Here is a 444,882-nt window from a genome sequence, read left to right on the forward strand (position 1 = left end):
CACCACGGCCGGCATTCGCATGATCGGCGATGTGATTGATCGCATCGACAACAGCATGGAAGAAGCGGGCACCTGCCCAGCCGCCTGAATTCTGATCGGGGCTGTTGTCCCGATTGACTTACCAAACGTCAGGGGCGTTTCTCTCTATTCAGTCAGGCCGCCATCAGAGCGGGCCAAACGGAGGAACGCCCATGACCCACGATCTTGTCATTCGCAATGGTTTCGTCATCGACGGAACGGGAGCGCCCGGCCGGGAAGCGGACATTGCCATTGATGCTGGCCGGATCACCAGCGTCGGGAACGTTTCAGCCAAAGGCCGCGAAGAGATCGACGCGAAGGGCGAAATCGTCACACCCGGTTTTGTCGATGTGCACACCCACTATGACGGGCAGGTCACCTGGGGCGACACGCTGACGCCGTCTTCCATTCACGGCGTCACCACTGCGATCATGGGTAATTGCGGCGTCGGGTTCGCGCCCTGCCGCGAACAGGATCACGACCGCCTCATCCGCCTCATGGAAGGTGTTGAGGACATCCCGTTCCCGGTCCTTTCCACCGGCCTTCCATGGGACTGGGAGAGCTTTCCTGAATATCTCTCCAGCCTGTCGGACAAGAATTTCGACATCGACTTCGGCGCCCAGCTCCCACACGCGGCGCTTCGCGTCTTCGTCATGGGCGAGCGCGGGGCCAATCGCGAGGAAGCGACTGCCGACGATATCGCCGCCATGGCGAAGCTCGCCCGCGAAGCGGTTGAGGCTGGCGCACTCGGCTTTTCCACGTCCCGCACGCTGAACCATCGCACCTCTGACGGCCAGCCGACCCCGACGCTGACCGCCAGCGAAGAAGAGCTGACCGGCATCGGCATGGCGCTGAAGGAAGCTGGCAAAGGCGTGCTTCAATTCGTGTCGGACTTCGATGACCCGAAGAAGGAAGCGGCCATGCTGCGCCGGATTGTGGAGCGGACAGGCCGCCCCCTTTCCGTCTCGCTCGCGCAATCTGATGTCGCGCCAGAGGGCTGGCGGGTCCTGCTGGGCGCCATCGAAGATGCGGTCGATGACGGCCTGCCAATGCGGGCGCAGGTCTGCGGTCGCCCTGTTGGTGTGCTCCTCGGCCTCGACCTCACCATGAACCCGTTCACGGCCCATCCGGTCTATCAGCAGATCAAGGACAAGACGCTTCAGGAGAAAGTCGCCGCCCTGCGCGATCCGGATTTCCGCGCGCGGCTGCTGGCGTCGAAGCCGGACCCGAACAACCCGTTCGTGAAAAGCCTCCTGCGCAATTTCGGCAAGCTCTTCACCCTCGACGCCGTGCCGGATTATGAACCCGGGGCCGACCGCACCGTCGAAGCGATCGCGAAGGCGCGTGGCATCACGAATGAGGAAGCCACGCTCGATATCCTGCTCGAGGATGACGGGCGGGGCATGCTTTACCTGCCCTTCCTCAACTATGCGAACGGCTCGCTCGACCCGTCCTATGAAATGCTCAGCAGCAAGGCGACCATTCCGGGGCTTTCCGATGGCGGCGCCCATGTCGGCATGATCTGCGACGGCTCTTTCCCGACCAGCATGCTCACCCACTGGACGCGCGACCGCTCACGCGGGCCGAAATTCTCGCTGGAATGGACGGTCAAACGCCAGACCGCCGACACAGCGCATTGGATCGGCCTGCATGATCGCGGGTTGATCGCACCGGGGTATCGCGCTGATCTCAATGTTATCGATTATGACAATCTGACCCTTCATCGCCCGGTCATTCTGCGGGACCTGCCTGCCAATGGCCGACGCCTCATGCAGCGGGCGACCGGCTATACCGCGACGATTGTAGCGGGCCAGACGATCTACCGGGACGGTGACCCGACAGGGGCAAAACCCGGACGGTTGGTGCGCGGCGCGCAAAGCGTCCCGGCGCAGGCGAAAGTTGCCGCGGAATAGACGATCAGACGCTGGCTGGCGGCTTTTCGCTGACGGCCTGCTCCTCGATCTTCTCGAACCGGTCCGCGCGGGCGAGATCGGGGAAAAGCCGCGTCCAGATAAGCGCCGTAGCAATCGCTGCGCAGCCGCCAAACACCACCGCACCAACAGGGCCGAGAAGCCGTGCGGCTACTCCGCTTTCAAACTCTCCGAGCTCATTCGAGGCGGATATGAAGATGAAGGAGACCGAGGACACGCGGCCTTTCATCTCATCCGGCGTCGCCAACTGGATCAGCGAGGCGCGGACATAGACAGAAATCTCATCGGCCGCGCCGGTGACGATGAGCGCCGCCATGGAGAGGAAGAAGTAGGGCGACAGGCCAAAGACCAGCGTCGCGACACCATAGATGCAGACGGCCCACATCATCCATGGCCCGGTATGGCGGGTAAGTGGGCGGGTCGCGAGGATGAACGCAACCGTCGCCGCGCCTATGGCGGGCGATGCGGCAAGAATACCGAGGCCTTCCTGTCCGACATGCAGGATATCACGCGCAAAGACAGGCAGCAGCGCCTTCGCTCCCCCGAAGAAAACGACGACGAGGTCCAGCGAGATCGCGCCGAGCACGATTTTGTTGCGCTGGATATAGCCGAGCCCTTCGAACACCATCGACCAGCCGCGCACGTTGAGAACCTTCTCATGCGGCGGTGTTTTTGCCGTCGCGATCGCTAGAATGGCGAAGGAGGCGAGAATGATGGCGACCGTGTACACCGTGGCTGCACCAAAGAAGCCGTAAATCAGCCCGCCAATGGCGGGTCCGACGATGACCGCAGTCTGGAAGCCGAGTGAGTTCCAGGCGATCGCGTTTGGCAGTTCCTTGCGCGGCACAAGGCGGGGGAAGAGCGAGTTTGCGGCAGCGGGCGTAAATGCGTTGACGCAGCCGAGCAGGATCGCAACGCCGAAAATGATCGGCAGGGCGTTTGATGCGGGCAGGAAGACCGACGCGAGCAGGCCGAAGGAGAGCAGCACCCGCACCGTGTTCGACACGATGAGGATCATCTTCCTGTTGAGCCGGTCTGCGGCCTGACCCCCGACAAGCGAGAGCAGAAGCACAGGCACGAACTGCGCCAGCCCGACCAAGCCCAACAGGAAGGCCGATTCCTCAATGCTCCAGCCAAGCCCGCCTGTTTCCGCGGGTCTGCGAGCGAGGTCATAAACCTGGTAGCCGATGGTGATCGCTTCCATCTGGCGCGCCGCCGCGATCGATACCCGCATCAGCCAGAAGTGCAGGTATGCGCGGTGCCTGAAGACGTGAAGGGACGGAGCGAGCGCCATGGGTGGGCTTTCCTATACCGGGCTCCAAGCTTCGGAAAGCGGAATTTTGTCAAGGACACTTGACTGACAAGCTTCCTTGTCATAGTGTCAAGGAAGCACGACAACACGATCCTGTCAGAGTTCGGTTGACGAGTTGAGGTACGCTAGAGCATCGGAGATTAGGAATGGCCCATCAAGTTGGATTTAATACGGCTAAGAGACGTTATCAGCGCCTCTACTGGCCAGCAGTCGTCGCCTATGTGACGGCCTGCATTGGCGGGGCCATACTGGTCGACAAGGACACGTCCCCGGTCTGGATGACATCGATCCTGTCGGTCCTGACGAGTGCGCCGCTCGTCTTTATCATGTGGCTCATGCTGCGACACTCAGACGAGACCGATGAGTATACGCGGATGCGACAGCTTCAGGCTTTCGCCAAAGGTGGGGCGATCACGATGAGCGCCATTTGGGTCGTCGGGAGCTTCCAGCTCTGGGACGTGATACCCGGCCTCAACGTCTTCTGGTTCGGACCTTTCTTTTTCCTCGCCTATGGGCTGACCTATTGCTGGGACAGCCTGACCGGAAAAACGGTCTGAAGGGGCGGTTGATGGAGAATATCATCCGCACCCTTCGCGCTGAACAGGGCTGGAGCCAGGCGGCGCTAGCCGAACAGCTGGACGTCTCTCGTCAGTCCGTGAACGCCATCGAGACAGGCAAGTATGACCCGTCTTTGCCACTGGCCTTTGCTATTGCCCGCCTGTTCGGCAAGTCGATCGAAGAGGTCTTTCAGGACCCGGCGGCGCCGGTCTCAAAAGCGGCTGAATAGGCCGCTCAGGCTGAACAGCTTGCCCCGCCCAGCACGCAAAAGGTGGCGCACCATGGGTGGTTGAGCTGTACCGGGTCTTCAGTTGCGGCGGCCAGTGTGTCGCCAAGCTCAAACTCGGGCGAATAGGCCAACAGGGTGCAGGCCGTCACAGTGGCGCGGCCTGCGCCTTTGCGCCGGATGACCATGCGCTGGCTGGCGCACATCATGTCGCCCGGGTCGACGTCAAGAATACCCCAGCAAGCGGTCGTAATTTCCGGTGGACTGTCGCCCTCGATCATTTCAGGGAACAGGACGAGCGCCCTGGCGTCCGCAGGATCAATACGCAAACCGAGCTGTTCGATGAGCGCACCATATCCACCGCGCGCTTCGTCCTCGCTCTCAGCTAGATCCTGTCGACCCGCAATGGCGACCGCAAACCCGTTCGCGGCGAGCCAGGCAAGTCCCTCGCAGGCGATGTCGAAACTGCTCGCCCCGCGCTCGGCGTCGTGAAGTGTCTTGGAATGATGGTCCATTGAGACACGCATCGTGATCTGTGCGCCATACATCTCGCTGAGCGAGAGCAGTCCTTCGCGGATTTTCGGGCGCATCATTGGCCGCATGGCATTCGTCAGCACGAGAAGCGTGTGCCCGCGAGCCAGCACCGCTTCCATGATGCGTAGAATGTCGGGGCACATGAAGGGTTCGCCCCCCGTAATGCCGATTTCCTTTGCGCCTTCGCCCAGTGCATCGATCTCATCCAGAAACGGCACGACGTCGGCAAGGGTCAGATAGACGAGATCGTCATTCTTAGGAGAGCTTTTGATGTAGCAGTTGCGGCATTCGATGTTGCAGAGCGTGCCGGTATTCAGCCAGAGCGTTTTCAGCCCACGCCAGTCGACAGACCCGCGCGTTTCGCCCTTCGCAGTGACAAAGGGATCACGAAATTTCTGCTCTATCAATGTCGTATGCGCCATGAGCAGAAGCTTAGTCTTGCTCACCGGCATGACAAGCAGCGGGGCTCATGCGCTCGCGCAGATGTGAAGTCATCCGTCGCTGGTTTGCTAAAGGACGAGGCTGAACAGGCCTGCAACGACGACAGTATAAAGCAGAACTGCGCCGAGGATCAGGAATATCTGATAGGCACCACCAATGGTCGATTTGGTCAGAGTAACCGCTTGGTTGACCAGGTCCGGCCAAGTGTAGGAGACGAAGTCGCCCTGCGTCATGATCGCTGTCAGCTTGCCGTGCTCGTCGACAATTGGGAGCCTGCGGAACCGCTCATTCGACATTATCCGCAGCCAGTCGATGAGATTGTCATCTTCTTTTGCGACCCGGACCTCAGTGGTCATGATATCGGACACTTTGGTGTCGAGGGGGCTCTTTTCACCCGCAACGAGCTTTCTCAGAACGTCCCGCTCAGTCACGAGTCCGAGTACCGATCGCTGCGAATCGGTCACGACAATCGCGCCGTAATTTCGCTCCGACATCATCTTGACGGCTGAAAGCACGGATTCGTCACGCCCGCAGACAAGTGGGTCCGGCTTTGTTGCATATTCTACGCGCTCACGAATTTTCATTGGACTTGTCCTGCTTGCTAAACCGCAGTCAGAAACCTGTGCCAAACATCTAGCGTTTCAAGAAATTCGCTATATTCCGGAATTGTCGCGTGAGTTCTTCTGAAAACTTGGCGCAACATGCGGGTGTAGCTCAATGGTAGAGCAGAAGCTTCCCAAGCTTAAGACGAGGGTTCGATTCCCTTCACCCGCTCCAGTGCCTGTCGCCCTGCCTGAATACGAGCCAATTTAACAAATTCGTCGCTTCGGTTTTGCCGACCTTAACCGGTTGGCTGTTAAGCTTACTGTATGGGCACACGCGTGGACTATCTAGATTTTGCTGAACTGACAGAGGCAGACCGGCTGGCCTGGTCATCCTTTCAGGCGGCTGATCCATGCCTGTGGAGCCCCTATTTTTCCCATTCCTATGTTGCTGCTGCCGAGATCGCCCGCCCCGGCGTAAAAGTGTTGAAGTTCCATGACGAAGACGAGCCGGTCGCATTCTGGCCTGTCAGGCCCGGCCCGCTCGGTACGGCGCGTCCTGTCGGTGGCCCGATGGATGATCTTCACGGAATCGTCGCGTCCCCCGATACGGTATTGGATCTTCAGCAACGAAGCGTTGCGCGTCATGTCGGCGGATATGCATTCACGGCCACGCCATCCAATCAGCGGCGCCACGGCCTCAACGGCCAGATGGGCGACGGCAATCAAGTCATGGACCTGTCGGCTGGCTATGAGGCCTGGCTGAACGAGCGCCAGACAGCATCATCCAATTTCAGACGTGAGCATCGCAAGGTAGAAGCGCTTCTGGATGCGCCCGGCACAGTCGTCGCGCATGATGTAACTGATCCTGCAGCCTTCGACCGGCTGCTGGACCTCAAGCAGCTTGCCTACCACCAGTCAGGCCACTTCCCACTCTTCTCGCTGGACTGGCCGCGCCGACTTCTCGAAACGCTGGCTGAGCGGAAAGCCAGCGATGCGCGGGGGGTGCTATCGACTCTGCACATTGATGGACAACTCACGGCCATGTCCTACTGCATGCGCTCAGAGCAGGTGATGCATTACTGGTTTCCAGCCTATGAGGACGCGTATTCGAAGCTGAAGCCCGGCCTCGCGCTCCTGTTCAGCCTTGCGCAATGGAGCGCGGCCAAGGGGATCAAGGAGCTTCATCTCGGTCTCGGCGATACCCGCTATAAGCGCCAGATGGCGACCTATATGGCACCGGTTCGGGCTGGCACCCTGGCCCTGTCTGGACCCCAAAAGCTCGCGACCTCTGCGGCGATGCTGGCAACGCAGCTGGAGGGGCGCCACCGTATTTTAAACATCCCGGCAAAGTTTGCCCGCAAATACCACCGGGTCATGCTGGCCGGGGCATTGCGGGCTTGAACTTGCTTGGATAACCAGACCGCGTGCTGGAACTGCCGCGCGCCTTAAGACAATTTGCCAGTCACTCTTGAAAGTGGCGCCAGCGGTTCTTCCACCCGGCGGTGAGCAATGTGCTCAGGGCGTTCGGATCTTGCGCCGAAGGGTGCTTTCAGACGGTTTGACCAAGCGTTGAACACGAAGAAGGCGTTCATCCGCTCAAACGGTGTTATGTTACCGTTCGAAGCGTGCAGCGTATTGCAGTCGAAGATCACGACCGAACCTGCCTTTGGCGCCGGGGCGACGATGCCGCCCTTGTCGACCAGCTCTGCGATGGAATCTGCATCCGGGATGCCAGTTTCCTGACGCTTCAGCGAAGACTTGTAATTGTCATCCGGCGTTTCACCGACGCACGAAATGAACGTCTCATGGCTACCCGGGACAAACATGACCGGACCAGCCTGCGGGTGGTTGTCGGTCAGCATCACGGACATGGAAAGCGCGCGCATATTCGGCATGCCGTCCTCTGCGTGCCAGGTTTCAAAGTCAGAGTGCCAGTAGAATTCCTTACCCTTGAAGGCCGGCTTATAGTTGAGGCGCGACTGATGGATGTAGACCTCATCATCGAGGATGTAGCGTGCAACGTCCGCCAGTCGTGGGTCGCGGGCAACGACATCGAAGTCACTGGTCTGGCGGTGAATGGCGAAAACGGACCGCACCGCGCCGCTATCCCGCTCTGAAATCACCGTTTCGTCGGCCAGGCTGTCTGGGTAGTCGCGCATCTCATTCGCGGTACCGCGCATGCGGGCAACTTCCTTTGGGGAGAATACGTCCTCCAGTACGATGAAACCGTCACGCTCGAAATCACGGATGAGGGACGGGTCGATCGGTGGATTGGTCTTGCCGTCGGCGTAGACGACCTTGTCGCGGCGAGCGATCTGCTCAGGTTTCGTGCTCAGCCTAGTGGTGTATTTGTCCTCGTGTACCTGTTGCATGGCTAATCGTTCTGACCTCTTGTTTCGCGGGCGCTTTCTGCACCGGTTCTCGATCTGGATGGCGGTTCATGCCGCTCATCTGGTCGCACCTACGCAGGGCCACACTCATAGGTTGCAAGAAAATTCCACGATTAATCCTAATCTTAATCGAGGTTATGCAGACACGCCGCTCCATGCGCGCAACCGTGCGATGTACGCCCCCATGCAGGCAAGACGCTGGACGCGCGGGCGCTTCTCCGTCAAAAGGCGCCCGATGAGCCCAGAGATCCTCACCGCATTTGCCGACCGGTTCGGCGTGTTTGTCTTCGCCATTTCTGGCGGCGTGCTTGCCGTGCGCAAGGAAATGGACCTGCTTGGCGTTATCGTCCTGGCGTTTCTGCCCGCGATCGGCGGCGGTACGATGCGTGACCTGTTGCTTGGTGCGCCGGTCTTCTGGCTATCTGATACGCTCACCCTGGTGCTGGCGATTGCGGGCGGGCTGACCGCCTTCCTGTTCTACCGCTTTGTAAGCCAGTTTCGTGCGCTTCGATGGCCTGACGCGGTGGGCATGTCCCTCTTTGCCGTGACGGGCGCGGCCAAAGCCATGTCGCTCGGCCACGGCTTCATCGTCGTCGTTATCATGGGAGCCATCACGGCGAGCGCGGGCGGCCTGCTGCGAGATGTGATCGCGAATGAAGAGCCGCTGGTGCTGAAGGAAGGGGAGCTCTATGCGACCTGCGCGCTGGCTGGCTCTGCGGTCTATTTCGGCGCGATTTCGCTGGGCGCACCGGAGGCGATTGCCTTCGCTGCCGGCATGGCGACAGCTTTCATCTCCCGGGCCATGGCCATCATATTCGGCATCAAGCTCCCCCGCGCCAAGGGCAAGCTCTGAACGGCCCCACCAGGGTTGATGTGTTCCAGTTCAAGCCGACCCGTCACGCGATCGGGGCAGATCTAGCTTAAAGGAAGTCCTGCAGCGTCTCGATGAAGAGGTCGAACTGGTCATGGTGCAGCCAGTGGCCTGCTTCGGGGAACATCTTCACATCGGCACGTTTGAAATGCTGGATGCGGCCATCTTCTGCCGGGTTCGACGCCCAACTTTTCTCGCCATAGAGCAGGAGCGTCGGACAGCTGATATTCGACCAAAGCTCGGCGACCTGCTCATGCGTGATGTCGACCGATTCCCACACGCGCAGGTAGTTATCGAATTTCCAGGAATAGGTGCCGTCCTCATTACGTGCGATGCCATTGATTGTGAGGTGGCGCGCCTGTTCCGCGGTGAGGAAGCTGTTTTCTTCCTTCATGCGGGCATAGGCCTGCTCGAGTGAGTCGTAGCGCTTTGGCTGGCGTCCGGCGAGGCCGCGCTTGTCATCAATCATCTTGCGAAAGTGGTCCTGCCAGGGCGTTTTCCGGCGCTCTTCCAGACGGCTCGGGCTTGGCCCCAACCCTTCGATCGCGACGATCTTGCGAACATTCTCCGGATAAAGGCCGGTATAACGCAAGCAAATATTCCCGCCGAGCGAATGCGAAACGATGGTGACAGGCGCAAGCTTCAACTGGTGAATCAGCTGAGCAAGGTCGTAGATATACGCCTGCATGTTGTAATTGCCTTCAGGCGACCAGGCACTGTCGCCATGGCCGCGAAGGTCCGGCGCGATGACGTGCCAGTCCTTGCGGAGCGCCTCTGCCGTCCAGTCCCAGCTGCGGCAATGGTCGCGCCCGCCATGCACCAGGAGAAGCGGCGGCGCATCTTCATTGCCCCAGTCGGCATAGTGCAGCTTGAGGCGTTGCGAGAAATAGGTGTGCGAGGTCGGGCCGAGAAGAGTCATCAGAGCTGTTTTGACCGCATCGCTTCATAGAAGGCAATGGCTGCCGCATTGGAAACGTTGAGGCTTTCCATGCCGGGCACCATCGGGATGCGTGCCAGCGTTGCGCACGCCTTCGCCACCGCCGGGCGGAGACCTGATCCTTCGGCCCCCATCACGAAAGCGACCTTGCCTGCGCCGCTGACAGAAGCGGAAAGCTGTTCCATCCCCTCACCAGCAAGACCCACCGTATGATACCCCGCCGCGCCCAGGGCATCGAGCGCGCGGGCAATATTCACGACGCGGATTTCCTCGATCGTCTCGATGGCACCTGCCGCAGATTTGGCGACCACACCGGTTAGCGGGGGCGTATGGCGGGTCTGCAGCACGAGACCGCCCACACCGAATGCGGCCGCCGACCGGAAGATAGCGCCGAGATTATGCGGATCCGAAATCTGGTCGAGAACACAGAGCGTGTCAGGGGCGTCAGGACGATTAATCACGTCTTCGAGTGCAGATGGTTCGGCCGGTTCAACCTTTATGGCGATACCCTGATGGACCGCGCCGGGCGGCAGCAATTTGCTGAGCGTCTTCTGGTCCATGACCTCAAAGCCCGTAAGCCCCGTCCGCTTGGCCGCATTCTCTGTCGCGACCCAGCGCAGAATGACCCTGTTCTTGTTGGAAATTGCGGCTTCGACGGCATGCTGACCCCAGAGCCAGAGCGGCTCATTTGGGTCTGGTGCAGATCGCGCTGCAAATCGCCGTTTCTCATGGTTGCGTGGAATGGGCTTCATCCCTATAAAGCGCGCTTCGGAGCGGCCGGGTTGTCGATGACAGCCTTTTGACGCTCCGATCCGGCAGCGTCAATTACCGACGCTGCAAGGCAATCCCTGGAGGGGTGGCCGAGTGGTTAAAGGCAGCAGACTGTAAATCTGCCCGCATAGCGTACACAGGTTCGAATCCTGTCCCCTCCACCATTTCCCTTTCCAAGATTTTGGGTATGCGATTCCGACCGAGCACGGGTTGGCGCATGGAAAAAGTCCTCACCTAAAACAGGATATAGCGCATTTCACGGGATCGCTTCCGACTGAAATTGCGCTCATTCCATCTGAGCGGCTTTTGCGCCCGTTGGTAAGACTGTTGGTATCCGGGCGCCGAAACCTGAAGGATACCGTGGCGCCGCGTTGCACGCTTCGACCTACGCACCAAACCCAAAAGGGATTTTCAAGCTGATTGTTCTGCCGCTTGAGCTTGAAGGGATTTCCGAAGTGTTTCGGCGAAATCGCTTAGCTCATCGTATGTCAGGATGGTCACGCGGGAACTTTGCGCAAGCTGCTGAGCCGATATAGTATAACCTACCTTGCAGACCACGAGCGCCATATCGGCACCGTAAAAGGTTTTCGCTGCATGAACCTCTTGGACAGCCTTATTGCCGACTTTGCCCGCGTAGAGCTTGCATTGCACGACCACCTTAAGCTGTTTGTATTGCGCAATAACATCAGCACCTTGATCACCCGATCCTTGAGTTGTCCAAGCCGCCCATCCCTGTTTCTTGAAAGCTGATGCACACAGAACTTCAAAATCCAGAGGAGTAATGCCTTCTGGAACGTTCCGCGAAATATCGCGCTTTGCGCCGTGCTCCGCTACGCGGTCGTCCAACAACCTCTTCATAACATCGCTCACGTTGGCCTTGGCTACGGCCTTAGTTTCTTGCGCGGAAAGTTTCGGGAGAACCACTTTGTCGAAAAAATGCTGTACTTCGCGGTTCCAATCCTTTGCATCTACAACGCCATAGCGATCTTGCCGGACTAGCGTATGGCGCCGATCGGCCAAAGTGTCGATGTGATCGTTGACCGTACTGGCGATCAGTCGCTCTGCGCTTGCCAAAGCTTTCTCCTGGCGAGCCTCAAGCGCTCGGCCTTCAGCCGATTTCCACGCCAAGCGGATTGCCAGGGCAATGGCGGCGCCGAGAAAGATAAATATCCCCCCTCCCCTCGTTCCGTCGAACAACGTCAGAATGAGGCCCCCAATCATAGCCGCAGCAAATTTTGCTATGATTTCACTCTCGGACTCTTTCGCCATAGAAGCCTCTCTGCGCGATCACCAAAGCATCCCATTCGGGAGGACGTTGTGCGCATTCGATCTGCAATGTCTATTGCAGAACAAACTTGAGAAAGAGAAGAGAGACCTTCCTTTCGATTGCCATGAATGCGGTCTTTTCTAACTACCTTTATCGCATTGGCGGGCCGTCTGGCTTTGGCTTCCTCTGGGCCGGTGCGCCTCGCGGGGGTTGGCGCTGAGCCCCGGTATTCGACCGTTTTCGCTGAAATTCGGCTGAGACGATTTGCGCTCGAACCGGTGAAACCCGCTCGTCACATGAAGCACGCTCAAGGCTGCGCGCCTCTTCGGTTTTTCCGTATCGCGGCTCTGCCACTCACATGGATCGCGCTCAGGGCTGCGGGTCAGCATTTGCCCCCGAAGCCACACAGGACGCATTCGGGCCCCACTGCCATCCGCGTGCCTCTTCACTTGCATCGCGCCGCGCCCCGAAGTATCTCGTGGCCTTCTGGCGCGCGGATATAGCACAATGGTAGTGCAGCAGCCTTCCAAGCTGAGGATGCGGGTTCGATTCCCGCTATCCGCTCCAGATGCCCCACCGACAATTTGAAAGAATGGCGCACCTAACAGGATTCGAACCTGTGACCTCTGCCTTCGGAGGGCAGCGCTCTATCCAGCTGAGCTATAGGTGCGTTGCCACACCCTCTATGCGAAGCGGGCCAGAGGTGCAATCTTTGCGAAACACGCCAAATCAGCTTTGTAGCGGTGGCGACTGGCATATAAGCAGGCCCGCCACCCAGATCGCAGGCCGCCCTTCGGAGGAGAGAACCCGTATGAGCCGCAGCTTCCATTTCGTTTCAGGCCTCAGCGCCGTTGCCCTTGCCGCACTCGCGGCCTGCAGTCCGTCAGGCAGTGACGACACTGATACCGCTGAAGAGCCGGCCGTTGTCGAAACCGGCACGGGCGCTGAAGACGCAAGCCCCGAAAGCTCTGCTGAGTATCGATCACGAGATGAGTTGCTGGCAGAGTTCGATGAAGCCCTCCAGCGCGCACAGGCGACGAATGGCGACGGCTCGCCCGCGATCTGGACCATGTCGGACGATGACACCACGGTTCATATCTTCGGCACTGTTCACCTGATGCGCCCGGACCTTGAATGGCGCACGGACGAGTTCACCGAAAAGTTCAACGAGGCCGATATTCTGGTCCTCGAACTCGACATGGTCAGCGAGGAAGGCCAGCAGGCCGTGGCCCGCGACTTCCTCTCACGCGGTTTTTATGGGGATGGACGCACCCTCAGCAATGAGTTGCCAGCCCCGGTGCTGGCTGCATTTGAGAGCGCGCTGTCCGGCCTCAGCCTTCCTGTCTCCGCTTTCGACCCGATGGAGCCCTGGATGGCGGCGGTGAACCTTTCGGTGTTGCAGCTTCAGTCTGACGGCTTCGACCCGAATGCCGGCATTGAGCAGATCCTGATTGCCGACGCGGAAGCGGCCGGTAAGGAATTCGCCTTCCTTGAAACCGCCGCCGATCAGGCCGCGATCTTTGATGAGCTGCCCGAGGACACGCAGGCGGCCTATCTCTACGAGACGTCAATCACACTGGTCGACACCAGCCGCACTCTCGACCAGGTCGTCGATGAGTGGCGGGACGGCGATGTCGAGGGCCTCGGCGTACTGGTCGCCAATCCGGATACGGGCGGCGGCGACGGCATCTATGACGCCCTGTTCGTTGAGCGGAACGAAAACTGGGTGCCTCAGATCGAAGGCTTCCTTGATGATGTCGAGGGCACCGTTTTCGTTGCGGTTGGCGCCGGCCACCTTGCAGGGCCTGACAGCGTCATCACCCTTCTGCGCGACAAGGGTTATGAGATCGAAGGGCCTTAAGCTCTCGTTGAAATTTGGCACCTGCCGGACCGGCAATCAGTCCGGCGGGTTGCCGTCCCAGTCGATGATCCAGTCGATCTGGTCTTCCTCGAAGACGGTCTCCTCGCTCACAGTCTGGCCCATGATCGACTTGCCCACTTCGTGGATGCGCTGACGGTCGCCGCAGACAAGATGATGCCAGTCTTCCAGCCCACGCCCCTCATGCACACGGCGATAGGCACAGCTTTTCGGCATCCATTTTAGTTCTGAGACCGACTTCGGCGTCAGGATCACACAGTCCGGCACCTTGGCCTTACGGTTGGGGTAATCAGAGCAGCGACACAGATGAGCGTCGAGCAGTTTGCAGTGCAGCCGCGTATAGGCGACGTCGCCGCTATCTTCGTCCTCGAGTTTGAGAAGGCAGCATTTGGCGCAGCCATCGCAAAGCGACTCCCACTCCTGCGGGCTCATCTCTGTCAGGCTTTTGGTTTCCCAGAATGGCTTGCTCATAACTGACTTAATGGATCAGGCGAGCACATCCTTCCAGTCCGGATGCCTGTCGATCTGCGTTCGAGCAAAACCGCATATGGGCACGAGCTTGAAGTTTTCTGCGCGCGCTTTCTCGACCAGCTTACCGACCAGCTTGGTGCCGAGTCCGCGCCCACCGAGCGCCGAGGGCACACCGACAAAGTCGACGCGCATCACATCATCGCTCTGCCAGTCATAGCGAATGACCAGCTCATGGCCCTCGACATCGGTGGTCAGCTGCCTGCCATCATCATGAAGTGTGAGGTCGCTCATCGAAGGACGTCCTTCCAGTCAGGGTGTTTGTCGAACTGCGCTTTGGCGAACGGGCAGAGCGGCATGATTTTTATGCCGCGTTCGCGAGCATGCGCGATCCCGGCCTCAACCAGCTTCTGGCCAACGCCTTGGCCGCCAAGCGCTTCGGGAACGCCGGTATGATCGATAATGATCACGGTTGTACCGGCTGTAGAATAGGTCATTTCGGCCCTGTGGCCGTCAATGATCGTGTAGAACACGCCGCCGCTTCCACTCTCCGCATGCTTGATTTCGAGATCAGCCATCGAGTTTCAGACCTTCCGCAATTTCCAGTGCATCAGGACAGATGGGATCTGCTTGCGGAGTTTGAAGAAACCTTTTTTTGCGTGCGGCCAGAAGCGCTCATCCCAGTCGCGCCTCATCTGGTGTATGTGAAAGCCATCTGTTTGGAGATCTGTCAGCAGCGGTGCGATCGCTTCGCGGGTCCATCCTGCAGGTAGGTATGGGACAACGATATGCTTTGTGTTCAGCTGCGCGGCCCAGTCCCGAAGCGCCCTCCGCTTGTCTGCTGTGTCCGACAGGTTCTCAGCCGCGGCGCCGAAATGGTTGCTCGCCCGCGACAGGCCGTCCTGCAACGCGCCGCGGGTGAACGACATCGCCTTGTCTGAAACATCGCCAGTGCACCGGCCGCCTGCACTCTCCAGACCGGCAATTGCCTCTACGGGCAAATGTTCGTCGAGCCAGGTTTCAACGCTGAGGTCGTCTTCAGTCAACAAAAGGGCAAAGCGCTCCTCTGGCATGCCATCGCTCACCGGGAGCTGCTGCGGCTGCGGGTTTTCCGATCCCGGAACCTGGTGCGCGCTCTGAGCAAGATTGTCTGGCGAAAACCGGCCATCACTACAGGTTTCGATAGCTTCCTTTTTAGCGAGATAGGTCTTTCCCGATGTGTGAAGTCCCGCGACCCAGCGCCAGGAAAGTGTGTTCGAAGCAGGATCACCGTCGAGGAGATGGCGCAGGAAAAAGTCTGCACCGAGCGCCCATGGCAGCTTCAGCGTGAACAGCCAAATCGAGGCGAAAGACATCCGGGCGTGGTTATGGAGATAGCCTGTTTCAGCGAGCTCCTTTGCCCAATGGTCGAAGCCTTCGATTCCGGCACGCCCCTCTATCGCGGCTTCATAATCGGCTCGTAGACCCTTGTCTTTCTCCAGCGTCTGAAATTGCGTGTCGCGGTCGAGGATATAGTCTGACCAGACGGCCGGGTGATGTTCCAGCCAGCCTTTGAAATAGGTTCGCCAACAAATTTCCTGAATGTATTTCGTGGCTTGTTCGCCGCCATTCACGATGATGGCAGCAGTGGCAGCCTCCTCTTCGCTGATGAGCCTGTGACGAAGAAAAGGCGAGAGCTGCGAGACGTTGGGGCGGGCGTCTTCGCCCGGATCGATGTTGCGGCGGTGCGCATACTGCGCCCCCATCAGGGGCGCAAATTCGTTCAGTCTTTCAAGGCCTGTGTGCCTTGCAGGGGTCTCGTGGTGCAAAATCATGGAAGAGGAATTAGGCGCCGCGAGGACCCTGCCCAGCAAATAGCCACCCTATTGAGCGTTCTTTTTCTCTTCTGATTTCAGGGCGTCCTTGGCTTCCCCGACCATTTCCTGGCCCTTACCTTCAACCTGCTCAGCCTTGCCTTCGGCTTCGAGCTTGCGGTTGTTGGTGGCGACGCCGGCGACTTCCTTTGCCTTGCCAGAAGCTTTCTTGCCGAGGCCTTCTGCTTGATCTTTTCCCATGGAAGGTGTCTCCTTTTGCGTGTGTAGACTGCATGAACAACAAGCGATCTGGCCCTGCCGTTCCCGGGATGGAATATTAAATTCCCGTGCTAGATGAGCCGCAGATGAGCCGACTACCGCCCCGCCCTGAGCTTGACTGGAAAGATGATGGCACGCCGCAGGATGTGCGGGTGGATGATATCTATTTCTCCCGCCAGAGCGGGCTGGAGGAAACCCGGCTTGTTTTCCTGAAAGGGTGCGGCCTTCCAGATCGCTGGAAGGGCAGAGGCAGCTTCACGATTGGCGAACTTGGCTTTGGAACGGGGCTGAATTTCCTCGCCGCCTGGCAACTCTGGCGCGAGACGCGTCCCTCAGGCAAAGCGTGGCTGCACTTCGTTTCCTTTGAAGGGTTTCCACTCGACCGCGAGGATGCTGCGCGCGCTCTTTCCGCATGGCCAGAGATCAGCGCGTTTTCGGACAAGCTCATCGAGCGCTGGCCGGAACGCGCACTCGGCGTCCAACGGATCGTCTGGCCGGATGACGGCGTGATGCTGACGCTTCATACCGGGGAAATCAGTGAAACCTTGCCCGCCTCACGCTTCGCGGCTGATGCGTGGTTCCTTGACGGATTTTCCCCGGCAAAGAATCCGCAAATGTGGGACAAATCCCTCTGGCCGATGGTGCAGCAGCGGTGCAGTGACGGTGTTTCTCTCAGTACATTCACGGTGGCCGGTTTCGTGCGTCGCGGCCTTGCTGAGGCTGGCTTCTATGTCGCCAAGGTCGAAGGGTTCGGACGCAAGCGAGAGCGGCTTGAAGTCAGCCTTTCGGAGGCCCCAAAACGCGCACCCGACATCTACGGGCTTCGCGCGCCTGAAACCCTTCCAAAGAAGGTTCGCATTCTCGGCGCAGGTATAGCCGGGGCGTGCCTTGCGCGGACATTTCTGGATCGCGGGCTCGAGGTCGAGGTGGTCGATGCGGCTGACGGCCCAGCGCAGCAGGCAAGCGGCAACCCGCTGGCGCTGATCATGCCGCGGCTTGATGCGGGCGATACGGTTCAGGCGCGGCTGCTGATCGATGCCTATCTGCGTGCGCGCCAATTCTATGCAGGCAGGCCGGGCGTCACTGAGACAGATGTCCTTCAACGCCCGAAGGATGAGCGTGAGGCTGAGCGGATTGCCAAAGTACTGGCTGACCCGCCTCTGGGGCTCGAGAATCTTGAAGCTGCCGCGCTCGGCCAGCTTCACAAGAGAGCGCTGATACTGGAGCCGGAAAAACTGATTGCGCACCTTCTCGATGGCGCCTCTACCCGGTTTGGCGAGACGCTGGATCTCTCGGGCCTCGACCCCGATGTGCCGACCATCATTGCGGCCGGTCAGGGCGCGCGCGCCCTGGTGCCATGGCTGAGGCTGACCGGGCGGCTTGGGCAAGTGGAGTTCGCGAATGTCGCCGTGGATGCGCCCCCTTCAGCAATTGCGAGCGGGCATTACGCGCTGGCCCTTGGTCAGACACGCCTCTGGGGCGCGACGTTCGACGCTTGGGATGGCACCGGACCGGAGACGTCCGAGGCGGCGCGGGCTGAGAATATCTCGGCGTTGGAAGTGCTGGACCCGTATTGGAGACAGGCCGCGAAAGCTGCAGAGCTTCAGAGCCGTGCGGGGGTGCGCGCGACGACGCCGGACCGCCTGCCGTTGATCGGAGCGGTGCCTGATGAGGCAGCAGCACGAGAGGTTTTCGAAGGGGCGAAACATGGTCAGACCATCGAAACGGACGCGCCGCTTGTCGATGGCCTGTTCATAGCAGGTGGGTTTGGATCGCGCGGCTTCACCTGGGGCCCATGGGCGGGAGAAATACTGGCCAGTCAGATCCTTCGCGAACCCGCCCCGGCGACTGGCCCCGCTCTTGAGGCGGTGTCGCCGATGCGGCTCATTCTTCGCGCCCTGAAGCGCGGGGGCTGACGGGCGCTTAGCCCTGGCTCGTAGCGGCGAAGACCAGCTGCAGACCACGCTCTGCCGAAGCTTCAAGCGTCAACTGGACGCCGCCAGCTTCGATGTGCAGTCCGCCGAGCATGCTGGCAGCGACGGCAGACGCGAGGATGAAGGTTGCACCGGCAAGTGCGAGCCATCCGCTGGTCTGGAGATTGCGTGTCATTTGAGGAGCCCCCTTGGCTTCAGTCGGTTGAGGTGCCGGCTCTATCCAGTGATACCGGTTTGGCAGGGAGAGGAGTTGAGCCGACATGTTCAGTTCTTTTCGAGATTGCGGAATTCGCGGCGCAGACGCCATTCATCCGAGGTGACACTGGCTTCGAGGTTCTGGAGACGGTCCTCCAGGTCCATGAAGGTGTATTTGAGACCGGAATAGGTCGTTTTCGGCCGGTCGGAGACGCCGCGCCAGAAAGCCTCTTCTTCAGGGGCGAGGTGCCCATAGGACTTTGGGGCTTTCGGCACGATCAACCACATGACGATGTAGGCGAGCAGCATCAGCGGTCCGGCGAGGAAGAAGAAAGCCGCGACGGTAAGCAGGCGCACCACAAGCGGGTCCCAACCATACCGTTCGCCGATGCCGCCGCAGACGCCTGCGAGGATCCGCTCATTGCGTGAGCGATAGAGGCGCTTTGGATTCGGCGAGCGAAACATCTCGTCTTCGTATCTGCGATGACGGTCGCGCCCGGAATGAGGGTGACGGTCAGAGTGGGTCATTAAACTGGTTCCTTATTGGTCGTAGGAGGAGCGCGGCTGGCGACTTGCTGGCGCGGCATCTTCCGGGTTGGCGTCTACGAGCTTCTCGAGGGTCTCGATGCGGCGCTCCATGCGTTTGGCGGAGCGCCAGAGGTCTTCGAGCATGCGCTCATCGTCAGGCTCGAGCGTCTTCTGTTTTCTCCAGAGCGTGATGTAGTGAAACACCATACCGGGGAAGACGATGAAGAGAGAGACGATCGCGATGAGGGCGATCAGAAATTCCTGATCCATGACTATCCTTTCTGGGCCCCGCCCCTTTCATCCATGGACTGGATGACAAGGCCGGGCACGATGATGACGGAGAGGATGATGCCGAGAACGAAGAGGGATGTCAGCATGACTTAGCCCTCGCTCTGGGTGGATTGCGTGGAAGACTGGCCGCGCGACTTCTTGAGCGCCTCGAGCTCTTTCTCGACAGCTTCGTCACGCTCAAGCGCGGCGAACTCGTCTTCGAGGCTCGGTTCACGGCCCTGGATGGTGTCGGCATAGGCTTCCATCTCGTCGACCTTGCGCTCAACATTGGCGTAACGCGCCAGCGCATCATCGACACGACCATCATAGGTCTGCGAACGCATGCGGATGCGTTGCTCAGCGGCTTCGCGTCGCATCATCAGCGCACGGTGCTTTGCCTTGGCTTCGTCGAGCTTTGCCTGAAGCTTGCCGAGATCGGACTGGTGCTTCTCGAAAGCGTCTTCGGCAGCCTGCATGGCATGCTCGCGGCGGTCGATTTCGCCGGCAGCTTTCTGCTTTGCGGTCAGTGCGCCGCGGGCAAGATCTTCACGGCCCTTGTCGATAGCAACGCCGGCTTTCTTTTCCCAATCGTCGCGGACGTTGGTGTAGTAGGCGATCTCACGTTCCATTTCCTTCTTGTCGGCCATGGCGCGGGCGGCCGCTGTGCGGACCTCAACCAGCGTGTCTTCCATTTCCTGGATGATCAGGCGTGCGATCTTTTCTGGGTTTTCGGCACTGTCCAGCATCGCGTTGATGTTGGAGTTGATGATGTCGCCGAGGCGGGAAAAAAGTCCCATGATTTTTTATCCTTTCAAATTCTCGTCGGTCGTCTGGGAGGAGACGAGATGCTTTTTACGGGTGGCTAGAAGAACAGGCCGCCAAGGAAGACGCCTGCTGCAAAGAACATCCAGCACTCGGCTGGACGGCTTGCGAGCCAGCGGCCGAAGCGGCCACCTTCTTCGCGGCCTTGCCGGTAGCGGGTCTCGTAGGAGCGGTCGGTCATTCTTCTGGTCCTTTCGGTTTAGGCGACGCCCATCGCCTGACTTGCCATACTCATTTCAAGGACCGTGCCAGTTCTTCGCTAACCACCTAAAACATTGTTTTTAATGGGAATAAGATCTTCGCACCGCCAATGACGTCATTGAATTTAGCTTTTTATACTAAATCTTTTAGTTGTTTTGACCGTATATTTAGCTAATTTGACTGCATGATTGGCGATACACCCCAGATAATCGGCGAGGCGCCGGAGTGGCTTTCCGCCCTGGAGCACGTCTCGCGGCTGGCGCCACTGGACCGGCCAGCACTCGTCATCGGTGAACGCGGCACCGGCAAGGAGCTGATCGCAGAGCGTTTGCACTTCCTCTCGAAGCGTTGGGATGGACCCTACATCAAGGTGAACTGTGCAGCGCTTTCTGACGACCTTCTCGACTCTGAGCTGTTCGGCCATGAGCGCGGCGCTTTTACCGGCGCGACAGAGCGGCGGACCGGGCGGTTCGAACTCGCCAATGGCGGCACGATCTTCCTTGATGAGATTGCAACGGCAACGCAGCGCGTGCAGGAAAAGCTGCTGCGTGTCATCGAATATGGCCAGTTCCAGCGTCTCGGCGGAGAGAAGGTGCTGGAGACGAATGTCCGCGTCGTTGCCGCAACCAATATCGACCTGCCTTCAGCCGTAGAGGCCGGCAAGTTCCGCGCCGACCTTCTGGACCGGCTGGCCTTTGATGTCGTGACCCTTCCGCCGCTCAGGGCCCGCAAGGGCGACGCCTCATTGCTGGCAGACTTCTTTGCGCGGCGCATGGCGCGCGAGATGATGGAGGATTTTCCCGGCTTTGCCCCATCGGCCATTGAGGCAATCGAAGCGCATGACTGGCCGGGTAATGTGCGTGAACTCAGGAACTTCGCACAGCGTATCACCGCGCGTGCCCTGGTGGTGCCCACAATTGAGCCCGTGCGCTTTGACCATGAAGCGCTGGACCCGTTCGCATCGCCTTTCAGGCCGCCATCGGTCTTGAAAGGGACGACAGACTCCCCACCTCCCGCGTCTCAATCCCGTCAACCTGACTTGCCGAAACCACAACTCGGAGCCCCTTTCGACGTCCAGACAAGGGTATTTGAAACCGCTTTGATCGATGCGGCCCTGGCAGCCCATGACGGGCACCAGGGAAAGGCCGCTGAAACGCTGGGTCTGACCTATCACCAGTTTCGCGGGCTTTTGCGCAAACATGATTATGGAAAGAAGCCGGGTAAGCCCGACACCGAGACAAGCGACTGAAACCCCGGTAAATTCATAAGAGCCGCAAGTTCGGCTCTGCCTGCCAAGGAGACACCATGCAGGGTTCCACCACATCACCGTCAACAGGCGCTGCGCCATCGGGCGCTAAGACGCCTGAGCCGGTCACTTTTCTTGGCCTTGAGTTCCAGCCGCGCACGGCCCGCCAAGCGGCGCGTTCTATTGCTGCAAGGGCGCTTGGTGCTGACAGCTTCTGGTATGTCGTGACACCGAATGTCGATCACATGGTCCGCCTCCAGCGTGAGGAAGCGCTGCGCACTCTTTATGATGAGGCAGACCTGATCCTGAACGACAGCCGTATCCTGGAACTTCTGGCCCGCGTCGAAGGCATCGACCTGCCCGCCTCTCCTGGTGCAGACATCGTGCAGCAACTTTTCGAGCGCGAAGTCGACTCTGATGAGCCTGTCGTCGTGATCGGGTGTACGGCAAGTGAGATTTCGGCACTGAAGGCCCGGTTTGGTCTTTCCGATGTGCGCTGGCACGATCCGCCAATGGGCCTGCGCAACAAGCCGGAAGCGGTCAAGGCCGCCGCCGAATTCATGGCGCGCAATCCTTCGCGGTTTCATTTCCTCTGTGTCGGCTCACCTCAGCAGGAAATGGTGGCGCTGGCGGCCAAGCAGCTTGGCAACGTACAGGGCGTCGGTCTTTGTTGCGGGGCAAGCCTCGATTTCCTGACAGGCCGCACGAAGCGGGCCCCGGAATGGATGCGCCGGTTCAGGCTGGAGTGGCTGCACAGACTGACCAGCGAGCCGCAACGCATGTTCAAGCGCTACCTGATCGATGGACCAAAGATTTTCGGGATCTGGAGACAGGACCGCAAACGGCGCAGGCAGGCGGCCTGAAGCCGCGCACGCCTTACTGGCCGGTGTCGAACTTGCCACCCTTGAGGATGAAACGGCGGTCGCAATAGCCGCATTCGACCATGTCGTCGTCGCCCATTTCGTACCAGACGATTGGGTGGCCAAGGGGGCCGTTGCCGCCGTCGCAGGCGACGCGGTGCTCATCGGTGAAGATCGTTTCCGGGGCTTCCGGCAGGTTCTGAGTGGCCATAGTTGAGCTTCCCCAATGTCAGCATTGCCCGTCAGGCGGTACGGCGCATAGGTAGTCCGTCATGAATGGCGGCGTCAATTGGATGAGACACCGCACCTTTGACCGGGAGGCCAGCCGATGAAACCGACACTCTATCACTGCCGCAATGCGCGTTCATTCAGGCCGCTCTGGGCGCTGGAGGAACTGGGCATCGATTATGACCTCGTCGTCCTGCCCTTCCCGCCGCGCGTTCACTACAAGCCGTACATGGACATCAACCCGCTCGGCACCATCCCGTTCTTTACCGACGGCAAGGCGAAGATGACCGAGTCGACCGGCATCTGCCATTACCTTGCCGAGACACATGGGCCGACAGACCTTGCCGTCCGGCCCGACGAAGCGGGCTATGGTGAGTATCTCAACTGGATGTATTTCTCCGACGCGACGCTGACCTTCCCGCAGACGCTGGTGCTTCGCTATGAGATGCTGGAGCATAAATCGCGCCGCCAGCCGCAGGTCGCTGATGACTATCGCATGTGGTTTTCAGGCCGCCTGCGCGTTGTCGACCAAAAGCTGGAGCATTCGAGGTTCATGGTTGCGGACCGGTTCACCATGGCGGATATCGCCATCGGGTATGGCCTGCTGCTGGCCAGCGTCCTGCCGCCGCTTGAGCCGTGCCTGACAGAGACCTGCAAGGAATATCTCGGCCGGATGAAAGACCGCCCTGCTTTCAAACGCGCACAGGAACGACAAAAACAGGCGCTGGTGGTAGAGGTCGAGGGCGACAGTCCTATATAGACGCTTCGAGCAAAACACGGAGAGCAGATGTCCGCCCCTGATTATGCCATCGAGGTCGAGAACCTTGAAAAGGTCTACGCTGCCTCTGGTAAGATGCCGGAAAAGCGCGCCCTCCAGTCCATCAGCCTGAAAATCCCGCGCGGCAGCATCTTTGGCCTGCTCGGCCCGAATGGTGCGGGCAAGTCGACCTTCATCAACATCCTGGCTGGCCTCGTGACCAAGACATCCGGCACGGCGCGTATCTGGGACATGGATATCGACCAGCATCCGCGCGCGAGCCGCGCCGCGATCGGTGTCGTGAACCAGGAAATCACCATGGACCCCTTCTTCACGCCGGAAGAGGCGCTGGAGCTACAGGCCGGTTTCTATGGCGTCCCGAAGAAGTCTCGCCGGACGGCAGAAATTCTTGAGGCTGTCGGGCTATCCGACAAGGCTGACGCTTATGTCCGCCAGCTGTCCGGCGGCATGAAGCGGCGCCTGATGATCGCGAAGGCACTCGTACACCGCCCGCCTGTCCTTATCCTCGATGAGCCGACGGCTGGCGTCGATGTCGAGCTTCGCCGCTCACTCTGGCAATATGTTCGCCGCCTGCACGATGAAGGCACGACCATCATCCTGACGACGCACTATCTGGAAGAGGCTGAAGAGCTCTGCGACGAGATCGCCATCGTCAATCATGGCGAGATCATCGCCTGCGAGCCGACGCCGAAACTGCTGGCGCGCATGGACCAGCGCATCCTGAAGATCCAGCCGCGTGAGCCGCTGAGCGCGGTGCCGGAGAGCCTGGAGCATCTCGATATACGCTTGCTCAAATCTGGCGAGCTCGAGATTGCCTATCGCAACAGCGAGACCGGGATTGGCCGCCTGCTGGAGAAAGTGCGTGAAGCAGGGATCAGCGTCGCCGACCTCTCCACCGACCAGCCGAAACTGGAAGATGTCTTCGTCGCGATGACGACTGAGGCGGCTTAAGTCTGACGGCTAGCCGAGGCGGCGCACCATGAAACCGGTGCGCGGGAAGTGCAGGTTCAGGGTTTCGGCCTGTTCGTCATGGCGGTGGATGATGATGCGGTCGGCAGTCGCGATCACGATCTCGCCTTCGACCCAGTCGCGGCCGTAATCGTCTGCAGCGACGGCGACGCGCTGGCCCGGCTCGAATGCCTGAAGCTCACCCTCTGTCTTGGCCGCCTTGAGGCGCGGGGCCGCGTTAAGCGCGATTTCAAGCGCCTCTTCACCGGTGATATCTTCCGGCGTCTGGCCTTCGATTTCTTTCATGCGCGCATACCAGTCTGCGGTGCGCGGAAAGGATTTGAAGCACTCGGTCAGGAAGTCCGGCAGTGCGCTCTCGATAAACCACGGATTCATGAAGGCGTGGACGTCGACGAGCCCTGGCTTCGTGCTGACCAGCCAGTTGCCAGCGCCGGCCCCCTGCCCACCAGCAAGACGCTGTTCCAGCCATGCCATCTGTGCGCGCCACTGGTCCTTCATCATCGGCACGACCGCCTTCATGGCGTCAGTATCGAACGGGCGGCCTGAAAGCTGCTCACGGTCTTTCTTGAAGGCTTCGGGCACCTGATCGCCAATCGAACCGAAGATGATGGCGACGCTGGTCTGAAACCACTTCCCGTCGGCCCAGGACCCAACGACATTGGAGAGGCCTTCATGGCCCGGGAGGTCCAGCTGGGGAATTTCGAACCGCTCTTCCAGTGCGCGAATGATCATTGCGCTGTCGAGGAAGATGTCCGCGCCGATCTGCATGACGGGCGTCTTGCGATAGCCACCCGTCAGCGGCATCAGCAGCGGCTTCGGCATCATGTTCGGAATCTCTACGGACGCCCAGGCGAGGTTCTTCATCCGCAGCGCGAGCCTGACTTTCTCCGAGAAGGGAGAGGTCTGGTAGTGGTGAAGAATAATCGTTTGCGCGCTCGCCATCTGCTTTCCTTTTCGCCGTCTGGCAGGCACCCTATTCCATCTGAGGGCTTGCCCGCCGCGTCCAAAGCGATTTCAAGCGGTAACGAAAAAGACGCAAAGCTCAAGAGGAAGTCCAGAAGATGCTCGATCCCGTCCTGATGCCGCACCTTGCCGATATTCCGCGTGTGCAATCGGAGAAGCTCGCCGACAAGCCCGCGATCTGGTTTGAGGGTAAGACCACGACATTCGCCGGCCTCGAAAAGAATGCGAACAGGGTTGCCAACGGCCTGCTCGCCGCCGGTGTGCAGCCGGGCGACCGGGTTGCCTATCTCGGCAAGAATATGGGCTGTTACTATGAGCAGCTTTTCGGCTGCGCCAAGTCGCGTTCGACCATGACCGGCATCAATAACCGCCTCGCGCCGCCGGAGATGAAATTCATCCTGTCCGACAGCAAGTCGAAAGTCCTGTTTGTTGCCGAGGAATTCTATGAGGCCGCTGGAAAAATTGCGCCTGAATGCCCTGAACTGAAAACAATCATCGCCATCGATGGCGGCCATAAGGAATGGCCATCTTATGATGAATGGATGGCGAGCCAGAGCGACAAGGCGCCCGGCCTCAAGACCGAAGATGATGACGATGTCATCCAGCTCTACACCTCCGGCACGACGGGCCTGCCAAAGGGCGTCATGCTGACCAATGCGAACTATCGTGCCGTCTTTATCGAGGCTGCCAAGCTTGACTGGGCCGCCTATGATGAAGGCGATGTCGTAATGAACGCCATGCCGCTTTTCCACGTGGCCGGCTGCAATATGGGCGTTCTTGCCAGCGCGCAGGGTGCGATGACGCTGATCCTGCGTGAGATCGACCCGGGCAAGATTCTCGACCTCGTCGAGCAGCACAAAGTCAATCATGCCTTCTGGGTGCCAGCTGTCATCCTGATGCTGTCCCAGATGCCGGGCGTCGATGACCGAAACTTCTCTTCGCTGAAGACAATTTCCTATGGTGCATCGCCAATCGCGGAAGACCTGCTAAAGCGCGCGGTCGACCTGTTCGGCGCAAAGTTCACCCAGCTTTACGGCCTGACCGAGACTGTTGGCCTTGGCACCTATCTGCCGCCAGAGGCGCACGACCCGAGCTGGGGCAAGCTGCGCTCCTGCGGTGTGCCTTATCCAACCTCCATCGTTCGCGTGGTGGACCCGGAGGACAATCCAGTTCCACAGGGCGAAGTTGGCGAGATTGTTATCGGCGCAGACTTCGTCATGAAGGGCTACTGGAACCGCGAGGAGGCCACCGAAGAAGCGCTTCGCGGCGGCCTCTTCCATACGGGCGATGCTGGCTATTTCGACGAGGATGGCTTCCTCTTCATCCATGACCGGATCAAGGACATGATCGTGTCGGGCGGTGAGAACGTTTACCCGGCTGAAGTTGAGAACGCCCTATTCAGCCACCCGGATGTCGCCGACGTCGCCGTCATCGGCATTCCGAGTGAGAAATGGGGCGAAGCCGTCAAGGCGATCATCGTCCTGAAGGAAGGCGCGACCCCGGACAAGGACGCCATCATCGCGTTCACGAAAGAGAAGATTGCTGGCTACAAGTGCCCGAAATCGGTCGACTTCGTGAAAGTGCTGCCGCGCAACCCGTCCGGCAAGATCCTCCGCAAGGATCTGCGCGAGCCTTACTGGAAGGATACCGACCGCCGGGTTGGCTAAAGCGTAAACCTCAACACGCTCATCTTTCGACCCCTGCCTTCGCTGGGGCATGCTTCGCTCTGGAGCAGTCCAGTGTATGACTAGAACCGGACGTTCGAGACAGGAGACCACTCGATGGAAGACGAACCGCACGGTGTGCATGACTTTGTCTATGATCCGCGAAATGCGGATGTGCTGATCTCGGTCAATGAAGACCTTAAGCACCGCGATGAAGCGACCGTTTCGGTGTTCGACAGTGGCTACCTGCTGGGTGACGGGGTGTGGGAAGGCCTACGCGTCAAGAATGGCGGTGTGGCCTTTCTCGATGAGCACCTGAAGCGGCTCTATGCGGGCGCAAAAACCATCGACATGGATATCGGGCTTTCGAAAGAAGAGCTCACCCAGCGTCTGTTCGACTGCCTGAAGGCGCAGGACATGAGCGACGGAGTGCATATCCGGCTGATGGTGACGCGCGGCATCAAGAAGACGCCTTATCAGGGCCCGCGCTTTACCATCACCAAGCCGACCGTCGTCATCATTCCGGAGTATAAGGCACCCGTGCCGGAAGTGATCGAGAAGGGACTGTCGCTTTTCACCGTTCATGTGCGGCGGACAGGGCCTGCCGAGCAGGACCAGAAGCTCAACTCGCACTCAAAGCTCAATTGCATTCTCGCCTGCATACAGGCTGACAAGGCGGGCGCGGATGAGGGGCTGATGCTGGATGCCGACGGATTCGTCGCGACCTGTAACTCGACCCATTTCTTCATCGTGCGCGATGGCGAGGTCTGGACGTCGCCGCCCGATTACTGCCTTGGCGGGATCACGCGCGGCAACATTATCCGTGTCTGTGAGGAGGCCGGGATTACGGTCCGTGAGAAGCGCTTCTCCCTGTTCGATGTTTATTCGGCCAATGAGGCCTTTGTGACGGGCACCTTTGCAGGCGTAACGCCGGTGCGCGAGGTGGACGGGCGCAGTATTGAGCATGTCGGCGGGCCGATGGCGAAGCGGATTACAGGGCTTTACCAGGATCTCGTCTCGCGCAGTCTGACGCCGATCAGATGAGTGAGCCTGTCCGCATCGCCATGTGGTCTGGCCCGCGCAATCTCTCGACCACGATGATGCGCAGCTTCGGCGCGCGGCCTGATACGGCCTGCGTCGATGAACCATTCTATGCGGCCTATCTCATTTCCACGGGCACGGTGCACCCCATGCAGGCAGAAATCCTGGAGGCGCAGGCGCATGATGGTGCCGTCGTCGCGAGGGAGCTGACCGAAGCGCCTGTGCCCGGCGGAAAGCCTGTCTTCTACCAGAAGCATATGACCCATCATATGGCGCCCGCCCTGCCCCGGCACTGGATGCACCGGGTGACGAATGCCTTCCTGATCCGCGATCCGGCCCGGGTGCTCGCCTCCTATGCGCGCAAGATGGAGACGGTGAACCTCGAAGCGATCGGTATCCCGCAGCAGGCCGAGCTGTTCGACCGGGTCTGCCAGATCAGGGGCGAAGCGCCGCCTGTGATCGACTCCGATGATATTCTGGCCGACCCGCCGGGGATGTTGCGTGCCCTCTGCGCCGCGCTTGGTATCGACTACACCGATGCAATGCTGTCATGGGAAGCAGGGCCGAAACCGGAAGACGGCGTCTGGGCGCCGCACTGGTATGACGCGGTGTGGAAGTCGACAGGGTTCGGCGCGCCGCGAAGTGAAAATCCGACGCTGCCTGAGGCGCTGCGCAGGCTGGCAGATGAAGCGCGGGAGAGCCATGAGGCGATTGCGCGGTATCGGCTGAAGCCGAAGTCCGCCTAAGACGTCTTCAATACCGCTTCCGCATCGCAAGGTGGTGTTCATGGCGGCTAGAAGGTGGTGTCTCGACCGCCATGGGTCCCAGCTTTCGCTGGGATGGCGGAAAGTGAGGCTTGGGCCGCATCTACTTCCAATACCCCGCCATCAGCGCTTTCGACCATTCCGGCTCGCGGATGTCGCCGCGTGGCAGAAAGCCTTCCATGACAGGTTTGATGTCGAGGACCGGGGTGCCGTCAATGGCGTCGAGACCTTCGAGGTAGAGCTTCAAGCCCTCCACTTTGAGGACGCGGCAGACGGTGACGCCTATCCGGTTGGGCCGGTTCTTGCCGCGCTGGGCGAAGATGCCGGTCAGCGGCCAGTCCTTATTGCCGCGCGGATGGCGCGCACCGCGCTCGATCTTCTCGTCAGGTACCTGGTCAAAAACGAAAATGACCTCTGCATGAGAGAAGGTATCAAGGCCGAAAAGCGCTTCGGGCGTGAACTGTTCGGCGTCGAGGTCGATGTGCGCGGGGATGGCATCCCAGCCATCATCGACAGGTTCAATGCGCTCAGACCTGACGGTTCCGATAGGGTGAAGGCCTATTTTACGTAGGGTCATGAGCGGCTTTCTCTTGGCAGGAATTCGCCTGTGTATAGACTGGTCTGGCTATACAAAAAACTGAAATTCAAGGGAGACCACCATGGCTGACGGTCAGGCATTGCCGCCATTTCGCCCCCTGCCGCAAAAAGAGCCGGACATCGAAATGGTCCGCAAGGATGACGGCACCATCTATCTGACGCCCCGCCAGTCGCCCGGCGATCGGCCGAAGACGATCCCGCACTGCCTTGATGAGCGCGCCGCTCAGCATCCGGACCGCCCGTGGCTGAAGCAGCGCGATCCGGAAACGGATCAGTGGCGGACTGTTACCTACGCGCAAGGCAAGAAGAAGGTCGATGCGCTGGCGCAGGCTTTCCTGAACATGGGCGCAGGGCCGGACGCGCCGGTCATGATCCTGTCGGGCAATTCAATCGAAAGCGCTCTGGTCATCATGGCAGCGCAGAAGATCGGCGCACCTGCGGCCCCGATCTCGGTTCCCTATTCAACCATGTCGACCGATTTCAACAAGCTGAAACATTGTTTCGGCGCTGTGCAGCCGAAGGCGATCTTCGTGCAGGATGCGGCGACATTTAAGAATGCGCTCGGCGCGCTGGGCGACCATGGCTGCACGGTCTTTGCCAAGACCGGTACGACGAATGAAATCCAGTCTTTTGACACGCTGGCAGAGACCAAGCCGACCCCGGCGGTCGATGAGGCCATGTCTAAGCTGAACGATGACAGCATCGGCAAATACCTCTTCACCTCCGGCTCAACCGGCATGCCGAAGCCAGTGCCGACCACGCAGGGGGCCATGTGTTCAATGCTCGCGGGACAGGAAGGCCTCCGCGATGATGAGCGCGACCCCGATTATGATCCGGACGAGGTCAACCAGGTGCTCGACTGGCTGCCATGGAACCACATTTCCGGGTCCAATGTGAACTTTAATGGCGCGCTTTGGAATGGCGCGACCTTCTGGATCGATGGCGGCAAGCCGACGCCGGACCTGTTCGGTGAAACGATCCGCAATATCCGTGAAGTCAGCCCGACAACTTTCGGTACAGCGCCGATTGCCCTGTCCATGCTGGCCGATGCGATGGAGCAGGATGACGACCTGCTGGAAGCCTTCTTCAAGAATATGCGGAGCATCGGCTATGGCGGCGCGACGCTTTCGGATGACCTCTATGACAGGCTGCAAGCGCTCGCCATCAAGGCGACTGGCAAGCGCATCCCAATCGTGACCATGTATGGCGCGACCGAGACGCAGGGCATCACTGTGGTGCACTGGGTGGTCGAGCGGGTTGGCCTGATCGGCCTGCCGCTGCCGGGCATGACGCTGAAACTGGTGCCAAACGGAGCAAAGCTGGAAGTGCGCGTGAAGGGCCCCAGCGTAATGCCTGGCTATCTCAATATGCCCGACAAGAATGCGGAAGTGTTCGACGATGAAGGCTTCTACAAGCTCGGCGACGCCGCAATCATGGTCGACGAGGATGACCCCAATAAGGGCATTGTCTTTGATGGCCGCGTCGGTGAGGATTTCAAGCTTTCGACCGGCACATGGGTGTCGGTTGGCACGCTGCGACCCGACCTGGTGGCAGCCTGCTCTCCGCTTGTCTTCGATGCGGTGATTGCCGGGCAGGACAAGGATTTTGCCGCCGCGCTCTTCTGGCCGGCACAGGCGACATTCATGTCCTATGTGAAAAAGGCTGAAGGCGACGCGCCAAAGGCCCTCGCGCAGCTGACCGCAGACCTCACCGAAAAGGTGAAGGCGTTCAATGCCGGTGAGAAAGGCTCCTCGCGCAAGGTCCGGCGTTTTACCGTGATGACCGAGCCGCCATCCATCGATGCGGGCGAGATCACCGACAAGGGCTATGTGAACCAGCGCTGCGTCATCGACCGGCGCGACGATCTGGTGCGCGGCCTCTATAGTGATCCGCCCGGGCCGGGCGTCATCACCGTTTAGGCGTGAGCGGCGAACCAGACAGACCGGACGGGGGCAAAGGCAAGACGATGTCGGGTGGCAACTGGATTGTGGCCGCCGCCTTCATCCTTGCCCTTGTTATTACGGCTGTGCTGTTCGCCTGGCCCTCTCTGACGGGCGGACAGATCAGGGACGAAGTTACCAGTCAGTCAGAGGCCGAGGCCGCGCTTGATGAGCTTGGCGAAGCCCCTCTGACACGCGCCTATTTCAGGAAACTCGACAGCGCCTTCCCGGCAGAGGCCCGGCAGCTGCGCGAGACGCTGCTGGTCGCACTCGAACGCGGTGTTCCTGAAGGCGAGATTGGCGTCTTGCTCCTGCAGGCCGGGAGCGAGCCTCTGATGCAGAGCCTTCAACGGCTTTCCAAGGCCGATATCCGCTATGCAAACGATGTAATGGGTCTGACCCGCGCGCGGCTGGAAAACCTGTCAACATCCGGGGCGCCCTACTGCATGGGCACCGACCTCGTCGCCTATGCGGAACTTGCCGAGCAGGAGGCTTACCTGCTCTTGCAATCCTATCTTGCGCCCGGCGAGCCGCTTTACGATTATTCGGTCGAAACACTCACCATACTGCTTGATGCTGTGATCGATGCGCGGATACGCCCACAGAACAGGGGCTACCCATCGCGCGCCGATATGAGCGCTTTGCAGACGCTGGGCACCGGCGCGCTTTTCGATAGCGACCTAACCTTGCTGCTGACAACAGAAGGCAAGAGCCGGCGGGAGATGAATGCAGCGCTGGAGACGGTGAATTTCTGCGATCTTGGTGTGCGCATGATCCAGCGTGTGGAGAATTTGCCAGAAGCGACAAAGGCGCGACTTTGGACGACCGGGCTCGATTATCTGGACCGTTACGGCATCCGGCGGATCATCTGGATGATGTCGACCTATTAGGGCCACCCATAAAAAACCCGGGCGGTGCGCGAAAAGGTGCTTCAAATTCGCGAACGACACGTCATTTTAAGATGATGGCCCTAGACGAAACCCTGCGCACCTTTCTGGACCGCTTCAAGCTTCCCGATTTTTCCAAGCTGGATCTGGTCCAGTCGACGGACAGACTGCGCAACAGCTTTTACCGGGCAAGCAGGTCGGTGGAGCGCGATGCGCCGGAACTTGCCGACATTTCCACCCTGGCAGTCGATGGCGCAGACGGACCGCTCAAGGCACGGCTCTATACCCCTCTTGGCGCCGGCATCGGCCCGGGGCCGGGCATCCTGTTTTTCCATGGCGGCGGCTTCGTGCTCGGTGACCTCGACAGCCATGACATGATCTGCCGGAGGCTGGCGGCAGGCTCGCGGTGCCGCGTGCTGTCCGTTCACTACCGGCTGGCACCGGAGCACCCCTTTCCAGCGGCGCACGAAGACGCGATGGCGATCTGGAACTGGGCCACGCAGCGCACGGACTTGTTGAAAATGGATCCCGAGCGACTGTGCGTGGCAGGCGATAGCGCAGGTGGCAACTTGGCGGCCTATCTCTGTCAGGAACTGAACCGGCAGGGAGAACCCGCGCCTTCGTTTCAGCTTCTGCTTTACCCGCTTGTCCAGTTCGTCGACATCAGAACCAAGAAACTGACCTTTCAGGAAGGCTTCTTCCTTTCAGAGCGGCTGTTTGACTATTTCCGCGACGCCTACATTCAGGCCGAAAGCGACCGGATGGACAGGAAAGTCTCTCCGCTATTTGCGCCGGACGATGATTTCTACGGTCTGCCACCTGCGCATGTCGTTCTGTGTGGCTGGGACCCTCTGAAGGACGAGGGGCGCGCCTATGCCAGCAAGCTGGCGGCCCATGGCGTACCGGTCACGATCCGCGAACACCCCGGCATGGTCCATGGCTTCATGAACCTCACCGCCGTTTCGCCGCCAGCGCGTGATGCCATCCACGAAGCAGGCGAAACGGTGGGGCGGGCACTCGGCGCGATTTAGATCAAACCGCTCGCCATTCGGCTCGATTCACTTTATTTGCGTCCTTCATATGAAGACTCCGTGGTCCAATTCGTCCCGGCCGCTAACCGTGCTGACACTGGCAATATTTGCCGGCACGCCCCTGCTTTCGGCATGCGACCGGCAACAAGAGCACCTCGACCGCGTTCAGGATATTGCTGAAGGTGTCAGCGAACAGGTGAACAGCCTTCAGGCTGACGACGAAGAGGAGAGTGCAGAAGATGGCAACGACAACTGAGCGCACTGCACGGCGCCACCACGGCGGACAGATTGGACTCTTCGTACTCCTCTCAGTCATTACCGCGTCCAGCGCGCTGGCTCTCATTCAGGTTCTGGGTCTCTAGTCTTCGGCAAACGACTTTTCGTTTCGCATGCGGAATAAACGCACAATCTGCCGTGGGCGGATCAAGGTTTATGTGTTAACAAAACCTTAATCCAAAAAGCTGCAGCATTTGATCAGTACGCGCTGCAGCGAGCCACGACCGGATCAGCGCCCGCATGAACAACGTCGAAAAGCTTCCAGTAAAAGCCCGCGAAGACGGGCTTGCTGTAACGCTGATCGGAACGGACCTGCCGGACTCCTATCTCGAAGAAGCCGAACCGTCGCCGCTGATGCAAACGGCGGAATGGTGGTGGGGCCGCGGCATCAAAGCCTTGAAGGTACTGGGCCTTCTGGCGATTGCCGCTTTCTATCCGACGCTTGTTGCAGGCTCGCATGACATCAAGGATGAGCCCGTCGTCCTGTCAGCCGAACGCCCCTGGACCTCTCCAGAAACCGGCATCATCATTACGATGATTGGCCGCGAAATCGCTGGGCCGGGCTGGGCCAATGACCGGCCGGGCTGGCATCCGCAGGCCCGTCTGACGGGGCTTCCCGCCTGGCAGGAGGCGTTATCCTCTTCAATGAGTGAATATACGCGGCTGATGTCGATGCAGGCGAAGACGCCGCGCGGGACAGCAGACCCCGACCTTTCGGCCGCCGCACGTTTGCTTGTCGTCGATCCGCAACTTGAACAGACGCCGCGACTTGCCGCAGCTGCGGAGGCCCTTGCGCGTTATGAAGGCCGACTGGAGCGCGACCTCGCATCCGACGCGACCGGTTTTGAAAACCTTCTCGACAAGCTCGGCCTGATGGCGAGCTGGTCCGACATTTCGGTGGCAGAACTTGGTGAGCAGTCGAATTTGCGCGATGGCTGGCCCGCATCCGAAGCAGACGTCCAGGCATTCTATGCCGCTCGCGCCCGCGCACAGCTTGCCAGCCAACTGATCACGGCAAGCCTTAACGCCGAACCGGACACACTCGTCAGCGAAGCGGTCCAATCGCGGATCGACAGGCTCGTTGCAGCTTGGCGTAAAGCCGCAACACTCGACCCTCTACTTGTGTCGAACCAGTCTGGCGATGCGCGCCTTATGGCAGATCATCTCGCGATGATGGCGTTCTATATCAGTGAAGCGGGACGGGCGACACGTGACCTTGGGGGCGCAATTATCATTGACGCTGAAGAACGCGCTGAAGCTGCGCGAACGGGTGCGCCAGCCGCGCAATAGTCTCTGACGCGCCGTATAGCGCACGGTGCTACACGGCTTGAAACAGGCGGCATGGACGTCCATCTCATTGGCGTTAGCAGACAAGAGAGTGCCGGACCTTCGATGTTCATACAGACTGAGCCCACGCCAAACCCCGACACGATCAAATTCATTCCCGGCGAGACCGTTGCCGGCCCTGTCGGTCCCTTCGATTTCGCCAGCGTTGAAGAAGCAGGTTCGAGCCCGCTCGCGCAGACTGTTTTCAATGTCGATGGTGTGACCCGCGTCTTTCTGGGCCCCGACTTCCTGTCTGTCTCGAAGGCCGAAGACTCTGACTGGAAACATCTTCGACCGATGGTCCTGGCGGCTATCATGGACCATTATGTCGCCGGCCTTCCTGTATTGAGCGATGGCGGCGCTGCGCCACAAGTCGACGCCAATGCGACCACAGCAGACGATTATGAAGGCGAAACTGCTGAGATTGTCGGCGAGATCCTCGAACTGATCGAGACGCGTGTTCGCCCTGCTGTTGCCCAGGATGGCGGCGACATTACCTTTCAGCGCTTCGACGCCGATACCGGCATCGTCCATCTTGCCATGCGGGGCGCCTGTGCAGGCTGCCCATCGTCTACGATGACGCTGAAGCAGGGTATCGAGAACATGCTGAAGGCCTATGTGCCTGAAGTGAATGCGGCCGAAGCCGCGCTGTAGACTTTCACGATCAAGGAGTTTCCCCACCATGTCTGACCCGGTCAATGATTACGCACTGGACCTTATCTGGCGGGAGGGGCGATCCTATAATGGTTGGCACGACAAGGATGTCCCGGAGACGCTGATCCGCGCCGTTTATGACCTTGCAAAGATGGGCGCCACCAGCGCCAATTGCTGCCCGTCCCGTTTCGTTTTCATTCGCACCGAAGAGGCCAAGGCGCGCCTCAAGCCGCACCTCATGGAAGGCAATGTCGACAAGACGCTGAGTGCCCCGTGGGTGTGTATCGTTGCGAACGACTTCATGTTCCATGAGAAGATCCCGCAGCTTTTCCCGCATAATCCCGGCGCAAAGGACTGGTTTTCCGATGCGCATGCGCGAGAGGAACATGCCATGCGCAATGGCTCCCTCCAGGGCGCCTATCTCATGATGGCCGCACGTGCGCTCGGTCTCGACTGTGCGCCAATGTCTGGCTTTAACCAGGACGGCGTCGATCTCGAATTTTTCGCCGACAAGGATGAGACCCATCACTGGCGCTCAAACTTTCTCTGTGCCATCGGCCACGGTGATGACAGCACCATCTTTGACCGCAGTCCGCGCCTCAGCTTTGATGAGGCCTGCAAGATCCTCTAGGCGGGGCATTTTTCCATGCTGACGCTCGGCATCAACACGTCAGGCCCGGCTTGCGACGTCGCGGTTTTGAGAGATGGGGCGTGCCTCTCGGAACGGCATGAGGAGATGGTGCGCGGACAGGATGCGCGTCTGCCTGCTATCGTGGCTGCATGCCTGGATGATGCTGGCTGCACGCTTCAGGACGTGGACCGGATTGGTGTCGTCACCGGCCCCGGCAGCTTTACCGGCATTCGCGTTGGAGTCGCCTTTGCGCGCGGGCTCTCATTGGCGCTGAAAGTGCCGTGTATTGGCGTGACGGCACTGGAAGCGGCACTGCCGGCCGGGCAGCAAGGCTCTGCAATTGTGGCGCTCCCCGCCAAGAGACGCCCGCCTGATCTTTCATACTGGGTACAGCGGTTCCGCACGGGCGCGGCGACGGGGGCGCCTGAAGAACTTGGCCTTGACGAGCTTAAAGCCGAGCTCAACGCCCATCCACACTTCGTCTATGGCGAGACCGATGGCCCGCTGGGCGGGGCGCTTGAAGGGATTGAAATCCACAAGGCGCACCCGAGTGCGCGTCGCACGGCCGAGTTTGCCGCTGATGCCAACAATGCCTCAACCATCGCACGCCCCATCTATGTGAGAGCGCCGGACGCCGCCCTGCCGGGCGGGCGCAAGCCCTGATGGCCGCCAGCGGCGCCATCACGATCCTGAACGAAGAAGATTCAGCGCGCGCGGCCATGCTGCATGCCCTCTGTTTCGACGCGGCTGGCCAATGGAGTGCCCGGTCAATGCGCGAGACATTAAGCGCGCAGACGACGCTTGCACTTGGGCATGGAGATGGGGATCAGTTGAACGGGCTGCTCCTCATTCAGCGCATCCCGCCCGACGCAGAAATCCTGACCATCTGCGTGCACCCGAACAAACGCCGGGATGGCATCGCGCAGAAGCTCTTCAATCATTCAGCCACACTACTTGGTCCCTATGGCATCGACCGGCTGATGCTTGATGTTGCTGACGACAATCTTCCCGCTATCTCTTTCTATGAACGCAATGAATTCCGGCGTGATGGTCGTCGCAAGGCCTATTACCGGCGCGAAGACGGCGCTGCTGCAGATGCGGTGCTAATGTCGCGCCCACTCGCTGGACACACGAACAAATCGGGGGCATGAACAGGCCATGGATCGTCTCGAAAAGCTTTGCACCGAAAAAGGGCTCCGGATGACCGAGCAGCGCCGCACGATCGCGCGCGTACTGTCCTCGTCCGATGACCATCCCGATGCAGAAGAGCTGCATCGCCGGGCCAACGCGCTCGACAATTCCATTTCGCTGGCGACCGTCTACCGAACAGTGAAGCTGTTTGAGGAAAGCGGCATCATCGAGCGTCACGAGTTCCGTGACGGGCGTGCCCGTTTCGAGGAAGTCCCCGAAGAGCATCACGATCACCTGATTGATGTGAAGAGCGGTGACGTTGTCGAGTTTCACTCTGAAGAGATCGAACGCCTTCAGGTCGAGATTGCTGAGCGCCTTGGCTACAGGCTGGTCGATCACCGGCTGGAGCTCTATGGCGTGCCGCTGAAAACAGACCAGTCCAACTAACTCCCGAGGCTGGCCCCAACGCCTGTTTTGTTGCATAAGCCCGCGGATGACCACCCCAACTTTGCGCCCAGAGCCCAAGCGTCTCTTCATCAAGACGTATGGTTGCCAGATGAATGTTTATGACAGCGAGCGTATGCGCGATGTGCTGCGCCCGCTTGGCTATCAGCCTGTCGACGGTCCGGAGACTGCTGACCTCGTTGTGCTGAACACCTGCCATATTCGTGAGAAGGCGACCGAAAAGGTCTATTCCGAGCTTGGCCAGATCAAGAAGATGAAAGAGGCCTCCGGCGGCAAGATGACCATCGCTGTCGCAGGGTGTGTCGCCCAGGCCGAAGGCGCTGAGATCATGCGCCGCCAGCCAGCTGTGGACCTGGTGCTTGGTCCGCAGGCCTATCACAAACTGCCTGAAATGGTCGCCCGCGCCAGCCGCGCGACAGGCGACCGGCTGGAAACTGAATTCGAGACGCTTGAGAAGTTCGACGCCTTGCCAAAGCAGCGTGAGGCGGATGGCCCTGCTGCGTTCCTGTCTGTGCAGGAAGGCTGCGACAAGTTCTGCACCTTCTGTGTCGTACCCTATACACGCGGCGCAGAGCTTTCGCGGCCCGTGGATGACATCGTCGTGGAAGCGCGCAGCCTTGCCGCCCAGGGCGTTCGTGACATTTCGCTGCTCGGCCAGAACGTGAATGCCTGGCATGGCGCGGCGCCAAAGCTGGAGGGCGGCGGCGAATGGGGCCTTGGCCAGCTTGCGCGCCACCTGTCGAAGATCGGCGGTATTGACCGTATTCGCTACACGACCAGCCACCCGCGCGACATGGATGACGATCTGATCGCCGCCCATGGCGAAGTGCCAGAACTGATGCCCTTTCTGCACCTGCCCGTGCAGTCCGGCTCTGACCGTATCCTGAAAGCCATGAACCGCGGCCACACGGCCGAGCATTATCTCGATATCATGCGCCGTATGCGCGATGCCCGCCCTGACATGGCGCTTGCGTCTGACTTCATCGTCGGCTTCCCCGGCGAGTCCGATCAGGACTTTGAAGACACGATGAATCTTGTCCGCGAAGTTGGGTACGCGATAGCCTATTCATTCAAATATTCACCGCGCCCGGGCACACCGGCAGCTGACATGTTCAGCCATGTGCCCGAAGAGGTGAAGGACGAACGCCTGCAGCGGCTGCAAACCCTGCTGAAGCAGCAGCAAACCGAGTTCAACGCATCCAAGGTTGGCGAAACGCTGCCCGTGCTTGTAACCGGCAAGGGCAAGATGGAAGGGCAGGCACATGGCCGCTCCCCGTGGATGCAGGCGGTTCACTTCGATGCGCCGGAAAGCCTTGTCGGGCAGATCGTGGATGTAAAGATCGTTGGTTCGACGATGAGCTCACTAACGGGTGAATACGCCCACGTGGTGGAGGCCGCCTGAGTTGAAAGGCACCGTCACCCGCCTCTACACCCCGGACAATCCAACGCTTCTTCCAGCGATCTGCGGGCCGCAGCATCGCAATCTGATGAAGCTGGAAATGGCGCTTATCGATGGGAAGTTAAAAGCTGACAGCCAGGGCGGCAGCATCCGGCTGACTGGCACGCAGGCCGCTGTCGCGGATGGAGAAGCGGCGCTGGCGGCGTTCGAGCGTATGCTAAAGAGCGACCCGTCTGCTGGCGAAGATGCCTTTGAAGGCGCCATCGATCAGGCCCGCGCCCCGGCTGAAAGCTATGGCTCGCTGACCGGTCTTCGCGTGCCGGTGATGCCCCAGACGCGCACGCAGGCCCAGTATATTGACCATCTCACCCGCGAAGGCCGCGACCTTGTCTTCGGCGTCGGCCCTGCCGGTACCGGCAAGACCTATCTTGCTGTCGCGGCGGGCGCCGCCGAGCTTCGCAAGAAGACCAAGGAGCGCCTCATCATTACGCGCCCTGCCGTTGAAGCTGGCGAGAATCTTGGCTTCCTGCCAGGCGACCTTGAAGAGAAGGTCGAGCCCTATCTCCGCCCGATCTGGGACGCGCTGAACGAAGTCCTCGGCGCCGACCATGTCGAGCGGATGCGTGAGAAGAAGATCATCGAAGTGGCGCCGCTCGCCTTTATGCGCGGGCGCACGCTGAAAAATGCCTTTGTCATCATGGATGAAGCGCAAAACGCCACCGTCGGGCAGACCAAGATGGTACTGACGCGGCTAGGCCGCGACTCGCGCATGGTCGTGACGGGTGATCCGGGACAGGTGGACCTACCGCCTAAAACGCAATCAGGCCTCGCCCATGCGCTGCGTATCCTCGAAGGCGTCGAAGGGACGGGTATCGTGCATTTCTCTGCATCGGATGTGCGTCGCCATGCGCTCGTCTCACGCATCATACGCGCCTATGACAAGGATGCTGCCCCCATCGACGCAAAGACGTCAGGGGCTGGATCGTGAGCATCGCGCTGGACCTGCGCATAAAGGACGCAGGCTGGACTGATGAGATGGAAGATCCCGAAACGGTCTGCCAACGCGCGCTAAAGGCAGCGCTCGCCCTTACAGGGATTGAAGGAGAGGTCGCGCTTCTCCTGACCGATGACAACGAGATGCATACGCTGAACCGGGACTGGCGCGGCAAGGACAAACCGACCGATGTCCTGTCCTTCCCGGCTGATGAGATGGACGCGCCATTTCTTGGTGACATCGCTGTTGGACTTGGTGTTTCGCGTGGCGATGCAGTCACACGCGGCATCAAATTGACCGATCACCTTAGCCACCTCGTCATTCACGGCTATCTTCACCTGCTTGGCTATGATCATATGAGCGAGGAAGAGGCCCGCGAGATGGAGGCGCTCGAAATCAAGGCCCTGTCCGGCCTTGGAATTGGCGACCCCTATGGCAGAGACCTCTGAGCTGGAATGAGATGACTGACACAACTGACCGAGAGAGACGGCGCCGCCCGCGACTTTTCAGATTCAGCCGGCGGCGCGAAAACGAAAAGCAGCAAGCAGAAGCTGTTACGGTGCAGAACGCACATCACACGCCTGCCCAGCTTCGACTGCGGCTTGCCGAGTTTGAACAGGGCCGTGTAGCAAATGTCATGGTGCCGCGAGCAGAAATTGTCGGCGTGGAACTCTCGACTGACCTTCCGACCCTGATCCAGCTCTACGCCGAAGAATCTCATTCGCGCCTGCCAGTCTATCGAGAAACGCTCGACGACCCGATCGGCCTCGTTCACATCAAGGACGTAGTTGGCGAAATTGCGCGCGGCGGCGAGGGGCTCGACAGGCCTCTGGAACGTTTGCGCCGCGATATCCTCTATGTCCCGCCTTCGATGAAGCTTGCTGACCTTCTGGTGAAGATGCAGACCAGCCGCATTCATATGGCGCTCGTCGTTGATGAATATGGCGGTACGGACGGCCTTGTTTCGCTAGAGGATCTCATGGAGGAGATTGTCGGCGATATCGAAGATGAGCACGATGAAGAACCTGCAATGGTCGTGCGGCGTGGACGCCACGCATGGGAAGTCGACGCCCGCATGGAAATCTCGGACTTCCTCGAAAAGACCGGAATGGATCTGGATCTCGGCAATCAGGACGTTGAGGTCGACACGCTAGGCGGCGTTGCCTTCGCGCTCGCCGGGAAAGTCCCCTTACGAGGCGAAGTGCTACGCCACCCTGTCGGCGCTGACATAGAAATCATGGATGGTGACGCCCGGCGAATTGAGCGCCTCGTCATCCGGCGTGCGACTGTTGAGGCTGGAGCTTGAGTGCTCGAGAGCAGAGCTACGGGCTGACAGCCCTCGCGCCCCTGCATCAGGGTGTCTCCGGTATTTCGGGTCTGCTCGCATTCCTGCTCTGTGTTGTTCTTGGTGCCGTCGCGGCGCTTGGCTTTGCGCCCTTCCATATCGCGCTTGCACTTATCGTCTGCGTGACACTGCTGATCTGGATGATGGACGGTGCCCGTAAGAAGGCACGCTGGGGCCGCGCCCTTTTCATGCGCGGCTGGGCTTTTGGCTATGGCTTCTTCCTCGTCAGCATGTACTGGACGGTGTCGCCATTCCTCGTCGATCCAGCACAGCATGCTGCCTATATCTGGATGCCGCTTGTCCTGCTGCCTGGCGGCATGGCGCTTATATGGGGTGCAGCTTTCTCCCTTGCGGGTGCTTTCTGGTCGGCATCGCCGTCGCGCATCTTTATTTTCACCGTCTTCATGGGGCTCGCTGAACTTCTTCGCGGCTATCTGTTCGGCGGCTTTCCCTGGAATATTTTCGGCACGACCTGGACCCCGGGAAGCTCATTGTCGCAGGCGGCCTCGCTGGGCGGGGTTTACTGGCTGACGCTTCTGACGCTGTTCGTTAGCGCCGCCCCCGCCGCCCTCGTCGATACGCGCGAGGTGCGGGGCTTGTTCGAGCGCGCCTTGCCCATCACCGCGGCCGTGATCCTTGCCAGCGTAGGCTGGGCGTGGGGCGCGCAACGTCTCGCAGAACCGTCCCAGATGACAGAGCAGCACGTCGTCCTGATGGACCCAGGCGTACCGCAGGCGGAAAAGTACAATGGTGGGTCTGACCGGCTGTTTCGCCGTTATCTCAACTTCCTGAAGCAGGTTGAGAGCGCAGATGATGATATCGTCGTCTGGCCGGAAGGTGCCCTGCCCTTCTACCTGCTGACCAACACATATGCGATCGACACAATCTCAACCTATCTCGGCAACCGCACGCTCATTGTTGGCTCAACCCGCCGCAGCCTTGAGGAAGACGACACGGTCTTTTTCAACAGCCTTGCGGTACTGGCAGCCGAGAACGGTCAGTCCGAACTTATCGGGCTTTATGACAAGCACCGACTGGTGCCCTTTGGCGAACTGGCCGCGACGGACATAATTCCTTTCGGCGACATGATGGCGGGCTTTCTTCCTGGCGCGATGCAGGAGCTTGCGTCCGCAGGGTTCACGCCGGGCGCCGAGCCGACTGTCGTTTTCCCACGCGATGTTCCCCCCTTCGTGGCACTCATCTGTTACGAAGCACTGTTTCCAGAGATTACCCGCAACGCAAGGCCACAGCGCGAAGCGGCCCGATGGATTGTAACCATTTCCAACGATGCGTGGTTCGGTCGAGGACTCGGGCCTGCGCAGCATTATGCCCAGAACCGCTACCGCTCCATCGAAAGCGGGCTGCCTATGGCGCGTGTCGCCAGCCGCGGTGCAACCGCGGTAATAGACGGCTTCGGCCGCGAAACTGCGCGAGGTCAGCGCATGCCAGGTGACCCCGAAGGCTGGGTCTCGTCTGTCGTGCGCGCGCCGCTACCAGAACCACTTGCGACGACGGCCTATCAACGGTTTGGCGCCGCGCTCTTCTGGCTCACACTCGCTGGTTTCACGGTTCTGGCCTTCTTCACCTGGCGGCGCTAGAAGCCAGCCAGAACCGACATCAAATCCGCCCCCTCAAGAAGCGATTATATGCCCGAGAGTAAATTACCCAACAGGATCGACGAACTGGTCGGTCAGCGTATCCGCTGGCGCCGCAAGGAACTTAAATGGACCCAGGAACAGTTGAGCGAAAAGCTCGGCCTGACCTTCCAGCAGGTCCAGAAATACGAGAAGGGCGTGAACCGTATATCGGCCGGGCGTCTTTACGAACTGGCCTGCGTACTCGATGTGGAGATCGGCTATTTCTTTGAAGGCGCCAAGGAATACCTCTCCCTGCCCCAGCAGTTTCAGGAAGAGACCGCAGAAGCGGCGCCGCTCCCTCAATTCGATCATGAGGCCATGGATCTGGTTTCCCATTTCCAGCAGATCCGGAATGAAGAGTTGCGCAAGGCACTGCTCGCCACCGTCAAGGCTGCGGGCGTGACGGATGACGAGGATAGTTGAAAAGCCTAGCCTCAACAAAGCGAAGCCTATAACAGGGCTAGATCGACCACTTTTAAAGCCGGAATAGAATTTTGACCGATCCAGTATTTCTTTTTACCAGCGAGAGCGTCTCTGAAGGGCACCCGGACAAGGTTTGTGACCGTGTTTCCGATGAGGTGGTGGACCTGTATTTCCGTGAAGCTATCAAGGCAGGCTACGACACGTCGCGCGTGCGGGTGGCTTGTGAAACAGCCGCGACCACGAACCAGATCGCCCTTCTAGGTGAGATGCGCGGACCGGACACGATCACGTCCGATATGATCGAAGACGTCGTTCGCGCCGCCGTAAAGGATATCGGTTACGAACAGGATGGCTTTCACTGGGAGAATCTGAAGCTCAGCAACTGGCTGCACGGCCAGTCTGAAGACATCGCCGCTGGTGTTGATGAAGGTACGGGTACCTACACCGAAGAGGGTGCTGGCGATCAGGGCATCATGTTCGGCTATGCGAGCGACGAAACCGATGAGCTGATGCCGGCTCCGATCTCTTACTCGCACCGCATCCTGAAGCAGATGGCCGAGTTGCGCCATTCCGGCGAGCGCCCGGAATTCGAACCAGACGCCAAGAGCCAGGTCACCATGCTATATAGCAATGGCAAGCCTATCGGCGTCGATGCGGTGGTTGTTTCCACTCAGCATCAGGATGGTCTGTCCGCAGCCGATGTGCGCGAACTCGTTCGTCCGGTGGTCAAGGACATCCTGCCAGACGGCTGGTTCCCGGAAGAAGACAAGTTCTATGTGAACCCAACTGGCAAGTTCGTCATCGGCGGCCCCGATGGCGATGCCGGCCTGACAGGCCGCAAGATCATCGTTGACACCTATGGTGGTTCGGCCCCGCACGGCGGCGGCGCGTTCTCTGGCAAGGACCCGACGAAGGTCGACCGCTCGGCGGCCTATGCGGCACGTTATCTGGCGAAGAACGTTGTTGCGGCAGGCCTTGCCCAGCGTTGCACGCTGCAGCTTTCATACGCAATCGGCGTGGCTCGTCCGCTCTCTATCAATGTCAATCTGCACGACACGGCAAATACGGATGAGCGCAAACTTGAAAAGCGCCTGATGGAAGTGATGGACCTGTCCCCACGCGGCATCCGCACGGCATTGGGCCTGAACAAGCCGATCTTCGCGCGCACCGCAGCTTATGGCCATTTCGGCCGCAAGCCGGACTCCGATGGCGGCTTCTCATGGGAAAAGACGGATCTGGTCGACCAGCTGAAAGACCTGGTGGGATAGAGTATGCCCTGCCAAGTTGCCGGGCAGATCTTCCAGTAAACGCCCGGCGTATCGAACGATGACCTGATACGCGCACAACTCTGAGTATTTACAGCAATATTTTCGATCTGCTCGAGACGGCGGACGGTTTCTGAAAAGGAACCTTCCGCCGTTTCCGTTATGACGACATAAAGTTCAGTGTACGGATCGCGAACAAGTTCACGTATCCGGCTGCGATATCCTTCGAGGGCTGGCGCGCTCCAATCCTGCGGAACGAGATGCGTTAGACGCGCAGATTCCGGAAAGAAGGGCGACAGGAACGCCCCTGGATAGCCGCCTGCAAAAGCGATAACGGCATTGGAATAAGCGTCCTCGTCTGGAAGCTCGGCGGCCACATAAGGGGCGCTCCAGTTTGCTGGCCACGGCGCACGACGCAGGAGTGAGGGCTGCGTCATCACTGACAGCCCCACCGCGCATGCAAGCCCAACAAGCGCGGCGCGACTACCTGCCAACCAGCCGGGCCTCCATAACGCAATGAGAAGCACAGCCATGAGCGGACCAATCATCCACGCCGCAATGATGTAGCGGGCGATAGAGAAAACGAAGGTCCACCCGATCACCATGACGATGAAACCGCCAGCGAGCGCGCAGGCTTCGCGCACACCCGGTTTCGTATTAACTCGGCGCCACGCGAAAGCAGGGATCAAGAGCGCAAGGCTGGCGAGATAGCCTAGCTGAAGGCGCGGATCGAAGAAGTCGTGCTCATTAATCATCTCGCCGTCGAACAGGAAAGCGAATGGTCTGATGAGCGCGCCGAAGAAGCCATTGGGCAAGTAGCGCGTGTCGCGAAAGGCTTCCTCTGGGCCTAAGGGCGAATCGAACACTCCGTTGAGCAACGGAAAGATCGGATTGCCATATGTTTCGTACAGATAGAATGCCGAACTGCCGCCGGTGAGCGCGATACCGATCAAGGCAAATACTGCGCAGACAAGTGTGCCAGATATCCGCTCGCGCCAGCCCTGCATGAGGATAAGCGCGGTCGTTGCGAAGAAGAGGGCATATACCGCATTGGTAAGCTTCAGACCGATACAAAGGCCGAGCAGACCGCTCGCAGCGGCGAGCCTTTTCCAGTTCAGTCGCTCATCAAGGCGAGGAAAGAGCAGCACGAGCGAGGCGAAGAATACCACGGTGAAGACGGCATCGTTGCGCAGTGAGCCGAACAGGCCAAACTGTGCCTCCGCTAGAAAACCTGCGACCGCTATCGACAGGACGAGGAGCAGGCTTGGTTTTGCGCCGGTGCGAGCGAGAACGCGGCGCGAAAGTGCGTAGAGCGCCGGCAGACCGAGCCCCTGCAGTATGCCAAGCAGGAAAGCGACGGCCCTGCCGGGCAGCCATTCAATCAGCAACCAGATAAAAACCTGCCAGCCGGGACTGGCGAAACTGTGCATTTCGGCAGGCGCGAGATCATGACCATCCCGCCCATTGAGAGCTGCCCAGCCATTGTACAGGTGATAATGGGCGACATCGAAACTTGCATCACGAGGCACCATCATGGAGAACGCGCCGAAACAGGCCAGCCACACTGCCCACCAACGCCACGAAATCTCGCTGGCAGGAAGGTCGGTCACTGACTGGCGCCCCGCTATCGGAGCTTGTCGTGAAACCGTCTGAACACTCACCCATTCGCTCCTTCGGCCGAAAGGGCGGTCGCCCCCTGTCCGGCAGACAACAGAGTTTGGTTGATAATCTCTTGCCCCGCCTGAGGCTCCCGCGCGATGCGGCCGCGCTCGATACGCCATTGCACCTCTTTGACGCAGAGGTCAGCAAGCTCTGGCTGGAGATTGGTTTTGGCGGCGGCGAACATGTGAGCTCACAGGCCAAGGCCAGCCCGGATGCCGGAATCATGGCGAGTGAGGTCTTCATTGAAGGCATCGCGAAATGCCTGTCTGATATCGATGAAATGGAGCTTCCCAATGTGCGCCTCTGGGATGAGGATGCCCGCGATCTGGTCGACCTGCTGCCGGATGCCTGCCTCGACCGCGTCTTCATCCTGTTCCCCGACCCTTGGCCGAAGAAGCGCCATCAGAAGCGTCGCATCATCCAGCCGGATTTCCTGAGAGAATTGACGCGGGTCATGAAACCGGGGGCGCGCCTGAGGTTCGCGACTGATGTACGCTCCTACGCTGATGAGGCGCTTACCATCTTCCTCGCCGAGCCGCGCATTGAATGGCTCGCCGCGGCTGCCGATGACTGGCGCAAGCCGCCGGCAGACCACTTCCGGACACGCTACGAAACCAAGAATCTTGGAGACATCGCACCGGTCTTTTATGATTTTGAGCGCAAATGTTCCTAGCCTCAGGTTGATCTCGCAACATTCGACCGTAGGGTGATCGCGGGTCTGAAGGGGAGAGTAGCCGTGCTCAGGACAATCGTCATATCTGCAATAGTCACTACAGGTGCGCTTTCCGCATCTGGCCAAGCCGGTGACATCAATGATGTGATATCCGCCTATAATGAAGCCGCATCTACGGGTAGCGCGGCGGAGCGCTCTGCGGCTGCGCGCGCACTTGGTGTGGCGGCGATGGAGAATCCGGATCATCAGGACGCGGGCCTGCTCGCCTATGAAGCCGGTCAGTCTCTCTGCGTCTATGATGGGTGCGAAGGCGCCTCCCAGCTTGCCGCATTCGCAACCTCTGCTGAGGTACCGGCAAATGCGGTACCACCCGCACACATCGAAATCCTTCGCACCTATGCAGACTGGAAAAGCCAACCGAATGGACAGACCCGCAGCGCACTTGATGGCGCGCTCGAAGCAGGGGTCGATACCGGCGTCTCCCTTCTCACGCTGACAGCCTATCAGGCCCGCTATCTGTATGAGTTTGAAAAGTCGGACTATCGCGAGGCAGAGATCAATGCCCGCCTGGCCTCCGCTCACTTCGCGCCTTTCAAGGACATGATCGGCAAGAACTGGAGCGATGCGGCGATTGCGGGCATCATCGCTGGCTTCAGCCGCAATCCGGATACGCAGGATGTTGTCGAGATGGCTGAGCACCGGGTCGCGCTTGCCAAGCTATCGTCTGAAACCAGCGATACGCCGGACTGGCTCGACCGTCACCGGCACCTTGCCCATGCGTGGCAACTCGCCATGTATGCCTACTACGAGTCCGGCGGTGGGCGGCGCCAGACCGGAAGCCGCCTTCAGGGTCCCGACCCTGACCAGCTGAAGACGGTTATTAGAGACAGTGAGCGCAGGATGCGAGATTATCCGAAGATCAGGACGCGCATCGTCTCGGCCGAGGAGTATGAAGCCGACGAGAGCAAGCTGCCCTTCTGCTCAGGCGAGCTCGATATGACGCCGCAGCTGCGCTATCCGATGCGAGCGAGCCAGCGAGGTATGTACGGCGCTGTCCTGGCCCGGCTCAAGATCAACGACCTCAAAGTATCAGACGTCGAGATTCTGGCGGCCGTGCCGCACTCGACATTCGAGGAGCGGGCGAAGAACACCATCATGAAATGGCGCTGGAACGTCAGCTCAGGCACGCCAGGCGAAACTTGCCGGACGAACCACGACAATATCTTCATTCCGCTCATCTTCGCGATGGAATCCTAGCCCCGCAGCTTTCATGCAAAGCTGATTGCGAAACGCGCGGTTTTCGGGCATAAAGACGCCATCGAATATACGGTCGGTCTGAATTTATAAGACCCCGTCGGACCGACGGCCTTGCTTCACTTCCCCCGTTTTTTCGAGAACCTTCGTGACCACCCGCACGGTGTGGGTCCGGCACGGGGAGAAGACTGGAGTAGCCATCATGGCAACCGGAAAAGTTAAATGGTTCAACGACCAGAAGGGCTATGGATTCATCAAGCCTGACGCTGGTGGTGCGGATATCTTTGTTCATATCTCTGCGGTCGAAAAGTCCGGCATGCGCACGCTCGCCGAGGACGCGCCGATCGAGTATGAGCTCCACACCGACGAGCGTCGCGGCAAGACCTCGGCCGTTGACCTGAAACTTCTCTAGACATTCGGCGCTTCGGCCATTATCCTAATGGCTAAGTCGAAAAATATCGGCGGCGGGTCCGGCAACGGGTCCGCCGCTTTCTTTTGTCCCGGAGACAGTTGAATCGTGATCGCGCTTTCGCAGCAGGAAAAGACCATTCTGAGCCTTATCGAGCCCTTGGCCGATGGCCTCGGCCTGGAGATCGTGCGCGTACGCCTCATGGGTGGCAAGCGTCCAATTCTTCAGATCATGACTGAGAAAGCGGGCGGCGCGCCGACCAATGTCGAAGATTGCGCCGACCTTTCTCATGCCATCTCTCCCGTACTGGAGGCTGCTGATCCGGTGTCAGATCCATACCGGCTCGAAGTCTCGACGCCGGGCATTGACCGTCCGCTGACCCGCAAGGGCGATTTCGGACGCTGGACGGGCCACCTCGCCAAGATCGAGCTGGCCATGCCGATCAGCGGCCGTCGCCGCTTCCAGGGCATCATCACGCGAGAAGATGACCGCGGCGTCGCCATAGAACTTGATGACGAAAGTGAACTCGTCGCGCAGGTCGATGAAATGTCGAAGGCAAGCCTCGTGCTTACCGACGAACTGATTGACGCCGCCCGAAAGGCAGGCGGGCTGCCGCCTCAGCCAGACGATGAAGATTTTTCCGGCCTCGACGTCGATGACGCTGAGGACGATGACAGTGAAGACAATAAAGAAGAAAGTGGAGCTAACAGATGAGTACAGTCGGCGTTTCAGCCAACCGGCTCGAAATTCTTCAGATCGCAAAAGCCGTCGCGGAAGAGAAATCCATCGACCGCAGCATCGTCATTGGCGCGATGCAGGAAGCGATCGAGAAGGCCGCGAAGTCCCGCTATGGTCAGGAGCACGACATTCGTGCGGTGATCGACGCAGACACCGGTGAGCAAACTCTCTGGCGCGTCCAGACCGTCGTCGCTGACGACGAAGTCGAGGACCCTGCCCAGCAGCTCGCACTTTCAGAAGCAAAGAAGATCGATGCCAGCTATGAAGTTGGCACCGAAATCAAGGAAGAGCTTCCGCCATTCGACTTTGGCCGCGTTGCTGCACAGACCGCCAAGCAGGTCATCATGCAGAAGGTGCGCGATGCCGAGCGTGAGCGTCAGTATGACGAATACAAGGACCGTGTTGGCGAGATCATTAACGGCATCGTCAAGCGCGTCGAGTATGGCCACGTCATCGTCGACCTTGGCCGCGCCGAAGGCATCATCCGCCGCAATGACGGCATCCCGCGTGAGAACTTCCAGCCGAACGACCGCGTTCGCGCCTATCTCTACAAGGTAAGCCGCGAGACCAAGGGGCCGCAGATCTTCCTGTCACGCGCCCACCCTGACTTCATGGTCAAGCTGTTCGCCCAGGAAGTGCCGGAAGTCTATGACGGCGTCATCGAGCTTCGCGCCTGCGCCCGTGACGCAGGTTCGCGTGCCAAGATCGGCGTAATCTCCAATGACAGCTCGATCGATCCGGTGGGCGCCTGTGTCGGTATGCGCGGTGCACGCGTTCAGGCCGTCGTTGGCGAACTGTCCGGCGAGAAGATCGATATCATCCCGTGGAACTATGACGCCGCGACGTTCATCGTGAACGCGCTTCAGCCGGCCGAAGTCTCCAAGGTTGTTCTCGACGAGGATGAGCAGCGTGTCGAAGTTGTGGTGGCTGACGATCAGTTCCCGCTGGCGATTGGTCGCCGCGGCCAGAACGTCCGTCTTGCGTCGCAGTTGACCGGCTGGCAAATCGATCTTGTCACTGAGACCGCTGACTCCGAGCGTTATCAGAAAGACTTCCAGGCTCGTACCGACCTCTTCATGAAGGCGCTCGACGCCGACGAGACGCTGGCACAGCTGCTGGCCTCTGAAGGCTTTGAGAGCGTCGAGGAAATCGCCTACGTCGCCCCAGAAGACTTCATCTCCATCGATGGCTTCGACCTTGAAGTCGCGAACGAGATCCAGGAACGCGCCCGCGAATACCTTGAGAACCTTGCCGCTGAGCAGGACGCCAAGCGCAAGGAGCTTGGGGTCGAAGACAGCGTCATGGAACTTGAGGGCATGACCGTCGCCTTCGCTGTGAAGTTTGGCGAAAACGACGTCAAAGACCTCGAGGATATCGCAGGCCTGGTGCCTGACGACATTACCGGCTGGCGCGAGCCTGGTCCGGACGGCAAGCCTGTCTTCCAGGAGGGCATCCTGAAGAAGGGCGAAATGCGCAAGGATGAGGCCCAGATCTTCATCATGCGGGCCCGTGTTGCCGCTGGCTGGGTTGAGCCGGAAGCGCTTGAGCAGCTCGAAGCCGACATGGCTGCCGAGGCTGAAGGCGAAATGGCAGACCTTTCCGAGGAAGAGCGCGCCCTGCTTGCTCTTGGTGATATCGGCAAGGGTGGCGAAGAAGCTGGCGAGGAACTCGCAGAAGAAGAGCTGATCTTCGACCTCGACGCACTGGCCGCCGAAGATGCTGGCGATGAAGGCGCAGAGGACGGCGATGATGCCGACTCCAAGGAATGATCGCGCAAAACGCCTGAAGGCGTCCGACAATCTGGAAACCGGCACTGACGGCCCGGTCCGTCAGTGCGCGGTCACCCGCGAGTCCTGGGCACAGGACTGCCTGATCAGGTTTGTCCGCTCTCCGGATGGCATTGCCGTGCCCGACGTGGCGGGCAAGCTGCCCGGTCGCGGCGCCTGGGTGAAGGCGGACCGCGAAACTGTCGATGCTGCGGTCAAGCAGGGCGTCTTTGCGCGCGCTTTCAAACAGAAAACGACCGCTGAAGCCGGCCTTTCAGGCCTCGTCGAACGTCAATTGTTGCAGAGATGCATCAATTATCTCGGTATGTCGCGGAAGGCGGGCGATGTGGTCATTGGATTCGACCAGGTTCGTGCCTATCTTAGGAACGAAGCGCCCGGCATCCTTCTGGAAGCAAGCGATGGCAGCGAAGATGGCCGCAACAAGGTTCATTTTCTCGCCAAGGCCATATATGAAACGCCACAGACAGCAGGTGCTCTCACTTCTGCTGAATTGGGCATGGCCTTTGGCAGGCCGCATGTGATACACGCGCTGCTTCAGCAGGGGGCGCTGTGCGAAGCCTTCAAGGACGCATACTGGCGTCTAACGGGATTTCGCCCGGCACCGGAGCGAGACTGGTTTTCTGGTCTTAAACGGTAAGATGATTACGGCAGGACCTTCCTGCCGGTTAATACGCAGGTATATGGAGTCGCATGAGCGATACGAACGACAAAGGCAATAATGGTGGACGCAAGCCCCTGACGGTGTCCCGCGGATCAAGCGGCACGGTCAAGCAGAGCTTTAGTCATGGCCGTTCCAAACAGGTCATCGTCCAGACGAAGAAGCGGCGGGTCGTTGGCCCCGGCGCCGGACAATCCGGCAGCGGGGGCGGCGCGAATGCGCCTGCTTCAAAGCCTTCGTCCCAATCTGGCAGCAAACAGCCGTCAAAGCTGGCTGAAGCCGCCAAGAAGCTCGGCATCACCGAACAGGAGCTGATTGCACGCCAGAAAGTCCTGCTGCAGCGCCGTGAAGCTGAGCAGAAGCAGAAGGTCGAGAAAGAGCGCCAGGAAGCTGCGCGTGAGCGCCTTCTGTCTGAACAGGAACGCAAGGTCCAGGAAGACAAGGAACGCGTCGAAGCCGAGGCACGCCGCAAGGCCGAAGAAGAAGAACGCAAGGCCCGCGAAGAAGCTGAAGCCCGCAAGAAAAAGGCTGACGTCAAGCCACGCGGCGCTCAGGCTGGTGCAGCTGCACCAAGCCCTGACATGCCGATCCCGGAGCCTGTTCAAGGCCGCAACAAGAAGTCCCGCAAGGGTGGCAGCGAACGCGATTTTGCTTACGACAGCAATTCACGCAGCCGCGGCGGCGGAAACAAGCGCCGTAAAGGCAAGCTGACTATCGCCAGCGCACTTGGCGATGACGGCGACCGTCAGCGCTCGCTTGCTTCGGTGAAGCGCGCCCGCGAACGTGAACGTGAACGCCGTCAGGGCGGTGACCAGCAGGAGAAAGTCTCCCGCGAGGTTACGCTGCCTGAGACGATCACGTTGCAGGATCTTGCCCAGCGCATGAATGAGCGCGTGGCTGACGTGGTCAAATACATGATGCGCCAGGGCGACATGATGCGTGCGAACGACATTATTGATGCCGACACCGCCGAACTGATCGCCGAGGACTTCGGTCACACGGTCAAACGTGTCTCTGAATCCGACGTCGAAATCGGTCTTGGCGACGATACCGATGACGATAAGGACCTGAAGCCACGCGCACCGGTCGTGACCATTATGGGCCACGTCGACCACGGCAAGACGTCGCTCCTGGACGCACTTCGCTCCACCGACGTGGTGGCTGGCGAAGCTGGCGGCATCACCCAGCATATCGGTGCCTATCAGGTACAGCTTGAGGGCGGCGACAAGATCACCTTCCTCGACACGCCGGGTCACGCAGCCTTCTCGGCAATGCGTGCGCGCGGTGCCAACGTTACTGACGTCGTTATTCTCGTCGTGGCCGCTGATGATGGCGTCATGCCGCAGACAATTGAGGCTATTAAGCACGCCAAGGCGGCTGAAGTGCCGATCATTGTTGCGGTCAACAAGTGCGACAAGCCGGACGCAAACCCGGACAGTGTGCTCACTGAACTTCTTCAGCACGACATCCAGGTCGAGGCTATGGGCGGCGACGTTCAGGCGATCAAGGTTTCGGCGCTTAACAGGACCGGGCTTGATGAACTGACCGAAGCCATCACGCTTCAGGCAGAACTGCTTGAACTGAAGGCCAACCCCGATCGCGAGGCGGACGGTATCGTGGTCGAATCCCAGCTTGACAAGGGCCGCGGTCCTGTTGCAACCGTGCTGATCAATCGCGGTACGCTCCAGCGCGGCGAGATTGTCGTCGCCGGCAAGCAGTGGGGCAAGGTTCGTGCCCTCGTCAATGAGCGTGGCCAGCAACTGAAGGATGCAGGTCCAGGCGTCCCGGTAGAGATCCTTGGTCTCGACGGTGCACCAGAGCCTGGCGACATGTTCAACGTCGTCGATAGCGAAGCGCGTGCCCGCGAAGTCACCGAGTATCGCCAGCGCGCAGAACGCCAGAAGCAGGGCGTGGCCTCGGGTCGTGCCTCACTGGAATCGCTGATGAACTCGATGAACGCTGCGGAGGTTTCCGAGCTTCCAGTCGTGGTCAAGGGCGATGTCCAGGGTTCTGTCGAAGCCATCCGCCACTCGCTGGAAGGTCTGTCGACCGAAGAAGTCCGCGCGAATGTCGTCTACGGTGCCGCAGGCGGTATCTCGGAGAGCGATATCCTGCTGGCAAAGTCATCCGGCGCGCCTGTCTTTGCGTTCAACGTGCGTGCGAACAAGCAGGCCCGTGAACTCGCTGAGAAGGAAGACGTGGAGATCCGCTACTATTCGGTGATCTACAACCTGATCGACGATGTGAAAGACACGCTTTCGGGCATGCTCGCACCAGAGAAGCGCGAAACCTTCATCGGCTACGCCGACATTCTGGAAGTCTTCAACATCACGAAAGTCGGTAAAGTTGCTGGCTGTAAGGTGTCCGAAGGCACGGTTAAACGCGGCTGCGGTGTCCGTCTCCTGCGTGACGATGTCGTTATCCACGAAGGCAAGCTGAAGACGCTGAAACGCTTCAAGGACGAAGTTGCCGAAGTCACCTCCGGTATGGAGTGTGGTATGGCGTTTGAGAAATACGAAGACATTCGCGAAGGCGACAAGATCGAGTGTTTCGAAGTGGAAATGATCGAGCGCCGGCTCGACTAGGTTCGTTGCCTGAAATTGACATGAAGTTGAGAAAGCCGGGAGATTTCCCGGCTTTTTCCATAAGCGGTTAAACAAGATGTGGTTTGTGGCGACCATGCCATCGCTCGCCGCCGCGCCTCTCTATTCAACCGATGCCGACACGATCAGCATCACGGGTGCTCCGAGCGATCGGGACATGAAGCGGCTGGTTTCCCAGACACGATCTTCGAATATCGGACCGACCGCGCTCTATTATGCTGGTGTGACGGCCCCCGTGATTTCAGCAGGTACTGCCTTCGTCACACGCGAGATGCTCTCAGGGACAGGCTTTACGGATTACTGGATCCTGCTGACCTCTTCGCTGCTTGCAGCGATGGCCGGTATCAGCTGGTATCTCATCTTCATGCGTTGGTCGTACCGCCACAATCACGGACGTGCTGCAGAGCTCGACAGCGAAACCGCCATTGACCTTACGCCCACGGGCCTCCACATCCGTCGCGGCGATGTTGAGACACGCATCGCCTGGCGCGCGCTCCGGTCTGTCCGCGAGAGCCGCCGTGATACACTTATCACCTTCAGGGGCGCAGATCCGCTGCTCGTCCCCGACAAGTGGTTTGGCCGCGACAAGCAGGCAGCGCAAGCATTCCGCGCTCGTCTGAGAGAAGGATTGCACGATGGCGAAGAAAAGAAGATCGCAGGCACCCGCCGCAAATGAACCGTCCCAGCGCCAGCTGCGCGCTGGGGAGCTGGTCCGCCACGCCCTGACAGATATCATGATGCGTGAGGAGTTCCGCGACCCGGACCTTCAGGGTATCAACGTCACGATTGGCGAGGTCCGCACCTCGCCGGACCTGAAGCACGCACACGTCTTCTGCTCACCGCTGGGCGAAACGGACGAAACCGCGCAGAACACGCTCGCCAAGGCGCTAAATCGCGCTGCGCCGTATATCCGCGGCCGGCTCGGCAAACATATTGACATGAAGTTCACGCCGCAGCTGCACTTCATCGCCGACCACTCCTATGATGAAGGCGCCTATATGGAGTCAGTCTTCAACAGCCCGCAGGTCAAACGTGACCTCGCAGGGGACGAAGAAGAAGACGACAACTAGGCTTTGCGGAGCCGACAGGACTGGGGCCGTGCTCAGGCCCCTGTGGGGCTGCGACAGATTTTCTCCATCGCTTTCCCTTTGGCCAGCTCGTCGATGAGTTTGTCGAGATAGCGGATTTCCCGCATCGTCTCTTCTTCGACTTCCTCGACCCGCACACCGCAGACGACACCCTTGATCAGACCCCGATCCGGATTGAGGGCAGGTGCCGTTTCAAAGAATGTCTCGATATCGGTTCCATCTTCCAGTACCCGGGCTAGGCTCACTTCGTCATGTCCTGTTAGCCAGAAGATAATCTCATCTACCTCAGCCTTCGTCCGGCCCTTTTTCTCGGCCTTTGCGAGATAGGCTGGATACACTTTGGCAAATGCCATTGTGTAAATACGATGCTTGGTCATGGCGGCGACTTTCAGGCAGCTTGAGAGAAGTTTACGCACAAACTCGAAGCGGAGCCAGCCTTACCACGTTTACGGTCTGAGCCGTTTCGACCGTCGCTCGCGCTATTCCACCGGTCGGCCATTATCGAGCAGGTCCTTCTCCCCAGTCTGCGCGCGTTCCTCGTCAACCTTTTCGGCAATGTGGTCATCAGGCCTCGTATCAAGGACGCTGGCTTCGGCGCTCTTGGCATCAGGTGTGGCCGCAGCCTTTGACTTGGCTGGCGGAGCGGCGGACGCCTGTCCTTCAGACACCGTCACGCCAGTCCCGGCCTTCACCTGCACCGGCGCGCCATCGAAGCGCAGGCGATAGATCGGCTCTGGCAAGGTGAAGCCTGCTTCCTCCACCGCGTCCTTGGCCGCGCGGATAGCGAGGCTGCGCGCTTTGCCGAAATTGGTCTCGGACTGGTTCACCCAACCCATGAAGCGAATGACGATATTGCTGTCGCCCACTGACATGATGATTGCGTCCGGCTTTGGTTCACCAAGTACAAAACCGAGACCAGAGATCGCCGCGATCCCCGTTGCCATGGCCGCGACCGGGTCGTCTTCAGCGTCGACGCCAAGCTCGAACTCAAAGCGGCGCTCGGGATTGCGTGTATAGTTCAGGATAACCGCCTTGAAGACAGTGGAATTCGGCACACGCAAATGATTGCCATCAAGCGTCATCAGCACTGTTGCGCGGGAAGTCAGGCGCACGACCCGGCCTTCATGATCATCGATAAGCACATGGTCATTGGCCCGGAAAGGCTGGCGCAGGCTTAGCATGATGGAGGCGATGTAGTTCTCCACCGTGTCGCGAACCGCAAAGCCGATAGCGAGACCGATAACGCCTGCACCACCAAGGATTGCGCCCATTAGAGCGGTCGCGCCGACGAGGTTGAGCGCCATGACGAGGCCGACAATGACGGCAACAATCCGCACAGCCTGGGAGACAATTTCTGCAAGAAACGGGTTCGGCGTCAGGCGTTGCCAAAGCGCTGACCAACTGGCCAGCAGATGGCCGATAATCAGGATGACAAGGAAAACCCCGATGGCGAGCCCGACAAGAGGAAGCGCTTCCCATCCACGCCGCAGACTGTTCTCAAGGCTCGCGATCGCCGGAGACAGAGAGCGGTCGACAGAAAGGTCCCGTTCGATGCTCTGCTCGACTGTCACAACACCCTGAAACCGGCTCGCGATCGAGACGGCGCGGTCGATGTCGGTCTGATCCGCCACCGTGCCACCGAGCGAGACAACCCCTTCATTCACCTCCGCAGAAACAGCGTTGAGCGCGCCGATTTCGGCGAAGATGGCATTGATCCGCGACTCTATCGCGCCGTCATCGCTGCTGGAGACCGAAATCTCCTCTGTCGACTCTGTGATGGTCGGTGCCTGTGCACTGACCTGAAAGGCGGTGCCCGATAACAGGAAGGCGGTCAGGACGATGAGAAGATGCAAGGTGCGCGTCAGCATTGAGGTCATAACATGATCAGTTAGGCCGGCGTTCCCGGCGGACGATGTGAAATGCGCCGGTTCGTCACAAGACCACAATACGCAGACTTCCTCTTGCACGGAGAATAAACGCACGCAAAGAGAACGCATGTCGGGGACATTTACACTTATCGCTCTCGCCTTCGGGCTTTCCGTTGATGCCTTCGCAGCGGCACTGGGCAAAGGCACTGGGGAGCGCACATCGACGTTTTCCAGCGCCCTTCGCATCGGTTTCGTATTTGCGGCGATGGAAGCTATTATGCCTGTGGTTGGCTATCTGATCGGGATGGCGCTATCGGCATGGGTCGCTGGCGTCGATCACTGGATTGCGTTCGTCCTGCTTTCCCTCGTCGGCCTTCACATGATCTGGCAGGCCTTCAAGGAAGAGCCTGAAACGATCGAGGACCATGCAGAAACGGCGGCAAACGGGCCGATAAGGGGCCCACGCTGGATCCATCTCGGGCTCGCCGCAGTTGCAACCAGCATTGATGCAACTGTTGTAGGTGTCAGCCTCGCAATGGTCGGCACAAACCTGGTTCTCGCCTGCTTTATCATCTTTGTTGTGACGCTTGTCATGTGCACGATGGGCGCCCTGATCGGGCGCAAGGCTGGCGACTGGCTCGGCCATTGGGCAGAGGTTGCAGGCGGTATCGTCCTGATCATTATCGGGGCGCTTATTCTGACGCAGCACCTCAGCCAGGGCATCTAGCTGGTTGACGCCGCGCACAGCGCCGACTAGCTCGCCTGCTCAAACGACATGTCAGACCCCGCGCCCGCGTTCGATCCGCGTGCGCCCTGGGAAGAATGGAGATACTTCGTGGGACGCAATCGCAAGAAAAAAGGCCTGCCGGTGCATGGCTGGCTCAATGTCGACAAACCGTCGGACGTGACATCGACACAGGTGGTCGGCATTCTGAAACGCCTTCTCAATGCGCAGAAAGTCGGCCATGGCGGCACGCTCGATCCTTTGGCCGATGGCATCCTTCCGATTGCTTTTGGCGAAGCGACCAAAACCGTCCAGTGGGCGATGGATGCTGACAAGGAATACGTCTTCACCATTCGCTGGGGCAGATCCACCGACACTCTGGACGCCGAAGGTGAAGTCATCTCATCGTCCGACACGCGTCCGGACCGCGACACCATCGAGACCGCGCTTGAGAGCTTCGAAGGCGAGATCGATCAGATTCCGCCCAAATACTCCGCAATCAAGGTCGATGGTGAACGCGCCTACGATCTCGCCCGCGATGGGGAAGAGTTCGAGATCCCGTCCCGCACCGTTCTCGTCCATGAAGCGCGCCTCGTCGAGACCCCGGATAGTAACCACGCGGTCTTCCATGTTCGCTCCGGCAAGGGCTTCTATGTACGTGCACTCGCCCGCGACCTCGCCGGCGCGCTCGGCTGCGATGGACACATTTCGCAGCTACGCCGCATCCGCGTCGGCGTCATGCATGAAGGCGCAGCCTTCAAGCTCGCCGATCTGGAAGCCATCGAAAGCCGCGATGAACTGCTGCGGACGCTCGCCCCGATCGAAGCGGTGCTGGACGATGTGCCGGACGTCGAAATCAGCGCGGAAGATGCCGCCGACATCCGCCAGGGGCGCGAAGTCATGCTCATGCCGCATGTGACTGAACGCTGGCGGCTTGAAAAGAACCCGGACCCGGAAGACCGCCTTGCACTCGCCATGTGCAATGACGAAGCCGTCGCAATGGGCGAAATCCGCGCCGGGCGCTTTCAGCCGATGCGGGTGTTCCAGGTCTGATAGACCTCCATCAGGCGTAACCGAAGAGCACTGCATACTGCTTGACTCAATTCGACAATTAGCTAATTGTCTATTTATGAGCTCAGTCTTCAAAGCCCTGTCCGATCCGACGCGCCGCAGGGTGCTGGAAATGCTCAGGGATGGCCCAAAATCCGCCGGTGAACTGGCAGGCGCCTTCGACGTGTCCAAACCAACCATGTCGGCGCACTTCGCCGTCCTGCGCGACGCTGGGCTAGTTGCCAGCGAGAAGGACGGCAAATCAGTCTTCTACCACCTTCAGATGTCGGTGCTGGAGGACGCGTTGTTTGGCTTCGCGCAGACATTCGGCTGGGAACGCCGGGAAGACATCTCGACAACTGGTCGCCCTGTCCTGAAGGAGGGAAAAGCATGACCCAAGCAGTTGAGCCGCGCCGCGCCATCATTCCGTTGGCCGTCGGTGTCTGCACCATCGTCGGCGCGATGCTCGCCTTCGGCATCACGAAGAAAACCGGCATACTCGACCCGGATCTTGCCCGGCGGGGTGCGGCTGCGATGCTTGGCCTGATGCTCGTCGTGATGGGAAACTACACCCCCAAACTTCGTCTCTTCCAGCCGGCAGGCGAACATACTGGCGCCAGCGCCGTCGACCGCTTTGCCGGCTGGACCTTTGTTGTCGCGGGGCTGGCCTTCGTCGCCATCTGGCTGTTTGCGCCCATCGACAAGGCGATGCTCGCTTCTCCGATGATCGGGGTTGCCGGTTTCCTTGTCGTGTTGGCGCGCTGGCTGGCCTGGGGTGAGCGGGCTGGTGGCACGGCAAGTGTCCTGCCTCGTCCGACACCGGTGCGCACCGCCGTATTCATATTACTAGTCTCACTACTGTGGACCTTTGCCATCTTCTTTGCGGATACCATCTGGGGCGACCGCGTGGCGCAATGGATGGCGATGGGCTTGATCATTGTTATAGCCGCAGTCGCGCCGTTCATCGCCGTCGCAATGCGTCGTGCTTCAAACCCCTAGCCCGCCTTCCGGGCAAGGTAGACCGTCTGGGTGAACGGCTTGTCCTGGAGCGGATTGTGGAATGTGACCGGCTCTGCCCAGGCTGTGCTGAACACAGATTTCATTCGCTCAATAAAGGCTTCATCCGTTCGGGCATCGGACCACAAGCCCATCACGCCGCCAGGCTTGAGGTGGCGGGCGAGCTGGCTTAGCCCCTCAACCGAGTAGAAACTGCCGCTCCTCGCATCGAGCAGCCAGTCTGGCGTGTGGTCGATATCAATCAGGATCGCATCCTGCGCGCGCCCGAAGCCCTCATCTGAAGCAGCCATTGCAAAGAAGTCACCGCGACGCACGGTGCACCGCGCATCAGCTGACAGCGGCGGCTCCAGCGGAACGAGCCCCTCCTCATGCCATTCGATGACAGGGGCCAGCAGCTCGACCACCTCAAGGCGTCCCACACCCTCATGTTCCAGCGCAGTCGCGGCCGTATAGCCCAGACCGAGCCCGCCGATGATGATGTCCCATCCCCCCTGAGGCGGCTCACCCAGGGCAGTAAGACCCAGCCTTGCAAGCGCGACCTCGGACGCCGTGAACAGACTGGACATCAGATGCTCCTCACCGAGAAGCACTTCCCAGACGTCCTGATCGAGCGAGAGAATGCGCCTGCGGCGCAAACTGACAGCACCGATTTCTGTGACCTGATAGTCGAGTTCTTCGAAAAGGCGGCTCATGATATCTCCTTGGCATAAGCCGTAATGGTCATGCCCCGAGGTGCAAGGCTAAGGGGAAAGATCGCACCGATCCCCTTCCATTTGCGGGCATTATGTGCCATGTGCGCGCCTTGAGGCGAGCTTTCGGGGCTCACAACTGGCTGGACGACATCCTGGCTGGTTCCCCGGGCACCCCCCAAACACCACCCTTACATTGAAGGGTATAGCTGAAACGGCCTCAATCGCAGGCCAGAACGAAGAGAGTATTCACGATGTCGATCACGGCAGAAAAGAAATCTGAGCTGATCAAGAAATTCGCCCAAAATGATGGCGATACCGGGTCTCCGGAAGTACAGGTTGCGATCCTTACCGAGCGTATCTCGAACCTGACCGAGCACTTCCAGACCAACAAGAAAGACCACCATTCGCGCCGCGGCCTGCTCAACCTGGTCGCCACGCGCCGGAAACTCCTCGACTATCTGAAGAGGAAAAATGAGGGCCGCTACCAGGTCCTGATCCAAGAGCTGGGTATTCGCCGCTAGGCACTGGCTCACAAATAGCCCGCCAGGACATGGGGTCCCGGCGGGCTTTTCGCATGAAGAGAAAGAAAACGCATGTTTGATAAGCAAACCGTGTCGCTGGAATGGGCCGGCCGCACGTTGACGATCGAGACGGGCCGTGTCGCTCGTCAGGCTGACGGGGCCGTCCTCGTCACATACGGGGACACCACTGTCCTCGCGACCGCAACCTTCCGCAAGGAAGCCAAGCCAGGGCAGGACTTCTTCCCCCTGACGGTCAACTACCAGGAAAAATACTACGCATCGGGCCGCATCCCAGGCGGTTTCTTCAAGCGTGAAGGCCGCCCGACTGAGAAAGAGACGCTGACGTCTCGCCTCATCGACCGTCCGATCCGTCCGCTTTTCGTCGATGGCTTCAAGAACGAAGTCCAGGTCGTCTTGACCGCGATTTCCTATGACCTCGAAAACGATCCGGACATTATCGGCATGATTGGCGCGTCCGCTGCGCTGGTTCTGTCCGGTGCCCCGTTCATGGGCCCGATTGGCGCAGCGCGCGTCGGCTACAAGGACGGCGACTATCTGATCAACCCGACGGCTGACGACCTTGAGGAGTCCGACCTGGACCTCGTTGTCGCTGGTACGACCGACGCAGTCATGATGGTCGAGTCCGAAGCCAAAGAGCTTCCGGAAGACGTGATGCTCGGCGCCGTTATGGCCGGGCACGAAGCCATGCAGCCGGTGATCGACGCGATCATCAAGCTGGCTGAAAAGTCCGCCAAGGAGCCGTTCGACTTTGAAGCCGAAGACCTTTCGGCCGAGCTGAAGCAGATCCAGGACCTCGTGGGTTCGGATCTGTCGGCTGCCTATCAGATCACCGACAAGCTCAGCCGTCAGGAAGCTGTCGGCGGTGCCCGCGAAAAAGCGGCCGAAGCGCTGGTTGCGACCGAAGACAAGCCAGAAGGCATGTCCGAAGGCGTCTTCAAGTCAGCTTTCAAGAAAGCCGAAGCGTCTGTCGTTCGTGGTGACATCATCAAGACGGGCAAGCGCATCGATGGCCGTTCGCTCGATCAGGTTCGCCCGATCGTTGCCGAAGCTGGCTTCCTGCCACGCACACATGGCTCTGCCCTGTTCACGCGCGGTGAGACACAATCGATCTGTGTCGCGACACTCGGCACGTCCGACGATGAGCAATTCATCGACGGCCTGGGTGGCACGCACAAAGAAAAGTTCATGCTGCACTACAATTTCCCGCCCTATTCGGTCGGCGAAACAGGCCGCATGGGCGGTGCAGGTCGCCGGGAAATCGGTCACGGCAAACTGGCATGGCGTGCCCTTCGCGCGGTTCTGCCAAAGCCGGAAGAATTCCCGTACACGATCCGTCTCGTTTCCGAGATCACCGAGTCCAATGGCTCGTCCTCGATGGCGACTGTTTGTGGCGGCGCTCTGGCGATGATGGATGCGGGTGTCCCAATCACGCGTCCAGTGTCCGGCATTGCAATGGGTCTCATCAAGGAAGAGAACGGCGTTGCTGTCCTCTCTGACATTCTTGGAGACGAAGACCATCTCGGCGACATGGACTTCAAGGTCGCTGGTACCGAGAAGGGCGTCACCTCGCTGCAGATGGACATCAAGATCGCAGGCATCACCCGCGACATCATGCAGACCGCTCTCGACCAGGCAAAGGGCGGTCGCGCCCACATCCTGGAAGAGATGAACAAGGCGCTTGCTGAATCGCGCGGCGAACTGTCGGCAAATGCACCGCAGATGGAAATTGTGAACATTCCGGTCGACAAGATCCGTGATGTGATCGGCTCGGGCGGCAAGACCATTCGCGATATCGTCGACACAACGGGCGCAAAGCTCAATGTCGAAGACGATGGCACGATCCAGATCTCTGCCCTCGACCGCGAGTCCATCGATGCGGCCAAGAAGCGTATTCGTGAGCTGACGGCAGAGCCGGAAGCTGGCGAAATCTATGAAGGCAAAGTCGTCTCCATCAAGGATTTCGGCGCCTTTGTGAACTTCTTCGGCCCGAAAGATGGTCTGGTCCATGTTTCTCAGATGGCTGATGAGCGCATCAACCACCCCAAGGACCTCGTCAAGGAAGGCGACACGATCTGGGTCAAGCTGATGGGCTTTGATGACCGCGGCAAGGTTCGCCTGTCGATGAAAGCCGTCGATCAGGAAACCGGCAAGGACAAGGAAAGTGCTGAGGGCGGCGACGCCGAATAAGGCCCCCGTCCAGTAGTCTGAAACATCTCAGACCCGGCACAAATTACCCTAATTGAGAAGGCCGCCAGAAATGGCGGCCTTTTTTTATTGCGTCTCATGCATAAGAACCCCCGGAAATTCCAAATGAAATCGGGCTTCACCTGGGCTCCGTCATGAAATATCGACCGGATGCCGTCTTTTTTTGATTGACATATAACTGTCACAAACCGTTCATGACCGTTATGTTACAAAAATATGACGTTCCTCGCGCCCTTGCGCTGCTGGCCGTGGCGGCATCGTCAGGCGCACTCATGACCCTTCCGGCTGACGCCCAGTCCGCCTGCACACTCGATAATGGCTATGCAGGTGGCCTCGTCAGTTACGTCACCGAGGTCGAATCCTGCCTCGCTGTGAATAGAAATTTCGAGGCAGGCGCGGAATCGGACCTGTTCGCTGCCACTAACAGCCATCGCACCACCGCTGGCATGTCCGCGCTTAACCGCCGTGCAACTCTTGACCGCGCCGCACGAGCTCATGCTCTGGACATGGCTGCTCGCGGCTATGCGGGCCATGATGACCTCGAAGGCCGTGGACACACTTATCGCATGCGAGCCCTGGACCGACAGGTTCTCGCCGGCGCGACAGGTGCAAACGTTGCGGTCCTTTCTGCAAACGCGACGCCTGCTGAGATATTCGAAGCGATCTCAGCCGATAGCGCGAACCAGCGAAATCTTCTGCATGAGGGCTTCACTGACACCGGCCTCGGCATCGCAGAGGCTGATGGTCGCCTCTATGTCGTGCAGATGCTGACCACGGTGGACGGCGAACTCGAAAGCCCGCTACCGCTTCAGGTTGTTGGTGCCACGACTATTACGCCGCGTGTGAAGCAGAATTATTTCCGCACGGCTGGCTGGAAACTCAGCGATGCTGCCGGCAATCGCCTTGCTGGCGGCACGATGATGCGCATGCACGACGCAGCCATCGACAGTCGGGATACCGGCTATCTCGATGTCCTCGTACAGCTCGACGCCGACACTTATGTCCTTAAGGGACCGATAGTTACGCGCCAGTAGGCTGTACGATCCAGACTAGCACGGGCGCATTTCCTGCACCGGAGAGCGCCCGTTCTTGTAGAAGAACAGCGCGCGTGCGAGGCGCGTGTTTCCTTTCTCGCGACGATGCGGTTACAAGCGCGCCCATGACCTTGTCTCCCTTTCTCGTCGCCATGTCGGGCGGTTCCGGCTCTGGCAAGTCCACGCTCGCCGACGCACTTATCGAGCGTCTCGGACCTGGACGCGCAGTCATTTTCCACGAAGACGGCTATTATTGGCCAATGCGCCATTACGGCCCATGCGATACGACCGAACAGCGTGCCACGATCATCGAGCAGGCCAATTATGATGATCCAGCCTCCAAAGACACCGCTCACCTCGTCAATGACATCCGGGCTCTGAAGCGCGGACAGGTCATTGAACAGCCCGTCTATGACTTCGATCGCCATGACCGCGACGAGAATCGCACGCTTCGCATCGAGCCTGCGCCTGTCATCATTCTCGAAGGCATACACGCCCTGTCAGTCAAGGCACTGCGCCCGCTGATCGATCTGTCCATATATGTCGATACGCCCGATGACCTCAGGTTGGCCCGCCGCATCCGCCGCGACGTGGTCGAACGCGAGCGCACCGTCCAGAATGTCCTCGAGCATTATCTGAAGACCGTCCGCGCGGCGCACTACCGATTCACCCACCCCGCCAAGTTCGAAGCCGAGCTTGTTATTGCGGATGAGGGCCTACCCGCCTATGGTAAAGTCTATCCTGGCGAAGACGCGATCGACAGAATGTTGGCCCCAGTCGTCTCGAGGCTCCAATTAATGGGTGTCTTATAAACTTTTTTGCCGTATAGTGGCAAAAATGAGGGGAATTATTGTTTTATTAACCATTTTCGTGGGTGTTTTCGCCTCACAGGCGAGAGCGGAGTGTCGTATTTCGTTTTCTGAGCGAGCTCGCGACCTGCCAACTTACGTCCAGAATGGTCAGGCATGCCTCCAGACGATCCCTTCGGGCTTTACTTTCGACGAAGAACTGGAGGCCCGCTTCGCCGAGCGCATTAACCAGACACGCCGCGAACATGGTCTCCCTACTCTCGTCTACCGCACAGAACTTCGTAATGCCGCGCGCTGGCACAGCCTCGACATGGCGGCGAACGACTTCTTCAATCACCAGGGCCTCGACAAGACGATGCCGAAGGACCGGATCAACGCGCTCGACCGTACGCTACTGACCAGCCTGCTACTGGAGAACATCGCGTCGATTACCGGCAATTTCGACTGGGACACGGTTGTTGATCGCCTCCACACCGGACTCATGAATTCACCCAGCCACCGTGACGCCATCTTGCGTGATGGCATCACGCACTTTGCCATGGGTGTTGTCACAACCGAACGCGGCGTCTGGCTTACAGAGCTGTTCGTGCGCGAAGACGGCACGTTCGACCGCCCGGTGCCTCTGCGCTTCGAAGCCGGGACCATCATTCGCCAACCCGCTACACTCCGCCGCTGGGCCATGAGCGGTCTTGCCATGATGTATGGCAACGATGCTGACGCCTTCGACCTGAAGGAAGAAGGCTGGGCGATGGGACGCATCCCGGCGCAGATCCGCGGCAAGATCGACTTGACCGTTCGCGGTGAAAAGGCCGGTCCACAGCCGAACCAGACCGTCTATATTCACTTTCACGGTCCCACAGTCGAAGTTCAGCCCTCGCGATCATCCTGACCGAAGGGTTTCGACCTCATGAAAAGCTGCAGATATCGCCGAGCGCTTTCTTCTTGAGCGCGTGTTTCGGTACCTTGGCCCCCTCGGCTGGATGCCCCACGGCGAGGATCAGATAGGGTTTCTCCGTATCAGGACGGTCGCAAAGGCGATTGAGGAAACTCATTGGATTTGGGGTGTGCACCAATGTTGCCAGCCCGGCCTCATGACAGGCCGCAATCAATAGCCCTGTGGCGATACCAACGCTCTCATGAATGTAGTAATTCTTGCGATTATCGCCCACCTCAGCGCCGCCGCGGCGCTGCGCAAAGATACAGATGAGCCAGGGCGCGGTTTCCATATAAGGCTTCTGCGCATCAGTCCCGATGGGCGCGAGTGCGTCGAGCCATTCCTCGCCCGCCTTGCCAGAATAAAAGGCGCGCTCTTCAGCCTCCGCCGCCAGCCTGATCTCACGCTTCTTCTCAGGCGAGCCGACGCACGCAAAAAACCAGGGCTGGTGATTGGCGCCAGAAGGCGCTGTCCCGGCAGCCGCTACGCAGGCTTCGATCACCGCCCGGTCGACCGGGGTCGGTGCAAAATCGCGCACTGACCGCCTTGTGCTGAGGTGCCGGTGTAGAGCTTCTGCCCGCCCCAATTGCTCGTGCGGGGCGCGTTCGACATATCCCTGTAGCGGAACATGAGTTCGTGGATCGGATTTCATGGAAGGATTATTCACCCAGTAATGAGACGCCAGCAAGTCATGCCTTGGCAGGCCGCCGCGCAATAGCTTTACCTCGAACTGCCGCCTTACGCTTCCATGCTTCGATTTTTGCCGGCTTCGCTGTCTTCACTGGCCCGAACTGGAAGGTCCGACGCGGCTTGACGCCTGAGAAATTCAGAACAGTCTTCTCAACCTGCTTTTTCGCGGCGCGGCCATACGACAGGGAATCAAAGATCACCGGCGCATCCGACGTCATGAAAATGTCAGCTGATCGACCTTCGAGCAACCGATCCCACCACGGCCCATTATCATGATAGGCCATGGCAAACCCCGGTAGGAAGCAGCGATCTACAACCCCCTTCATCTTGGCCGGCATACCACCCCACCATTGCGGGTAGATCCATACGAGATGGTCGGCCCAGACTGTATTTTTGCGCCAGTCTTCCAGGCAGGGCTCAAGCGTCTTACGGGCATGATAACCCTCTGTAAGGTCGGCATCGAATGTCATGTCGTGTAGGTTCATGCGGCGGGTTTCAGCGCCCTCGGCCTTTGCTGCTTGCTCGTAGGCATCGGCTAGGCCGTGCGAAAGCGACGTCTCCCGTGGATGCCCCACCCAGATAAAAACACGCTTGGCCATGATCGCCCCAATAAACAATGAACATATTCGTAATCGTTCATTGCCGCTCATGCAACGACTTTCAACGCCGCATCAGTTTTGGAAGGCGACCGGCTCTAGACGCGTCGCAAACCGGAAACTGCGACATCCACGGGCACATCACCATCGGTCAGCTCGAAGATGTCCTGCCGGATCTCAGGCGTGTCGATCAGTTCAGCGACGAAGGCGGCGACGTTACCGCGAGCAACATCGCCATAAGTCAGCGCACGCCCGGCCGCGATCTGGCCGTTGCCGTCTTCACTCTGGAGCGTACCTGGCCGGATGATGACATAGTCGAGCCCGCTGGCAGCGAGCGCCGCGTCAGCCTTCTTCTTCTCGCGCATATAATGCTCGAAACCTTCACCGATATCGCGGTCGCGGCCAGCATCCGGAAAGACAGACACGAGATAGACCCGCTTCACGCCAGTAGCGCGCGCTGCCTCAATCAGTTTAACGGGGCCCTGGCCGTCGATCATGCTCGTCCGTTCAGCGCCGCTGCCCGCCGCGCCAGCCGAGAAAACGACCGCGTCTGCGCCCTTTATAATTGCGGCGAAGTCATCGGCGCTCATCTCCATGAGGTCGCCTCGTGCCGGTGTTGCGCCCGCATCCTTCAGGTCACTGGCCTGCTCATCCTTGCGGTGGAGCCCTGTGACGCTGTGACCGCGTCGGATCAGCATGGGGATGAGCCGGCTACCCACACCGCCTGTCGCGCCGATGATAACGATATCTGCCATCTGGAATTCTCCTTCAATCTTCTTTGCAACAGGCCCCAGCCAACGAAGTTCCAGCCGGTTTCCCACCCGTCACCACTAGCGCGATGGCCGCCCACCCCTAGGATGCGCCAAAACATAAGGGAGGAGACTGAGATGAAAGATTTCAGCGGAAAGATCGCCATCGTTACCGGCGGCGGAAACGGGATGGGCCGGGAGCTCACCAAACAGCTTGCTGAAGCGGGCTGCAGCGTCGCGATCTGCGACATCTCGGAAGAGGACATGGCCGAAACCGTAAGCGCCGCTGAGGCGCTCGCCCCGCAAGGTGTCCGGGTTACGCATTTCCGCGCCGATGTTGGCAAGGAAGAAGACGTCCACGCCTTCGCAGACCATGTCCGTACCGCCCACGAGACCGACCACATCCACCTACTGATAAATAATGCAGGCATTGGCGGCGGGGGCAGCTTCGTTGACGGCCCGCGTGAGAATTGGGAGCGGACGTTCAATGTCTGCTGGTACGGCGTCTACAACAATGCGCGTGCCTTCATGCCCATGCTGGTCGCCGCCGATGAAGCGCATATCGTCAATGTAAGCTCGGTAAACGGCTTCTGGGCCAGCATCGGCCCCGATACCCCGCACACTGCCTATTCTGCCGCAAAATTCGCGGTGAAGGGTTTTACCGAGGCGCTCATCACCGATCTTCGGCTTAACGCGCCGCACGTGAAGGCAAGCGTTGTGATGCCAGGCCATATCGGCACCCAGATCGCCCTCAACACGCTGCGCGAGTTTGGCAACGACTCTGCCATCGGTGGCGGCAATGAAGAATATGAGGCCGCCAAGGCGCGCGGAGAGCAATTCCGCGATAATGCCATCACCACAGCCGAAGACGCTGCGCGCATCATTCTCGACGGTGTCCGCGCCGATGACTGGCGCATCCTCATTGGACCTGATGCCGAAGCCATCGATGAAGCGGTCCGCAAGACACCAAAAGCTGCCTATGAAGGTGACTTCGGCCTCAGCATCTTCGCAAGGTTGCGCGAAGCCATCGCGCCGGGGTGACAGCAGGCGCCCCCTCCCATCCTGGAATGGGTAGCGGCGTGCCTATCAGCCTTATTCCTCGCCCATGTCCGGCACACCGACGACATGGAAGCCTGCATCGACGTGCAGCACCTCACCGGCCACCGAATGGCCGATGTCGGAGAGGAGATAGAGCGCCGCGCCGGCGACGCCTTCCATGCGCGTGTCTTCCTTGAGCAGGGACATGTCGCGGCCGGTCCCCATAAGTGACTTGCCGCCCTTGATGCCTGCCAGTGACAACGTGCGCATCGCGCCCGCAGAAATGGCGTTCACGCGGATGCCTTGCGGGCCGAGATCGCGAGCTGCATAGCGGGTCGAGGCCTCAAGCGCCGCCTTGGCAACGCCCATAACATTGTACGACGGCACAACGCGCTCTGCGCCAAGATAGGTCATGCAGATGATCGAGCCGCCATCGGGCATGATTTCAGAGGCGCGGCGTGCGCAGTCGATGAAGCTGTAGACAGAGATGTCCATCGCCCGGCGAAAGCCTTCACGCGTCGTATTGGCGACCATTGAACCTTGCAGCTCATCCTTGCCCGCAAAGGCGATGGAATGGACCAGGAAGTCGATCTTGCCCCACTTCTCCTTCACCTGCGCGAAGGCGGCATCCATGCTCGCATCATCCGTGACGTCAGCGGGGATCATCGTGTCCATACCGATCGACTCGACCAGTGGGCGCACCCTGCGTTCCAGGCTGTCACCCTGATAGGTGAAGGCGATCTCGGCGCCCTGCGCGGCGAGCTGTTTGGAGATACCCCATGCAATGGAGTTCTGGTTGGCGACACCCATAACGATGCCGCGCTTGCCCTTCATGAGATTGCCTTCCGGCATATTCCAGTCGTCAGCCATGAGCGTTCACTCCCTGCGAATATCTATGTCTGTGGTCCGGGCTAGGCGCGCCGAAGGAAAGCGTCAAGCGCCCGGAATACCGGTATCGCCGCCGAGCACGTTCTTAAGGCCGACCTTCATGTCGAGCGCCGTGTAGACGTGTTCGTCGTCGACATAGACACGGCCATTGGCGATGCCGAGATTCAGCCTGCCACGGCGCACGCGCTTGATGTCGATGACATATTTCACGAGCTTCTTGTCCGGCGTGATCTCGCCGGTGAACTTCACTTCGCCAACACCGAGCGCGCGTCCCTTGCCCGGTGAGCCAGACCAGCCGAGCCAATAGCCGACGGCCTGCCACATGGCATCGAGGCCAAGACAGCCCGGCATCACTGGGTCGCCCGGGAAGTGGCACTGGAAGAACCAGAGATCGGGCTTCACATCATACTCGCCGATGACGTGGCCTTTGCCGAACTCGCCGCCATCAAGACTGATCTCGGTGATACGGTCCATCATCAGCATCGGCGGTATAGGCAATTGTGCGTTACCGGGGCCGAAAAGCTGGCCCTGCCCTGATATCAGGAGATCTTCCTTCGTATAGGAGGATTGGGGCGTGTGAAAATCGTGTGGTCCGCTCATGCAATGCCTCTACTTGCCGTCAATTGCGATCAGGGCATGAGCCTGCCCCAATCCGCCTTGTCAAGCAAACGAGCAGGTTACAGGCCAGCTGTGTCTGTGTTCAGACCCCAGAGCGATGGCTTGTCGATCCAGCCAGTATAGGCCCCAGCGCTGATCTCGCACCACCTGTCATTGCAGCTATGCAGCTCCGCAAGAACACCCGGCTCAATCGTCGCGCGGGCAGGCGATGCCGATTGTGGTTTGCGGCGGAGCGCGACCTCCCGGGTCACGATAACGTGGTCAGGCTCGCTCAACTGGCCAACATGCATCCAGACCTCGTCGCCCTCGAAATCGCGTACCCGCGCCCAATCGGTGGTTTCCTTGACGATCAGGACAGGCATGCCTGCGCGCTCATACTCGAAGGCGACCTGATGGTCCGTCGACGGCCCGATACGTCCATTGACCCGCGCATAGCGCAGTGAGGCAAAGCGCGGCACCGGCTTTCCCGAGAACTGACTGATCTTCACCGACTGTGCAGAAGCAGACGGCGTTGCCAACTGACAGGCAGTCAGGATAAGGCAGGCAGATAGAAAAAGACGGAAAAATCCCAGCATGTGGCTATCTAGTCGGGGCTTGGTGAATCGGTCGTAAAGGCCGATGCGTCTGTTGCAGCAATTGGCGCAAGCGGTTCGCTCTGCTATGCGCTGACGGCAAGGAAAGGAAACGCGTATGACCGCAAAACGGCTGAAGGTTATCGTGACACGGCGCCTGCCGGACCCGGTGGAGCTCCGTCTGAAAGAGCTGTTCGACACCGAGCTCAACGAAACTGACACACCGTTTGACGACGCAAAACTTGTCGATGCGGTCAAACGTGCCGACGTACTGGTGCCAACCGTGACCGACGCGATCGATGCGCGCCTCCTTGCGCAGGCTGGCCCCCAGCTACGCCACATTGCCCAGTTTGGCGCAGGCGTTGACAATCTCGACATTGAAAGCGCCGTCCAGCGCGGGATCACCGTCACCAACACACCAGGCGTGCTTACGGATGATACCGCTGACGTCACCATGGCCCTGATCCTTGCGGTGCCGCGCCGCCTGCATGAAGGCATCAAGCTTCTTGAAGCAGGCAAGTTCGATGGCTGGGCGCCGACCTGGATGCTCGGCAAGCGGCTTGCCGGCAAACGCCTCGGCATCATCGGCATGGGCCGTATTGGACAGGCTGTCGCCCGCCGTGCAAAAGCCTTTGGCCTGCAGATCCACTACCACAACCGCAAGCCGGTGAACCGTCAGGTGACCGAAGAACTGGACGCGACGTACTGGGAAAGCCTCGACCAGATGCTGGCCCGTATGGATATCATCTCGGTGAACTGCCCGCACACGCCGGCAACTTTCCACCTTCTTTCCGCCCGCCGCCTCGATCTCGTTCGCAAGGACGCCTACATCGTCAATACGGCGCGCGGCGAAGTGATCGACGAAGCTGCCCTCGCCCGCGCCCTCAAGGCCGGCAAGATTGCTGGCGCCGGCCTCGACGTGTTCGAACGTGAGCCTGCCGTGAACCCTGAACTGCTCGGCCTCTCCAATGTGATGCTTTTGCCTCATATGGGATCTGCGACTGAAGAAGGCCGGATCGAGATGGGCGAGAAGGTCATTATCAACATTAAAACCTTTGCCGATGGCCACAGGCCACCAGACCGCGTCATTCCGGCCATTCTCTAGCCTCTGGCTTGACGCATCGGCTCGCCTGCTCTCAACTCAAGATCGAGTTGAGAGGGCAGGGTTTTGAAAAGATTACTGATTATACTGGCATGCCTCTGGCTACCATTCTGGACTTCGGCTCAGGGCGGCTATGGGGACGCGCTGCGAAACAGCACCACATTTCATGATTATCTACGTGCGCCAGCGCTGAGCAGCGTTGAACTCTCGCCGAACGGGCGCTGGCTCACGGGTGTGAAGCGGAACCATGAAGGTATCTTCGTCTTCGTCAGTGATCTCGACAATCCGCAAGCTCAGACGGTTGATCTGCCATTCGACGAATCGACTTTTGTGAACTGGGTCGAATGGGCGAACGACGACTGGCTGATCACGTCAGTAACCGTCTACGGCACTTTCGACGGCCAGATTTATACGCGCGCGGGTCTCAACTATTATACCTTCTCCGGTTTCGAGACGATGCCAATCCCGGTGACCCGGCTATACCTCCTGCGCCGGGACGGATCAGGCGTTCAGCGGGTCTTTGAAGGCGTGAAGTCTCTCGAAAAGCGCAATCTCAACCTTGGCCGGATTGTCAGCTTCCTGCCGAATGATCCTGATCATTTCCTCGTTGCGGCCACGTTGCGCGGCGATCTTGATCTATTCCGGGTCCAGGTTTCGACCGGCGCGCATGAACGCATTGGTGTGGGTAAGAAGGGCACCATTGGCTGGTACGCCGACATTAATGGCGAACCTGCCTTGCGGGTGGACGCAAACCGCCGGGGCACGCGCTACACATATTATGGGCGGCAGGATCGGCCGAATGGCAGGACATCCTGGAAGCGTCTGAAATCGGTTCGTGCAGATGAGCGCGCCGAAACCATCAAACAGAGCACGGAATTTCGTCCGCTCTCCCCTGGCGCGGTGACAGGCACTTATTATGTTGCCGCACGCCCTGCGGGTGAGCCCACGACCGGCATTCATCTCTATGATTTTACTACCGACACCTATGTGCGCCCGATCCGGGTCGACCCGGACCGCGATATCGAAGACGCGCTCATCAATCCGGAGTCCTATGAGTACCTTGGCAGCCGCTACTATGAAGACCTGTTGAAGACCGAATTCACCGACCAGACCATGCAGGCTCACATGGATGGTCTGTCGGGCATGTTCGAGACCGCGGTAAATATCGACTGGACCGACAGCAGCCGCGACGGGAAACGCTGGCTGGTCTATGCAAGCGGGCCGCAGGAGCCGGGCACATATTACGTCTATGACGTCGAGAACGCCCATATCCGCAATTATGGAAGCGCGTTTCCAAACCTTTCACCTTACAGGCTGTCGCCCGTCGAAATCGTGAAATACCGGGCGCGCGACGGACTGGAGATCACCGGCTATCTGACGATGCCGAAGGGCGTCGGAGACGGCGTGATCCCTCCGGTCGTCGTCATGCCTCATGGCGGGCCGGAAATGCGGGACACAATCACATTCGACCCGCTTGCGCAGATCCTCGCCGGCAACGGATATGCCGTCTTCCAGCCGAATTTCCGGGGGTCCTCTGGCTACGGGCTGGAGTTTGCCGATGCCGGAAGGCGCCAATGGGGCAAGGCCATGCAGCATGATATCGAAGACGGGTTCGCTCACCTCATTGCCGCAGGAAAGGCCGACCCGTCGAATGCCTGTATCTTCGGCTATTCCTATGGCGGCTATGCCGCCCTCGCGGCCGCGACAATGACCCCGGATCTATTTAAATGCGTCATTGCAGCGTCCGGGCCGAGCGATCTTCTGGAAATGCTGAACTGGGTGCGCGACGAGGATGGGAGTCGGTCAGACGAGTATGAGTACTGGACCCGGCACATCGGTGATCCGCGCCGCGACCGCGATGAACTTGCGGCGCATTCGCCCGCGCGTCTTGCTCAGTACGTGAAGGCGCCCGTCCTGATGATTCACGGGCATGAAGATGCGGTCGTGCCGGTCGAGCAGTCATCGCTCATGGTCGAAGCACTTAACGAAGCTGGCAAAAGCGTAGAGTTCGTCGAGCTTTATCGGTCGGGGCATTCGCATCGCATGGCCGGCGATCAGCGCAAGGAAATGGAGGCCATTATCGGCTTTCTCGACAGCCATCTTGCCGTTGATCCGCAGATCTGGTCGTTCAGCGGCGAGTGATCGTGATGGCTCGCAACAGGCAATAAAAAAGCCCGGCATCTCGCCGGGCTTTTCCTTGTTCATCTGAAAAGGCGCCTAGTGGACGCTAACAGGCTGCATCTCATAGGCACGGGCTGCGGCAAACGCAGCGTCACGGCCCTCTACGATGGCCAGTTGCTCACCCTCACCATTCGCAACCACGAACAGGGAGGTGCGATCATTGACGGCTTCCAGCGCCTCATCAGGCAGGCCGCTCAGTTCGTCGTCCGCAATCTGGCGTACATAAACCAGATCCTTCGCGGTGAAGAGCTTTGCAGCTTGATGTTCAAGGTCTGTCGTCATGGCATGCTCCTTCCTTCAAAGACAGGACCACGACACATGAGAACCCCGGCCAGGCGCCCCGCTAGGCGGCAGCACCGGATGTTGCCGGATCTTTCCGTGTCATAACTGAATCTGGGGGCTGATTATGCCGCGTTCAAGCCGCAATCGCGGCGATATGCGGGCAATCCGGCTTCTGCCAACCCCCGTCTGAACATCTGTTCAGATCAGTCGAAGAACTCCTCAATGATGATGTCTTCTTCGGCCACACCAATCTCTTTCAGCGCGCCGGCAATGTCTTCGACCATACCATCTGGGCCGCAGATATAGCATTTGCCCTTGCCCGGCTCGACACGTTCTTCGAGCAGCGCCCGGTCGATCTTTCTAGTGTGAACATCCGCATCGGCTTCGTCCGTGACGGTGAAATAAGTCTTGAGACCCTCCATGCGCTCGAACTCATCGCGATAGATGATATCTTCCTGCTTGCTGTTGGAGAAGATAAGCTCACAACCCTCAAGCGTTCCTTTGTCTTCGAGGCGCTTACGAAGGATCGCAATCATTGGCGTCACACCAGCGCCGCCCGCGATGAACCAGCCCTTGCCCTCATCCTCGATGGCACCCCATGGCTCGTCGACAAGTACGCGGTCACCTGGCTGCAACTTGGCGATCTGTTCGGTCACACCATCATGCTCCGGATAGGATTTGATGGTGAATTCGAGATATCCATCGGATGGCAAACTGGTCGGCGTGAACGGTCGTTTTTCCCCGCGCCAGTCATCCTTGTCGATAGCAAGGTCTACTGCCTGCCCTGGCTGAACGCCCAGTCCCGCAGGCTTGTCGAAGCGCAGCTTGAAGACGTCAGGTGTGACGGGCTCAATCGATTGTAGTGTAAGCGCGTAGCTCATCTCTTCTATCTCCGTGTCTTTTTCCAAAGTCACTGGAAAAACGGAATGTTCAGAAGGTGTGTTCCCGGTCGCAGAGTCGCAGGGCAACTATAGGATCGGCGACGTGGCAGAGCCTGCAGCCCTGAGCGCGTTCCAACGCGAAACAAAGTGAAGCCGGAATGTAAGGAAATGGTGGAGCCTAGCGGGATCGAACCGCTGACCTCCTGCATGCCATGCAGGCGCTCTCCCAGCTGAGCTAAGGCCCCGTACCAGTCGGAGACGCGTGAGTTATAGCCTCACGCGCCGCCGATCAAGTCCAATTGTCAGGACGATTTCGTGTCATCCTCATCGTCGCCGCCAACCTCGTCGGCGTCGTCATCTCCATCATCGTCATCCAGGTCGTCATCGTCGAGATCGATATCGTCGTCGAGGTCGAAGTCTTCCTCCTCCTCATCGTCGAGAGGGATGTCTTCGTCGTCGTCATCATCGTCGAGTTCGTCTTCGGAGAAGCCGGTCGGCACCTTGCCGGGGGCTGCTTCCTCATCTTCGTCCTCGTCATTGCCTTCCAGGACGACTTCATCAGCTTCCGAACCGAGTTCACGGGAGGCTACATCATCCTCCTCGTCCTCGTCTTCTTCGTCCTCTTCGACTTCTTCCTCATCGTCGATGTCGTCATCATCGGCGTCGCGGACGGCCGCCTTTTTCTTCTTTTTCTTTTTCGTCTCTTCTTCAAGATCGTCCTCGTCCTCATCGACAGGGACAGAGCTCTTGGCGCGCTTGGCCTTCAGCTTTGCGCTCGTCGTGCGTACCTCATCGTCTTCTGGATCGAATTCGGTCTTGCACTTCGGGCAAACGGCGGGGCGCTTGTTGAGATCGTAGAATTTAGCTTCGCAGCTCGGACAGATCTGCTTTGTGCCAAGATCAGGATCAGCCATTGGTAAGGAACTCCGGGCTCGATTTAATAATTGCCGGGGCGCTTGCCAGAAACCCCCGCCCCTGTCAAAGCGCTTTTGGCGTCGATCTGCAAAGGAGAAATCATTGGCATGGACTTCGTTCCCGGTTGATCGGTTTCAGGGCGCGATCCGTGCGCCCGGCGACAAGTCATGTTCTCACCGCGCGCTGATGCTCGCTGGCGCCGCCGCTGGCGTGTCTGAAATCTCCGGTCTGCTGGAAGGCGAGGACGTCATAAATACGGCCCGGGCCATGCAGGCACTGGGCGCCGACGTAGAACAGACCGCACCGGGACGCTGGCGCATAGAGGGCACCGGCAAGGCAGGTTTGCGCGCGCCCACTTCGCCGCTCGACTTCGGCAATTCCGGCACGGGGTCTCGCTTGATGATGGGGCTCATGGCCGGCTACCCCCTCACTGCAGAACTGACGGGCGACAAGAGCCTGTCCTCACGCCCCATGGCCCGCATAACCGATCCGCTGAAACTGATGGGTGCGAAGTTCGCGCCTGAAAGCCGCGACAAACTTCCCCTCACGCTAAGTGGACGCGCTGATCTCACCCCGATCTCCTACGCACCAAAGCAGGCTTCGGCACAGGTGAAATCTGCCATTCTTCTGGCCGGCCTCAATGCCGATGGCTTCACCGAAGTGACCGAACTCCACGCCACGCGCGACCATACCGAACGCATGTTGCGCAGCTTCGGTGTCGAGGTGGCGGTGCGCGCCGGCGAGGGCAGTCAGAATGTGGTCACGATTGAAGGCGGCCAGTCCCTGCAGGCCGTAGAGACGAGCATACCCGGCGACCCATCATCGGCTGCCTTCCTGATCGCAGGCGCGCTTATCTCGCCGTCCGGCGGCGTCGTCGTTGAGCACATCATGTCGAATGAAACGCGCGACGGCTTCTTCCAGGCAGCAGAGCGCATGGGCGCAGGTCTTGGTGCTGAAGAAATTGGCGACGGCGCGGGTGAACGTCTTGTCGACCTGCAGGCCGCAACGAGCGACCTGAGAGGCTGCGAGATTCCGGAATTCCTGGTCGCCGCCATGATTGACGAGTTTCCCATTCTTGCCGTCATCGCCGCCTTTGCCAAAGGTGAAACGCGGGTGCGTGGCGCCGAGGAACTGCGCGTCAAGGAAAGCGACCGCATCAGCGCCATCGTCGCAATGCTTCGCGTGAACGGGGTCGAGGTTGAGGAGCATGAGGACGGCTTCACTGTCATGGGCTGCGATGGCCCGCCACCCGGCGGCGGCCTTGTAGAGACCCGCCACGACCACCGCATAGCCATGAGCGCCCTCGTTATGGGTACGGCCAGCCAGAAACCTGTCGCCGTCGATGACATCGCGATGATCGCAACCTCCTATCCGGACTTCCTGGACCATATGCGTACACTCGGCGCCGACATCCGCGAAACCTGACTGGCGACCACCGAATTTATTTTCCCGGCCAGCTTGCAAACACCGCCATCCATGTATATCGTTTTTCGATAACATATATGGATGGAGGGTACATCATGAAACGCACACTTGTGAGCGTCAGCGCCATTGCGCTGTCAGGCGCCTGGCTTGCGGGCTGTTCGCCGGAAACCTTGAAATCGGCAGAAGCTCAGGAGAGCGCCCAGACCGATACGGAAGCCGTCGCCAGCGATCTTGCTTCCTACGACCTGATCGAGCGGGCCGCGATCTTCGGCAATCCTGAGAAAGCCCAGGGGCGCATCAGCCCGAATGGCGAGTATGTAAGCTGGATCGCCCCTGTCGACGGCGTCATGAACATCTGGGTTGCGCCTGCCGATGATCCGGATGCCGCTGAAGCGATTACCAATGACACCTATCGCGGCCTCAATGGTCACTTCTGGTCACCGGACTCCGCCTATGTCTATTACACACAGGACGATGGCGGGAATGAGAACTTCCACGTCTATGCCTCGAACGCGGAAACAGGTGAGACGCGAGACCTGACGCCTGTTGCCGACGGCGTGCGCGCTGTGATCCAGGGCGTCTCGAAAGAACAGCCCGGCAAGGTGCTGATCGGCCTCAATGACCGCAACCCGCAGCTTTTCGATCTCTATCTCGTCGATGTCGCGACGGGTGAGATGGAGCTCGCGGCCGAGAATCCAGGCTATGCCGGCTGGCTGATCGACAATACACTCACGCCGCGCTTTGGCCTTGTCCAGACGCCAGGTGGCGGCGCCTCGATCGTCGACATGGAAGGCAATGAGCTGACCTCCATCCCGGCTGAAGACTTCCTCACCACCAATCCGTTTGGTTTCAACGCGGCGAATGACGCCTTCTACGCAGTCGACAGCCGCAACCGTGACACCGCTGCGCTCGTCAAGATCAGCACCGAAGACGGGTCTGCCGAAGTCATCGCGGAGAATGACCGCGCCGATATCAGCGATGTTCTGCTTCATCCAGAAACCTATGAGCCGATGGCCTACGCCGCAGAGTATCTGCGCAATGAGTGGCAGCCGCTCACAGACGAGGCCGGGGCCGACCTCGACTTCCTTCAGTCTGAGCTAGAAGGCGATATCCAGATCGTCGCCGCCACCGATGACCTTTCCCGCATGGTCGTCTATTCAGGCTCTGCGACCCTGCCGGGCGTCTATTATGTCTATGACCGCAGCGCACAGACGCTGACGGAAATGTTCAAGACCCGGCCAGACCTCGCATCTTCGCCGCTTCAGCCGATGCACCCGGTTGAAATTGCATCACGCGACGGTCTGACGCTTGTCTCTTACCTGACACTGCCACCCGGCTCTGATGCCGATGGTGATGGCCGACCTGAGCAGCCTGTTCCGATGGTGCTCAACGTCCATGGCGGCCCATGGGCGCGTGATTCCTATGGCTACAATTCATGGCACCAGTGGCTCTCCAATCGCGGCTATGGCGTCCTGTCAGTCAATTATCGCGGCTCTACCGGCTTCGGTAAGGAATTCGTCAACGCCGCCGTCAAGGAATTCTCCGGCAAGATGCATGATGACCTGATCGACGCCGTCGAATGGGCCATTGAGGAAGACATCGCCATTGAAGACCAGGTCGCCATCGCAGGCGGCTCCTATGGCGGCTATGCGACACTTATCGGCGTGACCTTTACGCCGGATACCTTTGCCTGCGGCGTGGATATTGTCGGCCCGTCCAGCCTTGTGACGCTGGTCGAAAGCTTCCCGGACTACTGGAAGCCTTTCCTGGAGGGCACCTGGTTCAAATATGTCGGCGACCCGGCCAATCCTGTGGACCGCGAAGACATGCTGGCGCGCTCCGCAATCAGCCGTGTGGACGACATTTCCGTGCCGCTCCTCATCGGTCAGGGCGAGAACGATCCGCGCGTGACCAAGCTGGAATCCGATCAGCTCGTCGAGACGATGAACGAAAAGGGCCTTCCGGTTACTTATGTGAACTTCCCGGACGAAGGACACGGCTTTGCTCGTCCTGAAAACCGCCTCGCCTTCTACTCGGTGATGGAAGGCTTCCTCGGTGAATGTCTTGGCGGACGCGCAGAGGATTTCGGCGCAGCTTTCGAAGGCTCGACTATCCAGGTGCTGGCGGGCGCCGAATATGTCGATGGGCTCGAAGAAGCCGTCGCGACATCGGCCCCGACCGATGAAGCAGAAACCGAGGACGGCGAATAGAACACCGCGCCAAAAGCAAGAAGATGACAGGCCGCCGCCCCCGCCAGAAGGGGCGGCGGCTTTTCTTTTGGCACTTGACCCCGCCATTCTGCGTTGGGCTTTCACAAACGACAGGGAGCCGACATGAAAGGCCGCATCCATCTCTATCAAGGCAATATTCTCGACGTAGACTGCGAGGTAATCGTGAACGCTGCGAACAGCTCACTAATGGGCGGCGGCGGCGTGGACGGTGCGATCCACCGTGCAGCCGGCCGGGACCTCAAGGACGCCTGCAAACCGCTTGCCCCATGTCCGACCGGAGAGGTTCGCGTCACCGAAGGCTTTGGCCTTTCCCCGCGTCTCATCTTCCACACGGTTGGCCCGGTCTGGCGCGGCGGCGATCAAGGCGAGGCAGAATTGCTGAAGGCCTGCTATCGCCACTGCCTTGAGGAACTTGTTCGGCGCGACCTGACCTCCATCGCCTTTCCGGCAATCTCGACAGGTGTTTATGGTTATCCTGCTAATGAGGCCGCGGGCATAGCCGTAAACACCTGCCGCGAATTTGCGAGAGATCACGAGGTGAAGGTCATCCTCACTGCCTTCGAAGACAGAATGGCGACAGCCTTCGAAGGCGCGCTCGATCAGCCCTGACGGGTGAGTGCGTCAATCGCCTCAAGATGAGGTGCAAGATGGAGATCCTGCGCGGCAAGCCAGTCTGGATTGTAGTAGGTGTCGAGATAGCGTTCACCACCGTCGCAGATGAGCGTGGCGACACTGCCGTCTCGTCCTGCAGCGCGCATTTCGGCCATCAGGTGTAGCGCCGCCCAGACATTGGTGCCGGTCGACCCGCCGCACTTCCTGCCTAGTACCGTTTCAAGCCAGTGTATTGTCGCCAGGGACGCCGCGTCCGGGACCTGCACCATCCGGTCGATCACCCGCGGCTGGAACGACGCTTCTACCCGTGGCCGCCCGATCCCCTCAATCCGTGAGCGCGTCTGCAAACGCACGTCGCGGTCACCAGAATTGTAATAGTCGTAGAAAACGGAGTTTTCAGGGTCGGCCACACAAAGCTGCGTCTTGCCGGAAAGATCGCCGCGATAGCGGATAAACCGCCCGATCGTGGCCGACGTGCCCCCCGTCCCTGCGCTCATGACTACCCAGTCCGGAATAGCGTGTTCTTCCAGCTCAAGCTGCGCAAAAAGGCTCTCGGCGATATTGTTATTGCCGCGCCAGTCCGTGGCCCGCTCTGCATAGGTGAACTGGTCCATATAATGGCCGCCCGTTTCGTGCGCGATCCGCTCAGCTTCGGCATAGATTTGCGAGGCAGGCACCGCACGGGTCTCTGCGCCATAGAAATTGATCTGGTCGATCTTCTTCTGGGCAGTCCCTTCCGGAACGACAGCGATAAAGCGCAAGCCCAGAAGCTTGGCGAAGTACGCTTCTGAAACGGCGGTTGAGCCTGACGAGCTTTCCACCACAACCGTGTCCGGGCCGATCGCGCCATTGCAGATGCCGTAGAGATAGAGCGAGCGCGCCAGCCGGTGCTTCAGACTGCCGGACGGGTGGATGGACTCGTCTTTCAGATAGAGTTGCTGGCCCGAAAAACCCGGCAGGTCGACCCGGATGAGATGCGTGTCGGAGGAGCGATTGAAGTCGGCGTTGAGACGACGCACCGCCTCGCACACCCAGTTGCGTTGTGCACATAGACCACTCATCAGCCAGTCATCCTTGTATCTCCGCCTGCCATGAAGCCCGAATTGACAGGTGACTGCACCGCAATGCAAGGCTGGTTGACCCTTCCGGCTACATGGCGCATCTGTCCGCGCCATGATTATTGCCATTGATGGAACGCTCGCCTCCGGAAAGGGGACGATTGCCCGCCGCTTGTCGGACCTGTTCGCATTGCCGCACATGGACACAGGCCGTCTTTATCGCGCGACAGGCGTCGCCGCCATGAATGCCGGCGCTGACCTCAGCGATGCTGCCGCGGTTGCGGAAATCGCCTCGAAGCTGGAACCGTCGCTCTTCACCGAAGCCGAACTTCGCACCGCAGATGCCGGCCTTGCGGCGTCAAAGGTTGCTGTCCTGCCTGAGGTGCGGGCCGCCCTGCTAGAGCTGCAGCGCAACTTCGCGAACCAACCGACCGGTGCCATCCTTGATGGTCGTGACATAGGCACGGTCGTCTGCCCGGAAGCAGATGTGAAACTCTGGGTCGATGCCGATGTCGAAGTGCGCGCCAGGCGCCGCCACGCTGAGCTGGAAGCTGCTGGCGACACGATCACGCTCGATGAGCTGACGGCCCAGCTGCGAGAGCGCGATGAGCGCGACCGCAACCGCAAGGACGCGCCGATGGTCGCTGCCGCAGATGCGATCTTGATCGATACGACTGATCTGACTATAGACGCGGCTGTGAACAAGGCGCGGGCCGCCGTCGAAAAGGCGAACTCCCGTACCGGCTAGCAGGTTCTGGCGCATCTGGCGTCAAATCCAAAAACCTCTGCCCGCCTCGTTCAAGACCCTGACCCTGCGATTACGCCAGCAATTCCGCTTGCGCGTCATAAACCCGTTTGGGTCGGACCTGGAGTTTACATGTCTACTGAAACAATGAATCCGAGCACCGACGACTTCGCCTCTATGTTCGAAGACTCGGCGGCTGCTTCTACTCTGCAGGAAGGCCGTGTGGTCCCTGCAACGGTCGTTGCCATCACCGGCGACAACCTGATCCTCGATGTCGGCTTGAAAGTCGAAGGCCGCGTCGCCCTTAAAGAATTCATGCTCGAAGAAGAGCAGCCGAAACCGGGCGACATTGTCGAGGTCTTCCTCGAGCGTATCGAAAACCTGATGGGCGAAGCCGTTCTCTCGCGCGACAAGGCGCGCCGCGAAGAGAGCTGGATCAAGCTGGAAGACAGCTACAACAAGGACGAGCCGGTCAAAGGCGCGATCTCTGGCCGTGTCAAAGGCGGTTTCACCGTCGATCTCGGCGGCGTCAATGCGTTCCTTCCTGGTTCGCAGGTCGACATTCGCCCGGTGCGCGACGTTGGCCCGCTGATGGGCGAAGTTCAGCCTTTCGCAATCCTCAAGCTCGACCGCGCCCGTGGCAACATTGTTGTCTCGCGCCGTGCGATCCTTGAAGAGAGCCGCGCCGAACAGCGTGCAGAAATCGTCGAAGCGATGAACGAAGGCGATGTCCGCGACGGCGTCGTCAAGAACATCACCGATTACGGTGCGTTCGTTGATCTCGGCGGCATCGACGGCCTCCTTCACGTCACCGACATGAGCTGGAAGCGGATCAACCACCCAAGCCAGGTCGTCAATGTTGGCGACACGGTGAAGGTCCAGATCATCAAGGTGAACGAAGAAACCCAGCGTATTTCGCTCGGCATGAAACAGCTCGAGGCCGATCCTTGGGAAGGCATCGAGAGCAAGTACCTCATCGGCACCCGTCTTCCAGGCGTTGTCACGAACATCACCGATTACGGTGCGTTCGTTGAGCTTGAAGATGGCGTCGAAGGCCTGATCCACGTCTCTGAAATGAGCTGGACCAAGAAGAACGTCCATCCTGGCAAGATCGTGTCGACCACTCAGGAAGTCCTCGTCGAAGTGCTCGACGTCGATTCCGAAAAGCGTCGTATCTCGCTTGGCCTCAAGCAGACCCAGGACAATCCTTGGTCGGCATTCCTCGGCGACCACCCTCCGGGCACGGAAGTCGAAGGCGAAGTTCGCGGCATTACCGAGTTCGGTCTCTTCATTGGTCTCGGCCCAGAGCTCGACGGCATGGTCCATATCAACGACATTTCGTGGGATGTGCCAGGTGAGCAGGCGATCGCCAACTTCAACAAGGGCGATCAGGTCCGCGCCAAGGTGCTCGACGTCGACACCGAAAAAGAGCGTATCTCGCTCGGCATCAAGCAGCTTTCGGGCGATCCGATGTCCGATCTCGACGTTCGCCGCGGCGACACGGTCACCTGTACGGTCAGCGAAGTCACCTCCGGTGGCATCGAGGTTCAGTTCGGCGATCCGGCCATGACGGCCTTCGTCCGCCGTTCAGACCTGTCCCGCGACCGTTCCGAGCAACGCCCAGAGCGTTTCTCTGTCGGCGACAAGATCGACGCCAAGGTCACGCAGATGGACAAGGCTTCGCGCCGCGTCTCCGTTTCGATCAAGGCGCTCGAAATCTCCGAGGAGCAGGAAGCCGTCAAGCAGTATGGTTCTGCTGACAGCGGTGCCTCGCTCGGCGACATTCTTGGTGCCGCGCTCGCATCGGGCGACGACAAGGAGACCTCCGACAAGGTCACCGAGACCCCGGATGAGATCGACGAAGACGATAACTAGGCCTGTTTAACGGCTTAATTATTGGTAATTCCGGTCGATTCGGAAGAAACCTGACATAGTTTGGGGCGGAGCCACTGGTTTCCGCCCCAAATTTCATTTACATTCAACGTTATGCTCAGGTCAGAACTGATTGCCCGTCTGGCAGAAGAATATTCGCATCTCCGGCACGATGATCTGGAAAAGATCGTCGCGGTGATCCTTGATGAAATCGCTGATGCGCTGGCCGACGGTAACCGCGTCGAGTTACGCGGCTTCGGTGCCTTTTCGGTCAGGGAACGAAAACCGCGCACCGGCAGGAACCCCCGCACTGGCGAGACCGTCGAAGTGAAGGCCAAACGCGTGCCTTTCTTCCGGCCCGGCAAGGAATTGCGCGCGCGCGTCAATGGCGGCGACGATCCCGAAGCGCGATAGTTTCGAGCTATTGTACGGCCGTCATTCTCTCACAACTGGTTGACGCTAGGTCCAAAGCTGGGAATATCGGGTTTGCCGTAGGGGCGGCATGCTCAGGGAGACATTCTAATGTTCAAGGAATTCAAAGAGTTCGCAATGAAAGGAAACCTGGTCGATCTGGCCGTTGGTTTCATTCTTGGCGGTGCGTTCTCGACCATCGTGAAGTCGCTCGTAAACGACATCATCATGCCGCCGCTCGGCCTGGTCCTCGGCGGTGTCGACTTCGCCGATCTTCACCACCCGCTGGATGGCGGCACGTATGAGTCGCTCGAGGCCGCGAACGAAGCTGGGGCGCCGGTCATCGCGTACGGCCTCTTCATCAACAACGTGATCTCCTTTGTGATCATGGCGCTTGCCCTGTTCTTTGTCGTAAAGGGCATCAACAACATGAAGCGCAAGCAGGAAGAAGCCCCGGCAGAGGCGCCTCCGCCGCCGCGCGAGGAAGTCCTTCTGGAAGAGATCCGCAACCTGCTCGCTAAGCAGCAGAGCTAAGGCAAGACTTCCTTCGCAAGAACAAGAAAGGGCGGCTCCGATGGGGCCGCCCTTTTCGCATCTTCGATCGCCGAAACCGACCTAGTATTCGTAGATTTCCCAGCCGGTCATCTCGATCGTATAGGCTGCGTCGGCCAGCTCTGTATCCTGCCGGGCCGTGCGGATGGTTCCCTCGATCCAGACCGCCTGCGACAGGTCGCGAAGCTTGATCTTGTCTTCGGTCTCGACAAACACCGTCTGGTTTGGCGGCGGCGGCGGGGCATGCAGACAGGCGCCGTAATACGGCACCAGAAGGAATTCGGAGATTTCCGCCTCAGACCCGTAATCAAACGGCACCGTGTATCCGGGCAGGCGTATCTTCATGCCATCAAGGTCGTCGACGACATTGAATGTGCCGATCTGGATGGCCTGGTCGGCGGCGGAGCCTTCGGCAATGCCGCCGCCAGAATATAGCCGCGCCATTTGCGCCTGATACATTTCGGCGATGCGTTCTTCCTCGCCCTCCGGCATCAGTTCTTCCCAACCGATTTCGGTCACACCGCGTGCTTCCAGCTCAGCGTCACGCTGGGCCTGTTGCGCCAGAGACGAACTTTCAGGTTCCGGCACCGGATCGCCAATTTCAGGCTCGCTCGCGGAAGACTGGCCGGTAGGTTCAGTCACTTCCGGCGTATCAGGTTGCGGCTGGGCCGCTTCACTGGTCTCGCCGCCACAGGCTGCGATGACCAACAGACTGGCGGCGGAGAGTAGAGGGTGAAAATGTTTCATGCGTTCAAAATAGTGCGTCCCAGAGCCCGCTGCTACAGGCAAGTTCAGGATTAGCGCCCATCCTCTTATGGCTAGAGTTTCACTGTCAGTCCGTCAGCCAGCGACCGGCGGAGCGCCATGACCGCCGGGATCGTCCCGATCAGGGTTGCCGCGCCGAACACTGCGAGAACCGTCCAGCCATCAATGGCCGAAATACCAAGCCCGCCAATGGAGATGCCATAGGCGGACGACAGCATTGGCCCCGCGATAAGCAGGCCAAGCTGCACAAGCATAACGCCGGAAATTGCGCCGCAAAGGCCCAAAAGGGCCGCTTCGGCCACCATCAGGAAAAAGATATGTCCGGGCCGCGCGCCCGTCGCCCGCAGGATCGCCATTTCCCGGCGTCGTTCGTTGAGGCTCGTCAGGATGCTGGTCAGCACAGAAACGAGGCCAACTGCGATCACGAAGACCGACACCGCGATGAGTGCACGCTCGACAATCCCCGTTACCTGCCACAATTCGCCAAGCGCCACGCCGGGAATGATTGCCAGCAATGGCTCACCGCCTTGCGTGTTCAGCGCCCGCTGCGTGCGCAGCAGGCTGCCGCGTTGTTCCAGTCCGACGAATACGGCCGTGACTGACTTGGGCGTCAGGTCGAAGCCCCGGATCATATCCTCACTGATCGTATCGGCGAACGGGCTACGCGTGCCGCTCTCCCAGCCGACATGTATTGCGGTAATTCCCTCAAGCGGCACATGGATAGACCGGTCTACGGGGGTCCCGGTCGGCGACAGAATGCCTGTGACGATAAACGGTTTGTCCTCATGGTCGGTCAAGCCACCAGCGCCGAGGCCATGCGTCAGGACCAGCTCGCTGCCGATCGAATAGTCCAGCTCTTCGGCGACATCCGCGCCGATGACCGTTTCGTAAATATCGCTGAAAAGCCTGCCTTCCGAAACGCGAAGCTGATTGCCACCGCCATGACGGTAGTGTTCGAAATAGGACTCATTCGTGCCGACCACGCGGAAGCCACGATGATTGTCGCCAAGCGATAGTGGGATCGTCCATGCAACGTCATCGCGCCCATCAATCGATTCATACGTGTCCCAACTAATTTCAGCGGTCGCGCTCCCCAGTCGGAAAACCGAATAGAGCAGCAAATTTATCTGACCTGTAGGCGCGCCGACAATCAGGTCGGTCCCCGAAATCGTATTGTCGAAGCCGGCCCGCGCGCCATTTCGAACCTTGTCGACGCCCAGGAAGAGCGCGACGGACAAGGCCACGGCGAGAATTGTCAGCAGCGCCGATCCTCGCCGGTTCATCAGGCTGCGCCAGGCAAGGCCCAGAATGGATAAGCCCATCAGATGCCTCCCTTCGCGCGGTTGATCTCTGACAGGTCCACGCTGCGGTCAAAATGCCCTGCGAGCGACGCATCGTGGCTAACGAAAAGAAGGGCTGAACCAGAGCGGCTCGCTTCCTCATTCAACAGCTCAATGAAGCGATCACGTGCATCAGCATCGAGCGCAGACGTCGGCTCGTCAGCAATGATAAGATCCGGACCCCCAATAAGCGCGCGGGCAACCGCGACGCGCTGCTGCTGGCCGACTGAAAGTTCTGTTACAGGACGGGCGAGCAGACGCTCGCCGCTGAGGCCGAGGCGTGAGAGCAGCCTCACCGCCTCCTCGTGCAACTGCCCTTCCCCGCCTGCCGCCTGCCGACGGGGCGACGAAAACCTGCAGGGCAAGGTCACATTCTGGACAAGCGACAGGTACGGCACGAGGTTGAACATCTGGAAGATGACACCCAGCCGGTCCGCCCGCAACGCATCTCGCTTCGGCCCGCTCAGCGCCATCATGTCATGGCCCAGCACTTCTACCTTGCCGGATTGCGGCTCAAGCACGCCAGCAATCAGGCCAAGCAAGGTGGATTTTCCAGAGCCGCTGGGCCCACGCAGGAACACACGTTCTCCGGCCTCTACCCTGAAGCCGGGAATGTCGAGCAGGGTCGGACCATCCTGCCAGGCGAAGCGTAAATCAATGAGATCGATGACAGGCGGTGTCGTCACGATAGGTCTAGTTGATCCTGAGTTCCGGGTTCGAACGTGTAAGCTCTGCACTCGTCTGCGTCACATCCGAAACATAGACTGTCTCGACCTCTGACAAGGTCGGATACGCATTGAACGCCACGACGCGGATAGCCTTGAGCGCGCCAACATCCGCGCAGTCATAATCTGCTGATGCCTGAAGTTCGCCGTGGCCGTTCGCGAGACGCGTCGACATGGACCGGGAAACCAGATCGCATCCGACATCGCCAACAAGATTCACAATATTCGTCTCGTCTCGCAGCGTTTCCTGTACCGCTTCAATCTTGGCCTGATCTTCATCGGTCTGCGGGCTCTCGGGCGCGCCGACGGAAGCGAGTGGTGCATCGAAGGAAATCGAAATTGTGCTGTTCTGCACAGTGACCGCAAGCATCGCATAGCCATGCTGATGGCTACCTAGCCGCACGGCAGGTTCATCTGCCGATTGATCGCGGTCATGGTCGTTGTGATCACCTTCGGCTGAAGCGCGCTCTACATGAGCGTGATCTTCGGTTTCGATGACCATTTCGTCCGTCTCGCCATCGACCATGTCAATTTCGGTCGTTTCCTCTTCGACATTTATCTCGGTCTCGGTCGTTTCCTGCGGTTCAGACGCATCGGAGCCCGCCTCGACACCACAGGCGGCCAGCATGGCGGCTGAAGCCAATACGACAAAGCTTGCACTGCAATACTTCATGATACTCCCTTTCGCGCGCCACCATCGGGGTGTATGGGCTCGCAATCCATAAATGAGATACTATAACGTCTCAATCAGCAATCGTGCATTAATGCAAGTTCGCCCGCTCGCGGACATAAAGAGCAAGTCAGGCAATCCAAGTCCATGCTGTCTTACCTGCAAGCGCCTTTGCTATTTGGACTCATTGCCGCTTCCGTCACGACGGTCGGCCTGGTGATCGTGGCCCGCCGCGCGACATGGACAGAAAGAAACGCGTCGATTTTCGGGCTTGCCGCTGCCGGCATGCTCGCAACGCTCGCCTTCCTTCACATCATTCCAGAAGCTTTTCATCTTTCGCAGCAGGCGCCTGTCTGGCTTGCGGCAGGCTTTTTCGGGGGCCTCCTTCTTCACAATGCTGTTGCGCTCCTCTTTCCCGAACGGCCCGGGCGCAAGCCCGTGAACATCGCCTTCACCCCGATTATCGCCATCGCCTCTCACTCCTTCATCGACGGCATCATCTATGCGGTCACATTTGCGAACAGCTTCGAGTCCGGCCTCTATGCCTCCCTTGGCCTCATCCTCCATGAGTTCCCGGAAGGCGTGATCGCCTTTGCGATCATGAAGCGGGCCGGGGTCAGCAACATGAAGGCGTTCTGGATCGCCTTTCTGGCCGCCGCGGCCACGACGCCTGCAGGGGCGCTTGTCTCAGCGCCCATCATGTTCATGCTGGAGCCGGAATTGCTCGGCGCTCTGTTCGCAATGTCGGCGGGGCTTCTTCTGTTCGTCGCGACCGGCCCCCTCATGGCCCCGCTCAAGGAAACCAGACCCGCACGGGGCCTCGGCGCTATTGCCGCAGGAGTTGTCGCGGCAATGGTGATCTTCCTCGCCCCCATCCATGGTGGGCACCATCATGATATGAATACCGTCCACGATGATGATCACGACCACGCCCCTGGCATGGACCAGCCTGATTTCTCACGGATGTAAGCGGGCTCAGCTCGCGCTTTGGCGCTGACGACTATCGTTTTCTGGAGACGCCTTCGAAAAACACCGCCAGTACACCGCCACTGCACCATCACTGCACCGCTCCGGCACCACATTTGCAACGGTTACCAAAAGGTTACCGGAGCGCGGATGAATGCGGGACAAAATCGGAAGATACACCAGTGCGCTGATCGTATCGCTCGTCTCCATGTATTGCGGCGCCAGCCGCTACGCGTTCGCCGAAACGCCCGCCTCCCCGGCCTGCGGCCTCAACGATGCCCTTGCCTGGCAGATGCAGCTCGACGCGCCGGACGAGGAGGGAACGCCCGCCTATATCCGCCGTGTCACCGAGGACTTCATTACCCGCTGTCCGAACCGCCCGGAAGTACCAAGTGCCCATCAGGTTGCCGGTATGGCCGCAGGCTGGGAAGGGCTTCCAGAGGTCTCCGTCCAACACTTTCGCAAGGCCGGCGCCATGCGCGAGAGCGATGCCCTCTTCATGGCGGCGGCGGGCGAACTTCATACCGGAAACAGCGACGTTGCCTGGGCCCTGCGCGACAGGGCCATCGCCCTCTGGATCCGGCGCCTCGAACATCGCGGCGCGGATGTGGGCACTTTCAGGGTCCGCAGTGGGACAATTCACGCGATCCGCTTTACGCGGCAGCGCGCGTCGACGGGAGCCACTCATATCTGGCTGGCGCAACCTGATGGCCCCGGCTGGCCCGGCGTGCTGACCTTGCAGTCGAGCGAGCAGCTCAACGCCCTCCATCAGCTAACCGCTGGCGAGGACGCAAAACCCATCTCACATCTTCGCTTTGTCAGGTGCCAGTCGCGCCGCCTTCTCGCGCGCACGGAGGACGCCTTTACCGAGGAAGAACTGGAGGAACTCGCTGAACAATCGCTGACGGCCTACCTCGCAGACCCGGACAGGGAAGGCGAAAAGGAATATTCCACCTGCATCCTCACCCGTCAGATGCTGGCTGAGCCTCAGGATCCCGCGCTGCTATTGACCCAATAGGTCAATCTGGCACTGCTGTGACCGTCAAACTTTCAGACGGCAGAGGCAGGGGGCCTTTCACCGATGCCAAAGGCACTTTCCATCCCTTTGATGCTGTCAGGCCTCCTTCTGGTCTGCGCCCCCTTTATTATCTACGCACTCGATTCGCTGATCGGGCTCGGCAGGCTTGATCCGCTGACACTTTCCACCCTGATCGGGACGCTGGGCGCAGGCCTTCTCGCTTTCAGCCAGGGTGACCGCTGGCCGCGCTTTTTCCTCGCCTTAGGCGCTGGATTGGGTGTTCTTGCCCTGCAGATTTACGGAATTGTTTTCCTCGTGCTGGCCTCAAGCGGGCTCTAGCTCGTGCGGAATGCAAATTTTCCATACCCGGCAAATGACGCGAGCGTGCAGATGAGTGTCGCGATAGCCGTGGCCAGTACCGGCGGGCATGAAGGCACGATCACGAGCAGGCCCGCATAGAGCAGATAGTTGAGGGCTGCGACGCTCGCTGCCACGGAAAAGTACCGTCCCGCTTCAGAAATCGGGCTGCCGCTACTGGCGCCAAATGTGAAGGCGCGGTTGAGTCGCCAGGTCACGAACATGGCAAACAGGATGGAAACGACACGCGCGACAAAAGGGCCAACGCCGCCTGAAATCAGGAGGAAAAGTGTTCCAGCATCCGCGACGAAGCCAAGCCCGCCGACCAGAACGAAACGTACGAATCTGGCCTTCAGGACCTGATGGATCAGGACTTCCATTCGGGCGCAGGATAGCTGAGGAAGACGGAGCGTTTTGCCTCGACGCGCGCGCGCGCAAGACTGTCGAGGATGAGGCCGCAAACCGCCGTCACCGTCGCAACAATAACGAGGCCCATGGAGAGGACCGCCGTCGGGAAACGCGGCACGAGGCCGGTCTGAAGATAGGTCAGAGCGAGCGGCGCCGCGAGACAGAGCGCGGCCAGGGTCAACGCAAGGCCAATCGCGCCAAAGAAAGCTGCCGGACGCGTTTCCTTGGCCAGCACCATGAACATGCCGAGAATGCGGAAACCGTCCCGGAATGTCTTGAGTTTGGAAGTCGAGTCCTCGGGACGCACGCCGTATGGCGTTGGACGTTCCAGCGTCGGAATGCCGATCTGGCAGGAATGAACCGACATCTCTGTCTCAATCTCGAAGCCGCCAGAAACTGCCGGAAACGATTTCACGAACCGGCGGGAAAATACACGGTAGCCAGAGAAGATGTCGCTGAACTGGCGACCGAACAGCCGATTGAACAGCATGTTGAAAATGCGGTTGCCAAAGGCATGACCGCCGCGGCCAGCATCCTTGGTCACATTAGCCCGCGTGCCGACAACCATGTCGACATGGTTCTTCTTCATCAGCTCAACCAGCGTTGGCGCGAGCGAGGCATCATAGGTGCCGTCACCGTCGGCCATAACGTAGATGTCCGCCTCAATGTCCGCGAAGATACGGCGCACGACATGACCTTTGCCCTGCCGGATTTCGGTGCGGACGATTGCGCCAGCTTCCCGCGCAATCTGCGCCGTCGCATCGGTGGAATTGTTGTCGAAAACATAGATGTCGGCGCCGGGGAGCGCGCTGCGAAAATCTTCGATAACCTGGGCGATGGTGGCAGCTTCATTATAGCAGGGCAGCGTCACGGCGATGCGTGCTTCTGCCGGGTCAGCGGCTGGACGGGGATTAAAAGTTTCAACAGCCGCGCGCTTCATCGCGTCACCTTTCTGTAACCACATTCGTCGTTTAACAGGGCCAGGTGAACAGCTGGTTACGCCTGCCAGCCCTGAAGATGAGCGCGCATGCAGAGCGAAAAGCCTTCCCCCCTGGCCTCGAAATGGGTGCTGATTGCCTTCGGTCTCGTCGCTGTTGGCCTCGTCGCCCTACAGGCTGGCCCTACGCTCGGCGGCGACCTCCGCGGCAATGACGACATGATGCGCATGCAGCAGGTTCGTGACCTGCTATCGGGCGAGCGGGGCTGGTATGACGTCAGCCAGAGGCGGCTTCTGACGCCCGAAGGCGGCGAAATGCACTGGTCTCGCCTGCCGGACCTTTTCATTGCCGCCATTATCTTCCTGCTTCAGCCATTGATCGGCACACGTATGGCAGAAGGCGTGGCGGCAACGCTTTGGCCGATGATGCAGCTTGGCTGGGTGCTGGCCATGGTTGCTGTCTGCCTGAAGCGGCTTGGCGCGACTCTCAGCGGCCAGCTTGCAGGCATGTTCTTCCTTGCCACCTCATTTGCGCTATTCAACCTGCTCCCCGGCCGGGTCGACCATCACGGCCTCGGGCTCGTGCTCACGCTGACAGGGTTCGCGGCGCTTCTCTCGCCGATAAGGAATGCGCGATCAGCTTTGATCGGCGGGGCGTGCGTCCCCGTCATGCTGAGCGTCGCAATCGAGAACTTGCCGGCGGCTGCCTTCCTGATCGCAGGCTTCTCGATCGCCTGGGTCGTGCGCGGCGGCATAGAAGTGGGGCGCTTGCGGATTTTTGGTGCAACGCTGGTCGTCGCAGCGCTTCTTACATACGTCTTCGATGCGCCGGGGGCACAAGGTGTGCGCGCCGTTTGCGATGCCTACGGACAATCGCACTTTGTTGCGCTCCTCGTCGGGGGTGCCGGACTTTTCGTGATCGCGACTGCCGCCCCATCTGCGGACACGTGGCGCCTGCGCCTTGCTCTGATAACCGTGGCTGGCGCCGTCGCGCTCGCGACGTTCATTGCCGTCAATCCGTCCTGCCTCGGCAACCCGTATGCAGGCGTCCTTGATGATGTGCGCACTGGCTGGCTGTCAGGCGTCGGGGAGGCCCGCAACGCCGCCGCGGTATTTGTCGACGATGCAACCCAGGCAATGTTCTATTTCGGATTTGGCGTGGCTGGCGTCATCGCTGCGATAGTCTGCCTGCTGCGAGCGCCGGACGGCCTGCGTCTTGCGCGCAGCTTCCTGCTCGCCTTCTGCCTTCTTGGCTTTGTGATCTCTCTCTGGCAGCTGCGCGCGGCCATGATGTCCCATGCCTTCGCTGCTATCGCCGGAGGCTTGCTGACCGGCGTTGCGTTCCAGCACTGGAGGAACAGACGCGGCGGTAAAGCGGCGCTCATCCTCGTACTGGTGGCATTGCTCGCATCGCCTGCGGGATGGCGCCTGCCGGGACTTCTTCTGACTGACGCTGATGAAGAAACTGACACAGCAGACTTTGACTGTACTTCTGCCGCGGCGCTGGCGCAGGTCGCCGCTGCGCCGAGCATGGTGGTCTTCACACCGATCGATCTTGGTGCGCCGTTGATCTACCATACGCCGCATTATGCAACGGCCGCCCCCTACCACCGCAATGTACATGCGCTGTCGCGGACGCTGAACATTTATACCGGCCCGGTTTCGAGAGCCCGCGAAAAAATGTCCCGCTCAGGCGCCACCCACCTTCTCTATTGCCCCGGCCTGAATGAGATGGCTGCCTATGCAGAGCGCGCGCCGAACGGTTTCGCAGCCGCGCTGGAAAGCGGCAACCTGCCGAACTGGCTGGTCCCGACGACGTCCCAAGATAACAGGACCGGCGACCCTGTCCTTTACAGCATCGTCTTCGACCGCAATTGACGCAGCGGAGGCTTTGCGGCAACGGAAAGCATGTCAAAACTCGATACGCCCGAAAAAGTCGTCGATGCGCTTGAGGCCGTCTATTCGAACGCCGTCAATGCGCTCACCTCCAGCCTTGAAACCTATCTGCACGAAGGCAAGGCGCCGCCTGTAGACACGCGCACCGCGCGAACCTTCTGTTACCCCGCATTGATCATACGCTATGATCCCGAAGGTCCTCCGCCGCCGATTTCGCGCGCATTCGGCAAGATGTCGGAACCCGGCACCTATATGTCGACCATTACCCGGCCCGACTATTATCGCCCTTACCTGCTGGAGCAGCTTCGCCCCCTGATGCGCGACTACCCGGTAGAGGTTGAGGTGAAGCCGTCCGGGTCTGAGATTCCGTACGCCTATGTCTGGGATCAGGCCGAAGCGCAGGGGCTGGATGAGGTAAACCCTGCAGAGCTTGCCCGCTGGTTCCCCTCCCCGACCCTGTCCGCAATCGGCGACGAAGTGGCTGATGGTGAGCTTTACGAAGCCGGCTCCACGCGCCCGCTTGCGCTGTTTGACGGGCCCCGCACCGATTATTCGCTGAAGCGCCTTGCGCACTATACCGGGACGCCTGTCGAGCACATGCAGCGCTATGTGCTGTTCACCAACTATCACCGGTACGTCGACGCCTTCTGTGACTGGGGCGTTCAGCAGCTGGAGCAGGGATCGCGCTATACCGGCCTGTCTGTCGCTGGCGGCCTTATCGTCGACGGCAAGACGCCTGACGCCAAATCAGCCATTGATGCGGCACCCTGGCGACGTTTCCAGATGCCGGCTTATCACCTGATGGCTGAAGACCGGACTGGCATCACATTGGTAAATATCGGTGTTGGTCCGTCCAATGCGAAAACGATCACCGACCACCTTGCAGTCCTGCGTCCCGAATGCTGGCTGATGGTCGGCCATTGCGGCGGCCTTCGGCATAGCCAGCAGATCGGCGACTATGTGCTGGCCCACGCCTATCTGCGCGATGATCATGTCCTTGATGGCGTCCTGCCGCCAGACATCCCGGTCCCACCGATTGCAGAGGTGCAGATCGCCCTTCAGCAGGCGGCCGCCGATGTTACAGGCGAACAGGGCGACGCCCTGAAAAAGCGCCTTCGCACCGGGACGGTCGTGACGACCGATGACCGTAACTGGGAGCTGCGCTTCACCGAAACGGCCCGCCGCTTCAACCAGTCCCGCGCGATCGGCATCGACATGGAAAGCGCGACCATCGCTGCGAACGGCTACCGGCTGCGGGTGCCGTATGGCGTCCTGCTATGCGTGTCCGACAAGCCGCTGCATGGTGAAATCAAGCTGCCCGGGGCGGCGAACCGCTTTTATGAGCGGGCCATCGGAGAGCATATCCGCATCGGTATCGAGACGCTGGAGCGGCTTGCCCGCGATGGCGGGGCCGCGCTCCATTCGCGCAAGCTACGTGCCTTCGACGAGCCGCCTTTCCGCTAGGGCGCGGGTGGACGCCTGTGGGCGTTCATCCTAGCTCACCCTGCAGAATTGATGGCAAGAGGCAGATGATATGGACGACCGGGTGAAGCCGCTCGAAGGCGTGCGGAATTTTCGTGACTTTGGTGGATATGAGGGCGTCGATGGCGCGCGCATAAGATCTGGCAAGCTCTACCGGTCCGGTCATTTCGGCGAAGCGTCGGACAATGACCTGACCGCAATCGACCTGTTCAACATCACCCTACAGGCGGACCTGCGCAGACCCGACGAGCGCGAGCGCCATGGCGACAAGTGGCCGGTGCAAGGTGTTCACCGGCTCTATTCAGACCTTGGCCGCGAAACCGATGCGCCGCACGTCAATTTCCTGCGTCAGGTGGCTATTGATGCCGACAGCTCGCGCGGCTGGATGCGCGATTATTACGTCAACGCACCTTACCGGCCCGCCCTGGTGGAAACCTATACCGCCTGGTTCGATCGCCTCGCGAATATGGACGATGATACCGCAGCGCTCGTGAACTGCGCGGCTGGCAAGGACCGTACCGGCATTCTCTGTGCCCTTACCCATCACGCACTCGGCGTCTCCATGGACGATATCTTCGTCGATTATGAGCTCACCAATTCTGCGGCAAATGTCGAAGAACGGCTTCCGGAAGCAGCGGCCTATTTCAATGACATGCTGTCGAAAAATTTCGATAATGCTGTCTATCAGCCCTTTGTTGGCGTGGACCGCGAATTCCTCGAAGCGGCGATTGCCGCGATCAAAGACCAGTCAGGCGACATAGATACCTATCTGGTGACAGCGCTTGGCGTCGATAATGCCAAGCGGGAGGCGATCCGCGAGAAGCTTCTGGCCTAGATCGCCTGACGCGGCGGCATGGGCACGTAGGCACTTTTCAACTTCCTGTTTTTGGCAGACGCTGGTCCCAGAGCTCCGAAAAGGTGCCATGGGAGGAATGAGAAATGAGCAGCCAGGCCACGCCGCCACCGGCAGAAACGCTTGTCGCTGAACCACGGCTCGATCTTGGGGGCGCACTGGACAGGCGAGGCTTTGCCTGGGCGATCTTCGAATGGGCACGTAACCCCTACTACATCCTTGTCATCATCTATCTGTTCGCGCCTTATTTTGCGGGCATTATCGGCGCGAACCTGATTGCAAGCGGCGCGGTTGATGGCCTCGACGGCCCGGCTCAACGCGCCGCAGCCAACGCCGAAGGTCAGGCGACCATCTCCTCGCTGGTCAAATATGCCGGCTTTATTGCTGCCTTTACCGCGCCTTTCCTTGGCGCGGCGCTGGACCGCGGTGGCCGCCGCAAGCCGCTGCTCGTCGTCTTTCTCGGCCTGATTGCTGTCATGTCGTTTTCACTCTGGTGGGTGAAACCTGATGGCAGCGGCATGCCGATCTGGATGGGGATGAGCGCACTCGTCCTCGCGGCGCTTGGCTATACCTATTCGGAAGTCACCCACAATTCGATGCTGAACGTGAATGGCCGGGCCAGCGCGTTGCCGGCGATTTCCGGGCTTGGTCTCGCGCTGGGCAATCTCGCCGGCGCGATCCTGATGCTGTTCATCGTGCTGTCTTTCGCCATGCCTGCGCTGGTTGGCTGGCCCTTCGACGCGCCGCTCTTCGGCATCAACGTCGCCAATGGCGAGCATCAGCGCCTCGTCGGGCCGATCTGCGCGATCTGGCTGGTTATCTTCTCTATTCCCTTCTTCCTCTATTCTGACGATGGCGGCACGCGCGGCGCCAACTGGACCAAGGCTGCAAAGAACGGTGCGGCAGGCATCTTCCGGACGATGCGCAATGCTTCGGACAATAAGGAAATCCTGAAATATCTTGCCGCGCGGATGCTCTATGCCGACGGCATGCAGGCCCTTCTCGCGCTCGGCGGCGTCTTCATCGGGCTGTATCTCGAGTGGAATGTCGTTGAGCTGTCCGCCTATGCCATCCTCGCCTCCTTCTTTGCCTTTGGCGGCGGGATTGTCGGGGGCTGGCTGGACGGGCTGGTTGGTCCGAAACGGGCCCTGATGATCGAGATCACCGGTATGATCGCGACCCTGGCCTTTCAGCTCTCGATCACACCAAACTCTATTCTCTATGGTCTGGTACCGGGTTTCGAGATCTGGGACGGTCCGATCTTCAACACGCTGTCTGATGTCGTCTATCTCAGCACGGCTGTCTTTATTGCCGTGACGGCGACGGCCAGCATCTCGTCCAGCCGGTCCATGCTGGTGCATCTCGCACCAAGCGACAGGGTGGGTGAGTTTTTCGGGCTCTATGCGATTGCAGGCACGGTGACGGTCTGGCTCGGCCCGCTTCTGGTCGAGCTTTTCACCAAATGGTCAGGCGACCAGCGTGTCGGCATGAGCGCGATTGGTCTGCTCTTCGTGCTGGGCCTCATGGTGCTGACGACGGTGCACTCACCGCACCATCCAGCCGTCGACAAGGACAGCTAGCTGGTTTCGCGGGCGACCCGGTCGGTACGGCGTGGGCGCAGGTAGAACTCGTCCGACAGCGTCTTCGACGTGGTGAAGAAATAGCCGAGCGTCGAGTTGTAGTCGTACTCGACCTCGGCGAACACCACTGACCCGTCCTCGGGTACGATGCCATCTGGCACGGTGATCGTCGAGTCTACGGTGAACGGCGTCATGTTGCGACCCTCGCTCCAGGCAACCTTGATCGTGCCCTCATCGTCATAGAGGCTCGAGATCCGCATGCGCGCATCAGAGATCGGGTTCGGCTGGAAGATCATCCGCGTCGCTTCGAAGATGTCGTCCATTTCATCGTCATTGATGGTCGCAGCGCGGGCGACAAGGTCCCCCAGCGCGGACGCAGAGCTGGTCACCTTGCGGTCCAGCACCATCATGAAAGAGAGCTCGATACAGGCGAAATAGATCAGGATCATGACCGGCGCGATAAGCGCAAACTCAATGGCGGACACGCCCTTGTTTTCTGCCCGCAGGCAACGGATGGCATTCATCAAACGGTGCATCTGCTAGTCTCCGAACGGTTCATTGCGGAAGACGACGGTGGCCTGAAGCAGCCGGCGGTTTTCACTGAGATTGGCAAGCGGTGCGCTCAGGACGGGCGTCATGAGCTCCCACTCATAGAAGGCGCGAACCACGACTATGTCGTTCGCCCCGCCCGGATTGAAGTCAAAGTCCTCGGTATCGAGATTGCCTTCATCATCAATGGCTGACGGGTTCGAGGTCGATGCAAAGTCGCTATAGGTTTTGACGTCGAGCTCGATTGCGCCTTCGCACTGGAACAGGTCGAAAATCTCGGCGCAGATGATCTCCTCGAACGCGTCGCGGTCAAAGCTGCCACCACTCTGAAGCTGGCCTGTGCGGATACCGCGGGCCGCTTCATTGAGGCCGTGCTCCAGCACGGAAGACATGATGAAGATCACGCAGATCTCCAGCAGACCGAAAATCAGAAAGAAGAACGGCGCGGCGATCATGGCGAACTCGACCGCGGCAACGCCGCGGCGGTCGCCGGCCCAGTCGCGCAGCTTCTCCAGAAGCCTTGGCGCCATGATACCTGGAAACACAGGTGGAAACATACGGATACTACCCTGATGCGGCGGAGCGAGCGCCTCTATCGACCCGTAGAGTGCTAGCAGCTCGTAGTTTCGGCCGGGTTCAGCCGGTATATGAAATTTCATCTATCCAGTGGCTCTCGCACCTGCCCTGTCGGCGCCTGAGTCATCACGGCGCCTTTACCTCGCCATCATGATTGCCCACATAGGCTTGAAATTCTGCTCGCATCGAGGTGAAGCGATGAGCCACAATCCCATCAGGCCCTGGCGCTCTATCGAGCGGCGCAAATCGCGCAAAATCCGCGTCGGCAGTGTCGAGGTGGGCGGTGATGCGCCGATCGCCGTGCAGACAATGACCAACACGCCGACCGAGGACGCCGCCGCGACCATCGCGCAGATCGAGCGCTGCGCTGAAGCGGGCGCCGACATCGTTCGCGTCTCCTGCCCAACGGTGGAATCGACGGCGGCCATGCCGGAAATCTGCAGGAACAGCCCGGTACCGATCGTAGCGGACATTCACTTTCACTATAAGCGCGGCGTTGAAGCGGCAGATGCAGGCGCCGCCTGCCTGCGTATCAATCCAGGCAATATCGGCAGCCCGGACCGAGTGAAAGAAGTCGTGAACGCAGCCCGCGCCAATGGTTGTTCTATCCGCATCGGTGTAAATGGAGGCTCACTGGAGCGCCACCTTCTGGAAAAGTATGGAGAGCCATGCCCGGACGCGATGGTGGAAAGCGCGCTCGACCATGCACGCATTCTCGATGATCTTGGCTTTCATGACTACAAGATATCGGTCAAAGCCTCCGACATGTTCCTCACTGTGGCTGCCTACCAGCAGCTGGCGGAAGTGACCGACGCGCCGCTCCACCTCGGCATCACAGAGGCGGGCGGACTTCGCACAGGGACAGTCAAATCCTCCATCGGCATGGGCAATCTGCTCTGGATGGGGATTGGCGACACGATCCGTGTGTCGCTGTCGGCTGACCCGGTCGAAGAAGTGAAAGTCGGCTTCGACATGCTGAAGTCGCTAGGTCTGCGCACCCGCGGCGTGAACATCATCGCCTGCCCTAGCTGTGCGCGCCAGGGCTTTGACGTCATCAAGACTGTCGAAACTCTGGAAGACCGGCTGGCTCATATTTCCGAGCCAATTTCGCTCTCCATCATTGGCTGCGTTGTGAACGGTCCCGGCGAAGCCGCAATGACCGATCTCGGATTTACCGGCGGCGGCAAGGAGAGTGGCAAGATGTATATCTCCGGTCGCCCCGACCATAACGTCTCCAATGCCGACATGGTCGAGCACATCGTCGAGCTGGTCGAGCAGAAGGCCGAACGTCTCAAAGCTCAGCGCGAAGAAGGCGACACCATTGCGGCCGAGTAGGCCACAGCTTTAGTCGTAGAAGCACTTCTCCGTGCCGTTGCCCTGATCGTAGCAGCGTGGCTCATTTGACGATGGCGGACGATAGGTCGGCTTGGGAACGGTGCCCTCATAGCCTGCATTGTAGCCGCGATCCTGATCTGAATAGGTCCCATTGAAGGTCTGGGTGGTGCCGCCTGTATAGGGATTGCGCCCTGAATTCAGATAGGTCCATTCAGCCACGAGGCCGCATTCATAGCTGGACGAGCCGAATTTGCGGCAGAGCTCGAACGCATCTGCGGTCCGCCGCATTTCAAAGTTCTTGCGCCACCACTGGTAAAACTGATCGCCGCCCGCCTGACGCGCGGCATCATAGCCCACCCATTTCGGGTCTGGCGCCGCTTGCTGCTGAACAGCTGGTGCGGGTTCGGATGTGGTGCAGCCGAGCACGCCTTCAGCCCATCGAAGCATACTGTCATCAGGGAATGGCGCGCTTATCGGAACACGCGGCTCCGAAGTGGCTCTTCCATTTCTGAACGCATACACAGCGTCTTGATAATCCACCAATTGCTCAAAGCGCGTGCCGGACAGGTCATCCGGAAGACCGCAATTTCCTTTCGGATAGCTGCAGCCCTTGATGACACCAAGTAGGTTCACGTCCTCGTAGATCTCATAAGTCGCGCGCTTCCAGTATATGATCGCATAGGCCTTGGTCTTGTTGGGATCGCCCGGAATGGCGTTAGCCGCACTGACCAGCGTGTTCACGAGTTCCCGCCCCTTGAGACAGGTGCCCTGCGCCTGCGCCGGAAGCGCAATCGCCAACAGTCCGACGAGACTGGCAAGTACGAATTTAATCATGGTTTTCATCACAGTGTCCCCTCTCGCGGAAAGATATCCCCGAGGCACACATCTTCGCAAGCGCGGTCGGCGACCTGATCCAGGCTAATTGCTGGTCTGCGCGCTCCAGACGTTCGCAGGTCGATTGCTCGACCAGCGCTGTGACGGCTTTATGGGTAGCTTCATCCGGAGCACCCCTGCGGATTCGAGTCAGCCCCGACCTCGGCATCGTAAGCGTTTTTGTCCTGATCCGTTCGCGTCTCGCCGCCGGGGCGACCATCGGGGTGGGTTGCAAGCGGTGGCCTGGGCTTGAGCCCGAAGAATGGTCTCAACACCCCGGTCCGCCGGATCACGAACTCATGCAGCAGGGCACACCCCCCGATCGTAAGCAGCACCAGCGCGCCAAATTCACTCCAGACGCCGAGCGACTGGCGCGTCAGCCAGAAGCCAGCCATGACAATCAGGGTCTGGTGAAGGATGTACCAGGGGAAGACCGCTTCCGTCAGATAGCGAAGGAGGGGCCCCGGCCTGTTGAGGTATCGTTGTGCGAGCCCCAATAGGGACAGAATGGCTATCCAGGCGTAGAGGAGGCGGAACATGCGGGCCGGCCAGATCGCAAGCTGCCAGGAGGCATCCAGAGACAGCTCTTCCCAGTTCGCCCACAACAGGGACAGTCCTGCGCCAAGCATCATGACCAGTAAGATGGCGGGCACCGTGGCGCGGCGTACCGCACTCCAGAATGCGGCATCACGTGCGAGCAGAAATCCGGTGAGCAGCATGGTCAGGCTATGGGCGTGATTGGCCCAGTCCTCCACGAGATTGTGCGTGGTTGGAAAATATGGGTCGAGCGCAAGCCGGAAGATCATGTGCGGAAATGCTGGCAGGAAGAGCACGGCAAGGACCCCCGAGCGTCCAGCAAACAGCTTTGCTGTCAGCGTCGCACCAGTTCCCTGCATCCACCTCGTGATTAGGCCTGCCACAGGCGCCAGCAGTAGCGAGTAGGCCAGCAAATAGACGATGTACCAGAGATGGTTCCAGGTCGGCGTGATGATCGAGAAGTTGGAGTCTGGCTCAATGTAATGCGGGTAGAAAGCCAGAAAGCCTCCGTCGAATTCTCCCTTCTCGACAAGCTCCAGCCAGCTTTGCGGCGCAACGATCAGGACGATACCTGCCAGTATTGGCAGCCCCATCCGCAGCACGCGGTCCCGTGCGAGCCGCCCGGCACCCAGCTTCATGTAAAGAAAGTGCAGGGCCAGACCGGAAATAAAGAAGAGGAGCGACAACCGCCAGGGGTTCAGCAGCAGCATCAATGGTTCTGCACCCTCACCGGAATGCACGCTTTTCACATGCCAGTCCCAAGGCACGTAAAACATGCCGATATGATAGAAAATGAGCAACAGAAAGGCGATCACCCTCAACCAGTCCAGATCGTATCGCCGTGTCTCAAGATGCTGCATGTCTCGTCTCCTTCCGGGCTTTGAAGGGAGCATGGCAGAGCCTTGCTGACGAAGCGGCCACGGTGACGCGAATCACGGGCCGCGGGGACGAATTGCGCGAAGCTGGGACGAGCGGCGGTGTGATGGGATGAGGCGCATAGGCAGGGTTCGCGGCGGGCCGCGCCTGTGGCAGACGAACATGATGGACAAGCCAACCCGCCACCCCGAAATCGAGGCTGACCGCCGGGCTGACCGGCGCACATATCTCTATTTTGTCTGCTTCCTGTTCGCCTCCTATATCGTTCTGTCCCTCTCGGACCAGCATGACCTGACCCGTGCGGGCTCGGAGAACCCCAACCTGCCCTGGCTGTCGCAGGCGACATCACACCTCGTGATACTCGTCATGACACCGTTCATCACCTTCATGCTCAGCCGGTTTCCGCTTTCCGCCTGGCGCCGTAACCTGCCGGTTCACATTGCAGGCGTCGTGGTTTTCTCATTGGTCCATGTCCTCGCCATGGTGGCACTTCGGAAACTTTTGACGCCGCTCATATTTGGCGTGCCATATGATTTCGGCCTCAGCGACCCATCAATGTGGCTTTACGAATTTCGCAAAGACGCCCTCTCTTATTCGCTTATCGCGGCGATTTTTGCGATGAACCGGCTGGCAGAGCAGCGCGGCCTTGAAGCCAGGGCCGCGCGGCGCGAAGCAAGCGAACGCCATCGGGTCACGCTGAAGTCGGGCGGCCGCACCTATTTCGTCGACGCAGGCGATGTGGTCTGGGCGCGCGCCGCCTCCAATTATGTAGAGGTGGTCACACCCGGACGGACCTATCTTGCCCGCTCGACACTCAGCGAGCTGGAGAAACTTCTCCAGGCTGCTGGCGGCAGGCATGTGCGGGTCCATCGCTCACATGTTGTCAATCTGGACAAGGTCTCCGAAATCACACCGACGGGCGAAGGCGATGTTACGCTGACACTGGAGACCGGTGAAACCGTACCCGGTTCGCGGCGCTATCGGGATGCGTTCAGTCCGGCAAAATAGTACCCGCGTGGACAGCTGACAGGCGTGGGAGTTCCACGGCGTGTCAGCACCTGCTAAAGCTTCTAAAAGGCTGGAGGAATACATGGCTCTGATCTTCAAGGGGCTAAGCTGGACCCTGCGCCTTGTCGTCGGGGCCGTCCTTCTGGTCCTGATGACCAATTGCACCATGCTGGGCCTCAACTATGCGAGCCTTGAGGTCGACAGCAAGCCGGATGCTCGGCCTGAGATTACGGCGACCGCTCTCTCCGAATGGGAGGACGGGCGCAACGCGCTGATCGAAACGTTTGAGACCTTCGTCTATGGGCCCTGGCCAGAAGGACAGGCGGTGAGGCTGGTGAGCCGGACCATGATTGATGACGGTTTCGCTGGCGGCCGTGGCTCGCTCGAAGAACTCGTCATTGAAGTCGGCTCGGATGACGGTGCACGCCGGTTTCATGTCGCGCTTGCCCTGCCGGAGAGCGAAACACCTGTACCGCTGATTATCAGCCAGACCTTTTCCAGCAATTGCGGCGCATTTCCGGGAGCGACCCTGACCGCACCGGGCGGCGGCGACTGCGCCGATCATGAAACCGTCCCCGGCTTTGTCGAGGCGATCTTCGGGGAATTTATCGCGCTGGTGCCAATCGAACAGTATTTCGACCGTGGCTATGGCTATGCGACATGGCAGGCCGGTGAGTTCATCCCGGACCGGCAGGGTGAAGCGCAAGCGGTCATGGACGCCATGGCCGGCGACGGTGTCGCTGCTCCAACCGGTACGCTGGCTGGCTGGGGGTATGGCTTCTCTGCCATCATCGACGCGCTCGAGGGCGATCCAGCGATCAATGCAGACGCGGTCGCCGTCATGGGACATTCGCGCCACGCAAAATCTGCCATGGTCGCGGCGGTCTACGACAGGCGGATCTCGGCCGTGGTTTCTCACCAGTCCGGCTTTGGCGGCGCGGCCTCGTCGAGGTCTGAGACAGGCGAGACGGTCGAACGCATGGTGGATGGCGCGCGCGCGCTGGGCGTCCTCAGCATGGAGGGCTATCCGCACTGGTTTGCACCGGCGTTCGCCGACTATGCCAGCCATACAGAAGACCTGCCGGTCGACCAGCATCAGTTCATCGCGCTTGTCGCGCCCACCCCGATGCTGCTGGGGAATGGGCGCCGCGATGTCTGGTCCGATCCCAACTCGACCTATCGCATGGCCGAAGCCGCGGACCCGGTTTACGAACTCTATGGGACGCAGGGCCTCGATCAGGACGGTATGCGCGATTACAATCCGGAGGCGGCCTTGAGCTATTATCTGCGTCCAGGCGGACATGCGATCACGCAGCGCGACATCAGCACCTTTCTCGATATGCTGGATGCCGCCATGCCCCAAGGGAATCGGGTGCCAGATACCGCAAATGGGGATAGCCTCACCTCACAATAATTATGAGGGAGGGCACCCATGCCATTTCAAACTGAAGATCTGCTTCCCGTCCTGGCGCTGGTCGTCTGGACGCTCATCATGTTCATCTGGATGTACCTGACGCGCATCCCTGCCTTCCAGAAGGCCGGAATCGATCCGAATGAGGCGCGCCATCCAGACGCCGGTTACAATGCCAAAATCCCGGCAAGTGTCCGTTCGATTGCAGACAATTACAATCATCTGCACGAACAGCCGACCATCTTCTACGCACTGGTCTTCTTCGCCGCGCTGACCGGCGGGGCCGATAATATCTTCATGTATCTTGCCTGGGCCTATGTAATCCTGCGGGTGCTCCACTCCTTCATCCAGGTCCTGTCTTCACAGGTCGCCCAGCGCTTCCTGGTCTTCGCGCTAAGCACGCTGGTGCTCATCGTCATGGCCGCCAAAGAAGTGTTGCGCCTGTTCCTCTAGGCGCGCGGGACGCCAGGTGCGGGGAAGCGGCGCAAGGTGCTTCCCCCGCTCCGCAATAAGGGATAGATGCGGGACTATGGCATCTATCCCGAACACCCGACTTGAGCAGGTTGTCGACAGGTTCGACGAAGTCGAAGCCCGCATGGGCGCGACAACAGATAGCGACGAGATCGTCGCCCTGTCCAAAGAACACGCTGACCTGAAACCCGTTGCTGACCAGGCAAAGCTCCTGCTCGACCTTCGCGCTGAGCTGAAAGACGCCGAAGCCATGATGAATGGCGCAGACAAGGACATGGCAGAGCTCGCGGCAGATGAGTTCTATGAGATCAAGGAACGTCTGCCCGCGCTGGAAAAAGAGGTCCAGCTTCTCCTCATCCCGAAGGATGTCGACGACAAGGCTGACATCGTACTCGAAGTGCGTGCCGGCACGGGCGGTGACGAGGCAGCCCTGTTCGCTGGCGACCTTTTCCGCATGTATTCGCGTTACGCCCAGCTCCAGGGCTGGAAGGTGGAGGTTATCTCAATTTCCGAAGGTGATGTGGGCGGCTACAAGGAAATCATCGCGACCATTTCTGGCGATGGCGTTTTCGGCAGGCTGAAATGGGAAAGCGGCGTTCACCGCGTCCAGCGCGTGCCGGAAACTGAGAGCGGTGGCCGCATCCATACATCGGCCGCGACCGTTGCTGTTCTGCCAGCCCCTGAAAACATCGAGATTGAGGTGCGCCAGGAAGATATCCGTATCGATACGATGCGCTCTTCCGGTGCAGGTGGCCAGCACGTCAACACGACCGACTCCGCCGTTCGCATCACCCACCTTCCGACCGGCATCGTCACCACAAGCTCTGAGAAATCCCAGCACGTGAACCGTGATAAGGCGATGGAGCAGCTTAAGATCCGCCTCTATGAGCGTGAACGCGAAGAGAAAGACTCTGCGCGCGCCGAGGCCCGCAAGGACCAGATCGGCTCCGGCGACCGTTCTCAGAAAGTGCGGACCTACAACTTTCCGGAAAACCGCGTCTCCGACCACCGGATCAACCTGACTCTCTACGCGCTCGACAAGATCATTGCCGGAGACAAGCTGGAAGAGGTGATTACTTCGCTCATCGCTGAGGATCAGGCCCGCAAGCTTGCCGCGATGGACGAGAATGCATGAAGTGCGCACCTACAAGGAGCAGCTCGGCATTGCGTCCACGCGGCTGAAGTCTGCGGGCATCGACAGACCGGCACGCGAAGCGCGTCATCTGATGCAACATGTCTGTAGCTTCAGCGCGACCGACCTCATCAACCGTGAAACCGACCTGATGCCCAAGGTTGAGACCGAGGCCTTCTTTGACCTCATCGAACGCAGGTCACTTGGTGAGCCGTATGAATACCTCACAGGCGAGGCGTGGTTCTATGGACTTCAGTTCGCCTGTTCACCCGATACTCTAATTCCACGCCCGGATAGCGAAATCGCCGTCGACGAAGCGCTGGCTCGCCTGCCGCTTGGCCGGGTCTCGAGGGTTGCCGATCTCGGAACCGGCACAGGCTGCCTGCTGATCGCTCTGCTCAAACAGGAGCCACGTCTGACAGGCGTCGGCATCGACCTTTCAAGCGCCGCTATTGATGTTGCGCAGCGCAATGTCGATGCGCATGGCCTCGGCGACCGGGCAGACATGCGCCCTATCGGCTGGCGGGACTGGGATGGATGGGGTGAAGCTGACCTCATCATTTCCAATCCACCCTATATTCGCAGCGAGGTTATCGACACCCTCGATAACAGTGTCCGGGCCTTTGAGCCACATAGCGCCCTCGACGGTGGGACGAGCGGTCTCGATGCCTATCGTGAGATCATTGCGCTCGCGGCCAAGGGTATGAAGGCGGGCGCGTGGATCGTGTTCGAGATCGGCTTCGATCAGGCAGACCAGGTGCGCTTCCTACTTGAAACGGCCGGTTTTTCGTCCATTTCAGTAGCGACAGACACAGGTCAGCGCGACCGGGTCGTCTCCGCCCGCCTCTGATAGACAGTTCGGGGGCTTGGCGAAGCACCAAATGCGCGCTAAGGCTTGTGTCGGGCAGGCGGCTGATGATGAACACTCAGCCCTGTCACGAGCAAGCAAGACATCACCGAGAATACCCAATCCGGGATGCAGCGCACAGGGTCTGGACAACGGACATAACGGGATCAGGAATTTAGCGTATGCAACGCAAGCGCGGACGCGGCCGCCGTTCAGGTGGCAATAACAATAATCCGAACCGGCATTATGAGAGCACCGGCCCGGACGTGAAAATCCGTGGGTCTGCCCAGCAGATTCTGGACAAGTACCAGCAGTACGCCCGCGATGCGATGACGGCTGGCGACCGCGTGAAGGCCGAAGCTCACTACCAGCACGCTGAACACTATGCGCGCATCGTGGCGAGCTTCCAGAAAGACACCAAGCAGCGCAGCCGCAACGACGATAACGATTCCGATGATAATGACGACAATGACAACTCGTCTGATCATCGCAATGAGCAAGGGTCTGACCGTCAGGATGACCAGCGCTCCAATCGCAATCAGAACCGCAGGTCGGACAACGACCAGCAGGATGATAGCGACAATCGTCAGGACGAAAACAAGAGCGAAAACAGCGAGCCGAAGAAGCCGCGCCGGGGCCGCAAGCCGAAATCGTCTGAGGACGACCCGATGAAGGTCATCGATTCCGACAAGGGCGAGGAGGCTTCCGCATCTGAAGAAGCGGCACCCGCAAAGCCGAAGCGCCGCACTTACCGCAAGAAAGCTGAAGCGAGCGATGACACGTCTGGTGTCATGTCTACCCTTTCGCGCGGTCGCGGCGATGATGCCGACGAAGAAGAAAAAGACACGCGACCGGCAAACGCTGCCGAATAAGGCGCTGACATTCCAAGGATCGCCGGTCCTCAAACCAGCTTTCCGCCCATGAAAAAACCGCCACCCTGAGGGTGGCGGTTCTTTTTTGCGCGGAGATCAGTGAGCCGCGTTAGCCGGCCAGAACCTTGCTGCGCTGCTTGTCGAACATGGACCAGACACCATCGTCGCCATGCCAGTCACCCTTCGTGGCGCCCTTGGAATATTCAGTGGCGCGCGCTTCGAAGAAGTTCGCATGCTCAACGCCATTAAGAATTTCCGTGAGCCACGGGATCGGGTGCTTCTCAACACCGTAGATCGGGTCAAGCTTCAGCTGGCCCATGCGCCAGTCGGCGATGTAGCGGATATAATTCTTGATGTCCTGTGGGGTCATGCCCTGCACTTCACCGGCTTCGAAAGCGAGATCGATGAACTTGTCTTCGAGCTTCACAACCGTCTGACAGCAATCAGCAATATCGTCCTTGACCGATTTCGTCAGGGCGCCGGTCTCTTCGGCGAAGGTGTGAAACATCTTCATCATGCCTTCGCAGTGCAGCGACTCGTCGCGCACCGACCAGGACACGATCTGCCCCATGCCCTTCATCTTGTTGAAGCGGGGGAAGTTCATCAGCATGGCAAAGGAAGCGAACAGCTGCAGACCTTCGGTGAAGCCGCCAAACACCGCCATCGAGGTCAGGATGTCCTTCTCGGTCTCACAACCGAACTGGCCGAGATAATCATGCTTGGCCGCCATCTGCTCGTATTCCATGAAGGCGCCGAATTCAGAATCCGGCATACCAATCGTCTCGAGCAGGAGTGCATAGGCAGCGATATGCACCGTTTCCATGTTCGAGAAGGAGGCGAGCATCATGCGCACTTCAACCGGTTTGAAGAGCGGCATGTAGTTTTCCATGTAGTTGGCGCCGACTTCGACATCCGACTGCGTGAAAAAGCGGAAGATCTGTGTCAGCAGATTACGCTCTTTATCGGTGAGCTTGTTGGTCCAGTCCTTACAGTCCTCGCCCAGCGGAACCTCTTCCGGCAGCCAGTGAACCTGTTGCTGGATTTTCCAGAAGTCATACGCCCATGGGTACCGGAAAGGCTTGTAGGCCTTGCTCGGCGTAAGAAGCCCTGGAATCTGAATGATGCCGTCTGCCATAGGTCTGCCCCTTAATATCCTGCAACACTATATATAGTGCCAAATCACGCATTCTCTCGCAAGATATATACCTGAGGGGCCGGTGATTTTCCACAGCGAATGGCAAACTGTGGACAATTGCCGCGCCGACCTCGTAACGCCTTAATAGGCAACGGAAATTGAGACTGCACCAAACCTTTGCGGGCCAGCCTGGCGCCGAAATTCTTCAGTTCTGTGCACATAGGTGAAGGCGAACTGCACATTTTCAACGTGAATAGCCGCGCCGGCCTGAGCATCGGCGACCAGTTTGTTGCGGTCTGATACGCGCGGGCTGTCACGCCACGCATTCCCGTCAAGAAACATGTCCCGCAACACGAAACGTCCTTCAACCCCGGCAAACAGGTAGGCACCGAAGCTCTGTTGGGGCGAAAACGTACCGGCCCCCGCAAGCGCCGGGCGGATGCGTGGCGGTCCGAAATCCGAACCGAGGTCCCATCCGATTCGCCCGGTCAGGCCGGTGGCCGCATAGGTGCGCACATTTCCAAGCGCACCGCCTGCGTGAAGACCGTAATCGGTCTCGAGCCCGAGTGGCAGGCGGGAGCCTTCATACAGAGCCATGCGCTGGACAATGAGTTCGAACCCCGGCTCATTTCGAAGCTGGTAATCCCAACCCCTTGGTTTGTCCTCTTCGATAAGGTCATGCCAATTGGTCTGGACGAACTTGCCGAGCGCTGCAGGTCCGACAACGCCGAGGTTCAGCTGAAGGACGTCCTGGATATTGTCGTCACTGGCCACCACGGTGCCTGAAACGTACAGCCAGCCGGCATAGGGACGGTCATCGGGGTCGGGTTCCGATATGGATATATCGCTTGGCGTAAAGATCGCGTGCGAGACCGCGAGGCCCTGGCGCAGCTTGCGCCTGCGGAGGTCGAGCACCGGCACTCGGCTAGCTGCCCAGTCTAGGATGGGCAGCACCCTGTCCTCTGGGGACACGCGTTCTAAGCGGATCCCGTTGGTATAGTCGCGGTCTGTACCGCCGAAGAGATCATTCTCGGACGTGAGCGACCACACGCCGCGTGCACCTGATGTATCGGGCTGCGCGTCATCGCGCACCTCTGCCTCTGCCGGTCGCAGCGCGCAAAAGACGACAATCGAAAGAAGTAGCAACGCAGCGCGCATTCAAGACAGGACCAGATAGCCAGTAGTCGCCGCGCCAATAGCGCAGCTCGTCCCGTCTCGTCAGCTTAAATTCTGGAAACGACTGCGCTTGAAGCCTAACGGCGGAGGGTAAAGCTCACACCAGCAAAGTCTTCTGCGGCGCGCTGGCCCTGAAGGCCGCGCTCGTTATACTCCACCTCGCGGTGAATATAGCTCAGGGAGAGCTGACCGTTGCCGCGCGTGAAGGACACGCCGGCCTGCATGTCACCGACGGTAACCTGGTCACGAAGGGCCATGCGATTGGTGAAATTGCGATCGCCGTCGGGCTCATATACCAGCGCTTCGCCGTCAGCACCTGCAAACAGATACCAGCTATCGGGCGCTATATTCTCGCCACGCTGGTCGAAATTCTGACCGATACGGATTTCGCCGCCGACGCTGCGCTGTTCGAAATCGCCATCCCGGCTAAGACTGATCCGCGGCACAACGCCCACATCAAAACCAAGACCCGTGCGCTCCATCGGAGCAGAGATCGCGACCTCCGCGTCGAAATCACTGACCTGCCGCACGGGCCGGGTCAGATTCTCGGCACTTCGGCGGCCTTGATAACCGACGACGCCAGCAGAGTTCGAAATCCGCAGGCTGTTCACACTAGGCGGACGGCTTGCATCAACGCCAATCGGACGCGTCCGGCGGATGCCAAGCACGGGTGCGATTGCAATTTCAGAGGTCGCCGAGGTTTGCGCCTGGCTGAAAGAAAAGTTCGAAGCGGCGCGGATTGTGGCGTCCGTCTGTTCGTCCGTTGTCTCGACGAGCCGGTAATCAACCTCAGTAGCGGCACCCCTGACAGTCGCAGCAGCGGAGGCTTGCGCCGGGGAACATCCCTGACAGCCTGCGGCGATCATTGAGGCCAAAACCAATAACATTCGTCCACTCCAGCCAACCCTAAACCATAGGGTTACGACGTTTCGCCCCTCTTGTAGCACAGACAATCGTGCTGTCACAGGGGTATTCCGATTGCAGTATCAACGAATCCTTACAATTCCTCCATTGAATTGTTGTTCCACAAAATGCGAATTTTCTAGGATCTACCGATACGTTTGGTTAACATATTCTCGCAGACGAGTGTGTAATTGGTCGGACACGGCTCTCAGAAAAGACGCCATCGCACAAAGACTATTGAGCGCCAACGCGTTTTTGTTACATGGTAACGACTGTGACAACGCCCCGCTCATCTTTCGCCATAAAGGCCTTGCTTGTCGCCCTCCTCCTCTGGGTTCAGGGCGCGGCGCTCCATGATGCGGCGGCTCATGGCGACGAACCGCATGAACATTACGGCCTGACATGCGATCTTGAGCATGTCGTCGCACCGCAGATCGCCGCGCTTCCGACCACGCCGACGCTACCAACGCCGCCGCGCGGGGTCGAACTGACTGATGGGCCTGCCTCTGATTACAGACCATGGTCGCGCCCCCCTGGCCGAGCACCACCACCACGAAGTCCCCCTACCCCCAATCAGTAGTACTGACGCCGCCTGATCATACCGGCATCGAGACCGGACGTGGGCGACCTACCTGTTGATTGAGGGGAATACCCAGCCATGACTTCCAGAATTTTCCGCCGCACGCTTGCGGCAACCCTGCTCGTGGGCGCCAGCCCGCTTGCAATCGCCCAGAACGTAGATAGCGCACCCGCCAACGAGAGCACGGAACGTCTCTCCACCGTCATCGTCTCCGGTGTCGGCCCGCAGCGCGAAACCGATGAGATGATCGGAAATGCCAGCGCCGTTACTCGAGGCGAGATCGTCGAACGCCTTCAGGCCTCGCTCGGCAATACGCTCGATAGCGAACCGGGCGTCTCGACCACCCATTTCGGCCAGGCCGCCAGCCGTCCCGTCCTTCGCGGACTGGGCGCGGAACGCGTTCTCGTCCTGACCAATGGCATTGGCGTGATCGACGCCTCCGCCGCGTCGCCTGACCACCAGGTCGCAGGCGACGGTATCGATGCGGAGAAGATTGAAATCCTGCGCGGCCCTGCTGCGCTGGCCTATGGCGGCCAGGCGATTGGCGGCGTCGTAAACGTCATCGACGGCCTTATCGTTGAGTACCTTCCTGAAGAGCCTGTCTCCGGCGAAGCCTATGGCGCCTATAACAGCGTCAATGAAGGCCAGGAAAGCGCCATCAAGGGCCGTTTCACCACTGGGCCGTTCGTGCTGTCTCTGTCTGCTTCCGCACGCGACTTCGACAATTACGATATTCCCGGCTTTGCCGAATCCTCACGCCTGCGCGCCCTGGAAGCGCTTGAAGGCGACGATCACCACGATGAGGACGAGCATGACGAGGAGGAAGATCATGATGAGCATGATCACGAGGAGCACGAAGACGAGGAAGTTCGCGATACGCTGGAAAACTCCTTCGTAGAGACTGAATCCTTTGCAGGGGGTCTTTCCTGGGTCGGTGATGGCGCCTTTGCAGGTATCGCCGTTCGTCGTCAGACGTCCTTCTACGGCCTGCCCGGTCATAGCCACGCACATGAGCATGATCACGAAGACGAGCATGATCATGAAGAGGGCGATGATCATGATGAAGATCATGACGAGGAGCACGAGGAAGGCGAAGAGAACCCGTTCATCGACCTCGAGCAGACCCGGTATGATTTCCGCGCTGGTGCCGACCTGAATGTCGGTCCGTTCACCCGCATCGCTGGCAACATCTCGATCGCTGACTATGAGCATACAGAGTTCGAAGCGCCGGGAGAGCCGGGCACCAAATATGAAAGCGACGGCGCTGAAGGCCGCGTCGAACTCGGAACCGGTTTTGGTGACTGGGAAGGCGCTGTTGGCGTTCAGATCCTAGACAAGTCACTGGACGCATTCGGTGACGAAGCTTTCATCACCAAGACCGACACCATGTCGTCTGGCGTGTTCCTCTATCAGACGAGGGAATGGGCCAACGGCTTCGGTGTCGAAGGTGGACTACGCTATGACTCGACCGAGCTGAAGAATATCGTGGGGGGCGCACGCGAATATGACCTCTTCTCCGGATCGTTCGGCGCGCACCAGCACTGGGAGAATGGCTGGTTCGTCGGTGGCCAGATCAGCCTGACCGAGCGCGCGCCAAATGAAAGCGAACTTTTCGCTGACGGCGCCCACCTTGCGACCGAGCAGTATGAAGTCGGCGACAACACGCTGGAGAAGGAACGCGGCCTGAACCTTGAGGGCACGGTCCGCTGGCGCGGCGACACAGGCTTTGGCTTCGGCGCAAACCTGTTCCACACCGAGTTTGATGGCTTCATCTACCTGACCCCGGGCCTGACGCTGGACGAAGATGGTGATCTCGTCGGCGAGATCGATGAGTTGCCTGTTTACCTTTTCGTCCAGGAAGACACGAGCTTCACGGGCGGCGAAGTCTATGTCGACTACGTCCTCTCTGACGGCCCGCTCGGTGCAGACTGGCGCGCTGAAGCCAACGTCGACTTTGTCAGCTCCGACATCGACGATGGCGGTAACGTACCGCTGCTCCCGCCTACAACCTTCAACGCCTCGCTTGATGGCGATTGGGGCCTCTGGAAAGCCGGGGCAAGCGTGACCGTTGCAGCCGATCAGGACGACACTGGCGTCGGCGAGCTACAGACGGATGGGTATACGACGCTCGACCTGCGCGCGGCGCTATCGCTGGCGGAGCTTGGCGTAGGCCGTGAAGGCACCGAATTCTTCCTCGAGGCGCGCAACGTCACCGATGAAGAGGTCCGCTACGCCACCTCCGTGCTGAAGGACACCGTCCCAGCGCCCGGCCGCAACTTCCGCGGCGGTGTAAGGATCGTGTTCTAGGCCGGCGGTTCGAGGCAACCCCAACGCCCTCGTCCTTCGACTTCGCGCAGGATGAGGGCGTTAAATTTCTGCTGCAGCAACAGCGCTTATGCTGAGCAACGCATGTGCCTGCGGAGGCAGGCATCGAAGCACGAGCGCTCAGCGGGTACAATTCAGGCAAACAAAAACCCCGGCTCATCGCTGAGCCGGGGTTTTCTTCATCCTGTCAGATGGCGACGAGTGCGGTGCCTACTGGCAGGCGAGACATTCGTCATAGTCGGTGTTGGGCACATCCATGCCGGTCGCCTTCTCCTTGTCAGCGGAGCCTGCAAAGCCAGCGCGCTGGACCGATTTGGAGCGGCAGTAATAGAGCGACTTCAGGCCCTTCTCCCATGCCGTCCAGTGCAGCATGTGGAGGTCCCACTTGTTGATGTCGGCAGGCAGGAAGACGTTAAGCGACTGGCTCTGGCAGATATATGGGGTGCGGTCTGCGGCCAGCTCGATGATCCAGCGCTGGTCGAGCTCAAATGCCGTCTTGAACACGCCCTTCTCATGCTCGTCGAGACAATCGAGATGCTGTACGGAACCCTCATTCTCGAGGATCGAATTCCACGTCTCCTCGGTATTGGCGCCTTTTTGCTCAAGCACGCGCTCCAATTGCTGGTTCTTCACAGTGAAAGAGCCTGACAGCGTTTTGTGCGTGTAGACGTTTGCCGGGATCGGCTCGATGCCAGCAGACGTGCCACCGCAGATGATCGAGATCGATGCGGTCGGCGCAACTGCCATCTTGTGGCTGAAGCGGGCCATCATGCCTGCTTCACGCGCGTCTTCACACGGCCCACGTTCCTTGGCGAGCTTGACCGATGCCTGATCTGCGCCAGCGCGGATGTGCTTGAACATCTTCTCGTTCCAGACTTTCGACATCGCGCTTTCAATCGGCACGTTCATCGTCTGCAGGAAGGAGTGGAAGCCCATCAGGCCGAGGCCGACAGAGCGCTCACGCTTGGCCGAATAGACGGCGCGGGCCATCTCGTTCGGCGCACGCTGGATGAAGTCTTCCAGCACATTGTCAAGGAAGCGGAAGATGTCTTCCAAGAAGTTCTCGTCCTTGGACCATTCGAGGAACTTCTCGGCATTGACCGAAGACAAGCAGCAGACAGCCGTGCGGTCTTCGCCGTTCTGGTCGACGCCCGTCGGAAGGGTGATTTCCGAGCAGAGGTTCGACTGGTGAACCTTGAGGCCGAGCTTGCGCTGGTGCGCCGGCATCGCATTGTTCACCGTGTCGGTGAAGAGAAGGTATGGCTCACCGGTCTGGATGCGCAGCTCAAGGATCTTCTGCCAGATCTTGCGCGCATTCACGGTGCGTAGCACTTCGCCGGACTTCGGCGAACGCAGGCCGAACTCTTCATCCTTGCGGACCGCCTCCATGAACTCATCAGTGATGTTGATGCCATGGTGCAGGTTGAGGGACTTGCGGTTGAAGTCACCCGACGCTTTGCGGATTTCCAGGAATTCTTCGATTTCCGGGTGGTGTACATCAAGATAGCAGGCTGCCGAGCCGCGGCGCAGCGAGCCCTGGCTGATCGCGAGCGTCAGGCTGTCCATCACACGGATGAAAGGAATGATGCCGGAAGTCTGCCCGTTCTGGCCGACTTTCTCCCCGATGGAGCGGACATGCCCCCAATAGGTACCGATACCGCCGCCATTCGAAGCGAGCCAGACATTCTCGGTCCAGGTCTCGACGATATCGTCGAGCGAGTCGCCGACCTGGTTGAGGAAGCAGGAAATTGGAAGGCCGCGATCAGCGCCGCCATTGGAGAGGACAGGCGTCGCTGGCATGAACCAGAGGCGTGACATGTAGTCATAGATACGCTGGGCGTGATCCTGGTCGTCAGCGAAGGCTTTCGCGACGCGGGCGAACATCTCCTGATAGCTTTCTCCGGTGAGGAGGTAGCGGTCTTCGAGCGTCTTCTTGCCGAACTCGGTCAGTAGCGCATCGCGCGACTCGTCGATCGTGATCTCGATATCGTTAACGACCTTGAGATCCGGACGCGGTGTCTGGCCCTTCGGCTTGCCCCGGCGAAGCGCGGCGGATGTTTTGGTCGCAACAGTGCTCGCAGACATGGTGTCTTTCCTCTCAATCGGCCCGTCAAATATAGGGATTTGGCCCCAGAAGCGCCATATGCGGTGCCTCTACCCCGTCCCAATACTAGATATAGTGTTCCCAAGGTTAAGGCTTGGTCAATGGGGACTCTGCCGAATTTACGACGGTTGCCGTGGAATTCTCGCCGTCTTCGGTGGGATTCCTGCCCGCAACGCCCGTCACTAAAAGCGATAAACAAATTGCAGGAAATTTCATTTCGGATGCGGAAAGATCTAAGGCTTTGGCGCTCAAACGCGCACCGCCTGAAACTCTTTTCCGCAAGACGATAAACACCTTTCAATATGCAGGCGATCTTTCCTCGAATCACCCCTCGCCCTCTGCCGATGAGACCTCCTGGTTGGGCACGTCCGGAAAGAGCCGGGCTACCGACTGATTCCACTCATAAAGCCTCGGCCAATTGTCGCCACCATTCGGCATCAGGCCGAGCCTGACGATGACCAGATCTTTTGAGGGGACGATCCAGATGGTCTGGCCTTCATGGCCCTGCGCCGAGAACGCATCGAAAGGCGGCGTTGTCGCCGCCTGCCCCGCTGGCTCGGGCGCAGGGTCTGCGCCGAGCCACCACCCTGCGCCATAGACATTAACCTTGGTGGACACAGGGTTGCGGCGGGAGAAGTCCACCCAGCCTTCAGGCAACAGCCGCTCACCCTCCCAGACGCCATCACGCAAATAGAGATAACCGAACTTCGCAAAATCGCGCGCAGAGGCCCAGACGAGCGAGCCACCAAGGAAGGTGCCGGCTGCATCGAATTCGGGCTGCGCGTCCATGCCTATTTGGTCGAAGAGTAAATAGGCATGGAGATCGCGAGCCCACGCTTTCCGCTCGTACAGTCCCATCGCTTCAGCGCACTCGCCGTGTGGGAGATGACTGCAATGAAGTGTGTCTTCGTGGAGCTTCTGAAGTGCCCAAGAGATAAGATGAAACCCCGCCGTCGAGTAATTCCACACCGCGCCAGGGTCGTGCGCCAGCTCGAACTCGTCCACTATATGTTGTGCCACGTCGAAACGGCCGGGACCGTACATCATCTGGACGACATCATTGTCGGCAAGTCCTGTTGAGCCGATTTCGAGATAATCGAGCCCATCGGTCATCGTCAGCCATTGGCGCCAAGTGATCTCACCGCGCGGGTCGCCCTCTGGAAATGGGGTCGGCATCACATAGTCGATATCTTCGATCAGGCCGATTTCGACCGCCCGGCCAACGAGCGCCGAAGTGATCGATTTCGCCATTGACCATGAAACCTGTTTCGTGTCCGGCCCGAACCCGTCGGCATAGGACTCGGAGATCAGACGTCCCTCATGGATAATGATGATCGCGCGCGTCTGGCCCATCGGCTCTGTTACGCTCGTCGCCATCGCATCGCGGACAAGAAGCGAAAGCTCTTCATCGATCCCGGCAGGCACCTCGCCCTCGGGCCAGCTTTCAGTGGGCCAGGCAACGCCGTCAGGCTGCGGCGGCAGCGGGACGAGGCCCTGCGCACTGGCCTGCAAGCCGACAGCGCAGGCGGCTGCGATGAGGAGAGACTTGAACAACATCGACGCGCTCCGTAACGATTGTCACAGCACATCTAGAGGCAGAGCATGAAACTCGTCAAAGCCGCAATCGTCATCGTGATCATGTTGGGCGTTGCAGCACTTCTCGCCTGGCAATTCATGATCAAGGACCAGATCGATCTTGCCCGTGTCGCGACGCCTTACGGCGCCAAGATGGTCTGCTCCTGCCGCTTCGTCGCTGAACGGCCGATGGATAGCTGCCTTGCCGATTTCACCGAAGATGTAAGTGCCGTCAGCTTTAGCGAACAGGACAACGCCATACGGGCAACAGTGCTCGGCGGCGTGGTCAGCGCCACTGCTGTCCATGAGAAAGGTCTTGGATGTTCGCTGGTTGAACAGGAGCAGTAAAACCGCTCAGGGCGCGGGCGCGCTCTCCAGGACCTCCGCGTCAGTATCGAACAGGTCACCATATCTCGGCGCGAGCTCATCGACGAAGACCGAAGCGGACACTGCAATCTCATACGGCCCTTCGGCATAGGCACCGACCGTGTAAGGCTGAAAATGATAGATGAGCCCGGCTGGTGCTTCACTGTCCATCCCGCGCGCAATGGTGAAGTTCTCGAAGATCGCCTCATTATTGTCGAACGCCGCCCGCAGCCAGCTATCCATCAGCTGCTCGTCGCTAAGGCTTTGATCATTCATACGCTCGCGCTTTGCGGCGATCAGGGCCGCCTGCAACGCATCCCCCATGATGGATCGGGCTGCCTCGTCATCCTCAAAAAGATCCTCGAAGCTGATTTCCTCGCCAAGGCCCTCATCCCAGTTCAGCACATCGAACTGGAAGTTGGGGTGAGCGCCGCCGGCATAGGCTGCATAGGAGCCGAGGAAGGATCGGAGCGTTCCTTCACGGGGGCCAACTTCATCCCAGCTGACGGTCAGCGAGTGGGGCCGGAATGCGTAGCCTTCATTCTCTGCATCAGCACGGTCATTCTGCGCGGCCGCCAGGAAGGCTTCCTGGCCATCAGCCGCACGCTGACGGATCAAAGCTGCCAGTTCCGGATCAATCTCGTCTATGCGCGCCGGAAGCCGGATATCGATGGAGGCCGCTTCGGTCCCGCTGACGATGGCGATGCCACCGTTCGGATCAGCGAACCCGTTGCTAGAAGGCTGCTCAGGACGCGGTAGCTGTGAGACGCGAACGTTCTCAGACTGATCTGCCCGCTCTGCGCCGCATGCCACGAGGAAAATGGCACCCATCAGGAACACGCTGGTCTGCTTCATGGGCCTCGCCCCCAAACGAAACGGAATCGGAGGGTTATAGGCTCAACAATTCCGGATCACCACCCTGGGCCGTGATATCCACCGTAACCACGCGCTCGCTTGCGAAGCGCAGCATATAGTGTGGGCCGCCTGCCTTGGGCCCGGTGCCGGAAAGACCCTCGCCGCCGAAAGGCTGCACACCCACCACTGCGCCAGTCATCGAGCGGTTGATATAGGTGTTGCCCGCCTTGACAGCGGCGCGGACCTTGGCCGCAAAGCTTTCAAGGCGCGAGTGAACACCAAGCGTCAGACCGTAGCCTTTAGCCTCCAGCGCCGCTCCGACTTCAGCGATATTGTCAGGTTTGTAGCGCACGATATGGAGCACCGGCCCGAAGGTCTCTTTCTCGATCTGGTCGAGCGAATTCAGCTCGATAATCGATGGGCCGAAAAAGTGTCCGCCTTCCGGCGTGTCCAGCGTCTTGATGACAGACGCCTCTGTCTCCATGCGCGCCATATAGGCCTGCAGCATCTCACGGGCTTCGCTATCGATGACTGGTCCGACATCGGTATCGGCGCGCCCCGGGTCACCAATCTTCAACTCATCCATTGCGCCCTTGAGACCCTCCAAAATGAAATCCGCCGTCGCATCAGGCAGGAAGAGGAGCCGCAGGGCGGAACACCGCTGCCCCGCAGACCCGAAGGCCGACCCCAGGACATCGTCAATCACCTGCTCACGAAGGGCCGTTGTGTCGACAAACATGCCATTCAGACCGCCCGTCTCGGCAATTAGCGGAATGATGGGTCCTTGCCTGTCTGCCAGTGTCTTGTTGATCAGGCGCGCGGTATCGGTACCGCCCGTAAAACAGACGCCGCTGACACGAAGGTCTTTGGTGAGTTTTGCGCCCACGGTCTCACCGCGCCCTGGAACAAGGTGAAGTGCACCAACCGGAAGCCCTGCCTTCTGGAAGATGCGCACAGCCTCGAAAGCGATGATCGGTGCCTGCTCTGCAGGTTTGGCGACCACCGTATTGCCTGCACCCAGCGCAGCCGTGATCTGGCCCGTGAAGATCGCCAGCGGGAAATTCCATGGCGAGATACAGGCAAACACGCCGCGGCCATGCAGCGAGATATGGTTGGTCTCACCCGCCGGTCCCGGCAGGCGTGTGCGGCCTTCGAACTTCTCTTCAGCCTGCACCGCGTAATAGCGGCAAAAGTCGACAGCCTCGCGCACTTCTGCGATGCCGTCACCAAACGTCTTGCCAGCCTCTTCAGCCATCAGCGCGACAAGCCGGTCCATATTGGCCTCGAGCGCATCGCCCATATCAGAGAGGATCCTGGCCCGCCTCGCTCCGCCAAGCGCGTCCCATTCAGGCTGGAAGGCGGTTGCCGCATCAAGCGCGGCATCGACATCTGCGTCAGACGCTTCGCGCACCGTGCCGAGACGGCGTGATGTATCGGACGGTGCGACCACTTCCGCGCCGCCCTCGCTCAGCACCTTGCCAGATATGATCGGCCCCGCGACCAGCGCCTTGCCTCCACGCAGCTGGTCGACATGGTCTTCCAGAACCTTGCGCTCGCTCGCCTGCGAGAGGTCCACACCGATGGAGTTTTTTCGCATCGGGCCATAGAGACGCGGCGGCGTCGGAATGCGCGGATGACGACGCGGACCAGCCTCGACCTTGGCAATCGGGTCATCGACAACTTTTTCGACATCCACGTCCGGGTCGAGAAAGGAGTGGACGAAGCTAGTATTCGCGCCGTTTTCCAGAAGGCGGCGCACGAGATAGGGCAACAGGTCCTTGTGCGCGCCAACTGGCGCATAGACGCGAACCTTGTCGCCTTTTTCGGCCGCGCCATAGAGCGGCTCACCCATGCCATGCAGGCGCTGGAACTCGTAATTCGTCACGCCTTCTGACTCCGCCATCATCAGGATGGTGGCCAGCGAATGCGCATTGTGCGTGGCAAATTGGGCATAGATGCGCGGGCTCGCCTGCAGCAGCGCGTGCGCGCAGGCGAGGTAGTTGATGTCGGTGCCATGCTTCGTCGTGAACACGGGAAAGTTCACCATGCCGTCTTCATGGGCATGCTTGATTTCGGTGTCCCAATAGGCGCCCTTCACCAGACGCACCATGAGCCGCATGCCGGTCTCTCCAGCAAGTTCAGACAGACGCTGGATGACTTCCTGCGCGCGCTTCTGATAGGCTTGGACAGCAAGACCAAGCCCGCTCCAGCCCTTCAGGGAAGGCTCACGCATGAGCCGCTCCAGCAGCTGAAGCGAGATTACAAGCCGGTCGGCTTCCTCAGCGTCCAGACAGAGATTGATATTTGCCTTGGCCGCATCCTCGCAGAGGGCGAGCAGGCGCGGATACAGCTCGGCATGTACGCGGACCTCGTTCACCGCTTCATAGCGCGGATGGAGCGCGGAGAGCTTCACCGAAATGCCATTCTTGTCTTCTGGCGAAAGGGACGCGTCGCCATCTGACCCCACCGCCTTGATGGCTTCCCGGTAGGACTGGAAATAGCGCTCGGCATCGTCATATGTGCGCGCGCCTTCGCCCAACATGTCGAAGCTGAAATTCGCCGCTTCCCCGGCTTTCACCTTCTTGCGCCCACGCTTGAGCGCTTCATCGATGGTACGGCCGAGCACGAACTGCTCGCCCATGATCCGCATGGCTTGCATCATGGCGGCGCGGATGACCGGCTCGCCGCTTTCGCGCACGAGATTTGATACGAAAGTAGAGGGGCCGCGCTTCGCATCACTTGGCGCGCCAATGACGCGTCCGGTCAGCATCAACCCCCATGTCGAGGCATTGACCAGCCAGCTGTCTGACTGGCCTGAATGTGCGCCCCAGTCACCAGAGCGGATTTTCTCAGCGATGAGATCGTCGCGCGTACCGGCATCCGGAACGCGAAGGAGCGCTTCGGCAAGACACATCAGCGCGAGGCCTTCAGAGTTGGAAAGCCCGAACTCCTCGAGGAAACTTTCCATCATGCCTTTTGGACGACCGGCGGCACGGGCGATCCGAACAAGTTCGCGGCCGCGGCGAACCGCAGCGGTGCGCGCGCGTTCATCCAGCGGTAGCGATTTAAGGATGTCAGCGACCAGCGCTTCCTCATCGGCGAATTTCGTCTTGTCGAGCGCGTCCCAGTTCTTGGTCATGGGCGTCAGCGTATCGGGCATAGTGTACTCCGTCGTCGGCCGGTCCTGCACGATCATCCTATCGCAAACCGCAAGGCGGGTTTACGCCGGACTGCATGTCTCTAAAAGTGGGACCACGCAGCCGTGCGGCAAGGAGTATCGATGCGCATCATGCTTATCACAGACGCCTGGGAACCACAGGTGAATGGCGTCGTCCGGACCATGAAACGTGTCATCGCTGAATGCGAGGAAATGGGCCACGAATGGGAAGTGGTCTCGCCGGCCGATGACTTTCTGACCATGCCGCTGCCAACCTATAGCGAAATCCAGCTCGCGCTTTTCGCGCGCAACAAAGTTTTCGAACGCTTCGAAAGCTTTCAGCCGGACGCGGTCCATATCGCAACCGAAGGCACACTCGGCCTTGCTGGCCGCGCCATGTGCCTGAGGGAGAAGCACCCCTTCTCAACCTCATATCATACCCGCTTTCCGGAATATGTGTCGGCCCGTTTCCCAGTGCCGACTTCCTGGGGCTACAGCTATGTGCGCTGGTTTCACAAATACTCCGGCAAGGTCATGGTGGCGACGCCGTCCATGCGCGAAGAGCTTGAGGAACACGGCTTCAACAATGTCGTATCCTGGACACGCGGCGTTGACGTCGACCTTTTCCACCCCTCGCGGCGCATCCAAGAGGGCCAGCCCGGTGACCCGTTTGAGGGCCTGCCTCGTCCGATCTTCCTCAATGTCGGGCGCGTCGCCGTTGAAAAGAATATCGAGGCTTTTGCAGAACTGGACCTTCCCGGCACCAAGGTCATCGTAGGTGAAGGACCACAACTCCAGGAACTGAAGCGCCGCTATCCGGAAGTGAAATTCCTCGGCGCACGGTTCAACGAAGAGCTTGCCACCTGTTTCGCAAGCGCCGATGTCTTCTGCTTTCCAAGCCTCACTGACACGTTCGGCCTCGTCATCCTCGAGGCCATGGCCTCGGGTACGCCTGTTGCTGCCTACAACGCCCCCGGACCGCGTGACATCATACCGGGTTCAAACGCCGGAATCATCAATGAAGATCTTGGAAAGGCCTGCAATGCCTGCCTTGATCTCGACCGGCAGGCTACGCGCACTTATGCCGAAGGCTATAGCTGGCGCGCCTGCGCAGAGGCTTTCATCGAAAATCTCGACCCGCTTCCAGTGCCTGAGCGGAAGCGCTTCTGGCAGAAGATCAGGCTTCGCCGGCGCAAGAAGAAATTTCCACCAGACGCAAAAGCCGGGTGAGTACGCCGCCTGACATAGACACGCTGAAACGCATTGTGGGCGAGTCCGTGCCGGATCTCGCCGATAAAACCTATTCGCGTATTCGTAGTGGTGGCACCGATAATTCCATTTACCGGGTTGGCGACGGCCACGCGCTCCGTGTAGCGCGCCGCCATGAAGCAATTCCTTCACTCGCCTACCGCGAACCTGTTGCGATGCGCAGTCTCAAGGATCTACCGCTGGAGACACCGAAGCTTGTCGCCAACGGACTTACGGACGCACCCGAAGAATGGCCCTGGCTGGTTTGTAGCTGGCTGGAGGGCGAAAGCGCAGAGGCGAGCGGCCACGTACTGACGGAAACAGATGCCAGACGTCTTGCCCTCTTCCTGCTCGACCTGCAGGGCCAGAGGCGTGACTTTGCCGCCGAACCGAATATCGACAATCACTGGCGCGGTTGCGCTCTGGCTCAACGTGATGAGCCGACACGGGGCGCCATTACTGATGTAGCCGAAGACTTTGATGCCATTGCGCTCGCCGCCATCTGGAAAGCGGCGCTCGACACCTCCGCGTGCCCCGAACAGGACAGGACCTGGATACATGGCGACCTACATGCCGCCAATCTGCTGATCAAGGACGGCGCGCTTTCCGGCGTCATAGACTGGGGCCTGTCGGGGCTCGGCGACCCGGCTTCCGACTATATGGCAGGCTTCACCCTTTTTGAGGGCGCAGCTCAGGACACCTTCTGGAAAGCCTCCGGCATCACCGAATCGGTGTGGCGACGCGCCCGCGGCTGGGCGCTTTCGACCAGCGTTATCGCCTACGCCTTTTATCGCGGGACGAAAACACCGATAGAAAAGCGCAGCCGTAAACTGCTCGATGACCTTTCATTCAGCGTCTAGCTCTCTGCGGCGTCCATTGTCTGGAGTTCGAGCGCCTTCTCGCGCACGGCTGTGCGTTCGGCTTCCTGAAGCGGGATCAGGCCCTTCTCGACGAGGTAGCCTGTCGGCCCCCAGGCATCTTCCTGCGTAAACTCGGAAATGAAATCAGTAAGGCCTGGTACCAGGTTCACATTCTGCTTCTTCACATAGAAGAACATGGAACGTGAGATGCCATAATCGCCGCTCGCAATATTTTCAAAGCTTGGCTCAAGCCCTCCAATGCTCGCGCCTTTGAGACGGTCGAGGTTCTGTTCGAGGAAAGAAAAGCCCATGATTCCGATACTGTCGGGGTTTTTCATCAGGGTCTGGACAATCGCCGTGTCATTCTCGCCGGAGTCGATCCATTTCCCATCCATGCGGATCGTCGTTGCACGCCGCCCGAATTCGTCACGATTGCTTTCCTTGAGTGCAGCAACCTCTGGCACTTCTTCAGCGCCGCCCTCCATGGCAAGTTCGGCGAACGCATCGCGCGTACCTGAAGTTGGCGGTGGACCGGAAACGAGGATCGGCATGTCGGGCAAGTGATCTGCCACATCCTGCCAGGTCTCGTTCGGATTGTCCTGCCAGCCACCATTCCCGTCCGGCAATTCCTCAGCCAGCGCGCGGTAAATCTCTTCCTTTGTGATATCCATCGTCGGCGAACCTTTTGCGTTCGCGAGGACGATCCCGTCATAGCCGATCTTGACCTCAACAATCTCGGTAACGCCCTGGCGCTCACAAAGCGCAAGCTCCGACGCCTTTACCGGGCGAGAAGCATTGCTGATCGAGGGCTCTTTCGGACCGATGCCCTGACAGAAGGCCTGGAAGCCGCCGCCCGTGCCTGTTGTTTCAACGATTGGCGTAGGAAATTCCGAAACCGCACCGAACTGCTCTGCGACCGTGGTCGAGAATGGCGAGACCGTTGATGATCCAACGATCCGGATTTTTTCATCGGGCGAAGCCGCGAAGACCTGTAGCTCGCCAGAGCTGGCATCGATTTCAGACAGGTCGGTCTTGGGCGCACAGGCGCTTGCAAGCAAGGCTGCGGACAGGGCCAGGAAGATCGTACGCATGGGGCAGTCCTAAAGTTTGCGATAGTCTCGTCGGCTACCGTTTATATGGCTTTTGTGACAGCCACATGCCTGCTGCTGTTATCTTTCTGCTGTTAGCAGTACGGGCGGACCGACGCGTTCAAATCCAAAGCGCGCACATACTTTTACAAGCCGGGCATGATCACTGCCTTCATCTGTGATGAACAGCCGGCCGCCTGCTTTTTCAGCCCGCTCGGCCAGTGCTGTATTTCCAAGGACCCGCAGGGTCTGACGCGCGATTGCAGCGCCTGAATCGATGAATGTCACACCGACAGGCGCCGCCGCTGCTAGCTGCGCGCGCACGAGCGGGAAATGGGTGCAGGCCAGCACAATTGTGTCGACGGTGTCGCCATCCCTGGCATCGAAAATTGGCGCAAGCGCGGCAGCAAAGCCTCGCGCGTCGTATGCTTCGTCCGCCGCGAAAGCTTCCGCCAAACGAACAAGATCGACGCTGCCATGAAGGATAACTGTGACGTCGCCTGCAAATTCCTCAATCAGCCTGGCGGTATAGGCGCGCCGTATTGTGCCTGGCGTCGCAAGCAGCCCGATCACGCCTGTACGGGTCAATGATGCAGCGGGCTTGATCGCCGGCACGGTGCCGACCACCGGTATATCGAGGCGCGCTCTTACGTCATCCAGCGCAAGCGTGCTGGCCGTATTGCAGGCGATCACGAACACATCCGGTCGCGCTTCGCGGACAAGGGCCGCTGCGACCTCCGGCAAGCGCGCCCTCAAAGCCTCATCGCTCTTGTCGCCATAAGGGAAGAATCCGGTGTCAGCGGCGTAATCAACCTGCAGCGCGGGGGCGATCTGCCTGATTTCGCGCGCCACGGTGAGCCCGCCCATACCAGAATCGAAAACGAGCACCCGCCCCTGCGCGTCCAACATCTGCTGCGTCATGGGGTCGTCTGAATTCGTCATCCTGTCTCCCGTCGACCTTCCTTATCGCGCTCCAGCGCCTGCGTGAACATCCGGGCATAAAAGCAGGGTATTGCGGTGTTAGAACCAGTCGCTTGAAAAAAGATGAAAACCCACGTATGTTGCACCGCAGCATAGGGGGATAATCATGACCACAGAGACGACACGGCAGAACCCGCTTGAGCTCTGGTCGGAATCCTTTTCCGCCTGGCGCGACCTCAGCCAGAGCGCAAGCGCCGCCTGGATGGATGCGATGATGGCGATGAAACCAGGCGTCGGCGAAGCTGCCCCGGAAGCTGCGACCCGCGACCTCTTCCGCAAGCTCGCCGATCTTAATCTCCAGCACTGGGAACATGCCGCAAAGCTGATTGAGGCGATGCCAGCCTGGATGCGTTGGCCGCAAACGGTGCCCGGCGACATGATGACGGACTGGTTCGACAGTCTGCGGCGTGAGACAAGCGTGCCATATGTCCAAAGCGCGCACGCCGCCCCGGCCACGGCAGCGAGACCCGCTGAGACCTCAGAGGCTGCTTACCGCCAGCCTACAGCGCTGACGGCGCCCGAAGGCGAGGCCGATGACCTCACCCGCATTAAAGGTATTGGCCCGAAACTATCGAAGACACTGAATGAGCTTGGCATCTTCCATTTCAAACAGATTGCAAATTGGGAAATGGGCGAAGCAGGCTGGATTGATGAGTTCCTGTCCTTCAAGGGCCGCGTGGCGCGCGAGCAGTGGATTGAGCAGGCCCAGAAATTCTCTTCCAATGGCGCGCTTCATTAAGGCCCGCGCATCAGTCTGACCCAAAATCGCCGGGCAGCTCTGCATCATCGCGAGAGTCCGGCTTCGGCAGCCCGATTTCTTGGCAGATCTGCTTCAACGCCGTCTTCAGGCCTTCCTCCAGTGTTGGATGGTAGAACGGCTTGTTGAGCAGGTCGCTGGCTTTCGATCCATTCTCGATTTCCCAGCACAATAGATGGGCGAGGTGTTCAGCATCGGGGCCCACCAGTGTCGCGCCGGTTAGCGCGCCGCATTTAGCCTTCGCGTAAATCTCGCAGACGCCCTGATTGACGCCCATGGCCCGTGCCCGGCCCTGGTCAGCAAAGTCGACCCTGCCGACAATCGTATCTTCGTCCGGATCAGCCCCTACCTTCGCCATGTTCGGCTCGGTGAACATCACTTGCAGGCGGGTGAAGCGTTCGAAGGATTTGATATCGGGATAGGACGCGGCGTTGGCGCCCGCTATCGTTCCTTCGGTCGACGCCTCATGCAGGATGGGCCGAGCGCCATTCGCGTCGCCGACGATGAAAACCGGTGACTGGCCGCACTGAAGCGTTCCTTTATCGAAAGCCGGTGCGCCATTGTCATCCAGCTGCAGGCCAGACTTTTCCAGATCAAGCCCTTCGAGATTTGCGGCGCGGCCCGTTGCGACCATCAGCTTTTCGAAGTGCGCTTGCCGCGCCTCGCCATTCTCCGTCCAGCTTACGGTTACGCTCCCATCATCATTGCGTCGCGCTTCGGGCTCGACCTCAAGGTGGAAGCCAAGTTCAGCCTTCAGGGCGCGGCGCAGCGATGTTTCCGGCTCGCCTTCATCCAGACCCGCAAGCTGGGCGCTTCTGTCAAACACCTCTACCTGTACACCGAGCCGGGCCAGCGTCTGCGCCAGTTCCAGTCCGAGTGGCCCAGCCCCGATCACGCCGATGGATTGCGGCAGGTCTTCCAGCTCAAACAGGGTCTCATTTGTGATGACAACGTCGCCAAGATCTTCAAACGGTGCCGGGATCACAGGCGAGGAGCCCGCCGCGATTATGATCGCTTTGGCGAGCACCTGCGTGCCGTCATCAAGAGACAGCTCAGTTGGGGACACAAACCGGGCGGTTGCCTTGACCGTCACGCCATCGGGAAGGTCGGCGATCTGTTTTTTTACGCCTGAGACGAAATCGTCCCTGAGCCGCCTCACGCGGGCCATGACCTTTGGCCCATCGATCCTCGGTTCTCCAGTCTCGACCCCGAACTCGCCAGCCTTACGAACATTATGAGCGGCATTGCCTGCCGCGATCAGGAGTTTTGATGGCATACACCCGACAGACGCGCACGTCGTTCCGGCAAAGTAGGGATCGATCAGCAGCGTTCGGGCCCCTTCGGCGCGCGCTTTTCTTTCTGCCGCAAGCCCCGCAGTGCCCGCCCCAATAATCGCAACGTCTACATGTATCTCAGCCAGAATCTGCTCCGTTAGGTTCGACCAGCCCTAACAGGTGAGGCCTTGAATGGGTTCCAGTTGCGGCGCTTTGGTCTCGCGCCTTCCCGCGGCCCTGCTGCGACAGCGGCACGTATGAAGGCCAGTTTGTCTCGAACGGCCGGCGCGATGACGAAGGGGTAGATGTCGAACAAGCCCATGGACCGGTTCACATGATTGAACGCGATACCAAGATTGGCACCGGCGCTGATGACGGCATCGCCGTCGCTTGTTCGGTAAGGGTCTGGCACGCTCGTGCTGGACTGACGAAGGCCCGTAGCGTTGGCGCTGTCGATCATATCGGTGAGGTGAACGAGGTGCGCGAAAGTCTCGGCCCAGTCTTCATGCGGATGGCTGGAGGCGTATTCCGTGATGTGATTGTCCTGCCACCCTTGCGGCGGCCCATTATCGTAGTGCTGGGATAGCGCGGCCCCATAGTCGGCCCGCTCATCGCCGAACCGGTTGCGGAACGCGGTCGCGAAACGCTCATCCTCGACGAGCCGCTGAAAGACATAGTGGCCGAGTTCATGGCGGAAGTGACCTGTCAGCGTACGATAGCGCTCGCTCAGCTTCTCACGCCGCGCGACACGTTGGGCCGGGTCAGCCTCTGTCACATTGATTGTGATCAGGCCGTCAGCATGCCCCATAGTGACAGGCGCAGGCCCTGATGAGGTGACTTCGGACAGCAGGTGAAAGCGCGGCCATGGCCCTTTGTCGCCAGCCTTGAGCCAGCCCCACTGCCCCAGATTGACCAACACCCAGCGCTTTGCCGCCTCTGTATCTGCCCAAAGTGGGACATTCTTGTTCACCATGGAGTCCGGGACGACTTCCGTCATGGCGCAGGCCCGGCAGAGAGAGCCCTGCCCGGATGCGGCCTTCCAGTTACAGCCTATCTGTTCGCGATTGGCGCATGCAGCGTCCAGAACCTCGAACTTTTCAGCTTCCGGGTCGAAGGCGACCTGCGTGCCGCAACTGCAGGCACGATTATTGAAATAGAGAGTCCCTTTGCAGCGAGGGCACTTAAAAAGTTTCATGTGAGGACATCCAGATTGGCAGGCATTGCCAGACATTGTAACGCCGGTACGAGCATCGGCGTTCCGCGCCGGGCAAGCGTAGAAGCGAGTATAGACAGTTGGGTATGAGGGCGCTGCTCCCTGCCATTCTAGGCGGCGCAGCAATTCTTCTTTTCGTCGGGCCAGCCGCATGGCTGCAGGCAGGCTATCTCAGCATGGCCCTTGGCGCAGCCTTGCCCGATATTCCCTTCGCATCGCGGCTTTCTGAACTCTCATCCATGCTGCACGTCCTGCCGGTTTTCGCTGGACTTGTTGCGCTGGCTTATCTCTGGCTTGTCATCATCCCGCTATTGACCTGCGCCATCAGGCACCCGTCAAGAGGGTTTGCCTTTCTCGCACTGACACTGGGCGTCAGCCTGCTTTGCCTGATTGCGGCGCCCTCTTTCATGATCGACCGGGCCCTGGAAGGCGACACGACGAACGCCATTTTACTTGCCGCCTTCGCCTTCTTCGCCGCCGCGCTGAGCTTCTATCTCGTCGGTGAGAGCCCGTTCGTCTCCTTCGCCTATGTCAGCTGGGCCCTTATCGCGCTTTTCGCCGCGCTCCACCTGTCAGACAGGCTCTCTGAAGACCCATCATTGCAGGACACGTGGATGGCCGCCGCCCGACTTCACGCTGCAGGCGTCTCTATCCTGCTATCGGCACTTGGTCTGCTGGAAAGCCGCGCTCTCGCGCTTGGCGCGAGAGGCTCCGGCATACTCAGTGCCTTGCTCGCCATCAGCATCTGCATCGCGGCTGCCGTGATGGTCATCTACCAGTATCAGCTCGGTATGGCCGGCCTGGCACCAGAAACCATTCCACGCTTTGCAGAACAACAGAGCGCGTTGATGCGCAGCTCGATCGCGGCCCTGGTCTTGCTTGCCGGTCTGGTGATCGCGATTTTGCGCCACGCCATTCTGACACGACATGGCCGCCAGACGGCGCTTGCGCCGGAAGATCAGCCGAGCACGTCGTAGAACTCGGTCCGGCGGTCGCGGAAGAAGCCCCAGGCAGCGCGGTGGCGGTCGAGGAAATCGAGGTCGAACTCAGCCATGATCACGCCTTCCTCATTGCGCCCCAGCTCGTCGACAATCTCGCCAGCATGGTCTGCAATGAAGCTGGTGCCATAGAAGATCTGGCCTTCTTCATCACCGGTCCGGTTCGCCGCAACAACCGGAATGACGTTTGAAACCGCATGCCCCTGCATGGCGCGGCGCCAGCGCGCGGCAGTGTCGAGGCTATCATCATGCGGCTCAGAACCGATCGCCGTCGGATAGAAGAGGACATCAGCCCCCATCAGCGCCATGGCGCGGGCAGCTTCCGGGAACCACTGGTCCCAGCAGATACCGACGCCAATACGCCCCTTCATCGTATCCCAGACGCGGAAGCCGGTATTGCCGGGGCGGAAGTAGAACTTCTCCATGTATCCCGGCCCGTCCGGGATATGGGACTTGCGATAGACGCCCAGCGGCGTGCCATCAGCATCAATGATGACAATGGAATTGTAATACTCCGGCCCGTCCTTCTCATAGATCGAGACCGGGATGACGACGCCAAGTTCCTTGGCGAGCTCTGCGAGCTGCTCCACCGCCGGATGTTCCGCCCATGGGTAGGCGGTAGCGAAGAACTTCTCGTCCTGCACCTTGCAGAAATAATGATCGCAGAAGAGCTCTGAAGGCAGGATGATCTCTGCGCCCTTGGCAGCAGCGTCCCGCACCAGCTCTTTCACCTTGTCGATATTGGTCTGCATGTCCTTGCTGAACGAGGCCTGTAAGGCCGCGACTTTCACCGTTCGGCTCATGTCGGAAGACCTCCGTCTGTTTGGGGGACCTGCTGGGTCATGCAGTGAAAACTTCCGCCGCCCGACAGGATATGGCGCGATGGCAGGGCGATGACTTCATGTTCTGGCATCAGCGCCTGCAGCTCTGTTTCAGCGAGCTTTGCGTGCTCATCCTCATAGACAGGCAAGATCACCCGGCCATTGGAAATGAGAAAGTTCATGTGGCTCGCGGGCATGATCTCTCCATCCTCGTCCAGGATCCGCCCCGGCGACGGAATGGTCGACACCTGAAGCTCTGCGGCGCGCAGCGTGTCCTCAATCTCGCGCAGGACGTCGGCGTTCGGGTCATCCGTGCCCGATGGCGTCTGGCAGACGACATGGCCGGGCGCGATGAAGCGGGCAATATTGTCCACATGGCCGTCGGTATGGTCACCCAACAGGCCGTCGCCCAGCCAGACGATACGCTCTGCATTGAAGGCGAGCTTCAAATTCTCTTCAGCCTTCTCCTGGGTCCAGCCAGGATTACGGTTCGGGTTCAGCACGCACTGCCGCGTTGTAATCAGCACGCCCGCGCCATCCTGCTCGACGGCCCCGCCCTCCAGAACGAAAGGCAGGCGCTTCAGCGGATGGCCTTCAAGCCGGGCAATCGCAGCCGCCGTCTCGCTGTCACCTTCAAGCTCATACTTGCCGCCCCAGCCATTGAACTCAAAACCGAGCCCTTCGAGGCGGTTGAGGTATTTCACGAAGACGGGGCCGATATCGCGCAGCCAGATGTCCCCCATCGGCGCATCGAACATCTCGGCTTTCCCGCCAACCAGGTCTGCCGCCTCCGCGCGGGACGCCGGGTCGCCAATCACGAGCTTCACGCGCACGACAGGTGCCAGCGCTGCGACCAGCGCGGCAATCTCCCGCTGTGCGCCCTCATAATCTTCGGCCCAAGCATCCTTCAGATGTGGCCAGCCCGCCCATATCGCAGACTGGGGCGCCCATTCGGCCGGGGTGAAAGCAATCGTCGTGTCGGTCATGGGCCGCGATTTGCCACAGCTTGCGCCAAAGAAAAAGGGCGGCCCGCATGGAGCCGCCCTCTTCAATTGTAATCGTTTCGGAGCGCTTAGAATTCGTAGCGCAGGCCGAAGCGGATTTCGTAGCGCGAAGCGTCGCCGATACGGCTCTCGCAACGCTCGGTCGGCTGACCGGAGACATCGACGGTGCACTGGGCCGGGAAGCCGCGCTGACGCAGGACGCCCCATTCGTCGTTGAGCAGGTTGGTGAAGTTGTCGATGACAACAAAACCGGATGCGACGTGGTCGTTGAAGAGTGCGAACTCTTGCTCGACCTTGATGTCGACCTTGCCCCACCAGGAACCATCCTCGCCGTTACGCTCTTGGCCAGCCGCAAGGAACGGATTGCCTTCGAGGAACGGGTCGAAACGGGTGAAGCTGTTCGGGTCCTCATTGATTGTCAGAGAGTAAGGAAGGCCGGAATTGGCCTGACCGAACGCCGAGAAGCGCGTGATGTTGTCGCCGAAGAAGGCATGCTCATAGTTCACGAGAGCCGTGAAGCGGTGCTCGATATTGTAGTCCGAGCGAGCTGCCGAAACATCCTGCGGGTCGCCGAATGCGCGGTTGTTGTAGTTCGAAAACGCAACCGACGACGTCATCGGGTGAACATCCTCGGAGTCGGAGTAGGCGTAGCCGAACGACCAGTCGAGACCGAAGTCATACTCTTTCGCGATGGAACCGGAAAGAAGCAGCGACCTAGGCGAGGATTCGGAGTTGGTCAGCACGAAGGCTCTCTCGCGAACGCTTGCATAGGTCGGGTACTGACGGCCATCCGGGCCAGTGGTGAAGCCGGTTTGATCCAGGTCGCCGCGGATCCAGACTGCGCGCTCTTCGCCTTGGGTGAAGAGGATGTCGCCAGAGACAACATACTCACCGCCGAGGGCTGGAACGTTCAGATACTTGGTCGCGCCGAAAGCCCACTTCCACTCGTAAGGGATTTCGAAGTTAGGATCGAGGTAGTTGATCTCGAAGTTCGAACCCTGACCAGTGGCGACAGCGTCTGCCATGGCTTGTGGCACACAGTAACCTGGGCCGGTTGGAACGCCAGCTTCACACATGGTGTAAGGGATGGTGAAGATGGACGGGCCACCGTTCTGCTCCAGACCGAATGCATCGCCGTCTGCACCGAACTGGAGAACATTGTTCGCCGAGTAGGTGTTGGACAGCCAGACGTTCGGGTTACCGCCGGAATAGATGCCAACGCCGCCGCGAAGGTCGAGCGTCTCATCAACATCAAAGGTGAAGCCGAGACGTGGCTGCAGGAGGCCTTTGCCATCGAGGTTCTGGTCGTTCTTGAAACCGTAGCTCGTAAAGAAGTCGAGGTTGGTTTCAGGACGATCGTCGGTCGCGTACCAGTCGTAGCGAAGACCGCCGGTCAGGACCAGGCCGTTACCGAAGTCGTACTCGTCCTGTGCATACAGAGTGTGGACTTCGTAGCCCCAGTCAGCAGCCGCATCTTCCGGGTTACCGGATGGCGCGTTGTTGTAGTTGATGTTGTCGGCAAAACCGGCACGGAAGTTCTCGATCGCTGGGTCGAACGCGGTCGGCAGGGTGCCGGCATCGGCAGCGCCGCTGCGTCCATCGAAGTCGATCTCGGTTTCGGTGTGCTGGACGAACAGGTTGAACACGTCGAGTGCTTCCTGCTCATAGCCGAATGAGAAATTGTGGTTGCCGAGGGTGTAGAAACCTTTGAGCGCGAGGGTCAGGGTTTCGTAGTTCAGCTCGTTCGACTGACGCGAGTCATCGCCGCCGATATAGACGTCGACATCGTCGGTCTCGATCGTGATTTCACCGAAATCGGTGCCGCCGAGCGAGTTCTGACGAGCTTGAAGCTCGGAGTAGCCGACGCGGATCTCGGTCGAGAAGTTCGGCGTCCAGTCAGAGTAAAGCGAACCAACATAAGCTTCGAGCTCCGAGCCACGCTCGTAGAGGTGGTTGGAGAATTCGAGCTCGGAAAGGTCACCATCGGAAGGAACGATGTTGAAACCGTCATTCCAGTTATAGGTGAACGATGCGCGGTGGTTCTGGTTGATGTTCCAGTCCAGCTTGACGAGGATCTTCTCGTCTTCGTTGTCGAAGCTGGATGGGATCTCGCCTGGATCGTAGCCGTAGATGTTCTGGGCGATCGCGCGGATCTCGTCGATTTCTGCTTGCGTGATCTGGACTTCGTTGACAGCGCCAGAGCCGATCGGGCCACGGTCGAAGAGGTTCACACCTTCGAGCTTCTCGTAAGCTGCGAAGAAGAAGAGACGATCCTGAAGGATCGGGCCGCCGATGCCGAAACCGTAGCGGTATTCGTCATACTCACCGGTGGTGATGTCGTCGCCTTCGAGGCTGTCGCCGCGCAGACCGTCATTGGTGTAGTCGCCGAACGCGTAGCCGTGGAAGTCGTTGCTACCGGACTTGGTCACGGCGTTGATGTTACAGGCGGAGAAGCCGCCATACTGAACATCAAATGGTGCCAGTTCGATGGAGACCTGATCGATCGCATCGTAGGAGAACGGGATACGCTCGGTTGGGTAACCGTTCGAGTTCAGGCCGAAATTGTCGTTCAGGCGAACGCCGTCAACGGTAAGCGAGTTGAAGCGGGAGTTCTTGCCGCCACACTGAACGCCATTGATGTCGCCGCGGGACTCATCGACGTAAACGCGCGGATCGAGGCGCAGGATGTCGGTGATGTTACGGTTGATCGCTGGAGCGTTGTTCAGGACTTCCGTGCCGAAGGTGGCCGAAGGACCGATCGCGACTTGCGCGAGGTTAGCGCTGGACGCGGTCACAACGACCGTGTCCATCGTGCGGTTACCTTCGTCGAGGGTGAAGTTCACTTCAGCCTGGTCGCCGAGCGAAAGAGAGACGTTCTCGACAGCGCGGCCCTGGAAGTCGGTCGCGAGGATCTCGACAGTGTAGGACTGGCCAACCGGCAGGTTGCGCAGAACATACGCGCCCGTGCTGGTCGTCGAGGTCGTGCGGACAAGACCCGTTTCAGGATCGCGAACGATCACGTCGGCGCCAACGATCGGCGAGCCCGATGCGTCGGTGACTTGGCCGCGGACGCCAGACGTTGTCACCTGCGCTTCGGCAGGTGCGACAATCGCCGCGGTGAAAAGTGTAGCCGCTGCCACACCTGACATTAGTTTCCAGTTGGACATTGAAGAAACCCCTCTTCAGTTGCTCGGTTTGACCAAATTCCACCGAGGGAACGGGATCAAAGCTCAATTGCCCGCGCCTCTATTCCTGCTATGTAAACCTTTCGTGACAGTCCACGGACTCTGCTGTGCGCTGCAACATTCCGTTTCGGAAGCGTGCAAAAAAGACACACATCATCTCCGGCGCTGGCCTTGGCGCTAACTCCGCGTTAGCAGCAGTTCCAGATGACCCATATCGACGCGCACCAGATTGACTATGCCAGACGCACTGTCCTGATTTTAATAGGGCTTCTCGGCATACGCATGCTGAGTGTGCTTCTGACCCCGCTGGAACTCTATGCGGATGAAGCCCAATACTGGCGCTGGGGACAGACGCTGGACTGGGGTTATTACTCCAAACCACCGCTGGTCGCGTGGACCATCCATTCCAGCACCGCCATCTTCGGAGATTTTGCCTGGGCAGTGAGGTTGCCGGCAGCCTTCCTTCATACGATTGCGGCCTGGTGCATCTTTCTGCTGGGGCGCCGCATGGCGGGGCCGCGAACGGGTTTCATGGCCGGGGTCGGCTATGCGCTTATGCCAGCGGTCTGGCTCTCGTCTTTCGTTCTGTCGACTGATGGCGTCCTGATGCCGATCTGGGCCTGCGCCCTCTATCTCCTCTGGCGTGTGCGCGAAGGCGAAGCTGGCTGGGCGGGCTTTATCGGCCTCGGCCTCGCGGTCGGCGCAGGCTTCCTTGCCAAATATGCGATGATCTATTTCGCGATCGGCATTGCGCTGACTGCGGTTTTCGATGCGCCGACCCGCCGCGGTCTCTTATCGGTCAAAGGACTGGGCGCGCTGGCAGCCACTCTCGCCGTGATCTCACCTCATCTGGTCTGGAATGCGGCCAATGACTTCGCGACTGTTAGCCATACGGTTGATAACGCAAATCTTGGCGGCGACCTCCTCAACCCTGAAAACGCCCTGAAATTCCTCGCAGACCAGATGGGCGTCTTCGGACCGGTCAGCTTCCTCGGCCTGATCGCAGCGCTGTTCTTCCTGCGCGCCAGCAGACGGCCAGAAACAGGGCGGCAGGAATTGTGGCTCGGCGCCTTCATCGTCCCGGTCCTGACAATCATCCTCTTTCAGTCGGTTCTGTCTCGCGCCCACGCGAACTGGGCGGCGACGGCTTATCCTGCCGCCTCTATCCTGATCGCCATCTTTTTTATCCGCGCCCGCGCCAATCGCTGGCTCTGGTGGGCCATCGCCGCCTTATCTGCGGTCGGCTTCCTGCTAGCGCCAGACTTTACCCTGACGGCGCGGCTCGGCGTCGGTCTTGCCGTTGCTGCCGGCATTGTCGGCTTCGCCTTTTTCTTCCGCTTCCGACCGGAAGGGCTCTTCTGGGCAGGCCTCACCCTCCACGGCGTGCTCGGCCTCGTGATGATGATTGCCCTCATCCTCCCCAACGTGATTTCCGGTCCGCTTGATCTCGACAATGCACTCAAGCGCACGCGGGGCTGGGATGCCCTTTCTGACCAGCTTGTCGCTTTCACTGATGCGAACGGCACGCCAAGCGCGCTCGTCACAGATGAACGGGAAGTCTGGCACGGCCTCGACTTTTACCTTCGTGGCCGGGTCGATGCGCCGCTCATCCTGTGGCGCTATAATGAAGGCGCTCACAGTTTCGCGGAGCAACAGCCCCTCACCGCCGCCATTGATGGCGATGTCCTCATCGCCAGCTACCGCCCGAACCGCCGGCCCGCCATCGCCGCCGACTTTCAGACTTTCGAACGGGTTGGCGCTGTCAGCGTTGACCTCGGTGAGCGTTCCAATGGCTGCCCGATCCAGAGAGAGCTTGTGCTCTACCGCGCCTCGGGCTTTGATCCCCTGCCACGCTCAGGTGACTGGGTGGAACGGTTTGAGGACGAAACCATGGATGCGCCGCCGCCTTGTCCCGCGCAGAATTAAGCGCACCTTCGCTTGAACCCTCTCTCCCTTTTCTGGCAGTTGCACTGACATGGGCACCCTGAAGGCCGTCCTCGGCCCGACCAATACCGGCAAGACGCACTACGCCATTGAGCGTATGGTGGGCCACGCAAGCGGCATGATCGGCCTGCCGCTGCGCCTGCTTGCACGCGAAGTCTATGACCGGGTCGTCAAGGCAAAGGGCGAACGCGCCGTCGCGCTCATCACGGGCGAAGAGCGCATTGAGCCGCCCACCGCGCGCTACTGGATCTGTACCGTAGAATCCATGCCGGTTCACAAGCGGGTCGAATTTCTCGCTGTCGACGAGATACAGCTCGCAGGCGACGAGGATCGCGGTCATGTCTTCACTGACCGCATCCTCCATGCGCGTGGCACGCAGGAAACACTGCTCCTTGGCGCCGAAACCATGCGCGGCGTCTTGCGAGACCTCGATCTAGACGTTGACAGCAATACGAGAGAGCGCTTCTCGCAGCTTCATTATGCGGGTCCAACCAAAATCACCAAGCTGCCCAAGCGCTCTGCCGTCGTCGCCTTCTCGACAGAGCAGGTCTACGCCATCGGCGAGCTGCTGAAGCGTCAGAAAGGCGGGGCCGCGATCGTGATGGGCGCGCTTAGCCCGCGCACTCGCAATGCGCAGGTCGCGCTCTATCAATCCGGCGAAGTGGACTATCTCGTTGCGACAGACGCAATCGGCATGGGCCTCAATCTCGATGTGGAGCGGATCGCCTTTGCCGCGCGCTCAAAGTTCGATGGTCGGCGCAATCGCTGGCTATCGGCCGCAGAAGCCGGACAGATCGCCGGGCGCGCCGGGCGCTTTCGCACCGATGGCGAGTTTGGCGAGACCGGCGATTGCCCGCCTTTCGAGGAAGAGCTGGTCCACGCCATCGAGACGAACCAGTTCGAACCGGTGGACGACCTTCAGTGGCGCAACTCCAAACTCGACTATCGCTCCATCAAGACGCTGATTGCCAGTCTCGCGCGGCCGTCCGGTCATCCAGTGCTGCGCCAGAACCCCCATGCACTCGACGAATGGGTGCTGCGCCGTATGGCAGAGGACGAAGCGATTGGCCCGGAGATCCGCGGCGAGCGGAAGGTGCGCCGCCTCTGGGATCTCGCCCGCCTTCCAGACTTCAGGAAATCAGGTCATGAGGGCCATGGGCGCCTGGTCCTCGGCCTCGCTGAAACCCTCGCAGACCCCGATGCACGGCTCGGCGATGTCGCCATGGAAAAGCGCCTCGACAATCTCGAAGCCAATGTGCCGGACATCTCAAGCCTTCAGCACAGGCTTGCCATGATCCGGACGTGGACCTATGCCGCCCATCGTGAAGACTGGCTGGAAAACCCGGCCTATTGGCGAGAGAAGACGCGGGAAATAGAAGATAGGCTGTCGGATGCACTTCACGCTGCGTTGACATTGCGCTTTGTAGACAGGCGCACCACGGCCCTGCTTGCCGGACTGAAAAGGGAAGATCTGCTTTTGACTGAACTGTCTGACACCGGAGAAGTCACCGTCGAAGGTCATGTTGTTGGCCGTCTCGTCGGTCTCCACTTCGAACCTGCCTCCACGGCAAAGACGCTGGAAGGCAAGGCTGTGCGCTCTGCCGCGATTACGGCGCTCGGTCCGATCCTCGCCGAAAGACTGGGGCAGATCGCGGGTGCCCCCGGCGAAGCCTTCGCCCTCTCCGACACGGGCACAATTACCTGGAAAGGTGAGGAGATTGCCCGCCTGAAGCCGGGGCCCGACTGGCTTTCACCGCGCCTTGAACTCATTGGCGCTGAAGATGCCGAGGCCCACCGCCGTGAAGCGGCGCTTAAGCGCGCCGATGAATGGCTCGGTGAAGAGTTGAAGCGGGTCCTGCCCACGCACGCAAAGCTCAAGCTTGGCGAGACGGGTACCGAATTACAGGGGATGGCGCGCGGCCTTGCCTTCCGCCTTCTCGAAAGCGGCGCCGCGATCGACCTTCGTGAAGAGTCGCCCCCGCCCCACGTTTCCAAGGAAGAGCGCGAAGCACTTAAAGCCGCCGGTCTTCGTACCGGTCGCGTCGCTGCCCATGTGCCCGACGCCCAGAAACCTGCGGCACAGCGCATGATCGCTATCCTTCAGGCCAGTCAAAGCGACAAAGGCCAGCGTGTGGCACCAGAAGGCGCTGGTTCGTTCGAACTCGATGGCGCGTGGGACGATGCCGAATTGCATGCGCAAGGCTATCTGCGCTTTGGCAAGCGCGCGGTACGCGCCGACCTCGCAGAGCGCCTTGGCTGGGAAATCTCCAAGCGACGCAAGGAAGCCGACAAACCTGCCTTTGAGCTCCCTGCAGAGCTGGCATCGGTCATCTCCTGCCCGGGCGAAGAATTTCCAGCGGTCGTGAAAGGCTTTGGCCTCGCTCCGGCGGAGAAGGACCCTGAAACCGGCGCGGTCACCCTCTGGCGCTACCTTTCCCGTAATCGGCAGGATGGTCCGCCACGAGGAAAGCGCCCGCAATCTGGGCCGAAGGGCAAAGATGGTCCGCCGAAACACGCCAAATCTGGTAATTCTAAGGGCCGCCCGCAAAGAGGTGGCGGTCGCCCCGCGCCGCGCCAGCCAGACCCGGATAGCCCGTTCGCCGCGCTCGCCAGCCTGCTGCCGCCACCGCCACCTGCTCCCAAGCCGAAGAAGAAAAAGCCTAAAAAGGCCAAGACCGAAGGCGCTGCCAGCCAACAGACAGGCAAACAGGACAACCCGCCAGCAGCTGATACTGCGGCGGACAGACCCGCTTCTCCGTCACCCGAGGCCGGAACAGACACGCCGGAGAGCAAGTCATAAGCGACGAAGTCCGCCTTGACGTCTGGCTATGGAGAGCGCGCTTCTTCAAGACGCGCGCACTGGCCACAGCTCATATCTCGGGTAAAGGTGTGCGCCTGTCGCGTCATGAGCAGTTGCGCAAGGTGACCAAACCCGGCTTTCGTATCCTGCCCGGAGATATTGTAAGTTTTCCAAGAGGTGGCCAAATAGTCAGCGTCCGCGTGCTCGATCATGGAGAGCGCAGGGGACCTGCCAGCGAGGCTCGCGAGCTCTATGAGGATCTCGCCGTAAACGATCAGGAGCGCCACGATGCTTGATGCGCTGAAAAACTTGTTTTCGAGGCGAGAGCCTACCCAGTCGCAGGAGATCGACCCCGAAGTCGCGACCGCTGCCTTGCTGGTTGAAGTGGCGCTTGTCGACGGTGTCTACGCCAATCTCGAAAGCGACCAGATCGCGGAAATCCTGCTCGACAGCCTCGGCCTTGATGCTGAACGCGTTGACGATGTGATGGAGCAAGGTGAGGACCTGGCCGAGAAATCCATCGGGTCTCACCAGTTCACCAAGCACGTGAAGAAGCTCCCCCTGCTCAAACGCGTAAAAGTGGTCGAAGGGCTTTATCTCGTCTCATTGGCCGATGGCGCGGCCTGCAAATTCGAGGAAGCCTTCATCCGACAGGTCGCCAGCCTGCTGCATGTCGATGATGTCCGCCGCAATCAGGCGCGCCGCCGGGCTGAGACGCGTCACCTCTGACGATTGACTTAAGGCGTCTTCATCGCCAAATGCCCGCATACCCAAAGCCAGGAAGACTATATCTCCATGACATATATCGTCGTCGATGCCTGCATCCGCTGCAAGTATATGGACTGTGTCGAGGTCTGCCCCGTCGACTGCTTCTATGAAGGCGAGAACATGCTCGTCATTCACCCTGATGAATGCATCGATTGCGGCGTCTGTGAGCCGGAATGCCCTGTCGAGGCTATCAAGCCGGACACGGAGGATGACCCGGATTCCAAGTGGCTGAAACTGAATACCGACTACGCAAAAGTCTGGCCCAACATTACGCGCATGAAAGAGCCTCCCGAAGACCGGGAAAAGTTCGCGCAGGAAACAGACAAACTTGAAAAATACTTCAGCCCGCAGCCGGGCGACGGTGACTAGTTCGCACCTGCGAAATACTCACAGTTGTAAAATAGTCTTTTTTCTGATACATAAATATCAGCTTAATTTCAGGGAGCCTCCATCAATCTCCGGTCTGACTATGAAATCGTCACCGGGGGATGAAGGCTCATGTTGCGTAGAAAGGCTATCAGCACATGTCCAAAGAAACACAGGGTGATGTCCAGGAACTCGCTTTTGAGGTCGGCCAGTCGGTCGTCTATCCGGCACACGGTGTCGGTCAGATCACGAAGATCGAAAAGCAGACCGTCGCTGGCATGTCACTCGAAGTGTATGTGGTGTCGTTCGACCAGGACAAGATGATCCTGCGTGTGCCGACCAACCGCGCCGAAGCTTCGGGCATGCGTGCCCTTGCTGGCTCCAAGCTCGTTGACGACGCCCTGAAGACCCTCGGCGGCAAGGCCCGCATCAAGCGTACCATGTGGTCGCGCCGGGCGCAGGAATACGAAGCGAAGATCAATTCCGGTGATCTGATCTCCATCGCGGAAGTTGTGCGCGACCTGCACCGCGGCGAAGATCAGCCGGAGCAGTCCTACTCCGAACGCCAGCTTTATGAGAACGCCCTTGACCGTATGGCGCGTGAACTTGCGGCGGTGGAAAACACCGACCACGACACCGCCATGGAGCGTCTTGCGAAGTCGCTCGCGAAAAAGAAAGCCGCCTGATCGCGCCTTTACTTTCGGCAAGAATTCCAAAGCCCCGCCCTTATCGGCGGGGCTTTTTCTTTGCGGAGATGAACAGGAGCTGAACTTTTTTGCCCACCGGGTGAACCAATACTCGTCATACGCGTATGAACATGTAGGGACCGTCCGTTACAATCAGATGAGGAGCCGCGCCATGGCCGTTCGTTCAACAACAGATACAGCAGATCGCCGTTTTGTTAGAACCGCCATGAACAAACCCATGCTCAGCCAGGAACACGAGGTGGACCTTGCTGTGCGTTGGCGCGATCATCAGGACGAAGATGCCCTGCATGAGCTGACCAGCGCCTATATGCGCCTTGTCATCTCCATGGCTTCGAAATTTCGCCATTACGGCCTGCCGCTCTCCGACCTCGTGCAGGAAGGCAATGTTGGCCTCATGCTGGCTGCCGCCCGTTTCGATCCGGAACGCGAAGTGCGCTTCTCCACCTACGCCTCGTGGTGGATCCGCTCGTCCATACAGGACTTTGTCCTGCGCAACTGGTCGATCGTCCGTACCGGCACGACGGCCGCCCAGAAATCACTTTTCTTCAATCTGAAGCGGCTGCGCGCAAAGATCGACGACACTGGCGACGGCATCATGACTCCGCAGAACAAGTCATGGATCGCCACGCATCTCGGCGTACCAGAGCGTGATGTTGAGAATATGGCGTCGCGCCTCTCAGCGTCTGACCGGTCACTTAATGCACCGCTCGCCACCGACAGCGAAGCCCAATGGCAGGACCTTCTCGAGGACGAGAACGAAGTCACCGAAACGCGTGTGATGGAAATGCATGACAGCGAACGCCGCCGTCGCTGGATCCTCGAAGCGCTGAAAACGCTGTCAGATCGCGAAAACCTCATTATCCGCGAGCGCCGTTTCACAGAAGACACCGTCACGCTCGAAGTGCTTGGCAAGCGACTTGGTATTTCCAAGGAGCGTGTGCGCCAGATTGAGCATCAGGCACTCGGCAAACTCCGCAAGGCCCTCGTTTCCATGGTCGGTGATCCAGAAGAAACCGGCCTCATGCCCACCCGTTAGGCGACTCCTCTTCCCGTAAAACCTCAAAGGCCGCAGGCTCAAGCTTGCGGCCTATTTCTTTGCTCCCCATATCCCTTTTGAAGCCAATGGTCGCTGCTGAGCGGGACCAGAAGCGGACCCGTGGTTCTGCCGGATGCAGCGTGAAGCTGATCCAGCATAGCCGCTTTAAAAATTCTGCCTTTGAAAGGGGATAGATATGAATTTCGAAACGTACACAGAGCGTGCGCGAAGTGTGATCCAGTCGGCCCAGACGGCCGCACTTGCCGCAGGACATCAGCTGTTCCTGCCAGAGCACATCCTGAAAACGATGCTTGAGGACCGCGACCAGCTTGCGGTGAACCTGATCCGTGCGGCTGGTGGTAATCCGGAAATCGTCGAGCAGAAAACCGAAGAAGCCTTGCGCGCCCAGCCAAGCGTTTCTGGCGGGGATGCGGGCCTGCGCCTTGACCAGAAGACGGCGAAACTTTTCGCAGACGCCGATGCGGGCGCGAAGAAGGCCGGCGACAGCTTTGTCACCGTCGAACGCCTGCTTATCGCGCTTGCCGGCCTTTCAGGCTCTAAGGCCGCCGCAGCCATCGAGGCAGGCGGCGTGAAATCCGGCGCGCTCGAAGCTGCCGTGGCCAAGCTACGCCAGGGCCGCACGGCAGACACTGAGAATGCCGAACAGGGCTATGAGGCTCTGAAGAAATATACGCGTGACCTTACCGCCGATGCGCGCTCGGGTAAGCTCGACCCGGTCATTGGCCGGGACGAAGAAATCCGCCGCACGATCCAGGTGCTGTCCCGCCGGTCCAAGAACAATCCAGTGCTGATCGGTGAGCCGGGCGTCGGCAAGACAGCCATCGCCGAAGGCCTCGCGCTTCGCATCATCAATGGCGACGTCCCCGAAAGCCTGAAAGAAAAGCGCCTGCTTGCCCTCGACATGGGCGCGCTGATCGCTGGCGCGAAGTTCCGCGGTGAGTTTGAGGAACGCCTCAAGGCCGTCATCAAGGAGATCGAGCAAGCCGAGGGCGGCGTGATCCTCTTCATCGATGAGATGCATACCCTTGTTGGCGCGGGCAAGACGGATGGCGCAATGGACGCCTCCAACCTGCTCAAACCCGCCCTGGCACGCGGCGAACTGCACTGCGTTGGTGCCACCACGCTCGATGAGTACCGCAAATATGTGGAGGGCGACGCCGCCCTCGCCCGTCGCTTTATGGCTGTCTACGTCGATGAGCCAACGGTTGAGGACACGGTCTCTATCCTTCGCGGCCTGAAAGGCCGATACGAAGCCCATCACGGCGTTCGCGTCTCCGATGCGGCAATTGTCTCGGCGGCCAGCCTGTCGAACCGCTACATCACGGACCGTTTTCTGCCAGACAAGGCTATCGACCTCATGGACGAGGCCGCTTCGCGTCTTCGCATGCAGGTCGACTCCAAGCCTGAAGCGCTCGATGAGATCGACCGGCGCCTGCTCCAGCTCAAGATTGAGGCTGAAGCCCTCAAGAAAGAGAAAGATCAGGCCTCGAAAGACAGGCTGGAAGCCATTGAGGACCAGATTGCAGAACTGCAGTCTGAATCCGATGAGCTGACCACCGCCTGGGCCGCCGAGAAGGACAAGCTGAAGGGGGCCGCCTCTGCCAAGGAAGAGCTAGACCGTGCCAACTCCGAAATGGCTGAAGCTCAGCGCCGCGGCGACCTCTCCCGTGCGTCAGAGCTGAAGTACGCCGTCATTCCTGAACTGGAGGCCCGTATCTCAGCGGTTGAGCGCGCCGAAGCCGAAGACAAGGACGATGGCGGGCTCGTTTCCGAAGTCGTGCGTCCAGAGCACATCGCCGCAGTCGTCTCTAAATGGACGGGCATCCCCGTCGACAAGATGATGGAAGGCGAGCGCGAGAAGCTTCTTCGTATGGAAGAGGCGCTGATGAGGCGCGTCGTCGGTCAGGAAGACGCGCTAGCCGCCGTTTCCAACGCTGTCCGGCGTGCCCGCGCTGGCTTGCAGGACCCCAACCGGCCTATCGGCTCGTTCTTGTTCATCGGCCCGACTGGCGTCGGTAAGACAGAGCTGACCAAGGCGCTCGCCGAATTCATGTTCGACGACGACTCAGCCGTCCTGCGCCTCGACATGTCGGAATTCCAGGAGAAGCATTCAGTCGCAAGGTTGATTGGTGCGCCTCCCGGCTATGTCGGCTATGAGGAAGGCGGCGTTCTGACTGAAGCGGTCCGCCGCAGGCCCTATCAGGTCGTCCTGTTCGACGAGGTGGAGAAGGCCCATCCGGACCTCTTCAACACGCTGCTGCAGGTGCTCGATGACGGACGCCTCACCGATGGCCACGGCCGCACGGTGGACTTCCGCAATACCATCATCATCATGACCTCGAACCTTGGCGCCGATGCCCTTGCCAGCGGTGACGCCGGTGAGATCAATGACGCCCAGCGCGACGCGGTGATGACGGCGGTCCGGGCGCACTTCAGGCCTGAATTCATCAACCGGATCGATGAGATCGTCTTCTTCAAACGGCTTGGCCGGGCAGAGATCGACCACGTCGTGGATATCCAGATGGCGCGCCTGTCGAAGCTGTTGGCTGATCGCAAGATCAAGGTCGACCTGACCGAAGCAGCTCGCACATGGCTCGCTGATCGCGGCTATGATCCGGTCTTTGGCGCGCGCCCTCTCAAGCGCGTGATCCAGAAAGAGCTGCAGGACCCGCTGGCCCGGCTCATTCTTGAGGGCAAGGTTGCAGACAATTCGACCGTAAAAGTCGATGTTGAAGGCGATGCCCTCTCGATCAATGGCGTACCGAACGACTTCGCCAAGGGCGCCGCTGCCCTGAACTGATCAGGCAGCGACAGACCTGACATCCTCACCCGGCCCCTTAGCGGGCCGGGTGATTTTCATTCAGAAACGCAAACGTCTCACGGAGCACCTGCGCGCGCACATCCGAGCCGCCGATATAGTGGTCAGCTTCACCCAGGCTGACGGATCTAAAGCCCGGCTTCCCATCAAGCGCACTCGCCATCAGCCGCGCCTGCCCTGTGCGCACAACAAGGTCATTCTCGGCATGGAGGATCAGGATCGGCTGGTCGTACTCGCCTGCCCGCGCCGCCGGAGAGATCACCGCGCGCTCGGCCTCTGAATCAAACCGGTTCAGTCCAAGATAGCGCTCCCAGTACTGGCCTGTCTCGGACTCAAGCTCGAACGCCCCGACATGGGCGAAGGGCTGGGTGACACCGTTCACGGAAACGAGGCAGCGCGAGCGCGCCTTGTCCTTCAGCCCCATCATCAGCGCGGCATAGCCGCCATAGCTCGCCCCGGCGATACAGTAAGCATCTTCTGCGACAAGGCCCTGGCTCACCGCCCATCCGCCTGCATCGGCGATGTCATCGATCATCTTGCCGCCAAACTCACCAAAGCCCGCATTGCGGAAATCCTGACCATAGCCGCTGGACCCGCGAAAGTTGGGCTGGATGACGAGGTATCCTTCAGCCGCAAGTGCCTGCGCCCCAAGACAGGCTCGGCCATTTCACCCCATCGGCGCGCCCATACAGGTCTGCCGTATCGGCAAACGCAGGCAATGCTGCTGTAAATATTACGCAAAGCGCCCCGATCAGCTTTCTCATGGATCAGCTCCTCCCTCTTCAACCTCAAGGCCGGGGAGAGGGGCCTTAGTAAGCAACCGTGCGACAGCTACAGCTGGCTATGAATTTTGGGTGATTTGTTTCTACGCCGCGCAGAACCCCTCGGATCTGCGCAAATATGCATGGGTGCGCTGCACAAATACCCCTTCTAATTTATGCTGCATGGGCGAAGTTTCTTTTGTGCACCTGCGAAATGCAGGGCCTCCAAGGGCAACGACCCAGCAATTCAAATCGAAAAAGGGCTCGATTATGAAAAAGCGTATTTCCTCCTTCCTCTTCGCAATGTCCATCTTTGGCGGCGTTGCTCACGCAGAAACCGAATACAAAGCTGTCTCCGCGACGCTGACCTATGACGAGGCAGCACTCACGACCGAAGCCGGTGCCGCTGAAGTGCTCGAAAGCCTCGAGCTGCAGGCAGAGCGCGCTTGCCGCAAGGTTTCGCTCGTCACCATCGGCCTCGCCGTCGACGAAGTCTGCGCAGAAGACCTGATGTATCAGGCTGTCGACAGCATCGGCGACCGCAACCTGTCGATGCAGTACGCCGACTCCACCTACTTCACGCCAGCCCCATCGGCCCGCATTCAGCTCGCCGCACGCTAAGCGTAAGTCTCGCCTCTTTCTTCTGAGGCGACACGAGAAAATGAACCCCGGCACGGGTCTCCCGGCCGGGGTTTTTTCGTACCTGACTTTCGAAGGACAGGTTCATAAACTTCGCCTGGCTGCGCCCGGAAACGAAAAAGCCCACGCTCATCGACTGAGCGTGGGCCTTCAGGACTTGAACCGTTCAGAATGCGCTGCCGCCTTAAGGCGCTGGCGGGACCTCATTGGAGGCCATCATCACGCCGCCGCCATTCGGGGTCGGCGCAGTGCGGCGCATCTGGTCGATCTCGTCGCGGCGTGCAACGAATTCCTCGAACGTGGCCGGGCTGTCGGCCAGTTTGCGGCCGGTCGGCATGTCGAGCGTCATTGCATTGATGTGGGAGCCATTGCGCAGGACTTCATAGTGAAGGTGCGGGCCGGTCGAAGCACCGGTGGAGCCGACATAGCCGATCACATCGCCCTGCTGGACGCGGCTACCGGCGCGCATGCCGCTCGCAAAGCGGGACATGTGGGCATAGGCCGTCTGGAAGCCATTGGCGTGCTTGATGCGGATATAGTTCCCGTAGCCGCCATAGCGGTTTGCGCGCTCAATCGTGCCGTGGCCGGCTGCATAGATCGGCGTGCCGCTCGGGGCCGCGAAGTCGGTGCCCTTGTGCAGCTTGTTGTAACCGGAAATCGGGTGACGGCGATAACCGAAATTCGAGGAGAGACGCGCGCCATTGATCGGCGTCTTCATCAGGAATTTCGTGGCGCTTTCACCATCGAAATTGAAGTAATCCGTCGCGCCATCATCTTCTGGCGTGAAGCGGTAATAAGACTTGTCGACGCGGCGGCCATTGAAGGCTGCATAAAGAACATTGCCGGAGCTGACGCGGTTGCCGCGCTCATCGACCATCTCTTCATAGACGATCTCGAACTCATCGCCTGGCTGGACGTCGCGCTGGAAGTCGAGGTCATAGCCAAAGATCTTGGCGAAATCGACGACCTGCTGGTCATGCGCGCCCTGGGAAAGGGCCGTCTGGTAGATGCTGCCATCGATGCGGCCGGAAACCCGACGCTCGACCGGCTGGGTGTGTGGCTGGAGAACCATTGGCATGAATTCGCCATCGCTCATCCGCTTGGAGAGGATCTGGCCGCCATTGTCACGGCTGAGCGACAGGGAGACGAGCTCAGCGGTGTCTGGCGTGTCGCCGCGGAACTGTGCCGACACATTGAGACCCGGGCGCACGCGGCGCGGATCGACAAGTTCAGCATCATAAATCGCCTGGAGCGAACGCGACGCATCAGAACCACCGACACCGAGCTCAGTTACCAGTTCAATCAGCGTCTCGCGCGGCTGAAGCGTGCCGTCGCGGGTGATGACTTCGGTTTCGGGATCGAACCCGTCAGCCGTCAGAAGCGTTGAAGCAAGCGGCATGGCAAGCTGCACGGTCGCCGGGATCTGTGCCTCGGCGGTGCGTGACTGGCCGATCGAGTGGAAAACACCAAGAGATGTCCCAACAGCGGCAACGCCAAGCATTGAAAGGGTAACTGTACTACGCGATAGATTCATGTCGAGAAACGGGCCTCCCTGGTCCCAGCGTGCAAGACGCGTGCAGACGGTTCAAGTCTATGCCCCTGTGAGTTGAATTCCTTACCTCGCAATTAAGGTAAACGGATTTATCAACCTGCCCCGGTAAGCTAGCTATCGTAGGGACGGGGGCTTCTGCAAGCAGGTGTTCCATTACATCTGCATTAGTCGCTGCGACGCAGCATCTGGATACGGAATGATCAGGCGTTTGATTAAAAATCGTCCATGGGTGACTACCAGCTGTGCTGTAGTGGGACTGATCCTGCTTGCGGTCGGCACGGCATGGCTGCTGCGCCAGTCAATCGCGCGCCATTACACAGAGCGCTGGTGCGCCTCGAATGAGCTGACCTGCCGCTTCGAGATCGACCGTCTCAACTTTTCCGGCGTCATCCTCAGCGATATTTCCGTGGCCAACCAGACCGGCAAGGTCCCGCTCGAAGCTGGCAATCTGGAAGTCGCTCTCGACTGGCCGGGCCTCTTTTCGCCGAGCATCCAGCTCGTTGACGTCGAAGACCCCGTGATCCGTCTCGATTACAATTCAGATGGCAGCGTGACACTTGGCGGCCTTGAAGACATCGCCGCCAGTGACAGCTCGGCCGACACCCCGCTCGATATTCCTGCCATCCGACTGCGCAATGCCCGCTTGGAAATCGCAACTCCCGCTGGCGAAATTGAGATGTATGGCGACGTGAATGCGCAGCTTCCGCTTCAGGCCGAGATCCACGCGCGCGCAGAACCCGCTGACCTGCGCACAGAGCAGGGACGCCTGAAGATCAAAGAGGGCCGCCTTGACCTCTCCATCATCGGTGCGGCCGTTCAAGGCAGTGCCCGCTTTCAGCTCGATGAAGCGCGCTTCGATGCCTATCGGGGCCGCGGCATACTTCTGGATGCGAGCCTCAGCCCTTCACTTCGCCCGTCGCTGGAATTCACACTCGAAGCCGAAGAGAGCGCTGCACAGGACTTCGCGGCGAGAGACCTTCGCCTGACCGGGACCGCCGGCCTCAATCCGGGCAAGCTGGATACAGACGAACACGGCGCCATCGGTTTTCTGCGCTCGCTTGCCATTTCAGCGGACGCTGCGACCCTCCGTTTTAAAATGCATGAGATGACATCGCCAACACTGACGCTGGATGCCGGCCGCGCGCGCTCCGGCCCGCTTGAAGGCACGCTCGCAATCGACACAGAGGCAGCCATGCTTGCAGGCATATCTCTGGGTCGCTCCACCCTGACCGGAGAGGGCGAGGTGGGAGATCGGTTAGAGAAAGTTGAGCTTGCAGGCGACCTGACAATTGCTGACGCCTCCCTTCCAGCAGCAATGAGCCGCGACATCCTCTCTCCGCTTCGCTCCGGCCCGCCCTTCACCGCCCATGGCACTTCACTTCGCAGCGGCCTTGCAGCTGCGATGGCCCAATTCAGGCTCGGCACGTCCTATCGCTTCGGGTTCGAACAGGGCGACGGCTGGACGCTGGAAACCAGCGACAAGATCACCGCCACAGCGGCAAACGGGGCGCAGTTTTCTCTATCGCCCGCTGAGACTGAACGTGTGCTGACAACTTCAAACGGGCGCGCAGAGCTGAGCGGCGTGGCCTCCCTGAAAGGCCCATCGCTTCCATCTGTGGACGCCTATGTAAAACAGGCGAACATTTCTGCTGGTGGCGTCCTGTTGGAAACAGGCAGGCTACGGATAGCGCCTTGGCGCGCCGATGGTCTGACCCTGTCGACCAATCTCGAACAGCTTGTCCTGAACACGCAAGCTGCCGAGCCAGGCCTTCAGGCCGTTGGTACGGCGAACATCTCAGGGCAAATGTTCGGCCTCGATTTCGCGGACACCAGCGTCTTTGGCGGGGTCGATGCCCGTCTGTCGGAGCCACTACGCGTACAATCCTTCCGCACACGCTGCATTGGTTTGAAATCCGATGGCTTCACCTCGCCGGACACACTGCGCGTTGGCGCGTTCATGACAGAGCTCTGCCCACAGGACGGTCGCCTCCTGCGCCGTGCGAACGGCGCCATATCCGGCCAGCTCGGTGTCGCCTCGCTCGAACTTCCTTTTGAAAGCGAAAGCACCTCGGGAACGCTTGCCCTGACCGATGGCGTGCTGGACTGGCGCGCCGCCAGCACGGCAAGGCTCAACCTGACTGGTCGCCAGATGATGGCCGACCTCAAAATTGGTGAGAACACGCTGGTCATCGCCGCCGCACGCCCCGAACTCGGCTTCGAGACAGGCCGGCCGCTCTCCATTTCGGCACGCACACGCCGCACGGAACTGACCGGCTCTCTCATTCCAGCGCTGATCGACATCGAAACACTCACGCTGGACGCCACCCTGCCTGAAACCGGTATTGCCGGGTCGGGCAGTGCAGGCACCGTCATCATCCGCGACAAGAATGAAGACCCGTTCTACGAACCCCTGCAAACCGATCTGAGCGCCGAATTTGCCAACGGCATCATGCAGCTGAGCGGGCCGCTTCGCACGCGTTACAGCCAGCGCGAGATTGCGGACCTTCAGGTCACACTCGACATTGTGGAGCTGGATGGTGAAGCATCGCTGCGCTCTCGCGATCTTGTTTTTGAAGCTGGCGGTTTCCAGCCAACAGCGCTGAGCGAGCGCGTGCGGGGCCTTCTCTCAAACGCGCGCGGCCGCCTGAATGCAGGTGCCTCACTTCTGATTGATGGCGGCACGCTCAGCGGGACGGGCTTTTTTGAGGTCCGCGACTTTGGCTTCGACACGTTACGCGTCGGCGCCGTCAACAACATCAATGGCCGGATCGAGTTTGACGAGTTGCTCGAACTTCATACGCCGCCCGGCCAGACCGTGACCGTCGGCGAGATCAATCCCGGCCTGCCCCTGCGGAACGGTGAGATTGGCTTTCAGATCCTGGGCCCCGACACGGCAATTATCGAGCACGCTTCCTGGCCATTCGCTGGCGGCACACTTCTTCTCGGTCAGTCACAATGGACGATCGCAGGCACCAGCGACATCGTCGAGATCACGGCCCAGAACATTGAATTGTCGCGCCTCATTGAGGTCTTCAGCCTGCCTGACATTGAAGCGAATGGCACCGTCTCCGGCACTTTCCCGGTGGAACTTCAAGGCGCCAATGTCTTCATCCGGGACGCCATTCTTCGCGCCGATGAGGAAGGCGGGAAAATCGCTTATACTGGCAGCGTCGCTGATGCTGCTTCACAGGCCGATGAGCGCGTTGATATGGCCTTCCGTGCACTTCGCAATTTTGAATTCTCCGTTCTGGAAGTTGGCGCAAACGGTAATCTGACAGGAAACATGATGATCACGCTGGAACTGGTCGGCACCTCGCCTGACGTTCTGGGCGGCGCCCCCTTCGCCTTCAATATCGGCGTCGATTCAGAACTTTCGAAACTCATCCGGAGCAGCCAGAGCGTCACCGGAACAGACTGGCTCGCTGAAGTGAGGAACGGCTCGCTTACCGGCGACAGTACCTCAGATGATGACGGCGATAAAAACGCCGCTGCTGGTGACAAGCCGTCTGACCCATGAGCAAACACCTGTTCAAATCAGGTTCAGACACTATGCTGTAAAGCGATTGCCTATGAGAGCTGTGAACATGAAAAAAGCTGCCATTCTGGCCCCAGGCCTTGTCGCCATTGTTGCTGCATGCACGCCAACTGTACGCGTGCAGGCGCCGACAGAGCCGATCACCATCAATCTCAATGTGAAAGTTGAGCAGGAAATCCGCGTCAAGCTCGAGAGAGAAGTCGAGGACCTGATCGCTTCCAATCCGGATATCTTCTAGGTCAAAGGACCAAGGTTTCAGACATGGCCAATATTTTCCGCATCGCCCTCTCCGCGCTCTTCATTGCCGGCTCGGCCCTCACCCTCTCAGCGCCCGCCGCTGCGGCCAATCCAGAACTGGAAGCGGCCAAAGATCAGGGTGTGGTTGGTGAACGTATCGATGGCTATCTCGGCATCGTCGATGGCAGTGCAGACCCGTCGGTCGTCCGTCTCGTGCAGGACATCAATAACCGCCGCCGCGCCGCCTATGGCGAAACGGCCGAGCGCACCGGCACTACGCCGCAACAGGTCGCCCGCGTGACGGGTGAGGCGCTCATCGAAAAAGCCCAACCCGGCGAATACATCATGGATGACAGCGGGGCCTGGTCGCAGAAATAAATTTCTGCGCTACCTGACAGTCCATGACCCGAACTACGATACTTTTCATTCTCGGCGCAATCGGCGTTCTCATTCTCGCTGGCGTTGGCGTCGGGATGATGTGGGCCGAACTCGGCGTCACGATGAGCCTGCATGGCTGGATCGCCTATGGCCTTGGCGCAATTGCGAGTATTGCGCTCTCCGTTGGCCTCTTCTGGCTCAGCTTTCATAGCGCACGCAGCGGACATGACGACATCGAGCGACCGGAAGACCTCGATAGCTGACGATAACGCTGCCACATGGGGCGTCATAAGCGGCCGAATCAGCTAGATTCGCACTCTTTGCGGACACTCAGAGGCCATCATGCAAGCTACCATCGACCCCGCGCACCTGTCGGCCTACATCGCCTCGCGTATCTGCCACGACCTGGTCTCATCCGTGTCCTCGATCACCAATGCGCTCGACTTCATGAACGAGCCGCAGGATTCCGAGATGCGGGTCCAGGCTGAAAAGCTCCTCTATGACGGGGCTGAAAGCGCGGCCTGCAAACTGAAATTCCTGCGCTACGCATTTGGCTCTGTCGGCCTCTCGAACGGCGCGGCAGACATTCATGATGCCAAGCAGATCACTGAAAGCTTCGTATCTCACCACAACAAGAAGCCTGAACTCGAATGGGACATCGAGACAGAGCATCTCAGCTTTTCCCATGCCCGCCTCATCATGAACATGGTCATGCTGGCCATGGACTGCTTGCCGCGCGGTGGCTCGATTGTGGTCAAGGTCCGTAATGAAGTCGAAGGGATGGGCATCGTGGTCAGCGCCGCCGGCAAACGCTGCAAGCTGCGTGACGACACCGCCTCTGCCATCGCCGGAGACAAGCCAGAAGAAGGTTGGTCGGCTCGCACGGTCCAGCCTCTCTTCACCCGCATCATCGCCGAAGGTCTTGGCGGCGATCTCAGCGTTGAGACTGAGGAAGAGCAAATCACGCTTAAGGCGACCAGTCTCAATGCAGAAGGCTAAACTGCTCGTTAACCGGACTATGTACATGCTGAGTCGTTCTGCGCGCATTAGCTAGGGGGCTCGCGACATGAAATCCTGCCTGATCGTCGATGACTCCCGGGTCGTGCGCAAGGTCGCGGGCCGTATCGTTCAGGATCTCAAGTTCGAGACCCGCGAAGCCAGCGATGGCGCCGAAGCGCTTGATGCTTGCCGCCAACAGATGCCTGACGCGATCCTGCTCGACTGGAGCATGCCGATCATGAACGGGCTGGATTTTGTTCGCGCGCTCCGCCGCGAACATGAGGGCAGCAAGCCTGTCGTCGTCTTCTGCTCGACTGAGAATGACGCCGAACATATCGGCGAAGCCCTTCGCTCTGGCGCGAACGAGTTCATAATGAAGCCTTTCGATGCGGATATCATCGAAAGCAAATTTGCAGAGGTGGGCCTCATCTGATGCGAAGGGCGCTGTAAGGCGCTCGACAGGATCAGCGGCTCACCTGTACGAGATCGGACCGGACTGGATATGGAAGAGACCGTCTTTCGTGAAATTGCAGAGCTCGCCCGCAAAGGGTCGGGTCAGCACATCCCGCCGACGAAGTCCTATCTGGTCGATGCCCGCCTCTCCTCTATCCTGCGCCGGGAGGGCCTCTCCAGCGTCGATGACCTGGTCGCTATCCTGAATGCGCGCCCTGACAGCAAGCTCAGCACGGAAATCGCAGCCGCCCTGACCGCCAAGCGCACCCGGTTCTTTTCGGAACGCGGGACGCTGGAGCGGATCGTAAAGCTCGTCTTGCCCGAATGCGCCAAACGCGCCCGCGACGGCCGCATCCGTATCTGGTGTGCTGGCGGCTCGACAGGCCAGGAAGCCCTTTCGCTCGCCATCCTGATCCATGAGATGGGCAGAAAGGCTTTTGAAGACGTCCAGATTGAAATCGTCACCACCGATATCTGCGAGCGCACAAGCGCTTCAGCCCGCTCTGGCATCTTCGGTCATTTCGACATCCAGAAAGGCCTCTCGGCCCGCCGGATGCTTGCTCACTTCACGCGGCTCGACACAAGCGAGTGGCAGGTCTCCCACGCCCTCGCCAGCCAGATCGGCGTGCGCACGCATAATCTGATGCAGTCGGCTGAAGGCCTTGGCATGTTCGATGTCATCCTTTGCCGGAATGTCATCACTGACATGACGAAAGAGGCCCGCATCCGGGCACTTCTGAACGCCGCGCGCCAACTCTCGGAGCACGGCTTTCTCTTCCTCGGCGAGACAGAATCTGCCGCCGGGCTCATCGCCGGACTCGAACCCTCGCGAGCTATCCGTGGCGGCTACAATCGGAATGTCGACGTGGGCGATCTGACTGTCGCGGCCTGATTTTTAGCGACACCAGCAGAAACACCGCCAGTACACCGCCACTGCACCGTGAAAACACGGGGACTGCGGCCCCGTTTCCGCCGCGCTTTCCCCATGCGCGCTGGCATTCCATCCAACATGCCGAGCAAAGGCTTGACGAGCTAGTTATGACCCACTACTTTGTATTTCAAAGTTATTGGAGACTAAGATGACTAAGACTGCTAACGACGATCTCGCCTATGTCCGCTCGCTTGCTGAGGCGGGTGCCGCAGCCCCCCTTCTGGGCGGGCGGTTTCTGGTCTGGTGGGGCGGCCTCGTCACAGCCGCCTATATCGGTCATTATCTCATAGCGACGGGCAAACTCGGCCTTGGCATGGAAGCGCTCGGCATCATGTGGGGTGGCTTCATTGTCCTGGGACTTGGCGGCTATTTCCTGCTGGCAAAGGCCTTTCCAACGAACAAGCCGGGCCAATCTTCCGAGGGAAACCGCGTCTCCGAGACCGTCTGGATGGCCGCAGGTTTCGTGCTTGGCAGTTTCTTTATCGGCGTCTCCATCAAATCATTCCTGATTGGCGCCGCCTCCAGTGGCTATATGTGGTCCATTCCGCTTGTGCTCGGCGTCTATGGCATCGCTCAACTTGTCAGTGGCGAAATCGCGCGGGTCGGCTGGCTGAAGCTTGCAGGCTTTATCGCCATCATCTTTGTGGGCCTGACCGTTCTCATTATCGACACAGCTGAACTCTACCTAGCCGCCGCCTTCGCCGCCGCTTGCAGCGTCCTGATACCGGGCATTCTCATGCTGCGCGACGAACCATCTGGCGTCGTGTAAGGCGGATCATCATGGAGACTGAAAACCCCTTTGATCACAGTCAGATAGACGATGTCATCCATGGCCGCCTGCGGCTCGGTGTGATGGCATATCTCTCCTCGGCGAGCCCCGCCATCTTCGGCGAGCTTCGCGACAAGGTTGGCGCCACTGATGGCAATCTCTCGACCCATCTGAAGAAGCTCGAAGAGGCAGGTTATGTCCGCCAGGAGAAGCGTTTCGTGGGCAAGAAGCCCCAGACCCGCATCTTCCTGACCGATGCAGGCCGCAAGGCCTGGCTCGACTGGATCGACCAGATGCGCGGCCTGATGGACGCATCCGACTAGGCCCAGCTGGAACACAGAAAGGCGTCCAGCATTTGTCTGAAGACCCGGTTGTCAGAGGTTCAGCCGGGTCTTGCTAGTTTTTGCGGGAAAGACAGATCTGGAGACCGGACATGATCCCTCTTAAGAAACTCGCCCTCGGTTTTGCCGCCCTGACGGCCTTCACTCTGCCCGCGATGGCGCAATACGGCCCAAGCGGGCATGGCTACAACAATCGCGCAGCTGGCACTGCAGTGATCTACCAGCACGCCGATTTTCGCGGACAGTCATTGCGCGTGACCGGCCCGATCGCCCATCTCAGCGAGTACCGCTTCAACGACAAGGCATCCTCCATCCGCATCCATAGCGGCAGCTGGGAAGTGTGCGTCGATCCGAACTTCCGCGGTCGTTGCGAGATCCTCACCTATCGCGAAGATCAGCTCAACGAGTTCCGCCTGAACGACAAGATCAGCTCCATTCGCCCGGTCGCAGACCGTTGGGGCCGCAATGATCGCCGCCATGACCGCGGCGGGCGCTACGACCGTGACGACCGCCATGACGGCCGACGCGACCATGATCGTGGTCGCCGCGGCCACGGCAACGCGCCGATGATCCTGTTCGCGGATCCGCAATTTCGTGGCAGCGCCCTGCCCGTTAACGGCGCCATCCCGCACCTCAATCAGCTGCGTTTCAACGACAAGGTCTCTTCCATCGTCATCAATAGCGGCGTCTGGGAAGTCTGCACCGACCCCAATTATCGTGGGCGCTGTGAGATTATCGACCGCTCTGTCGATGAGACCGGCTATTATCGGCTGAACGACAATATCACCTCGGTCCGTCCGGCAGGCTATAATCGCCGCCCAGGCTACAACCGCCCATTCTAGGCTGCTCGAAGGGCTTCCAGCTTTTCCGTTTGGGAAGTAGGAAGCCCTTCATGTCTGACCGATCCAACCCTGAGAGGCTTGTCGTCGTGGGCGCGCTTTCCGGCGCGCACGGCGTTCGCGGCGATGTCCGCGTTCGCAGTTTCACTGGCGAACCTGAAGCCATTTTCGATTTCGACCAGCTTCTCGACGAAAAGGGCAAACCGCTTCTCAGCGTCAAATCCTACAAATCCGCCAGCGATCACTTCATCGTCACGCCAAAAACGTCCCGCCAGAAGGAAGAATGGGATGCGATGAAGGGCTTGAAGCTGCATGTCAGCCGCGCCGACCTGCCCACTGCCGATGAGGATGAGTTCTACATTGAAGATCTCGTCGGCCTGAAGACCTGCTCGCCGGATGGCACTGTCTTTGGACGCGTGAAATCGGTCCAGAATTTCGGGGCAGGCGATCTTCTGGAAGTGGCCCCCGACACAGCCGGCGAACCTGCCTATTTCGTGCCATTCACCCTGAAAGATATTCCTGACATCGATTTCACCGCGCGCACCGTCACGATTGCCGATGCGCAGATGTGGGCGGACCAGTCCGACCCGCGCAAGAAATCAGAGGTCTGAGGCCTGCATCGTGCCCGCCTTCACCGCGAGGTCGATGAGGTAGGATTCCAGCTTCCGGCTCTGCGTCTGCAGGTTGAAGCTTTCCATGGCGAAGGCACGGCCAGCCTCGCCCATTCGCGCAGTCCGCTCACGGTCGCTCAGCATGCGGGCGAGCCGGTCTGCAAGCGCTGCATCGTCGCCCTCGTCGACAAGATAGCCGGTCTCGCCATCCTTCACGCATTCCGGGATGCCGGCATGGCGCGTCGCCGCCAGCGCGCAGCCCGACAGCATCGCTTCGATGCAGACTAGTGGCAGGCCCTCTGCATCGCCTGACTTTGCGCGTTTTGATGGCACAACAGCGATACGCGCTTCGGCCCAGTGTTTCGGCATCTCGTCGGCAGGCACCCAGCCTGGAAGTTCTGCTTTCACGCCCGCCGCTTCGAGCCGGGCGACGAGTTCTTCCTTGAGGTCGCCGTCGCCGATCAGCCGGATCGTCCAGCCCTTCAGTTCATCGCCGAGGCGCGCCAGCGCGGCAATCAGCGTATCGATGCCTTTTTTCTCGGTCCAGCGCCCGGCAAAGACAAGAAGGTCCTTCTTCTCACCCGGTTCGAAACGCGACGGGTCGGCTGTATTGTGGTGGACCACCATCTTGTCGGTCGGAGCGCCCTTGCCGGCAAGCTCATCGCGGATGAATTTCGAGCAGGGCAGGATAAGGTCCGCCTCACGCCATAGCTTTGCCCGGCGCCGGTTATAGACCCGCACGAAGCTGTCTTTGGTGTTAGTCGTCTTGGTCGCATCGCCGCCATAATAAGTGACGGCCAGTGGCAGGTTCAGCCGCTCGGCGAGGGGCAGCGCGTAGGCGCCAGACTTGCCGAAGCTGGCATGGATGGCCACGGGTTCAATTTCTTCCAGCACATTCTGGAGCTTTGCCGAGATCGTCCCGAGCTGTTTGTAAGCGGCCTCACCACCGGCACCATGCAGCGGGCCGAGCTCAATAACTTCGGCGCCTTCAGGGACAGGGCCTTTCAGCTCATGACCGACGTAAACAGGCTTCAGCTTGCTGAACGCAGAATAGCCACGAGGGATGAAGCTTTCCGATGGGGTGAAGAGCTTGTCGCAATAGGCGAGAAACCGTCTTTGCGTGCTCATGGCGGTCACCCTCTTTCTGACTGGCGCGCGGCTTGACTATGACACGCCCTCCGAACCGTCAAACATGTCTTGGCAGTCACCGCCCCATCGCATAAGACCCGAAGGCTGCAGCCCCAAAGGACCAGACATGTCAGATTACCGCCTCTTCGGCGCTGAGACCTCTCCCTATTCCATGAAAGTCCGTGCCTTCCTGAAATACAAAGGCGTGGACTTCGACTGGATCGGCCGTTCGTCGGAAAAGGAAGAAGAGTTCCAGTCCCATGCGAAGGCGCCGACGGTCCCACTTCTGGTGTCACCCGGCCGCGCACCGAACCAGGATTCGACCGATATCCTTTCGGCCATCGAGAACGACCATGCAGAGCCATCTTCCGTGCCGGACGATCCGGCTTGCGCCGTTCTGGCCCTCATCCTTGAGGATTATGGCGATGAGTGGCTGAGCAAGGTGATGTTCCGTGAGCGCTGGGGCCAGAAGCCTGACCGCGAGGAAGCAGCCGACCGCACGATGGAACAACTCTTCGACGGCAAGCTGCCGCGCGCCAAGAAGAAGACCCGCGACCAGATTGTGAAGCGGATGCGTGAGCGCCTTGAGCTGATCGGTATCGAACGGAAGAATGAGAAGGCGCTGAAAACCTCTTTTGAGCGCTTCATCCCGCTGCTCAACGCACACCTCGAGAATAATCTTTTCATCTTCGGCAATCGACCTTCCGTTGCCGATTTCTCGATTGCTGCGCAACTTTCGCAAATGCTGATGGATCCAACGCCGGGCGCCTGGCTTCGTGAGAACGCACCTTTCGTGACCGCCTGGTGCGAATTCATGGACGCGCCAAAGGCAGGCGACAGCTTCAAGCCACTGTCTGAACTTGAGCCAACCCTGCTGGCAATCTTTACCGAAGAACTGTCGCAGACCTATCTGCCATGGGCCAAGGAAACGCTTGAGGCCGATATCGCCAAACAGGACCGTGTGAGCGTCAAGATCGACGGCAAGGCATTCGAACAGGTTACCCAGCGCTATGCGGCGACCTCCTTCAAGTCGGTCCAGAAGGCGGTGCGCCGTCTCAGCGACAATGAAAGCCTGACGTCATTCCTCAATGCCGCTGGCGCCGACGTCTACTTCCAGAACCCCAATAAGTAGACGGCCCTTGATAGCTTTCGAATAAAAAAGCCCCGGACATCGCGTCCGGGGCTTTCTCGTCTCAGGGGTCTGCGCGGGGGTTACGCGGCAGACTGTTTACCGATCAGTTTCGGCTTCGACTTTGGCTGGCCGGACGAGCCAATCTCGATCTTGCGAGGCTTCTTGGCTTCAGGAAGCTCCCGCAGGAGTTCGACGCGAAGCAGGCCGTTCTGCAACGATGCACCCGTCACAATGACATGGTCAGCAAGCTGGAACCGGCGCAGGAAGCCACGCTCGGCGATGCCGCGATGCAGGTACTGACGCTCTTCGCCGTCACCGCTGGCGGCTTTCTTGCCAGCAACAGTCAGCAGGTTTTCATTGGTTTCAATGTCGAGCTCGTCTTCAGCAAAACCGGCCACGGCGATTTCGATGGCGAAGGCGTCGTCTGCAACGCGCTCAATATTGTAAGGGGGATAGCCCTGCGCGCCATCAAGGCGGCTGGCAGAATCGATGAGGTTGGCCATACGGTCAAAACCAACCATCGTGCGATAAAGTGGGGTCAGATCAATTGTACTCATGACAAACAGTCCTCTCTAAGCAACTGTATCCGGACGTGCCGGATCATCATTTCGGCTTATCTGTCACTCCGGCCCGTCCATCGGCGCCGGCAGATTACCGGACCGGGCCCGCTTGGCAGCGCCCGGTCATAGTGTATTTGGGAAACACGCCCCCGCGTTCAAGGGGAAAATGAGGAGACGAAAATGAACCGGATATTCGCAACAAGCCTTCTGGCACTAACCCTCGCCGCATGCGGCGGTGGCGACGATGCTGCAACTGACGAGACGAACCTGGAAGTCGCAACACCCCCTGCGAGCGGTGAGGCGGAAAACGGCATGGACGCTGATGCCACGCAGGCATCCTTCACGCTTGAAGACGCCATGGAAGGCAGCTGGCGCAACCCAAAGGAAATCGCCCGCGACGAATATCGTAATCCGGCTGAGACACTGGAGTTCTTCGGGATTGAGGGCGACGACACCGTCATGGAAATCTGGCCTGGCGGCGGCTGGTACACCAATATTATCGCGCCATGGCTGCATGCAAATGGCGGTACCTTCATTGCTGCGGTCATCAGTCCGGATCGCTCTGATCGCGCGGCAGAGGCCCTCGAAGCCTATCAGGCTAATTACAGCCCCTTCCCGGACCTGTTCGGCGAACTTCAGTACACCTACTATGACTCCGCCTCCGGTCCGCTCGGCGAACCAGAGAGCGTCGATGCCATCGTGACCTTCCGCAACATCCACAACTGGATGGGCGGCGACCATGCGGACAAATTCTTCAATGACGCTTTCGCCGTGCTGAAGCCCGGCGGCGTGCTCGGCGTTGTCGAACACCGTCTGCCATCAGCCCTGAACCAGGACCCGTCGGCCCCCACCGGCTATGTCCATCAGGATTATGTCACCCGCCTTGCTGAAGAAGCAGGTTTCGTCTTTGAAGAGGCAAGCGAGATCAACGCGAACCCGGCAGATACCGCCGATCACCCATTCGGTGTGTGGACACTGCCACCTGTCTCCCGCACGACAGACCGCGAAGGCAACACGCCGGAGGGCTTTGACGCAGCGGAGTATCAGGAAATTGGCGAATCCGACCGCATGACCCTGCGCTTCGTGAAGCCAGCCGATGGCGAAACGCCAGCAGAGCCTGAAATGATGGAAGACGCGACCGAAGAATAGGCCGGTCTGCCATACTAGAAATGAGCCCTGCCCCTCGATCGGGGGGCGGGGCTTTTTCGTTATGATGAAGGCTGGTCGTTCCTCCGCCCACAAAACCGGCTTCACCTTCTTCCACCCTGCGACTAGAAGCTCGCCATCATGACCCGTCTTATTTTCCCGACCCGCCTCTTCGAGTTCGATCTTGGCGATAACAGCCTGCTCGAAGAGCTCGAAGCCAGCTGCTGGATGATCGAAGAAGGCGACACCGCGGGCCATGACTGGTGCGAGGAAAAAGGCTATCCCGGTTACACCTCCTATGCGTCCCTGAATGACCTCCCCCAACGCGCGCCAGCTTTCGGCGCGCTGGAAGCAAAACTTCTTTCATGGGCAGGACAAGCGGCAGATGAGCTTGGCTGGGACCTTGAGGGACGCCGGATGACGCTTGATGCGCTCTGGGTCAACATCCTTGGCGAAGGCGGAAACCATTCAGGCCATATCCACCCGGGCAGCATCCTTTCCGGCACCGTCTATATCGCCGTACCCGAAGGCGCCGGCGCGATCCGGTTCGAAGATCCAAGACTGGCAAACATGATGGCGGCCCCGCAACTCCGCGATAAAACAGCTGAAGACCAGAGCCGCTTTGTCTATGTCGACCCGAAACCGGGCAACATTCTGATGTGGGAAAGCTGGTTGCGTCACGAGGTAATGGCGAGCCGAAGCGAGGATGCGCGCATCTCGATCAGCTTCAATTTCGGACTTTCTGACTGACGAAGCAGCAAAGTGGTCTTGACGCAGGCGCTGCGCTTTTGCACTGCACCATCAACTTTTACCCGTCCTTTCTGGAGCGACGCATGGATATTTCCAAAATCAGCATTGGCGAGAATGCGCCAGACGATCTCAACGTCATCATCGAAGTCCCGCTGGGCGGTGAGCCAATCAAGTATGAGATCGACAAGGCATCGGGCGCGATGTTCGTTGACCGGTATCTCTACACCTCCATGCGCTACCCGTGCAATTACGGGTTCGTCCCGCACACGCTCAGCCTTGATGGCGACCCGATTGACGTGATGGTCGTTGGCCAGCGCGCGCTGGTTCCGGGCGCGGTCGTCCGTGCCCGTCCGATTGGCGTCCTGCTGATGGAAGACGATGGCGGCGAAGACGAGAAGATCCTCGCTGTGCCGCACCAGAAGCTCACCCGCTTCTATGAAAAGGTGCAGAACTATACCGACCTGCCAGACACGCTGATCGACCGCATCCAGCACTTCTTCGAGCACTATAAGGACCTTGAGCCCAATAAGTGGGTGAAGGTGCGCGGCTGGGAAGGCGTCGATAAGGCACGTGAGCTGATCCGGGAATCGATCGAGCGCGGCGCAAAAAGCTAAACGCGAGGGGCCAGTTTGGAACTCTCGGTCTGGCTGGCGCTCGTCGGTCTATTCTTTGCTGGTGGGCTAACACCCGGACCCGCAGTGATGCTGGTCGTATCCTCGTCGCTGAGATACGGCGTGCGGCCAGCCATGCTGCCTGCGATCGGGGTTTCGACCGCAAACCTTGTCTGGATTGGCCTTGCCGCTGCAGGCGCAGCGGCAATCGCCTCCCAGTTCCCGCTTGCCTTTCTGGGTCTGAAGCTCGCCGGACTCGGCTTTATCATCTGGCTGGCCTATGGGCTGGTGCGCGGTGCAACACGAGACCTGCGCCTGTCGCGTGAAGCCATGCCGAAGCGGGCCGCGCTGCTTGGCAAGGGCTTCGGGCTGCAGCTGGCAAACCCGAACGCGCTCGTTTTCTTCGGCGCACTCCTGCCCGGCTTCTTTGATGCGTCACGCCCACTCACCCCGCAGATTGCGATCATGGTGGCCACGATTACGGTCAGCGAGATGACGGGGCTGTTCGTCTATGCTTTTGCCGCAGACCGGATGGCAAAGAGCTTCAGCGACCCGGCCTTCGCCCGCTGGTTCAATATCGGCGCGGCGACGCTGATGGTCGGCTCTGCAGCCTTCGCGGTCTGGGCGACAAGCAAGCCCTAGGCTTCGATCAGCTCGAACTCACCTGTATCGGCGCTGCGCCAGTAAAGCTGGCCGAGCGCAATCGCGAACCAGGCCCCGTGCAGCGTCAGCTTGCCGGTCTTTACGCGTTCTTCCACGAACGGGAAGGTCATCAGATTTTTCAGCGACTGTTCGACGCCGGCAAACTCCAGCGCGCGCTGAGGATCTTCCGGATCAGCTGCAAGCACCTTGTCCCGCGCCTCGTCGAGCAGTTTGACCCACGGCGCGATGAACTCTCCAACCGGCTTGTCATTCGCGGCCGACAGAGACGCATTCACGCCGCCGCAGCCGCCATGACCCATGATTACAATGTGCTCGACTTCGAGCGCTGTGACAGCGAACTCGAGCGCCGCACTGACACCGTGCTGGCCGCCGCCCGTCTCATAAGGCGGCACCAGATTGGCAACATTGCGCACGATGAATAGCTGGCCTGGCGCTGCATTGAAAATGTCAGCTGGCTCTGCCCGGCTGTCGGCGCAGCCAATCAGCATCACATTCGGATTCTGGCCTTCGCCCAGCGTTTCATAAAGCTTGGCCTGCTGCTTGTAGGTGCCGCGTCTGAACGCGCGATAGCCATCAATCAATTCATCAGGTGAACGCATGTCGATCTTTCCCTTATTCTGACCCGCAACTAGTCAGAACCCGCCTGCTCGGCAATGTTCGATAGGTCAAAATTCGAAGTTGCGATCAATCCTTTTGAAAACTCTATTGATTGGGATAGGCTCCGAGGCTCGGGTCCTGGGAATGGGTGGATGACTGAAGAAACATCTCCAAAGAAATCGAAACCAGCGCGCCGCAGGCAAGGCCCGCGCCGAAGCGAAGCCTCAAGGGTCGCGATCCTCGAAGCCACGCGCGAAGAACTGGTGCGCTCTGGCTGGCGCAAGTTCAGCGTCGACAGCGTGGCGCGTACCGCCCATGCCTCCAAACAGACGATCTATCGCTGGTGGCCTGCGACAGGCAGCATGTGCGTTGAGGCCGCAATCGGTCTTCTGCCCGCTGTCTCACAAGCCGCCGAAACTGATCCAGTAGAACGTATCGCAGCGCTCATCCTGCCAATTGAGACCGTGACCCGCGCCGGTAATGGCCATGCTGTCCTGCGCGGCGCGCTGATCGCTGCAGCCGACGAAAAGGCCGCGGGCGAAAGCTGGCGCAACTGGATGAAGGCCAATATCCGCGCCCCGCTTCGTCTCATCCTGGCTGAGATCGCTGCCAAGCAGCTAATCCGCCGCGACTATGATATCGACGAAGCGGTAAACCTGCTGATCTCGCCAGCCTGGCACAATCTGATCGTCATGCGCGCGCCGCTTAAAGAGGGCTTCTCCCGAGATCAGGCCGCCCATCTCATCCAGCTACTGAAACCTTAAGCGTCAGGCTTTCGCGCCGCGCTTTCCCCCGCCATAGGCAGGGTCAGAAAGGGCGCTTGCCTCATCCAGAGGCCAGCGTGGCCGCGCGGAGAAGCTCATCGCGTCCCCATTAACCTGGCCGACAGCAAGATGCTCTGCCCCTGCCAGGGCGATCATGGCCGCATTATCGGTACAATGACGAAGTGGCGGCGCGATCAGACGGGCACAATGGCGACTGGCGGCTTCCTCAAGGCTGGTACGGATCGCCTGGTTCGCTGCGACACCCCCAGCAACCACTAGCCGCTTTTCGCCATCGGCTTCGAACATGCCGAGCGCCCGGTCGGCCCGCTGTGTCAGGCAGTCGGCAATCGCGGCCTGATAGCTCGCGCACAGGTCGCTTTTGTCCTGCTCTGAAAGTTCACCTGCCTCAATGATCCGGGCCGCCGCCGTTTTGAGGCCCGCAAAACTCATATCAAGGCCATCGCGGTCCATGAGCGGGCGAGGTAGCTTGTAACGCTTCGGGTCGCCGCCCGCAGCGTTTCGCTCAACAGCTGGTCCGCCCGGAAAGCCAAGCCCCAGCAGTTTTGCAAGCTTGTCGAAGGCTTCACCAGCGGCATCGTCAATCGTCGTGCCGAGCCGCCTATACCGGCCAAGCCCGCGCACTTCGATGAATTGGCAGTGACCGCCGGACACCAGCAGCAGCAGGTAAGGAAACGGACAGTCTTCAGCGAGACGCGGCGAAAGCGCGTGGCCCTCAAGATGATTGACCGGAAGGAAAGGCTTGCCCGACGCGAGCGCTAGCGCCTTGCCGGTCATCATGCCGACCATGACCCCGCCAATGAGGCCCGGCCCAGACGTCGCTGCGATGCCATCGAGTTCAGAAAGCGATAGCCCACTCTCTTCAATCGCGGCCGCGACGATCTGGTCTGCGATATCGGCATGGGCCCGCGCAGCAATTTCGGGCACCACCCCGCCATAAGGCGCATGCGCCTCGACTTGCGAGCGCACGATTTCCGATAGGATCGTTGCGCGGCCATTTTCGAGGCGCAAGACTGCCGCCGCGGTTTCGTCGCAGCTCGTTTCAATTCCAAGAACCGTGTGAGAGGTCATGGCCCTCACTTAAGGCGCACAGTCTAAAATCGGAAGCTTGGCGCCTCAGTTATCCAGAAGCGCGCTCTTGATGGAATAGATCCACTCATCGCGTTCTAGATTGTAGGCCTTGAATGTGGTTGCGAAGTCCCAGTAGCACCAGCCAATACCCCGGTCCTCTGCGGCCTTGCGCATGGCCCGCGTCCAGACCGCGCGCTGGTCCAGCGGCACCTCTTCATACACGCCGAACTCGCCCAGTAGCATGGGATGGCCCTGCTCGCTTGCGAACCTTGCAGCCGCTTCTGCGCCTGCATTGATTTCGCTGTATTCGGCGACCGTACCCCAGCGCGTGCCGGTCGGCGGGGGTGGGTCGGCAAAGAAGGCGCCCTGATGGGTAAAATCGTAAGGCTCATAGCTGTGGAAGGTCAGAATGATCCGGTCATCCTCTGGCGGATTGCTATCGAGCAGCGCCGAGAGCGAACCCCAGCCCGCACTGCCCACAACGACCCAGCGGCCCGGATGATATTCGCGAACGATGGAGAGAAGCTCAGCGTTTACCGCATCGGTACGCTCTACCGTCATGCGATCGTTCGGCTCGTTGAGTAGCTCAAGGATGACACTGTCCGGTGCATCCTGCAGCGCTTCGGCAATCTGACGCCACATCGCGAACAGGCGCTCATAATGCGCATCTGGGTGCGACATGAGGTCGTTATAGTGATGCAGGTCAACGATGGTCTGAAGGCCTGCGGCATCTGCTTGCGTGATAACCTCTTTCACACGGTCGATGTGGTCCTGCCGGATCGTGTAGGGCGCGCGCTGCATGGCATGTACGTCCCAGCGCACCGGCAAGCGCACCGTGTCGAAGCCTGCCGCCTTTATTGTCTCAAGGTCTTCTGCCCGGATCGAATATCCCCAGTCGCCTTCATTGGGCGCTTCCAGTGCCCCGCCAAGGTTCATGCAGCGCTGCACGGGAGATGCAGGTACGCGCATTTCACCGCGTGGAGCCGCTGACGAAGAGGGCCCCGAGCAGGCCATAAGCGTCAGGGCCAGGGCGGAACTGGCAAAACGGACCAGCATGGGCAATCTCCTCGGGCAATTCTTGCACTGCTGGCGCATACATTATGCCAGCTCTCACTGCCTAGCCCTGTCTTGCCTGCCATCGCCTTAATCTGTAGCAGGCAATCGATCACAATCTGGAGATGACATGCCCGCAGGTCTTGCCCCCAAGCTCAAACTCAGAATCGGCACCAGAGGATCTCCGCTGGCCCTGGTGCAGGCACGGCAGGTGGGCGCTGACCTTGAACGCCTCGGAAATGGCGAGGTCACCTGCGAGATCGTGACCTTCACGACGGGCGGCGACAAGCTGACAACCCAGCGACTCATCAATGCAGGCGGCAAGGGTCTTTTCACGCGTGAAATCGATCAGGCAGTGGATGATGGCCGGTGCGATCTCGCGGTTCACAGCCTGAAGGACGTGCCGGGCGCGCTGCCGGATGGGCAGGCTCTCCTCGCCTTTCCGAAGCGCGAAGACCCACGCGACGGCTTCATTTCCCTGACCGGCGTCAAAAGCGCGCGCGACCTTCCAGAAGGCGCGACCGTCGGCACAGCCAGCCTTCGGCGCGAATCCCAGACGCTCGCCATGCGACCAGACCTCAAGATCGTGACCTTCCGCGGCAATGTGCAGACCCGGATGAAAAAGCTCGAAGATGGCCTCGCCGACGCGACCTATCTGGCGATGTCGGGCCTTGAACGTCTCGAAATGACACATGTTGCCGTCCCGGTCCCGATCAGCGACATGATCCCGGCTGCAGGTCAGGGCATCATAACGGTTGCAGCACGCCCGGATGATCTTGATCCAGCGGTGGTCGATCTCATCAAATCCCTGAACCATGAGGAAAGCCGCCTCGCCGCCACCGCAGAGCGCGCTTTTCTTGTTGAACTCGACGGCTCCTGCCGGACGGCCATGGGCGGCCATGCGCGGCTGGAAGACGGCAAGTGGCTGTTTGACGGCGAAGTGCTGGAGCCTGATGGCTCTCGCCGCTGGATGCAGGCGGATGCGCTTTCAGGCGATGTAAGCGACGAGGCCCTGGCAGGCCTTGGCCGCAGCATCGGCGAGCGCATTCGCGAAGCGGCTGGTGGTGATCTGCCAGCCTTCGAAGATGACTAGCCCAACCATCATCGTCACGCGCAGCCAGCCGGGCGCAGACCAGACAGCCAGAGCCCTGGAAGAACGCGGCCTGACCGTGATCGTCACGCCTGCGATCGAGCTTACACGTAGTGACGCCGCGCTGCCGGACTTGTCAGCCTATGGCGGGTTGATCTTTACCAGCGCGAATGGCGTGCGCTTCCTGTCGGCCGAGACCGAAGCGCGCGACCTGCCCACATGGTGCGTCGGACCTGCGACAGCATCAGAGGCGCTGCTTGAAGGCTATAGCCCGGTGCATCAGTCATCAGGTGATGCCGAGGACCTTGCCCATTATATCGCCCATCACTGGCCGTCGGGCCAGTCGAAACGCTTGCTGCATGTCGCCAATTCCGCGGCGAAAGGCATCGTGAAAGCTGCGCTCGAGGGGGAGGGATTCGAGGTCGACTTCCTCGCTCTCTATGAGGCAAGCTATGCGCCCGGCCTCACTCCGGCTGCTCGGGCAGCAATAGAAAGCGGTGAGCCCTGCATTGTGCTCGTCCACTCTGCGAAAGGGGCGAAGGCTTTCATGGATCTCAGCGAGGGTCTGGACCTTAGTCGCATCTCGTACGTTGCGATCTCAGAGCAGGCGGCCGGACCCCTGCGTGAGGGCGGTGAGGACCTGATTGACGTTGCAGAACATCCAGACGAAGCGCACCTTCTGGAAACGCTCGACCGTTTCCTTGCCACGCGCTAGGCGGCAAAACATTGGCGGGCATCTGGACCGATTGGCCCGGAGCCGACAGGATAAAACCGAATGAGTGATCCGCAGACCCCGACGACAGATCCGATCGATGCCGAGTTCGAACCGGCAGAGAGCGAGACGGCACAGGAAACCCATGCGGACGAAAAGCCTGCCCGCAAGTCATCAAGTGGCGGGCCGGGCTGGCTATCGCTTCTCTTCGTCATGCTTGTCGCCTTCGGTGCGCTCGGGCTTTCCCTCTGGTCGTCCGGCCTGCTCCAGAAAGGGCTGGAGCCAGACGAGACCGCCACCGGCCTTGCCGCGATGACGGACCGTCAGGGAGAGCTGGCTAGCCGTATCGATACGCTTGAACAGCAACTCACAGAAGTCAGTGCCCGGATAGACAGGCTGAGTGGCGACGTAGAAGCGCTTGGTGCTGCGGCCCCTACCAGCGCGACGCCCGCTGAAGCCAGCGCCGTCGATGAAGGCGCTCTCGCCGACCTCGCCACCCGTATCGAGGCGCTGGAAGAGGCGCAGGAAAATCAGCCAGCCTCAACATCTTCGATTGACCCCCAGCGCGTTGCCGATCTTGAAGCCGCACTTCAGTCTCTCGACAGCGAGAGCGCGCCCACATCGGCAGAAATTGCTGCCCTGAAGCAGGAAGTCTCGAGCCTCCGGGCCCGCGTACAGCAGCTCGCTTCCGCGCAATCTGCACTGGAAGAGGCTGGCGCTGAAACATCCAGACGCGCCGAAGACGCCCGGCGCTCTGCTACGACAGCCGCTGAGAGCGCCCTTGCAATCGCCTCTATAGAAAACGCCATCGCGACGGGCGCAAGCTTTCAAGCCTCCGCCAAGCGCTTGCTGGCGCTTCAGCCAGCCAGTGACGCCGCTGCCGCGCTGGAGCGCTTGTCGCGTGGCCCAGTCCCCAGCCTCGCCATGCTTCAGGGACGCTTCGATGAGTTAAAAGCTGACGCTCTGGATAGAGATAGCCAGGCAGCTGGAGAACCAGGCTGGGTGGATACGATTTTCGGTGACATGGTCTCTGTCCGACGTGGCAGCGGCGCCAGCATTGTCCCTGAAATCCTCTCACAAGCTGAGGCCGCCCTTGAAGCTGGCGACCTGGAGGAAGCGATATCAACGCTCGAAGGTCTGCCCGAAGAAAGCCGGGCTGTTTACGCAGACTGGCTTACCTATGCTCGCAACCGGGTCGATGCCCAAAGCGCGATTGACGTCCTTCGCCTCGAATTTGCCGCGCAAACCCCTTAGATGAGTTTCCAATGATCGCTCTATTTCTCATCGTCTGTCTCATTGTTGTCGCTGGCCTCATCGTCCTCTGGGCGTCTGGCCTGTCAGGCAATGTCGTCATCACGCTCGGCGCCGACACGATCAGCATCGAACTTGTCGTCGCCATTCTGGGCGTCATTTTGCTGGGCGCTGTCATGGCGCTTGTCTGGGCCGCACTTGCTGGCCTTATCAAACTGCCGAAACGCTTTGGGCAGGCGCGCCGCAATTCGAAAAAACGCAGCGCCAACCGGTCACTGGCCGACGGCCTCCTTGCCGCCGAAGCAGGCGATATCAGCCTGTCGCGCAAGCATGCGAGCCGCGCGGCCCAGCATGCCGATGATGAGCGCCTGAAGCTGCTGCTTGAAGCACGCACGGCAGAGATCGCTCATGACTGGCCAAGCGCTGAACGCGCCTGGGGCCAGCTTGCCCGTCTTTCCGGCGGCGAACTTGCCGGCCTACGGGGCGCAGCAATTGCCGCAACCGAGCGCGGCGACACGGCCGCCGCCGAAGCCCGCGCCCGCGAAGCGCTTGAACTGAAAACCGCTGCCGACTGGCCGTTCACCTCCCTGTTCGACAGCCAGGTCGCGCGGGGTCACTGGCAGGATGCGCTGGAAACACTCGTCATCGGGGAGCGGCGCGGCCTTATTTCAGGCGACAGCCTTCGGCGCAGGCGCTCTGTGCTTTACACCGCCCACGCCACCGGCATGCCCAATGCAGACCGCCGCGAAGCACAGAAGCTGCTCGCTGATGCGTTGCGCGCTTCACCAGCCTTTGCACCCGCAGCCTATCATGGGGCACGCCAGCTGAAACTCGAGGGCAAGGTAAAAGCCGCGCAGGGTGTGCTAGAACGTGGCTGGCGCTCCAGTCCGCATCCCGCACTCGCCCATCTCAGCCGCAGACTGGGCCCGGAAGACACGCCAAGGACACAGGCCGCCCGGCTGAACGCGCTCATCGCCACCAATCCTGACGCGCGCGAAAGCCGCATCCTCAAGGCAGAGATTGCGATGGCCGACCGCGACTGGATCGGCGCCATCCGCGAACTCGCCCCCCTCGTGGAGGAGCAACCAACTGCTCGCCTTTCCCTGCTTCTGGAACAGGCGCTTCGCGGCTATGGCGACAATTCAGAAGCTGACCGCTGGGGCCGTATGGCGATCACCGCATCTAGAGAGGCAGAATGGTCGGATATCGACCCGAACGGACAGGCCTTTGACTATTCGCGCCGTGACTGGGCGCGACTTGTCTACACCTTCGGTGATGCGGGCACACTCATCCATCCGCGTTACGAATCCTATGGACGTGAGCTTGAAGCAGGACGTTACATCGCGCTTCCCGCGCCTGTTGCCGCCGTGCGCACGAGAGAAGCCGAACCTCAGAAGGCTCTGCCACCCGCCAGCGAGCCAGCACGTACCATGACGGAGCCGCCGGCCGACTATGTCCGCGGTGGCGCCGAGGACGACGCCTAGCGCCGCGAACGGGCGTGCTGCGCCCCTATGAATTGGCCACTTGCCGAACGGCACACTTGAAGGTATGGAGGCGCCTTCCAACGGATAGCCGCCTTAGCTCAGCTGGTAGAGCATCGCATTCGTAATGCGGGGGTCAGGTGTTCAAGTCACCTAGGCGGCACCATTTTTACAAAATTATTCTATTGTTTTCAGATATTTAGATTATTCTGCATATCTCAGACCACCTTCTGGGCCACCCTTCGGCCTGCGGTTGTTCGGCACACTTCGCTTTAGACACGCCATTTCTGCGTGCGCCCCCAAAATGCTATGTCTTATAGGGCGCGGTAACCCATGAGGCTAACTATGAGCGGCCAAGTAAAACAAGATTCTAGTAAAGTTATATCGGCTTACCTTGATAGCCTTCGCCAAATCGAACGATCGAGCCCAAGCGGCTTCTATTGGGACAGGCTATTTAAGATGATCGTGCGCAACGCTCCCAAGGAAAATTGGCCTGCGAACCCCCTAATTCTCAATGGCTCAGTAGCCTCTCACGCTCACAAACATCGTCGACTGGAGGAGCATTTGCTGTTTGCTGCGAAGCATGGGCGACTTTTCGAGACCTTGGCATACTTAGAGCGCATGCCGGATAAGGCTTGGAACTCTGCCCCCCTATCAACGTGGGACGAAGAGGACCTATGGGTTGAGGGCGACTGGTAATACAGTCCACGCAGCCTAATCTACTAGCGGCTTGAACGAGCTCGACAAAATGCGTCGAAATCATCAGGAGGCGGTTTGAAACGGCCGCGCAATTTTGGCTGATTGCGGCGCATTGAGATTACCACGCAGTTGCGCGGTATTATTCCACGTGTATCCACAGAGTGACACGCTGGAGCGCTGGAATGGAATATAGACTACCGTCCGATCTCTGGTTGCTCTCTTCGACTGTTTCGGTCGTCGAGGCGACTTTGCTGTTGCTGAACATCGAACCTCAGAGTGTTTCGCAGTTTGTCGAAGGTTGGGACGACGATAAAAAGCCCGTGCACTATATCGCTGCCCGCAACGCTCTGGTTGGAGCCATTAGGGGAGAGCAAGTTTCAGGGGAGCTCGTCCCTCAGACCTATGAGAAGTTCCCGCAGGGCGGAATTGAGGTCGACTACGAGCGCATCGATCATCACGCTTCTTACGTGTACGTCCAGTCGCTTGCGTCTTGGCTCTGTGAGCGCGGCTTCGACAACACGATCTTCGCGCGATCCGGGGAGAAAAAGTCAGGTTTTCGTGACCCAAGTCATCCCCGCTATTCGGCCAAGCTGGTTGCGGCAGTGGAGGCTTGGGAGGCTTTCGATGAAGACTCGAACGAACGCGGAACGCCGAAACAGCGACTTGCAAAGTGGTTGAGGTTGAACGCGGCGCGTTTCGGTCTGACAAACGACGATGGAAAACCGAGCGAGAATGTCATCGAAGAGCTGGCAAAGATCGGCAATTGGGCCACAACGGGCGGCGCGCCAAAGCAGAAGTCCGACGAACCTGGACCAGATAAAACACCTCAATAAAACAGGGTTATATAGCGTCGGCGGCGGTAAAAGCTCTTTGCTTTCTAGTAGAACCTAACCGACAGTTGGCTAATAGCTGCTGCGAACTTTTTGCAACCTAACCGCCTATTATCTAGCCGCAGCTGACCGGACGTTATTGTCACCGCACAAACGGAGACAAACAATGTTCCATCATTCCGAACTTCCTGAAACGGGCTTTCTTCGCCTGAAGTCGATCCTCGCGCCTTATGGTCCGATCCCTGTCAGCAAATCGACCTGGTGGGCTGGCGTGAAAGACGGGCGCTTTCCAAAGCCGAAGAAGCTTGGCGAACGCGTGACTGTCTGGCGCGTAGAAGATATTCGCGAGCTGATTGAAAATGGCGTGGCTTAGATCTGGGCGTTCGATCAGATGTCACAGCCCACCTATCCAAGCAGTCGTCATGATCGGCCTCACGCAAGGATCTACGATCACTGGCTGAAGCACCCTTCGTGGATCAATCTATCGGGACAGGCGCACAAAATCATCTCGATGCTCAAAGCGTCTTTTCGTCCGGACCAGCCAAATGCTTTTCCGGTAGGTGAGCGCCGGATAGCAGAGATGAGCGGGTGCGCACCCCGAACGGCGAAGCTGGCGATCGATGAGCTGATAGCCTCTGGCTTCTTGAGAGTGGAACGCGCCGGTCGCAACAGGGGCGCAGCGGTAGGCCGGGAGCGGGTGGTTTCACTGACATGCAAAGACACTGAAACAGCTGCGGGAGATCCTGATTTGCCGCTCAAGCTCTGGAGGCAGACGATGAAATCTACACGCCTCAAATCTGCTGCATGAACGCATCAAATCTAATGCGTCTAAGGAAGAGTTTTGAGGGGCCGAAACCTCAGAAAACCTCAGTGCTACCAAGCTTGTACGTCGGATATCGCCGGACGCCGAGAATACCCCTCCACCCATATAGCGTTGCAGCAGACATGCTGAACCTGACAAAACCTGACGCTGAGCCCAACGCCGCCCCGCCGCTCATACGAGCGGGGCAAGGCGGGCGGCGATCCAGCAGGGTCCCGACACATCCACTTTCCACATGATTGCGAAAACAGAGGGCTGAGACATGGGCGGATACGGATCTGGAAGACATGCGCGATGCGCCGCCAGGAGCGATCAGTTTCACAAGCTGGATTTGGCGGACTTTCCCCGTGAGTGGTTTCAGCGTCACTTGTCCGGCACAGTCACTTGGTCACGCGGCGATCATAAGACTGGTAGCGTTGGCTACCGCCTGTCGCCCGATCGCATGGTGCTGCGCTATAGCGTGCCGAAGGATGGCGGGCGGCGGCACATAGAGGAAAGCTTCGTCATGCGCCCCACCGAGCAGCCTCTGGGCGGCCAGCGCTGGTGGATCGAGTGCAAGGGGTGCGGACGTCAATGCAGGGTGCTCTACGGGGCGACATACTTCCGCTGCAGGCAATGTCGCCGCCTTACCTATGAAAGCCAGTATGAGCGCATATACGCCCCCGGCGTGACACGTGCGATGCGGGTGCGTAAGAAGCTGAAGGGCGAGATTGGTCTCGCCTATGCCTTCCCCGATCGTCCCAAGGGTATGCATTGGAAGACCTATTACCGGCTGCGGGAGGCAGACTGGGCGGCGCAAATGCGGATTGATGCTATGCTTATGGGGGCTGCGAGTAAGTTGAGGCAATCGCGCTCGCGATAGATTTGGGTAGACATGGCAACGATGGGGGACAGTAATGCTGCAACTTCTAACGGCAGAAGAGATCGCCTTTCTGGAAAAGCAGAATCTAGCACTCGATGAGGTGCTTTGGGTGGAAGGTATGTCTGTCTCCGAACGCAAAGCTGTAATGAAGGCACAAGGGAAGCTCATAGCTGCCGGAGGTTCGCCATGTGCGATCGCAGGGCACCGGCTGCGTACGCGGCATGGGCATTGCGTACAGTGTGACACAGCCAAGATCGCGTTTGCGTCGAGAGCAAGTAAGAGTGCGTCGGTATATGTCCTTCACTCCCACAGCACCGGGTTGGTGAAGGTCGGCGTCACCACAAACATAGATGATCGCCTGGCGAACCTGCGTTCTCAGGCCTATGGCGAAGCAACTGATTGGAAGGTCGTCTTCCTTTCCCCCGAACTGAAGAATGCCGGTCGAATTGAGATCAGCCTACATAAAGCGCTTAGGTCGCACGAGCACGAAGGCGGCTTTTCAATGCGCGCTGGAACTGTCCAACGCTCCACGGAATGCTTCAGCTGCGATTCTGAGTATGCTGTAGGACTTGCTAAGCGCCTTATCGACAAAGACTAACGCCCTTAGAGCATCACGCAAATTCAGAAATCGTACATCGGGTAAGCCGGTAAGTCGCCCGCGCACCGAGAGCCACGCTATAGGAGAAATAGCTGGCGGTATCGCATTCACATCTTGCCAGCTGCTTGGGCGGGGGGCTTCGCTATTTTGCGACGCCTTACCTTTAAACCGGCTTCATATCCTTTCTGTGCGTTTCCTCAGTTCAAGAATTGCAGGGGGGACGAAAATGTTGGGAAGCTTGCTGTGCGCTACCGGTGCCTTTCCAAGGCGCAATCGCTAACTCAGTTTTCTCGCGCGCGTGCGCAAGGATGCAGCTAACTCAAAGATTGATACTTGATGCGGCAGGCTGAATGGCCTTCGATGCGCCTTCAGGGATGGATTCGATTATGACCGATTTTGCGCACGGGCGGCGGCTGCAAGCCAGGCTCACGATGGACATTCAGTAGTGTCGCGGCTGACCGATCTGATAGCCCAAGCGAAGGCAAAGGATGCTGACCTAGGGCGCGAGCTTGAACGCGAGTTCAAGACGCTCGCCTCGCGGCGGTCATTCGGTCTGAATTTTGAGCGTCACCGGCCTGAAAGCGTTGAGTTGCCGGGGCGCCCGATCAGACGTGGCGACAAGGTGCGCGTGCTGCCTAAGCGTGGCGATACGTCGAAGGGCGATCAGCACCTCTGGAGGGTCAACCGAATACAGCGCGCCGATGGTGCTCGTCTGGCGCATCTGACTGCTTTTGATGGGCAGGACGACGAAACGCTGATTGTCGATGCGGCCGATCTGGTCGTGGTCGCAGAGTTTCGCGATTACATCTACCCGGGGCTGGTCAGCACGGGCAAGGTGGAGCGCGGCGGCGAGAAGCCGTTTCACACCGTTATCAACGGCGAAAATTTTCATGCGCTGGAAGCGCTGACCTATACGCATCGCGGCAAGATCGACGCGATCTACATTGATCCGCCCTACAATACTGGCGCCAAGGACTGGAAATACAACAACGATTACGTCGAAGGCGATGACCTCTACCGCCATTCCAAATGGCTCGCCTTCATGGAACGCCGGCTCTTGGTCGCGCGGGAACTCCTGAACCCGGAAAATTCGGTTCTGATCGTGACAATTGATGAGAAGGAGTACTTGCGGTTGGGTCTGTTGCTGGAGCAGACCTTTCCGGAAGCCAGGATGCAAATGATAAGCGCATCCATAAACCCTGCCGCTGTGGCGCGCGCGGGATACTTTGGACGCTCCGACGAATACTACTTCGTGCTGATGATAGGCAATGCGGGAGTTGAGCCACTCAGTTTAGGTGAAGAATGGATAACGACAAAAGGCAGAACACATACTGGAGAAATCCGATGGGACTTACTTAGAAAATCAGGTTCGAGCCCAACCCGAGATGGGCACCCGGAGACGTTTTACCCATTTTTCCTCACCGCTGACGGTAAGCGATTTCACAGTGTAGGCGAGCCAATAGGCGTAGGCGCCGACCGTAACGCTACCGTGGCCCCTGAGGGTACAATTGCTGTGTGGCCGATTAGGCAAGATGGTTCAGAAGGCAGATGGAGACTAAAACCTGCAACTGCTCGACGAGTGCTTGAAGAGGGAGGCTTGAAGATTGGGGCGCTCAAGGGCGAAACGACTCCCATCTACTACTTAGCAACAGGTGAACGCCAGAAGATCACGGATGGCACGTACGAGGTGCTAGGACGCCGTGAAGATGGTTCTGTTGTAACGTCTACATTGGATACCACTAACCGGGTTACCGTGCCTGGCAGCCAATGGCGGATTGGTTCGCATGACGCCACACAATACGGAACCAGACTCCTCATCAAGTTTCTACCGGATCGTCGGTTTCCATTCCCGAAGTCGCTATTCGCCGTTGAAGATGTCTTGCGTTTTTTTGTTTCAGCGAAGTCGAACGCCATCGTTTTGGACTTCTTCTCTGGTTCAGGCACAACAGCCCACGCTGTCATGCGCCTGAACAAGCAGGACGGGGGGCGGCGGCAATGCATCTCCGTCACCAACAATGAAGTTGCCGCCGATGAACAGAAAGCCCTTTGCGAAGCTGGCCTTCGCCCCGGCGACACCGACTGGGAGAAATGGGGCATCTGCGACCATATCACCAAGCCACGAATCGCGGCGGCGATCACTGGCAAGACGCCGGATGGCAAACCGATCAAGGGCGATTACAAGTTCACTGACGAATTTCCGATGGCAGACGGCTTTGAAGAGAATGCCGAGTTTTTCACGCTGACCTATGAAACGCCCGTCTCTGTCAGCCATAACAAGGCTTTCGCCCGCATTGCGCCGCTCCTCTGGATGAAGGCCGGCAGCGAGGGACGGCGGATCGAGGCGCTGCCTCAAGCTGGTTGGGACGTTGCCGACACCTATGGCCTTTTGACCGACCTAGATCAGGCCGACGCTTATTGCGCGGTGATCAAGGACAACGGGACGATCCGCATCGCCTATATCGTCACCGATGACGAGCGCCGGTTCCAAGCCGTCGCACAAGACCTGCCCGATGGCGTTGAACCTGTCCGGCTTTACGAATCCTACCTCACTAATTTCCGCTTCTCGATGGGGCGCTAGGTCATGAAATTTACGCTCAAGGATTATCAGGAAGACGCAGTCGCCGATGTGCTGGTCAATCTGCGCAAGGCGCGCAAGCGCTGGCATGAAGACCGGGACAAGCAGGCTTTCTCCCTGACGGCGACAACGGGCGCGGGCAAGACGGTCATGGCTGCGGCAGTCATCGAAGCACTGTTCCACGGCAGCGCCGATTTCGAGTTCGAGCCTGACCGGGGCGCGGTCGTGATCTGGTTCAGCGATGATCCGTCCCTTAATGAACAGTCCAAATACAGGCTGATGGAGGCGTCCGACAAGCTGACGGTTTCCGATCTCGTCACAGTCGAGAGTAGCTTCGGGCGTGAACGGTTCGAGCCTGGCAAGGTGTATTTCCTGAACACGCAGAAGCTGTCGAAAAACAGCCTGCTGGTGCGCGGGCATGATGACGATGAAGACGCCATTGTAACCGATGACGGGCGGCGGCTGCTGCCCGATGCGCGGTCTCATACGATCTGGGACACGATCCAGAATACGATCGAAGACCCGGACCTGACGCTCTATCTCGTTTTGGACGAGGCGCATCGCGGCATGCGTGGAACTGCTAGCGGCCGCCAGACCATCGTGACGCGCCTGATCGGCGGTCAGGGCCGCGTGCCAGGTATCCCGATTGTCTGGGGCATTTCCGCGACCGTGGAGCGCTTTGACACTGCGATCCGGGATATTCCCGGCCTTTCCACTTTGCCCAATGTCGTTGTGGATTCAAAGAAGGTGCAGGATTCCGGCCTTCTGAAGGACACGATCAATCTCGATGTGCCGGAAGAGACAGGCGACTTCTCGACCGTTCTGCTGCGGCGAGGCACTGCGAAGCTGCGTGAGATTTCGAAAGCCTGGGCTGACTATGCGAAGCTGCAGGACGTTCACAAACCGGTTCAGCCGCTGATGGTGCTACAAGTGCCCAATAACCCCGATCATGATGAAATCGGGCTTTGGCTACAGACGATCTTTCAGGAGTGGCCGGAGATTGTTCCATCCAGCATTGCGAACGTGTTTGGGGAGCACAGAAATGAGAGTTTCGGGCCATACGCTGCGCCTTACATTGCGCCGGAACGGGTGCAGGACGCCGATTGGGTGCGCATCCTGATTGCCAAGGATGCGATCAGTACGGGTTGGGACTGCCCACGTGCAGAAGTCATGGTTTCATTTCGTGCAGCGTCTGATGAGACGCATATCACCCAATTGCTAGGACGGATGGTCCGGACGCCTATGGCGCGCCGGATACCGGGGAATGAATTGCTAAACTCAGTGGCTTGCCTATTGCCGCACTTCAACCGGAAGACGGTCGAGCGGGTGGTTGATTTGCTGATCAATGGGGGCGAGCTAGGCGGAGATGGCACCGGCCGCCGTGTGCTGATCAATCCTGTCGAAATGCTGCCCAATCCGGATGTGCCGGAGGCTGTCTGGGAGAAACTAGAGGCGCTGCCGTCTCAATCCCTGCCCAAGCGACAAGCCAAGCCGGTCAAGCGCCTGACGATCCTAGCGCATCGATTGGCTGTTGATGGTCTTCTGGCGGATGCAGGCAAAGAAGCTCACCGCCGCATGCACAAGGTTCTGGACGGACTTGCTGTGACATACAGTGACGAAATCAGGGAAGCGCGCGAATCCGTCCTGCAGGTGGAGGGGGCAACACTTGTTGCGGACGTTCACACGCAAAAGCGCAGCTTTAACGATTTTGTCGAGGATGCTGACTTTGCCGTGATCGAGGATGCCTATAGACGGGCCGGCCGTGCAATCTCTCCTGACCTAGCCAAGACTTACAGCGAACATCTGGCGGCGAAAAATGAAGACGCTGAAGACGATGAAGACGCCCTGATCGAAGCGCACACAGATGTTGCCGCATTGGGCCTTGTGCCGGACATCAAGGACAAGCTCGACGCAGCGGCCGACGAACTGGCGAAACAGTGGCTGACGCAACACCGTGTCGCGATAAAGAGTCTGAAAGATGACAGGCAGGAGGCGTACAGGGACATTCGCGCGATGAGTACCGATCCGCTAGACATCGACTTGGTGCGCCCAAAAGTCTGGCAGCAGCAAACGAGGGCAAAAAACCCGGACGGTCAAACTGTTGATCTTCCGCGATATGAAAAACATCTCATATGCGATTCTGACGGAATGTTCCCCGATGACTTAAATCCGGATGAAATCGCCGTCCTGAAGGCGGAAATGAAGCGGCCGGGATTCAAAGCCTGGTATCGCAACCCGCCTGGAACCAGTCAGGAGTCGCTGGGCATTTCCTACGAGCTTGACGGAGCAATTAAGATCGTTCGGCCGGACTTCATTTGCTTTTCCGAGATCGCTGACGGAACAATCGTAGCTGATGTTGTAGACCCGCACGGCACGCATCTTAGCGATGCCTTGCCAAAGCTGCAGGGTCTCGCGAATTACGCTGCGAAGCATTCGGGTGTTTATCGGCGAATCGACTCGATAGCCAAAATGCCTAGTGGCCAGTTCAAGGTGCTGGACATGACAGAACCAAGCGTAAGAGAGGCTGTTTTGAAGGCCTCGTCTGCGGCGGCGGTATTTGAGAGCGCCGCTGCAACGCACTTTACGAGCTAAGCAAGCTTGTAGATTTGCGGGTATCGAGACGGCGTAATTTATAAATATTCAAAATTTTCAAGTGATTGATGAGCCAATTGGGTGCCTCTCCTGCCCTTGATCTGCTAGCTCATTCGGGACCGTGCTGACTAGCTTGAATGTTCACCTGCATTCCGATGGACATTAGACGTCTACTCATTACCGGCGACGAAACGAGACCATTCATCATACAACGGCTTCCTCTGATCGAAATAATCTGTACGGCGGTAAGCGCGCTCAACGGCCCCACCGACGGTATGCTGAACCATAGTCTCTTTCACCTCAAAACTGGCGTCCGTTTGATCCTCTAACCAAACACGCAGGCTTGTGCGAAATCCATGTGGTCGGGCCTTTAGCCCTTTGCGTTCCATCATTCGGCTAAGCGTCGCATCGCTCATTACGCCTTTGCGCATCGAAGGGAACAGAAAACCATCTCGGGCGAACGGCTTCGCAAGCTCGATTACCCGCGCGGCTTCATCCGAGAGATAGCAACGGAAAGCTTCGGTGGCGTCCTTCTTTCCCTTCAATAATTCTGATGGTGTCGTCCAGATCCGTCCTTCGATGTGTTGTAAGCGCAGAAAGCGAACCGGTTTCACTCTATGACCGGTAAGTATCAAAAGTCTCATGGCCAAGTTGGCGACTGTCGGTTCCTGCAAACTCGCATAAAAGTCGGGCACGTCCTGCCAAGCCATAGCCTCTATGTGAGTCGGCCTGTGACGCTGCCTGCCAAGCAGCGCTTTCGCCTTGCTCGTTGCTTGAATATCGACTTCTAGCCCGAGCGCGGCAGCGTGCTTCAATACCAATCCAAGCCTATTGATGGCCTTCTGCGCGGTGACAGCTTTCGTGTGCCAGATCGGCCCAAGCGTCTCTTGGATAAGACGTTGATCGATGGCGGAAACTGGATAGGCGCCCAGTTTTGGCAAGACGTGAAGTTGTAGCGGGGAGAACCATCTACCCGCTTTGCCATCATCCCGAAGTTCCGCCTTCCTCGCTTCGAAAGCTTCGGCCGCTATCTTTTCTAGCGAGTTGTCTTGTCTGAGCGTATCGCGCCGCTGCTTATCTCTCTGAATGATTGGGTCTTGTCCGACCCGAACTAAACTTCGCGCCGCATCTGCAGCTTCACGCGCCTGCTGCAATGATACGTCGCTGAGTGATCCCAACCCCATCTCTCTGCGCTTGCCTGCTATCGAGAAGCGATAGAACCATTTTGCTCGTGCATCGCTGACGACGTGTAGCCATAAGCCACCTCCGTCATTGTGCTTGCCGATCGGCGCCGACCTCACAAATGCTGCTGATAGCTTACTTCTTGCACGCTTGGAAACCAAGTTTGGACCACCTTTCAGACCACCTTTCTATACTGGACCTTACCGGATTAAGCCAGACCACATCACCCATCGGAATATTGAAATAATTATAATATATCACCCCTCTAAGTCGCATCCGGACTTAGTCGAACCGAAGTTCAAGTCACCTAGGCGGCACCATTTTTCACCAATTTGACTTCGTCAAAAATTTTGGTCCGGGGGACCAAAATTAGGTGAAAAGTGCCCGGCAGGGGCCTTCGATTCTTCATCGCTTCGCTCGTCACATGGATTGCGCTCGAGGCTGCGAGAAAACTGGCGTTTTCAGTCGGCATCGTTCGCAGGCTTGAAGACCACAAGCGATAGCACGACGAACGAATAGACCGCCGCCACGCCGACAGTAAACAGCACTGAGAGGAGCTCTGGCCAACCGAGGATCGTCGCAAACACTGGATAGATCGATATCTGCAACAGGTAGGTCGACGCATACAGCAGCGTGTAGAGGATAAGCGAGCGAACGATGGCCGCGTTGCTTCTGAAGACGAAAGAACGCTGCAGGTAGAAGTTCAGCAGAAGGCTACCGACCGTTGTCACCGCGAACGCGATCTCATGCGCGACGCCCAGCTTTCTCTGGATGTAGACGATGGCCGCCGCGAACAAATTCATGGAAGCGCCAACCACAATGTACCGGATCAGCGCACCGCTGGTCGGCGATGATTTCAGCTTCTGGAAAACCGTACCCATCATTGCGGTTTCGGCTTGTCCGACCCCGGTACATCATTGAGATAATCAGCCACAATATAGGAGGGGCGAGCCTTGGCCTCCCGCAGTGTCCGGCCGACATAGATACCTGTCAGGCCCACGCTGCAGATAAGCACACCGCCCATGAACCAGACTGACAGGATGAGAGACGGATAGCCAGACACACTGAACTGGCCCATCAGCGCCTGGATGAAGGTCACGATCGACAGCACAAATGTAATCGCCGCGATGATCAGACCGATCGTGACAATGATCCAGAGCGGCCGATCCGAGAATGAGAATACGACATCCGAAGCCAGCTTCAGAAGCTTTCTGAATGTGTAGGACGACTTGCCCTCGCTGCGCCTGCTGTGGGCCACGTCCAGATAGACAGGGTCAAACCCCATCCACTGGATCATGACCGGGAAATATTTCTGTTCTTCTTCCCAGCTGCAATAGGCATCGACGACGGTGCGGTGATACAGGCCGAAATTCGCGACGCTGGCGTCCAGCGGCTTGCCGGTCATGAAGCTCAAGAGGCCATAATAGCCCGCAGAAATCGCGCGGCGATAAAGGCTGTCATTGCGCTCGGCCCGGCGCGCGAGAACGATCTTGGCGTCCTCTTTTCTGGCTGCCTCGAACAGGTTCGGGATTTCTTCCGGTTGGTCCTGAAGGTCACAGTCCATGACGACGACCCATTCGCCGGTTGAATGTTTGAGGCCCGCTTCAATCGCCGAATGCTGCCCAAAATTCCGAGAGAACCTCATCCCCTTCACGAAAGGGTTCGCCGCGCAGATCTCTTTCACAGCAGCCCAGGACCCGCGCGGGCAGTGGTCATCTACCAGGATGATTTCATAACTGATGCCCATCTTGGCGCAGACATCGGCCACACGCTGGCAGAGCGGCTCGAGGGAGCCGGGGCTGCCATATACCGGCGAGACAACTGACAAGGTCGGTGACGTCATGGAGTATGTTCTTCCTGTAAGCCGCAGGCGGGCGCGTCGATCGCTCGACGGGTAATCAGGTCTTGAAATAGGCCTCGACGGCTTCAATCACCTTGTCGCACTCATGCCCATCCATCGTATACATCGGCAAGCGGACGAGGCCGTCGGAAACCGCATCCGTTACAGTCAGCTTCCCCGCAGCGCGTCCAAACTTCTTCCCACCCACGGATGAATGCAGCGGAACATAGTGGAAAGGCGCAATGATCTCTTTTGATTTCAGATGCTCACGGAACTCCTCGCGCGCCTCAAGATCGGGAAAGAGCAGATAGTACATGTGCGCATTGTGCTCGCACTCCGGCGGGATGAAAGGCAGGCGCGCCTTTTTTTGCGGGACGCAGGCCTTGAATGCGTCATTATAGCGGTGCCAGACGGCAAGGCGCCCTTCACGCACCGTATCGGCAACTTCCAGCTGGCCGTACAGAAAGGCCGAGATGATCTCGCCCGGCAGGTAGGACGAGCCGATATCGACCCAGGAATACTTGTCGACAGCGCCGCGGAAGAAGAGCGAACGGTTGGTACCCTTTTCCCGCAGGATCTCGGCGCGCTCGCAATACTTCGGATCGTTGATGCAAAGGGCACCGCCCTCACCGCTGATGATGTTCTTCGTCTCGTGGAAGCTGAAGGCCGACATCACACCAAGCGTGCCAGCATTGCGACCCTTATAGGTCGAACCCAGCGCCTGCGCTGCATCCTCAACGACTTTGAGACCATGACGGTCGGCAATCGCGTTAATCGCATCCATGTCGCAGACGACGCCGGCATAATGCACCACAAAGATGGCCACGGTCTTTTCCGTAATGGCCGCCTCGACCGCCTCTGGTGAAATGTTCAGCGTGTTCGGGTCGATATCGACAAAGACCGGGGTCGCCCCGCGCAGGCAGACGGCATTTGCGGTGGAGACGAAGGTAAACGATGGCATGATCACTTCGTCGCCTGCCGCCAGGTCCAGCAGAATGGCCGCCATTTCGAGCGCTGCCGTGCAGGAATGGGTGAGGAGCGCCTTCTTTACACCGAGCATTTCCTCGAGTTTTGCGTGGCAGCGTTTGGTAAAAGTGCCGTCGCCGGAAATCTGACCGAGCTCGATCGCCTCGCGGATATAGTCGATCTCCCGGCCCTGAACTTTAGGCTTGTTAAAAGGTACTGTCGCCATGATCCCCGGCTTATCCTCATATCCCTACGCGCAAGCTCTTAGTACGCGCGAATCCTGCGTTCAAATAAATAGATGAATGACACCGCGCGCAATGCGGCTGGCGCGGTTCAAGCGTCGCGCACTGTTCGGCGTAGAAAGCGAAGTTGCATCCCCGTAGTGGGAACGCTAACAGCCAGTCTCTTGCAGATTGCCTGAGGGGGCAGCAAGGGTAACGCCTTACACTTGTGGTAGTGCACGAAGGGGAGCAGCAGGTGAATTCATACGCTGAGCGCATAGCGAACCATCCTCGGTCGCAAAGAGCGCCCGTCCTGTTTCTGGTTTTGCTCATTCTTGTTTTCTACGGCTATGGCCGCTGGGTGATCGCTGACTATTACGATGCTGCGATCCCGCATTATGATTCAGTCGGCGCCTATCTCAGATACTTTATCGTTCTGGACGCGGTGCACCAGCATGGACTGGTTCCAGCCATTCCGTACGCTTTCGCTGACGCGCTCTCGCCGCTTCAATCGATCTTCACGCTTGCTTTCAGTCCATTCCTCAGCAAGTCGATGTCGTCATTCCATCTGTACAATACCCTGTGCTTCATCCCTGCCGTATTCGGGATGTATGCAGCCGCGCGTTCCTATCGCTGCGCTGCGGGCACGTCGGTTCTATTCGCCTGCCTGCTTCTGGTGCCAGGCGGCATGTATTACTGGGACCTCGGCGTTTTCGACCTGCGCCGTGACCCTGGCACATACTTTCTGCTTGTCGGCGCGCTCTTCTTCGCTATCGCTTATTTCGCCGGCGAAGCGCCAACACCGCGCCGGCGGCTCGCTTACGGTATTTGCACTGGCGTAACAGCGGGGCTGTGCCTTCTGTCGCGCGACTCTGCATTCGGCTTCCTGTTCGGCGTCGTTGTGTTGCCCGCGATTGGCATGTGGCTCGCGAATTTCCGCCGCAAGACCGTGCGGGACAATCTGTTCGACCTTATCCCGGTAATCGCCAGCTTTATACCGTTCGTCTTTATCTGGGGCCTGTTTGTCGATTCCATTCTTGGCCGGATCCTGAACCCGTACCTCTATTATGGTGCAGGCAATGACGGCCCGACCACGCTGGTGGACAATGTCGCGATCACTTTATTCCTGATTACCGACCTTGGTCACTCATTCTACTGGATGAGCTCCAAATGGGAGACCGTGAAGATCATGTCGGGTTTCGCTGCTCTCGTGGCCGGCATCTTCTTCCTGTCTCGGAACACGAAGGCTGCGAAACCAGAGCCGCAGCCGCCTCAGCTGACCGCGACCTCCAGAACGGTCACACTGGTGTCCATTACTGTATTCATTGTCCTCTACGTTCATTTCTTCCTCGCCTTCATCGTAGGCTGGCTCTCGGTCAATTCGCGATCGATCCTTGAGGTTGCCGCGCCGTATTATCCGTCGATGGCGGCCTTCCTCGTTGCCGGGCTTCTCGGCCTGAGCTTCCTGCCGCGCAGCCAGCGTATGCGCGTCCAGATTGGGAGTGCCCTTCTGGCGCTTACCCTCGTCGTTGTCGGCATGCATACACGCTCCCAGACGCGCAAACCGAACTATCCAGACTGGTTCGTCGCCGCTCATGAGCAGGTCGGGCAGGTGCTCGCCAATAGCGGCACGCCTTATGTCGTGGCCGAAATGGCCAGCGACTTCCGTATGCCTGCCGTTCAGCTCTACGCGGTCCAGAGCGGTGCGAAGCCGCCCCAGCGCCTGTTCTATGAATTTGATGGGCGCGGACATGACTTCTTTGTTGCGGGGCCCGCAGATCCTGCGATGAACGCGGGTTTCGAAGCCGCGATGGAAGAGGCCGTTCTTTGCCGGGCGGACTTCATTCTAACCTTCGCAGATATGAGCCGCTATCAGATAGAAGGCGCCGCCATCTACCTGGAAAGCTCAGGCACCGAGGTGGTCAGCCGCATTACGGGCAAGCTCGAAGAGGCACCAAAGACGTTTTATGGCGAGACCCCGGAGCAGCCGCTCTTCCGCGTCATCGATAATCGCGCCAGAAGTGCTTGCGAAACGGTCGAATAAGTCTGCGGCTATAGCTTATACGCCAAGCGGATAGTCAGCGACCGCTTCATAGATGCTCTTCTTGCCTTCGCGCGGGATGCTCTCAAAAAGGTGGAAGCGGTCAGCTGTCCACGGGCCCGCCCGCAGCACCTGCCAGCGTTCCGACCAGGCCATGGCCGCCTCCAGCGGGACGTTATTGAGATAGGCAAGGGTTATGTGCGGCTTGAAAGGCTTGGCGTCAGGCGACACGCCAATCCGGGCTGCGGCCTTCCGGCAATCGCTGGCGAGTTGATCAAGCACTTCGCTCCGCTTTACGGTTGCAAACAGGGACGACGGCTCCTTGCGGCCGAACCAGCCAACGCCTGAGATCTCGAGGTCGAATTGCGGCGGCGACAGCTCCCCGATCTCCGCATCAAGTTCGGCGGCCAGCGGCTCGGCAACCTCACCGAAGAAGCCGAGCGTCACATGGAAATGGGACCGGTCACGCCAGCGCGCGCCATCGACGCCCTTCTGCAGGGGTTCGAGACGGTCAGCGATATCATCGGGTACAGGCAGGCCCGCAAACAGTCTGATCATGCCCCAAGCTGACAGCTAATCGCTGCCCTCATCAAGAGCAGAACAACCCGAACCTAGCTGGCGAGCTCGTCCAGCTTTCCGAAATGCTCCGCAAGCAGATAATAGAAGGTAACGCGCGACTTGTTCCCGCCCTCGGGCTTCAGCGTCTCGCAGATCTTGCCAATTGCTGCATCGATCTCGTCATTCTTTTCCTTCAGGCCCAGCTTGTTGCGACAGTATTTGTCACGAACCCGCTGAAGCTCTGTCTGGTCAGAACAGGAGACCAGTGAAGAATCCCGATTGCGCAGGGCGATACCGAGGTGGCCGACGATCTTTTCGGCGGCTTTCTGGTTATAGCCTTTTGCGTACTTCTTGATGTTGTCAGCATACGCCGATGCGTCGGCCATACTTCGTCCCCCGTGAGTATTTCCATGCGTCCCTACTGTCACCCCGACAGCTTATGTATGCTGCCGCCAGACCCGGCGAAAGTCAAACTAGACTTGCGCTCTTTTCCCCAATGAGGCGTAAATTGAAGTATTGGCTCGCCCGGATCACGCTTGCGTCAACACATCCAGTTCTCCTTGAATTTGGGCGACCTTTCGCACATATTATCGCTAATCGGCATGCACGTATGCCGGCCTTTCGAAAGAGGGATAAATGAACGACTTCAACTCATCTGTCGCCCGCGGCAGGACTATGGATGCCAGCATTGACCAGGGGCTTCGCACCTTCATGCTCGGCGTCTATCAGAAACTGACGCTCGGCATCGCGCTTTCCGGCGTGCTCGCCTTTGCGGCCGGCACCTGGGACCCGCTCACCGCGCTGATCTTCGGCACGCCGTTCTATTACGTCGTGGCCTTTGCCCCGATCGTGCTGATCTTTGGCTCCATGTTCTTCATGAAGAACCCGTCGCCAACTGGATCGGCCATCCTGTACTGGGCGATCGTGACCTTTGTCGGCCTTGGCCTTGGCGTATACTTCTACATGGCTAGCTCGGGTATCTCGACGCAGACCGCTGGCGGTATCTCGCAATCGCTGAACTACATGACGATTGCGAAAGCCTTCATGATCACGGCCTCGGCTTTCGGCGCACTGACGCTCTGGGGCTACACGACCAAGCGTGACCTGTCGGCTATTGGCAGCTTTGCCATCATGGCGCTCTGGGCCCTCGTGGCCGTTTCGCTGGTCTACATGGTCCTGCCGATGCTCGGCATTCTGGAAGCGTCGTCCGGCATGGAATGGCTGATCTCCGGCGGTTTCGCCCTGCTTTCAGCCGTTCTTGTGGCCTGGCAAACGCAGGAACTGAAGGAAGGCTATTACCAGCTTTCGCACGACGGCCGCAGCCTGGCCGTGATGACGAACTGGGGCGCCCTCAACTTCTTCATCATGTTTGTGAACATGTTCCGCTTTGTGCTGATGCTCCTCGCCTCACGCGAGTAAGCAGCCGCGCAGCTAACAATTGACGAAAGCCCCGGAGCAGCTGTTCCGGGGCTTTTTTCATGCGCCGCACCCAACAGGACCGCGCTTCCCCGCTTGACGATCTGCGCCTGCTTTGAGAGGCTTGGAACAGATCATGAACTTCAAGGTGGGGGCGTCAATGGCCTATGACCCACATAATCCATGCGCGCGCGATATCTGCCGCGGTGTGCTTCGCCTTTTCGGGGCGATGAACCTGGCCGGCGTGACGGAAATGACGCTTGCGAATGGCAGGCGCGCCGATGTCGCCGCGATCGGTCCGAAAGGCGAAATCGTCATTGTCGAGATCAAGAGCTCCGTCGCTGACTTCCGCGCAGACGGGAAGTGGCCAGACTACCGTCCCTATTGCGACCGCTTCTATTTTGCAGTCAGCCATGGCTTTCCGAAGGATCTGATCCCGGCGGAAACCGGCCTTATAGTTGCCGACGGATTTGGAGGCGCAGTGCTGCGAGAGCCAGATACGACGCCTCTGGCCGCAGCGCGGCGCAAGGCGATGACGCTGCGCTTTGCTCGGCTTGCGGCCGTCCGGGCCACACAATATGTCCACCAGCCTTTCACCCCCGAAGCGGCCAAATAGGTGGCAAGCGAGGCTGGACGCCCGCACGCAGAATGCCTAGCTGACACCCCATGAGCCTTGCCTATCCCCTCGCCATCTCTGCCGACGACGCCCTGAAGGCGGGCGGAATTGCTGCACGCACGCGCTATGAAGCCGAAAGCCTTGCGGGCGACACGCCGATCCTGTCGCTGGAAACCGAGTGGCTGAAACCGGAGGCTGCAGACGTTCAGGCGCTGATCAAGGAAGCAGAGTCCGGCGAGGCAAAGGGTTTTATCCAGATCTATGAGGATGCCGATGGCAAACCCGTTCTGGCAGTGACCTACTGGAAGCTGAAACATGCGCCCACCGGCGAGGCAGCCGCGTCGGCCCCCAAACCAGCGAAACCAGAACCCGCCCCCCCCTCATCGCCGAAACCGAAGAAGCAGGCGACGGAAATCGATCATACGGATGACCTCTATTTCCGGAATGCGCGCAGCAAACGCTCACGCAAGAGCAAGCAGGCCGACCCGCGCCAGATGGACCTTTTCGTCAGCCCCGACCAGCGTGGCTACGAGCACAAGGATCCGCACAATCCGAACACGATGCTGACCGATGAAGAGGGCGACGGCACCACGTTCGGTGGCTAGCGCGCCAGCAATAGTTGCGTGGCCATCGCGGCCAGTGCCGAGACCGCCATCACGACCACGAAGACGATGCCAAGCATCTTCAGTCCCGGTTTTTCACGAGACGGAACACTGGTCCACCAGGACCTGAAACTGTCATGCTTTTCCATGGCGTCCGCCTAGCAGGACCAGCACACCGCTGAAAGGCTAAATTCCCGGAGACTTGCGGATATCAGGCGCCTGCTGGCTTGAACGTCAGTGCGACGCCATTGTTGCAGTAACGAAGCCCTGTTGGCTGCGGCCCATCCTCGAAGACATGGCCCTGATGACCGAGGCAGCGCGCGCAGTGGTATTCGGTGCGCGTAAAGAAGAGCTTGTTGTCTTCCTTGAAGCCGAGGCTGCCCTCGATATAGCTCCAGAAGCTCGGCCAGCCGGTGCCGCTGTCATATTTCCATTCCGATTTGAATAGCGGCAGGTCACAGCCCTCGCAGTGGAAGGTGCCGTCACGCTTCTCATCATCCAGAGGTGACGACCCGGCGCGCTCGGTGTCTTCCTTGCGCAGCACGTTGAATGCATCGCGCGGCAGACGCTCGCGCCATTCCGCTTCGGTGAGGTTGCGCCAGTCCGTATCGGCATATTGCGCTTCGGCAGCGCTCTGGCTTTCGGCAGTGCTGCGCGCATTGGTGCACGCGGCAAGGAGGCCACCCGCTACACTGCTCAACAGCAGGCGGCGTCGCGACATATTTGCAAAGACGTGTTTCATCCATGCGATATGGCCCCGAACACCGCGCCGACCACTCACAAATGCGTGTGGAAAAGGTGAGAGCCGCGCCAAAATTGCCTGCAACGAAGGGTCGCCATCGGCTTCCACAGTCTTTAGAAGTCCGCCTTCAAATTAACCTCAATGTGCCGGAGCAGGTCATGGACGACGGAAAGCTGACAGACGCAGCGCGCGAAAAACTGCGCCTGACGGTCGAGCGTATAGAGCGCCTCGAAGAAGAGAAAAAAGAAGTCGCTGATCAGATCAAGGATGTCTACGCCGAGGCAAAGGCCATGGGCTATGACACGAAGGCGCTTCGCCAGGTGGTACGCGTGCGCAAGCAGGACCGTCAGGAGCGTGAAGAGCAGGAAGCGGTTCTCGAAACCTATCTGATCGCGCTCGGAGAGGTCTAGCGACCCGCCTGGTCGAGCTCTTTCGGCCAGTGCTCAGGGCGCGGCCCCATCCCGACAGCGCGTGCGGGCAGGCGTCTCAGAATTGGCACCTTGTCCAGCAGCCGGACGATGAATGGCGCGTCGCCAGATGACTTGCCGCGAATGGTCGGCATGATAACGCGTTCATGCGCGAACACCTGCACTGCCTGCGTAATCTCAGCAGGCCATTCACGCCGCTTCTGCACCTTTTCAAGAATATCATTCGACAGGCTGCCCTTCTTGAGCGCCGGGCCGATAATTCGCGCCGCCGCCACAGCGTCCTGAAGGGCGAGATTGATGCCGACACCGCCAACAGGCGACATGGCATGGGCCGCGTCTCCAATGGCCAGAAGCCCGTCGCGCCACCATTTGCGCAGCCGGTTCACCTCGACACGAAGCAGTTTGACGTCATCAAAGCTCTCGATGCTCTGCGCTTCCTCAGCGAGTTCAGGCGCGATTGTCGAGACCCTGTCCCTGAACGCAGCAAGCCCATCTTGCTGAATTCCGTCGAAGCCATCCTTCTCGATGACCAGGGCGGCCTGCCAGTAGCTGCCGCGATTGATCGAGACCAGAAAGCCACCCCTGGCGAGGTGACCCAGCGATTCAGAGGAGGCATCGCGCACATTGCGCGGCAGCCGGAACCACAGCACATCGAAGGGCACACCCTGCTGAACCTGCTTCAGGCGCCCGGCCTCGCGCAGTGTGGAATCGCGACCATCACATGCAACTGTCAGTTTAGCGCGGATCTTGAAGTCTTCGTCGCCCTTTTTGGCGCAGATGCCCGTCACCTGCCCATCCCGGCCCATCAGTCGCTCAGCACGGGTCTCCATCATCAGCTGGAAACCGGGTAGCTTGCGCGCCTCGCTGGCCAGAAAATCGAGGAAGTCCCATTGCGGCATAAAGGCGATGAATTTCGCCGCCGTCGGTAGGTGGCTGAAGTCGACCATCCGGTAATGGCGCCCGCCCGCATTTAGCCCGATGTGTTCTGTTTTCTGAAAGTCGCGCTTCAGGAAGGTGTCCAGCAGGCCAAGCTCATGGAGTACCTGCATGGTGGACGGGTGGACCGTATCGCCGCGAAAGTCGCGCAGGAAGTCCTTGTGCTTCTCGACCACGACGACGTCTACGCCCTGCCGCGCCAGCAGATAGCCCAGCATGATGCCAGCGGGCCCACCACCAGCGATACAGCATTCTGTTTCAATCACCTGCATGTGCCATCGCCCTGATCTTGGCGTTTCACCTGAACCGACCTAATGTCTCAGCTACTGATGTCACGCGAAATCGACGAGAGAAAGAAGCGCAAGGCGCTGCGCAAACTGCGCAAGGCGGCAGAGCTCGCCGAACGCGGCGAGGGTCCGCCCCTTTCCGATTGGGAGCGCGAATTCCTCGAAGAAGTCGAGCAGCGCATCGAGACCTTTGGCTCTGCCTTTGCCGATCCTGAAAAAGGCAATCTCGAAGAGCCGATGTCGGCGCTTCAGACCCGCAAGCTGAAGGAAATCGACAAGAAGGCGCGCGGCAAGGACACAGGCTTCAAGACGCGCAAGCCGCTCGGCTGGAAAAAGAAGCAGGACTTCATCCCGCGCGTGCGCCAGCTCGACGACGACATTGTCGAAGAAACCGCGCCGTCGCCTGAGACAAAGCCCGCACCAACGCCGTTCAGCGTCATCCGTGGCAGCGAACTTGGCGCACCGCGCCCCAAGCGGAGCTCGAAGAAGGCGCCTGCCAAACCAGCGGCGCAATCAAAAAAGCCAGAGCGCGAGGCCGCTCCGGAGGCCGCGCCAAAGCGGCCCGCCTTCCGCGTCATCCAGGGCGGCAAGGATGACGCCTGACCAGCAGGCGGCATGGGACCGCTTTCAGGCTGACACGGCAGACGCCCGCCAGCCCTATGACATCTTTGCCTTCGGGGACGGTCCTGACCTTGCCGACGAGCTGCTGGCGCTGGTGCTGTCCGGGACAAAACAGGCCACCGCCGGGCGTCTCGATCTCTACAAGTCTCTGGCGATGCGCCCGCCAGCGCCCGGCGATCTTTCGCTCATCCTCGATGGCGCGGGCCGGCCCGCCTGCGTGATAGAAACCACGCGGGTCGATATCGCGCCGTTTTCTTCTGCAACAGAGGAATTTGCCTATGTCGAAGGCGAAGGCGACCGCTCTCTCGCTTACTGGCAATCGGCGCACCTCGCCTACTTTCACCGCGAATGCGCCCGCGAAGGCAGCTTCTTTTCAGAAAACGAGCCCATCGTCTTTGAACGGTTCCGGCTTATCTGGACTCCTGAACAGCAATAGCAGGCCAGACCCTGGCCTTCTGATGGAGCACAGGAATGAAGACCGTCGTCATCACAGGCGCCTCGACCGGAATTGGCCGCACCGCCGCCGAACACCTCGCTGCGCAAGGCTGGAAAGTCTTTGCCGGCGTGCGCAAGCAGGAAGACGCCGACGCTCTGGCCAGGGCCAATCCAGCTATCGAACCCCTCATGCTGGATGTCACGAAATCAGAAGATGTCGAGGCGGCGGTTGTGAAAGTTTCAGAGGCGCTGGGCGGGGCAAAGCTCGCTGGCCTCGTCAATAATGCAGGCATTGCCAATATGGGCCCGCTCGCGCTGCAGCCTGCCGACGAGTTCAAGGCCCACTTCGAGGTGAACGTCTTCGGTACACTGAACGCCACGCAAGGCTTCTTGCCCCTGCTCGGCACAGACCGTAACCGCAGCGGGGAACCCGGCCGGATCGTCAACATCACCTCACTTGGCGGGCGCATCGCGGCGCCATTCCTGGGCGCCTACACCGCAACCAAGCATGCCGTCGAAAGCATGACCGACAGCTTCCGGCGCGAACTGATCATCTATGGCATCGATGCCATTGCAATCGGTCCGGGCTCTGTGAAGACGCCCATCTGGGACAAGGCTGAGGACAAGAACGAGAACCAGCCCTACGCCAATTCGGCCTGGGCAGAGCCGATCTCCAAATTTTCCGACGCGATGCTCAAAGGTGGGCGCGAAGGCCTCCCACCTGAACGGATCGCTGAAGTCATTGAGACCGCGCTTATCGATTCGAGCCCCAAGGCGCGCTATGCGCCCGTTCCGAACAAGTTCACTAACTGGACCATCCCGACCCATATTCCAAAACGCTGGCTGGACAGCATCTTCGCCAATCGGTTCGGCATGCAGAAGCCCGACTGACCGCAAAGGCCTGACCACGCGTCAGCATTCCAAGCACGCACCACCCGTTCTAGGCTCTCCTGAAACAACAGATCGGGAGAAACGGATATGGGCGACCTCGTCACGCGCAAGGATGACAATGGGCTGTGCTGGCTGACGCTGAATCGGCCGGACAAGCTGAATGCGCTGACCGTCGACATGTTCAGGGAACTGCGCGCCCATGTCAGCGACCTCTACAATGATGAGAGCGTCGGCTGCATCATCCTGAAAGGCGCGGGCAAATGCTTCTCTGCGGGCCACGACCTCGGTGACATTGCCGAAGGCGAAGCGGTCCCTTCGCGCGGCTGGCATTCGGAAACCCTCCGCCTGATGGAAAAACTGCCAAAGCCGGTCATCGCAGGCGTTCATGGCCACTGCTATACCGGCGCGCTGGAAGTGGCGCTTGCCGCAGACTTCATCCTCGCGGCCCAGTCTGCCAAATTTGCGGACACACACGCCAAATGGGCACTCACCCCAATCTGGGGCATGAGCCAGCGCCTGCCGCGCCGCGTCGGTATCGCGACCGCCAAACGCCTCATGTTCACCGCAGAGACGGTAAAGGCCGACGAAGCCATGCGTATGGGCCTCTGTGAAGCCATCTTCGCCGATGAAACATTCGAGGCGGACCTGGAAGTCTTCGCCCGTCAGATCCTCGCCAACTCGCCCTTCAGCCATGCGGCCAACAAGCGCCTGCTTGAGGCGACCGACGCCGACAAGATGGATGCCGGGCTGCAATGGGAAATCCTGGAGAATGAAGGTGTCGGCCCCGACATGCAGGCGCGCATCGGCGCCTTCATGAAGAAATAGGCATTACAGAAGCCAGAGTATGACGTTCAGCATCAGCGACCCTGCGATAAAAAGCATGGAGATCAGCCTGAAATTGCTGTGGCTCATTGGTTCTGCGGCATGCGAATCCATACGGCGCTGCAGGTCGCAAGCCTTGATGTAAGCAATGTAGAAGATGACAACGCCAATCAGAATGAAGATCGTCGCGCCTATCTTGGCCAGCCATGTGGGCTCAAACTTGCCAAAGATCGCCTGAAAACCGAGCCCGACACCCGCAGACGCAAGGCCGGTCCGCATCCAACCCGCAAAGGTGCGTTCATTGGCGAGGATTGTGCGGTCTTCAGCCCAATCGGTCCGATCTTGCGCAAGATCGGTCCGGTCTTCTGCCAGCTCGTTTGACGTGGGCATGCTTTTTATAACCGCCGTGCGGCCAGATGGTTTCAGCCACGCGGGTGCGCGCCCGCGTGCACGGCGCGCAAACGCTCAGAATCGACACCGGTATAGACCTGCGTCGTTGAGAGGCTGGAATGGCCAAGCAGCGTCTGGATCGCGCGCAGATCCGCGCCCGCTGAAAGAAGGTGCGTCGCAAAGGCGTGGCGGAGGGCATGCGGCGTTGCTGTCTCAGGCAGGCCGAGCGCGCCGCGCAGAACCTGAACGCCGCGCTGCACGATGGCGGGCTGCAGCCGCTTACCACGAACACCATAGAAAAGAGGCGTATCGCTGGTCAGCCGATATGGGCAAAGCCGCGCATATTCATCGATCGCGCGGCGCACTGCCGGAATCAGCGGCACAAGCCGGATCTTGCCGCCCTTGCCCACAATTCGTAGCCTTTCGGGGACAGGCACGATATCCCCATTCAGGCCCAGCGCTTCTGAAATACGAAGCCCCGCGCCGTAAAGCAGCGTCAGCACGGCCGCGTCGCGTGCGGCCACCCATGGCACTTCTGCCGTCGCCTCGACCGTTTCGATCATATCTCGCGCTGCTGCGACAGAGACCGGCCGCGGCAGGCGTGACTGGCGCTTTGGCCCCTTCAGGAAGGCGATCTCCGGGTTCTCGATGCCATGATCGTCGTCCAGCCAGTGAAAGAATGTCTTGATGGCCGACAGGACCCGCGCAACCGACGTATCCGACAGCCCTTCACGTCGGCGTTTGGCGAGGAAGGCGCGAATGTCGCTCGCATGAAGGTGCCTGAACGCCTTGATCGCAACTGGCTCGCCCAGATGGTCGTCCAGAAAGCCAAAAAAGCTTCGAAGGTCGTGGCCATACGCCTCAACCGTATTGTCTGCGAGGCGCCGTTCACGGGAGAGATGATCGAGAAAGGCGGAGAGGATTTCCATGGAGACCTAAGTCTCCGCCCCCGTGGTTAAGGAGGTGTTGAGAGGCTCACATGTGTCTACAGAGCCCGGGCTCGATGACAGGCGTTCGATTGTACTGAACCGATACGGTTCAGGTCAGAGACTTTTCCATCATCAGCCCGTCATAAGTCACGCCATCAAGGCGCCGGTAATCCTGGATGATTCCGATCCGCCTGAAGCCATACCGCTCGAAAAGCGCGATCGCAGCCCGATTGCTGGAATAAACCGTCAGCTCGACCTTTTCGATACCCACGCGCTGCGCATGGTGGCACACAGCTTCTAGCAGCCTCTTTCCGCTCCCTTTGCCACGCGCCTCCGGCAGAAGACCAATACCAAGAATTCCGCGATGGGCGCACTCAGGAATATCAACAGGAACGATATCGGCCCAGCCGACAACCTTGCCTGCATCGACCAGACAATACATCGGCAAATCCTCAGCGATCATCCGCTTCGGCAGATTTCGTTCAGGATCAAAGGGCGGCAGTGCCACTCTCCCGAGATAGACTTTCTCTGCAGCCACGAATTCGCAGGCGGCCCGCCAGCCCGCAATGAGATCATCTCTGATGTACACCACATCCATTCGCTTACCTTACCGCAAGCAATTCAAACTGCCCATTCCGTCCTGAAACCCGCGGGTGACGCACGAAGGCGGTAAGTCTAAAGCTGGCGGCGATGAAGATCGCCAGCATCCTCTTTCCGCTGCCTCTGCCGGAGCCGTTCGACTATGCCGTTCCCGATGGCATGGATGTCGAACCTGGCAGCTATGTGCGTGCACCGCTCGGCAAGATCGAGCGCACGGGCGTCGTCTGGGCGGTGAAGACCCGCGCCGAGGACGACACACGCGACCTCAAGCCTGTTCTCGATGTCTATCCCGTCCCGGCCATGCCAGAGCCGATGCGTAAATTCGTGAGTTTTTCTGCCCGCTATAATGTGGCCCGTCCCGGCCACGTGCTCGCCATGGTGCTGCGGGCGCGCGGCGGACTGAAACCATCGCCCACTGCAACCGTGTATGAGCCGACGGGCCACCGCTCCAACCGCATGACCGAAGCGCGGGTCAAAGTGCTTGATGCCGCGCGAGAGGCCGGACCAACCAGCGCCGCAGAGCTTGCCCGGCAGGCAGGCGTTTCCCCCGGCGTCGTAAAAGGCCTTGTCGAAATCGGCGCGCTGGAGGCCCGCGAGACCCCGACAGATTTGCCTTATCCTCAACCGACGCGCTTTGAGGGCGGCGAGCACCTGACGGCGGAGCAGAAGACCGCGAGCAATGAGCTGCGCCGCGCCATCGCAAAGGGCGGTTTCCAGCCTTTCCTGCTCGATGGCATCACCGGTTCTGGCAAGACGGAGGTCTATTTCGAAGCCATCGCCGAAGCCCTGCAAAAGGCGGGGGATGCACAGGTGCTCGTCCTCCTGCCGGAAATCGCTTTGACGCAGGCCGTGCTTGCCCGCTTCGAGGATCGCTTTGGCGCCCCACCCGCGCCCTGGCATTCAGGCCTTTCCGACGCAGAACGCCGCCGCACCTGGCGCGAGACGGCGCATGGCCGCGCCCGCATCGTGATCGGCGCGCGCTCTGCCCTCTTCCTACCTTTCCGCAATCTCAAACTCATCATTGTGGACGAGGAACACGACACATCCTTCAAGCAGGAAGACGGCGTCACCTATCATGCCCGCGACATGGCCGTGATGCGAGCCAAGCTCGAAGACGCGGCCATCGTTCTGGCTTCCGCCACACCCGCACTGGAAACAATGGTGAATGCCGAAGCTGGCCGCTACAGGCGCCTCAGGCTCTCGGCCCGCCCCGGCGCGGCTCGCCTGCCGGATATTGAGCTTGTCGATCTACGCCTCGACCCGCCAGAAAAGGGAAACTGGCTCTCACCGACGCTCTCAAACGCGCTTGTCTCAACGTTTGAGGCGGGCGAGCAAAGCCTTCTTTTCCTCAACCGGCGCGGCTACGCCCCGCTCGTCATCTGCAAGGCCTGCGGCGAGCGCCTCAAAAGCCCCGGCACAGAAAGCTGGCTGACCGAGCACCGCTATACCAATCGTCTCGTCTGCCACCTGACAGGCTGGTCGATGCCAAAGCCGGAAGCCTGCCCGATGTGCGGGGCAAAGGATTCGTTGATGGGCGTTGGCCCGGGCGTAGAGCGTGTGGCCGAAGAAGCCCGCATACTTCTGCCACAGGCGCGGGTGGAGATATTCTCCTCCGATACCGCGCGCTCTGGCGAAGAGACGCGCGGCATTGTCGACCGGATGGCTGGCGGCGAAATTGACGTGCTGATCGGCACGCAGATCGTCGCAAAAGGTCACAATTTCCCGAACCTTACGCTTGTCGGCGTCGTCGATGCCGACAGCGGCATGAAAGGCGGCGACCTTCGTGCAGGTGAGCGCACCTATCAGCTGCTGAGCCAGGTCGCGGGCCGGGCGGGCCGCGCCGAACGCCCCGGCCGCGCTCTCATCCAGACCTATGGACCAGAGAACCCCGCCATGATTGCGCTGGCGGCGGGTGACCGCGACGGCTTCCTGCAGATTGAGCGCGATGTTCGCGCAGAGCTGATGCTTCCGCCTTTCGGACGTATGGCCGCGCTCGTCCTGTCGGCACCTACGCCGCAACTTATCGAAGAAGCAGGCCGACTGGCCGGCGCAGCTGCCCCCAATGGAGAGGGCGTCACAGTGTATGGCCCGGCGCCCGCCCCGATCTCCCTGCTTCGTGGACGCCACCGCATCCGGTTCCTCATCACCAGCCCGCGCGACGTCGATCTGTCGGCGTACATGGCGGCATGGTTAAAGAGCCTGAAGCTCCCAAACCCTGTGAGAATCTCAGCAGATATCGATCCGTATTCCTTCCTGTAGAGAATGCCCCCACGCCGACCCTCCCCAGGGGGGAAGCGGGATGACCGCATGCGAAGATGTGACCGATAGATAGCCCAATGAAATCATCGCCCCCTCCCCGCTCGCGGGAAGGGTCGGGGTGGGGCTTTACGCGCGCCGCCTGATCCCTACGCCTTACTAGAAGCCTCCTGAGAAGATTGTCGCAGCCACTCCAATTGGCTGGCCGCGCCCATGGTTTCATTCTATCAGAAATTGTTGGAGGCGTTTCAGTGATAGACGAGCAGAAACAAGATTCGGCTCTCCCCACGTCGACGCGGTTGATCAGGGCGAGCGCGGTGTTCGCGATGCTTCTCGGGCTGGCTCTCGCTTTTGTGCCGTGGATCATCGCGGCTTCAGGTGAATACAACCCCATGCTGGTCAGTTTGAGCCTGTTGCTTGGGCTCCCCTTCTGCATTGGCGCGGTTGGTCGGTTATTGTTCAAGATATTTGGCGTTACGACTGGCGCCGATTTTGGTTGGGCCTCTCTTTCAGTAGCGATGGTCGTCCTTTTTGCGGGGGCGAGCATACTGCGGGAAGCCATCATATGTATTCTTATGGCTGCCCCGTTTTGGGCCTTTGGCGTCTGGCTAGGCACCTATACCATGGGCGTTTCGCTTCGCCGCTTTCCAGACCGACCACGCGCCAACGGCGCGGTCTTTCTTATGCTGCCTTACGTCATGCTCGGCGCAGAATTGCATCTTCAGCCCAGCGCTCAGACGTATGTCATAAGCCGGTCCGTCACCGTCAACGCGTCGGCTGACGCCGTCCGGCCCCTTTTGTCGGAGATGCGCAACATTTCTGTCGATGAAGGTCGCTGGAATATTTCCCAGAATCTTCTGGGCGTACCCCGTCCGGTTTCTGCCGTCGTGATCGATCAAGTCCGACTGGCGCGCTGGCAGAATGATGTTTCATTCGAGGAACGCATTGAATTGAACACAGGCTCTGAAATGCGCTGGCGTTTTGCATTCCCCAATGACTCGGTCTCGCGCTACACCGACAGGCACATTTCGCCCGATAGCGAGCATCTCAGGGTCGAGACCGGCGGGTACCACTTGGAGCCTCTGACGGGGAATCGCGTCCGGCTCACATTGGAAACCACTTACACTGCCAAAACACCCGTCAACTTTTACGCATCACTCTGGGGCGAGCTGATTCTGGGCGATATTCAGTCAAACGTACTGCATATAATCAAGCAGCGCGCAGAGGCTTCCCGCTAGGTCACATCAATCCCTATTCCTTCCTGTAGGCAGCCCGCGTGCCAATCGGTCGCAATTCAACCGCTACAGCCACGTTGTCAGTGCCGAAACGAAGTGCTAAGCGCCCTCACAAGTATTGGGTCGGGGCATCGCTCGTCGGCCCGAACCCTTATGTTTCACTTCCGGGCATCCGCCCGCCAACAGACGGAATCCAAGGTCTTGGCCGCATCTTCCGCCTCCCATGCTAATGAAACTGCGCGCCGCTATGCGAGTGCTCTGTTCGATCTCGCCAAGGATAAGGGCGAGCTCGCAACGGTCGATTCCGACCTGAAGAGCCTCACCGCGATGGCCGCAGACAGTGAAGACCTTCGCCGTCTTCTTGAATCACCCGCCTTCGCGCGCGAGGACAAGGCCAAGGCGCTTCAGGCGCTGGCCAGTGCTGCAAAGCTTTCCACGCTCGTGTCGAATTTCCTTGCCACGATGGCGACGAATGGCCGGTCCAGCGACATTACCGGCGCTGCCAGCCATTTCGATCAGCTTTATGCAAAGCATCGTGGCGTGAAGCGGGCTGTCGCCCGGACCGCGGAAGAAATGACCGCAGAACAGCGCCAGAAGCTTGAAGCCATACTGGCAAAGGCTGTAGGCAGCGACGTCGAACTTGAGACAGAAGTGGTTCCAGCCCTTATCGGCGGCATCCAGCTGCGTGTCGGCTCCACTCTTGTCGATGCGAGCGTCGCCTCGAAACTTGAACGTATGAACACCGCCATGAAGGGAGCTTAGAGGCTCGATGGACATCAGCGCTGCAGAAATTTCAGGCATCCTGAAATCCCAGATCGAAAACTTTGGTGTCGAGGCTGAGGTCTCCGACGTTGGACAGGTTCTGTCCGTCGGTGACGGTATCGCCCGCGTCTATGGACTCGATAACGTACAAGCCGGCGAAACCGTCGAATTCGACGGCGGCGTGAAGGGCATGGCCCTCAACCTCGAAGCTGACAATGTCGGCGTCGTGATCTTCGGCGACGACCGCGGCATCAAGGAAGGCGACAACGTCAAGCGCCTGAACGAGATTGTTGCTGCTCCTGTCGGCAAGGGTCTCCTCGGCCGCGTCGTGAACCCGCTGGGTGAGCCGATCGACGGCAAAGGCCCGATCGCGGACGTCGCAGACCGTAACCGCGTCGACGTGAAAGCTCCTGGCATTCTTCCTCGCAAATCGGTTCACGAGCCGATGATGACCGGCCTCAAAGCCATTGACGCGATGATCCCGGTTGGCCGCGGTCAGCGCGAGCTGATCATTGGTGACCGTCAGACCGGCAAGACCGCGATCTGTATCGACACCATCCTGAACCAGAAGCAGACCAATGATGCTGCGAAAGACGACAGCGAGAAGCTGTTCTGTGTCTATGTCGCCATCGGCCAGAAGCGCTCCACGGTTGCCCAGGTCGTCAAGACGCTCGAAGAGCGCGGCGCCCTCGACTATACCGTCATCGTGACCGCAACGGCGTCCGAGCCTGCACCGCTCCAGTATCTTGCACCGTTCACCGGCTGCACGATCGGCGAGTGGTTCCGCGACAATGGCATGCACGCCCTCATCATCTATGATGACCTGTCCAAGCAGGCAGTTGCATACCGTCAGATGTCCCTGCTTCTTCGCCGCCCACCGGGCCGCGAAGCCTATCCGGGCGACGTCTTTTACCTCCACTCCCGCCTGCTCGAGCGCGCAGCCAAGCTGAACGAGGACTACGGTTCCGGTTCGCTGACCGCCCTGCCGATCATTGAGACCCAGGCGAACGACGTGTCGGCCTACATCCCGACGAACGTCATCTCCATTACCGATGGTCAGATCTTCCTTGAGACCGACCTCTTCAACTCCGGTATCCGTCCGGCTGTGAACGTTGGCCTCTCGGTGTCGCGTGTGGGTTCTGCTGCGCAGACCAAGGCGATGAAGAAAGTTGCCGGCTCGATGAAGGGTGAGCTCGCCCAGTACCGCGAGATGGCCGCCTTCGCGAAGTTCGGCTCCGACCTCGACGCTGCAACCCAGCGCCTTCTCGGCCGTGGTGAGCGCCTGACCGAGCTCCTCAAGCAGCCGCAATTTTCGCCGCTGCAGATGGAAGAGCAAGTCGTCGTGATCTATGCCGGTACACGCGGCTATCTCGACCAGGTGCCCGTCCGTGACGTGACGCGCTTCGAGAAGGAGCTTCTTGCCCACCTGCGCGGTGCGAAGAAGGACCTCCTCGCCAAAATCCGCAAGGACAAGGCGCTGACCGACGAGATCGAAGCCGAGATCAAATCGACCCTTGAAGACTTCACCAAGTCGTTCGCCTAAGACGCCACGCTATCAGGAGCTGAGCAATGCCCAGCCTCAAGGATCTGAAAAACCGGATCAACAGCGTGAAATCCACGCGGAAGATCACCAAGGCCATGCAGATGGTTGCAGCGGCCAAGCTGAAGCGTGCCCAGGATGCTGCGGCCGCCTCGCGCCCATACGCCCAGCGTATGGCCAGCGTCGTGGCAAACCTTGCAGGCTCCATGGGCGAAGGCTCCAGTGGCCCGAAACTTCTGTCCGGCACAGGCAGCGACCAGACCCATCTGGTCGTCGTCCTGACATCCGAGCGCGGTCTGGCCGGCGGTTTCAACACCTATGTGGTGAAGGAAGCCCGCCGCCTGATCGCTGAGCTCGCCGGCGCAGGCAAGACCGTGAAGATCCTCACGGTCGGCAAGAAGGGCCGTGAGCAGCTGAAGCGCGAGTATAGCGAGCTCTTCGTCGGCCACCTCGACCTCTCTGACGTCAAGGGGAACGACTATTCCGAGGCCGGCATCGGTCTTGGCAAGGAGATCACCGGCCGCTTCGAGTCCGGTGAATTTGACGTCGCGACCCTCGTCTACAGCCAGTTCAAGAACGTGCTCAGCCAGGTGCCCGTCTCCCAGCAGCTCATTCCTGCGCAGGCCCCGGACGATGCCGAGACGATCGACCTCAAGGGCGCGACCTATATTTATGAGCCATCGCAGGAAGAGATCCTCGAGACGCTCCTGCCGCGCTACATCAATACGCAGATCATCTCCGCAATGCTGGAAAGCGGCGCAGGTGAGCAGGCGGCACGCATGACCGCTATGGACAATGCAACCCGCAATGCCGGTGAGATGATCGACGACCTCTCGATGGAATATAACCGGGCGCGTCAGGCCCAGATCACCAAGGAGCTGATCGAGATCATCTCCGGTGCGGAGGCCCTTTAAGGGGACGAGACGATGAATTTCTGGGTCTACGAACACTTTTCAAACAAGCGCGCACGCGTGCACGCGGCCGATTGCCGATACTGTAATCACGGCCAGGGTGTCGGCGGCGACCAGACCAATGACGACGACAAGTGGCACGGGCCTTTCAAGACCTACGCCGAAGCCGAGACAGCCGCTCAGGCGCTTGGCCAGAAGGACACCCGCGATTGCGGCGTCTGCAAGCCTGCCCAGGCAAGCGAGCGCCGCGGTATCAAGGTGTCCGATGTTGCCCCGGCCATTGCCGCGGCAGCCAAAAAGGATACTGCCTCTAAGCCGGCGGCACCCAAAAAGCCAGCTTCCACAAAGACCAAAACGACATCCGCTCCCAAGGAGACGCCTTCCATGAGCAGCTCTGCATCCGCCGCAACAGGTAAGATTTCACAGGTTATCGGCGCTGTCGTCGACGTTGAGTTCGACGGCCACCTTCCAGACATCCTGAACGCTCTGGAAACCGACAATAACGGCAACCGCCTCGTTCTTGAGGTTGCTCAGCACCTCGGCGAGAACACGGTCCGCACCATTGCCATGGACTCCACCGAAGGCCTCGTTCGCGGTCATCCGGTGAAAGACCTTGGCGAACCGATCCGGGTGCCGGTTGGCCCGGAAACGCTTGGCCGTATCATGAACGTCATCGGCGAGCCGATCGATGAGCGCGGCCCGGTCGAGACCAAGACCCGCGCCCCGATCCACGCACCGGCCCCTGAATTCGTCGACCAGTCCACCGAGGCTGAGATCCTCGTTACCGGTATCAAGGTCATCGACCTGCTCTGCCCATACGCAAAAGGCGGCAAGATCGGCCTCTTCGGCGGTGCAGGCGTGGGCAAGACGGTTCTCATTCAGGAACTGATCAACAACATCGCAAAGCTGTTCGGCGGCTATTCGGTGTTCGCAGGCGTCGGCGAGCGTACGCGTGAAGGTAACGATCTCTATTACGAGATGATCGAATCCAACGTGATCAACCTCGAAGGCGACAGCCGCGTGACCCTGGTCTACGGCCAGATGAACGAGCCTCCGGGCGCCCGTGCCCGCGTCGCACTGACCGGCCTCGCACAGGCTGAGTACTTCCGCGACCAGGAAGGCAAGGACGTCCTGTTCTTCGTCGACAATATCTTCCGCTTCACGCAGGCAGGCTCCGAGGTGTCCGCACTTCTCGGCCGTATCCCGTCCGCTGTGGGTTACCAGCCAACGCTGGCCACCGACATGGGCGCCCTGCAGGAGCGTATTACCTCCACCAACAAGGGTTCGATCACCTCGGTCCAGGCCATCTACGTCCCGGCTGACGACCTCACCGACCCTGCACCAGCCACCTCCTTCGCCCACCTTGACGCGACTACGGTTCTGAACCGCGCGATCTCGGAAAAAGGCATCTACCCGGCTGTTGACCCGCTCGACTCCACGTCCCGTATTCTCGACCCGATGGTCGTTGGCGAAGAGCACTACAATGTTGCTCGCGGCGTTCAGGAAATCCTGCAGCGCTACAAGGAACTCCAGGACATCATCGCCATCCTCGGCATGGACGAGCTGTCTGAAGAAGACAAACTCGTCGTGGCACGCGCCCGTAAGGTCGAGCGCTTCCTGTCGCAGCCGTTCGACGTTGCTGAAGTCTTCACCGGTTCGCCGGGTGAGCAGGTCAAGCTTGAAGACACGATCAAGGGCTTCAAAGGCCTCATCGCTGGCGACTATGACCACCTGCCAGAGCAAGCCTTCTACATGGTCGGCGGCATGGACCAGGCCATGAAGAAAGCCGAAAAGATGATGGCAGACGCGTAAGGCGTTCCCTCAACCCAATTAGATCAACAGCCGCGTCGGAAACGATGCGGCTGTTTTCGTTTCAGGGGTGCCTTTTCCTTTAGTCCCCCGTAAATCTCGGTTCGCGTCCTTCCAGAAACGACGCCACACCTTCGCGAAAGTCGTCTGACTCCTGCATCAGCAGGAAACTTTCCAGATCGCGGTGGCCAGTGGCGCGAGACAGTGCGTGCGCGGCGACATTCACATCCTGCTTGACCATCTTGAGCGCGGTCGGTGGCAGCCTGCCCGTATCGTCCGCCAATGCCTTCGCCCGTTTCAGGGCGCTTTCAGGCGGTGCCAGATAATCAATGAGGCCCCAGCTTTCAGCCGTCTGTGCGCCCACTTTCTCACAAAGCGCTGCAAGCCGCTTGGCGCGCGCCGGTCCGACAAGGGCGACGAAGCGGGGGATTGAGCCCCAGCTCATATTCATGCCGCGCTCCACCTCCGGAACGTAGAACCGGGCCGCCTCAGAGGCCACGCGCAGGTCGAGCGACACCATAAGCGCCATGCCACCGCCGATGCACCAGCCCTCAATCGCGCAAATGGTCAGCGCATCGATCTTTTCCCATGCCTCGCAAAGGCGGGGTCCTGCACGCTGAATGATTCGGCGCTGGCTTAGGGGTATTCCTGCTGGGTCCTGCCTTTCAGGATCTTTCAGGTCGGCCCCCATCGTGAACACGTCCGTACGGCCCGTCAGGATGACCGTGGATATCTCCGGCGCGTCATGGAAACGAAGCGCTGCAGCCGTAAGCTCACGCATCAGGCGCTGGGAAAGCGCGTTGGCGCGGCCGCCCGTGTCAAAACTGACAATCGCGGTACGCCCCTCAATTTTTACCGTCACCAGCTCAGCCATTTCATTCTTCCCTCGAAACTGTTTCCACACGTCTAATCAGCCGTCCAATGTGCTGCAATTTCAGCCTGTTTGGCCTTGCGACAGCAGGTCCCGGTAGACATTAGCGCCCTAATCAGTATTGGAGACCACAGCAAAGAAACTTGGAAATCTCGTTCGATGGCCAGCAAACTTCACTTCTCACTCGTCTCGCCCGCCAAGGAGCTTTTCTCCGGTGAGGTCGATCACGTGATCGCACCCGGTACGGAGGGTGAGTTCGGCGTTCTCGTCAATCACGCGCCTTTCATGACCACGCTGAAGAATGGCGTCGTCCGCGTTCTTGAGAATGACACGACCAAAATGCGCCTGTTCGTGCGCGGCGGCTTTGCAGATGTGACGCCGGCCGGCCTCACCATTCTGGCAGAAGAAGCCGTGGATCTCTCAACCGTCGATACCGCAAAAGTCGACGCAGAGCTTGAAGACGCCAAGAACAAGCTTGCCGCTGAAGGTAAGGAAGGCCCGCACGCCGCAACACTGAAGGCACAGGTCGACTATCTCAGCGATCTCAAATCAGCCGTCGTCAACTAGCAACGCGGCCGCCTGCCATACGACTTTACCCAGGCCGCCCTAAAAAGGGCGGTCTTTGTGTATCTGGACATCCTGTGTCATGCTCTCCCGATACTCGGGGAGAGAAAAAAAATGAATGCCAGACACTTCGCGCTCATCGCAGGCACTGCCCTACTCGCCAGCGCCTGCGTTTCGCAGGAGGAGCGCGCCTTCTACAAGGACAGCGCCTACATTGATGAAAGCGCGGGCTTCAAGGCCTTTGCAGATGCGGTGACCTCACATTGCGCGCCCGCCATTGAAGGCAAACAGGGCTTTGCGGATTTCGAGGTCAAGGGCGCCACCCGTATCCGGATGATCGATGACAACAAGATCCCGGTCGTGTCGAGCGACACGCTTCCCGTCTGGCAGCTCGCAGAAGGTCTCGTCCAGATGCAGCTCGACCCTTATGATCGTTGCGAGGTCGTGGCCGTCGGACTGCCTGCGGACACAACACTCGACGTTGCGATCAACGCTGCCAAGGCGAGCGGTTTTCGTGACGCGGAAGCTTCTGCACAGGGCGGACGCCGACTTGTGTCGGGTCAAGGTACAGCGATTGAGTTCTCGGGCCCTTCAGAAGCGCAGACGCCGGACGGCCGGACCTACACGAAGGTCACGGCGATCGTAACGCCCGGCAGCTAGCTGTTCGCGCGCAGCCATTTCAGGGCGCCGTCCTGCATTCCCATGAATTTCGGTGCGTCTTCCAGAGGCGCAACGAGCAGGCCGTCGGGCAAGGCGGCATGTTTTATGGCATGATACACCTTGGAGCGGCTCGCGCCCGACCGAAGCAGGTAAAGCCCCTCATCAAGCTGGCGCAGACCCGCGAACTCGCGAGAGTTCAACGCTTCACGGGAACCGCGCAGGTAAATGAGGTAAAGCTGTGTTTCGGACTGCGCCATTCTGACTAGACGTTTGAAGCAGCGCCTGGTTTCCCTAGCATCGCGAACGTCTCAATCAGGCGAACACCGCAATCGTCTGGCGACCGATCATCAGCGGTTCGCCATCTGCATTCCACAGCCGCATTGCCTGGCTGGAATAGCCGTCGCTCGTGGCCTGCGCCTCGTGGTGGACGAGAAACCAGCCATCTGTGGTCGTTATCTCGTCGGACAGGAATTCCGCCATCCATGTCATGGAGCTGATCGGACCCGGCTCAACCATCATGGACATGGCCGCTGGCGGCGGCGCATCGGCGAGCGAAAGCAGCGTCGTTGCATTATACAGCGCGCCCTCATCCTTATGCCTCAGCCAAAGGCAGATATCGCCGCGCTCTGCCCCGCTGACCGGAGGCTGGCCCTTGGCTAGTCGAACATTGAAATTATGCGCAAAATGCGGGCGCCGGCCTGAACCAAAAAACGATTGGTAGGCGTCCGGGCCGTCGACTTCAGGCGGCTCGATTGACGTCTGATTGATCTGCGACGGGCGTTTGGCACCGAAGGTAAAGATACAGCGCGCCATCACGCCGTCTTCGCTGACGAGGTCGGCATTGACGAACGCAGAAGATTTACCACGCCGAAGGATGGTCGGCGAGATCACAACTTTTCCGCCGACCGGGCCGACAAAGGCAACCTGCGCTGAGCGCACCGGCATGTCGGGCACCAGCTCCAAGGCTGATTCAAGACAAAGTGCCGCTGTCAGCCCGCCATAGGTCGTGCGGCCCTGCATCCAGTCTTCAGAAATGGTCGCTTCGATGCGCCCTGCCTGACCGCGTTGCAGCCCGGCAATCAGCTCACTGTATTGCACAACGAAAGCCTAGTGCTGGCTTTCCGGCGTGGTGACACGCAGGCCGTCCAGCTCGTCGGAAATCTGGATCTGGCAGGAAAGGCGCGAATTGGCCTGAACGTTCTCTGCGAAATCGAGCATCGACTGTTCCATCTCTTCTGGCTGTCCAACCTTGTCCATGAAGGATTCCTCGACATAGACGTGGCATGTTGCGCACGCGCAGGCACCGCCGCAATCGGCGTCGATACCAGGAACAGAATTCTTGATGGCAGTTTCCATCACGGTCTCACCGTTCTTGGCCTCGATTGGGCGCTCGGTTCCGTCGTGATCGATATAGGTAATGGTCGGCATGATATTTCCTGTCTCCTCAGGCGGCCGCGGCCGCGATTTCCTTCATGCTGATGGATGTATCTGCAAGCGTCTCTGACGCAACGGTTGCACCAGACATGATCAGTCGTTTCGATGCAATGAATTCCGGCGGACTGTTGATGGCATCCACTGCGATTAGGCGGCCATTCTTCTTGTAGAAGGCCGCAAACTTTTTTGCCTCGACATCGCCGCGCACGACGATTTCGTCATAGCCTTGCGACAGGCCAGCGATCTGTAGTTTGATGTCGTATTGGTCAGACCAGAACCACGGGCAGTCCAGCGCTGGGCGCGGTTTGCCCATGATCGCAGCCGCGGCGAGCTTCCCCTGCTCGATCGCATTGTGCACGCTCTCTAGCCGCCCGGTACGGGCATAATGAGCCAGCGGGCGCACGGTGCAGTCACCTGCGGCAAAGATGCGCGGGTCGCTCGTGCGGGCGTCTTCGTCAACGATAATGCCGTTCTTGCAGGGCAGACCGGCCTCTTCCGCAAGCTCGACATTGGGAATGATACCAATCCCGGCCAGCACCATGTCCGCTTTGATTTCCTCGCCGGAGGCCAGCACCGCATGGGTCAGCTTGCCGTCCTTGCCTTTCAGGCTGCCGAGACGCGCACCGCAGCGCACATCGACGCCGTGCTCCATGTGAAGCGCTTCATAGAATGAGCTGATGACCGGGCTGGTTACACGGGCAAGTGCGCGCTGTTCCATTTCCAGCACGGTGACTTCAAGGCCGAGCTGGCGCGCCACGGCGGCTGCTTCGAGACCGATATAGCCTGCACCGACGATGACCAGCTTCTTGCCGGGGATCATCTTTGGCTGGATATGCTCCACGTCCGAAAGGCCGCGCAGCTCGAACACATTCTCAAGGTCAGCGCCCTCAACCGGTAGCGGACGAGGCCGCGAGCCTGTCGCGATGATCACCGCGTCATAATCGAGATGCCCGCCATGCTGCAGCAGGACCTGACGGTTCGCGCGATCTATCTTCTCGACGCGCTGGGACAGCAGCGTTTCGACCTTGTTGTCCTCATACCAGGCGGCTGGCTTGAAATAGAGCCGGTCTTCGGCAAGCTCGCCCTTCATATAGGCTTTGGAGAGAGGGGGACGCTGATATGGGAGGGCAGCTTCGTCACCGACGAGCGTGATCGCGCCTTCATAGCCGAACTGGCGCAGCGACTGGACCGCTTGCGCGCCTGCCTGGCCGCCGCCAATGACCACGATGTTCTTTGCTGTCGACAGGTCCAAACCTGTTCTCCTCCCTGGTTCCGCGCATTCATGACGCAGGCGTCACGATTTTTCAAGCCATAGCGGACATTCTCGATCGATTGCCGCGACGGCTTGTTTTCCGACATTCTTCTAGACCAAGCTGCAAACCTATTTGAAGAGGGCTTTCGGTCACGCTATCGCTTGGTCAACGTCGCAGGTGCCGGAGTCCGAAAACATGTCCACGAAAGCTGACCAGACGAGACGCCGTGTCCTCGATATGTTGCATGGCCGTGCGCGCAAGGTTGCCAAGGGCGAGTCCCTTGCCCCGCCCATCATAAATGCGGCGAAATACGCCCTGCCCGGTGCGCCAGACCACCCCTTTCCATATGGTCGGTTCGACAATCCGGGCTGGCAGGCGATCGAGGACGCGATCGGGGCGCTCGAAGATGCGCCGACGGTCTGCTTTCCAAGCGGCATGGCCGCCGTGACCGCTGGCCTGATGGCCCTCGCAGGCCCCGGCGCGCGCGTCCTTCTGCCGTCTGACGGCTATTACACCGTCCGTGTCCTCATCGAGGATTTCCTGCGCCAGCACGGCATAGAGCCGGTCCTCGTTCCAACGCGGCAGATGGACACCTACGATCTCTCAGGCTTTGACCTTGTGTGGCTGGAAACCCCGTCCAACCCGGGCCTCGACGTTTGCGATATCAAGGCGATCTGTGAGCGCGCGCATGCAGCCGACGCCAAAGTCTGCGTCGATAACACCACAGCGACACCGCTCCTGCAGGACCCGCTCGCCCTTGGCGCAGATATGGTCGTCGCCTCGGACACCAAGGCGCTGGCCGGCCATTCCGATGTCCTCTTCGGTCATGTCGCCTCAAAGGATGAGAGCTTGATCGAGCGCGTGCGTCAGTGGCGCAAGCTCTCAGGCGCCACCCCCGGCCCTACCGAAGCCTATCTCGCCTATCGCGGCCTCATGACGCTGGAGCTTCGGCTGGAGCGGATGTGCGCCAACGCCGATGCCCTTGCCCGCCTCTTGCAAGGCCATGCCGCCGTGTCCGCAGTCCGCTTTCCGGGCCTCGAAGACGACCCCTCCCACGCCATTGCCTCAAGACAGATGGTCCGCCCCGGCTTCGTCCTCGGCGCGACCTTCGGTAGCGAGGACGCCGCCGAACGCTTCATCGATGACTGCCCGGCCATCTTCCACGCCACCAGCTTTGGCGGTATCCAGACCAGCGGAGAGCGCCGCGCCCGCTGGGGCGATGATGTCGCCCCCGGCTATGTCCGCCTCTCCGCAGGCTGTGAGCCGACCGACGCCCTGCTGGACGCCGTCAGCCAGACACTGGACACACTCTGATGGCGGACAGTCTCGAGCTTCACCTTGCCGATGAGACCGCGACCGCGCGCCTTGCCGCCCGCCTCGCCCCGCACCTGAAAGCAGGCGATGTCATCGCCCTTTATGGCGGGCTTGGCGCAGGCAAGACGACCTTCTCCCGCGCGCTCATCTCAGCCCTTCGCGGCACCCCGACAGAAGTCCCCAGTCCGACCTATACGCTGGTCCAGACCTATGACGCGCATGGCCTCACCATCTATCATTTCGACCTCTACCGGATCGAAGACCCGGACGAGGTGACAGAGCTTGGCTGGGACGAAACCGCTGGCGGCCTCGCCCTCATCGAATGGCCGCTCAAGGCGGGCGAGCACCTCCCCGCCTGGAGGCTAGACCTCACCCTCGAACAAACCGCCGAAGGTCGCACAGCAAGGCTGGAACCGCATGGCGAAGACTGGCAGTCTCGACTCCATGGGATTTGACGCAGACAGGCAGGCCGAGATCGAGGCCTTTCTCACGCGCGCCGGCTGGGCCGATGCGCGTCTCGACTGGCTGAATGCCGACGCCTCGACGCGCCGCTATGGCCGCCTGTCACGCACCGACGGAGAGGCCGCCCTCCTCATGGACGCCCCGCTGGTCGAGGATGATCCGTGCACGCCGGATATGAGCGACGAGGAACGCCTTGCAGGCGGCTGGAACAAGCAGTCTCGTCTCGCCGCCTCCCGCGTCGAAGCCTTCGCCGCCATCGGTGGCTGGCTGCGCATCAATGGCTTCAGCGCGCCGGAAGTCATCGCGGGCGACGCCGCCCTCGGCCTCGCCGTCATTGAGGATTTCGGCAGCCAGAAAGAGTTTGCCCGCCTCATCGAGAAAGGCGCAGACGAGGTAGAGCTCTACACCGCCGCAGCAGGTGCGCTGGCAGACCTGCATGCCCTCGACATCCCGAAAGAGCTCACCGCGCTTGAGCGGACATGGCCGATCCTCGATTTCGACACGCTCGCCCTCAATGTGAATGCCAGCCTGTTTGCCAACTGGTACCCGAAATTCGACCCGCGCATGTCCCTCTCGGAGGCTGATCATGCCCGCTGGGAAAGCGAACTCGCCGCCCTGATTGACCGCGCACAGGCTTTCCCGCGAGAGCTCACCCTGCGCGACTATCACGCCGAAAACCTTATCTGGCTGCCCGAGCGGGGTGGCCGCGCCCGTGTCGGCCTCCTCGACTTTCAGGACGCCGTCGTCGGTTGGGACGCATGGGACATGGCCATGCTGGTCCAAGATGCCCGCCGCCCTGTCTCCCCCGCCGCCCAATCGGCCGCCATCCGCACCTATCTCGACAGAACCGGCAAGGCAGAAGCCGACTTCCTCGAACGCCTCGCCATTATCGGCACGCTCAATGCCCTCCGCATCGTCGGCATTTTCGCCCGCCTGATCGAGCGTGACGGCAAGGCCCGCTACAAGCTCTTCCTGCCGCGCCAGAAGCAGCTTCTGGCCCGCAACCTCGAACACCCCGCCGCCGCCGGCATGGCCGCCTTCGTCGCCGATACCGCCCCCTTCATCTTTGAGGAGGCCTGATGGCCACCATCCCCCACACCGCCATGATCCTCGCCGCAGGCCTTGGCACGCGTATGCGCCCGCTGACCAACGAGACAGCCAAACCGCTGATCGAGGTCGCCGGCAAACGGCTCATGGACCGCCAGATCGATCCGCTGGTTGAGGCAGGCGTGAAGCGCCTCGTCGTGAACACGCACTGGTGCGCCGATCAGGTGGAGGCCCATGCGCGCGGCATTGGCGGGGTCGAGGTGGTCTTCTCCGACGAGCGCGAGGAAGTTCTGGAAACCGGCGGCGCCATCTCGAAAGCCGCCAGCCTGCTCGGCGAAGACCCGATCTTCGTCGTCAACACCGACGCCTTCTGGGCGCCGGGCGATAGCGCGCCGCTCAAGGCGCTGGCTGACGCCTATGACCCAGCAAAAGCCGATGAAATCCTGCTGCTTGCTGACCGCGAACGCTGCCTCGGCTTTTCCGGCAAGGGGGACTTCCACCTTTCCGATGACGGGCTGATCACACATCGCGGCGATGACCCTTCCGCCGCCTGGGCCTATGCGGGCCTGCGCATCGCAAAGCCCGCCCTCTATGCCGAATACCCGGCAGAGCCTTTCTCCGCCTTCCGCGTCTGGTCAGGCCTGCTTGAGAAAAAGCGCATGCAGGGCCTGCCGCTCGACCGGTTCTGGCTCCATGTCGGCGATCCGAAATCCCTCAGGGATGCCGAAATGTGGCTAAGGTGTTTTGGCGCATGAGCGGGCCCGGCCTGTTTGCTCCCGGCGCGCCGCGACTTCGAACCATCCCGCCCGGCGCAAACTTCCTGAATGAGCTTGCGCGCGCCCTCGTCGAGGAAAAGGACGCCGCTGCCCATCCGGACGCGCTGGCCGATGATCTGATCTATGTGCCGAACCGGCGTTCGGCCCGCGCGCTTGCGCTTGCCATCTACCGCGCGGCAGGCGTCAAGACACTGCTCATGCCGGAGATCCGCCCGCTCGGTGATCTAGAGAATGATGAGCCTCCTCCCGGCGTTGAATCCGCCCTTGCCGACCTGCCGCCTGCCCTGTCCGGCGCAGAACGCCTCGGCCAGCTCTCGCGGCTCGTCTCTGCATACTACGAAAGACAGGGCACGCCCGTCCCGCCCGCGTCCGCGCTCGCGGCCGCTGGTGAACTTGCGCGTCTGCTCGATCAGGCCGCACTCAGTGGCGGCATCGACTGGGATCGCCTCGATACGCTGGTGGAGGAACGCCAGCTGGCCATTCACTGGCAGCAATCGGTCGAATTCCTGAAGATCATCACGCAGGCCTGGCCCGCCAGCCTCGAAGACCAGCAACGTATGGACCCCTATGCGCGCCGCCTTGCCGCAGCAGAGGCGACCGCGGCAAGTTGGAAGGACCGCCCTCCCAAAGGTGATGTCATTATCGCGGGCTCAACGGGTGCGGACCCATCCGCCTTTGCGCTGATGACCGCTGCCCTCCACCTGCCACGTGCCCTGATCGTTCTGCCGGGTCTCGACCGTGACCTCACGCGCGCCTCCATGGATCAGATCGCTGAGACACCCAGCCACCCGCAGGCCGCCCTCGCCCGGACGCTCGACCGGCTGGACTACCTGCCAGACGAAGTCGCCCCGTGGCCGGGCCTCGCAGACACGGCTGAAGCACGCGCGCGACGCGCCCTCATTCACGAAGCGCTCGCCCCGGCCAGCGAAACCGCAGGCTGGCTGACCCGGCTGGATGAACTCGCGGGCGCCCGCTCCCGCGCAGACTTTGCGCGCGACGGCTTTTCCGGTCTCACCCTGCTCGAGGCCGCCGACGATCAGGATGAAGCCTGGTGCGCCGCGCTCCTCCTGCGCGAGACACTGGAGCGCGAAGGCGAAACTGCCGCGCTCGTGACACCCGATGCGGGTCTTTCCCGGCGCGTGTCCTCACTCATGCAGCATTGGGGTGTTGATCTTGCGCCTTCCGGCGGCACCCCACTCCTGCAGACCCGGTCTGGCAGCCTCGCTGCCCTCACCATGGACTGGGCGAGCGACCCGACCCACCCGGCGCTGATGCTGGCCGTGCTGAAACACCGGCAGGTCACCCCAACCGAAGATCTCGATACGCTGGAACGCCATGTCCTGCGCGGCCCGCGCCGCTGGGAAGATTTTGAAGGCCTTGAAGCTCATATCGATCGGCTCGACCGCGAAGCGCGCCATCAGGCAGAGCTGCGCGGACGCCCAGAACCCCGCTTCGCCGCCCCGTCTCAGCGCATCGTCGCTGACCTCCAGCACAGACTTGCCAACGCAGGGCTCGGCCCGGATGGCGAGGCGATTTCCGGCCGCCGCTTTCTCGAAGCCGTTAGCGATCTCATGGCCGACCTTGGTGATGCGCCGCTGCCATGGGCGGGCGAAGATGGGGCGGCGCTCTCCACCGCGATGCGCGATTTCGCTGACATCTGCGATAGCCTTGAGCCTGCCGCCGCCGAAATCTGGGCCGAGCTTTTCAAATCCTACTGCCAGACGATCAGCGTCCGCGACGCAGGCGGCGATCATCCACGGCTAGCCATCTGGGGCCCACTCGAAGCACGTCTCCAGAGTGCCGACCGGCTCATCCTTGCTGGTCTCAATGAGGATGTCTGGCCAAAGCAGCCGCCGCCAGACGCTTTCCTGCCCCGCAACTTCCGCAAGAAGCTCGGTCTCGCAGACCCGGATGAACGCATCGGCCTCTCGGCGCATGACTTCGCGCAGATGGCTGCGGCCCCGAATGTCACGCTGATCAGCGCCCGGCGCCGCGATGACGCGCCCGCCGTCGCGTCGCGCTGGATCTGGCGGCTGACCACGCTTGCGCGCGGCGCCCTCGGTGAGGAGGAGGCCGCCCGCGTGCTTGAGCCATCCACAGAGGACGACCCGCGCACCTGGCTCACCTCATTGCGCGAAGCGCCTGCCCTGCCGGAGGGCTACACGTCCGAACCCCGCCCCACACCGGCGCTTGAGGCGAGGTCCAAAAAACTCTCGGTCACCCGGATCGAAGACCTCATCCGCGACCCCTACAAGATCTACGCCCAGCAGGTACTTGGTCTTTATCCGCTCGATCCCCTCGACATGGCCGTCGATGCCCGTCCACGCGGGACTGCCATTCACGCCGCCCTAGAAAAATTCGAGGAAGACGGCGTCGAGAAATCAACCGACAGCCTCGTCGCCCTCATCGAAGACGAGTTGCGCAGCGCAGGCGAGCTTGAGGAGATCATTCTCGGCGGTGTGTCCGTCCGCAGGAAAGTCGCCGCAGAATATCTGGGTTGGCGCGCAGGCCGCCTTCACCTCATCGCCGGGCACGTCCACACTGAAATCTCCGGCCAGACAGACCTCACCGCCCCTGCCATGCCCGAAGGCCGCTTCACTGTCACCGCCAATGCTGACCGGGTAGAGCGGCATCAGGACGGTTCCATCGCCATCCTCGATTTCAAGACAGGCGATCCGCCTTCTGAAAAGCAGGTCCGCGCGGGCCTCAATCCGCAAATGCCGCTCTCGGCCATCATCGCGCTCGGCGATGGGTTCGAAGTGAAGGATGACATCAAGCTTCGCAGCGATAGCGTCTCCGCGCTGACCTATGTCCGCTTCGGGTCGAAGTTTGCCGTCCGCAATATCGGAGATGGTACGGGACGTTCTATGCCCGAAAAACCCCTTGAAGAGATCATAGAAGAAACCCGCGCAGGCGTGACCCAGCTCATCGCGCGCTTCGCTGACCCGTCTCACCCCTATGTCAGCATGCCGCGTCCTATCTGGGCGACTTACGGTTCTGACTATGCGCGCCTTGCCCGCCGCGATGAATGGATTTCGGAGAGCGGCGATGACTAATGTGGTTGATTTCCCGCCGCCGGCCTATGCCCGCGCCCAGAAGGCCCAGGCCGATGCCGCCCTGCCTGATCGCTCCGCCTGGGTGGAGGCGCATGCAGGCTCTGGCAAGACGAAAGTCCTGATCGACCGCGTCGCCCGCTTGCTGCTTCGCCGCGATGGAGGACGTCCCGGCGCGCCGCCAGACACCATCCTCTGCGTCACCTACACAAAGGCCGCCGCGAACGAGATGCTCGGCCGCCTCTTCCGCACCCTCGGCAGCTGGTCCGTCGCAGATGATGCAACCTTGCGCGACAAGCTTGCCGAGCTCGAACACCGTCCAGCTGACACCTACGAGGCCAGCGATCTCGACGCCGCCCGCGCCCTGTTCGCGCAGGCCCTCGAAACACCGGGCGGCCTCCGTATCGAGACCATCCACGCCTTCTGCGCGCGTATCCTGCGCCGGTTTCCACTTGAGGCGCGCGTCTCGCCAGGCTTCACCGAGATCGAAGACCGCGAGGCCGATGAGCTCTGGACCGACGCGCTGCGTGAGCAGATCCTCCACGCCGCCGAAACCAATCCGGACGCCCTCGCCGCCCTCTCCGAAGCAGGCGGCGGCCTCGGCGCATCCGTCATTCTCTCAGCGCTGCGCAGCGTCGCCACTGACCTGACCGGCCGCGACCCCGAAGCGCTGAGAGCCGACGTCAAAGCGGCCCTCAACGCGCCGGATGAAAGCACCGCTGAGCTCGTCGAGAACGCGATGGGCTGCGACCTCCCCCGCGCCGACATCCAGTCGCTCATTTCTATCCTCTCCGGCGAAACCAGTCTGAAGAAGACCGACGCCGACCTGATGGAGAAGCTGGTCGACTGTCTCTCCGATCGCTCGCCCGAAGACCGGTTCGAGACCTATTGCAGCCTCTTCCTGACCCAATCTGGCGACTGGAAGAAGTCCAACCCCTACACCAAGGCCATCGGCGACCTCTGCGCCGAAGCCGCCGCCCTCTACCAGATGAAGGACGGCGACGGTAGCGAGGCCTTCCGCATCCGCAATCTGATGGAACGGCTGAAAGCCCGCCGCGCCTATGAGACGACCGCCGCGCTGATCGATATCGGCCTGCCTGTCCTCTCCGGCTACGCGGCTGGAAAACGCGCCCGCGCCGCCCTTGACTTCGATGACCTGATCGAGCGTACCAAACGCCTCCTCACCGCGCCCGGCATCGCCGAATGGGTGCTCTACAAGCTCGATGGCGGGCTCAACCACATCCTCCTCGATGAGGCGCAGGACACCAGCCCCAGCCAGTGGGTGCTGATCAATGCGCTGGTAACAGAGTTTCGCGCCGGCATGGGCGCAGAGCGCGCCGTCGATCCGCGCACCCAGTTCACCGTCGGCGACAAGAAACAGTCCATCTACTCCTTTCAGGGCGCAGACCCTGAACGCTTCCTGCAGGAGAAACAGGCCTTCATCGCCGCCGAACAATCCCGCCACGGACAGGCCAACCTGCCGGACATGACCATGTCTTTCCGCTCGACGCCCGAAGTGCTCGGCTTCGTCGACGCGGTGTTCAATCAGGACAGTTTTGCAGGCGACCCCTTCTCCGACATGCCGCCCGATGAGGCCGACACGCTCGCCCATGTTGCCAAGCGCAGCAATGAGGCCGGCCGCGTCGATCTCTGGCCCATCACGCCGCACACCGAGGAAGAAGAAGGCGACCCGTGGGACGCCCCGCTCGACCATATCAGCGAGAGCTCGCCCAAGAACAAACTCGCCAAAGAGGTCGCTGCCGAGATCCGCCGCATGGTCGATGCGGGCGAGCCTGTCTGGCGCAAAGGCGAGCCGCAAGGCGCACGTCCCGAAGACTTTCTCATCCTGGTGCGCAAACGCGGCGCGCTGTTCAACGCGCTGATCCGTGCCCTCAAGGATGAGCACCTCCCCGTGGCAGGTGCAGACCGTCTCGTCCTGCTCGACCATATCGGCGTGCAGGACTGCCTGAACCTCATCCGCTTTGCGCTCTTCCCGTCCGATGACCTCACCCTCGCAGAAATCCTGCGCGGGCCCTTCTGCGGCCTCATCGATGACGACCACCATCTCTTCCCGCTCGCCTATGAGCGCAGGAATGAGAGCCTGTGGGCCCGGCTACAGGCCGCGACCGACCCCGTCTTCGCGCCAGCCCGCGCCTTCTGCGAGGACCTCCTCGCCCACCGCGACCTGCCCGCTTTCGACTTCCTCTCCCGCGCCCTGACGAGGCGCCGCGAGGATGGCCTCTCAGGCTGGGACCGCCTCATCCAGCGCCTCGGAGAGCCTGCCCGCGACCCGGTCAGCGCCCTCATCGACCGCGCGCTCGGCTATGATATGGGCGAAGCGGCCAGCCTCCAGCTTTTCCTCGCCGAGATCGAGAGCGACACCAGCCAGCTTAAACGTGACCTTGCCGAGGCCAATGGCGAAATCCGCGTGATGACCGTCCACGGCGCCAAGGGCCTGCAGGCCCCCATCGTCATCCTGCCGGACACGACCAGCGCAGAAAAAGCCGACACGAACGGGCTTTTCATGCTGGAGGGCGGCATTCCGGTCTATTCCAAGCGGGCTGCCGAAGACCCGCCCGTCATCGCCGCCCGCCGCCTCGCCCGCAAGACAGCGCAGGCCCGCGAGTCCCGCCGTCTCCTCTATGTCGCCCTGACGCGCGCAGAGGACAGGCTCATCATTGCGGGCGCCCACCATGGCGCGAAGTCCGGTGCAGGCTACACCGACACCTCCTGGTACGCGCTCTGCCGACAAGGCATGCTCTCGCTTACCGGCGGCGACGGCGCAGACGCCGATGAAACCCTCACCTATGGCGAGGTGCAGCCCGCCGTGACGCCAGATAGCGGCGCCAGCGCAGCCCTGCCTGCCGCCCCCGCCTGGACGAAACAACAAGCCCCCGGCACTGGCCCCACCACCCGCATCCGCGCGCCAAGCCGGCTGCTCACGGATACAGCGCCCGTCTCGAAACCTTTCGGTCCGGCCCGCGCCGCTGCCCTGAAACGCGGCAAGCTCATCCACACCCTGCTGCAATACCTGCCAGAGCTCACCCCGGACGCCCGCGAAGCCGCCGCCCGCACCTGGCTCGACCGTCACGCCGAGCTGGACGACACCGCCCGCGCCGAAATTCTCGCGGTCACGCTCCGCACTCTCAAAGATGACAGTTTCACCCACGTCTTCGCCCCCGGCGGACGCTCCGAAGCCGCCATTGTCGGCGAAATCGACGCCGCCTCCGGCGCAACGATCATCAATGGCCGGGTCGACCGCCTCGTCGTCAGCGACACAGAAGTCCTCATCATCGATTACAAGACAGACCGCCCCGCCCCGGCGCGCGTGGAGGATGTCGATGCGTCCTACATCGCCCAGATGGCGGCCTATACGCACATCCTGTCAGAGACCTGGCCAAGGCGCACCGTGCGCGCGGGCCTCCTCTATACAGACGGCCCTGTCCTCTTCGAACTTCCCGCCACCTTATTGCAGAACTCATTGGAGCGTTTAGCTGGCCGCCTTTGAAGAATCCGTACAATTCCTATCTATAAGAGCAGACAACGAGCAAAGGAGGCAGAAATGGCCGCCGAAACGATTACAGACGACAATTTTGACGACGCCGTAGCCGGTGACAAGCCGGTCGTGGTCGACTTCTGGGCCGAATGGTGTGGCCCGTGTAAGCAGATGTCCCCGCACCTCGAAGCCGTGGCCGAGGAAATGGCCGACAAGGTGAAAGTCGCCAAGATCAATGTCGACGAGAACCCCGTCGCCGCCTCCAAATTCGGCGTGCGCGGCTTGCCGACCCTGATGATGTTCAAGGACGGCAAAGTCACCGCCACCCATCTCGGCGCGATGTCGAAACAGCGCATCGCCGAGTGGATCAAGGAAAGCGCATAAACTCCGCGTTGACCTGCAAGACGACAAAGCCCGCCCGGTCCGCCGCGGCGGGCTTTTTCTTTGCGCGTCCAAGAGAGCGGAAATCACAACCTCCTCCTGAGCGGCGCCTGCCCCGGCGAAGGCCGGGGTCGAAGGATGAAGCCCGAAATACTGACCTCGCCGCCCGCCTCACTCCTGATGAGCACCAGCTCATCTGGGGGCCCATCTCCCGCCAACCCGAACATCAAAGTCAGGAGATGGACCCTCAGACCGCTACGCGGTCGAGGGTGACGCCAACTCAAACCTACCCCCCAATCCCGTCATCCCGGAAGAGCCGCCAGGCTCTATCCGGGACCCATGGCGGCTAAGCGCGCCTCTTCGAAACCAGCCCCCCACACACCTTCCCTACACCGCCGCTTCAGCGCATCCTGCAATAGCTTCTACAGGTTACGCAGATGATGAGGCCCCCGCATGGCAAATCCTTTCAAAGGCGCAGCAACCCTCATACTTGCCATCGGCGCAATAATCCTGATCGCGCGCGGTGCAGTCGTGCTGGCGATAATCGTCGTCATCCTTGGCCTGCTCCTCCTACCTATCTTCGAAGAGTAACCCGCCCCCAATTCCGTCATCCCGGAAGAGCCGCCAGGCTCTATCCGGGACCCATGGCGGCTGGGTGCATCCCTCTCAAACAAAACCTCCCCCCCTCCCGATCGCGGGAGAGGGGTCAGGGGTGGGGGCACCGAAGCGAGTGGCTGTCTCGCGTTCCGCCAATCGCAAACGCCCCAGTCCCCTCATGGTGAGCGAAGTCTCAACCGCCATAGGTCCCGGATATTCGCAGAAGCGAATTCCGGGATGACGGCAAATTGCGGAATCCCAAACCCAAACCCCTTCCCCACACGTCACCCATGGACGAAGCCCCGCTCCGCCCCTACGCCTTCCTCAACGAAAACACACGGAGGAGACCCGCCCATGGAGCCGTACCAGCCGCTTTCCCGCTCGATCAAAGGCAAGACCGCCCTCATCACCGGCGCCGCCTCCGGCATGGGCCGGGCCACTGCCCACCTCTTTGCCCATGAAGGCGCGAATGTCGCCGTAACGGACCTCAAGCAGGACGCCGTCGACAAGGTCGTGGCTGAGATCAAGGCCGCCGGCTTCGACAACGTCAAAGGCTGGGCCATGGATGTCGGCGACGGCGAGGCGATCAAGCGCGTCGTCAAGGAAGCCGCGGAGCATTTCGGCGGCCTCGAAATCCTCGTCAACAATGCCGGTTTCGCCATCCCGGCCAACGTTGCCGAAGAAAGCTATGAGGACAGCTGGGGCCCCAGCATCAACGTCATGCTGACCAGCCACCAGCGCGCCATCCGCGCGGCCCTGCCCTATATGCGCAAGGCAAAGTTCGGCCGCATCGTGAACGTCGCCTCGACCGAAGGCGTCGGCGCGACCCCCGGCAACTCGCCTTACGTCGCTGCCAAGCACGGCGTCATCGGTCTCACCCGCGGCCTGGCGTGCGACCTTGGCCGCGAGGAAGACATGGACATCACCGTCAACTGCATCTGCCCTGGCCCCATCCGCACCGGCATCACCTCCGGCATCCCGGAAGAGCACAAGACCATCTACGCCAAGCGCCGCGTGCCGCTGCGCCGGTACGGCATCCCCGAAGAAGTCGCCAATATGACGCTTTCTGTCGTCCTCCCGGCCGCAAGCTTCCTCAACGGCGTCCACATCCCGGTCGACGGCGGCCTGACGATCAAGAATGCTTGAGGGGTAAGCGTTATTCCGACCCCTGGCTGAAAGATCGCCAGCGCGCTTGCCTTGTGTGAAGCGGTTGGGATAACGCTGTTTACATGAAACTCCCGCAAGACTTCGAAGCCCGGTTCACTGATATATTTCAGCCCGTCTTCATCTGGGGTGTCGGCGCACTGGAACTCGCGCTGATCCTTTACACGCTCTATTCGGAGTTTCTTACAGGCACCGGGCCATCCCTCCTGACGACTGTATTACCCCTAAGTATAGCGATAGCCGTTGCGTGGGCCGTTCTGGCTGTCCTTATCACGCTCGCCATTATCGCCTTCAAAGCCCGCAAAGAGGGCGAGAAAGTCGAAGAGGGCTAACGCGCTTCCGACGCCTATTCATGTATCGCGAAGATGCCTGCGAAAGCAGGTATCGGCGGCGTCAGGATGAGACAGAATGAAACCATTCTACGTCTACATCCTCGCCAGTCAGAAGAACGGCACGCTCTTTACCGGCAGCACCGACGACATATCGAAACGCGTCTGGGAGCATAAACAAGGTCTCGGCGCCGCCTTCACCCGCAAATATGCGGTCCACCGCCTCATCTGGCTTGAACCCCACGACTCCCGCGACAGCGCAAAGACCCGCGAATACCAGATCAAGGCATGGAAACGCGCCTGGACGCTAAAGCTGATCGAAGCCGAAAACCCGGACTGGCTCGACCTCTACCTCAAACTCAACCACTGACCCCCACTCCCAAGCACCACCCTCCCGAAGATGCCTGCGAAGGCAGGCATCCAAGGTGTAATCCGCTGCGCCTTCCCCTTCCGCCAGCTTCTCAACGGCGTCCACATCCCGGTCGATGGCGGGCTGACGATCAAGAATGCTTGAGGGAAAAGCACCCACACTCCGACGATAACTGCGAAGGCAGGTATCCAAGGTGACCTTGTCGAACCACCTGGGTTCTGACGAACGAACCCAATAAGTAGCTTGTCGAGACCCAGCAAATCACTTATATATTGTGTGGGCCCCTCCTGAACTGAAGGTCCAAGTTCCACTTGGATTATTGATGTAGGATCAGGTCGGGCCCGCTCCATCAGACGTTCCTGTTTCCCCTTTTTGCCAAGGTTAAATCAACGGCGTGGTCGTTGGCTTTAAAGAGCCAGTGCCGATACGGGTCTGTCCAGCGGTCTCTCGGTCCAAGATTTGTACCCGTGTTCACGCCTACATTAAAACCGGGCCTGATCTGTCGGATCTCAGTATTGATATGTCGGTACAGTTTTTCCTTTGCGACAGTTCTTTTGCCGCGCCTTCGCGATCCATCCGGTTTTACGTATAATTTTCCGTTGAGTTGGGCGCACACGGACCCGAGGATGATATCTAACCCCTGCAAAATCACGTGCTCTGATGAGTCGATGTCATTGATGTGTCGCACCGGTATGGTGACATTTATTCCACGCATATCGTAGGCTTCGGGTATGCTACTGACACGTGATTTGAACGCGCGAATTTTCTCGCCATTCTCTGGAATTTGATCGGGAAAGATGTGGAAGTAGACCCGATCCAGGCTGTTAGGGTTGCAGTACTTGATCCCAAAAGCGTGCTTGTAGAATTGGTAATACAGCCGGAGATAGCGTTCTTCGACTTGCTCTTTCGAAAGTCCCTTGGGTACGTGAATATTCTGGGTAAACATCAGCCGCACCCGGAGCCGAGAGGTCGCTACAAACGAGAAGTAGAATGAGATGAATTCCTTGTACTTCTCAAGGTAGTTAGCGGTCACGCGATCCCATTTGATTTCGCGGTTGAGATTTAGCTCTATTTTCTTTTCATTGAGCAGCGCATCGATCTCTTCTCGATCTTCGGCCTTGAGCAGAACTCCCCCAAAGAAGTTGGAGTAGTATTTTCCCTTCTTGTCGGATTCATCGCTATATATGATGTAATGACGTTTCGCCATGAACGCTTTTGATGTCTGCTAACCGCCAGATTCAACTCGACAATTTCAAAGAGGCCGCCCGTGAAACCGAATATGATACGGATAAAGAGGCGTTGACGAAGGTGAGGGAGCGCACGCCGGACGCGCCTGAATAGGCATCAAAAAGTTCAGTAGACCATCAGCTCAATACGGAGGTTAGAAATGGCACTTGATCCGGGCTGGGCCGGCATCATTGGCGCAGTGGCTGGCGCGACGATCTCGGTGGTTGTTCCATTGATAGGCGCCTGGATAAGCGGACACCGTTCAAGGAATCTTGCAGACAAACGTCGGGCTCGCCTGAGGGCCATGTTGAATGGCGAAAAATTTAAGTGGCGAAGCCTTCAGCAGCTTTCGGCTTCGATCGGTGCTGACGCGCAAACAACTCTAGAGTTGCTAATTGAAATCGACGCTCGTGCGTCGATATCGAACCCAAATTCATGGGCTCTAATTGAACGGGCCCCTTGGCCCCTGGACATTCAGCCGAGTAGGCCGGGTCTATCAAATACTCCCTGTTCTAGACTTTCCCACCGTACACCGCCCCGCCCTATCCTCCCTCCCATGACCCAGCTTACCGGTTTCATTGAGGAAGGCTTTTCCACTGTCCGCGAGGCGGTCGTGGAGGTGATGGACCGGTTGAGTGTGGATTTCAGGCCGCAGGTGACGCAGGCGGTTGCGCGCTATGCCCGCAGGCAGATCAAATTCATTGAAATCCTGCTGCGCCGCCTGATCCTGCTGCTCGCGTCAGAAATCGAGCTGGCCCCGCCAGCGAAGGCGACTTCCACGCCGTCGACGCGCGAGCCTCAGACCCCGGAAACCAGAGCAAGCACCTTCAAACTCCTGCCAAAGCTTGGTGAGGCCGGAACACCTTTTGAGCGCCTGCGCGCCCTGCACACCGCCCCCTCGTGCAGAAACACCGCCAGTGCACCGCTGCTGCACCGTCTAGGGACACTGCTACACCACCTTGAGAACCCGATGCCCCTCGCCCGGCGCATGGCGCGCATCCTGGGCCGCCTCAAAGTCGAAGGTGAGCCGCGCCCCGTTATCCTGCCGCTGGCCGGTCTGCACCGCGCCGCCCCGCAGCTCGCCCTCCTCACGACCAGCCTCATGCTGCACGGCAATGACGTGCTGCGCGACTGGTTCGATACGAGCTGAAGGGGGGGGGCATTTCACGCCACATCCCACAGATCCGGCCGGGTCTGTGGCCGCAAGCGCAGCTTTTTGGCGGCTTCATCCTTCAATAGGCTTCGGATGAGCTGGAGGATCAGAGAGGCAACCTAATCCGGTCACTTTCCTCCTCATCCTGAGCGAAGTCGAAGGACAAGGAGGAAGGAGGCAGCAAAACCTAGTCAGGCAGCTCATCATTCTGGGCCAGAACCTTGCCCGCCAGATAGAGGGACCCGCAGATGAGGATACGCTCGGCCCCGGCCTCCCGGGCCGCTTCCATCGCGGCGTGGAAACTCTGATGGGCGTCGGCGCCAGCGCCCGCCTCACGGGCCGCATTGGCAAGCTCTTCGGGCGTGAAACTGTTCTCATTATTGTCGATGGGGCAGGTAAAGACGCTAAGGCCAGGCCGGTTGAGGGCGGCGAAAAAGCCGCGCGCATCCTTGTTGGCCAGCATGGCCGAGACGAGCATGGTCCGCTTGGCAGGCTCTTCGCTGTCCAGCGTGTCGAGCACGGCAGAAAGCGCCCGGCCGGCATGGGGATTATGGCCGCCATCGAGCCAGACCGGCTTCTCGCCCGCAAGTGCCGTGACCGGCCCCGTCGAGAGCCGCTGCATCCGGGCAGGCCAGCGGGCGGAGGCCGCGCCTTGGGCGATGGCTTCAGGCGTAATACCCTGAATGTTCGCGGCTTTCAGCGCCTTGGCGGCGAGGGCCGCGTTGGAAAACTGATGCTCGCCCCAAAGGCCCAGCGGCGGCTGGATCAGGGCGAGGTCATCGGGTGTGAGGAAGTCGATTTCGTTGCCGGTTCGGGCGGCTTCGGCCTCCAGCGCGGCTTTCGCCTCTTTGGTCTGAATGGCGGAAACGGCCGGGCAGCCGGGCTTCAGAATGCCAGCCTTGTCAGTCGCGATCTTGGTGATCGTATCGCCGAGAAAAGCCTGATGATCGAGGTCAATCGGGCAGAAAACACTACAGGCGGCCGCCTCAATGACGTTGGAGGCATCGTACCGCCCGCCAAGACCAACCTCGAGGATGAGGAGGTCTGCCGGGGTCTCATGGAAAGCGAGGAAGCTGGCGGCTTGGGCCGCCTCAAAATGGGTGATCTGGCGGTGGCCCTTGAGGGCGGCTTCGACCCGTTCGAGGCAGGAGACGAGATAGTCATCCTCGATCAGCTGGCCGGCGAGCCGGATCCGCTCATTGAAACGGACCAGATGCGGCGAGGTCGATGTATGGACGGAAAGGCCCGCCGCCTCTGCAATGGCGCGGATAAAGGCAACAGTAGAGCCTTTGCCATTCGTGCCGCCGACATGGATGACGGGGGGAAGATCGAGATGCGGATTGCCAAGCTCCTCGAGCACGACCAGAAGCCGGTCGAGCGCGAGGATGCGGTCTTTGGGATTGTAGCGTTCGAACCGTTTGAGCGCCGTTTCGACGCCAAGCTGGGCGTCGATCAAGCTTTCTTGCCTTTGGACTTGTCTTTGGCTTCTGGCGCCGGAACGTCGGCCAGCGGCGCCTTAAGCGGGCCGATCGGCGTTTCGTCCGTCGCGCGTTTCGGCATCAGATGGGCGAGAAGGCGCCCGACCGTTGCTTTCAGTTCGCGCCGGTCGCTGACGATATCAACCTGGCCCTTCTGGCGCAGGAATTCAGAGCGCTGGAAGCCGTCGGGAAGTTTTTCGCGGATGGTCTGTTCAATTACGCGCGGGCCGGAGAAGGCGATCATGGCGCCCGGCTCAGCGATATGAACGTCGCCGAGCATCGCATAGGAGGCCGACACACCGCCCGAGGTCGGGTCAGTCAGGACGACGATGTAGGGAAGGCCAGCTTCGCGGACTTCATCAATCGCGAGCGTCGTACGCGGCATCTGCATGAGGGAAAGTGTCCCTTCCTGCATGCGCGCACCGCCTGAAGCGGTACAGACAATGAACGCGGCCTTGCGGGCCACGGCAAGCTGGGCTGCCGCGATGAAGGCTTCACCGGCGGCCATGCCGAGCGAGCCGCCCATGAAGGCAAAGTCCTGAACCAAGACGACGGCCGGCTTGCCCTGGATACGCCCAAAGGCGGCCGCCATGCAGTCTTCTTGCGAGATTGGCGGGCTAGCGTCCGGGCTTTCTTCCTTCTCGCGGGCAGCCAGTTTGGACTTGGCGGCCTTCAGGCGGGATGGATAAGGCTTGTCATCGCGGAATTTGAGCGGGTCCTGAGCAACGGGTGGAAGCTGCAGCGGCTCCCAGCGCTCATTGTCGAAGAAGAGACGGAAACGGCGGCGCGGCGAGATCCGCAGATGCGCGCCTGCCGGGGTGACATACCAGCTCTCTTCCAGGTCGGATCGATAGACGAGCTCACCGGATTTGGGGCATTTGACCCAGAGATTATCGGGCGTGTCCTTCTTCGAAGACAGAAAAGTCTTCAAACCGGGCGTTCTGAAGTTGGTGAGCCAGTTCATGTCAGAGTCACTCCTAAACTGTACTGCCTAGTTTCGCCCGGCATCGGCGAGCGCGCCAGACAGTTCTGCTGCCAGCGCGCCGATTTTAGACGGAATTTTATCCGGCGTGCCCGCTTCCAGAGATGTTCGTACATGATCCACGAATGCGGACCCGACGACAACCCCATCTGCAATAGCGGCCATGGCGGCGGCTTGTTCCCCCGTCCGTACGCCGAATCCGACGCAGACAGGGAGGCCCGAAACGCGCCGAGCGCGCTCCACACCTTCGCGAATATCTTGCGGATCGGCAGAGCCGGACCCGGTCACGCCGGCAACGGCGACATAGTAGAGAAAGCCGGACGCACCCTCAGCGACCTTGGCAATGCGCTTGTCTGTGGTGGTCGGCGTGGCCAGCCGGATCACGGAAATTTCATGGCGCGCATAGGCATCGCGCAATTCATGGTCTTCCTCAGGCGGAAGGTCGACGAGAATTGTGCCATCGATACCCGCATCGGCGGCTGCGTCAGCAAATGCTTCGTAGCCAAGATGGAAGACCGGGTTGGCATAGCCCATCAGGATCAGCGGGGTATCCTGATCGTCTTCTCGAAAGCGTTTGGCGAGCGCCAGAACGTCAGTGAGCTTTGTGCCAGCCTTCAGGCTGCGCTGGCCAGCCCGCTGGATCGCCGGACCATCGGCCATGGGATCGGTGAAGGGCGCGCCAAGCTCGATAATGTCAGCGCCATTGTCACGCAGGGCACAAAGTGCCTTGTAGCTGGTTTCAAGGTCGGGATCGCCCGCCATGATATAGCTTACCAGAGCGGCGCGGCCTTCGGCGCGAACCTTTTCAAACCGGGCAGTAATTCGGGATGTCGGCATTAGCGGGAAGGCGCTTCCGTATTTTCTTCAAGCCACGCTGCATACTCACCCAGCGCATGAGTGCAAGGCCAGGCTACCATAGCTGGTATGTCGTAGGGGTGGAGGCTTGTTACGAGGGTTTCCAGCGCCTCCCAGCAACTCTCGACCGATTTCAGCCAGAGAATGTGCTCGAATGCCTGTTCGACCACACCCTTCCAGAGATAGGTAGACGAAACCGGACCTTCGATATTGCCACACGCGGCCAGCCGTTTTTCAACTGCTGCGTCAGCAATCTTCTGGGCAATATCCTGCGACGGGCAGGTAATCCGTATGAGGAGTGCTTTGGTCATCACCTAGATGTCCATGCCGAGGTGTTCGGCGACCGAGAAGATGTCCTTATCGCCGCGTCCGCAGAGGTTCATGATCAGGATCTGGTCCTTGTCCATCGTCTCGCAGATATCGCCGAGACGGGCGATCGCGTGGGCAGGCTCAAGCGCAGGGATGATCCCCTCAAGACGCGTACAAAGCTGGAAGCCTTCAAGCGCTTCCTTGTCCGTGCAGGTAAGATATTCAGCCCGGCCCGTATCACGCAGGAAGGCGTGCTCCGGCCCGATGCCTGGGTAGTCGAGACCAGCAGAGATTGAGTGGGCATCGATGATCTGACCGTCATCAGTCTGCAGGAGATAGGTCTTGTTGCCATGCAGGATACCGGGCCTGCCACCATTCAGCGCGGCTGCATGTTCACCCGTTTCGATGCCATGGCCCGACGCCTCGACGCCAATCAGACGCACGCCTTCATCCTCAATGAAAGGATGGAAGAGGCCGATTGCGTTCGATCCGCCACCGATACAAGCCACAACGGCATCGGGCAGGCGGCCTTCGCGCTCCATGAGCTGGCTTTTCGCTTCCTGGCCAATGACCGACTGAAAGTCACGGACGAGTTCAGGGTAAGGATGCGGACCCGCCGCGGTGCCGATCACGTAGAACGTGTCGTGCACATTGGTGACCCAGTCGCGCAGCGCCTCATTCATGGCGTCTTTCAGCGTGCCCGTGCCGGAAGACACAGGCACAATTTCGGCGCCCAGCATCTTCATCCGGAAGACGTTTGGCTTCTGACGCTCCACATCGGTGGCGCCCATGAAGACGACGCACTGCAGGCCAAAGCGCGCGCAGACCGTAGCTGTCGCGACACCGTGCTGGCCGGCGCCGGTTTCGGCGATGATGCGCTTCTTGCCCATTCGCATCGCAAGAAGGACCTGGCCTAGACAATTATTGATCTTGTGCGCGCCGGTGTGATTGAGCTCGTCGCGTTTGAAATAGATCTTCGGCCCGCCGAAATGCTCGGTCATCCGCTCTGCATGGTAGAGCGGGGACGGACGGCCGACATAGTTACGCCAGAGGTCGTCCATCTGGGACAGGAAAGCAGGGTCTTTCTTGGCGGCGCGGTACTCATCCTCAAGTTCGAGGACAAGCGGCATCAGCGTTTCAGCGACGTAGCGCCCGCCAAATTCGCCGAAGCGGCCCTTCTCGTCGGGCCATTGTGCCCATGTGTTTGGCTTGTTCATGAGAGCCCTCATAGTCCTGACTTTTCGCCGCCGCAATGAAGGCCCGCACGAGGTCAGCATCCTTGATGCCGCGCTGACGTTCCACGCCAGACGAGACGTCGACCGCTGGCGCACCGGTTGCCTTGATTGCGCCTGCTACATTGTGCGGAGTGAGGCCCCCGGCAAGTAGCCAGGGTGTCGCTGGAGCCCAGTCCTGAAGGATCGACCAGTCGAAGGCGGCACCGTGACCGCCCGTCCGGTCCGCCCCCTCTGGCGGCTTTGCGTCGATCAGCAGCCTGTCAGCAGACCGATAGAGGCGAGCTGCTTCCTCCAGGTCTTCGCGAGAGGAGACACCGACCGCTTTCCAGACCTCAACAGATGAAGGCAGGCTGGCCCGAAAATTGGCGACGAACTCTGGCGACTCCTTGCCATGAAGCTGGAACACATCCGGCATGACCGTACCGCCAACGCCGCGCAGAATGGCGGGCTCTGGATCCGAAACGAGCACCACAGAGCGGACATTGTTCGTTGCAGCCGCTAGCAGCAGGTCGATCACCAGCTCGAAACGGGACGCCGTGCTTCCCAGCACGTTGCGCGGACTTTGCGGCACCAGAACAAAGCCGACCCAGTCAGCCCCAGCTTCCGCTGCGACCTTCACCATGTCGGCGTCAGAAATTCCGCATATCTTTACGTCTGCCATGCCGCTTAGGTCATTCCCGCACGCGGTGCTGTCAAGCTGGGAGGCTTTGACCCTGCGTGACCTTGCTGCGCAATGTTTACGAAAGCGCCCAAGCTTGCTGAATAGCGGGCGAAGGAGATTGCCATGCCCGCTACATCGCTATTGTCCGATATCAAGATTGCTGACATGACCACGGTGATCTTTGGCCCTTATTGCACGCAGACGCTTGCAGACATGGGCGCCGATGTCGTGAAGCTGGAACCTGAAAACGGAGATACGTTCCGCAATGTCGGCAAGCCTGCCAATAATCGCGGCATGGGCCCCTGTCACATGACGATCAATCGCGGCAAGCGGTCAGTAGTCTGGGACATGAAGTCAGACGAAGGCAAGGCCGCGATCCGGAAGCTGATTGAGACAAGCGATGTCTTCATCCACAATATCCGTCCCGAAGCGGTGGCGCGCCTCGGCCTGACTTTCGAGGATGTGAAAGCGATCCGCCCAGACATCGTCTACGTCCACTGCCTGGGTTTCGGGACCGAAGGCCCCTATGCTGGCCGGCCTGCCTATGACGACCTCATCCAGTCGCTCTCCGGCGCGTGCAATTTACTGCCCCAGGTCGACGGAAATGACGCGCCGCGTTTCCTGCCTACAGCCTTCGCTGACAAGGTTTCGGGCCTTCATGCCATGTATGCGACCCTTGCCGCGCTGCATCACCGCGCCCGCACGGGCGAAGCCGTGCATGTCGAAGTACCCATGTTCGAGTGCATCTCCTCTTTCCTGCTGGAGGAGCACTTCTATGAGGCGGCCTTCGATCCGCCGGTGGGCCCCTATTACTATCAGCGCCAGATCGACCCTTCGCGCCAGCCTGTGCGCACGCAGAATGGCTGGATCACGATTGCCCCCTATGTCGACCATCGCTGGGTGACGCTGTTCGACGCAATCGGCCAGCCGCAAGAGCTGGAAGACGAGCGGATCAATGATTATCGCGGCCGCTTCTTCAACCATGACTATCTCATGTCCCGGGTGCAGGCGCATTTCGTGAATTTCACGACCGAGGAACTGCTGGACATATTGGGCAAGGCCGACGTTCCGGCAGCCCGGGTGAATGACATTTCAGACCTGCGCGATGACCCGCACCTAAAAGCGGTCGACTTTTTCACCCGCCGCGAACACCCAAGCGAGGGCGCATACTGGGAGGTCAAGCCACCCGTGCGGTTTGTCGGGCATGCCGAGCATGAGATTACGCCCGCGCCCAGACTTGGACAGCACTCGGAAGATATCCTGCGCGAACTCGGGCTGGCGCCAACCGGCGACGAATAGATCGCGCTGAGCTTGAACTAGTTGATGACCTGATTGGCCGAGACGATACGACGCCTGCGCGGTCCCCAGCGGAACTGTTCGGTTTCACGCGTCAAGCCGCGCGCCCGTAGCGTGCCCCGGTCGCGGTAGAGACCAAACCGACGGCGCGCGGCAACTGGTTTTCGACTAGGCCCATGAATGCCGACAATCGTCACCGTAAACTCCAGCGGATTCTCGCGGTCGGTGTCGCTGGTGTCGATTTTACCATGCGCGACCGCGAAACGCTCCAGCAATTCTTCGAAAGAGCCGAGCTCCAGCGCTTCACCATGCGCGAGCGGGATCTGAAATGAACGTTCATGATTATCTGCGGCCGGCTCCGTAATGTCGCTGAGAAGGTCCTCGTCATCTTTCCTGATACGCGCGGTCAGGTTCTGGATGTGAAAACTGCCTTCGCTCATGTTCGAGATAAAGCAGCGCGCGGCGGCATCGGATTTCAGCGATGAGGACACGATCAGGCTGGAGCGGCGCTGGCGGATGATCCCGTTCAGCATGAGCTGTAAATAGGTGATCCACACGATCACCATGATCACATTCGCGCCCGCGCTGATCGCCGAGGAATTATTGCTGATGAAGTCCATCATGCGCGCGACAACGCATGGGTCTGAGCAGAAGTTGCGTCGATTGCAGGTGTGTCAGCTTGCCAGCTGGCTCACGCTGTCGGCGCTCGTTTCACTTGCAGCATCTTTCAGCCACGCAGTCATATCCTGTCCGCTCAATGGCGCAGCGAAATAATAACCCTGCATTTCAGGACAGCCCGCCCCTTCAATGAAAGCGCCTTGCGACGCTGTTTCAACGCCTTCCGCCACCATTGTGAGATCAAGCGCCCGGCCAAGCTGTACCAGCGAGATGACGAGATCGAGCACCTTGTCCTCTTCCTCGATGCCGGAGACGAGCGACTTGTCGATCTTCAGCTTGTCGAGCGGCATGTCGAGAAGCGCCCGCAGGTTTGAGTAGCCGGTACCATAATCGTCGAGCGCAATCTGGACGCCTTCCTCGCGCAGACGGTTCAGGTTACGGCGCGCCGAACTGACGTCTTCGACAAGCGAGGACTCGAGAATTTCGAGACAGATGGCGGAGGGCGGAAGGCCCGAGGCTGCGATTTCACGCAGAAAGTCTGTTGCATAGCCCGGCGTGACGACGTCCATGGGCGAGGCATTGAACGACACGAATCCGATCTCGCCTGATTCGATCCAGGGTTTTGCGATCTTCGCGGCCTTCTTGAAAACAAGGCGGTCCAGATTGCCGACTAGACCCATATCCGTGGCTGCCGCGACAAATTCGTCGGGCCTGACATGGCCGAGGTCCTTATCGTGCCAGCGGGACAGCACCTCTACGCCAATCGGCTGGCGGGTGCCGCTTGAGACGATCGGCTGGAACACCGGCGTGATAAGCGCCTGCTCAAGCGCCTGGGGGAGTTTCTCTTCAATCTGCAGGCGGCGCCGATAGGCGCCCAGCGTATTCTCGTCGAACATCTGCGACGCGGCGCGGCCACCACGCTTGCCTGCGAACAGGGCGAGGTCGGCACGGCTGAGAAGCTCTGACGGCGTGGTCGCATCCTTTGGATAGATGCAGATACCAGCCGAGCCCGAGAGCTTGATTTCACGGTCGCCGGAGGTCGTCGGGCGAAAAACGATCTGCCGAAAGCGTTCAAACCGGTCGGCGAAGGCATCACCAAGTTCGTCCAGGTCCTCGGTAATGACCGCGAACTCATCGCCGCCGATTCGTCCGACACTCCGGATACCAGGGAGGGATGCCAGTCTCTTCCCAACCGTTTTTAGCACGCTGTCGCCGACCGAGTGACCAAACCTGTCATTGATGCGTTTGAAGTAATCGAGGTCAACAAGCGCAAAGCCAAATGACTTGCCGGCTTTCTCGGCATCCTTGACCCGTTTCTCCAGATCAACTTCAAGGCCGCGGCGGTTTCGCAAACCAGTTGCTGCATCGGTCTGCGCGACTTTCAGGGCACTCGCCTTGTCACTCAGCGCTTCTTCGAGGCGTTTCTGCAGTGCCGTCATCTGAGGCTGCATACCGCCAAAATGCGGAAGCGATGCCGCCATCTCGCCGTCGCTCTTGTCGATATGAATGAAGTCCATCACGATTCCGAGCAGGCCCGGCGAGCCGTCTTCAAAGGTGAACGGAACTTTCTTGGTGAGCGCGAACTGGTTGTCGCCGATCTGCTCTTCATTGAGACTTTCTTCGCCAGCGAGAACGGCAGCATCCTCACGCCAGAAGACCTCCACCTGGTCTTCGTCGAATATATGCCGGTCGTCCTTGCCAATAATGTCATCGCAGCCGATCAGCTTCTTGAAAGCCGTATTACCATACACCCAGCGATGCTGGTGATCCTTGACGAAGACCGCGTAGGGAATGGCGTCAAGAACGCTCGAAAAATATGGCGTGATCATTTTTGATCCTGGGTCACTGACGAAACGGGGTCGCGACCGGCCATCCGTGCATCAAGTTTAATCTGGCGCCTGACAAGTGTAGCCATTCGCGTCAGGTCGGCTTGCTGCTCTGGTGACAGCGGTCTTGGTTTGTGATCAATGATGCAGAACGTGCCGATATTGTATCCGTCCACATTTATGGGAGCCCCGGCATAGAACCGGATGTAAGGCTCCGCCGTCACCATGCCGTGATCCTTGAACCGGGGGTCCTGCCGGGCGTCTTCAACGACAAACACGTCGTTGGTCTGAATGGCATAGGAGCAGAAAGAGTTGGTCCTGTCCGACTCACAGGCGTCAATCCCGACGCAGGACTTGAACCACTGCCTGTTCGCATCAACTAGGGACACCAGAACAATGGGCACATCGAAATGACGTGCTGCAGCGCGACTGATCGCGTCGAATGCCTGGCTCGGAGCGGTATCAAGGATTTGCTGGCGGCGCAGGCAATGAAGGCGTGCCGCTTCGCGGGCCGCTGGCGTGATATTGTTTCGGAGATCCAGGGTCGTCATCTGACGGTAATTAAGGATGGCCTGTAAACATCTGGTTGATGCATGCCAGCCAATTGCAGGTGCACTGCAATTGGCAAACGAGCTTAGACCCGAAACAAGTGGCGGTGAGACAGGGATTCGAACCCTGGATACGATTGCTCGCATACACGCGTTCCAGGCGTGCGCCTTCAACCACTCGGCCACCTCACCACAAGGGCGCGTCTATAGAGGAAGGAGCTAGGCAACCGCAAGCCCGTGATTGTTTCTGCGCTGCTGAATTCCATATTGAGGGCTGAGACATTGAAAGGACGAACACCATGTTCTTTACCCGCAAACCCGCCGAACTGCCTGAAAAAGGCGAGGCCCTGCCCGGCCGCGCGCAGACCATCCCGACCTCTGAGACCCATTTCGTTAATGGTAATGATATGAGCGCGCCCATCCCTGACGGTTTCGAAGAAATCGTCTTCGGCATGGGCTGCTTCTGGGGCGTCGAGCGTATCTTCTGGCAGATGGACGGGGTCTGGGTGACCCAGGCTGGCTATGCTGGCGGAGAGACGCCGAACCCGACCTATGAGGAAACCTGCACCGGCAAGACCGGTCACACCGAAGTCGTGCGCGTCGTTTATGACCCGTCAAAGGTGACCGCGAGCGAACTGATCAAGGCGTTCTGGGAAAATCATGACCCGACGCAGGGCATGCGCCAGGGCAATGATGTCGGCACGCAGTACCGGTCTGCCATATTCACGACAACCGAAGAGCAGGAAAAGATCGCTGCCGCGACGCGCGAGACGTTCCAGAAGGCACTGAACGATTCCGGCCGCGGCCAGATCACGACAGAGATCCGCCCACTGGACGAGTTTTTTCATGCCGAGGACTATCACCAGCAATATCTCGCCAAGAACCCAAACGGATATTGCGGGATCGGCGGTACGGGCGTTTCCTGTCCGATGCCGACGGGTGTCAGCGCGTAAGCATCTTTGCTAAGCGGGCCCGGTGAGCGATTTCCTGACCCGCTTTGCGCCATCTCCGACCGGAAGATTGCATCTTGGCCACGCGGCCTCGGCCTTTCATGTCTGGAAGGCCGCAGAGCGCGCGGGCGGCCATGTCTTGCTGCGCATCGAGGATATCGACCAGACGCGCTGCAAGCCGGAATTTACCGACGGTATACTGGAAGACCTTGCCTGGCTGGGCTTTGAATGGGCACGAACACCGCGCATTCAGTCAGAGCATTTCGAGGACTATGACCGGGTCGTTCAGCGGCTGACCGAACTTGGTCTGACCTATCGCTGTTTCCGTACGCGGACCGAAATGGCAGCAGAGACAGAGGCGGCAGACCTCGCGCCGGGCACGCCGTTCATCGGGCATCCATTGCCAGCCGAGCTGGAGGCCGAGCACCTGTCACAGGAAGCGCCGTTTGCATGGCGGCTGTCGCTCGAGAGGTGCCGCGAATATCTCGGACCAGACTACGACCGGCTGAGCTTTGAAGTCCGCAATCTCGACGGAACCACGCACATCGAAAAGGCGCGGCCAGACCTGCATGGAGATATCAATCTCACCCGAAAGGATGCGCCGGCCGCCTATCATGTGGCCTGCACGCATGATGACGCGCTGCAGGAGATCACCCATGTCATCCGGGGCACAGACCTTGAGGATGCAGCCCACATCCACGTGCTGCTGCAAGCCCTGATGGGCTGGCCGACCCCCATTTACACCCATCACCCACTTGTTCTGGGCCCGGATGGAAACAAGCTGGCCAAACGCTTTGAATCACAAAGTCTTGCGAGTCTTCGCGAGGCGGGTTTAACGCCGCAGGACGTTAGAAAGCTCGCAGGCGTTTGAGGCAGACAGTATGAGCGATACCGCAAACAGCCGCGCCTGGCTCGGCCCCCTCCTGCTGCTTCTGGGCGGTCTTTGCATTGGTCTCGCACCTATCGGCCTGCGCATGGGACTCGACACGCTGGGGCCGCAAGCGATCGCCTTCTGGCGCTATACGTTTGCGATCCCGATGCTGTTAGTCCTGCTGATCGGCATTGAGCGGCGAATGCCGAAGAAGATCACGCCGCTGATCATTCTCGCCGGCACGCTGTTCGCGCTGGATATCGCGCTCTGGCACTGGGCGCTGACGATGACCACGGTCGCAAACGCCACATTTATCGTGAACATGGGGAATGTCTGCGTGGGGTTTGTCGCCTGGCTGGTGCTGAAGGAACGCCCCAAGCCTGTCTGGTTCGTCGCGGTCGCCGTTGCTGTGGCTGGCGCGGCTGCCCTGTCACAAGGCGGCGCAGCAAACGGTCAGACAGACATTCGCGGCGATCTGCTGGCTGTCGCTGCGGCCATCATGGTCGCGGGCTATATGCTGTTCTCGAAAATGTCCCGCAACAAGCTTGGCGCGATGGATGTCATCTTCTGGCTGACAGTCGTCGAAGCGGTTGTTGCAGGCATGGTCGTCCTCGCTTCTGGTGAGCGTTTCTTACCTGAAACGCCTCAGGGCTTCGCCGCGCCGCTATTTCTGGCGCTGGTCGCCCAGGTTGGCGGGCAGGGGCTAATCATTGCAGGGCTTGGCCGCACGCCTGCCGCCGTTGCTGGCATCATCGTTCTTATCCAGCCGGTCTTCGCCGCTGGCCTGTCCTGGCAGCTTTTCGGCGAATCGCTCACCGTGCTGCAGGGCGGCGGTGCCGCCCTCATCCTGCTTGGCATCTGGCTCTCGCAGGGCGGGGTAAAGAGGCGTCGCCAGTCTGCGGCAAAACCGTCACATGCAGAAGCTACAACCAGCGCCTGAAACAGGAGAATTTCGCCATGACAAAGCCAAACGCCGGCGCCTTCCGCGCGCCGCTTATCGCGATGACCAGCAGCGCCGTAATCGCAGCTTGCGCAACGGCACCAGTCGGGCTCGAGCCTGTCGATGCTGTGGTGCCGCCGACTGAAGTTGAGGAGACCACAAAAGCCCCGGGACTTTCCCGTACGGGCGTCGCCCCGCAACAGGCCAGTGATGATTACTACGTCGCCGCCGCTGCTGATGTGCAGTCCCGCACGGCGGAAGACTTCGTTCCGCGCGCCCGGAATGTCATTCTTTTCGTTGGTGATGGAATGGGCGTGTCGACCATCACGGCCGGACGTATCTATGCAGGCCAGCAGAAAGGCCTCGATGGTGAAAGCTATCGTCTGGCCATGGAAAGCCTGCCCTATTCAGCCTTTTCCAAGACTTACAGCCATGACGCCCAGGTCGCCGACAGTGCCTCGACCGCCACCGCAATGATGTCCGGCATCAAGACCCTTTCGCGGACGCTCGGCCTTCGGTCCGGTATCGCCTATGGCAACTGCGCTTCATTATCGGGGCAGAGCACAGATTCGATTTTCGAGATCGCCGAAGCCGCTGGTCTTTCTACGGGCATCGTTTCCACCGCCCGAATTACGCACGCAACGCCTGCCGCGACCTATGCCGAAAGCGCTGACCGCAACTGGGAAGACGACAACCAGCTTGGTGGCACGGACTGTAAGGACATCGCCCGTCAGCTCGTCGACTGGGACGCTGGTGACGGCTTTGAAGTCGTGCTTGGCGGTGGCCGCGGCGCTTTCTTCCCGGCGAGCCTGACCGATCCAGAAACCGGCGAAGCGGCCGGCCGCCGTACCGATGAAGCAGACCTTACCGAAGTCTGGACGGCCAAGTCGGACGATCACGTCTACATCACCGATCAAGCGGGCTTTGAAGCGATCGATTTCACAGGCGAGACCCGTGTGCTTGGCCTGTTTGAGCCGTCCCACATGCAGTTTGAGCTCGACCGCGCGGAAGATCCCGCTGGCGAACCCTCTCTTGCCGAGCTGACCACGGCTGCCATCACGCGTCTCTCACAGAATGAGGACGGTTATGTGCTGCTCGTGGAAGCCGGGCGCATCGATCACGCTCATCACGGTGTGAATGCGGCGCGCGCGCTTGGCGACACGGCGGCGCTGGATGATGCGGTGCAGGCTGCGCTCGACCTGACGGATGCGGAAGATACGCTGATCGTCGTGACCGCCGACCACTCACACACGCTGACCCTGGCGGGCTATCCTGCGCGCGGTAATCCGATCCTCGGCAAGGTGGCCTATGGGCCTGGCGGTCTGGCGCGGGCTGATGATGGAAAGCCTTACACCACGCTTGGTTATGCCAATGGTGAAACAGGCTGCCCACCGGGCGAAGAGGACTGCGCACGCGCCGACCTTTCCGACGTCGACACGACAGCGAAAAACTTCCAGCAGCAAGCGCTGGTCTTCCAGGGCTCTGAAACGCATGCGGGCGAGGATGTCCCCGTTTATGCCAGCGGTCCGGGGGCGGAGCTTTTTCGTGGCACCATCGAACAGCACGAGATTTTCCACGTGATGGGGCGCGCGAGCGGCCTCATTTCCTACGAGGACTGATCCATCGCATCTGCGGCGAGGCGGCGGATCACATCCGCCACTTCGTCGCCATGGTGATGGTGGGGCATGTGCCCGGTCTGCGGCAGTTTGACGAGCTCAAAGCCTGTGACCTGATGCTTGATCTTTCCTGCATGGAGGCTCGGATCGATCACCGTATCCCTGGCACCTGAAAAGAGCACGACAGGCATGCTGAGCTCCGGGTAGCGGTGCTGCTGGGCCGCGAGCTCATCCTGCAGGACATTCATATCATCTGCATTCGCGCGAAAGCTCGGCGGCCGGAAGAGCAAGCCGATGGCGGCATCCGCGTAATAATCGTCCGGTGCGTCCTTCGGATTGAAAACGCCGTCGATACCGCCTTTCACCATAGCGGGCGCGACGAGCGGCACGAGCTGCGAGAAAATCGGCCCAATGACAGGGGGGCCGGCCACCTTGTTGTACCAGGTTTCACCTCCGCCGCCCCAATCATGGGTCACCGGCGCAAGAAGCACGACCCCGTCGACGAGATCAGGATGGTCAAGCGCAAGCCGGAGCGCGACCGCACCGCCATAGGAGTGTCCGACGATGACCGCTTTCTGATCAGGTGCGAGCTGGCGCAGAACGGCTGCCATCTGAGCCGCCTGAACCTCCAGCGTTTCGGCAGCTTCCGGGCGGCCGGAATAGCCATGGCCGGGACGGTCCGCCATCAACACACGGAAATCCTCCTGCAGGCGCGGCGCCAGGGTAAACGTGAACTCTCTGGCGTTTGCCGACGCGCCATGGATCATCAGGACGGGCGGGCCATCACGGCCCGCTTCGATAACATGAACTTTCGCACCGTTCGCTTCGACAAGCGTGCCCTTAGGCGGGTACTTGTCTTCGACATTGCTGGTGTAGACTGCGCTATGAACGCAGGCGCCGATGCCGCTCAGCGCGAGCAGCAGGGTAAGTCCGGTAAGAATAATCTTCAAAGCCCCTGACCATTCTGTTCACGCACCAGCCTCGACTCTGCGGCGCGGGCCGCCTGAAGCGTCGGGTGAATTTTCAAAGCTTCGCGATAGGCTTCAAGCGCCTCATCCTTAGCCCCAAGCGTTTCCATGATGCGGCCAAGACCCGTCCAGGCCCCGAAGTGGCGCGGCTCAAGCCGGATCGCCTCATTGAGGTCGCGCAGGGCTTCTGGAAAGTTCTCGTCGACCAGGAAGAGCGCGGCGCGCCGATTGTACGCCTCGGCATATCCAGGCTGGATCGCGATGACGCGATCAAACAGCTCATGTGCCAGTTCCAGGTCGCCCAGACCCTGGGCTTCCACGGCGCGCTGCATCACAAGGTCTGCGGCGGCAGACCCGCTTTCCAGCCAGGCCGCCCAGATATCCATGGCGGTGGAGTTAGCTTCCTCCTCACTCGGCGCGTTCTTCAACTCGTCGAACATCTCGTCACTCGGCCCGTATTGCGGGCCGCTGACGGCGATGACGCTGGCGATAAGGAGAGCCTTGAACATGCCTATCAGTATGGCTCTGGATAAGGTCCCGGCAAGGCCCGAATGCGGCGATCAGGCGGCCGGCGCGAGCAGCCCTTCTTCGATCAGGGCGGCTTCAAGGCTTTCGGCGTCAGTAAAGTGATGCCCGCGGAAGCCGTAGGCACGGGCCGCTTCGATGTTTTTCAGGCTGTCATCGATAAAAAAGACGCTGTCCTTGGGCGGCTGACCGAGGCGCGCATGGGTCAGCTCATAAATCGCCGGATCGGGCTTGATCAGCTCTTCCTCCCCAGAAACGACAACATCGCGGAACAGTTTGAGCATTGGGAAACGCTCAACCGTTTCCGGCCAGATCTCAGCCGACATGTTGGAGAGGGCAAAGAGCGGGACCTGCGCTTCTTCAAGGCGGGCGATGAGCGCCGGTACGCCGCTAACATAGCCATCGAACATCTCGAACCAGCGCCGGTGCCAGGCGTCGATCTCGTCTGCATAGTGAGGGTGGTCCTGCTTCAGCAGGCGCGCGCCTTCTGCAAAGGTCCGGCCCCGGTCATGCTCGACATGCCAGTCCATATTGCAGACATCACGGCAGAAGGCCTCGGCCTCTGCCTCAGACGCGAAAATCTTGCGGTAAAGTCGCAAGGGTAGCCAGTCGATCACGACATTGCCGAGATCGAACAGTACGATGGGTTCAGCACCGACAGAAATATTTCCGCCGGGCGCTGATGCCGTCATCTTCTGCTTAGCCCTGCTTTGCTTTAAAGCGTGGGTCTGTTTTGTTGATGACGTACGTCCGGCCCTTACGGCGAACGACCTTGCAATCGCGGTGGCGGTTTCTCAAGGATTTCAGTGAAGACTTAACTTTCATGGGATTGGCCCGGCGATCTTTGAAAACTCGTAAGGGGCGCGAGATACAGAATGGGTTATGCAGAGTCAACGCCGCTCACACATCGCGACGGTAAAAGGAAGACATCATTTATGACGCGCAAGAATTTGGTCCTTCTCCGCTGGACCACCGCTGCCAGTTTCGCCGCCCTGATCAGCGCCTGCGCTGCCACGCCAGAGCCTGCGCCGCAATCAAGCGCGCCGACCCCGCCCTCGCAGAAGCCGCATGTCGAGGCAACGACATCGACGCCCCCAAGCGTAGTGACGACAGACAGCGCGCCAGTGACCCGCACATCAACGATTTCTCCCGGTGACCCACGGGGCACGCCGGGCGCCCCGCCATATTCCGGCCCGGTGGGCCCGTTTGCGCCAACCGGCAATGCCGAGATGGATGCCTGGCGCCAGGACTTCGTCTCTCGCGCAACGGCACGCGGCACCAATCCCGCCCTACTCTATGCGCTGCTGAAAGATATCCGACCACTCGATATCTATCTTGGCCCTGACAATCAGTCGGAAGTTGCCAATCAGGCAGAGTTTTCCAAGGCTATCTGGGAGTATCTGCGCACGGCGGTCACGGATAACCGTTTCCAAACTGGCCGCCAGAAACTCGCTGAGCTTGGGCCCGTTTTCGACCGCATCGAAGCCACTTATGGCGTCAACCGCGAAGTGGTGAGCGCGATCTGGGCGATGGAAACCAATTTCGGCGGCTATATGGGCAATTTCAGCGCCGCAAATACGCTCGCCAACATGGCGGTCGAAGGCCGCCGCCGCAGCTTCGCCGAGAGCGAAATCCTCGCTTTGGTCGAAATCGTCGAGAAAGGCTTTGCGCGGCTGGATCAGCTTGGCTCCGGCTGGGCCGGCGCGATGGGGCACACCCAGTTCATGCCATCAACCTATCTTGCCTATGCGCAGGACTATGATGGCGATGGGCTGGCGAATGTCTGGTCATCGTCACCAGACGCTCTAGCGTCTGCCGCCAACTATCTCTCAGTATCCGGCTACCGCTTTGACCAGCCATGGGGCGTCGAAGTGCTCGCGCCGCAAGGTTTTGACTGGTCGATGGCCGATGGCAACGACCGGCGCCTGTCGTCCTGGAAGTCAGCCGGTCTTTCGCCGATCCGGGGTGGCGGCTTTGGCGTCGATGACAGCGACTATGCCGAGCTGTGGCTGCCAGCGGGTGCGACAGGACCGAAATACCTCCTGTTCCGCAACTTCGACGTCTTCAAGACCTATAACCGCTCCAACAGCTATGCTTTCGCGGTCGGCCTCCTCGCCGATGGGCTCGCCGGCCAATATGGCCCGGTCGCAGCCTGGCCGACGAACATCCAGCGGCTGACCTTCGATGAGGTAAAGCAGCTTCAGTCGGCGCTAAACCAGCTTGGCTATAATGCGGGCGGCGTTGACGGCATTGTCGGCTCAGGCACGCGCGGCGCGCTGCGGCAGTTCCAGCAGGCGAACGGCCTGATCGCGGATGGCTATCCTTCGCGCCCGGCTCTCAATGAGGTGCTGGCGCGCTTGCGCAGCTAGAACCTAGTCGTAGATTTCCGGCTGATCGTCATCATCCTGATAGACCTGATTGGCCGGAAAGACGCGGCGGGCGAAAAACGCCATCAGGACGAGTACGACGCCCGCGCCGATGAAAGGCGCGCTCTGGTGAACGTTCTCATACATCCATGGGCCAAAGAACGGGCTGACGATGAATCCGGTGCCGTTGGCCGAGATGACAAGGCCTGCGACGTTGCCCTGAAGGCTGGAGCCGACAGAGAGCGATGCGCCGCTGGAGAAGCCCGGGCGCGCAAGACCCTGCCCGATCCCCACGAAAAACTGCGCCAGCACGAGAACCGCGAACTCATTCGTCGGCACGATAAGGAACGCGCCGACCGACAGGGTGAGCGCCCCAGTCACCATAAGCGTCCGGTTGGTCATCTTGAGGCGCGGAATGATGACAAGCTGCGAGATCAATGTGCCCGCCGCGCCGACCGTATAGGCCGGGCCGGTGAACTGCATCGCCTCAGCCCCGTCGACGCCGATCTTGTCCATGATGGCGAAGGCGAATGTCTGGGTCAGTACGCCGGTGACGACGGAGAGCCCGACTGCGAAAATCAGATAGGGCAGCACGCGCGGATCGCGCCAGAGACCATCGCCCTCTTTCTTGCCTGTGGATTTGAGGCCCGCTTCCTTTCGCGGCGCAGTTTTCTCCGGCAGGCGCGTATAGATCAGGAAAGACAGGACAGCCGCCGCGGCGCTGATCATGAAAACTGGTGTCAGTAGGCCAAAAACCGCGCCCGCCGCAGCCGCGAAGGCTGGGCCTGCAACCGCGCCGAAGCTGAAGCCGGACGTCAGCGAGGCAATTTCTTCGGTGCGTTTGTCGCGGCTAGTACGGTCAGCGATATAGGCCTGCGCCGCCGGGTTGGTGCCAGAGCCCAGGAGGCCGAACAGCGTGCGCGACGCCAGGAGGCAGATGAAGATAACAAGCGAGCTTTGCAGATGACCGGCCATGGCGAGCGCGGCGCTGGTGCCGAAAAGCAGCATCGACACCGAAAAGCCAAGCATGCCGAGCGCAGCGACCGGGCGCCTGCCCCAGTCATTGCTCTTGCGGCCCCAGAAAGACGAGGTGATCGCCCAGAGCGCAGCCGATAACGAGAAGATTGCGCCCGCCATCCAGTCCGGCAGGCCAAGATCCCGCGAGAGGGGGGGCAGGATGGCGCTGACCAGCATCGTATTGCCGGCCCCAACCGCCAGAAGCGCGAAGAAAAGCAGCCGAAACGCGCCGCGGCGGTCCGGCCGGTCATGTCCAAGCTGTGGCGAGGGCGTGTCGGTCATCACTTCTCTTCGGCCTCACCGCTGGAAAATTCAAGCGCCCCGTCGCGTCATGGGCCCCAGCCAGCAGCCCGGAAACCTTATTTAAAGCCTGTTGCGTTAGAAGCGGCTTTGAACCCGTCTGCGGAGACCCGTGAATGTTTCAACTTATCGGCCTTGTTCTGGTCACTGCCCTGATTGCAGGTGCGCTCCTTTTCACAGGAAGCCCGGCCCTGTTCAGCGCGCTGCCATTTGAACTGGCCCTGATTGGCGGGGCCGGCCTCGGCACGCTCGTAATTGGTAACTCACCAAGGGTCGCAGGCGCTGCGCTTGCCGGAATGGTCAAATCCATGCGGGGCGCGAAGTGGAAAAAAGCTGACTATGCGGACCTCTTGAGCGGTCTTGGCGACCTGATGCGCCGGGCACGCCGCGGCGGCATGATCGCCATCGAAGCCGATATCGAGACGCCTGAGCGCTCAGACCTGTTTGCCAGCCGTCCGCGCCTTCTGGCTGACCGCACAGCCACGTCGATGATCACCGACAGTCTTCGCATCCACGCCTTGAACCCGGGGGGCAAGTCGCCTGTGGCTGCCCACCTTGAAGACGCGGTTGCCGCTGCAGCGCAGACCCGACACCGGGCCGTGGCCGCGCTGAACTCGCTTGCAGATGCCCTGCCCGCGCTTGGAATCGTGGCGGCGGTCCTTGGCATCATCAAGACGATGAGCCTAATCGACCAGTCTCCCGACGTGCTAGGCCCCATGATTGCGACGGCTCTTCTGGGCACATTCCTTGGCGTCTTCCTTGCCTACGGTCTGGTCGGGCCGATCGCTGCCCGCTTCGGGCAGGTGGTGGACGAGGAAATGCAGTTTCTGGAAACGATCCGGACGGTGATCACGGCCTGGCATGAAGGCGTGGCCCCTGGCACCGCTATTGAACTTGCGCGTGCCGGATTGCCAGTCCACCTACGACCGTCTGTCGAAGACGTGGACGCAGCAAACTCGAACGTCGAAGCTTTCCCCTCGCAGCGCCGAAGCAGTCGCGCCGCCTGACCCCTCAGCGACTAAATTCATGCGCCGACTCGCAATAGTGGGCGCTCACCCCTAGTTTCCCGCCTGATGAGAAACCACGGGGAGGGTCTCACGTGTCGCGTTTCGACGAATTGAAGGCTATCGCAAAGACCTATCAGGATCTTGCAGCCGAGAACTATGCGCGCGTGCGCCAGCTCGCTGAGGAAGTCCGCGCGGGCTTCTGCGACTATCTCGATTCCTCCGATGGTGTCTGTGTCCAGCTTGTGCCGCCTGTCGGCAATTTTGAGCCGAAACCCTATGGCGATCAGGCATTTTCCGTCCCGCCGCGCGGCTTCCGGCCGCTTGGACCGATCGCCTTTGGGCTTGCTGTACGGGTCACTGGCGGCACTGACTGGATTCGCATCACCACCCAGTGCCAGAAGATCGGCGACCGGTTTGTGCTGGACATCCAGGGCGGAGAGTCATTTACCTTGGCACTGCCGCTTGCAGAAGAGGATTCAACGCGTCTCTTTGGTTATCTCTTCAATCACCTGACCAACTGGTTTCAGGAAAAGATTGATCATTATGAGGCCGGCGAATACGGCACGCGCGAAATCGGCTTCGATTTCTCACGCGAAGATACTGTCGCCAACGTCTGAAACGTACGGACCCCAAGTAAAAACACATGCCGGATATGAACCTCATTCTCGCAGGCACAGGCTCTGACAGCCTTATTTTTGCCTGCGCCCTCATTGGCGCGCTCGGTCTGGGCGCACAGTGGCTTGCCTGGCGTCTACAGGCCCCTGCGATCGTTCTGATGGCTCTGGCCGGGCTCGCCGCCGGGCCGGTATGGTCACTCATTTTCGGCGATCCACTGCTCAATCCGTCCTCGACTTTCGGGGACCTTTTGCGGCCTATCGTGTCGCTATGCGTGGCAGTCATCCTGTTCGAAGGCGGGCTAATCCTGAAATTCGAGAATCTGCGCGATGCCGGCGCCGCCGTGCGCCGCGTGGTGTTCTTTGGAGGCCCGCTCGCCTGGCTGCTTGGCTCTCTGGCGGCGCGCTATGCGGCTGGTCTCGACTGGGCAAGCGCAATCGTCTTCGCAGGCGTCATGGTCGTCACGGGCCCGACCGTCATCATGCCACTGATGCGCCAATCCAAGCTGTCGGGACGCCCTGCCCAGTTCCTGAAATGGGAAGGCATCGTCAACGACCCGATCGGCGCGCTGTTTGCTGTTGCCGCCTATGAAGTGATCCGCGTGGCGAGCCATGGAGACTCCATCGTTGGCGCAGGCGTCTGGATCCTCGCCGCTGCAGGCATCGGTGTCGCTCTCGGTATCATCTTCGGCCTCGGCATTTCGCGCGCCTTTCGCGCTGGCTGGACGCCGGAATATCTCAAGGCGCCGCTTATCTTCGCGTCGATCATTCTCTGTTATGCGCTGGCCGAACAGGTCGAGAAGGAAATCGGCCTCGTGGCTGTCACGGCTTATGGCATGACGCTCGCCAATTCGAAGCTCGCCGACCTTTCAGAACTCCGGAAGTTCAAGGAAGACATTGCGGTCCTTCTCGTCTCTGGCGTCTTTGTTATCCTGACCGCGGACCTGACGCCTTCGATCATTTCTTCGGCGCTGAATATCAACACGCTCCTTTTCCTGCTCGTGATGCTGTTTGTCGTGCGGCCGCTATCGGTGTGGATTGCAACGGCTGGCACACTGAACCGCAAGGAAGCGCTGCTTCTAGGCTGGATCGCGCCGCGCGGTATCGTGGCTGTGGCCGTCTCGGGCCTGTTCGGTTCGCTGTTGGTCGACCTGTCGCGTGAAGGCCGTTTCTACTTCTCCGGCGCAGACCAGATCGTGCCACTCGCCTTTGCAATGGTGTTCACAACCGTTGTCCTACACGGTTTCACAATTGGTCCGCTCGCGCGGAAGCTTGGTCTTGCCCGCTCTGAAAAGCCCGGTGTTCTGCTGGTGGGCGCAAACTCCTGGAGTGTGGAATTCGCCAAGGCGCTGAAATCGGTGAAGATCGACGTCATCGTTGCCGACAGCAACTATCGCCGCCTCCGCCCGGCGCGTGAGGCAGGTCTCGACACCTTCCTTGGCGAAGTCTTGTCTGAAGACGCGGAGATCCGTCTGGACCATTCGCGCTTTGCAACCGTCGTCGCCCTGTCGACCAATGACAGCCACAATGCGCTCGTCTGTAGCCAGTTTGCGCCAGAAGTCGGCCGTCACCGCGTCTACCAGCTATCGCTTTCGGAAGGCGATGAGACCGATGACAAGTCAGTGGGCTCCTCGGCGCGTGGGCGCACGCTCATCAAGCGTGGCCGTACCTATGATGGCCTGATCCGTGACCAGTATCGCGGCTGGAATTTCTCCCGCACAAGGCTGACCGAGAAATACACGCTGGAACAGTATCTCGCTGACAGGCCAAAAGGCGACCTAGTTGCCGAGATCCGTCCGGATGGCACGCTCGTCCTGCTCGGCCCAAGCCGGGAAGCGCGCGGCGGGGATGGCGCAACCATTATCAGCTTCGCACCTGACCAGCAGCCGCAGACATCCGCGCCGGCGGAGGAGCCATCCTCATCTGACCCCAAGGTGGGCGAGCCGCAGAAGGCCTAGACAGTCACGGCGTGAAGGGCGCGGCCATGGCGGCGTAGCCAGTCGCGTTCCTTCTTCCAGTCCGGACAACATCTCGCGACATGCGCCCAGAAGCGCGGGCTATGGTTCATCTCAAGCAGGTGCGCGCATTCATGCGCGGCGACATAGTCGAGCACGCTGTGCGGAGCCATGATGAGGCGCCACGAAAAGGCCAGTCCGCCATCTGACGTGCAGGACCCCCAGCGCGAGCGCGTATCCTTGACGCTGACCTTGCGGGCCGCAACGCCCAGCGTCGCACAATGGCGCTCCACGGCATCGCTCAAGTCCTCACCGGCCGCCTTCTTGAGGAAGCGGGCGGCGCGGCGACTAACGGTTTCAGGATCCCCCGGCAGGCAAAGTTGTTGCGGAGTTCCGGGTATGAGCGACGCGCGCCTGCCTGGGCCCTCCAGGGTGATCTCGCATGGCGCGCCGCGCAGGTTGAACTGGGCACCTTCGACCAATCCGGTCTGTTGTGGCAGCTGTGCCAGACGGGCTGCAATCCAGTCGCGCCGGTCAGTTGCAAACTGTGCTGCTGCCTTCAGATGTCGTTTCGACGGAGCGACGGCCACTGCTTCGCGATTCGCCTCATCAAGACGGAGAATCAGTCGCTTTGCGCGCGGGTTTATCTCCATGCGAACAGTTATGTTCTGACCGTCTGAAGCGGACAGGGTCAGAGGCTGGCATTTATCGAAAAACATGATAAGTCTCAAATCGAAGGCGCGATGAGCCTACACCCATCTTATGACATTAGGGGAACCATCATGAAATATCTGCTCTGCGGCGTTGCGGCGATCTCGATTTTGACCGCATGCGACCAGACAGGCGTCGAGACGCCAGAAGACATCAGCGAAATCACACTGCGGGACGGCGATGCCGCCGAAGCACCTGATGTGATCTCTGCGATGATGTTGACGAATTCCGGCGACGGCATGATCACATACGCCAGCAAGGACGTCGACGGCGCGTCGGCAACCTTCTCTGACATTAGCATCCAGGGCATGGAAGGCTTCACGGCCGATTCGCTGGTTTTCGAAGGCCTCGACATGGTCGACGGTCAGGCTTCTTTCTCACGCATGAGCTTTTCGGGCCTGTCCGTGAGCGACCCGGAAGCTGCTGACACGACAAATATGGGCGTTGGCGAGATCGAACTGATCAACCCGTCCCCGGCACTTTCCGCATGGCTCGCGTCTGCACTTGGCACCGGTGAGCCTGCCGACTTCCCCGCTGTCGAGGATATCTCCTTCGACGCGTGGTCGATCTCTGACGTCTCGGGCGAATTCTCCGACACGGACGGCGAAGGCACTTTTGCCGTCTCTTCGCTGCAGCTGCGTGACGTCGACAACCAGCGCGCGGCTCTCGCAGAGCTGACCGGTGTGACCTTCGACATCATCGGCGAAGATGAGATGAACTTCAAAGGCGGCATCGACTCCATGTCGATCGCTGGCAGCGACCTCAGCTTCCTGTCTGCCATCCAGCAGAATGCCGGCGACGAGGACGCAATGGCAGCTGCGGTCATGAGCAAGATGATGCAGAACCCGATGGAGCCGGGCTATGACCGCTTCACGCTCGACAATCTGACCTTCGAAGGCGAAGGCATGAGCTTCGCCTTGCCATCCATGGACGCCTATGTCGAACGCAATGATGACGACCAGCCTGTCAGCTATGTCGTCGAGCCTTTCAGCATGACGCTCGACGCAGATGCAGACGGTGGTGAGGTCGGCGCAGGCCTTGCGCAGGGTTTCAGCATGCTCGGCTATGATGGCATCGAAATCCGCGGCGCTGGCAACAGCCAGTACGACCCGGATGCAGACATTCTGACCTCCGAAGCTGCAGACAACTATTTCGAGCTCGTCGATGGCGCACGCTTCTCCTATGGCGGTGAGTTCATCGGTTATTCGGCTTTCAACCAGCAGCTGGCAGCTTCCATGGATATGGAAAACCTTGCCGAAGGTGGTGAGCCTGACCCGATGGTCATACAGCAGGCGCTGAGCGCGCTTGAGATCGGCAATTTCGAAATGCGCATCACGGATGATGGCCTTGTCGACCGCGTCTTCAACGTCGTCGCAACGCAGCAGGGTCAGGATCCGGCCCAGATGCGTGCGCAGGTCGCCCAGATGATGGGTATGGCGCCGCTCATGGCCCAGCAGGCCGGCGTGGATACGGCGATTGCCACCGAAATCGGCACAGCGCTGTCTTCCTTCATTCAGGAGCCGAAGACGCTGACCATCATGCTCGATCCGGAAGAGCCGCTTTCCATGGAGAGCGTGGCGGCGATGGAAGACCCAAGCATGCTGACCAAGGACTATCTCGGTCTTTCGGCTTCTAACGAATAAGCCACAGATCTGATCTGACTTGTGAAGGCGCGCCCCGGGCAACTGAGGGCGCGCCTTTTCTTTTGGGGGGCAAGGGCGCATAGCTGTCGCCCATGAAACTCGCATATTTTGGAGATGTGGTCGGCAAGCCGGGCCGCGCAGCTGTGGTCGACTATCTGCCAGGCCTACGCCGTGACCTGAAGCTCGATTTCGTTGTCGTGAACGGAGAGAATGCGGCAGGCGGCTTCGGTCTGACCGAATCCATCGCCAATGATTTCTTCAATGCAGGTGCCGACTGCCTGACACTCGGCGACCACGCTTGGGACCAGCGCGAAGCCCTGACCTTCATCGAGCGTGAACCCCGCCTGCTGCGCCCGGCAAATTATCCTGTTGCCGCAGGCGCCCCCGGTAAGGGCGCACACGTTTTCGTTCTGGATGATGGTCGGCGCGTCGGCGTTGCCCAGCTACAGGGCAATGTCTTCATGAAGCAGCAGCTGGAAAACGCGTTCCAGCATGCAGACCGCATCCTCGACGACATGCCGCTTGGCCTCGCCGTGGATGCCATGATCGTCGACATGCATTGCGAAGCGACCAGCGAGAAGATGGCGATGGGTCACCATTGCGATGGCCGCGCCAGCCTGGTCGTAGGCAGCCACACGCATGTGCCGACCGCTGACATCATGATTCTGGAAGCCGGGACGGGTTACCAGACCGATGCTGGCATGTGCGGCGATTATGACAGCGTTATCGGCATGCGGAAGGAAAACTCCGTCCAGCGCTTTGCAACACAGCTACCCGGTGAGCGCTATGCCCCTGCTCTCGGCGACGGCACGCTTTGCGGCGTTTATGTTGAAACTGATGACCAGACTGGACTGGCAAAGCGGATAGAGCCGATCCGCATGGGTGGCCGGCTGGCAGAACACATTCCGGCACCCTGAAGGTCAGGCGAGGTGGCGCGCTCTGCGCTCTTCCTCGTCAGGCATTTCAACGCTTTTCCTGCTTGCAGCTTCGCCCATATTGGTCGCCTTGCCGAACAACCAGCCCTGAATGAGCGACCCTGCGCAATCGCGGGCCCAGTGCAACTCGCGCGGTGTCTCAACGCTTTCGAACAAAAGATGCGTGCCCAGACCGTGCAGTTTCTGGATAATTGAATGGGCAAATTGCTGGCTCGCCTCATTCTCCATCATCTTTCGGAACCAGCCTGCATCGATCTTTACGATGTCTGGCCGAAGCTCGATGACACGCAGCAGATCGGACTTGCCGCGCCCGAAATCGTCTATGGCTATACCAAAGCCAAGCGCACGAAGCTTTTCGACCACCGCCAACAGGTCAGAGCGCGGACAGTCGGCCCCTTCCGTTATTTCGAAGACGACCTTGTCCCGGCGCAAGCCATACGCGGCGATCAGATCGCAATACTGCTCGATACCCGTCATCATCTGGTCGCGATAACTACACGAATGCGGGTTCAGATTAACGAAGAGGCGTGTTTCACCGAGCTGCCAGGCCGCCGCATTCGCAAGGTGAACGCACAAGCAGGCCCAGTCGGCGATGAAGCGGTCCCAGCCTTCTAGCCGGGCAAAGAATGCCAGTGGTTCGACCGATTTCGCACCCAGCATGGGACGCGCAAGCGCCTCAACGCCATAGAGCGCGCCTGAACTGCGACTGATTTCGTAAATAGGCTGGAAGGCCGAATGCAGCTGGAACGTGCCAAAGTCAAAGGTACGGTGTCCGCCATCCAGCTCGACAATTCTTGTCGTCAATTGATCAAGTCTCATGGGACCTCCGCTTGGATAGTAGCGTACATGAACCGCGTTAATACTTGATTGTCGTTTGCCGGGTCTGCATCCTTGGCTTTCAAAACGCCCGCGCCTGATCTATCCCGGCGCGAGCTATCAACAGAACCAGACAGTTTTGCGAGGACGTCATGGCCGGACATTCGAAATGGGCCAATATCCAGCACCGTAAGGGCGCGCAGGACAAGAAGCGCGCGGCCCTCTTTGCGCGCCTGTCCAAGGAAATCACCATCGCTTCCAAGCTTGGCGGTCCTGATCCTGACGCCAATCCGCGCCTGCGCCTTGCCATTAACAATGCGCGCGGCCAGTCCATGCCAAAGGACAATATCAAGCGCGCAGTCGACAAGGGCCAAGGCGGCGGCGGCGAAGAGTATTACGACATCCGCTATGAGGGCTTTGGACCGGGCGGCGTGGGCATTATCGTCGAGGCCTCGACCGACAACAAGAACCGCGCAGCCAGTGAGATCCGCGCGGCCTTCTCCAAGAATGGCGGCAATCTCGGCGAAACCGGGTCCGTTTCTTTCGGCTTCGACCAGGTTGGAGAGATCGAGTACCCAGCAGAGGCTGGCGATGAGATGGCTGTGATGGAAGCGGCCATTGAAGCCGGCGCGACCGACGTCGAAAGCGACGAGGAGGGTCACTGGATCTTTACCGAACGCGAAGACCTGATGGACGTCGCCTCCACGCTTGAGGGCAAGTTCGGCGAGGTTGAAGCCAAATCGACGAAGCTGATCTGGAAGCCGCAGAACAATGTTCCAGTCGAAGGCGACCAGGCCGATACGCTGATGAAGCTTCTGGACGTCCTCGATGAGCTCGACGACGTCCAGAACGTCTATGACAATTCAGAGCTGTCAGAAGCAGAGATGGAGCGGCTGGCAGGCTAAACGCCGTCAGTCACTTCGCCAGCCAGACACGATCGGTCACCAATTCGTGAGCGCTGCTTGAGCTTGCTCGCATTTCCCGCCTGCCCATCCATATGGAGAGAAACGCAGGACTTCCCCACGGGAAACAAGGCTCATGAAGTTTTCGAATACTACCCTTATTGCCGCTGGTGCCGGCTTGTTTGCGGCTGGCGGTGCATTCGTCTGGTCCGCCATGGCGGAACAGTCCGACACGCCGCCACCACTCCAGGCCGCAAACACCGAAACCGCTATTTTTGCGGGCGGTTGCTTCTGGTGCACGGAAGCTGATTTCGACAAGGTTGATGGCGTCGTCGCAACCGTATCCGGCTATACCGGCGGTCGCGTCGATAATCCGAGCTATCGGCAGGTCACCGGCGGCGATACCGGTCACTATGAGGCCGTGCAGGTAACCTATGAGCCCTCGAAGGTCAGCTATGAAGAGCTGGTCGATTACTATTTCCGCACCATCGACCCAACCGATGATCGTGGCCAGTTCTGTGACAAGGGCTCAAGCTATCTTTCGGCCGTGTTCGTTGAAGACGGAGACCAGCGCGCCATCGTCGAAAGCGAAATCGAAGAGATCGAATCCTCAGGCGTTCTGCCAGGTCCGGTCGTCACGCGCGTGCTTGATGAGGCGACCTTCTGGGAAGCTGAAGACTACCACCAGAACTACTACAAGACGACGCCGGTGAAATACCGGTTCTATCGTCAGGGTTGCGGGCGTGATGCGCGTCTGGAAGACCTCTGGAGTGATGACGCCATGCGGCTTCCGGGCAGCACAAGCTAGGCTCTTCGAATTTCAACCAAACAAAAACCCCGCCAGCCTTGAGGCTCGCGGGGTTTTCTATTGCCGGTCGGCGAGACGACTAGCGCTCGTCTTCCTCTTCATCGGCCGGATCGTCCAGACGGAAGAGGCGCGGGCTGAAACGCACATTGGTCTCGATATCTTCGAGTACCACGCGGGTAACCTGCTGGTTTGCGTCCAGTGTGCGCCAGCTGGTCAACTGGTAACTCGCTGGATCGAAGTAGAGCGTCAGAACGCCTTCTGCCTCACCGCGGCGATCTTCCATCGTGATGGCAATTTCGCTGGTGGTCTTCTGGACATCTGTCACCCGCGCTTCGGTCTCGAAGTCGAGCTCATCATCAAGGACGAGGCCGAGAGGCGTTGAGGAAAGCGGCACCCGGTCCACCGTCTCAAGGTCGCTGTCCTCCATGGCGACAGTCGTGCCATTCGCAACGATCAGGATTGGCGTCGGCTCATCATAGTCGAAGCGCATCCGGCCTGGGCGCTGCAGGGCAAAATCGCCCTCAGTGACGGAGCCATTCGGCGCCAGTTGGACAAATCGGCCGCGCGCTGTCTTCGCCGCAGCGAGAGAATCGCCAGCAGCTTTCAGAATTGCACGGCGCTCAGTCGCTGATACAGCGCCAAATTCGGTCCGTACTGGCGCAGCTTCTGCCCGCGGCGCCTCCGGTTCTGGCGCAACGCCCGTGACGGGCGTGTCATCAGCGTCAGCCTGTGCAAGGACGATTTCGCCCCGTGCTGCCTGCGCAACTGGGGTTACAGCGACATTGCTGATGGCTGCATCATTTGCGACGCGCCAGGCCAGTGGCTGCTGGCTGACTGCGCTGAATTCTGTTGTAAGCGCAAACGGGCCCGTCCCGATGGCGACAAAAGCCGCTAGCGCTGGAATTAGAGACGTCATTTTCGCTCTCCTGTCTTGGCCACGAAACATAGGCCTCGATCAGGCGGTAAAACAGGGCTGAATTAAGGTATTTCCGCCCCGTTTCGTTGTAACTCGTTCAGCTTGTAGCGATCAGTCAGACGGGGTATCCCGCGCCAGAATCTCACGCTTGCCAGCATGATTGGGGGCGGAGATGACCCCTTCTTCTTCCAGTCGCTCAATCAGGGTCGCGGCCTTGTTATAGCCGATCTTCAGACGGCGCTGGATGTAGGAGGTCGATGCCCGCTTGTCGCGGATCACAACGGCCATGGCCTGCGCATAAAGATCATCGTCGCCATCGCCAGAAGAGACGCCGAGCATAGCATCCATGATGGCGCTGCCTGTGCCGCCTTCTTCAGGCTCTTCCAGGATCGCCTCATTATAGTCAGGCTCGCCCTGCTCCTTCAGCCAGCCGACAACCGCCTCGACTTCATCATCGGACACGAAAGGCCCGTGCAGGCGCTTGGTTTTGACGCCCGCCGCCTGATAGAGCAGGTCGCCCATGCCGAGCAGCTGTTCAGCGCCCTGCTCACCAAGAATGGTGCGCGAGTCGATCTTGGTCGTGACCATGTAAGAAATACGGGTCGGGAAGTTCGCCTTGATCGTGCCTGTGATGACATCGACCGATGGACGTTGGGTCGCGGTGATGAGGTGGATGCCGGCCGCACGCGCCATCTGTGCGAGGCGCTGGATACAGCCTTCGATTTCCTTGCCTGCAACCATCATCAGGTCAGCCATCTCATCAATCACGACGACGATGTTCGGGATATGCTCCAGCGGCAGGATTTCGGTCTCATAGGCTGGCTTGCCGCGCTCATCATACCCGGTCTGCACCTTGCGGGTCAGCTGATCGCCCTTCTCACGGTAGCGCGCCGCCTTTTCGTTGAAGCCTGCCAGATTACGCACGCCTGCCTTGGACATGAGTTCATAGCGGCCTTCCATCTCACGCACGGCCCATTGCAGCGCGTTCACTGCCTTCTTAGGGTCGGTCACGACCGGGGCGAGGAGGTGCGGAATACCTTCATAGATCGACAGCTCCAGCATTTTCGGGTCGATCATGATGAAGCGGCACTGCTCGGGCGTCAGGCGATAGAGCAGCGACAGGATCATCGCATTCACGCCAACCGATTTACCCGACCCGGTCGTACCCGCGATGAGAAGGTGCGGCATTTTCGATAGATCGACCACGGTGGGCGTTCCGCCAATATCTTCACCAAGCGCCATGGGAAGCGGCGAACGGTTGTCCGCATAAGCCTTCGCCGAGAGAAGCGAGCGCAGATAAACGGTCTCGCGCTCTTCATTCGGCAGTTCGATACCGATGGCATTCTTGCCCGGAATAACCGCCACACGCGCTGAGACGGCGCTCATGGAGCGGGCGATGTCGTCAGCGAGCGAGATGACGCGCGCCGATTTTACGCCTGCCGCTGGCTCAAGCTCGAACAGGGTAACGACCGGTCCGGGGCGCACTTCCTTGATGCGGCCGCGCACACCAAACTCGCGCAGCACTTCGGCGAGACGGTTCGCCTTGGCCAGCAGGCTGTCCTCGTCCACAGAGCCGCGTCGGGCAGGCGGAGAGCCAAGAAGATCCAGCGATGGCAGGGTGCGCGGGCGTTTGCGCTTTCCGCTCTTGGTAGTGGGATGGGCAACAGGTTGCGGCGCCTTCGGCGCGGACACTTTTGGACGGGTGGCGGCGCGGGGCATCTCCTCTTCGGGCGCCTCGTCGTCAACATCGTCATAAGCCTCGAAAGCGTCATCTTCGTCATCAAACTGCGGCGCCGGTCCGAGGCTACGCGCAGCGCTTTCATAGTCATCACCCTCATCAGCGCTTGCGTGCCGTCGAGGTTTACCAACGAAACTGCTGAAGAGCCGGGCAACACCGCCCGCGGCGCTGCCAAGGCGCGAAAGCGCGCGCTGGCCTGATGTGCTTGCCGCAGACTGCAGGAGGCTTGCATCACCGCGCCGGAAGCCGAGCGCCGCGCTGCCAAGCAGGAATGCCGCAACCCCGAGGGTCAGTCCGGCCAGAAAACCGGGCGCAGGAAGGAGCAGCGCCTTGAAAGGCATGACGACGAGGCCGAAGAGACCATCACCAACCATGCCGCCCATTCCTGTCCAGAAAGGCCAGGAGGCCGGCACAGGAAAAGCCGAAAGCGTAGCTGCCAGCACTGGAACGAAAGCAACGCCATAAAGCCAGCGCCGGATGCGCGGCGCGCCGATGAGGACCGCCCGCATCGCGCCGCCAATCATCAGGCAGAGGCCAGCCATCCAGGCCGAGAAGCCAAAAGTCTGAAGCGCAATGTCAGCAACGATCGCGCCGCTATTGCCGAACAGGTTGGAGACTTCGATGCCGGTTGCTGCGTTGAGGCTCGGGTCGGTCGGCTCGTGCGTGCCGACACTGCCGCACAGAAAAACGCCGATCGCGAAAGCGGCCGTCCCGGTCAGGATACGCCAGGCCGGATCGGATACTTCGCGGGAGAGGCCGGTGTGCGTTTCAGCGCTGGTTGTCGCCATGGCAGGTTGCTTCCATCGGTTCAGAAGGACTGTCTGGCTGCAACCTCGCAGCTTGGCCTTAACACACAGCAAACAAGTGAGCAGGCGACGGCAACGACTTGCTCACCTTCCACAATAAAAAATCCCCGGCCAGAAGACTGGCCGGGGAAGTCTGGGAGGAAACGCTTCGAATGAAGCGAGGTATTCAGCCTTAGCTGAATTCTGGGTAAGCCTCGAGACCGATTTCGCTCTTGTCGAGACCCATGATTTCTTCTTCCTCGGTCGGACGCACGCCGGTCGTCATCTTCAGCGCGAGCCACACGACAGCGGACACGACAGAGACGAAGATCGCGCAAGCTGCAACGCCGACGAACTGGCCGAAATAGCTTGGGTTACCTGCTTCGTTGAGGCCGATATCGTTCGCATAGGAGAATGGAACGATCATCGTGCCCCAGATGCCGCAGACAAGGTGAGCCGGGATCGCGCCGACCACATCGTCGATGCGGAGCTTGTCGAGCAGAGGCACCGTGACGACCACGAGCATACCGCCAATAGCGCCAATCAGGATGGCAGCCCCCATCGAAGGCTCCAGCGGTTCTGCGGTGATGGAGACGAGACCGCCAATGGCGCCGTTGAAGGCCATGGTTGCGTCGATCTTGCCCTTGTAGAGGATACCGGTCAGGAACATCGCACCGAGAACACCACCGCAAGCGGCCATGTTGGTATTGGCGAAGATGTTGGCGACCGAGTTGATGTCGTCGAACGTACCAGCAGCAAGCTGCGATGCGCCGTTGAAGCCGAACCAGCCGAACCAGAGGATGAACGTACCCAGCGCGGCGAGCGGGATGTTCGAACCTGGCATGGGATGAACCGCGCCGTTGACGAACTTGCCTGCACGCGGGCCGATGATGATGGCGCCGACAAGCGCTGCCCAGCCACCGGTGGAGTGCACAAGGGTAGAGCCCGCAAAGTCAGAGAACGCAAACTGGGAGTCCAGAGCGCCGCCGCCCCATTCCCACGATGCAACGACCGGATAGATGAATGCGGTCAGCACAGCGGTGAACATCAGGAACGGCCAGAGCTTCACACGCTCGGCAACCGTACCGGACACGATGGACGCTGCCGTTGCGACGAAGACCATCTGGAAGAACCAGTCCGACGAAGCGGCATAGCCAGTCGCGAGGTCTTCTTCGGGTGACCAGACAAAATCCGGGATGCCGATCCAGCCGCCGATCGTGTCGCCGGGATAGGCCATGTTATAGCCAAGCAGCCAGAACATGATGCCGGCGACAGAGAAGAGCGCGACGTTCTTCACCGACTGCATGGCGGCGTTCTTCTTCCGCACCAGACCAGCTTCCAGCATACAGAAGCCGGCAGCCATGAACATCACGATCAGGCCGCCGATCAGAAAGAGATAGCTGTTATCGACATAGGCGCTGACTTCAGACGCCTCCTGCGCAGAGGCGCCCAGCGCCAGGGCGGCAGCGGCCGGCATAGCGGCGAACCCCCGAATTGCCCTCTTAAACATACTGTTCATGCCCTTCTCCCATTGATTGGTATGACGGGCCGACTAAAGGCACTTGCCTCTTTCCGCACCAGCACGGCGGGCGCGCACATAATGGGCGCTTCATCGTTTGACTAAAAATCGAGCACGCTGCGGCGCAAAAGCCCGCTTCTGCGTCACCTCTGGACCGGGAGCAGCCGTGATCCTAAGTCTTTCATCAATGGCTCACCTCGACACAGAAATCGCAATCGTCGGCGCTGGACCGGCTGGCGCGTCTCTCGCCCTGGCCCTCGCAGGCGCAGGCTTTGACATCACCCTGATCGACGCACGCGACCCGGCAGCGAAGGCGCGGCCCGATACCCGCAACTTTGCGGTGGTGACGGGCAGCTGGCGGCTGCTGACGGCGATTGGCATTGCAGATCGCATAGAGGGCCAGACCCAGCCGCTGCACGGACTGGAAGCGGTCGATGGCGGCACGCACTGGTTCGGCGCGCCATCGGTGCTTTTCGGGGATGAGGACCTTATCCACCGCGAGGAAGGCGAGACGCTCGGTCATATGATCGAGGCGACCATCCTGCAGGCGGCGCTTGATGACGCCGTTGAGGCTGAAGCGCGCATCAAGAAACTTGCGCCCGCCCGCTTCAGCGATGCGAAAGCCGAACCCGGCCACATCACGGTGCATCTCGAAGACGGCAGCGCCATTACGGCCCGTCTTCTCGTCGGCGCTGACGGTATGAATTCTCCAGTGCGCAATGCGGCGGGCATCACTGTCGAAGGCCGCGACTACGGAAAATCCGTCTTCGCCGCGAATGTGACCCTGTCCCAGCCGCATGACGGCATCGCCCGCCAGCTCTTCACTCCTGAAGGCCCCTTCGCCACCCTGCCTCTGCGCGGAGATCGAGCAAACCTCGCCTGGTATATGAAGCGCGGCGCGCCTGAAGCCCTCGCCAAGCTATCCCCCGGAGAGGTCGAAGCGGAGCTGAACCACCGCTTTGCCGAATTTGCGGGTGAGATGAAAATTGACGGGCCGATGGGCTCCTACCCCCTCATTCTACAGATCGCAGAGCACATGGTCGCCGACCGGGTCGCCCTCGTCGGCGACGCTGCCCGCCGGATCAATCCGTTGGCGGGACAGGGGCTTAATCAGGGTTTCCGCGATGTGGCAGCCCTGCATGAGGTTCTGGTCAAAAGTGACCGCGCAGGTCTTGATTTCGGGGCGGCCCAGTCGCTTTCCCTTTATGAATCGGCGCGCCGGTTCGATGCGAACACAGCGTCTCTGGCTCTCGATGCCATCGACCGTCTCTTCTCCAATGACAGGATGATGACCAAGCCCGTGCGCACGCTCGGCCTGCTTGCGGCAAGCGCCCTCTCACCGATGCGGCACAGGCTCGCTGCGCTGGCCAGCGCGTCATCGCCTGGCCTGCCACCGCTCATGCAATCGAGAACTGCGGAAACCTAGGCGGCCGCGAGGTCGCGCAGGTGCTGCCAGGTATAAAGCCCGCTTGAATGTCCATCGCTGAAATGGATGCGGACGGCATAGCGCCCGACAGGGTCCGCCTTTGTTACGGAGATATCGTCAGGTACGGGCGGCTGAGGCGGACGCGGGCCTGAGCCATGGCCGCGCACTTCTGCTGACGGGCTTTCTTCGCGCAGGCGCTTATAGGGAATGGCGGCTTCCAGCCCGTCTTCAAACACGACGGAAAGCTCTCCAGCCCCCTTGCGGAACCGCAACTCCTGTGGCCAAGGCATTACACTCATTTACCCGGCACCTCATCAATGACCCGCGCTTCGCTCTCCAGCATGATGGGCAGGCCATCGCGGATTGGATAGGCCAGCCCCGCACGCTTGGAGACAAGCTCCTGACGTTCCCGGTCATAGGTCAGCGGTGTACGCGTGACCGGGCAGATCAGCTGTTCCAGCAAGCGCGGATCGGTCTTTGTCTCGGTCACTTGTGCCTCGATTTCGCTCGTCATTGCAGGGTCGAGGAATCGTCGCCGGGCGCATCCATGTCAAGCAGGGCGATCAGGGCGCGGCACCGCGCCGCGACCGTGTCAGCTTCCAGCAATGCCTGCTTTTCCATCGGCGCGAAGGGGCACCCGGCCGATAGTGCATGAACAAGCGTCTCTATCGGTGCGCTTTCGACAGCGTCCCAGTCTACGTCCATCGCATGGCTCGCCACATACTTCTTCAGTGCGCTGGCCAGCTTTTGCCGATCCGGCAGATTATCAAGATCAGGTTCATTAAGGTCGTCCGCATAGGGGGACCAGTCGGGAGCCACCTGCCGATAAGGCGACGTGACATCGAGTTCGCTGCCAAGCCTGAAGCGGCAGATACCGGTCAGGCTGATCAGATAGCGCCCATCATCGGTTTCAGAATAGCTCGTCAGCCGCCCGGCACAGCCAACGCCGGCGAGTTTCGGGTGAACCTTGTCACCTCCAACCGTCTGTATCATGCCAATTAGTCGCGAGCCTGATAGCGCATCATCGATCATGTTCAGGTAACGCGGCTCAAAGATGTTAAGCGGCAGGGACCAGCGCGGAAACAATAACGCGCCCGTTAGCGGAAAAACGGCGAGCGTTTCCGGCAGGTCTTCTGCCTTCCTGTAGCCATGCCTTGTCATATGTCAGGCCCTTTCCCGTCCAGACTGAGGACATGGCGCGCCGACCGATGAAGTCGAGGCCTCAGGCAAACATCAGCGAGGACAGGCGCCTGCGACCTTCAATAGTGGCCGGGTCTTTAGGGCCTGCCGCTTCGAACAGTTCGAGCAGTTTTGCCTTCGCCCTGCCTTCTCCCCATTCAAGATCGTCAGAGAGGATCTTCAATAGGTGATCGGCCGCTTCCTTGTTGCGCCCACGCGCCATCAGCGCTTCAGCAAGCTCGAGCCGAAGCTCGTGATTTGCCCGCTCATCGGTGACCCTGTCGATGAGCGAATCGAGCTCATCATCCTTTGGGGCATCGGCCATGAGCTCGATTGCCGTGCGCACGCTCTTGATTGCCGGGTCCATCTGACGGTCCGGGCCGGCCATGTCGAGGATCTGCGAGGCGCGCTCCGGGTCGTCATTGGCCAGATAGCAACGCGCCAGGCCAACAATCGCCGGAATGTTCTTCGGGTCGCGTTCGATGATCGCGCCATAGATCTGCGCGGCCTGAGCGGCGTCACCGGCCTGCAGCAAGCCATCAGCATGCTCAATCGCTTCCTGGATCTGCTGGCCTTCATCCGTGCCGCCGAGCAGCTTCTCGATGAACTGCTTCAGCTGGCTTTCTGGCAGCGCCCCCTGAAACGCGTCTACAGGACGTCCGTCATTGAAGGCGAAAACCGCCGGAATGGAGCGAACGCCAAGCTGGCCAGCAATGCCCGGGTTCTCATCAATGTTTACCTTGACGAGTTTGACCTTGCCTTGCTGCTCGTTGACCACTTTCTCCAGGACAGGGGTCAGTGATTTACACGGGCCACACCATGGCGCCCAGAAATCGACCAGTACTGGCGCCTGCTTGGACGCCTCGACCACATCGGCCATGAAGTCCTGGTCGGTGGAGTCCTTGATATTACCGCCAGCGCCGCCAGCTGGCCCAATCGTGATATCTTCCATTTCGCTTTCGCCTTTCGGAATTTTCTGAGGCGGAACTTGGGTCTTCAACGCGAAAAAAACAACATCCCCCGTGCGGGCTTAGTCGTCTGGCAGAAGGGCCGCAAAGTCCACCACAGTGAGATCATGACCGGTCGCCTCGACGAACCGCCTGAAATCATCGCGGGAGATGGCCGTCGTGCCAGTATTAACCAAGGGGTGAAAATTCAGCGTCTCGAACGCCATCAGGGCCGCATCGACGATGAAGCGGACCCTCTGCTCCTTGTCATTCATCAGCGCGAAACCGGTGACAGAGCCGGGCGTCACGCCCAGCAGCTCTTCCATTAACTCGCCGCTCGCAAAGGACAGCCTGCGCGTTCCGATCAGCTTGTGCAGCTGGTTCAGCTTCAGTTTGCTCTCTGCATGCGCCGAAATCAGGACGATGACCCCATCCTTGTCCTTCATGAACAAATTCTTCGTATGCCCACCGGGCATCGTCTCTTTCAGCTCGCGGCCCTCTTCCACCGTGAACGTCGCCTCGTGCCAGCGCGTCTCATGGCCGAGGCCGAGCTGGTCGAGATAGGCAAAGAGGTCGTCAGGGCTTGCGGGCATAGCGGTCTTTCAGGCAATCAGGGCGCAGGCGTCAAGTACGCGGCGCGCGTAACAGCCCGGCCACAAGACAAGGAGGCTCCACATGGAGCTTGAATGCTACAAGATCTACGATGTCGCCCCTGAGATCAGGCCCGGCGTCTCACAACGCGACTGGATGGACGCCTTCCCGGACCGCCACCCATACCGCTGCCTGCCGCTCACCATGGCAAACTCCACCGGCTGGGAAATCCTCTGCCCGATGGACATCAAGATCATCTGGGATGGCGGCGAGCATGACTATTCGCTGAAGCTTTTCACCACGGGCGATCCGGCGGCAATCCCATCTTTTGCCGACAGCCATTTCCGGCGCGGCATCGTGACCTTCCATACCGGCCACCTCTTCCGCACGCCGCCCGGCTGGGGCGTCTGGACCTCTGGCCCGCCAAACTATTTCAAGGACGGCATTCAGCCACTGACAGGTCTGGTAGAGACCGACTGGCTGCCCTTCCCCTTCACCATGAACTGGCAGATGACGCGCCCCGGCGAGGTCGTCTTCAAAAAGGGGGAGCCGTTCTGTTTTGTGATGCCGTTCGAACACGGCAAGACCGAACAGATTCAGCCAGAGCGCAAGCTGCTCGCATCGAACCCAGAGCTGCGGGACGACTATCTCGCCTGGAACAAGAGCCGCAGCGGCTTTCTGGAAAAGCTGAACGCGCGCGATCAGGATACGGTGAAGGCGGGCTGGCAGCGCCACTATATGCGCGGCGAAAAAGTTACCGGCGACAAGGCCGACGCCCACCAGACCAAGCGCCGCCTGAAACCGCCGAAGGATGTATAAAGCGTTCTGATCGTCATCCCGGAAGCGCGGCCACGCGCTATCCGGGAGCCAGCCAACAACACACGCGTCACCCCCGATGAGCGACAGCTCATCTGGGAGCCTATCTCCACGCCTTTGAGCGGCTCGCCTACTTGATACGGCAAGCGTTGGACCCTCAGACCGCGTCCCGCGGTCGAGGGTGACGCCAAAAGGGCCCGAACGCCCTCATCCTGAGCGAAGTCGAAGGACGAGGGCGGCTTCGCTCACATCAATCTAGCGCGACTTGCTTCGGCTTTACCGGGCCCCAAGAACACCGATTACACCTCCCGCCTGAAAATCCCCCTTGCACCGGGATCCTATTTGCGCTTAAAGCCCGTCTCTCGCTGATCGGCGCAAGTCGGCCAGTTACCCTATCGGATGCGGGCGTAGCTCAGGGGTAGAGCACAACCTTGCCAAGGTTGGGGTCGTGAGTTCGAATCTCATCGCCCGCTCCAATTTTTCTCAACATCGACGACGTGATTTCATGCCCGTTTCGGGCATCGGTCTCGTGCGCAGTCCGCAGCCCTTAGCAGTGCTAATCGCCGCGTTCAGTTGACCCTCAGAGTGCCCGCGCTAAGCCCCTCGCCTTGAGCGGGCGGCGCAAGATCGCCCCTCTTTGGTACAGTTTCTCCCAGAGGGTTCTTTACATGCGTATACTGACGTTCCGGCGCGCCTGCCTCGCGTCCGCTAGCCTTGCTTTCTGCGCTGTTCCCGCCGTCGCCCAGACAGGCACTGATAGCGAAGACACCGTCCGCAAGCTGGAGACGGTCGCCGTCACCGCAACGCGCCGCGAAGAGTCGACGCTCGACATTCCGGCCAGCGTCACGGTGCTGGCAGGAGAGATTGCCGAAGAGGCCTCCACGCTCGACGGCGCGGAAGGCGTCACGCAATACCTCACCGGCGTCGAAGCGGCCGTTGCCAATGGCTCACAGGTCGCCTTTCAGATCCGCGGCATTGGCGCGGTGGACCATCAGGCGCTGACGCCGACAGCCGCCGCGATCTATTCTGACGGCGTCTTCCTGTCGTCCAACGTCCAGACCAGCCTGTTCCTCTATGATCTTGCGCGCGCCGAAGTGCTGAAAGGGCCGCAAGGCACACTCTATGGCCGCAACGCCTCGTCCGGCGCGATCAACTTCATCAGCACGCGGCCGAGCCAGGATCAGGACGGCTATCTCCGCGCCTCCTATGGTAATTTCAACCGGATCGATCTGTCCGGGGCTGGTGGCGCCGCGCTGAACGATCGCCTCTCTTACCGCATCGCGGGTCGCTACCTGTCGCAGGACCCGGCCCTCGACAATGTACAGTCCGATGCCATCCCGCGCGGCCCGGATGCGGCTGGCGGCAAGCGCGATGAATTCGGTCTTCGAGGCCAGCTACTCTATGAGGCGCCCGGTGGCTCTACGCTTCTCCTGCGCGGCCACTATGAAGAAGATAATGGCATCAACACGACCCCGCGCAATGACAGCTTGAACGTAGGCGATCATGAGATTTCATCCGAAGGCCTTGGCTTGAAGGACACCGACAATGAATTCTACGGCCTCGCACTCGAAGGCGAGACCGAGATCGGGGCATGGTCGCTTTATTCGCTCTCGGCCCTTGAAGGCTATGGGCAGGACTATGGCTTTGATTTCGACGGCACGCCCGCGCCTTTCGGCAATCCGAACCTCAATGCCAATCTCAGCTATGACCGCTCTTTCCTGCAGCTCAGCCAGGAAGTGCGCGCCGCGCGTGAGTTTGACCGCGCCCGCATCCTGATTGGCGCCCACCTCGCCTATGAAGACTTTTCGCAGGATTATCTCATCTGGTGCGGACAGCTCGACCCGCAGACACTTGCGGGGACCTGCCCATATGTCGGCACGGCTGGCCGCGTCGGGCCTGACCCCGTCTCGCCGCTGACAGCGGTCTCCCTCCTCACCCATATCGGGCAGGAGCGGACCACGGCCGCCCTCTTCACCTATAATGACTTCGACTTGTCAGACCGCCTCACCCTGACGCTCGGCGCGCGCTATACGTTTGAGGACATTGAAGGAAGCGGCTACGGCCAGCACGTCTTCACTGACGGCACGCGCGGCCTCAATAATCGCGATGGTGTCGGCGCTGCGCTAGGCGAGAACAACATCGAGGAAAGCAAGTTCACCGGCAATGCCGCGCTTCGCTATGCCCTCTCTCCCGACACATCGATCTACGCCTCCATCGCCAATGGCTACAAGAGCGGCGGCTTCAATGGCGAGGTCCAGAACAATGCGACCAGCTGGCAGGATGAAGGCCTGTTCGGCGCCGAAACCGTGACCTCCTATGAGGCAGGCTTCAAGACAGCGCGTGGCAATTTCGCCTTCGACGCCGCCGCCTTTTATCAGGACTATGACGCTCCGCAGGCGCGGATCTTCGTATCCTTCGATCTGCCTGACGGCAGTCAGATCACGTCGAACTCGCTGTCGAACCTCGATGAAGCATTGTCCTATGGGGTCGAAGCCGACACGCGCTGGTCCCCGCTAGAGGGCCTCGACCTCACGGCGAGTGTCACCTGGCTCGAAACCGAGATCGAGCAGACCAGCAACACCGCTGGCAACGCTGCCCTTTTCGATGGCAACCCGCTTCCCTTCGCGCCGGAGCTTTCAGCGACGCTCGGCCTTCGGCAGGAATGGCAGCTCGCAGACAATCGCCGCGCCGCCATACAGGCTAATGCGAAAGCAAAAAGCGAATACTATCTCGACGCCGAAGGTCTCGACGCGCGCAGTCAGGACGGTTACGCCACGGTGGACGCCAGCGCGACGCTCTATCTCGATACCCGCGGGCTCGAGCTTAGCCTCTGGGGCCGCAACCTCACCGACGAGGATGTCGCCGTCTCCGGCTATGGCTTCATCGGCTACAACACCTTCCGGTCAGATCCGCGCCAGTATGGCGTTGCGGCGAAGCTGACCTTCTAGGCCTCTCCCCGGCGGCAGGGGTGGCCGAGCGCGCACCTCTCCGCCATGTTTCTTCCAGCCGCCCACACAAGAGAGGCCACAGGAGGAAGCATGGCAGAGCGCAAGAAAGTCCTGGTCGCGGGCGCAACCGGCGTTGTCGGTCTGGCCGCGATGAAGCATTTCGCTAGCGAAGGCGTCGACACCATCGCAATCAGCCGACGCACGCCGCGCCAGACCTATGGTGCGTCCCATGTCAGCCTCGACCTGTTGGACTCTGACGCCTGCGCCGCCTTCGCCGCTGAGCACGGCGATATCACCCATCTCGTCTATGCCGCCCTCTTCGAGAAGCCCGGCCTTATCGCTGGCTGGCGTGAAGCCGACCAGATCGACACGAATGACGCGATGCTACGCAATCTGATGCAGCCGCTTCTGCAGAGCGCCAGAAGCCTCAAACACGTGTCAATCCTTCAAGGCACCAAGGCCTATGGCGCGCATATCCGCCCCATTGAGACACCCGCACGTGAGGACCGCTCCGAAGTCGAACATGAGAATTTCTACTGGAAGCAGGAGGCTTACCTGCGGGAGGTCGCCAACGGCGCGCACTGGTCATGGAGCATCTTTCGCCCGCAGATCATCTTCGGCGAGGCGACCGGGGCGGCCATGAATCTCATCCCGGCCATCGGGGCCTATGGCGCGCTCCTGAAGGAGAAAGGCGAGCCGCTTCACTTCCCCGGCGGCGCACACGCGGTGCTCGAAGCGGTTGATGCCGACCTTGTCGCACGTGCTATTGCATGGGCAGGTGACGCAGAAGCGGCGCGCGACCAGATCTTCAACGTGACCAATGGCGATGTCTTTACCTGGCGCGGCGTCTGGCCCTCCATCGCCGCCGCGCTTGGTATGGATGTCGGCAAAGAACGCCCGATGCAGGCAGGCGCATGGCTCGAGAGCAAGTCAGACGCGTGGGCTGCGCTCGCCAAGAAACACGGTCTCACCGAACCGGACCTGAAAGCCCTGCTCGGCGAGTCCCACCACTATATCGATTTCACCATGGGGTCCGGGCTTGAGGGCCAGCTGCCGCCAGCTATCGTCTCGACCATCAAGCTGCGGCAGTCCGGCTTCACCGAGGTGATCGACACCGAAGCCATGTTCGCCAAATGGTTCGCCTGGTTTCAGGCAGCGGGCTATCTGCCGAAACCGTGATCTGCGCCTAGCGAATGCGGGTCCAGGTCGATGTGCGGCAGAGCGGGCGGATGACACAACCCTGCAGCTCCAGCGTATTAGCAGATATCAGCGTCATCGTTCCTGAATAGGTCTTGCCGTCGGCAGGGTTGTAGAGCTTTCCGCCACTCCAGCGCTCCGGCCCGCCCGAGAACCCGGTGAGCATGGTGACGCCTTTCAGCGGACGGTCCCGCAGGCTGCGGTCCTTATTCTCGACATCCTTCGCTTCAGGCGACTCCTTGATCGCGTTCGACGTCAGCAGCGTGCCGCACATCTCGGCCCCGCAAGGCGCGATCTCTACCTCGGCCCCATTCGTTCCCGTATTCCAGACGCCGACAATGCCCTGCGCAGACGCGGTGGCCCCTGCGGCAGCAAAAGCAATGCAAACAAGTGCGGTCTTCATATATGGTCCCCCGTGATCGGGCGTGCAGTGCCCCCAAGGACCTCATCGCTAGGGCGAATTTGCTAGAAAATGACTAATTCCAGCCAGCTTGATCGCCTGCTCACCCGCACGCAGCTTGGCTGGCGCGAACCCCTCGAGGCGTTTGAGGTACTCAAGGACACGCCATTTGCACTGCTGCTGAATGGTGGGGGCGGGCGGTGGAGCTATATCTGCGCGAATCCGATGCGCACGCTCGAGGTGAAAGCCGCTGACGGGCCGGGCGACCTTGTCGAAGCAAGAGCCGCCATGGCTGATCTGCCGTTTGAACGTCCGGGCGATGCACCGCCTTTTTGCGGCGGTTGGGCCGGGCTTCTGTCCTACGAATACGGACGCGCCCTGCTACCGAAGCTTGGCACGAAGCCGGCGCGAGGCCGATGGCCTGATATCGCGCTTGGTCTTTATAACGAACTCATTGCGTTCGACCATGAATCCCGACGCGCAGAACACTTCTACTGGGGCTGGCAAGATGCGAAGACGGAGCAACTTCTCAGTCTTTATTCCGCACCCCGGAAAAACCTCTCCGTAAAAGGTCCTCTGACATCAATAACAACCGCGCGGATGCTACGTAAAGACTATGAGGCGCGCCTCGGCCGAACGGTAGACTATGTTCATGCGGGTGATTGTTTCCAATCGAACATATCCCAGCGTTTTGATTTCGAACTCAACGCTGACAGGCATCCCTTCAATCTTACGCGCCGCCTGGCAGCCTCCAGCCGCGCCCCCTTCTCAGCCTATTTTCGCCTTCCTGGGCTCGCGCTAGCCTCCAATTCACCTGAACGCTTTTTGCAGATCGTTGTCGAGCCAGGCGGCGGGCTCAAAGCCGTGACCCAGCCCATCAAGGGCACCCGACCACGCGGAAAAACCGACGAAGAAGACCGCGCTCTCGCGAACGAACTTCTCTCATCGGAGAAGGATCTCGCCGAAAACCTCATGATCGTGGACCTGATGCGGAACGATCTCTCGCGTATCTCGACGCCCGGCAGCGTCCGCGTGCCGAAACTTCAGGCGCTCGAGACCTATGCCAATGTCCACCATCTGGTCTCCACGATCGAGGCCACGCTCGCGCCGGGGCGGGATGCGTTCGATGTGATCAAGGCCGCATTTCCAGGCGGGTCGGTTACAGGGGCGCCCAAGATCCGGGCAATGCAGATCATCGAAGAGCTCGAGGAAGAGGCGCGCGGCCCTTATTGCGGGTCACTCGCCTGGATCAGTCCGGACGGCGCCATGGATTCCTCTATCCTGATACGCACAGTCGCCTTCGAAGAAGAGGAAGATGGCGGCTGGCGGGGGCATTTTCGATCAGGCGGCGGAATCGTCGCGGACTCCGTCCCCGCGGAAGAGTATACTGAAACACTCGACAAGGCCCGCGCCATCCGGGCTGCGCTTGAGGGGGAGTAGCGTATGGATATCGCATTTCTTGGAGCTGAGCGTCAGGCCAAGCCTGCCGTATCGGTCCGCGACCGCAGTTTCCTGCTCGGCGACGGCTGCTTTGAAACGCTGTGCGTTACAGAGGGAGAGATCGAAGGCGCCGACGAGCATATCGCCTTGCTTCGCCGGTCCGCCGAAGCGCTCTCAATATCTGGTTATCCGGACGATGAAACCCTTCTCGCCGCACTCGGTGAAGTGGCGAGCGTCGCAGGGACCCGCGCATCCCTTCGTATCACGCTGAGCCGCGGGGCCGGCGGTCGGGGCGCCGATGCAGGAGAGGCCCAGCCGCTCACCGTTATCAGCCTTTTCCCAATTATGCAGTCACGGCCCTATGCGCCGCTTTCAGCGGTCATCTCTTCGATCCGGCGCAATGAAACCTCCCCTGTCAGCCAGATCAAGCCGACCAATTACGCCGACAGTCTGGCTGCACGCCGCGAAGCCGAAGCCGCTGGCGCGGATGAAGCCCTGCTTCTGAACATGCAGGGGCGTCCTGCCTGCTTTGCGATGGCCAATCTTTTCATCACCCAGCCAGATGGCAGCTGGGTCACGCCGCCGCCCTCTGAAGGGGTCCGCCCTGGCTATATGCGCGGCCGGGTGATGGCGAAGCTTGAGGAGCGCGGCACGCCCTGTCTGGAGCGCCCCATCGACGCCGAAGAACTCACCCTCCCGAATGGCCGGATTTTTGCAACGAACAGCCTGTGGGGGCTTCGACTTGTCGCAAGTCTGGATACCCGCACCTGTAGAATGTCCTCAACTTATTCAGAGGCAGGACGTTGATAGCAGACGCGCAGACACTGGAACCGGCGAGGTACCCATTGGCCGATCAGGCTGTCATCTATGCAATAGGCGACGTTCATGGCGAGCTGGCCCGGCTTGAAGCGCTGCATGAAAAGATCGTGGCGCATCATCTGGAATGGCACGCCGACAACTGGCTCAAACTCATCCATCTCGGTGACTATGTTGATCGCGGCCCGGACAGCGCAGGCGTCATCGAATTACTGCGAGACCTCGAAACGCGAACCAACATCATGGTCGTAAATTTGCGTGGCAATCATGAGCAGATGATGCTGGATGCCGCGGACGAAAGACATGGCGATTCGCGTCTTCACTGGCTTAGCAATGGCGGTGACGCGACCCTGCATAGCTATATTCGCCGCGGCACCGACATGCCGCCAGAAGACGACATTGAATGGGTCCGTAATTTGCCGACGCTTCATCTGGAAGAAGATCGTCATCTAGTTTTCGTGCATGGCGGCGTCGACCCATCAAGCTTTCCCCATTGCGGCGCGCAAACCCATATGTGGACGCGCTCGCAGCGCTTTTTCGAGCCGGACCAATGGGAAGACAGCGCGCTCGAAGGCTGGACAGTTATCCATGGGCACACGCCAACCGACGATGCGTCACCTGAACTCGCAGGTGATCCGCCCTGTCGTTTCAACCTCGATACAGGCGCGGTCTATGGCGGCCGATTGACCGCAGGCGTCTTTGCGCCCGGCGTAACAACGCCAGAATTTATCTTCGCCTGATAGCAGACGAACACAAACTCTCCCTTGCCGGGGCGGAACAAATCAGGAAAACAGGAAGAGCCTGTTAACCCGAATAGTGGTTTTTCGCCTCCTATGTCAGAGACCCTCCGCATTCTCGGTATCGATCCCGGCCTTCGCCATACCGGCTGGGGCGTGATAGAACAGACAGGCTCCCGGCTCAGCCACATTGCCCATGGCGTCATCCGTATCGACACGGGCTTGAGCCTTGCGGCCCGCCTTGGCGGCATCTTCGAAGCGATAGGTCTGCTGACAGCGGAATACCAGCCGCAAATCGGCGGCGTAGAGGAAACACTGGTCAACGCGAACCCGCGCTCGGCGCTCAAGCTCGGTCAGGCAAGGGGCGTTGCTATGGCCGCACTTCATGGTGCCGGTCTCGATGTTTTTGAGTTTTCGCCGCGCACGATCAAGCTTGCTGTGGTCGGCACCGGTGCCGCAGACAAGACACAGGTCGGCTTCATGGTCGCGCGGCTGCTGCCGAAAGCTGGCAAGCTGCCATCCGACGCGGCGGATGCACTCGCTTGCGCGATCTGCACAGCCCATCACGCCCGGATGCCGGCCCAGCTGCGCGCAAGGGGGGCGGCATGATTATCGGTCGGCTCAGAGGTGAGATCGCGACGGTCGGGACCGACAGCGTCATGATCGACATTGGGGGTGTTGGCTATGTCGCGCTCGCAGGTGCCCGGCTCCTCTCTCGCCTGTCGCCTGGCGACAAGGCTGAGTTGCATATTGAGACCCGGGTTACCGAAAGCTCGATTACGCTTTTCGCTTTTGAAAGTGATGAGGCGCGCGCCTGGTTCGTGCGCCTGCAGGACGTGCCCGGCGTTGCTGGCAAATCAGCCATGGCAATCATGGACGCCGTTTCGCCAACCGAGCTGATGGACGCCTTGGCCATGGGTGATGCAGCCACTATTTCCCGCGCCAAAGGCGTGGGCAAGAAGCTGGCTGAACGCATCATTGGAGAGCTGTCCGGCAAGCCGCCACCTATGGGCCGCTTTGGCGCGTTTGCCCCACATACATCCACAAAAGAAACTGAGGCAGAAGTGCCCGCTGCTACAGGCAGCCGGAGCGAAGCCGTCTCCGCGCTTGTAAACCTTGGCTACGCGCAAGCCGACGCGTCCAGGGCCGTGCTCGCTGCATCCAGAAATAATCCTGAGGCTGACACCTCCGCCCTCATTCGCGCCGGCCTGAAAGAGCTAGCGCCCTCATGAGCCGGGACGGAAGTCTCACCGATCCTGAGCGCCAGTCCGGCGAAGCGCTGGACCGTGCCTTACGCCCGCAGTCTTTCGAAGACTATGTCGGCCAGGATGCGATCAAGTCGAACCTGAAAGTCTATGTCGACGCGGCCAAAGCCCGCGGCGAGGCGCTTGATCATGTCCTACTCTTCGGCCCGCCCGGCCTGGGCAAGACGACGCTGGCCCAAATCGTCTCGAAAGAGCTGGGTGTGGGTTTCAGATCCACGTCAGGCCCTGTCATCGCCAAGGCTGGCGATCTCGCGGCCATTCTAACCAATCTCGAAGCCAATGATGTACTCTTCATTGATGAGATCCACCGTCTGCCGCCAGCCGTGGAGGAGATCCTCTATCCGGCCATGGAGGATTACGCCCTCGATATCGTGATCGGCGAAGGCCCATCGGCGCGCTCTGTCAGGCTCGATCTTGCGCCGTTTACCCTAGTCGGCGCGACTACGCGGGCCGGTCTTCTCGCCAATCCGCTCCGGGACCGGTTCGGCATTCCGATGCGTCTCGACTTCTACAGTCCGGAGCATCTGTCCCGCATCATCATGGCGGCCGCCCGCAAACTGTCCGCGAACATTACCGAAGAAGGGGCGCTCGAGATTGCAACCCGCGCCCGCGGCACACCGCGTATCGCGATCCGGCTCTTGCGCCGTGTGCGCGATTTTGCCGAAGCCGAAGGCGCTTCCATCGACAAGGCCGCCGCGTCCCGCGCGCTCTCGCGTCTTGAGATTGATCAGGACGGGCTCGACGCGCTGGACAGGCGGTATCTCGAAGCCTTGGTTCGCACCTATGCCGGCGGACCCGTGGGCGCCGATACGCTGGCTGCCGCGCTGTCAGAGGCCCGGGATGCTGTAGAGGACATGATTGAGCCATTCCTCATGCAGAAGGGCTATATCGCGCGCACGCCGCGCGGCCGGATTGCAGCCCCGCTCGCCTATGAGCGGCTCGGCCTGTCGCCTCCCGATAGCGGCCAGCAGACCGGCCTCTTCAACGGGGACTGATCCGCCATGCTGCTGCGCCTGCCAATTGAATATCATGAGCTCACGCGCGCAATCGTAATCTATATGTATGGCCTCAGCGCCGGCGGCGCCTGGATCGCGGCCATCGCCTCTCCCAATACCTCCTACGACAAGCTCGACCCGGCGCGCGCCGATACGCATATCAGGGCCCTGCTGCGCACGGCATCTGCGCAGATCGCAGTGGTTCTGCTGCTGGCAGCCGGTCTAGCCGCGCTTATCGCCTATTACATGTCAGCCTTGTTTGCCGTTATTGCTGCGATCGGCTTTGTCGCAAACCACCTCATCCTGACGCGCAGGTCGGTCGAGGGCCGCGTTCGGGACCGCAGACAAACCCGCCGCGTCATCGCCGTCGGCCTGACGCTTGTTTTCATGCTGGCAATTCTGATCGCGATGATTTTCACGGTGCAGCGGCTCTAGGCAGAGATCAGCCACATCAGCTGCATCGAATGCAACCGAAGTAACGCCTCGTAGGACTGCTTCGCCGCTTTGCGCGCGACATGTGCCGCAAGCCAGCGAGCGACAGCCCCTAGCGCAAGGCTGAGCGCCATTCCGGGCAGGAACATCCACCAGCCGATCATGAAACTTCCCATCACGGCCAGCATCACAAAAACGACAGACAAAGCGTCAGCGAGCTTGATCCATGTTGGCGCATTACGCCCAAAAGGCGCAAGAAGTTCGGGATTGCGGTGCAGCGCTTCGGCATCGATCGCCCAGACAGGGCCGCCGCGCTTGGCAAGCTTGGCGATGCGCGTCGGCGCTCCGTTCTTGTGAGGGTTTGGCGCAACTGCAAGGAACATCGTCTTCAGACCAATTTCTGTGCCGGTCCTGAACGATCTGCAATTTTAATACCGGGAAGACGCAGACGCCGCCCGGCTTCAGCCCGCCCGCGCCGTTATGGAAAGAGCGTGCAGCCCGGTATCGAACTCATCTTTCAGCGCAGAATTCACCGCCCGCTGCATTTCTACCCGGCTCTTTCCCTCGAAGGCTGGTGACACAATTTCGACCTTATAATGGGTCTCACCTTCGGGGCGCGCACCCGCATGACCGGCATGCATGGCGCTGTCATCCCTGACAATCAGCTCGCTAGGTGTAAAAAGCTGCGTCAATCTCGCACGAATCCGCTCTGATCTGTTTGTCAATTCTGGCCTCATTAAACTCTTCACTCTATGTTCCCTGACCCATGGCAGATGCATTTTCATACCGCGTCAAGTTCACCGATATACGGGTGAAGCCTCCGAAGGAGGAGCAAGAGCGCCAGAAAGCCGTCGAGACACGAGAGTGTCATCGCGACGACTGCGACCTGGCAGGTGATCACCCCGCACCGAAGCCGAGAGGCCTCGAAGGTGTCTACTGGTTCTGCCAGAAGCATGCGGGGGAGTATAACCGCAACTATGACTTCTTTGCAGGCATGTCGGATGCCGAGCTGGAGGCCTTCAACGAAATGGCCCGGCACGGCTTCCAGAAGACCTGGAAATTCGGCACCGGTCCGATGGGCAAGGACAAGGCCGCTGCCGCGCATGATCCTCGTCGCTGGCGTGGCAAGGAATTCTTCGAACAGAATGCCGAGGCCCGCCAGGCCCGCCGCAAGGAACAGCAGTCTGAAGGCGTTACCGCGCAGGCGCTAGCTGAACTTGATCTCGAGGCTGGCGCAACCGCCAATGAGATCCGCGTGCGCTACAGCGAGTACATCCGCAAATTCCACCCGGATTCCAATGGCGGCGACCGCTCGACCGAGCACATGCTTGCCCGCGTCCTTCGCGCCGGCAAGACGCTGAAGGCGGCCGGAATGATGAAGGCCTGAGCACCGCGCTTAAGCCTTCACATTTCCGGACGGCATGAAAAGCAGATCCATGGCGTTTGACGTTTCAATCATCACGCTCTTTCCGGACGCGTTTCCGGGCATGCTTGATGTCTCTATACTCGGGCGCGCGCGCGAGCAGGGCATCTGGTCACTGGAAACGACAGACCTTCGCAGCTTCGGCCTCGGCAAACATCGCCAGGTCGACGACAAGCCTGCAGGCGGTGGCGCGGGTCTTGTCATCCGCCCTGACGTCGCTGCCGCCGCTATCGACAGTATCGACCGAAATGGCCGCGAGCTCATCTATCTCAGCCCGCGCGGTGAGACATTCACCCAGAAGCTTGCGCATGAGTTTGCGAGCGGTCCAGGCCTCATCTGCTTCTGCGGTCGGTTCGAAGGACTGGATGAGCGCGTCATATCCCAGCGTGGCATGAGAGAGGTCTCGCTAGGCGATTTTGTCCTCGCCGGCGGCGAAGTCGCAGCGCAGGCCATTATAGAGGCAACGCTCCGGCTGCTGCCGGGCGTAGCCGGGAATGAAACCTCCATCGAAGATGAGAGTTTCTCGGCGGGGCTGCTTGAATACCCGCAATATACCCTGCCCCGGATATGGGAAGGTCAGCACACGCCGGATGTCCTTTTGTCAGGCGATCACAGCAAGGTCGACCAATGGCGGCTCAACCGCAGTAAACTGTTGACAGAAGGGCGTCGTCCCGATTTATGGGCCGCTTACCTCAACGGGCAAAGAATACGAGCGTCGGAGACGGACGATGAACATGATTGAACAGCTCGAAGCTGAAGAAGTGGCACGCGTCACTTCAGGCAAGGAAATCCCGGATTTTTCTCCTGGCGATACCCTGTCTGTGAATGTGCGCATTCGCGAAGGCGACCGTGAACGCGTCCAGCGTTTCGAAGGCGTCTGCATCGCCCGCGCCGGCAAAGGCGTGAATGAGAACTTCACGGTCCGCAAGATTTCCTTCGGTGAAGGTGTCGAGCGCGTTTTCCCGGTCGTCTCGCCGATGATCGAGAGCATCGAAGTGAAGCGCAAGGGCCGCGTTCGCCGTGCGAAACTCTATTATCTGCGCAATCTGCGCGGTAAGTCGGCCCGTATCGCAGAGCGCACCACTGGCCACGGCGTGGAGACCACCGAGGTCACCGTGTCCAAGACCGAGCGCAAGCGTCAGCGCGTCGAGCAGAAAGCTGCCCGCCGTGAGCAGGCTGCCAAGGATCGCGCAGAGGCGGAAGAAGCCAAGCGCAAAGCCGCCGAGGCAGAAGCTGCAGCCGCAGAAAACGATGCGGCAGAGGGTGAAAACACCTCCGACCAGTAGAATTTCCTAATATTTGGTAATTTTTTAACCCCGCAACGGAAGTTGCGGGGTTTTTGTGTTCTGGCGGCAACACTTTTGGCTTATACCCCCATAACACTACGGCATATGGCTTGCAGAGTAGGTGACAAGCGGGCCGCGAAAGCCAAGTTTTCCCCATCTGGGACAGTGTTTTTCAAGGTCTTGCTCGCGTGCGAAGGGAATCTAGTTGGTTTCAAGATTACCGTTTCGTATACGAAATGAGCGACGTCAGTATTTATGGCGTATCAACAACGGTCCCGAGGGCTTCGGGCAACTTAATATCCTTTAGTTGGCCGGTGGGGTCAGAATTGGGGAAGGTCGAATGAAACTTAGCAAGAAACTTATGGTGGGTGTCGTTGCCTTGGCTGCACTCCCCCTCGCGGCCCACGCCGATGGCGAAGCGGGCACCTGGGAACATGAAGCAGTTGGAGAGCGTTTTTCTTCAGCTGGTTCCGCAACCGACGAACGCGTCCTTACAGATGCTCAAGTTCGTGAAATCATCCAGCAAAGCGGCACGTCCGGCGGCGCTGATGTTCGCTACCTTGGTGGTGAACAGCAGGCGATCGACAGCGTCCTGTGCTGTGAGAACGTCGAAGAGCGCGTAACCGAGAACACTGAGTTCGAGGAAACCACGACTTATTTTGACGCTGTAACCCGCCGCGAAATCGTCCAGCCGGTTGAGCGCACGCTCATCCAGCCGATCGAACGCCGCATCGTTCGTCCTCGCGTCGAAGAAGTGACTGAAGACACCGTATACGAGGAAGAGTATCTTCCAGTCCGTGTCGAGCAGGACGAAGTCCCTGCCGTTCAGGAGAACGTCACCACGGATGTGACGGAAGAATATGTCGAGGAAGCGACCGAGACTTATTACGACGTCGTGACCCGCCGTGAGATCACCCAGCCGATCGAACGTACCACGATCGTTCCGGTCCAGCGCCGCATCACGCGTCCACGCACCGAGACAATCACCGCTGACACCCGTTACGAAACGGTCCGCGCACCGGTTCGTGTCGAGCAGGACGAAGTCCCGCAAGTCATCGAGAACGTGGTCCAGGATCTGACCGAGAACACCCGCGAAGAGTACACCGACACCTATGTCGATGCCGTCACCCGCCGCGATGTGTATCAGCCAGTCGTCCGCACGATGATCCAGCCGGTTGAGCGCCGTATCCTTCGCGGTACGACCGAAACCGTCACCGCTGCGACCCGCTACGAAGAAGAACGTCTTCCGGTTCGTGTTGAAACCGAGCAGGCGCCTCAGATCACCGAGCAGATCATTCCGCAGGTTACCGAGCGTACCGTCCTCGAAGTTGAAGACGTCTATGTCGATCAGGTTACCCGCAATGTGGTCCAGCCGGTTGTCGTAACGACGATCCAGCCAATCGAGCGCCGCGTGCTTCGTCCGCAGACCGAGACCATCGTCCGCGACACGATCTATCAGGAAGAGTACCTGCCAGGCCGCGTCGAAGCTGAGCCGATCCCGGAAACCCAGGTGAACTACATCCCGCAGGTCACCGAGGAATATCGCGAAGAGTACACCGAGTCCTACTTCGAAGCGGTCACCCAGCGTAACGTGATCCAGCCGGTCGAGCGTCGTATCGTCCAGCCGATCGAATACCGCCGCGTCCGCGGCCAGGTTGAGACCGTCGTCGCACCGACCCGTTATGAGACGCAGCGCGCTTCTCTGGTGGTCCTGAACGTCGGCCCAGGTTGCCCTTGCTAGGACAAGCCTGAACCAGAATGACCCGGAAAGGGCCAGCTCGATGAGCTGGCCCTTTTCTTTTGCCTGACATTGCCATCACCGGACGTGGCGGACGGTCTTGTCATCCCCTGTCCCACATGGTCTTTTGCACCGCAGCAGGAGGCCGCTCTGACATGCCGGGCAAGACACTTTACGACAAGATCTGGGACGCCCACCTCGTGGACACGGACGCCGCAAGTGGCGACGCCCTCATCTATATCGACCTTCACCTCATTCATGAGGTGACTACGCCGCAGGCTTTCTCTGGCCTCAAGGCGAATGGGCGCAAGGTACGCCGGCCTGAACTCACCCTCGCAGTCGCCGATCACAATACGCCGACCGAGAACCAGGCCGCCGGGCTTGAAGGCGTTCGCGATGAAGCAGCCCGCAATCAGCTCTCGGCGCTCTCGCGCAACGTGGCCGAATACGGCATCGAATTCTTCCCGATGGGCGATGTCCGCAATGGCATTGTTCATGTGGTTGGCCCCGAACAGGGCCGGACCCAACCCGGCATGACCATTGTCTGCGGTGACAGCCACACCTCCACGCATGGTGCTTTCGGCGCGCTGGCGCACGGCATCGGGACGTCTGAAGTCGAGCATGTTCTCGCGACCCAGACGCTGCGCACCCAGAAGTCTCGCAACATGGCGATCGAAGTCAGCGGGACGTTACGCGATGGTGTGACCGCCAAGGACCTCGCCCTCCATCTCATATCCGTTATCGGGACTGCAGGCGGAACCGGCCACGTCATGGAATATCGCGGCGAAGCTATCCGCGCGCTTTCCATGGAAGGGCGCATGACGCTCTGCAATCTCGCAATTGAAGGCGGCGCCCGTGCCGGTCTTGTCGCGCCGGATGAGACGACATTCGAATATATGAAAGGCCGACCGGCAGCCCCAAAGGCAGGCGCCTGGGATGTAGCTAAGTCCTATTGGGAGATGCTGTATTCGGATGACGACGCGCATTGGGATCGCATTGTCGAGATCCGCGGCGAAGACGTTGAACCGACTGTAACCTGGGGCACCAGCCCGGAGCAGGCCATACCCCTGTCAGGAAGCATGCCGGACCCCGAAACCATTGCAGATCCCGTCCGCAAAGCCGCGATCGAACGCGCACTCCATTATATGGACCTTGCCCCGGGCGCGCCGATCGCAGGCACGCCGATACAGCGCGTCTTTATCGGCTCTTGCACCAATTCGCGTATCGAAGATCTGCGGGAAGCCGCGCGTATTGCGTCCGGGTCAAAGGTCGCCGACGGCGTGCGCGCCATGGTCGTTCCAGGCTCTGGTCTGGTGCGCGCCCAGGCGGAAGCAGAAGGTCTCGACCGCGTCTTCCTCGACGCTGGCTTTGAATGGCGTGAGCCCGGCTGTTCCATGTGTCTTGGCATGAACCCGGACATCCTCGCCCCGGGAGAGCGCTGCGCCTCAACCTCGAACCGGAATTTCGAAGGCCGCCAAGGCCGCGGCGGTCGCACTCATCTCATGAGCCCGGCCCTCGCCGCCCGCGCTGCGATTACCGGCGTGATCGGTTAGAAACATTCGGCGTCGAAACGCTTTTTCTTGCGCTTGCCGCAGCGTCCACCTAATCCTCTTGGTTAATAGAGTACTAATAAGCTTAACACTTGGAGGAACTAATGAAACGTACTGCACTCGCCCTTGCGGCCATCTCGATCTGCGCCGCGCCTGCCTTCGCCGCTTCAATCACGGTCAAATTCGACAGCGACAGCGGGAATGATCAGGAAGCCGTTTTCCATGATGACGGCACGCTTACCTCCGCTTCTGGCGATGGGACCTATACCTATGACGAAGACGCCTCGAAGATGTGTATCGAAAGCGACGCCTATAATGGTTGCATGACCTTCGCGGAGCCAGGCGATGAAGTCGGCCATTCGACGGCCTATACCGGCGACAATGGCGCAAGCGGCACCGCAACCATCATTGCGGCCGAAGAATAGGCAAACCGAAGTGACTGGTGCCGGCCCGCTGACCGCAATCGACCATCTGGTCCTGCTTTGCGGTGATATCGAGGCCGGTACCGACGCCTATTCCAAGCTTCTGGGCCGTGCGCCCAACTGGCGCGCAGCCTCAGGGGGCGCTGCCACGTCCCTCTTTCGCGTGGAAAACACCGCGATTGAGCTTATGGCACCCGACGGCGACACCGACGCGGCGCCAAGAATTCGCGAGCTTGTCGATCGCGGCGCAGCGCTTACAAGCCTGGCCTTTCGAACCAAGGATATCGCACAGACCCACCGGCTGTTCAGCCGCCGGGGCCTCCATCCGGACGCTATTCAGCCCGGGAAAAGCACACATCTGGAAACCGGCGAGCCTCGCAGCTGGAAGCGCTTTCGGTGCAGCGATGACGCCATGGCGGGCATCAAGACCTTTATTATCGAACCGGATGCTAAAGATGCGGTCTCAGACGTAGACCAAGCATGTGTCCACGCGCTCGACCATGTCGTCATCAATACACCCAATCCCGACCGCGCTGCCGCCACTTATGGCGCGCGCCTCGGTCTGGATCTGCGCCTCGACCGCACAGCAGAACAATGGAAGACGCGCTTTCTCTTTTTCAAGACAGGCGGGCTCACACTGGAGATCATCAACCGGCTTGATCAGGAAGCCGATCCTGTCGCCGATGACCAGATCTGGGGGCTGACCTGGGCGGTCCGCGACATCCAGGCCGCGCATGACCGTCTCGCCAAAGCGGGCATCGAAACCTCGAACATCCGCAACGGCCGCAAACCCGGAACGCAAGTCTTCACGGTAAAGGGCAAGACTCTGGGCGTCCCCACCTTGTTCATTGCCCACTCCCGGGATTAGAACAGGGCCATGCAAGCTTTCACCACGCTCCTCTCGACCGCCGCTGCCCTGACTGACAAGGGCCGGCTGATGGCCAATGTCGACACCGACATGATCATCCCCAAACAGTTCCTGAAAACGACGGAACGCGAGGGTCTATCGACAGGTCTGTTTTACGAACTCAAGACCAAGGCGGATGGCAGCCCAGATCCTGACTTTGTGCTGAACCAGCCAGCCCACGCAAATGCCGGTATCCTGATCGCAGGCGACAATTTCGGATGCGGTTCCTCGCGCGAGCATGCGCCGTGGGCGCTTCTGGATCAGGGCATCACCTGCGTGATCGCCCCCTCCTTTGCGGACATCTTCCATAATAACTGCTTCAAGAATGGCATTCTGCCCATCGCCCTGCCAATTGAGGTCTGCGAAGCCATGGCGGAGCAGACCGGCGGGCCTAATCATCGCTTTACGGTCGATCTTGCGCAGCAGATCATTACCACGCCAGAAGGTGCGGAAATCCGCTTCAATATTGACCCCGGTCGCAAGCAGAGTCTGCTGGAAGGACTTGATGATATCGGCCAGACGCTACAGGCCGCTCCTTCCATTGATGCTTTTGAGGCCCGACGGTCGCATGAGACGCCTTGGCTTCCCCGTTCAAACGCATAAGCTTTCCCTGAAATCTACTAGTTCGGCTGCTTGTTTGGCCTGCGGAGACGATCCATGAAACAGACCCTGCTCCTGCTGCCTGGCGACGGTATTGGTCCTGAAGTGACGGCCGAAGCGCAGCGAATCTGCCAGCTCGTCGCGCCCGACGTTGCGATTGAAGAAAACCTGGTCGGCGGCATTTCGATCAATACACACGGCGTACCGCTTACGGATGCCGCCCTTGACCGTGCCAGGTCGGTCGACGCCATCCTCCTGGGTGCTGTCGGCGGACCCAAATGGGCAGATGTCGCACGAGACAAGCGTCCGGAAGCGGGGCTCCTCGGCCTGCGCAAAGGCCTCGACGTCTTTGCAAACCTGCGGCCCGCCTACTGTTTCGGCGCGCTTGTCGATGCCTCGAGTCTTAAACGTGACCGGGTCGAAGGTCTCGATATCATGATCGTGCGTGAACTGACGTCCGGCGTCTATTTCGGTGAGCCGCGCGGCGTCGAGACGGATGCGAACGGCGTGCGCCGCGGCTTTGATATGTCAGTTTATACCGCGCCCGAAGTCGAACGCGTCACCCGTGTCGCGCTGGAGATTGCGCGCGGGCGGGAAGGCCGCGTCTGTTCGGTCGACAAGGCGAATGTGATGGAAAGCGGCCAGTTCTGGCGCGAGGAAGTCACCACAGTCCACAAAACGCATGGAGACGGCGTAGAGCTCTCCCATATGCTGGCAGATGCCTGCGCCATGGAGCTGGTTCGCGAACCAAAACAGTTCGACGTCATCCTGGCTGACAACCTTTTTGGCGATCTTCTGTCCGATGCGGCGGCCATGCTGACAGGCTCAATCGGCATGCTGCCATCGGCCAGCCTCGGTACGGAAGGCACACCAGGCCTGTTTGAGCCTGTCCATGGCTCAGCTCCGGATATTGCGGGGCAAGGGATCGCCAATCCGTGCGCGGCGATCCTTTCGCTTGAGATGGCGCTCCGCTGGTCACTCGCCCGTCCGGATGCCGCCGACCGCATCATGGCAGCTGTCGGACGCGCACTTGAGGCCGGTGCCCGCACCCGCGACCTTGGCGGCGATCTCTCCACGACCGGCATGACCGACGCGATTATCGATTGTCTTTAGGATAGGTCCGGTTCTTCAGTCAGCCGCAGATCCACCGCGGCCTTGCTCTCACACACCATCTCGGCGGCGGCCGGCCCGCCGATCAGGTCTTCGGTCGCGGTGTTTCACTTCTCATCGCAGAGTGATTGCAGCTGCCACCCTGAATCCGGCCCAGTCGTGCATTACATGCTTTCCAAATCAAGGCTGGCGGGACGCTCTTTCCATCGAAATGCTGTGATCCGTCCAGCGGCTAATCATCTGATTGGACGAAAGTCCGCTTGGCTTTAAATGGGCGGGCATCGCGAAAGGAAAAATTATGGCTATCAAAGTCGCAATCGTTGGCGCCACCGGTAATGTGGGCCGCGAACTTCTCAACATTATGGAAGAGCGCGATTTCCCCGCTGCTGAAGTTCATGCGCTTGCCTCGCGCCGCTCAAAGGGCCGCGAAGTCAGCTATGGCGACAAGACCCTCAAATGCGAAGTGCTGGACGATTTCGATTTCTCAAAGGTCGACGTGGTCCTCATGTCGGCTGGCGGCACGCTGTCTAAAGAGTGGGCCGAGAAGATCGGCAAGCAGGGCGCGATCGTCATCGACAACTCGTCCGCCTGGCGTATGGACCCGGATGTCCCGCTCGTCGTCCCCGAAGTGAACGGCGAAGACGTGCTTGGCTATGACAAGAAGATGATCATCGCCAATCCGAACTGCTCCACGGCGCAGCTCGTCATGGCACTGAAACCGCTGCACGATGCGGCAAAGATCAAGCGCGTTGTCGTCTCGACCTACCAGTCAGTGTCCGGCTCGGGCAAGTCCGGCATGGATGAACTCTGGAACCAGACCAAGGGTATCTTCGTGAACGATGCGCCGGAGCCTGAAGAGTATCCGCGCCAGATCGCCTTTAACGTAATCCCGATGATCGGGTCTTTCCGCGAAGACGGCTTCACCGACGAAGAAGCCAAGATGTGGAACGAGACCCACAAGATGATCGATCCGGACATCAAGGTCACAGTGACCTGTGTGCGCGTGCCGGTATTTGTCGGTCACTCCGAAAGCGTGAACATTGAGTTCGAGGAAGCGATTACGCCTGAACAGGCGCGTGAGGCGCTCCGCAATTTCGATGGCGTGCAGGTCATCGATAACCCGGAAGAAGACCAGTATATCACACCGGTTGAGAGCAAGGGCGAGTGGGACACGTTCGTCTCGCGTATCCGCGTCGACAATACGGTGGAACACGGCCTGTCGCTCTGGGTGGTGGCCGATAACCTCCGCAAGGGCGCAGCGCTCAACACCGTCCAGATCGCTGAAGAGCTGATCAAGCGCGGCGTCCTGAGCGCCTAGAACGCGGGCGAGCGGCTGCGGCATTTACCGCAAGTAGCTTGCCTTGGCCCCGGCTTTGTCCGATCTTTCAGCGATCTGACAAAGCTGGGGTTTTTTAATGAAATTCGTTGCCGCCACCGGCCTTCTGGCCGCGCTCGCGCTCACCGCCTGCAATCCAAGCATTCCTGAAGAAGCACACGCCTCGACCACACCGGAGACCGCTTCTGCCGGGAAAGTCGAAGCTCATGTCCGCTTCCTGGCCGACGACCTGCTCGAAGGCCGTGAGGCCGGTACGCGCGGCTATGACATTGCTGCGCTCTATGTGGCCGAACAGTTCCGTGCCTATGGGCTTCAGCCCGGCGGCGATGATGACAGCTATATGCAGCAGGTCCCACTTTTCCGGTATCAGCTTGACCAGTCAGCCACACAGAGCCTGACCGTGACCGATGGGGCGGACCTCACCCTGGAACAGGGCAGCGACTATCTCATCTCTGCGTCATCGCAAGTAGAACAGGGCCTCGTCGAAGCGCCAGCCGTCTTCGTCGGCTATGGCTTCATCGCGCCGGATGGCAGCCGGAATGACTTCGAAGGCATCGACCTCGAAGGCAAGATCGCCGTCATCTTCCGCGACGCGCCGAGCGACCTCAACACCGAAGAGCGCGCGCACTATTCGTCTACCAGCTATCAGCGTCTGTCTGAAGCTGGCGCGGTGGGCGTCGTGACCCTCTACCACCCAGTCGCGCAGGAGCGTTATTCCTTTGAGCGACGCGCCGCCATGGCACGCATGGGCCGCGCCTCGATGACCTGGGTCGATGCGGACGGAAACGCGTTCTCGAGCGCGCCAAACCTGAAGGCCGCAGCCACGATGAGCATTGAGGGCGCCAAGAAGCTGATCGAAGCCGCCGGCCGCGACTATGACGCGCTTGTCGAGGAAACTGTCACTGGCACCGCGCCGTTTGAACTTGGTCTCACCCTGCGCATTGAAGCCAACAGCACGCATGAAGAGATTACCAGCCCGAACGTCGCCGCCATCCTCCCCGGTACGGATGAAGCGCTTTCAGCCGAATACGTCGTACTCTCGGCCCACCTCGATCATGAAGGCAAGAAGCCGAGCTTCAACCAGAATGAGGACACGCTCTTCAATGGCGCAATGGACAATGCGTCGGGCACATCGGCCCTGCTAGAGGTTGCCCGGCTCCTCTCGCTCAATCCGCCAAGTCGCAGCGTGGTCTTCGTCGCTGTGACCGCAGAAGAAAAAGGCCTCGTCGGCTCCGACTATTATGCCCGCTTCCCGACCGTCCCAGCCGATGGCGTGGTTGCCAACGTGAATCTCGACATGCCAATCATGACCTATGAATTTGAGGATGTTGTCGCCTTCGGCACGGAACGCTCGAACCTGTATGAACCGGTGAAAGCCGCCGTTGAAGGCGCTGGCCTGACCCTCAGCCCGGACCCGAACCCGGATCTTGGCCTGTTCACCCGCTCAGACCATTATAGCTGGGTGAAACAGGGCGTGCCGGCGACCTATCTTGTGCCAGGCCATGCCAATGGCGGGGGCGACGCGCAGGCGAAATTCCTCGCGGAAGACTATCACCGCCCGTCTGATGAGGCCGACCAGCTGAACTTCAACGCATTGGCCCGCTTTGCCGCTGTCAAAGCCGACATCGCCCGCAGCGTGGCCAACATGGAAGAGCGTCCAAGCTGGAATGAAGGCGACTTCTTCGGAGATATGTTCGCAGGTGAAGGCGAGTAGGGGTTAAACCGATACCCGCCCGGCTGGGATGTCTCAGCTGGGCGGTCTGCGGTGCCGTCCGGCTTTTATAAGCAGGCCCGCCCCGATAATGCCGGCGAAGATGACCAGCGCTGACCCCGTCAGATTGTCGACCCGGTCAAGCACAGCCTCGCTGCCAATGGACAACTCCAGGCCGGTATAGCTGAGCGCTGATGGCAGGCCGGCAAAGAGGAGCGCCCCGACTGCGATAAGCATGGCACGGCGGTAAGAGCAGATACGCATGCCGAAAATGCCATCCACGATCGTCTTCAGTGACGCCACGCAAGACGTGAATGCGGCCAGGAAGAAAGCGATGAAAAGAGAGACACCTACCACATAACCGAACGGAATTTCGCTGATGGCATTTGGCAGCACGGCGAAGATCAGTTCAGGACCCTGCGCCGGATCGGCACCGGACGCGAACACGAAAGGGAAAAGCACGAAACCGGCTGAGATACCCGCGCCCGCATTTACAAAGGCGATCACCCCTGCAGCACGCGGCAGGTTCGTACCCGCGGCCACGTGGCGGCCATAGGTAAGCAGATAGCCCTGCCCGATCATAAGGCTGTAGAACGACTGCCCCAGCGCCTTGTACCAGACGGACGCGTCCATGAGATCTGCGCCCTCGAAACCGGTCAGGAATTCAACGGACTGGCCCCAGCCGTCACTTTCCAGATAGGCATAGACCCCGATACCAGCGAGCACGACCAGCAGCGTCGGTGCGGTCACGAACGCAACTTTTTCAATCGCGCCAACGCCCAGAAACAAGGGGATGCAGGCGAAGACCAGCACAAGCAGAAACGCGACCAGCGAGCCCCATCCCTGCTGATAGGCGTCGAATGGCTGAAAATCACCATCGAAGGAATCCAGGGCATAGCTGAATGTCCACCCGGTCAGCACCAGGTAATAGCTTGTGATGAGGAAGATCAGAAACAGGACGATATAGCCGAAATAGCGGCTGCGGGGCCCCGCGACACGAAAAGCCCCCAGCACACCGCTTCTCGTACGGCGCCCGGCGGCCAGCTCTATGACGGCAATGGGCAGCGCAACGACCAGCAGGCAGACAAGATACGCAATCAGGAAGGCGCCGCCGCCCTGCTCGCCGAGCAGGTAGGGAAAGCGCCAGAGATTGCCGAGGCCGATCGCGGCTGCCGCTGTCGAGACAATGAAGGCCGTGTCGCTCTTCCACACACGGTGATAGCTCCCGACATTCGCATTCTCATGCCGGGCTTCTTCAGATGTGCGGAAACTCTGCTCTGCCTGATTTTCGGCGTTTGTTTCAGTCACCTCGCCAAGACGTCCAAAGGGCCTGAACTGTTCCATGTCAGGCGCGCTTCGGAATTTGTTGGCTATTGCCTCCGGGCCGCATTAGGTGCCGCGCATGACGAGCGAACTGCGCCTTGGCCTGACTTGCGGATTCGGCGCCTACCTTATCTGGGGTGGGTTGCCGCTCTACTTTCGCTTGCTCGATCATGTCGGCCCGATTGAGATGCTGGCCCATCGTATCCTCTGGGGCCTGCCAACCGCGCTGATCTTCATCGCCATTGCCCGGCGGTGGCGGGACCTTCGCGGCGCCCTCACGCCCCGGCGGATGCTCTATCTTTCCATTTCTGCCGGGCTGATTGCGACGAACTGGCTTCTCTATATCTGGGCGGTGTCTGCCGAGCGGGTCACAGAAGCGAGCCTTGGCTATTTCATCAATCCGCTGGTGAGCGTGCTGTTGGGCATGATCTTCTTCTCGGAAACGCTGCGGCGCGCCCAATGGATTGCCATTGCGATTGCAAGCTGCGGCGTCGCCGTCCTGACCTGGGAGCTTGGCCGCCTGCCTTGGGTCTCACTTGTTCTGTGTTTCAGCTTTGCCGCCTATGGCGCCGTTCGCAAAACCGTCAGCGTGGATAGCCGGATTGGGTTCGCAATAGAGACTGCGCTTCTGTTCCCCGTGGCATTTATCTGGCTCACCTGGTTTCAGCAGACCCCGGAGGGTGGCTGGCTGGGCGATGGAATCGCCCTTGATTGGCTAATTCCACTTGCTGGACCCATCACGGCCGTGCCGCTTATCCTGTTCGCACTTGCTGCCAAACGCCTGAAGCTCGCCACGATCGGCATGATGCAATACTTGACGCCGACGCTGCAATTCCTGATCGCGGTCGCTATCTTCCGCGAACCTTTCGGCCCCGTCGATGCCGTCGCCTTCGGGCTGATCTGGACGGCGCTCTTGGTCTTCACGCTCGACAGCGTTTTACGTGAGCGTAAATCGCGTCGCCTCGCGCGCGCTGCGCGGCTGGCTGAGTAGCAAAAAAAGACCGGCGTTATTCAACTAACGCCGGTCACAGGTCTTGTATATGAATTAGGATGGAGATCCGGTTCACCTCACAGATCAGCAAGCTGCATACCATGCTGGCGGCCGGGCGAGCTCTAGCGCTGCGATGTCACTGCCATCCATATCGCAATGCCAACAAGCGCGAGCGCAAAGACAGCCCTGACCTTTGCTGATTTACGATAGCTGGCGATCTGATCGCCCAGCCTTGCACCCATCACGACGAGACCGACATGAACCAGGGTGGCGACAAGGATATGCAGGCTGCCCAATATCAGGATCTGCCCGGTCGACGGCTCCTTGCCGCCCTCACCCGCAAACTGCGTCACAACGGCAATATAGAACACAAGCGCCTTGGGATTGAGCAGATTGGCGATGAAGCCGCGCCTGAAGCCCTCTAGCGTCTTTGCCTGTCCCGGAGACGGCTCGCCAGTCTCCCGCCAGGCCTCAAGCGCGAGATAGAGCATGAAGCCAATGCCCGCCCAGCGTAGCACTTCGTAGACGAGCGCATTTCCAGCGATGAAGGTCGAGAATCCTGTTGCCGCCAGAACCAGCTGAACCGTCAGACCAAGCGTGATCCCAACCACAGCCATGAATCCGACCCGGCGGCCTTGCTGCGCGGCGAGCGCGGTCAGCCAGCCCATATTCGGTCCGGGCGTCAGCTCGACGAGCGCCATCGCACCCAGAAAGGCGAGCCAGTTCACGTCGCTCAACATGTCTTGTCCCCGGCTATTTTCGCAGCGCCTTCATAAACACCACAGAAACACCGCCCGTGCACCATGGCTGCACCGTGCACTTTCAGGGAAAACGGCCAACTTTCCTACAGACAGCCATACAGCGCATCTACCAGACGACGCGCGCGCGGATCCCCCTGTAGATGGCTCGATTGTTTGTTCATGACATAGGCGGCCGAGAGGCGGCGATCCGGATCGCCAAGTGCGAGGGACCCGCCCCAGCCTGAGTGAGCAAGCGTTTCAGGGTTCGGACCATAGATGCCGAGATTGTTGCGCATCACACCGGCTGCGAACTCCGTCACGAAGGGAAGGACGAGGTCATCGCCGATAACCCGGCGGCGCGTCAGCTCCCGGAAAGACTCCTCTGAAATCAACCGCCTGTCGCCAAGTTTCCCGCCATTCGCATAGATGCCATATAGCCGCGCGACCGCCTTCGCCGTACCATGCCCGTTGGCCGCAGGCTGCTCCATGCGCCGCCATTCACTGCCGGTGCGGCTGGGCGAGGCCCATTTGGTTAGGAAGGCGACTTTCCTGAACTCATTGATTTCGCCCAGTTTTGGCATCTCGCGCGGGCGCTGGATCTCGGCAACACGGTCATCGTCTTCAGGCGGAAGGCCAATCTGGAAGTCGACCCCCGCGGGCGCGCAGAAATCCTCTTTCAATATGGTACCAAGCGTTCGCCCGGTGATCCGCTTGACGATTTCTCCCGCCAGATACCCCCATGTGGACGGGTGATAGCCATGCGCCGTCCCCGGTTTCCAGAGGGGCTCAACCTCCGCCAGCGCAGTTGCGAGTCCGTCCGGATCAAGCCAGAGATCCGGGTCTATCGGCTGCGCGAACCCGACGAGACCGGACTGATGGGACAGCAGCTCACCGATCGTGACATCGCCTTTCCCGGCGGCCGCAAACTCGGGCCAGACCTCGGCAACAGGGGTCTCGTAGCCTTCATTCAAACTGCCGATAACAGACGCGATCACGAGCGCAGAGACACCCTTGGTCGTTGAATAGACAGGCACAATGGTCGTCTCGTCCCAGTCCTCGTCGCCGGCGCGGGAGGTCTTCCCGCCCTGAATGTCGACAACGACCTCACCATCCAGAATGGCGCTAAAACCAGCGCCCAGCTCTTCACCGGCCTTAAAAGTTTCGGCGAAAACTTCTCGGACAGGCTCAAAACCGCTTGCCACATGGCCCCGGATATCACTCATCGCCTGCTCCTGTTTGCCCGACCAAGGCTGAACGTAAGCACTCGGCTACGCGTTGCGAAGGTTCAAGATGGAAAACAGGGACCCCAGATGAAACAAGCACTTCTCGCTGCCGCCGCAGTCGCCGCCGTCTCACTCAGCGCCTGCCAGACCTGCATAACGCAGAGCCAGCCGGTGATTTCTCCTGAACTAACCGATCAACCCGCCGCCCAGGCCCTGATTGCCGAAGACAGCGCAAACGACTTTGCCGTAACGGTTTCAAAGCTCCGCGCCGCTCTTGAGAAACGCCCACTGACCATCTTCGCCATGGTTGACCATTCGAAGGGCGCCGCGGATGCGGGGCTGGAGCTTGCACCATCGACACTCTTCATATTCGGCAATCCCAAAGCTGGAACGCCGCTGATGCAGGCCAACCCGGCGCTCGGAGTGGAACTTCCGATGAAGATGCTTGTGATCGAAACGAGCAGCGGCGTGCAGGTCCTGCGTCAGAACATCGACGCACTCCTGGACCAGTACGGCGTGGCGCCAGACAGCGTGAATGCGGGCAAGATCGAAGACACTCTGTCCGGCATAGTCGCTGAAGCCACGGGCTAGTTGGTAAGCAAATTGCGCGCGACTGCGGAACGGCGGGCCTGATTGATGAATTCATCGAACTCGGTGACGGTTTCGCGCCACTCGAATGTCTCGCTCATATCGAAGACACTGTCGCCGCCAAGGTCATAGCGCGACTGCACGCAGAGCGAAGCACTACCGCTGGACGCCCGGCTGACCAGCGCGTAGCCGCGCGGCTCAATCTGCAGATTGTAGGTGTTGGCCAGCTGCAGGGCCTCGGCTGCGCCGATCGACATCATGTCGACACAGCTGCGCGCGATTACAACGCGGCAGGCATAGTCTGGCACATCGCACTGAAACATGGAGGCGGTGAAAGCCTGCTCCTCGATGGTGCCCTTTATGACCGGCACACCGTGCAGAAGCACGCCTTCGACCTGCCCGGCGCCCCGGTTGCGAAATTCCTGCATCGCCTCACGCAACGTGATGGGTTCAGCCATCGCGGTCATCGCCGCCGAAGCTGCGATGATGAGGGCAGCAATCGTTCTCATAAGACACCTTTGAAAAAGCCTGTTGTCCTGCTTCTACGTGGCAGGCCCGCAACTGGTTGTCATGTCGATGTTACAGCCTGTACAAGCGGCATCGACTGAAACCAATTCGGAGCCATCCAATGTCCAGCGCCAATCGTCCCCGCCGCTCCTGCCTCTATATGCCGGGCGCCAATGCTCGCGCACTTGAGAAAGCAAAGTCGCTCGCTGCAGATGCGGTTATCCTCGATCTAGAGGACGCAGTGGCCCCGGACGCGAAGCTGGAAGCACGCAAAACCGTCTGCGATGCGGTCAAGGCTGGCGGATATGGCCAGCGCGAGGTTGTGATCCGCATCAATGGGCTTGATACCGAATGGGGCCTTGAGGACCTGAAAGCAGCTGTCGATGCAGGCCCCGATGCCATTCTGGCGCCGAAAGTCATAGATGGCGGCGATATCGACCGTCTGGACGACGCGCTTTCTCGCGCCGGTGCGCCTGAGGATCTTGGTCTCTGGGTCATGATTGAGATGCCGAAGGCCATCCTCAACATCAAGGATATCGCCGAAGCGGCAGGCCGCACGCGTCTGACTGCTTTCGTCATGGGCACCAATGATATCGCCAAGGAGCTGCGGGCGGTGAACGACCCTGCGCGAACAGCATTCCAGACCTTCTTTGGTCTGACGCTCGCCGCGGCGCGTGCCTATGACATTTTCGCAATCGATGGCGTCTATAATGACATTTCGAACGCCGAAGGCCTCGAAGCCGAAGTGCGTCAGGGCCGTCTTCTGGGGTTTGACGGCAAGACGCTGATCCACCCAAGCCAGATCGAGACCACGAACGAAATCTTCGCGCCCGCCGAAGCGGATGTGGCGCAGGCAAAGGACGTGATTGACGCCTTTGCCGACCCGGCCAATAGGGGCAAGGGCGTCCTCAAGGTTAATGGCAAGATGACGGAGCTTCTGCATCTTGAAGAGGCGAAGCGTATCGTCGCAGTTAATGAGGCTATCAAGGCAATGGAGGCGAACTGAGCGATGACTTATACACTTCTCCACCACACGGGCTGCTCCACCTCCCGCAAAGGCCTTGCCCTGCTGCAGGAAAACGGAATTGAGCCGGACATCCGCAAATACATGAATGCAGGCGAAGCGCTGAGCGTAGCAGATCTGAAAGACATCGCGCAGAAGATGGGCGGCGTCTCCCCCCGTGAATTCCTGCGCGACAAGGACGCCCAGAAATTCGACATTCCGACGACAATGAGCGACGAGGATCTCTTCGAGGCGATGGTTGAAAATCCAAAGCTGATCCAGCGCCCTATCGGCATCAAGGGCAACAAGGCCGTACTCGGCCGACCGATCGAAAAGCTGCTCGAGATTACCTGATTAGATCAAATTTGATCGAAACCGGGAGCGGGATGTTCAAATAGGCGCGCTACCAATCGCGGCTATGAGCTTCTTCGTTCTGATCGCCTTTGCGTTTCTCGCCCTCGCTGCCGCCCTCTTCTTCGGGCCGCACTTCATAACCTATGGACCGGACGGCTTTCGCGACCTTATCCGCCGCGGTGATGCCCGGATGATCAGCTTGTTCCTGGTTGGCGCGATTATTCTTGCCATCCTTCTTCCGGGACAAGATCCGGCCTTGATCTCAAGCGTCTAGACAGTGCAACTGGTCCCCGCATGAATTGACGGGGCCAGGACAGGCGCAAATCGCGCGCCACCGCGCCCTCAGCAAAGCTTAGAGGGCGACATGACCAAATCGAATCCGGGCCACTATTTCGAAGACTTCAAGCCGGGCATGGAGCTTGTCCATGCGACGCCGCTGACCGTCTCTACTGGCGATCTCTCGCTCTACCGCGCCCTGACGGGCAGCCGCCATGCGCTCTATTCGGCTGAAACGTTTGCGACAACCAACGGCTTTGACGCCTTGCCGATCGATCCGCTGCTTGCCTTCCATGTCGTCTTTGGCAAGACGGTGCCCGACATCTCTCTCAATGCAGTTGCCAATCTCGGCTATGCTGACGGCAAATTTCTGAAGACGGTCTATCCCGGCGATACGCTGACGGCGATCTCCGACGTCATCGGCGTCAAGGAAAACTCCAACGGCAAGACGGGCGTGGTCTGGGTGCGCACGCGCGGTGAAAACCAGCACGGCGAAACGGTCCTATCCTATGTGCGCTGGGTCATGGTCCACAAGAAGGACCCATCTAGCCCTGCACCAGATGTTTCAGCGCCAGACCTTCCCGAAGCGGTCGCTGCGTCAGACCTGGTTGCGCCAAGTTACAGAGACTGGAACAGTGCGCTTGCCGGATCCAGCTGGCGTTACGACGATTATCAGGTCGGCGAGAAAATCGACCATGTCGACGGGATGACCGTGGAAGAGGCCGAGCACCAGACCGCCACCCGCCTTTACCAGAACACGGCCAAAGTCCACTTCGACGCGCACGCGCAGGCCGGCAGCCGCTTCGGCAAGCGGCTCATCTATGGCGGTGTCGTGATCTCCATCGCGCGCGCGCTCTCTTTCAATGGCCTCGAAAGCGCCGCCCAGATGCTGGCCATTAATGCCGGCACGCATGCGGGCCCGCTATTTGCCGGCGACACGGTCTATGCCTGGTCGGAAGTCCTGGACAAGGCCGAGCTCTCTGACGGTACCGGCGCGCTTCGACTGCGCCTCGTGGCGACGAAGAACCACCCATGCAGCGACTTTCCGCTGAAGGGCGAGGACGGCAAGTACCACCCCGATGTCCTTCTGGACTTTGATTACTGGGCCGCGATCCCCAGATAGGCAGCCATGACCGGATCACCCCTCCGCACACCACAAAACACTGAGCGAGGGGCCTGATATGGGCGGCGTTCCCGGCTTTGATGGCGTCGCCTATGTTGCGACCGCCATTGCTATCCTGCTGTCCGCGCTTGCCAGCCTGCTGAGCACGATGACCCGCAAACAGCAGGTCGAGGGCGGGGCTGTCGATGCAGCCATACTGTGCGAACTGACCGGCATACAGGATCCACGCGTATTGCAGGACGTGTTCGGTCCACCAACCATGAACCGTATGTGGCAGGGCATCACGCTAAAGCAGATCCAGCGGGAGCGCCGTTTTCCCGGCTACCTTATCAGCGATGACCGCGTCGACTGGGCGTGTATGGGGGTCGTGCTCCTCTCCTTCTTCTGGCAGCACGCCCTCATGGACGGACTGGTGATTACAGCCGCACTGACCCAGATTTTAGGCTGGGTCCTCGCATACCAGTTGCCGCGGCAGGCCTAGCGCGCAAACGAGCGCTTTCGCTTCTTCGCTTTCACGCCTACATAGCGGGCCATGAAAGTCTGGAAGATGAATGGGGCAGGCAATGCGTTCGCGGTCTTTGACGCGCGGCGGCAGGCCTTCGCGCCCGACACAGACAAGATTCGAAGCATCGCCGCAGAGATGAAGGCCGATCAGGTCATGTCGATAGAGAAGGATCCGTCCAGCGACGCCTTCCTTCGTATCTGGAATTCGTCAGGCGAAGAAGTCGGCGCCTGCGGGAACGGGACGCGCGCTGTCGCGCACCTTCTGCTGGAGGAGGCCGGGTCAGACAGCGTCTCGATCCGCACGTCTGCCGACTTGCTTAAAGGTTTGCGCGCCGGGAACGGCCTTGTCACAGTCGATATGGGCAAGCCGCGCATGGACTGGGAAGACATTCCGCTCGCCGAGAAGATGGATGTTCGCGGCGTCGATGTGCGTATTGGCCCGATGGATAACCCATATCTTTCCAAACCTGCCGTCGTCTCCATGGGTAATCCCCACGCGGTCTTCTTCGTTGAAGATGTGGACGCCTATAACATTCCGCAGATCGGCCCGCTGGTTGAGTGGCATCCACTGTTTCCCGAAGGCACCAATGTCGGCTTTGCACAGATCATTGACCGCGAGACGATCCGGCTTCGAGTCTGGGAGCGGGGCGCTGGTCTGACCAAGGCATGCGGCACGGGCGCATGTGCCGCCCTTGTCTGCGCTGCGCGGGCCGGAAAGACGGAACGCAAGGCGCGCCTCATCCTCGATGGCGGTGAACTCATCATTGAGTGGCGTGCCAGCGATAATCGCGTGATGATGACGGGGCCTGTGGAAGTCGAGATGAGTTTCGACCTGTAGCGCAGGGCCGCCAAAGGTCTGTGCCTGCCCGCGAAACCTTGATTTACCGGGCATTCGGCGCGATGTGGCGGGGTCTGGACAGGCATTCTGGAAATGACGGCAACGAAAGATCCCAAACCGACGGCTTCGGCCTCGCGCGCCCGCGTGATTACGCTCGGCTGCCGCCTCAACTCCTATGAGAGTGAGGTGATGCGCGGGCATGCTGATGCGGCAGGTCTGGAGGACGCCATCATCGTCAATACGTGCGCGGTGACATCCGAGGCCGTGCGAAGCGCCCGCCAGACGATCCGCCGTGCCAGAAAAGACAATCCAGATGCCCGCATTCTGGTGACGGGCTGCGCCGCGCAGATCAATCCGGATGAATTCGCGGCCATGCCGGAAGTCGACCGCGTGATCGGCAATCACGAGAAAATGCAGGCCGAAACCTGGGTCTCGCCTGCCCTGAATGAGGGCCGCGAGAAGATCCTCGTCAACGACATCATGTCGGTGAAGGAAACCGCCGCCCACCTTATTGACGGGATGGAAGGCCGGGCACGCGCCTATGTGCAGGTCCAGAATGGCTGCGACCATCGCTGCACCTTCTGCATCATCCCCTATGGCCGGGGAAATTCCAGATCAGTCCCGGCAGGCGATGTCGTCCAGATGGTGCGCCGCCTCGTTGAAACCGGCCATTATGAAGTTGTCCTGACAGGTGTAGACCTCACAAGCTGGGGCGCGGACCTTCCCGGCCAGCCGCAGCTTGGCAACCTTGTCCAGCGTATCCTGAAACTGGTGCCGGAACTTCAGCAGCTGCGCATCTCTTCCATCGATGCCATCGAGATGGATGACGCGCTGTTCGACGCCATTGGCGACCCGCGCCTTGCGCCTTTCATGCACCTCTCGCTCCAGCATGGCGACAATCTGATGCTGAAGCGGATGAAGCGGCGGCATTCGCGCGAGGACGCAATTGAGCTGGCAGACAAGCTTAGGGGCATCCGGCCTGATATGGCGCTGGGCGCTGACATCATTGCAGGTTTCCCGACAGAGACAGAGAGCGCATTCGAGAATTCAGTGCGCCTCGTCGAGGACTGCAACCTCGCCTTCCTGCACGTCTTTCCCTACAGCCCGCGACCTGGCACCCCGGCGGCGCGCATGCCGCAATTGCAGAAAGCGGTGATCAAGGACCGTGCCGCACGCCTGCGCGAGGTGGGTAATCGCGCCCTGTCGCGCCACCTCGACACGCATGTCGGCGCCGTGCGTGATGTTCTGGTGGAGCAGGAAAATGACGGGCGACTTGCTGATTTCTCACGCGTTGCGCTGACGGGTTTTGCCACGCTTGAGGCTGGACGCCCCGTTCCCGCGCGGATAGTCGCTCAGGATGGACAGAAACTGATCGCGGAGCCTGCATGATCCTCTGGTTCGGAAAGAAAAAGAAAAAAGACGAGCTGGAAGACGCCGGCGCGCAGATGCGCGAGCCGGAGCTGTCGGCCGAAGAGCTGGCCGCCAAGGAAGCTGTCGAGAAAGCAGAAGCTGAACGCCAGGCGGCAGAAGAAGCCGCTGAGGCAGAACGCAAGGCTGCCGAACAGGCTAAGATTGACGCCGCGATTGCCGAGGCAAACCGGGCCTGGGAAGAACGCCAGAAGCGCGAAGCTGCCGAGGCTGAAGACGAAGCGGCCCGCCAGAAAGCCGAGAACGAACTCAAGATCCTTGAGGAGCGCCGCCGCGCCGAAGCCGCGCGCGAAGAAGCACGCCGAAAGGAAGAGGAACGCCAGGCTGCCATCGCCCGCGGTGAACCAGACCCTTATGCCGAAGTCCGCGATCCGGGCTTTTTCGACAAGCTGTCCGGCGGCCTCTCCAAGTCATCTTCAAAGCTCGGCACCGGCCTTACAGGCATGTTCGGCGGTCGCAGGCTGGACGATGACGCGCTGGAAGACCTCGAAGACCTGCTGATCATGTCCGACATGGGCGCGAAGGTATCGTCGAAGATTACAGCAAACCTCGCAAAGACCCGGTTCGACAAGGATATCAGCGACGACGAAATCCGTATTGCGCTGGCCTCGGAGATCGAAGCCATCATGAAGCCGCGCGAACAGATCGTTGATTTTGCTGACGGGCCGCGTCCACGCGTTGTCCTGTTTGTCGGCGTGAACGGGTCTGGCAAGACGACGACGATCGGCAAGATTGCCTCGAAGCTGAAAGATCAGGGCGCCAAGGCACTTCTCGTGGCAGGCGACACCTTCCGCGCCGCTGCAATTGAGCAACTCACTGTCTGGGGCGAGCGGGCCGGTATTCCGGTTCTCTCCAAACCGACGGGTGCCGATGCTGCTGGTCTCGTCTATGAGGCCATTGAAAAGGCGCAGCGTGAGGATCTCGACCTTGTTCTGGTCGATACGGCAGGCCGTCTGCAGAACAAGGCCGAGCTCATGTCGGAACTCGCCAAGATTGTCCGCGTGACCCGAAAGCTCGACCCTGACGCACCGCATGATGTCATCCTCGTCCTCGACGCCACGGTGGGACAGAACGCGTTGAGCCAGGTCGAAGCCTTCCGGCATACCGCAGGTGTATCAGGTATCGTGATGACCAAGCTTGATGGCACGGCCAAGGGCGGTGTTCTCGTTGCTGTTGCCGAAGCCCACGCCCTGCCGATCCACTTTGTCGGCGTCGGCGAAAAGGCAGAAGACCTCCAGCCATTCAGCGCCGCAGCCTATGCCCGAGCGCTCGTCGGCCTTGGCCAGGAAGAAACGGTTTGAGCGTCGAAGACGAAAAAGCTGCTCTCAGGCGTGAGCTGATAACCTTGCGCGAAGAAGCCCATGCGCGCGATCCGGACGCGGGTGAAACACTCGCGTCCAAATTTCCGCTGAAACTGTTTGAGCGTTACGGCCCCCACGTTGCGGGATATCTTCCCATCGGCAGCGAGATCGACCCACTGCCCCTGATGGAACGCCTCGTGGGTGAAGGCGCAAACCTTGCGCTGCCGCGTCTGGAAACCGATGGCTCAATGACATTCAGGGCCTGGTCATCGAATGACGACCTTGAGAAGGCTTCCATGGGCCTTCGCCAGCCGCTCGAGAGTGCGGAGCTGGTTCACCCAACGCTGGTCCTCATGCCGCTACTGGCTTTCGACGGGCACGGCACCCGTCTTGGCTATGGCAAGGGCTTCTATGACCGCACGGTCTCAGGACTGCGCGCCAATGGACGTGTCTTCGCCTGCGGGATCGGCTTTCATGCGCAGATGCTTGACGACCTGCCGGCTGAACCGCACGACCAGCCGCTGGACTGGGCGGTGACCGAACGCGGCTCCGTACCCATCTTCATGATGCGGACCTTCAAGGGTGATAGCGGACCAGATCAAAACGACCCGGGCGCGGCCTGATCAGAAGCGGTCCAGAAGGCGCTCAAGGTAGTTGCGCTCTTCTTCATCGGCCGGGTCACCATAACGACGGCGCAGCTCATCCAGAATATCCTTGGCCCGCTGGCGTTCCGCCTGATCGGGAATATTAACGTCCCGGCTGTCGGACGTGCCGCCCATTGGCCGTCCGAACGGATCGACCCGGTCGCCGCCATTTCCATACTCCTCACCGAGGCGGTCTCGTTTGAGGTCGTCGAGTTCGCGGGCGAGGCCTTCGGCGAGATCCCGGATCTGGTCGGTCGCGTCATCCTGATTTCGGATCGCGCGAAAATTATTACCGTCCTCAAGTGCTTCAGCGGCGCGGCGCTGCGCGCGTTCGATGGCTTCGAGGGTTTCCTCGTCCACCGTTCCGCCTGCGCCAGTGCCATCCTCACTGCTCCCTCCTTCGCGGCCACGTCGACGGGCAAGCTCCTCCACGAGATCACCGAGCTGACCCTGGCGCTCGGTCAGCGTGCCTTCGCGGCTTGAGTTGCCATCTTCGCCCTCTTCCAAGCCAGGCTGGGCGCCTGACTCACCCTGCTCGCCCTGTTGCTGGTTTCCGGACTGCTGGCCGGGCTGGCTGCGCCGTTCGCCGCGCTGTTCAGCCAGCGTGTCATCATTCAGATCGCGCTGTTCGCGTAGAAGGTCGGACAGTTCCTGCAGGGTCTCTGAAAGCTCTCGCTCTTCCTCAGGCATGTCATCGTCATTATCGCCCTGCTCTCCCGGCATACCAGGGAAGCCTTCCCCGCTACCATTGCCGCGTTGAAACTGGAGGTTCTCAAGCATGTTGGTGATGTCGGCGAGAAGCTGTCGAGCCTGATCGCTCGCGCCGGTCTCCGTTAAATCAGACAGCGCGTCCAGCATGTCAGCGAAATCGCTGCCTCCCATGCCAGAACCGCCACCCTGCGCGCTGTCTGTGTCACTTGGCGGGGCATCAAGTCCGTTCGCCAGAGCCTCCGCCATCCGGGCAGCGAGATAGTTCTGAGCCGCCTGTTTGAAGGCTTCCATGCGGCGCTGGATCTCGGCTTCAGACGCGCCATCCCTCAAGGCTTCCTCAAGCGCCTGGCGGGCCGCCTGCAAGGCGCGCAGGGCATCAGCGGCGCTACCATATTCAGCGCGTAGCGCCAGAGACCAGAGAAGCGGCTCAGTCTCGTCGGCCTCGTCGGTAGAGCTCGCCGCATGGAGGATGGATCCGGCATGGCTGAGCCCGAAATAGACGCTGACATCCTCAAAGAAGCGTTCGGGCTTGTAGGTGACGGCCTCAATCATCAGGGAAGCGCGCTGGATACCGGCGGGGGCGCGCGAAATGCGCTGCGTTGCTTCGGTGAAAACCTCATTCTGGACAAGGCTTTCACGATTGGCCGCCTCGACCGATGCGTACTCATTATCTTCACGTAGTATCGTGACACGAATATCCTGGATGGCCCGCGCCAGCGGCTGAAGAAGAAGCTTTTCAGGAAGGATGAAGACCGCCTCTGCGCTGAAACCGGTTTGACCAGCGCCATCCGTCACCCGAAGTCTTGCACTGACCTCAAGGCCCGCCCAGCGGTGGCGCGTGAGATCGATCGACGCCACCTCTTGCGACTCGCGCGGTGCAATACCAGGCATCTGCAGATCGACGATCTCTGCTGGGCTGTCTGCCCCCTGATCGGTACGCCGTAGCACGAGCTGCAGGGCTTCGACGCCATAGTCGTCGGTGAGTTTCCACTCGAACTCCGTCCGGTCGAGCGGGGTCATTTCAGGTGTCGTTACCCACTCCACTTCGGGCGGATTGTCCGGTGAGGCCTGAACGCGCCAGCTTGCCCGCTCGCCCCACCAGCTGACACGTAGCTCACTGTCCATCATGATCGTGGCCCGGGCCTCATAAGCACCCTCAGGCGTTCTGGTGAAGCGAACCCGCTCAGGCGACTTTGCGCCCTCAATAATAAGGTTCGGGGCGGAGGGCGCCTGCGCCCGCACTGTCAGTTCAGAGCCAGCCGGGACGCGAACCGGCGCGCCGTTAGCAGCGAGGAAGACAGGTGGTTTGCCGGTATGAACTGGCGGCGTGATCCATGCCTCAATTCGGATATTTTCCGCGCCGAACAGGCTGCCAATGTCGGGACTGAAAGCGCGCGACAGTCTCTCACCCGCAACAGAGAATGACATGAAAGCCACGACAGCCACCACCGCAGGCAGGATGAAGCGGAGATAGAGCGGGTCCGAGGCACGCCATTCAGCGGCGAAATCAGGTACGTTCAGTCGGCGCGCTGCATCTGTCAGATCTGTTTCGTGGGCCCGCCAAAGCGCAACACCGCTTGCATCCGGCCGTGCGGGACGATCTTGAAGTGCAGAAAGCGGACGCAGCTCTGACTGTCGGTCGAGCAGGTGAATAGCTTCTTTTCGCTCCGGTGCGCGATAGCGTTTGGTCCCGAACCAGACAAGTGGCAGCAGCCCTGCCAGGAAGATGAAAAGAGCGATTGAGGCAAGCTTTTCACTCGCCGTATCAAGCAGACCCGTCAGCGCCATGACGAAAAAAATCGTCACAAAAACAGCGAGCGGCCAAAATGCGCGGACCGCACTCAGCCGCCAGAGCGCCGCTTTTGTCCGGGCGATCTTCGGCTCGAGTCCGGGGATCCTTTTCAGCTCAGCCAATCGGGCGTGCTCTCCAATGCGATCATCTCGTCGAAGTCAGGTCGCCTGCGGATGACGGCGTAGCGGTCTCCATCGACGAGGACTTCCGGAACGAGAGGCCTCGCATTGTATTGCGACGAAAGCACGGCACCGTAGGCACCCGCTGACATTACAGCCAGACGGTCGCCCCCTTCAATGCGCGGCATGTCACGCTCTGCAGCAAACTTGTCCGTGGACTCGCAGATGGGCCCGACAATGTCATATCGCACCTGCTCATCATCTGCGCCGCGCTCGCGAAGGGGCAGAATATCGTGATGTGCCTGATAGAGGGCAGGGCGCATCAGATCATTCATGCCGGCATCGACCATCAGGAAGTTGCGTTGCGGCGCCGGTTTGACGAAGAGAGCCTCGGTCACAAGCACGCCGGCATTGCCCGCAATGACACGGCCAGGCTCAAGTATGACTTCCAGACCCATCCCCTCTGTGACTTCGCGGATCATCTGTGCATAGGCAGAAGGTGGCGGAGGATTGTCGCCGGACCTGTAGGGGATGCCGAGACCGCCGCCTAAATCCACACGCCGGATATCATGCCCTTCAGCACGCAGGTCCGTGACCAGCGTCATGACTTTCTCAAAGGCGGCGCGCATCGGCGCAATATCGTCGATCTGTGAACCAATGTGCACATCGACACCGACCGCTTCGACACCATCAGTCTCGGCAATCTGGGCATAGGCCTGCCGGGCTTCGTTCCAGGGCACGCCGAACTTGTCGCCTGCCTTGCCGGTCGAGATGTTTGGGTGCCCGCCAGCCGCGACATCCGGATTGACCCTGACAGCGACTTTCGCCGTCCGGCCGACAGACTTCGCCACCGCTGCGAGCACACCGAGCTCGGCAGAACTCTCGATGTTGAACTGGTGGATGCCTTCTTCGAGCGCGAGGCGCATCTCGGCCCGCGTCTTGCCGACACCCGAAAATACGATCTTGCTGGCCGGAATGCCCGCCTTGCGGGCGCGCATCAGCTCCCCGCCGCTGACGACGTCAGCGCCGCAGCCCTCGGCCGCCAGTGTCTTCAACACGCCGAGATTGCCGTTCGCCTTCACCGAGTAGGCAATGAGACAGCTCATACCGTCAAACGCATCTGCAATTACGCGCGCATGACGGCGCAGTGTTGCGGATGAGTAGACATAGACCGGCGTACCGACATCGTCAGCAATCGTGTCCAGCGCCACATCCTCGCAATGAAGGCGGCCATTCTTGTAACTGAAATGATGCAAAAGGCTCGGTCCTTAGTCCGGCGAGACTTCATCTAGACCCGTTTCGCCGATTTCGGCTTCTGGGTCCGCTTTCGGGATTTCGCCGCCGAGGCCATTATAATAGGCCTCGTCTTCAGCGCGTTCAGGTGCGGCATCGACTTCCACTGCTGATGCAACAGGCTGGCGCGCTTCCTCGTTCGGGGGCGAAGAGAAGATAGGCGGCGGCCGGTCCAGGTCGCCGCGCACGCCGCAGCCGCTCAACACGCCAGCGGCAACCGCAAAAAGGCCAATCGTTGTCAGTCGTTTCATCATGATGTGGCCTCCAGGCCGAGACGTTTGTTCCATAGCTCAATCTGCTCCTTCACGCGGACAGGCGCAGTGCCACCATAGCTTTCGCGGCTGGCGGCAGACGCTTCGACGCTTAGCACGGAAAAGACGGCGTCTGTAAGGCGCGGTTCGACTTCCTGCATGGAATTTAAGGAAAGCGCCTCAAGGCCAATACCGTCCGCCTCCGCCATGGCCACGATGCGCCCCGTCACATGGTGCGCATCGCGGAAAGGCAGCTTCAGTTCGCGCACCAGCCAGTCGGCAAGATCCGTTGCCGTCGAATAGCCTTTCGCAGCTGCGGCGCGCATATTCGCCTTGTCGAAGGTGATCGTGTCGATCATTCCGGCCATCGCACGGGCACAGAGGTCGAACGTATCGAAGGCCTCGAAGGTCAGGCGCTTATCGTCCTGAAGGTCCTTTGCATAAGCGAGCGGCAATGCTTTCACCGCACCCTGCAGGCTGGCGAACTGTCCGGCAATCAGCGCGGCCTTGGCACGGATAAGCTCTGCAGCGTCAGGATTGCGCTTCTGCGGCATGATGGATGAGCCTGTCGACCACTCATCGGAAAGCCGCGCAAAGCCGAACTGCGCGCTCGTCCACAGCACGATTTCCTCTGCCAGACGCGATAGATGGGTCGAAGCGATCGAGAGCGCCGCCAGCGCTTCGAGTGCAAAGTCGCGCGCCGACACAGCATCGAGGGAGTTTGCCATCGGCCTGTCAAACCCCAGCGCCTCTGCGGTCACGTCGCGGTCGATCGGGAAACCCGTCCCGGCAAGGGCGGCGGCACCCAGCGGCGATTCATTCGCACGTGAGGCAGCGCCGAGAAGCCGCGACTTGTCGCGCTCGATCATCTCCACATAGGCGAGCAGATGATGGCCGAGCGTGACGGGCTGCGCGGTCTGAAGGTGCGTGAAGCCCGGCATGATGGTATCCGCATGCTCAGCCGCGCGGGCGAGAAGAATGCGTTGCAGCGCGCTGAGCGCCCGCACCGCTTCTCCGATTGCACCGCGTGTCCAGAGGCGGAAACCGGTTACAACCTGATCATTGCGGGAACGGGCCGTGTGCAGGCGTCCGGCAGGTTCGCCAATCAGCTCCTTCAGGCGCGCCTCGATATTCATGTGAATATCTTCAAGCTCCACCCGGTAAGGGAAGGTTCCGGCTCTTACCTCTTCGAGGATCTGATCGAGCCCGTCCTGAATGGCGACATTGTCCTCTTCAGCGATGATGCCGGTCTCTGCCAGCATGTCGGCATGGGCGCGGCTGCCGGCGATGTCCTGCAGCACCATGCGACGGTCGACATCGATTGAGGCGTTGATCGACTGCATGATGTCGGACGGTTGCGCGGCAAAGCGTCCTCCCCACATCTGCTGGCCTTTCGAGGGATTATCTACCATGTCCTGCATCCTGGATACTTAAGAGGGGTTCGGTATGTCCCGCCTTGTGAGATTCGCTATTCCCGCCCTGGTCCTTGTCGGGCTCGCGGGGGTGTCTTTGACATTGCTTCAGGCAACTTCCAAGGGCGGAAGTAAGGACGAGATCGCTAATCTTGCCACTGGGTCGATTGCCGCACTGGACGTATCAAATCGTGGGGAACCCGTCTCAACCGCCGCGTTCGACGGTCCGGACGGGGAAACAGTGACCCTGTCCGACTTTGAAGGCCGCAACATTCTGGTCAATTTCTGGGCCACCTGGTGCGGGCCGTGCGAACGTGAGATGCCGTCTCTGGCCGCGCTGCAGACGGCGAGAGGCGATGAGGACTTCCAAGTCGTCGCCATCAGCATCGATGCGGAGGAAGACCGCGATTATGCTCGCAAGCGCCTGCAGGAACTCACCGGCGGCGTGATAGATTTTTACTTCGTCCCGCCAGAGCGCTGGGACGTTGTCTATGAAAGCGGGGCGCGCGGTTTTCCGACGACAGTCATCTATGACGAAACCGGCGCGGAAATCGCCCGCCTCGCTGGAGAAGCGGCATGGGATTCCTATGAAGCGATCGCCCTGATCGACGCGATCAAGGATTAGGCCGGACCTGTCGTCTCGAAGATGTAGAGCAGTGTGCGCTGGTTATCGCTGAAATTATCGTCCGACAGGATGAAGATGCGGCGGCGCCCATCCTCCAGCGGCTGAACGGCAATCGCCTCGAAGTTATCGAGGGTGAGCGGCGCACTCATGAAGGCAAGCGTTCTCGTGTCTCCGCTTTCCTCTTTGACTCGAATGCCAATGGCGTTCTGACGCGTCAGCGGATTGTAGGCGCGGTGGAGGCTGTAAAGCTCATCGCCAATCGCGTCGAGGCCAACCAGCGGCGTCCCGTCCGCCTTTACCCACGGCGCAGCCGCGAAAGATACATCGCCGTCCTCGGTCACCACGCCTAGAGGCCCGTCACCCCCTGCCAGCGTTTCGAGCCCCAACAGAAGCTTCCCGTCCTGTAGAGCAAGGCCTTCTGGGCCCGAATTCTGGCTTATGGACCGGCCAAGCCCGGTCGGACGAGACCCCATGCCCGCCACCTGTACTGCGCGCGCATTGCCGCCGCAGCGCGCAAACGCAAATGCCTCGACCCTGTGCTCGCGTTCGAAGCTGACAAAAGCGATGCCGTCTTCGACGTGCAGCCCTTCGGCGTCGGCTTCGGACTTACCGGTCAGGATTTCTCCATCCGCACCGCGCAGATAGGTGAGGGTCGCTTGCCCCTGCAGCGTAAGCGCGGATTGATCGAACGGGATGCGCACAAACGCGCCCGCATCAGACACTGCGAGCAGGTCACCGCCCGGCAAGACGTCCAAGCCCGACAACCCGCCAAAAGAGGCGAGCGGCGCCTCTAGCGCCCAGCCCGACACGAATTCGACGCCGCTCAAGGCGCGGGCAACTGCCTCCGTAGGTCCGAGGCCAACTGGCTCCAACGTCATGACAAAGGACATGGCAAAGCCTTCAGGCTCGCCATCGGTGCAGGAGCTGTCTACAAAATTGCTATCGGCCGCGTCATAGACCCACGGATCGGCCGGGGGCGAAGTTGGCGCTTCGGACGTGCCAGAACTGCAGCCAGCAACGCCCAGCGCCAGGAGGCTGGCAGCGATTGAGAGAGTTCGGTTCATCTCTAACGTCCTGCTGGAAATCAGCTCTTGGAAGCCTTGCGAGCAATATCCTGCATTGATGTCACTTTGACATCACGAGAGCCATAGCGAGGGCCGCCGCGCGCGGTTTCAGATACACCGCTAGTGGCGGTATCTGGCCTTGCGACACTGCGAGGCGCCTGTACCGCCATCGCCTTCTGGTCTGGCAGATTGTCCTTCTCGTCGAAGAGGCTCGCCAGCTGCTCTGTTATTGCACCGCCAAGCTGTTCGGCGTCCACAAGGGTAACCGCCCGCTTATAGTATCGGGTAACATCGTGCCCGATACCGATCGCGATCAGCTCAACCGGGCTGCGGTTCTCGATTTCTGCGATGACCTGGCGCAAGTGACGCTCCAGATAATTGCCAACGTTGACGCTCAGCGTTGAATCATCAACCGGCGCGCCATCAGAAATCACCATCATAATCTTGCGCTGCTCTGACCGACCGAGAATACGGTCATGCGCCCAGAGAAGCGCCTCGCCGTCGATATTCTCTTTCAGCAGGCCTTCGCGCATCATCAGGCCAAGATTCTTGCGCGCGCGGCGCCATGGGGCGTCTGCAGACTTGTAGATGATGTGGCGCAGATCATTGAGGCGGCCCGGGCCCGCAGGCTTGTTCGCCTTCACCCAGTCCTCGCGTGCAAGACCACCCTTCCAGGCCTTGGTCGTGAAACCGAGAATCTCGACCTTCACACCGCAGCGCTCCAGCGTGCGCGCGAGAATGTCGGCGCAGAGCGCAGCAATCATGATCGGGCGGCCACGCATGGAGCCTGAATTATCAAGCAGGAGCGTGACGACCGTGTCGCGGAATTCAGAGTCGTCTTCCTGCTTGAAGGAAAGCGGCGCTGTCGGGTCAGTAATTACACGTGTGAGACGGGCGGTATCCAGAACACCTTCTTCAAGATCGAAGGACCAGGACCGGTTCTGCTGTGCCATCAGGCGGCGCTGAAGCCGGTTCGCCAGTTTCGATACCGCGCCCTGCAGAGACTGGAGCTGGTGATCTAGATAGGCGCGAAGCCGCGTCAGCTCTTCCGGATCGCAAAGGTCCGCCGCCTTGGCAATCTCATCATGAGCGGTGGTGAAGACGCGGTAGGAAAAGTCCTGTTTGTCGTCGCCATCACGGAAGTTCGGACGAAGAGGCTTGGAACCGTCATCGCTCTCTTCGTAGTCGTCCTCACCCTCCGCTTCAGCGTCAGCATCGACAGAAACATTGGTTTCTTCGCCTTCGACATCGTCGCTTTCGCCAGCTTCCATCTCCTCCGTAGAGGAGCCTTCTGTTTCATCGCCCTGCTCGGAATCGTCGCTGGAGGTTTCCTGTTGCTCGGACTGCTCCTCGCTTTCGGTCTCGCTCTCGTCTTCCTGATCGTCGCCAGCCTCATCGCCCTCTGTCAGGTCCTTGATGAGGCGCTGGACGGTCTTGGCGAAAGCGCGCTGGTCGTTGAGTTGCGTCAGCAGTTCGTCCAACGCATTGCCGCCGCGTTCAGTGACCTCGTCGCGCCAGATGGATGCGATACCTTCTGCTTCCGCAGGCAATTTGCGGCCGGTCAGCTTTTCGCGCAGCAGGAACTCGATCGCCGGCGCAATTGGCGCTTCCGTGCGGTCCTGCATACGGCTGTAGCCTGCCTTCTCGCAGCGCGCGGAAAGGGCGGCGTCAAGATTGTCGGCGGTGCCATCCATCGCGTTGGCACCAATTGACTCGATGCGGGCGCGCTCTGCAGCCTCGTAGACCTGACGGGCCATCTCGCCGCTTGGACGTTCTGCCAGGTGTGCAGTTGCGTCATGGTGGGCCATACGCAGCGATAGCGCGTCAGCTTCGCCGCGAGCACGAGCCGCCTGCTCTTTCGAGAGCTCGCGCGGCGGAGCCTGCAGGACAAGCCGGTTCTCTTCAGCCCGGCCCGCCTCAGAGACAAAACTCGTCTCCACATCGCGCGTCTGGCTCATGGCCTTCGCCGTCGCGGCAAGGGCCTGCTTGAAGAGTTCGTAGGGCGTATCGTCCTGTTTAGACATGGTCCTCACTTAGCGCCCGCTATCGCAGTTGCGAAGGGTTTTGCATGCAGGCGGCAGCCTGCCGCTCAAATTCAGGCGACGCGTACCATAAGCGCGCTTTCCGGCAGGTCTTCACCGAAACAGCGCTGATACATCTCTGCCACGAGCGGGCGTTCGAGTTCGTCGCACTTGTTGAGGAAGGTCATCCGGAAGGAATGGCCAAGATCGCCAAAGATCCGGTAGTTCTCTGCCCATGTGATCACGGTACGCGGGCTCATAACGGTGGAGATATCGCCGTTCATGAAAGCGTTCCGGGTCAGGTCCGCCAGGCGAACCATCTTTGACAGAAGCTCCTTGTCGAGATCTGTCGCCTTGGTCGAGATGATCTCCACTTCAGCATCATGCTCAAGATAGTTGAGCGTGGTGACGATGCTCCAGCGGTCCATCTGGCCCTGGTTGAGCTGCTGGGTGCCGTGGTAGAGGCCGGTCGTATCGCCGAGACCGACAGTGTTCGTTGTCGCAAACAGACGGAAGTAGGGGTTTGGCGAGATGACGCGGTTCTGGTCAAGCAGCGTGAGGCGGCCGGAGGCTTCCAGAACGCGCTGGATCACGAACATCACGTCCGGACGGCCGGCATCGTATTCGTCAAAGGTGATCGCGACCGGGCGTTGCAGCGCCCAAGGCAGGATACCTTCGCGGAATTCAGTGACCTGAACGCCTTCTTTCAGCACGATTGCATCCTTGCCGACCATGTCGATCCGGCTGACATGGCTGTCGAGGTTGATGCGGATCATCGGCCAGTTGAGGCGGGCCGCAACCTGCTCGATATGGGTCGACTTGCCGGTGCCGTGATAGCCCTGCACCATGACGCGGCGATTGTGCTCGAAGCCCGCCAGGATCGCCAGCGTCGTCTGAGGATCGAACCGGTAGGATTCGTCAATCTCCGGCACGTATTCGGTCTTCGTTTCGAAGCCGTGCACGACCATGTCGGTGTCGATGCCGAAAACATCACGGACCTTGATCTCTACGGTCGGCTCAAGCTCGGTCAGAACATCGGTATCGCTGGTCAGGCTCATGAATTTATCGTCCTCGAAATTGTCTCGCGGGTCTCAAGATGGGGTTCTAACACGCGAATGAAATGCGACTAGTGCGACGTGAGGTAAAGGTCACTCCGCCGCAGACCAGACGATTTCACCGTTCAAAACTGTCATCACTGCATTTGCTTCCAGAATTTCGGCTTCCGGAACGCTCATGAGGTCGCGGTCGAAGACGGAAAAGTCAGCAATCTTGCCAGGCTCAATCGTGCCGAGATCGTCTTCCATGAAGGCGGCATAGGCCGCCGCCGAGGTGAAAAGCGCCAGGGCGTCCTGTCGGGAAAGCGCTTGCTCAGGATGCCAGCCAGTGCCGGAATTGCCATCAAGATCCTTTCGCGCGACTGCAGCATAAAACTCGATCAGCGGCGAGCCAACCTCAACCGGCGCGTCCGATCCGCCTGCGATGACCGCGCCTGCATCAAGAAGGTCCTGCCAGGCATAAGCGCCTTCGAGACGGTCGGCCCCAAGCCGGGCAGGGGCGAATTTGAGATCACCGATGGCATGTGATGGCTGCATTGACGCAATGAGGCCGAGCCCCGGAATGCGCGCAATGTCGTCCGGGTGGACAATCTGCGTGTGCTCAATGCGCCAGCGAAGGTCGCCGTCCAGAGCAAGCTCTTCGTACACGTCCAGAATGCGCCGGTTCGCGAGATCGCCAATCGCATGGATCGCCAGCTGCACGTCGCCCCCTTCTGCGCGTCTCATCAGGACTTCCAGCCCCTCAGGATCAAGCAGCGAAAGCCCGCTCGTGTCGGGGCGGTCCGAATAGGGTTCGATAAGGAGCGCGCCGCGAGAACCAAGCGCACCATCCATGTAGAGCTTCACGGCCCGGTTGGTGATCGTATCGGTCTCAAATGCGTGCGCCTCGGCAATCTCGAAGCCATCCTCCGAGAAAGCATTATAGATCCGCACGGGCAGCTCGCCGCGCTCATCCAGGCCTGCCATGACCTCTGCATGCGCAGGCGGCACGCTCATATTGTGCAGGCCCGTCCAGCCACGCTCCGCATACACATTAGCACCTTCAGCATAAGCCCGGCGCACATCTTCCTCTGTCGGTGCCGCGACCAGACCCCAGACCGGTGTCATGGCGTTATCAATCAGGATGCCCGTCGCCTTGCCATCCGCATCGCGCTCAATCTTGCCGCCTTCGACATCAGGCGTGTCGTAGTCGATGCCGGCCGCGCGGAGCGCCGCCGAGCTGGCGACGAGTGCATGACCGTCGGCGCGGCCCAGAATGACAATACGGTCGCCGACCACAGCGTCGAGGTCGGCAGCCGTCGGCATACGCCCTTCCGGCCAGCCGGTTTCAATCCAGCCACGCCCGACGATGATCGCGTCATCGCTCAACCCTTCAGCTTCTGCCTCGATGCGCGTTACCAGTTCATCGACGGAGGCTGTGCCTGCAAGATCCAGTGACAGTTCTCTCTGGCCAATCCCGATCAGGTGGGCATGAGAGTCCGTAAAGCCCGGATACATGAATTGGTTATTCAGCCAGACAAACTCTGCGTTTTCGGTATCGACCTCTGCGTCGAGGTTGTCGACCGAGCCTGTCCAGACGATGCGGCCATCGCTATCGACGGCCACCGTGTCCACCGTCTCACTGACAATACCGGTATAGATCGTGCCGCTTGAGAAAATCCGCGCCGCGCTTGGGCGGTTCGCTTCGGTCGGTTCAGGCGCTTCGGCAGCTGGTGTCGTTGGTGAAGGCTGCGCGCAGGCGGCGAGCAGAAGGGCGGACAGGATAGCGGCGGGTCGCAGCATGGACGGACTCCTCAGACAGGTTTGTCTCTGGCTGGCCCATATGTGCAATCAACGCAAACAAAAACGCGCCCCGAATGGAGCGCGTTTTCTTGTTCTTTGAAAGATCAGGTGACCTTAGGCGCTTGCTTCAGCAGCCTGCTTTTCGATGTCGCGCTTGATCTTGAGGGCTTTCGGGGAAAGCGTGTCGTCTTTCGACTTCGCAAGGTAGCCATCAAGGCCGCCATGCTTGTCGACGGTGCGCAGCGTCTTCGCCGCGATGCGCAGGGAGACGTCCCGGCCCAGAGTTTCGGACCGCAGGGTCACGTTCACCAGGTTCGGAAGGAACCGGCGCTTGGTCTTAACATTCGAGTGGCTCACTTTGTGGCCGACGATCGGCTTGACGCCTGAAAGTTCGCATTGGCGTGCCATGGTGCGCTCGCTTAATAGTGTTAGATTAAATCCGAAGCGGCGCTCATACGCGCCAGCCACGCAAACGTCAACCGTTCCGATCAGCCGGTTACACACGGCCAAATTGAGGTATTATCGCGGCGAAGTCAGGTTGACCCTGTTCAGCTGCCATTCTGTTATGCACATATATATGATGAGCGCCAACGCCTCGAACCAAGGACTTTCCCACATGAAAAAGCTGATCGCCGCCACGAGCCTTGTAGCGCTTGCGACCGCAGGTCTGTCTTCCGCGCAGTCGACTTCGGCCGCAGCCACGGTGTCTCCTCTCGGCGAGGTGCGCGCCGGAGAGCCAATGCGCCTCGTCTATGAAGTGAAGGCAACCGCCTGGGCGTTGTTCATCCCGATCACGGGCCGGGCCAATTTCCGCATGGATCTCCAGCCAGATACCTATTCGATCAATGGGGTCGTAAAGACGACCGGTCTAGCTGACATCCTGGTCAATTATGACATGCGCCTTGCCGCCAGTGGCTATGTGCGCGACGATCGCCTTGAGCCTTACGCCTATGTCTCCCAGAACCGGGACGGCAAGAAAAACCGCCGCGTCGAGATGACTTATGGCGCATCCGATGTGGCGATGACGGCGAAGCCTGCTTTCGGCAACCTCGGTGAGCCGCCAGCCACGCCAGCGCAGAAGCTGGAAGCAGCTGACCCACTGACGGCCTTTCTCGGCCACGCCTTCACGCCGCGTCCGGCCGACGGTAATCCATGCGGCGGTCCGATGAAGATCTTCGATGGCCGCCAGCTGACCCATCTCCACTTCGAGAATGCCGGCCTCAAACAGGTAAAAACCGACGCTTATCGCGGCGAGGCCTATGAGTGCCATGTTTCGATGGACAAGATCGCTGGCTATGATGCCGACGAGATCAATGCGAAGGAGACCCTGACCGGCATCGACGGCCCGCTGCGCATGTGGATGGCCCCGATGGACAATGGCACCTACATGCCGGTGAAAATCCAGGCGGATACAGATGCTATCGGGTCGGTGACCCTGCAAGTGTCGAAGCTTCGCTATGAGCCGATCCCAGAGCCATCCAATGAAGGTTAGCCAGTCACCGCGTTGACCGGTCAGAACCACGCGGCTAAGGCGAGCGGATGCCAGCGCAGCCACTCAAAATCACCACCTGGAACATCAACTCGATCCGCTTGCGGGCACCGAATGTACAGGCTTTCCTGAAAGAGGAAGCCTCTGACGTTCTCTGCCTGCAGGAGATCAAGTGCCAGACCGACCAGTTCCCGCAGAAAGCCTTCCGCGAGATAGGCTATGATCATTTTCAGGTCTTCGGCCAGTCAGGCGGCCATCACGGCGTCGCGATTGTTTCGCGTGACCCGATTGAACCGGTCGAGGCGCATCCACTTTGCCGCGAGGGCCATGCCCGCGTGCAAACCGCCAGCATAAAGGGCGCGCTGATCCACAATATCTATCTGCCAGCAGGCGGCGATGAGCCAGACCCGGTCAAGAATGACAAGTTCGCGCACAAGCTGGACTTTCTCAAATGCATGGCTCGAGACTTCGCGGCTTCGGCGCAGGCCCCCGAGCCTCACATTCTTGTTGGTGATCTCAATGTCGCGCCACACGAGAATGATGTCTGGTCGCACAAGCAGCTTCTGAAGATCGTCTCGCACACACCCGTTGAGACAGAGGCGCTTGAGAAGGCCCGCCAGGCAGGCGGCTTTACGGATATTGCGCGAGCCCGCCACGGCGATGGGCAAAAACTTTACACCTGGTGGTCTTACCGGGCGAAGGACTGGGCGGCCTCAAACCGCGGCCGGCGTCTTGATCACATCTGGGGAAACGACGCGGCCATGGCCGGGGCAGAACTGGAAACCTACCGTATCCATCTTGGTTGGCGCGGTGGCTGGAAACCGTCGGATCACGCGCCTGTCAGCACGACATTCCATGTCTAGGCTCCGCGCCTAGCCTGCCTGCAACCTGTATCCGCCCGCTTCAGTGAGCAGGATGCGGGCATTTGCCGGATCGGCCTCTATCTTCTGGCGCAGCCTGTAGACATGCGTCTCCAACGTGTGCGTCGTAACGGCTGCATTATATCCCCAGACCTCAGCCAGCAGTTCCTCGCGGGCAACTGCCTTACCGCCCGCCCGATAGAGGTATTTGAGGATATTCGTTTCCTTCTCGGTGAGGCGGACCTTCTGGTCGCTTGACGTGACAAGCAGCTTCATTGCCGGCTGGAACTCGTATGGGCCAAGCGTAAAGGTCGCGTCTTCGCTCTGCTCAAAGCTTCGAAGGTGCGCACGCACGCGCGCCAGGAGGACAGAAAATCGGAAGGGCTTGGTCACATAGTCATTGGCACCGGATTCGAGACCAAGAATCGTGTCGGCATCGCTATCTTGTCCGGTGAGCATGATCACAGGGGCGCGCAAACCCCGCTGGCGCATCAACTTACAGGCCTCTCGCCCATCCATATCAGGCATATCGACATCAAGCAGAACGAGGTCGAACCGTTGTTCCTCTATCTGCTTCAGGGCCTCGGACGCATTTGCTGCCTCCATCGCCTCGAAGCCGTCATGCAGATTGAACTGTTCTGCGAGAGCGCTGCGAAGTTCGTCATCATCATCGACGAGAAGAAGTGTCTTTGTGCTGATCATGTAAAGCGATGCCGGGTTGCTGGCTGTTGGCGGGACGCGATACACATAACACCGACTCGCCGTCGAATAACTAGATGATCACGATTTTGGGAGCGGCCAGATGCCGACACGTTTCCGGGTGACCCCCGACAGGAAAATTATCGGCCAGGGCCAGACCTTCCAGTGCGCGATCGGGAAGGGTGGCATGGTGGACGCCAGCAAAAAGACTGAGGGTGACGGCGCCTCACCCATCGGCCTCTGGAAGATCAAGCGTGTCTTCTGGCGCGCCGACAAGTTCGATCGCCCGAAGACTGCGCTGCCAATAATACCGCTCCATCCAGACGATGGCTGGTGCGATGAGCCGGGCGACCCGCTCTATAATTGCGCCGTTAAACGGCCGTATCCCGCAAGCCATGAAGTCATGTGGCGTGAGGATGATCTCTACGATATCGTCGTCCAGCTTGATCACAACACCGACCCAGTCGTTCCCGGCAAGGGCAGCGCTATCTTCATGCATGTCGCAAAGCCGGACTATTCGCCGACCGAAGGCTGCGTCGCGCTTGCCCTGGACGACCTCAAGACGCTCCTGTCACATTGCGACAAGGATACAGGCATCGAGATCCTGCGCGCAAACTAGCCGGTGTTGCGCTCTCCAAAGAAGGCGCTGCCGACCCGGACGTGTGTGGCGCCCAGCTTTGCGCCAAGCTCATAGTCGGCGCTCATCCCCATCGACACCCAGGGCAGGTTTGCATGATCTGCAAGCTTCTTCAGAAGCGCAAAATGCGGCCCCGCAGGCTCATCCACAGGCGGGATCGCCATCAGGCCTTTCAGCTCGCCCGGATAGGTCTGGCGCGTAAAGTCGATTAGTTGTTCCAGATCAGCTGGGAGAACGCCGGACTTCTGCTCTTCCTCGCCCGTATTTACCTGGATCAGAAGATCCGGGAACCGGTTCAGCTTTTCTGCCGCCTCTGTGAGCGTGCGTACGATCTTCATGCGATCGACAGTCTGGATCACATCGAACAGGGCGACGGCATCTTCTGATTTGTTGCTCTGAAGCGGACCAATCAGGTGCAGGCAAAGACCTTCAATGTCCCGCCTATGCTGCCAGTGGTCCTGCGCTTCCTGCACCCGGTTTTCGCCGAATACCCGCTGTCCGCAATCCAGTGCGGCCTGCAGGCGCTCATCTGGCTGCTTTTTTGAGACCGCAACCAGTTCGATGAGGTGGTCCGCGGCTGCGGCGAGCTGCTTCAGGATCACATCCCGGCTGGCGGCTATGTCGTGGGTAAGGTCAGTGCTAGGCATGCCCGGATGAAGCACGCCGTAGCCGTCTCCCGCAAGTTCCGAAACGCCGCGCACCTTGCGCAGGCGCATACGGGACCCTTGCTTCCCGGCGGTTTCTTTCTGACAGATCCGGCACGCATACCTGACGCACGCGCTATTATTGACCGCCTTCCAGACGGCATAGGCGTCATCATCCGGCACTTCGGCCAGGCACATGCGATGCAACAGGCCTTCGACATCGTCAGTGACTGCCAGAGGGCAGGGCGGATTGTTCTTATCGGAGCTGATCCAGACCTCGCGCTCGCAACCGGCGCAGAAGGTGTTCACTGGCCCTTCCGGATGCGGGATGATCTTCGCCGCACGAAGCCCGACCTCGGGCTGCTCCACACAATGAGCGTCCACTCACCCACCGAACTTCGCGTAGCTCGGGCGTACCCTGTGGACGCGCTCATCTATTCGACCGTTTTTCCATCCGCCAGCCCGAGTGCCGGACATCCTGTCGGGCTCTCCCGCTTTGCAGCAGCCGCGTCGACCTCGCCCGTCCCGCTTTACGCGCTTGGCGGAATCTCTGCCGTAAATGCAGAAAAAGCCGCCCGGTTCGGCGGCTTTGCAAGCGTTTCGGCGTTTGAAGCGCTTCTGTAAAAGCTAGAACTTGAAAGCAGACCGAAGGCGGATACCCGTCTCGATCGTCTCGTTCTGCAGCTGCTGAAGCTCATCAAGCTCCGTCGCACCGAGGGTCAGCTCACCGCCAACGCTGATACGCGGCGTGATCCGGAATTCTGCACCAGCACGCATTTCCTCACGCGCGAGCGGCGAACCGTCGGGCCGTGAAGTCATGTCCACGCTCAACTGCCAGCGGTCGCCCTTGATCCAGGCAAGGCGAACTTCCTTGCTGGGCGCGCCTTGCCAAATCGGCGTTGCGTCGGATGGCGAGCTCAGCGTGAACTGGCGGTACCAGTCCGGCTGGGCTTTCTCGGTCTCAGAAACGGTCGGTGGCGACAGCTCAATAGCCTCAGACTGCGCCGTGGCCGGAAGGGCCGCGAAAACGCCGAGTGCTGCAAGAGCTGTTACAGAATATTTCATTTGCCACCTTTGTTACGCCGCTACTTAATCAAAGGAGCGCGCAAATTGAACATTAATTCCTGCTCATTTCGAAAAAATCGGCCTGGAGTGTGATTTCTACCACAAGGCCCTTGCTTGTGCGGGTGCTGCCGGGCGTGCCCAAACGCTCATGTTGATACGAGAGGGCTACGTCGAAACCGTCTGAAAGTTCCCTCTTCGCCGCTATGCTCACGCCTTCCGAAGAGAGCCGTGCGAGATCGTCATCAGCCTCGCCATAGTTCAACGATACGCGCGTCTTGCCAAAGTCATGAGCAATACCTGTTTCCCAGGCCGAATAGTCGCCGCCGCTGAAGGCATTGTCGCTTTGCAGCCAGGAGATGCCGAATTCGGTATCGTCGCGCTCGATGTTCGCGCCCAGTGACCATGTTTCCACCCGGTCACGGGTCAGTCCGGCGACGTCATCCGGCTCGGCAGTAGACCAGGCAAGCGAGGCCTCAATCCGGATGCCTGAGGAGCGAAGCGTACGCGACAGGTTTGCGGCGGCCTCAACGACATTTTCAAGTCCAGGCTGGCCGGTGGCGTCGGACAGGCTGCGGTCAAGGTTCTGCCCATCGGCCTCAGGGGTAAATGAAACGCCTGCCCGAAGACCCAGAATGCGCGGGCTGGCATAGCTGAGCTTTGCCGACGGGCCCGTCACATCATGATTGGTTCGGTTTATCTTGAGCCCCGTCGGGTCGAGATACGGGTTCGCCACGGCGGAATAAGTGAGTGCGCTCGGCGTCCCCTCAAAAAATCTGGCGGCAACCCCCCGGTCCTTACCGATCCGCAGTTCACCATATCCCCCATCAGCCCTGATATAAGCCGCCTCAACGCGTCCCCGCGCGCCGGTTTCAACGTCGTCGAACCCTCCGGAAAGTCCGCTATAAGCACCGGCAAGCGCCGAACCCGTTCCGAAATCTCCAGCGAAGCCAGGGCGCAGCGGATGGTCCCTCTGGCCGCGCAGCGTCACGCGGGCGCCAAGCTCGGTCCCGTTCTGGAGGATGGTCTCGGCTTCAGTATCCAGGCTTATTTCGTAGAGGACTGCCTCGCTATCGGCGCGCTTATCATCAAGCAGCGACACAACGGTTGCTGCCTCGAGATCGCTCTCGATATCGAGGGGCAGGGCGAATGCTTGCGGCATTGGCGCCGCCATGAATATCGCGGTGGAGAGGAGCAGGGCTGATCTCATCGGGAGGGCGTCCAATCGATTGCTTCTCGCCGAGCACATATCAGCACTGGCCCGACGGGTCCCAGATGATATACAGAGCGGTTCGTGAAGAAGATATTGCCGACAGGATATTCGTAATGAACGCTTCCACAAAGATCGCCGCTGCTCTCACCGGGGTGTTCGCTCTCTCAGGCTGCCTGTTCTCGGGCAATAGCGGCGCTCAGAATATCAGCGTTGCCGAAAGCTTCGAAGGCGGGGTCAATCCTTACCTCTGGCGCGCCAGCCTCGATACACTGAACACGCTGCCTCTGACCACGGCTGACCCGGTTGGCGGCATCATCAATTATGACTGGAAATCCTATCCGGACGCTGAGGGCGAGCGCATCCGCGCAACCGTCTACATTCTGGACTCGCGGCTACGGGCCGACGGCGTGAAAGTCTCCGTATTCCGCCAGGTTCAGGACAACGGCCAGTGGACGGACGCCCCTGTGGATCAAGCCACAACTGTCCAGCTTGAGAACGCCATTTTGACGCGTGCACGCGTTCTCAAATCTTCAGAACTCAGCTAGGCGCGACAAGCCCAGCTTACACAAATGCAGGAGGGGCGCCGTGACGTCTCGCTATGATCCGCAGACTGCGGAAGCCAAGTGGCGTAAAGCCTGGGCAGACGCCGGTATATTCAAAACAAAGACGCCCGAAGAGGCGGAGGGACAGGACAAATCCTACGTCCTCGAAATGTTTCCCTATCCTTCCGGCAAGCTCCATATGGGCCATGTCCGCAACTATGCGATGGGCGATGTCGTGGCTCGTCATCGCCGCGCGCTCGGGCATAATGTGCTCCACCCTATGGGCTGGGACGCTTTCGGCCTGCCAGCTGAGAACGCCGCCATTGAGCGTAATGTTCATCCGGGTGAGTGGACCTATCAGAACATCGCAACGATGCGCGCGCAGCTGGAGAAGCTCGGTCTGACATTGGACTGGAGCCGCGAATTCGCGACCTGCGACACTGACTATTATGGTGAGCAGCAGCGCCTCTTCCTTAAACTGCTTGAAGCGGGTCTTGCCTATCGCAAGGCCAGCAAGGTCAACTGGGACCCGGTCGATAATACGGTGCTTGCGAACGAGCAGGTCATCGACGGCAAGGGCTGGCGCACGGGTGCCCCTGTCGAGCAGCGCGAGCTGACGCAATGGTTTTTCCGCATTACCGCATATGCCGACGAGCTCCTCGAAGGTCTCGACGGGCTCGAGAACTGGCCCGACAAGGTTCGCCTGATGCAAGCCAACTGGATCGGCAAATCCAAGGGCGCCACTGTCCGTTGGGTGATCGATGGTGAGCAACCAGCAGAGTTCGGAAAACATATTGAGGTTTATACGACCCGGCCCGATACGCTTTACGGGGCGAGCTTCATTGCTTTGGCGCCTGATCATCCGATCACGCGCGCTCTCGCAGAGGACCGACCAGAGATCCGCGACTTCATCGCTGATGCGGCGAAGATCGGCACCTCAGAGGAAGCGATCGAGAAAGCGCCAAAGCTGGGTGTTGATCTTGGACTCCGTGTTCAGCATCCGTTTGATCCAAGCTGGACGATCCCTGTCTGGACAGCAAACTTTGTCCTGTCGGGATATGGGACGGGCGCGATTTTTGGCTCGCCTGCGGGCGACCAACGCGATCTTGATTTTGCGCGCAAGTACGACCTGCCTGTGCAGCCGGTTGTCCTGCCCCCGGACACCAGCGCCAACGATCATGAGATAACGGACACAGCCTATACCGGCCCTGGCACGATTTATAATTCCGGCTTTCTCGATGGCATGACGACGGACACCGCCATTTCCGCAGCGATCGAGAAGCTCGAAACGCTTAAGCTCGGCGAAGGTACGACGAATTATCGTCTGCGGGATTGGGGCGTGTCGCGCCAGCGCTACTGGGGCTGTCCGATCCCGATCATTCATTGCGAGAGCTGCGGCGCCGTTCCAGTGCCTGACGCTGACCTTCCGGTTACGCTTCCAGAGGATGTGAGCTTCGACAAGCCGGGCAATCCGCTCGCCCATCATCCGACCTGGAAGAAGACAAGCTGTCCAGAATGCGGCGGTGAGGGCACGCGAGAAACCGATACACTCGACACGTTCGTGGATTCGTCCTGGTATTTCGCCCGCTTTGCAGGGATCAAGGATAAGGCAGAGCGCGCCTATTGGATGCCGGTCGATCAGTATATTGGCGGTGTCGAGCACGCGGTGCTGCACCTTCTCTATGCCCGCTTCATCTCGCGCGCGCTCCGCGATGTCGGCGAGCTTGATCTGCCTCAGGGCGAGCCGTTCCTCGGTCTCTTTACCCAAGGCATGGTTACGCACGAGACCTACAAGAACAGCGATGGAAAATGGGTCGAACCGGCAGACGTTGAACGCCGCGATGGCGGCCTTTTTGTCCGCGGTAGCGACCTCTCAGTCACGGCTGGGCCGGTCGAGAAGATGTCGAAGTCCCGCAAGAACGTCGTCGATCCGGACCAGATTATCGTGTCCTTCGGTGCTGACGTCGCTCGTTGGTTTGTGCTGTCCGATAGCCCGCCAGAGAGGGATGTCGAATGGTCACAGGCCGGCGCGGAGGGCGCTGCTCGCTTCGTTCAGCGCGTCTGGTCGATATTCGCCGGCCTGACCGGGTCTGAAAAACCGTCCGGTAAGGCGGAGCCGACCCCGGTGCTTCGCTTCTCTCACCGCGCAGCCGCTGAGATTAACAAAGCCATTTCCGAGTTCAGGCTGAACGCAGCGATCGCGCTCTGCCATGACTGGGTCAATACGCTGAAGAAGGCCGAAGGCGCTGCTGATGAAACGGCGGCGTCGCGGCACGAAAGCGCGCATATGCTCGCAATCTGCCTGACACCTTTCATGCCTCATTTGGCTGAGGAATGCTGGAGCGCTTTGGGAGAGGACGGTTTCATCTCCGACTCCGCTTGGCCAGTATCGGACCCGGACTTGATGGTGGAGAACACCATCACGCTGCCAATTCAGGTCAACGGCAAACGCCGGGCCGAAATTGAAGTCGCGCGGGATGCTAGCAAAGACGACATCGAACAGCAGGCACTGAAGCTTCCTGCGCTTGCGGGCTTTCTCGACGGCGTCGAGGTAAAGAAAATCATTGTGGTTCCCGGCCGTATCGTGAATATCGTGGCGTCATGAAGAATTTGATCCTCGCTTCCGTTGCCGCGCTCATGCTGGCTGGCTGTGGTTTTCGCCCGCTCTATGCGGACGCGTCCTTCGATCAGGTCGGCGAAGGCCTGATACGGGTCGACGAGATTAATGGTCGGTCTGGCTATCTTCTGCGGCGCGAACTTCTGAAAGAACTTGCAATCGGGCTTCCGGGCCTGAATGAGCGCGCCGATCTGCGGGTCGGTCTCGAGGAAGAGCTTGAACGCATCACGCTTCTGAATGATGGCAGCGTGTCGCGGTCTTTCCTGAGAGGCGGCGCTGAATTCACGCTGACCACGCAGAGTGGTGAGGCTTATAGCGGCGATGCTCAAGTCCAGATCCCGATCTCGGCGACGCAATCCCCGTTCGGCGACGTCGCGGCTCAGACCGAATCTTCAGAGCGCGGTATGCGCGAATTGGCCCGCAAGATTGTGGACGATCTTCGTCTACAGCTTGAAGCGGCGCAATGATCCTGAAAAGCGGTCAGGTTTCCAGCCGGTTCAAGAGTTCAGACAACAGCCCCTGGTGCGCCCTTGTTTACGGCGACGATGATGGCGTGGTGAACGATCTCGCCGACCAGATCGCAGCGAGCTGGAGCAAGGCAGCCGGAAATGCCCGTCAGGTCGTGCTGGACGATGATGAAATCCGCCGCGAACCACACCTTCTTTCCGACAAGGTCGAGACAGGATCGCTTCTGGGCGACATAGAGATTGTGCGCGTGCGCACATCCGGTGAAAAGATCGCCAAACCGGTTCTGGATCTTATCCAGAAAGCCGACCAGATGGGAAGTGGTTTTGCCAATCGGCTTCTCGTGCTGAACGGCAGCCTGAATAAGCGTTCCAAGCTGCGCGCCACGATCGAACAGTCCACAACCGCTGCGGCCATCCAAGTTTACGCCGATACAGCAGACTCCCTGAAGTCGCTCGTGGAAGAAAAACTTGCCGCGCTTGACGTCGGGATCGAGCCTGATGCTCTCGATGACTTCGTCAGCCTGCTGCCTGGCCATAGAGGGCTCGCAAATCAGGAGAGCGAGAAACTCGCCCTTTACGGCCGCGGTCTTGGCAGGGCAATCTCTACCGCGGATATCCGGGCCATCTGTCGCACGGATGCAGATGATAGCGTTCGCGACCTCGCAAACGCGGCGCTTGATGGCGATTTGGTGCGCTGCCAGTCAGAATATGATCGCGTCATTGAGAGTGGAACCAGCACGATCAGCGTTCTGCGCATTCTCGAAATGGAAATACGCCGCCTGATGCAGGCGAGGGGACTCATGGGGACGGGCGGCGATATTGGCCGACGTTTGCGTCCACCGGTCTGGGGCTCTGAATGGCCTGCCTTCCGCGCGCGCCTCGACCTCTGGACGTCAGCTTCGCTAACGCGGCTATTGGCTGCTATTCATGACCTTGAGCTGCAGGCGAAAACCTCCGCTGCTGCCGCCGATCCGGCGCTACGGCTACTGCTCCTGAACATCGTGAAGTCAGCGGCGGCGCGTTCAGGTCGCTGAACGCCTTGCAGTGAGACGTCGGCAGAGGTCGTCCAGCTGTTCCAAATCACTGTATTTAATCCGCATTTCGCCTTTATCGCCCTTGTGCCGAATGTCGACACTGAGGCCGAGCGCGCGGGCAAGATCCGCCTCCAGCGCTTCGGTATCGACATCCTTCTCAGCCTGGCGAACGCGGCCAGCAACCGTCTCGATGCTGCCATCTTCCTTTGCGGACCTGGAGAGTTTCTCGACTTCGCGAACGCTGAGCCCCTTGTGCAGGGCCATGGCGATGACGGCGTCGGGATCAGGCGCACCCAGTGCAGCCCGTGCATGGCCGGCAGATATACGCCCTTCACGCAAATGCTCACGCGCCAGGTCTGATAAATTTAATAATCTCAACGTGTTAGCAATGTGGGCGCGACTTTTTCCAACACTTTCGGCCAGCCCTTCCTGCGTGCGTCCGAAGCGCCGCATCAGCGCGCCATACGCCTCCGCCTCCTCGATCGGATTGAGGTCGGTGCGTTGGACGTTTTCGATGATACCGATTTCGAGCAGTTCGAGCTCATCCATCTGGCGGATGGTTGCTGGTATTTCGGTCAGTCCGGCCTGTTTGGCAGCCCTCCAGCGACGTTCGCCGGCGACGATCTGATATTTTCCCGTCGCCTTCGGGTCTGGGCGAACCAGAATCGCCTGAAGCACACCCTTTGCCCGGATCGATTCCGACAGCTCATTGAGGTCCGCTTCAGAAAAATAGCGGCGCGGCTGTTGAGGGTTGGGCCGGATGTCGCTGATCAACAGTGTCGAGGCATCTGTCTTCGCCTGTACGTCGCGCTCTTCATCTGCAGACGCAGCAGAAACACCCTCCACTTCGCCAATAAGCGCAGATAGTCCACGCCCCAGACGGCTCGGTTTCTGTTTTTCACTGCTCATCAGGCAGGCTCCATTGCACGCGCCCGCTCTCTCTGCAGAACTTCGGATGCGAGGCGGATATAAGCTTCGCTGCCGGGGCAACGGTAATCATAGAGCAGGGCGGGTTTGCCAAAGCTCGGCGCTTCGGACAAACGTACGTTGCGCGGAATGACCGTCTTGTAGACCTTGGAGCCAAGAACGTCGCGCACCTCGTCGGCAACCTGGTCCGACAGATTGTTCCGGCGGTCATACATGGTGAGGACAATACCTTGTATATCCAGCGCGGGGTTGAGCCCTGAACGGACCACTTCGACCGTTCTCAACAGCTGGCTCAGACCTTCGAGCGCCAGAAATTCGCACTGCAACGGGACCAGAAGGGCGTCTGCGGCTGTCATTGCGTTGATTGTAAGCGATGACAGGGAAGGCGGGCAGTCGATCAGAACGAAATCATAGCGTTGTTCCGCGTCGTTCTCGTACGTCTTTATATGGTTTCGGATCGCGTCGCGCAGGCGATAGGAACGACGTGCCTTGTCAGCGAGCTCCGTTTCAACGCCAGACAGGTTTTCGTCACCGGGCACGATCTCCAGACGGGGCACCAGCGTCGGAAGGATGGCATCTTCCAGCGGTATTTCATCAACGACCACGTCGTAGCTGGTCAGTTTCCGGTCCGCGCGGCTTATACCGAGGCCTGTGGACGCGTTTCCCTGCGCATCGAAATCAACGACAAGCACGCGTCGCCCCACAGCAGCCAGCGCGGTGCCGAGATTGATCGACGTGGTCGTCTTCCCAACTCCACCTTTCTGGTTTGCGATTGCCAGGACCCGGGTGCCAGTCTTAGACACGATGCGCCTCCTCGATCTTGAGTATGACCCCTCGTTCGCTTGTACGACTCGGGATCGCTTCGTGTCTTAACGTCCAGTAATCCGAGGCGTCCGTCAATTCTTCCTGCCAGCGTTCACCCTTGAAGAAGAGGGCTGTCGCGCCCTGTGACATCCACGGATCTGCATAACCGAGAAGCTTTGGTAACGGCGCCAAAGCTCTGGCTGTAATGAAATCAACGCGTTCTGCCTTTGCACCCTCTATTCGCGCGTGAACGACCTTCGCTGGGAGTTCAAGTTCAGAAATGACAGCCTGAAGAAATGCACACTTTTTTCCGGTCGATTCGACCATAGTGACGTCGCCGCCACGCGTTTTGGCCTCGCAAGCAAGCACTAGTCCCGGAAAACCTGCGCCAGACCCGAGATCTACGATCCGGCATTCAGCGTTCGTAAGCCCCACCATTTGCGCACTGTCCAGGACATGGCGCTCCCAGATGGCGTCCATCTCGCGTGGACCGATCAGGTTCATACGCTGGCGCCAATCGTCGAGCAGGCCAATATACGCTTCGAGCAGGGGGAGTGTTTCACGTGAAACACCGGCACCCTGTAAGGCTTCTTCTATCGTCTTTTTCATCAGCTTACAGCACGCATTTTCTGACTGCGCTTTACGGAAGCGAGCAGCGCGACCAAGGCTCCGGGTGTGACCCCCTCGATCCGCGACGCTTGACCGATGGTCGACGGACGCACCCCTTCAAGCTTTCCACGAACCTCATTGGAAAGGCCGCCGACGGCTGAATAATCAAACTTGGCCGGAATTTCCAAAGACTCATCGCGACGCAGAGCGTCGACATCAGCTTGCTGTCGCTCGATATACCCGGCGTAAAGAGCCTCAATGCTCAGCTGCGTTTTTACCTCTGGGTCCAGAGCTGCTACCTCCGCATATACGTGCTCTATGTCAGACATGGAGATATCTGGGTATGCGAGAAAGTCCCAGATACGGCGTTTCTGACCGTCCTGATTGACTTTCCAGCCGTGTCGAGCCGCTTCGTTAGGCGTTAGTGTCAACGACTGGAGAAGTAAGCGACCTTTCTCAAGCGCAGAGTGTTTCACGTGAAACATCTCTTTTCGAGACTCAGATACAAGTCCGATTTCGATACCCTTTGGAGTAAGACGCTGATCGGCATTATCTGAACGGAGCGCGAGCCGATACTCCGCGCGGGATGTGAACATCCGGTATGGCTCCGTCACGCCACGTGTCGTCAAATCATCAACGAGCACCCCGATATACGCTTCGGCGCGGTCAAAATGAACAGCATCCAGTCCGAATGAACGCCGCGCGGCATTCATACCTGCAACTAGGCCCTGGGCGCCCGCCTCTTCATACCCTGTCGTGCCGTTTATCTGTCCAGCTAGATAGAGTCCGGACAGCGCCTTCACTTCCAGGCTTCGGTCGAGCGCGCGCGGGTCCACATAATCATATTCGATAGCGTAGCCGGGCTGAATGATGCGCGCGTGCTCTAACCCTTCAATCGTACGGATAAACGCTTCCTGCACATCGGTGGGCAAAGACGTTGAAATGCCATTCGGATAAACCGTGTCATCGTCCAGTCCCTCAGGCTCCAGGAAGATCTGGTGCCTATCCTTGTCGGCAAACCGGTGCACCTTGTCCTCAATGGATGGGCAATAACGCGGGCCTTTCCCGGCGATCGCGCCAGAGTACACGGCCGACTTGTTCAGGTTTGCGGCGATAATTTCGTGAGTATGAGCGCTCGTATAAGTGATACCGCACGAGATCTGCGGGACATCTACCCGCTTGTTCATGAACGAAAACGGCACCGGCTCATCATCCGCCGGCTGCTTCTCAAGCCTGTCCCAATCGATTGTTTTTCCGTCAAGCCGTGCAGGGGTACCGGTTTTGAGCCGGCCCATTGGCAGTTCGAGCGCATAAAGCCGATCCGCGAGCCCGATTGCAGGGGCCTCGCCAGCGCGCCCGGCCTCGATGCGTTCATCGCCGCGGTGAATGACACCTTTTAGGAATGTTCCAGTCGTGATGACGACTGCAGCTGCGCTCCAGGTCTGGCCGGAGAGGCCAATAACACCCGTCACGCGGCCATCCTTCGTAACGAGGTCTTCAACGCCATCTTCAATGATTGTCAGATTCGGATAGACCGCCAGCTCTGCCTGCATCGCTTCGCGGTAAAGTCTACGATCCATTTGCGCGCGTGGACCCCAGACAGCGGGGCCTTTCGACCTGTTCAAAAGCCGATACTGGATGCCTGCTTTGTCAGCGATCCGCGCCATCAGCCCATCCAGGGCATCCATCTCTCGCACGAGGTGGCCCTTACCAAGACCGCCAATCGCAGGATTGCACGACATCTCGCCAATCGTCGCGCGTTTATGCGTGATGAGAGCCGTACGTGCACCGAGCCTTGCGGCCGCAGCCGCGGCTTCGCAGCCGGCGTGGCCGCCGCCCACAACGATGACATCGAAATCATTTGCTGAGGCCATAACTCCTCGCACCCTGTTTCTGGACATTTCTGAGATATGGGCGGCTATAGCGTATCTTCACCCCCGAACACAGGGGGCGGAGTCATTTCCCGATACAGAAGCTAGAGAAAACTTCTCCAAGTATATCTTCTACGTCTATGCGTCCCACCAACGCGCCCAGCTTCTGCGCGGCGAGACGAACGTCCTCTGACACGATTTCAGCACCAAACCCTCTTTCCAGATTTGCGCTCGCCTGTTTCACGTGAAACAGCGATGTCGAGAGTGCCTCTCGGTGGCGTCGTCTGGTAATGAGCGGCGCGCTTCTTGATCCAGAAAGCTCTGTGATCCTTTTCCCGAGCGCATCTTCCAGTGCGGAGAACCCGAAACCTGTCTCTGCGGACAGGAGAATAGTGCCTCCATCGTGCACGTTCTCCGCAACGTCCGCCTTGTTGAGGACACAGATATCGTCGTCACCGGCGCCTTCAAAAGAGGATGCAGTATCCGGAGATCGGACCTGTATCAGCAAATCGGCCGCCTTCGCCCGCTCCAATGCACGGCGAACACCTTCAGCCTCAATCGCATCATCGACTTCCCGAAGCCCCGCGGTATCCGCAAGCCACACGATCTGACCTGCAATCCTCAGTCGGACTTCCACAACATCGCGCGTGGTACCTGGAATGTCGGAAACAATCGCCGCCTCCCGCCGGGCGAGCCTGTTCAGAATGGAAGACTTACCTGCGTTCGGCGGCCCGATGATCGCGACTCTGAAGCCATCGCGGATACGCTCGCCAACCTCATCATCGTCAATTGCCGTCCTAAGTTCGTTTTCCAGACGGCCCAGAAGGCCCGCCACTGGCCCCGTACTTTCGTCCGGCGCGTCTTCTTCATCTGGAAAGTCTATGCTCGCTTCAAGCAAGGCCATCGCTTCAAGCAAGCCCACGCGCCATCCATCATAGACTTTTGAAAGACTGCCGCCCAGCTGATCAAGCGCAAGGGACTTTTGTGCGCGCGTCTCCGCATCAATGAGGTCAGCGACGCCTTCAGCCTCCACGAGATCGAGCCGCCCATTCTCAAATGCACGGCGTGTAAACTCACCTGGCTCAGCCAGCCTTACATCCCTGAATCCACAGAGCGTATCAAGCGCATGATCTATAACAGCGCCGCCGCCGTGGAGATAAAGTTCGGCTGTGTCCTCGCCCGTATAAGAATGAGGCCCCGGCATGAAGACCCCAAGTCCCTCATCTATTGTTTCACGTGACACATCAAGAAAGCGGCCAAAGACTGTTCGCCGAGGGGTTGGGAGGCCGGCTTCAAAAACACGCGCACAAATATCGCGAACCGCCGGTCCGCTGATGCGTACAATCGCGATTGCCGAAGGCGGCGGACCAGAGGCAAGCGCGCAGATCGTATCGCGCTGCGCCATCATGCCTAGTTCTTCATAGCCTCGAAGAATTCATCATTCGTCTTCGTCTGGCGCAATTTGTCGAGCAGGAAGTCAACCGCGTCGGACGTACCCATTGGATTGAGGATACGGCGAAGAATGTAGATCTTCTGAAGCTGTTCCTTCGGCGTAATAAGCTCTTCCTTACGCGTACCAGACTTCATGATGTCGATGGCCGGGAAGGTCCGCTTGTCAGCAATCTTGCGATCAAGAACGACTTCAGAGTTACCGGTACCTTTGAATTCTTCGAAGATGACCTCATCCATACGAGATCCGGTGTCGATCAGCGCGGTCGCGATGATGGTCAGAGAACCACCACCTTCGATATTCCGCGCCGCACCGAAGAAGCGTTTCGGACGCTGGAGCGCGTTGGCATCCACACCGCCGGTCAGCACCTTGCCAGAGCTTGGAACCGTCGTGTTATAGGCGCGGCCGAGGCGCGTGATGGAGTCAAGCAGAATAACAACGTCGCGGCCGTGTTCAGCCAGGCGTTTTGCTTTCTCGATCACCATTTCGGCAACAGATACGTGGCGTGTCGCCGGCTCATCAAAGGTCGAGGAGATGACCTCGCCCTTCACCGAGCGTTTCATGTCTGTCACTTCTTCCGGACGCTCATCGATCAGGAGAACGATGAGATAGCATTCGGGGTGATTTTCTTCGATCGATGCCGCGATATTCTGCAAAAGGACCGTCTTACCGGTACGCGGCGGCGCGACGATGAGTGCACGCTGACCTTTACCGATTGGCGAGACAATATCGATTACACGGCCGGAACGATCCTTTTTGGTTGGATCCTTGCTCTCCATGTGAAGGCGCTCTTCAGGATAGAGCGGCACGAGATTGTCGAAGTGAACTTTCTGGCGCGCCTTTTCAGGCTCCTCGAAATTGATCGAATTGACGCTATTCAGCGCGAAGTAGCGCTCGCCTTCACCCGGTTCGGTAATCGGGCCGTCGACTGTATCACCCGTTTTCAGACCAGCCTGTTTGATGACCTTTGGGCTGACATAAATGTCGTCTGGACCCGGCAGATAGTTCGACTCTGGCGACCGGAGGAAACCGAAGCCATCGACGAGAACTTCCAGAACACCCTGGCCGATGATGACGATGTCACGCTCTGCAAGCTCCCGAAGGATCGCGAACAGCATATCCTGCGTCCGCAGCGAGGACGCGTTTTCGACTTCCAGGCTCTCTGCATAAGCGAGCAGTTGCGTCGGGCTCTTGGCCTTCAGGTCGCGCAGATAGACATGGCTCGGCGCTTCTGAATCGGAAACCGCTTGCGGATCGAGGGACGTTTCGGTGTCTGACATGAAATCTTCTGGGTGTGAAAAGGTGCGCGAAGGATGAATGCGCGACCGATAGATTGACTTGGGAAAGTACGGCCTGCCAGGAAAGGCGGCCTCTTACGGCCGCTTATGTGATCAAATTTCCCCGCAGGTCAAGAGAATTCCCGCACGTCAGAACGGTTGGACGATCACCAGGATCACAATGACGATCAGAAGAATGAACGGAACCTCGTTCAGCATCTTCAATCGTTTCGCCGGTACGTCTTCACCGCGATCGATCTTCTTGCCCATCGCAACGAAATAGCCGTGCAGGCCCGATAGCAAAATCACCAGCAAGATTTTCGCATGCAGCCAACCGCCTGACATGATCGCCGGATTGATAACGATCAGGCTGATCCCGAGCACCCAGACAAGTATGACGCTTGGCGTCAGGATGATCTTGCGCAGCTTTGCCGATGCTGACTTCATCGTCTCGAAAAGCGGCTCGCCCGGCGCGGAGGTGAGCTGGTGCAACTTGTACCGCGGCAGTATGAGCAAACCCGCCATCCAGCCGATAACGAAAATAAGGTGAAAAGCCTTGACCCAAAGATAGAGCATTTTTGATCCGTATACTGTCTAACTAGCTTTCCATTCCCGCACGGTGCGCACAGCGCGCTCCACGTTCGGGATGGGTGTCTGAGGCAACACGCCGTGACCGAGATTGAAGATATGTGGCCGGTCCTTATAGGCCTCGAGCAGTTCGATAATCCGCCGCTCCATGGCATCGCCGCCCGTCATAAGAAGCAGCGGATCGAGATGACCTTGTACCGGCATCCCAGATGGTAGCTCGCGGTTTACAAAAGACGGTAGCGCGGCCGTATCCAGCCCGACTGCACTTACACCCGTCTGCTCTGCGAATGCGGGCAGCTGAACGCCAGCCCCGCGGGGAAAGCCAATCAGTGGGACAGTTACGCCAAGCTCTCGCAGCCGCTTCACCAGCTTCTGGTTCGGGCGAATGATGATCTGTTCGAAAACGTCGTTCGGCAGCCCCTCAGCCCACGAGTCGAACATCATGAGCGCTTCTGCGCCCGCTTCTGCCTGCGCGGCCATGTAGTGGGCTGTGGCCTCGACAAGATCATCCAGGAGGAGATCTAGCTCAGCCGGAAACTGATGCGCCCAGAGGCGCGCTGTGGACTTGTCCGTCCCACCGCGGCCCTCGATTGCGTAAAGTGCAACCGTCCAGGGCGCGCCAGCAAAGCCGATCAGCGTTGTTTCCGCAGGAAGGCGCGATTTCACGCGGGATACCGTCTCATAGACAGGCGATAGCCGCTCCACCACTGTCTGGACCGGCACTTCATTCAGCCTGCCGCCAGTCTCAACAGCTTCCACGATCGGACCGACCCCTTTCTCAAACCGCACACCTCTTCCGAGAGCATCGAGGATGAGCAGGATGTCAGCAAACAGGATCGCGCCATCCATGCCATAGCGCTCAATTGGCTGAAGGGTCGCTTCCACAGCCAGCGAAGGCGTGTAGCAGAAATTGAGGAAGTTCTTCGCCCGTCCGCGCAGCTCCATATATTCAGGCAAATGCCTGCCAGCCTGTCTCATCATCCAGAGGGGAACAGGGTCCTGACGCTTGCCATTCAGGACATTCAGTAGCGGTTTTTCCGGGACGGGGGCCATCTGGTCCTCTTCTTCCTTCAGCATGAAAATGCGCTCTTATCATTACTAAGCGCTGGATAAGGTGGACAATCAGTCTCAGGCGGCTTTGTCACCAGTAATTCCACAGACTGTCCATAGGGGAGCGCTCGCGTTAACCATTCGTCAACCTTTTGGAATCGCCGTTAATTTACTGTTAACCATTTGGTTCATTCACGCCGAAAGAACAGCCCGTGAATCCACCCTGTGAGCGTCTGTCGAATGTGGAATTGTGGTGAAAGCCTGCGGGCTGGAATCTCTATCCACAGCCACTCCACAGGGGTTGTCGATTCATTCAAGACGCGGCAGGGTCCGGCCGTTCACTAACCAGCGGAGCCGCAATGCGCCCGAGTATATTCTTCAATGTCCATCTCGTATCGGATTCGACGGGTGAGACATTGAATGCAGTGATGCGCGCTGCGGCTGCACAGTTCGAAAACGTCACGCCGCTTGAGCACAATTATTACCTCGTCCGCTCGGAGCGGCAGCTAGAGCGAGTCATGCGGGAGATCGAGTCCGCCCCCGGTGTTGTCTGGTTTACCATTTCCGATGAGGACCTTCGCCTCAAGCTCGAACAGTTCTGCCGCGCGCGTCACATCCCGACCCTCGCCGTTCTCGACCCGTCCATTCACATGCTCAGCCGTCATCTCGGCGTGACTGCCAGCGACAGAGTCGCGGGCCAGCACGCACTGAATGCCGAGTATTTTGAGCGGATCGAAGCCATCAACTTTGCACTGGCCCATGATGACGGTCAGAACCTGCAGGGGCTTCTCGCTGCCGATGTGATCCTTCTGGGTGTCAGCCGCACATCAAAGACGCCAACCTGCGTGTATCTTGCCAACCGGGGGGTGAAAGCGGGCAATATCCCGCTCGTGCCTGGTATGCCGATGCCGCCAGTTCTCGATGAAATTGACCCCGTAAACGGCCCGATGGTCATTGGCCTGAAGATCGGTGTCGAACGCCTTGTCCAGATCCGTAGCCAGCGTCTTATAGCGCTGAATGAAAACTCGATCACCGACTATACCGACGAAGAAGCGGTCCGCGCTGAGGTGACTGAGGCGAGCCGCCTTTTCCAGCGCCGCAAATGGGCCGTTATCGATGTGTCTCGCCGCAGCGTGGAAGAAACCGCGGCCGCGATCCTCAACAAGCTCAATCAGAGGCACCAGCAGGAATGAGCGCCCAGACAGTTATCCTCGCATCCGGGAGCGAAAGCCGCCGGCGCCTGCTCGCTAATGCTGGCGTCGAAGCCGAAGCTATTCGTCCGAATGTCGATGAAGACGCCGCGAAGGCGACTTTCCGTGCCAGCGGCATGCGCGTTGCCGACCAGGCCATGCAGCTGGCAGAGCTGAAAGCCGTAAAGGTTTCACAACGCATGCCGGGTCTTGTCATTGGCGGCGACCAGATGCTGAACCTTGATGGTGAGCCGATCGACAAGCCAAGGGATATGGCAGACGCTGGCAATCATCTTCGCAAATTTTCAGGCAAGACCCATCGGCTGGAAACGGCGATTGTCATTGCCGAAAACGGTGAGCCTGTCTGGCGTCATCTTTCTGCGCCCAAACTGACTGTCCGCCCACTTAGCGAAGACTTTATCGCGTCCTACCTCGAGGCGAGCGGGGAGGGCCTTCTGAAGACAGTTGGCGCTTACATGCTGGAAGACCTTGGCGCGCAGCTCTTTACCCGGATCGAGGGTGATTACTTCACCATTCTCGGTCTGCCACTTTTGCCGCTACTGGATTATCTGCGAACGCGCGGTGTCCTGCAGTCATGATCCGCCTTGCCGTTATTGGTGATCCTGTCGGTCACTCGCTCTCACCGCTTATCCACATGACTTGGATCGATGCGCTGGGGCTGGAAGCGTCCTATGAATCGATCCGGGTTCCCGATGGCGAAACCGCCGCCGCACTTGATGACTTGGAACAACAGGACTTTCAGGGTCTGAACGTCACATTGCCGCATAAGCAGGCCGTCCTTGCCAAAGTTACTGCAACCTCGGCCGCAGTAAAAGCTATCGGTGCTGCGAATACGCTTTCCAGACTGCCTGGCGGCGGTTGGCACGCGGACAATACAGACGCGCCGGGTCTCATCGCGGCACTTGCTCGCATCGGATTCGCTGACTTTAAGGGCAAAACGGTCCTGGTGCTGGGCGCAGGCGGGGCTGCTCGCGCTGGCCTCTTCGCACTGGACAGGGCAGGGGCAGACATCATCCTGCTCAATCGCACAGTTGAGAAAGCAGAACAGGTCCTCACCGAATGCTGCTCGCGCGCTCACCTTTCAGGGCCGCTGGATGCTTTGGCTGAGCATGCAGGCCGCGCCGACTTCGTTATCAACACGACGAGTGCTGGTCATGGCGGTGCCCACATTCCGCTTCCGGCAGGCGATGGCCGTCTCTTCTTCGATATGACCTATGGCAATCCGGCGGCTGTCCAGCTTGCACACGCCAGGGCGCAAGGCTGGAAAACCGAAGACGGCCTCGGCATGTTGGTCGGACAGGCGGCAGAAAGCTTCTCGATCTGGTTCGACGGCGTAAGGCCGGACATCGATATCGCCCTTGCAGCTTGCCGCGCGTCGCTGGAGCAGAATTTATGATCATCCTTGGACTTACCGGCTCGATCGGCATGGGAAAGAGCGCCACCGCAGCGATGTTCGCCGATGGCGGCGTCCCGGTCTATGACGCGGACGCGGCTGTTCATTCCATCTATGAACAGGGGGGTCTTGCCGTTGAACCGCTGGGAGAGCGTTTCCCGAGCGTTATTGTAGAGGGTGCCGTCAGCCGCCAGCGCCTTCGTGACATCGTGATGGAAGACCCTGACGCGATGAAGGATCTCGAAGCGATCGTCCACCCTCTCGTCGGCCAGACCCAGATCGAGTTTCGCACATCGGCGCTCAAATCGGGGGCAGGGCTCGCCGTGCTTGATATCCCGCTCCTTTATGAGACGGGCGGCGACAAGCGTTGCGACTATGTTGCGGTCGTTTCCGCCCCGCCAGAGGTTCAGCGCGAACGGGTGATGGCACGGAAGGAAATGTCTGAATCCGACCTTGAAAAGATCGTCGCCAAACAGGTCCCGGATGCGGAAAAACGCGCCCGTGCGGACTTCATCATTTCTACAGCCTTCGGTTTCGATTTCGCCCGAACCCATGTAAACGCGATCATCCACTTGCTGACCAAAATGGACAGGGAAGAGAGATGAGCCAGCCCCTTCGCGAGATTGCTTTCGATACCGAAACAACCGGCCTTGATTGGGCAGGTGAAGACCGGATCATTGAGCTTGGCGCCGTCGAACTCATCAATCATGTCGCGACAGGTCGCACTTTCCATGAACGTATCAATCCGCGCCGGTCTGTGTCTGCCAAGACGGTGGAAATCACCGGCATCACGGATGAGATGCTGGTCGACAAGCCCTTTTTCGAGGATCCGCGCATCGTTGATGCATTCCTGGAGTTTGTCGGCGACTCGACGCTGGTCGCACACAATGCTGCGTTTGACCGAGGCTTTCTCAACGCAGAACTCCAGCGATGTGGCCGGGCAGAAGTACCGCTAGAGCGCTGGGTCGACACGCTGGATATAGCAAAGAAGCGTCACCCTGGCGCGCCCGCCTCGCTGGATGCGCTCTGCAAACGCTACAGCATTGGCCTCGAAGCGCGGACGCTTCACGGGGCGCTGCTTGATAGCCAGCTGCTCGCAGAAGTCTATCTCGAGCTTCGCGGTGGGCGCGCGCGTGCGTTTGATTTCTCGAACAGGGATGAAAGCGACGGCGAGGCGAGCTTCCGCCGGGCGCGGGTTCGCCCCGAGCCGCTTGCGTCACCGATTACAGGCGCAGAACAGGAAGCCCACGCGGCCTTTGTGGCAACGCTTGGAGATAACCCGATCTGGGCGCGCTACCTGAACTAGGCGGCGCGACCCAGTAAGTCGGACTTCAGAAAATTAATTCTCGGTTTCCTTGTTTTCGGTCTCACCGGCCGGGGCAACTGAACCATTGTCGCCGGGCGTGGCTTCTGCCGGTGCGCCATTCACGCCCTGCTGCATGCGGGAGCGCTGCTGGCGATAGAGTGCGGTGAAGTCGACAGGGTCGATACGCAGTGGCGGAAAGCCGCCTTCCTGGGTCAGGTCTGCAACCAGACGGCGCGCAAACGGGAACAGAAGACGCGGGCACTCGATCAGTAGCATGGCTTCTGCATCAGCTTGTGACGCGCCCTGCAGCTGGAACAAACCTGCATATTCGAGCTCAACGAGGAAAAGCGCCGTTTCCTTGGTGCCGGCGCGCGCGTTCAGTTTCAGGACAACTTCAAAGATGCCTTCGTCGCGGTTCTGCGTGTTCGCCTGCACATCGATGCCGAGATCGACATTTGGCTGCTCATTCAGACGCGCGCCCGGATTTTCGAACGAAAGGTCCTTGATGTACTGGTTCAGGACGCGAAGGCTCGGGCCAGTCGGTTGTTGTGGCTGTGCAGCGGTGTCTGTCGTATCTGACATTACGGCGAAATCCTCTCGAAAACTGGGTTTTGCGCCTATCATGCGACCCCTGCTTGAGCAACAACGGGTGGCATAGGTCAAAACGTGACTATATGAGTCCGTACAGACCCCCTCCACGGAGACGAGATGTCCTCTTCGATGATCGAACTACTGCTTCTCACCGCAATCGCCGTCTTCGTTGGCTGGCGACTTTACACCACGCTTGGCAGCGATGCTGGCCCTCCTGAAGGGCGTCCGCGTGATCAGAAGCCAGCCGTCGGTAACAAGCCCGCCACCCCTGCGCGTGAGAACACGGCAGGACTTCGCCCGGCCTTCACCGGTCCGGCGGCAAGCGGTCTCGAAGCGATTCATTCGGCCGATTCAAGCTTTGATCCGAAGGAATTCCTCTCGGGGGCCCGTTCCGCTTACGAAATGCTGGTCAAGGCGTTCGCAGAAGGTGACCGTGAAACGCTCGGTCAATGGCTCGACACCGATGTGTACGAAGCCTGGGATGCGGCCATTGCTGAGCGTGAGAAAACAGGCGCTGAAGCACCGCAACTGCTTCGCCTGAAGCGGAGCGAAATCGACGCGGCCGACCTCGATGCCGGTGGCACCGCCCGGGTCACAGTCCGTTTTCAGTCTGAACTCGGCATCGGCGACATGACGCGTACGTCCGAAGAACTCTGGACGTTCATGCGCGACACTTCGACGGATGATCCGAACTGGCTGCTGGACGACGTCGACACGCCGTAGAAAGCTTGCGTGGCGTCAGCCACGCTGAGACTTTCAGGTTGTCGATCCGGTCGAAACCCGGCAATTCTTGGCACCATGATGAGACTGACTGGCCTTATTCTGGCTGCCTGCCTGACCGCGTCCTGTGCGACCAATCCGGATTCCGAAGACGGCGAAAGCCTACCTTATGGCACGGCGCATCGCGATGTCTCCATGAGGCATCCTGCACCGACCCCGCGCTCACGACAGCCGGATGAGCGCCCACCAGAAAAAGAGATCGCCCCGAATGCCGCGCGCCAGGCACCGCCCGCGCCCGCGGCGTTCGCAAGCCTACCGGGATGGGACGAGGCCAGACTTTATCCGGGTGTAATGGCGCTGCGCAAAAGCTGCACGGTTTTTCGAGAAGGCGCGGCCGATGCGCCCATTTCATCTGTCGCTCCGTGGGCCGGCAGCACGATGGATTGGTTGCCAGCCTGCGCGGCCCTGGAAGTCGTCGAGGACGAAATTTCTGCGCGCACCGTGATGCAAACCCTTTTCCGACCGGTCGAAATCGACGCGCCAGACGGAAAGTCGCGTTTCACTGGCTATTTCGAACCCGTCTACGAAGCGCGCACCACGCCGGAACCTCCCTTCACCGAGCCTGTGCCAGCCTATCCTCAGGACCTGGAACGCGAACGTGGCGTCGGCATTTTCCAGCGCCTGCCTGATGGGACGCGCCGGCCCTATCCTGACCGCAAGGCCATTACCGAAGCGGGTGTTGAGCCGCTCGCCTATGCGCATCCGGCAGATGTCTTCTTCCTGCAGATCCAGGGGTCAGGAAAACTCGTCTTCCCGGATGGCACCACGATGAAGGCCGTCTATGCCGCGCACAATGGCCAACGTTTCGGCTCGACCGCCAACTGGTTGCTCAATCGCGGCTGGATTTCGCGCGGCGAAGCCTCGATGCAGGGCATCCGCGCCTGGATGGACCGGGCAACCCCCGAACAGGTGCGCCAGGCCATGAATGCCAATCCGCGCTACATCTTCTTCACGCTCGAAGCGCCTGAAGAGGGCGAGACAGGCCCGAAGGGGGCGATGGGTGTTCCGCTGACGCCGCTCGGCTCCGTTGCAATCGACCGGGAGCACAACCCGATGGGTGTCCCCATGTTTATCCAGACGACGGCGCCCGGCCTCGGCGGGGACTGGTCCGGCATGCTGGTTGCGCAGGATACCGGCGGCGCGGTGAACGGTCCTGTGCGCGGTGACATCTATTTCGGAACGGGCAAGGAAGCGGGCGAACGTGCAGGCACGATGAACGCGCCAGGACGCCTCTGGGTGCTCTTGCCACGCGCAGTCGCAGACCGCATTCCGGGGATCGATGCCTATGCCGACCTTGGCCGGAACCCTCCGGCCCCCTAAATCGGGCCAATGAGCGACCGCCCCCTCCGACCTGACGAAAAGAAAGCCTGGGAACAGGTTCGTCGCTCTGTGCGCCCGCTTGGTGGCAGCAATTCCGCGCCCCGTCCGCGCGCCCCGGCGATCACGAGGCCGGTCCTCGATAAAACACCCTCTGAAAACACCACCAGTACACCGTCACTGCACCGTCCAGCCACTCCGGCGGCACCCCGCGACCGAAGCGCCGACAAACAGGTCCGCCGCGGCAAGATTTCCATTTCAGCCCGATTTGACCTGCACGGACACACACAGGCATCGGCCTGGAGTGCGCTGCCTGCCTTTCTCGCCCGCGAACAGGCGCGCGGCAGTCGCACCGTCATTGTGATTACAGGCAAGGGCAAAGCAGGCGGCGGCGTCTTGCGCCACAATTTCCTGCGCTGGGTCGAAATGCCCGAGGCCCGCGTGCTAATCACTGGATATGCCGGCGCCCATCCGCGTCATGGAGGTGAAGGCGCGTTCTACGTATTCCTCAGAAAACGCTAGTCTTTTCTAATGCGGGCGGCTTTCTCGGCAAGGCCGGAAACGCCTCTACGCTCGGCCAGCGCATCGGCGACCATATCCAGCGAAACGCCCTTCGCCCGCAGGCCAACAAGCAGGTGAAACAGCAGGTCTGCTGTCTCGGAGGCCACTTCCTTTCGGCCCTGCGCGGCAATGGCGAGGGCCACTTCGGCGCCTTCCTCGGCGATCTTCTTGCCGCACCGGATGGGGCCCGAGTTGATCAACCGCGCCGTATAGCTCTTTTCGATATCGCCCCCGACCCGGCTATCCACTGTTTTGGAAAGCAGGGCGACGAGCTCGTTCAGGCGTTTGGCAGAGCCGAGTTCGGTCTTCGACATGTCGTTTTGTCCAGTCGTCATTAGAGGGGGCGCACCGGTGCACCGGCGTCTGATAAGGCTTTGCGGGCCTCATCGAGGCTAACTTCGCCAAAATGGAAAATCGAGGCAGCAAGGACGGCTGTCGCACCGCCTTCCAGTATTGCCGGGGGCAAATCAGCCGCGGACCCGGCACCGCCCGAAGCGATCACGGGAAGATTTACCGCTGAGGTGACCGCTTTCAACAGCGCTATATCATAGCCCGACTTGGTGCCGTCCCGGTCCATGGAGGTGAGCAGGATTTCGCCAGCCCCGCGCTTCTCGGCTTCGCGCGCAAACGCGACGGCGTCGATTCCGGTTGGTTTGCGACCGCCATGGGTAAAGATTTCCCAATGATCGCCGGCCTGGCGCGCATCGATGGCAACGACGACCGCCTGACTGCCTGCACGCGCGGCACATTCCGAAATCACTGCCGGGTTAGCGACGGCTGCCGAGTTGATTGCTACCTTGTCGGCGCCAGAGCGCAGCAGTTGAACGAGATCATCGCCGCTTCGCACACCTCCGCCCACGGTCAGCGGCATGAAGCACTGTTCTGCCGTGCGCCGGACAACATCCAGCGTGGTGCCGCGCCCTTCATGGCTTGCCGAAATATCAAGGAAGCAAAGCTCATCGGCCCCGGCCTCGTCATACGCCTTGGCAAGCGCGACCGGATCGCCTGCATCACGCAAGTCGACGAAATTGACGCCCTTCACAGTGCGTCCATCCTTCACATCGAGGCAGGGTATGATGCGGGACTTCAGCATTTAGCGCGTTCCTGCTGCCTGCATGGCTTCAGCCGGATCGATATCACCATCGTAGAGCGCGCGGCCGAGGATCGTCCCGGCAACGGCATGATCGCCGCCAGCATTCCGAAGATCTGTAATGTCTTTCACGCTGGCAAGGCCGCCGGACGCAATCACGGGAATCGAAACGGCATTCGCCATCTTCGCAGTGAAGTCGACATTGATGCCGCTCTTCATGCCGTCGCGCGAAATATCGGTCACGACCAGTGCAGCGACGCCGCAGCCTTCGAACTGCTGCGCCAGCTCTACCGCTTCCATGTCGGACGTTTCAGCCCAGCCTTCGACGGCGACGCGTCCATCGCGCGCATCAATGCCAACGACGATCTGGTTCTCGAAGGCTTTCGCGGCGGTCTTGACCAGTTCCGGGTCGCGCAGGGCGGCCGTGCCAAGAATCACGCGGCTGAGACCGGCATCGAGCCAGGCTTCGATCTGCGCCAGCGTGCGAATACCGCCGCCAAGCTGGACCGGCACGTCGACCGCAGACAGGATCGCGCGAACCGCGTCGCCATTCGCGCTATCGCCAGCGAATGCGCCGTTGAGATCTACGACATGCAGCCGGTCAAAGCCCATCGCCTTGAAGCGGGCAGCCTGATCAGCCGGGTCCGGATTGAATGTCGTCGCCTGATCCATCTCGCCGCGCAGAAGGCGCACGCAATTACCATCCTTGAGGTCGATGGCGGGCCAGAGCTCGAAAGGCATCGTCATTACGGGCTCCATTGCAGAAAATTGGCGAGAAGCTTCAGACCGACACGCTGGCTCTTCTCGGGGTGAAACTGGGTTGCGACCATGTTGGCGCGGCCGATCACGGCGGTCAGCGGGGTGCCATAGTCAGTCTGCGCCAGCACATCCGCCTTATCCTTCGCCCTGAAGCTGTAGGAATGGGTGAAATAGACATGCGGATCGTCGCCAAGGTCACTCAGGACCGGGTGAGGGCGCAATTTCTCCAGACCATTCCAGCCCATATGCGGAATCTTGAGGCCGGGCCCGGGTTCAATCCGGTCAACATCGCCAGCGATCCAGTCCAGCCCGGCTGTCACGCCGTCTTCCAGCCCGCGCGTGGCCAGCAATTGCAAGCCGACGCAGATGCCAAGGAAGGGCACGCCGCGCTGCATCACAGCTTCGTTCAGCGCCTCGACCAGACCTTCACGGGAAAAAAGTCCACGTGCGCAATCTGCAAAGTGACCAACCCCCGGCAGCACGATCCGGTCCGCCTTGCGTACGGCGTCCGGGTCATCAGTCACGCGGACTGATGCGCCGCCCGGGCATGCTTTCCCGGCTTCATTCAGGGCGCGTTCGGCTGAGTGAAGATTGCCGGAGCCATAATCTATGAGAACGAGATCGGTCATCGTCTGCGCTCATAGCGATGCGTGAGCCGAAGTAAAAGTGGGCTTGGCTTGATTGATGCGAATGGGTGAAGCAAGGTCGCGCATCAAATCACACTGGAGACCATTTCATGCGCCTGATTCCCTCGCTTCTGGCCGCTGGTATTGCATCGGCCGCGCTGGCCCTGCCGGCCGCTGCTGACCCATCGACTGACACGGCTAGCTCACTCGTTGAGCAGCGTTCGGAGATGATTTCCGAGATCGCGATGAGCCTCTGGGACTGGGCCGAAGTTGGCTATCAGGAGAACCGCTCCTCGCAACTCCTCCAGGACCAGTTGGCCGCTGAAGGATTCACGATTGATGCTGGCGTGGCCGATATTCCGACCGCTTTCATCGCTGAATACGGCTCGGGCGAACCTGTGATCGCGATCCTCGCGGAGATGGATGCGCTGCCGGGTATCAATCAAAGCGCCAGCCCTGTCCGCGAGCCTATTGAAAACAAGCATGCGGGTCAGGCCTGCGGTCATAACCTCTTCGGGGCGGGGTCCGTCTCAGCCGCCGTCGCCATTCGTCACTGGCTTGAAGATAATGACGCGGCTGGCACGATCCGTCTCTATGGCACGCCAGCAGAAGAGGGCGGTAGCGGCAAGGTCTACATGGTCCGCGCCGGTCTCTTCGATGATGTCGACATCGCGCTTCACTGGCATCCGTCGGATCGCAACTCGGCCGCCGCCTCCACCACGCTGGCGAACCGGTCGGCCAAGTTCCGCTTTTCAGGCCAATCCGCGCATGCGGCTGGTGCACCAGAGCGTGGACGCTCAGCGCTCGACGGCGTCGAGGCAATGAACATGATGGCGAACATGATGCATGAGCACATCCCGCAGGATGCTCGCATGCACTATGTCATCACCTCAGGCGGCGAAGCGCCGAACGTGGTGCCCGACTTTGCAGAGGTCTTCTATTATGTCCGCCATCCTGACCCTTCAGGCGTCGAGCAGATCTGGGCGCGCCTGGAAAACGCAGCCCGCGGCGCTGCCATGGGCACCGGCGCGGACGTCGACTGGGAAGTCATCCACGGCAACAACCCGTTGCTCGTCAACGAAACGCTGGCCAAGATGATGGACAGCAAGCTGCGCGAATTTGGCGGAATTACCTACACGGCTGAAGAACAGCAGTTCGCCGAGAACATCGCCTCCACCTTCGATAATCCACGCAATGAGCTTGGCTCGGAAGAAGAGATCCAGCCTTATGACGTTTCGCTCGGCTATGGCTCAACAGATGTGGGTGATGTCTCATTTGCGGCCCCGACTGTTGGCCTGCGCACGGCGACCTGGGTGCCCGGTACATCGGCGCACAGCTGGCAGGCGGTTGCAGCCAGCGGCATGTCGATCGGCGAAAAGGGCACTGAGCTTGCCGCGAAGACCCTGACGGCGGCGGCGATCGAGCTTTACCAGAACCCGGAAATGGTCGAAGCGGCCAGGGAAGAGTTCGAGGAAAAGCGCGGTGAGAATTACGAGTACAAGTCACTGCTCGGTGACCGTGAACCGCCGCTCGACTACCGGAAATAAATGAGAAACCGCGAAGGGCAGCCCTAGAGGCTGCCCTTTGTCGATGCTGGTTTGCCGCCGAGGCGTTCATCAGGCGTGGTCGCCATGCGCAGGGCACGGGCGGCAGCCTTGAAGCAGCTTTCTGCGATGTGGTGATTGTTCTCGCCGTAGAGGTTCTCGATGTGCAGGCACATGCCGCCATTACCGGCAAGCGCGTGGAAGAACTCTTTGAAAAGCTCGGTATCCATGTCGCCGATCTTGTCGCGCCGGAAATCGACTTTCCAGACGAGGTAGGGCCGCTTGCACAGGTCTACCGAAGCGCGGCTCAGCGTCTCGTCCATCGGAATATAGGCATGGCCAAACCGGGTTATGCCGGCGAAATCGCCCAGCGCATCCTTGATAGCCTGACCGATCACAATGCCCGTATCCTCGACCGTATGGTGCGCGTCGATATGCAGGTCGCCATCGGCCTTCACGTCTAGGTCAATGAAGCTGTGACGAGCGAATGAATCGAGCATATGGTCGAAAAAGCCGACTCCGGTCTCGACCTTGGCTTTGCCCGTCCCATCAAGATTCACCGTGACCTTAATATCGGTCTCGCGTGTCGTGCGGGTAATCGTGGATCTACGCGTATTTGTCATCGCTGCCTGAGATAGTTCGTGTTCGGGTCAAGTGCTACTGCAGATTTGTTCACGGATTTCTAAAGTTTATCACCGATTGTCCGTCTAGCGCAGGAAAGTAACCGCGTGAACACGGGGGTGGCATCTGTATAGGACGTCTGCATCTGAACGGTTTTTGTCGCGGATAAGTTTCGCGAACGCGGTACCTATTGCGGCTGCCTTGCTTGCACTTATTGCGGCAAGCGCTGTTTCTATCCTGTTTCTTGTATCTGCAGAACATGCGGCTTCTGACAGATCCGACCGGATCGCCGCGCGCGTTGCAGATGGCATCTATGTAGAACTTGCTTTCGGCAATCAAGCCAATGCCGATGCGGTCCTGGACCGACTTTCGCCGGGGCGCGCTGCGGCGTTTGACCTCGACGGAAACCTGATCGCTGGCGAAGCGTCGCCGGAGGTGTTGCAAGATGGCCGACGTTATCCAATCGCGTCAGCGGGCGATGTACGCGGTGAACTTGTCATGCTTCGTGCGCTGCCCGGAATGATGGTCCTCTCGTTGCCTGTCGTGGTCGGCGTGATCCTCCTCTTGACGATAATCGTCTATTTCTTCGCCAATTTCCTTGCCCACCTCGTTTCCCAGCAATCAAACGAGATCACGAGTCTCGTATCACGCACATCGCTGAAGCAGGGCCTTCCCGAGTCTGAAAAACCTGTCCTGTTCGCCGAATTCCGCCGCTTGCGCACCACATTGGTCAGACGGATCCAGCAGCTTCAGCGCGAGAATGAACGTCTCGTGAGCGCGGCTTATATCGATGAGCGTACCGGGCTTGGAAACGGCGCGGAGCTGACGCGTCAGTTGACACAATTCATCTCCCGGTCCTCATTTGAGTTTCCGTCGGCCTTTATCCAGATCGACACCGAACCGATGCAGCTGGAGGGCGACCACCAGGACACCGCTTTCGTCCTTGAGGTCCAGTCCGCAATCTCCCGCCGGATCATGAATTTTCTCAGCGAGCAGCAAGCGGCTTATAGCCTGCCTGACGGACGCTGGCCTGGCTTCGCGCTCGCTTCCGACGATTTCGGCGTCCTTCTCGACAGGGTCGGGCCGCGTAATGAGATCAACCGGATTGCCAAGTCGCTGCTGCTCCGGCTGAAAGAGCCATACACAATCGGCGGCAAGAAGGTGACGTTCACAGCCTTCGCTGGCGTGGCCATGATTCCGGAAGACGGTCAGAACCCTCAGGATATCCGTAAGCGCGCTTATACCGCTCTTGTGCAGGCCAAACGCACTGAAGGCGCGGAGATGCAGTTCTACTCGCCCAAGCTCGATCGCCAGACCGCTGCGCGCAAACGCCTTGAATCGGAAGTGCGGACAGCCGTTGAGCAGAGCGCTTTCACACCAGTTTACCAGCCCAAGGTCGATCTTGCCACGGGGCGGATTGTCGGCGCCGAAGCACTGGCGCGCTGGCAACTTGATAGCGGCCGCATCGTGTCGCCGGGTGTCTTTATACCTGTGGCCGAAAGCTGTGGTCTGATTGGGGACATTGGCGAGCAGATCGCCCGCAAGGCCTGTATAGGCGCGGCCAAATGGGCCGAGATGGGCTATACTGACATCTCGATCGCGGTGAACGTGTCTCCTCGCCAGTTCGAGAATGATGATCTCGGCACCATGCTCATCGACGCAATGACGACGGCCGGCCTTCTGCCGCGACTTTTGCAGCTGGAGATAACGGAAAGCGTCGCAGTGACGGACCCGGAGCGTCTGCGAGACGTGATCGGACCGCTCAAATCAATGGGCGTGCGTCTCGCGATTGATGATTTCGGCACCGGCCACTCCAACCTCGCCATGCTGGGCCGCCTACCATTTGACGTCTTCAAGATCGACCGCGCCTTCATTTCCAGCCTGCACACCGACAAACAGGCCCCGGCGATTGTCGAGATGATCCTCGGCATGGCCGAAACGCTGGGCATGGAAACCGTGGCTGAAGGTGTCGAAACCGACGACCAGCTGCAATTCCTGAAGCGTCGCGGTTGCGACCAGTATCAGGGTTTCCTGTTCAGTCCGGCGGTCGGTCTGGAGAAATTCATCGAGATGGTTCGCCGCAACAGACAGCCAGCCGCAGCCTGAGAAAGCGCCGTGCCTCTTGCAGAGGCAGGACCTGCGCGCCACATCTGCGGGCGTGACCGATCAAGACAGACAGAATTCAGCGCTATGGCACGGGACAACGATCCTTGCCGTGCGCACGAAAGACCACGTCGTCATACTGAGCGATGGCCAGGTGTCGATGGGTCAAACCGTGATGAAGGGCAATGCCCGCAAGGTACGCCGTCTCGGCAGCGGTGACATCCTTGCGGGGTTTGCTGGCGCAACCGCCGATGCCTTCACTCTTTTCGAGCGCCTTGAGCAGAAACTGGAGCGGTTTCCAAACCAGTTGCAGCGCGCTGCCGTTGAGCTTGCCAAGGACTGGCGGACAGAAAAATACCTCCAGAAGCTGGAAGCGCTGCTGATCGTGGCTGACCGCGACGCGACGCTGGTCATCACGGGCGCTGGCGACGTGCTGGAGCCAGAGCACAATGTCGTCGCCGTGGGCTCTGGTGGCAATTATGCTCTGTCGGCTGCCCGCGCGCTTTATGCTTACGAACCGGATGCCGAAAAGCTTGGCCGCCAGGCCATGGAAATCGCGGCCGACATCTGCGTTTACACGAATTCGAACTTCTCGATCGAGAAACTGGACCTGCACGACTGATGGATATCTTAACCCCTAAGGAAATCGTCGCCGAACTGGACCGCCACATTGTCGGGCAGGGCGATGCCAAACGCGCCGTCGCACTCGCCCTTCGTAATCGCTGGCGCCGCAAGCAGGCGCCTGACGACCTTCGCGACGAAATCACGCCGAAGAATATCCTGATGATCGGGCCAACCGGTGTCGGCAAGACCGAAGTCTCCCGCCGTCTTGCCAAGCTCGCAAATGCACCCTTCCTGAAGGTAGAAGCGACGAAATTCACCGAGGTCGGCTATGTTGGCCGTGATGTCGAACAGATCATCCGCGATCTGGTCGAATCTGCGGTCGGAATGGTGAAAGCTCAACGCCGCAAACAGGTCGAGGAACAGGCCCGCGAAGCTGCAGAAAAGCGCCTCCTCGATGCCCTTGTTGGTGAAGATGCCCAGTCTTCTACGCGCGAGGTCTTTCGCCGCAAGCTGCGCGACGGCGAACTCGATGACCGGGACATCGATATCGAGCTGCAGGACACAGGCACGGGAATGCCCATGATGGACATTCCGGGTGCTGGCGGCTCCATGGGCATGGTCAATCTGGGCGACCTGCTCGGAAAGGCGATGGGCGGGCGCACCAAGCGCGTTCGCACGACGGTCCGCGATGCCTACAAGCCCCTGATCGACGAAGAGGCCGACAAGCTGATCGATGAGGAAAGCGTCACCCGCGAAGCGATCCGCCTTGTGGAATCCGATGGCATTGTCTTCCTCGATGAGATCGACAAGGTCGCCGGTGGCAGTAACCGCAGCGGCGCCGACGTCTCTCGCGAAGGTGTCCAGCGCGACCTGCTTCCGCTGATCGAGGGCACGACTGTCTCCACCAAGCGCGGCCCGGTCCGTACCGACCATATCCTCTTCATCGCCTCGGGCGCATTTCACGTGTCAAAGCCCTCCGACATGCTGCCAGAGCTACAGGGCCGCCTGCCGATCCGGGTGGAGCTGAAGGCGCTCAGCAATGCGGACATGCGACGCATCCTGGTGGAGCCTGAAGCCTCGCTCATTCGCCAGCATCAGGCGCTCATGCAGGCCGAAGGTGTCGAATTGCAATTCGACGACGCGGCCATTGACGCACTGGCAGATGTAGCCGTTCGGGTGAACGACACGGTTGAGAATATCGGTGCACGACGTCTTCAGACAGTGCTGGAGCGGCTTCTGGATGAGATCAGCTTCACAGCGAACGACCGCAAGGGCGAGACCGTCACGATTACCGCTGACTATGTCGATGCCCAGTTATCGGATCTCGCGGGTAACACCGACCTGTCGAAGTTCATTCTGTAGCGTTCGGCCGGGCTGAACGCCTGATCGGCAAATGCGTGCGGCCCCAGTCCCGGAATGTCTCCAGAGCGGGCGCGAGCTCTCTGCCGCGCTCGGTCAGGATGTAGTCATAGCGAACGGGCCGCTGCTGATAGGGCTTCTGCTCCAGCAGGCCTGCTGCGACGAGCCGTTTCAGCCGGTCTGCTATGATGTGCCGCGTCGCGCCAGTTGAACGGGCAAACGCCTCAAACCGCGTCTCGCCAAGCAGGCAGTCACGCAGGATAAGCAACGTCCACCTCTCCCCGACGAGGGAAAGCGTTCTGGCAACAGGGCACCAGTCATCTTCAAGCGCACGCCATTTCATGAGTGAACGCCTTAGACTGATTTGCGCGACGGGCGAAGTTTGTGCAGCTGGTTCTATTTAAAAGGGAACGGTTCGCGACAGGCACGCATAGGGCTCGTGAAAGCACATGCATTCCTACCCAGAACCCATCAAACTGGCCGGCGATTTCGCCGGCCTTTTTTTATTGTGCGGTCATACTTTGTATCAGCGCCTGGCTGACCACTGCTTTCACCATGTCTGGCCGAAACGGTTTCGCGAGCAGGTAGGCTGGCTCACCACCGCGGCCTGTCAGAAGTTTCTGCGGATAGGCGGTGATGAAGACGACGGGGATGCCCAGCTCTTCTGTAATGATGGCGGCAGCATCGGCCCCTGATGAGCCATCGGCCAGCTGGACGTCGGCAAGGAGCAGATTTGGCTTGAGGGTGCGGCAGCTTTCGACAGCCTGGTCTCGCGTCACTGCCTGGCCGACCACGTCGTGGCCAAGTTCGCTGACGATCTGGGAAATGTGAGCCGCAACGAGTGGTTCATCTTCCATGATGAAAACGCGGGTCTGAAGCGAGCGTGTAAGTTCTTGCTCGGCTTCCACCATCAACGCGCCAACTTCGTCAGTCGGGCACCCAAGGATGGTGGCAGTATCGTCGACTTTAAACCCTTCCATGGCGGTCAACAGCAGGGCGCGGCGTGCGCGAGAGGCCGGATCAGGCTCGGCCCCGGCTTTGGCCTCCGGCAGAGCTTCGCGAATTGCAGTCTCAAGATTGCAGAAGAAGCCTACCTTGTCAGTCGCCGGATCTTCTGCGGCGATGAGAGAAGCAATAGCGACTTCGACGATCGCATCGCCGCGCTGGCTGCTTCCGGTAACGGCCCGTGCATAACGGCGCAGGTAAGGCAGCTCTCGTTCAAGATTGTCTGCCACGCCCATCTATACACCTGTTTATCTTGTTGGCCCGATTAAGCCTCAAACAGGTTTAGAAAAAATTAGCCGTACTGCGCGCTGCACATCAGCGTGCAGTACGGCCTGCTTTTACATCTTGATGTCGGCTTTGCGGGCAAGCTCCGCCAGCGAAACCTCAGGACGTGGACCATAGTGCGAAATCACCTCAGCGGCGGCGATATGGCCGAGCTTCGCGCAGGTTTCGAGCGGCAGGCCGCGGCTCACACCGAATAGAAAACCTGCAGCGTACTGGTCGCCCGCACCGGTCGTATCGACTACCTCGTCGACTGGCTCGGCGGCGACAGCGACGGCACCTGCCGGACTGATCACGACAGAGCCCTTCTCGGACCGCGTAATGGCGGCGAGGCCAGCATCGGCCTGCATCCGCTCAACCGCTTCGTCGAAATTGTCGGTCTGATACAGCGATAGCGCTTCGTCCTCATTGGCGAAGACAAGGTCGACATGGTTCTTGATGAGGTGAAGGAAGCTTTCGCGGTGACGCTCTACGCAGAAGCCGTCCGACAGGGTGAGCGCGACCTTGCGGCCTGCAGCCTGTGCGATCTCGGAAGCATGGACGAATGCAGACTTGGCGTCTTCCTGGTCGAACAGATAGCCTTCCAGGTAAAGAATGGCGGCGTCTTTCACCATCTGCTCGTTGACGTCGCTCGCTGAGAAGAGAACTGACGCACCGAGGAAGGTGTTCATGCTGCGTGCGCCATCAGGTGTAACGAAGACGATGCAGCGCGCCGTTGCAGGGCCATCCTCGAGCGCTGGCGTATCGAACGGGATACCGCTGTCATTCATATCCTTGCGGAAAACGTCACCAAGCGAGTCCTTTGCGACCTTGCCGATATAGCCGGCCTGTCCACCGAAGCTCGAAACGCCGACAATCGTATTGGCGCCAGAACCGCCCGAAAGTTGCGGGCCCTCAGGTGCGGCATCGACGAGCGCATCAGCACGCTCCTCATCGATCAGCGTCATGCCGTTCTTGCGGATATCATGCTGCTCCAGGAAGGAATCCTCGACACTTGCGAAAACGTCGACAATCGCGTTTCCAAGGCCAACGACGTCAAATCGGGTATCGGTCAAAACTTACCTCAGTTTTCTATAGGTTCGGGCGCGAAGCCCGTTGGATGGCGCCCAGGGACAGGCGTGGTCGCTATCAGATCTTGATGCCGGCTTTTTCGGCATCTGCAAGAAATGCGGCGAGGCCCTTATCCGTCAGCGGGTGGTTCGCAAGGCCCCGAAGCACGTTTGGTGGCACTGTTGCCACATCGGCACCCGCAAGTGCTGACAGCTTCACATGGTTCGCATTGCGGATCGATGCGGCCAGGATTTCGGTCTCGAAGCCGTAATTGTCATAAATGACGCGGATTTCCTCGATCACTTCCATGCCATCGATATTCATATCGTCCAGCCGGCCAATGAAGGGCGAGATATAGGTTGCGCCTGCCTTGGCCGCGAGAAGTGCCTGATTGGCCGAGAAGCAGAGCGTGACGTTCACCGCGGTACCCGCATCGCTTAATGTGCGGCAGGCTTTGAGACCATCCATGGTCAGCGGCAGTTTCACGGCCACATTGGAAGCGATCTTCTGAAGCTTGCGGCCTTCGCTCACCATCGTGTCAAAGTCGGTCGCGACGACTTCGGCGCTTACATGGCCTGCCGTTAGGTCGCAGATCTCAGCGATCACGTCAGACATGGCGCGGCCGGACTTTGCGATGAGCGACGGATTGGTCGTCACGCCATCGATCAGGCCCGCCTCGGCGAGTGAGTTAATCTCATCAGTGTCTGCTGTGTCGACGAAGAATTTCATGTGGGCCTCCTGCGCATCTGTTGGCGCTTTAGCAATGATGGGCCCATCGGGCTAGACAGCCGCGTGCAGCTCTCTGAAATAAGCGATGGTCTTCTCTAGCCCGTCGCGGAGTTTCACCTGCGGCTCCCAGCCGAGCGTGTTGCGGGCGCGGGTGATGTCCGGCTTGCGTTTGCGCGGGTCATCCTGCGGCAATGGCTTCTGGACGAGCTTTGACGACGTGCCGGTCATCTCAATGACAAGCTCGGCCAGTTCCTTGATGGTGAACTCGCCCGGATTGCCGAGATTGATAGGGCCGGTGACCCCGGTATCCGTGTTCATCAGGCCGATCAGGCCGTCCACAAGGTCATCGACGAAACAGAAGCTGCGCGTCTGGCTGCCATCGCCATAGATGGTGATGTCTTCACTGCGCAGCGCCTGCATGATGAAGTTGGAAACGACGCGCCCATCATTCGGGTGCATGCGCGGGCCATACGTGTTGAAGATGCGGGCGACCTTTATCTCCACCCCGTGCTGGCGGTGATAGTCGAAGCAGAGTGTCTCGGCGCAGCGCTTGCCTTCATCATAGCAACTCCGCGGGCCGATCGGGTTCACATTGCCCCAATAGCTTTCTTCCTGCGGATGGATTTCCGGGTCGCCATATACTTCGGACGTCGAGGCCTGGAGGATCCTCGCCTTGGTCCGTTTGGCGAGGCCAAGCATGTTGATCGCGCCATGGACCGACGTCTTCGTCGTCTGCACCGGATCGAACTGGTAATGGATCGGGCTTGCCGGGCAGGCCATGTTGTAGATCTGGTCGACTTCCACAAAGAGCGGGAAGGTCACATCATGGCGCATCAGTTCAAAGCGCGGATTGGCCATGAGGTGCGCGACATTGCTGCGCGTACCCGTGAAGAAATTGTCGACACAGAGAACTTCGGCCCCCTGATCAAGCAGACGCTCACACAGGAAAGAGCCGATGAAACCGGCACCGCCGGTGACCATGATCCGGGGTGCCAGATGCATCAGGGACGCCCCACGCTGATATAGGTGAAGCCTCGTTTGGCCATGTCCTCGGGCGAATAGATATTGCGAAGGTCAACGACGATATCGCTCTTGAGGGATGCCTTCACCCGATCGAGATCAAGCGCGCGGAACTGGTCCCACTCGGTGATGATGACCATGGCGTCTGCGCCGTCGATGGCCGCATATGCGCTCTCTGCATAGTCGAGGCCGGAGAGAAGCTTCTCTGCTTCGTGCATGCTTTCCGGATCGTAGGCCCTGACCGTTGCGCCCGCTTCGGTGAGCGCCGGAATGATGTCGAGTGACGGGGCGTCACGCATATCGTCTGTGTTTGGTTTGAAGGCGAGACCGAGCACGCCAATGGTCTTGCCCTTCACATCGCCGCCAACCGCCTTGATGACCTTGTCGGCCATGGCGCGCTTGCGGGCAGCATTGACCTCGACAACCGTATCGACGATGCGCACCGGGCAGCCAGCATCATTGGCCGTCTTGGTCAGCGCGAGCGTATCTTTCGGGAAACAGGAGCCACCATAGCCGGGGCCCGCATTCAGGAATTTCCGTCCGATCCGGCCATCAAGACCAATGCCGCGAGAGACTTCCTGCACGTTGGCACCAACGGCTTCGCAAAGGTCCGCCATCTCGTTGATGAAGGTGATCTTCACTGCCAGGAAAGCGTTCGCCGCGTACTTGATAAGCTCTGAGGTACGACGGCTGGTGAACAGGATCGGCGTCTCATTCAGGAAGAGCGGGCGGTACAGTTCACGCATCACTTCGCGGGCGCGCTCGCTATCAGTGCCGACGACGACCCGGTCCGGGATCTTGAAGTCCTTGATCGCGGCGCCTTCGCGGAGGAATTCGGGGTTGGAGACGACAGCAAAGTCAGCATCCGGATTGGTCTCACGGATGATGGCCTCGACCTCATCGCCCGTGCCGACAGGAACGGTCGACTTGGTCACGACGACGGTGAAGCCGTCCATCAGCTCTGCGATTTCCTTGGCAGCTGCGTAGACATAGGAGAGGTCTGCATGACCATCGCCGCGACGGGATGGCGTGCCGACTGCGATGAAGACCGCGTCGGCACTGGCGATTGCGTCTTTCGCTTCGGTCGTGAAGGCCAGGCGGCCCGCTTCGACATTCTGGGCGACCAGCGCATCGAGGCCCGGCTCGAAGATGGGGATCTCGCCCTTGTTCAGCCGGTCGATCTTGGCCGCATCCTTGTCGACGCAAGTGACCACGTGGCCGAAATCGGCAAAGCATGCCCCACTGACAAGGCCGACATAGCCTGTTCCGATCATCGCTACACGCATGGCTTCAGTCCTGTTTTACGTTGCTGCCACGAATTTGCGGCGAGGGGTGCGATTTTTGTGCCATCAGGTCAAGACGGTGGGGCAGGCGGGACAGCCCTATATTTCCTGATTATATTCGCCGACTTCCTGGTGCTGGCCAAGGCGTGGTTTGACTTCATTGCGGAAGAGATCGCGCATATCGTCTTCAGACTGAAGGCTTTCGACGACGACCACCAGTTCCGGCTTGTTCGATGATGCGCGGACGAGCACCCATGATCCATCTTCCAGCGTCACGCGCGCGCCGTTGACCGTATTCACATCGACGACCTTGCGGCCAAGAATTTCCTTGCCAGCCATGCCTTCATACTCGGCGACCATCTTGTCGATGACCGAATATTTGATCTCGTCGTCACAGTGCGGCGACATGGTGAGCGAGGTATAGGCGACGCCAAGCTCACGTTTCAGATCGGCCATGGTCTTGTCCGGATTGCGGTCGAGCATCTGCAGGATCGCGCCAGCGGCGACGATGCCATCATCATAGCCAAGTCCAATGGGCGGGCGGAAGAAGAAGTGTCCTGACTTCTCAAAGCCTGCCAGCGCGCCAAGGTCGGTGGTGCGGCGTTTGATGTAGGAATGGCCCGTCTTGTAGTAATCGACGGTCGAGCCGTTCTCTTTCAGCACCGGATCCGTTTTGTAGAGGCCGGTCGACTTCACATCGACGACGAAATTCGCGCCCGGATGCACCCTGGAGAGGTCCCGCGCGAGCATGAGGCCGATCTTGTCGGCGAAGATCTCCTCGCCCGTATTGTCCACGACGCCGCAGCGGTCCCCGTCGCCATCGAAGCCAAGGGCGACGTCCGCGCCATGCTCTTTGACGGCTTTCGCCATCTCGTGGAGCATCTTGGAGTCTTCAGGGTTCGGATTGTACTTTGGGAACGTGTTGTCGAGATCGCAGTCCATCTCGATGACGTCGGCGCCCATTGCGCGGAGGGCGTCCGCGGCAAACGCACCCGCCGTACCATTGCCGCACGCCGCGATGACTTTAAGCTTGCGCTTCAGCGAAACGCCTTCCGAAACCGACGCGATATATTTCTCGCGCAGGCCATCGACGCGGAAGGTCCCACCGCCCGCGCGCGGCTGGAAGTCGCCATTCAGCACGATCTCTTTCAGGCGGCCCATCTCGTCAGGCCCGAAGGTGAGCGGCTTGTTCGCGCCCATCTTCACACCGGTCCAGCCATTCTCATTATGGCTGGCGGTGACCATCGCGCAGCAATCAGCATCAAGTTCGAACTGGGCCCAGTAGACCATTGGCGAGAGTGCCAGACCGACATCCAGAACTTCGCAGCCACCCGCCACGAGCCCAAGCTTCAACGCATTCTTGATCGGCAGCGAGATGGAGCGGAAGTCGTGGCCGGTAACGACCTTTGGCTGAACGCCAAGCTCATGGAAAAGCGTTGCCATGCCGAGGCCAAGCGCTTCAGCGCCCAGCAAATTCAGCTCTGGGGCCTTGTCGCTTCCGGGGATGCCGAACCACCAGCGCGCATCGTATTCCCGAAAGCCGGTCGGCTTGACGAGCGGCAGGGTTTCGAACTCAATCGAGTTAGGGGCAATGTCGGCACGCGGCTTCGGCATCATGGGCCGGATCTCCTTGAACTGTCTGCTACCTGTGATGGCATGAAAAGATGACGCTTTTCCAGCCTGAAGGCCTGTTTATTTACGCCGCGCGCTGTCCATCAGGAATTTCGCCATCCATTTGCCGACCTGATCATTATCGACAGGCGTTTCCAGACTGTCACAGGCTTTGTCGACATGCGCGGCTGAAAACGCGGTGCCGCGGCGGACATTATAGAGCGCGCAGCAGAAGCCGCTGGAAAACTCCGGATGCCCCTGAAAGCTGATGGCAGGCACGTCGCCATAGTCGAGTACCGCGTAGTTGCAGAAGTCAGAGCGCGCGATGACGCTGGCACCCGGCGGCAGGCTTTGCACCTGGTCCTGATGGCTGACGCCGAGTGAAAATGCGTCGGCAGAGAAATCGCCCATCCAGTGGGGGCGCTCGCAGACATCATAGACGTGGCGACCGATGCCCCAGCCCTTATCGGACTTTTCGACCTTTGCACCCAGGGCCTTGGCGATGGCCTGATGTCCGAAGCAGACACCGATCTGCGGCACGCCCTTGGCAGCGGCGCGCTGGATCGTGTTGAGCAAGGGGCCCATCCAGTCATGCTGCTCATAGACACCAGCGGCAGAGCCCGTCACGAGAAGCGCCTCGACATCGTCAAGATCCGGGAAAGGCGCGCCCGAACTTACGGCGATGCTCTCAACGGTAAGGCCTCGCAGGTGCGGGGCGATCAGGTCTTCGAACATGGCCGGGTAGCGCGGCCAGTCGTCACGCAGGGCCTGCGGCGGAAGGCCGGTTTCGAGTATGGTCAGTTTCATCAGTTGGTCTCTTCGGAATGGTCTGGTGCGGGCTCCGGCTCGACTAGGAAGCCGCCGGACTGACGCGACCAGAGATCAGCATAGAGCCCGCCTGACGCCACCAGCGCTTCATGCGTTCCCTGTTCAACGATCTCCCCGCGGTCCAGCACGATCAGGCGATCCATCGCAGCAATCGTGGACAGGCGATGCGCGATAGCGAGCACGGTCTTGCCCTCCATGAGGTCGAACAGGCTGCCCTGGATGGCGGCTTCGACTTCGGAATCCAGCGCAGAGGTGGCTTCATCAAGGATGAGGATCGGCGCGTCCTTCAGGAAGATGCGGGCAATCGCGATACGCTGGCGCTGGCCACCTGACAGCTTCACGCCGCGCTCGCCGACATGCGCATTGAGCCCGGCCCGGCCTTGCGCGTCTTCCAGCGAATGGATGAAGCTGAGCGCTTCGGCGCGTCCTGCCGCGGCGAGTATTTCTTCGTCGCTCGCGCCGGGCCTGCCATAGGCAATATTCTCACGGATGGAGCGGTGGAGGAGAGAGGTGTCCTGCGTCACCACGCCGATCTGGGAACGAAGCGAATCCTGCGTGACGGCGGCGATGTCATGCCCATCGACGACAATCCGGCCTGCCTCGGCATCATAGAAGCGAAGCAGAAGATTGGTCAGTGTTGTCTTGCCGGCGCCGGAACGCCCGACGAGGCCAATCTTCTCACCCGGCTTGATGTCGAGGGTCATCTTCTCGATCACGCCGCTACCCTTGCCATAATGAAAGGTGACATCATCGAAACGCACAGCGCCGCTGACGGGTGGCAGGGGTCGCGCGCCGTCGCGGTCCTCAACGGCGACGGGCTTCTTCAGCATCGACATGCCATCGAAAACCACGCCAATGTTTTCAAACAGGGCGGCGACTTCCCACATGATCCATTGCGACATTGACTTGATGCGCAGGGCAAGGCCGACGGCAGCGGCGACCGCGCCTGCGCTCACCAGCTCTCCAAGCCAGAGATAGATGCCCCCAGCCGCGATCAGGAAGACGAGAAGTGAGTTGTTGAGATAGACAATGGCATTGAGGCTCGTGACCAAGCGCATCTGGCGATACACCGTGCCAAGAAAGCCCGACATGCTGCCTTTTGCATAGTCTTCTTCAAGCCCGGAATGGGCGAACAGTTTCACCGTCTGGATATTGGTGTAGGAGTCGACGATGCGGCCGGTCATGATGGAACGGGCGTCAGCCTGTTCCTCGGCAATCCTGCCGAGGCGCGGCACATACCAGAACATGATGGAGCCGTAGACAACTGCCCACAGGATAAGCGGCAGGGTGAGGCGCCAGTCTGCACTCGCGACCAGGGCGAGCGCGGAGACGAAATAGACGACCACGAAAACGAAGACGTCGAGCACCTTCATCACGGCCTCGCGCACAGAGAGTGCGGTCTGCATGACCTTGGTGGCGACCCGGCCAGCAAACTCATTGCCGAAAAAGTCCATCGACTGTCCAAGCATCTGGCGGTGCATGCGCCAGCGCGCGTTCATTGGCACATTACCCATGAGGCCCTGATAGACGATCAGACCCTGCAGCAAGGTGGCGAGCGGTAGGCCGATCAGCAGTACGCCGCCCATCAGGAACAGTGTATTGGCCTCTCGTCGGACAAACCCGTCCCGGTCGGCCTCCGCCAGCCAGTCGACGATTCCGCCAAGGAAGCCGAACAGCGCAACCTCGCCTACCGCAATGATGGCCGTGAAGCATGACATGGCAATCAGCCATGGAACAGCGCCGCGAATATAATGCCAGATGAACGGCAGAAATTGGCCCGGTGGCAAGCCGTCCAGACTTTCTGGAAATGGGTTCAGACGGCGTTCGAAGAAGCGATACATGACCCGCCCATGTGGCGCGGCTTCTGCCTGTGCGCAAGCAACGAAAGCGCGCCTTGAGGTGAAGTCGCTTCTATTCTGCCTCAGTTGCCGGAGAGGCTTCCGTTTCGCTTTCGATCCACTCGGTTACGCGGGCCTCCAGCGCATCGAGCGGCAGGGCGCCTGCCCCCAGAACGACATCATGGAAGTCGCGTATGTCGAAATCTGTGCCGAGCGCATCTTTTGCGGCAGCGCGCAGCTCCAGGATCTTGAGCTCGCCAATCTTGTAGGCCGTCGCCTGGCCCGGCCAGCCAATATAGCGGGTCACCTCGGTCTGGATGTTGAGTGGGGCGAGGGCGGAGTTGTTCGTGAAGCATTCTTCGGCTTCTTCGCGGCTCCAGCCATACCAGTGCAGGCCTGTATCCGCGACCAAGCGGCAAGCGCGCCACATCTCCATGGAAAGGGCGCCGAACCGCTCATATGGGGTCTCATAGATGCCCGCTTCACCCGCCAGCTTCTCAGCGTAGAGGCCCCAGCCCTCGCCAAAGGCAGTTGCGTAATATTGCTGGCGGAAGCGGGGAACGTCTTCCAGCTCCTGCGATAGCGAAATCTGCAGGTGATGGCCCGGCACGGCTTCATGCGCAGACAGGGCGGGGAGTTCATAGAGGGGGCGCTGGTCGAGGGCGTAAGTGTTGACGAGGTAGTTGCCCTCAATCCCCTTCTCGAGGTCGCCGCTCGAATAGCGGCCTGTCGTATAGCCCGGCGCGATTTCGGCAGGCACCGGAATGACGCCATAGGTCAGGCGCGGCAGCTTGCCGAAATAGGCAGGCAGGATGGCATCGAGGCGCTTTGAAAGGCGCGAGGCCTTTTCAAGCAGGTCTTCCGGCGTCTGGGCATAGAATTGCGGGTCTGTGCGCAGGAAGTTCTGGAAGTCTTCAAAGCTGCCCGGATAGCCAAGCTCTTCGATAATGGTCTCCATCTCGCCGCGAATGCGGGCGACTTCGCGCTCACCAAGTTGATGGATTTCTTCGGGCGAGTAGCCAGCGCCGGCCGTGTGGTAGGCAATGACGGCGGCATAATAGGCCTTGCCGTCATTGAGGTTTGCGATTCCGGCATCTGCGCGGGCTGCGGGCGCATAGACACTTTCCATGAAGTATAGCGCCTCGGCATAGGCTTCGATGGCTTTTGCAACCGCGCGCCGCCCACTTGCCTGGATCATGTCCTGAGCTTCAGGGCTGATCGTGTCGGGCAGATTCTTCAGCGGGGCGTACAGGCCGCTCTCTTCCGGCGAGACATTCGCCTGTTCGCGGATCTGCGCCGTGGTCGTGGCCAGTGGATCCTTGTGGGACGTCCAGCCGGTTTCGATCCCGCGTCTCATATTTGTCTTGTGATCGTTGAAGTAGCGCGGAATGGCATTGAGACGGGAGAGCCAGGCTTCGGCATCGTCCTCATTGGCGATCCGAACCTGTCGCGCGGCATAGAGCGGTTCGGCCTGGAACCCCCAGTCGCCATTGAATGGCAAACGGGCGGTGTCGAATTTGGCTTCAGCGATGTGGCTTTCGAGAAGGTGAGACAGGATTTTCCATTCAGGCGTCGACTGGTCCTCAACGTCTTGCAGCCGGGCAAGGAGGGCGCGAGCTTCGTTCGCCGTCTGCTCTATGCGCTCTGGTGAGACATCGGCCCAGCGATCCGGGGCGCGGTCTTGCGCACGCGCGGCCTCACTAGGATCGAGCGAACGGATAAGGGCCTCATAGTCGATGACAATCTGTTCGATTGTTGGCGCTTCTCTCTCTTCAGGAGCGTTCGACTGGGCGTAGACGAGTGCGGGCGACGCGACGGAAAGCAGGAGAGCTGTAGCAAGAGAACGAAGATTCATGCGCATTTGACCTTTCTTGTCGCGTTGACACCGCGCTGCACCATTCTAGAACCCGGTGTCGTAAGGCTTATTATCCGGGAGACCCCAATGTCAGGCTCAGAGTGGACTGATCCACGCCCGATGTCACCACACCTTCAAGTGTGGAAGTGGCACTGGACGATGGCGACCTCAATTTTCCATCGTGTTACGGGCGTCGGCAACTATCTGGGGGCGCTCCTTATCAGCGTCTGGCTGATTGCGCTGGCGACGGGTCCTGAGGCCTATGGCTTCGTTGAAGGCATCATGTTCCACCCGGTAGGACAGATCCTTCTCTTCTTCTGGCTGCTTTCGCTCGTTTTCCATCTCGTCAACGGCGTCCGTTTTCTTCTCTGGGACGGGCCAAAGATCGGCTTTGAGCCGAAGACGGCGAGCCGGGTCTCCATTTTCAACTTCGCCATCGCAATCATCCTTGCGGCCACGATCTGGTCGCTTGCGACTAATCTGTTCTAGGGGGCGGGCATGAGCACCGATTTCAAGACACCGACTGGCGCAGTTCGTGGCCTGGGGGCCGCGCGGGCCGGCACTGGTCACCACATCAAGCAACGCGTCTCCGCGATTGCGCTTCTCTTTCTCGTCCCATGGTTTCTGTACGCGGTCATCGCGGCCAGCCGCGGCGGCTTTGATGGCGCAACGGCCTGGCTCGCCCAGCCCTGGAACGCCATTCTGATGATTCTCACACTTGGCGCGGCGTTCTACCACATGCGCCTCGGTATACAGGTGATCATCGAGGACTACATTCACAAAGCAGGAATGAAACAGGGTCTGCTGATCCTGAACACATTCGTCTGCGTAGGACTTTTCACGGCCACCGCCCTGTCTGTCCTCAAAGTCTGGATTTCGGCGGGGCTGTGATAGCTGCCTCGTCCCCGGAAGGAAAACGTCACCATGTCTGACTATAAATTTGTCGATCACACCTATGACGTCGTCGTTGTCGGCGCCGGCGGTTCTGGCCTTCGTGCTGCGCTCGGCGCGGCGCAGGCCGGTCTGAAAACGGCATGTATCTCCAAGGTCTTCCCGACCCGTTCGCACACGGTTGCCGCGCAAGGCGGGATCGCCGCGTCGCTGGGCAATATGGGTCCCGATGACTGGCGCTGGCACATGTACGATACGGTCAAGGGCTCCGACTGGCTCGGTGACCAGGACTCGATCGAGTATCTCTGCCGTGAAGCGCCGAAAGCTGTTTACGAGCTTGAGCACTGGGGCATGCCCTTCTCGCGCAACGAGCAGGGCAGGATTTATCAGCGCCCGTTTGGCGGCCACACGACCGAATATGGCGAAGGCCCGCCGGTTCAGCGTACCTGTGCTGCTGCCGACCGGACCGGTCACGCCATGCTGCACACGCTCTACGGCCAGTGCGTCAAGGAAGAGACCGAGTTCTTCATCGAGTATTTCGCGCTCGACCTCATCATGGGTGAGGAAGGCGCCTGCCGCGGTGTGACCGCATGGAAGCTCGATGACGGCACGCTTCACCGCTTCCGCGCGCAGAAGACGATCCTCGCGACCGGCGGTTATGGCCGTGCCTTTTTCTCCTGTACCTCGGCGCATACTTGCACGGGCGACGGCAATGCCATGGTGCTTCGTGCCGGCCTGCCGCTTCAGGACATGGAGTTCATCCAGTTCCACCCGACCGGCATTTACGGCGCAGGCTGCCTCATCACTGAGGGCGCGCGCGGTGAGGGCGGTTACCTGACCAATTCCGAAGGTGAGCGCTTCATGGAGCGCTATGCCCCATCGGCCAAGGACCTTGCTTCCCGCGATGTCGTGGCGCGTGCCATGACCGTGGAAATCCGCGAAGGCCGCGGCGTCGGTGAGGGCAAGGACCATATCCACCTGCACCTTGAACACCTGCCGCCGGAAACACTGGCAGAGCGCCTGCCGGGCATTTCGGAAACCGCGAAAGTGTTCTCTGGCGTCGACGTCACGAAGGAACCGATCCCGGTCCTGCCGACGGTCCACTACAATATGGGCGGCATCCCGACCAATTATCACGGCGAAGTTCTCACCAAGAAGGGCGGCGACCCGGATAGCGTCGTCCAGGGCCTGATGGCCGTTGGTGAAGCGGCCTGTGTGTCCGTTCATGGCGCAAACCGTCTCGGCTCGAACTCGCTGATCGACCTTGTGGTCTTCGGCCGGGCGGCCGGTCTTCGCTGCGGCGCCACGCTGGACGCGGGCGCAAGCCAGCCTGAGATCCGCGACAGCCAGACCGACAGCCACCTTGCCCGCTTCGACCGCGTGCGCAATGCGAAAGGCGACCAGCCTGTCGCGCAACTGCGCATGGATATGCAGAAGGCGATGCAGACCAATTGCGCCGTCTTCCGTACCGGTGAAGTCCTCGATGAAGGCGTTGAGAAGATCGACAATATCTATGGCCGCGTCGGCGGCATGGATGTGAAGGATCGCGGCCTGATCTGGAACACCGATCTCGTCGAGGCGCTGGAGTTCGACAACCTCATCGCGCAGGCCGCAGTGACGGTGAACTCGGCTGCCAACCGCAAGGAAAGCCGCGGCGCCCACGCCCGTGAGGATTTCTCGGACCGCGACGATACTGAATGGATGAAGCACACGCTTGCCTGGGTCGATGAGGCCGGCAAGGTGACAATTGACTACCGCCCCGTGCATGAGTTCACGATGTCCAACGACATCGAGTACATCAAGCCGAAGGCGCGTGTGTATTAGGGGAGCGATATGGTTCAGCTGACACTACCCAAAGGTTCTGCACCCAAGAAGGGCAAGCAGTGGCCAAAGCCGGAAGGCGCCAAGAATACAAAGGCGTTCAAGATCTATCGCTACTCTCCTGAAGAGGGCGGCAATCCGCGCTGGGACACCTATCATGTGGACATGGACCGTTGCGGTCCGATGGTTCTCGACGTCCTGATCTGGATCAAGAACAATGTCGACCCGACCCTGGCTTTCCGCCGGTCATGCCGCGAAGGCGTCTGCGGGTCCTGTTCGATGAACATTGGCGGCCGCAATACGATCGCCTGCACCAAGGGCTGGGACGAGGTTGCCGGGTCCACGATCACCATCGCGCCGCTGCCGCACCTGCCGGTGGTCAAGGACCTCGTGCCGGACCTCACCACTTTCTATGCCCAGCACGCCTATGTGCAGCCCTTCCTCAAGACCGATACGCCGGAACCTGAGAAGGAATGGAAGCAGTCCGAAGAACAGCGCAATGAGCTTAACGGGCTTTATGAGTGCATTCTCTGCGCCTGCTGCACGACGTCATGCCCGTCCTATTGGTGGAATGGCGACAAGTACCTTGGCCCTGCCGCTCTTCTTCAGGCCTATCGCTGGCTGATCGACAGCCGCGACGAAGCCACCGGTGAGCGGCTCGACGATCTTGAAGACCCTTTCAAGCTCTATCGCTGCCACACCATCATGAACTGTGCGCAGGTCTGCCCGAAGGGGCTGAACCCGGCCAAGGCGATTGCCAAGGTCAAGCACATGATGGTTGAGCGCGTCGCTTAAGACCGCTTCACCAGAAGACCAGATTGCGGCCCGTGCCTTTCAAAAGGTGCGGGCCGTTTTCGTTTGGGCCAATGCGCGTGGGGCAGAACGTCCGCCCGCGCGAGGCGGTGGGGGCAGGCTCTCAGGATTTAAGCGGCGGCGGGGCGCGAAGTTCGACGGTCACCACAGCGAGGCCATCGCGCAGCCAGTCCGGCACTTGGGCAGACCTTGCGCCGGGTGGATGACCGGCGCGGAGCGGCGATCGTTTACGGATAAGGCCGGCCTTTCTGATACGCGGCGCCATCCTGCGGGCAAGGCGCTTCGTGGCGGCGGCCGTATCCTCGATGACGGCGAGAAGGGCGTGGAGCCGTTCGGCCAACTTATTGGAACGGACCGTATTATCTGGTTCGGCTCTTGGTAAATGCACGTCCAGAATTTCGAGGATTCTGGGCTGCGGGCGAGGCCCGAAGCGGCCTTTCTTCTGACCCTCGATCCAGAACCCGGCGCGCAGGGAAGCGATAGGCTCGGTGAGCTGGAAACCGCGTCTTGAAGGGGCGAGGGCGGTATTGGCAGGGCGTGCGTTCCGGGTGGAAGGGCTTGTGCTTTCTGGGAGGGGTAGCAACGGGCCGAGGGCGCGCACTTCCAGCATGAGAAGACGGCGGGCGAGGGCCTCTGCCGCCAGCAATGACGGGCGAATCCAGCGCGACGGCGTAACCGGGCCCGATTGTTCGACCATGACCAGCAAGCTGGCCGCCAACCTGGCAAGATGCTGCCAGAGGCGCTGCAGGGTCCGGTCAAGCTGGGGCGGTTCGGTCGACATGAATTAAGGATAGCCGTACCCGCCAGACATGCGGACGGAAGAATTGTTTCCAGCAGGAAATTAACCGTGATTGTGCACTTGTACGAGGCGTACTGGGTTTGAGGTTTGTGCTGTCCTATCATGCCCGCGAAGGCGGGGTATGGATGAGATAGTATATGGGGCTTACTGCACGAGATCCCGGCTTTCACCGGGATGAGCGGATCAGGGGGTCACATCAGACTGTCGGCGAGATCGAGCCAGTCCGGATTGCGCCCTTCGACGAGCTCGATCTTCCAGTCTCGCTTCCATTCCTTGATCCGGCGTTCGCGTTCGAAGGCTGACTCGCGGGTTTCGTGGACCTCGACCCAGACGAGCATTTCGCAGTTGTACCTGTCGGTGAAGCCTTTGATTATGTGCTCGCGGTGCTCCCAGGCGCGACGATTTATGTCGTCGGTCATGCCCGTATAGAGAACGCCTCTGGGCTTGTTGGTCATGATGTAGACGTAGAAGGCCATGAACTTTGGTATGCGGCCAATAAACCGCTGCCTACCCACAATCCGCTCGCCCCGGCGAAAGCCGGGGCCTCAGGCAGGTGGAGTACAGGGCCTGTTGCACGAGATCCCGGCGTTCGCCGGGATGATCGGCCACCTCGGGATAAAAAAAGCCCGGCAGATTGCTGCCGGGCTTTAGTGTTTGGTTGGCCCCAAAGCCTACATCGTCACGACGACTTTACCTTTGGCCTTGCGCTCCATCAGTTCGGTGATGGCGTCGGGGGCTTTTTCGAGGGGGTAGGTGTTTGACACGTGCGGCTTGATCTTGCCGGTCTCATACATCTCGAAGATTTCCTTGATGTTCTGCTCGTTTGCTTTTGGGTCGCGGGCGACGGCGGCGCCCCAGAAGACGCCGACAATGTTGCAGGATTTGAGCAGGGTGAGGTTAAGCGGCATTTTCGGAATGCCGGCCGGGAAGCCGATGACGAGGAAGCGGCCATCCCAGTTCATCGCGCGCAGGGCCGGCTCTGCATAATCGCCGCCGACCCCGTCATAGATGACGTCCACGCCGCCGCCGCCAAGTTCCTTGATCTTGTCGGAGAGGGCTTTCTGCTGGGCTTTGTCGAGCGGGCCGCGATCATAGACGAGGCCGTGCTTTGCGCCTTTTTCGAGGGCGAGGTCGACCTTGTCCTGGCTGGACGCGGCGGCGATGACTTCCATGCCCATGGCCGCACCGAGTTCGACAGCGGCGAGGCCGACACCGCCAGCTGCGCCGAGGACGAGCAGGGTTTCGCCGGCCTTGCAGTTGCCCCGGTCTTTCAGGGCATAATAGGAGGTGCCGTAGGTCATCAGCAGGGCGGCGGCCTCTTCAAAGGACATGGAGTCCGGGAAAGGACGCACGCGGGCCTCATCGACTTTGGCTTCTTCGGCCATACCGCCCCAGCCGATCGACCCCATGACGCGGTCGCCGACTTTTACCTTGGTGACGCCTTCGCCGACCGATTTGACGATGCCGGAAAGCTCACCGCCCGGGGAGAAGGGGCGCTCTGGCTTGAACTGGTACATGTCCTGGATGATGAGGACGTCTGGATAGTTCACGCCGACGGCCTTGACGTCGATCACAATTTCGCCCTTGCCGGGCTCGAGCGCGGGAACGTCTTCCAGAACGAGGGCGTCAGGTTTACCGGGCGTCTTGGAAAGTAGGGCTTTCATGGGCGTGTTCCTCTTGCTGTATCTTGGCAGTGTCTTGTGGGACATGTAATTGACGGGCTGAACCTATCCATGGCACCGCGCGCTGTGAAGCATGACGCGAGGAAAAAGCACCTCGTAGCTGGAGCATTGAGAAGATGGCGAAAAGCTGGGCGCTGGCCCTTCATGGTGGAGCCGGTCCGCTGAGAAAGCGTGACCATGCGGTGGCAGAGACGCATATGGCCGAGCTGTTGCGCGAGGGCGAAAAGCGTCTGGCGCGCGGCGACAAGGCGCTGGATGTGGTGCATGCGCTGGTCATCGCGCTGGAAGAGTGCGGGCATCATATTGCCGGGCGCGGGTCTTCGCCCAACGCCATCGGCCAGTGGGAACTGGACGCGGCCATCATGGACGGGCGCACGCGCAATGCCGGGGCGGTGGCTTCGCTGCGCGGCTACAAGTCACCGGTGACGGCGGCGCGCCTCGTCATGGAAAAGACCCCGCACGTGCTGATCACCGGCAAGGGCGCGGCGATGATTGCGCGCGAGCACAAGCTGGAAAGGGTCCACAGCCCGAAGAATTACTACAAGCCGGCGGTCAGCCGCCCCGTTAAAAAGGGTGAGCTGGCGCACGGCACGGTCGGTGTCGTCGCGCTCGATACCGATGGGCGGCTCGCGTCTGCGACCTCGACGGGCGGGCTGCTCGGCAAAACGCCGGGCCGGGTTGGCGATACGCCGATCATTGGCGCAGGGCTATGGGCAGATGAGCGGGTCGCTGTCTGCTGTACCGGGCAGGGCGAATATTTCCTGCGCACCAATGCGGCGGCGGATGTCAGCTCGCGCGTGCGCTATGGAAAGCAGCGCCTGCGCGAGGCGGCAGAAGGCTCGCTTGAGGATCTCACCCTGCTCGGCGGCGACGGTGGGATGATCTGTCTCGACGTGCTGGGCCATGTCGAAGTGGTGTTCAATGCCGAGACGATGAAGCGCGGCGTGGTGACCAGTTCTGGCCGCTTCGACGTCGCGACAATGAGGTGACGGACCAATGAGCGGCGCGACGCTGGGCTTTTTCATTGCGGGTGTGCTGGTCGCCTTCCTGTTTGCGCTGGCAGTCCAGATGCGCGTGATGGCGGGTCTGGTGCTGCGCCGGGCCGCGCAGGCAAAGTTCAGTGAGCTGAAAGACGGCACGGCGCGTTTTGCCGTCGTGCATGCCGTGGCCGGGACAGACAAGCTGGACGCGGGCGACGCTGTCGGGGAGGCCGCGACCTGGCTGCGCACCGAATATCCGGCCGCGATCCGCCACATCAAGATTGCCCGCCTTGCGACGGCGGTGACGGCGGTCTTGTTCCTCGCAGTGCTGGTCACGTGGCGGTTCACGGCGGGGGCAGAAGGGTAGAGGCATGCGCGGTTATTTTGCGATTGGGGCTGAGGGGATCTCCAAGCCGATGAACCTTGGCGCGCTGATGCGGACGGCGAATGCGTTCGGGGCGAGCTTTGTTTTCTCAGTTGGCGCGGCTGACCGGGTGAAGCTCGCCTATAAGGCCGACACGTCCAAGACCTTCGAGAGCGTGCCCTATTATCAGTGGAATGCGATGGACGATATCGCGCTGCCCAAGGGCTGCCAGATGGTGGGGATCGAGCTCACCGATGATGCGATCGAGCTGCCTGAGTTTCGCCACCCCAAGGCAGCGGCCTATGTGCTGGGCCGGGAGCGGGGGGATCTGTCGCCGGAAATGCTGGCGCGCTGCGACCATGTGGTGAAGATCCCGACCAAATTCTGCATTAATGTCAGCCTTGCGGGCGCGCTGGTCATGTATGACCGGGTGCTGTCCATGGGCGGCTTTCGTGACCGGCCGGTGATGCCGGGTGGGCCGAACGTATGAGCGGTATGGGCCGCGAAGATCGCATCCGTCTGCGCGATAGCTTGCTGGCGGAGGCGCGCGCTCGCCCGCTGATCATGGGTATCCTCAATGTAACGCCGGACAGTTTCTCTGATGGCGGCAAGTTCGATGAGGCAGGCGCGGCGCTTGCCCATGCTGAGGCGATGGTGGCGGCGGGCGCTGACATTCTGGACGTTGGCGGCGAGTCGACTCGGCCCGGCGCGGCGCCGGTCAGCGAGGCTGATGAGCTGGCGCGGACCGTCTCTGTGGTGGAGGCACTGGCGGGGCCAGGCCGGGTGCCTGTCTCGATTGATACCTACAAGTCAGGCGTTGCGAAGGCGGCGACCGCAGCGGGCGCAGTGATCGTCAATGATGTGTCGGCGATGTCGGACCCGACGATTGTCGGTGTCGCGGCGGATGCGGGCGCAGCCTATGTGCTGACCTATAATCGCGGCGTGAAGGATGGGGCGCTGGATGCGAGCGCGGACATGCTGGCCTTTTTTGAGGCCGCGATTGTCCGCTGTGAGGGCGAGGGCCTGAAGCGCGCGCACATCATCCTCGACCCGGGTGTCGGCTTTGCGAAGACCTATGCGCAGAATTTCGAGGTGCTGGCCGCCACGTCCGATCTCGTCAGCCTTGGCCTGCCAGTGCTGATCGGCGTGTCGCGCAAATCCTTCATCGGCAAGCGCCTTGGAATTGAGGTGGCAGCGGAGCGGGATGCAGCGTCTGTCGCTGTCGGTCTCGACTCGCTGCGCAGGGGCGCGCATATGCTGCGCGTGCATGATGTTGCTGCCCACCGGCAGGCGATCGAGCTTTGGGAGACAATAGATAATGCGGCGCACTGAACGGGTCTTTGTCGAGAACCTTGGTATTCACGGCTTTCACGGCCTCATCGCCGAGGAAAAGAGCCTCGGCCAGAAATTCTATGCTGATATCGAGTGTCTTGTGGCGCGCGATGAGGCCCCGTCCGACACGATGAACGATGCGGTCGACTATGGGAAAGTCTGCGACCTGGCGCATGACATCTCTGCTAGCGGGCCCTTCAACCTGATCGAGACGCTGGCCGAGCGGATCGGGCATGGCGTGATGGAGACGTTTCCGCTGGTCTCGACCGTGCGCGTGCGCATCCGCAAGCCGAATGCACCGATCCGGCATTTCCTCGATCATGTCGGCGTGGAGATCGAACTTAGCCGTGACTAGTGCGGCGTTAGCGTTCGGCTCCAACCTTGGCGACAGCGCCGGGATGATCGGCCGGGCGATTGAGGCGCTGGATGCGATGACGGGTGTGTCGGTAACCGCGCGCTCCAGCCTCTATGCGACCCCGCCATGGGGTGTTGAGGACCAGCCTGATTTCGTGAATGCCTGCGCGCTGGTGGAAACCGGTCTTGCGCCGCTGGAACTGCTAATCGCGTGCAAGGACCTTGAGGCCGCGCTTGGCCGCATGCCGGGCGAGCGGTGGGGGCCGCGTTTCATTGATATTGATGTGCTTTGGATGGACGGTGTCTCAGTCGAAAGCGAGCGGCTGACCCTGCCGCATCCGCGCATGACAGAGCGGGCCTTCGTGCTGGTGCCACTGACGGAGATTGCGCCAGAGCTGATTGTCGGGGGGCGGGCGGTTGCTGATTGGGTCAGCTCGGTGGAGGCTGGCGGGATCAGGAAGCTGACAGACTGAGGCTGATCCTAACCCTGATAGATCGATCCAGCCGGGGCGAAGGCCATGATGAGGGTCAGGGCGGCGATGAGCGCGAGCGCGGCAAGCGAGAGGCCTTTTGAGAAACCCTGGGTCATGATCCTTGTCCTTCGGCGCGCGGCCTTGCTGTTCCGGTGATCTTCCGGACTGTGTCCAACCCGGCGGATGTAAGAAGTTATCGGGCAAGAAACATGCTGCACTGCGAATAGGTTCCATGCCGGGCCGGAATGGGACTGTTTGCGGGCAGGCCGGGGTTTCTTTGTGGCGTAGCCTTAGGGACGCCAAGGTTTCCAAGGTTTGCGTCCTCGCAAGGCATCGCGCAGCTCGGCTTCGAAACGAAAAAGCGTTAGCGGCCAAAGCATCACAACCAGACTGCCGCTGATCTTGGCCTGCGAGCCAGAGAAAAGCGCGTTGGCGAGCACCGCCGAGCAGCAGAGATACTGAAAGCAGACAAGGTCAAACAAACGCCGGGAGATCACCGGGTCCGCGTTTTCGAAAATGTAAAGCGCGCCAAATACTACCCAAGCGCACAAACCCGCGAGCGAAGCGTAACCGAATAGCCGCGGGAATAGCTCGTCTCTCGAAACGATGATTGCGTATGCGAAGACCCAGCTCATCTGTAGAATGAAAAATGTGACCACAGCCAGGAAAAGCGCGGCGTCGTGGCCAGCCCCCACCAAACGTGCCGCGAGATATACGAGGGTTGCGGCTCCGAAAACCGTGCCACTCGCCGTCTTGAAGGATGCAAAACTACTGAGAAGGCTGGGCATGCGCGCTTCAGCTCGCGAAGCCGGCGTCCTTAACGGCGGCCTGGTAGGAGCGGGAGACGGGGACTTCCTCGCCGGAGTGCAGGATCAGTTTCAGCTTGCCATCGGTGCGTTCGGCACGGGCGACGCCCTTGCGGGCGACCCACCAGGAGCGATGGACGCGCAGTCCGTCCGCATCGGCGAGCTCCCTCTCAACATCGGAAAGCCGGATCAGGATGAGGTCGCTGCCGAGCGAGGTGAAGACGCGGCAGTAATGGTCTTCTGAGGTAACGGCCCAGAGGTCTGCGGTGTGGTATTTTACGGGAAGGCGCTGGAGGAAGGTCTGGACGGCGCTGCCCTCGTCGGCGGCATGGACGAAGTCCGGCCCGGCCAGATCAAAGGCGCGGCTGACCGTATAGCCTACAAGCGTCATCGCCGTCGCGATCACCAGCACGTAGAAATAGATGACGTGGATCGGCCCGGTGCCGACGCGGATATAGCCCCCCGTTAAGAAAGCGAGGGCGTAGATGGCGAAGGTGACGCCCGCAGCGGTGACAAGCGAAGTGATGATGATCATCAGCCAGGCCGGACCATTGGGCCGGAGGCGATAATAGGCGTTCACCGTCAGCTCTCCGACGAGTGATCCTGTCATGATGAGCAGGAGCCAGATGCCGAAATTGAGCAGGAAGGGCGCGTTGCTGTTGCTGCCATAGGGGCGCACGAACGCAAGGAAGAGCGAGATGCCTGCCAATAGCAGCGCCTCGCGTCCGCGTTTCTTCCAGTCGATCGCGATACGCAAGCTGCAGGCCCCTCTTCATTCGCGCTTCGTGAATGACATTGGCTGCATTTCGCGAAGGATTCCAGACCCCTGACGCAAACTTGGTCGAGGCGGTGCGGCGGCATCTGCATGTTCTGGAGGCCGGGCACATCGAGGCCCGCAGACAGACACACTTCAATACAGACGGAGACCCGAGACCATGAAGAAGATTGCAGCCCTTGCCAGCCTTATTGCCCTTGCAGCCCCGACCGCCTGGGGCGCCAGCGTCGAGTTGACGATTAACGGCGTTGAGACCGCCTCCGGAGAGATCCTGATCGGCGTTTTCGATAGTGAGACGGGTTGGAGGTCAGATGCCTCTATCGCCGAAGCCCAGGCCGATGCGGCCACAGGTGCTGTGACCGTGACGCTGGACGGGCTGCCTGAAGGCGAAGTTGCGATCAAGCTTTACCACGATGTCGATTCCGATGGTGAGCTGAAGCGCGGAAACTTCGGCATTCCAACCGAGCCCTACGGTTTCTCGAATGATGCGCCGATCCGCTTTGGCCCGCCGAGCTGGAGCGCCGCGAAATTCACCCTCGATGGCGAGACCACCAGGCACACGCTGGCACTGCGCTAGTCCGCGCGCCTTCCGCCACTATCGAAATCAGGACACGAGACAATGAGCCTTACAGACGTATCCTCCCAGACCCGCCGCCTTCCCCGCCTGCCGAAACTTTCGCGCACGGCCTGGACAGTTGGTATTGCCTTGCCGGTCTACGGTGCCATCAGCGCGCTGACCCTTATGGATGTGGGTCGCCTGCCCCGCTTTCGCTTTGACCCGCAGCCGCTGATCGAGTCGGGCATCGCCATTCAGCTTCATGTGGCGGCGGCGCTGACCACGCTGGCCATCGGCATCTATCTCATGATGGCGCCGAAGGGATTTACCCTGCACCGGGCTTTTGGCTGGGCCTGGGTGATTTCCATGGCGGTCACGGCAGGCTCTTCCTTCTTCATCATGACCCTCTTCCAGAACTTCTTTAGCCCGATCCATGCATTGTCGGCCTGGACGTTGATTGGCCTTCCAGTGGGGATCGCGGCGATCCGCCGCCGGAATGTGAAGAAGCACCGTCAGGAGATGACCAACATGTTTGTTGGCGGCATGGTGGTGGCTGGCCTGTTCACGCTGCTTCCGGGCCGGATGATGTGGCACGTCTTCTTCGCGATCTGAACGCGATACGTCTTCTCCCTGTTCAGGACCCTGCGACAGCGCGGGGTCCTGCATCGTTTTCGGCGGGCTTGATTGAACGAAATCCCGCGCAACGTCGTTCTTACCGGCCTGCCCAGCTTTTCGCAGAGGCCCGACTACGCCTGCATCAATCTTATCTGGTGGAGGAAGATGTCAGGCTGGTGCGCCGTATTCAGAAAGACTATTTTGGACCAGTATTTTCTAAGCATAGCGATTATTGGCTTCGTTGGTCTCTCGAGTGCCTGGGTCTACCACTTTGCCCGGAAAATTGGTGTTTCTTACGCCATTATCTATGTCCTGCTGGGCATGGCGGTGTTTGCCGTCTTCCCGGAATTGCCCTGGGTGTCCCCGTTCACCAAGGAAACCTATGCCATCCACCTCACGGAATTGATGGTGATTATCGCCCTGATGACCACGGGTCTGAGCATTGATCAACGATTTGGGCTGAAACGCTGGGCCAGCCCGTTAATGCTGGTGTCGGTCGCCATGATGCTGAGCATCGCGGGTCTTGCCGCTATGGGGTACTGGTGGCTTGGCCTCAGTCTGGCCTCGGCCGTTCTGCTGGGCGCGGTGCTGGCCCCGACAGACCCTGTTCTCGCCTCCGACGTCCAGGTGGGGCCACCCAATAGTGGCGATGACGACCGTGTGAGATTTGCCCTGACAGCCGAAGCCGGGATGAATGACGGATTGTCATTTCCTTTTACATGGCTGGCGATTGCCTTGGCGGGTGCAGCAGGCGGCGGACAGGCGGTCCTTGCCGACTGGCTGCTATACGACGTCCTCTACCGAATAATCGCGGGTCTGATCATTGGTTATGTAGGCGGGCGTGCGATCGCGTACGTCTTCCTGCATCTGTCGCAAAAACTCGGTCTGGATCATATCCGCGAAGGATTGACCGCGGTCGCTGCAACGCTTGCCATCTATGGTATCACTGAGCTGGCGCACGGCTACGGGTTTATCGCCGTCTTCGTCTGTGCCCTGACCATTCGCGACTTTGAGCGTGAACACGAACATCATAGGAAAATGCATGAATTCACCACGCAGCTAGAGCGGGCATTGATGGCGATACTGCTGCTACTGCTTGGCGGTGCGGTCATGGATGGAATCCTGGAGCCACTGACCTGGCCGCTCATTGCGGCAGGTTTGCTGATCGTACTCGTAGTGAGGCCAGTCATTGCCTACCTGGCGCTGAGCTGGACAGAGCGTTCGAGGCGGGAGAAGTGCGTCATCAGCTTTTTCGGCATCAAAGGCATCGGGTCGTTCTTTTACTTATCGTTTGCCTTGGGCGAAACAGATTTCGCCAACGCCGAAACACTCTGGGCGCTGACAGCCTTTGTCGTTCTCATATCGATCATGGTGCATGGCATAACATCGTCGATCGCCATGAAGTGGCTTGGCGATAGAGCCTGATAACGCGGCGTCTCAGCCCTTTATCTATCACGCGACGCCCGGCATAACTGCGGGGCGTCCTGGTATAGTGAAAGGGTTTTTCCTCATGCGTCTCAGCTCTCTGGCTGTCATCGGAGCCTTCGGGCTTGTATCCTGCGCGACACAGACCGCGCCGCCTGCCCTGTCAGACCTGTTTGAGGGTGAACCAGAAAGCGCTGTTGAGGCACTGAACCGCTATTATGCAACGATCGATCCGGCGACCCTGCCGCAGGCGCCGCAAGGCGTGTCATTGCCGCTTAACGAGCCGCTGACGCGGGTGCTGCTGGCGTCCTGCAATGATGAAGAGCAGGAAAGCCCGACCCTGGCGCGGCTGGCCGAGGAAGAGGCCGACCTGTTCCTGATGATAGGCGACAATGTCTATGGCGACCGCGATGGCCGCGACTACTCCAACAATCAGCCCGAGCTCGATGAGCTGCGCGAGAGCTTTGCGGACCTTGCAGACCGCGCGGAATTCCGGGCGGTGCGCGCCAAATTCCCGATGATGGTCGCGTGGGATGACCATGATTACGGCGCCAATGATGGCGGCAAGAATTTTCCGTTCCGTGACTATGCCGAGAAGATCCACGAGACATTCTGGGGCCTCGGCGACGAGGATGTCGGCCAGTGGCCGGGCACTTACTATGCGCGCACTTTCGGGCCGGACGGCCAGCGCGTTCAGGTCATCATGCTGGATACGCGTTTCTTCCGGTCTGACCTGACCCCGACCGACGAGTACGGCGCGCCCGGCAAGGAGCGCTATATGCCGGCGGCGCAGGGCAGCTATCAGGACATGCTGGGCAGTGCGCAATGGACCTGGCTCCAGAACCGTCTGCAGGACGAGGCAGACCTTCGCTTCATCGTCTCATCCATCCAGGTGCTGCCAACAGCGCATGGTTGGGAATCATGGGACAAGATGCCCGATGAGCGCCAGCGCCTGTTCGACATGGTGAAGAGCACAGAGGCCGGCGGCGTGGTTTTCCTGACCGGCGACCGGCATACGGGCTTCATTTATGAAGAAGCGGGTGTTCTGCCCTATGAGGCCAATGAACTGACAGCGTCATCGCTGAACGTGTCCTTTGCGACCGAGACTGACGAGATGGATGAGCGCCAGGTCGGCGCTGGCTTTCCACCCGAGAATTACGGCGTTGTCGAGATCGACTGGGAAGGCCGGAGCCTGAGCTTCCTGCTCAAGGACGGTGAAGGACAGACCGTGCGCCAGAACGACATTGCCTTTGAAGACCTCGGCGTGGAATAAGCCCGGCTAAACGCCAAGCCACACCAAGAAGGGCCGTAAAGGAGCCCGGTCTGCCATGAGCGACTACCGCAATGTATGGGCGCTGATTGCTGCCGCTGCCTTCCTTCAGCTCGGAGGCGGTATCCTTGGTGTGGTCACGCCGCTCGGCCTTGAAACGCTTGGCGTCAGCCCTGGCCTGATCGGTGCAATTGCGGCGGTCTATGCGATCGGCTTCATGGTTGGGGCCTATACCGCCAGCAATGCGGTCATCCTGTTTGGCAACATTCGCGTTTTCTCGGCCGCCGCGGCCACTTGCGGCGCAAGCGTTCTGGTCATGCAGCTGGCGCTCGACCCGTGGAGCTGGACCTTCGTTCGCATTGTGCAGGGCGCGGCGTTTGCCTGGATGTTTTCGAGTATCGAGGCGTGGCTCGGCGCGACCGTGTCGGTCAGGAACCGGGGCAGCGTCAGTGGCTTCTACCACCTGATCGCGAAATTCGCCCTGATGGCGGGGCCATTCTTTGTCGCCGGGCTCGCGCCCGTGGATTTCCGCCCATACCTCTGGTGCGCCATGTTCCTCTGCCTGTCGCTGCTGCCGGTCTGCCTGACCCGGCGCGGTGAGCCGCCTGCGCCAAGTGTTGAGCCATTGCCGTTCAGGCGCCTGTTCGACATCGCGCCATCGGCAGTTATTGCCGTGTTCCTTGCGGGCCTCATCAATAGCGGGACGCTGGCGCTCCTGCCGCTTTATGCCGGTGTGGCCCTGCCGGGCATTGGCGGCGGATCGACGGGCGCGGCGGCCATTGCGGCGGCCGCGGTCTGGACGGGCGGGCTGATCAGCCAGTGGCCGGCGGGCCGAATTTCCGATCATGTCGATCGGCGCGTGGTCATTGCGGTGATGGGGGCGGTGTCGGCTGTTGCCGCGCTGGTGCTTGGCCTCTTTCCGCGCATGGCAGAGAACTGGACCCTGATTACGCTGGCCGTTTGGGGCGCAGGCTCGCTGTCTTTCTATGGCATCGGTGTCGCGCATGCGATTGACCGGTCGGATACGGCGCAGATTTCGCGCGTCATGTCGGGGCTTCTTTTTGTCTGGGCGGCGGGGTCCGTCATTGGGCCGCCGCTCTCTGGCTATGCGTTTCGTATGCCGTTTACCGAAGGCGGACTGTTTCTTCTTGCGGCGATCAGTTCGGCAATTCTGGCAGTGGCCATGATGTACAGGCGGACAAAGCGGCAGGATGTGCCCAAGGAAGCGCAGGAGCCGTGGAAGATTACCCTCCCAAGCACAGCATCTACGGGCGAAATCGACCCTCGCACGGAGTAAGGCTGGCTTGGTTCGTGATCTGGACCTATCCGGTTGCGCCGCAAAATCTCAGTGTTATAAGGCCACGAGTTTCTGAGCGGTAATGCGTGCATCGCATTCCCCCTCCCGCCGACGATATCAAAGAGGCTTATTTCCCCAATGAACATTCACGAATACCAGGCCAAGGCCGTACTGAAGTCCTATGGTGCGCCCGTTGCAAACGGTGCGCCCGTGCTGTCGATCGACGAAGTGGAGAAGGCAGTCGACCAGCTGCCGGGGCCGCTCTGGGTCGTCAAAAGCCAGATCCACGCAGGTGGTCGCGGCAAAGGCAAATTCGTGGAGTCTGCTGCTGGTGAAAAAGGCGGCGTTCGTCTCGCCTTTTCCAAGGAAGAAGCGATCAGCCACGCCAAGGCCATGTTCGGCAACCACCTTGTCACGGCGCAGACCAACAAGGACGGCAAGCAGGTCAACCGCCTCTACATCGAAGACGGCGCAGACATCTCGCGTGAGCTTTACCTCTCTGTCCTGATCGACCGCGCAACCGGCAAGCCGGCTTTCGTCGCATCGACCGAAGGCGGCATGGACATCGAGGAAGTCGCGCACTCCACCCCGGAGAAGATCCTCACCCTGCCGATCGACCCGATCGCTGGTGTCACCGACAAGGACAGCGAGACGCTCTGCGACGCGCTGAAGCTTGAAGGCGACGCACGCGCAGACGGCATGAAGCTCTTCCCGACGCTCTACAAGGCGTTCACGGAGAAGGACATGGCGATGCTGGAGATCAATCCGCTGATCGTCATGGAAGACGGCCACCTGCGCGTTCTCGACGCCAAGGTGTCTTTCGATGGCAACGCCCTGTTCCGTCACCCTGACATTGTCGAGCTTCGTGACAAGACCGAAGAGGACGAGAAGGAAATCGAGGCGTCCGAGTGGGACCTCGCCTATATCGCGCTCGAGGGTACGATTGGCTGCATGGTGAACGGCGCAGGCCTCGCCATGGCGACGATGGACATCATCAAGCTGTACGGTGAAGAGCCGGCAAACTTCTGTGACGTTGGCGGCGGCGCCAACAAGGAGAAGGTGGCAGCTGCGTTCAAGATCATCATGAAGGACCCGAACGTGAAGGGCATCCTGGTGAACATCTTCGGCGGCATCATGAAGTGTGACGTCATCGCTGAAGGCGTGATCGCTGCGGTCAAGGAAACCAATCTGGGTGTGCCGCTGGTCGTCCGCCTCGAAGGCACGAATGTCGATGAAGGCAAGGCCATCATCAAGAATTCGGGTCTCAACGTGATCCCTGCCGACGATCTCGACGACGCGGCCAAGAAGATCACCGAAGCGATCAAAGGCTAGAGCTTAAACGTTTTTTCGCGCGCCTGAGGGCGCGACCCAAAGATTTCAGGGACCTTATCCATGTCCATTCTCATCGACTCCAATACCAAAGTCATCGTGCAGGGCCTGACCGGCAATACCGGTTCGTTCCACACCAATCAGGCGCTCGAATATTACGGCACCAAGATGGTTGCCGGCACGCACCCGAAGAAGGCTGGCCAGAAATGGACCGCCGACAATGGCACCGAGCTGCCGATCTACGCCACCGCAGGCGAAGCCAGGGAAGCCACCGGCGCCAACGCATCCGTGATCTATGTGCCGCCAGCTGGTGCAGCTGCCGCGATTGAAGAAGCCATCGACGCAGGTATCGAACTCATCACCTGTATCACCGAGGGTGTGCCGGTCATGGACATGGTGCGCGTGAAGGCGAAGCTCGCCAATTCCAAGTCGCGCCTCATCGGCCCGAACTGCCCGGGCGTCCTGACCCCCGAGCAGTGCAAGATCGGCATCATGCCGGGCAAGATTTTCAAGAAGGGCTCTGTCGGCGTGGTGTCGCGTTCAGGCACGCTGACCTATGAAGCTGTGTTCCAGACCTCGAATGCCGGTCTTGGCCAGACGACAGCTGTCGGCATCGGCGGCGACCCGGTCAACGGCACCAACTTCATCGACGTGCTGGAGCTGTTCCTCGCCGATGACGAAACCAAGCAGATCATCATGATCGGCGAAATCGGTGGATCTGCCGAAGAAGAAGCTGCTCAATTCCTCAAGGACGAAGCCAAGAAGGGCCGCAAGAAGCCAATGGTTGGTTTCATCGCTGGCCGCACGGCGCCTCCGGGCCGCACGATGGGCCATGCCGGCGCAATCGTTTCAGGCGGCAAGGGCGATGCACCTTCCAAGATCGAAGCCATGGAATCGGCTGGTATCAAGGTGTCTCCGAGCCCTGCGCGTCTCGGCGATACCATGGTAGAGGTTTTGAAAGGATAGCCCCGGATACTAAGTGTCCGAATGGCGGCCAGACGAGGCCAATAAAACGACCCCGCCGGGCCGTCCAGTGAAGCAACAGGACGGTACATACCATGGCTGATGACGGTTCCCCGATTTCGGGTAAGCGGAGCGCACAGAACAGCGCGATGCTGGAAACCGCGTTCTTGTATGGCGGCAGCGCAGTCTGGATCGAAAAGATGCAGGCTGCGTATGCGCGCAACCCCAGCTCCGTGCCAGAAAGCTGGCGCGATTTCTTTGCTGCGCTCGGCGACGGCGAAGAAGCGTCTACGCGCAATGCGGATGGCGCGAGCTGGAAGCGTGATCGCTGGCCCAAACCGGCGGATGCCGACCAGGTCGCAGCCTTTGACGGCAACTGGACCCTGCTTGAGCCCAAGCTCAAGGAGAAGATAAAGTCCGACAAGCCGGCCGCGACGGCTGAGGATGTCGCCGATGCGGTGAAGGATTCGATCCGCGCGCTGATGATGATCCGTGCCTACCGGGTACGCGGTCATCTGGCGGCGAACCTCGACCCGCTGGCCATCGAGAATGATGTCGAGCATCCAGAGCTCGAGCCAGCCAATTACGGCTTCACCGACGCGGACATGGATCGCCGGATCTATATCGACGGCTATCTCGGCCTTGATTACGCGACCATTCCGGAAATGGTCGACATCCTGAAGCGAACCTATTGTTCGACCATCGGCATCGAGTTCCAGCACATTTCCAATCCTGAGGAGAAGTCGTGGCTTCAGGAGCGCATCGAGGGCCCGGACAAGGGCGTCGCTTTTACCCCTGAGGGCAAGAAGGCGATCCTGACCAAGCTCATCGAAGCTGAAACCTTCGAACGTTTCCTTCACCGTCGCTATCCCGGCACCAAGCGCTTCGGCCTTGATGGCGGTGAAGCGGCTGTTCCGGCGCTTGAGCAGATCATCAAGCGCGGCGGCGCCCTCGGCGTAAACGAGATCGTTGTCGGCATGCCCCACCGCGGCCGCCTCAACATGCTGGCTGCCGTGATGGGCAAGCCGTATGAGAAGATCTTCCACGAGTTTCAGGGTGGCTCGACGCAGGGCGCAGAGGGCTTTGGCTCAGGCGACGTGAAATACCACCTTGGCGCGTCTTCGGACCGTGCCTTCGATGGCAATGAAGTTCACCTGACAATGAACGCCAACCCGTCCCACCTCGAGGCGGTAAATCCGGTGGTTCTGGGTCGGACCCGTGCCAAGCAGGCGATGGAAGCTGACGAAACCGGCACGCTGGACCGCTCGCACAAGCTGCCGCTTTTGCTGCACGGCGATGCGGCCTTCGCAGGCCAGGGCGTTGTGTCCGAGTGTTTCGCGCTGTCGGGCCTTGCCGGTTATCGCACAGGCGGCACGATCCACTTCATCGTGAACAACCAGATCGGCTTCACGACCAGCCCAATGTATTCACGCTCCTCGCCATATCCCTCAGACGTCGCTCTGATGGTGCAGGCGCCGATCTTCCATGTGAACGGCGATGACCCTGAAGCGGTCACCTATTGCGCGAAAGTTGCGACCGAGTACCGGCAGAAATTCGGCAAGGACGTTGTCATCGACATGTTCTGCTATCGCCGCTTTGGCCACAATGAGGGTGACGAACCGATGTTCACCCAGCCGGTCATGTACACCAAGATCAAGGGTCACGAATCGACCCGCGAGATCTATGCGTCGCGCCTGGTCAAGGAAGGCCTCGTTTCCGAGGATGAGGTGAAGTCGCAGATCAAGGCGTTCGAGGATTTCCTCGACAAGGCCTTTGACGATGGCAAGACCTTCGAAGCCACCAAGGCCGACTGGCTGGATGGTGAGTGGAAAGGCCTTGGCCTGCCGGAGGATGACGAGCGCCGCGGCAAGACCGGGGTTGCGGTCAAGAAACTGAAAGAGATCGGCGAGACGCTTACGACGGTCCCGGACAATGTCGACGTTCACAAGACACTGCGCCGGGTCATCGATGGCCGCCGTGAAGCGATCGAGACCGGTCAGGGCATTGACTGGGCCACGGCCGAGCACCTTGCTTTCGCGACCCTGCTTGAAGAAGGCTTCCCGGTACGTCTTTCAGGTCAGGACTCTGGCCGCGGGACGTTCTCGCAACGTCACAGCCATTTCGTCGATCAGGCGACGGGCGCGCGCTTTACGCCGCTCAATAACATCGCCGAGGGACAGGCCCATTACGAAGTGATCGACTCGCTTCTGTCTGAAGAAGCGGTGCTTGGCTATGAGTATGGCTATTCGCTGGCCGACCCGAACTGCCTGACCCTCTGGGAAGCGCAGTTTGGCGACTTCTCCAATGGCGCGCAGGTCTTCTTCGACCAGTTCATTTCCTCGGCAGAGCGCAAATGGCTGCGGATGAGTGGTCTCGTCTGCCTTCTGCCACATGGCTATGAGGGCCAGGGTCCGGAGCACAGCTCTGCCCGCCTTGAGCGCTTCCTGCAGATGTGCGCCGAAGATAATATGCAGGTCGTGAACCTGACGACGCCCGCGAACTATTTCCATGCGCTGCGCCGCCAGATCCACCGCGACTTCCGCAAGCCGCTGATCATCATGACGCCAAAGTCGCTTCTGCGTCACAAGCTGGCAACCTCGTCCATGGATGACTTCAACACGAAGTCATCCTTCCACCGCATCCTTTGGGATGATGCGGAGACGCCGGGCCGTGAAGGCAAGGTGAAACTGGCCGAAGACAGCAAGATCCGCCGCGTCGTCATGTGTTCGGGCAAGGTCTATTACGACCTGTTCGAGGCCCGCGAGAAATCGGGTACGGATGACGTCTACCTGTTGCGGGTCGAGCAGTTCTATCCAGTGCCGCGCAAGTCGCTGATCGCTGAGCTGAAGCGCTTTCCGGACGCCGAAATGGTGTGGTGCCAGGAAGAGCCGCGGAATATGGGCGGCTGGACCTTCATGCGCGACGAGATCGAGTGGACCAGCAATCAGGCGGGCGTGCGCAACCCCCGTCCGAAATATGCGGGCCGCCCCCCATCGGCAGCGACGGCAACCGGCCTACTTTCACAACATAACAAGGAAAAGGATGCTCTCATCGCAGCCGCGCTGGGTGACCAGCCGGTCGAAGACAGCATCGTTTCCGCCTGACCTGAACGAACCTAACGGAAACGGAAGCATATGACTGATATCGTAGTCCCTCAGCTCGGCGAGAGCGTGACGGAGGCCACTGTTGGCCAATGGCTCAAGAAAGCGGGCGACAAGGTCTCCAAGGATGAGGTTCTGGTCGAGCTCGAAACCGACAAGGTTTCAGTTGAAGTTGCCGCAACGGCAGATGGCACGCTGAGCGAAATCGTCGCCAATGAAGGCGATACGGTCGAGATCGGCGCCATTCTTGGCCGCCTCGGAAGCGGCAGCGGCGAAGCGCCTGCCTCGGAAGAAAGCGCGCCTGCGGAAGCCAAATCCGAGAGCGCTGAACAGCCGGAAGAGGAAGCTCCGAAGGAAGAGGCAAGCGCGTCTTCCGGTGGCGACGACCTGACCGATGTGACCGTTCCGCCAATGGGCGAAAGCGTCACCGAAGGCACGCTGGGCGAGTTTCTGAAAAAGGTTGGCGACAAGGTCTCCAAGGATGAGACCATTGCTGAAATCGAGACTGACAAGGTCGCGCTGGAAGTGCCGGCAACGGCTGACGGCACGATTGCAGAGCTGCTTGTTTCTCCGGGTGACACGGTTACGCCGGGCTCGGTTATTGCGCGTATTTCGGGTGGTGCAGGCGGTAGTGCTGCGGCCTCATCGGGCGGCACGGTCGCAAAGGAAGCCCGTGTGACCGAAGGCGCAGCGACCAGCCAGACGCCGGCGGAAACCGGTCAGTCTGCGTCTGGGCAGGAAGATCGCCCGGTCTCCCCATCGGTGCGCCGTGTGGCAGCCGAAGGCGGCGTCAATCCGCAGGACATTCCGGGCACGGGCCGCGACGGCCGCGCCACGAAGGCTGATGCCGTAGACTTCGTGAACAAGGCTGCCCAGGCACCCAAGACCGAGAGCAAGCCGCAGGCAGCACCGTCCCAGCGTGAGATCGGTCCACGCGAGGAGCGGGTCAAGATGACCCGTCTTCGCCAGACGATCGCCCGCCGCCTGAAAGAGGCGCAGGACACGGCTGCAATGCTGACGACATTCAACGATGTCGACATGTCCGCCGTGATGGCGCTGCGCTCGAAGTACAAAGAGAGCTTTGCAGACAAGCATGGCGTGAAGCTCGGCTTTATGGGCTTCTTCACCAAGGCTATCGTGTCGGCGCTTCAGGAAATCCCCGCGGTCAATGCAGAGATCGACGGCACCGACATCATCTACAAGAATTACTATGATATCGGCATGGCGGTCGGCACCGATAAAGGCCTGGTTGTCCCTGTCATCCGTGACTGCGATGAGCTGTCTATTGCCGGGATCGAGCGTGAGCTTGGCAATCTCGCCCGCAAGGCGCGCGACGGCGACCTGACCATCGGCGACATGCAGGGCGGCACATTCACCGTCACCAATGGCGGTGTCTATGGCTCGCTCATGTCGACGCCGATCCTCAACCCGCCGCAGTCTGGCGTGCTTGGCATGCACCGGATCGAACAACGCCCGGTCGCTATCAATGGCAAGGTCGAGATCCGCCCGATGATGTATCTGGCGCTCTCCTATGACCACCGCATCGTCGACGGCAAGGAAGCGGTGACCTTCCTCGTTCGCGTGAAAGAAGCGCTGGAAGATCCAGAGCGTCTGCTGCTCGACGTCTAAGCGTCTGTTTGCAGGAAGAATTTAGAGAACGCCCGGTCAGGCATGGCCGGGCGTTTTTTCTTTGAGGCTATGATGGAGGCGTCACTCCCGATGAGCAGAAGCAGACGGCTTACTTCCTGATACCCATCTCCCAGGCGGTGTCGTCGCCGCCGCCTTTCCAGGCGGCATAGGCAACGGCGCCTTCGAGGTTCGCGGCGTCCATCAGGGTGCGGGGCCAGTCGCTTTCCTCGATCATGTCGACATGGATCGGGTGAACACCCCAGAGCAGCTGGGCGCGGCGCAGGCGCGTATTGTCGGCGGATCCATAGAGGATGAAATAGCGCCCGCGATGCTTGGCAAACTGGGCAAGGCGGCGGGCAGAACCTGTGCGTAGCGCGAGCGCCCTTGCGTTGACTGCGAAGGCGAGCGACTGGGCGGCGCGGGCAACAATGTCGATCACGCGCTCATCCTCGCGGTCGCCCATGAATTGCCGAAGGGAGTCGCGATAGTCAGGCGCTTCCTCGGTCGCCTTGATGATCCGGTCCATGATCGCGACGGCTGTGGGCGGGTGGTGGCCGATTGCGGTTTCGGCAGACAGCATGACGGCATCGACGCCCTGATAGATGGCGGTAGCGACATCGCCGGTCTCCGCGCGCGTCGGAGCAGCATTCTCGATCATCGATTCCAGCATTTGCGTCGCGACGATGACCGGGCGGCCAACCTCGCGCGCCTCGCGGACGATGCGCCGCTGGATGATCGGGACCTGTTCGAGCGGGAATTCGACGCCAAGATCGCCGCGCGCAATCATCACCCCATCTGACGCGCGGATAATCGCGTCGAGATCCTTAACGGCGCCGGGTTTCTCGATCTTGGAAATGAGCGGTGCGCGCGCGCCGATGGCGGCCTTTGCTTCTTTCACGTCATCGACAGACTGAACAAAGCTCAACGCCACCAGATCGACCCCGAGGTCCAGCGCGAAAGCGAGATCTTCGCGGTCCTTGTCGGTCATGGATTTGAGTGGCAGCGTCTTGCCGCGAATGGTGAACCCCTTGCGGTCAGAAAGCGTGGCGTGGAAGGCGGGCGTAACCAGAGGGTGCTCACCCACTTCGCTGACTGTGAGGCGGACCTTGCCGTCATCGCAGAGGATTTCGTCACCTTCTTCCAGTTCAGCAAGGATTTCCGGATGGGGGACAGGAATGGTGTCCGGATCGCTCGTGCTCTCATCCGCAATGAGTGCATAGGCCTTTCCATAGGCGAGCTTGATCTCGCCGCCTTTGAACGTGCCGACGCGGATCTTGGGGCCCTGAAGGTCTGCGAGGATGGCGAGGGGGCGGCCCATCGCCTTCTCTGCTGCGCGAACGGCCTTGAAGACGGCGGCATGGGTTTCGTGGTCGCCATGACTGAAATTGAGGCGGAAGATGTCCGCGCCTGCTTCGGCGAGAAGACGGATGGCGTCAGGGCTCGCGCTCTTCGGACCGATAGTAGCGAGTATCTTGGCGTTGCGGCCGCGCAGGCGGGGTGAGGTCATGGAGCGCTTTTCTGCTGGCACGGCGAGGCCGCAATTGAACCTTTTGCCAATCTGGCGCGACTATCCCTTCAGAACAAGCCAGACAAAGGCACAGATGACCCGGGACACTGGACGCATATTCGACGAGCTGCTGCTCGTTTCGGCACGCTCGGGGGACCGCAGGGCAGGCGAACGGCTCGCGGCGCGCTGGCAGCCGAGACTATTACGCACCGCGCGGCGGCTTCTGCGCGATGAGGATGAAGCGGTGGAGGCGGTGCAGAATGCCTGGACGGCGATTTGCCGGGGATGGTTCACACTGCACGATCCGGCGAAATTTCCCGCCTGGGCTTTCACCATTCTGCATCGCAAGTGCGCCGATCGCATCCGCGGCAACCAGACTGACCGCGCCCGTCATGCAGACCTGAGGCCTGATAGCGGCGGTGAAACAAAGGGTGCCGTAGAGGACAGGTTGGCGATCCGTCAGGCGATTGACGGTCTCAGCCACGACCACCGCGCCGCGGCTGTCCTGTTTTTTGGTGAGGAGATGACCCTCCGCGAGGTCGCAGAGATTACGGGTGTGCCGGTCGGCACGGCCAAATCGAGAATTTTTCACGCACGCCGCCAGATGAAGGCGGCTTTGGAAGGAGACGCGTAATGACAGGCATTGATGAGAAAATTCGCCAGGGGATGAATGAGGATGACAGGGCTTTCCTGGCGTCGCTGGATGCAGAGCCGGGACTGTTCCAGCAGATGGGCGCCGCCTTTGCGGGGACAATGAAGCTCTGGACAGTGTTTGCAGTGATATTGTCGCTCGTCTTCTTCGGACTTTCGATCTGGTCGGTCTTCGCCGTGTTCAATAGCGAGACCCCGGTTGAGGCGATTGGCTGGGCAGGCATCGGCCTTGCGGGCTTCATGGCGACGGGGTTCGTGAAGATCTGGTTCTGGCTGCGCATGAACCACCTCACCCTGCTGCGGGAGATGAAGATCATCGAGCTGCGCCTCGAGAGTCTGAACGCGAATTAAGGAAGCCTGCGGAACAGGCAGGCGCGGCAGCCGTTTTTACCGGGTCACAAGCAGAATGCTGAAAGGACACACTATGAAACGCACATTTCTGACTGCTACTGCCGCAATCGCACTGATGACCGCGCCTGCCATTGCACAGGCTGCCGATACGGACATCGAGACCCAGACCGAGGCTGAGATTACGACCGACATTCCGGACGTACAGATCGAGGGCGACGTCGCATCTGACACGACGCTCGAAACTGAAACCCCGACGGCCACCACGCCAAGCTGGGACGGCGATGCCGAGCTTGAGAACGATACGTTCAAGGATGGCGACGGCATGGGCGGCGAGTACTATGAGAGCGAAGAAGACGCGCTCGCCGATTCCGACCTCGAATCCGATACCGATGTCGAGGTTGAAACGCCCGATGCCGATGTGAACCTCGATGTCGAAACCGAGACTGAGTACAATGACGAAGCGGCCGCAAAGCTGCAGATGAATGATCAGTACGGTTCGACCGAGACCTATGGTGATACCAAGGTCGCCGCAGATGTTTCAAGCGATCTGGACGATAGTGAACTTGCCGAGCTGAACTCGGAAAAGTCAGCCCAGATGGCCGCAACCACTGATGCCGAGATTGGTGTCGGCGGCCCCGAAGCCCAGGATGAAGCAGACGCTGCTGCGCGGTATGGCGACATCAATCAGGTTGCCAATCCTGACGTCGATGTCGACGGCCTGACCGAATATGAAGAAGAGCAGATTGAAAAAGCCGGCGAAGACGCTGCGCAGGATATCGACAAGCTCGAGAAGGACAGCACCAAGTACTAGTGCCGTTCCTGACATGAAATCGGCCCCGCAGTGTAAAAGCTGCGGGGCTTTTTTATGGGTGTTGCCCGCAAGGGCTAGGCCTCAAGTTCGACGTCCCAGTAAAGATAGTCCATCCAGGTTTCGTGAAGATGGTTAGGCGGGAAGCGGCGGCCGATTTCCTGAAGCTGGTAATTGGTCGGGCGGACCGGCTTTCGATGCGGGATCATACCTGCGTCCACTGGCATCCGTCCGCCTTTCTTGAGATTACAGGGCGAGCAGGCTGCGACGATGTTCGTCCAGCTGGTACGCCCACCGCGAGAGCGTGGCACGACGTGATCGAAGGTCAGCTCTTCGGGTGTGCCGCAATAGGCGCACTGGAAGCCATCGCGCAGGAAGACGTTGAAGCGGGTAAATGCGGGTGAACGGTCCTGCCGGACGAATTCACGAAGTGCGATGACGGAAGGAAGGCGCATCTCGAAACTTGGACTGCGCACGACGGTGTCATATTCGGCGATGATATCAACGCGGTCGAGAAAGACAGCTTTGACGACATCCTGCCAGGGCCAGAGCGATAGCGGATAATAGGAAAGGGGCCTGAAATCGGCGTTCAAAACGAGAGCGGGCCGCCCATTTGGCGGGTTAGTCAGGACCTCAGGCATTGCAGCCTCCTCCCTGTCCCTCTGTGCGGCTGACGAAAATGTCAGTGAACACGCGCCTCCATCGGTTTTGTAGGGATCATTAATGATTCCCGAATACGAGTTTATGACAGAATCCGGGTTTGGCTAGCGTGTATGCGCAATCGGTCGCGGATCAGCCCGATTAAGTCTATATCAGGCATCCAGTCCGCCGCTTGCCGAATACGCTTTTGCGCGCTCTGCATTGATCCAACCCCACAAGAGATGGGCGGCGACGCCGCGCCACGGACGCCAGGCCTCGGCGAGCTCCGTAAACGCTTTCGGCGCGTAGCGCTCTTCATGGCCACTGAGCTGTCTATAGGCCTCCATGAGGCCGACATCGGCAATGGGAAAGGCGTCGAGGCGGCCACAATAGAGAAGGAAAAGATCGGCCGTCCAAGGGCCGATGCCTTTGACGGCGAGAAGCTCGGCGCGGGCAGCCTCGATCTCTGCATGGTAGACGCGTGTGAGGTCCAGCGCGCCCGTATCTACGGCAGTCGCGATGGATTTGAGATGGCCGACCTTGGGCCGTGACAGACCGCAACCTCTCAGCGTGTCCTCGCTGGCGTCAAGGACCGAGTCGGGCGTGACCTCCCCAAGTTCTGCTTCGACGCGGCCCCAGATCGTGGCAGCGGCCTTGGTCGTGATCTGCTGGAAGGCGATCATGCGGGCGATGGTGTGATAGCCGGGCGGGCTGTAGCGCCAGTCGGGCAGACCGGTGACCGCGAAGGCAGCGGCGAAGGCAGGGTCCCGGACCATGAGTTCTTCACAGGCCTGCTGGAGTGTCTCTTTCGACGGTTTCGACATGGGGCACTCCGCAGCTCAGGACTGACTGTTAGCCTATCGCATCAAATTATGCCCGGCGAGCGGCGGTCGGCCCGGCCCTCTGGAAATCTTTGACCGCCTCCAATCATACGCGTATCCTGCGAAGTGAAAAGAAAACGGAGGAGACAGCATGGCAGACGGACACGGCGCGGGCGGACAGGCCCAGTTTCGCGAGATGATGGAAGGCACGAAGGAGGATTGGGAAATCATCTCCGAGCATTCGCGTATCTTCAATAAGGGCCTCGCCAAGCGCGTACTCGACCATCTTCGCCTTCTCGATGGTGACTTTGGCGGCTTTCCTGTCGACCGGCTGGAGCATTCGCTGCAGACGGCGACCCGTGCCCACCGCGACGGGCGGGATGAGGAATATGTCGTCTGCGCGCTGCTGCACGATATCGGTGACACGCTGGGCAGCATGAACCACCCGGATGTGGCGGCTGCGATCCTCAAGCCTTTCGTATCAGAGGAAAATCTCTGGATGGTGGCCAATCACGGCGTCTTCCAAGGCTATTACTTCTTTGAGCATCTCGGTCTCGACAGGAACATGCGCGACCAGTTCAAGGACAATCCACACTTCCAGCGCTGCGCGGAGTTCTGCCACAAGTACGATCAGAAGGCGTTTGACCCCGAGTATCAGAGCGAGCCGCTGGAGTTCTTTGAGCCGATGGTGGAGCGCGTCTTCTCCAAGCCGAAGAATTCGATCTATCTGCGCAAGACTGAAGAGGCGTCGGCGTAGGAGCTGCGCCTTTGTTTCTGCTATCAACGGCCGTGTGATTCGACTTCGCTCACCATGCGGCCGTTTTGCTTTTACGTGTTGAGATCAGCGCGCGTGCGGCCCTGCGTGGCGAGGCCTTCGTCCAGCAGGGCGTCTGAGACCGCTTCCAGTTCGCTCTGCAGTCTGGCGAATATCTCCTTGCGATTGAGGCCAGCCGGGATTGGGGGCAGGGCTTCGTAGACAACAAGGCCGGGCTTGCGGACCATGCCGCGCGGCTTCCAGCACAGACCGGAATTCGTCGCGAGCGGGACGACTGGCACCTCAAGCTGGTTGTAGAGCGCGGTGACGCCTGCGGACTTGTAGGCCGGGGCTGCCCCAGCGGGCTGGCGGGTGCCTTCCGGATAGATGAGGACCTGGCGGCCCTGTTCGGTGCGGGCTTTCGCCTCGCGCAGCATCTTTTTCAGCGTCTTCGATGTGCCGCCTCGGTCGATGGGGATCATCCTTGTCTTGAGGGCATACCAGCCGAGCGCAGGATACCAGAGCAATTCGCGCTTCAGGATGATGGCCGGATCCGAGAACAGTAGGAACGGGATGAACACGTCCAGCATGGCCTGGTGCTTGCCAGCGATGAGGACGGGGCCCTGCGGGATGTGTTCGCGTCCGCGCAGCTCGACCTTGATGCCGCAAAGAAGGCGAAGGCCCACGCGTACATATTGGGCGTAGAGCCGAATGGCGGCCACGGCGAATTTGCGCGGCAGGAGCAGCGTCGGCAGGCAGGTGATGCCGATAACGGCCATGCCGCCATAGAGCCAGATGACGAACAGGAATGAGCGCACAGCGTTCAAAGTGAACTCCTCAGCGAGCGGCCAACAGTGACCCGCGCAGCGATACGGGCCGCGAGCGCGCCTGCGATAGGAGAGACGGCCAGAATGATGAGGTCCCACTGGTCGAGGGACAGCTTTGGTAGAAGCTCACTCGGCGCGCTGGAGCTTTGCGCCGAGAAGACGATGATAGCGGTGACGGCGAGCGCGGCCACCGACCCCGCCGCGCCAGCCTTGAGACCGAGGAGCCAGAACCGGCGCTCAAACAAACGTGCGATAAAGCGGTCTTCAGCCCCCGCGAGATGCAGAACATCGACAATATCCTTGCGCGCGAGAAGGGCCGCATGGGTCGCGAAGGCGATGACGGAAATGGCGGTCATGGTGAGAAGCAGCACGGTGCCAATGGCGGCGATGCGCAGTGTGCCGAGGGCTTTGCGCACTTCAGCGGCGTAGGCCGAATGCGTATCGGCGCGGCCGTTAACGCCCGCCTCGGCAAGAGTTGCGTCGATCTCGGCGGCGAGCGCAGTCGTGTCGCCTTCGGCATCGACTGCGATCAGAAGCGGTAGCGGAATGCCATCCGGTATGCCGCCGGGGCCAAAGCTGGGTGAGAGCAGCTCATCGAGTTCGTCATCAGTCAGCACATGGGCCCGTTCCACGCCGGGTAGCGCCTCTATGAGCTCTGCGGCCGTTTCGGCGCCGCGCCTGTCCGTGTCGCTGACGAGAACCGTCATTTCGCCTTCGACCTGCGCGGTCCAGGCTTCTGCAGCGGTATAGGTGCCGCGCGCAACGAGGGTGGCGAGCACGGCCAGAAAGCAGAGTGCCGCCACCACGAAGAACAGCGCAGCCTCGCGCGCATCGCTTTCAGGCAGGAGGGGGTTCATCTTGATATTCATGCCTGCTCGTAAGCGGTGTCTGCGAAAAGCAACCCGTCCTGAAGCTTCAGCACCGGCGCTTTGAACTCGCGTATGATATGCATGTCGTGCGTGGCGATGATGACCGTTGTGTTGAGACGGCGGTTCAGCTCTATGAAGAGACGGAAGATCCGGCGCGCCATGTCCGGATCGACATTACCTGTCGGCTCATCAGCTATGAGGATATCGGGCTTGTTGATGAGCGCGCGGGCAATGGCGAGGCGCTGCTGTTCGCCGCCCGAAAGGGCCGGAGGGAAGGCGTGAATACGCTCGCCGAGGCCGACCCAGCGTACAAGATCAACGACTTCGTCGCGGTAATCTTCAGGCTTTTCACCGCTGACCCGCAGCGGCAGGGCGACATTCTCGAAAGCGGTGAGGTGGTCGAGCAGGCGGAAGTCCTGAAAGACGACACCGATGCGGCGGCGAAGCGCCGAGAGCTGGTTGCGGGACATGTCGGCAGTGCGCTGGCCGAACAGGCGCACTTCGCCAGATGTCGGCGCATGGGCGAGGTAGAGAAGCTTCAGAAGGGATGATTTGCCGGCGCCCGATGGTCCGGTCAGGAAGTTGAACGTGCCGGGTTTCAGGCGAATATCGATGTCGGTCAGGATATCGTCAGCCGTGTCGTAGCGAAGGCTGACGCCATTCAGCTCAACGGCCGGTTCAGTGGCAAGAGGCGCGCCCGCCTGGGTCATCAGCTTCCTTTCGTATCCGCAGCGGTCCAATCGACTATTTCAGAGAATTGCGCGAAACTCCAAGCCATGATTCTCACCTGTCCGAACTGCGAGACCCAGTATTTCGCGCACGACTCCACGATCGGTGAGGCCGGGCGCACGGTGAAGTGCGCCGCTTGCGACCATAGCTGGTTTGTCGGTCAGGGCGAGGGTCTGGCGGCTGCTTCCGGGCGTGGGGCGCATGAAGCCTATCGCAAACGGGTGCGCGACCGCAAAACCCGCGCGAGCAGGATGGCGGCTATCGTGTCATGGGCGGTGGCGGCATGTTTCCTCGTCGGTGTTCTGGGCGGAGCTGTCCTGATGCGGAGCCGGGTGGTGGAAGCCTGGCCGCAGAGCGCCTCGGCCTTCAGTGCGCTCGGCATGAAAGTGAACCGGTTCGGCGTCGAATTCGCTTCAGAGGATGCTGAACGCTTCCTCGATGGGACGCTGCCCGTGCTGGAGATCAGCGGTGAGGTGCGCAATTTCACCAAACGGCCACGGCGCGCGCCGCTTGTCGAGGTGCGCCTGCTTGACGATGATGGGGTACATATCGCCACCTATTATGCGGCGGTCGCGCAAGCGGAGATCGCTCCCGGAGAGACTGCAGGCTTTTCGAAACGGATAGAGAACCCGCCTTTTGAAGCTTTCCAGCTGGAACTTGGCCTTGTGGACGAGGGCGAGGCTGGGCTTGAAAGCGCGCAGGCAAACGTCACACCAGATCTCGGCGGTAATCCATGAGCCAGAACACTCCTGAAATCGATATTGTCCTGAACGAGGACGAGCTGATGGCCATGGTCGACCAGCTGGCAGAGACGCTGGCCCCCCGGCTTCAGGGCGAATGGACCGCGATCAATATCCTGATCGGCGCGACGCCCTTCACCAGTGACCTCATGAAAGCGCTGGCGCGGCGGAATATCCACCCGGTCCTCGATGCGCTCTGGCTGGAAAGCTACCGCGATGCGCGCGAAAGCTCCGGCCGGGTGAATGTGCGCGCGGACATTACCCGCCCTGTGACCGGGCGCGGTGTGCTGCTGATCGACGATGTGTTCGATACGGGCCGCACGCTCGCCTTTGCGCGCCAGCACTTGATGACGAAAGGTGCGCGTGAAGTGATCACCGTTGCGCTCGCGCGCAAGCCATCAGCGCCGGCCGGGCCAGAAAATGTCGATTACTACGCCTTTGAGGCGCCTGAGCGCTTCCTCGTCGGCTATGGTATGGACGATAGGGGTCTCTACCGGGGACTGCCATTCGTCGGCGCTCTCGACTGATCACATGACGGGCTGAGGCTCGTTGGCAGGCGCCTGATCTGTCAACTTGCTGTCCAGCCAACCCAGAATGTCAGCAACAACCTTGTCAGTGCCCGGCTCGTCGACAATCCAGTGGGCGTGCCGGGGGTACTCGATATAATCGCCGGGTACACCTGCGCCCTTATACTTCTGGCCGACGCGGCGGACGGCCTTGATCGGCGTCGCGCGATCCTTGCCAGCGCCGATGGTCAGCGTCGGGATGGTGACGGTCTTCTCGTCAATCGGAGAAGGTTCAGTCAGGTCACGATAGACCTTTCCTGAATCGAAGCGCGCCTGCGCATAGATTTCGTCATGTCGGCTCTTTGGGACTTCATTCATCACGCCCCAGCGGAAGCCGAACTTGCCGACCTTGTAACTGTTCTCGGGAATGTTCTTTCGACCTGCCTTCAGAATACTCCAGAACGTGATCATGAGGCGCAAATCCTGCACCTGGCATTCAGGGGTCTGCGCTGGCGTGAGGAAGATGGCGGCAGCCGCGTCGCCGCGTGCGGCAAGGTTCTGCGCGATGAGGCCGCCCATGGAATGACCCATGACGACAGGCTTCTCACCGGTCTCTGCCTCGATCTCGCGCGCTTTTGCCGACATCGCCTCGACATAGTCGGTCAGGGTGAGGTCCTTCAGGCTTTGGGGCGGGTCAGTTATGGTTCGCTGGTCTTCAAACAGGGTGGGCGCTTCGACCCGCCACCCAGCCGCTTCGAAGGCGCGGCGCATCGCATTCCAGGCTTCGCCGCCGCAGCCAACGCCGTGGATCATCAGTATTGTCCGGCTCATGGCATTTCTCCCGCTTTTCTTTCAATGGCGAAATTCTCTCCCGCCCAAGGCTGGAAGCGCTCAGCAACCGCTTGATAGACAGGCCGTTTGAACGGCACGATAGCGGACGGCGCTTCGCTGAGACGGGCCCAGCGCCATGCGTCGAACTCTGGCGTGTGGCGATCGAGACGGATGTCGCTGTCAGAGCCTTTGAAGCGCAGGGCAAACCATTTCTGGCGCTGGCCGATAAAGGCGCCCGGCATGCGGCGGCGCACTTCGGCCGGAAACTCATAGAACAGCCAGTCAGAGGTTTCCTCTAACACATCGACGAGCTTGTCCGAGACGCCGACTTCCTCTTCGAGTTCGCGAAGCGCGGCGTCGTGGGGCGTCTCGCCGTCGTCTATGCCCCCTTGCGGCATCTGCCACTGGAAAGCGCCGCGACCGTTTATGCGGCGGCCAAGAAAAATATAGCCCGTGCTCGAGAAGAGGACGAGGCCGACATTGGGGCGATAGAGCGAGGGGTCGGGTGTCTGAATGGTCACCCAGTCGTGTCTACCGCTTCCATGTCGGCTTGCCCACCCGCCTGTGGGGCGATGGACGCAGTTTCACGGCCTGTCGTAGCGGATGGCCGTGTATGTGTGGCGGCAGACGCTGGCGCGAGCACGATGCCCTTGGCCGGGAGGCTATCGGTCCAGGCTTTCAGGATGTCGATTGTGACCGGATAGGCAAAGCCGGAGCCGACGGACGAGCCCTTGTCGATGGCGAGCGTCTCAAGCTCAAGCAGACGTTCCTGGATGTCCCCGCCATGCGGCTGGGTATCAATGGGAAAGTTGGCCCGGCGGAAGCGGAGCGGCGCGTCGGTGGTCACCGTATCCATGGCCGAGCGCGGCAGGCTGCCATCTTCAACGAAAGCGAGACCGCGGGCGGCCGTGAGGCGAGCAAGGTGCGTGACGCTTTCAGGGCTGCGCAGGAAGCGGCCGCCCTGGTAATTGGTGAGACCGAAATAGCCGCTTGCTGACGCCATTAGGGCGCTGAGGCGGGCGTCAATTTGAGCCTCCTGCATTGCGGTGGTGAGGCTTTGCGGGTGGGCCGGGCCAGAGGACAGCTCATAGGCCTCAAGCGGGACTTCCAGCAGCACTTCGTGGCCAGCGGCGCGGGCCTGATCGATCCAGCCTTGAAGGTCGCGTGTCCCGGGCGCGAAGGAGAGGGTCACCTCTGGCGGAAGCTCGTCAATCGCTGAACGGGTGTGCGTGCGGTTGATGCCCAGTCCGCCGAGAATGATGGAAACCGTCGGGCGTCCTTCGGTGTTGGCGAACGGGCGCGCATAGACGCCAGCAGGCGTGCGGCCATCATCTGAAATCTTTGGCAGGGTGCCGACGGGCGTGCGTTCTGAAACCGCGGCGACAGGCGCATGCGGTAGCGCAAGCGTGCTGCGTGATTCCTGCCAGGACTGGCCTGAAGAGACGCTGATACCATTGATGCGCACGGTCGGGCGCTCAGCGACATCAGGGGTGTTTGTATTGCTGTTGTCAGCGACCCGTACAACGCGTGAGACGCCATCAACATAGTCGATGCCAAGATCAGGCGCTGCAGTTTCGCCCCGCGCAATCATTGCATCAGTGATAAAGGGCTGCGGGGTGTCTTCCGGGCGGTAAACCGGGGCCGCGATCTGTCTCGCGGGCGCGTTAGAAGAGGCAAGCCGTGTCTTCAGTTGCGGCGTCGTGATAGCCGGGGTTTTTGTCTCGAAAAGGGCAATCTGGCGGACCGGGCTGGACGTGTCTTCGCTGCCCCAGAGATGGATGCCACCTGCCATCGCCGTCAGCGCGAAACCGACAGTCGCAAAGCTCAGAACCGAATGCTTGATTGCGCTACGCAGCGGCGATGGCTCACGAGGTGCCTGTGCGGCCATGTACGGTCTCTCCGGTCGCTGGTTTGGCGGGTCAATCGAGACCTTGCCAGCGACCGGTTAAGACAACGCAAATATCCGTTAACCGGCCTGCGGTGTTTCCGTTGCGCTCATCTGGCCGCCGCGAAGGACTTCAAGCGCGCGGTCGAGCTGATAGTCCTCGCCTTCATAATCCTCAGGAGGCTGCTCCTTCGGAAGATGAGGGATCTCGCGTTCAACGCCATCCTCATTGGTCAGGGCGTTCGGCAGATCGGCTTCGGAGAAGCGGCGGATACGGGCCATTTCTTCTTCAGAAACGCGGGCCTGAGCGACTTCGGTGTCCGGCACGATACCGGTTGCCTGTATCGAGCGCCCTGACGGGGTATAATAGCGTGAGGTGGTGAGGCGGATCGCGCCGCGGTCACTGCCTAGCGGAATGACGGTTTGCACCGACCCCTTGCCAAAACTGGTCATACCGAGAACGGTGGCGCGGCCACGGTCCTGAAGCGCGCCGGCGACAATCTCAGACGCCGAAGCCGTGCCATTATTGATCAGCACGACAATCGGCACGTTCTGGAAAACCTCACCGGAGCGGGCATTATAGCGGGCAATGTCGCTCGGTCGGCGACCGATGGTCGACACGACCTCGCCGCCCGACAGGAATTTGTCCGAAACGGAAATCGCCTGATCGAGGAGGCCCCCACCATTATTGCGTAGGTCGAGAATGATACCAGCCGGGCGATTGCCGAGTTCGTCGGAGACGCCCTCAAACGCATCTTCGAGAAGGTCAGTGGTGCGTTCATTGAATGTGGAGATGCGGATATAGGCCACATCTTCGTCAATCGTCTTCCAGTCGACGGATTTTGGACGGATGACTTCGCGTTCCATGGTGACATCGAACGGGTCTTCACCTTCGCGCATCACGCTGACGATGATTTCGGTTCCCGGCGGGCCACGCATGTCTTCGACAGCGTCATCGATATTGAGACCGACAATTGGTTTGCCGTTGATGGCCGTGAGCAGGTCGCCGCTTTCCAGGCCTGCACGCGATGCCGGGGAATCGTCCATTGGCGTGATGACCTTCACGAAACCATCTTCCATCTGAACTTCGATGCCAAGGCCGCCATATTCGCCAGAGGCCTGAACCTGCATGGCGGAGAAGTCTTCTGCGGAAAGATAGGATGAATGCGGGTCGAGAGAGCCGAGCATGCCGTTAATGGCCGCTTCCATCGCTTCGGCCTCGTCGATCTCGGTGACATAGTCAGCGCGGGCGCGGGCCAGCACTTCAGCAAAGAGATCAAGCTGTCGGTAGGTTTCCGCTCGGCTGTTGCTCGTTCCAGGATCCGGCCAGGCGACCGCTGAGACGCCTACGGCGACCCCGCCCATCACGACACCGATTGCAGCCCCCGTCAGCATTGCTCTCATGGTCATTATCTCCTGTGACGGCCTATCCGCCTTGCATCCAGCGCGCCGGATTCATTGGCACACCATTCCGCCTGACTTCTAGATAGAGCTCAGGCGGCGGATTTGCACGGTCGGACATGCGTCCTACTGGCTCACCGGCGCGTACCGTCTGTCCCGGGGTACCGTGAATACGGCCCAATCCGCTCAGAACGATATGGTATCCATCACTTGTCGAAATGATCAAGAGCTTACCGTAGCTACGGAATTCGTCCGCGTACTCAATTGTCCCGTCAATCGGGGCGACAATGTCGGCATTTGCGCGAGGCTGGATGTAGAGACCCTTGGCGGTTTCGCCGCCTGGAAGGTCATCACCCCAGTTCCTTGAAACGAGACCTGCGACGGGTTGCATCAGGCCGCCAAGCGCCTCGCGGCCAAGCGGTCTGAGATTGGCTACAGCCGGGCTACGGGCTGGGTTGCGCGGCGCGTCCGTGGTGCGGCTCGGTGTCGATGTGCGGGAGGCGGCGAGCTGTATCTGGGCGCGCGGCTTTATGGCCGGTGCGCGGGGGGCCTGGCTCTCAAGCGCGGTGAGAAGGTCACGAAGGGTTTCCGCTTCACCCGCGATCTGGCGCACACGGGCGCGAAGGGCGTCGGCTTCACCGGATACGCTTTCATACTGAGCACGTTTGCGAGCCACCAGAGTTTCGATCTCGGCCTGTTTGGCGGAAAGGCGCTCTTCTGCGGCGGCGAGACGATCCTGCTCTTCGAGTACCGACTGTTCGAGCGATTTCAGTTCAGCAATCTCACTGGCGAGACGGTCAGTCTGTTCATTGATCTGCGGAGCGACCCCGCCCATCACGATGGCGGCGCGGATGGCGGCGTTCGCTTCCTTGGGCGCGGCAATGAGGGCCGGGGGGCGGTGCCTGCCTGAAATGGCGAGGTTTGCCATGATCTCTTCGAGATTGTCGGTGCTCTCGACCAGCGCATCGCGGGCTGAGCCGAGACGCGTGCGAAGATCGATCAGCTTGATCTCGGAGGCGGCGGCCTGTTCCTCGCGCCGGCGGCTCTCTAGCGCGGCGGAGATCAGCTGGCGTTCGAGGCTGGTGACATCCTGTCCGCTTTCGGACTCGGCCTTCTCCAGGGCTTCGAGCTGGCGGATGGCGGACTGGCGCTGGGCTTCGAGCGCGCTCAATTCTTCGCGGCTGTACTCACGCGGCGCGGCGGCCATCAAAAGACCGGCAAGTGGAATAAGTGAGAGGCGGATGAGTGAAGCGCGCATGTCGCTTACGGCATGCCATGGTGAGGGTCACCGTATCCTTAACGAAACGCGCTTTCGAGGTAAGGATTGCAGCGGGGTTTCGCCTAGTCCATCGGTTGGAAGACAACCGACTGCACGTAGATGGCGCGCTGTTTCTCCGGGGCGATCGGGCGGATGCCGAGATAGTCATAGCCTGCATCCGTGCCTTCCGGTCGTGGCGGCGGTGTCCAGGTAAAGGACTGGTCAGTGAATTCGCGCGTTACGGGGAAGGTCTGCCAGCCGGACTCGACGGCGGCACCGACAGAGTAATTGATGCGCATCTGTTCTGCGCCATAGCGGTCAGCGGCGCGGGCCCGCACCGTCACCTGTATCTCCCGGCCCGCAAAAACCGTTTCCAGGTCGCGGTCCAGAACGAAGTGGGGCCCGCGAAGGGGGTCGTCGGCGAGTGTGCCTGCCTCTACCTCGATGCGTAGGGCCTGTGCGCCGTCGACACGTTCGACGGAGATATCGACGTCACCGCCTGCAACAAAGCGGTGCAGTTGTGCGCCGCTCACCTCGATACGGCGATAGTCCGTATTACCGCCGCTGACCGGTCCGGTTGGTACGGCATTCATGCCGGGAAGGACCGCAATCGCGACCATGATGATGGCGACGAGCAGGGCGCTCGGGAAAAAAATACGGTCAGTCATTGTGAGGGTTAGGGTATCCCGGAATCGGCTGCGGAGTTTTATGGTGTCTAGACGCTGGAAAACATCTTGGCCAGTTGATAGCAAGCAGGCATCGAACTTGCGAAGCGATGGCCTGGTCCGCACGGAGCTGAATCTGATGACATCAACCGCATTGAGCCGCCGCGCACGAGAAGCGCGAGACTGGATGCTGGACAGCTGTTTTCCGTTGTGGAGCCGCGAAGGCGTGCTCGGCAACAACCTTTTCAGGGAAAAGCTCGATATCACGCACCGCCCGCTAGAGACCGACAGGATGCGCGTGCGGGTACAGGCGCGCCAGACCTATCTGTTTGCAGCGGCCAAGCGCCTCGGCTGGGATGCTGACCGTGCAGACAGGCTGATTGGCTATGGTGTCGATGCGCTCTCAGGGCCGAGCGTGCGCGGCGATGGCCTGATCGGCCGCTGCATCAGTGCAGAGGGGGACGGCCTCATCGATGAGACTGCGGACCTGTATGACACAGCATTTGCGCTTTTCGCCTATGCTCACGCCGCGATGCAGGGTCATGAGGACGCCGCCGCACATGCGCGCCAGCTGATCGCGAATGTCGAAGCAAAGCTCGAAGATGTGACCCATGGGGGTTATGCTGAAAGCCTGCCACGGGGCGACCGGCGTCTGCAAAACCCGCACATGCACCTGCTGGAGGCCAATCTGGCGCTCTATGAGAGCGATGAGCGGCGTGACCATCTGGAGCGGGCCAGCGCACTGGTGCGTCTACTCGATGAAAAGATGCTCCATCAGGTCACGGGGACGCTGGGTGAGACATTCGGCCTCGACTGGTCCGAGGAACGTGAGCCGGGGCTTCGCTTCATCGAGCCCGGTCACCAGTTCGAGTGGGTGTGGCTCTTGAAAACGCATGCAGGTGCCGCTGGCCGTGAGCTGAATCCCGCCATGGGCAAGCTATACGATATCGGCCTGCGCACGCTGGACGCCGAGGGCCGTGTGTTTGCTAAAGCGACTCGTGAGGGCGAAATCGTCGATGGATCGCGCCGGACCTGGATGCAGACCGAAGCGCTGAAAGCTCACCTCGCCATGATGGAACTAGGCGCCGACGAGCAGTGTGAGTCCCGCGCGGTACAGTGTTTCGATGTGCTGATGGATGAGTATCTGACGCCCGAGGGTGGATGGATCGATTGCTATCATGCCGATGGGCAGGTCGGTGCCGATGATATGCCAGCCTCGACCGGGTATCACGTCGTGCTCGCCTTCTGCGAGCTGTTGCGTGTAACCGGGGTCTGAGCTTAAACCCCGCAAGATAAACAGAACGCAGCGCGCAGCCAGGAGACGCATCATGCCTAAACTCGCCCTCGTCCGGCATGGCCAGAGCCAGTGGAATCTGGAAAACCGCTTCACAGGCTGGTGGGATGCCGACCTTACGGCCAAGGGTGAAGCCGAAGCCAGGCATGCAGGCAGCCTGCTGAAGGATGCAGGCTTCGAGCCGCAGCTTGGCTTTACCAGCCTGCAGACCCGCGCCATCCGCACGCTCTGGACCGCGCTGACCGAGATGGACCGTGTCTGGCTGCCGGTGGAAAAGCACTGGCGCCTGAATGAGCGCCACTATGGCGGGCTGACGGGTCTCGACAAGAAAGAGACCGCCGAGAAACACGGCGAGGACCAGGTCCATGTCTGGCGCCGCTCCTATGATGTACCGCCGCCGCCAATGGAAGAAGGCAGCGCCTATGACATGTCGAAGGACCCGCGCTATCACGGCATCGATATTCCAGCGACGGAAAGCCTCAAGCTGACGCTCGAGCGCGTGCTGCCTTACTGGCATGAAACGATTGCGGCACGCTTGCGCCATGGCACGGACATCGTGATCGCCGCGCATGGCAATTCGCTGCGCGCCTTGGTGAAACACCTCTTTCAGGTCCCGGACGACAAGATCACAGGCGTCGAGATCCCAACGGGCAATCCGCTCCTGATCGAGCTTGGCGACGGCCTACAGCCAACCTCAGCACGCTATCTTGATGGCTCGCGTGCGACTGACCTGCCAGCGCTTCCCTGATCGATGCGTCAGCAAGACGAAAATGCAATGCGCCGGGCGATAGAGCTTGCGCGCGCCCAGCATGGCCGTACCGGGGACAACCCATCGGTCGGTTGTGTTCTGATGAGTGCGGACGGGCGCAGGCTATCTGAAGGCGCGACCGGTGATGGCGGGCGTCCACATGCTGAACAGCTGGCGCTAACCCAATTCAAGGGCAAGCTGCCCGTTGGCACCACGGCCTATGTAACGCTGGAGCCCTGCCGCGAGCGGTCTACGGGTGAGGCGTCCTGTTCGAATCGGCTGATCAAAGCGGGTGTGGCCCGCGTGGTCGTGTCCGTCATGGACCGTCACCCGAAAGGCGCGGGTGGCAAGGCAGCGATAGAATCGGCCGGGATCGACATCGCGACGGGTTTTCTGGAGGAGGAAGCGGCATTCCTCTATGAAGATTTCTTCGCTTCGTTGGGCTAGTTTTGGTGGAGCACCTTGGCTCAACCACCCGACGCTGCCTGCGCAGGTGTCAGCGGCAGCGGGGCTCTATTTATCGTTGGCTCGCGGATCATTCCATTCGGCGGCGATGCCGGGCGCTCCGCGCCGGACCAGCCAGAACATGCCGATCAAGTCGGCGATGCCTGCGCCGAGGCGTCCGAGAAATCCGTATTTTGAACTGCCGTGCCAGCGGCGACGGTCATTGACGAGTTCTTCGCGCACTTCCCAGCCGGCTCGTTTGAAAAGCGCAGGCAGAAAGCGGTGCATGGACGCAAAATAGGGCAGCTCCCGGAAGGCGTCCGTGCGCATCAGCTTCCAGCCGCAGCCTGTGTCGGTCGCATCATCGCGCAGCAGGAAGCGGCGAATGCCATTGGCAATGCGCGACTGAAGCCATTTGAAGCCGCTATCATTGCGGCTGTTGCGTTTGCCAGCGATGAGGCCGAGCCTGCCTGTGCCGCCCGGCGCAATGATTGCGTCCCAAAGGCGGCGGGTATCGGCGATATCGTTCTGGCCGTCGCCGTCGAGCAGCTGCGTCCAGCGGCCCGACACTTCCCGCAGCCCGGTCATCAGGGCCGCCGACTTGCCTGCGCGGCGCACATGGGTCCGCACGATGATCCGGTCGGGCAGTACCCGGCGGGCGGCCTCAAGCTCTTCGCCGGTCGTATCGTCGGAGCAGTCATTTACGCAGACAATTTCATAATCGATACCGTCGAGCGCGCCTTTGATCTCCTCGATGAGCGGCGCAACGTTTCCAGCTTCATTGTAAAAGGGGATGAGGACGCTGAGGTCTTTTCCGGGCGTCACTGACCCGCCTCAATGCGTTCGGTCAGCGCGCGAATGCGGGCGGCCGCATCGCCAATGGCGTCGGCGGCCCTGTCGGACCCGCCGGACGTGGCAAGGTTGCGCTGGGCGTCGTCGAGTTCATCGAGAAGGGCGAGCGCGGCGATCAGGAGGAGCTTTTCCTCACCCATATCTCCGAGCGCTTCAGCGATCTGGTTCACCCGCGTGTCGAGATCGCTGGCAAGATCGCCAAGCCTCGTTTCCTGACCGGGGGCGCAATCGATGGAATATTGCTTGCCGCGAATGACGATATCAGCCTTGGCCATCACACATCCTGTTCACGTTTGAGGGCAGCGCGCACTTCCTCGATTGCTGAGCCGAGCGCAGCGGAAGCTTCGTCTGCCAGAGCCTGAAGTTCCTTCTGACGGGCGATGGACTGGTCCAGCTCTTCGGCAAGTCGCGCGCGATCGGCAATCATGGCCGACAGCTCGCGGCGCGCAACAGCTGGGTCGCCCGCATTCTCGAACAGGCCTTCAAGCGCCTCTTCAAGGTGCGTGAGCGCGTTTTCGAGCTCTTGCGTTGCCGAATTGAATTTATCCATCCCGAATCCGATAGCAGGATGCAGCCCCAAGTGCCAAGCTGGTTGACAGCCAAGCCGGGCAGCGTCCAAAGCGAAGCGAAACGCAACAGGGTGACTTATGGCGGTTGAACACAAGGATATGGCGAATGCCATCCGTGCGCTCTCCATGGATGCTGTGGAGCAGGCGAAGTCGGGACATGTCGGCCTTCCCCTCGGGATGGCGGATGTCGCGACGATCCTCTGGACACGCTATCTGAAGCATGATCCGGCCGATCCGTACTGGCCAGACCGGGACCGTTTCGTCCTGTCGGCGGGGCACGGCTCCATGCTGATCTATTCCCTGCTTCACCTGACGGGATATGACAGTGTCAGCCGCGACGACATCCGCAATTTCCGCCAGCTAGGCGCGAAGACGCCGGGCCACCCTGAAAATTTCGTGACCCCCGGCGTCGAGACGACAACCGGCCCGTTGGGCCAGGGCATTGCAACCGCTGTCGGCATGGCGATGGCCGAGCGTCACCTCAATGCGCGCTTTGGCGATGAGCTTGTCGATCACAAGACCTGGGTCGTTGCGGGCGATGGCTGCCTCATGGAAGGCGTCAGCCAGGAAGCGATCACGCTGGCCGGGCACATGAAGCTGAACAAGCTGATTGTTCTCTTCGACGATAACTCCGTCACCATTGATGGCGGGACCGAGCTTTCTGATTCGACTAATCAGTGCGCCCGTTTTGAGGCGGCTGGCTGGGCGACGAAGGCCATCGACGGACACAATACCGAAGAAATCCACGAGGCGCTCAGCTGGGCGCAGGATCAGGACAAGCCGGTCATGATCGCTTGCAAGACGATCATCGGCTATGGCGCGCCGACCATCGCAGGCACGGGCAAGGCTCATGGTGGCCCTTATGGCGCCGAGGAGATTGCGGGCATCCGCAAGAATATCGGCTGGGATCATGAGCCGTTCGTGGTGCCGGATGACATTGCTGACGCCTGGAAGCGCGAAGGTGCGCATTCGGCCAGCCTGCATGGCGAATGGAACAAGCGCCACGAAGGCTCTGCTCACAAGGCAGCGTTCGATGCGGCGATGCGCGGTGAGCTGGGCGACATCGAAGCGGTGGTCCGCGCGCACAAACAGGACGTGGTCGATGCCGACAAGGATGACGCGACCCGTAAATGGTCCGGCGCGGTGCTGGAAAAGCTGGCCGCGTCCATTCCGGAAATGGTTGGCGGCTCTGCTGACCTTTCCGGTTCGAACAATACGAAGGCAAAGTGCCAGGAGCCGATGACGCCGGACAATTGGGCCGGGCGCTATGTCCACTATGGCGTGCGCGAGCATGGCATGGCGGCGGCGATGAACGGCATGGCGCTGCACAAGGGCATCATCCCCTACTCTGGCACCTTCCTTGTCTTTGCAGACTATTCGCGCGCGGCGATCCGCCTTGGCGCTCTGATGGGTGAGCGGGTAATTCATGTGATGACGCACGACTCCATCGGTCTTGGCGAAGATGGCCCGACCCACCAGCCGGTCGAACATGTGGCCAGCCTTCGCGCGATGCCGAACATGCACGTCTTCCGCCCGGCGGACGGGGTTGAGACCGCCGAATGCTGGGAACTGGCGCTGATGCGGGCCGACGGCCCATCCACCATCGCGCTGACCCGCCAGACCGTCGCGAGCGTGCGCAAGGCGCATACAGACGAGAACCTCTCGGCCAAAGGCGGCTATGTCCTCTCTTCCGGTGAAGGCAATGAGCAGGTCGTGCTGATCGCCACTGGCTCAGAGGTCGAGATTGCCGTCGCGGCGCAGGAGATGTTGCGCTCAACCGGCATCAGTGCCCGTGTTGTGTCGATGCCGTGCGTAGAGCTGTTCGCAGAGCAGTCTGATGCCTACCAAGAGGAAACTCTCGGCAAGGGCCTGCCGCGTATCGTCGTGGAAGCAGGCGTGCGCTTTGGTTGGGACCGCTGGATCGGTCTTCGCGGCGGCTTTGTCGGCATGGACAGCTTCGGTGCGAGCGCGCCGTATCAAGACCTCTATGAGCGTTTTGGCATCACGCCAGACGCTGTCGCAGAGATGGCGCACGCGCTGGTCAACTGATCGCGCGTCAAAGCTGGAGCAGACCCTCGAATTCATCTAGACCTCCTTCGGCATGGGTTGAGGGAGACTGCTGATGGACTGGAATCTGCTTTACACGCTGATCAACGCGCTGGTGGTGCCAGCCTGGCTGCTGCTTCTGTTCGCGCCGCGCTGGCGCACCACAGGACTGGTCGTGCATTCCGGCATCTATCCGCTTGCTTATGGCTTGCTCTATACCGTCTGCCTGCTCGCCTCGATGTTCTTTGGGCAGGCGGCCGAAGGTGTGGGCATGGGGTCTATCGCGGCCATCTCGGCGCTGTTCGACCACCCCAACGGCGTCATTGTTGGCTGGACGCATTATCTCATCTTCGACCTGTTTGTGGGTGCCTGGATCGGGCGCGATGCGCCGCGCAGGAACATCCCCCATGTCATTGCCGCGCCCTGCATGATTGCAAGCTTCCTGTTCGGGCCGGTTGGCCTGCTTGCCTATATGCTCGTTCGCCTGGTGCGGGGGCAGGGGATCAGCCTGTTCGAGACCGAAAACGTCAGCGCAGAACCGCGTGACTAGGCGATTCGACGGGGTGTTGGCCCACATACGCTTGGAGAGAATGGGAGGCGAATTTGAGCCCGGCTGGACGGCGCAAAGCCTGCTGACGATGCTCAATTGGCCAGTTTTCCTGCATTTCCTTGCGTCACATCGCCGGTTCTCGGCTGTGTCATGCTGGACGCCGCCGATGGAGACAGCTAAACCCCGGCGTCAAGACTTATGGGCTTTCAGCCTTTGAAATTTGCCGGAATGGAGAAGACAATATGGCGGTTCGTGTAGCCATCAACGGATTTGGCCGGATTGGCCGGAATGTATTGCGTTCGATCCTCGAAAACGGACGTGACGATATCGAGATCGTCTCGATCAATGATCTCGGTCCTGTCGAGACCAATGCGCACCTTCTGAAATACGACTCCATCCACGGCACGCTGCCAATGGATGTGTCTGTAGAGGGCGACACGATCAAGGTTGGCGGCCAGTCCTTCAAGGTCACCGCGATCCGCGACCCGAAAGACCTGCCGCACAAGGAAAATGGCGTCGATATCGCCATGGAGTGTACCGGTATCTTCACCGCCAAGGAGAAGGCCGCCCTTCACCTTGAGGCTGGCGCGAAGCGCGTTCTTGTTTCGGCGCCTGCAGCCGGTGCTGACAAGACCATCGTCTACGGCGTCAACCATGACACGCTCACGTCCGATGACCTCATCGTCTCCAACGCATCGTGCACGACCAACTGCCTGTCGCCGGTCGCCAAGGTGCTGAATGACACGATCGGTATCGACAAGGGGATCATGACCACGATCCACTCCTATACCGGCGACCAGCCGACGCTGGATGCGATGCACAAGGACCTCTATCGCGGCCGCGCAGCTGCGATGTCGATGATCCCGACCTCGACTGGCGCTGCAAAGGCTGTGGGCCTCGTCCTGCCGGAACTCAATGGCAAGCTCGACGGCTTCGCGATGCGCGTGCCGACACCGAACGTGTCTGTTGTCGACCTGAAATTCCTCGCCAAGCGCGACACCTCGGTCGAAGAGATCAATGACGCGATCCGCAAGGCTGCTGACGGCCCGCTGAAAGGCGTGCTTGGTTATACCGATGCGCCGAACGTCTCGATCGACTTCAACCACAACCCGCACTCGTCTGTTTTCCACATGGACCAGACCAAGGTTATGGACGGCAACCTCGTCTCCGTGCTGTCCTGGTACGACAATGAATGGGGTTTCTCCACGCGCATGAGCGATACCGCCATCGCGATGTCGAAATTCCTCTAGTCTAACGACCAGACAAGGAGCGTCCGCATGTCCGACTTCAGACGGATCGAGGATGTCGAAGACCTTGCCCTGAAAACGGCGCTGGTTCGCGTCGATTTCAATGTGCCGGTTAATGAGGCCGGTGAGGTCACCGACGATACGCGGCTGCGCGCAGCCCTGCCGACGGTTCAGTATCTTGCAAACAAGGGGGCGAAAGTCGCGCTACTGGCGCACTTTGGCCGTCCGAAAGGAGAGGTGAAGCCTGAGCTGAACCTCAAGCCTGTCGCCGAAGCCTTTGCCGGTGTTCTCGGGGCGCCTGTGGCGTTCGCCAGCGATTGTGTTGGTGAGGTCGCTTCCAACGCCCTCGCATCCATCCAGCAGGGCGGTGTCGTGCTTCTGGAAAACACCCGTTTCAAGCCGGGTGAGACGAAGAATGACGACACGCTGGCCGATGAGATGGCGAAGCTTGGCGATATCTATGTCAATGACGCCTTCTCGGCGGCGCATCGCGCGCATGTCTCGACCGAAGGGCTGGCCCGCCGTCTTCCGGCCTATGCCGGCAAGTCGATGGAGCGCGAGCTCGATGCGCTGGAAGCGGCGCTGGGCAGCCCGGAGCGTCCGGTGCTGGCTGTTGTCGGCGGGGCGAAGGTTTCGTCCAAGATCGACCTTCTGAAGAACCTCGTCTCCAAGGTGGACGCGCTCGCCATTGGCGGTGGTATGGCGAACACCTTCCTGGCGGCACGTGGCCATTCGGTCGGCAAGTCGCTCTGTGAGCATGACCTCACCGATACGTGCCGCGAGATCGAGAAGAATGCGGCCGCGGCCGGATGCGATATCATCCTGCCGCAGGATGTCGTCGTGGCGAAGGAATTTGCGGCCAATGCCGACCATCGCATCTGCTCGACGGGCGAGGTCGCTGACAATGAGATGATCCTCGATGCGGGTCCGGAATCGGTTGGCATTCTTGCGATTGCCATGGATGCGGCCAAGACGCTGGTCTGGAATGGTCCGCTTGGTGCGTTCGAAACGACACCATTCGACAAGGCGACAGTCGAGGCTGCACGTGCCGCAGCAAGTCGTTGCCGGGACGGCAATCTGACTGCGGTCGCAGGTGGCGGGGATACGGTCGCTGCGCTCAACCATGCAGGCGTTGCGTCGGATTTCACCTTTGTCTCGACTGCTGGCGGGGCCTTCCTTGAATGGATGGAAGGCAAGCCGCTGCCGGGCGTCGAGGCGCTCAAGAAAAGCTAGAACTGACAAGATTGCACGACGGGGAAGAGGACCGCACCAAATGGCAAACGCAGAGATGAGACAGCAGGCCGCGACGAAAGACGGCTTTATCGCAGCACTGGACCAGTCTGGCGGCTCCACGCCGAAGGCGCTGCGTCTCTACGGCGTTGAAGAAAGCGCCTATACCAATGACGACGAGATGTTCGCACTCGTTCACGATATGCGCGCCCGCATCATCACCGCGCCAGCCTTCAATGGCGATAAGGTGATGGGCGCCATCCTGTTCGAAAAGACGATGGACGGCGAGATCGAAGGAAAGCCAACGGCGCAGTTTCTCTGGGAAGATTGCAGCGTCGTACCATTCCTGAAAGTCGACAAGGGCCTCGCCGAAGAGAAAGACGGCGTTCAGGTGATGAAGCCAATGCCGGGCCTAGATGAGCTTCTCAAGCGCGCTGTGAACAAAGGCGTCTTCGGCACCAAGATGCGCTCTGTCATCAATGCCGCGAACCGTGACGGTATCGCCGCCGTGGTCCAGCAGCAGTTCGAAGTCGGCAAGCAGATCCTCGGCCACGGCCTCGTGCCGATCATCGAGCCGGAAGTCACGATCACTATCGCTGACAAGGCCGAAGCCGAACAGATCCTTCTCGAAGAGATCACGAAGGAACTGGGCAAACTGCCAGAGGGTGAGGAAGTTATGCTCAAGCTGACGCTCCCGGAAAAGACCAACCTCTACAAGCCACTGGTCGATCATCCGAAAGTCATGCGCGTTGTCGCCCTGTCAGGCGGCTATTCACGCGAAGAGGCCTGCGAGCGCCTGTCGAAGAATACCGGCATGATCGCAAGCTTCTCGCGTGCGCTCACCGAAGGCCTGTCGATTGCGCAGTCTGACGACGATTTCAACGCCAAGCTCGGCGACTCCATCGACAATATCTGTGAGGCCTCGCGCGCCGGCTAGGCAGCGAACGCCAACTGAATTGAAAGGCGCTGCCGCAAGGTGGCGCCTTTTTCTTTTGCGGTGCCTCGAATTGGCGCTTGCCTTCCCCGGGGCCAGCGCCGGTCCATTGTGAGCAACACAATGATTGGAGGCCGCCGCACATGCTGATCGTCTACGAGCACCCGCTCTCGCCCTACGCGCAGAAAGTGAAGATCTCCCTGCGTGAAAAAGGGATCGATTTCGAGACGCGCCTGCCTGCCGGGATCGGCACGGGCACGACGCCGGATGATTTCATGACAGGCAATCCGCGCGGCGAGGTGCCATTTCTGCGCGATGGCGATGCGGCCATCTTCGATTCCACGATCATCCTCGAGTATATCGAGGACAAGTGGCCGACCCCGCCCATGCTGCCGGCGGCGCCTCTGGACCGGGCCCGCGTGCGCCTCATCGAGGACGTGATGGACTGCCATTATGAGCCGATCAACTGGGGCCTGGGTGAGCTCAATAATTTCAAGCGGGCCGCCGGGGAGTTGAAAGACAGGATCATGACGCGCGCAGGCGAACAGATCGCCGGACTGCATGCCTGGCTGGAGCGGGAGCTGGGCGACCGTGACTGGTTCAATGGTGACACTTTCGGTTGGGGCGATCTTTCCGTGGTGCCGTATATCAACGGCTCTGCAGGTATGGGGTTTGCGCCAGCTGAAGGCAGCAAGCTTCAAGCCTGGCATAAACAGGCCATGGCGCGGAGCAGCGTCTCGAAAAGTGCTGAGGAGGCCATCGCCTCGGTGTCTGGCATGCAGGACGTCAGCGGCGCGGTCGAAGCAGGCCTCTTCAAGCGCGAATATCGCGACCACCGTCTGGAATGGATGATTAAATCGGGCGGTCTCGATGTGGTCCTCAAGGGAATCGAGAAGGACAATATCCGCTTCACGCCTGACTTTAGCTAGGTCGGCTTCAGCTAGGCAGGCTTTGCGCGGGGCAGGGAAGGCGCTAGGTAGGCGCCATGACCGATATCAAACGCGAACGTACGCGCCTTTACCTCATCACACCCTCCAGCGTCGCGGATGTCGACGCTTTCGTGAAGACTTTTGAAGGCGCGCTCGAAGGCGGCGACATTGCCAGTCTTCAGGTGCGGATCAAGCCTGATGGCGTGTTGGATGAAGCGGCGACTGAAGCATTGGCGCGCGCATTGCTGCCAGTTTGCCGTGCGAATGATGTCGCCCTGATCATCAATGACAGCGTCGATGTCTGCGCACGGGTGGGGGCTGACGGCGTTCATCTGGGGCATCTCGACATGCAGGTGAAGGAGGCCCGCCAGCGTCTTGGCAAGCAGCCGATTATTGGTGCGACAGCCAAGAATTCCCGCCATGTTGCGATGGAAGCAGGCGAGCAAGGCGCGGACTATGTCGCATTTGGCGCCTTCTTCCCAAGCGAGACCAAGGCCGACACTGTACCCGCTGAAAAGGACCTGCTGACCTGGTGGCAGAACGTGATGGAGCTGCCCTGTGTCGCAATTGGCGGGATCACGCCAGAACGCGCAAAAGAACTTTCGGTGGCGGGGGCGGACTTCCTTGCTGTGAGCGCAGGGGTCTGGGCGCACCCGGATGGACCTGCCGCGGCCGTGCGCGCGTTCAATGCGGCGCTCGATGAGGCCTCGGCTGCATCCTAGGGCGGCACAAGGCGCGCGTCCTGCGACTTCGCTCAGGATCGGCGCCTTGAATCGTGGTACCAGTTAATCCTTCGATTTCGCTCAGGACGAGCCGGGGCCGGCGATCACTCGTGCGACTTGTCGAGGCGCAGGACGGCCAGCACCGCCTCTGTAAAGACGCGCAGCATCAGGAGCTGGACGATCACGACGACCGGGGTCTTCAGGATGCCCCAGAGGGCCATGCCGAAATTCTCACCGAAATAGGTGAGATAGAAGACGAGCGTCTCCACACCGCGCCAGATGATGAAGATGATGAACAGATAGAAGAGCAGGCGCGTGAGCAGCTCACCCAGCGGCTTTTCAAAGCTCAGGAAATTCGACAACCAGTTCATGAAAGACTTCCGTAAGGCATATTCGAGGCGGCGGAAACAAGCAGAGGCAGGCGTCTGTGTCCAGTGGAGCGGCCCTTGTCAGCTTGACCATGGCGGCTCTCGCGGCTACCTCGCGCCCATCGTCGACTTACAGGAAATTCGCGCATGGCCAAGATCAATGGCAATGAAATCAAGCCGGGCAACGTGATCGAACATCAGGGCACCGTCTGGCGCGCGGTCAAGACCAACTCGGTGAAGCCCGGCAAGGGCGGCGCCTTCAACCAGGTCGAACTGCGTAATCTGATCAACGGATCCAAGCTGAATGAGCGCTTCCGCTCATCGGAGACGGTCGAGAAAATCCGTCTTGAGCAGAAAGACTACCAGTATCTCTACGACGCCGGTGAAGCACACGCTTTCATGGATCAGGAAACCTTCGAGCAGATCGAGATCCAGAAGGATTTCATCGGTGAACAGGAAGCCTTCCTTCAGAGCGAAATGGTCGTCGTCATCGAATTCTATGAAGATAAGCCAATCGGCATTTCCCTTCCGGACCAGGTCATCCTGACGATCGAAGAGACCGAACCGGTTGTTAAAGGCCAGACGGCAGCCAACAGCTTCAAGCCGGCAACCTGCGAAAACGGCATCCGCGTGATGGTCCCGCCATTCGTTGGCCAGGGTGAGCGCATCGTCGTTCAGACCGAAGATTCCACCTACCTCAGACGCGCTGACTAGACAGGCTTACTGAATGTCCAAACCCTCACCCGTCGGAACCGTCATGATCGCCGCAGCCCGCGCGGCGGGTCGCTCGCTTGCGCGCGATTTCGGGGAAGTCGAAAACCTGCAAGTGTCCAAGAAGGGCCCTGCAGATTTCGTTTCCAATGCCGACCACCGCGCCGAGCAAATCATCTATAACAGCCTGACAAAGGCGCGGCCGGGCTATGGCTTCCTCATGGAAGAGCGCGGCGTCGTCGAAGGGTCGGACAAGTCGAACCGCTTCATCGTCGACCCGCTGGACGGCACGCTGAACTTCCTCCACGGCCAGCCACACTATGCCGTGTCGATTGGTCTTGAACGTGAAGGAAAGCTGTTGGCCGGTGTCGTCTATGACGTCGCCAAGAATGAGATCTTCTGGGCCGAAACTGGCCGGGGCGCCTGGCTCGACCAGCGCAAACTGCTCGTGGCAGCGCGCAAGAATACCGAAGAGGCTGTACTTGCCATGGGTTCTCCGTGGGTTGGACGCGGCGCAGAAGCGCACCGCCTGTTTGCGGGCGAGCTTGGTTCACTGACGCCAGTGACGGCAGGTCTTCGCCGCAATGGCTCTGCAGCGCTGGACCTGGCATGGGTCGCAGCGGGACGGTTCGACGGCTTCTGGGAGCGCGGCCTCAAGCCTTGGGACATTGCTGCCGGTATCGTGCTGGTGCGCGAAGCGGGCGGCTATGTCGAAGAGATCGATGGCGGCGACGTACTGGACACCGGCAACATCCTCGCCACCAATGAGCCGCTCATGCCAAAGCTGCGCGAGCGTCTGCGCAAGGCGAAGGCCTTCATGGGCGGCTGACGGAGCTGCCTATTCGGCGGCTTCGGCCGCAAATTGCATTTCAGCGAGGCGGGCATAAAGCCCGCCTTTTTTAACGAGCGTGTCGTGGCTGCCTTGTTCGACGATGCGGCCATCATCCATAACGATGATCCTGTCGGCACGCCGGATGGTCGAGAGCCTGTGCGCGATGACAAGGGTGGTGCGTCCTTCAGCGGCGGCCGCGATGGCTTTCTGCACGAGACCTTCGCTTTCACTGTCGAGGGCAGAGGTTGCCTCATCCAGCAACAGGATCGGCGCACGGCGGACAAGCGCGCGGGCAAGGGCAACGCGCTGTCGCTGACCGCCCGAGAGGCTGCGGCCTTTCTGGCCAAGTTCAGCGTCGAGGCCGCCGCGATCTTCAAGAAAGCGCCAGGCCTCGGCCATGCGGGCGGCGTCTATTAGTTCACCATCAGGCGCTGCCCCGCCCTGCGCGCCAAAGGCGATATTCTCTCGCGCCGTGCCGGTGAAAAGGGCAGATTCCTGTGGGGCATAGGCAAACTGACTGCGCCAGACGGCCGGGTCGGTCTCGGGCGCTTCCACGCCATCCACGGTGATATTGCCCGATTGAGGGTCGAACAGGCGAAGCGCCAGGCGGAAAACTGTGGACTTGCCTGCGCCAGACGGGCCGACAAGGGCCACGAACTCGCCCGGCTGAACATCCAGGGTGAAACTTTTCAGGGCGGGGGTGTTTTCGGTGCCATAGGAGAAATCGACAGCGTCGAAAACGAGATGCCCTTGCACAGGAGAGGCGATAGGGGCTGCGGCTTGCGGAGGCAGGATTTCTGCCGTCTCACGCAGGATCTCGCTGGCACGATCACTGGCCCCAGCCGCGCGCATGACCTCGCCCCAGACCTCTGCCAGCATGCCGAAGCCAGAGCCTGCATAGAAGGCGTACAGGATCATCTGGGTGAGCTCACCCGGTGTCATCTGACCCGTCGCCACTGCGCGGGCACCGAGCCACAAGATACCGACCATGCCACCGAGTAGCATGATGGAAACTGCGAGGATCATGAAGGCACGGGCGGTGATACGCTTGAGGGCCGCCTGGAAAACCGCTTCCACGGCCGTAGAAAAGCTCTTCTCGCGGCGGTTCTCCTGCCCATAGGCCTGCACCAGCTCAATCGCATCCAGCGCTTCGGATGCTTCAGCGCCAGCGTCCGCAAGGCGCGACTGCGCCCGGTTGGAGGCGCCGCGAATGATACGACCGATGATCATGACCGGCAGCATGGCAAGCGGGATCATCAGGAGGAGCGTGCCACCAAGCTTCCAGTTGGTGATGAGCATCATGGCGATCGCGCCGGTCGTCGACAGGATGGTGCGGGTCGCAAGTGAGGCAGAGGTGCCGAGAAACTGCTCGATCAGGGTAACGTCAGCGGTCAGCCGCGAGACGCTTTCGCCAGAACGCATCCCCGCATGAAAGCGAGGGCCAAGGCTGAGAAGCTTGGCGTATAGATCCGTGCGCAGGTCAGCGGCGACGCGTTCACCGAAACGGGACACGAAATAGAAGCGCAGCGCGCTCAATATGCCCATAAGGACGGCGGCGAGCAGGACGTAGAGGAAATACCGGTCGATCGTATCGAGAAGGGCGGCCCCGTCTGCGCCGCCTGCTCCAGCATCGACCGCGCGCCCGAACAGCCACGGGATTGAAAGCGCTGCTATCGTGGAGACAACAAGGAAGAAGAGGGCGACGAAAACTAGCGTCAGATGCTTGCGCACATAGGGCCAGAGCAGCGCCAGCGGCTTCACGCTCCGGGCCTTCGGTCGGTCCGCGCCGCCCTGGTCCGGCAGCGTTTCGCGACGGTCATCGCTGATCTGGCTTGTTGCCTCGCTCATCTCTTGCACCTTCCTTGGCACTCGGCCCCTTGCGGGCCGGGCCTCAATCTACTAAGACCCCGCTTTCCGAATTTCACAGAGGCCAATCCGCGCAGGGTGGCCGCTGACGCGAGGACTAGAGACGATGAAAGCCGAAGGCCATCCCGATTATCACTTCATCACCGTCGTTATGACTGACGGGACGGAGTATCAGACCCGTTCGACCTATGGCAAAGAGGGCGACCGCCTGACGCTGGACATCGATTCCAGCTCGCACCCGGCATGGACTGGTGGCAACCAGCAGCTGGACCGCGGCGGCCGTGTCTCGCGCTTCAAGGACAAGTTCAAGGGCTTCGGCGTCTAAGCCAGCTTTCAAACAGACACGTTCTGAAAATCCCCGCCAGGCGCGGGGATTTTTTATGCCTGCGTCTCGGTTTCTGGTTCAAGGTTTTCGGCCCGCGGCGGCGTGCGGTGTTCGAGCGCGAGATAATCGCGCGAGCGCATTTCGAAGAGGCGGCTGGCCGTACGTTCAAACTCGAAGCTTCCATCGCCCTCAGGATAAAGGGCTTCAGGTTCAGATTCGGCCGTCGCAACAAGTTTGACGCGCGCTTCATAAAGCGCATCGATCAGGGCGACGAAACGCGCCGCTTCATTGCGCTTCTCCCGTGACAGGAGCGGGATGTCGTCCAGCAGGACGGTGTGGAAGGTCGCCGCAATAGCGAGATAGTCGCGCGCGCCTAGCGGGCGGGCGCAAAGCTCCGGAAATGAGAAGCGAGCGACGCCTGCGGCCTCGCGGCTGACCTTGAGCTGGCGGCCTTTAACGTGTAGCACGCACGAATTCGGGCGCGCACCAAGGGTCAGGCGTTCGAAAGCTTCATCCAGTGTTGCCTCTCGCTCAGCCGCACTCTCAGACACATGCCAGACAGGCGCTTCGGTGAGACGTTCGAGCCGGTAATCGCGTTCGGCGACCAGTTCGAAGATATCGCACTCATCCTTGATGCGCTGGATGAAGGGGACGAAGAGCTGGCGGTTGAGGCCATGCTTGTAAAGATCATCCGGGTGACGGTTGGAGGTCGCAACGACAGTGACGCGGGCCTCGAACAGGCTTTCGAACAGGCGCCCAAGGATCATGGCATCCGCAATCTGGGTCACCTGAAACTCGTCAAAGCACAGCAGCTTGGCCTCTGAAGCAATCAGCTTGGCGACGGGTGGAATCGGATCGCTGCCAGCGCCTTTGACGCGGTGGTCGGCACGTTTGCGCTCACTTTCGCTCATCTCGCGCCAGGCATTCATCTCATCATGCACCCGGCCCATGAACTCATGGAAGTGGACGCGCTTAGCCTTCACTGGCGAAAGGTCATGGAAGAGATCCATCAGCATGGACTTGCCGCGCCCCACGCCGCCCCAGAGGTAAAGGCCCTTCACCTTGGTTTCCTTGCGGAAAAGCCCTGCAGGCTTTGCCTCGCTCAGCCGTTCAAGCACGCTGTCCAGCTTACGGGCCGCCTCACGCTGGGCGCTGTCCTCATTCAGCTGCCCTGCTTCAACCCGCGCCTGATAGGCCTGTTCAACGCTCATTCGTTCAGCCCCCTCCTAGCACGCCCGCCACCTGCTGGGAGAAGATGGAGAGTGATTCCGGGGCGATAACGATCGTCGCGATCAGGCCGAAAACGGCCCCGCCAATATGGGCTTCGTGGCCGATGATGCGGTTTTCGCGCTGAGCCAGGATGACACTGATGACGATGAAGAGAATGCCGAAAACGATGGCTGGCATCGGAATGATGAAGAAGAGCAGCATCGCAAAAGGCTGGAACAGACAGAACGACAGGATGATGCCTGATGTTGCCCCCGAAGCGCCAAGCGCGCGGTAGTCTGGTGTGCGGAAGTTCTCCAGCAGCGCCCAGAGATTACCGCCCAGAAGCGCGGCGAAATAGACAAAGACGAAGGCAGGCGTGCCCAGCTGGTACTCAATGTATCGACCGAACTGGAAGAGGACGAACATGTTGATGAGCAGGTGAAACACGCCGCCATGCAGAAATCCTGACGTGACGAGCCGGTGATATTCGCGCTTCTCCCGGATCGCGCCAACGTCGAAGAGGTTCTTCAGCAGGAATTGCTGGTTCAGCCAGCCATAGATGCTGACGAGGACATTGATCGCGATCAGTATCAGCGTGGCGGGAAAAATCGAAAGCTGGTCCATGGCCGACGCCTATCGCATGGCGCGGAGGAAAAGAACCAGAAAATACGCCGCGGCCTGTCGCCAGCCTGCTATCAGGCGCTCTGGCGTAGTGCAGGTTCGCTTTCCATGGGTTTCCAGTTGGCAGCGCGGAGTTCGCTGATCGGGGCGGGCCTGCCGAACAGATAGCCCTGCGCCTTGGCGAAGCCTGCTAGCCGCACCAATCTAAGCTGGTCTTCGGTTTCGATGCCTTCTGCGACGATGTCGACGTCCATGATGCCGCCAATGCCGGATATGAGGGCCAGAAGCTTCTGCGCGCGTCGGCTCTCCACGGCCTGGGTGAGGAATGACCGGTCGACCTTGATCCGGTCGATCGGCAGGGTCTCAAGCCGGCTGAGTGAGGAATAGCCTGTACCGAAATCATCGAGCGAGATGCCGACGCCGTGCTCGCGAATGGTGTCCAGCCGGGTGCGGGACACATCCATATCCTCAAACATGCCGCGTTCAGTGATCTCGAGTTCAAGCAGCTTTGCCGGGAAGCCGGTTTCCTCGAGAATGGCGAGAAGCGAGTCGATGAAGCCTTCGCTCATGATCTCCATGGGCGAGACGTTTACATTGAGCTGAATTGCGGCGCCGTGTGTGTTCATCCACGCCAGTGCCTCATTGCAGGCTCGCCGCAAGGTGTACTGGCCAAGCTTGACGATAGAGCGGCTGCTTTCCGCGATAGTGATGAATTCGTCGGGCGCGATGTTGCCATAAACAGGGTGTGCCCAACGAGCGAGGGCTTCCACGCCGCTCAAGGCGCCCGTGCGGACTTCAAAGATGGGCTGATAATGCATCCGGATGTCGCCGTTCGCGATCGCCGCCGCAAGATCACGCCGGATTGCAAGGCGCCGCTCCAGCCGGACTTCGATCTCTCCCGCGCAGAGAATGCACTGACCGCCACCGAGTGACTTTGCCTCGTAAACGGCTGCATCGGCGCGCTCCAGCGTATTGGCGAGCGTCTTGTTCGGACCGGTGCAGGCCGCGCCGATGGAGGCGGCCATATCAACTACCCTGTCTTCCATCCTGATCGGGCGGAAGACGGCTTCGGCAAACTGTTCGGCGAGCCAGTGGATGCGTTCGGGGTCCCACCGCGTTGTCAGGAGGGCGCAGAACTCATCGCCGCCGAGCCGGAAGACTTCGAGGCCGGGGATGGCTTCTTCGAACTCGCGAAAGCGCAAGCCAAGCTCTGCGAGCGCCGCATCGCCGCTTTCATGACCCTGTCGGTCATTCAGGTTCTTGAAGTTGTCCAGATCGATGCAGATGACGGCCGTTTCTTCGTCATCAGTCTGGGACTGGCGCGCTTCGACGGACTCATTGAAAGCGTGGCGGTTTTTAAGGCCCGTGAGTCTGTCGCACATGGCGAGGACTTTCAGTTTCTCCTCGGCCTCTGCCTTGTCGGTAATGTCATGCGCAATCACCCGGTAGCCGGCAAAACTACCGTCCGGGTGGAAAACTGGATGGCCGGTACACTCCACGCGGCGGGAGAGATCGCCCACGCGCAGATATGCCCGGATCTTCTCATAAGGTGCTCGCGAAGCGAGGGCTTCGTGAAAGATGTGGGCCTGCTCTTCCCAGTCATAAAAGAGGGTTTTCCAGTTGCAGCCAGCGGCATGCCCTGGCCCGAAAAAGTCGGTGACGATGCCGAATTCGTTGATTTCGAGGTGCCAGTCAGAGGCAAGCGTTGCGTATTGCGCGTAACGCTCTTTCAGGGTGCTTTCCTTTTGTGCGGCCTGGTTGAGCGAGGCGTAGGCGGCGCCGGTAATTTTTTTAGGTAGGATGGCAGCCAGGGCGCTCGCGACGGTGATAATGCTGAGCGCCATGGCGGTGAGATAGGTTTCATCACGGCCGGTAAAGACGACAGCTTCGCCGGGAAGGCCTGCCAGGTAGTAGTTGTAAAAAACGATCAGGCCGACGCTGTAGAGTGATGCCATCCACAAGGGTGCGAGCAGGCCCAGCATGAAGGGGCTGAGGCCAAGGAGCATCAAGCCGATCCAGGCACCGGCCCCATGAAGCAGAATTTCCGCCATCAGGTTGGTCGGGATGCTCATGCAGACAAGCAGGATGGACAGTGAGAGCGTTCGTTTCTGTGTCGCGAGAAGCATTGCCGCGCCCAGGCAGGCAAAGGTGGCGGCATCGACAACGGCCATCACACCGAGCGGATAGTTGTCGGCGGCAATCATTGAAAGAATGATGGACGCCATGGTGATGATGATGGCGCTGGCACAGAAGAGTACGAGAAGTTGCTGAACGCGCGTATGGTTCAGATGGCGAAGAGACCATCGCAGGGACTTCCAACGGCCGGCACTGGCGGATTCAGATCTTCCACCGTCTTCCATACAATCACTCTTCCTCTCACCCAGCTAGTATATAGACATCAATTCTTTGACGGCTGCCAAATTGCGCGCTCAATCTTACCGAATCGATAAAACCTGGGAGTAATCATGACGGCGCACGAGGTCTGCGCCGCGTAACGCATCTGAAAACTGTGTCAGTTCGAGGTTTCTAGGCGGCGACGATCCGGGCGGCGCTTTTTCCATCTGGCGCAGGCATCTGCTCAAAGAAGAAATCGAGCATGGCTTCGGGGCGCTGTATGAAACGGTTGTATGGCAGGCTGGCCTTGAAGATCGGCGCCTGCGCGATGTTGCAGCCACAGCGCAGTGCGGTCTCGACAATGGTGTCGCGGTCCGGATTGGCCGAGGCAACGGCGATACGGTGAGGCCCCATATTGGCGAGCCGCGCAATCGTCATGTCGCCATCATAGCTGTCGGGCAGCGTGAGTTCCGTGATCACGAGATCAAAACGCTCCAGGCGAAGGCGGCGTTCTGCTTCCATGAGGGTGTGGGCGAGAACGAGATCCACCTGGACGCGGGCGCGGGCTGCCTTGTCAGCAGCCACAGCCAGGATGTCGCGCACTGGCTCGTGATCCTCGATCCACAATACTTTCATAAAGCTCTACCCTGTGTGCCGAACGCCTTCTGAACCGAACGCTGCGTTCTCCCTCAATGAAGGCACTTTGACACCCATGCCTTTCAGCTTGGTAAAGCGAAACTTGCCGAAGTGTTTACGGCTCCCCTGATCTGGTTACCGCAAGAGGAGATCGCATACGGAAGATATTCCGTGATAGGTTCAATGCTGGCCGGGGAAGTAGCCTGATTGGTGCTGTGGTAAGGAAGCTAAAATGCCTGATGGCACTGTAAACGAAGCAGAAAATAGTTCAGCGTTTCTCCGCGATGTCGAGGAAAGCGATCAACACATCGTCGACATGCTGATTGCGGAGCGTTGCCCCAGTTTTGTATCGCACTGGTCCTGGCCATTAACGCGGCGCGTCCTCTACAAGATGCTCGGTTATGCACGCGCGCGGGAGATGGCTGACACGCTGATGACACTCAATGGGCGCGAATCGTTTGATTATCTTGCGCGAGAGCTCGATGTTCAGCTGGACATTCAACATCTGGACCGCCTGCCAGAACGTGGGCGGTGTGTCGTAGCCGCGAACCATCCCACCGGCCTTGCTGACGGAGTCGCCGTCTGGGATGCATTAATCCAGAGACGCAAGGATGTCGTGTTCTTCGCCAATGCGGACGCGATCCGGGTCAATCCGCGTTTTCAGGATGCGATTATCCCGATCGAATGGGTTGCTGACAAGCGTAGCCCTGCCAAAACGCGTGAGACGTTGAGGCGCGCATCCGAGGCCTTCGAGTCGGAGAAATGCGTCGTGATTTTCCCGTCTGGCAAGCTCGCGAAAAAAGTCGACGGGGTGCTGACTGAACAGGCCTGGTTTCCGACAGTAGTGAGCCTTGCTCGCAAACAGGGTGCGCCAATTGTGCCGATGAATGTGCGAGCTGAAAACTCACGACTTTTCTATCGCCTCAGTCAGATCAATGGCGAGTTGCGGGACATTACTCTCTTCCACGAGCTTCTGAACAAGAAGCGCGCCCGCTTTGAACTCACACTCGGTAAAACGATCCCGACCTATTCGCTGATGGGGGAAGCTGCCAAGGTCACCGAGGCACTGAAACACCACGTGTCCTATACACTAAGCGAAAATTCAGACGCTGAATTTGGGAACTCTGACCCCCAACCATAGTTGAGTCCTATGGGCACAACTCCTCAGTGGAGTTGGCGCGCGCAAAAAAGCGAAAGGGCTGAACATGGAAGAATTCTGGAATAACACAGTCATACAGGTACAGGACTATGGGCCGAAAGTGCTCTTCGCCCTGCTTATCCTGATCGGGGCCTATATTATCGGCCTCCTGTTCAAATGGGCGATCTCGACCGCAGTCAACAAGACCGGTTTCGGCAAGGGACAGGCTGACCCGGATGGCAAGGCGACCAAGTCACTAGGTGATAGTCTCGGTATAGCCGCCTTCTGGATCATCATGCTGATCGGCGTCATTCAAGCGCTTACACGACTTGAGCTGACGCAGATCGTGCAACCGCTGAACGGCATGCTGAGCGATGTGCTCAACTATCTGCCGAACATCTTTGGCGCGATCCTGATCTTCATCGTCTTCATCATCGTTGCAAACGTCGTGCAGAAGACAGTGAAGGCGGTTTTCGTTTTCGCGGACCCTGTGCCAGAGCGGCTCGGGCTTGCTGACGGCCCGGTCAATATTTCGGGCGTGACGGCAACCGTTCTTGCCGCAATTGTCGGTATTCTCGGTGCGATCGCAGCGTTCGATGTACTTGCGATCGAGGCGATCTCTGTGCCCGCAACGGCAATGCTTAACGAGATCATCGGCGCAATCCCGAACATCCTCATCGCCGCAATCTTGCTGACGGTCTTCGTTATCATCGGCCGCTTCGTTCACAACCTCATTCTGCGCACGCTGCCGAATTTCGGTGTCGATTCTGCTGTGGCTGAGCTTGGTATCCTCAAGGGTGCAGACTCTGGCATGACGGCGTCGAACGTGATCGCCAAGGGCGCACTGTTCTTCATCGTGCTGCTTGGTCTGGTACAGGCCATGCGTGCGCTTGAGTTCGAAGTGCTGACCAATGCGACCTATACGGTGCTGGATCTGGCTGCTTCGATCGTCTTCGGCGCGATCATCATCTTTGCCGGTGTCGTTATCGCCCGCATCGTGAGCGGTGCCATGGCTTCTTCCGGTGATGGCGCAAGCGATACGGTTGCGAAGGTCATGAAGTGGGCGATCATCATCCTCGCCACCATCCTCGGTATTTCCCGCATGGAGCTGGACCCGACGGGTGGCGAGTTTGTACTGAATGTCGCCGAAATGCTCGTTATGGGCGCTGCCATCGGCCTCGCAATTGCGTGCGGCATCGGCTTTGGCTGGGGTGGCCGTGAATGGTTCGCCAGGCAGCTTGAGAAGTGGAGCCGCAAGGACGGCACGCCGTAAAGGCGCAAGCTGACCTGAATCAAAAAAGAAAGGCCGCTCCATCCGGGGCGGCCTTTTTCCATTGTCACTTTATTTTGCGCTGAAGCGCGTTAAGCGCTGCGCGTCCCTGCAGGGCTGAGTGAGCCATGGCAGTGTTTGTACTTTTTGCCAGAACCACATGGGCAGGCCGCGTTGCGCGGCGTCTGTGACCAGTCATCCTCTGCTTGGTGCAGGGGTGGGCCATCATGCGGATCGTTCGGACTCTCTACGACGCCAGGGGTCATCTCATTGTCGCCCGTATCGGGATTGAGGTGCGTTTCACGCAGGCTTTCACGCGACAGGACAGAGGCACGCGCTGCGGCGAGCGCTTCTTCATCGCGCGCACGGGCGGCTGCCCGCTGGGCCTCGTCTGATGGCGGCGTGATGCGGATATTCATCAGGATGCGCGTCACTTCATGGCGCAGCGTGCTGAGCAGTTCGTTGAAGAGCTTGAACGCCTCTTCCTTGAACTCGTTCAGCGGATCGCGCTGGCCATATGAGCGCAGGTGAATGACCGAGCGCAGCTGGTCGATCTGCTGCAGGTGGTTGCGCCACTTGCTGTCGAGCACCTGGAGCAGAACCTGTTTCTCGACATTGCGGATCTGGTCAGCGCCGGCGAGCTTTACCTTCTGCTCGAATGCTTCGTCGGAAGCCTTGCGCACACGCTCGGCGATCTCGGCATTGGCCACGCCTTCTTCGGACGCCCATTCGGCAATCGGCAGGTCGAGACCAAGCTCATTCTTCAGCGTTTCGGTGAGGCCTTCAACGTCCCACTGCTCAGCGAACGCCTTCTCCGGCATCGCCTCTTCGACCCATTCGTCGATAATGTCGTGGCGCATGTCGGTCACTTCTTCTGTGACCTGTCCGGCGTTCATGAACTCGCGGCGCTGTTCGAAGATTGCCTTGCGCTGATCATTGATGACGTCGTCATATTTGAGGACGTTCTTGCGGATCTCGAAGTTGCGTTCCTCGATCTTCTTTTGCGAGGTTTCGATCGCCTTGTTCATCCAGGGGTGGGTGATGCCCTCATCTTCCTTGATGCCGAGGCTCTTCATGATCGAGTTCAGGCGTTCAGCCGCGAAGACACGCATGAGGTCGTCTTCGACGGAGATGAAGAATTTGGATTTGCCCGGGTCACCCTGACGGCCTGTCCGGCCGCGCAGCTGGTTGTCGATCCGGCGGCTTTCATGGCGCTCGGTACCAAGGACGAAAAGGCCGCCCGCGTCGAGCGCCTCCTTCTTGCCAGCCTGGATCTCGGTCTTGATCTCGGCTTCCATGGCCTCTTCTTCCTCACGGGAAGGCTCACGGCCGTGCTTTTCCTTGAACTCGTCAACGGCCTTCCAGAGGCGCATTTCGAGGTTACCGCCAAGCTGGATGTCGGTGCCACGGCCAGCCATGTTGGTTGCGACGGTCACAGCGCCGGGAAGACCGGCATCGGCGATGATTTCGGCTTCCTTTTCGTGGTGGCGCGCGTTCAGCACCTTGTGCGGGATTTTCGCCTGCGTGAGCAGGGTGGAGATAATCTCGGATTTCTCGATCGAGGCGGTACCCAGCAGGATTGGCTGGCCCTTGGCGCGGGCATCGCGCACTTCCTTGACGATTTCCTGATATTTCGCGGAGGCGACCCGGTAGACGACGTCATCATCGTCGATGCGCTGGATCGGTCTGTTGGTCGGCAGCTGGAAGACTTCCAGCTTGTAGATGTCTGCGAACTCGGCCGCTTCGGTGATGGCCGTGCCGGTCATACCGGCGAGCTTGTTGTAGAGCCGGAAATAATTCTGGAAGGTGATGGAGGCCAGCGTCTGGTTCTCTGGCTTGATATCAACGCCTTCCTTGGCCTCGATCGCCTGGTGCAGGCCTTCAGAGAGGCGGCGGCCTTCCATCATGCGGCCCGTGAACTCGTCGACCAGCATGACCTGGCCATCGTTCATCAAATACTGCTTGTCGCGGTGGAACAGCTTGTGTGCGCGCAGGGCCTGGTTGGAATGGTGGACAATGGAGACGTTCTGCGGGTCCCAGAGGTTGCCATCCAGCATGCCGGCCTCATCCAGCATCCGCTCCATCTTCTCCATGCCTTCTTCGGTGAAGATGACAGAGCGCTGCTTCTCGTCGAGCTCAATATCGGTCTCGTCGTTTAATTGCGGGATGAAGTCGTTGATGGTGCGGTAAAGCTCCGAACGGTCATCGGTCGGGCCGGAAATGATCAGCGGGGTGCGCGCTTCATCGATCAGGATGGAGTCGACCTCATCGACGATGGCATAGGCGTGACCGCGCTGCGCCATCTGGTCGAGCGAATATTTCATATTGTCGCGCAGATAATCGAAGCCGAACTCATTGTTCGTGCCATAGGTGATGTCGCAGGCATAAGCGGCCTTGCGCTCACCATCATTGAGGCCGTGAACGATGGTGCCGGTCGTCATGCCGAGGAAGCCGTAAAGCTTGCCCATCCATTCGGCGTCGCGGCTGGCAAGATAGTCGTTCACGGTAATGACGTGCACGCCCTTGCCGGCGAGCGCGTTGAGATAGACGGCCAGCGTCGCGACCAGCGTCTTGCCTTCACCGGTCCGCATTTCCGCAATGGCGCCCTTGTGAAGCACCATGCCGCCGATCAGCTGCACATCGAAGTGACGCATACCGAGCGCGCGGACCGAACCTTCGCGCACGACCGCGAAGGCTTCGTCCAGAAGATCGTCCAGCGTTTCGCCCTTGTCGAGGCGCTCGCGGAATTCTGCAGTCTTGGCTTTCAGCTCCTCATCGGAGAGCGCCTGCATTTGCGGCTCCAGAGCATTGATCCGCTCGACGCTCTTGCGCATCGGCTTGATCTTTCTGTCATTGGCGGAACCGAACATTTTGCGGGCAAGGGAGAGCATGGAAACAAGCACCAATCTGCGCTGTTGACTTGAAGGATGCCTCCTGACGAGAAACCATGTGCAGGAGGGGCACGCAAAAGGGCCGTGCCACGGGTGACTAAACCTCTCGACCAGTCCCCGCGGGAGACTTAAGAACGCCGCCAAATAGTGTCAATGCGGACGGCTGTACCACGAACACAAGGACTTAGGCATGCATAGGCACTGGTTCTCAATTCCAGCTCTTACACTCACTCTTGGCCTTGTCCTGGCGGGGTGTAGCGAGAGTGATCCGGAAAACGGCATCCGGCGGCCGGTTGGTTTCGATGCGTCCGCTGCCGCAAGGGTAAACGGTGACCCGATCTACCTCTCCGATGTGGAGCTGGAAGCTGTCGCGCAAGGCCGTATTGAGCCCGGCGACTCCTTCGGGCCAGAGCATGAAGATTATCAGCTTGTCCTCGATCAGTTGATCGATCAGCGCCTGCTTGCACAGGAAGCGGTGCGACGCGGTCTCGACCGTACGCCGGCTGCCCAGCGCCGTCTCGAAACCGCGCGCGAACGCCTGCTCGGTAATTTCCTCATGGAAGATCTCGTCGCCACGCAGGTGAATGAGGACGCCATTGACCGGATGTATGAAGAACAGGTCCGACTGCAGCAGCTCGATGATGAAGTGCGCATCCGCCACATCCTGCTCGCCACGCAGGAAGAGGCCGAGACTGTCCTGCAAAAGGCGCGCGCCGGTGAAGACTTCACCGCGCTGGCGTTTGAGTTCTCCGAAGATACCCGCACGCGTCTTGACGGGGGTTCATTCGGTTGGGTCGCGCCAAACGAGATGGTCGATCCGTTCCCGGCTGTGATCGCCGATACGCCAGCGGGCGAAATCTCAGAGCCTTTCCAGTCCGAACAGGGCTGGCACATTCTCAAGGTCGAGCAGCGCCGCACGCGCCCGCCCAAGACGCGTGAGGAAATGCGCCCTGAAATCGTGACCTACCTCACCTTCACGCAAATCAGCCAGATCCTGCAGACCCTGCGCGCCAATGCCGACATTGAAGAGCGCGAGGGCGGCATGATCGCGCGTGACCTTGCAGAAGAAGCTGGCGAGGCGGCGGCAGGTGAGGCTGGGCAGGGCGATGAGGATGACCTCGATCTCGGTGAGACCGCCGATGATGCGGCAGACGACGGCACTGCCCCGGCGGCCGATGATGAGACGGAGACTGTAGAGTGAAGCTCACCCCCTCACCGTTTGCGCCCGCCAGCTTCCCAGCGCTTCCACACGTCAAAGGCGTACAGGCGTCAACAGCCTCGCGCGGCTTCTATACGCGGCGAGGTGTCCAGCGCGACGATGTCTTCCTGTTCCTGATGTCCGAAGGCACGTCGGCGGCTGGCGTGTTCACACGGTCACTGACGGCCTCTGCTGACGTTGAATGGTGCCGCGAAGCGCTGAAAGCCTGCGGCGGCCGGGGCCGTGCGGTCGTTGCGAATTCCGGTAATTCGAACGCTTTTACGGGCAAAGCGGGTTTCCTGAAGAACGAAGCGACGCTCGCCGCGATGACCACGACGCTGGGCCTCCCCAAAGAGGCCTGCTTTCTGGCGGCGACCGGCGTGATCGGGGAGCCGCTGGCTGACCCCAATTTCGTTGGCGAGATGCTGCCAGAGCTTGAGAGCAAGCTTGGCCCCGCCGACTGGGAGGCATGCGCGCGTGCCTTTATGACCACCGACACCTTCCCGAAAGGGGCCGGGACGACCTGCGAAATAGACGGCACACCCGTTGCGATCTCTGGGATTCTCAAAGGCTCTGGCATGATCATGCCGAACATGGCGACCATGCTCTGCTATGTGTTTACCGATGCCGCCATTGCGCCAGAGCTGCTCGACAAGCTGTTGCGCGAGACGGTCGATCCGACGTTAAATTCAGTCACTGTGGACGGCGATACGTCGACTTCCGACACCTGTATGCTGTTTGCGACAGGGGCCTCTGGCGCCCCCATGATCGAGGATGCGGATGACCCGCGCCTTGCGGGTTTCCGTACGGCACTGATGGAGGTCTTCCGCGATCTTGCCCAGCAGCTGGTCAAGGATGGCGAGGGAGCGTCGAAATTCGTCGAAATCTGCGTCGAAAATGCGGTTTCGGAAACGTCAGCCAAGACGATCGGGATGCACATCGCCAATTCGCCCCTTATCAAGACCGCGCTCGCCGCTGGCGATGCGAACTGGGGCCGTATTGTCATGGCGGTCGGCAAGTCGCTGGAGCCGATTTCCAGGGATGAGATGCAGATATGGTTTGGCGAACATCTGGTCGCCGATGGCGGCATGCGCGCGCCGGGCTATGACGAGGCCGTGGCGAGCGCACATTTTGCGGGTGACCACATTTCCATCAAGGTCGACGTTGCGGCAGGTGACGCGTCCTGGACGGTGTGGACGTGCGATCTCACCCACGGCTATGTCGACATCAACGGCGCTTACCGGACATGAGCGGGACAGTCCTGCTGGTGGTGGCTGCCGCGATCTTCAACGAAAGCGGCGAAATCCTTCTGGCCCAGCGCCCGGAAGGCAAATCCATGGCGGGCCTCTGGGAGTTTCCGGGTGGCAAGCTGGAGCCGGGAGAGCGGCCTGAAGAGGCGCTTTGCCGCGAATTGAAGGAAGAACTCCAGATCTCGGTCGAGCCGTCCGCGCTCCAACCGATCACTTTTGCGAGTTTTGGTTATCCGGATTTTCACCTTTTGATGCCACTTTACGAGGTGCGGGACTGGCGGGGTGAACTTGCCGGTCTTGAGGGACAAGAGATTGCCTGGGTCAAACCGGCTGAGTTGGCCAGCTATAAGGCCCCGCCTGCCGATATTCCTCTGTTCGAGGAGCTGGCCCGAAGGTATTGAGAGGACTTCATGTTCATTAAGCCAGTGAAGAAGCTGAAGTCCGATGAGAGCGGCGCGAGCGCCGTTGAATACGGTCTGATCATGGGCCTGATGACAATCTTGCTGATTACCGCGCTGACCACGGTTGGCTCCAAGACGTCCGACCACTTCAACGAAGTCGAAAGCGGCTTCTCCGGCTAGGGTTTTCGGGGCAGGTGCCCCCATGTGAGGCTTGACCCTCTCGCGCCCCGCGCGCTTCATCCTGCCTGACGAGACGCCAGCAGGAGATCCGTGATGAGCAAGGTCACCCCATTTACCGTAGACGTGTCAGATGACGTGCTCTCGCGCATACGCTCGCGTGTTGAGGCATTCCGCTGGTTTCCCGCACCTTCCATTGGGGACGAATGGGCCTTTGGCATGTCGACAGCCTTCCTGACGGATATTCAGGCTTACTGGCTGGAACGGTATGACTGGCGCGCGGCGGAGAAAACGCTCAATGCGTGGCCGCAATTCAAGACAGAGATCGACGGGCTCGACATCCACTTCCTGCATGTGGTGGGCGAAGCTGGCGGCAAGCGCCCGCTCCTGCTGACGCATGGCTGGCCGGGTTCGGTCTATGAGTTTTATGAGGCGATTGGCCCGCTCGCCTATCCGTCGAAACATGGCGGCAAGGCAGAAGATGCCTTTGACCTCGTGATCCCCTCACTGCCCGGCTATGGCTTTTCCGGGAAGCCCGCTGCCCCGACCGGCCAGCAGGCAACGGCGCGGATGTGGGACACGCTGATGCGCGAGAGGCTTGGCTATGACACCTATCTTGCCCAGGGCGGCGACTGGGGCGGGCTGGTGACCTCTCTGCTCGGTCTTAATCATGGTGTCGATAGCGGCGGCGGATGCAAGGCGATCCATCTCAACATGATCGGGCATCAGCCGGCTGACCGGACCCCGCGTACTGATGAGGAGGCCAAATGGGCTGCGGCCTCACAAGCAGCCATGCAGGCCGAAGGCGCTTACCTCATGGAGCAGGCGACCAAACCGCAGACGCTCGCCATGGCGCTGATGGACAGCCCGATGGGCACAGCGGCCTGGATTCTGGAGAAGTTTCATGGCTGGAGTGATCGCAGCCGGGGAAAGCTGACCGATATCTATTCGCGCGACCAATTGCTGACCAATGTGATGATCTATCTGGTGAATGACGCGATCGCGACATCGGTCTGGTATTATGCCGCTTTATTCCTTGAAGGCGGCGCGCAGCTGAAGCCGGACCAGAAGGTCAATATCCCGACGGGTATCGCAGACTATCCGGGCGAGGCGATCTACAGGACGCCGCCGCGCAGCTGGTGCGAGCGGATCTACAATGTCGACTACTGGTCGGACATGAAGGAAGGTGGGCACTTCGCAGCGATGGAAGTGCCAGACCTGTATGTCGAGGATGTGAGGGCGTGGGCCCGGGCCGTCAGTTAGGCTCTACCTACATCGCCATCGAGAAAAGCGTGACCAGCAGCTGAATGACCAGCGCAAGGCCCGCAAGACCGATCACGGTGGCGATCCAGGCACCGCCGAGGCTCATGCCGACGCCGATCGCGATGCCGGCCCCGGCACAGAGGATCAGCGCAACAAGCCAGTTCATGCCCACTGAGAGCGTGAAAACCATGTAGCCAACCGAAAGCAGAAGGATGAGTGCACCCCACATGCTTGCCTTCATGAAGCCCGAATACATCTTCGATTGCGCTTCGATTTCCATTTCGCCGCGGGTGTATTCGCTGGACGCCATTGATCAACTCCGTTCATGGGCCTTCTTAAAGGCGTTTTATCGACGCCGGGCCGATGGTCAAGAAGCCAGGCGGTCGCAGCTGCAGCGTATCACTGCGCGTTTTAGTTGAGCTTGGTCTTTTCGGTCTTCTTTGGCGGCACGAAAGCGGGCGGTAGCGGGGCGGCCGGTACGCCTTCTTCTTTCAGGCTCTCACGCTCATCAGCGGTGGTCTCACCCCAGATTGGCTTATGCTCGCGCTCACCATAGTACATGGAGCGTGCCTCCTCGGCGAACCCGTCGCCGACATAGTCGTAATTGTCCGCGATGTGCTGGCGCGCCTGGGCAGCGAGCTTGCCGAACACTTTTTCAGGATCGCTTGCGCCGGACTTCGTCGACGGGCGCACGGACGGGGCCATGACCTGCTTGCGGATATCGTGGCCGCCGCAGTTCGGGCAGTCGATCAGTCCTTTTTCGGACTGCGTTTCGAAGCCTTTGGAAGAGGCGAACCAGCCATCAAAACCGGTCTCGCAAGCCCTGCATTCAAGTGCGTAGCGGATCATGGCGTAGGTGCCTCAGAGCGCGGCGAGCTTCTGGTCGAGCTTGCCGGAGCGTTCGAGCGCCATCATCTCGTCGCAACCGCCGATATGTTCCTCGCCGACAAAGATCTGCGGGAAGGTTCGCCCACCATTCGAGCGCTGGATCATCTCCTGCTTCTTGTCCGGATCCATGCCGGCATCGATCTCATTAAAGTCGACGCCTTTCTGCTTCAGCAGCGACACCGCGCGGGTGCAGAACGGACAGAAGGCACGTGTGTAGATTGTCACAGCGGACATAGGAAAAATCCTCGTCGATTGCAGTCAGTATGCGCCTTATATGGTTATGTCAGACGGCCTGACAACGCGTGCCAGCACTACGAGTGAGATATGCGAGGCACCTGCACGCCTGAGAGCGCGGCTGCACGCCGACAGGGTTGCGCCGGTGGTAAACACATCGTCGACCAGAATGATGCGCCAGCCTTCGATCAATGGCAGGTGTGCTGGGCGTACCTCAAAGGCGGCCCGCACGTTTCGCCAGCGCTCCCTGGCCGAAAGCCCGCCCTGGCTCGGTGTTGGCTTGCGGCGCACCAGCGCATCGACCCTGGTGGCTACGCCAGAGCGCTGGGAGAGCGCCTGCGCCAGCCAGCCGGACTGGTTAAAGCCGCGGCGGACCAGACGCCGATAATGAAGCGGTACCGGAACGATCAAGTCGGCCTCTTCAAGAAGTTCACGGGCGGCCAGCGTCATCCAGTTGGCAAAGGTCGAGAGACCGTCGCGCCGCCCGGCATGCTTGAGATCGAGCACGAGCTTACGGGACACATCATCATAGGCGAGCGCGGCGCGGGCCGCGTCCCAGCGGGGCGGTTTGGCCGCACAACTGGCGCAGAGGTTTGCTTCGCCAAGGTCGCTTTCCAGAGGCAGGGCGCACCGACGGCACCCGCCAGCGCCGAGAAAGGTCAGCTTTGCAAAGTCTTCCGGCGCGATGAGCCCTTCGCCGCCATGATGCTGGCCGGAGACAAGCGAGCGGGATGGCCAGACGAAATGCGCTGCTGCGCGCAGTCCGCCCTTTGCCCTCTGCCTCACAAGGTGCATATCGAGGCCCATGTCACCTGCTCCACCCAAGCTTTTCGACCGCGCGCTTCATCGGCGCAATCTCGACCGTGCCGCCCGTCATTATGGCGATTATGCGTTCCTGAAAGAGCGCGAGTCGAGTCATCTCATTGAGAGGCTGGAGGATGTGAGCCGCGATTTTGGCCGCGTTCTCGATCTCGGCAGTCATGATGGCACGCTAGCGGCGATGCTGGAGGACCATCCCCAGACGGGCACCGTGGACGCGGGCGAAATGTCTTCTGGTCTGCGTGCCCTCGGAACCGGGCGCGGGCTGGATATTCGCGAGATGGATGAAGAAGTGCTCGGCGCTGATGATGCGGCGTACGACCTTGTAACATCTGTGCTTTTTCTCCACTGGGTCAATGACCTGCCAGGCGCGCTGATCCAAATCCGGCAGGTGTTGAAGCCTGATGGCTTGTTTCTTGGATGCCTGTTCGGTGCGGGAACGCTGGCCGAATTGCGCACCGCTTTCCTCGAAGCCGAGGCTGAGATCACGGGCGGTGCTGCGCCTCGTATTTCGCCGCTGCCGGGCCTTCAGGACATGGCGGGCCTGCTGCAGCGGGCCGGATTTGCCTTGCCTGTCGTGGATGTAGAGCCGGTGACGGTTCGCTATGACGACCCGTTTGCGTTGATGCGTGACCTGAAGGGAATGGGCGAGCAGGCAGCATTTGCGGCCAACGAAAAAAGCCCCAGAAGGCCGCTGTCACGGCGTATTCTGGCCCGTATGGCGGAGATTTACAGGGAGCGTTTTGCTGATCCGGATGGCCGGCTGCGGGCAACGTTCAATGTGGTCTGGCTGTCAGGCTGGGCGCCTGCGGAGAGCCAGCCCAAGCCCCTTCGACCCGGAAGCGCGCGCCATTCCATGGCGGATGCGGTGCGCAAGGTGCGGGGGGAAAAGAAGTAGGTTTTCCGGCGTTTTCACGGTGCAGTGACGGTGCACTGGCGGTGTTTCTGACGGAGTAGAAAAAGGCGCCTCCAGAAACTGGGGGCGCCTTTTCGATTCTTCGATGTTTGAGAGCCGAACTAACCCTTGAAGTTCGAGAAGATGTCGTCGGCGTTTGGCTCATCACCGCCGGCCGTATCAGGATCGACGGCCTGGCTGGCAGCGTCTGCATCCTCAGCTGGGCGAAGACCCGGGCCATCGCCTTCGATGCCGGCTTGTGCTTCCATCTTCTTGCGACGATCGACGGCCTTGTTGACGACTTCGTCGAGTTCGATCTGGGTGCAGAGACCCAGCGTGACCGGGTCGACCGGTTTGATGTTCTGCGAGTTCCAGTGCGACTTGTCGCGCACATTGGTGATCGTCGCCTTGGTCGTACCAATCAGCTTGGAAATCTGAGCGTCTGAGACTTCCGGGTGGTTGCGGATGAACCAGGCGATGGCGTCCGGCTTGTCCTGACGGCGGGCGACAGGCGTGTAGCGCGCGCCCTTGCGTTTTGGCTGCGGGATGTGCGCGATCTTGGATTCCGCCTTTTTCAGACGGTATTCCGGATTGCCTTCGCCCTTGCGGATTTCCTCACGCGTCAGCTCACCACCCGAGATCGGATCAACGCCGCGCATGTTCTCGGCCACATCGCCATCGGCGATGCCTTTGACTTCGAGTTTGTGAAGACCGCAGAAGTCAGCGACCTGCTCAAACGAGAGCGTGGTGTTGTCGATCAGCCAGACAGCGGTTGCCTTCGGCATCAGAATATCGGCCATTTTCGGGCTCCATCATGCTGGTCCCAGAAACGCAGCCGCCCGGCCTTTCGGGCCGGGCGGTCAGGGTTCCAGAACGGGAAAGTTCCTAACAGCCTCAAGTATAGAACGAAGCCGCTCACTTGGGAAGGCAGGGTTTGTAGTGGGCCTCAAGCGGCAAGCAGACGGTGTTCAGCGTCTTTTCGGACAATAATGTCTGCGCGCTCGCGGAGAGGTAGGATGTGGTTTTCGAGGTTGGGGAGGTTGATCTTCTCCCAGACCTCGGTGCAGGCGAAGGTGCGCGCTTCTTTTTCCGTCATGCCGCGGAAGCGCCGATAGAAGGACGTCGGGTCGTCAGCGGCCGCATGCCAGAACTGCATGAACCGGTCGAGAAACCAGGTTTCAATGTGCGGGGTCTCGGCATCGAGATAGACGAGGATGTCCGGTTCACCTGCGCGCTCCTCGCCGGATGGCGGCGTGAAACCAAGCCCTTCAAGGAGCAGGATATCTGGCGGGGCGATCGTACGGGCAAGGGCAGGGTCGATGTCATAGGTGCCATGGCTATGCACCGGGAAGACGGCAGGCAGGACCCTTACGCGGGTGATGGCCCAACGCATGCCAGTATTGTCATAGCTTTCGGGAAAGCCCTTCCGCATCATCAGTCCGCGTGCTTCCAGTTCGTTATTGGGGCAGAGGAAGCCGTCCGTTGAAACGTTTTCCACGCTATGGGTTCTCGAGAGGACATCGCTGAGCGCGGCAGCAAGGGTAGACTTTCCGCACGCGACCGAGCCAGTCAGGCCGACAACAAGCGTGCAATTGTCAGCGTGCGCGCGCCGCAATCTGGAAGCTAATTTTTCAAGTTCGTCACTTTGCTTCATGAGAAGCTCCCCGAACGACAACTAGCTGGCCAGCAGCCTTTCACCTGTCTAGGCGTCTGGGCGGGTCGCGGCCGCCGAAATCGACTCCATCAGAACGCTGTCCTTGAACGGTTTCGAAACGACAGGACAACTGCGCAGACGTTCCGGCAGGTCTTCTAGCTCCTCATACCCGGTACAGAAGACGACAGGCACGCCAGCCTTTATCAGCCGTTCCGCAAGACCATAAGATTTGCGGCCGCCAAGATTTGAATCGAGGAGCGCAATGTCTGGAAGTGCGTGCTCAATTTCACGCTCGGCGCCGGCAATCGTCATGGCCGGGCCCATGACGCTGTAACCCGCGTCGCTGAGGCGCATTTCGAGGTCGAGCGCAGTCATCGGCTCATCCTCAAGGATCAGAATGGTCTGGCGCGAAGGGCTTTCGCCTGCAATGGGTTGATTCTGGTCTGCAAGCTCTATCGCGATGGTCGCGCCGGGCTTGATTTCTATGCGGTGGAGGAGGTCCTCAGGCGGCTGGTCAGTCACCGAGCCAATTGCGTCAGAGATCTGTTCGGTTACGTCCATATTGGTGCCGAACCAGAAACGAACCTTGCCAGTTTCATCAAGAAGAGGCTGTGCTTCGGAGAGGAACCAGCGATAGCCGCCATCCTTTCCACGCAAAGGGAAGAGGTCTTCCCAAGGCTCACCGGTTTCGAACGCTTTTTTGATGCGGGTAACGACGCGGTCGACATGGTCAGGGTGGTGCACGCTTTGCCAGCCCCAGCCGGTCATTTCTTCCAGCGTGGTGCCGGTGTATTCATACCAGTGGCAGTTGTACCAGTAGATTGAGCCGTCTCCGTCAGCGATCCATGCCAGACGCGGCATGGAATCGGCCCGAGCTCGAAAGTCGGTCTCTCTTTGTAGGAGGGTGCTCCCGTGCTGAGTAATCCGCTGTCCCATGAAAGGCTCCGGTCGCAGGAGGCGGGTGAATATCTCTGCCTCGCGACTGACGGCACTATCGCACACTAATAGCGTGTACGAAAGCACTGATTGCCCGTGTAACTGAGTGTTGAAGTCGATTTGCCGCCCTCAGCCGGTCATGCGGCGAATTCGAGCAAGAGTTTGCCGATGTGACCGCCTTCTGCCATGTGCGCCTGAGCGGCTTCGGCTTCGCTGGCTGGGTAGACCTTTTCGATAACGGGTCTGATAGCGCCGCTGGCAACGTGCGGCCAGAACTGTTCTTCGATGGCAGCGCGGATATCCGACTTTTCTTCTGCTGTCCGGGCGCGCAGCGTCGTGCCTGTGAGGATGAGGCGTTTCATCATCAGATAGATGAGATCAAGCTCCACCTTGGAGCCGTTGAGATAAGCAATGTTGCAGATACGGCCATTCACGCGGGCCACAGAGATGTTTTTCTGCACATAGTCGCCGCCGACCATGTCGAGGATGACATCGGCGCCGCCGCCATCCTTGACGATCTTTTCGAAATCCTCGGTCTTGTAATTGATGGCACGGGTGGCGCCGAGCGCCCTCGCCGCTTCGCATTTTCCGTCAGAGCCTGCGGTGGTCCAGACGGTGCCAGCACCAGCTTCCTTCAGCATCTGAAGCGCCATGGAGCCGATGCCGGATGTGCCGCCATGGACGAGGACGTTTTCACCCGGTTTGAAGGCCGAGCGCATGAATATGTTCGCGTAGACGGTCATCATGGCTTCGGGCAGGGCAGCGGCTTCCGTCAGGGAGAGGTTCTCCGGTACAGGAAGGAGCGAGCCTTCATCGACCGCGCAGAACTCAGCATAGCCGCCGCCCGCTAGCAGGGCGCACACGCGGTCGCCTTCTTTCCAGTGCGTGACCTTCTCACCGAGTGCGACAATCGTGCCCGCGCATTCCAGGCCCATGATCTGCGAGGCACCAGGGGGCGGTGGATACTTGCCGGCGCGCTGGACGAGGTCCGCGCGATTAAGGCCGGCAGCGGCGACCTTCACCAGGACATCGTGCGGGCCGATCTCTGGCCGGTCGACCTCTGCCAGTTTCAGCGGTTCGCCTTCATTTGCCACGATTGCCTGCATCCGGTCGGTCATGTGTTCGTCCTGTCTAGTGTCTAGATTAACTGTGTCTGGCGCCACCTCTTCTCGATTGAGGCTTGATTTCGGCGCGCGTCTGTCCTTGCCTTGAAGGCGAGAGGTAAGTGGCTGAGGAGGCCCGATCAATGTTTGAAGAGGACACGCCGCGTCCGGCCAAGCTGGATCTTGAAATATTATCCGTGGATGAACTGAAGGCCCGGATTGAAGCGTTGAAGGCCGATATCGAGGCATGCGAGGCTGAGATCGCCAAGAAGGAGGCGCATAAATCGGCTGCGGACAGTATTTTCAAGTCTTAAGTCACGACCCGATCTTAAGACCCTTTAAAGGTCTCGGGTCCTAGGCTCTGCGATCAAGGCTGACAAATTTTTGCGGACTGTGCTGAGGGGAAATATGGCTGCCGTTTCCAGTCAAAAGATGCTCGACGAGATGCAGCCGGACTTCACGTCCGGACGCGTCTTCGACAAGGTATTTGCAGAAGGCATGGCGCTTGTCGAAAGAACGGCGAGCTATCTGGACGGGCCGGGCCGCGAGATGTCGCGCAAGCTGCCGCGTGAAGCAGGCCTTACCTATGCCGCATGGAGCATGGAGCTGACAGCGCGCCTGATGCAGGCGGCAAGCTGGCTGGTCATGCAGCGTGCCGTGCGCGATGGCGACATGTCGCGAGAGGATGCGCTGTCGCCGAAATACCGCCTGCGCCGCGAAGCCCCTGCGCTGGAAGCATCTGAGCAGCGCGGTTTGGGCCTGCCGGACGCGTTTCTTGATCTCGTTGAGAATTCAGAGGCTCTCTACAATCGTATCTGCAGACTGGATGAGGCGATCTACCAGTCAGGCACCGAAGCCCATGAAGGGCCTGTAAACCGTCAGATAGAAGCGCTGAAAGCGGCGGCGCAGCAGGGCGCGTTCGACCCGATGAAGATCTGGAGCGGGACGCGCTAAAGCCGCCTAGGGGGCGCAGACCACTTCGCCAACATACTTGAAATTTCATCCATCGCGAAAACCGGATTTTGATGCCGTTGCGCTAGACCCGCCTCAATGGAGTTAGGTTAATGCGTTTCTGGAAAGACCAGCGCGGCAATACCGCGATGATATTTGCTATCTGCGTGATCCCGCTGCTCGCGATTGCGGGCGGTGCGATCGACATGACGCGCCATCGCACGGCATCTGTCGAGACACAGGCCGCGCTGGATGCAGCGCTGCTCTATGTGGCGCATGATCTGGGTGAGCGTGATATTGAGGTCCTCAAGGCCGAGGCGCGCGAGGTGTTCGATGAGCAGATGCGCGGGCGCGGCGTTGCGGTTCACGACTTCGACATTGTCCAGAACGGCGACGACATTACCGCGACCGTCGATGGCGATATCGATACAACGCTTCTGGGTCTTGCTGGTGTCACGCAGCTGGGCGTTAACCGCATCTCGCAAGTGCGCCACAGTGAGCGCCAATTCGAGATCGCAATCGCGTTTGATACGACAGGATCAATGCGCGGCGAAAAGATGGTGCAGGCGCAAGCAGCCGCAAAACTGCTGGTCGACAAGATTGATGCTGCGACCAGCAAAAAGTCGAGCCGCCGCTTTGCGCTGGTGCCGTTCACCACCTGGGTGAACGTTGGCCCGGACAACTGGAACAAGAACTGGATCGACAAGGATGGCCGCTCTGATGTGAGCGCGACCAACCTTTTGCCACGGACCAGCCGCGTCGCATTGTATGAAGCGCTGGGCGAGGTGTGGCCAGGTTGCGTCGAGGCACGCGAATATCCGCTTGATGTGGATGACACCCGCCCCCGGCGCCGTGATCCGGAAACCCTGTTCACGCCGAGCTTCTATCCCGATGAGCCTGATGACCGGCGGCGCTATGCCAACGACTATCTCGATGATGGTGGCTGGTCTTGGAATGCGATGAACCTCATTTCCGATGTTTCGAAATATGGCGTCGCAATCACACGCGCATCGACGAATGGATTGGCACCCGGCCGTGGGCGTGGGCGTGACGACGACGACGACGATGATGATGATGATGATGATGATGATGACGAGCGTGGAAATCGGGGTCGCGGAAATAATGGCGCACCGGGCCTCAAGCGTTCCTACCGCTTCTATTCGGACGTCACGACGCCGGTCGGCCCAGGCTTCAACTGTGCGACGCGCCCGATTGTCCCGCTGACCCGGAATGCGAACCGCATCAAGAATGAGATCGACCTTCTGGAGGCCGAGGGCAGCACCAATATGAGTGAGGGCGTGGCCTGGGGCTGGCGCGTCCTGTCTCCTGAAGCACCGTTTACGCAGGGCGGGTCTTATGACGACCGCAGTGTCGACAAGGTCATGGTGCTGCTGAGCGATGGCAACAATCACCTGAGCGCCCGGTCCGACATGCGGGGCAGCGATTATTCAGCGTACGGCTATGCTGCCAACGGACGCATGAACGTGCCGTCACGGCCATCGCAGGCTCAGATCTGGACCGAGATGGACAAGCGAACGCTAGAAGCGTGCAGCAATGCCAAGGCGGCAGGCATCATCATTTACACAGTGCGCCTGGAGCTGGACGATGCACGGTCTGACGGTGTGCTCAGCAAGTGTGCGACCTCGCCCGAGCACTATCTGGACGTCCCAGACGCGGCGCGGCTGGGCGAGGCGTTCAGCCAGATCGCTGATGATGTGCTGCAGCTCTACCTGGCGAAATAGGCCAAGCGCCTAGCGGCGGATCACCACCCGAAGATCGTCAAGGGCAACTTCGCGGCCGGCACTGGACACGAATGCAAGACGCACGGCGTCGCGGCTTTCCGCATCGGTAAAGCTGATGGGTGGCTGTCCGCCAGCGCCTAGCCAGGCATCGCCCCACTGGGTGAGGCCGATCAGCACCGGGCGAAGCGCTTCGCCCTGTTCGGTCAGCACATATTCAGACCGTGCGCGGCGGCCTTTCAGCTTGTAGGGTCTCTTTTCCAGCAGGCCTGCGTCGACAAGATCGTTGAGGCGGCTGGAGAGGACGGTCCGCGGGGTGCCAAGCTCTTCCTGAAAATCATCGAAGCGGCGAACGCCATAAAGCGCCGACCGCAGGATCAGCAGTGTCCAGCGGTCACCGATCAGCTCGATGGCGCGCGCGAGGTTGCATTGCGAAGGCGGGACGGGCGATTTGCGCGACAATGGGACCATGATGCCATAAGCCTGCATGAGTTCGCCAGACAAATCCAGCCATCAAGGAGATGAATCTGGCTGAATATCTTTCAGCAACTCCGCGTGACCGCACGAAATTGTCATTCGCCGCCGGTTAATGCGGTTTATCGAGGCGGCAGAGCGGCAGAACCAGCCGGATGCGCGCTAGGCAGACTTGCTGAGCCTGCTGCGGCAGCTATCTATCAGGCATGGTCCACCCGCTTTCGAGACAGCTCGCTGATACGGCGAAGTTTACCTCCACCCATGCGATCCTCGTCGTGGAAACGGAGACGTCACTGCCATGGCTCGTGACCGGGGCGGTGCTGATGGTGCAGCAGGCCTGCGTCATGGCGCTGTCCGAGGCAGGCGCGGAGCTGCCTGCCATGCCGGGGCCGGGCGAACTGGTCGCGCGGGTGTCTGACGCGGCTTTCCTTGAGCAACCCTATACGGCGCCATTGCGGCCGGAAGAACACAGGGCAATTGAGCGTGTCATCGCGGCGCGAAACGATGTGATGCACCCGCGTCCGAAGGGGCTCAGCCTGGATGCCCGTGCGCTGCCGGAAGGCTTGTTCACCTGCACCAAGCTGGTGCGCCATCTTGCAATCACACAGCCTGTGCGCCCCTCCATGATGGATGGTCACGACCTTGTCGTGATTCAGGACGCGCTGGGTCTGATCGATACGTCCGCTGATTTCTGGGCGAGTGTTTTCTAGATCAGCGCTGTGTGTGGATCGCCTGTATGGCGTCTTTCAACTCTGGCGCGGTCATCGCGTCGAAGTCGAGTGCGGCGAGTTTCTGAAACCGTTTCTTGAGGCTGAAATATGTGTCCTCAAAAGCGATGCGCTGGCGTGACATCTCTTCGACTTCGACGGGATCAGGCAGGCCCCAACGGACCTGAATCGGATGACCGGGCCAGTGGGGGCAGGCCTCGCCAGCCGCATTGTCGCAGACCGTGATGATGACATCCATTTTGGGGGCATCATCACTGGCGAAAACGTCCCAGCTCTTGGAAGTGAGCCTGCTGGTGTCGTGGCCCTTGGCGGAAAGCACGGACATGGCCATCGGGTTCAACTCGCCGCGCGGGGTCGAGCCCGCGCTATAGCCCTGAAAACCCGGCATGGCGGAGACCAGCACTTCGCCAATGATCGAGCGCGCGGAATTGCCCGTGCACAGGATCAATACATTATGGTTCTTCAGAGGGATGGCCGTTCTCCTGCGACGCCGAGGGCGTCTTCGAGGGCTGCACCGAATGAGAGCAGCGTGTTTTCCTGAAAGAGGGGTGCCCAAAGCGAGATGGCGATGGGTGTGCGCGCGGTTAAGGCGTTTTCATCCTGCGGCTGGCCGAAAATGTTGCGCGGCCTTGTGTCCTGAAACCCAGCGCGCATCACAAGCGAGGGATGGCCAGTAAAGTTCGTTGGTGTGAGCATGCCCGAAGAAAAGTTCGGACCGATGACGAGATCGATCCCCTCGAACGCCTCATGCATGGCCTGCATCCATAGCCGTCGGAGCCTGTCGACCTGGAGCAGGTCAATGGCGGAGACAAAACGAATGGCCCGGAAACTGTTCGGCCATGCTGGGTCCTCCTGCCAGACCATATCATCGTCACGGTTTGAAAGGGTGAGCTCTTCAAAGGCCGCAGCCGCTTCGGCGAGAAGCTGTTGCGGCAGCGGCGAAGAAGGAAGTTCCGGTAGTTTGAATCGTACGAAAACCGCACCTAGCCTTCTGGCTTCAACGAAGGCGGCCTTCTCGACCTCGTTTGCCGTTTCGAGCCAGGCATCATCAAATCCGATCTTCATTCCGGAGAAGTCGGTCGTCGGTTGGTAGGCGAAAGTTGACTGCAGAGACCCTGTATCTTGAGCATCATATCCGTTTATGGCGCTAAGCACGTGGCCGAGATCCCCGACGCTGCGAGCCATCGGCCCAATCTTGTCAAGCGACCAGCAAAGCGCCATGCCGCCCGCCCGTGAAACACGTCCAAAAGTCGGACGCAGCGCGGAGCCGCCGCAACGATGGGATGGGGAGACGAGAGAGCCGAGTGTTTCCGTGCCTATGGCGAAACCGCAAAGTCCTGCGACGACCGCAGAAGCGGAGCCTGCGCTGGAGCCGGAAGACCCTTCGCGTGGATCAAATGGATTGCGGGTGACGGCACCATACCAGATGTCGCCATAGGCGAGCGCGCCGCAAGTTGTCTTGCCGAGGAGGACCGCGCCTGCCGCTTTCAGCTTTTGAACAATGGTACTGTCCACCGAGGCCAGCGCGCCATCACTATAGGGCTTCGCGCCCCAGGTTGTGCGAGCGCCCACGGCATCAAACAGATCCTTGAGTCCATATGGAATACCGTGGAGCGGCCCCCGGTCTTTCCCGTTGGCAAGCTCGGTATCCATCGCGTCGGCTTCAGCGCGGGCACGTTCCGGCATGACCGTGATCCAGGCATGCAGTTTCGAATCAAGCCGCTCAATGCGATCGAGATAGATATCGGTCAGTTGGCGAGACGTCAGGTCTCCAGACCGGATCCAGCCGGCCAGCCTTGTCAGAGGCGCAAAGGCGATGTCTGCGCTGTCCGATGGTAGCCCGGATACTGGCCTGACGGTGGCCAGACTGCCTGAACTGGCTTTCGCGGAGGGATAAGCCAGGCCGGGAAGGCGCGGGTCAAACGTCTGGGCCGGGGCAAGCGCATTTGGCTTTTCGACAGTCCGAAGCTGCTGGATGGCACTCAACTGGTCTTCCAGCGCTGACACCATCTGTTCGCGTTCGGCATCGGTGTATTCAACCCCGGCCAGCTTCTCTGCGCTTGATATTGTGCCGGGTGTGATGGCTGTCATGTCTGTTTCCTGCGCCGCGGCGCGCCCTGAAAGCGCGGCCATACCCGAAATACCAGCGGCCCCAACCTTGAGGAGGTTGCGGCGGGTTGTGTCTTTCATGGATGCACCCCTGTATCCGGATAATCTTTTCTGCTTAACCATGCAGGAAACGATATTCTGCGTCACCTTATCGGAGTTTCTGGATGAAAAAACCCCTGACAGCGATGGCTGCTCTTGTTCTTGTTGCCGCCTGCCAATCGACCCCGGCGCCGAGCGACGATGCTGATGTCGCGGCGCCCGAAACCGTCGAGCCTGCTGAAGCAGATGTGATGGCAGAAGAAGCTGAAATGATGCCTGAGGAGGCCGTTGCCGAAGTGAAAACCTATCCGCAGGAAAATGTTGCCCCGGGTGAAGATCCATATGTCTGGCTTGAAGATGTAGAGGGCGAGGAAGCTCTCGAATGGGTTCGCACCCAGAATGAACGCACACTGGCAGAGCTTCAGTCCGACGGCATGTATGACCGTTATTATCAGGCCGCGCTGGATGTGCTGCAGTCCGATGAGCGTATCCCGTACGGGGCTGTGCGTGACGGCTATGTCTATAATTTCTGGCAGGACAGCACCAATGTGCGCGGCGTATGGCGCCGTACGTCGCTGGAAAGCTACGAAACCAGCAATCCGCGCTGGGAAACCTTGCTCGATATCGACGCGCTGGCTGAGGAAGAGGGCAAGAACTGGGTCTACAAGGGCGCCAATTGCTTCAAGTCCGATGCGGGTGCGCGCTGGTATTGCATGATCTCGCTATCCGATGGCGGCAAGGACGCCGTGATCCAGCGCGAGTTCGATATTGCCTCCAAGAGCTTTGTCGAGGGCGGCTTTGTCACGCCAGAAGCGAAGCAGGGCTTTGCCTGGGTGGACCGCAATACGGCACTGATTGCCACGAACTGGGGCGAAGGTACGACCACGGCCTCGGGCTATCCTTTCATCGTGAAGCGCTGGGCGCGCGGCACGCCGTTGTCTTCGGCTGTCGAAGTCGTGCGCGGTGATGAGAGCGATGTCGGTGTCTGGCCGTCGGTGATCGAAACCGATGATGGCCGCCGGCTGCAGATCGCTGTCGAGGCAGATACTTTCTTCACGTCCACCTATTGGTGGATGCCGGAGGGCGAGGACCGCCCTGTCCGTATGCCGATCCCGCAGAAGTCATCGCCGCAGGGCGTCTATCAGGGCAATCTGCTGATCACGCTGAAACAGAACTGGTCACCTCGGGCCGGGTCTGCCTTCTTTTCTGGCGACGTGGTTGCGTTCGATCTCGAGACATTCCTGCGCACGCGTGAAGTGCCGCCGGTCTCGCTCGTTTTCCACCCTGAGAACAATCAGGCGGTGAATGGTGTCGCGATTGCGAAGGGCGCAGCACTCCTCTCGATTGACGAGAATGTGCGCGGCAAGGTCTTGCAGATCGAACCCGCCGACAATGGCTGGTCACGCACGGAGCTGAGCCTGCCGGGCACGTCCGGTCAGGCGGGCATCGCTTTTGCTGACCGCGATTCCGATACGGTCTTCATCAACTATGAGGATTTCCTGACGCCTGACAGCCTGCTCCGCTATGATGTGAGCTCGGGAGAAGTGCGTCAGATCAAGAGCCTGCCCAGCAAGTTTGATGCCGAAGGCCTGGCGGTGGACCAACACTTTGCAGTGTCCAGCGACGGCACGGCGATCCCTTACTTCATCGTCTACAAGGAAGGGATCGAGCTAGATGGCACGACCCCAACGCTGCTCTATGGCTATGGCGGTTTCGAGGTCTCGATGAACCCGTCCTATTCGGGCGTGCGCGGACGTCTCTGGCTGGAAGAGGGCGGCGCGTATGTGCTGGCCAATATCCGTGGCGGCGGCGAGTTCGGCCCGGCCTGGCACCAGGCTGGCCTGAAAACGCAGCGCCAGATCATCTATGATGATTTCATTGCCGTGGCGCAGGACGTTATCGGCCGGGGTGTGACCTCGACCGAGCATCTCGGCATCATGGGCGGATCAAATGGCGGCCTTCTCATGGGCGTGATGCTGACGCAGCGTCCGGACCTCTGGGACGCCGTTGTGATCCAGGTACCGCTGCTCGACATGCTGCGCTATCACCTGTTGCTGGCAGGCGCGTCCTGGGTCGATGAGTATGGCTCCCCGGATGTGCCCCGCGAGCGTGCCTTCCTTGAGACGATCTCGCCGTACCAGAACTTCGACCCGAATGCGGATTATCCGACGCCATTCTTCGTGACGTCGACCAAGGATGACCGCGTACATCCGGGCCATGCGCGCAAGATGGCGCGCAAGTTCGAAGTCGCTGGCAAGCCGTTCTATTACTATGAGAATATTGATGGCGGCCATTCGGCGGCAGCGAACCAGAAAGAAGCGGCCCGCCGCACTGCGCTGGAGCATGTCTATCTTCACCGCAAGCTGTTCGGCGAAGACGAGTAGGATTTTCAGCTAAACAAAATGACACGGATTACCCCCGGGGCCTCCCATGGCGCCGGGGGTTTTCTTTACCCGACGCCAATCTTGACTTGCGGTGCCGCCCGGCGCCCCCTCGGAGGCAAACAATATGAGGAGGAATTCATGGGCGATCTCAGCGGAAAAACGGCGATCATTACAGGCGCGGCGAGCGGCATTGGCTATGCCGGCGTCGAAGTGTTCGTCGAGGCCGGTGCGAATGTCGTGGCTGGCGATCTGCAGGATGAGAAGGGCAAGGCGCTGGAAGCGCGATTTGGCTCTGACCGCGTGCGCTATATCCATTGCGACGTGACCAAGACATCAGACCTGAAAAAGCTGTTCGAGACCGCGCAGGACGCTTTTGGTGGGCTCGACATCCTCTGGAACAATGCTGGCCATGGGGGCACCCCGACCGGCGTTGAAGAGCTGGATGAGGATGGCTGGGACCAGACCATGAACCTCCTGCTGAAGTCGGTCTTTGTCGGGACGAAACTCGCCGTGCCGATGATGAAGGAGAAGGGCGGGTCGATCATCAACACATCATCGATTTCCGCAGTTTGCGCAGGCTATGCGCCGATCACATATTCGGTGGCCAA

At 60.0% G+C, this 444,882-nt stretch carries 456 protein-coding genes and 8 tRNA genes (2 of these 464 only partly in view); 269 read left to right on the plus strand and 195 right to left on the minus strand.

Annotated elements, in window-relative coordinates:
- Nucleotides 1-88 carry the 3' end of a hypothetical protein gene (locus tag D1224_RS05940; RefSeq protein WP_119378988.1) on the plus strand. The gene continues 422 nt to the left of window position 1, outside the view, so only the last 88 of its 510 coding nucleotides appear in the window; its start codon lies off the left edge, out of view; its stop codon occupies nt 86-88.
- 103 nt (nt 89-191) lie between these two features.
- Nucleotides 192-1,931 (plus strand): N-acyl-D-amino-acid deacylase family protein, encoded by a 1,740-nt coding sequence (locus tag D1224_RS05945; protein WP_119378989.1) that lies wholly within the window; start codon nt 192-194, stop codon nt 1,929-1,931.
- Nucleotides 1,932-1,935: 4 nt separating this feature from the next.
- Here the strand turns inward: D1224_RS05945 and D1224_RS05950 are convergent, their stop codons facing one another.
- On the minus strand, nt 1,936-3,243 hold the full coding sequence (locus D1224_RS05950; RefSeq protein ID WP_119378990.1) for an MFS transporter: 1,308 nt from the start codon (nt 3,241-3,243) through the stop codon (nt 1,936-1,938).
- Nucleotides 3,244-3,407: 164 nt separating this feature from the next.
- Here D1224_RS05950 and D1224_RS05955 point away from each other — a divergent pair, with 164 nt between their 5' ends.
- Both D1224_RS05955 and D1224_RS05960 read left to right on the plus strand, forming a co-directional pair.
- Complete coding sequence (locus D1224_RS05955) at nt 3,408-3,818, plus strand: hypothetical protein (protein WP_119378991.1); 411 nt, start codon at nt 3,408-3,410, stop codon at nt 3,816-3,818.
- Nucleotides 3,819-3,829: 11 nt separating this feature from the next.
- Entirely contained in the window at nt 3,830-4,048 is a 219-nt protein-coding gene (locus tag D1224_RS05960; RefSeq protein ID WP_119378992.1) for a helix-turn-helix transcriptional regulator, read from the plus strand.
- Nucleotides 4,049-4,053: 5 nt separating this feature from the next.
- Here D1224_RS05960 and D1224_RS05965 read toward each other — a convergent pair whose 3' ends face one another.
- The gene (locus D1224_RS05965; RefSeq protein WP_119379910.1) at nt 4,054-5,001 is read right to left on the minus strand and encodes a radical SAM protein; all 948 of its coding nucleotides are present in this window, start codon (nt 4,999-5,001) and stop codon (nt 4,054-4,056) included.
- Nucleotides 5,002-5,088: 87 nt separating this feature from the next.
- Nucleotides 5,089-5,604: a CBS domain-containing protein gene (locus D1224_RS05970; protein ID WP_119378993.1), complete on the minus strand. Its 516-nt coding sequence runs from the start codon at nt 5,602-5,604 to the stop codon at nt 5,089-5,091.
- Nucleotides 5,605-5,723: 119 nt separating this feature from the next.
- On the opposite strand from D1224_RS05970, the gene D1224_RS05975 reads away from it, so the two are divergent.
- Together D1224_RS05975 and D1224_RS05980 are read left to right on the plus strand one after the other, a co-directional pair.
- Nucleotides 5,724-5,797: transfer RNA gene (locus D1224_RS05975), tRNA-Gly, on the plus strand.
- Between the two features lie 92 nt (nt 5,798-5,889).
- Nucleotides 5,890-6,966 carry a GNAT family N-acetyltransferase gene (locus tag D1224_RS05980; RefSeq protein ID WP_119378994.1) on the plus strand — a complete coding sequence of 359 codons (1,077 nt, stop codon included), beginning with the start codon at nt 5,890-5,892 and terminating at the stop codon, nt 6,964-6,966.
- Between the two features lie 44 nt (nt 6,967-7,010).
- Here the strand turns inward: D1224_RS05980 and thpD are convergent, their stop codons facing one another.
- Nucleotides 7,011-7,937, minus strand: a complete 927-nt coding sequence (thpD, locus tag D1224_RS05985) for an ectoine hydroxylase (protein ID WP_119378995.1) — start codon at nt 7,935-7,937, stop codon at nt 7,011-7,013.
- A gap of 253 nt (nt 7,938-8,190) precedes the next feature.
- Between thpD and D1224_RS05990 the strand changes: the two genes are divergently transcribed.
- A complete protein-coding gene (locus D1224_RS05990; RefSeq protein ID WP_182482183.1) occupies nt 8,191-8,808 on the plus strand; it encodes a trimeric intracellular cation channel family protein in 618 nt (205 codons plus the stop codon).
- A 67-nt stretch (nt 8,809-8,875) separates the two neighbouring features.
- Here D1224_RS05990 and D1224_RS05995 read toward each other — a convergent pair whose 3' ends face one another.
- Nucleotides 8,876-9,745 carry an alpha/beta fold hydrolase gene (locus D1224_RS05995; protein WP_119378997.1) on the minus strand — a complete coding sequence of 290 codons (870 nt, stop codon included), beginning with the start codon at nt 9,743-9,745 and terminating at the stop codon, nt 8,876-8,878.
- The gene (gene rlmB, locus D1224_RS06000; RefSeq protein ID WP_119378998.1) at nt 9,745-10,515 is read right to left on the minus strand and encodes a 23S rRNA (guanosine(2251)-2'-O)-methyltransferase RlmB; all 771 of its coding nucleotides are present in this window, start codon (nt 10,513-10,515) and stop codon (nt 9,745-9,747) included. Before rlmB ends, D1224_RS05995 begins: the two co-directional genes overlap by 1 nt.
- Before the next feature lie 98 nt (nt 10,516-10,613).
- Here rlmB and D1224_RS06005 point away from each other — a divergent pair.
- Nucleotides 10,614-10,698 (plus strand) — tRNA-Tyr (locus tag D1224_RS06005).
- 247 nt (nt 10,699-10,945) lie between these two features.
- Here D1224_RS06005 and D1224_RS06010 read toward each other — a convergent pair.
- Nucleotides 10,946-11,803: a restriction endonuclease gene (locus tag D1224_RS06010; protein ID WP_119378999.1), complete on the minus strand. Its 858-nt coding sequence runs from the start codon at nt 11,801-11,803 to the stop codon at nt 10,946-10,948.
- A 491-nt stretch (nt 11,804-12,294) separates the two neighbouring features.
- On the opposite strand from D1224_RS06010, the gene D1224_RS06015 reads away from it, so the two are divergent.
- A tRNA-Gly gene (locus D1224_RS06015) sits at nt 12,295-12,368 on the plus strand.
- Nucleotides 12,369-12,394: 26 nt separating this feature from the next.
- On the opposite strand, the gene D1224_RS06020 is transcribed toward D1224_RS06015, so the two are convergent.
- Nucleotides 12,395-12,471, minus strand: a tRNA-Arg gene (locus D1224_RS06020).
- Between the two features lie 141 nt (nt 12,472-12,612).
- Between D1224_RS06020 and D1224_RS06025 the strand changes: the two genes are divergently transcribed.
- Complete coding sequence (locus tag D1224_RS06025; protein ID WP_182482184.1) at nt 12,613-13,662, plus strand: TraB/GumN family protein; 1,050 nt, start codon at nt 12,613-12,615, stop codon at nt 13,660-13,662.
- 36 nt (nt 13,663-13,698) lie between these two features.
- On the opposite strand, the gene D1224_RS06030 is transcribed toward D1224_RS06025, so the two are convergent.
- From D1224_RS06030 to D1224_RS06050, 5 genes are all read right to left on the minus strand, one after another.
- The gene (locus D1224_RS06030; RefSeq protein ID WP_119379001.1) at nt 13,699-14,151 is read right to left on the minus strand and encodes a YcgN family cysteine cluster protein; all 453 of its coding nucleotides are present in this window, start codon (nt 14,149-14,151) and stop codon (nt 13,699-13,701) included.
- A 15-nt stretch (nt 14,152-14,166) separates the two neighbouring features.
- Nucleotides 14,167-14,442 (minus strand): GNAT family N-acetyltransferase, encoded by a 276-nt coding sequence (locus D1224_RS06035; RefSeq protein ID WP_119379002.1) that lies wholly within the window; start codon nt 14,440-14,442, stop codon nt 14,167-14,169.
- A complete protein-coding gene (locus D1224_RS06040) occupies nt 14,439-14,726 on the minus strand; it encodes a GNAT family N-acetyltransferase (RefSeq protein WP_119379003.1) in 288 nt (95 codons plus the stop codon). Before D1224_RS06040 ends, D1224_RS06035 begins: the two co-directional genes overlap by 4 nt.
- A 6-nt stretch (nt 14,727-14,732) precedes the next feature.
- Complete coding sequence (locus tag D1224_RS06045) at nt 14,733-15,893, minus strand: FAD-binding domain-containing protein (RefSeq protein ID WP_233350416.1); 1,161 nt, start codon at nt 15,891-15,893, stop codon at nt 14,733-14,735.
- Between the two features lie 117 nt (nt 15,894-16,010).
- Entirely contained in the window at nt 16,011-16,202 is a 192-nt protein-coding gene (locus D1224_RS06050; protein WP_119379005.1) for a CsbD family protein, read from the minus strand.
- A gap of 104 nt (nt 16,203-16,306) precedes the next feature.
- Here D1224_RS06050 and mnmD point away from each other — a divergent pair, with 104 nt between their 5' ends.
- A complete protein-coding gene (gene mnmD, locus D1224_RS06055) occupies nt 16,307-18,136 on the plus strand; it encodes a tRNA (5-methylaminomethyl-2-thiouridine)(34)-methyltransferase MnmD (RefSeq protein WP_233350417.1) in 1,830 nt (609 codons plus the stop codon).
- A gap of 7 nt (nt 18,137-18,143) precedes the next feature.
- Here the strand turns inward: mnmD and D1224_RS06060 are convergent, their stop codons facing one another.
- The 5 genes from D1224_RS06060 to D1224_RS16445 all read right to left on the minus strand — a co-directional run bounded on the left by D1224_RS06060 (nt 18,144) and on the right by D1224_RS16445 (nt 20,150).
- Nucleotides 18,144-18,329 carry a hypothetical protein gene (locus tag D1224_RS06060; RefSeq protein ID WP_119379006.1) on the minus strand — a complete coding sequence of 62 codons (186 nt, stop codon included), beginning with the start codon at nt 18,327-18,329 and terminating at the stop codon, nt 18,144-18,146.
- 89 nt (nt 18,330-18,418) lie between these two features.
- Nucleotides 18,419-18,877 (minus strand): envelope stress response membrane protein PspC, encoded by a 459-nt coding sequence (gene pspC / locus D1224_RS06065; protein WP_119379007.1) that lies wholly within the window; start codon nt 18,875-18,877, stop codon nt 18,419-18,421.
- Nucleotides 18,878-18,889: 12 nt separating this feature from the next.
- Nucleotides 18,890-19,147, minus strand: a complete 258-nt coding sequence (gene pspB / locus D1224_RS06070; protein WP_119379008.1) for an envelope stress response membrane protein PspB — start codon at nt 19,145-19,147, stop codon at nt 18,890-18,892.
- A gap of 110 nt (nt 19,148-19,257) precedes the next feature.
- A complete protein-coding gene (pspA, locus tag D1224_RS06075) occupies nt 19,258-19,944 on the minus strand; it encodes a phage shock protein PspA (protein ID WP_119379009.1) in 687 nt (228 codons plus the stop codon).
- A 65-nt stretch (nt 19,945-20,009) separates the two neighbouring features.
- The gene (locus D1224_RS16445; RefSeq protein ID WP_182481899.1) at nt 20,010-20,150 is read right to left on the minus strand and encodes a hypothetical protein; all 141 of its coding nucleotides are present in this window, start codon (nt 20,148-20,150) and stop codon (nt 20,010-20,012) included.
- Between the two features lie 204 nt (nt 20,151-20,354).
- On the opposite strand from D1224_RS16445, the gene pspF reads away from it, so the two are divergent.
- Both pspF and D1224_RS06085 read left to right on the plus strand, forming a co-directional pair.
- A complete protein-coding gene (gene pspF / locus D1224_RS06080) occupies nt 20,355-21,419 on the plus strand; it encodes a phage shock protein operon transcriptional activator (protein ID WP_119379010.1) in 1,065 nt (354 codons plus the stop codon).
- A gap of 56 nt (nt 21,420-21,475) precedes the next feature.
- A complete protein-coding gene (locus D1224_RS06085) occupies nt 21,476-22,279 on the plus strand; it encodes a WecB/TagA/CpsF family glycosyltransferase (protein WP_119379011.1) in 804 nt (267 codons plus the stop codon).
- Between the two features lie 13 nt (nt 22,280-22,292).
- Here the strand turns inward: D1224_RS06085 and D1224_RS06090 are convergent, their stop codons facing one another.
- Nucleotides 22,293-22,487, minus strand: coding sequence for a zinc-finger domain-containing protein (locus tag D1224_RS06090; protein WP_119379012.1), 195 nt, complete (start codon nt 22,485-22,487; stop codon nt 22,293-22,295).
- Nucleotides 22,488-22,604: 117 nt separating this feature from the next.
- On the opposite strand from D1224_RS06090, the gene D1224_RS06095 reads away from it, so the two are divergent.
- Both D1224_RS06095 and D1224_RS06100 read left to right on the plus strand, forming a co-directional pair.
- A complete protein-coding gene (locus tag D1224_RS06095; RefSeq protein WP_119379013.1) occupies nt 22,605-23,264 on the plus strand; it encodes a glutathione S-transferase family protein in 660 nt (219 codons plus the stop codon).
- Nucleotides 23,265-23,291: 27 nt separating this feature from the next.
- On the plus strand, nt 23,292-24,233 hold the full coding sequence (locus D1224_RS06100; protein WP_119379014.1) for an ABC transporter ATP-binding protein: 942 nt from the start codon (nt 23,292-23,294) through the stop codon (nt 24,231-24,233).
- Nucleotides 24,234-24,242: 9 nt separating this feature from the next.
- On the opposite strand, the gene D1224_RS06105 is transcribed toward D1224_RS06100, so the two are convergent.
- Entirely contained in the window at nt 24,243-25,193 is a 951-nt protein-coding gene (locus D1224_RS06105) for a glutathione S-transferase (protein WP_119379015.1), read from the minus strand.
- A 119-nt stretch (nt 25,194-25,312) separates the two neighbouring features.
- Here D1224_RS06105 and D1224_RS06110 point away from each other — a divergent pair, with 119 nt between their 5' ends.
- The 3 genes from D1224_RS06110 (at nt 25,313) to D1224_RS06120 (ending at nt 28,665) form a co-directional block, all read left to right on the plus strand.
- A complete protein-coding gene (locus tag D1224_RS06110; RefSeq protein ID WP_119379016.1) occupies nt 25,313-26,881 on the plus strand; it encodes a long-chain-fatty-acid--CoA ligase in 1,569 nt (522 codons plus the stop codon).
- A gap of 114 nt (nt 26,882-26,995) precedes the next feature.
- Nucleotides 26,996-27,922 (plus strand): aminotransferase class IV, encoded by a 927-nt coding sequence (locus D1224_RS06115; RefSeq protein WP_119379017.1) that lies wholly within the window; start codon nt 26,996-26,998, stop codon nt 27,920-27,922.
- Nucleotides 27,919-28,665: a sulfotransferase-like domain-containing protein gene (locus D1224_RS06120; protein ID WP_119379018.1), complete on the plus strand. Its 747-nt coding sequence runs from the start codon at nt 27,919-27,921 to the stop codon at nt 28,663-28,665. Before D1224_RS06115 ends, D1224_RS06120 begins: the two co-directional genes overlap by 4 nt.
- Before the next feature lie 121 nt (nt 28,666-28,786).
- On the opposite strand, the gene D1224_RS06125 is transcribed toward D1224_RS06120, so the two are convergent.
- Nucleotides 28,787-29,260, minus strand: a complete 474-nt coding sequence (locus D1224_RS06125; RefSeq protein WP_119379019.1) for an SAM-dependent methyltransferase — start codon at nt 29,258-29,260, stop codon at nt 28,787-28,789.
- Nucleotides 29,261-29,342: 82 nt separating this feature from the next.
- On the opposite strand from D1224_RS06125, the gene D1224_RS06130 reads away from it, so the two are divergent.
- From D1224_RS06130 to metK, 18 genes are all read left to right on the plus strand, one after another.
- Nucleotides 29,343-31,199 (plus strand): AMP-binding protein, encoded by a 1,857-nt coding sequence (locus D1224_RS06130; protein ID WP_119379020.1) that lies wholly within the window; start codon nt 29,343-29,345, stop codon nt 31,197-31,199.
- 2 nt (nt 31,200-31,201) lie between these two features.
- Nucleotides 31,202-32,110 (plus strand): hypothetical protein, encoded by a 909-nt coding sequence (locus tag D1224_RS06135; protein ID WP_147372339.1) that lies wholly within the window; start codon nt 31,202-31,204, stop codon nt 32,108-32,110.
- Nucleotides 32,111-32,181: 71 nt separating this feature from the next.
- Complete coding sequence (locus D1224_RS06140) at nt 32,182-33,138, plus strand: alpha/beta hydrolase (protein WP_233350418.1); 957 nt, start codon at nt 32,182-32,184, stop codon at nt 33,136-33,138.
- Between the two features lie 49 nt (nt 33,139-33,187).
- Entirely contained in the window at nt 33,188-33,394 is a 207-nt protein-coding gene (locus D1224_RS16310; protein ID WP_147372340.1) for a hypothetical protein, read from the plus strand.
- A complete protein-coding gene (locus D1224_RS16735; protein ID WP_267897076.1) occupies nt 33,378-33,500 on the plus strand; it encodes a hypothetical protein in 123 nt (40 codons plus the stop codon). The genes D1224_RS16310 and D1224_RS16735 overlap by 17 nt, the downstream gene beginning before the upstream one ends.
- A 154-nt stretch (nt 33,501-33,654) precedes the next feature.
- Complete coding sequence (locus D1224_RS06145) at nt 33,655-34,704, plus strand: hypothetical protein (protein ID WP_119379022.1); 1,050 nt, start codon at nt 33,655-33,657, stop codon at nt 34,702-34,704.
- Between the two features lie 102 nt (nt 34,705-34,806).
- Nucleotides 34,807-35,394, plus strand: a complete 588-nt coding sequence (locus tag D1224_RS16795) for a NifU family protein (RefSeq protein WP_119379913.1) — start codon at nt 34,807-34,809, stop codon at nt 35,392-35,394.
- Nucleotides 35,395-35,422: 28 nt separating this feature from the next.
- Nucleotides 35,423-36,025: a malonic semialdehyde reductase gene (locus tag D1224_RS06155; protein WP_119379023.1), complete on the plus strand. Its 603-nt coding sequence runs from the start codon at nt 35,423-35,425 to the stop codon at nt 36,023-36,025.
- 15 nt (nt 36,026-36,040) lie between these two features.
- Nucleotides 36,041-36,688 (plus strand): tRNA (adenosine(37)-N6)-threonylcarbamoyltransferase complex dimerization subunit type 1 TsaB, encoded by a 648-nt coding sequence (gene tsaB / locus D1224_RS06160; protein WP_119379024.1) that lies wholly within the window; start codon nt 36,041-36,043, stop codon nt 36,686-36,688.
- The gene (locus D1224_RS06165; protein WP_119379025.1) at nt 36,688-37,176 is read left to right on the plus strand and encodes a GNAT family N-acetyltransferase; all 489 of its coding nucleotides are present in this window, start codon (nt 36,688-36,690) and stop codon (nt 37,174-37,176) included. The genes tsaB and D1224_RS06165 overlap by 1 nt, the downstream gene beginning before the upstream one ends.
- A gap of 7 nt (nt 37,177-37,183) precedes the next feature.
- Nucleotides 37,184-37,603 carry a Fur family transcriptional regulator gene (locus D1224_RS06170; protein WP_119379026.1) on the plus strand — a complete coding sequence of 140 codons (420 nt, stop codon included), beginning with the start codon at nt 37,184-37,186 and terminating at the stop codon, nt 37,601-37,603.
- 46 nt (nt 37,604-37,649) lie between these two features.
- Nucleotides 37,650-39,023 (plus strand): tRNA (N6-isopentenyl adenosine(37)-C2)-methylthiotransferase MiaB, encoded by a 1,374-nt coding sequence (miaB, locus tag D1224_RS06175; protein WP_119379027.1) that lies wholly within the window; start codon nt 37,650-37,652, stop codon nt 39,021-39,023.
- Between the two features lies 1 nt (nt 39,024).
- Nucleotides 39,025-40,008 carry a PhoH family protein gene (locus D1224_RS06180; protein ID WP_119379028.1) on the plus strand — a complete coding sequence of 328 codons (984 nt, stop codon included), beginning with the start codon at nt 39,025-39,027 and terminating at the stop codon, nt 40,006-40,008.
- A gap of 47 nt (nt 40,009-40,055) precedes the next feature.
- On the plus strand, nt 40,056-40,463 hold the full coding sequence (gene ybeY, locus D1224_RS06185) for an rRNA maturation RNase YbeY (protein ID WP_182482250.1): 408 nt from the start codon (nt 40,056-40,058) through the stop codon (nt 40,461-40,463).
- A 110-nt stretch (nt 40,464-40,573) separates the two neighbouring features.
- The gene (locus D1224_RS06190; protein ID WP_233350419.1) at nt 40,574-41,320 is read left to right on the plus strand and encodes a hemolysin family protein; all 747 of its coding nucleotides are present in this window, start codon (nt 40,574-40,576) and stop codon (nt 41,318-41,320) included.
- On the plus strand, nt 41,317-42,957 hold the full coding sequence (lnt, locus tag D1224_RS06195; RefSeq protein WP_119379031.1) for an apolipoprotein N-acyltransferase: 1,641 nt from the start codon (nt 41,317-41,319) through the stop codon (nt 42,955-42,957). The genes D1224_RS06190 and lnt overlap by 4 nt, the downstream gene beginning before the upstream one ends.
- 48 nt (nt 42,958-43,005) lie before the next feature.
- Entirely contained in the window at nt 43,006-43,419 is a 414-nt protein-coding gene (locus D1224_RS06200) for a helix-turn-helix domain-containing protein (protein WP_119379032.1), read from the plus strand.
- Between the two features lie 71 nt (nt 43,420-43,490).
- Nucleotides 43,491-44,687, plus strand: coding sequence for a methionine adenosyltransferase (metK, locus tag D1224_RS06205; RefSeq protein ID WP_119379033.1), 1,197 nt, complete (start codon nt 43,491-43,493; stop codon nt 44,685-44,687).
- On the opposite strand, the gene D1224_RS06210 is transcribed toward metK, so the two are convergent.
- Nucleotides 44,594-46,345 carry a glycosyltransferase family 87 protein gene (locus D1224_RS06210; protein ID WP_147372341.1) on the minus strand — a complete coding sequence of 584 codons (1,752 nt, stop codon included), beginning with the start codon at nt 46,343-46,345 and terminating at the stop codon, nt 44,594-44,596. The two genes, metK and D1224_RS06210, sit on opposite strands and share 94 nt — an antisense overlap.
- A 56-nt stretch (nt 46,346-46,401) precedes the next feature.
- Between D1224_RS06210 and trmB the strand changes: the two genes are divergently transcribed.
- From trmB to rbfA, 9 genes are all read left to right on the plus strand, one after another.
- Nucleotides 46,402-47,019 carry a tRNA (guanosine(46)-N7)-methyltransferase TrmB gene (trmB, locus tag D1224_RS06215; RefSeq protein WP_233350420.1) on the plus strand — a complete coding sequence of 206 codons (618 nt, stop codon included), beginning with the start codon at nt 46,402-46,404 and terminating at the stop codon, nt 47,017-47,019.
- Between the two features lie 63 nt (nt 47,020-47,082).
- Nucleotides 47,083-48,276 (plus strand): energy transducer TonB, encoded by a 1,194-nt coding sequence (locus D1224_RS06220; protein ID WP_119379035.1) that lies wholly within the window; start codon nt 47,083-47,085, stop codon nt 48,274-48,276.
- 199 nt (nt 48,277-48,475) lie between these two features.
- Entirely contained in the window at nt 48,476-48,685 is a 210-nt protein-coding gene (locus D1224_RS06225) for a cold-shock protein (RefSeq protein ID WP_119379036.1), read from the plus strand.
- A 105-nt stretch (nt 48,686-48,790) separates the two neighbouring features.
- Nucleotides 48,791-49,396, plus strand: coding sequence for a ribosome maturation factor RimP (gene rimP / locus D1224_RS06230; protein WP_119379037.1), 606 nt, complete (start codon nt 48,791-48,793; stop codon nt 49,394-49,396).
- Complete coding sequence (gene nusA, locus D1224_RS06235) at nt 49,393-51,189, plus strand: transcription termination factor NusA (protein ID WP_119379038.1); 1,797 nt, start codon at nt 49,393-49,395, stop codon at nt 51,187-51,189. The genes rimP and nusA overlap by 4 nt, the downstream gene beginning before the upstream one ends.
- Complete coding sequence (locus D1224_RS06240) at nt 51,167-51,844, plus strand: RNA-binding protein (protein WP_119379039.1); 678 nt, start codon at nt 51,167-51,169, stop codon at nt 51,842-51,844. The genes nusA and D1224_RS06240 overlap by 23 nt, the downstream gene beginning before the upstream one ends.
- Nucleotides 51,845-51,897: 53 nt before the next feature.
- Nucleotides 51,898-54,450 (plus strand): translation initiation factor IF-2, encoded by a 2,553-nt coding sequence (infB, locus tag D1224_RS06245; protein WP_119379040.1) that lies wholly within the window; start codon nt 51,898-51,900, stop codon nt 54,448-54,450.
- A gap of 85 nt (nt 54,451-54,535) precedes the next feature.
- Nucleotides 54,536-55,144, plus strand: coding sequence for a YcxB family protein (locus tag D1224_RS06250; protein ID WP_182482185.1), 609 nt, complete (start codon nt 54,536-54,538; stop codon nt 55,142-55,144).
- Nucleotides 55,104-55,538: a 30S ribosome-binding factor RbfA gene (gene rbfA / locus D1224_RS06255; protein WP_119379042.1), complete on the plus strand. Its 435-nt coding sequence runs from the start codon at nt 55,104-55,106 to the stop codon at nt 55,536-55,538. Before D1224_RS06250 ends, rbfA begins: the two co-directional genes overlap by 41 nt.
- Before the next feature lie 32 nt (nt 55,539-55,570).
- Here the strand turns inward: rbfA and D1224_RS06260 are convergent, their stop codons facing one another.
- Together D1224_RS06260 and D1224_RS06265 are read right to left on the minus strand one after the other, a co-directional pair.
- Nucleotides 55,571-55,933: a DUF2200 domain-containing protein gene (locus tag D1224_RS06260; protein WP_119379043.1), complete on the minus strand. Its 363-nt coding sequence runs from the start codon at nt 55,931-55,933 to the stop codon at nt 55,571-55,573.
- Between the two features lie 102 nt (nt 55,934-56,035).
- Entirely contained in the window at nt 56,036-57,424 is a 1,389-nt protein-coding gene (locus D1224_RS06265) for a mechanosensitive ion channel domain-containing protein (RefSeq protein WP_233350421.1), read from the minus strand.
- Between the two features lie 127 nt (nt 57,425-57,551).
- Here D1224_RS06265 and D1224_RS06270 point away from each other — a divergent pair, with 127 nt between their 5' ends.
- The 4 genes from D1224_RS06270 to D1224_RS06285 all read left to right on the plus strand — a co-directional run bounded on the left by D1224_RS06270 (nt 57,552) and on the right by D1224_RS06285 (nt 60,197).
- Entirely contained in the window at nt 57,552-58,151 is a 600-nt protein-coding gene (locus D1224_RS06270; protein ID WP_119379045.1) for a manganese efflux pump MntP, read from the plus strand.
- 108 nt (nt 58,152-58,259) lie between these two features.
- Nucleotides 58,260-59,201 carry a tRNA pseudouridine(55) synthase TruB gene (gene truB, locus D1224_RS06275; protein WP_119379915.1) on the plus strand — a complete coding sequence of 314 codons (942 nt, stop codon included), beginning with the start codon at nt 58,260-58,262 and terminating at the stop codon, nt 59,199-59,201.
- A gap of 76 nt (nt 59,202-59,277) precedes the next feature.
- On the plus strand, nt 59,278-59,592 hold the full coding sequence (locus D1224_RS06280; RefSeq protein WP_119379046.1) for an autorepressor SdpR family transcription factor: 315 nt from the start codon (nt 59,278-59,280) through the stop codon (nt 59,590-59,592).
- Complete coding sequence (locus D1224_RS06285) at nt 59,589-60,197, plus strand: hypothetical protein (RefSeq protein ID WP_119379047.1); 609 nt, start codon at nt 59,589-59,591, stop codon at nt 60,195-60,197. The genes D1224_RS06280 and D1224_RS06285 overlap by 4 nt, the downstream gene beginning before the upstream one ends.
- On the opposite strand, the gene D1224_RS06290 is transcribed toward D1224_RS06285, so the two are convergent.
- A complete protein-coding gene (locus tag D1224_RS06290; RefSeq protein ID WP_119379048.1) occupies nt 60,194-60,907 on the minus strand; it encodes a polyamine aminopropyltransferase in 714 nt (237 codons plus the stop codon). The two genes, D1224_RS06285 and D1224_RS06290, sit on opposite strands and share 4 nt — an antisense overlap.
- Before the next feature lie 251 nt (nt 60,908-61,158).
- Between D1224_RS06290 and rpsO the strand changes: the two genes are divergently transcribed.
- The 5 genes from rpsO to D1224_RS06315 all read left to right on the plus strand — a co-directional run bounded on the left by rpsO (nt 61,159) and on the right by D1224_RS06315 (nt 66,386).
- Nucleotides 61,159-61,428 (plus strand): 30S ribosomal protein S15, encoded by a 270-nt coding sequence (rpsO, locus tag D1224_RS06295; protein ID WP_119379049.1) that lies wholly within the window; start codon nt 61,159-61,161, stop codon nt 61,426-61,428.
- Between the two features lie 72 nt (nt 61,429-61,500).
- Nucleotides 61,501-63,636, plus strand: a complete 2,136-nt coding sequence (pnp, locus tag D1224_RS06300; protein WP_119379050.1) for a polyribonucleotide nucleotidyltransferase — start codon at nt 61,501-61,503, stop codon at nt 63,634-63,636.
- Between the two features lie 221 nt (nt 63,637-63,857).
- The gene (locus D1224_RS06305) at nt 63,858-64,688 is read left to right on the plus strand and encodes a CAP domain-containing protein (RefSeq protein WP_182482186.1); all 831 of its coding nucleotides are present in this window, start codon (nt 63,858-63,860) and stop codon (nt 64,686-64,688) included.
- Nucleotides 64,689-64,813: 125 nt separating this feature from the next.
- Nucleotides 64,814-65,500 carry a uridine kinase gene (gene udk / locus D1224_RS06310; RefSeq protein ID WP_119379052.1) on the plus strand — a complete coding sequence of 229 codons (687 nt, stop codon included), beginning with the start codon at nt 64,814-64,816 and terminating at the stop codon, nt 65,498-65,500.
- Between the two features lie 25 nt (nt 65,501-65,525).
- Nucleotides 65,526-66,386, plus strand: a complete 861-nt coding sequence (locus D1224_RS06315) for a CAP domain-containing protein (RefSeq protein ID WP_119379053.1) — start codon at nt 65,526-65,528, stop codon at nt 66,384-66,386.
- A gap of 16 nt (nt 66,387-66,402) precedes the next feature.
- On the opposite strand, the gene D1224_RS06320 is transcribed toward D1224_RS06315, so the two are convergent.
- From D1224_RS06320 to D1224_RS06330, 3 genes are read right to left on the minus strand one after another with little or no spacing between them, the layout of a single operon-like run.
- Nucleotides 66,403-67,083: a nitroreductase family protein gene (locus D1224_RS06320; protein WP_119379916.1), complete on the minus strand. Its 681-nt coding sequence runs from the start codon at nt 67,081-67,083 to the stop codon at nt 66,403-66,405.
- 37 nt (nt 67,084-67,120) lie between these two features.
- Nucleotides 67,121-67,771, minus strand: a complete 651-nt coding sequence (locus tag D1224_RS06325; protein ID WP_119379054.1) for an NAD(P)H-dependent oxidoreductase — start codon at nt 67,769-67,771, stop codon at nt 67,121-67,123.
- Nucleotides 67,772-67,815: 44 nt separating this feature from the next.
- Nucleotides 67,816-68,472 carry an NAD(P)H-binding protein gene (locus D1224_RS06330; protein ID WP_119379055.1) on the minus strand — a complete coding sequence of 219 codons (657 nt, stop codon included), beginning with the start codon at nt 68,470-68,472 and terminating at the stop codon, nt 67,816-67,818.
- Between the two features lie 132 nt (nt 68,473-68,604).
- Between D1224_RS06330 and D1224_RS06335 the strand changes: the two genes are divergently transcribed.
- Nucleotides 68,605-69,507 carry an SDR family NAD(P)-dependent oxidoreductase gene (locus D1224_RS06335; protein WP_119379056.1) on the plus strand — a complete coding sequence of 301 codons (903 nt, stop codon included), beginning with the start codon at nt 68,605-68,607 and terminating at the stop codon, nt 69,505-69,507.
- A 51-nt stretch (nt 69,508-69,558) separates the two neighbouring features.
- On the opposite strand, the gene D1224_RS06340 is transcribed toward D1224_RS06335, so the two are convergent.
- From D1224_RS06340 to D1224_RS06350, 3 genes are all read right to left on the minus strand, one after another.
- Entirely contained in the window at nt 69,559-70,374 is an 816-nt protein-coding gene (locus tag D1224_RS06340) for an enoyl-ACP reductase FabI (RefSeq protein ID WP_119379057.1), read from the minus strand.
- Nucleotides 70,375-70,437: 63 nt separating this feature from the next.
- Nucleotides 70,438-70,992, minus strand: a complete 555-nt coding sequence (gene fabA / locus D1224_RS06345; protein ID WP_119379058.1) for a bifunctional 3-hydroxydecanoyl-ACP dehydratase/trans-2-decenoyl-ACP isomerase — start codon at nt 70,990-70,992, stop codon at nt 70,438-70,440.
- Nucleotides 70,993-71,069: 77 nt separating this feature from the next.
- The gene (locus D1224_RS06350) at nt 71,070-71,528 is read right to left on the minus strand and encodes an SH3 domain-containing protein (protein WP_182482187.1); all 459 of its coding nucleotides are present in this window, start codon (nt 71,526-71,528) and stop codon (nt 71,070-71,072) included.
- Between the two features lie 172 nt (nt 71,529-71,700).
- Here D1224_RS06350 and D1224_RS06355 point away from each other — a divergent pair, with 172 nt between their 5' ends.
- A complete protein-coding gene (locus D1224_RS06355) occupies nt 71,701-72,687 on the plus strand; it encodes a 2-hydroxyacid dehydrogenase (protein WP_119379060.1) in 987 nt (328 codons plus the stop codon).
- 231 nt (nt 72,688-72,918) lie between these two features.
- Nucleotides 72,919-74,826: an alpha/beta hydrolase family protein gene (locus D1224_RS06360; protein WP_182482188.1), complete on the plus strand. Its 1,908-nt coding sequence runs from the start codon at nt 72,919-72,921 to the stop codon at nt 74,824-74,826.
- Nucleotides 74,827-74,901: 75 nt separating this feature from the next.
- On the opposite strand, the gene D1224_RS06365 is transcribed toward D1224_RS06360, so the two are convergent.
- From D1224_RS06365 to D1224_RS06380, 4 genes are all read right to left on the minus strand, one after another.
- Nucleotides 74,902-75,147, minus strand: coding sequence for a DUF1150 family protein (locus D1224_RS06365; RefSeq protein WP_119379062.1), 246 nt, complete (start codon nt 75,145-75,147; stop codon nt 74,902-74,904).
- A 203-nt stretch (nt 75,148-75,350) separates the two neighbouring features.
- Nucleotides 75,351-76,028 (minus strand): FAD-binding oxidoreductase, encoded by a 678-nt coding sequence (locus D1224_RS06370; RefSeq protein ID WP_119379063.1) that lies wholly within the window; start codon nt 76,026-76,028, stop codon nt 75,351-75,353.
- A gap of 169 nt (nt 76,029-76,197) precedes the next feature.
- A tRNA-Ala gene (locus tag D1224_RS06375) sits at nt 76,198-76,273 on the minus strand.
- 57 nt (nt 76,274-76,330) lie between these two features.
- Nucleotides 76,331-76,942, minus strand: a complete 612-nt coding sequence (locus tag D1224_RS06380; RefSeq protein WP_119379064.1) for a TIGR02300 family protein — start codon at nt 76,940-76,942, stop codon at nt 76,331-76,333.
- A 103-nt stretch (nt 76,943-77,045) separates the two neighbouring features.
- On the opposite strand from D1224_RS06380, the gene aroA reads away from it, so the two are divergent.
- From aroA to D1224_RS06395, 3 genes are all read left to right on the plus strand, one after another.
- Entirely contained in the window at nt 77,046-78,368 is a 1,323-nt protein-coding gene (gene aroA, locus D1224_RS06385) for a 3-phosphoshikimate 1-carboxyvinyltransferase (protein ID WP_119379065.1), read from the plus strand.
- Between the two features lie 95 nt (nt 78,369-78,463).
- A complete protein-coding gene (locus D1224_RS06390; protein ID WP_119379066.1) occupies nt 78,464-80,578 on the plus strand; it encodes a S9 family peptidase in 2,115 nt (704 codons plus the stop codon).
- Between the two features lie 123 nt (nt 80,579-80,701).
- Nucleotides 80,702-81,208 (plus strand): macro domain-containing protein, encoded by a 507-nt coding sequence (locus tag D1224_RS06395; RefSeq protein ID WP_119379067.1) that lies wholly within the window; start codon nt 80,702-80,704, stop codon nt 81,206-81,208.
- Here D1224_RS06395 and D1224_RS06400 read toward each other — a convergent pair.
- Complete coding sequence (locus tag D1224_RS06400) at nt 81,199-82,272, minus strand: PLP-dependent cysteine synthase family protein (RefSeq protein ID WP_119379068.1); 1,074 nt, start codon at nt 82,270-82,272, stop codon at nt 81,199-81,201. The two genes, D1224_RS06395 and D1224_RS06400, sit on opposite strands and share 10 nt — an antisense overlap.
- A 112-nt stretch (nt 82,273-82,384) precedes the next feature.
- Between D1224_RS06400 and cmk the strand changes: the two genes are divergently transcribed.
- The 4 genes from cmk (at nt 82,385) to mscL (ending at nt 85,831) form a co-directional block, all read left to right on the plus strand.
- A complete protein-coding gene (cmk, locus tag D1224_RS06405) occupies nt 82,385-83,017 on the plus strand; it encodes a (d)CMP kinase (protein WP_119379069.1) in 633 nt (210 codons plus the stop codon).
- A gap of 129 nt (nt 83,018-83,146) precedes the next feature.
- The gene (rpsA, locus tag D1224_RS06410) at nt 83,147-84,889 is read left to right on the plus strand and encodes a 30S ribosomal protein S1 (RefSeq protein WP_119379070.1); all 1,743 of its coding nucleotides are present in this window, start codon (nt 83,147-83,149) and stop codon (nt 84,887-84,889) included.
- Nucleotides 84,890-85,000: 111 nt separating this feature from the next.
- Nucleotides 85,001-85,300: an integration host factor subunit beta gene (locus D1224_RS06415; protein WP_119379071.1), complete on the plus strand. Its 300-nt coding sequence runs from the start codon at nt 85,001-85,003 to the stop codon at nt 85,298-85,300.
- 108 nt (nt 85,301-85,408) lie between these two features.
- Complete coding sequence (gene mscL / locus D1224_RS06420; protein ID WP_119379072.1) at nt 85,409-85,831, plus strand: large conductance mechanosensitive channel protein MscL; 423 nt, start codon at nt 85,409-85,411, stop codon at nt 85,829-85,831.
- Nucleotides 85,832-85,912: 81 nt separating this feature from the next.
- On the opposite strand, the gene D1224_RS06425 is transcribed toward mscL, so the two are convergent.
- From D1224_RS06425 to D1224_RS06440, 4 genes are all read right to left on the minus strand, one after another.
- A complete protein-coding gene (locus D1224_RS06425; protein WP_119379073.1) occupies nt 85,913-86,596 on the minus strand; it encodes a DUF3299 domain-containing protein in 684 nt (227 codons plus the stop codon).
- A 71-nt stretch (nt 86,597-86,667) separates the two neighbouring features.
- A complete protein-coding gene (locus tag D1224_RS06430; protein ID WP_182482189.1) occupies nt 86,668-87,936 on the minus strand; it encodes an ABC transporter permease in 1,269 nt (422 codons plus the stop codon).
- Nucleotides 87,936-88,640: an ABC transporter ATP-binding protein gene (locus tag D1224_RS06435; RefSeq protein ID WP_119379074.1), complete on the minus strand. Its 705-nt coding sequence runs from the start codon at nt 88,638-88,640 to the stop codon at nt 87,936-87,938. Before D1224_RS06435 ends, D1224_RS06430 begins: the two co-directional genes overlap by 1 nt.
- A 7-nt stretch (nt 88,641-88,647) precedes the next feature.
- Nucleotides 88,648-89,352: a ZrgA family zinc uptake protein gene (locus tag D1224_RS06440; RefSeq protein ID WP_119379075.1), complete on the minus strand. Its 705-nt coding sequence runs from the start codon at nt 89,350-89,352 to the stop codon at nt 88,648-88,650.
- A 144-nt stretch (nt 89,353-89,496) separates the two neighbouring features.
- Between D1224_RS06440 and D1224_RS06445 the strand changes: the two genes are divergently transcribed.
- The 3 genes from D1224_RS06445 (at nt 89,497) to D1224_RS06455 (ending at nt 91,672) form a co-directional block, all read left to right on the plus strand.
- On the plus strand, nt 89,497-90,318 hold the full coding sequence (locus D1224_RS06445) for a ZIP family metal transporter (RefSeq protein WP_119379076.1): 822 nt from the start codon (nt 89,497-89,499) through the stop codon (nt 90,316-90,318).
- Between the two features lie 151 nt (nt 90,319-90,469).
- Nucleotides 90,470-91,333, plus strand: a complete 864-nt coding sequence (locus tag D1224_RS06450) for a hypothetical protein (protein WP_119379077.1) — start codon at nt 90,470-90,472, stop codon at nt 91,331-91,333.
- A 63-nt stretch (nt 91,334-91,396) separates the two neighbouring features.
- Nucleotides 91,397-91,672, plus strand: a complete 276-nt coding sequence (locus tag D1224_RS06455) for a hypothetical protein (RefSeq protein WP_119379078.1) — start codon at nt 91,397-91,399, stop codon at nt 91,670-91,672.
- Here D1224_RS06455 and D1224_RS06460 read toward each other — a convergent pair.
- Both D1224_RS06460 and D1224_RS06465 read right to left on the minus strand, forming a co-directional pair.
- Nucleotides 91,669-92,070 (minus strand): GtrA family protein, encoded by a 402-nt coding sequence (locus D1224_RS06460; RefSeq protein ID WP_119379079.1) that lies wholly within the window; start codon nt 92,068-92,070, stop codon nt 91,669-91,671. The genes D1224_RS06455 and D1224_RS06460 overlap by 4 nt on opposite strands.
- Nucleotides 92,058-93,038 carry a glycosyltransferase gene (locus D1224_RS06465; RefSeq protein WP_119379080.1) on the minus strand — a complete coding sequence of 327 codons (981 nt, stop codon included), beginning with the start codon at nt 93,036-93,038 and terminating at the stop codon, nt 92,058-92,060. The genes D1224_RS06460 and D1224_RS06465 overlap by 13 nt, the downstream gene beginning before the upstream one ends.
- Before the next feature lie 87 nt (nt 93,039-93,125).
- Between D1224_RS06465 and D1224_RS16590 the strand changes: the two genes are divergently transcribed.
- The 4 genes from D1224_RS16590 (at nt 93,126) to D1224_RS06485 (ending at nt 98,846) form a co-directional block, all read left to right on the plus strand.
- The gene (locus D1224_RS16590) at nt 93,126-94,913 is read left to right on the plus strand and encodes a hypothetical protein (RefSeq protein ID WP_233350423.1); all 1,788 of its coding nucleotides are present in this window, start codon (nt 93,126-93,128) and stop codon (nt 94,911-94,913) included.
- A 30-nt stretch (nt 94,914-94,943) separates the two neighbouring features.
- The gene (locus D1224_RS06475) at nt 94,944-96,395 is read left to right on the plus strand and encodes an AMP nucleosidase (RefSeq protein ID WP_119379081.1); all 1,452 of its coding nucleotides are present in this window, start codon (nt 94,944-94,946) and stop codon (nt 96,393-96,395) included.
- Between the two features lie 70 nt (nt 96,396-96,465).
- Nucleotides 96,466-97,248, plus strand: coding sequence for a tyrosine-protein phosphatase (locus D1224_RS06480; RefSeq protein WP_119379082.1), 783 nt, complete (start codon nt 96,466-96,468; stop codon nt 97,246-97,248).
- A 104-nt stretch (nt 97,249-97,352) separates the two neighbouring features.
- Nucleotides 97,353-98,846: an MFS transporter gene (locus D1224_RS06485; RefSeq protein WP_119379083.1), complete on the plus strand. Its 1,494-nt coding sequence runs from the start codon at nt 97,353-97,355 to the stop codon at nt 98,844-98,846.
- Here D1224_RS06485 and D1224_RS06490 read toward each other — a convergent pair.
- Complete coding sequence (locus D1224_RS06490; protein WP_119379084.1) at nt 98,843-99,382, minus strand: TadE/TadG family type IV pilus assembly protein; 540 nt, start codon at nt 99,380-99,382, stop codon at nt 98,843-98,845. The two genes, D1224_RS06485 and D1224_RS06490, sit on opposite strands and share 4 nt — an antisense overlap.
- A 3-nt stretch (nt 99,383-99,385) precedes the next feature.
- Nucleotides 99,386-100,054 carry a TadE/TadG family type IV pilus assembly protein gene (locus D1224_RS06495; protein WP_233350424.1) on the minus strand — a complete coding sequence of 223 codons (669 nt, stop codon included), beginning with the start codon at nt 100,052-100,054 and terminating at the stop codon, nt 99,386-99,388.
- A gap of 67 nt (nt 100,055-100,121) precedes the next feature.
- On the opposite strand from D1224_RS06495, the gene ispG reads away from it, so the two are divergent.
- The gene (gene ispG / locus D1224_RS06500; protein ID WP_407647454.1) at nt 100,122-101,306 is read left to right on the plus strand and encodes a flavodoxin-dependent (E)-4-hydroxy-3-methylbut-2-enyl-diphosphate synthase; all 1,185 of its coding nucleotides are present in this window, start codon (nt 100,122-100,124) and stop codon (nt 101,304-101,306) included.
- Nucleotides 101,307-101,315: 9 nt separating this feature from the next.
- Here ispG and D1224_RS06505 read toward each other — a convergent pair whose 3' ends face one another.
- Nucleotides 101,316-102,149: a hypothetical protein gene (locus D1224_RS06505; RefSeq protein ID WP_147372342.1), complete on the minus strand. Its 834-nt coding sequence runs from the start codon at nt 102,147-102,149 to the stop codon at nt 101,316-101,318.
- 152 nt (nt 102,150-102,301) lie between these two features.
- Entirely contained in the window at nt 102,302-103,576 is a 1,275-nt protein-coding gene (locus D1224_RS06510; RefSeq protein WP_119379087.1) for an acyltransferase family protein, read from the minus strand.
- Between the two features lie 127 nt (nt 103,577-103,703).
- On the opposite strand from D1224_RS06510, the gene D1224_RS06515 reads away from it, so the two are divergent.
- The 6 genes from D1224_RS06515 (at nt 103,704) to D1224_RS06540 (ending at nt 109,333) form a co-directional block, all read left to right on the plus strand.
- Nucleotides 103,704-104,600, plus strand: coding sequence for a LytR/AlgR family response regulator transcription factor (locus tag D1224_RS06515; protein ID WP_119379088.1), 897 nt, complete (start codon nt 103,704-103,706; stop codon nt 104,598-104,600).
- Nucleotides 104,601-104,682: 82 nt separating this feature from the next.
- Nucleotides 104,683-106,014: an alpha/beta hydrolase family protein gene (locus tag D1224_RS06520; protein ID WP_119379089.1), complete on the plus strand. Its 1,332-nt coding sequence runs from the start codon at nt 104,683-104,685 to the stop codon at nt 106,012-106,014.
- Nucleotides 106,015-106,032: 18 nt separating this feature from the next.
- Nucleotides 106,033-106,464, plus strand: coding sequence for an MAPEG family protein (locus tag D1224_RS06525; protein ID WP_119379090.1), 432 nt, complete (start codon nt 106,033-106,035; stop codon nt 106,462-106,464).
- A gap of 76 nt (nt 106,465-106,540) precedes the next feature.
- The gene (prfA, locus tag D1224_RS06530; protein ID WP_119379091.1) at nt 106,541-107,617 is read left to right on the plus strand and encodes a peptide chain release factor 1; all 1,077 of its coding nucleotides are present in this window, start codon (nt 106,541-106,543) and stop codon (nt 107,615-107,617) included.
- Nucleotides 107,610-108,464, plus strand: coding sequence for a peptide chain release factor N(5)-glutamine methyltransferase (gene prmC, locus D1224_RS06535; protein ID WP_119379092.1), 855 nt, complete (start codon nt 107,610-107,612; stop codon nt 108,462-108,464). The genes prfA and prmC overlap by 8 nt, the downstream gene beginning before the upstream one ends.
- 179 nt (nt 108,465-108,643) lie before the next feature.
- The gene (locus D1224_RS06540; protein WP_119379093.1) at nt 108,644-109,333 is read left to right on the plus strand and encodes a DUF4167 domain-containing protein; all 690 of its coding nucleotides are present in this window, start codon (nt 108,644-108,646) and stop codon (nt 109,331-109,333) included.
- A 109-nt stretch (nt 109,334-109,442) separates the two neighbouring features.
- Here D1224_RS06540 and D1224_RS06545 read toward each other — a convergent pair whose 3' ends face one another.
- From D1224_RS06545 to D1224_RS16740, 4 genes are all read right to left on the minus strand, one after another.
- Nucleotides 109,443-110,468, minus strand: coding sequence for a ribonucleotide-diphosphate reductase subunit beta (locus tag D1224_RS06545; RefSeq protein WP_119379094.1), 1,026 nt, complete (start codon nt 110,466-110,468; stop codon nt 109,443-109,445).
- 141 nt (nt 110,469-110,609) lie between these two features.
- Nucleotides 110,610-111,626 carry a lipid A deacylase LpxR family protein gene (locus D1224_RS06550; RefSeq protein ID WP_119379095.1) on the minus strand — a complete coding sequence of 339 codons (1,017 nt, stop codon included), beginning with the start codon at nt 111,624-111,626 and terminating at the stop codon, nt 110,610-110,612.
- Nucleotides 111,627-111,721: 95 nt separating this feature from the next.
- Nucleotides 111,722-112,531 carry a lipid A-modifier LpxR family protein gene (locus D1224_RS06555; RefSeq protein WP_119379096.1) on the minus strand — a complete coding sequence of 270 codons (810 nt, stop codon included), beginning with the start codon at nt 112,529-112,531 and terminating at the stop codon, nt 111,722-111,724.
- Between the two features lie 305 nt (nt 112,532-112,836).
- Nucleotides 112,837-112,965, minus strand: coding sequence for a hypothetical protein (locus D1224_RS16740; protein WP_267897078.1), 129 nt, complete (start codon nt 112,963-112,965; stop codon nt 112,837-112,839).
- A gap of 240 nt (nt 112,966-113,205) precedes the next feature.
- Between D1224_RS16740 and D1224_RS06560 the strand changes: the two genes are divergently transcribed.
- Nucleotides 113,206-115,434 carry a TonB-dependent receptor gene (locus tag D1224_RS06560; protein WP_119379097.1) on the plus strand — a complete coding sequence of 743 codons (2,229 nt, stop codon included), beginning with the start codon at nt 113,206-113,208 and terminating at the stop codon, nt 115,432-115,434.
- A 228-nt stretch (nt 115,435-115,662) separates the two neighbouring features.
- Here D1224_RS06560 and D1224_RS06565 read toward each other — a convergent pair whose 3' ends face one another.
- Both D1224_RS06565 and D1224_RS06570 read right to left on the minus strand, forming a co-directional pair.
- A complete protein-coding gene (locus D1224_RS06565) occupies nt 115,663-117,537 on the minus strand; it encodes a ribonucleoside-diphosphate reductase subunit alpha (protein WP_119379098.1) in 1,875 nt (624 codons plus the stop codon).
- A gap of 343 nt (nt 117,538-117,880) precedes the next feature.
- A complete protein-coding gene (locus D1224_RS06570; protein ID WP_119379099.1) occupies nt 117,881-119,113 on the minus strand; it encodes a serine hydrolase domain-containing protein in 1,233 nt (410 codons plus the stop codon).
- Between the two features lie 45 nt (nt 119,114-119,158).
- Here D1224_RS06570 and D1224_RS06575 point away from each other — a divergent pair, with 45 nt between their 5' ends.
- Nucleotides 119,159-119,479, plus strand: a complete 321-nt coding sequence (locus D1224_RS06575; RefSeq protein WP_119379100.1) for a hypothetical protein — start codon at nt 119,159-119,161, stop codon at nt 119,477-119,479.
- 6 nt (nt 119,480-119,485) lie between these two features.
- Here D1224_RS06575 and D1224_RS06580 read toward each other — a convergent pair whose 3' ends face one another.
- A complete protein-coding gene (locus tag D1224_RS06580) occupies nt 119,486-120,352 on the minus strand; it encodes a DUF3298 and DUF4163 domain-containing protein (protein WP_119379101.1) in 867 nt (288 codons plus the stop codon).
- A gap of 34 nt (nt 120,353-120,386) precedes the next feature.
- Nucleotides 120,387-123,512, minus strand: coding sequence for a bifunctional proline dehydrogenase/L-glutamate gamma-semialdehyde dehydrogenase PutA (gene putA / locus D1224_RS06585; protein WP_233350425.1), 3,126 nt, complete (start codon nt 123,510-123,512; stop codon nt 120,387-120,389).
- 120 nt (nt 123,513-123,632) lie between these two features.
- On the opposite strand from putA, the gene D1224_RS06590 reads away from it, so the two are divergent.
- A complete protein-coding gene (locus tag D1224_RS06590; protein WP_119379103.1) occupies nt 123,633-124,739 on the plus strand; it encodes a glycosyltransferase family 4 protein in 1,107 nt (368 codons plus the stop codon).
- Complete coding sequence (locus tag D1224_RS06595; RefSeq protein ID WP_182482190.1) at nt 124,736-125,617, plus strand: phosphotransferase; 882 nt, start codon at nt 124,736-124,738, stop codon at nt 125,615-125,617. The genes D1224_RS06590 and D1224_RS06595 overlap by 4 nt, the downstream gene beginning before the upstream one ends.
- Here D1224_RS06595 and D1224_RS06600 read toward each other — a convergent pair.
- Complete coding sequence (locus tag D1224_RS06600; protein WP_119379105.1) at nt 125,614-126,708, minus strand: substrate-binding domain-containing protein; 1,095 nt, start codon at nt 126,706-126,708, stop codon at nt 125,614-125,616. The two genes, D1224_RS06595 and D1224_RS06600, sit on opposite strands and share 4 nt — an antisense overlap.
- Before the next feature lie 78 nt (nt 126,709-126,786).
- Nucleotides 126,787-127,647 (minus strand): glutamate racemase, encoded by an 861-nt coding sequence (murI, locus tag D1224_RS06605; protein ID WP_233350426.1) that lies wholly within the window; start codon nt 127,645-127,647, stop codon nt 126,787-126,789.
- Between the two features lie 145 nt (nt 127,648-127,792).
- On the opposite strand from murI, the gene D1224_RS06610 reads away from it, so the two are divergent.
- Nucleotides 127,793-128,425 carry a hypothetical protein gene (locus tag D1224_RS06610; RefSeq protein ID WP_119379106.1) on the plus strand — a complete coding sequence of 211 codons (633 nt, stop codon included), beginning with the start codon at nt 127,793-127,795 and terminating at the stop codon, nt 128,423-128,425.
- A gap of 10 nt (nt 128,426-128,435) precedes the next feature.
- Here D1224_RS06610 and D1224_RS06615 read toward each other — a convergent pair whose 3' ends face one another.
- Nucleotides 128,436-129,866, minus strand: coding sequence for a dihydrolipoyl dehydrogenase (locus D1224_RS06615; RefSeq protein WP_325051436.1), 1,431 nt, complete (start codon nt 129,864-129,866; stop codon nt 128,436-128,438).
- 8 nt (nt 129,867-129,874) lie between these two features.
- Nucleotides 129,875-130,912 carry a zinc-binding metallopeptidase family protein gene (locus D1224_RS06620; RefSeq protein WP_119379108.1) on the minus strand — a complete coding sequence of 346 codons (1,038 nt, stop codon included), beginning with the start codon at nt 130,910-130,912 and terminating at the stop codon, nt 129,875-129,877.
- A 104-nt stretch (nt 130,913-131,016) separates the two neighbouring features.
- On the opposite strand from D1224_RS06620, the gene D1224_RS06625 reads away from it, so the two are divergent.
- A complete protein-coding gene (locus tag D1224_RS06625; protein WP_119379109.1) occupies nt 131,017-131,907 on the plus strand; it encodes a hypothetical protein in 891 nt (296 codons plus the stop codon).
- Here the strand turns inward: D1224_RS06625 and aguB are convergent.
- From aguB to D1224_RS06640, 3 genes are all read right to left on the minus strand, one after another.
- Complete coding sequence (gene aguB / locus D1224_RS06630; protein WP_119379110.1) at nt 131,889-132,731, minus strand: N-carbamoylputrescine amidase; 843 nt, start codon at nt 132,729-132,731, stop codon at nt 131,889-131,891. The genes D1224_RS06625 and aguB overlap by 19 nt on opposite strands.
- A complete protein-coding gene (locus D1224_RS06635; RefSeq protein WP_119379111.1) occupies nt 132,728-133,735 on the minus strand; it encodes an agmatine deiminase family protein in 1,008 nt (335 codons plus the stop codon). Before D1224_RS06635 ends, aguB begins: the two co-directional genes overlap by 4 nt.
- 86 nt (nt 133,736-133,821) lie before the next feature.
- Entirely contained in the window at nt 133,822-136,920 is a 3,099-nt protein-coding gene (locus D1224_RS06640; protein ID WP_233350427.1) for a TonB-dependent receptor, read from the minus strand.
- Between the two features lie 222 nt (nt 136,921-137,142).
- Here D1224_RS06640 and D1224_RS06645 point away from each other — a divergent pair, with 222 nt between their 5' ends.
- Entirely contained in the window at nt 137,143-138,864 is a 1,722-nt protein-coding gene (locus D1224_RS06645) for an ArnT family glycosyltransferase (protein ID WP_119379112.1), read from the plus strand.
- A 49-nt stretch (nt 138,865-138,913) separates the two neighbouring features.
- The gene (locus D1224_RS06650) at nt 138,914-141,682 is read left to right on the plus strand and encodes a helicase-related protein (protein ID WP_119379113.1); all 2,769 of its coding nucleotides are present in this window, start codon (nt 138,914-138,916) and stop codon (nt 141,680-141,682) included.
- 26 nt (nt 141,683-141,708) lie between these two features.
- On the opposite strand, the gene D1224_RS16450 is transcribed toward D1224_RS06650, so the two are convergent.
- On the minus strand, nt 141,709-141,969 hold the full coding sequence (locus D1224_RS16450) for a hypothetical protein (protein WP_182482191.1): 261 nt from the start codon (nt 141,967-141,969) through the stop codon (nt 141,709-141,711).
- A 1-nt stretch (nt 141,970) separates the two neighbouring features.
- Between D1224_RS16450 and D1224_RS06660 the strand changes: the two genes are divergently transcribed.
- The 5 genes from D1224_RS06660 to clpB all read left to right on the plus strand — a co-directional run bounded on the left by D1224_RS06660 (nt 141,971) and on the right by clpB (nt 147,380).
- Nucleotides 141,971-142,411 carry a tellurite resistance TerB family protein gene (locus D1224_RS06660; RefSeq protein WP_119379115.1) on the plus strand — a complete coding sequence of 147 codons (441 nt, stop codon included), beginning with the start codon at nt 141,971-141,973 and terminating at the stop codon, nt 142,409-142,411.
- A gap of 66 nt (nt 142,412-142,477) precedes the next feature.
- Nucleotides 142,478-142,819, plus strand: coding sequence for a ferredoxin FdxA (gene fdxA, locus D1224_RS06665; RefSeq protein WP_119379116.1), 342 nt, complete (start codon nt 142,478-142,480; stop codon nt 142,817-142,819).
- Between the two features lie 155 nt (nt 142,820-142,974).
- Nucleotides 142,975-143,502, plus strand: coding sequence for a CarD family transcriptional regulator (locus D1224_RS06670; protein ID WP_119379117.1), 528 nt, complete (start codon nt 142,975-142,977; stop codon nt 143,500-143,502).
- A 172-nt stretch (nt 143,503-143,674) separates the two neighbouring features.
- Nucleotides 143,675-144,559, plus strand: coding sequence for an RNA polymerase factor sigma-32 (locus tag D1224_RS06675; protein WP_119379118.1), 885 nt, complete (start codon nt 143,675-143,677; stop codon nt 144,557-144,559).
- A 196-nt stretch (nt 144,560-144,755) separates the two neighbouring features.
- A complete protein-coding gene (gene clpB, locus D1224_RS06680) occupies nt 144,756-147,380 on the plus strand; it encodes an ATP-dependent chaperone ClpB (protein WP_119379119.1) in 2,625 nt (874 codons plus the stop codon).
- A gap of 37 nt (nt 147,381-147,417) precedes the next feature.
- Here the strand turns inward: clpB and D1224_RS06685 are convergent, their stop codons facing one another.
- Together D1224_RS06685 and D1224_RS16455 are read right to left on the minus strand one after the other, a co-directional pair.
- The gene (locus D1224_RS06685) at nt 147,418-148,011 is read right to left on the minus strand and encodes an alpha/beta hydrolase family protein (RefSeq protein ID WP_119379120.1); all 594 of its coding nucleotides are present in this window, start codon (nt 148,009-148,011) and stop codon (nt 147,418-147,420) included.
- A gap of 13 nt (nt 148,012-148,024) precedes the next feature.
- The gene (locus D1224_RS16455; RefSeq protein WP_182482192.1) at nt 148,025-148,162 is read right to left on the minus strand and encodes a hypothetical protein; all 138 of its coding nucleotides are present in this window, start codon (nt 148,160-148,162) and stop codon (nt 148,025-148,027) included.
- Between the two features lie 267 nt (nt 148,163-148,429).
- Between D1224_RS16455 and D1224_RS16460 the strand changes: the two genes are divergently transcribed.
- Nucleotides 148,430-148,780 carry a UrcA family protein gene (locus D1224_RS16460; protein WP_182482193.1) on the plus strand — a complete coding sequence of 117 codons (351 nt, stop codon included), beginning with the start codon at nt 148,430-148,432 and terminating at the stop codon, nt 148,778-148,780.
- 202 nt (nt 148,781-148,982) lie between these two features.
- Here the strand turns inward: D1224_RS16460 and D1224_RS06695 are convergent, their stop codons facing one another.
- Nucleotides 148,983-150,332, minus strand: a complete 1,350-nt coding sequence (locus D1224_RS06695) for a M23 family metallopeptidase (RefSeq protein WP_233350428.1) — start codon at nt 150,330-150,332, stop codon at nt 148,983-148,985.
- Nucleotides 150,333-150,600: 268 nt separating this feature from the next.
- Between D1224_RS06695 and D1224_RS06700 the strand changes: the two genes are divergently transcribed.
- The 11 genes from D1224_RS06700 to rimM all read left to right on the plus strand — a co-directional run bounded on the left by D1224_RS06700 (nt 150,601) and on the right by rimM (nt 159,443).
- Nucleotides 150,601-153,867 (plus strand): intermembrane phospholipid transport protein YdbH family protein, encoded by a 3,267-nt coding sequence (locus D1224_RS06700; RefSeq protein ID WP_182482194.1) that lies wholly within the window; start codon nt 150,601-150,603, stop codon nt 153,865-153,867.
- Between the two features lie 67 nt (nt 153,868-153,934).
- Nucleotides 153,935-154,123 carry a YnbE family lipoprotein gene (locus D1224_RS06705; RefSeq protein WP_233350429.1) on the plus strand — a complete coding sequence of 63 codons (189 nt, stop codon included), beginning with the start codon at nt 153,935-153,937 and terminating at the stop codon, nt 154,121-154,123.
- A gap of 23 nt (nt 154,124-154,146) precedes the next feature.
- Nucleotides 154,147-154,500, plus strand: coding sequence for a YdbL family protein (locus D1224_RS06710; RefSeq protein ID WP_119379124.1), 354 nt, complete (start codon nt 154,147-154,149; stop codon nt 154,498-154,500).
- 23 nt (nt 154,501-154,523) lie between these two features.
- Nucleotides 154,524-154,763: a hypothetical protein gene (locus D1224_RS06715; protein ID WP_119379125.1), complete on the plus strand. Its 240-nt coding sequence runs from the start codon at nt 154,524-154,526 to the stop codon at nt 154,761-154,763.
- A 79-nt stretch (nt 154,764-154,842) separates the two neighbouring features.
- Nucleotides 154,843-155,499: a histidine phosphotransferase family protein gene (locus D1224_RS06720; RefSeq protein ID WP_119379126.1), complete on the plus strand. Its 657-nt coding sequence runs from the start codon at nt 154,843-154,845 to the stop codon at nt 155,497-155,499.
- Between the two features lie 67 nt (nt 155,500-155,566).
- Nucleotides 155,567-155,932 carry a response regulator gene (locus D1224_RS06725; protein WP_119379127.1) on the plus strand — a complete coding sequence of 122 codons (366 nt, stop codon included), beginning with the start codon at nt 155,567-155,569 and terminating at the stop codon, nt 155,930-155,932.
- 69 nt (nt 155,933-156,001) lie between these two features.
- Nucleotides 156,002-156,844: a CheR family methyltransferase gene (locus tag D1224_RS06730; RefSeq protein ID WP_119379128.1), complete on the plus strand. Its 843-nt coding sequence runs from the start codon at nt 156,002-156,004 to the stop codon at nt 156,842-156,844.
- A 187-nt stretch (nt 156,845-157,031) separates the two neighbouring features.
- Nucleotides 157,032-157,652: a hypothetical protein gene (locus tag D1224_RS06735; RefSeq protein WP_119379129.1), complete on the plus strand. Its 621-nt coding sequence runs from the start codon at nt 157,032-157,034 to the stop codon at nt 157,650-157,652.
- A gap of 11 nt (nt 157,653-157,663) precedes the next feature.
- Entirely contained in the window at nt 157,664-157,975 is a 312-nt protein-coding gene (locus D1224_RS06740; protein WP_119379130.1) for a winged helix-turn-helix domain-containing protein, read from the plus strand.
- A gap of 110 nt (nt 157,976-158,085) precedes the next feature.
- The gene (locus tag D1224_RS06745) at nt 158,086-158,835 is read left to right on the plus strand and encodes a beta/gamma crystallin-related protein (RefSeq protein WP_119379131.1); all 750 of its coding nucleotides are present in this window, start codon (nt 158,086-158,088) and stop codon (nt 158,833-158,835) included.
- A 50-nt stretch (nt 158,836-158,885) separates the two neighbouring features.
- Nucleotides 158,886-159,443, plus strand: coding sequence for a ribosome maturation factor RimM (gene rimM / locus D1224_RS06750; protein ID WP_119379132.1), 558 nt, complete (start codon nt 158,886-158,888; stop codon nt 159,441-159,443).
- On the opposite strand, the gene D1224_RS06755 is transcribed toward rimM, so the two are convergent.
- Nucleotides 159,432-160,571 (minus strand): glycosyltransferase, encoded by a 1,140-nt coding sequence (locus D1224_RS06755; protein ID WP_119379133.1) that lies wholly within the window; start codon nt 160,569-160,571, stop codon nt 159,432-159,434. The two genes, rimM and D1224_RS06755, sit on opposite strands and share 12 nt — an antisense overlap.
- Before the next feature lie 127 nt (nt 160,572-160,698).
- Here D1224_RS06755 and D1224_RS06760 point away from each other — a divergent pair, with 127 nt between their 5' ends.
- Nucleotides 160,699-161,703, plus strand: a complete 1,005-nt coding sequence (locus D1224_RS06760) for a glutathione S-transferase family protein (protein WP_119379923.1) — start codon at nt 160,699-160,701, stop codon at nt 161,701-161,703.
- An 80-nt stretch (nt 161,704-161,783) separates the two neighbouring features.
- Here D1224_RS06760 and D1224_RS06765 read toward each other — a convergent pair whose 3' ends face one another.
- Nucleotides 161,784-162,260 (minus strand): Hsp20 family protein, encoded by a 477-nt coding sequence (locus D1224_RS06765; protein ID WP_119379134.1) that lies wholly within the window; start codon nt 162,258-162,260, stop codon nt 161,784-161,786.
- A 183-nt stretch (nt 162,261-162,443) separates the two neighbouring features.
- Between D1224_RS06765 and D1224_RS06770 the strand changes: the two genes are divergently transcribed.
- The 4 genes from D1224_RS06770 to D1224_RS06785 all read left to right on the plus strand — a co-directional run bounded on the left by D1224_RS06770 (nt 162,444) and on the right by D1224_RS06785 (nt 165,412).
- Nucleotides 162,444-163,412, plus strand: coding sequence for a class I SAM-dependent methyltransferase (locus tag D1224_RS06770; protein ID WP_119379135.1), 969 nt, complete (start codon nt 162,444-162,446; stop codon nt 163,410-163,412).
- A gap of 138 nt (nt 163,413-163,550) precedes the next feature.
- On the plus strand, nt 163,551-164,159 hold the full coding sequence (locus D1224_RS06775) for a TIGR02466 family protein (protein ID WP_119379136.1): 609 nt from the start codon (nt 163,551-163,553) through the stop codon (nt 164,157-164,159).
- Between the two features lie 83 nt (nt 164,160-164,242).
- Nucleotides 164,243-164,773: an inorganic diphosphatase gene (ppa, locus tag D1224_RS06780; RefSeq protein ID WP_119379137.1), complete on the plus strand. Its 531-nt coding sequence runs from the start codon at nt 164,243-164,245 to the stop codon at nt 164,771-164,773.
- Nucleotides 164,774-164,788: 15 nt separating this feature from the next.
- Complete coding sequence (locus tag D1224_RS06785; RefSeq protein WP_119379138.1) at nt 164,789-165,412, plus strand: LysE family translocator; 624 nt, start codon at nt 164,789-164,791, stop codon at nt 165,410-165,412.
- Here D1224_RS06785 and D1224_RS06790 read toward each other — a convergent pair.
- Complete coding sequence (locus D1224_RS06790) at nt 165,409-166,032, minus strand: carbonic anhydrase (protein ID WP_119379139.1); 624 nt, start codon at nt 166,030-166,032, stop codon at nt 165,409-165,411. The two genes, D1224_RS06785 and D1224_RS06790, sit on opposite strands and share 4 nt — an antisense overlap.
- A gap of 150 nt (nt 166,033-166,182) precedes the next feature.
- Here D1224_RS06790 and D1224_RS06795 point away from each other — a divergent pair, with 150 nt between their 5' ends.
- Nucleotides 166,183-166,794 carry a TetR/AcrR family transcriptional regulator gene (locus tag D1224_RS06795; RefSeq protein ID WP_119379140.1) on the plus strand — a complete coding sequence of 204 codons (612 nt, stop codon included), beginning with the start codon at nt 166,183-166,185 and terminating at the stop codon, nt 166,792-166,794.
- A gap of 3 nt (nt 166,795-166,797) precedes the next feature.
- Here the strand turns inward: D1224_RS06795 and tsaD are convergent, their stop codons facing one another.
- Together tsaD and D1224_RS06805 are read right to left on the minus strand one after the other, a co-directional pair.
- On the minus strand, nt 166,798-167,883 hold the full coding sequence (tsaD, locus tag D1224_RS06800) for a tRNA (adenosine(37)-N6)-threonylcarbamoyltransferase complex transferase subunit TsaD (RefSeq protein WP_182482196.1): 1,086 nt from the start codon (nt 167,881-167,883) through the stop codon (nt 166,798-166,800).
- Between the two features lie 45 nt (nt 167,884-167,928).
- Nucleotides 167,929-168,939 carry a glycoside hydrolase family 5 protein gene (locus tag D1224_RS06805; protein ID WP_182482197.1) on the minus strand — a complete coding sequence of 337 codons (1,011 nt, stop codon included), beginning with the start codon at nt 168,937-168,939 and terminating at the stop codon, nt 167,929-167,931.
- A gap of 127 nt (nt 168,940-169,066) precedes the next feature.
- On the opposite strand from D1224_RS06805, the gene hemC reads away from it, so the two are divergent.
- The 11 genes from hemC to D1224_RS06870 all read left to right on the plus strand — a co-directional run bounded on the left by hemC (nt 169,067) and on the right by D1224_RS06870 (nt 182,446).
- Nucleotides 169,067-170,029, plus strand: coding sequence for a hydroxymethylbilane synthase (hemC, locus tag D1224_RS06810; RefSeq protein WP_119379143.1), 963 nt, complete (start codon nt 169,067-169,069; stop codon nt 170,027-170,029).
- Nucleotides 170,022-170,741 carry a uroporphyrinogen-III synthase gene (locus tag D1224_RS06815; RefSeq protein ID WP_119379144.1) on the plus strand — a complete coding sequence of 240 codons (720 nt, stop codon included), beginning with the start codon at nt 170,022-170,024 and terminating at the stop codon, nt 170,739-170,741. The genes hemC and D1224_RS06815 overlap by 8 nt, the downstream gene beginning before the upstream one ends.
- 60 nt (nt 170,742-170,801) lie before the next feature.
- On the plus strand, nt 170,802-171,992 hold the full coding sequence (locus D1224_RS06820) for a COG4223 family protein (protein WP_119379145.1): 1,191 nt from the start codon (nt 170,802-170,804) through the stop codon (nt 171,990-171,992).
- 11 nt (nt 171,993-172,003) lie between these two features.
- Nucleotides 172,004-173,473 (plus strand): heme biosynthesis protein HemY, encoded by a 1,470-nt coding sequence (locus tag D1224_RS06825; protein ID WP_119379146.1) that lies wholly within the window; start codon nt 172,004-172,006, stop codon nt 173,471-173,473.
- An 87-nt stretch (nt 173,474-173,560) separates the two neighbouring features.
- Nucleotides 173,561-173,636 (plus strand) — tRNA-Thr (locus D1224_RS06830).
- A gap of 715 nt (nt 173,637-174,351) precedes the next feature.
- Nucleotides 174,352-175,002, plus strand: a complete 651-nt coding sequence (locus D1224_RS06840) for a hypothetical protein (RefSeq protein ID WP_119379148.1) — start codon at nt 174,352-174,354, stop codon at nt 175,000-175,002.
- A 163-nt stretch (nt 175,003-175,165) separates the two neighbouring features.
- On the plus strand, nt 175,166-175,372 hold the full coding sequence (locus D1224_RS06845; RefSeq protein ID WP_119379149.1) for a helix-turn-helix transcriptional regulator: 207 nt from the start codon (nt 175,166-175,168) through the stop codon (nt 175,370-175,372).
- An 814-nt stretch (nt 175,373-176,186) separates the two neighbouring features.
- Complete coding sequence (locus D1224_RS06855) at nt 176,187-176,681, plus strand: hypothetical protein (RefSeq protein ID WP_182482198.1); 495 nt, start codon at nt 176,187-176,189, stop codon at nt 176,679-176,681.
- A gap of 34 nt (nt 176,682-176,715) precedes the next feature.
- Nucleotides 176,716-177,279: a GIY-YIG nuclease family protein gene (locus D1224_RS06860; protein WP_119379152.1), complete on the plus strand. Its 564-nt coding sequence runs from the start codon at nt 176,716-176,718 to the stop codon at nt 177,277-177,279.
- Nucleotides 177,280-177,724: 445 nt separating this feature from the next.
- Complete coding sequence (locus tag D1224_RS06865) at nt 177,725-179,857, plus strand: site-specific DNA-methyltransferase (protein ID WP_119379153.1); 2,133 nt, start codon at nt 177,725-177,727, stop codon at nt 179,855-179,857.
- Between the two features lie 3 nt (nt 179,858-179,860).
- Nucleotides 179,861-182,446, plus strand: a complete 2,586-nt coding sequence (locus D1224_RS06870) for a DEAD/DEAH box helicase (RefSeq protein WP_119379154.1) — start codon at nt 179,861-179,863, stop codon at nt 182,444-182,446.
- Between the two features lie 170 nt (nt 182,447-182,616).
- Here the strand turns inward: D1224_RS06870 and D1224_RS06875 are convergent, their stop codons facing one another.
- The 4 genes from D1224_RS06875 to rffA all read right to left on the minus strand — a co-directional run bounded on the left by D1224_RS06875 (nt 182,617) and on the right by rffA (nt 186,660).
- A complete protein-coding gene (locus D1224_RS06875) occupies nt 182,617-183,789 on the minus strand; it encodes a tyrosine-type recombinase/integrase (RefSeq protein WP_119379155.1) in 1,173 nt (390 codons plus the stop codon).
- A gap of 300 nt (nt 183,790-184,089) precedes the next feature.
- A complete protein-coding gene (locus D1224_RS06880) occupies nt 184,090-184,512 on the minus strand; it encodes a GtrA family protein (RefSeq protein WP_119379156.1) in 423 nt (140 codons plus the stop codon).
- Complete coding sequence (locus D1224_RS06885) at nt 184,509-185,471, minus strand: glycosyltransferase family 2 protein (RefSeq protein WP_119379157.1); 963 nt, start codon at nt 185,469-185,471, stop codon at nt 184,509-184,511. Before D1224_RS06885 ends, D1224_RS06880 begins: the two co-directional genes overlap by 4 nt.
- A 55-nt stretch (nt 185,472-185,526) precedes the next feature.
- Complete coding sequence (gene rffA / locus D1224_RS06890; protein WP_119379158.1) at nt 185,527-186,660, minus strand: dTDP-4-amino-4,6-dideoxygalactose transaminase; 1,134 nt, start codon at nt 186,658-186,660, stop codon at nt 185,527-185,529.
- Nucleotides 186,661-186,911: 251 nt separating this feature from the next.
- On the opposite strand from rffA, the gene D1224_RS06895 reads away from it, so the two are divergent.
- Nucleotides 186,912-188,699 (plus strand): hypothetical protein, encoded by a 1,788-nt coding sequence (locus D1224_RS06895; RefSeq protein ID WP_147372345.1) that lies wholly within the window; start codon nt 186,912-186,914, stop codon nt 188,697-188,699.
- Nucleotides 188,700-188,714: 15 nt separating this feature from the next.
- Here D1224_RS06895 and thpR read toward each other — a convergent pair whose 3' ends face one another.
- Nucleotides 188,715-189,254: an RNA 2',3'-cyclic phosphodiesterase gene (gene thpR / locus D1224_RS06900; RefSeq protein WP_119379160.1), complete on the minus strand. Its 540-nt coding sequence runs from the start codon at nt 189,252-189,254 to the stop codon at nt 188,715-188,717.
- A gap of 53 nt (nt 189,255-189,307) precedes the next feature.
- Entirely contained in the window at nt 189,308-189,640 is a 333-nt protein-coding gene (locus D1224_RS06905) for a DUF2853 family protein (RefSeq protein WP_119379161.1), read from the minus strand.
- A gap of 250 nt (nt 189,641-189,890) precedes the next feature.
- Between D1224_RS06905 and D1224_RS06910 the strand changes: the two genes are divergently transcribed.
- The 3 genes from D1224_RS06910 (at nt 189,891) to D1224_RS06920 (ending at nt 191,891) form a co-directional block, all read left to right on the plus strand.
- Nucleotides 189,891-190,673 (plus strand): Bax inhibitor-1/YccA family protein, encoded by a 783-nt coding sequence (locus D1224_RS06910; RefSeq protein WP_233350431.1) that lies wholly within the window; start codon nt 189,891-189,893, stop codon nt 190,671-190,673.
- A 157-nt stretch (nt 190,674-190,830) separates the two neighbouring features.
- Nucleotides 190,831-191,286, plus strand: a complete 456-nt coding sequence (locus tag D1224_RS06915) for an MmcB family DNA repair protein (RefSeq protein ID WP_119379924.1) — start codon at nt 190,831-190,833, stop codon at nt 191,284-191,286.
- A gap of 50 nt (nt 191,287-191,336) precedes the next feature.
- Nucleotides 191,337-191,891 carry a hypothetical protein gene (locus tag D1224_RS06920; RefSeq protein WP_119379163.1) on the plus strand — a complete coding sequence of 185 codons (555 nt, stop codon included), beginning with the start codon at nt 191,337-191,339 and terminating at the stop codon, nt 191,889-191,891.
- On the opposite strand, the gene D1224_RS16465 is transcribed toward D1224_RS06920, so the two are convergent.
- Entirely contained in the window at nt 191,888-192,037 is a 150-nt protein-coding gene (locus D1224_RS16465) for a hypothetical protein (protein WP_182482199.1), read from the minus strand. The genes D1224_RS06920 and D1224_RS16465 overlap by 4 nt on opposite strands.
- 62 nt (nt 192,038-192,099) lie before the next feature.
- Nucleotides 192,100-192,609: a peptide-methionine (R)-S-oxide reductase MsrB gene (msrB, locus tag D1224_RS06925; protein ID WP_119379164.1), complete on the minus strand. Its 510-nt coding sequence runs from the start codon at nt 192,607-192,609 to the stop codon at nt 192,100-192,102.
- A 179-nt stretch (nt 192,610-192,788) separates the two neighbouring features.
- Here msrB and D1224_RS06930 point away from each other — a divergent pair, with 179 nt between their 5' ends.
- On the plus strand, nt 192,789-193,040 hold the full coding sequence (locus D1224_RS06930) for a DUF2312 domain-containing protein (RefSeq protein ID WP_119379165.1): 252 nt from the start codon (nt 192,789-192,791) through the stop codon (nt 193,038-193,040).
- Here the strand turns inward: D1224_RS06930 and D1224_RS06935 are convergent.
- On the minus strand, nt 193,037-194,266 hold the full coding sequence (locus tag D1224_RS06935) for an FAD-dependent oxidoreductase (RefSeq protein ID WP_119379166.1): 1,230 nt from the start codon (nt 194,264-194,266) through the stop codon (nt 193,037-193,039). The genes D1224_RS06930 and D1224_RS06935 overlap by 4 nt on opposite strands.
- Nucleotides 194,267-194,323: 57 nt before the next feature.
- Between D1224_RS06935 and D1224_RS16470 the strand changes: the two genes are divergently transcribed.
- The 4 genes from D1224_RS16470 (at nt 194,324) to D1224_RS06955 (ending at nt 197,053) form a co-directional block, all read left to right on the plus strand.
- A complete protein-coding gene (locus D1224_RS16470; protein ID WP_182482200.1) occupies nt 194,324-194,884 on the plus strand; it encodes a hypothetical protein in 561 nt (186 codons plus the stop codon).
- Nucleotides 194,874-195,338, plus strand: coding sequence for an ASCH domain-containing protein (locus D1224_RS06945; protein ID WP_119379167.1), 465 nt, complete (start codon nt 194,874-194,876; stop codon nt 195,336-195,338). The genes D1224_RS16470 and D1224_RS06945 overlap by 11 nt, the downstream gene beginning before the upstream one ends.
- Nucleotides 195,339-195,373: 35 nt before the next feature.
- A complete protein-coding gene (locus D1224_RS06950) occupies nt 195,374-196,228 on the plus strand; it encodes an SDR family oxidoreductase (RefSeq protein ID WP_119379168.1) in 855 nt (284 codons plus the stop codon).
- 87 nt (nt 196,229-196,315) lie between these two features.
- Entirely contained in the window at nt 196,316-197,053 is a 738-nt protein-coding gene (locus tag D1224_RS06955) for an enoyl-CoA hydratase/isomerase family protein (RefSeq protein WP_119379169.1), read from the plus strand.
- Nucleotides 197,054-197,056: 3 nt separating this feature from the next.
- Here the strand turns inward: D1224_RS06955 and D1224_RS06960 are convergent, their stop codons facing one another.
- The 3 genes from D1224_RS06960 to D1224_RS06970 form a co-directional block, all read right to left on the minus strand.
- Entirely contained in the window at nt 197,057-197,440 is a 384-nt protein-coding gene (locus D1224_RS06960; RefSeq protein ID WP_119379170.1) for a YidH family protein, read from the minus strand.
- Between the two features lie 32 nt (nt 197,441-197,472).
- Nucleotides 197,473-198,369, minus strand: a complete 897-nt coding sequence (locus D1224_RS06965; protein WP_119379171.1) for a tyrosine recombinase XerC — start codon at nt 198,367-198,369, stop codon at nt 197,473-197,475.
- 109 nt (nt 198,370-198,478) lie between these two features.
- Nucleotides 198,479-198,958 (minus strand): GNAT family N-acetyltransferase, encoded by a 480-nt coding sequence (locus tag D1224_RS06970; RefSeq protein ID WP_182482201.1) that lies wholly within the window; start codon nt 198,956-198,958, stop codon nt 198,479-198,481.
- Nucleotides 198,959-199,059: 101 nt separating this feature from the next.
- Between D1224_RS06970 and D1224_RS06975 the strand changes: the two genes are divergently transcribed.
- From D1224_RS06975 to atpD, 6 genes are all read left to right on the plus strand, one after another.
- Nucleotides 199,060-201,228, plus strand: coding sequence for a primosomal protein N' (locus D1224_RS06975; protein ID WP_119379173.1), 2,169 nt, complete (start codon nt 199,060-199,062; stop codon nt 201,226-201,228).
- A 194-nt stretch (nt 201,229-201,422) separates the two neighbouring features.
- Entirely contained in the window at nt 201,423-202,463 is a 1,041-nt protein-coding gene (locus D1224_RS06980; RefSeq protein ID WP_119379174.1) for a hypothetical protein, read from the plus strand.
- 198 nt (nt 202,464-202,661) lie between these two features.
- Nucleotides 202,662-203,222 carry an ATP synthase F1 subunit delta gene (gene atpH, locus D1224_RS06985; RefSeq protein WP_119379175.1) on the plus strand — a complete coding sequence of 187 codons (561 nt, stop codon included), beginning with the start codon at nt 202,662-202,664 and terminating at the stop codon, nt 203,220-203,222.
- Nucleotides 203,223-203,229: 7 nt separating this feature from the next.
- On the plus strand, nt 203,230-204,765 hold the full coding sequence (atpA, locus tag D1224_RS06990; RefSeq protein ID WP_119379176.1) for a F0F1 ATP synthase subunit alpha: 1,536 nt from the start codon (nt 203,230-203,232) through the stop codon (nt 204,763-204,765).
- Nucleotides 204,766-204,791: 26 nt separating this feature from the next.
- Entirely contained in the window at nt 204,792-205,676 is an 885-nt protein-coding gene (locus D1224_RS06995) for a F0F1 ATP synthase subunit gamma (RefSeq protein WP_119379177.1), read from the plus strand.
- 381 nt (nt 205,677-206,057) lie between these two features.
- On the plus strand, nt 206,058-207,485 hold the full coding sequence (atpD, locus tag D1224_RS07000; protein ID WP_119379925.1) for a F0F1 ATP synthase subunit beta: 1,428 nt from the start codon (nt 206,058-206,060) through the stop codon (nt 207,483-207,485).
- 79 nt (nt 207,486-207,564) lie between these two features.
- On the opposite strand, the gene D1224_RS07005 is transcribed toward atpD, so the two are convergent.
- Nucleotides 207,565-208,356, minus strand: a complete 792-nt coding sequence (locus D1224_RS07005) for an enoyl-CoA hydratase/isomerase family protein (RefSeq protein WP_119379178.1) — start codon at nt 208,354-208,356, stop codon at nt 207,565-207,567.
- Between the two features lie 156 nt (nt 208,357-208,512).
- On the opposite strand from D1224_RS07005, the gene D1224_RS07010 reads away from it, so the two are divergent.
- Together D1224_RS07010 and D1224_RS07015 are read left to right on the plus strand one after the other, a co-directional pair.
- Nucleotides 208,513-208,920 (plus strand): F0F1 ATP synthase subunit epsilon, encoded by a 408-nt coding sequence (locus tag D1224_RS07010; protein ID WP_119379179.1) that lies wholly within the window; start codon nt 208,513-208,515, stop codon nt 208,918-208,920.
- Nucleotides 208,921-209,031: 111 nt separating this feature from the next.
- The gene (locus D1224_RS07015; protein WP_119379180.1) at nt 209,032-209,577 is read left to right on the plus strand and encodes a hypothetical protein; all 546 of its coding nucleotides are present in this window, start codon (nt 209,032-209,034) and stop codon (nt 209,575-209,577) included.
- On the opposite strand, the gene D1224_RS07020 is transcribed toward D1224_RS07015, so the two are convergent.
- The 4 genes from D1224_RS07020 to D1224_RS07035 are packed head-to-tail and all read right to left on the minus strand — an operon-like array spanning nt 209,574 to nt 212,257.
- The gene (locus tag D1224_RS07020; protein WP_119379181.1) at nt 209,574-209,834 is read right to left on the minus strand and encodes a hypothetical protein; all 261 of its coding nucleotides are present in this window, start codon (nt 209,832-209,834) and stop codon (nt 209,574-209,576) included. The genes D1224_RS07015 and D1224_RS07020 overlap by 4 nt on opposite strands.
- Before the next feature lie 55 nt (nt 209,835-209,889).
- Entirely contained in the window at nt 209,890-210,675 is a 786-nt protein-coding gene (locus tag D1224_RS07025) for a thioesterase family protein (protein ID WP_119379182.1), read from the minus strand.
- 9 nt (nt 210,676-210,684) lie between these two features.
- Complete coding sequence (locus D1224_RS07030) at nt 210,685-211,005, minus strand: 2Fe-2S iron-sulfur cluster-binding protein (RefSeq protein WP_119379183.1); 321 nt, start codon at nt 211,003-211,005, stop codon at nt 210,685-210,687.
- A 16-nt stretch (nt 211,006-211,021) separates the two neighbouring features.
- Nucleotides 211,022-212,257, minus strand: a complete 1,236-nt coding sequence (locus D1224_RS07035) for an NAD(P)/FAD-dependent oxidoreductase (protein WP_119379926.1) — start codon at nt 212,255-212,257, stop codon at nt 211,022-211,024.
- Nucleotides 212,258-212,459: 202 nt separating this feature from the next.
- Here D1224_RS07035 and D1224_RS07040 point away from each other — a divergent pair, with 202 nt between their 5' ends.
- The 11 genes from D1224_RS07040 to D1224_RS07085 all read left to right on the plus strand — a co-directional run bounded on the left by D1224_RS07040 (nt 212,460) and on the right by D1224_RS07085 (nt 225,253).
- The gene (locus D1224_RS07040) at nt 212,460-213,578 is read left to right on the plus strand and encodes a cystathionine gamma-lyase (protein ID WP_119379927.1); all 1,119 of its coding nucleotides are present in this window, start codon (nt 212,460-212,462) and stop codon (nt 213,576-213,578) included.
- A complete protein-coding gene (gene tsaE / locus D1224_RS07045) occupies nt 213,578-214,033 on the plus strand; it encodes a tRNA (adenosine(37)-N6)-threonylcarbamoyltransferase complex ATPase subunit type 1 TsaE (protein WP_119379184.1) in 456 nt (151 codons plus the stop codon). The genes D1224_RS07040 and tsaE overlap by 1 nt, the downstream gene beginning before the upstream one ends.
- On the plus strand, nt 213,996-215,120 hold the full coding sequence (locus D1224_RS07050; RefSeq protein ID WP_233350434.1) for an aminoglycoside phosphotransferase family protein: 1,125 nt from the start codon (nt 213,996-213,998) through the stop codon (nt 215,118-215,120). The genes tsaE and D1224_RS07050 overlap by 38 nt, the downstream gene beginning before the upstream one ends.
- Nucleotides 215,120-215,842 carry a nucleotidyltransferase family protein gene (locus D1224_RS07055; RefSeq protein WP_233350435.1) on the plus strand — a complete coding sequence of 241 codons (723 nt, stop codon included), beginning with the start codon at nt 215,120-215,122 and terminating at the stop codon, nt 215,840-215,842. Before D1224_RS07050 ends, D1224_RS07055 begins: the two co-directional genes overlap by 1 nt.
- Entirely contained in the window at nt 215,839-218,919 is a 3,081-nt protein-coding gene (gene addB, locus D1224_RS07060) for a double-strand break repair protein AddB (RefSeq protein WP_119379186.1), read from the plus strand. The genes D1224_RS07055 and addB overlap by 4 nt, the downstream gene beginning before the upstream one ends.
- Entirely contained in the window at nt 218,912-222,424 is a 3,513-nt protein-coding gene (gene addA / locus D1224_RS07065; protein WP_182482202.1) for a double-strand break repair helicase AddA, read from the plus strand. Before addB ends, addA begins: the two co-directional genes overlap by 8 nt.
- 18 nt (nt 222,425-222,442) lie before the next feature.
- Nucleotides 222,443-222,796: a thioredoxin gene (gene trxA / locus D1224_RS07070; protein ID WP_267897090.1), complete on the plus strand. Its 354-nt coding sequence runs from the start codon at nt 222,443-222,445 to the stop codon at nt 222,794-222,796.
- Nucleotides 222,797-223,246: 450 nt separating this feature from the next.
- Nucleotides 223,247-223,384, plus strand: a complete 138-nt coding sequence (locus D1224_RS16475) for a hypothetical protein (protein WP_182482203.1) — start codon at nt 223,247-223,249, stop codon at nt 223,382-223,384.
- Between the two features lie 360 nt (nt 223,385-223,744).
- Nucleotides 223,745-224,536 carry an SDR family NAD(P)-dependent oxidoreductase gene (locus tag D1224_RS07075; protein ID WP_119379189.1) on the plus strand — a complete coding sequence of 264 codons (792 nt, stop codon included), beginning with the start codon at nt 223,745-223,747 and terminating at the stop codon, nt 224,534-224,536.
- An 83-nt stretch (nt 224,537-224,619) separates the two neighbouring features.
- Nucleotides 224,620-224,886 (plus strand): hypothetical protein, encoded by a 267-nt coding sequence (locus D1224_RS07080; protein ID WP_119379190.1) that lies wholly within the window; start codon nt 224,620-224,622, stop codon nt 224,884-224,886.
- 76 nt (nt 224,887-224,962) lie between these two features.
- A complete protein-coding gene (locus D1224_RS07085) occupies nt 224,963-225,253 on the plus strand; it encodes a GIY-YIG nuclease family protein (protein ID WP_119379191.1) in 291 nt (96 codons plus the stop codon).
- Nucleotides 225,254-225,602: 349 nt separating this feature from the next.
- Here the strand turns inward: D1224_RS07085 and D1224_RS07090 are convergent, their stop codons facing one another.
- Nucleotides 225,603-226,460, minus strand: a complete 858-nt coding sequence (locus D1224_RS07090; RefSeq protein ID WP_119379192.1) for a DUF3800 domain-containing protein — start codon at nt 226,458-226,460, stop codon at nt 225,603-225,605.
- Nucleotides 226,461-227,036: 576 nt separating this feature from the next.
- Here D1224_RS07090 and D1224_RS07095 point away from each other — a divergent pair.
- Entirely contained in the window at nt 227,037-227,630 is a 594-nt protein-coding gene (locus D1224_RS07095) for a hypothetical protein (RefSeq protein WP_119379193.1), read from the plus strand.
- A 190-nt stretch (nt 227,631-227,820) separates the two neighbouring features.
- Here the strand turns inward: D1224_RS07095 and D1224_RS07100 are convergent, their stop codons facing one another.
- From D1224_RS07100 to D1224_RS07125, 6 genes are read right to left on the minus strand one after another with little or no spacing between them, the layout of a single operon-like run.
- On the minus strand, nt 227,821-229,089 hold the full coding sequence (locus D1224_RS07100; RefSeq protein ID WP_119379194.1) for a bifunctional folylpolyglutamate synthase/dihydrofolate synthase: 1,269 nt from the start codon (nt 229,087-229,089) through the stop codon (nt 227,821-227,823).
- Nucleotides 229,086-230,075 (minus strand): acetyl-CoA carboxylase carboxyltransferase subunit beta, encoded by a 990-nt coding sequence (locus D1224_RS07105; RefSeq protein WP_119379195.1) that lies wholly within the window; start codon nt 230,073-230,075, stop codon nt 229,086-229,088. Before D1224_RS07105 ends, D1224_RS07100 begins: the two co-directional genes overlap by 4 nt.
- A gap of 27 nt (nt 230,076-230,102) precedes the next feature.
- On the minus strand, nt 230,103-230,930 hold the full coding sequence (gene trpA / locus D1224_RS07110) for a tryptophan synthase subunit alpha (RefSeq protein WP_119379196.1): 828 nt from the start codon (nt 230,928-230,930) through the stop codon (nt 230,103-230,105).
- Nucleotides 230,930-231,259 (minus strand): divalent-cation tolerance protein CutA, encoded by a 330-nt coding sequence (gene cutA, locus D1224_RS07115; protein ID WP_119379197.1) that lies wholly within the window; start codon nt 231,257-231,259, stop codon nt 230,930-230,932. Before cutA ends, trpA begins: the two co-directional genes overlap by 1 nt.
- Nucleotides 231,260-231,262: 3 nt before the next feature.
- Nucleotides 231,263-232,474: a tryptophan synthase subunit beta gene (gene trpB / locus D1224_RS07120; protein WP_182482204.1), complete on the minus strand. Its 1,212-nt coding sequence runs from the start codon at nt 232,472-232,474 to the stop codon at nt 231,263-231,265.
- Nucleotides 232,395-233,153, minus strand: coding sequence for a phosphoribosylanthranilate isomerase (locus tag D1224_RS07125; protein ID WP_119379199.1), 759 nt, complete (start codon nt 233,151-233,153; stop codon nt 232,395-232,397). Before D1224_RS07125 ends, trpB begins: the two co-directional genes overlap by 80 nt.
- 123 nt (nt 233,154-233,276) lie before the next feature.
- Between D1224_RS07125 and D1224_RS07130 the strand changes: the two genes are divergently transcribed.
- Nucleotides 233,277-234,452 (plus strand): CaiB/BaiF CoA transferase family protein, encoded by a 1,176-nt coding sequence (locus D1224_RS07130; RefSeq protein ID WP_119379200.1) that lies wholly within the window; start codon nt 233,277-233,279, stop codon nt 234,450-234,452.
- Nucleotides 234,453-234,469: 17 nt separating this feature from the next.
- Here the strand turns inward: D1224_RS07130 and D1224_RS07135 are convergent, their stop codons facing one another.
- The 4 genes from D1224_RS07135 to D1224_RS07150 all read right to left on the minus strand — a co-directional run bounded on the left by D1224_RS07135 (nt 234,470) and on the right by D1224_RS07150 (nt 237,633).
- The gene (locus tag D1224_RS07135) at nt 234,470-235,072 is read right to left on the minus strand and encodes a hypothetical protein (protein ID WP_119379201.1); all 603 of its coding nucleotides are present in this window, start codon (nt 235,070-235,072) and stop codon (nt 234,470-234,472) included.
- Between the two features lie 51 nt (nt 235,073-235,123).
- Nucleotides 235,124-236,896 carry an EAL domain-containing protein gene (locus tag D1224_RS07140; protein WP_119379202.1) on the minus strand — a complete coding sequence of 591 codons (1,773 nt, stop codon included), beginning with the start codon at nt 236,894-236,896 and terminating at the stop codon, nt 235,124-235,126.
- Nucleotides 236,893-237,444, minus strand: coding sequence for a GAF domain-containing protein (locus D1224_RS07145; protein ID WP_233350436.1), 552 nt, complete (start codon nt 237,442-237,444; stop codon nt 236,893-236,895). Before D1224_RS07145 ends, D1224_RS07140 begins: the two co-directional genes overlap by 4 nt.
- 99 nt (nt 237,445-237,543) lie before the next feature.
- Nucleotides 237,544-237,633, minus strand: a tRNA-Ser gene (locus tag D1224_RS07150).
- 107 nt (nt 237,634-237,740) lie between these two features.
- Here D1224_RS07150 and msrA (D1224_RS07155) point away from each other — a divergent pair.
- The 4 genes from msrA (D1224_RS07155) to D1224_RS07170 are packed head-to-tail and all read left to right on the plus strand — an operon-like array spanning nt 237,741 to nt 241,821.
- Entirely contained in the window at nt 237,741-238,394 is a 654-nt protein-coding gene (gene msrA, locus D1224_RS07155) for a peptide-methionine (S)-S-oxide reductase MsrA (protein ID WP_119379203.1), read from the plus strand.
- A 22-nt stretch (nt 238,395-238,416) separates the two neighbouring features.
- Nucleotides 238,417-239,262, plus strand: a complete 846-nt coding sequence (gene gluQRS / locus D1224_RS07160; protein ID WP_119379204.1) for a tRNA glutamyl-Q(34) synthetase GluQRS — start codon at nt 238,417-238,419, stop codon at nt 239,260-239,262.
- Nucleotides 239,263-239,272: 10 nt separating this feature from the next.
- Nucleotides 239,273-240,202 (plus strand): DMT family transporter, encoded by a 930-nt coding sequence (locus D1224_RS07165; protein WP_119379205.1) that lies wholly within the window; start codon nt 239,273-239,275, stop codon nt 240,200-240,202.
- A 17-nt stretch (nt 240,203-240,219) separates the two neighbouring features.
- A complete protein-coding gene (locus D1224_RS07170) occupies nt 240,220-241,821 on the plus strand; it encodes an alkaline phosphatase (RefSeq protein WP_119379206.1) in 1,602 nt (533 codons plus the stop codon).
- On the opposite strand, the gene D1224_RS07175 is transcribed toward D1224_RS07170, so the two are convergent.
- From D1224_RS07175 to ykgO, 4 genes are read right to left on the minus strand one after another with little or no spacing between them, the layout of a single operon-like run.
- Nucleotides 241,809-242,768, minus strand: a complete 960-nt coding sequence (locus D1224_RS07175) for an alpha/beta fold hydrolase (RefSeq protein WP_119379207.1) — start codon at nt 242,766-242,768, stop codon at nt 241,809-241,811. The two genes, D1224_RS07170 and D1224_RS07175, sit on opposite strands and share 13 nt — an antisense overlap.
- On the minus strand, nt 242,765-243,295 hold the full coding sequence (locus tag D1224_RS07180; RefSeq protein ID WP_119379208.1) for a tetratricopeptide repeat protein: 531 nt from the start codon (nt 243,293-243,295) through the stop codon (nt 242,765-242,767). The genes D1224_RS07175 and D1224_RS07180 overlap by 4 nt, the downstream gene beginning before the upstream one ends.
- 51 nt (nt 243,296-243,346) lie before the next feature.
- Nucleotides 243,347-244,003 (minus strand): HAD family hydrolase, encoded by a 657-nt coding sequence (locus tag D1224_RS07185; RefSeq protein WP_119379209.1) that lies wholly within the window; start codon nt 244,001-244,003, stop codon nt 243,347-243,349.
- A gap of 7 nt (nt 244,004-244,010) precedes the next feature.
- Entirely contained in the window at nt 244,011-244,136 is a 126-nt protein-coding gene (ykgO, locus tag D1224_RS07190; RefSeq protein WP_119379210.1) for a type B 50S ribosomal protein L36, read from the minus strand.
- Nucleotides 244,137-244,246: 110 nt separating this feature from the next.
- Between ykgO and D1224_RS07195 the strand changes: the two genes are divergently transcribed.
- Nucleotides 244,247-245,680 (plus strand): lytic murein transglycosylase, encoded by a 1,434-nt coding sequence (locus D1224_RS07195; protein ID WP_233350437.1) that lies wholly within the window; start codon nt 244,247-244,249, stop codon nt 245,678-245,680.
- A 3-nt stretch (nt 245,681-245,683) separates the two neighbouring features.
- On the opposite strand, the gene D1224_RS07200 is transcribed toward D1224_RS07195, so the two are convergent.
- Entirely contained in the window at nt 245,684-246,976 is a 1,293-nt protein-coding gene (locus D1224_RS07200) for an MFS transporter (protein WP_119379212.1), read from the minus strand.
- 134 nt (nt 246,977-247,110) lie between these two features.
- Here D1224_RS07200 and D1224_RS07205 point away from each other — a divergent pair, with 134 nt between their 5' ends.
- The 3 genes from D1224_RS07205 (at nt 247,111) to D1224_RS07215 (ending at nt 250,573) form a co-directional block, all read left to right on the plus strand.
- Entirely contained in the window at nt 247,111-248,001 is an 891-nt protein-coding gene (locus tag D1224_RS07205; protein WP_119379213.1) for a motility-associated protein, read from the plus strand.
- A gap of 92 nt (nt 248,002-248,093) precedes the next feature.
- The gene (locus D1224_RS07210) at nt 248,094-248,618 is read left to right on the plus strand and encodes a hypothetical protein (protein WP_119379214.1); all 525 of its coding nucleotides are present in this window, start codon (nt 248,094-248,096) and stop codon (nt 248,616-248,618) included.
- 35 nt (nt 248,619-248,653) lie between these two features.
- Nucleotides 248,654-250,573: a cation:proton antiporter gene (locus D1224_RS07215; RefSeq protein WP_233350438.1), complete on the plus strand. Its 1,920-nt coding sequence runs from the start codon at nt 248,654-248,656 to the stop codon at nt 250,571-250,573.
- Here the strand turns inward: D1224_RS07215 and D1224_RS07220 are convergent.
- A complete protein-coding gene (locus tag D1224_RS07220) occupies nt 250,570-251,289 on the minus strand; it encodes a M48 family metallopeptidase (protein ID WP_119379216.1) in 720 nt (239 codons plus the stop codon). The genes D1224_RS07215 and D1224_RS07220 overlap by 4 nt on opposite strands.
- A 63-nt stretch (nt 251,290-251,352) precedes the next feature.
- On the opposite strand from D1224_RS07220, the gene D1224_RS07225 reads away from it, so the two are divergent.
- Nucleotides 251,353-252,924 carry a hypothetical protein gene (locus D1224_RS07225; protein ID WP_119379217.1) on the plus strand — a complete coding sequence of 524 codons (1,572 nt, stop codon included), beginning with the start codon at nt 251,353-251,355 and terminating at the stop codon, nt 252,922-252,924.
- A gap of 92 nt (nt 252,925-253,016) precedes the next feature.
- The gene (locus tag D1224_RS07230; protein ID WP_119379218.1) at nt 253,017-253,841 is read left to right on the plus strand and encodes a TIGR00282 family metallophosphoesterase; all 825 of its coding nucleotides are present in this window, start codon (nt 253,017-253,019) and stop codon (nt 253,839-253,841) included.
- A gap of 3 nt (nt 253,842-253,844) precedes the next feature.
- Here the strand turns inward: D1224_RS07230 and D1224_RS07235 are convergent, their stop codons facing one another.
- Complete coding sequence (locus tag D1224_RS07235) at nt 253,845-254,678, minus strand: EAL domain-containing protein (protein ID WP_119379219.1); 834 nt, start codon at nt 254,676-254,678, stop codon at nt 253,845-253,847.
- Between the two features lie 149 nt (nt 254,679-254,827).
- On the opposite strand from D1224_RS07235, the gene D1224_RS07240 reads away from it, so the two are divergent.
- Complete coding sequence (locus tag D1224_RS07240) at nt 254,828-255,580, plus strand: YebC/PmpR family DNA-binding transcriptional regulator (RefSeq protein ID WP_119379220.1); 753 nt, start codon at nt 254,828-254,830, stop codon at nt 255,578-255,580.
- 133 nt (nt 255,581-255,713) lie between these two features.
- A complete protein-coding gene (gene msrA, locus D1224_RS07245; protein WP_119379221.1) occupies nt 255,714-256,385 on the plus strand; it encodes a peptide-methionine (S)-S-oxide reductase MsrA in 672 nt (223 codons plus the stop codon).
- A 79-nt stretch (nt 256,386-256,464) separates the two neighbouring features.
- Here the strand turns inward: msrA (D1224_RS07245) and D1224_RS07250 are convergent, their stop codons facing one another.
- From D1224_RS07250 to amt, 3 genes are all read right to left on the minus strand, one after another.
- Nucleotides 256,465-257,301 carry a LolA family protein gene (locus tag D1224_RS07250; RefSeq protein ID WP_119379222.1) on the minus strand — a complete coding sequence of 279 codons (837 nt, stop codon included), beginning with the start codon at nt 257,299-257,301 and terminating at the stop codon, nt 256,465-256,467.
- A gap of 111 nt (nt 257,302-257,412) precedes the next feature.
- On the minus strand, nt 257,413-259,827 hold the full coding sequence (locus D1224_RS07255) for an FtsK/SpoIIIE family DNA translocase (protein ID WP_119379223.1): 2,415 nt from the start codon (nt 259,825-259,827) through the stop codon (nt 257,413-257,415).
- A 190-nt stretch (nt 259,828-260,017) separates the two neighbouring features.
- Entirely contained in the window at nt 260,018-261,343 is a 1,326-nt protein-coding gene (gene amt, locus D1224_RS07260; RefSeq protein ID WP_233350439.1) for an ammonium transporter, read from the minus strand.
- A 187-nt stretch (nt 261,344-261,530) separates the two neighbouring features.
- Here amt and D1224_RS07265 point away from each other — a divergent pair, with 187 nt between their 5' ends.
- Nucleotides 261,531-262,769: an FAD-dependent oxidoreductase gene (locus D1224_RS07265; protein ID WP_119379225.1), complete on the plus strand. Its 1,239-nt coding sequence runs from the start codon at nt 261,531-261,533 to the stop codon at nt 262,767-262,769.
- On the opposite strand, the gene D1224_RS07270 is transcribed toward D1224_RS07265, so the two are convergent.
- The 5 genes from D1224_RS07270 to D1224_RS07290 form a co-directional block, all read right to left on the minus strand.
- Nucleotides 262,766-263,068, minus strand: a complete 303-nt coding sequence (locus D1224_RS07270; protein WP_119379226.1) for a gamma-butyrobetaine hydroxylase-like domain-containing protein — start codon at nt 263,066-263,068, stop codon at nt 262,766-262,768. The two genes, D1224_RS07265 and D1224_RS07270, sit on opposite strands and share 4 nt — an antisense overlap.
- Nucleotides 263,065-263,283, minus strand: coding sequence for a Trm112 family protein (locus D1224_RS07275; RefSeq protein ID WP_119379227.1), 219 nt, complete (start codon nt 263,281-263,283; stop codon nt 263,065-263,067). Before D1224_RS07275 ends, D1224_RS07270 begins: the two co-directional genes overlap by 4 nt.
- A complete protein-coding gene (locus D1224_RS07280; protein ID WP_119379228.1) occupies nt 263,280-263,930 on the minus strand; it encodes an LON peptidase substrate-binding domain-containing protein in 651 nt (216 codons plus the stop codon). The genes D1224_RS07275 and D1224_RS07280 overlap by 4 nt, the downstream gene beginning before the upstream one ends.
- Nucleotides 263,931-263,991: 61 nt before the next feature.
- Nucleotides 263,992-264,900 carry a thioredoxin gene (gene trxA, locus D1224_RS07285; RefSeq protein WP_119379229.1) on the minus strand — a complete coding sequence of 303 codons (909 nt, stop codon included), beginning with the start codon at nt 264,898-264,900 and terminating at the stop codon, nt 263,992-263,994.
- A 78-nt stretch (nt 264,901-264,978) separates the two neighbouring features.
- The gene (locus D1224_RS07290; protein ID WP_119379230.1) at nt 264,979-265,488 is read right to left on the minus strand and encodes a prolyl-tRNA synthetase associated domain-containing protein; all 510 of its coding nucleotides are present in this window, start codon (nt 265,486-265,488) and stop codon (nt 264,979-264,981) included.
- Nucleotides 265,489-265,570: 82 nt separating this feature from the next.
- Between D1224_RS07290 and D1224_RS07295 the strand changes: the two genes are divergently transcribed.
- The 4 genes from D1224_RS07295 (at nt 265,571) to D1224_RS07310 (ending at nt 270,429) form a co-directional block, all read left to right on the plus strand.
- Nucleotides 265,571-266,305, plus strand: a complete 735-nt coding sequence (locus D1224_RS07295; protein ID WP_119379231.1) for a DUF6065 family protein — start codon at nt 265,571-265,573, stop codon at nt 266,303-266,305.
- Nucleotides 266,306-266,703: 398 nt separating this feature from the next.
- Nucleotides 266,704-266,778: transfer RNA gene (locus tag D1224_RS07300), tRNA-Gly, on the plus strand.
- 192 nt (nt 266,779-266,970) lie between these two features.
- Complete coding sequence (locus tag D1224_RS07305) at nt 266,971-269,250, plus strand: TonB-dependent receptor (RefSeq protein ID WP_119379232.1); 2,280 nt, start codon at nt 266,971-266,973, stop codon at nt 269,248-269,250.
- A 90-nt stretch (nt 269,251-269,340) separates the two neighbouring features.
- Complete coding sequence (locus D1224_RS07310; protein WP_119379233.1) at nt 269,341-270,429, plus strand: SDR family oxidoreductase; 1,089 nt, start codon at nt 269,341-269,343, stop codon at nt 270,427-270,429.
- A 7-nt stretch (nt 270,430-270,436) separates the two neighbouring features.
- Here the strand turns inward: D1224_RS07310 and D1224_RS07315 are convergent, their stop codons facing one another.
- The gene (locus D1224_RS07315; RefSeq protein WP_119379234.1) at nt 270,437-270,850 is read right to left on the minus strand and encodes a DUF2147 domain-containing protein; all 414 of its coding nucleotides are present in this window, start codon (nt 270,848-270,850) and stop codon (nt 270,437-270,439) included.
- A 69-nt stretch (nt 270,851-270,919) separates the two neighbouring features.
- Between D1224_RS07315 and pabB the strand changes: the two genes are divergently transcribed.
- The 7 genes from pabB to D1224_RS07350 all read left to right on the plus strand — a co-directional run bounded on the left by pabB (nt 270,920) and on the right by D1224_RS07350 (nt 276,535).
- Nucleotides 270,920-272,287, plus strand: coding sequence for an aminodeoxychorismate synthase component I (gene pabB, locus D1224_RS07320; protein WP_119379235.1), 1,368 nt, complete (start codon nt 270,920-270,922; stop codon nt 272,285-272,287).
- A 3-nt stretch (nt 272,288-272,290) separates the two neighbouring features.
- Complete coding sequence (locus D1224_RS07325; protein ID WP_119379236.1) at nt 272,291-273,094, plus strand: aminotransferase class IV; 804 nt, start codon at nt 272,291-272,293, stop codon at nt 273,092-273,094.
- A 38-nt stretch (nt 273,095-273,132) separates the two neighbouring features.
- Nucleotides 273,133-273,843, plus strand: coding sequence for a metallophosphoesterase family protein (locus D1224_RS07330; protein WP_182482205.1), 711 nt, complete (start codon nt 273,133-273,135; stop codon nt 273,841-273,843).
- 93 nt (nt 273,844-273,936) lie between these two features.
- Entirely contained in the window at nt 273,937-274,449 is a 513-nt protein-coding gene (gene ruvC, locus D1224_RS07335; protein WP_119379238.1) for a crossover junction endodeoxyribonuclease RuvC, read from the plus strand.
- On the plus strand, nt 274,383-275,072 hold the full coding sequence (gene ruvA, locus D1224_RS07340; RefSeq protein WP_233350440.1) for a Holliday junction branch migration protein RuvA: 690 nt from the start codon (nt 274,383-274,385) through the stop codon (nt 275,070-275,072). The genes ruvC and ruvA overlap by 67 nt, the downstream gene beginning before the upstream one ends.
- Complete coding sequence (gene ruvB / locus D1224_RS07345; RefSeq protein ID WP_119379240.1) at nt 275,069-276,100, plus strand: Holliday junction branch migration DNA helicase RuvB; 1,032 nt, start codon at nt 275,069-275,071, stop codon at nt 276,098-276,100. The genes ruvA and ruvB overlap by 4 nt, the downstream gene beginning before the upstream one ends.
- Before the next feature lie 6 nt (nt 276,101-276,106).
- Complete coding sequence (locus tag D1224_RS07350) at nt 276,107-276,535, plus strand: hypothetical protein (protein WP_119379241.1); 429 nt, start codon at nt 276,107-276,109, stop codon at nt 276,533-276,535.
- On the opposite strand, the gene D1224_RS07355 is transcribed toward D1224_RS07350, so the two are convergent.
- On the minus strand, nt 276,532-276,915 hold the full coding sequence (locus D1224_RS07355) for a hypothetical protein (protein ID WP_119379242.1): 384 nt from the start codon (nt 276,913-276,915) through the stop codon (nt 276,532-276,534). The two genes, D1224_RS07350 and D1224_RS07355, sit on opposite strands and share 4 nt — an antisense overlap.
- Before the next feature lie 78 nt (nt 276,916-276,993).
- A complete protein-coding gene (locus tag D1224_RS07360; protein WP_233350441.1) occupies nt 276,994-277,224 on the minus strand; it encodes a BolA family protein in 231 nt (76 codons plus the stop codon).
- 74 nt (nt 277,225-277,298) lie between these two features.
- Here D1224_RS07360 and D1224_RS07365 point away from each other — a divergent pair, with 74 nt between their 5' ends.
- The 11 genes from D1224_RS07365 to D1224_RS07415 all read left to right on the plus strand — a co-directional run bounded on the left by D1224_RS07365 (nt 277,299) and on the right by D1224_RS07415 (nt 288,618).
- Nucleotides 277,299-277,919, plus strand: coding sequence for a J domain-containing protein (locus tag D1224_RS07365; RefSeq protein ID WP_119379244.1), 621 nt, complete (start codon nt 277,299-277,301; stop codon nt 277,917-277,919).
- A gap of 34 nt (nt 277,920-277,953) precedes the next feature.
- Nucleotides 277,954-278,697 (plus strand): tRNA (guanosine(37)-N1)-methyltransferase TrmD, encoded by a 744-nt coding sequence (trmD, locus tag D1224_RS07370; RefSeq protein WP_233350442.1) that lies wholly within the window; start codon nt 277,954-277,956, stop codon nt 278,695-278,697.
- The gene (gene rplS / locus D1224_RS16840) at nt 278,684-279,241 is read left to right on the plus strand and encodes a 50S ribosomal protein L19 (protein ID WP_119379246.1); all 558 of its coding nucleotides are present in this window, start codon (nt 278,684-278,686) and stop codon (nt 279,239-279,241) included. The genes trmD and rplS overlap by 14 nt, the downstream gene beginning before the upstream one ends.
- Before the next feature lie 340 nt (nt 279,242-279,581).
- Entirely contained in the window at nt 279,582-280,982 is a 1,401-nt protein-coding gene (locus D1224_RS07380) for a hypothetical protein (protein ID WP_147372348.1), read from the plus strand.
- Nucleotides 280,983-281,134: 152 nt separating this feature from the next.
- Nucleotides 281,135-282,532, plus strand: a complete 1,398-nt coding sequence (gene leuC, locus D1224_RS07385; RefSeq protein ID WP_119379248.1) for a 3-isopropylmalate dehydratase large subunit — start codon at nt 281,135-281,137, stop codon at nt 282,530-282,532.
- Nucleotides 282,533-282,633: 101 nt separating this feature from the next.
- Complete coding sequence (locus D1224_RS07390) at nt 282,634-282,954, plus strand: hypothetical protein (RefSeq protein ID WP_119379249.1); 321 nt, start codon at nt 282,634-282,636, stop codon at nt 282,952-282,954.
- A 10-nt stretch (nt 282,955-282,964) separates the two neighbouring features.
- Nucleotides 282,965-283,819, plus strand: coding sequence for a VOC family protein (locus D1224_RS07395; RefSeq protein ID WP_233350443.1), 855 nt, complete (start codon nt 282,965-282,967; stop codon nt 283,817-283,819).
- A 9-nt stretch (nt 283,820-283,828) separates the two neighbouring features.
- Entirely contained in the window at nt 283,829-284,461 is a 633-nt protein-coding gene (gene leuD / locus D1224_RS07400) for a 3-isopropylmalate dehydratase small subunit (RefSeq protein ID WP_119379250.1), read from the plus strand.
- A 54-nt stretch (nt 284,462-284,515) separates the two neighbouring features.
- Nucleotides 284,516-285,571: a 3-isopropylmalate dehydrogenase gene (gene leuB, locus D1224_RS07405; RefSeq protein WP_119379251.1), complete on the plus strand. Its 1,056-nt coding sequence runs from the start codon at nt 284,516-284,518 to the stop codon at nt 285,569-285,571.
- A 295-nt stretch (nt 285,572-285,866) separates the two neighbouring features.
- Nucleotides 285,867-286,886 carry an aspartate-semialdehyde dehydrogenase gene (locus D1224_RS07410; RefSeq protein WP_119379252.1) on the plus strand — a complete coding sequence of 340 codons (1,020 nt, stop codon included), beginning with the start codon at nt 285,867-285,869 and terminating at the stop codon, nt 286,884-286,886.
- Between the two features lie 97 nt (nt 286,887-286,983).
- The gene (locus D1224_RS07415; RefSeq protein ID WP_119379253.1) at nt 286,984-288,618 is read left to right on the plus strand and encodes a M28 family metallopeptidase; all 1,635 of its coding nucleotides are present in this window, start codon (nt 286,984-286,986) and stop codon (nt 288,616-288,618) included.
- Between the two features lie 33 nt (nt 288,619-288,651).
- Here D1224_RS07415 and D1224_RS07420 read toward each other — a convergent pair whose 3' ends face one another.
- Nucleotides 288,652-289,959 (minus strand): sodium-dependent transporter, encoded by a 1,308-nt coding sequence (locus tag D1224_RS07420; RefSeq protein WP_119379254.1) that lies wholly within the window; start codon nt 289,957-289,959, stop codon nt 288,652-288,654.
- 58 nt (nt 289,960-290,017) lie between these two features.
- Here D1224_RS07420 and rarD point away from each other — a divergent pair, with 58 nt between their 5' ends.
- Nucleotides 290,018-290,929 carry an EamA family transporter RarD gene (gene rarD, locus D1224_RS07425; protein ID WP_119379255.1) on the plus strand — a complete coding sequence of 304 codons (912 nt, stop codon included), beginning with the start codon at nt 290,018-290,020 and terminating at the stop codon, nt 290,927-290,929.
- Between the two features lie 122 nt (nt 290,930-291,051).
- Here the strand turns inward: rarD and D1224_RS07430 are convergent, their stop codons facing one another.
- Together D1224_RS07430 and D1224_RS07435 are read right to left on the minus strand one after the other, a co-directional pair.
- On the minus strand, nt 291,052-291,669 hold the full coding sequence (locus tag D1224_RS07430; protein ID WP_119379256.1) for a LysE family translocator: 618 nt from the start codon (nt 291,667-291,669) through the stop codon (nt 291,052-291,054).
- 104 nt (nt 291,670-291,773) lie between these two features.
- Nucleotides 291,774-292,892, minus strand: a complete 1,119-nt coding sequence (locus tag D1224_RS07435) for a serine hydrolase domain-containing protein (RefSeq protein ID WP_119379257.1) — start codon at nt 292,890-292,892, stop codon at nt 291,774-291,776.
- Nucleotides 292,893-292,979: 87 nt separating this feature from the next.
- Between D1224_RS07435 and D1224_RS07440 the strand changes: the two genes are divergently transcribed.
- Nucleotides 292,980-293,483 (plus strand): DUF302 domain-containing protein, encoded by a 504-nt coding sequence (locus tag D1224_RS07440; RefSeq protein ID WP_182482207.1) that lies wholly within the window; start codon nt 292,980-292,982, stop codon nt 293,481-293,483.
- Here the strand turns inward: D1224_RS07440 and D1224_RS07445 are convergent.
- Complete coding sequence (locus D1224_RS07445; RefSeq protein WP_119379258.1) at nt 293,480-293,989, minus strand: hypothetical protein; 510 nt, start codon at nt 293,987-293,989, stop codon at nt 293,480-293,482. The genes D1224_RS07440 and D1224_RS07445 overlap by 4 nt on opposite strands.
- Nucleotides 293,990-294,108: 119 nt before the next feature.
- Between D1224_RS07445 and D1224_RS07450 the strand changes: the two genes are divergently transcribed.
- From D1224_RS07450 to D1224_RS07490, 9 genes are all read left to right on the plus strand, one after another.
- Nucleotides 294,109-294,993, plus strand: a complete 885-nt coding sequence (locus D1224_RS07450) for an HpcH/HpaI aldolase/citrate lyase family protein (protein WP_119379259.1) — start codon at nt 294,109-294,111, stop codon at nt 294,991-294,993.
- 3 nt (nt 294,994-294,996) lie between these two features.
- Nucleotides 294,997-295,344, plus strand: a complete 348-nt coding sequence (locus tag D1224_RS07455; protein ID WP_119379260.1) for an ArsC/Spx/MgsR family protein — start codon at nt 294,997-294,999, stop codon at nt 295,342-295,344.
- A gap of 64 nt (nt 295,345-295,408) precedes the next feature.
- Complete coding sequence (locus D1224_RS07460) at nt 295,409-295,618, plus strand: hypothetical protein (protein ID WP_119379261.1); 210 nt, start codon at nt 295,409-295,411, stop codon at nt 295,616-295,618.
- Nucleotides 295,619-295,708: 90 nt separating this feature from the next.
- The gene (locus D1224_RS07465; protein WP_119379262.1) at nt 295,709-296,743 is read left to right on the plus strand and encodes a MaoC family dehydratase; all 1,035 of its coding nucleotides are present in this window, start codon (nt 295,709-295,711) and stop codon (nt 296,741-296,743) included.
- Nucleotides 296,744-296,801: 58 nt separating this feature from the next.
- Entirely contained in the window at nt 296,802-297,224 is a 423-nt protein-coding gene (locus D1224_RS07470) for a hypothetical protein (RefSeq protein WP_119379263.1), read from the plus strand.
- A 51-nt stretch (nt 297,225-297,275) separates the two neighbouring features.
- On the plus strand, nt 297,276-298,085 hold the full coding sequence (gene dapF, locus D1224_RS07475) for a diaminopimelate epimerase (protein ID WP_119379264.1): 810 nt from the start codon (nt 297,276-297,278) through the stop codon (nt 298,083-298,085).
- Between the two features lie 93 nt (nt 298,086-298,178).
- A complete protein-coding gene (gene mtaB / locus D1224_RS07480; protein WP_119379265.1) occupies nt 298,179-299,474 on the plus strand; it encodes a tRNA (N(6)-L-threonylcarbamoyladenosine(37)-C(2))-methylthiotransferase MtaB in 1,296 nt (431 codons plus the stop codon).
- The gene (gene ftsY / locus D1224_RS07485; RefSeq protein ID WP_119379266.1) at nt 299,471-300,814 is read left to right on the plus strand and encodes a signal recognition particle-docking protein FtsY; all 1,344 of its coding nucleotides are present in this window, start codon (nt 299,471-299,473) and stop codon (nt 300,812-300,814) included. The genes mtaB and ftsY overlap by 4 nt, the downstream gene beginning before the upstream one ends.
- On the plus strand, nt 300,811-301,437 hold the full coding sequence (locus tag D1224_RS07490; RefSeq protein WP_119379267.1) for a 5-formyltetrahydrofolate cyclo-ligase: 627 nt from the start codon (nt 300,811-300,813) through the stop codon (nt 301,435-301,437). The genes ftsY and D1224_RS07490 overlap by 4 nt, the downstream gene beginning before the upstream one ends.
- Here the strand turns inward: D1224_RS07490 and D1224_RS07495 are convergent, their stop codons facing one another.
- Genes D1224_RS07495 through argH form a run of 4 tightly spaced genes read right to left on the minus strand, consistent with a single transcriptional unit; the run spans nt 301,438 to nt 307,045 of the window.
- The gene (locus D1224_RS07495) at nt 301,438-304,083 is read right to left on the minus strand and encodes a DUF4175 domain-containing protein (protein WP_119379268.1); all 2,646 of its coding nucleotides are present in this window, start codon (nt 304,081-304,083) and stop codon (nt 301,438-301,440) included. It abuts the gene before it with no gap.
- The gene (gene lysA, locus D1224_RS07500) at nt 304,071-305,336 is read right to left on the minus strand and encodes a diaminopimelate decarboxylase (RefSeq protein WP_119379269.1); all 1,266 of its coding nucleotides are present in this window, start codon (nt 305,334-305,336) and stop codon (nt 304,071-304,073) included. The genes D1224_RS07495 and lysA overlap by 13 nt, the downstream gene beginning before the upstream one ends.
- 12 nt (nt 305,337-305,348) lie before the next feature.
- Nucleotides 305,349-305,627, minus strand: coding sequence for an LPS translocon maturation chaperone LptM (gene lptM, locus D1224_RS07505; protein WP_182482209.1), 279 nt, complete (start codon nt 305,625-305,627; stop codon nt 305,349-305,351).
- A complete protein-coding gene (gene argH, locus D1224_RS07510) occupies nt 305,624-307,045 on the minus strand; it encodes an argininosuccinate lyase (protein WP_407647441.1) in 1,422 nt (473 codons plus the stop codon). The genes lptM and argH overlap by 4 nt, the downstream gene beginning before the upstream one ends.
- A 25-nt stretch (nt 307,046-307,070) precedes the next feature.
- On the opposite strand from argH, the gene D1224_RS07515 reads away from it, so the two are divergent.
- The gene (locus D1224_RS07515) at nt 307,071-307,661 is read left to right on the plus strand and encodes a TlpA family protein disulfide reductase (RefSeq protein WP_119379270.1); all 591 of its coding nucleotides are present in this window, start codon (nt 307,071-307,073) and stop codon (nt 307,659-307,661) included.
- Here the strand turns inward: D1224_RS07515 and D1224_RS07520 are convergent.
- The 5 genes from D1224_RS07520 to rpmB all read right to left on the minus strand — a co-directional run bounded on the left by D1224_RS07520 (nt 307,658) and on the right by rpmB (nt 313,991).
- Entirely contained in the window at nt 307,658-308,725 is a 1,068-nt protein-coding gene (locus tag D1224_RS07520; RefSeq protein WP_119379271.1) for an esterase-like activity of phytase family protein, read from the minus strand. The genes D1224_RS07515 and D1224_RS07520 overlap by 4 nt on opposite strands.
- Before the next feature lie 20 nt (nt 308,726-308,745).
- Nucleotides 308,746-310,749 carry a cobaltochelatase subunit CobT gene (gene cobT, locus D1224_RS07525; protein ID WP_119379272.1) on the minus strand — a complete coding sequence of 668 codons (2,004 nt, stop codon included), beginning with the start codon at nt 310,747-310,749 and terminating at the stop codon, nt 308,746-308,748.
- Between the two features lie 71 nt (nt 310,750-310,820).
- Complete coding sequence (gene cobS / locus D1224_RS07530; protein ID WP_119379273.1) at nt 310,821-311,804, minus strand: cobaltochelatase subunit CobS; 984 nt, start codon at nt 311,802-311,804, stop codon at nt 310,821-310,823.
- A gap of 90 nt (nt 311,805-311,894) precedes the next feature.
- Nucleotides 311,895-313,583, minus strand: a complete 1,689-nt coding sequence (locus D1224_RS07535; RefSeq protein ID WP_119379274.1) for an amidohydrolase — start codon at nt 313,581-313,583, stop codon at nt 311,895-311,897.
- Between the two features lie 114 nt (nt 313,584-313,697).
- A complete protein-coding gene (gene rpmB, locus D1224_RS07540; RefSeq protein ID WP_119379275.1) occupies nt 313,698-313,991 on the minus strand; it encodes a 50S ribosomal protein L28 in 294 nt (97 codons plus the stop codon).
- A 208-nt stretch (nt 313,992-314,199) separates the two neighbouring features.
- On the opposite strand from rpmB, the gene D1224_RS07545 reads away from it, so the two are divergent.
- Both D1224_RS07545 and D1224_RS07550 read left to right on the plus strand, forming a co-directional pair.
- A complete protein-coding gene (locus D1224_RS07545) occupies nt 314,200-315,075 on the plus strand; it encodes a DUF3108 domain-containing protein (protein ID WP_119379276.1) in 876 nt (291 codons plus the stop codon).
- A gap of 47 nt (nt 315,076-315,122) precedes the next feature.
- A complete protein-coding gene (locus D1224_RS07550) occupies nt 315,123-315,935 on the plus strand; it encodes an exodeoxyribonuclease III (RefSeq protein WP_119379277.1) in 813 nt (270 codons plus the stop codon).
- Nucleotides 315,936-315,944: 9 nt separating this feature from the next.
- On the opposite strand, the gene D1224_RS07555 is transcribed toward D1224_RS07550, so the two are convergent.
- Complete coding sequence (locus tag D1224_RS07555) at nt 315,945-316,634, minus strand: response regulator transcription factor (protein WP_119379278.1); 690 nt, start codon at nt 316,632-316,634, stop codon at nt 315,945-315,947.
- 100 nt (nt 316,635-316,734) lie between these two features.
- Here D1224_RS07555 and D1224_RS07560 point away from each other — a divergent pair, with 100 nt between their 5' ends.
- A complete protein-coding gene (locus tag D1224_RS07560) occupies nt 316,735-317,250 on the plus strand; it encodes a L,D-transpeptidase family protein (protein WP_119379279.1) in 516 nt (171 codons plus the stop codon).
- On the opposite strand, the gene D1224_RS07565 is transcribed toward D1224_RS07560, so the two are convergent.
- Nucleotides 317,247-317,915, minus strand: coding sequence for a YggS family pyridoxal phosphate-dependent enzyme (locus D1224_RS07565; RefSeq protein ID WP_119379280.1), 669 nt, complete (start codon nt 317,913-317,915; stop codon nt 317,247-317,249). The genes D1224_RS07560 and D1224_RS07565 overlap by 4 nt on opposite strands.
- A 6-nt stretch (nt 317,916-317,921) precedes the next feature.
- Here D1224_RS07565 and D1224_RS07570 point away from each other — a divergent pair, with 6 nt between their 5' ends.
- Nucleotides 317,922-318,536 carry a thiamine phosphate synthase gene (locus D1224_RS07570; protein ID WP_119379281.1) on the plus strand — a complete coding sequence of 205 codons (615 nt, stop codon included), beginning with the start codon at nt 317,922-317,924 and terminating at the stop codon, nt 318,534-318,536.
- A gap of 3 nt (nt 318,537-318,539) precedes the next feature.
- Here D1224_RS07570 and D1224_RS07575 read toward each other — a convergent pair whose 3' ends face one another.
- Entirely contained in the window at nt 318,540-318,977 is a 438-nt protein-coding gene (locus D1224_RS07575) for an NtrZ family periplasmic regulatory protein (protein ID WP_119379282.1), read from the minus strand.
- Between the two features lie 52 nt (nt 318,978-319,029).
- A complete protein-coding gene (locus tag D1224_RS07580) occupies nt 319,030-320,184 on the minus strand; it encodes a porin (RefSeq protein WP_182482211.1) in 1,155 nt (384 codons plus the stop codon).
- A 116-nt stretch (nt 320,185-320,300) separates the two neighbouring features.
- Between D1224_RS07580 and D1224_RS07585 the strand changes: the two genes are divergently transcribed.
- Genes D1224_RS07585 through holA form a run of 4 tightly spaced genes read left to right on the plus strand, consistent with a single transcriptional unit; the run spans nt 320,301 to nt 324,847 of the window.
- Nucleotides 320,301-320,732 carry a DUF3576 domain-containing protein gene (locus tag D1224_RS07585; RefSeq protein WP_233350444.1) on the plus strand — a complete coding sequence of 144 codons (432 nt, stop codon included), beginning with the start codon at nt 320,301-320,303 and terminating at the stop codon, nt 320,730-320,732.
- A 40-nt stretch (nt 320,733-320,772) separates the two neighbouring features.
- The gene (gene leuS / locus D1224_RS07590) at nt 320,773-323,334 is read left to right on the plus strand and encodes a leucine--tRNA ligase (protein WP_119379285.1); all 2,562 of its coding nucleotides are present in this window, start codon (nt 320,773-320,775) and stop codon (nt 323,332-323,334) included.
- Entirely contained in the window at nt 323,331-323,813 is a 483-nt protein-coding gene (lptE, locus tag D1224_RS07595) for an LPS assembly lipoprotein LptE (RefSeq protein ID WP_119379286.1), read from the plus strand. The genes leuS and lptE overlap by 4 nt, the downstream gene beginning before the upstream one ends.
- Complete coding sequence (holA, locus tag D1224_RS07600; protein ID WP_119379287.1) at nt 323,810-324,847, plus strand: DNA polymerase III subunit delta; 1,038 nt, start codon at nt 323,810-323,812, stop codon at nt 324,845-324,847. The genes lptE and holA overlap by 4 nt, the downstream gene beginning before the upstream one ends.
- Here holA and D1224_RS07605 read toward each other — a convergent pair.
- The 8 genes from D1224_RS07605 to hemE form a co-directional block, all read right to left on the minus strand.
- Entirely contained in the window at nt 324,836-325,756 is a 921-nt protein-coding gene (locus tag D1224_RS07605) for a ParB/RepB/Spo0J family partition protein (protein WP_119379288.1), read from the minus strand. The genes holA and D1224_RS07605 overlap by 12 nt on opposite strands.
- Nucleotides 325,756-326,577 (minus strand): ParA family protein, encoded by an 822-nt coding sequence (locus D1224_RS07610; protein ID WP_119379289.1) that lies wholly within the window; start codon nt 326,575-326,577, stop codon nt 325,756-325,758. The genes D1224_RS07605 and D1224_RS07610 overlap by 1 nt, the downstream gene beginning before the upstream one ends.
- Nucleotides 326,570-327,187: a 16S rRNA (guanine(527)-N(7))-methyltransferase RsmG gene (rsmG, locus tag D1224_RS07615; protein WP_119379290.1), complete on the minus strand. Its 618-nt coding sequence runs from the start codon at nt 327,185-327,187 to the stop codon at nt 326,570-326,572. Before rsmG ends, D1224_RS07610 begins: the two co-directional genes overlap by 8 nt.
- The gene (gene mnmG / locus D1224_RS07620; protein ID WP_119379291.1) at nt 327,187-329,061 is read right to left on the minus strand and encodes a tRNA uridine-5-carboxymethylaminomethyl(34) synthesis enzyme MnmG; all 1,875 of its coding nucleotides are present in this window, start codon (nt 329,059-329,061) and stop codon (nt 327,187-327,189) included. The genes rsmG and mnmG overlap by 1 nt, the downstream gene beginning before the upstream one ends.
- Nucleotides 329,062-329,143: 82 nt before the next feature.
- Nucleotides 329,144-330,466, minus strand: a complete 1,323-nt coding sequence (gene mnmE / locus D1224_RS07625; protein WP_119379292.1) for a tRNA uridine-5-carboxymethylaminomethyl(34) synthesis GTPase MnmE — start codon at nt 330,464-330,466, stop codon at nt 329,144-329,146.
- Between the two features lie 2 nt (nt 330,467-330,468).
- Nucleotides 330,469-331,788 (minus strand): transcription termination factor Rho, encoded by a 1,320-nt coding sequence (gene rho, locus D1224_RS07630; RefSeq protein WP_119379293.1) that lies wholly within the window; start codon nt 331,786-331,788, stop codon nt 330,469-330,471.
- Nucleotides 331,789-331,935: 147 nt separating this feature from the next.
- On the minus strand, nt 331,936-332,361 hold the full coding sequence (locus D1224_RS07635) for a CopD family protein (protein ID WP_119379294.1): 426 nt from the start codon (nt 332,359-332,361) through the stop codon (nt 331,936-331,938).
- Between the two features lie 18 nt (nt 332,362-332,379).
- Nucleotides 332,380-333,450, minus strand: coding sequence for a uroporphyrinogen decarboxylase (hemE, locus tag D1224_RS07640; protein ID WP_233350445.1), 1,071 nt, complete (start codon nt 333,448-333,450; stop codon nt 332,380-332,382).
- A gap of 332 nt (nt 333,451-333,782) precedes the next feature.
- Here hemE and D1224_RS07645 point away from each other — a divergent pair, with 332 nt between their 5' ends.
- From D1224_RS07645 to dnaQ, 5 genes are read left to right on the plus strand one after another with little or no spacing between them, the layout of a single operon-like run.
- The gene (locus D1224_RS07645; RefSeq protein WP_182482212.1) at nt 333,783-334,616 is read left to right on the plus strand and encodes a pyruvate, water dikinase regulatory protein; all 834 of its coding nucleotides are present in this window, start codon (nt 333,783-333,785) and stop codon (nt 334,614-334,616) included.
- Nucleotides 334,613-335,212, plus strand: a complete 600-nt coding sequence (locus D1224_RS07650; protein WP_119379296.1) for a Maf family protein — start codon at nt 334,613-334,615, stop codon at nt 335,210-335,212. The genes D1224_RS07645 and D1224_RS07650 overlap by 4 nt, the downstream gene beginning before the upstream one ends.
- A complete protein-coding gene (locus D1224_RS07655; RefSeq protein WP_119379297.1) occupies nt 335,209-336,030 on the plus strand; it encodes a shikimate dehydrogenase family protein in 822 nt (273 codons plus the stop codon). Before D1224_RS07650 ends, D1224_RS07655 begins: the two co-directional genes overlap by 4 nt.
- Complete coding sequence (gene coaE, locus D1224_RS07660; protein ID WP_119379298.1) at nt 336,027-336,632, plus strand: dephospho-CoA kinase; 606 nt, start codon at nt 336,027-336,029, stop codon at nt 336,630-336,632. Before D1224_RS07655 ends, coaE begins: the two co-directional genes overlap by 4 nt.
- A complete protein-coding gene (dnaQ, locus tag D1224_RS07665; RefSeq protein WP_119379299.1) occupies nt 336,629-337,333 on the plus strand; it encodes a DNA polymerase III subunit epsilon in 705 nt (234 codons plus the stop codon). Before coaE ends, dnaQ begins: the two co-directional genes overlap by 4 nt.
- 33 nt (nt 337,334-337,366) lie before the next feature.
- On the opposite strand, the gene secB is transcribed toward dnaQ, so the two are convergent.
- Entirely contained in the window at nt 337,367-337,915 is a 549-nt protein-coding gene (gene secB, locus D1224_RS07670; protein ID WP_119379300.1) for a protein-export chaperone SecB, read from the minus strand.
- Nucleotides 337,916-338,041: 126 nt separating this feature from the next.
- Between secB and D1224_RS07675 the strand changes: the two genes are divergently transcribed.
- The 3 genes from D1224_RS07675 (at nt 338,042) to D1224_RS07685 (ending at nt 340,543) form a co-directional block, all read left to right on the plus strand.
- The gene (locus D1224_RS07675) at nt 338,042-338,647 is read left to right on the plus strand and encodes a Tim44/TimA family putative adaptor protein (RefSeq protein ID WP_119379301.1); all 606 of its coding nucleotides are present in this window, start codon (nt 338,042-338,044) and stop codon (nt 338,645-338,647) included.
- Nucleotides 338,648-338,722: 75 nt separating this feature from the next.
- Nucleotides 338,723-340,024, plus strand: a complete 1,302-nt coding sequence (gene mltA, locus D1224_RS07680) for a murein transglycosylase A (RefSeq protein ID WP_119379302.1) — start codon at nt 338,723-338,725, stop codon at nt 340,022-340,024.
- Nucleotides 340,025-340,033: 9 nt separating this feature from the next.
- Complete coding sequence (locus tag D1224_RS07685; RefSeq protein ID WP_119379303.1) at nt 340,034-340,543, plus strand: Smr/MutS family protein; 510 nt, start codon at nt 340,034-340,036, stop codon at nt 340,541-340,543.
- Here the strand turns inward: D1224_RS07685 and hisE are convergent.
- The 4 genes from hisE to hisH are packed head-to-tail and all read right to left on the minus strand — an operon-like array spanning nt 340,540 to nt 343,060.
- Nucleotides 340,540-340,896, minus strand: coding sequence for a phosphoribosyl-ATP diphosphatase (hisE, locus tag D1224_RS07690; RefSeq protein WP_119379934.1), 357 nt, complete (start codon nt 340,894-340,896; stop codon nt 340,540-340,542). The genes D1224_RS07685 and hisE overlap by 4 nt on opposite strands.
- A 20-nt stretch (nt 340,897-340,916) precedes the next feature.
- Entirely contained in the window at nt 340,917-341,675 is a 759-nt protein-coding gene (gene hisF / locus D1224_RS07695; RefSeq protein ID WP_119379304.1) for an imidazole glycerol phosphate synthase subunit HisF, read from the minus strand.
- Nucleotides 341,676-342,419, minus strand: a complete 744-nt coding sequence (hisA, locus tag D1224_RS07700) for a 1-(5-phosphoribosyl)-5-[(5-phosphoribosylamino)methylideneamino]imidazole-4-carboxamide isomerase (protein ID WP_119379305.1) — start codon at nt 342,417-342,419, stop codon at nt 341,676-341,678. It abuts the gene before it with no gap.
- Nucleotides 342,419-343,060: an imidazole glycerol phosphate synthase subunit HisH gene (hisH, locus tag D1224_RS07705; RefSeq protein ID WP_119379306.1), complete on the minus strand. Its 642-nt coding sequence runs from the start codon at nt 343,058-343,060 to the stop codon at nt 342,419-342,421. Before hisH ends, hisA begins: the two co-directional genes overlap by 1 nt.
- A 107-nt stretch (nt 343,061-343,167) precedes the next feature.
- Here hisH and D1224_RS07710 point away from each other — a divergent pair, with 107 nt between their 5' ends.
- Nucleotides 343,168-344,604: an amidohydrolase gene (locus D1224_RS07710; RefSeq protein WP_119379307.1), complete on the plus strand. Its 1,437-nt coding sequence runs from the start codon at nt 343,168-343,170 to the stop codon at nt 344,602-344,604.
- Nucleotides 344,605-344,627: 23 nt separating this feature from the next.
- Here D1224_RS07710 and hisB read toward each other — a convergent pair whose 3' ends face one another.
- Complete coding sequence (gene hisB, locus D1224_RS07715) at nt 344,628-345,224, minus strand: imidazoleglycerol-phosphate dehydratase HisB (RefSeq protein ID WP_119379308.1); 597 nt, start codon at nt 345,222-345,224, stop codon at nt 344,628-344,630.
- 199 nt (nt 345,225-345,423) lie between these two features.
- Between hisB and D1224_RS07720 the strand changes: the two genes are divergently transcribed.
- From D1224_RS07720 to hslU, 3 genes are read left to right on the plus strand one after another with little or no spacing between them, the layout of a single operon-like run.
- Entirely contained in the window at nt 345,424-347,328 is a 1,905-nt protein-coding gene (locus D1224_RS07720) for a putative bifunctional diguanylate cyclase/phosphodiesterase (protein WP_119379309.1), read from the plus strand.
- 52 nt (nt 347,329-347,380) lie between these two features.
- On the plus strand, nt 347,381-347,947 hold the full coding sequence (hslV, locus tag D1224_RS07725) for an ATP-dependent protease subunit HslV (protein WP_119379935.1): 567 nt from the start codon (nt 347,381-347,383) through the stop codon (nt 347,945-347,947).
- Entirely contained in the window at nt 347,947-349,251 is a 1,305-nt protein-coding gene (gene hslU, locus D1224_RS07730; protein WP_119379310.1) for an ATP-dependent protease ATPase subunit HslU, read from the plus strand. The genes hslV and hslU overlap by 1 nt, the downstream gene beginning before the upstream one ends.
- Here the strand turns inward: hslU and D1224_RS07735 are convergent.
- The 10 genes from D1224_RS07735 to D1224_RS07780 all read right to left on the minus strand — a co-directional run bounded on the left by D1224_RS07735 (nt 349,241) and on the right by D1224_RS07780 (nt 360,749).
- The gene (locus tag D1224_RS07735) at nt 349,241-349,591 is read right to left on the minus strand and encodes a winged helix-turn-helix transcriptional regulator (protein WP_119379311.1); all 351 of its coding nucleotides are present in this window, start codon (nt 349,589-349,591) and stop codon (nt 349,241-349,243) included. The genes hslU and D1224_RS07735 overlap by 11 nt on opposite strands.
- A gap of 160 nt (nt 349,592-349,751) precedes the next feature.
- Entirely contained in the window at nt 349,752-350,483 is a 732-nt protein-coding gene (locus D1224_RS07740; RefSeq protein WP_182482213.1) for a PhyR family response regulator anti-anti-sigma factor, read from the minus strand.
- Between the two features lie 108 nt (nt 350,484-350,591).
- The gene (locus D1224_RS07745) at nt 350,592-351,590 is read right to left on the minus strand and encodes an adenosine kinase (RefSeq protein ID WP_119379313.1); all 999 of its coding nucleotides are present in this window, start codon (nt 351,588-351,590) and stop codon (nt 350,592-350,594) included.
- Between the two features lie 73 nt (nt 351,591-351,663).
- Nucleotides 351,664-352,314, minus strand: a complete 651-nt coding sequence (gene fsa, locus D1224_RS07750; RefSeq protein ID WP_119379314.1) for a fructose-6-phosphate aldolase — start codon at nt 352,312-352,314, stop codon at nt 351,664-351,666.
- Nucleotides 352,315-352,365: 51 nt separating this feature from the next.
- Nucleotides 352,366-353,316 (minus strand): UDP-glucuronic acid decarboxylase family protein, encoded by a 951-nt coding sequence (locus tag D1224_RS07755; RefSeq protein ID WP_119379315.1) that lies wholly within the window; start codon nt 353,314-353,316, stop codon nt 352,366-352,368.
- A complete protein-coding gene (locus D1224_RS07760) occupies nt 353,316-354,620 on the minus strand; it encodes a UDP-glucose dehydrogenase family protein (protein ID WP_119379316.1) in 1,305 nt (434 codons plus the stop codon). Before D1224_RS07760 ends, D1224_RS07755 begins: the two co-directional genes overlap by 1 nt.
- Before the next feature lie 96 nt (nt 354,621-354,716).
- The gene (locus D1224_RS07765; RefSeq protein ID WP_119379936.1) at nt 354,717-356,231 is read right to left on the minus strand and encodes a phosphomannomutase/phosphoglucomutase; all 1,515 of its coding nucleotides are present in this window, start codon (nt 356,229-356,231) and stop codon (nt 354,717-354,719) included.
- 78 nt (nt 356,232-356,309) lie between these two features.
- Complete coding sequence (locus tag D1224_RS07770; RefSeq protein WP_119379317.1) at nt 356,310-357,035, minus strand: glutamine amidotransferase-related protein; 726 nt, start codon at nt 357,033-357,035, stop codon at nt 356,310-356,312.
- On the minus strand, nt 357,035-358,897 hold the full coding sequence (locus tag D1224_RS07775; protein ID WP_119379318.1) for an ABC transporter ATP-binding protein: 1,863 nt from the start codon (nt 358,895-358,897) through the stop codon (nt 357,035-357,037). The genes D1224_RS07770 and D1224_RS07775 overlap by 1 nt, the downstream gene beginning before the upstream one ends.
- 70 nt (nt 358,898-358,967) lie before the next feature.
- Nucleotides 358,968-360,749, minus strand: a complete 1,782-nt coding sequence (locus D1224_RS07780; protein WP_233350447.1) for a DUF885 domain-containing protein — start codon at nt 360,747-360,749, stop codon at nt 358,968-358,970.
- Nucleotides 360,750-360,836: 87 nt separating this feature from the next.
- On the opposite strand from D1224_RS07780, the gene sdhC reads away from it, so the two are divergent.
- From sdhC to D1224_RS07800, 4 genes are read left to right on the plus strand one after another with little or no spacing between them, the layout of a single operon-like run.
- Entirely contained in the window at nt 360,837-361,238 is a 402-nt protein-coding gene (gene sdhC, locus D1224_RS07785) for a succinate dehydrogenase, cytochrome b556 subunit (RefSeq protein ID WP_119379320.1), read from the plus strand.
- Between the two features lie 9 nt (nt 361,239-361,247).
- Nucleotides 361,248-361,640 carry a succinate dehydrogenase, hydrophobic membrane anchor protein gene (gene sdhD, locus D1224_RS07790; protein WP_119379321.1) on the plus strand — a complete coding sequence of 131 codons (393 nt, stop codon included), beginning with the start codon at nt 361,248-361,250 and terminating at the stop codon, nt 361,638-361,640.
- 33 nt (nt 361,641-361,673) lie between these two features.
- Complete coding sequence (sdhA, locus tag D1224_RS07795) at nt 361,674-363,464, plus strand: succinate dehydrogenase flavoprotein subunit (protein ID WP_119379322.1); 1,791 nt, start codon at nt 361,674-361,676, stop codon at nt 363,462-363,464.
- A gap of 9 nt (nt 363,465-363,473) precedes the next feature.
- The gene (locus D1224_RS07800; protein ID WP_119379323.1) at nt 363,474-364,256 is read left to right on the plus strand and encodes a succinate dehydrogenase iron-sulfur subunit; all 783 of its coding nucleotides are present in this window, start codon (nt 363,474-363,476) and stop codon (nt 364,254-364,256) included.
- Nucleotides 364,257-364,377: 121 nt separating this feature from the next.
- Here D1224_RS07800 and D1224_RS07805 read toward each other — a convergent pair whose 3' ends face one another.
- The 3 genes from D1224_RS07805 to D1224_RS07815 all read right to left on the minus strand — a co-directional run bounded on the left by D1224_RS07805 (nt 364,378) and on the right by D1224_RS07815 (nt 366,737).
- Nucleotides 364,378-365,055, minus strand: coding sequence for a hypothetical protein (locus D1224_RS07805; protein ID WP_119379324.1), 678 nt, complete (start codon nt 365,053-365,055; stop codon nt 364,378-364,380).
- Nucleotides 365,056-365,264: 209 nt separating this feature from the next.
- Entirely contained in the window at nt 365,265-365,549 is a 285-nt protein-coding gene (locus D1224_RS07810) for a GIY-YIG nuclease family protein (protein WP_119379325.1), read from the minus strand.
- A 195-nt stretch (nt 365,550-365,744) separates the two neighbouring features.
- Nucleotides 365,745-366,737 (minus strand): NADPH:quinone oxidoreductase family protein, encoded by a 993-nt coding sequence (locus tag D1224_RS07815; RefSeq protein ID WP_119379326.1) that lies wholly within the window; start codon nt 366,735-366,737, stop codon nt 365,745-365,747.
- A gap of 134 nt (nt 366,738-366,871) precedes the next feature.
- Between D1224_RS07815 and D1224_RS07820 the strand changes: the two genes are divergently transcribed.
- Genes D1224_RS07820 through folK form a run of 6 tightly spaced genes read left to right on the plus strand, consistent with a single transcriptional unit; the run spans nt 366,872 to nt 370,258 of the window.
- Nucleotides 366,872-367,744 (plus strand): isoaspartyl peptidase/L-asparaginase family protein, encoded by an 873-nt coding sequence (locus D1224_RS07820; RefSeq protein ID WP_119379327.1) that lies wholly within the window; start codon nt 366,872-366,874, stop codon nt 367,742-367,744.
- Nucleotides 367,745-367,751: 7 nt separating this feature from the next.
- A complete protein-coding gene (locus tag D1224_RS07825) occupies nt 367,752-368,102 on the plus strand; it encodes a hypothetical protein (RefSeq protein ID WP_119379328.1) in 351 nt (116 codons plus the stop codon).
- A gap of 4 nt (nt 368,103-368,106) precedes the next feature.
- Nucleotides 368,107-368,589: an RNA methyltransferase gene (locus D1224_RS07830; protein ID WP_119379329.1), complete on the plus strand. Its 483-nt coding sequence runs from the start codon at nt 368,107-368,109 to the stop codon at nt 368,587-368,589.
- On the plus strand, nt 368,586-369,431 hold the full coding sequence (gene folP, locus D1224_RS07835; RefSeq protein ID WP_233350448.1) for a dihydropteroate synthase: 846 nt from the start codon (nt 368,586-368,588) through the stop codon (nt 369,429-369,431). The genes D1224_RS07830 and folP overlap by 4 nt, the downstream gene beginning before the upstream one ends.
- Nucleotides 369,418-369,786 carry a dihydroneopterin aldolase gene (folB, locus tag D1224_RS07840; protein WP_119379331.1) on the plus strand — a complete coding sequence of 123 codons (369 nt, stop codon included), beginning with the start codon at nt 369,418-369,420 and terminating at the stop codon, nt 369,784-369,786. The genes folP and folB overlap by 14 nt, the downstream gene beginning before the upstream one ends.
- The gene (folK, locus tag D1224_RS07845; protein ID WP_119379332.1) at nt 369,779-370,258 is read left to right on the plus strand and encodes a 2-amino-4-hydroxy-6-hydroxymethyldihydropteridine diphosphokinase; all 480 of its coding nucleotides are present in this window, start codon (nt 369,779-369,781) and stop codon (nt 370,256-370,258) included. Before folB ends, folK begins: the two co-directional genes overlap by 8 nt.
- A gap of 290 nt (nt 370,259-370,548) precedes the next feature.
- On the opposite strand, the gene D1224_RS07850 is transcribed toward folK, so the two are convergent.
- Both D1224_RS07850 and D1224_RS07855 read right to left on the minus strand, forming a co-directional pair.
- Nucleotides 370,549-371,046, minus strand: coding sequence for a hypothetical protein (locus D1224_RS07850; protein WP_119379333.1), 498 nt, complete (start codon nt 371,044-371,046; stop codon nt 370,549-370,551).
- Nucleotides 371,047-371,053: 7 nt separating this feature from the next.
- Complete coding sequence (locus tag D1224_RS07855) at nt 371,054-371,821, minus strand: LytTR family DNA-binding domain-containing protein (RefSeq protein ID WP_119379334.1); 768 nt, start codon at nt 371,819-371,821, stop codon at nt 371,054-371,056.
- Between the two features lie 178 nt (nt 371,822-371,999).
- Here D1224_RS07855 and D1224_RS07860 point away from each other — a divergent pair, with 178 nt between their 5' ends.
- The 9 genes from D1224_RS07860 to odhB all read left to right on the plus strand — a co-directional run bounded on the left by D1224_RS07860 (nt 372,000) and on the right by odhB (nt 384,024).
- On the plus strand, nt 372,000-372,416 hold the full coding sequence (locus tag D1224_RS07860; protein ID WP_119379335.1) for a DUF2141 domain-containing protein: 417 nt from the start codon (nt 372,000-372,002) through the stop codon (nt 372,414-372,416).
- A gap of 42 nt (nt 372,417-372,458) precedes the next feature.
- The gene (locus D1224_RS07865) at nt 372,459-373,007 is read left to right on the plus strand and encodes a DUF2306 domain-containing protein (RefSeq protein ID WP_233350449.1); all 549 of its coding nucleotides are present in this window, start codon (nt 372,459-372,461) and stop codon (nt 373,005-373,007) included.
- Nucleotides 373,008-373,079: 72 nt separating this feature from the next.
- The gene (locus D1224_RS07870) at nt 373,080-374,435 is read left to right on the plus strand and encodes a cation:proton antiporter (RefSeq protein ID WP_147372349.1); all 1,356 of its coding nucleotides are present in this window, start codon (nt 373,080-373,082) and stop codon (nt 374,433-374,435) included.
- Nucleotides 374,436-374,520: 85 nt separating this feature from the next.
- On the plus strand, nt 374,521-375,708 hold the full coding sequence (locus D1224_RS07875) for an alkaline phosphatase D family protein (protein ID WP_119379337.1): 1,188 nt from the start codon (nt 374,521-374,523) through the stop codon (nt 375,706-375,708).
- Between the two features lie 55 nt (nt 375,709-375,763).
- Nucleotides 375,764-377,002 (plus strand): MFS transporter, encoded by a 1,239-nt coding sequence (locus tag D1224_RS07880; protein ID WP_119379338.1) that lies wholly within the window; start codon nt 375,764-375,766, stop codon nt 377,000-377,002.
- Nucleotides 377,003-377,140: 138 nt separating this feature from the next.
- Entirely contained in the window at nt 377,141-378,334 is a 1,194-nt protein-coding gene (gene sucC / locus D1224_RS07885) for an ADP-forming succinate--CoA ligase subunit beta (RefSeq protein ID WP_119379339.1), read from the plus strand.
- A 60-nt stretch (nt 378,335-378,394) separates the two neighbouring features.
- Nucleotides 378,395-379,297 (plus strand): succinate--CoA ligase subunit alpha, encoded by a 903-nt coding sequence (sucD, locus tag D1224_RS07890; protein WP_119379340.1) that lies wholly within the window; start codon nt 378,395-378,397, stop codon nt 379,295-379,297.
- Between the two features lie 92 nt (nt 379,298-379,389).
- Complete coding sequence (locus tag D1224_RS07895) at nt 379,390-382,398, plus strand: 2-oxoglutarate dehydrogenase E1 component (RefSeq protein ID WP_119379341.1); 3,009 nt, start codon at nt 379,390-379,392, stop codon at nt 382,396-382,398.
- A 30-nt stretch (nt 382,399-382,428) separates the two neighbouring features.
- On the plus strand, nt 382,429-384,024 hold the full coding sequence (odhB, locus tag D1224_RS07900; RefSeq protein WP_119379342.1) for a 2-oxoglutarate dehydrogenase complex dihydrolipoyllysine-residue succinyltransferase: 1,596 nt from the start codon (nt 382,429-382,431) through the stop codon (nt 384,022-384,024).
- 109 nt (nt 384,025-384,133) lie between these two features.
- Here the strand turns inward: odhB and pyk are convergent, their stop codons facing one another.
- Nucleotides 384,134-385,531 (minus strand): pyruvate kinase, encoded by a 1,398-nt coding sequence (gene pyk, locus D1224_RS07905; protein ID WP_119379343.1) that lies wholly within the window; start codon nt 385,529-385,531, stop codon nt 384,134-384,136.
- On the opposite strand from pyk, the gene D1224_RS07910 reads away from it, so the two are divergent.
- The 3 genes from D1224_RS07910 to D1224_RS07920 all read left to right on the plus strand — a co-directional run bounded on the left by D1224_RS07910 (nt 385,530) and on the right by D1224_RS07920 (nt 387,344).
- The gene (locus tag D1224_RS07910) at nt 385,530-386,165 is read left to right on the plus strand and encodes an RNA polymerase sigma factor (RefSeq protein ID WP_182482214.1); all 636 of its coding nucleotides are present in this window, start codon (nt 385,530-385,532) and stop codon (nt 386,163-386,165) included. The two genes, pyk and D1224_RS07910, sit on opposite strands and share 2 nt — an antisense overlap.
- The gene (locus D1224_RS07915) at nt 386,165-386,533 is read left to right on the plus strand and encodes a DUF6768 family protein (protein WP_119379344.1); all 369 of its coding nucleotides are present in this window, start codon (nt 386,165-386,167) and stop codon (nt 386,531-386,533) included. The genes D1224_RS07910 and D1224_RS07915 overlap by 1 nt, the downstream gene beginning before the upstream one ends.
- A gap of 73 nt (nt 386,534-386,606) precedes the next feature.
- Nucleotides 386,607-387,344 (plus strand): hypothetical protein, encoded by a 738-nt coding sequence (locus D1224_RS07920; protein WP_119379345.1) that lies wholly within the window; start codon nt 386,607-386,609, stop codon nt 387,342-387,344.
- 74 nt (nt 387,345-387,418) lie between these two features.
- Here D1224_RS07920 and D1224_RS07925 read toward each other — a convergent pair whose 3' ends face one another.
- Both D1224_RS07925 and D1224_RS07930 read right to left on the minus strand, forming a co-directional pair.
- Nucleotides 387,419-387,982, minus strand: coding sequence for an HNH endonuclease (locus D1224_RS07925; RefSeq protein WP_119379346.1), 564 nt, complete (start codon nt 387,980-387,982; stop codon nt 387,419-387,421).
- A 171-nt stretch (nt 387,983-388,153) separates the two neighbouring features.
- The gene (locus D1224_RS07930; RefSeq protein WP_119379347.1) at nt 388,154-388,804 is read right to left on the minus strand and encodes a DNA-3-methyladenine glycosylase family protein; all 651 of its coding nucleotides are present in this window, start codon (nt 388,802-388,804) and stop codon (nt 388,154-388,156) included.
- A 148-nt stretch (nt 388,805-388,952) separates the two neighbouring features.
- Between D1224_RS07930 and D1224_RS07935 the strand changes: the two genes are divergently transcribed.
- The gene (locus D1224_RS07935; RefSeq protein WP_119379348.1) at nt 388,953-389,558 is read left to right on the plus strand and encodes an HD domain-containing protein; all 606 of its coding nucleotides are present in this window, start codon (nt 388,953-388,955) and stop codon (nt 389,556-389,558) included.
- A 71-nt stretch (nt 389,559-389,629) separates the two neighbouring features.
- Here the strand turns inward: D1224_RS07935 and D1224_RS07940 are convergent, their stop codons facing one another.
- Genes D1224_RS07940 through ftsE form a run of 3 tightly spaced genes read right to left on the minus strand, consistent with a single transcriptional unit; the run spans nt 389,630 to nt 391,961 of the window.
- A complete protein-coding gene (locus D1224_RS07940; protein WP_233350498.1) occupies nt 389,630-390,373 on the minus strand; it encodes a lysophospholipid acyltransferase family protein in 744 nt (247 codons plus the stop codon).
- 5 nt (nt 390,374-390,378) lie between these two features.
- Complete coding sequence (locus tag D1224_RS07945; RefSeq protein WP_119379350.1) at nt 390,379-391,251, minus strand: cell division protein FtsX; 873 nt, start codon at nt 391,249-391,251, stop codon at nt 390,379-390,381.
- Nucleotides 391,248-391,961 carry a cell division ATP-binding protein FtsE gene (gene ftsE / locus D1224_RS07950; RefSeq protein ID WP_119379351.1) on the minus strand — a complete coding sequence of 238 codons (714 nt, stop codon included), beginning with the start codon at nt 391,959-391,961 and terminating at the stop codon, nt 391,248-391,250. Before ftsE ends, D1224_RS07945 begins: the two co-directional genes overlap by 4 nt.
- A 66-nt stretch (nt 391,962-392,027) precedes the next feature.
- Here ftsE and D1224_RS07955 point away from each other — a divergent pair, with 66 nt between their 5' ends.
- Nucleotides 392,028-392,717, plus strand: coding sequence for an MJ0042-type zinc finger domain-containing protein (locus D1224_RS07955; protein WP_119379939.1), 690 nt, complete (start codon nt 392,028-392,030; stop codon nt 392,715-392,717).
- Nucleotides 392,714-393,247 (plus strand): phosphoribosyltransferase, encoded by a 534-nt coding sequence (locus tag D1224_RS07960; RefSeq protein WP_119379352.1) that lies wholly within the window; start codon nt 392,714-392,716, stop codon nt 393,245-393,247. The genes D1224_RS07955 and D1224_RS07960 overlap by 4 nt, the downstream gene beginning before the upstream one ends.
- Here D1224_RS07960 and D1224_RS07965 read toward each other — a convergent pair whose 3' ends face one another.
- From D1224_RS07965 to D1224_RS07990, 6 genes are all read right to left on the minus strand, one after another.
- Nucleotides 393,248-394,057: an alpha/beta hydrolase gene (locus D1224_RS07965; RefSeq protein ID WP_119379353.1), complete on the minus strand. Its 810-nt coding sequence runs from the start codon at nt 394,055-394,057 to the stop codon at nt 393,248-393,250.
- A complete protein-coding gene (locus D1224_RS07970; protein ID WP_407647455.1) occupies nt 394,054-394,572 on the minus strand; it encodes an RNA pyrophosphohydrolase in 519 nt (172 codons plus the stop codon). The genes D1224_RS07965 and D1224_RS07970 overlap by 4 nt, the downstream gene beginning before the upstream one ends.
- Nucleotides 394,573-394,574: 2 nt before the next feature.
- The gene (locus D1224_RS07975; protein WP_119379355.1) at nt 394,575-395,945 is read right to left on the minus strand and encodes a divergent polysaccharide deacetylase family protein; all 1,371 of its coding nucleotides are present in this window, start codon (nt 395,943-395,945) and stop codon (nt 394,575-394,577) included.
- A gap of 78 nt (nt 395,946-396,023) precedes the next feature.
- Nucleotides 396,024-397,352, minus strand: coding sequence for a S41 family peptidase (locus tag D1224_RS07980; protein WP_233350450.1), 1,329 nt, complete (start codon nt 397,350-397,352; stop codon nt 396,024-396,026).
- Nucleotides 397,353-397,368: 16 nt separating this feature from the next.
- A complete protein-coding gene (locus D1224_RS07985; protein WP_119379357.1) occupies nt 397,369-398,601 on the minus strand; it encodes a murein hydrolase activator EnvC family protein in 1,233 nt (410 codons plus the stop codon).
- An 83-nt stretch (nt 398,602-398,684) separates the two neighbouring features.
- A complete protein-coding gene (locus D1224_RS07990; RefSeq protein ID WP_147372350.1) occupies nt 398,685-399,269 on the minus strand; it encodes a hypothetical protein in 585 nt (194 codons plus the stop codon).
- Nucleotides 399,270-399,405: 136 nt separating this feature from the next.
- Here D1224_RS07990 and D1224_RS07995 point away from each other — a divergent pair, with 136 nt between their 5' ends.
- The 3 genes from D1224_RS07995 to D1224_RS08005 are packed head-to-tail and all read left to right on the plus strand — an operon-like array spanning nt 399,406 to nt 401,755.
- Nucleotides 399,406-400,542: an AGE family epimerase/isomerase gene (locus D1224_RS07995; RefSeq protein WP_182482215.1), complete on the plus strand. Its 1,137-nt coding sequence runs from the start codon at nt 399,406-399,408 to the stop codon at nt 400,540-400,542.
- A 52-nt stretch (nt 400,543-400,594) separates the two neighbouring features.
- Nucleotides 400,595-401,308, plus strand: a complete 714-nt coding sequence (gene gpmA / locus D1224_RS08000; protein ID WP_119379360.1) for a 2,3-diphosphoglycerate-dependent phosphoglycerate mutase — start codon at nt 400,595-400,597, stop codon at nt 401,306-401,308.
- A 3-nt stretch (nt 401,309-401,311) separates the two neighbouring features.
- Nucleotides 401,312-401,755, plus strand: a complete 444-nt coding sequence (locus tag D1224_RS08005; RefSeq protein WP_119379361.1) for a bifunctional diaminohydroxyphosphoribosylaminopyrimidine deaminase/5-amino-6-(5-phosphoribosylamino)uracil reductase RibD — start codon at nt 401,312-401,314, stop codon at nt 401,753-401,755.
- Nucleotides 401,756-401,821: 66 nt separating this feature from the next.
- Here D1224_RS08005 and D1224_RS08010 read toward each other — a convergent pair whose 3' ends face one another.
- The 3 genes from D1224_RS08010 to D1224_RS08020 are packed head-to-tail and all read right to left on the minus strand — an operon-like array spanning nt 401,822 to nt 403,154.
- The gene (locus D1224_RS08010; protein ID WP_119379362.1) at nt 401,822-402,577 is read right to left on the minus strand and encodes a glycosyltransferase family 2 protein; all 756 of its coding nucleotides are present in this window, start codon (nt 402,575-402,577) and stop codon (nt 401,822-401,824) included.
- The gene (gene zapA / locus D1224_RS08015; protein ID WP_119379363.1) at nt 402,574-402,879 is read right to left on the minus strand and encodes a cell division protein ZapA; all 306 of its coding nucleotides are present in this window, start codon (nt 402,877-402,879) and stop codon (nt 402,574-402,576) included. Before zapA ends, D1224_RS08010 begins: the two co-directional genes overlap by 4 nt.
- Nucleotides 402,879-403,154 (minus strand): DUF4164 family protein, encoded by a 276-nt coding sequence (locus D1224_RS08020; protein WP_119379364.1) that lies wholly within the window; start codon nt 403,152-403,154, stop codon nt 402,879-402,881. Before D1224_RS08020 ends, zapA begins: the two co-directional genes overlap by 1 nt.
- A gap of 97 nt (nt 403,155-403,251) precedes the next feature.
- On the opposite strand from D1224_RS08020, the gene tkt reads away from it, so the two are divergent.
- The 7 genes from tkt (at nt 403,252) to thiE (ending at nt 410,831) form a co-directional block, all read left to right on the plus strand.
- The gene (tkt, locus tag D1224_RS08025; protein ID WP_119379365.1) at nt 403,252-405,222 is read left to right on the plus strand and encodes a transketolase; all 1,971 of its coding nucleotides are present in this window, start codon (nt 403,252-403,254) and stop codon (nt 405,220-405,222) included.
- A gap of 73 nt (nt 405,223-405,295) precedes the next feature.
- Nucleotides 405,296-405,769: an ABA4-like family protein gene (locus D1224_RS08030; protein WP_119379366.1), complete on the plus strand. Its 474-nt coding sequence runs from the start codon at nt 405,296-405,298 to the stop codon at nt 405,767-405,769.
- 242 nt (nt 405,770-406,011) lie between these two features.
- Entirely contained in the window at nt 406,012-407,019 is a 1,008-nt protein-coding gene (gap, locus tag D1224_RS08035) for a type I glyceraldehyde-3-phosphate dehydrogenase (RefSeq protein ID WP_119379367.1), read from the plus strand.
- Nucleotides 407,020-407,046: 27 nt separating this feature from the next.
- On the plus strand, nt 407,047-408,249 hold the full coding sequence (locus D1224_RS08040; protein ID WP_119379368.1) for a phosphoglycerate kinase: 1,203 nt from the start codon (nt 407,047-407,049) through the stop codon (nt 408,247-408,249).
- A 40-nt stretch (nt 408,250-408,289) separates the two neighbouring features.
- Nucleotides 408,290-409,183, plus strand: coding sequence for a fructose bisphosphate aldolase (locus D1224_RS08045; RefSeq protein ID WP_119379369.1), 894 nt, complete (start codon nt 408,290-408,292; stop codon nt 409,181-409,183).
- A gap of 140 nt (nt 409,184-409,323) precedes the next feature.
- Nucleotides 409,324-410,109, plus strand: a complete 786-nt coding sequence (locus tag D1224_RS08050) for a glutathione S-transferase family protein (protein WP_119379370.1) — start codon at nt 409,324-409,326, stop codon at nt 410,107-410,109.
- A gap of 56 nt (nt 410,110-410,165) precedes the next feature.
- Nucleotides 410,166-410,831, plus strand: a complete 666-nt coding sequence (gene thiE, locus D1224_RS08055) for a thiamine phosphate synthase (protein ID WP_119379371.1) — start codon at nt 410,166-410,168, stop codon at nt 410,829-410,831.
- Between the two features lie 104 nt (nt 410,832-410,935).
- On the opposite strand, the gene D1224_RS08060 is transcribed toward thiE, so the two are convergent.
- The gene (locus tag D1224_RS08060) at nt 410,936-411,202 is read right to left on the minus strand and encodes a DUF4282 domain-containing protein (protein WP_119379372.1); all 267 of its coding nucleotides are present in this window, start codon (nt 411,200-411,202) and stop codon (nt 410,936-410,938) included.
- Nucleotides 411,203-411,346: 144 nt separating this feature from the next.
- Here D1224_RS08060 and efp point away from each other — a divergent pair, with 144 nt between their 5' ends.
- Together efp and D1224_RS08070 are read left to right on the plus strand one after the other, a co-directional pair.
- Nucleotides 411,347-411,913 carry an elongation factor P gene (efp, locus tag D1224_RS08065; protein ID WP_119379373.1) on the plus strand — a complete coding sequence of 189 codons (567 nt, stop codon included), beginning with the start codon at nt 411,347-411,349 and terminating at the stop codon, nt 411,911-411,913.
- Between the two features lie 13 nt (nt 411,914-411,926).
- Nucleotides 411,927-412,739, plus strand: a complete 813-nt coding sequence (locus D1224_RS08070) for an inositol monophosphatase family protein (RefSeq protein WP_119379374.1) — start codon at nt 411,927-411,929, stop codon at nt 412,737-412,739.
- A gap of 9 nt (nt 412,740-412,748) precedes the next feature.
- Here the strand turns inward: D1224_RS08070 and D1224_RS08075 are convergent, their stop codons facing one another.
- Nucleotides 412,749-414,590 carry an ABC transporter transmembrane domain-containing protein gene (locus tag D1224_RS08075; protein ID WP_119379375.1) on the minus strand — a complete coding sequence of 614 codons (1,842 nt, stop codon included), beginning with the start codon at nt 414,588-414,590 and terminating at the stop codon, nt 412,749-412,751.
- Nucleotides 414,591-414,714: 124 nt separating this feature from the next.
- Here D1224_RS08075 and rpmE point away from each other — a divergent pair, with 124 nt between their 5' ends.
- The gene (gene rpmE / locus D1224_RS08080) at nt 414,715-414,933 is read left to right on the plus strand and encodes a 50S ribosomal protein L31 (RefSeq protein ID WP_119379376.1); all 219 of its coding nucleotides are present in this window, start codon (nt 414,715-414,717) and stop codon (nt 414,931-414,933) included.
- A gap of 53 nt (nt 414,934-414,986) precedes the next feature.
- On the opposite strand, the gene zapE is transcribed toward rpmE, so the two are convergent.
- The 4 genes from zapE to D1224_RS08100 form a co-directional block, all read right to left on the minus strand.
- The gene (gene zapE, locus D1224_RS08085) at nt 414,987-416,144 is read right to left on the minus strand and encodes a cell division protein ZapE (protein ID WP_119379377.1); all 1,158 of its coding nucleotides are present in this window, start codon (nt 416,142-416,144) and stop codon (nt 414,987-414,989) included.
- Nucleotides 416,145-416,148: 4 nt separating this feature from the next.
- A complete protein-coding gene (locus D1224_RS08090; protein WP_119379378.1) occupies nt 416,149-416,766 on the minus strand; it encodes a rhomboid family intramembrane serine protease in 618 nt (205 codons plus the stop codon).
- Nucleotides 416,767-416,837: 71 nt separating this feature from the next.
- Nucleotides 416,838-419,123 (minus strand): putative bifunctional diguanylate cyclase/phosphodiesterase, encoded by a 2,286-nt coding sequence (locus D1224_RS08095; protein ID WP_119379379.1) that lies wholly within the window; start codon nt 419,121-419,123, stop codon nt 416,838-416,840.
- Between the two features lie 166 nt (nt 419,124-419,289).
- Nucleotides 419,290-419,733: a DNA-binding transcriptional response regulator gene (locus D1224_RS08100; protein WP_119379380.1), complete on the minus strand. Its 444-nt coding sequence runs from the start codon at nt 419,731-419,733 to the stop codon at nt 419,290-419,292.
- A gap of 232 nt (nt 419,734-419,965) precedes the next feature.
- Here D1224_RS08100 and D1224_RS08105 point away from each other — a divergent pair, with 232 nt between their 5' ends.
- Nucleotides 419,966-420,874: a GNAT family N-acetyltransferase gene (locus tag D1224_RS08105; protein ID WP_119379381.1), complete on the plus strand. Its 909-nt coding sequence runs from the start codon at nt 419,966-419,968 to the stop codon at nt 420,872-420,874.
- Between the two features lie 64 nt (nt 420,875-420,938).
- Nucleotides 420,939-422,144: a mechanosensitive ion channel gene (locus tag D1224_RS08110; protein ID WP_119379382.1), complete on the plus strand. Its 1,206-nt coding sequence runs from the start codon at nt 420,939-420,941 to the stop codon at nt 422,142-422,144.
- A gap of 89 nt (nt 422,145-422,233) precedes the next feature.
- Here the strand turns inward: D1224_RS08110 and secA are convergent, their stop codons facing one another.
- Complete coding sequence (secA, locus tag D1224_RS08115) at nt 422,234-425,032, minus strand: preprotein translocase subunit SecA (RefSeq protein WP_119379383.1); 2,799 nt, start codon at nt 425,030-425,032, stop codon at nt 422,234-422,236.
- 190 nt (nt 425,033-425,222) lie between these two features.
- On the opposite strand from secA, the gene D1224_RS08120 reads away from it, so the two are divergent.
- The 5 genes from D1224_RS08120 to D1224_RS08140 all read left to right on the plus strand — a co-directional run bounded on the left by D1224_RS08120 (nt 425,223) and on the right by D1224_RS08140 (nt 429,321).
- On the plus strand, nt 425,223-426,233 hold the full coding sequence (locus D1224_RS08120; RefSeq protein WP_119379384.1) for a peptidylprolyl isomerase: 1,011 nt from the start codon (nt 425,223-425,225) through the stop codon (nt 426,231-426,233).
- Nucleotides 426,230-427,480, plus strand: a complete 1,251-nt coding sequence (argJ, locus tag D1224_RS08125) for a bifunctional glutamate N-acetyltransferase/amino-acid acetyltransferase ArgJ (protein ID WP_119379385.1) — start codon at nt 426,230-426,232, stop codon at nt 427,478-427,480. Before D1224_RS08120 ends, argJ begins: the two co-directional genes overlap by 4 nt.
- A complete protein-coding gene (mutT, locus tag D1224_RS08130; protein ID WP_119379386.1) occupies nt 427,477-427,881 on the plus strand; it encodes an 8-oxo-dGTP diphosphatase MutT in 405 nt (134 codons plus the stop codon). The genes argJ and mutT overlap by 4 nt, the downstream gene beginning before the upstream one ends.
- Nucleotides 427,882-427,890: 9 nt before the next feature.
- Nucleotides 427,891-428,061 (plus strand): Flp family type IVb pilin, encoded by a 171-nt coding sequence (locus D1224_RS08135; RefSeq protein WP_119379387.1) that lies wholly within the window; start codon nt 427,891-427,893, stop codon nt 428,059-428,061.
- A gap of 93 nt (nt 428,062-428,154) precedes the next feature.
- Nucleotides 428,155-429,321: an epoxide hydrolase family protein gene (locus D1224_RS08140; RefSeq protein WP_119379388.1), complete on the plus strand. Its 1,167-nt coding sequence runs from the start codon at nt 428,155-428,157 to the stop codon at nt 429,319-429,321.
- Nucleotides 429,322-429,328: 7 nt separating this feature from the next.
- Here D1224_RS08140 and D1224_RS08145 read toward each other — a convergent pair whose 3' ends face one another.
- From D1224_RS08145 to D1224_RS08160, 4 genes are all read right to left on the minus strand, one after another.
- Nucleotides 429,329-429,631: an aa3-type cytochrome c oxidase subunit IV gene (locus D1224_RS08145; protein WP_119379389.1), complete on the minus strand. Its 303-nt coding sequence runs from the start codon at nt 429,629-429,631 to the stop codon at nt 429,329-429,331.
- 101 nt (nt 429,632-429,732) lie between these two features.
- A complete protein-coding gene (locus tag D1224_RS08150) occupies nt 429,733-430,170 on the minus strand; it encodes a DUF1178 family protein (RefSeq protein WP_119379390.1) in 438 nt (145 codons plus the stop codon).
- A 12-nt stretch (nt 430,171-430,182) separates the two neighbouring features.
- Nucleotides 430,183-430,443, minus strand: coding sequence for a glutaredoxin 3 (grxC, locus tag D1224_RS08155; protein WP_119379391.1), 261 nt, complete (start codon nt 430,441-430,443; stop codon nt 430,183-430,185).
- Between the two features lie 36 nt (nt 430,444-430,479).
- Nucleotides 430,480-431,250 carry a ComF family protein gene (locus tag D1224_RS08160; RefSeq protein ID WP_119379392.1) on the minus strand — a complete coding sequence of 257 codons (771 nt, stop codon included), beginning with the start codon at nt 431,248-431,250 and terminating at the stop codon, nt 430,480-430,482.
- Between D1224_RS08160 and D1224_RS08165 the strand changes: the two genes are divergently transcribed.
- Nucleotides 431,249-432,160, plus strand: coding sequence for a methyltransferase domain-containing protein (locus D1224_RS08165; RefSeq protein WP_119379393.1), 912 nt, complete (start codon nt 431,249-431,251; stop codon nt 432,158-432,160). The genes D1224_RS08160 and D1224_RS08165 overlap by 2 nt on opposite strands.
- A 119-nt stretch (nt 432,161-432,279) precedes the next feature.
- On the opposite strand, the gene D1224_RS08170 is transcribed toward D1224_RS08165, so the two are convergent.
- The 4 genes from D1224_RS08170 to D1224_RS08185 form a co-directional block, all read right to left on the minus strand.
- Entirely contained in the window at nt 432,280-432,957 is a 678-nt protein-coding gene (locus D1224_RS08170; protein WP_119379394.1) for a DUF1013 domain-containing protein, read from the minus strand.
- Between the two features lie 146 nt (nt 432,958-433,103).
- Entirely contained in the window at nt 433,104-433,811 is a 708-nt protein-coding gene (locus tag D1224_RS08175; protein WP_147372351.1) for a type I pantothenate kinase, read from the minus strand.
- 48 nt (nt 433,812-433,859) lie between these two features.
- On the minus strand, nt 433,860-434,747 hold the full coding sequence (locus tag D1224_RS08180; protein WP_119379396.1) for a PAS domain-containing protein: 888 nt from the start codon (nt 434,745-434,747) through the stop codon (nt 433,860-433,862).
- 137 nt (nt 434,748-434,884) lie between these two features.
- Entirely contained in the window at nt 434,885-435,865 is a 981-nt protein-coding gene (locus D1224_RS08185; RefSeq protein ID WP_119379397.1) for an NAD(P)H-quinone oxidoreductase, read from the minus strand.
- Nucleotides 435,866-435,993: 128 nt separating this feature from the next.
- On the opposite strand from D1224_RS08185, the gene D1224_RS08190 reads away from it, so the two are divergent.
- The 3 genes from D1224_RS08190 (at nt 435,994) to D1224_RS08200 (ending at nt 438,543) form a co-directional block, all read left to right on the plus strand.
- The gene (locus D1224_RS08190) at nt 435,994-436,164 is read left to right on the plus strand and encodes a DUF1192 domain-containing protein (protein ID WP_119379398.1); all 171 of its coding nucleotides are present in this window, start codon (nt 435,994-435,996) and stop codon (nt 436,162-436,164) included.
- Between the two features lie 118 nt (nt 436,165-436,282).
- Nucleotides 436,283-436,804, plus strand: coding sequence for a protease adaptor protein RcdA (rcdA, locus tag D1224_RS08195; RefSeq protein WP_233350452.1), 522 nt, complete (start codon nt 436,283-436,285; stop codon nt 436,802-436,804).
- Between the two features lie 110 nt (nt 436,805-436,914).
- On the plus strand, nt 436,915-438,543 hold the full coding sequence (locus D1224_RS08200; protein ID WP_119379400.1) for a pilus assembly protein: 1,629 nt from the start codon (nt 436,915-436,917) through the stop codon (nt 438,541-438,543).
- Between the two features lie 9 nt (nt 438,544-438,552).
- Here the strand turns inward: D1224_RS08200 and D1224_RS08205 are convergent, their stop codons facing one another.
- Entirely contained in the window at nt 438,553-439,044 is a 492-nt protein-coding gene (locus D1224_RS08205; protein ID WP_233350453.1) for a winged helix-turn-helix transcriptional regulator, read from the minus strand.
- Nucleotides 439,045-439,220: 176 nt separating this feature from the next.
- Between D1224_RS08205 and D1224_RS08210 the strand changes: the two genes are divergently transcribed.
- Nucleotides 439,221-439,724 (plus strand): hypothetical protein, encoded by a 504-nt coding sequence (locus D1224_RS08210; protein WP_119379401.1) that lies wholly within the window; start codon nt 439,221-439,223, stop codon nt 439,722-439,724.
- 1 nt (nt 439,725) lies between these two features.
- On the opposite strand, the gene D1224_RS08215 is transcribed toward D1224_RS08210, so the two are convergent.
- Nucleotides 439,726-440,190, minus strand: a complete 465-nt coding sequence (locus tag D1224_RS08215) for an arsenate reductase ArsC (protein ID WP_233350454.1) — start codon at nt 440,188-440,190, stop codon at nt 439,726-439,728.
- Between the two features lie 14 nt (nt 440,191-440,204).
- A complete protein-coding gene (locus D1224_RS08220; protein WP_119379402.1) occupies nt 440,205-441,932 on the minus strand; it encodes an amidase in 1,728 nt (575 codons plus the stop codon).
- Between the two features lie 83 nt (nt 441,933-442,015).
- Between D1224_RS08220 and D1224_RS08225 the strand changes: the two genes are divergently transcribed.
- Both D1224_RS08225 and D1224_RS08230 read left to right on the plus strand, forming a co-directional pair.
- Complete coding sequence (locus tag D1224_RS08225; RefSeq protein ID WP_233350455.1) at nt 442,016-444,274, plus strand: prolyl oligopeptidase family serine peptidase; 2,259 nt, start codon at nt 442,016-442,018, stop codon at nt 444,272-444,274.
- Nucleotides 444,275-444,412: 138 nt separating this feature from the next.
- Nucleotides 444,413-444,882, plus strand: partial view of an SDR family NAD(P)-dependent oxidoreductase gene (locus D1224_RS08230; RefSeq protein WP_119379404.1) — the 5' portion only. 418 nt of this gene lie beyond the right edge of the window; only the first 470 of its 888 coding nucleotides appear in the window; its start codon is at nt 444,413-444,415; its stop codon lies beyond the right edge, outside the window.

It is taken from the genome of Henriciella barbarensis, assembly GCF_003576345.1.
Taxonomy (GTDB): Bacteria; Pseudomonadota; Alphaproteobacteria; order Caulobacterales; family Hyphomonadaceae; genus Henriciella; species Henriciella barbarensis.

What these genes read in the sequence shown, in the direction of transcription:
- D1224_RS07650 (WP_119379296.1), top strand. Translation starts at nt 334,613, where the DNA reads ATGAGCGCCCAGACAGTTATCCTCGCATCCGGGAGCGAAAGCCGCCGG.
- sdhD (WP_119379321.1), top strand. Translation starts at nt 361,248, where the DNA reads ATGAGCACCGATTTCAAGACACCGACTGGCGCAGTTCGTGGCCTGGGG.
- D1224_RS07935 (WP_119379348.1), top strand. Translation starts at nt 388,953, where the DNA reads ATGGCAGACGGACACGGCGCGGGCGGACAGGCCCAGTTTCGCGAGATG.
- D1224_RS06330 (WP_119379055.1), bottom strand. Translation starts at nt 68,472, where the DNA reads ATGGCAGATATCGTTATCATCGGCGCGACAGGCGGTGTGGGTAGCCGG.
- D1224_RS08185 (WP_119379397.1), bottom strand. Translation starts at nt 435,865, where the DNA reads ATGACCGACCGGATGCAGGCAATCGTGGCAAATGAAGGCGAACCGCTG.
- D1224_RS06675 (WP_119379118.1), top strand. Translation starts at nt 143,675, where the DNA reads ATGGCCGTTCGTTCAACAACAGATACAGCAGATCGCCGTTTTGTTAGA.
- rpsA (WP_119379070.1), top strand. Translation starts at nt 83,147, where the DNA reads ATGTCTACTGAAACAATGAATCCGAGCACCGACGACTTCGCCTCTATG.
- D1224_RS06555 (WP_119379096.1), bottom strand. Translation starts at nt 112,531, where the DNA reads ATGTTATTGGTTTTGGCCTCAATGATCGCCGCAGGCTGTCAGGGATGT.
- D1224_RS07570 (WP_119379281.1), top strand. Translation starts at nt 317,922, where the DNA reads ATGAAGCACGCCGTAGCCGTCTCCCGCAAGTTCCGAAACGCCGCGCAC.
- D1224_RS06490 (WP_119379084.1), bottom strand. Translation starts at nt 99,382, where the DNA reads ATGCACCGTTTGATGAATGCCATCCGTTGCCTGCGGGCAGAAAACAAG.
- D1224_RS06365 (WP_119379062.1), bottom strand. Translation starts at nt 75,147, where the DNA reads ATGACGACAGACCTTGAACATCAAGCTGCAAAGCTCTTCACCGCGAAG.
- rarD (WP_119379255.1), top strand. Translation starts at nt 290,018, where the DNA reads ATGACGAGCGAACTGCGCCTTGGCCTGACTTGCGGATTCGGCGCCTAC.
- D1224_RS06625 (WP_119379109.1), top strand. Translation starts at nt 131,017, where the DNA reads ATGAGGGCGCTGCTCCCTGCCATTCTAGGCGGCGCAGCAATTCTTCTT.
- D1224_RS08030 (WP_119379366.1), top strand. Translation starts at nt 405,296, where the DNA reads ATGGACTGGAATCTGCTTTACACGCTGATCAACGCGCTGGTGGTGCCA.
- D1224_RS08175 (WP_147372351.1), bottom strand. Translation starts at nt 433,811, where the DNA reads ATGAAGCAAAGTGACGAACTTGAAAAATTAGCTTCCAGATTGCGGCGC.
- D1224_RS07710 (WP_119379307.1), top strand. Translation starts at nt 343,168, where the DNA reads ATGCGCCTGATTCCCTCGCTTCTGGCCGCTGGTATTGCATCGGCCGCG.
- D1224_RS07215 (WP_233350438.1), top strand. Translation starts at nt 248,654, where the DNA reads ATGAACCTCATTCTCGCAGGCACAGGCTCTGACAGCCTTATTTTTGCC.
- D1224_RS06995 (WP_119379177.1), top strand. Translation starts at nt 204,792, where the DNA reads ATGCCCAGCCTCAAGGATCTGAAAAACCGGATCAACAGCGTGAAATCC.
- D1224_RS07860 (WP_119379335.1), top strand. Translation starts at nt 372,000, where the DNA reads ATGAAGAAGATTGCAGCCCTTGCCAGCCTTATTGCCCTTGCAGCCCCG.
- D1224_RS07565 (WP_119379280.1), bottom strand. Translation starts at nt 317,915, where the DNA reads ATGCCTAGCACTGACCTTACCCACGACATAGCCGCCAGCCGGGATGTG.
- D1224_RS06645 (WP_119379112.1), top strand. Translation starts at nt 137,143, where the DNA reads ATGACCCATATCGACGCGCACCAGATTGACTATGCCAGACGCACTGTC.
- D1224_RS06575 (WP_119379100.1), top strand. Translation starts at nt 119,159, where the DNA reads ATGAAACTCGTCAAAGCCGCAATCGTCATCGTGATCATGTTGGGCGTT.
- D1224_RS06280 (WP_119379046.1), top strand. Translation starts at nt 59,278, where the DNA reads ATGAGCTCAGTCTTCAAAGCCCTGTCCGATCCGACGCGCCGCAGGGTG.
- D1224_RS06965 (WP_119379171.1), bottom strand. Translation starts at nt 198,369, where the DNA reads ATGGAAATCCTCTCCGCCTTTCTCGATCATCTCTCCCGTGAACGGCGC.
- D1224_RS06610 (WP_119379106.1), top strand. Translation starts at nt 127,793, where the DNA reads ATGACCACAGAGACGACACGGCAGAACCCGCTTGAGCTCTGGTCGGAA.
- D1224_RS07085 (WP_119379191.1), top strand. Translation starts at nt 224,963, where the DNA reads ATGAAACCATTCTACGTCTACATCCTCGCCAGTCAGAAGAACGGCACG.
- D1224_RS16470 (WP_182482200.1), top strand. Translation starts at nt 194,324, where the DNA reads ATGTCACGCGAAATCGACGAGAGAAAGAAGCGCAAGGCGCTGCGCAAA.
- mnmE (WP_119379292.1), bottom strand. Translation starts at nt 330,466, where the DNA reads ATGATGGCGCAGCGCGATACGATCTGCGCGCTTGCCTCTGGTCCGCCG.
- D1224_RS07095 (WP_119379193.1), top strand. Translation starts at nt 227,037, where the DNA reads ATGACCCAGCTTACCGGTTTCATTGAGGAAGGCTTTTCCACTGTCCGC.
- cmk (WP_119379069.1), top strand. Translation starts at nt 82,385, where the DNA reads ATGATTATTGCCATTGATGGAACGCTCGCCTCCGGAAAGGGGACGATT.
- pyk (WP_119379343.1), bottom strand. Translation starts at nt 385,531, where the DNA reads ATGACCTCACCCCGCCTGCGCGGCCGCAACGCCAAGATACTCGCTACT.
- D1224_RS08180 (WP_119379396.1), bottom strand. Translation starts at nt 434,747, where the DNA reads ATGGGACAGCGGATTACTCAGCACGGGAGCACCCTCCTACAAAGAGAG.
- coaE (WP_119379298.1), top strand. Translation starts at nt 336,027, where the DNA reads ATGATCATCCTTGGACTTACCGGCTCGATCGGCATGGGAAAGAGCGCC.
- D1224_RS06305 (WP_182482186.1), top strand. Translation starts at nt 63,858, where the DNA reads ATGTTACAAAAATATGACGTTCCTCGCGCCCTTGCGCTGCTGGCCGTG.
- leuB (WP_119379251.1), top strand. Translation starts at nt 284,516, where the DNA reads ATGAAACAGACCCTGCTCCTGCTGCCTGGCGACGGTATTGGTCCTGAA.
- D1224_RS06705 (WP_233350429.1), top strand. Translation starts at nt 153,935, where the DNA reads ATGAAAAAAGCTGCCATTCTGGCCCCAGGCCTTGTCGCCATTGTTGCT.
- D1224_RS07755 (WP_119379315.1), bottom strand. Translation starts at nt 353,316, where the DNA reads ATGCATCTGGCACCCCGGATCATGGTCACCGGCGGTGCCGGTTTCATC.
- D1224_RS07645 (WP_182482212.1), top strand. Translation starts at nt 333,783, where the DNA reads ATGCGCCCGAGTATATTCTTCAATGTCCATCTCGTATCGGATTCGACG.
- folB (WP_119379331.1), top strand. Translation starts at nt 369,418, where the DNA reads ATGCGGCGCACTGAACGGGTCTTTGTCGAGAACCTTGGTATTCACGGC.
- D1224_RS06140 (WP_233350418.1), top strand. Translation starts at nt 32,182, where the DNA reads ATGATGGCCCTAGACGAAACCCTGCGCACCTTTCTGGACCGCTTCAAG.
- D1224_RS06320 (WP_119379916.1), bottom strand. Translation starts at nt 67,083, where the DNA reads ATGAAATCCGATCCACGAACTCATGTTCCGCTACAGGGATATGTCGAA.
- D1224_RS07815 (WP_119379326.1), bottom strand. Translation starts at nt 366,737, where the DNA reads ATGAAAGCCCTACTTTCCAAGACGCCCGGTAAACCTGACGCCCTCGTT.
- D1224_RS08070 (WP_119379374.1), top strand. Translation starts at nt 411,927, where the DNA reads ATGTCCAAACCCTCACCCGTCGGAACCGTCATGATCGCCGCAGCCCGC.
- D1224_RS06155 (WP_119379023.1), top strand. Translation starts at nt 35,423, where the DNA reads ATGTCTGACCCGGTCAATGATTACGCACTGGACCTTATCTGGCGGGAG.
- D1224_RS08165 (WP_119379393.1), top strand. Translation starts at nt 431,249, where the DNA reads ATGTCACCTGCTCCACCCAAGCTTTTCGACCGCGCGCTTCATCGGCGC.
- addA (WP_182482202.1), top strand. Translation starts at nt 218,912, where the DNA reads ATGACTAATGTGGTTGATTTCCCGCCGCCGGCCTATGCCCGCGCCCAG.
- pspC (WP_119379007.1), bottom strand. Translation starts at nt 18,877, where the DNA reads ATGACCCACTCTGACCGTCACCCTCATTCCGGGCGCGACCGTCATCGC.
- D1224_RS07895 (WP_119379341.1), top strand. Translation starts at nt 379,390, where the DNA reads ATGGCTGATGACGGTTCCCCGATTTCGGGTAAGCGGAGCGCACAGAAC.
- ppa (WP_119379137.1), top strand. Translation starts at nt 164,243, where the DNA reads ATGGATATTTCCAAAATCAGCATTGGCGAGAATGCGCCAGACGATCTC.
- holA (WP_119379287.1), top strand. Translation starts at nt 323,810, where the DNA reads ATGATCCTGAAAAGCGGTCAGGTTTCCAGCCGGTTCAAGAGTTCAGAC.
- D1224_RS07555 (WP_119379278.1), bottom strand. Translation starts at nt 316,634, where the DNA reads ATGATCAGCACAAAGACACTTCTTCTCGTCGATGATGATGACGAACTT.
- D1224_RS06040 (WP_119379003.1), bottom strand. Translation starts at nt 14,726, where the DNA reads ATGGCTGATCTCGAAATCAAGCATGCGGAGAGTGGAAGCGGCGGCGTG.
- D1224_RS07130 (WP_119379200.1), top strand. Translation starts at nt 233,277, where the DNA reads ATGCCCGCTACATCGCTATTGTCCGATATCAAGATTGCTGACATGACC.
- D1224_RS07240 (WP_119379220.1), top strand. Translation starts at nt 254,828, where the DNA reads ATGGCCGGACATTCGAAATGGGCCAATATCCAGCACCGTAAGGGCGCG.
- D1224_RS06730 (WP_119379128.1), top strand. Translation starts at nt 156,002, where the DNA reads ATGGAAGAGACCGTCTTTCGTGAAATTGCAGAGCTCGCCCGCAAAGGG.
- D1224_RS06880 (WP_119379156.1), bottom strand. Translation starts at nt 184,512, where the DNA reads ATGATGGGTACGGTTTTCCAGAAGCTGAAATCATCGCCGACCAGCGGT.
- D1224_RS07775 (WP_119379318.1), bottom strand. Translation starts at nt 358,897, where the DNA reads ATGTATCGCTTCTTCGAACGCCGTCTGAACCCATTTCCAGAAAGTCTG.
- D1224_RS07305 (WP_119379232.1), top strand. Translation starts at nt 266,971, where the DNA reads ATGCGTATACTGACGTTCCGGCGCGCCTGCCTCGCGTCCGCTAGCCTT.
- sdhA (WP_119379322.1), top strand. Translation starts at nt 361,674, where the DNA reads ATGTCTGACTATAAATTTGTCGATCACACCTATGACGTCGTCGTTGTC.
- nusA (WP_119379038.1), top strand. Translation starts at nt 49,393, where the DNA reads ATGAGTACAGTCGGCGTTTCAGCCAACCGGCTCGAAATTCTTCAGATC.
- D1224_RS06510 (WP_119379087.1), bottom strand. Translation starts at nt 103,576, where the DNA reads ATGCAGCATCTTGAGACACGGCGATACGATCTGGACTGGTTGAGGGTG.
- D1224_RS07995 (WP_182482215.1), top strand. Translation starts at nt 399,406, where the DNA reads ATGACATCAACCGCATTGAGCCGCCGCGCACGAGAAGCGCGAGACTGG.
- D1224_RS08190 (WP_119379398.1), top strand. Translation starts at nt 435,994, where the DNA reads ATGTTTGAAGAGGACACGCCGCGTCCGGCCAAGCTGGATCTTGAAATA.
- D1224_RS16735 (WP_267897076.1), top strand. Translation starts at nt 33,378, where the DNA reads ATGGCAACGACAACTGAGCGCACTGCACGGCGCCACCACGGCGGACAG.
- D1224_RS06370 (WP_119379063.1), bottom strand. Translation starts at nt 76,028, where the DNA reads ATGAGCTACGCGCTTACACTACAATCGATTGAGCCCGTCACACCTGAC.
- D1224_RS07090 (WP_119379192.1), bottom strand. Translation starts at nt 226,460, where the DNA reads ATGGCGAAACGTCATTACATCATATATAGCGATGAATCCGACAAGAAG.
- D1224_RS08140 (WP_119379388.1), top strand. Translation starts at nt 428,155, where the DNA reads ATGAGCAAGGTCACCCCATTTACCGTAGACGTGTCAGATGACGTGCTC.
- D1224_RS06825 (WP_119379146.1), top strand. Translation starts at nt 172,004, where the DNA reads ATGATCGCTCTATTTCTCATCGTCTGTCTCATTGTTGTCGCTGGCCTC.
- D1224_RS07420 (WP_119379254.1), bottom strand. Translation starts at nt 289,959, where the DNA reads ATGGAACAGTTCAGGCCCTTTGGACGTCTTGGCGAGGTGACTGAAACA.
- msrA (WP_119379221.1), top strand. Translation starts at nt 255,714, where the DNA reads ATGAAGTTTTCGAATACTACCCTTATTGCCGCTGGTGCCGGCTTGTTT.
- D1224_RS06445 (WP_119379076.1), top strand. Translation starts at nt 89,497, where the DNA reads ATGCTGTCTTACCTGCAAGCGCCTTTGCTATTTGGACTCATTGCCGCT.
- D1224_RS06545 (WP_119379094.1), bottom strand. Translation starts at nt 110,468, where the DNA reads ATGGCAGACGGCATCATTCAGATTCCAGGGCTTCTTACGCCGAGCAAG.
- prfA (WP_119379091.1), top strand. Translation starts at nt 106,541, where the DNA reads ATGGCATCTATCCCGAACACCCGACTTGAGCAGGTTGTCGACAGGTTC.
- D1224_RS06170 (WP_119379026.1), top strand. Translation starts at nt 37,184, where the DNA reads ATGGATCGTCTCGAAAAGCTTTGCACCGAAAAAGGGCTCCGGATGACC.
- msrB (WP_119379164.1), bottom strand. Translation starts at nt 192,609, where the DNA reads ATGTCGCGACGCCGCCTGCTGTTGAGCAGTGTAGCGGGTGGCCTCCTT.
- D1224_RS05990 (WP_182482183.1), top strand. Translation starts at nt 8,191, where the DNA reads ATGAGCCCAGAGATCCTCACCGCATTTGCCGACCGGTTCGGCGTGTTT.
- D1224_RS05955 (WP_119378991.1), top strand. Translation starts at nt 3,408, where the DNA reads ATGGCCCATCAAGTTGGATTTAATACGGCTAAGAGACGTTATCAGCGC.
- rpsO (WP_119379049.1), top strand. Translation starts at nt 61,159, where the DNA reads ATGTCGATCACGGCAGAAAAGAAATCTGAGCTGATCAAGAAATTCGCC.
- D1224_RS07455 (WP_119379260.1), top strand. Translation starts at nt 294,997, where the DNA reads ATGACTTATACACTTCTCCACCACACGGGCTGCTCCACCTCCCGCAAA.
- D1224_RS05980 (WP_119378994.1), top strand. Translation starts at nt 5,890, where the DNA reads ATGGGCACACGCGTGGACTATCTAGATTTTGCTGAACTGACAGAGGCA.
- D1224_RS07195 (WP_233350437.1), top strand. Translation starts at nt 244,247, where the DNA reads ATGACGCGCAAGAATTTGGTCCTTCTCCGCTGGACCACCGCTGCCAGT.
- D1224_RS07580 (WP_182482211.1), bottom strand. Translation starts at nt 320,184, where the DNA reads ATGAGATCAGCCCTGCTCCTCTCCACCGCGATATTCATGGCGGCGCCA.
- D1224_RS06460 (WP_119379079.1), bottom strand. Translation starts at nt 92,070, where the DNA reads ATGGAAGTCCTGATCCATCAGGTCCTGAAGGCCAGATTCGTACGTTTC.
- D1224_RS07010 (WP_119379179.1), top strand. Translation starts at nt 208,513, where the DNA reads ATGGCCAGCAAACTTCACTTCTCACTCGTCTCGCCCGCCAAGGAGCTT.
- D1224_RS07520 (WP_119379271.1), bottom strand. Translation starts at nt 308,725, where the DNA reads ATGAACCGAACTCTCTCAATCGCTGCCAGCCTCCTGGCGCTGGGCGTT.
- D1224_RS07220 (WP_119379216.1), bottom strand. Translation starts at nt 251,289, where the DNA reads ATGTTTTTCGATAAATGCCAGCCTCTGACCCTGTCCGCTTCAGACGGT.
- D1224_RS07050 (WP_233350434.1), top strand. Translation starts at nt 213,996, where the DNA reads ATGGCGAAGACTGGCAGTCTCGACTCCATGGGATTTGACGCAGACAGG.
- D1224_RS07915 (WP_119379344.1), top strand. Translation starts at nt 386,165, where the DNA reads ATGACAGGCATTGATGAGAAAATTCGCCAGGGGATGAATGAGGATGAC.
- D1224_RS07170 (WP_119379206.1), top strand. Translation starts at nt 240,220, where the DNA reads ATGACAAAGCCAAACGCCGGCGCCTTCCGCGCGCCGCTTATCGCGATG.
- D1224_RS06430 (WP_182482189.1), bottom strand. Translation starts at nt 87,936, where the DNA reads ATGGGCTTATCCATTCTGGGCCTTGCCTGGCGCAGCCTGATGAACCGG.
- D1224_RS06775 (WP_119379136.1), top strand. Translation starts at nt 163,551, where the DNA reads ATGACCCGTCTTATTTTCCCGACCCGCCTCTTCGAGTTCGATCTTGGC.
- D1224_RS08090 (WP_119379378.1), bottom strand. Translation starts at nt 416,766, where the DNA reads ATGGACCAGCTTTCGATTTTTCCCGCCACGCTGATACTGATCGCGATC.
- pspF (WP_119379010.1), top strand. Translation starts at nt 20,355, where the DNA reads ATGATTGGCGATACACCCCAGATAATCGGCGAGGCGCCGGAGTGGCTT.
- D1224_RS08145 (WP_119379389.1), bottom strand. Translation starts at nt 429,631, where the DNA reads ATGGCGTCCAGCGAATACACCCGCGGCGAAATGGAAATCGAAGCGCAA.
- D1224_RS08225 (WP_233350455.1), top strand. Translation starts at nt 442,016, where the DNA reads ATGAAAAAACCCCTGACAGCGATGGCTGCTCTTGTTCTTGTTGCCGCC.
- D1224_RS06010 (WP_119378999.1), bottom strand. Translation starts at nt 11,803, where the DNA reads ATGGCGAAAGAGTCCGAGAGTGAAATCATAGCAAAATTTGCTGCGGCT.
- D1224_RS07560 (WP_119379279.1), top strand. Translation starts at nt 316,735, where the DNA reads ATGCCGACACGTTTCCGGGTGACCCCCGACAGGAAAATTATCGGCCAG.
- D1224_RS07230 (WP_119379218.1), top strand. Translation starts at nt 253,017, where the DNA reads ATGAAACTCGCATATTTTGGAGATGTGGTCGGCAAGCCGGGCCGCGCA.
- D1224_RS16460 (WP_182482193.1), top strand. Translation starts at nt 148,430, where the DNA reads ATGAAAAAGCGTATTTCCTCCTTCCTCTTCGCAATGTCCATCTTTGGC.
- D1224_RS07450 (WP_119379259.1), top strand. Translation starts at nt 294,109, where the DNA reads ATGTCCAGCGCCAATCGTCCCCGCCGCTCCTGCCTCTATATGCCGGGC.
- D1224_RS07800 (WP_119379323.1), top strand. Translation starts at nt 363,474, where the DNA reads ATGGTTCAGCTGACACTACCCAAAGGTTCTGCACCCAAGAAGGGCAAG.
- D1224_RS06590 (WP_119379103.1), top strand. Translation starts at nt 123,633, where the DNA reads ATGCGCATCATGCTTATCACAGACGCCTGGGAACCACAGGTGAATGGC.
- D1224_RS06640 (WP_233350427.1), bottom strand. Translation starts at nt 136,920, where the DNA reads ATGTCCAACTGGAAACTAATGTCAGGTGTGGCAGCGGCTACACTTTTC.
- D1224_RS07055 (WP_233350435.1), top strand. Translation starts at nt 215,120, where the DNA reads ATGGCCACCATCCCCCACACCGCCATGATCCTCGCCGCAGGCCTTGGC.
- addB (WP_119379186.1), top strand. Translation starts at nt 215,839, where the DNA reads ATGAGCGGGCCCGGCCTGTTTGCTCCCGGCGCGCCGCGACTTCGAACC.
- thpR (WP_119379160.1), bottom strand. Translation starts at nt 189,254, where the DNA reads ATGATCAGACTGTTTGCGGGCCTGCCTGTACCCGATGATATCGCTGAC.
- D1224_RS06105 (WP_119379015.1), bottom strand. Translation starts at nt 25,193, where the DNA reads ATGGCGAGCGCGCAAACGATTATTCTTCACCACTACCAGACCTCTCCC.
- D1224_RS06795 (WP_119379140.1), top strand. Translation starts at nt 166,183, where the DNA reads ATGACTGAAGAAACATCTCCAAAGAAATCGAAACCAGCGCGCCGCAGG.
- D1224_RS08210 (WP_119379401.1), top strand. Translation starts at nt 439,221, where the DNA reads ATGGTCCACCCGCTTTCGAGACAGCTCGCTGATACGGCGAAGTTTACC.
- D1224_RS07310 (WP_119379233.1), top strand. Translation starts at nt 269,341, where the DNA reads ATGGCAGAGCGCAAGAAAGTCCTGGTCGCGGGCGCAACCGGCGTTGTC.
- fsa (WP_119379314.1), bottom strand. Translation starts at nt 352,314, where the DNA reads ATGAAATTCTTCGTCGACACAGCAGACACTGATGAGATTAACTCACTC.
- D1224_RS08200 (WP_119379400.1), top strand. Translation starts at nt 436,915, where the DNA reads ATGCGTTTCTGGAAAGACCAGCGCGGCAATACCGCGATGATATTTGCT.
- D1224_RS06695 (WP_233350428.1), bottom strand. Translation starts at nt 150,332, where the DNA reads ATGAATCTATCGCGTAGTACAGTTACCCTTTCAATGCTTGGCGTTGCC.
- D1224_RS06650 (WP_119379113.1), top strand. Translation starts at nt 138,914, where the DNA reads ATGGGCACCCTGAAGGCCGTCCTCGGCCCGACCAATACCGGCAAGACG.
- D1224_RS07185 (WP_119379209.1), bottom strand. Translation starts at nt 244,003, where the DNA reads ATGACGGCATCAGCGCCCGGCGGAAATATTTCTGTCGGTGCTGAACCC.
- D1224_RS07270 (WP_119379226.1), bottom strand. Translation starts at nt 263,068, where the DNA reads ATGAGTGTAATGCCTTGGCCACAGGAGTTGCGGTTCCGCAAGGGGGCT.
- D1224_RS07445 (WP_119379258.1), bottom strand. Translation starts at nt 293,989, where the DNA reads ATGAGAACGATTGCTGCCCTCATCATCGCAGCTTCGGCGGCGATGACC.
- D1224_RS06090 (WP_119379012.1), bottom strand. Translation starts at nt 22,487, where the DNA reads ATGGCCACTCAGAACCTGCCGGAAGCCCCGGAAACGATCTTCACCGAT.
- ykgO (WP_119379210.1), bottom strand. Translation starts at nt 244,136, where the DNA reads ATGAAAGTTAAGTCTTCACTGAAATCCTTGAGAAACCGCCACCGCGAT.
- amt (WP_233350439.1), bottom strand. Translation starts at nt 261,343, where the DNA reads ATGAACAGTATGTTTAAGAGGGCAATTCGGGGGTTCGCCGCTATGCCG.
- D1224_RS06620 (WP_119379108.1), bottom strand. Translation starts at nt 130,912, where the DNA reads ATGAAACTTTTTAAGTGCCCTCGCTGCAAAGGGACTCTCTATTTCAAT.
- D1224_RS05970 (WP_119378993.1), bottom strand. Translation starts at nt 5,604, where the DNA reads ATGAAAATTCGTGAGCGCGTAGAATATGCAACAAAGCCGGACCCACTT.
- argH (WP_407647441.1), bottom strand. Translation starts at nt 307,045, where the DNA reads ATGCAGGACATGGTAGATAATCCCTCGAAAGGCCAGCAGATGTGGGGA.
- D1224_RS07960 (WP_119379352.1), top strand. Translation starts at nt 392,714, where the DNA reads ATGAGCCAGAACACTCCTGAAATCGATATTGTCCTGAACGAGGACGAG.
- D1224_RS08105 (WP_119379381.1), top strand. Translation starts at nt 419,966, where the DNA reads ATGCCTGATGGCACTGTAAACGAAGCAGAAAATAGTTCAGCGTTTCTC.
- gpmA (WP_119379360.1), top strand. Translation starts at nt 400,595, where the DNA reads ATGCCTAAACTCGCCCTCGTCCGGCATGGCCAGAGCCAGTGGAATCTG.
- D1224_RS06840 (WP_119379148.1), top strand. Translation starts at nt 174,352, where the DNA reads ATGGAATATAGACTACCGTCCGATCTCTGGTTGCTCTCTTCGACTGTT.
- rplS (WP_119379246.1), top strand. Translation starts at nt 278,684, where the DNA reads ATGAACATGATTGAACAGCTCGAAGCTGAAGAAGTGGCACGCGTCACT.
- D1224_RS06390 (WP_119379066.1), top strand. Translation starts at nt 78,464, where the DNA reads ATGAAACGCACACTTGTGAGCGTCAGCGCCATTGCGCTGTCAGGCGCC.
- rlmB (WP_119378998.1), bottom strand. Translation starts at nt 10,515, where the DNA reads ATGAAGCCCATTCCACGCAACCATGAGAAACGGCGATTTGCAGCGCGA.
- D1224_RS07990 (WP_147372350.1), bottom strand. Translation starts at nt 399,269, where the DNA reads ATGACTGACCGTATTTTTTTCCCGAGCGCCCTGCTCGTCGCCATCATC.
- D1224_RS07125 (WP_119379199.1), bottom strand. Translation starts at nt 233,153, where the DNA reads ATGGCAGACGTAAAGATATGCGGAATTTCTGACGCCGACATGGTGAAG.
- D1224_RS06905 (WP_119379161.1), bottom strand. Translation starts at nt 189,640, where the DNA reads ATGGCCGACGCATCGGCGTATGCTGACAACATCAAGAAGTACGCAAAA.
- D1224_RS07290 (WP_119379230.1), bottom strand. Translation starts at nt 265,488, where the DNA reads ATGCCCGCAAGCCCTGACGACCTCTTTGCCTATCTCGACCAGCTCGGC.
- D1224_RS07655 (WP_119379297.1), top strand. Translation starts at nt 335,209, where the DNA reads ATGATCCGCCTTGCCGTTATTGGTGATCCTGTCGGTCACTCGCTCTCA.
- D1224_RS07830 (WP_119379329.1), top strand. Translation starts at nt 368,107, where the DNA reads ATGCGCGGTTATTTTGCGATTGGGGCTGAGGGGATCTCCAAGCCGATG.
- putA (WP_233350425.1), bottom strand. Translation starts at nt 123,512, where the DNA reads ATGCCCGATACGCTGACGCCCATGACCAAGAACTGGGACGCGCTCGAC.
- D1224_RS07265 (WP_119379225.1), top strand. Translation starts at nt 261,531, where the DNA reads ATGGCTCACCTCGACACAGAAATCGCAATCGTCGGCGCTGGACCGGCT.
- D1224_RS06125 (WP_119379019.1), bottom strand. Translation starts at nt 29,260, where the DNA reads ATGACCCTACGTAAAATAGGCCTTCACCCTATCGGAACCGTCAGGTCT.
- D1224_RS07390 (WP_119379249.1), top strand. Translation starts at nt 282,634, where the DNA reads ATGAAACGTACTGCACTCGCCCTTGCGGCCATCTCGATCTGCGCCGCG.
- hisA (WP_119379305.1), bottom strand. Translation starts at nt 342,419, where the DNA reads ATGACGATGCCTTTCGAGCTCTGGCCCGCCATCGACCTCAAGGATGGT.
- cobT (WP_119379272.1), bottom strand. Translation starts at nt 310,749, where the DNA reads ATGTCTAAACAGGACGATACGCCCTACGAACTCTTCAAGCAGGCCCTT.
- D1224_RS08150 (WP_119379390.1), bottom strand. Translation starts at nt 430,170, where the DNA reads ATGATCCGCTACGCACTTGAATGCAGGGCTTGCGAGACCGGTTTTGAT.
- mnmD (WP_233350417.1), top strand. Translation starts at nt 16,307, where the DNA reads ATGAGCCGACTACCGCCCCGCCCTGAGCTTGACTGGAAAGATGATGGC.
- D1224_RS07985 (WP_119379357.1), bottom strand. Translation starts at nt 398,601, where the DNA reads ATGCGCGCTTCACTCATCCGCCTCTCACTTATTCCACTTGCCGGTCTT.
- D1224_RS06790 (WP_119379139.1), bottom strand. Translation starts at nt 166,032, where the DNA reads ATGCGTTCACCTGATGAATTGATTGATGGCTATCGCGCGTTCAGACGC.
- D1224_RS06540 (WP_119379093.1), top strand. Translation starts at nt 108,644, where the DNA reads ATGCAACGCAAGCGCGGACGCGGCCGCCGTTCAGGTGGCAATAACAAT.
- trpA (WP_119379196.1), bottom strand. Translation starts at nt 230,930, where the DNA reads ATGCCGACATCCCGAATTACTGCCCGGTTTGAAAAGGTTCGCGCCGAA.
- D1224_RS07685 (WP_119379303.1), top strand. Translation starts at nt 340,034, where the DNA reads ATGAGCGACCGCCCCCTCCGACCTGACGAAAAGAAAGCCTGGGAACAG.
- udk (WP_119379052.1), top strand. Translation starts at nt 64,814, where the DNA reads ATGACCTTGTCTCCCTTTCTCGTCGCCATGTCGGGCGGTTCCGGCTCT.
- D1224_RS07955 (WP_119379939.1), top strand. Translation starts at nt 392,028, where the DNA reads ATGATTCTCACCTGTCCGAACTGCGAGACCCAGTATTTCGCGCACGAC.
- D1224_RS16590 (WP_233350423.1), top strand. Translation starts at nt 93,126, where the DNA reads ATGCAGAGCGAAAAGCCTTCCCCCCTGGCCTCGAAATGGGTGCTGATT.
- D1224_RS07550 (WP_119379277.1), top strand. Translation starts at nt 315,123, where the DNA reads ATGCCAGCGCAGCCACTCAAAATCACCACCTGGAACATCAACTCGATC.
- D1224_RS06355 (WP_119379060.1), top strand. Translation starts at nt 71,701, where the DNA reads ATGACCGCAAAACGGCTGAAGGTTATCGTGACACGGCGCCTGCCGGAC.
- D1224_RS08045 (WP_119379369.1), top strand. Translation starts at nt 408,290, where the DNA reads ATGGCAAACGCAGAGATGAGACAGCAGGCCGCGACGAAAGACGGCTTT.
- D1224_RS06495 (WP_233350424.1), bottom strand. Translation starts at nt 100,054, where the DNA reads ATGAAATTTCATATACCGGCTGAACCCGGCCGAAACTACGAGCTGCTA.
- D1224_RS07415 (WP_119379253.1), top strand. Translation starts at nt 286,984, where the DNA reads ATGAAATTCGTTGCCGCCACCGGCCTTCTGGCCGCGCTCGCGCTCACC.
- D1224_RS07675 (WP_119379301.1), top strand. Translation starts at nt 338,042, where the DNA reads ATGTCCTCTTCGATGATCGAACTACTGCTTCTCACCGCAATCGCCGTC.
- D1224_RS07205 (WP_119379213.1), top strand. Translation starts at nt 247,111, where the DNA reads ATGTTTCAACTTATCGGCCTTGTTCTGGTCACTGCCCTGATTGCAGGT.
- D1224_RS07325 (WP_119379236.1), top strand. Translation starts at nt 272,291, where the DNA reads ATGGATATCGCATTTCTTGGAGCTGAGCGTCAGGCCAAGCCTGCCGTA.
- D1224_RS07585 (WP_233350444.1), top strand. Translation starts at nt 320,301, where the DNA reads ATGAACGCTTCCACAAAGATCGCCGCTGCTCTCACCGGGGTGTTCGCT.
- D1224_RS06735 (WP_119379129.1), top strand. Translation starts at nt 157,032, where the DNA reads ATGACTAAGACTGCTAACGACGATCTCGCCTATGTCCGCTCGCTTGCT.
- rho (WP_119379293.1), bottom strand. Translation starts at nt 331,788, where the DNA reads ATGTCAGACACCGAAACGTCCCTCGATCCGCAAGCGGTTTCCGATTCA.
- D1224_RS07875 (WP_119379337.1), top strand. Translation starts at nt 374,521, where the DNA reads ATGCGTCTCAGCTCTCTGGCTGTCATCGGAGCCTTCGGGCTTGTATCC.
- D1224_RS06805 (WP_182482197.1), bottom strand. Translation starts at nt 168,939, where the DNA reads ATGCTGGTCCGTTTTGCCAGTTCCGCCCTGGCCCTGACGCTTATGGCC.
- D1224_RS06960 (WP_119379170.1), bottom strand. Translation starts at nt 197,440, where the DNA reads ATGCCCACGTCAAACGAGCTGGCAGAAGACCGGACCGATCTTGCGCAA.
- gap (WP_119379367.1), top strand. Translation starts at nt 406,012, where the DNA reads ATGGCGGTTCGTGTAGCCATCAACGGATTTGGCCGGATTGGCCGGAAT.
- rpmE (WP_119379376.1), top strand. Translation starts at nt 414,715, where the DNA reads ATGAAAGCCGAAGGCCATCCCGATTATCACTTCATCACCGTCGTTATG.
- efp (WP_119379373.1), top strand. Translation starts at nt 411,347, where the DNA reads ATGGCCAAGATCAATGGCAATGAAATCAAGCCGGGCAACGTGATCGAA.
- D1224_RS07925 (WP_119379346.1), bottom strand. Translation starts at nt 387,982, where the DNA reads ATGCCTGAGGTCCTGACTAACCCGCCAAATGGGCGGCCCGCTCTCGTT.
- D1224_RS06745 (WP_119379131.1), top strand. Translation starts at nt 158,086, where the DNA reads ATGATCCCTCTTAAGAAACTCGCCCTCGGTTTTGCCGCCCTGACGGCC.
- hemC (WP_119379143.1), top strand. Translation starts at nt 169,067, where the DNA reads ATGCCCGCAGGTCTTGCCCCCAAGCTCAAACTCAGAATCGGCACCAGA.
- D1224_RS16455 (WP_182482192.1), bottom strand. Translation starts at nt 148,162, where the DNA reads ATGAGAAAGCTGATCGGGGCGCTTTGCGTAATATTTACAGCAGCATTG.
- D1224_RS06515 (WP_119379088.1), top strand. Translation starts at nt 103,704, where the DNA reads ATGAGGCGCATAGGCAGGGTTCGCGGCGGGCCGCGCCTGTGGCAGACG.
- D1224_RS07030 (WP_119379183.1), bottom strand. Translation starts at nt 211,005, where the DNA reads ATGCCGACCATTACCTATATCGATCACGACGGAACCGAGCGCCCAATC.
- D1224_RS06165 (WP_119379025.1), top strand. Translation starts at nt 36,688, where the DNA reads ATGGCCGCCAGCGGCGCCATCACGATCCTGAACGAAGAAGATTCAGCG.
- D1224_RS06525 (WP_119379090.1), top strand. Translation starts at nt 106,033, where the DNA reads ATGCCATTTCAAACTGAAGATCTGCTTCCCGTCCTGGCGCTGGTCGTC.
- D1224_RS16475 (WP_182482203.1), top strand. Translation starts at nt 223,247, where the DNA reads ATGGCAAATCCTTTCAAAGGCGCAGCAACCCTCATACTTGCCATCGGC.
- sdhC (WP_119379320.1), top strand. Translation starts at nt 360,837, where the DNA reads ATGTCAGGCTCAGAGTGGACTGATCCACGCCCGATGTCACCACACCTT.
- D1224_RS06450 (WP_119379077.1), top strand. Translation starts at nt 90,470, where the DNA reads ATGCGGGACAAAATCGGAAGATACACCAGTGCGCTGATCGTATCGCTC.
- fdxA (WP_119379116.1), top strand. Translation starts at nt 142,478, where the DNA reads ATGACATATATCGTCGTCGATGCCTGCATCCGCTGCAAGTATATGGAC.
- D1224_RS07280 (WP_119379228.1), bottom strand. Translation starts at nt 263,930, where the DNA reads ATGACAAGGCATGGCTACAGGAAGGCAGAAGACCTGCCGGAAACGCTC.
- hisB (WP_119379308.1), bottom strand. Translation starts at nt 345,224, where the DNA reads ATGACAAATACGCGTAGATCCACGATTACCCGCACGACACGCGAGACC.
- D1224_RS06325 (WP_119379054.1), bottom strand. Translation starts at nt 67,771, where the DNA reads ATGAGCGGCAATGAACGATTACGAATATGTTCATTGTTTATTGGGGCG.
- D1224_RS07430 (WP_119379256.1), bottom strand. Translation starts at nt 291,669, where the DNA reads ATGTTGAGCGACGTGAACTGGCTCGCCTTTCTGGGTGCGATGGCGCTC.
- D1224_RS06395 (WP_119379067.1), top strand. Translation starts at nt 80,702, where the DNA reads ATGAAAGGCCGCATCCATCTCTATCAAGGCAATATTCTCGACGTAGAC.
- D1224_RS06335 (WP_119379056.1), top strand. Translation starts at nt 68,605, where the DNA reads ATGAAAGATTTCAGCGGAAAGATCGCCATCGTTACCGGCGGCGGAAAC.
- D1224_RS07980 (WP_233350450.1), bottom strand. Translation starts at nt 397,352, where the DNA reads ATGACCATGAGAGCAATGCTGACGGGGGCTGCAATCGGTGTCGTGATG.
- ispG (WP_407647454.1), top strand. Translation starts at nt 100,122, where the DNA reads ATGATTGCCCACATAGGCTTGAAATTCTGCTCGCATCGAGGTGAAGCG.
- D1224_RS07250 (WP_119379222.1), bottom strand. Translation starts at nt 257,301, where the DNA reads ATGACGTCTCTAATTCCAGCGCTAGCGGCTTTTGTCGCCATCGGGACG.
- D1224_RS06920 (WP_119379163.1), top strand. Translation starts at nt 191,337, where the DNA reads ATGAGCCTTGCCTATCCCCTCGCCATCTCTGCCGACGACGCCCTGAAG.
- ybeY (WP_182482250.1), top strand. Translation starts at nt 40,056, where the DNA reads ATGGAAGATCCCGAAACGGTCTGCCAACGCGCGCTAAAGGCAGCGCTC.
- ruvB (WP_119379240.1), top strand. Translation starts at nt 275,069, where the DNA reads ATGAGCCGGGACGGAAGTCTCACCGATCCTGAGCGCCAGTCCGGCGAA.
- prmC (WP_119379092.1), top strand. Translation starts at nt 107,610, where the DNA reads ATGCATGAAGTGCGCACCTACAAGGAGCAGCTCGGCATTGCGTCCACG.
- D1224_RS08120 (WP_119379384.1), top strand. Translation starts at nt 425,223, where the DNA reads ATGCATAGGCACTGGTTCTCAATTCCAGCTCTTACACTCACTCTTGGC.
- D1224_RS06060 (WP_119379006.1), bottom strand. Translation starts at nt 18,329, where the DNA reads ATGACACGCAATCTCCAGACCAGCGGATGGCTCGCACTTGCCGGTGCA.
- D1224_RS16445 (WP_182481899.1), bottom strand. Translation starts at nt 20,150, where the DNA reads ATGACCGACCGCTCCTACGAGACCCGCTACCGGCAAGGCCGCGAAGAA.
- D1224_RS07910 (WP_182482214.1), top strand. Translation starts at nt 385,530, where the DNA reads ATGGAGCGCTTTTCTGCTGGCACGGCGAGGCCGCAATTGAACCTTTTG.
- D1224_RS06290 (WP_119379048.1), bottom strand. Translation starts at nt 60,907, where the DNA reads ATGAGCCGCCTTTTCGAAGAACTCGACTATCAGGTCACAGAAATCGGT.
- leuC (WP_119379248.1), top strand. Translation starts at nt 281,135, where the DNA reads ATGCCGGGCAAGACACTTTACGACAAGATCTGGGACGCCCACCTCGTG.
- D1224_RS06770 (WP_119379135.1), top strand. Translation starts at nt 162,444, where the DNA reads ATGAACCGGATATTCGCAACAAGCCTTCTGGCACTAACCCTCGCCGCA.
- D1224_RS06240 (WP_119379039.1), top strand. Translation starts at nt 51,167, where the DNA reads ATGATGCCGACTCCAAGGAATGATCGCGCAAAACGCCTGAAGGCGTCC.
- D1224_RS06270 (WP_119379045.1), top strand. Translation starts at nt 57,552, where the DNA reads ATGTCGGGGACATTTACACTTATCGCTCTCGCCTTCGGGCTTTCCGTT.
- D1224_RS06485 (WP_119379083.1), top strand. Translation starts at nt 97,353, where the DNA reads ATGAGCAGCCAGGCCACGCCGCCACCGGCAGAAACGCTTGTCGCTGAA.
- D1224_RS08050 (WP_119379370.1), top strand. Translation starts at nt 409,324, where the DNA reads ATGCTGATCGTCTACGAGCACCCGCTCTCGCCCTACGCGCAGAAAGTG.
- D1224_RS06565 (WP_119379098.1), bottom strand. Translation starts at nt 117,537, where the DNA reads ATGTCTGCGAGCACTGTTGCGACCAAAACATCCGCCGCGCTTCGCCGG.
- D1224_RS06715 (WP_119379125.1), top strand. Translation starts at nt 154,524, where the DNA reads ATGACCCGAACTACGATACTTTTCATTCTCGGCGCAATCGGCGTTCTC.
- D1224_RS06475 (WP_119379081.1), top strand. Translation starts at nt 94,944, where the DNA reads ATGTCAAAACTCGATACGCCCGAAAAAGTCGTCGATGCGCTTGAGGCC.
- D1224_RS05995 (WP_119378997.1), bottom strand. Translation starts at nt 9,745, where the DNA reads ATGACTCTTCTCGGCCCGACCTCGCACACCTATTTCTCGCAACGCCTC.
- D1224_RS06440 (WP_119379075.1), bottom strand. Translation starts at nt 89,352, where the DNA reads ATGAAGTATTGCAGTGCAAGCTTTGTCGTATTGGCTTCAGCCGCCATG.
- D1224_RS06425 (WP_119379073.1), bottom strand. Translation starts at nt 86,596, where the DNA reads ATGAAACATTTTCACCCTCTACTCTCCGCCGCCAGTCTGTTGGTCATC.
- D1224_RS07315 (WP_119379234.1), bottom strand. Translation starts at nt 270,850, where the DNA reads ATGAAGACCGCACTTGTTTGCATTGCTTTTGCTGCCGCAGGGGCCACC.
- D1224_RS08060 (WP_119379372.1), bottom strand. Translation starts at nt 411,202, where the DNA reads ATGAACTGGTTGTCGAATTTCCTGAGCTTTGAAAAGCCGCTGGGTGAG.
- D1224_RS06030 (WP_119379001.1), bottom strand. Translation starts at nt 14,151, where the DNA reads ATGAGCAAGCCATTCTGGGAAACCAAAAGCCTGACAGAGATGAGCCCG.
- D1224_RS06225 (WP_119379036.1), top strand. Translation starts at nt 48,476, where the DNA reads ATGGCAACCGGAAAAGTTAAATGGTTCAACGACCAGAAGGGCTATGGA.
- grxC (WP_119379391.1), bottom strand. Translation starts at nt 430,443, where the DNA reads ATGTCCGCTGTGACAATCTACACACGTGCCTTCTGTCCGTTCTGCACC.
- mltA (WP_119379302.1), top strand. Translation starts at nt 338,723, where the DNA reads ATGATGAGACTGACTGGCCTTATTCTGGCTGCCTGCCTGACCGCGTCC.
- ftsE (WP_119379351.1), bottom strand. Translation starts at nt 391,961, where the DNA reads ATGACCCAGGCGGGCGCGCCTCTTGCCACTGAACCGGCCGTTGAGCTG.
- D1224_RS06710 (WP_119379124.1), top strand. Translation starts at nt 154,147, where the DNA reads ATGGCCAATATTTTCCGCATCGCCCTCTCCGCGCTCTTCATTGCCGGC.
- miaB (WP_119379027.1), top strand. Translation starts at nt 37,650, where the DNA reads ATGACCACCCCAACTTTGCGCCCAGAGCCCAAGCGTCTCTTCATCAAG.
- mutT (WP_119379386.1), top strand. Translation starts at nt 427,477, where the DNA reads ATGAGCGGGACAGTCCTGCTGGTGGTGGCTGCCGCGATCTTCAACGAA.
- odhB (WP_119379342.1), top strand. Translation starts at nt 382,429, where the DNA reads ATGACTGATATCGTAGTCCCTCAGCTCGGCGAGAGCGTGACGGAGGCC.
- D1224_RS06845 (WP_119379149.1), top strand. Translation starts at nt 175,166, where the DNA reads ATGTTCCATCATTCCGAACTTCCTGAAACGGGCTTTCTTCGCCTGAAG.
- D1224_RS06935 (WP_119379166.1), bottom strand. Translation starts at nt 194,266, where the DNA reads ATGCAGGTGATTGAAACAGAATGCTGTATCGCTGGTGGTGGGCCCGCT.
- rcdA (WP_233350452.1), top strand. Translation starts at nt 436,283, where the DNA reads ATGCTCGACGAGATGCAGCCGGACTTCACGTCCGGACGCGTCTTCGAC.
- D1224_RS07575 (WP_119379282.1), bottom strand. Translation starts at nt 318,977, where the DNA reads ATGAAATATTCTGTAACAGCTCTTGCAGCACTCGGCGTTTTCGCGGCC.
- D1224_RS06465 (WP_119379080.1), bottom strand. Translation starts at nt 93,038, where the DNA reads ATGAAGCGCGCGGCTGTTGAAACTTTTAATCCCCGTCCAGCCGCTGAC.
- aguB (WP_119379110.1), bottom strand. Translation starts at nt 132,731, where the DNA reads ATGAGCCGAACGGTGAAAGTCGCGGCCTTACAGGCCTCGTTCAGCAAG.
- D1224_RS16795 (WP_119379913.1), top strand. Translation starts at nt 34,807, where the DNA reads ATGTTCATACAGACTGAGCCCACGCCAAACCCCGACACGATCAAATTC.
- D1224_RS07765 (WP_119379936.1), bottom strand. Translation starts at nt 356,231, where the DNA reads ATGCCGAAGCCGCGTGCCGACATTGCCCCTAACTCGATTGAGTTCGAA.
- D1224_RS06910 (WP_233350431.1), top strand. Translation starts at nt 189,891, where the DNA reads ATGAACGACTTCAACTCATCTGTCGCCCGCGGCAGGACTATGGATGCC.
- D1224_RS07040 (WP_119379927.1), top strand. Translation starts at nt 212,460, where the DNA reads ATGTCCACGAAAGCTGACCAGACGAGACGCCGTGTCCTCGATATGTTG.
- trmD (WP_233350442.1), top strand. Translation starts at nt 277,954, where the DNA reads ATGAAAAGCAGATCCATGGCGTTTGACGTTTCAATCATCACGCTCTTT.
- D1224_RS07275 (WP_119379227.1), bottom strand. Translation starts at nt 263,283, where the DNA reads ATGACGAGCGAAATCGAGGCACAAGTGACCGAGACAAAGACCGATCCG.
- D1224_RS05950 (WP_119378990.1), bottom strand. Translation starts at nt 3,243, where the DNA reads ATGGCGCTCGCTCCGTCCCTTCACGTCTTCAGGCACCGCGCATACCTG.
- D1224_RS06400 (WP_119379068.1), bottom strand. Translation starts at nt 82,272, where the DNA reads ATGAGTGGTCTATGTGCACAACGCAACTGGGTGTGCGAGGCGGTGCGT.
- D1224_RS07635 (WP_119379294.1), bottom strand. Translation starts at nt 332,361, where the DNA reads ATGCTCTATCTTTGGGTCAAGGCTTTTCACCTTATTTTCGTTATCGGC.
- D1224_RS06115 (WP_119379017.1), top strand. Translation starts at nt 26,996, where the DNA reads ATGGAAGACGAACCGCACGGTGTGCATGACTTTGTCTATGATCCGCGA.
- D1224_RS07825 (WP_119379328.1), top strand. Translation starts at nt 367,752, where the DNA reads ATGAGCGGCGCGACGCTGGGCTTTTTCATTGCGGGTGTGCTGGTCGCC.
- D1224_RS06670 (WP_119379117.1), top strand. Translation starts at nt 142,975, where the DNA reads ATGTCCAAAGAAACACAGGGTGATGTCCAGGAACTCGCTTTTGAGGTC.
- D1224_RS06285 (WP_119379047.1), top strand. Translation starts at nt 59,589, where the DNA reads ATGACCCAAGCAGTTGAGCCGCGCCGCGCCATCATTCCGTTGGCCGTC.
- infB (WP_119379040.1), top strand. Translation starts at nt 51,898, where the DNA reads ATGAGCGATACGAACGACAAAGGCAATAATGGTGGACGCAAGCCCCTG.
- D1224_RS06120 (WP_119379018.1), top strand. Translation starts at nt 27,919, where the DNA reads ATGAGTGAGCCTGTCCGCATCGCCATGTGGTCTGGCCCGCGCAATCTC.
- D1224_RS07355 (WP_119379242.1), bottom strand. Translation starts at nt 276,915, where the DNA reads ATGTTCCTTGCAGTTGCGCCAAACCCTCACAAGAACGGAGCGCCGACG.
- D1224_RS06035 (WP_119379002.1), bottom strand. Translation starts at nt 14,442, where the DNA reads ATGAGCGACCTCACACTTCATGATGATGGCAGGCAGCTGACCACCGAT.
- D1224_RS08040 (WP_119379368.1), top strand. Translation starts at nt 407,047, where the DNA reads ATGTCCGACTTCAGACGGATCGAGGATGTCGAAGACCTTGCCCTGAAA.
- D1224_RS06765 (WP_119379134.1), bottom strand. Translation starts at nt 162,260, where the DNA reads ATGAGTACAATTGATCTGACCCCACTTTATCGCACGATGGTTGGTTTT.
- leuD (WP_119379250.1), top strand. Translation starts at nt 283,829, where the DNA reads ATGCAAGCTTTCACCACGCTCCTCTCGACCGCCGCTGCCCTGACTGAC.
- D1224_RS07865 (WP_233350449.1), top strand. Translation starts at nt 372,459, where the DNA reads ATGAGCCTTACAGACGTATCCTCCCAGACCCGCCGCCTTCCCCGCCTG.
- D1224_RS06315 (WP_119379053.1), top strand. Translation starts at nt 65,526, where the DNA reads ATGAGGGGAATTATTGTTTTATTAACCATTTTCGTGGGTGTTTTCGCC.
- clpB (WP_119379119.1), top strand. Translation starts at nt 144,756, where the DNA reads ATGAATTTCGAAACGTACACAGAGCGTGCGCGAAGTGTGATCCAGTCG.
- trxA (WP_119379229.1), bottom strand. Translation starts at nt 264,900, where the DNA reads ATGGAAGATATCACGATTGGGCCAGCTGGCGGCGCTGGCGGTAATATC.
- fabA (WP_119379058.1), bottom strand. Translation starts at nt 70,992, where the DNA reads ATGAGCGGACCACACGATTTTCACACGCCCCAATCCTCCTATACGAAG.
- D1224_RS07850 (WP_119379333.1), bottom strand. Translation starts at nt 371,046, where the DNA reads ATGCCCAGCCTTCTCAGTAGTTTTGCATCCTTCAAGACGGCGAGTGGC.
- dapF (WP_119379264.1), top strand. Translation starts at nt 297,276, where the DNA reads ATGAAAGTCTGGAAGATGAATGGGGCAGGCAATGCGTTCGCGGTCTTT.
- D1224_RS06110 (WP_119379016.1), top strand. Translation starts at nt 25,313, where the DNA reads ATGCTCGATCCCGTCCTGATGCCGCACCTTGCCGATATTCCGCGTGTG.
- D1224_RS06095 (WP_119379013.1), top strand. Translation starts at nt 22,605, where the DNA reads ATGAAACCGACACTCTATCACTGCCGCAATGCGCGTTCATTCAGGCCG.
- D1224_RS06260 (WP_119379043.1), bottom strand. Translation starts at nt 55,933, where the DNA reads ATGACCAAGCATCGTATTTACACAATGGCATTTGCCAAAGTGTATCCA.
- lptE (WP_119379286.1), top strand. Translation starts at nt 323,331, where the DNA reads ATGAAGAATTTGATCCTCGCTTCCGTTGCCGCGCTCATGCTGGCTGGC.
- D1224_RS07760 (WP_119379316.1), bottom strand. Translation starts at nt 354,620, where the DNA reads ATGCGTGTAGCGATGATCGGAACAGGCTATGTCGGCCTTGTCAGTGGG.
- D1224_RS06725 (WP_119379127.1), top strand. Translation starts at nt 155,567, where the DNA reads ATGAAATCCTGCCTGATCGTCGATGACTCCCGGGTCGTGCGCAAGGTC.
- D1224_RS07470 (WP_119379263.1), top strand. Translation starts at nt 296,802, where the DNA reads ATGGGCGGCGTTCCCGGCTTTGATGGCGTCGCCTATGTTGCGACCGCC.
- hisE (WP_119379934.1), bottom strand. Translation starts at nt 340,896, where the DNA reads ATGTCGAAGACCGAACTCGGCTCTGCCAAACGCCTGAACGAGCTCGTC.
- msrA (WP_119379203.1), top strand. Translation starts at nt 237,741, where the DNA reads ATGTTCTTTACCCGCAAACCCGCCGAACTGCCTGAAAAAGGCGAGGCC.
- D1224_RS07145 (WP_233350436.1), bottom strand. Translation starts at nt 237,444, where the DNA reads ATGACGACCCTGGATCTCCGAAACAATATCACGCCAGCGGCCCGCGAA.
- D1224_RS07460 (WP_119379261.1), top strand. Translation starts at nt 295,409, where the DNA reads ATGAGCTTCTTCGTTCTGATCGCCTTTGCGTTTCTCGCCCTCGCTGCC.
- D1224_RS08095 (WP_119379379.1), bottom strand. Translation starts at nt 419,123, where the DNA reads ATGGAAGACGGTGGAAGATCTGAATCCGCCAGTGCCGGCCGTTGGAAG.
- dnaQ (WP_119379299.1), top strand. Translation starts at nt 336,629, where the DNA reads ATGAGCCAGCCCCTTCGCGAGATTGCTTTCGATACCGAAACAACCGGC.
- D1224_RS06660 (WP_119379115.1), top strand. Translation starts at nt 141,971, where the DNA reads ATGCTTGATGCGCTGAAAAACTTGTTTTCGAGGCGAGAGCCTACCCAG.
- D1224_RS05960 (WP_119378992.1), top strand. Translation starts at nt 3,830, where the DNA reads ATGGAGAATATCATCCGCACCCTTCGCGCTGAACAGGGCTGGAGCCAG.
- pabB (WP_119379235.1), top strand. Translation starts at nt 270,920, where the DNA reads ATGACTAATTCCAGCCAGCTTGATCGCCTGCTCACCCGCACGCAGCTT.
- D1224_RS16740 (WP_267897078.1), bottom strand. Translation starts at nt 112,965, where the DNA reads ATGCTCAAGATCGCATGTCAGGCCGTAATGTTCATGCGGTTCGTCGCC.
- D1224_RS07180 (WP_119379208.1), bottom strand. Translation starts at nt 243,295, where the DNA reads ATGTTCAAGGCTCTCCTTATCGCCAGCGTCATCGCCGTCAGCGGCCCG.
- D1224_RS07605 (WP_119379288.1), bottom strand. Translation starts at nt 325,756, where the DNA reads ATGAGCAGTGAAAAACAGAAACCGAGCCGTCTGGGGCGTGGACTATCT.
- zapA (WP_119379363.1), bottom strand. Translation starts at nt 402,879, where the DNA reads ATGGCCAAGGCTGATATCGTCATTCGCGGCAAGCAATATTCCATCGAT.
- atpD (WP_119379925.1), top strand. Translation starts at nt 206,058, where the DNA reads ATGAGCAGCTCTGCATCCGCCGCAACAGGTAAGATTTCACAGGTTATC.
- lptM (WP_182482209.1), bottom strand. Translation starts at nt 305,627, where the DNA reads ATGATGAAACGACTGACAACGATTGGCCTTTTTGCGGTTGCCGCTGGC.
- D1224_RS07350 (WP_119379241.1), top strand. Translation starts at nt 276,107, where the DNA reads ATGCTGCTGCGCCTGCCAATTGAATATCATGAGCTCACGCGCGCAATC.
- D1224_RS06340 (WP_119379057.1), bottom strand. Translation starts at nt 70,374, where the DNA reads ATGGCTGACGACTGGAATATGCCGGAAGGCAATCTCATGAAGGGCAAG.
- D1224_RS07365 (WP_119379244.1), top strand. Translation starts at nt 277,299, where the DNA reads ATGGCAGATGCATTTTCATACCGCGTCAAGTTCACCGATATACGGGTG.
- thpD (WP_119378995.1), bottom strand. Translation starts at nt 7,937, where the DNA reads ATGCAACAGGTACACGAGGACAAATACACCACTAGGCTGAGCACGAAA.
- D1224_RS06820 (WP_119379145.1), top strand. Translation starts at nt 170,802, where the DNA reads ATGAGTGATCCGCAGACCCCGACGACAGATCCGATCGATGCCGAGTTC.
- thiE (WP_119379371.1), top strand. Translation starts at nt 410,166, where the DNA reads ATGACCGATATCAAACGCGAACGTACGCGCCTTTACCTCATCACACCC.
- D1224_RS07140 (WP_119379202.1), bottom strand. Translation starts at nt 236,896, where the DNA reads ATGATCACGCCATATTTTTCGAGCGTTCTTGACGCCATTCCCTACGCG.
- D1224_RS05965 (WP_119379910.1), bottom strand. Translation starts at nt 5,001, where the DNA reads ATGGCGCATACGACATTGATAGAGCAGAAATTTCGTGATCCCTTTGTC.
- D1224_RS07200 (WP_119379212.1), bottom strand. Translation starts at nt 246,976, where the DNA reads ATGACCGACACGCCCTCGCCACAGCTTGGACATGACCGGCCGGACCGC.
- ruvC (WP_119379238.1), top strand. Translation starts at nt 273,937, where the DNA reads ATGTCAGAGACCCTCCGCATTCTCGGTATCGATCCCGGCCTTCGCCAT.
- D1224_RS06945 (WP_119379167.1), top strand. Translation starts at nt 194,874, where the DNA reads ATGACGCCTGACCAGCAGGCGGCATGGGACCGCTTTCAGGCTGACACG.
- hslU (WP_119379310.1), top strand. Translation starts at nt 347,947, where the DNA reads ATGGATATCTTAACCCCTAAGGAAATCGTCGCCGAACTGGACCGCCAC.
- D1224_RS06950 (WP_119379168.1), top strand. Translation starts at nt 195,374, where the DNA reads ATGAAGACCGTCGTCATCACAGGCGCCTCGACCGGAATTGGCCGCACC.
- D1224_RS06265 (WP_233350421.1), bottom strand. Translation starts at nt 57,424, where the DNA reads ATGCTGACGCGCACCTTGCATCTTCTCATCGTCCTGACCGCCTTCCTG.
- tsaD (WP_182482196.1), bottom strand. Translation starts at nt 167,883, where the DNA reads ATGACCTCTCACACGGTTCTTGGAATTGAAACGAGCTGCGACGAAACC.
- sucD (WP_119379340.1), top strand. Translation starts at nt 378,395, where the DNA reads ATGTCCATTCTCATCGACTCCAATACCAAAGTCATCGTGCAGGGCCTG.
- D1224_RS07535 (WP_119379274.1), bottom strand. Translation starts at nt 313,583, where the DNA reads ATGCTGCGACCCGCCGCTATCCTGTCCGCCCTTCTGCTCGCCGCCTGC.
- D1224_RS06145 (WP_119379022.1), top strand. Translation starts at nt 33,655, where the DNA reads ATGAACAACGTCGAAAAGCTTCCAGTAAAAGCCCGCGAAGACGGGCTT.
- D1224_RS07020 (WP_119379181.1), bottom strand. Translation starts at nt 209,834, where the DNA reads ATGGCGCAGTCCGAAACACAGCTTTACCTCATTTACCTGCGCGGTTCC.
- D1224_RS06870 (WP_119379154.1), top strand. Translation starts at nt 179,861, where the DNA reads ATGAAATTTACGCTCAAGGATTATCAGGAAGACGCAGTCGCCGATGTG.
- D1224_RS06975 (WP_119379173.1), top strand. Translation starts at nt 199,060, where the DNA reads ATGAAGATCGCCAGCATCCTCTTTCCGCTGCCTCTGCCGGAGCCGTTC.
- D1224_RS08020 (WP_119379364.1), bottom strand. Translation starts at nt 403,154, where the DNA reads ATGGATAAATTCAATTCGGCAACGCAAGAGCTCGAAAACGCGCTCACG.
- D1224_RS06100 (WP_119379014.1), top strand. Translation starts at nt 23,292, where the DNA reads ATGTCCGCCCCTGATTATGCCATCGAGGTCGAGAACCTTGAAAAGGTC.
- mtaB (WP_119379265.1), top strand. Translation starts at nt 298,179, where the DNA reads ATGACGGCAACGAAAGATCCCAAACCGACGGCTTCGGCCTCGCGCGCC.
- D1224_RS06955 (WP_119379169.1), top strand. Translation starts at nt 196,316, where the DNA reads ATGGGCGACCTCGTCACGCGCAAGGATGACAATGGGCTGTGCTGGCTG.
- D1224_RS07810 (WP_119379325.1), bottom strand. Translation starts at nt 365,549, where the DNA reads ATGGCCTTCTACGTCTACATCATGACCAACAAGCCCAGAGGCGTTCTC.
- D1224_RS07235 (WP_119379219.1), bottom strand. Translation starts at nt 254,678, where the DNA reads ATGAGACTTGATCAATTGACGACAAGAATTGTCGAGCTGGATGGCGGA.
- sucC (WP_119379339.1), top strand. Translation starts at nt 377,141, where the DNA reads ATGAACATTCACGAATACCAGGCCAAGGCCGTACTGAAGTCCTATGGT.
- D1224_RS07015 (WP_119379180.1), top strand. Translation starts at nt 209,032, where the DNA reads ATGAATGCCAGACACTTCGCGCTCATCGCAGGCACTGCCCTACTCGCC.
- D1224_RS06885 (WP_119379157.1), bottom strand. Translation starts at nt 185,471, where the DNA reads ATGACGTCACCGACCTTGTCAGTTGTCTCGCCGGTATATGGCAGCCCC.
- D1224_RS08110 (WP_119379382.1), top strand. Translation starts at nt 420,939, where the DNA reads ATGGAAGAATTCTGGAATAACACAGTCATACAGGTACAGGACTATGGG.
- rimM (WP_119379132.1), top strand. Translation starts at nt 158,886, where the DNA reads ATGTCTGACCGATCCAACCCTGAGAGGCTTGTCGTCGTGGGCGCGCTT.
- D1224_RS07435 (WP_119379257.1), bottom strand. Translation starts at nt 292,892, where the DNA reads ATGAGTGATATCCGGGGCCATGTGGCAAGCGGTTTTGAGCCTGTCCGA.
- D1224_RS07975 (WP_119379355.1), bottom strand. Translation starts at nt 395,945, where the DNA reads ATGGCCGCACAGGCACCTCGTGAGCCATCGCCGCTGCGTAGCGCAATC.
- D1224_RS07410 (WP_119379252.1), top strand. Translation starts at nt 285,867, where the DNA reads ATGGCTATCAAAGTCGCAATCGTTGGCGCCACCGGTAATGTGGGCCGC.
- D1224_RS06520 (WP_119379089.1), top strand. Translation starts at nt 104,683, where the DNA reads ATGGCTCTGATCTTCAAGGGGCTAAGCTGGACCCTGCGCCTTGTCGTC.
- rbfA (WP_119379042.1), top strand. Translation starts at nt 55,104, where the DNA reads ATGGCGAAGAAAAGAAGATCGCAGGCACCCGCCGCAAATGAACCGTCC.
- D1224_RS07735 (WP_119379311.1), bottom strand. Translation starts at nt 349,591, where the DNA reads ATGAAATGGCGTGCGCTTGAAGATGACTGGTGCCCTGTTGCCAGAACG.
- tsaE (WP_119379184.1), top strand. Translation starts at nt 213,578, where the DNA reads ATGGCGGACAGTCTCGAGCTTCACCTTGCCGATGAGACCGCGACCGCG.
- pnp (WP_119379050.1), top strand. Translation starts at nt 61,501, where the DNA reads ATGTTTGATAAGCAAACCGTGTCGCTGGAATGGGCCGGCCGCACGTTG.
- D1224_RS08005 (WP_119379361.1), top strand. Translation starts at nt 401,312, where the DNA reads ATGCGTCAGCAAGACGAAAATGCAATGCGCCGGGCGATAGAGCTTGCG.
- D1224_RS07135 (WP_119379201.1), bottom strand. Translation starts at nt 235,072, where the DNA reads ATGATGGACTTCATCAGCAATAATTCCTCGGCGATCAGCGCGGGCGCG.
- D1224_RS06550 (WP_119379095.1), bottom strand. Translation starts at nt 111,626, where the DNA reads ATGCGCGCTGCGTTGCTACTTCTTTCGATTGTCGTCTTTTGCGCGCTG.
- D1224_RS06570 (WP_119379099.1), bottom strand. Translation starts at nt 119,113, where the DNA reads ATGTTGTTCAAGTCTCTCCTCATCGCAGCCGCCTGCGCTGTCGGCTTG.
- D1224_RS06130 (WP_119379020.1), top strand. Translation starts at nt 29,343, where the DNA reads ATGGCTGACGGTCAGGCATTGCCGCCATTTCGCCCCCTGCCGCAAAAA.
- murI (WP_233350426.1), bottom strand. Translation starts at nt 127,647, where the DNA reads ATGACGAATTCAGACGACCCCATGACGCAGCAGATGTTGGACGCGCAG.
- D1224_RS06740 (WP_119379130.1), top strand. Translation starts at nt 157,664, where the DNA reads ATGGAGACTGAAAACCCCTTTGATCACAGTCAGATAGACGATGTCATC.
- D1224_RS06560 (WP_119379097.1), top strand. Translation starts at nt 113,206, where the DNA reads ATGACTTCCAGAATTTTCCGCCGCACGCTTGCGGCAACCCTGCTCGTG.
- trpB (WP_182482204.1), bottom strand. Translation starts at nt 232,474, where the DNA reads ATGAACAAGCCAAACACATGGGCACAATGGCCCGACGAGAAGGGCCGC.
- rffA (WP_119379158.1), bottom strand. Translation starts at nt 186,660, where the DNA reads ATGGCGACAGTACCTTTTAACAAGCCTAAAGTTCAGGGCCGGGAGATC.
- atpA (WP_119379176.1), top strand. Translation starts at nt 203,230, where the DNA reads ATGGACATCAGCGCTGCAGAAATTTCAGGCATCCTGAAATCCCAGATC.
- secB (WP_119379300.1), bottom strand. Translation starts at nt 337,915, where the DNA reads ATGTCAGATACGACAGACACCGCTGCACAGCCACAACAACCGACTGGC.
- D1224_RS07545 (WP_119379276.1), top strand. Translation starts at nt 314,200, where the DNA reads ATGAAAAAGCTGATCGCCGCCACGAGCCTTGTAGCGCTTGCGACCGCA.
- mscL (WP_119379072.1), top strand. Translation starts at nt 85,409, where the DNA reads ATGTTCAAGGAATTCAAAGAGTTCGCAATGAAAGGAAACCTGGTCGAT.
- hemE (WP_233350445.1), bottom strand. Translation starts at nt 333,450, where the DNA reads ATGCTGAAGGAAGAAGAGGACCAGATGGCCCCCGTCCCGGAAAAACCG.
- D1224_RS07295 (WP_119379231.1), top strand. Translation starts at nt 265,571, where the DNA reads ATGGAGCTTGAATGCTACAAGATCTACGATGTCGCCCCTGAGATCAGG.
- D1224_RS07380 (WP_147372348.1), top strand. Translation starts at nt 279,582, where the DNA reads ATGAAACTTAGCAAGAAACTTATGGTGGGTGTCGTTGCCTTGGCTGCA.
- D1224_RS06600 (WP_119379105.1), bottom strand. Translation starts at nt 126,708, where the DNA reads ATGCGTACGATCTTCCTGGCCCTGTCCGCAGCCTTGCTTGCAAGCGCC.
- D1224_RS07930 (WP_119379347.1), bottom strand. Translation starts at nt 388,804, where the DNA reads ATGTCGAAACCGTCGAAAGAGACACTCCAGCAGGCCTGTGAAGAACTC.
- rpmB (WP_119379275.1), bottom strand. Translation starts at nt 313,991, where the DNA reads ATGGCACGCCAATGCGAACTTTCAGGCGTCAAGCCGATCGTCGGCCAC.
- D1224_RS07165 (WP_119379205.1), top strand. Translation starts at nt 239,273, where the DNA reads ATGAGCGATACCGCAAACAGCCGCGCCTGGCTCGGCCCCCTCCTGCTG.
- cobS (WP_119379273.1), bottom strand. Translation starts at nt 311,804, where the DNA reads ATGAGCCTGACCAGCGATACCGATGTTCTGACCGAGCTTGAGCCGACC.
- D1224_RS07770 (WP_119379317.1), bottom strand. Translation starts at nt 357,035, where the DNA reads ATGAAACTGACCATACTCGAAACCGGCCTTCCGCCGCAGGCCCTGCGT.
- rsmG (WP_119379290.1), bottom strand. Translation starts at nt 327,187, where the DNA reads ATGAAAAAGACGATAGAAGAAGCCTTACAGGGTGCCGGTGTTTCACGT.
- D1224_RS06380 (WP_119379064.1), bottom strand. Translation starts at nt 76,942, where the DNA reads ATGGCTGATCCTGATCTTGGCACAAAGCAGATCTGTCCGAGCTGCGAA.
- D1224_RS06860 (WP_119379152.1), top strand. Translation starts at nt 176,716, where the DNA reads ATGCTGCAACTTCTAACGGCAGAAGAGATCGCCTTTCTGGAAAAGCAG.
- D1224_RS07255 (WP_119379223.1), bottom strand. Translation starts at nt 259,827, where the DNA reads ATGGCGACAACCAGCGCTGAAACGCACACCGGCCTCTCCCGCGAAGTA.
- D1224_RS06505 (WP_147372342.1), bottom strand. Translation starts at nt 102,149, where the DNA reads ATGAAAACCATGATTAAATTCGTACTTGCCAGTCTCGTCGGACTGTTG.
- D1224_RS08075 (WP_119379375.1), bottom strand. Translation starts at nt 414,590, where the DNA reads ATGAGCGAGGCAACAAGCCAGATCAGCGATGACCGTCGCGAAACGCTG.
- D1224_RS07965 (WP_119379353.1), bottom strand. Translation starts at nt 394,057, where the DNA reads ATGAGCCGGACAATACTGATGATCCACGGCGTTGGCTGCGGCGGCGAA.
- zapE (WP_119379377.1), bottom strand. Translation starts at nt 416,144, where the DNA reads ATGAGCGTTGAACAGGCCTATCAGGCGCGGGTTGAAGCAGGGCAGCTG.
- D1224_RS08100 (WP_119379380.1), bottom strand. Translation starts at nt 419,733, where the DNA reads ATGAAAGTATTGTGGATCGAGGATCACGAGCCAGTGCGCGACATCCTG.
- tkt (WP_119379365.1), top strand. Translation starts at nt 403,252, where the DNA reads ATGGCGGTTGAACACAAGGATATGGCGAATGCCATCCGTGCGCTCTCC.
- D1224_RS07820 (WP_119379327.1), top strand. Translation starts at nt 366,872, where the DNA reads ATGGCGAAAAGCTGGGCGCTGGCCCTTCATGGTGGAGCCGGTCCGCTG.
- hisH (WP_119379306.1), bottom strand. Translation starts at nt 343,060, where the DNA reads ATGACCGATCTCGTTCTCATAGATTATGGCTCCGGCAATCTTCACTCA.
- D1224_RS06050 (WP_119379005.1), bottom strand. Translation starts at nt 16,202, where the DNA reads ATGGGAAAAGATCAAGCAGAAGGCCTCGGCAAGAAAGCTTCTGGCAAG.
- D1224_RS06915 (WP_119379924.1), top strand. Translation starts at nt 190,831, where the DNA reads ATGGCCTATGACCCACATAATCCATGCGCGCGCGATATCTGCCGCGGT.
- D1224_RS06085 (WP_119379011.1), top strand. Translation starts at nt 21,476, where the DNA reads ATGCAGGGTTCCACCACATCACCGTCAACAGGCGCTGCGCCATCGGGC.
- D1224_RS06815 (WP_119379144.1), top strand. Translation starts at nt 170,022, where the DNA reads ATGACTAGCCCAACCATCATCGTCACGCGCAGCCAGCCGGGCGCAGAC.
- D1224_RS07465 (WP_119379262.1), top strand. Translation starts at nt 295,709, where the DNA reads ATGACCAAATCGAATCCGGGCCACTATTTCGAAGACTTCAAGCCGGGC.
- D1224_RS06200 (WP_119379032.1), top strand. Translation starts at nt 43,006, where the DNA reads ATGCCCGAGAGTAAATTACCCAACAGGATCGACGAACTGGTCGGTCAG.
- D1224_RS08135 (WP_119379387.1), top strand. Translation starts at nt 427,891, where the DNA reads ATGTTCATTAAGCCAGTGAAGAAGCTGAAGTCCGATGAGAGCGGCGCG.
- pspA (WP_119379009.1), bottom strand. Translation starts at nt 19,944, where the DNA reads ATGGGACTTTTTTCCCGCCTCGGCGACATCATCAACTCCAACATCAAC.
- D1224_RS06760 (WP_119379923.1), top strand. Translation starts at nt 160,699, where the DNA reads ATGTCAGATTACCGCCTCTTCGGCGCTGAGACCTCTCCCTATTCCATG.
- D1224_RS06635 (WP_119379111.1), bottom strand. Translation starts at nt 133,735, where the DNA reads ATGACCGACACGACGATTGCTTTCACCCCGGCCGAATGGGCGCCCCAG.
- D1224_RS06455 (WP_119379078.1), top strand. Translation starts at nt 91,397, where the DNA reads ATGCCAAAGGCACTTTCCATCCCTTTGATGCTGTCAGGCCTCCTTCTG.
- D1224_RS06720 (WP_119379126.1), top strand. Translation starts at nt 154,843, where the DNA reads ATGCAAGCTACCATCGACCCCGCGCACCTGTCGGCCTACATCGCCTCG.
- D1224_RS08160 (WP_119379392.1), bottom strand. Translation starts at nt 431,250, where the DNA reads ATGGGCCTCGATATGCACCTTGTGAGGCAGAGGGCAAAGGGCGGACTG.
- D1224_RS06480 (WP_119379082.1), top strand. Translation starts at nt 96,466, where the DNA reads ATGGACGACCGGGTGAAGCCGCTCGAAGGCGTGCGGAATTTTCGTGAC.
- D1224_RS07880 (WP_119379338.1), top strand. Translation starts at nt 375,764, where the DNA reads ATGAGCGACTACCGCAATGTATGGGCGCTGATTGCTGCCGCTGCCTTC.
- D1224_RS06755 (WP_119379133.1), bottom strand. Translation starts at nt 160,571, where the DNA reads ATGAGCACGCAAAGACGGTTTCTCGCCTATTGCGACAAGCTCTTCACC.
- mnmG (WP_119379291.1), bottom strand. Translation starts at nt 329,061, where the DNA reads ATGGCCTCAGCAAATGATTTCGATGTCATCGTTGTGGGCGGCGGCCAC.
- D1224_RS07440 (WP_182482207.1), top strand. Translation starts at nt 292,980, where the DNA reads ATGAAACAAGCACTTCTCGCTGCCGCCGCAGTCGCCGCCGTCTCACTC.
- D1224_RS16310 (WP_147372340.1), top strand. Translation starts at nt 33,188, where the DNA reads ATGAAGACTCCGTGGTCCAATTCGTCCCGGCCGCTAACCGTGCTGACA.
- D1224_RS07005 (WP_119379178.1), bottom strand. Translation starts at nt 208,356, where the DNA reads ATGGCTGAGCTGGTGACGGTAAAAATTGAGGGGCGTACCGCGATTGTC.
- cutA (WP_119379197.1), bottom strand. Translation starts at nt 231,259, where the DNA reads ATGACCAAAGCACTCCTCATACGGATTACCTGCCCGTCGCAGGATATT.
- ftsY (WP_119379266.1), top strand. Translation starts at nt 299,471, where the DNA reads ATGATCCTCTGGTTCGGAAAGAAAAAGAAAAAAGACGAGCTGGAAGAC.
- D1224_RS07805 (WP_119379324.1), bottom strand. Translation starts at nt 365,055, where the DNA reads ATGTCGACCGAACCGCCCCAGCTTGACCGGACCCTGCAGCGCCTCTGG.
- D1224_RS07945 (WP_119379350.1), bottom strand. Translation starts at nt 391,251, where the DNA reads ATGAATATCAAGATGAACCCCCTCCTGCCTGAAAGCGATGCGCGCGAG.
- D1224_RS07105 (WP_119379195.1), bottom strand. Translation starts at nt 230,075, where the DNA reads ATGAACTGGCTCACCAACTTCAGAACGCCCGGTTTGAAGACTTTTCTG.
- folP (WP_233350448.1), top strand. Translation starts at nt 368,586, where the DNA reads ATGAGCGGTATGGGCCGCGAAGATCGCATCCGTCTGCGCGATAGCTTG.
- tsaB (WP_119379024.1), top strand. Translation starts at nt 36,041, where the DNA reads ATGCTGACGCTCGGCATCAACACGTCAGGCCCGGCTTGCGACGTCGCG.
- D1224_RS07920 (WP_119379345.1), top strand. Translation starts at nt 386,607, where the DNA reads ATGAAACGCACATTTCTGACTGCTACTGCCGCAATCGCACTGATGACC.
- D1224_RS07780 (WP_233350447.1), bottom strand. Translation starts at nt 360,749, where the DNA reads ATGAATCTTCGTTCTCTTGCTACAGCTCTCCTGCTTTCCGTCGCGTCG.
- D1224_RS16465 (WP_182482199.1), bottom strand. Translation starts at nt 192,037, where the DNA reads ATGGAAAAGCATGACAGTTTCAGGTCCTGGTGGACCAGTGTTCCGTCT.
- D1224_RS06580 (WP_119379101.1), bottom strand. Translation starts at nt 120,352, where the DNA reads ATGAAGCAGACCAGCGTGTTCCTGATGGGTGCCATTTTCCTCGTGGCA.
- D1224_RS06415 (WP_119379071.1), top strand. Translation starts at nt 85,001, where the DNA reads ATGCTCAGGTCAGAACTGATTGCCCGTCTGGCAGAAGAATATTCGCAT.
- D1224_RS08220 (WP_119379402.1), bottom strand. Translation starts at nt 441,932, where the DNA reads ATGAAAGACACAACCCGCCGCAACCTCCTCAAGGTTGGGGCCGCTGGT.
- pspB (WP_119379008.1), bottom strand. Translation starts at nt 19,147, where the DNA reads ATGGATCAGGAATTTCTGATCGCCCTCATCGCGATCGTCTCTCTCTTC.
- D1224_RS06930 (WP_119379165.1), top strand. Translation starts at nt 192,789, where the DNA reads ATGGACGACGGAAAGCTGACAGACGCAGCGCGCGAAAAACTGCGCCTG.
- D1224_RS06025 (WP_182482184.1), top strand. Translation starts at nt 12,613, where the DNA reads ATGAGCCGCAGCTTCCATTTCGTTTCAGGCCTCAGCGCCGTTGCCCTT.
- D1224_RS07515 (WP_119379270.1), top strand. Translation starts at nt 307,071, where the DNA reads ATGTCCCGCCTTGTGAGATTCGCTATTCCCGCCCTGGTCCTTGTCGGG.
- hisF (WP_119379304.1), bottom strand. Translation starts at nt 341,675, where the DNA reads ATGCTGAAGTCCCGCATCATACCCTGCCTCGATGTGAAGGATGGACGC.
- D1224_RS07080 (WP_119379190.1), top strand. Translation starts at nt 224,620, where the DNA reads ATGAAACTCCCGCAAGACTTCGAAGCCCGGTTCACTGATATATTTCAG.
- D1224_RS07225 (WP_119379217.1), top strand. Translation starts at nt 251,353, where the DNA reads ATGAAATATCTGCTCTGCGGCGTTGCGGCGATCTCGATTTTGACCGCA.
- secA (WP_119379383.1), bottom strand. Translation starts at nt 425,032, where the DNA reads ATGCTCTCCCTTGCCCGCAAAATGTTCGGTTCCGCCAATGACAGAAAG.
- D1224_RS05945 (WP_119378989.1), top strand. Translation starts at nt 192, where the DNA reads ATGACCCACGATCTTGTCATTCGCAATGGTTTCGTCATCGACGGAACG.
- D1224_RS08170 (WP_119379394.1), bottom strand. Translation starts at nt 432,957, where the DNA reads ATGGCCGATATTCTGATGCCGAAGGCAACCGCTGTCTGGCTGATCGAC.
- D1224_RS06045 (WP_233350416.1), bottom strand. Translation starts at nt 15,893, where the DNA reads ATGGGGGCGCAGTATGCGCACCGCCGCAACATCGATCCGGGCGAAGAC.
- D1224_RS07075 (WP_119379189.1), top strand. Translation starts at nt 223,745, where the DNA reads ATGGAGCCGTACCAGCCGCTTTCCCGCTCGATCAAAGGCAAGACCGCC.